The organism is Streptomyces sp. NPDC002499, assembly GCF_053595415.1.
The window spans coordinates 57,290-512,710 of the sequence record NZ_JBSFXO010000001.1 but is presented as its reverse complement, the minus strand read 5'-3'; the positions used below and the strand labels follow the sequence as shown (position 1 = coordinate 512,710).

Sequence of the window (455,421 nt, the reverse complement as noted above, 5' to 3'; positions counted from 1 at the left end):
GTGAGTCCGCCCGGGTGGATCAGGGCGTCGCGGATGTCGTCGCGCTTGAGGAACGCCGCGAACGTCGTCCCCGCGGGCAGCGGTCGGTCCGCGGGCACGTCCTTGACGCAGTGCACCGCGAGATCGGCCTCGCCGGCCAGCAGGGCGGCGTCGACCTCCTTGGTGAACGCCCCCTTGCCCTCCACCTGGGAGAGATCGCCCATCCACTTGTCACCGGTCGTCTTCACCGGCACGACCTCGGTGCGCACACCGGGGTGCAGAGCCGTCAACTCGGCGCGGACGCGCTCCACTTGGGCGAGCGCCATGGGCGAGTCGCGGGAGACGATACGGATCAGTTCGGGCACGGACATGCGGACACGATAGACCTTCCCGGAGGGGCGTCCGCACGGGACGGGACGATTCTCACTCTCCTGCCGACACGGTGGCCGGACACCCTCTACTGTGTTTGCGGCTCCGCGGCGATGGACGCCACTTGGGACCGCGGCCAGGTCAGGATCGCGAGCGCCCCCACCGTGAGCAGCCCTCCGACCAGGACGGTTCCGCGCACCTCGACCAGCGGGAGCAACGCGCCGCCGAGCAGCGCGCCCGCGGCCACACCCACGTTGAAAGCGGCCGAGTTGGCCGCCAGCGCGGTCTCCGTGCGGCCCGGCGCCGTCTGGAGCACCTGACTCTGCGTGGCCATGAACACCGGCCCGACCGAGGCCCCGAGCAGCATCAGCAGCAGCACGGTCGCCACCTGGCTGCCGCCGCCCGCGTACAGGCCGATCAGCGCGACCGCCTGCGTCGTCACCGGCACGACGAGCGTGGCCCGCGGGTAGCGGTCGAGCAGCGGCCCGGTCACGGTGACCCCGACGAGACAGGCCGCGCCGAACGCGAACAGCACGGCGCTCACCGCGTCCTCGCCGAACCCGCTGACGTCGTCCAGGAAGGCGGCGATGTACGTGAACCCCGCGTAGACGCCGGTGACCGACAGGGCGGTGGTGGCGAGGACGGTGAGGAACCGGCGCCGGTCCGGGGCGGCGCCGTACGCGGCGGGGTTGTCCTGTGGACGGGACGTGGGCAGGAGGACGGCGACGGCGATCAGCGAGACGAGCGCGAGCGCGCCGAGTACCGCGAACGGCATCTGCCAGTCGGTGCGTACGCCCAGCCAGGTGCCGGCCGGCACGCCGAGCACCGTGGCCAGCGAACCGCCGACCGACAGCAACCCGATGACACGGCCGCGCCGTTCGGGCGGGAACAGTCCCACGGCGACCGGGCCCATGACCGCCCAGAACGCGGCCTGGGCCAGTGCCGTCGCCACCCGCGCCGCCAGCAGCAGCTCGTACGAGACCGAGCCCAGCGCCGTGACCCAGCTGGCGATCACCAACAACCCGAGGAGTCCGGCCATGAGGTGTCTGCGCGGTACGGACCGGGTGGTGTGGACGATCGGCAACGACACCGCGGCCACGGTCAGCCCGTACCCGGTGACCAGCGTGCCCACGGCCGTGAGCGACACCTTGAGGTCGTCGGACATGAGCGACAGCAGGCCGACGGGAATGTTCTCGGTGGTGTTGAAGGTGAACGCCGCCAGCATCAGGGCCGCGACGAGGGCGCTCCTGCGCCACGCGGCCGGACGTACGGTGTGCATCCAGGTGCCCTCCAGGACATCGACAAGTCGGCAAAGGCGCCGGAACCACGTCGATGCGGGTGCCGGAACCCGGGGGCCAGCGTGCTGGGGCGCGGGGCGGGCTTCTACTGTTTCGATCCGGGCCGAATCGCTCACGGAGGCCGCCTTGCCGCTGACCCTGCACCTGGGCACCGACGACCTGACGCGCTGCCGGTTCGCGATCTCGCCGCTGTGCCAGACGCACGAGGCGCTGCGCGTGCTGCGCCGCCCGGCCCGGCACGGCTACCACCGCGCCTGGCTGCGCCGGGCGCGCCTTACGCTGGCCGGCCTGGACCTGACGCCCCTGTGGCTGTTCATGCCGCCCGCCGGTGGCTACACCCCGGACTGCCTGGGGCCGCCGCCCGAGGAGCCGTACCCCTCCATCGAGGATGAGTTGGCCCGGATGCGGGCCACCGACCCCGACCTGGCCCGGTCCGAGATGGCCCGTTCCCTCGCCTGCACGCCGGGTCTCGCCGAGTCGCCCCGGGGCCGCGCCGCCCTCGACGACCCGACCGGCACCCTGCGCCGTCTCGCCGACCTCACCGAACTGGCCTGGCACGTACTGCTCGCTCCCGACTGGCCGCGCCACCGCGCCGTCCTGGAGGCCGACATCGCCCACCGCTCACGTCAGGCCGCCGACGGCGGCCTCGACGCGGTGCTCGCCGGACTGCACCCCGGTATCGAGTGGGCCGGTCCCACCCTCACCCTGCGCATGACCGGCGACCACGACGAAGCCCAACGGGCCGACGGGCGGGGCGTGTTGCTCATGCCGAGTGTGTTCGTGTGGCCCGACGTGGTGAGCGGCTTCGCGCGCCCCTGGCAGCCGACGGTCCTCTACCCGGCCCTCGGCATGGGCCGCCTCCACCAACTCCCGCCGTCCCGGCCGCCGGAGGCCCTCGCCCGCCTCCTGGGCCACCAGCGCGCCGCCGTCCTCACCGGCCTCACCACGCCCGCCTCGACCACCGAACTGGCCGACCGACACGGCCTGGCGCCCTCCACGGTCTCGGCCCACCTCACGACCCTGCGCGAGGCGGGCCTGCTCGACTCCCGCCGCCAGGGCTACTACGTCCTGTACGGCCGAACCGCCCTCGGAGACGCTCTGGTCGAGGGGAAGTAGACCCGGCGGCCGAGACCGGACCCCCGCGTCAGCTGTTCTGCGCCCGGTCGTACACCTTCTTGGCCAACGACCCGAAGACCTCGCCCTGCATCTCGGTCGGAGTCAGGGAGTCCAGGCCGCTGTTGACCGATACGAGGGTGCCCTTGCCGGTGGTGGAGTTGAAGCCGGCCAGCCACGGGCCGCCGCTGGAGCCGCCGGTCAGGTCACAGGGGATGGCCTGGATGCCGAGCTTCTTCTTCGGCTTGCCGACGCAGTGCAGGAGTTCCTCGCCGAGCTGCGGGTGGGTGGCGGAGTAGCCGAAGGCGGAGATCGGGGCGCCGACGGGCCGGTTGAAGGCGATGGCCTGGCCGCCCACGACGTCGGTGAGCTTGCGGCCGCTCTTGTCGGTGTCGACGACCAGCGTGGCCAGATCGTCGGTGGAGTCCTTCTCCCAGGTGCGCGGGGTCGCGGCGCTGCGGACCGCGAACGTGCCGTACGGCTTCCTGCCCTTGCTGTAGCCGGGGACGAACACCATGGTGGTGTTGGTGTTCATGGGGGACGAGCCCAGGCGCACGCAGTGGGCGGCGGTCATGACGGCGGAGCGGTTGGCGCTCTTCACCGCCGTTGCCGTGCACCAGGTGTCGTAGCCCCGCGCGTTGACGAAGAAGAGCCGTCCCACGGTCTTGAGCGCGGTGCCCGTCCACGGCTTGGCCCTGGGCCCGGTCGGACCGAGGTCCACGGACTTCCCGACCGCCTTGATCCGGGCGGGCGTCCAGTAGGCGAGGGCGTCCTTGCGTTCCTTGGCGGTGAACTTCAGGACGGAGACCGGGTCGGTCGCGGCCGTCGCCGGCATCGGCGCCGCGAGGGCGAGGGCCGTACCGACCACGGCGAGTCCCGTGGCCCGGCCACGAAGACGCCGGACGACGGAAGCGGAGGGCTCGGACATGGTGGGTGTCTCCTCGGTGGGTGCGGTCGGTGCACCCTTCCAGAGAGGGGATCCGGTGGTCCGGTTGGCGCTGTCGATGTTCTGTGACACAGGTGCGCCGCGTGAGGAGGTCGCCCCGACGGGCGTACCGGCGGGCAGTTGTTTCGAGGTCCGTCCCCCGGCGGTCCGCGCCGCACCCGCCCCACCGTGCGGAAAAACCGACGCGCGCCCCGTGGGTCATGGTCACTACGATGTAGGACGAACACAAACCAGTCGACCGGCCGACGGGAGGAGTGCCCTGAGGGCCGGTCGGGGTCGCCGATGCCAGGGACCGCTCCCCGGGCTGCGGTGATCTTCCTTCCCAGGAGGACCCCCCGCATGTTCCGAAGTATTGGCACCGCTGTCGTCCGTCATCCCGTCTGGACGATCGTGGCATGGCTGATAGCCGCGGTGGCCATTGTCGCCACCGCCCCCAGCCTGCCCTCGAACAGCGACGAGAGCAGTTTCCTGCCCAAGAGTTACGAGTCCATCAAAGCGGCGGATCTCCAGGAGAAGGCGTTCCCCAGCGCCTTCACCCCGTCCGCGATCGCGCTGTTCCAGCGCACCGACGGTGCCAAGCTGACCGCCGAGGACAAGAAGGATGTCGCCCGGATCACCACGGAGTTGGGCGACAAGAAGATCGACCAGGTGCAGAAGGTGGTCCCCGGCCAGCCGTCCGACGACGGCAGGTACACCATGACCCTGGTCCAGATGGACAGCAAGAACGCCGGCCAGCCCAAACAGGCCGACGCGGCCAAGGTGCTGCGTGACGACGTCAAGCAACTGACCAAGGGCACGGACCTCGACGTCAAGCTCGGCGGTTCCGCCGCGCAGGCCCTGGACCAGCAGGACTCGTCCAAGCGCGGTGAAGCGCTGATCGGCATCGGCACCTTCGTCATCATCCTGGTGACCCTGCTGATCATCTTCCGGGCGCCGATCCTCGCCTTCCTGCCCCTGATCACGATCGGGTTGGTGGCCGCGATCGCCAACGGACTGATCGCGTACGCCACCAAGCTGTTCGACCTCCAGGCCAACAGCTCGATCTCGTCGATCCTGATCGTCGTGCTGTTCGGCGTGGGTACGGACTACTTCCTGTTCCTGATGTTCCGTTACCGAGAACGTCTGCGGGCGGGTGACGAACCCAAGGAGGCCATGGTCAACGCGGTCGCCCGGGTCGGCGAGGCCATCGCCTCGGCGGCTGGCGCGGTCATCATCGCCTTCCTCGCGCTGATCCTGTCGACGCTGGGCTTCCTCAAGCAGATGGGCCCGGCGCTGGCCATCGCGGTCACCGTCACCCTGATCGCCGGCCTGACCCTGATCCCGGCCGTGGTGTCGCTGATCGGGCCGAAGATCTTCTGGCCCTCCAAGACCTGGCAACGGGAGCCGCAGAACGCCCGGTTCGCCGCCCTCGGGCGCGGAGTGCAGCGCCGCCCGGCCCTGACCGCCGTGGCCTCCGGTCTCGTTCTCCTCGCGCTGTCGCTCGGCACGCTCGGCTACAAGGCCACCTTCGACCTGGCGTCGGGCTCCATGCCCAAGACCAAGGAGTCGATGGTCGTCCAGGACGAGATGCAGAAGGCGTACTCGGCGGGCGCCGCCGCCCCCACCGACGTGTATCTGTCCAGCGCGGACGGCAAGGCGCTCGACCGGAGCACCTTCGACGCGTACGCCCAGAAGCTCGGGGCCGTCGACGGTGTCGCGAGCGCCAAGATGAGCCAGGTCAACAAGGACGGCACGACCGCCGACTTCACCGTCACGCTCAAGTACGAGGCGTCGACGGACAAGGCGATCGACGCCGTCGGCAGGGTGCGGGACGTCGCGCACGCCGACGCCCCCGACGGTACGAAGGCCCTGGTCGGCGGTATGTCCTCGATCTACAAGGACATCGACACGGCGGTCAACCACGACTACCGTACGGTCTTCCCCGTCGCCGCCCTGCTGATCATGCTGATCCTGGGACTGCTGCTGCGCAGTGTGGTCGCGCCGTTCTACCTGATCGCCTCGGTGGGCCTCGGGTTCGGTGCCACGCTGGGTGCCACGGTCTGGATCTTCCAGGACGCACAGGGACACTCGGGGCTGATGTTCATGCTCCCGGTGATCATGTATCTCTTCGTGGTCGCCATCGGCACCGACTACAACATCCTGATGATCGCCCGGCTCCGCGAAGAGGCCCGGGAAGGCAGGGATCCGCGCGAGGCGGCCAGTATGGCGCTGCGCCATGCCGGACCGACCGTGGCCGCGGCGGGCTTCATCCTCGCGGCGACCTTCGCCACGATGATGCTGGCCGGCAACGCGCTGCTCACGGAGATGGGCTTCGCGGTGTCCTTCGGCATCGCGGTCGCCGCCTTCGTGATGGCGATGTTCTTCACGCCCAGTCTCACCGCGCTGATCGGCCACGCGGCGTGGTGGCCCGGCCATGCGGACCGTCCGGTCGACGCTTCGGGCGGCTTGTCCGGCGGTTCGTCCGGCACCGGGCCGTCCTCCGGCGCCGGCCGGGACACGGTCGTCCACGACCCGGCGGGCCGTCCCGGCTGACGCCTCGGTGACGCACGCACGACGGCCCGCCCGGGAAGCCTCGGGCGGGCCGTCGTCGTTGCGCGGGTCAGGCGTTGGGGTCGAACGCGATGCCGGAGGGCTTCGCGGACGAGAGGTGCGAGGCGAAACTGGCGTCCTTCAGGCCGAAGTTGGCGCTCCCGAAGTCGTACGAGGTGAGCTTGTCGCGCAGCCCGGCCGGGTAGCCGTTCCAGCCGACGAGCGGCGGGTACTGCCAGGTGCCCTTGTGGTTCTCCGGCGGCTCGTCGTTGGTGTTGGCCAGCCGGAAGCAGTGCGTGCTGATGCCGTCCTTGTGGTAGACGATCTTCGCGTGGCTGCCGTCGAAGCGGACCGTGGAGGCCGCGTGCACGGTGAACGAGCCGTGGTTGGACGTCGAGACGTACTGGATCGCGCCGTTCTGCACCCAGACCACGACGTGCTCCCAGTCGTGCCGGTGGCCGCCGATGCTGGTGCCCGCGAGGGCCTGGTCCTTCTCGAAGTACAGGCCGTACATGTACGCGCACCAGCCGTTGTTGCACTTGTAGCGCGAGTAGGTGTTGGTGTCGTCGAGGTCGGAGGCGTCCCGGCAGTTCCCGTTGAGCGCGCCGGTCGGGTTGAGACCCCCGTTGATCGAGCCGTCGGGGCCGATGGCGGCGGTGGAGTAGCAGCCGTCCGTGTCGTAGTCGAAGGCCGGCTGGTAGGTGAACTCGGCGGCCTCGGCGTTCGCCGGCAGGGGCGGCGGGGGAGCGGCGAAGGCGACGGCGGGGAAGGCGAGCACGAGCGCGGCGGCACCGACGAATCCGGTGAGCCATCTCCTGCGGTGCGTCTTGAAGGTCGATGACGACACTGCGTCCTCCTGGGGGTGTGCGGGCGCAGCCCAACGGCTGTGGGGGGAAAGGGAGTTCAGCATCCCCGGTTTTCCCTGCCGCGCCAAGAGGTCACAGGCGTCCCAGTGGTGAAGCGCAGCCCAATAGTTGGCGAGTGGCGGTGAATGGCGACGAATGACGGTTTGGTGACACGGCGTCAGGCGGGCTCGTCCGGAATGTCGGCCGCCGACTCCTCGGACGCCAGGTCGGGCCGCAGCCGCAGCCAGGACGGCTGACGCAGCAGCCCGGCCCGGGTACGGGTGCTGTAGCGGACCTCGCCGACCAGCCGGGGCACCACCCAGTGCGCGCCCGGCACCTGCGGCACCGGGTCGAAGGGGCACACGTCCGTCCCGGCGGCCCTCAACAGCCCGGCGAGCTGCGCACGTTCGGCCTCGCTCCAGCCGGTGCCGACCCCGCCGACGTACCGCAGCCGCCCCGACGCCCGCTGGCCGACCAGCACCGCACCGGGCAGTCCCGCGAGCCGCCCCTTGCCCGGCAGCCAGCCGCCCACGACGACGTCCTCGGTGCGCAGATTGCGGATCTTGACCCAGGACCGGGAGCGGACGCCCGGCTCGTACAGCGAGTCCAGCCGCTTGCACACGAGCCCTTCCAGACCGTGCTCGCGGGTGGCGTGCAGGGCCTGTTCGCCGTGTCCGACGAGGGCGGCGGGGGTGGACCAGTGCGGGCCTGCGAGGCCCAGCGCCGCCAACTGCTCGCGGCGCTCGGTGTAGGGGACCTTGAGGAGCGAGCGGCCCGCGAGGTGCATCAGGTCGAACAGCACGAGATGTACGGGCGCTTGTGCCGCCCGGCGCGCCGCCCGTCCCGGCGTGTGCGCGAGGCCCATCCGGGGCTGCAGCAACTGGAAGTCCGCGCGCCCCTGTTCGTCCAGCGCCAGCACCTCGCCGTCCAGTACGGCGGGCGTCGCGCCGAGCACCGTGCCCAGCGGCCGGAGTTCGGGATACGCGGCAGTGATGTCCTCCCCGGACCGGGCCCGCAGCAGGACACTGCCGTCGCCTTCGAGGTAGGCCACCACGCGCTGGCCGTCCTGCTTGGTCTCGTAGGCCCAATAGGCGTCCCGCACGGCGGCCGGGAGGGTGCCGGGCGTGGCGAGCATGGGCGGGATCAGGGGGAGGGTCACGGCTCAGTTGTCGACGCGGGGGCGGGCCGGCACGCCTGCGCCCCACAGGTTTCCCCTGAACGGCGCTGCCTCGGTCCGCACGGCGCCGCCTTCGTCCCGCACCTGAGCGAGATCCTCTCCGCGTCCTGCGCCGCGGGCCTCCGCGTCAGCGCTCTGCGGCCGGCGGTGCCTGCACCAGGCCCGACCGGTAGGCGATGACGACGAGTTGGGCGCGGTCGCGGGCGCCCAGTTTCGTCATGGCGCGGTGGACGTGGGTGCGGACCGTCAGCGGGCTGACGAAGAGCTTCCCGGCGATCTCCTCGTTGGAGTGGCCCTCGGCCACCCAGGTCATCACCTCCCTCTCGCGCGCCGTGAGCGGGGAGAGGTCGTCGGCGCCCGCGAGCTGCGCACCCCGTGCGGGTGTCATGAGGAAGCGGCCGATCAGCACGCGCGTGGCGGCCGGGGACAGCAGCGACTCGCCGGCGGCCACGGTCCGGATGCCGTCCAGGAGTTCGTCGGCCGTCACGTCCTTGCCGAGGAACCCGCTCGCACCGGCTCGCAGCGCCTGGGCGACGTACTCGTCGATCTCGAAGGTGGTGAGGATCAGTACGCGCGTGCCGCCCAGTTCGGGGTCGGCGCAGATGGTGGACGTGGCGGCGAGGCCGTCGGTGCCGGGCATGCGGATGTCCATCAGGACCAGGTCGGGGCGGTGGGCGCGGGCGAGCGCGACGGCCTCGACGCCGTCGGTGGCCTCGGCGACCACCTCCATGTCGTCGCAGGAGTCGATGAGGATCCGGAACGTGGCCCGGAGCAGGGCCTGGTCGTCGGCGAGCAGTACGCGGATGGTCATGGGGTTCGTTCCTGTCGTCTCATGGTCGCCGTGCCTCGCCCTACGAAGCGGTGGGATACAGGGGCAGCCGTGTGGTCACCTCGAAGCCGCCCTCCAGCCGGTGGCCCGCCTGGAGGGCGCCGCCGACCGAGTGGGCGCGCTCACGCATGCCGATCAGCCCGAAGCCGTGGCCGGGAGCGGGCGTCGCGGGCGCGGTGGAGGTGCCGTCGTCCGTGACGGTGATGGTCAGTTGGTCGCCTCCGTAGTGCAGGCGTACGTGCGCTGCCCGGGCCTCGGCGTGCTTGGCGACGTTGGTCAGCGCCTCCTGCACGATGCGGTACGCCGTCAGGTCCACGCCGGGTGTCAGCGGCCGGGGCGGACCCTCCGTGGTCACTCGGACTGTGAGACCCGTGGAGGCGACCGTGTCCGTCAGTTCGGCGAGCTGCCCGAGGCCGGGGCTCGGGGTGAGAGGCGCGTCCGGGGCGTCGGGCTGGCGCAGTACCCCCACGGTCGCCTTCATCTCGCGCAGCGCCGACGACGTCGTACCGGCGAGGTCGGTGAGGATCTTCCGGACCTGCTCGGGATGCGTGTGCGCCAGATGGGCCGCCGTGCCCGCCTGGGCGTTGGCCAGGGCGAGATGGTGGGCGACGACGTCATGGAGCTCGCGGGCGATGCGCATCCGCTCCTCGGCCACCCGGTGGCGGGCCTCCTCCTCCCGGCTGCGCTCGGCGTACTCGGCGCGGGCCTGGACGGCCTCCAGGTAGGCGCCGCGCATCCGGACCGTGGTCCCGGTGGCGACGGGCAGCAGGAGCCAGGCGGCGGGGCCGAGGGTCGTGAGCGGCCAGGGATGGTCGTTCGGGTCGACGGCGACGGCCGAGGCCACCACCACGGAGAGGGTGGCGAAGAAGAAGATCCGGGTGGTGCCGCGGTCGGTCGCGACGGCCAGCCGCAGCAGCGCGAGCATGACCGGCGCCAGCACCAGCGGCGTGAGCAGGTGGCCCAGCGCGCCCGCGCAGGCGGCGCCGAGGGCGGTGACCGTGACGACCGCGCGGGGGTGGGTGCGCTGCCAGAACAGGGCCCCGCAGGAGACGACGGCCAGGGCGATGGTCGCGAGCACCGAGTCGGGCCGGTGCGCGCCGGGCATCTGGATCTCGCTGCCGAAGAGGAAGGCGGCGAACAGGAGCGCCACCGTCATGGTGTCGACGGTGCGGACGTGTTCGTCCGCGTACCGCTGCCAAGGGATGCTCATCGCGTCTCTCCGGTCGGGTGCTGAAAGCCATCGTCGGCCATGTCCGTGAGGAACGGCGGGCGAGGGCCGCCCGTGGCCGGTGGCACGGGCGGCCCTCTCGGGGGGAAAGGTCAGACGTGGGCGGACTCCGGGACGGTCGGCTCGGCAGTGGGCAGTGCCGCAGGGCTGTTGCGGGTGAGGGTCTCGCCCTCCACGTCGACGGTGGGCAGCAGCTTGTCCAGCCACTGGGGCAGCCACCAGGCCGCCCGACCGAGCAGCGCGAGAACCGCCGGTACGAATGCCATCCGGACGACGAACGCGTCGAGCAGGACGGCCGCCGCGAGGCCGAAGCCGATCATCTTGATCATCGACTCACCGGCCCCGATGAAGCCCGAGAACACCGCGATCATGATCAGCGCCGCGGCCACGACGACGCGCGCGCTGTGCCGGAAGCCGGAGGTCACGGCCTGGTCGGGGCGGTCGCCGTGGACGTACGCCTCGCGGATCCGGGCGACGAGGAACACCTCGTAGTCCATGGCCAGACCGAACACGATCCCCACCAGGAAGATCGGCATCATGTTCATGATCGGGCCGGTCTCGTGCGCGCCCAACAGGTCCGCGCCGTAGCCCCATTGGAAGACCGCGACGACCGAACCCAGTGCCGCGAGGACCGACAGGAGGAAGCCGAGGGCCGCCTTGAGGGGGACCAGGACGGACCGGAAGACGATCAGCAGCAGGACGAAGGCCAGGCCCACCACGACCGCCAGGTAGGGGATCAGGGCCGACTGGACCTTCTCGGAGACGTCGATGTTGACCGCGGTGGTGCCGGTGACCTTGAAGGTCGCCCCGGTCGTGGAGTCGATGCCCGGTCGGTCGGCCCGGATGGCGTTGACCAGGTCCTGGGTCTTCCTGTCGCTCGGGCCCGTGGCCGGGACGGCGGAGAACACCGCGGTGTCGCCCGCCTGGTTGAAGCGGGCCGCCGAGACGGACACGACACCCCGCTCGCCGGCAATCTTCTCCGAGATCGTCCGTACGGCACCCTCGGGATCGTCGGCGCCCCTGGCGTCCACGACGATCGTGAACGGCCCGTTGAAGCCGGGGCCGAAGCCCTCGGCGAGGTCGTCGTAGGCGCGCCGCTCGGTGGTGGACGTCGACTTGACCTCGTCGCCGGGCATGCCCAGCTGAAGATCCAGCACGGGTACGGCGAGCGCGCCCAGGCCCACCACGCTGAGCAGCAGCACGGTGGCCGGTCGGCGCAGCACGAAGCGGGCCCAGCGGCTGCCGCCGTTCTCCGCGTCCGCCTTCTTGATACGGCCCCTCCTGCGGGCGGAGCGGGCGAGGACGGCGTTGGGCCACCAGCCGAGCAGCGCCGGGACGAGGGTCAGCGAGATCAGGACCGCGAGGACGACCGCGCCCGCCGCGGCCAGGCCCATCTTGGTGAGCATCGGGATGCCCACCACCGAGAGACCGGCCAGTGCGATGACCACCGTGAGTCCGGCGAACACGACCGCGGATCCGGCCGTGCCCGCGGCGATGCCGGCCGCCTCCTGCGGCGCGTGGCCGCCCGCCCGCTCCTCGCGGTAGCGGGAGACGACGAACATCGCGTAGTCGATGCCCACCGCGAGCCCCAGCATGGTGGCCAGCGTGCCCGTGGTCGAGGACAGCCCGAACGCGCTCGCGAGGGCGAGGATCGAGGCCATGCTGATCCCGACGCCGACCACCGCGGTCAGCAGCGGCAGCCCGGCGGCGGCCAGCGAGCCGAAGGTGATCAGCAGCACCACGGTGGCGATGCCGATGCCGATGGCTTCCGCGGCACCGCCCGCGGCCGGTTTGCTCGCCAGCGCGGTGCCGCCGACCTCGACGGTCAGGCCCGTGTCGCGGGCCCGGTCGATGGCGGTCTGCAGGTGCCGCTTGGCGGTGTCGGTGAGGTCGTCGGCCTTCTCGGTGAAGGAGACCGTCGAGTACGCGGTGGTGCCGTCCTCGCTCACCGCCTTCGCCCGGAAGGGGTCGACGGCGCCGGAGACCTGCGAACCGTCGGCCGCCTCGCTCACGAACGCCTCGATCGCCGACCGGTGACCGGCCGCGGTCACCTTCTGCCCGGCGGGGGCGACGAAGACGACCCGGGCGCTCGCGCCGTCGGCCTCGGTGCCGGGGAAGCGCTGCTCCAGCAGGTCGAACGCCTGCTGCGACTCGATGCCGGGCATGGTCTGGTTCTGGTCCTCGGCGGCGGGCGCGGTCACGGCGCCGGCGCCGACACCCACCAGCACCGCCACCCACAACAGGACGGTGAGCAGGCGCCGACGAAATGCCAGTCGGCCCAGTCGGCACAGGAAAGTGGCCATGAAACGGAGGTCTCCCCATCTGGTCTCGGATACCTGACCAGGCTCCCGGGGCGGGGGCGCCGCGTCGTCGTGCGGCTGCCGACAATCGGGCCTACTGAGAACGCAGTACGGACCGAGCCCACGTCATACCTGAGTGCGAGGGCAGGTCCGGGACGGTGGAGCCGGGATGGTGGAGCCGGCTCCACCATCGCTTGGGGCACGTACTCCCTCGAAGCGCGGCAGCCGCGACGGAAGGGTTGGTGGCGAACGTACGAACCGTCCACCAGCGGAGGAAAACACCGATGAAGCCCCTGCTCGCGTCGAGGCCCGTGCTCTGGTTCCTCTTCCTGTTCAACCTCGTCGTCGCCGCGGCCGCGCCGTTCGTCGTCGACGGCGCTCAGGGCGTGCTCACGAGCGTGGGCATGGGTGCCGTCTCGCTCGGGGCGGGGGTGAGCCTGCTGCGGACCCGCGGAGAATCGGCCTGAGGGCCGCGGACCCTGCCCGCGGCCCTCGGAGCGGGTCAGCCCACCGAGGACGCGCTGGCCGACGGTTCCGTGGCCGTGGGCGCCGCGGGAGCTGCGGCGACCGGGCGGCGGGGCGGGATGAACGAGGCCACGGCGAAGGCCAGCAGGGCCGCGCCCGCGCCGATGGCCATGACCGTCTTGAAGCCCGTCTCGGACGGCACGGCGATGCCGCCCAGGCTGATCGTCATGTGGGACAGGACGACGCCGGCGATGGCGCTCGCGGTCGACGTACCGATCGAGCGCATCAGGGTGTTGAGGCTGTTGGCGGCTGCTGTCTCCGACGGGTCCACGGCGCCCATGATCAGCGCGGGCATCGAGCCGTACGTGAAGCCGATGCCGGCGCCGATCACGCAGGACACCAGCACCAGGTGCCAGACCTCGGACATCAGCACGATGTTCAGGCCGTAGCCGGCGGCCACGATCAGCGCGCCGATCATCAGCGTCACCTTGGGGCCCTTGGCCTTGGAGACGGCCGCGGAGACCGGCGCGAAGGCCATCATGACCAGGCCGGACGGGGCCATGACCAGACCGGCGGTCAGCAGTGACCTGCCGAGGCCGTAACCGGTCTGCTCAGGCAACTGCAGGAGCTGCGGAAGCACCAGGGACATCGCGAACATCGAGAAGCCGATGGCTATCGAGGCGAGGTTGGTCACCAGCACCTGGCGCTTGGCGGTGGTGCGCAGGTCCACCAGCGGCGCGGTGGTGCGTAGTTCGTAGAAGCCCCACGCGAGCAGCACGACCACGGCGCCCGCCAGCAGGCCGAGCGTGGTGCCGCTGGTCCAGCCCCAGTCGGCGCCCTTGGAGATCGCCAGCAGCAGGGACACCAGGCCGGCCGCCATGCCGATACCGCCGACCACGTCGAAGCGGCCACCCGAGCGCACCGCGGACTCCGGTACGAACAGCACGACCAGGACCAGCGCCACCACGCCCATGCCGGCCGAGCTCCAGAAGAGCACGTGCCAGTCGAAGTGGTCCGCGATCAGCGCGGCCGTCGGCAGACCGAGCGCGCCGCCCACCCCGAGGGAGGCGCTCATCAGCGCCGTCGCCCCGGCCAGCCGCTCGATCGGCAGCTCGTCCCGCATGATGCTGATGCCCAGCGGGATCACGGCGGCCGACAGGCCCTGGACGGCGCGGCCGATGATCATCGGCACCAGCGACTCGCTGAGCGCGCAGATGAGCGAGCCGACGATCAGTACGACGACGCTGATCAGCAGCATGCGGCGCTTGCCGAACATGTCGCCGAGCCGGCCCACCACCGGCGTCGCCACGGCGGCGGCCAACAGTGTGGCCGTCACCGCCCAGGCGGTGTCCGACGCGGGCGCGTCCAGCAGCTTGGGCAGTTCCGGGACGATCGGGATGACCAGGGTCTGCATCAGCGCGACGACGATCCCGGCGAAGGCCAGCACCGCCACCACGGCGTTCGGCCGGGGCGCGGCAGAACCCTCCGGGTCCGCGGGTAGGGCTGGAGCGTCGGCCATGGGTGTGCCTCCGAAGGGGTCGTGACGGGGGTGGCGCAGAGGTGACGGGGATCGTGCGGCGCCGGGCGGCGAGGCCACAGTTTAAGTCAGGCGCTTGACTTACCCTAACCGCTCCGTTTGCCTGGGCGTGCAGCGACCGCCGGATCGAGGGAGGGCGTATGTACCGAGCCGAGGACCGACAGACCCTGAGGTATCCGATGCACGGCAGTACGGCGCTCGAGCCGCCCGCCGAGTGGGCCGCGCTGCGCGAGGGCTGCCCCGTCGCCCACGTGACCCTGCCCAGCGGGGACCCCGCGACCCTGCTGACCCGCTACGAGGACGTCCGCCGGATGCTCTCCGACGACAGCTTGCGCCGGGTGCTGGACGCGGACGACGCGGCCCGCATCGCCGACGACGAGACGGGCGGGGTGTTCAACAGCGACATGGCCAGGGCCATCCCCGACCACGGCGACGCGCACCTGCGATGGCGGCGGATGGTGGGCGCGTGGTTCACCGACGAGCGCATGGCGTCGCTGCGCCCCGGGATCGAGGCGATGGCCGAGAAGCTCGTCGACGACATGGTCGCGCACGGCCACCCCGCGGACCTGGGGGCCCACCTCGCCTTCCCGCTCCCGGTGTGGGTGATCTGCGACCTGCTCGGCATCCCCGACTCAGACCGCGACCGGTTCGCCCACTGGTCCGACGCGCTGCTCAACCTGACCCGGTACACGCAGGAGGAGGTCGACCGGGCGCAGGACGACTTCGTCGACTACATGGCCGCCCACGTCTGGGCCAAGCGAGCCGCACCCGGCCCCGATCTGCTCGGGGCGCTCGTCGTCGCCCGGGACTCCGACGGCCGCCGCCTGTCCGAGCGGGAACTGGTGTTCACAGGCCAGGCGCTGCTGCTCGCCGGCCACGAGACCACCGCGAGCATGATCGGCAAGATGGTCGCCCTGCTGCTCGCCGACCGGCGCCGCTGGGAACGGCTGCTCGCCGACCCGTCCCTGGTGCCGCTCGCGGTGGAGGAGGTGCTCCGCTTCGACGCCGATCCCGGCATCGGACTGCCCCGGTACCTGGACGCGGAGACCGAGGTCGCCGGCACTGTCCTGCCACCCGGCACGACCGTGCTGTGCAGCATGGCCGCCGCCAACCGCGACGAGACCGCCTTCGACACGCCCGGGGAGCTGACCCTCCACCGCAGCCCCAACCCGCATCTGGCCTTCGGCGCCGGATCCCGTTCCTGTCTCGGGCAGTCGCTGGCCCGCACGGAGCTGCGCACCGTCCTCGACGTGCTGTTGCGTAGGCTTCCGTCGCTGGAACTCGCCGCGCCGGCGGCGGACCTGCGACGGCTCGAGGGACTGGCCGTCGGCGGGCTGAGCGAAGTCCCGGTGCGGTGGTGAGCTGAGCATGGCCGGCAGGACGGTACGGGCGGAGCAGGTCAACGCGACCCGGGAGCTGATCCTGACCGCCGCCGAGCGGCTGTTCGCCGAGCGTGGTGTGAACGCGGTGTCCAACCGTCAGGTCAGCGAGGCCGCAGGGCAGGGCAACAACACCGCTGTCGGCTACCACTTCGGCACCAAGGAGGACCTGGTCCGCGCCATCGTCCGCAAGCACGCGGCGCGGACCGAGGAGATCCGGTCCCGGCTGCTGGCCGGGATCGGCGACGACCCGAGCGTCCGGGACTGGGTCGACTGCCTGGTCCGTCCCATCCCCGAACACCTCGCCGACCTCGGCGGCACGACCTGGTACGCGAGGTTCTGCGCCCAGATCATGACCGACCCGGCACTCCACCAGATCCTGGTCGAGGAGTCCCTCTCCTCCCCGTCCCTGCGCCAGATCATCGACGGCCTGAGCGCCTGTCTGCCCGAGCTGCCGCCCGAAGTGCGCGCCGAGCGCGGGGAGATGGCCCGCCACCTGATCATGCACATCCCCGCCGAACGCGAACGAGCGATCGCCGAACACACCCCCACCCCTCGTGCCAACTGGCACGACGCGGCCACGGGCCTGGTCGACGCCCTCGTCGGCATGTGGACGGCGCCGGTGGGGCCGACACGCTGAGGCCGGACGTCTGATGACCGGCGCCTCAGTCCGAGGCGCCGACCGCCTTCAGCACCGCCTCCGCCATGCCCCGCTCGCCACGCTCGTTGGGATGGACCGGAGCGGCGGATGCCTGCGGAACCAGCGGCTCGATCCAGCGGGCGTTGCGTGCCGCGCAGGCGTCACGCCCCACGGACGGGGTGTACGTGTCGACGTAGTGCGCGTCCGCCGCCTCGGCCCGCTTGCGGAGCATCGTGTTGAGCTCCTGCTGCTTCTCGTGCAGGTAGGTCACGTCGCCGGGGGCGAGGCCCATCGCGCGGGCGCAGCCGGAGGTCCTGGCCGGCAGGATCGCCGGGTAGCCGACGACGTAGACGCGGGCTTCGGGCGCCCTGCGCTCGATCTCGCCCAGCGTGCGCGACAGTCGGCGGCCGGCCGCGTCGATCTTCTCCCGCACCTTGTCGGTGTCGTCGGAGACGTACCGGCTGCGGCACGGGGCGTCCCCGCCCGCGAACTCGCCGCCGCCCATGGCGAAATAGAGGATGCCCCGCGTCACGCACTGCTCGACCGTCGAGGCGAACCCGATGTCGTTGCCGCCGATGCCGAGGGTGACCAGGCGGGTCCGGGCGGACAGGGCCGAGAGCTGGGCCCGGTTGGTGCCGTCGTCGGTGGTCTGCGCCGCCGTGAGGTCGGAGAGGGTCGCGCCGGTGCAGCTGACGTCCTTGAACTGGGCCGCGGGCAGGGCGAGTCGGCGGGCCACCAGCGTCGGGTAGTTGCGGTCGGAGCGGTCGCAGCCGGCGGGCACACCGTGCTGGTCCGGGATCTTCGGGCCCGCGGTGTAGGAGTCGCCCAGCGCGACGTACGGCCCCTTCGGCGGAGACGGATCGCCGTTGTCGCGGTGGGCGAGGCCGACCACTGCGGCCAGCGTCCCGAAGGCGAGCACCCCGGCCAGCCCGGCTCGTACGGAGTTCTTCATCGGCATGTCCCGTCGTGCGTCTCGGATGTCCCGTGAAGGTGCGGCGCGTCCGCATGCGGACGGCGCCGAACCGTCGCTCGGCCGGGGGAGGGCGGCTGGGACAGCCGAGCAGCGAGCGGGGAAGTACCGCGTCCATGGGCCCGGCGCAGGCCGGGGAGACCTGCGCCGGGCCCGAGACCGCGCCGTGCCCCGCATTCGGGGTGGGGCTGGGCGCGCGGGGCCGTCTCCGCTCGGACGGCCCCTGTCCGACAGGGACATGGTCCCGTATGACGGATCGGTTTGATTGCGTCAGGCAAGCACAGATAGATTACTTGAGTCAAGCAATGGATGGGATTTACTTGAGTTAGGCAAGCAGAAGGGTAGGGTGAGCCCCATGCCTCCCTCGTCACCCGACGGCGCAACCAGCGAGAAACCGGCCCTCGCTCGCGGATCCGGGCAGCATGTCCTGATCGTCGCCGGCGAACCGTCGCTCGCCGAACTCCTTTCGACCACGCTGGAGTTGGCGGGATACCGGACCAGTCTGGTCGCCACCGGGACCGAGGCCATGGCGCGGGCCACCGAGTACCGCTACGACCTCGTGGTCCTCGACGCCACCCTCCCGGACGTGCCGAGCCTCGCCCGGGTGCGCCGCCCGCCGGTCAGTCACCGCCCACCCGTGCTCATCCTGACCGCCTACGACTCCCTCGAACAGCTCCTGCCCGAGCTGGGCCTCGGCGCGAAGGACTACGTCACCAAGCCCTTCCGGGTGGCCGAAGTCCTGGCCCGGATCCAGATGTTGCTGCGCGGCACCGCCCCCGGCGCGCACCGGGGGAACCTGCTCACCTACGGCGACCTGGCCCTGGACGACGCCCGATGCCAGGCGCGGCGCGGCACGCGGGAGCTGGACCTCACGCCCGCCGAGTACCGGCTGCTGCGCCATCTCCTGGTCAACGCCCACCGGGTGCTGTCCAAGGAGCAGATCGGCCGGTACGTCTGGGGCGACTTCCGCGGCGACAACGCGATCGAGCAACTCGTCTCCCGGCTGCGCCGCAAGGTGGACCGGGACGGCCCGACACTGATCCGCACCCGCAGGGGCTTCGGCTACTGGCTCGGGGAGCCCGACGCGGAGGCCTGAGCCGCCGGACAGCAAACGGCGGTTGGTCGCCGGACGGAGTCGCGGCGGTGTTCGTGGCGGGTGGTGCCGTGGTTGTTCAGGGGCGTGTGCGGTGTCGCTTCGGTTTCGTGGGTTCTTTTTCAACTCCCTTACCGCGCAAGCGTGTTGATGTGTTCATGTGCACCTCGCCCGTCAACTCGGAATGTCCCAACCGGCCCTGTGATCCAGGTCACGTCAGCTTACTGTCAGGCAACTGACCGGAAGCCGTCAGTCCGCTCTGTTTGCATGTGCTCATCGAGGCCTCGACTACTTCACCCCGGCGCTCCGCCCCGACCGGAGCCCCCCACCACCGAGGAGAACCATGGCCGACACCTTGGCCGGACCCGTGCCCGAAGTGCCGCACGCCGTCCCCGAGTTCCCGATGCCCCGTTCGGGCCGCTGTCCCTTCGACCCGCCGCCCGGGCTCAAGGACCTCCAGGCTGAGACGCCGCTGACGAAGGTGCGGCTGTGGGACGGCAGCGAGCCGTGGCTCGTGACCCGGTACGCCGAACAGCGGGCGATCCTGGGCGACTCCCGGGTCAGCGCGGACACCGACAAACCCGGCTACCCCACCAAGGCCTCGCCCGAGGCGGGCGAAGGCAAGCTCAGCTTCATCATGATGGATGACCCCGAACACGCCCGGCTGCGCCGGATGGTGACGGCGCCGTTCGCCATCAAGCGCGTGGAGGCGTTGCGGCCCGCCGTGCAGCGGATCGTGGACGACCTCATCGACGACATGCTGGCCGGCCCCGGGCCGGTCGACCTCGTCGAGGCGTTCGCCCTGCCGATCCCCTCGCTGGTGATCTGCGAACTGCTCGGCGTGCCCTACGAGGACCACGCCTTCTTCCAGGACCACACCAAGACGATGGTCCACCGCGACGCCTCTCCCGAGGAGCGGGGACGTGCGAGCCGCGAGGTGGCCATGTACCTCGCCGGTGTCATCGGGCAGCGGCTCGCCGAGCCCAAGGACGATCTGCTGTCGAGCATCGCCGGGCGGATCGAGGCCGACGAGATCGACCACCAGCAGGCCACGGAAATGGCGCTGCTCCTGCTGATCGCGGGGCACGAGACCACCGCCAACATGATCGCCCTGGGCACCCTCGCCCTCCTGCAGAACCCCGACCAACTCGCCCTGCTGCGCGAGACGGACGACCCGAAACTCGTCGCCTCCGCCGTCGAGGAACTGCTGCGCTACCTGCACATCACGCACCTGGGCAGGCGCCGAGCGGTCACCGAGAACATCGAGATCGCGGGCCAGGTCATCAAGGCCGGCGAGGGCGTCATCATGGTCAACGAGATCGGCAACCGGGACCCCGACGTGTTCCCCGACCCCGACCGGCTCGACATCACCCGCGACGCGCGCCGGCATGTCGCCTTCGGCTTCGGCAACCACCAGTGCCTGGGCCAGCCGCTGGCCCGGATGGAACTCCAGGTCGTCTACGGCACCCTCTACCGGCGCATCCCCACGCTGAAGTTGGCGGGCGCCCTGGAGGACGTCCGTTTCAAGGAGGACGCGTTCATCTACGGCGTCCACGAACTGCCCGTCGCCTGGTGACCGTTGCCCTTCCCGTAGACCGCGGTGACGGTGTGCCCGTCCCGCAGACCCACAAGAACCACGTGTGATGAAGGGGAACTCCATGAAGGTGGAACTCGAAGCCGACAAGTGTGTCGCCTCGGGCCAGTGTGTGGTCGCCGCGATGGACGTGTTCGACCAGGACGACGACGGGATCGCGATCCTGCTGGAGGACACGCCCGGTCCCGAACTCCTCGACGACGTCCGGGAAGCCGTGGCGGTCTGCCCGGCCGCGGCGATCCGTCTGGTGGAGCGGTGACCCTGGACCGGATCGTCGTCGTCGGTGCCTCGGCCGCAGGACTGGCGGCGGCCGAGACGCTGCGCCGCGAGGGCTACGACGGCACGCTCACCCTCGTGGGCGACGAACCGCTCGCCCCGTACGACCGCCCGCCGCTCTCCAAGCAGGTGCTGTCCGCCGAGTGGGAGCCCGAGCGGCTCACGCTGCGGCCCGCCGCCGACCTGGCCGCGCTCGACCTCGACCTGCGCCTCGGCGTGGCGGCGACCGGTCTCCAACTCGCCGACCAGGTCGTGCGGTTGGCGGACGGCACCCAAGTGCCTTACGACGGACTGATCCTGGCCACCGGTGTACGGCCGCGTCGGCTTCCGGGCGAGGGCGCGCACGTGCTGCGCACCCTGGGCGACGCCCTGACGCTGCGGGAGCAACTCCGCCCCGGAGTACGGCTGGTGATCGTCGGCGCCGGCTTCCTCGGTGCGGAGGCCGCCGCCGTGGCCTGGCGGCTCGGCGCGCACGTGACTCTCCTCGAACCGGCCCCGGTGCCGCTGGCGCACGCCGTCGGGACGCGGGTCGGCGAGCTGCTCACCCGCGCCCACGTCGACCGGGGCGTGGACCTGCGCTGCGGGGTGCGCGTCAGCGAGGTGACCGAGGACGGCGTGCGGCTCGCGGACGGCGGGATCGTCGAGGCCGACGAGGTCCTCGTCGCCGTCGGCTCCCGGCCCAACACCGAGTGGCTGGAGAGCAGCGGCCTGCCGCTGGGCGACGGTGTCGTCTGCGACGAGTACTGCGAGGCGGCCTGGAACGTGTACGCGGCGGGCGACGTCGCCCGCTGGTACAACCCCCTGTTCGGCACCTCGATGCGGATCGAGCACCGCACCAACGCCGCCGAACAGGGCATGGCAGCCGCCCGCAACCTGCTCCGCCGGGACGCCCGTAAGCCCTTCGCCCCGGTGCCGTACTTCTGGTCCGACCAGTACGACATGAAGATCCAGGCGTACGGCCATCTGCGCGGGCACGACGAAGTCGCCGTGGTGGAGGGCGACTTGGCCGAGCGCCGGTTCGTCGCCGCGTACCGCACCGGCGAGCGGGTGGCCGGCGTGCTCTCGGTCGGGATGCCGCCCAAGGTCATCCGGCAGTGGCGGCAGGCGATCGCGACGGGGGCGGCCTGGGAAGAGGCGGTGCGCGTGGAGGCCGCGGTGGGCGAGGGCTGAGTCGAGGGGGAGCGGTGGCCCGCGCGGCAGATTACTTGAGTTACGCAACAAGATGGTAAAGTGGATCGCATGCCCACACCACCGCTCCCCGAAGTCCCCGACACACCCGCGTCGGAGGAAGTGGTCGAGATCGAGCGCGCGCTCACCCGCATCACTTACCTGAGCACCCGGTCCCGGCAGCACGAGCGCCTGATGGCACTGGCCGGCGTCCCGCTGGACCGCGCCGCCGTGGCGCTCCTGCGGCAGGTCGCCGACTCGGAGCCGCTGCGCCCCGGGGAGCTGGCCAACCGGCTCGGGGTGGAGGCGTCCCATGTCACCCGCACCGTGCAGCAGCTGCAGAAGTCCGGTTACGTCGACCGGGTCCCCGACCCGGTCGACCGCCGCGCCCAGCGCATCGAGCTCACCGAGAAGGGGCAGCAGGCCATAGACCGCGTCCGGGACGCAGGTTCGCGCGGCATGCAGCTGGCCCTGGCCGACTGGTCGCCGGAGGAGTTGCGCCAGCTGGCCACGCTCTTCCACCGTATGGTCGACGACTTCCTCGCCCACGCCGTCGACGAGGACACGGACCAGCCCGCCGTCGCCCAGGCCTGACCCTCACACCTGTGTGGCGGACCGGCGCGACGGAACCGGCGCCGGAGTCGGGGCGGCCGGCTCGCGCAGGCCCGCCAGCAGGAGCCCGCCCAGCGCGGGCAGCACGATCAGGGGAAGCAGCGCCGTCTGCAGGGACGTGGCGTCGGCGAGCGCCCCGATGCCCGGCGTCGCGAGGCCCCCGACGCTCACGGTGAGACCCAGCGTCACTCCGCTCGCGGTGCCCACGCGCCGCGGCAGATAGTCCTGGCCGAGCGTGACGTGCAGCGAGAAGGGGACGTACAGGCCCGCCGAGGCGAGCGCGACGAACAGGAAGACCGCCGGCCCCGGCACCAGGACCACCCCGGCGACGGCGAGGACGGTCGCCGCGTACGACCGCCGGACCACTGAGACCCGCCCGTACCGGTCGGCGAGCCGGCCCCCGGCCACCGTCCCCAGCGCACCGCCCCCGTAGAGGACGAACAGCGCCGCCGTGCCGGCCAGTTCGCCACCGCCGGTCCGCTGACGGACGTAGAGCGAGATGAACGCGCTCAGGCCGACGAAGACGATCGAGCGGCAGACGATCGCACCCGTCAGCCGCAGGAACGACGGCCAGTCGTCGGTGCCGGATGCCTTCGTCCTACGGGCGGTTCCCGCCTCGCTCCGCGACGAGCGCACCGCCGCCGCGCACAGGGCCGCCCCCACGACCGCCGGGACGACCAGCAGGGGAGAGGCGCGCAGGCCTCCGGTGGCCACGACGGCCGCCACGAGGAGAGGCGCCGCCGCGAAGCCGACATTGCCGCCCAGCGAGAACCAGCCCATCCCCGTGTTGCCGCTCCCGGACACCGCGCGGGCCGCCCGTGCCGCCTCCGGGTGATAGGCGGCGACGCCGATCCCGGACACGGCGACCGCCGCCAGGGTGAGCGCGTAGGAGTCGCCCACCCCGCACAGGGCGACGCCGGTGCCGCCGGTCAGGGCGCTGAGCGGGAGCAGCCACGGCATGGGCCGGCGGTCGGTGAGCGCGCCGAACAGCGGCTGGACCACCGACGACAGGAGGGAGGCGGCCAGGACGATCCCGGAGGCGGCGGCATAGGAGTAGGCGCGTTCCGACACGAAGAACGGCACGAGCGCGGCGACGGCCCCCTGGTAGACGTCGACGCAGGAGTGACCGAGGGTCAGCAGGGTGAGGGGGCGGTTCCGGTTTGTGGGCACCCTTCGATCGTCCCGACGTTGCGGTGTGGCTCGCTTCCGATAATCTGCCTGATTGTGTCGAACGCCCGCCAAGACTCCGATCAGGGTCCCCGTGCGGACCTCCCGCTACCCGTGCACCACCTGCCGAAGGCGCCCACGCACGCCCGCAGCCTGGCCGCCGGCGAGATCATCGACGCCCACCGGCACGACGAGCACCAGATCGTCTACGCGGGGTCGGGCGTCCTGGCCGTCACCACCGACGCCGGAACCTGGTTCGCCCCGGGGACCCGCGCCCTCTGGGTCCCGGCGGGCACCGTGCACGCGCACCGCGCCCACGGGCACCTCGACCTGCACCTGGTCGGACTGCCCGCCGACGACAACCCGCTCGGACTCGACGCCCCGAGCGTGCTCGCCGTCAGCCCGCTGCTGCGCGAACTGATCCTCGCCTACACCCGTGACCCCGACGCCCACACCCCGGAACGGCGCCGTCTGCTCGCCGTCCTGCGCGACCAGCTGCGGGCCTCACCGCAGCAGCCGATGCGGCTGCCCACGCCGAGCGATCCGCGGCTGGCCGCCGTGTGCGAGATCGTCCACGCGGACCCGGCCGACCCCCGCACCCTCGCCGCGCTCGGCGCCGCGACCGGAGCCGGCGAACGCACCCTCAGCCGGCTGTTCCGCCGCGAGTTCGGCATGACCTTCCCGCAGTGGCGCACCCAGTCCCGGCTCTACCACGCCCTGCGCATGCTGGCCGACGACACCCCTGTCACCACCGTCGCCCACCGCTGCGGCTGGTCCTCCACCAGCGCCTTCATCGACGTCTTCCACCGCTCCTTCGGCTACACCCCCGGCACCCACAACCGCCGCGGCTAGGCACCGCCCACACCGCTCCTCTTACCCTCCGGTAACATCGCCCGGCAGGACTCCAGAGGAGGAACCGTGCCCCGGTCCCCACGCTCGCCCCTGCTGCTCGCCGGCCTGATGGCCGCCGCAGGCGTCACCCACTTCGCCGCGCCACGCCCCTACGACATGATCGTCCCGAAGTCCCTTCCGGGCACGCCCAGAACATGGACGTACGCCAGCGGCGCGGTCGAACTCGCCCTCGCCGCAGGTCTGTTGGCACCGCGCACCCGCAGGACCGCGGCGCTCGCCACCGCCGCGCTCTTCGTCGGCGTGTTCCCGGCGAACGTGAAGATGGCCGTGGACTGGCGGCACCGCCCCGCTCCGCTCAAGGCGGCGGCGATCGGGCGGCTGCCGCTCCAAGTGCCCCTCGTACTATGGGCGCGCAGTGTGGCCAAGAACGCGGAGGGACAATCGTGAGCGACCGCCTGAACGTCGGTGACAAGATCGAGGACTTCGAGCTGCCGGACGAGACGGGCACGCCACGGACCCTGTCCGACCTGCTCGCCGACGGACCGATCGTGCTCTTCTTCTACCCGGCCGCCCTCTCCGCGGGCTGCACCGCGGAGGCCTGCCACTTCCGGGATCTGGCAGCCGAGTTCGCGGCCGTCGGCGCACGGCCCGTGGGGATCAGCGGTGACTCGGTCGAACGCCAGCAGGAGTTCGCGGGCAAGCACACCCTCGGCATGCCGTTGCTGTCCGACGTGGACGGGACGATCCGGGAGCTGTTCGGCGTGAAGCGCGGCTTCACCATGGTGCCGACCAAGCGGGCCACGTTCGTCATCGCCCAGGACCGTACGGTCCTTGAGATCGTGCGCAGCGAACTGCGGATGAACACCCACGCCGACCGGGCCCTCGCCGCCCTGCGCGCGCACAAGGCGTGACGTCGCCGAAACGGAGGGCCTCGCCGGTCCTCCGTTTCGGTTGTACCGGTGGGACAAAGCAACCATCCTGAGGGATATGGAGCACGCGTCCGCGGCTGCGGCGATCGTCGATGCCCGGGGCATCGTGACCGGGTGGAGCGAGGGTGCCCGGTTGCTGACGGGGTACCCCGCCGAGGAAGCCGTGGGGCGGCCGGCGCGGGAGCTGCTCGCCGAGGAACCCGCGCCCGAGGCCGTGGCCGCGTTGAACGGGACGGTCGTGCTCCGGCATCGGGACGGTTCGTCCGTGCGGATCGCGCTCAGCGCCTGCGCCGTGCTCGGCGCGGACGGCGCACCGGGCGGTCACGTGATCACGGCCCGGTCCCCGGCGCCCGCGACTCTGGCCGACCGGGCCTTCGAGCAGGCGTCCATGTCGATGTCCGTCTTCGACACCCACCAGCGCTATCTGCGGCTCAACGGCATCGCCTGCCAGGTCATGGGCGTACCGGAGGAGGCACTGCTCGGCCGGCACTTCCCCGAGACCGTCGAGGACGCCGAGCACAGCCAGGGATTCCTGAGCCATCTGCGCGAGGTGGCCGAGACCGGCAGACCGGTCCGCTACGAGAGCTACACCGGCGAGCCGTCCGGCAACCGCGAGCACTCCTGGAACATCGAGATGTGGCCCGTACGGGAGCCGTCGGGAGAGCTGACGGCGGTCGCCCTCGCGGCCTTCGACAGCAGCGAGCAGTACCGGGCCCGGCAGCGGCTGGCCCTGCTGAACGAGGCGGCCACCTCCATCGGCACCACCCTGGACGTGGTGCGCACGGCCGAGGAACTTGTGGAACTCCTCGTGCCCCGGTACGCCGACTTCGCCAGCGTCGATCTGCTCGACTGGGTCCTCGGGGCGGACGAACCCCCCGAGGTGCCCGACGGCGAGGTCGTGCTGCGGCGGGTCGCCCACGGCTCGGTCACCGAGGGCACGCCCGAGGCCGTCGTGCACCTGGGCGAGGCGGACGTCCATCCCGCCGCCTCGCCGCCCGTGCGGGCGCTGCGGGAGGGGCGGGCGGTGATCAGCCAGGCGGGCGAGCCGGAGTTCGTGGGCTGGGTCGCCCAGCGCAACGCGCAGGAACCCGCCGGACGGCGTTACCGCGAAGGCGTCCACTCCATGCTCGCGGTGCCCCTGCGCGCCCGCGGCACCACGCTGGGCGTCGCCGTCGGCGTCCGCATCGGCCATCCCGACGACTACGTGGCCGACGACGGCGTCCTGGCCGAGGAACTCGCCAGCCGGGCCGCCGTCTGCGTCGACAACGCCCGCCGCTTCGCCCGCGAACGCACCATCGCGCTGGCCCTCCAGCACAGCCTGCTGCCCAGGGGCCTGCCCGGACAGGCGGCCGTCGAGGTGGCCCACCGCTATCTGCCCTCCGGATCCCTGGCCGGCATCGGCGGCGACTGGTTCGACGTGATCCCGCTGTCCGGCAGCCGGGTCGCCCTGGTCGTCGGTGACGTGGTCGGCCACGGCATCGCCTCGTCCGCCACCATGGGCCGCCTGTGCACGGCCGTGCGCACCCTCGCCGACGTGGACCTCCCGCCCGACGAACTGCTGACCCACCTCGACGACCTGGTCACCCACCTGGGCTCGGACGAGGCGGGCGACGAGGTCGCCGAACTCGGGGCGACCTGTCTCTACGCCGTCTACGACCCGGTGTCGCGCCGTCTCACCCTCGCCGCCGCCGGCCATCCACCGCCCGCGGTCCTGTTGCCCGACGGCACCGCGCACCTCGTGGAGATGACCGCGGGACCGCCGCTCGGCGTCGGCGGTCTGCCCTTCGAGTCGGTCGAACTGGAGCTGCCCGAGGGCTCCGTCGTCGCCCTCTACACGGACGGTCTGATCGAGGACCGGGACCGGGACGTCGACCACGCCACCGCCGAACTGTGCCGCGCGCTCAGCGCCCGCACCGACACCCTCGACACTCTCTGCGACACCGTCCTGAAGGCCGTCCTGCCGGAGGAGCCCGGCGACGACGTGGCTCTCCTCGTCGCCCGCACTCGCGCCCTGGGCGCCGACCGGATCGCCACCTGGGACATCGAACCGGACCCCGCCCAGGTCGCCGCCGCCCGGCAGGCCGCCACCGAACAGCTGACGGCCTGGGGCCTGGACGAGGCTGCCTTCGTCACCGAACTCGTCGTCAGCGAACTGGTCACCAACGCGATCCGGTACGGCACAGCGCCCGTCCAACTCCGTCTGATCCGCGACCGCACCCTCATCTGCGAGGTCTCCGACGGCAGTTCCACCTCGCCGCACCTGCGCCGGGCGCACGCCTTCGACGAGGGGGGCCGCGGACTGCTGCTGGTCGCCCAGCTCACCCAGCGCTGGGGCAGCCGGCAGACCGGCAGCGGCAAGACGATCTGGGCCGAACAGCCGCTGCCGGACTGATCATTGACCGATTGGTCATCGGCCGACCAGGTCATCGGCCGACCTGATCACTCGAACGAGCAGCCCGGGTTCGGCACGTCCTCGGAGAACGGCGCGCCGTGCGGCAGGACGTAGAGCACGTCCAGCACCAGCGGCTTGGTGCCCTCGTTGCGGCCGATGTGCACATCGCTCGGGCCGCCCGGCTCACGGACGGTGGTGCCCTTGCGGTACACGCCGTCCTGGGCGCAGTCCGAGTGGTAGTGCGTGAGCGTGCCCTGCTGCACGAAGCCGTAGACCGGGCCGTCGTGGTAGTGCCAGCCGGTGGCCTGGCCCGGCGGAACGGTGATCTCCCGCAGGACGTAGTCGGTGTCCCCGACGGTGGTCTGGCTGATCAGCCGCGCGGTCACCCCCGGGCCCGGCGGGGTGGCGCCTGCGGAGCCGCAGGTCAGGACAGTGCCGGAGACGACCGCCCCGACGACGGCGGTACGGAGCGCGTTGCGCATGCGGAGACCTTCCAGGACGAGGGACGAAGATCGGGTACCGCCGTGAACATAGGGGCCCGGAACGGCGGTTGGGGCCCGAATGATCGAAGTCGGCGTGGAATCGGCGGTACCGCCCTCGCGGTTCAGAACTCCTCGTGCACCTCGGGATCCCCGCCCAGCCGCCGGTGGGCGCGGTCGGCAATGGCGTGCAGCTGGGCCTCGCCCAGGGTGAACCCGAAGATGTCGAGGTTCTCGCGCTGCCGCTGGGGGTCGGCCGACTTCGGGATCGGGACCGCGCCCAACTGCGTGTGCCAGCGCAGGACCACCTGGCCGGGCGTCACGCCGAAGGCCTCGGCGACAGTGATGACGACCGGGTCCTCGAGCAGGCTCGAACCGCGGCCGAGCGGGCTCCAGCTCTCGGTGACGATGCCCTTGGCCGTGCCGAACGCGCGCAGCTCCTCCTGCGGGAGGAACGGGTGCAGCTCGATCTGGTTCACGGACGGCAGGACCCCGGTCTCCTTCTCCAGCCGCTCGATGTGCTGCGGCGTGAAGTTGGAGACGCCGATCGAGCGGACCAGACCGTCCTCGCGGAGCTTGATCATGGCGCGCCAGGAGTCGACGTACTTGTCGACGCGGGGCAGCGGCCAGTGGATCAGATACAGGTCCACGTACTCCAGGCCGAGGCGCCGACGGGACTCCTCGAAGGACGTGAGCGTCTCCTCGTACCCGTGGTGGCGGCCCGGCAGTTTCGTCGTCACCACCACCTCCTCGCGGGGGATTCCGCTGCGGGAGACACCGAGGCCCACTCCGGACTCGTTGCGGTAGTTGGTGGCCGTGTCGACCAGGCGGTAGCCCAGGCCGAGGGCCTCGGAGACGGCGCGTTCCGCCTCGGCGTCGCTCATCGGCCAGGTACCGAGGCCGACGGCGGGGAGCGTGGTGCCGTCGTTGAGCGTGTGCGTCGGGATGCTGATCACCGTGGGGCCTTTCCTCGACTGTGTCGTACCTCCACCCTTACGGATGCCCCGCGCGGCGATCAACCGGACGGCACCGTCGCCACGCGCGGCAAAGGCTGACACGATCTTCCTGGGACTCCTCCTGGGGTTCTCCCCGGGAGCCGCCGGACGACCATCGGAGTGCGTATGACATCAGGGCGGGACATGGCGGGACAGGCCGCGAAGATAGGAGCCGCGAGGGCCGGGGCCCCGGGGATCGAAGCCGCCGAGGCCAGAGCTGCGGAGAGCAGGGCCTCAGGGACCGGAGCTTCCGGAGTCGCGGAGATCGGGGCCGCCGGGATCGAGGTGCGTCCGGTCGCCGGGCACATCGGTGCCGAGATCGGCGGCGTCGATCTGGGCGGTGATCTCGACGACGCCGTGGTCGCCGCGATCCGGGCGGCGGTGCTGCGCTGGAAGGTGGTGTTCTTCCGGGGGCAGCGGCTGGACCACGCGGGGCACGTCGCGTTCGCACGGCGCTTCGGGGAGCCCGTGGTGCTGGGCAGGCGCGGGAGCGCCTCGCCGCCGGACTTTCCCGAGGTGGAGACGACCGCCGACCGGCTGGAGCTGGGCGGGAAGTTCGGGATGGAGCACGACGAGTGGCTGCAACGCCGCCGGCACACACTGCTGCGCGGCTGGCACTGCGACCACGGCGCCCGCGTCGACCCGCCGGCGGCGACGATCCTGCGCGCCGAGACCGTACCGCCCTACGGGGGCGACACGACGTGGTCGAACCTGGCCGCCGCGTACGCCGGACTCTCCGGCCCCGTACGGGAGTTCGTGACCGGACTGCGGGCGGAGCACCGGCTGGGCGTCGGTTACCAGCCGAGGCCCGGTGACGACTCGTACGTACGTCATCTGCTGGACCACCAGGTCGCGTCCGTGCACCCGCTGGTGCGGGTCCACCCGGAGACGGGGGAGCGGGTGCTCTTCGTCAACGGCTACTACCTGGAGCAGATCGCCGACATCTCCCGGCCGGAGAGCGCCGCGATCCTCGACATGCTGCTCGAGCAGGCGACCCGGCCCGAGTACACCGTCCGGTTCCGCTGGGAGCCGGGCAGCGTGGCCTTCTGGGACAACCGGGCCACCATCCACCTCGCCCCCAGCGACAACGCGCACCTCGGCCACCCCCGGATCATGCACCGGGTGATGCTCACCGGTGACGTGCCCGTCGGCGTGGACGGCAGGCCGTCCCAGGCGGTGGTGGGCACGGAGCCCGGCCGCTGGTGACGTGATGGCGAGCGGGGTGGGTCGCCGGCCGATCGGTCACCCGGCGGGCCGCCAGCCCAGCGCCGGGCCCAGCTTCGTCGCCATGTCGGTCAGGATCTGTACGTAGTCCTCGTGCTCGAAGGTGAACGGCAGCGCGAACGCGACCTCGTCGACCTCGCGGAACGCGGCGTGCGCGTGGAGCTGTTCGGCGATCTCCTCGGACGTGCCGACGATGTCCGGCGCGAACAGCAGCCGCGCCGGCCCCTGCGGTGACGTGGTGCGCGGGGTGCGCTTGGCCACGAACTCCAAGTATTTCGCCCGCTGTTCGGGCGACGCGGAGTCGGTGGGGATGACGACGAGGCCGTGCGAGACGCGGGCCGCGTCGCCGTCCGGGTGGTGGGCGCGGAAGGCCCGGATGAGGGCTAGCTGGATCTCGGCGAAGTCCCAAGGCCCCTGCTCCGCTTCGGCCTTGACGACGCTGCTCGTCAGGAAGTTCATCCCGTTCTCGCCGGCCCACTGCGCCGAGCCCAGGCTCCCGCCGCCGTACCAGAGGCGCCGGCCGAGGCCGGGGGAGTGCGGCTGCACCCGGTCCGAGAACACCTCGAAGCCCTCGACGCCACCGGAGTCGGTGGCCGGCTTGCCGCGGACGAAGTCCACGAACCTGCGCACCCGCTCGTAGCTGAAGTCCTCGACGTCGGCCGTGTCCGGGTAGAGCGCCTCCTTGACCCGGTCGAAGTGCATCGGCGGGCCGACGCTCACGCCCGGGTTGACGCGCCCGCCGGACAGGATGTCGACCGTCGCCAGATCCTCCGCGAGCCGCAGCGGGTTCTCCCAGCCGAGCGGGGTGACCGCCGTGCCCAGCTCGATCCGACTGGTGCGCTGCGAGGCGGCCGCCATGATCGCGACGGGGGAGGAGATGCCGTACTGGAGATGGCGGTGGCGCAGCCACGCGCTGTCGAAACCGAGGCGTTCGCCCAGTTCGATGATCTCCAGCGTGGACTCGTGGCCCTTGCGCGGATCGGCCTCGTCGAACAGACCGATGGTCAGGAAGCCCAGCTTGCGCAAGGGGCGTGAGGTCGGCGGCACGGGCTCCTCCGTCGTTCTTCGATCATGTCCGGACGGCAGTGCCAACCGGATCGTCCTACGAAGTGTTCCCGCTGTTCCCGCCCGGCGCCCGGCGAACCGTGCCTGAAAGGATCACGTCGAGACCTCTCCGCGAAAGGGCACGCATGCCGGCCGACTTCATCGACCTCGTCACCGACGCCGAACTCCCGGACGACCGGCTGCTCCTGGGCATCCGCCACTTCGACGAGCCCTTCCTGCTGACCGTCTCCCTCTCCCAGGGGCTCGGCTCCAGCGAGCTGTGGCTGGACCGGGGCCGGGCGGGCAAGGCGAGACTCGCGGAGTTCCGGCGGACCGGCGACCGGGTCCTGTTCGTCGTACGCAACAAGCACTTCCTGACCTCGGGCGACGCGGCCGCCGTGCGTGCGGGCCAGGAGTCCTTCGCGCTGTCCGTGGTGTGGAGCGGCCCGGTGCTGCGTGAGGAGGACGGCGCGGCCGTCGTGGACGCGACCGGCCTCGTCCTCGCCGACCACGACCGGATCGCCGAGCACCTGCACGAGAAGGAGCAGGGGGAGTACGCCGTCGACGAGTCGCTGAGCCTCCCGCTCGTCGCCGACAGCCGCACCGGCCCCACTGGCATCCGACTGCCGGCGCTCCTCACCCTCCGCGGTCCCGGGCGCGGCGCCGCGATCCGTGCGGTCGCCGCCGACCCCCGTGCAGTGACGGTCGTGCAGCAGCTCAACCTGATCCGGCTGCCCGCCGACCCGATGCCGGTACGCCGCTTCCATCCCGCCTCCGGCGGCTACGGCGTCGGACACGCCGACCACGGCCGCGTCGGACTGGCCGACACGCAGGTCAAGGTCCAGCCCCGGTTCCGCGTCGGCCCGGGCACCGCCCCCATCGTGTTCCAGGTCGACCCGGCCGTCCCCGAGCCCTTCCGGTCGGCCGTGATCGAAGGCGGCAACTGGTGGCGGGACGCGTTCGCGGCGATCGGCCTGCCCGACGCCTACCGCGTCGAGGCGGGCGGAGACGACTTCGACCCGTACGAGCCGGGTGTCAACGGCGTGGTGTGGGTGCACCGGGCCGGTCGCGGCTGGTCCCTCGGTCAGGGGCTGACCGACCCGCGCACCGGCGAGATTCTGCACGCCCGGGTACGGCTCGGCTCCCAGCGCGTCGAGCAGGTCCGCGCCCTCGGCGAAGCCCTGCTGGCCCCTTACGGCCACTCCGACGAGGCCGAACGCCTCGCCGCCGTCGAGGAGTTGGTCCTCGCCCGACTGCGCCACCTCGCCGCGCACGAGATCGGCCACGCCCTCGGGTTCATGCACAACTTCGCCAGTACGACCCACCCGAAGCCGTCGGTCATGGACTACCCGCATGCCCGGATCCAGGTCGGCGTGGACGGCCGCGTCGACCTGTCCGCCGCCTACACGACGGGACTCGGGCCGTGGGACCACTTTCTCGTCGCCCACGCCTACGGGCAGTTTGCGGACGAGGATGCCGAACTCGCCCGGCTGCGCTGCGAGTCCGCCGCACTGGCCTATGTTTCCGACGACGACGGCCAGGGTCCGCACGTCGCCCATGCCGACGGCGTGCCCTGGGTGACGGCCGACCATCCACTCCAGGCCCTGGAGACGATGACGCGCGTTCGCCGCGTGGCGCTCGACGGGTTCTCACGCGGGGTGCTGCCGCCCGAGCGGCAGACTGGTGAACTGGAGGAGCGGTTCGCGCTGTTGTATCTCCTGCACCGGCACGAGGTGGCCGCGGTGGCGCGGCTGGTCGGGGGAGTGTGGTACGCGTACGGCCTCGCGGGGGACGGGACTGCCGCGAGCCGGGGTACGGAGGTGGTCGAGGCCGCCACCCAGCAGCGGGCGCTCGCCAAGCTGGCCTCGCTCCTGCGCGCCGAGCAACTCTCGCTACCTGACGCCGTGTTGGACACCCTCACCCCGCCTGCCATCTGCTACGGGCGTACCGACCAGTACCTCGACACGGGCGCGGGGCGGATCTTCGACCCCCTCGGAGCGGTCGGCGCCGCCGTCACCCTGGTCACCGAACAGCTCCTGGAACCGGCCCGGTTGAACCGCCTCGCTTGGCAGCACGCCACCTACCCCGGCGTGCCGGGCGTCACCGACGTGGTCGACGCGCTGCTAGCCACCACCTGGCTCCGCGGCGATCCGGTCCCGACGGCGCCGCGCGGAGGTGAGGCGGTGCAGCGCACGGCCGGCTGGACGCTCCTCAACCACCTGCTGACCGTGGTCCGGGACGGTGCCTTGCACGCCACTGCCCGGACGGAACTGCGCCCCGCCCTGCGCCGGTTCGCCGAGGAGGCGGGCCGACGGGACGACGACGGCGCGCGTGAGGCCGCCGACCTGATCGGCCGTTTCCTGTCCGACCCCGGCTCGGTCCGGCTCGATCCGCTGCCGCGGGTGCCGCCCGGTGCGCCGAACTGACGTTGCCGGGTGGGTGGGTGGCTGCCGACAGGCTGCTGGGTTCGGCGGCCTACCACTCCTGGGCGCGCGGCGGGGCCGGGCGGGGCGCCTGTTGCGGGGGACCGTAGGGTCCCTGCGCCGGGTTGGCGGGCGGTGGTGCCTGCCGACGTGCGGTTGTCGGCGCGGGTTTGGGCTCGGACGTGGTCCGGAGCGGTCGCGGGGGCCGTTCCGCGCGGGCGCCGGTGGAACGTCCGGAGCCGGACTCCGTGAGACGTCCGGGGCCTGCCCCGGGAGGTTCCGGGGGACGTCCGGTCGAGCCCCGGGACGGATCCCGGCGCCGTCCTCCGGCGGCGGTGGCCGCGGAGATGTCCCGAGACTGCCAGGACGGGGAAGCCGGCGCGTCCGGGCGAGGCCGTGCAGCAGCGGCGGACCGGTCGAGGAAGGTGCCGCGGGAGCGCGCACCGGGCCCGACGGCAGGGTCACCCGCTTCGGACGTCTTCGTGGCGGGGCGTCGGGACGAGGCGGACGGGCCCCGGTTCCACTCGCCGTCGCCGAGCACCAGCAGCGGGTCGAACATGACCACCACGCCGGCCAGCAGCAGGAAGACCGCTGGTCCCAGGAGCATCGGGAGCAGTAGCGAAGTTGGCGAGTCGCCCGAGTACGCCCCGTTGCCGTTGTTGTGCACATGGACGGCCACGGCGGCCATGCCCGTGTAGTGCATGCCGGACACCGCGATGCCCATGATCAGGCTGGCCCCGAGACTCGTCAGGAAGCCCCGGATGGAGACGGCGGCCCAGAGCGCGGCGGTTGCCGCGACGATCGCGATCAGCACCGACAGCCCGACCGTGACCACGTCGTACTGGATGTCCCCGTTGAGCTGCATGGCCGCCATGCCGAGGTAGTGCATCGCGGCGACCCCGAGACCGGTGATGACACCGGCGACCGCCAGTGTCGTCCGGCCGGCGCCCAGATAGCCGACGATGAACACGCCGATGGCGACCACGACGATCGCCACGCCCAGGCTCAGTACGGTCAGACCCACGTTGTAGCGGATCCCGGTCTCCTCGACCTGGAAGCCGAGCATCGCGATGAAGTGCATGGTCCAGATGCCGCAGCCGATGGACGCGGCGCCGAGCGCCAGCCAACCGGGCTTCCAGGACTCCTCGTTGAGCAGGGAGCGGACGATGCACCGCAGCCCCAGCGCCCCACCCAGGCAGGCCATCAAATAGGCCGCCACCGGGGTCACCGCACCATAGCGGAACCCGTCGATCGTGCCGTTCATGCGCCAACTCCCCCCAGAGCAAAGGCACCTTGTTGGTGAAGAGTTACGGCCACGGCCCGTTAAAGCAAGTCCTTCCTCGCAGTTCGCTGTGAACTCGCGGTCATCAGCAGCTCACTCGGGACGCACGGGGGTCTACAGCGCGACCAGCCGAGCGTTGTTGCCCCGCAGGCGTACCGAGGCCAGGGCGCCGCAGATCAACGCCGTGCCGAGGAGTGTGCCGCAGGCCGCCGCGACGGTGTGCGTGCCGCCGGCGAGGGCCGCGTGCAGGCCTCGGGTCGCCCAGTAGCCGGGGGAGGCCGGAGCCACGTCCGAGACCCAGGCCGGCAGGACGCTGAGCGGGACGAGCGCGCCACCGACACTGCTGAGCAGCATGCCGCCGACGTCGTAGGCGGCGGACAGTTCGCCCATGCTGCGCACCAGGACGCCGAGCAGCGCGCCGAGTCCGAGCAGGGCGCAGGTCCAGCACAGCAGGACGCTCAGCAGCAGGAACGGATGCGGAACGCGCAGTCCGAGGACACCCACGCCGAAGCCGACGATCAGCAACTGCTGGGCGAGCAGCGCCGCGAAGACGGGGACGGCCTTGCCGGCGAGCATCTCCGCTGGGTGGAGTGGTGTGCCGCGCAGCCGGTCCCAGGTGTGGGCGAGCCGTTCAGTGAGGATCGCGCTGCCGGAGATGCTCAGCGCGAGCAGCGAGAAGGTGACCAGTGTGCCGACGACGGCCTGTTCGGTGCCGGCCGTCCGGCCCTGTGCGGCGAGGTAGAGCGGGCGCAGCAGGGTGATGAACACCAGCGGCAGGATCATCCGGCTCAGCAGCGGGCCGGGTTCGCGCAGCATCAGCAGCGCGTTGTGGCGTATCAGGACACTTGCGCGGGCGGCGGACTCACGCGGCCGCATCGTGCGGCTCCGGGTCGGTTGGGGCATTTTGCTGCTCCGTGGATTCGAGGGACCGGTAGAGGTCGTCCAGGCTCGGGCGGCGGATGTCGACGGAGGAGGGTGTGCGGCCGGCGGCGAGCAGGGCGGCGAGATCGGCGCCGGGGTCCGTGGTCGACATCCGTAGCTCGGCTTCGGCCGGATCGGCGAACGACACCCTGAGCTCGCCGGGGAGGTGGCGGGTGAGCTCCTCCTGGGTGCCGCGCGCGATGACCCGCCCGGCCCGCGCGAGCGCCAACGTGGCGTCGAGGTCGACGAGTTCGGGCAGGTAGTGTGTCGTGTAGACCACGGCGGCACCGGCCTCGGCGCGGGACCTGACGGCGGCCAGCAGGGCTGCCCGCGTCTCCGGATCGGCCCCGGCGGTGGGCTCATCGAGCAGCAGCAACAACGGGGACCCGACCATGGCGGTGGCTGCCTGGACGCGGCGGCGCTGTCCGCCGGAGAGCACACCCACGCTCCGCTCCGTGAGAGCCGTCAGGTGCAACTCCTCCAGGACACGGGCGATCTCGGCGGCCCGGCGCCGTCCGCGCAGCCCCGCCAGTCCGGCGTACAGCCGCAGGTTCTCCCGCACGCTGACACTGCCGTACAGAGCCAACTCCTGCGGAGCCACGCCGAGTAGCCGTCGCGCGGCGCGGCCGGCCCGCAGCGCGTCGTGCGTCCCGACGAGGAGTCGGCCCGCGTCGGGACGCACGAGACCGGTGACGATCTCGACGAACGTGGTCTTGCCGGCGCCGTTGTGCCCGATCAGGCCGACGATCTCACCGGGCGCGACCGTCAGGTCGAAGCCGTCGAGCGCATGCCGTCGGCCGTAGCACTTCACCAGTCCGTCCGCGACGAGCATCTGCCCTCCAGGTGGCGTCCGACCCACAACGGATTCGACCTGCGACGGATCCGGGACACGACGCGTATACGCCGTATACGTCTACACTGTAGACCCATGAGTGGCAGACGGGAAGAGATCCTGGACGCGGCGCTGGCCATCGCCGACGAGCACGGCCTCGACGCGGTCTCCATGCGCGCACTGGCCGAGCGCGTCGGCGTGACGCCGATGGCGTTGTACCGGCACGTCAAGGACAAGGCCGAACTCCTCGACGGCATGCTCGGACGCCTGCTCGCCGCGCTGCTGCGGTCGGGCGCGATCGAGGACCTGGCCTGGGACGAGCGGCTCAACGCCCTCGCCTACGCCGTCCGGGAGGTGACCGGGCGTCACCCCTGGGCCGCGCAACTCCTCTTCGCCCGCCCCGCCGTCACGCCGGACGCCGTCCGGGCGGTGGACATCATCTACGTCGCCCTCATCGAGGCAGGCGTCCCGGAATCCGAAGTGCCCCGGCTGGAACGCCTGGTCAGCACCTTCGTGATCGGTTTCGCCGCCTCCGAGGCCTCGGGCCGTTTCTCGCCGGGAGCCGTGGACCCGCGTAGTAGACGCGGTCAGCTCCCGGACGGCGAACTCCCCGGCCACACCAGACTCGGGCCATGGCTGGACCTGCCCGTGGACCTCACCGCCGAGTTCGAGGCCGACCTTGCCGACATCCGGCGACTGGTCGTGGCGGCCGCTCGGCCGGGGGGAGCGAGCGGCGGGCTGTGACGGCCGGCTGAAGGGTGTTACGCCGGCGCCGTCGCGGATTACAGGAGCGTCGGTGCGTGGAATTCGCCGAGGCCGGAGGTCAGGTCGCGGTCCAGCCAGTAGCGGCGCGGTTCCGCGAGCATGACGTCGACGCTGACCGCGAGGAGGCCCGGGATGCCGGCCAGTTCGTGGTCGACGAAGAGCGCCAGGGCCGAGCGGTCGGTGACCAGGCCGGTGGCGAGCACGGACATGTCGCTGGCGACGTGGGCGGCCAGTCGGGTCTGGGGGAGCCGGTCGATGCGGCGCATCACGTCGGGGGTCTGACCCGGAGCCACGCGCAGCCGGAGGATGAAGGCCGTCCGGAAGCCGAGCCACTCCGACACGATCTCCAGGCGCGGTTTGACCCAGCCCTCGTCGAGGACCCGGCGGACGACGCGGTGCGCGGTGGAGGTGGCCAGGCCGGCGGTGCGGGCGATGCTCGCGGCGGACGCGCGGCTGTCCTGGAGCAGTTGGGCGACGACACTGCGTTCGCCCTCGCTGAGCGGTTTCGCGGGCGGGGTCGCGGTCGCCGTGCCCTCGGGGCGGGCGCCAGTGAGCTTCAGCAGGTCGGCGCGCTCGGTCTCCGTGAGGGACTGGGGGTCCCAGGTCCTGCCCCGGCGCAGGGTGCTGAGCGCGGGCAGGGCGTTGACGCGGCGGACCCCGGGGACGGAGAACATCCGGTCGATCGCCTCGCTGGTGGCCGCCTCGGACGGGGCGTGCACGACGGCGTAGAGCGGGTAGTCGCCCGAGATCTGCGCCAGGAGCTGGAGGTGGGGCAGGTCGCGCAGTCGGTGGAGGACGGCCAGCGGGGTCTCGCCGGTGACGTCGAGGAAGACGTGGACCGGCATGGCCGTGGAGTGCATGCCCCAGTCGGCCTGTCCGATCACACGGACCATCCGCGCCTCGTGCAACCGGTCGTAACGGCGTTTGAGCGTGCTGGCGTCGGCGGCGAGGATCTCGCCGATGTCGTCCCAGGTGGCCCGGGGTGCCAGGTGGAGCGCGCCGATGAGGCGCCGGTCGAGCTCGTCGAGGAGAGGACGGGTCATGGTGCTCCACTTTAGGGTGCCGATTAATCCCACCGTTACATCCAGGGTATAGAGAATCTCTCACTTGGATGCCATTGTTCGCAGGAACGTCCCCCCAATGCACGAAGAGGTACCGATGAGTGTCACCTCCGCTCAGCCTCAACCGCAGCCCCAGCCCCAGCCCCCGTCCCGGCCGACCGAGCCGGAGTCGAGAGCCCTGCGCATCGCGTTCCGGAGCTTCGCGGCGATCGAGAAGGTCGGCAACAAACTCCCCAACCCGTTCTGGCTGTTCTGGATCCTCGCGGGGGTCGTGATCGTCCTCAGCGCGGTACTGGCGGCGGCCGGTGTCGGCACCGTGCACCCCGGGACGCACGAGGCCATCAAGGTGCAGAGCCTGCTCAGCAAGGCCGGCCTGACGACGATGATCGAGGGGGCCGTCGACAACTTCGCGACCTTCCCGCCGCTGGCCACCATCCTCATCGTGGGCTTCGGCATCGCCGTCGCCGAGGCCAGCGGGCTGTTTACGACCATGCTGCGCCGCATGGTCGCGCGCGTGCCGGGCAGATACCTCACCTTCGCGCTGTCGATGACCGCGATGGTCGCCCACGTAGCGGGCGACGCCGCGTACGTCACCCTCATCCCGCTCGGGGCCCTCATCTACCGTGCCGCCGGCCGCAGTCCGGTGCTCGGCTGCATCGTCGCCTACGTCTCCATCTCCGCCGGTTACGACGCCTCCCCGGCGATCACCACGACCGACGTACTGCTGTCGTCGATCTCCACCGCCGCGGCGCACACCATCGACGCGGACTACGTCGTCACCCCGGTGGCCAACTACTTCTTCGCGCTCGCCTCGTCGGTCCTCGTGGCCCTGGTGATCACCCTCGTCGTCGACAAGGTCATCGCCAAACGCACGGACCTCGACCCCGACGAGCCGATCACCGCGCTCAGCGCCGAGGAACTGAAGACCATCGAGGTCACCGAGGAGCAGCGCCGCGCGCTGCGGACGACCGGCCTGGTCGCGCTCGGCTTCGTCGCGCTCCTGGCGGCGGCCCTCGTCTCCGCGTCCTCACCCCTGCGCGGCCCGGGCGGCTCCATCGTCGAATCCCCGCTGATCACCGGCATGTCGCTGGTCCTCTTCCTGTTCTTCACCCTCCTCGGCTGGGTCTACGGCCGGATCGCCGGCACCTTCCGGGCCCCGCGCGACATCGTCGACGGCCTGGTCGAGGGCACGCGCACCTACGCCCCGATCCTCGTCCTCTTCTTCGCGATCTCGCAGTTCCTCGCCTACTTCAAGTGGACGAACATCGGCAACGTCATCGCCATCGAGGGCGCGCAGACGCTGAAGGACATGCACCTGGGCGGCTGGACCGTGCTGGTCGGCATCGCCGTACTGATCACCTTCATGAACCTCGTCATCACCAGCGGCTCCGCCCTGTGGGCGCTGGCCGCGCCCATCCTCGTGCCCATGCTGATGCTCATCGGCATCGAGCCCGAGACCACCCAGGCCGTCTACCGCGTCGCCGACTCGGTCACCAACTGCGTCACCCCGATGAGCCCGTACTTCGCGATGGCCCTCGGCTTCATCCAGCAGCACAAGAAGTCCGCCGGCATCGGCACCCTGGCCTCCTTCACGATCCCGATCGCCGCCGTCGTGTGGGTCGTCTGGGTCGCGTTCTTCGTGGCCTGGTACCTGCTCGGCATCCCCTTCGGCGTCGGCTGATCCCGCACGCCCACGACAGAGCCGCCCCCACGTCTCCCTACGAGTCCCTACGAGTCCCTACGAGTCCCTACGAGTCCCTACGAGAAAGCAGACCATGACCGCTTCACCCGCAGCCGCCACCCTCACCGCCCGCGCCCAGGACGTCTCGTCGGGGATCGTCGACGACATCCTGACCCTCGTCCGCCACGAGACCGGCAGTTACGACCTCCCCGGCCTGGCGAGCGGCCTGGACCTCCTGCGCGAGCTGACCGTCGAGCGGCTTGGCCGACCCGACCACGAACAGCGCCACCCCGGCGGCGAATGCGGCGACACCCTCACCCTGACCTACGCCGGTACCGGCGCCGGGCACGTCGCGCTCGTGGGCCACTACGACACCGTATGGCCGACCGGGACCCTGGCCGGATGGGAGCAGCCGGGGCCGTCCGACGACGGGCGGGACAGGCTGAGCGGGCCGGGCATCTTCGACATGAAGACCGGTCTGGTGCAGGGGATCTGGGCCCTGAGGCTGGCGCGGGAGAGCGATGTGCCGCTGCCCACCGTCACCTTCCTCTTCAACGGCGACGAGGAGATCGGATCCCTGTCCTCGCGGCCGGTGATCGAGGAGGTCGCGCAGAAGGCCGACGTCACGCTGGTGCTGGAGCCGAGCGCCCACGGCGCGGTCAAGACCGCTCGCAAGGGCACCGGCATTTTCCAGGTCACCGCCACCGGCGTGGAGGCGCACGCAGGGCTCGCGCCGCAGGACGGGGCGAGTGCGATCACCGCGCTGTCCGAGTTCGTGGTCGCCGCCGCGAAGGTCGCCGCCCCCGAGAAGGGCACCACGATCAACACAGGCCTCTTCAAGGGCGGTTCGGCCATCAACGTCGTCGCCGGGCAGGCCACCGCCGGCGTCGACATCCGGGTCAGCAGCCAGGTCGAACAGGACCGTGTCGACGCGGAGTTGGACGCCATCGAGGTCAGCGACCCGCGCGTCCGCATCGAGATCGACCACGCCTGGAACCGGCCGCCGATGACCCTCAACGCCGCCTCCGTCCCTCTGCTCGACCTAGCCCGCGCGGTCGCCCGCGAACAAGGCCGCGACGCCCTGCGCGACACCGCGGTCGGCGGCGCCAGCGACGCCAACTTCGTCGCCGCGCTCGGCCTGCCCGTGCTGTGCGGCATGGGCGCCGTCGGCGACGGAGCCCATGCCCAGGGGGAGTTCATCTACCCGGACACCGTCCCCGGGCAGACCGCGCTGGTAGCGGGCCTGCTGGAACGGCTGGCGCAGCCGCTGCGGAGCTGAGCCCGGGGGAGACCTCCCGCAGATCAGCCGGCGGGTACGAGGTCCGGCAGGGTGAGTGCCGAGTGGGCCGGTCGACCCTCCGCGGGAGGCATGACGCTGAGCCCGCGCAGCATCTCGTTGCGCTGTTCCAGGGCCCGGGCAGTGGTGGGGAAGAGGGCGGCATCGCCCTCGCCGATCAACTCCTGATTCGCGGTCACGAACTCACGGGTGTCGTGTTCGTAGGCGGCGAACCCCTCCACCGCGTCCCGGTCGGCCAGGGAAGCGGCGAGCATGTACGCACCGACGAGCGCGAGGCTGGACCCCTGCCCGGTGAGGAACGAGGGCGCGTACGCGGCGTCGCCCACCAACGCGACCCGGCCACTGGACCAACGAGGCATACGGATCTGGCTGACCACGTCGACGAACAGGTCGTCGGCGTCACGCATGGCGGCGATCATGCCCGGGACTTCCCATCCCGCGTCGGCGAAGACCCCTGCCACCAGGTCCCGTTGGGCCTCCGGGTCACGGAATGCGCCGAACGGCGGTTCCGGGCGCGCGAAGTTGAGAAAGCCGTGCACTTCGTCGTCGTCGCCCACGGCGTAGAGAGCCGCGGCCCTGCCCGGGGTGTTCCACATCAGGACCTCGTGGGAGAGCCCGAGGGTGTTGCGCAGGGTGAACCCGGCGAAGCAGTACCCGAGATAGCGGTGGAATCGTTCCTCGGGGCCGAACAGGAACTCCCGGGTACGAGAGTGCAGACCGTCCGCGCCGAACACCATGTCGAACGTACGGCTGTCGCCCCCGCGGAAGGTGACGTCGACCCCCTGGCCGGACTGGTCGAGGGTGTCGATGCGGTCGTCGAACAAGAACTCCACGTCGTCTCGGACCGCCGTGTAGAGGGCGTCGGTCAGATCCCCGCGCCGCACCTCCAGATCCTGTCCCGCGACACCGCCGGCGACGGTATGGGGGTCGACCGAGACGACCATGCCGCCGTCCGAGTCTAGGAAGGTGATCCGGCGCGAGCCGACGTGCACATCTCGAAGCCGGGGCAGGATCCCCATCCGACGAACGACCTCAAGTGCGGTGCCGCGCACGTCGATGGGGTAACCGCCGTTGCGGAGCGAGCCCGCCTTCTCCACCACCGTGACCGCGTATCCGTAGCGGTTCAGCCAGTACGCGAGGGCGGGACCCGCGATGCTGGCCCCCGAGATCAGGACCTTGCGCCTCGGTGTGGTGCCTGTGTCCGTCAACTGATGGGTGTGGGTCATGCCTTGACTCCCTTGTTCAAGGTGCGGACGACGAGCAGGGACAGCGCCGTGACCGCGCCGGCGACGACGAAGCCGGTGACGAAGGCCGATTCGGCCGGGTCGTCCATCCCGGGGCGGGTCCCGGCGGTGAGGAACGCGCCACTGATCTGCGCGCCGGCGGCGAAGCCGATCACGCGCGTCACCAGGACCAGGCTGGTGGCGGTGCCGGTGTTGCCGTGATCGACGGAGGTGGCGGTCCTGACGACCATCGCCGTGACGCAGACACCGCTGGCCAGGGCGATCAGCGCCTTGCCGAGGACGAGATGCCAGACCGCGGAGTGCTGGAACGCCAGGGCGACCAACGTGGCCGTCATGACGCCGATTCCGGTCGCGACCACGGCACTTGAACCGAACCGCCGCGCCGCGACCCCGCCGAGCGGCCCGCTGATCGCCGCCATGACGGCGCCGGGCAGCAGATACCGCCCGATGTCGGTGGAGCTCGCCCCGAAGCCGTAGCCGTCGGCGGACACCGCGAACAGTTGCGGTACGAGATACATCGCCACGGCGGTGCCCACACAGACGGCGAAGGTGATGACGTACGAGCTCCAAATGGCGGGCTTGGCAAGGAGGTTGAGATCGACCATCGGCGAGGGTGACCGGCGTTCGACGACGGTCCACCCGGCCACGAACAGGACCAGGAGCACGACGAGGGCGCCGAGCGCGAGCGGTTGGCTGCCGGCGCTGGGCGCCAGCGCGAGCCCGAACATGAGCGTCAGCAGAATGCCACTCAGGAGCACCAGCCCCGGCCAGTCGATCCTGGCCCCCGACTGGGCAGGCGGGTCGTCCGGCATCAGCCTCTGCACCAGCAGGGTCGCCACGACGATCGCGATCGTCGGTATCGCGAACATCCAGTGCCGGGACAGGTTTTCCGCGATGGGCCCGGCGATCAGCGTGCCCAGCATCCCGCCGCCCACGAACAACCCGCTGACCACCCCGATGGCCACCTGTGACTCACCTGGAGTGAGGTGCTTGCGGACGAGGATGAACGAGAGGGGCATCGCGCCGACCATCGCGCCCTCGAGCACCTGACCGAGCAGCAGCACCGGCAGGTTCGGTGCCAGCGAGGACACCAGGCCACCGGCCGAGACCACCGCCATCAGCCGGAGCATGACCCGTTTCCCGCCGTGGCGGTCACCGAGGTTGCCCGCGACGGGCGTGATGAGCGCGCCGGTGATGAGCATCGTGATGCTGAGTAACGCCCCTTGGGCGGGGCTCATCGACAACTCCCGTTGCAGCAGCGGGAGCGTCGGTGTCACCACCGACTCCAGGGTCCCGGTGGCGGCCGCCAGCATGCCCAGCGCCCAGACGGCGGCCTTCCCGACGCGGACCGGGGGAGCGACCAGGGTTGTGGTCATGAACGTCCTTCCTTCGTAGGCGGGCGAGCAACCAAAATTACACTACACCGTGCAGTGTAGTTGAGTTAGAGTGAGGCCATGCCGACCACGAAGACGCCGAGGCCGAAGACACCGACCGCGAAGACACTGCGCGAGGGGTCCACGCCGAAGCGGGCCGCGATCCTCGCCGCGGCCCGGGAACTGTTCCTCGCCGACGGTTTCGACCGGACCAGCGTCGACGCGGTCGCCGCCCGGGCCGAGGTGTCCAAGCGGACGGTCTACGACTACTTCGGGGACAAGCAGACGCTGTTGCAGGCGGTCGTCGACGCCGTCGGCCAGTCGCTGATCACCACGATCCGGCGCATCCTCGACGACACTCTCGTCGGCCCCACCGAAGCAGCCGACCTGGAGGACGTCCTGGTCGCGTTCTCGACGCGCATCGCGACCGACATGCTCGGCTCGTCGGAGTACGCGACGCTGCAACGGCTGGTCCGGGCGCAGTCCCGCCATGTCCCGGACGGCGGCGAGAACTCCATGGCCGACGCCCCTGAGGAGGCACTCGCCGAGCGGTTCGCCGCCTTCGCCGAGGCCGGGTTGCTCGACGTCCCCGACGCCCTGCTCGCCGCCGACCAGTTCATCGCGCTGACCTTCAACGTCGCGCTCAACAGGTTCGGTTCGGCGAATGCCGCGGAGGACGCCCGGGTCCGGCCGCTCATCGTCGAGGGAGTGCGGACCTTTCTCCGGGCGTACCAGGCGAAGTAGGGCCGGAGGGCGTGGGCGGAACCGTCACGCGCGGGGCCTGACGCGCATGGTCAGCCGCTGCGGACTCAACGTGAGCGCCATGGAAGGGCGAACTCGGCTGCCCGGTAAGGGTTCCAGACGCCAGCGGGCGGCGATCGTGGCCAGGATGATGACGGCCTCGGTGAGGGCGAACTGGTCGCCGATGCACTTGCGGGCGCCACCGCCGAACGGGATGAAGGAGCCGTCCGACGGACTGAGGCGCTGCGGACCGCTCCAGCGGTCGGGGTCGAAACGCTCGGGGTCGTCGTACTGGTCGGCGCGGTGGTGGATCAGATACGGGCTGTAGATGATGGCCGTACCGGCACGCAGGAAGTGCCCGCCGAGGCGGGTGTCGGCGGTGGTGGTACGGCTGATGAGCCAGCCCGGCGGATACAGTCGCAGCGTCTCGTCGATGACCCGGCGTGTGTACTCCAGCCTCGGCACGTCGTCGAACGTGGCCGCGGCTCCGGCGAGGACGTCGTCGACCTCGGCGTGCAGTCGCTCCTCGATGCCGGGATGGTTCGTCAGCAGATGCAGCGTCCAGGCCAGGACGGCGGCGGTGGTCTCGATGCCGGCGAAGAAGAAGTCCATCAACTGGTCGATGATCTCGGCATCGGACAGACCCTGGTCCTTGTCGCCTTCGGTGGAACCGGGCGTGTTCAGGAAGACCGACAACAGGTCGTCGTCGTCGCCGGTGCCGTCCGAGCGGCGGTCCGCGATGACACGGGCCATCGTCCCGCGCAGCCGCGAACGCGCCCGGTGATAGCGGCGGTTGCCGGGAGTGGGGAGTCCGTTCAGCAGGGGTGGCGTGATCATGCGCCGGAAGATGCCCTCCGCGATGACCCCGAAATCCTCCAGCATCTCGGTGAGGGCCGTGGCGGTCAGGGTGTCGGCGAACACCGTCGCCACGAAACTCTGCGCGGCGATCCGCTGCATCTCGACGTAGACGTCGAAGGTCTGGCCGTCGGACCAGGAACCCGTGACGGCGGCCGTCTCCTGGGTCATCACGCGTGCGTACGTGGGGAGCCGGGCGGCGCGGAACGCCGGCTGGACCAACCGGCGTTGGCGCCGGTGCTCGGCATGCGGGCAGAGCGGCAGACCGTTGCCCAGCGCCTCCCTGGCCTGTTCGATCTGCGGGCCGCCCTTGTCGAAAGTCCGGTCGTCGACGAGGACTTGACGAGTCAGCCCGGGGTCGCACACCGCGAGGGCCTTGAGCGGGCCGATACGGATGTAGACCAGGTCACCGTGCGCGGGCAGCGAGGTGAGGAACCGCAGAGGGTCGCGCATCAGCGGCAGCAGGTGGCCTAGGAAGGGAAGCCCTCCCGGAGCCGTACCGACGGAAGAGGCCGTTGTCATGGATACCCCCCGATCGCAGGACCGATCCTCCAGCCTCAGGGACGCGGTCCGGGCGAGGAGGGGCGCTCGGGGGAGCGTATGGAAGCAGAAGGGCTCGGCGCGTCCGGCCGCGCTTCCGGCGTCCTCCGTGTCCGACGCGGCAACAGGCCCTATTCCGGCGGCAGTTGCACCAACGCATCGCGCAGCGCCGCTCGCGAGGCGACACCCAGTTTGGGGAAGAGCTGGCGCAGGTGGGCGGCGACGGTGCGGGGGGAGAGGAAGAGGCGTTCGGCGATCTGCTTGTTGGTGAGACCCGCCGCCGCGAGCATGGCGATCTCCCGTTGCTGTGGCGTCAGCGACGCGGGCCCGGTGACCCCGGCGGTCCCGAGGGACAGACCGGTCGCCCGCAGCTCGTTGCCCGCCCGGGTCGCCCAGGGGCGGGCGCCGAGTCGCTCGAAGGTGTCGATCGCGTTGGCGAGCTGGGTGCGTGCCTCCGTGGTGGCCTTCGCGCGCCGGAGGCGTTCGGCGTAGGCGAGTTGGACCCTGGCCAGCTCGAAGGGCCAGCGGTCGGTGCCGGGTACGGCGAGCGCCTCCTCGAAAAGCGCGGTCGCGTCGTGATCGACGGCGGCGATCGCCGCCGACGCCTTGACGAGCAGGGCGAGACGGGGCGAGATCGCGTCGATGCCGGCCTCGCGAGCCGCCGCGGCGTGCGCCGTCGCCTCCTCGGTCCGGCCCGTTCTGACCGCGGCCTCGACGAGGTCCATGACGACGAAGAGGGCAGGCGGGACGTGCGAGGCGAGTTCCCCCGGGCGGCTGATGGCCGACGCGTGCCGGTAGGCGTCCTCGAACCGGCCGCGGCCGAGCGCGGCCAACGCCCGCGCGTGCGAGGCGCAGGAGAGGTAGGAACCCACACCGCGAGGCGTTGCCCACAGGATCATCTCGTCCGTCAGCGCTCTGGTCGCGGCCTCGTCACCGCGCGCCGCCGCGACCAGCGCCCGCTGGTACAGGAACTCCGTCGACAGCAGCTCGTAGCTGTGGGCCTCGCCCAGATCCCGGCCCTGCGCGGCCTGTGCCTCCAGTTCGTCCCACTCACCCGCCGCGAAGTGGTCCCTGCCCAGGTAGACCAGCCCCTGGATCTCCACGGCGAGCGAGCTGTTGTCCCGCCCGTCGCGCAGCACGCGCCGCAGCGCCGTCCTGCACCCCGGCAGCCGGTCCACGTAGAGGGAGGTCATGGCGATCCGGATGACGCGGACCGGATCCACCTCCCGGTCGAGCGAGGTGATCGCCTCGTCGAGCTTCCCGAGCGCGGGCGGTGCCGTCCGCGCCGGATCCGCCATCGTGCTGAGCGCCAGGGCGAGTTGGTCCGGAACTCCCGGCTTCACCAGGGTCAGCGCCTGGTACAGCGGTTGCCACAACTCCGCGCGCTGACTGCTCTGGCACAGCCAGGCGAGGGTGTACAGCGCGTTGATCATGGTGGGGTCGGTCGCGTCGTACGGCTGGTGCTGCATCTGGATCGAGCCGACGAGCAGCCGGTGGGCGGTGTCCAGGTCGCCCTCGCCGCTGAGCAGGATGTGGTGGGCCGCCGCGACCGCGGCGACCAGCGGCCCGGCCCGTCCGCCGTCGGCCACGCGGGCCTCTTCGAGCAGCCTCGGCACATCACGCAGATCACCGGTCAGGTCCGCGCCGAGATAGGCCGCCTCGGCGATCCGCCGACTGCGCTCGTAGCCGCGCGGACTCAGCTCCGCGGCGCGCAGCAGCGCGGCGATGGCACCGCCCGCGTCACCCCGCCGCACGGTGTCGCGCGCCACCCGCTCCAGCAGCACCGCGACGTCCTCGTCGGGTTCGACCGTGGCGTGCGCGAGGTGCCAGGCGCGCCGGTCGGGCCGGTCGGTCCGGTACTCGGCGAGGGCACGATGCACCGCGCGCCGCTGATCGCTGGTCGAGAGCTCCACGACGGCGGAGCGCGTGAGCGGATGCCGGAAGGCCAGACGTCCGCTGCTCTCGTCCACGGACACGAGCCCCGCCCGCTCCGCCTGCGCCAGGTCTTCCATACGGGTCTGCCCGGAACCGGCCGACGCGAGAGCGCGCAGGTCGCCGGTGCCGTCCAGGACCGCGTACAGGAGGAGCAGTCGGGTCGAGGCGGGCAGTGCCTCCACGCGGGAGGCGAACACGGCCTGGAGCCGGCGGCTCAACGGCAGCAGTTCGGGCATCCCGGTGCCCGAGCGCTGCGGGCCGCTGAGGGCGGTGGGCAGTTCCAGGAGGGCCAGTGGGTTGCCCTGCGCCTCGGCCAGCAGGCGCTCCCGCACGCGGGGGGCGAGGGAAGGGGCGCGCGCCTCGATCAGCGCAGCCGCCGCGTCCGCGTCGAGCGGCTGTACGTGCTGCCGGGTGACTCCGCCGTGTTCGAAGAAGCTTCCCTCACCCGACCGGTACGCGCCGAGGAAGCCGACCCTGCTGCCGCCCAGGCGACGCGCGACGAATCCCAGCACCGTGGCGCTGGCCCGGTCCAGCCACGGGAGATCGTCGACGACGACCAGCAACGGGCGCTCCGCGGCTGCCTTTACGAGCAGGGTCAATGCCGCGTTCGAGACCAGCAGTTGGTCGGAGGGAGCTCCCTGGTCCAGTCCCAACGCGACGCCGAGGGCGTTGCGGTGCGGGTCGCTCAGCCCTTCGATCCCGGCGAACAACGGCTGCAGAACCTGATGGAGCCCCGAGAAACTGATGGTGCTCTCGAACTCCACTCCCGCGGCACGCGCCACCCGGGCACCCTGGCCGTGCGCCCGCTCGGCCGCCGCGTCCAGCAACACCGTCTTGCCGACCCCGGCATCCCCGGACAGCAGCAGCGCCCCACCGGAGAGCACGGCCGCGTCGACAAACTCCTGAATCAGTACGAGGTCGCGATCGCGCCCGACCAGACGCCCCGTCGGACCCGGCAGCGGAGACCCATCCCGGTGCATACGCATCTCCCTTCCGACCTCGGCACTTTACCTGTGGCCCCGACCGCCACCCGCCTACCGGCCACCTGCATCGCCGGCGTCAGCCGCTGATCCGACCCTTGGCGACGACTGATCTGGTCGTCGACTTCCTGCGCCGGGCGAGCTGAGAGATCATCCTCCGAATCGAACAGATGTTTCATTAAGGCGCGCGGTGGAAGGCTGCCGTACGTGTCAATCCCTCCGATTCCCTCGATCCCTCCTCTCCCCGAACAACTCGTCCGCACCGACCGTTTCACCCACGGCGTCCCCGCTCACCTCACCATCACGCCCGACGGCAGGACCGTCCTGTTCCTCCGCTCCCGCGACGGAAGCGACCCGCTCACCTGCCTCTGGGCCCTGGACCTCGACTCCGGCGCGGAACGCCTGGTGGCCGACCCCGTGACGCTGCGCCGCCGGAGGCCGACCGGCATCGGGGCGTACGCCACGAGCCGAAGCGGTGACCTGGTCGCCTTCGTCCTGGCGGGGGAGTTGTGGGCGGTACGCGTCACCGGCGGGCGACCATGGCGGCTGCCGACATCCGGCCCGGTGTCCGACCCGCGCCCCGACCCCACGGGGCACCGGATCGCGTACGTCACCGGCGGCGCCCTGCGTCTGATGGGCGCGGACGGTACCGCGGACCGAGCCGTCGCCGAACCCGACGCCCCCGACGTCGAGTTCGGGACCGCGGTGCACACCGCGGCCACCGCACCCGACGGCCCGCTCGGCCACTGGTGGTCCCCGGACGGAACCCAACTCCTCATCGCCCGAACGGACTCCGGCCGCGTCCACCCCTGGCCCGCACTCGACGCCGAGGCGCCAGGACGACGTTTCGCTGCCGTCGGTACCCCCAATGCCGACGTCACCCTCTGGATCGCCGGGCTCAACGACCGTCCGAAGCTGTCCAGTTGGGACCGCGAGGAGTTCGAGTACGTCGTCGGGGCCGGCTGGGACGGGCACGGGCCGTACGCCGTCGTGCAGTCCCGGGATCAGCGCACCGTCCGCTTCCTCGCTGTCGACCCCGGCGACGGGAGGACGACGGTCCTGCATGAGCAGCGCGACGACCACTGGGTGCAGCTCGTCCCGGGCCTTCCCACCCGCACCGACTCCGGCGCCCTCCTCGCCCACACCGACCCGCACGGCACCCGGCGGCTCACCGTCGACGGCGTCCCCGTCACGCCACCCGGGCTCCAACTCCGGTCCCTGCTCGGCGTCGACGCTGAAGAGGTGCTCTTCGCCGCGTCCGAGTCCGCCGAGCCCACCGAGACGCACCTCTACAGCTACGGGCACACGGCAGGTGTCCGGCGGTTTAGTTCGGGTCCTGCCGTCCATTCCGGCCTCTGCCGTGGCGGCACCCTCGTCCAGGTAGCCCGTGGCGCGGACCGTCCCGGTGGGTGGACTCAAGCGCGGCGGAAGGGGAAGCGGGCCGTCGCGATTCCCTCGTACGCCGAGCAGCCCGTGCTCGATGTGCGCCTCACCCGTCTCGTCCTTGGCCCGCGCGAGCTTCGCGCCCGGCTCCATCTGCCGTCGTGGTACCGGGCAGGGAGCGGTCGACTGCCCGTGCTGGCCGATCCGTACGGGGGTGCGGCCGCGCAGCGGGTCACCGCGGAGTCGGACTGGCGGGTGCTGGTGTCGCAGTGGTTCGCCGAGCACGGGTTCGCGGTGCTCGCCGCCGATGGTCGGGGTACTCCGGGGCGTGGGCCGGAGTGGGAACGCGAGGTCCACGGCGATCTGTTCGGGGCGGCGGTCGACGACCAGGTCACGGCGCTTCGGGAAGCCGCCCGGCTGCATCCCGAGCTCGATCTCGGGCGGGTCGGTATCAGGGGGTGGTCCTTCGGCGGTTCTCTCGCGACCGCCGCCGTGCTGCGCCGACCGGACGTCTTCCGTGCCGCCGTCGCAGGGGCGGGCGTCACCGACCAGCGGCTGTACAACGCCCACTGGCGGGAGCGGAGTCTCGGTCATCCCGACCGGTTTCCGGAACGGTACGAGGCCTGCTCGCTCGTGCGGGACGCGCCGCGCCTCGTACGGCCGTTGCTGCTGATGCACGGCCTCGACGATCGCAATGTGCCGCCCCTCAACACGGTGCGCCTGTCCGACGCGCTTCGGGACGCCGGGCGGCCGCACGAGGTGTTCCTGATGCCGGGCGTCGGTCATCAGCCGATCGGGCATCCGGTCACGGGTGAGCTGTTGGATCGTCAGGTGCGTTTTCTGCAAAGGCACTTGGGCGGGTCAGGGGTGGTCCCTCTGTCTCCGTCCGGCGCAGAGGGATAACCCTCGATTGTCCCCGACCGTGCTGACATGCCTCGGTCAAGCCTGCCATCCTCCCCCCAACTGCGGCACGTACCCCCCACGTTCTCTTCACGCAGTCACGGTCCCGCACAGCTCGGCTCGTCCCGGTCAGCACACCCGGCTGCCCGGTCTGTCCGGCCGCCCCACGCGGCCACCGCAGTAGGAGAACGAGTGAGACGCAACCCCCGCAAGCGGATGGCGGTAGGAGCCCTGGTCTCCACCGCAGCCTTCCTCGCCGTCGGCATCCAGTCGGTTCCGGCGAACGCGAAGCCCGCTGCCCCCCACCCCAGCCCCCTGCGCACCGGTGGTCTGGAGGCCACGCTCACCCCGGCCCAGCGCACCGCGCTGATCAAGAGCGCGGATCAGAAGACCACCGCGACGGCCCGCACGATCGGCCTCGGCGCCGGGGAGAAACTGGTCGTCAAGGACGTCGTCAAGGACAACGACGGCACCCTCCACACCCGCTACGAGCGGACCTATGCAGGGCTGCCCGTCCTCGGTGGCGACCTCGTCGTGCACACCCCGCCCGCCGCCGAGGCCACCGGCACGGTGAGCACGACGTTCAACAGCAAGCGCAGCGTGAAGGTCGCCTCCACCACCGCGACCTTCGCCAAGGCGTCCGCCGAGACCAAAGCCCTCAAGGCGGCCAAGTCCCTCGCGGCCGACAAGCCCACCACCGACAGCGCCCGCAAGGTCATCTGGGCCGGCAGCGGCACCCCGAAGCTCGCCTGGGAGACGGTGGTCGGCGGTCTGCAGGACGACGGCACGCCCAGCCAGCTGCACGTCATCACCGACGCCACCAGCGGCGCGGAGCTCTACCGCTACCAGGGCATCAAGACCGGTACCGGCAACAGCCAGTACAGCGGCACGGTCACCATCGGGACCACGCTGTCGGGTTCGACGTACCAGCTGAACGACACCACGCGCGGTACCCACAAGACGTACAGCCTGAACAACGGCACGTCGGGCACCGGCACCCTGATGACCGACGCCGACGACACCTGGGGCACCGGCTCGGGCTCCAACACCCAGACCGCGGGCGTGGACGCGCACTACGGCGCCCAGGTGACGTGGGACTTCTACAAGAACACCTTCGGTCGCAGCGGCATCAAGAACGACGGTGTCGCCGCGTACTCGCGCGTCCACTACAGCACGGCGTACGTCAACGCCTTCTGGGACGACGACTGCTTCTGCATGACGTACGGCGACGGCACGAGCAGCACCCACGCGCTCACCTCGCTGGACGTGGCCGGGCACGAGATGAGCCACGGTGTCACCTCCAACACCGCCAACCTCAACTACACCGGTGAATCCGGCGGGTTGAACGAGGCGACCTCCGACATCTTCGGCACCGGCGTCGAGTTCTACGCCAACAACTCCTCCGACGTCGGTGACTACCTCATCGGCGAGAAGATCAACATCAACGGCGACGGCACGCCGCTGCGTTACATGGACGAGCCCGACAAGGACGGCGGCTCCGCCGACAGTTGGTACTCGGGCGTCGGCAACCTCGACGTGCACTACTCGTCCGGTCCCGCGAACCACATGTTCTACCTGCTCTCCGAGGGCAGCGGCACCAAGACCATCAACGGCGTCACCTACAACAGCCCGACCTCCGACGGCGTCGCCGTCGCCGGCATCGGCCGGGCCGCCGCCCTGCAGATCTGGTACAAGGCGCTGACGACGTACATGACGTCCAGCACCACGTACGCCCAGGCCCGCACCGCCGCCCTGAACGCCGCCGGGGCCCTGTACGGCACCAGCTCCGCGCAGTACGCCGGCGTCGGCAACGCCTTCGCAGGCATCAACGTCGGCAGCCACATCACCGTGCCGACCACCGGCGTCACGGTCACCAACCCGGGCAGCCAGTCCTCCACCGTCGGTACCGCGGTGAGCCTGCAGATCTCGGCCAGCAGCACCAACAGCGGCACCCTGACGTACGCCGCGACCGGTCTGCCCACCGGTCTGTCGATCAGCTCGACGGGCGCCATCACCGGCACCCCGACGACGGCCGGCACCTACAGCACCACCGTCACGGTGACCGACAGCACCGGGGCCACCGGTACCGCCTCCTTCACCTGGACCGTCAGCTCCAGTGGCGGCGGCAGCTGCACCTCGACCCAGTTGCTGGGCAACGCGGGCTTCGAGTCGGGCAGTACCACCTGGACCGCCACCAGCGGCGTCATCACCAACTCCAGCAGCCAGGCGGCCCGCACCGGCTCCTACAAGGCCTGGCTGGACGGCTACGGATCCACCCACACCGACACGCTGTCCCAGTCGGTGACGATCCCCAGCGGCTGCACGGGGACCACGTTCACCTTCTACCTCCACATCGACACGGCCGAGACCACCACCAGCACCCAGTACGACAAGCTGACGGTCACCGCCGGGTCCACCACCCTGGCCACCTACTCCAACCTGAACGCGGCCTCCGGCTACGTCCAGAAGTCCTTCAGTCTGTCGGCCTTCGCGGGCACCACGGTCGCCCTGAAGTTCTCCGGCGTCGAGGACTCCTCGCTCCAGACCAGCTTCGTCGTCGACGACACGGCGGTGACCACCAGCTGACCGACACCGGCACGATGTGAGGCCTCACCCCGCGCAGTGCGGGGTGAGGCCTTGGCCGTCGGTGGTAACTCTCGTTGCGAACCGTCTAGTTGAAGGGGTCCAGCGTCAGGTTCGCCTGCTGCGGGTTCCCGTCGTGGACCAGGGACTCCTGGTTGCCGACGTCGTCGAAGGCGAACGCGTAGGCCTTGCCGTCCGCCATCTGCGCGTGGATCTTCTTCGCGTACTGGTTGGTGACCGAGTCCAGATAGAAGTTCGCCGTGCTGGTGTCCGGCTGGTTGGGGTTGACCAGGAGCGTGGAGCGGTTGAAGCCCGCGCACAGCGTGCGTGAGATCGGGCCGCGCACCAGGTCGTTGGGCGCGTCGAGGTACTTGTAGCAGCCGAAAATGCTGGCTGCGTCCGGCTTCTGGAAGCTGGTGACGACCGCGCCCGAACTGTTGGTGAAGTTCATGACGTTGCCCGACACCCGGCCGTAGTACTTGGTGTTCGGCTGGTCGGCGAACGGGGTGACCGTGAGGTTCGTCGTCGCGTACTTCGTCCATACGCGGTTGATGTAGTCGTTCATCACGGTGGCGGGCAGCGCGCCCGTCTCCAGCCCGTACGTGGGTGACAGGGCCCGCAGCACGGTGCCGTCGGACCGGGTCTGGATCAGGTTCGCCCAGCCGCCCGACTGCGCGCGCAGCGAGTTGAAGAACCCGTTGTAGCCACCCGACTTGAGGTGACCGGTGGTGAGCGTGCTGCCGTCGGCGCGCACCACGCCCACCGCGTGGGGCGCGGCGAACATGTCCACCTGGCTGCTGTTGATCCACAGGCCGGAGTCGTTGAGCGTGTACTCGGACCAGCTGAAGAGAATGTCGCGGTTCGGGTCGGTCGGGTTCTGGACCGCGGGCTGCACCAGACCGCCCGTGGTCAGCTTGAAGACGAGCTTCTGTCCGTAGGAGAAGTAGATCCGGCCGGAGAACTTCGGGATCCGGATGGTCTTCGACTGCCCGTTGGCGGGACCGGCGATGGACGCGTCGGGCGCCGGCGTCGGCGGATTGCCGCCGGCCGGCCAGGCGTGGAAGGTGCCGTTGGCGTCCGCCCAGCCCTGCTGCCCCGTACTCAGCAGGGTGCCCAGGGTGTAGACGTAGACCGCGTCACCGCGACCGGAGTTGTTGGTGAGCTTGAGGGGGATCGTGGCGGGCACCGCCGCCTCCGCGGCGGACGGTGTGATGACCGTGAGGACGGCGCCGAGCAGCGCGGCCACCACGGCCGGCGCCATGATCCGGCGAGTGAGCTTGCTGAGCACGCTCCACCTCCTGTGGGGGGTCACTCAGGGAGATTGGTCCGTACCTGTTCTGAGAGCGCTCTCAAAGTGACACTGGGATCGCGTGCATGTCAACGGCCCGAACATGTGAATACGAGTCGGCGCCCGCGGATCGAACACCGCGGGCGCCACTGCGGGGGTCTGAGCGTCGGTCAGAAGGTCCGGTCGAGGAGGTCGAGCAGCGCCGCCCAGTGCCGCTCGTCGCCCTCCTTGTTGTAGGAGGAGGTGTCCGCCTGCGTGTAGCCGTGGTGCGCGCCGGGATAGACCTCGATGGTGTGCCGTACGCCCGCCTCGGTGAGCGCGTCCTCCAGCCGCTGCTGCTGCTCGGGCGGGAGCGAATGGTCCTCGTCGGCGTGGCCGAAGTACAGTTCGGCGGTGACGTGTCGGGCCACCAGGTGCGGGCTGTCGGGCGTGTCGGTCGCCAGGCGTCCGCCGTGGAAGCCGGCCGCGGCCGCGACCCGGTCCGGGTAGGTGCCGGCGGTGAACAGGGCCAGCCGGGCGCCCATGCAGTAGCCGGTCAGCGCGACCGGGCCGTCGGTGACGAGCGGCGCGTCGGCCAGCCAGCGCAGATAGGCACCCGCGTCCCGCATGGCGAGCTCGGGCGTCAGGGCCTGCATCACCGGCATGATCTGCTCGAAGATCTCCGGCCGCGCCGACGGGTCGATGAACTCGGGCAGGTCGAAGACCGGCGTACGGCCGCTGCGGTAGAACACGTTCGGGACGAGCACCGTGTAACCGGCCGCGGCGATCCGGTCGGCCATCGACTTCAGGTGCGGGCGGATGCCGAAGGCGTCCTGGTAGAGCAGGACGCCCGGGTGGGGACTGCCGTCATCCGGATGGGCCAGATAGGCGTCGGCGACGCCGTCCTCGGTGGGGATGTCCACGTCTGATCCCTGTACGGAGGTCATGGGGGTGCCTCTCTGCGCAGTCGGCGGCGAGTGACCCGGCGGCCTGACGGGCCGGGTCACGGTCATCGTTGCACGCACCATTCACCTGCCTGAGGCGACCCCCGCCGTCGGCGCGAGCGGCCTCACTCGAACCGTGACGTGTCCCCGGCCCCCTTGCGGATGATCTCCGCCTCGCCGCCGGAGAAGTCGATGACCGTCGTCGGCTCGGTGCCGCAGTCCCCGGAGTCGACGACCGCGTCCAGCACGTGGTCGAGGCGGTCCTTGATCTCCCAGCCCTGCGTCATCGGCTCCTCCTCGTCGGGCATCAGGAGCGTGCTGGACAGCAGCGGTTCACCGAGTTCGGCGAGCAGGGCCTGGGTGACGACGTGGTCGGGGATGCGCACGCCGACCGTCTTCTTCTTGGGGTGCTGGAGCATGCGCGGCACCTCCTTCGTCGCCGGCAGAATGAAGGTGTAACTGCCCGGCGTGGACGCCTTGATGGCGCGGAACACGTCGTTGTCGATCCGTACGAACTGACCCAGCTGCGCGAAGTCCTGGCACACGAGCGTGAAGTGGTGCCGGTCGTCCAGGTGCCGGATGGTGCGGATCCGGTCGATGCCCTCCCGGCTGCCGAGCCGGCATCCGAGCGCGTAACAGGAGTCGGTCGGGTAGGCGACCAGCCCGTCGGCGCGGATGATGTCGGCGACCTGGGAAATGGTGCGCGGCTGCGGGTTGTCGGGGTGCACGTCGAAGTACTTGGCCATTCGTCGAGCTTAGGGCGTGCTCAGGCGGCCGGCCGCCGGGGACATCCCGTCGGTCGCAGACCGCGACCGGCACAGAACGGTGAGGTAACGTCCCCGACCGGGACGCCGGGGCCGACACGGCGGACGAGCAGGACGAGACGAACCGGGAGAAGGCCGAGATGGCAGGCCGAGAGGACGGGAGCCGCCCCGTGGACGGGACGGACGTCGACGGTGCGGCATGGACGCGGGAACTCCTCGACCAGCTGCGGCCGGGCGGCCGGGACCTGCGCAAGGTCGTCGCCTGGCTCGCGGACGCCGTGCGGGGGACGGCCTGCCTGGAGGACGGCGCGGGGAACCTCCTCGCGGGTACCCGGACCCCGCTGGACCGGCGCCTCGTCGCGGACCTCGTCACCGGGCGGATCGCCTCCGCGGCCTGGGAGGACGCCGGCCGCCACCAGCGCCTGGTCCGGGTCGCGTCCACGGACCCCGGCGCGGCGGCCGTGCTCGCGGTCTGCCGCACGGCGCCCTTCGACCGGCGGACCTCCGACATCGTCACCCACACCGCCCAGGTGGTCGAACTGCTGCTCAGGGCGCGCGAGACGACCGCGGCCGACCGCCGGCTGGCCCGTGCCACCTCCGACCTGCGTCTGGCGATCCTGCAACTGCTGATGGTGGAGGACACCGTCTCCGCGCGCCGGGTGGCCTCGGGCCTGTGGCCCGGACTGCTCGACACCGACTCCGCGTGCGTGTACGTCCTGGAGAGCCTGGCCGAGGACCGCGACCGGATCGCCGAGGAGTGCCTGGACGCGACGGCCGAGCACGCGCTCGTCGTGCGCTGCCCCGCGACGGACGAACACGTCATCGTCGTCACCCCGCGCGACGCGGCGGGGCGCGAGCTGCGGACCGTGATCGACCGGCGGGCGAGCACGTTCCTCGGCGGCAGCGCCCCGCACAGCCTCGCCCGCACCGCGACCGCGTACGGCCAGGCCGTCAGCGCCCTCGCCGTCGCCCGCTTCCGCCCGGACAAGCAGGCCGTGTACGCCGAACGCACCCACCCCGAGCGGCTGATGGACCCGGACACCCTGCACGAGTGGACGGCCCAGGTGCTGCGCCCGCTGGACACGCTGGCCCACCACACCCACGCCGAACTCCTCGCCACCACCCGCCTCGGCCTGGAGTTCACCGCCGTCAGCGCCGCGAAGATACTCGGCGTCAGCCGCAACACCGTCCGCGCCCGCATGGAACGCGTCGAGGCGCTTCTGCACGCCGACTTCACCGATCTCACCGTCCGCGCCGTCGTCCACCTCGCCCTCAACGCCCAGGCGGGCCTCGCCGACGAGCCGCGACCGTCCCCTTCCGTCACGGCGGATGGCGACCGCCTCGGCGACCTGCTCGCCGGACCGGCTCTACGCGCGTGGGCGCACGACCTGCTCGGCCGCCTGGCCCCGGACGCCCGCGACCTGCGCCGCACTCTGCGCGCCTGGATCGCCGCCGGCGGCAACGCCGAGCGGGCCGCCCACGCGCTGGGCATGCACCCGCAGACGGTCCGCGACCACGTACGCGGCGCCGAACCCGTCCTGGAACGCCAGTTGCTGGCGGGCGGCAGCGATCTCTACGAGGTCGTCCTCGCCCATCTGGCTCTCGGCGACCTCGACCCGCCCGCCCTGCACCGGACAGAACCGGACCATCCGGGCTCACCTGTGCACAGGTGAGCCCCGCGGCCGCCGCAGAGGGCATTGGCACGATTCACAACGTATGGGTCCCGCGCGTAAGTTCGAAGCATCGCGGGAGGCACGACCGGAACGGGGGACCGGTCGGGCCGCCCGTGTCCCCGTTCCCGGCCCCGGCTCAGGGCCGCAGCCGCACCGGCACCTCCTGCCAGCCGAACGCGATGAACGACGGCACCTGCCGCAACTCGTCGGCGTCCACGGCGAGGCGCACGTCCGGGAAGCGGTCGAAGAACGCGGGCAGGGCGGTCAGGGCCTCCACCCGGGCGAGCGGTGCGCCGATGCACCGGTGCACACCGATGCCGAACGCCAGGTGGTCGTCCGCCCCGCGTGCCGCGTCGAAGACGGCCGCGTCCGGACCGTAGTGCGCCGGGTCGAGACCGGCGGCCGCGTAGGTCGTGATGATGGCGTCACCGGCGGGGATCGTGACGCCGTCGACCGTGATGTCCTCGACGGCGTAGCGCAGCGGCAGCGAGGCGATGGACGGGTGCACGCGCAGTGTCTCGTCGACGACCGCGTCCCAGCCGACCTTCCCGGACCGCACCGCCGCCAACTGCTCCGGCTGCCGGAGCAGCGCGACCACCGCGTTGCAGATCAGGTTGACGGTGGTCTCGAAGCCGGCGCCGATGACGAGCAGCAGCGTGTACAGCAGCTCCTCGTCGTCGAGCCGGTCGCCGTCCTCGTCGCGCACCCGGATCAGCTCGGTGGTCAGGTCGTCGCCGGGATGCTCGGTGCGGTGCGCGATGAGAGCGGGCAGCACCGTGCCGATCTGCCGCTGCACGGACTCCGCGTGCGCCGGGGTCGGGTCGGAGGTGTCCATGATGGCCGCGATCATCCGCCCGGTGTCGTCCGTCAACTCCTCGGGCACACCGAACAGTTCGCAGATCATCCGCATCGGCAGCGGGTACCCCAGCAGCGCGCGTACGTCGACCGCCTCGCCGTCCGCGCCGGCCTCCGCCAGCGTGTCGAGCAGCTCGGCGGTGATCGCCTCGACCCGGGACCGCATCGCCTCGGTGCGCCGTTGCGTGAAGCTCGGCGCGACCAGTTTGCGCAGCCGCGCGTGGTCGACGCCGTACGTGTTGAGCATGTTGATCACGCCCACCCAGGCCAGGATCCAGCCCCAGGACGGGTGTTCACCGATCTCCGGCCACAACTTCCAGTGCTGCCGCGGGTCCTTGCTCACCCGCGGATCGAGGATCAGTTCCTTGAGGGTGTCGTAACCGGTCGGCGCCCAGGCCGGGATGCCGCCCGGCAGCTCGACGGGCACGACCGGGCCGAGCGAGCGCAGCCGCTCGATCTCGGCGGGGATGTCGGTGCCTAACGGGTCGAGGGCGATGCGGTCGGTCACGGTCATGACGGATCTCCAGGCTGGTCGGGGGAGCGGGGAGTGAACCGGACGGGCAGCGCGGTGAGCGAGCGGTGGAACGGGCCCGGCCGCCAGGTGAGTCGCTCGCGCGGCAGGACCGGCTCCAGGTCGGGCAGCCACTGGGTGAGCCGCTCGATCGACTCCGTGGCGATGAGCAGCGTGTGCTGCTTGACCGGACAGGCGTGCGGGCCCGCCGACCATGACAGATGGGAGGCGTCCTTGGGATGCCGGCCGATGGTGACCTTCTGCTCGGCGAAGTGCGCGAGCGCGCCGTACGAGATCACCACCGGGACGGCCGCGCGGATCCACGCTCCGTGGAAGGTCAGGGGCTGACGGGCGTAGTGGACGCCGTAGTTGGCGAGCGGTGTCTCGTGGTGCAGCACCTCGACGACCGCGTCCATCACGGGGCGGGCACCGCCGGTGAGTGTGGAGTAGTACAGCGAGTGGCCCAGGATGCGGGAGAGCGCGTTGGACACCAGGTTCGCGGTCGGCTCGTGCCCGGCGCCGAGGGTGAGGAACACCTGCCAGGCGACCTCCTCCGGGGTGAGCCCGGCCGGGTGGTCAAGGAGCCAGCTCGGCAGATCGTCGCCGCGCGACGCGGCCTTCGTCTCGATCAGTTCGAGCACATAGCCGCCGAACTCGGCCTCGCCCGCGGCCGCTTGGTCACCGCCCTCCATCATCTTGCCCAACGCGGCGTTGAGCCGGTCGCTCTGACTGTCCGGCAGCCCGAAGAGACTGTTGAACACCAGCGCCATCAGCGGCCGGGCGAACTCGCCCACCAGATCGGCCTCGCCGCGCGGCCCGATCCGGTTCACCAGCAGCCGCACCGCGCGGTGCACCAGCGCGCGCAGGTCGTGCGGCTCGATCCGGTCGAAGGTGTCGATCAGCGAGGAGCGGTAGCGGACGTGTGCCGCGCCGTCGGCGAACAGCGTGTTGGGCCGCCAGCGCATCATGCCGAGCACCGGCGAGTCGTCCGCGACCGTCGACTCCCAGGCCCGCGGGTCGTGCGAGAACGTCTCCTCGTCGTGCAGCAGATCCAGTGCGGCCCGCCGGTCCGTCACGACGTAGGCGGGCACGCCCGGCGCCAACTCGGCCCAGCCGACCGGACCTTGTGCGCGCAGGGTGTCGTAGTAGCGGTACGGGTCGAGGGCGAAGCCGTCCTCCCACAGGCGCACCGGCGCCGAGAGGTCGAAGTCCTGCTGGCCGGGGGGATAGGTGGTCACCGGTGCTCCGAGGGGTCGCGGTCGATGAGGTGATGGACCAGGGCGAGCAGCGCGTCGAGGGACGAGCCGGCGTCACGCGCGTCGCACGTCACCATCGGCGTCGCCGGATCCAGATCGAGCGCGGCCCGCAACTGCGCGTCCGTGTGGTGGCGGGGCGAGTCGGGAAAGGCGTTGAAGGCGACCGCGTACGGCAGTCCGGACTCCTCCATCAGGCCCAGCACGTCGAACGACGCGTCGATCCGCCGGCTGTCGACCAGCACGAGCGCCCCCAGCGCCCCGTACGCGATGTCGTCCCACAGCGCCCGGAACCGCTCCTGCCCGGGCGTGCCGAACAGGTACAGCACGACTCCGTCCGGCAGGCTGATCCGCCCGAAGTCGACGGCGACCGTGGTGCTCGTCTTCTCCCGCACCCCGTCCAGGTCGTCCACCTGCGCGGACGCCTCGGTCAGCTGCTCCTCGGTGTGCAGCGGCCGGATCTCGGACACCGAGTCGATCAGGGTCGTCTTGCCCACCCCGAAGGGACCTGTGATCAGGATCTTCACCAACTCGCGGGCGGTTGCGGGGAGATGGACGTCACTGGTGCTTGAGGGCGCGGAGGCCATCGGCCACTCTCTTCAGCAGGTCGGGGTCGAAGCGGTCGGCCGCCGGGATCGGTGCGCGGGACAACAGCAGGCCCCGGTCGATCAGATCCGCGGCCAGCACCCGCACCGCGGAGACCGGCAGCCGCAGCAGGGCCGCGACCTCCACCACGGTCAGCGAGCCGCCGGCCATGACGTCCAGCAGGGCGAGCCCGGCCGCGGGCAGTTCGGGTGGTGCGGGCGGGCCCGCGGCGGTGAGCATCGACAGCCGCTCCAGATGCGAGCGGCTGGGCCGGGCCACACCGCCGGTCGACAGATACGCGGGGACCAGGGGACGGCCGCCACGGCGGCCCGTCATGCCGGCGCGCCGCCGTCGGTCCCTCGGGGCGCCGCGGCCATCGCCTTCTCACCCAGCTTCGCCACCTGCGAGTGCACCCGGTGCGCCAGCAGATCCAGGCGCACCTCGCCGTCCCCGTACGCGGCCACGCAGGTGCCGTGGTCCGTGGGCACGATCAGCACGTACCCGAGGTCCGTCTCGATCACCACCTGCCGCACCTCGGCCCGGTCCTGGTCGGCGAAGGCCGCCGCCGCGGTACGGGCCGCCCCCTGCACGGTGCTGGTGATCGCCGCCACCCGCTCCGCCGAGGCCTGCGACAGCGCGTCCGTGTAGCCGGACACCAGCCCGTCCTGGGTCAGCAGCACGGCGGCCACCACATGCGGTACCTGCAGGATCGGATCGAGCACCCACGCGTGCTCGCCTGCTTGGCGGCTGGTCATCTGGCCGCTCCCCCTTCGAAATCGGTCTGATCGATGTCGTCCTCGGCCCGCGCCGCCGCGGTACCGGACTGCAGCGCCCCGAGCGCCGCGGCCGAGTCCGCCGGCCGCCGCGCCGGCTGCCTCTTCGGAGCGTCCGCCCCCTCGCCGGTCGCCCGCACCCGGCGCCGACGCTGCGGCAACTCGCCCGGATCGCGCGGGCCTTGATGCCCTGGTACGGCGGTGGAGGCGCCGTCGTCCCCCTCGGCGCCGAACCCGTGCGGGGCGTCGGACACCACCGGCCCGCCGCTAGCCTGTTTGCGCGTCGAGCGCGGCGCACTGGCCGCCGGCGGCCGTTCGGCCGGGTCGACATGGCTCAGCAGATGGCTCTCGACCCGCAGCACCGCGCGCACGCCCCCGTACGCGGAGGGCGAGGACACGTCGACGCCCAGGTCGAACTGCCGAGTCAGCTGGCCGATCGCGGCGAATCCCATGCGGGGCGGATCGCCGAGGTCGGTGAGCAGGACGGGCTCGGATCCGGCCACCAGCCGCTGGGAGCGGGCGCGTTCGTCCTGTGTCATGCCGACGCCCGCGTCGTCGACGGTGACGCAGACGCCGTGGTGCACGTGTTCCAGGTTGACCACGACGTCGGTGTCCGGCGCGGAGTGGCGGAGCGCGTTGTCCAGCAGCTCGGCGACGATGATCGCGACCGGTTCCACCGCGTGCGACACCAACGCGGTGCCCGCCTCCAGGTGGTTGTTGACGCGCACCCGGTGGTAGCCCGAGAGCCGGGCCTGACCGCCGGTCACCGCGTCCACCAGGTGCGACTCCTCGCGGGCCAGCCCCACCCACGCCCCGCACACCACCGCGGCCACCTGGGCGCGCCGCAGCGACTGCTCGTTCTCGTGGTCGAGCTGGAAGAGGGTCTGCGTCAACTCCGGGTCGTCGTAGTCCTGTTGCAGCTTCCGCAGCGCGTCCTGGAGCCGGTACAGGGCGGCTTGGATCTCCCGGGTGGCGCCTCGCATCCCGGCCTGCGCCGCCGCGTCGATCCGGGTGCGCTGGGCGGCCAGCTCGGCACGCAGCGACCGCAGGACGCTCTCCAGGCCGATACCGAGCGGCGAGGCGGTGGTCCGCGGTTGCAGGGGACCGGGCACCAGCACGTTCGGATGCGTCAGCTGCCGGGCCGCGGCCGGCACGCGCTGTGCCGCGAGGTGCTCGACCTCGGAGGTGAACGTCTGCAGTACGGCGTCGAGTTGGCCGCGCAACCGGGCGGTCTCCGCGCGTTGCGCGGCCAGTCGACGGCGTGAGCGCAGCAGTCCGCCGCCGAGGGCCAGCGCGGACAGCGTGCCGAGGGCGAGACCGCCTGCGGCCAGGTCCGGTAATTCGATCATCGAATCGGTTCCAGGGGGAAGTCGGGCAGGGGTGAGTCCGCGTCCCCTCGGGGAGGCATGCGCAGCACAGTACACACAGTCATCGATCGATCTCGCACGGTTGAGCGAGTCTTCGCTTCGAAGTTTCCCGACCCTGTTCAGTTCTGTGTGAACTGTCTGAATTGCCGTGTGGGCAGCGTCAGTTGTGGCCCCCGTGTCCCTCCATGACCTCCACGAGCCGCCCGAGCGCCCGCAGAACCTGCTCCCGGTCCTCGCCGAGTCCCTTCAGCAACGCGACCTCGGCGGCGAGTTGGCGCGGAAAGAACGCGTCGACGGCCTGCGCGCCGGCCGGCGTGATGGTGACCAGGGCGGCGCGCCGGTCGGCCGGGTTGGGGGTGCGGGCGATGAAACCGCGCTTCTCCAGCTTCGCGAGGGTCTTGCTGACACCGGCGCGCGAGAGACCGAGGCCGTCGGCCAGACCGCGGGCGATCATCGGATCCTTCGCGTGCCGGAGCGGGATGAGCATGTCGACCTCCGGCGCGGTGAGCGGGGCGCCGGCGTAGAGGGGTTCGACGGCATGGGCGAGCAGGCCCGTGGCGTGTTTGAGCAGGCCCACCAGTTCCATGGGGGAGGTGTCGAGCTCGGGGTGGTGTTCGGCCCACTGGGCGCGGATCTCGGCGGGGGTGGAGGGCATGCGGCTCGTGTTCTCGCTTCCGGGGTGTCGCGACTATTTGTTAACCAGTGAATCATCAGTTACCTTTCCTTCATGGTATCGCCGTCCCCCTCCTCTGGCGCCTCCTCACGCGTCCCCGTCGCAGTCCCTTCCCCGCCGGACTCCGATCCGTCCCGGCGATCCGCGATCACGCTGGTCGTGGTCCTGAGCGCGCTGACCGCGGTGGCCCCGCTCGCCATCGACATGTACGTCCCGGGTTTCCCCGCGATGGGGGACTCGCTCGGGGCGAGCAGCTCCGCCGTGCAACTGACCATGACCGCCTTCCTCGCCGGACTCGTCGTGGGCCAGCTCCTGATCGGCCCGATCAGCGACGGACTGGGCCGCCGCAGACTCCTGACCGGTGGCGCGATCGCCTTCATAGTCTTCTCCCTCGCCTGCGCCGTGGCACCGAACATCGCCGTCCTGACCGGCGCCCGCTTCCTCCAGGGCGTGGCCGGAGCGGCAGGCATGGTGCTCGCCCGAGCCGTCCTCACCGACCGCTTCCACGGGCCCGAACTGCCCCGCTACTTCGCCGTGTTGTCCCAGATCATGGGTGTCGCCCCGATCGCCGCACCCGTACTCGGCGGAGCGCTGCTGGCCGTGTCCACCTGGCGTGCGGTGTTCGTCGCCCTCGCCGTCCTGGGCGTCCTGCTGGTGTTCGGCGTGGTGCGCGGTGTCCCGGAGTCACTGCCGCCCGAGCGACGGCACCGGGGCGGCGTGCCGAGCACCTTCCGCGCGATGGGGACCCTGCTGGCCGACCGTACGTTCATGGGTTACGTCCTCGTCCTGGCGATGGTCTCGGCGGCGCTGTTCGCCTACGTCAGCGGCTCCAGCTTCGTCTTCGAGAACCTGCACGGCGTCTCCTCGACGACGTACTCCCTCATCTTCGCGAGCAATGCCGTCGGCATGCTGATCTCGGGTGCGGCCTTCTCCCAACTCGCCTCGCGCGTCGGCCTGAACGCGCTGCTCTGCGCGGGCGTGGCCGTCGCGGCCCTCGGTGCCGTGGCCCAGGTGCTGTTGGTGTCGACCGCGGGAGAGACCCTGGCGGGCACCTGGGCCACGCTGTTCGTCACCGTTCTCGGCATCGGCCTGGTCATTCCCTCGACGATGGCTCTCGGCCAGACCCTCGGCCGCGGCGCGCCCGGCGCCGCCTCCGCGCTCCTGGGCGGCTTCCAGTTCCTCTTCGGGGCACTGGCCGCGCCGGTCGTCGGTCTCTTCGGAGAGGACAGTTCCCTGCCCATGGCCGTCATCATGCTGATCGCCGCCGGTGCGGCGGGAGTCGCGCTGATACTGCTCGCCCGGCCGTGGCTGGGACACGGGGAGCCCACGGCGGTGAAGCCGGGGAGGGGTGGCCGTTCCGAGTCCACGTCCGGGCGGGCGACTTAGACGCCATTTCAGTTGGCGTGATCTTGCGGCAGTCTGGGTGATGACTGCTGCGCTTGTCGAGCGGATGACGCCGGAAGAGCTGTGGACGTTGTTTCAGCGGGTGGTGCCGCCGGCGCCGATCCGACTGCAAGGCGGAGGACATCGTCGGCGAGGGGACCGCGAGGTGCTGGCGGCGAGCGTCTTCGTGGCCACCTCGGGCTGCACCTGGAATCAACTCCCGCCAGGCTTCGGCCTGTCCGGGGTCACCGCCTTTCGGCGGTTCACCGACTGGATCGAGGCCAGAGTGTGGGCCAAACTCCACCGCCTGTCCTGGACGAACTCGGCGCCCGGGGCGAGCTGGACTGGTCGCGGTGCGCGATCGACTCCGTCAGCGACCCTCATATGTCACCGCAGGCTGACCAAGTGAAATGACGTCTTAGTCGACGATCTCACCACCTGCGAGTTGAACGGCATCGAGGACAGCAGGAGAGAGTCCGCTGTCGCGAGAGATCTTTACCCCGGTGAGAGCCTCGTTGAAGGACACCCGGTGCAGAGGTGTGCCGGAAGCACACGAACGTATGGCAAGCTCACCGGATTCCGATTGGCTGACGAAATGCGTGCCATCCGGGCTCAAGCCGACGCTGTTCACTCCCAGAGCGACATCATGGGACCAGACTAGGCGCCATTCGTCTTCCAGGCTTCGCGCTTCGACGCCCGTCGAGGTGGTACTGACGAGCAATTTCTCGGACTCTGTCCAAAAGAATCGAGCCTCCCAGTCGTTCCGCCTCCCGGCCGAGAATACAGAAACCGGTGGAGTACCTATAAGGCGTCCATTCAGATCGTAGAATCGACATTCGCCTCCATCGTTGTGCGCAATCGCCAGCGAGTTATCACTCAACCAGAAACTCTCGTCGCGCTTACTGAACGGAATGCGAGCTGCCTCCCGGTCGTACCTGAGTTCATCAGCATCGAAAATGTGAATGACGATGCTGTCTTCGAGGATGCTGACCAGTCTGAGGGAGGATTCCCAAAAGACCCTGGGGGAGTCGGTCGGAAAATTCACGCGGCCAACAGATTCCAAGGAGTCAGGGTCCACCAGATCCGCGATCACTTCATCCGAAGGGTGGAAAACCGTCAGGAGGCGGCGATCACAAGATGACAACTCTCCAGTCACCCGCAGGGGAACGGTGCGCACCTTGCGACCTTCTCGCACGTCAAACAAATGTGACTCAGAACCTCCCGACACCCAGATGTGGGATTCCTTCAGCGACTCGTAAACCCCTCGCCTCTTCGCTGGCATTTCCGCAAGAACCCCATTGAACTTCCGCAGCGACGAACCCGGCGTGCCTGCAGGCCAGTAGTACAGACTGCGATGGTCCAACATAAAGACGGAATTGTCTGATCCGACGTGGTCCCAGCCGATCACCACGCCACCACGAAGAATTGAGTGGCCGTCCAGATGCGCCCCAGTAAGGTCCGAGTGCCGGAGGTCGGTCCATTGCAGATCAACTCCCCTTAGATTCACCTCTCGGAGATCCCTGTGGGAGAGATCCTGAAATGCAAGGTCATGGTTCCCGTTAATTCCGCTGAGGTTCATTCCACGCAGATCGACATCAGCGCTACCGTCCTCCTCGATCGAGAATCCCCGCAGCAGGGTGAACGTGTTACCCCCGATAAAACCGACCTCATCGGACTTTCCCACGGTGGAGTGCAGGACCGAAAGCAAGGCATCTCTCGAATCCGGGAAATCACGAATTATGGCGGACAGGAAGGGGAATGTACTGAAGTCGGGCACCATGTTCCCAAACGTTTCCCTAAGTCGATCGGTGGGCTCGATGGCGAACCCCGACAGCAAGGGGAGCTGCCCGTCGATGCGGCGTAGCGAAAAGTACTGCGACCAGCGGTAGCGTGTACTCTGCTCGGTCGAGTTGTCAGGCAGTCCCTCTCCCGTGTCGGTCAACAGGCCGAGATACTCGCCGCCCAGCATGCCGAGCTCTGCAGCAAACTTGTATGCAACAAAGAACTCGATGAGCGACTTGTGGGCCGGAGTATAGTCGCCGTCGGAATTACGGATCAGCAGCCCCTGACCACGCATATCGTGCTGCCAGTAGTCCAGGTCGCGTGAACTTTCTACCTCCGCACCGAAGAACGATCTGATGCGATCTGGGAACTCCCTGTAGTTCATGCTGAGAGAACCGCTCTGCAGCATCTCCCAGGAGACCTCGCAGAGAAAGTAGACCTTGTCGGCCCTTGACGTGAACGTACGCTCCGCCTCGATGTCACGGTCCATTTTCCGACGGACCGCATAGAGGTAGATGCGGGCCAGATCGATGATGGCCCCGCCGGAGATCTCCGGAAGCGCATCCTGCACCAACTCTGACATGACCGGGCGGCGCATGAGGTCGAGAACTTCACTCCGCGCCATGATCATGGAGGCCTGGTCAGGCGTCGTGATGTGGCCCAGCATCATCTTGACCTGTTCGTCGTCAAAGGGAACGAGGTCTACTATCTCGAAGGTGGGGGCGTCAACTGCTACCAGACTCGTCGATGCTGAGATCCGAGCCCCTAGCAGGTCTCTGGCCTCCTTGCTCTCGGGAAAATACTCCGTGCGGCTACTCAGGAGAACCTTGGATCCCGGCACGACGACTTTGGCCAACTCCCAGAAATTACTCACCATCGCATTTCTGTCAACCCTGGCCGCCATCTCGTCGAAACCGTCAAAAATCAGGAGCAGCCGCCCCATGCGGTTCAACTCAAGAAAGACAGAATAGCCGCCCGGCAGGATCGAGTGCTTGCGGAAGAAGAATTCCGACAGCATGGATTCGACTGTGGCACGCTTTGCATAGTCACGCAACGGAATGACAAGAGGAAGCCTGGGCCTTGGCAATTTGAGACGTTTGGCCTCGCGCCAGATCTTGGCCGTTTCCCAGGCGAATTTCAGGGAGAACCAGGACTTTCCCATTCCGAACTCGCCCAAAAGGGAAAGATGTTTCTTGGTCGGATCCTCGATCCAGGATCGGACATAATTCTCCAGCCCACCCTCTCGCCAATCGTATGTACTCTTACTGGTAGTCGTCCCGCTGGCCGGGTCGATGTCGTCCTTGCTGCAGGACAGGGGCACATATCGTGTATCGATGTGGCGGCGCCGAATTTCTTCCTCAAGCCAATCGATGTAGGGTTCGAAGTCCGCCTCTTCATCGATAAGTTCGTCAAAGGTGTAGCAGAAGAGTGATTGTTCTGCTGCTTCTGCCGACTCTCTGGCTGCCTTGCTCACCCGGCGCGTCGAGACACACCATCCCTCTGCCGCCGCATGGTCGTCGACCAAACGGCCAAGGGTCTGCACATGATGCGCACCGACTTCACCGCCGATGCCGAGCACGACTACGCGGTCGTAGCGTCCTCGGCGTACTGGTACATCGACGTGCCACAGGAACTCCTCGGAGTTCTCGTAAACGACGTTTTGCAGGTTTGTCTTGACCGCTACGAACCAGGATCGCAAGTCCGTTGCGAGTCGCTCAGCCGACGTCGACGATGCCCTCGGTGGGTCGATCTCCTGCCGGTGCCTCTCTTCAGCTGTATGGGTTCGGTCGATCCGAGCTACGACTTCTTGGATGTTCTCGACCCTTGACTCAAGTCTGGCTTGGGCGGCAGTCCTACTACGGTCGATGAGCCGGTGGAACGCGTCCGTGAATCCGGCCACTTCTCTCCGGAGGTCGTAGTCGATTCTGCCGAATTCTCCAGTCTCCTGATTCCTTTCGAACACCAGGTCTGCCTCACGCCTCAGGAAGTCCCAGTTTCCGGAGCTCAGAGAATCCTTGACGGCCTGCTTCATGTACTGGTCCTTGAAGAACTGCAGAACCGGATCAGGTTTTCCGTAACCCCATTCGACAAGGGTGTAGGCATACAGGGTGTCAAAGTCTGCCGGGGGGACAGCCGGGTCAAGGTGCAATTTACGGAGGACCGCAATGACAGCCTGGTTCCTCCCGATAGCTGCCTTTGCGGGCTGAGCTGCACTTCTCAGAACCAGGCCGAGGGCCGCACTGACGACGTCTGCCACTGATTCCCCCAGAGAACAAGGCATGCCGGAACCGCTATGAGCGCTTGAGTCTAGCCACCTAGAAGCGTCCGTGTCAGGGTTTTGTCTGACCCGGCAAGAGTTGACGGCAGATGCTCACGCGAACTGGCTCGGCATCCGTGGTCGCCAACGGGCTGGTGTAATTTGCAGCAGCGAGAACACCTGAGCGTGCAGAAGCCGGATGACCCTTGGGCAGCTCGGCGTCAAAGGCGAGGGAGGACCTGCCACTATCAATTCCTCACCAGAACGGTGGCTACCGCAGGGCTGCCCTTGGTCCGGCTGCACGGCCACGCTGCTGACCGCAGCTTCACCCTGCGACGATCATGATGACTACCTCGCCGATCCTGAGCAGAAGTTCTTTCCGGGACAGCCTTGAAGACGCCGTTTCAGTAGGTGAGTCGGCGGTGGCATATAAGGGTGGTGGGATGGCAGTGAACGTGAGGAAGCGTTCCCGTTTGCGTTCATAGCGGCGATGGCGGCCATGGCGGCCGGACGGCGAGGGCGCAGTCCGTTGCACGGCCCGCTGATGCCGGCCCGGCGTCGGGGTGGCTCGATGCCCTTGCGGGCGAGGTGGTGCCGGATACCCCGGGAGGACGGCCACCGCCGCAGGTACCGGTAGGCGTAGCCCTTGTCCACGTGCCTCGCTCCACTCGACGAACCGGCGGAAGGCCGTCACGCATCACCCCGGACTGCCGCAAGATCACACCAACTGAAATCACGTCTTAGGGTTCGACCACCGGGGCGTGGACGTAGTCCTTCCACAGGCCCACAGCCGCGCTGACGTCGCCTGGCTGAAGACAGTTGCGGGTGAGCGCAGACTTGAGTCTCCTCCAGGGGGAGACAGGAGGGTGGGCTCATGGACGGCGACACCCTCTACTCGATCGGTGAACTGGCCCGGCGCACCGGGCTGACGGTCAAGACGATCCGGTTCTATTCCGATCGCGGCATCGTGACGCCCGCCGACCGCACTCACGCCGGCTACCGGCGCTACGCCCCGGAGGCCGTCGCCCGCCTTGCCCTCGTGCGGACACTTCGCGAACTGGGGCTCGGCCTCGACATGATCCGGCAAGTCGTGGACCAGGAACTCACACTCGGCGAAGTCGCCGCGGAGCACGCCGCCGCACTGGACGTACAGATCAGCATCCTGCGTCTGCGACGGGCGGTGCTGACGGCCGCCGCCGAACGCGAGCCCACCCCCAAGGAGATGGAACTCATGCACCAGCTGGCCACGCTGTCCGAAGCCGAACGCCGACGCCTGATCGACGACTTCCTCGACAGCGTCTTCGGCGGCCCGCGCAGAGACTCCCGCTTTGCCGCAGCTCGGCGCTCCATGACACCCGAACTGCCCGACAACCCTACGGACGAGCAGGTCAGGGCATGGGTGGAGCTGGCAGAACTCTCCCTGGACCCGGACTTCCGAGCCACTGTGCGGCGCCTGACCGAAGACCATGCGGCCGGCCTGCCCGACGGTTCCGCCGTACCGCCGCGCCCGGACGTGGTCGCCGTCACCCGTGATCTCGTCGGACCAGTTGCGGCGTCCGGCATCAGCCCGGATTCGCCCCAGGCCGATCCGGTCGTCGCGGCGCTCACCGCTCGATGCGCGCTCGCCCACGGCCGCTCCGAGGACCCCACACCGCACAGGTGGCTGCTGCACCGTCTGGAAGCCGCGAGCGATCCGCGCAGGGACCGCTACCTCCAACTGCTCGCCCTGATCAACGGCTGGCAGGCGCCGGACCCCCTCGCCCCGGTGATCGACTGGTCCGTCACGGCTCTGCGCACACGGGCGTCGCGATGACGCAACAGCCTCACGGTCCCGCACAGCCGAACGAAGCGCTCAGAGCCACTACGGCCACATACCCTCGTCCGATGGACAAGATCGGCGCACGACTGGAGGCAGACGCCACACCGTCAGCCTCGGCCCTCATCCTGCGTCCTTGGCGCCTGACGGATGCCGCCGAACTGGTTGAGCTGTATCGCGATGACGTCCTGCGCCGCTGGACGAACTCGGCTGTGCACGACGAGGCGAGCGCGGCGCGGTGGGTTCAGGAGCAGCAACGGGGATGGGAGACGGGGGACCGCTTCGGATTCGCCATCGTGGAATCCCAAGCCACCGGTGATGAGGGGCAGTTGGCGGGCCACGTGGTCCTCAAGAACGTCACTCCGGGTGGTTCGTCCGCCGAGGTCGGCTACTGGACCGCGGCGCATGCGCGCGGCCGGGGAGTGGCGCCCAGAGCACTGCAGGCGCTCACGGACTGGGCCTTCGCCGCCTTCCCCGGTGACGGACTGACGCGCCTGGAACTCCTGCACCAGTTGGACAACGCGGCGTCATGCCGCGTCGCCCAGAAGAGCCGGTACGAACTGACCACGCGCCTGCCCGCGGCACCGCCGGCGTACCCCCTTGCCGGTCACGTACACGTACGGACGCGCGAACTCTGACCGCTCCAGCGGGTGTTGGAGCTTCTGACACTGCTCCTCACGCGGCCGGCGCATCCAACGGCCGCAGTTCGTCCGCGTACGAGACGGAGATGCGGCGCATCAGGCCGTCCTCGGTGATGTCGTACTGGCCGAGACGCCACAGCGGCGGCGAGTACGCGTGGATGGAGACCGCGTCGTCGGTCGCCCCGGTGAGGCGGTGGATGTGCTCGGGGCCGAAGCAGAAGGACTGGCCCGCGGGGACGGTGACGGAGAGATGGGTGCCGCCGATGCGCGGGTTGGACTCGTTCAGCGCGCCCTGGACGACACCGACGGCGCCGGAGGAGATGTCGTGGTCGTGCCAGCCGGTGTCGTTCTGCCTGGTCCAGCACAGCAGCCAGACGTCGACGTACTCGTCGCGGTACAGGGAGGCGTAGTGGCGCTGTTCGTCGGAGAACGCGACCTGCTCGCGCCACAGGTCGGGCCGCGCGGCGAGTTCGTCCACGAGCGCCTGGAGTTCGCGCTTGTCGAGTGAGCGGTCGGGCAGGGCGTCGTACGTCATCGGGTGGCTCCCTTCAGGAGGCGGGCGGGGTTGATGGTGCGCACGGCGTGGGCGGCGGCGTCCGCACCGAGGTCGGCAGGGGTGGCGTAGGGGCGGTCGCTGCCGGCGACGAGCACGTCGATGCCGACGGCCCGCACGAGCGCGTCCACCGCGCGCGTGCCGTACGACGAGGTCTCGTAGAACGCGTCGAAGTCCACCTCGCCGCGCCCGCCCCCGCGGGCCGCGAACCGTTCGCCGTGCAGCGGCGCCAGACCGGCGAGCGCGGCGAAACAGACACGCAGACGCGGGTGACGCGCGCGGCCGAAGGCCCGGAAGGCGAACCAGGACGCGTGCATCTGCTGGAGATAGGGGACGAGCGCGGCCCACCACGGGGGAGCACCGGGCGTCGGCGGGGCGACTCCGGGGTGCACGAAGAGCGGCTTGTCGTGGCGGGTGAGGACGTCCAGGAGCGGCGCGCAGCTCTGCCAGCCGGCCTCGTCCAGCAGTGCGGTGGCGGGGAGTTGGAGTCCCACGCAGCCGCGCCGGAGCTCGCGCTCGACCGCTTCCGGTTCCGGCGCCGACAGGCAGGTCGAGGCCCAGGCGCCGAACGGCGGCGGGAGCGCGAGCACACCGTCGTGGAACGCCGTCAGCAGCGGTACGGCCTCGGCGGGCGGCAGGTACTCGATGCCGAGCGGACCGGAGAGCGACACCAGGGCCAGGTCGAGACCGTCGGCGGCGGCGAGGCGGGTGCGGGCCGCGAGGTCGTGGTCCGCCGGGTCGACCTCGTACGGCGGCTCGCCCGCCAGGCGCAGGGTCCAGCCGTGGAGGTACGGGTGTGTCGTGCGGGCACGGAGCAGTTCGGTGAACTCGGGTGGCCAGAAGTGCTGGTGGACGTCGGTGGGCACGGGGCGGTCCTTGTGAGCGCGGCGTGGGCGGGGCTCGGTCGTTGGGTAGTTAAGCGCTTCACTGATGCGGTTAAGTTAAGCGATTAACAAGAGTGTGTGTCAAGGGCACCGGTAGCCGCGCGGGCGCGGCGGCGGGACCGGGCGGAACGGCCCCGGTAGGCTTCCGTACATGGCCAGGCCCGCAAAGCGCACCACCCTCCGGGAGGTGGCCGAGGCCACCGGTCTCTCCACCGCCGCCGTCTCCTATGCCCTGCGCGGCAAACAGGTCTCCAAGGAGACGGAGGAACGGGTCCGCAGGGCCGCCGCCGAACTCGGCTACGAGGCCGACCCCATCGCCCGCGCCCTGGCGAGCGGCCGCACCAGCATGGTCGGCGTGCTCGCGGGCGACCTCAGCGACCTGTGGCAGCAGCAGCTGATGGCGGCCATCGGCCGGGAGCTGCTGGCCTGCGACCGCTACGCGCTGACCGTCGACGCGGGCGGCGACCCCCACCGCGAACTGGCGCTCGCCAAGCAACTGCGCGACCAGCGCGTCGACGCGCTGCTCGTGTCGCCGGTCGACCCCTCGGCGGAGGAATGGGCCGCGCTCGCCGAGGCCCTCCCCGTGGTGGCCGTCGGCGACTCCCTCCAGAAGGCCCGTACGGCCGGGCAGGTCATCTTCGACAACCGGGCCGGTATCGACGCCGTCCTGGAGTACCTGCACGGACTCGGCCACCGCCGGGTCACCGTCCTGACCCCGACCCGCCCCAGCACCCCCGACCGGCCCGCCGACGTCTACGTCTCCGAAGCGGCCGGGCGCCTCGGCCTGCACACCGAACTCGTCCCCTGCCCACAGGAGTTGGGCGAGGCGACGGCGGTGGCGCGCCGAGTCCTCGAGGGCCCGCGGCCCGCGACCGCCGTCTTCTGCTTCTCCGACTCCCTGGCCTACGGGGTCTACGCCGCCGCGGCCGAGGTCTCGCTGGAGGTCGGGCGGGACGTCTCCGTCGTCGGCTTCGACGACCACCCGGTGTCCCGGGTGCTCACCCCGCCGCTGACCACGGTTGGTTGGGGACAGGCCGGCATCGCCGCGGAGGCGGCCCGGTTGACGGTCGCGGCGATCGAGGGGAAACGGGTGCGGCGGAAGCGGATCCTGTGCGCGCCGGTGATGAGCGAGCGAGGGTCGGCGGTACGCGTCTAGGGCCAGGCCGGCTCGCCCACCGTGGATCCAGTGCACCCCGGTGGACTCGCCCACAGGCACGCACGGTTGGATGGCGCGCGTAACGGAATACCCGGCTCACCTTTTACGCGATCCACGGCTCACCTCTTGTCGAGCCGCGCGTGCCCCCATTGCTCCGCATCTCCGCCGACCTCACCGCATCCAGGAGACCCGCATGCCGCAGCTCGAAGTCGACGGCGCAGCCCTGACGTACGACGACGACGGTCCCCGTGAGGGCGACGGGGTGCCCTTGGTGTTCGTGCACGGCTGGACGGCCGACCGGCATCGCTGGGACCACCAGTTCGCGCATTTCGCCGGGCAGCGGCGGGTCGTACGGCTGGACCTGCGCGGTCATGGCGAGAGCACGGGCGCGGGAGTGCGGACCGTGCGGGAGCTGGCGCGGGACGTCCTGGCCCTCCTCGACCACCTGGAGATCGACCGGTGCGTCCTGATCGGCCACTCCATGGGCGGCATGATCGCCCAGACCATCGCCCTCGAGCACGCCGAGCGGGTCGAGCGCCTGGGGCTGGTCGACTCGATCAGCCGTATGACGTACAGCTGGGCCCGGGGTCTGCTGATGGGCGTGTCGACGCTCCTGCCGTTCAAGCTGTTCGTCGCCGCGAACATCCAGCGGGCCTTCGCCCCGGGCTACCCGCGTGAGGAGATCCGCAAGTACATCGCGGCCTCCGAGGCCACACCCAAGGAAGTGGTGATGACGCTGTACGGCGCCATGCGCGCCTTCGACGTCCTCGACCGGCTCGGTGAGATCCAGGCGCCCACTCTGATCGTGCACGGCTACCACGACATCCAACTGCCGTTGCCGCAGATGCTGCGGATGGCCAAGGGCATCCCGGACGCGCTGGTCCGCATCATCGACGCCGGCCACGAACTGCCGGTGGAGAAGCCCGCGGAGCTGACCGCCGCCCTCGACGCCTTCCTCGGCGACCGGGTCTGAGACGACGTCCGTCCGGCCACGCCCACCGCACCACGGACGGGTCATTACCGCCCGATCGGCCGTGCCGGTGTTGGGATGGTCATGATGGAAGGGGATGGTGTTGGACGGTGACCGGATGGCCGGGCCCGGAGCGGACGAGGCGGATCGTTTCGCCCTCGCGCAGCGGGCCGTCGGTGTGATCGGAACGACGCTCGACGAGCGCAGGACGGCGGCGGAGTGCGCCGGGTTCCTCGTCGAGGAACTGTGCGACGCCGCGGCCGTGGACCTCTTCCCCGACGAGTTCAGGGAGCCGTTCGCGGACAAGCCCACGCGGGACGAGTACCGGCGGGCCGACCGTGGCGCCCTGCGCGGCGCCGCGTCGGCGGGCCGTCGCGCCCTCCTGGACAACCTCCAGCACGTGCCGCGCGGCGACATCCTGGTCCGGGCGCTGGACGCGGGCCGCCCCATCACGGCCTCCTTCACCCCCGACGACCAGGAACCCGTGGCCGCCCTGTCCGTCCCGCTCCTGGCCGGGGAACGGGCCTACGGCGCACTCCTCGCGGTCCGCACCGGCCCGGCCTTCGACGACGACGAGGCCGCCGCGATCCACTACACGGCCCGCCTGACCGCCGCCCACCTCCATCACGCGGCGGAACACCGCCGGCTGCGGGACACGGCGTTCAACCTCCAGGAGGTCCTGCTCGCCGAACCCAGCCGCCCCCACCCCAACCTCGACATGGCCACCCGCTACCTGCCGACCGGCAGCAACGCCGTGGTCGGCGGGGACTGGTTCGAGACCGTACGCCTGCACTACGGCCGCACGCTCCTGGTGATCGGCGACGTCATAGGGCACGGCCTGGACGCGGCGGTCGACATGAACGCCTACCGCTCGATGCTGCGCTACGTCGCCTCCACCGACCTGCCTCCGCACCGGATCCTGCGCCAGATGGACGCGGCCATGTCCAAGGACGGCAACCGCCGCCCCGCGACCTGTCTGCTCGCCCTGGTGGACCCCGCGCGCGGTACGGTCGCCTTCGCCACCGCGGGCCACCTGCCGCCCGCCGTCTTCCACCGCGACGGCACCGGCGAACTGATCCCCCTGCCCGTCGGCCCACCCCTCGGCACGGGTTTCGCCGACTACGAGACCACGAGCCTCGCGCTCGCCCCCGACGACACCCTGGTGATGTTCACCGACGGACTCGTCGAACGCCGCGGCGAGGACATCGACGCCTCCCTGTCCCGCCTCGCCCACCTGCGCCTGCGCCCCGGCCAGGACGTGACCGCGGTCCTCGACGAGATCCTCACGCGCCTCGACGCGGACCGGGCGGACGACGACGTGGCCGTCATGACGGCCCGGCTGCACCCTCGGCCGAGCTGAGCCCACCGACTGTCAGACCCCGGCGCTACCGTCGGACCCATGAGAGCCACCGGAACCTTCACCGTCAAAGCGTTCACCCCGACCGAACTGAAGCCGGAACCGGACATCTCCACCGGGCTCCCGGTGGGCGTCGCCACCTTGGAGAAGGCCTACGAAGGTGACGTCACCGGCCGCTCGGCGACCTTGTTCACCGCCGCCTTCGACCAGGGCACCGGCGTCGGCACCTATGTGGCCATGGAGTCCTTCGAGGGCACGCTCCACGGCAGGGACGGCGCCTTCAACTTCGTCCACTCGGCGACGACTTCGGGCACCGACCGCACCGCGGAGTTCTTCCTGATCGTGCCGTCGAGCGGCACGGGAGAACTGACCGGGATCACCGGCGCGGGCGGCATGGCCGTCGACGCGGACGGCACGCATCGGATCTGGTTCGACTACGAGGTGGGCTGAGACACGGCGGTCGCGGACGGTCGGGCAAGTCACTCAGTGTCGGCCCCGTCCCCACCGCTTCCGCCACCCCACCGGGGACACGCGCTCGCGCTCGTATCCCGTATGGGTGAGGAACGCCTCGATCACCTCCGCCGCGGCCCGATGGGGCGCCGCCGCCCTCAGCTCCGCGTCGTACCCGTCGGGCAACGGCGGTGCCACCAGGGCGACTTCGTCCCCGGACCGGAGCCGCAGCAGCACGGCCCGCAGTCCCGCCGGATCACCCGGCACGGTACGCAGACGCGCGTGCAGCCGGTCCTGCGAGGGGGCGTACAGGCGCACCCGGGCCAGCAGCGCACCGGACCTGAACTCCGCCCAGCGATCGAGTCCGAGACCGCGGAACGGCGGCTCCTGCCAAGGGCGTTGTGCGTCCAGGTGCGCCAGCAGCCGCCGGAGGAAGTCCCGGACGGACGGTTCGTCATGCGGCTGCCAGGACAGATCGTCCGCCCAGGCCGCCGCCAGCGCCGCCTCGATGTCCGCGTACTGCTCTTCGGCGGTGAGGTCGTAGAAGGGCCGTTCCAGCATCATGCGCGCGATCCGCTCGACCTCGGCGTCGCTCAACTCCTGGCTGAACTGCACGCAGTAGAGGACCGCGACGACCACCCCGAGACGCATGCGCACAGTATGACCACGCCAGGGCCGCCGGTCATGAGGTGAGGGCGTCCAGGAGTTCCGCGCGCGAGGGACCCGGCGGCATGAGGCCCTTCGACTCTGACACCAGGCGGGTGACGGCGTCGGTGAGCGCGGGGGCGCGCAGTTCCTCGTGCGCACCGGGCAGCAGGTGCGCCGCGGCCCGTTCGGCGCGCAGCGCGTCCGGGTCGCGCTGGGCGAGCCGTCCAAGAGCCCGGGCGCGGAGCCAGTCGGGGTGTTCGTAGGGCAGGCCTGCCGCGTGAGCGTCCATCTCGGCCAGCCGGTGCCGGGTGTAGGCGACGGTCTGCCGGTACGCCCGTCCCAGCCCGTCGTCGGTCGCCCCGCCGAACGCCGCCGCGAACTCCGCCGGGTCGTCCGTGCCCGCCCGCTCGCGCAGCAGATCGCGCAGGATGACGCTGTGGTGCAGGCTCATCGCCAGCCCGCGCCCGACCGTCGGCACGGTGAGGGCCCAGGCGTCCCCGATCGCCACCAGCCCGGTCACGAGGGGCTGTTCGGCGTCGTACAGAGTCCGCCTGCGATGGGTGAGACGGGCCATCGTCCGCACTCCGCTGGTGATGGGCCGTCCCGCCAGCCACACGCCCGCGCCCGGGAACAGCCGTACCGCCGCCGTCCAGGCGGCCTCGTCGCGCAGCAGGTCGCGCAGTTCGTGGTCGTCGGTGCGGCTGATGAGGCCGAGCGAGTACGTGCCGTGGTCGGCCGGGATGCGCAGGAGACCGAGCGAGCCGTGCTCGACGAGCAGCGGGAACGTGTCGGCGGGCAGGGCGCCGTCGGGGGAGCGGAAGTAGCGGCTGTGGTACGTGAATCCGCGCTCGCCGGACTCCTCCAAGGTCCCCGGCACGCCGATCTCCCGCAGCCGGGCGGGGAGCCGGGACCTGCGCCCGGTGCAGTCGACGACCAGATCCGCCGGCATCCGGCCCGCGCTCGTCTCCACGCCGGTCACGTGCGGAACCGGCCCGCTTTCGGCAGCGCGCAGCCCGAGCCAGCTGACACCCCACCGGATCCGGATACCGGCCGCCTCGGCCGCGCGGAGAGCGGCGGACTCCAGGAGCGGACGCCGGGCGGCGAGGGTGTCGAACCGCGCGTCGTCCGCGCGCGGCCTGCCGCCCAGACCGGGCTCGGGCGCCACCACATTCATGCGCACCGCGCCGGCCGCCGTCATCCGCTCCACCAGGTCCGGCAGCTGCGTCTCGGCCCGCTGAAGCCAACTGGCCAGCGGGAGATGGACGAGGCGCAGCTGGGGGATGCCGGGGCGCTCCCACCGCGACCAGCCCGCCTCCGGGTCCGTCGGCGGTGGCTGCGGATCGCGATCCAAGACGGTCACGTCGTGGCCGTCCTGGGCCAGGAGCAGGGCTGTCTGGAGGCCGCCGAGGGCGGCGCCGAGTACGACGATCATCGACACGAGGACATCTCTTCCCGTGCGGGCAGGGCCTGGCGCATGGTCGGACGCCGTCACCCGCTCAGGGGTTGCTCGCGGACTCCGGACGGGCCCCTGGCCGGCGTTTCTCGAACCGGCCGGCGAGCGGTCGGATCCGTAGACCCGTCCTCCCCGCCCGCTACGCCCCGCCGCCTTCCCAGCCGACCGTCGCGCGCCACAACTCCAGGGTCTCCTCGGCCGCTCCCGGCGCGACCAACAGCAACGGCTCGTCGTAGGCCGGGAGTTGGGGCATCGCCACCGCGCCCGCCTCGGTGGCGATGAGGAGGGCGGGCAGGCCGTCCACCGGGTGGAACTCGCCGATCGCGGCGGCCGTCGCGCGGCCCGCCGCGACCTGGGCCAGGGACAGGGCCGTCGAGCCCATGACGCGGGCCGTGCAGTGACGGGCCGAGAGCCGCGCGAGCAGGGTGTCCAGGCCGGCCCAGTGCGCGTGTGCCGCCCACTCCGTCATGAAGACATGGCCGGTCAGCGTCGTGTGGTCCGCCGCGTGGATGGGGACGCCGTTGAGGTGCGCGCCGCCGCCCCGCACCGCCGTGAACACCTCGCGCCGCCAGGGGTCCGCCACCACGCCCAGCAGCGGTGAGCCGTCCGGCTCCGCCAGGCCCAGCGAGAAGGAGCACCAGCCGAGGCCGTGGGCGTAGTTGGTGGTGCCGTCCACGGGGTCGATCACCCAGTGCGGCGCGCCGGACGCGCCCTCCTGGGCGCCGTACTCCTCGCCGTCGATGCCCCAGTCCGGGTACTCCCGCCGCAGCACCGAGCGTACGTGCGTCTCCACGGCCTCGTCCGTGTCCGTCACGATGTCCGCCGGGCTCGCCTTCTGCCGGACCGGGCCACCGGCACCGCCGTTCCCGCCGCGGATCGTCTCGGACGCCCACTCGGCCAACTCCACGGCCACTCGTAGGGCGCCGTCCAGGTCATGCCCGGTCACAGCTGTCCACCACCTTGATCACGTCGTCGCGGCTGTCTCGGCCGGTGCGGCCAGGGACATGGGACACGGGTCGGGCCCCATGTCCGTCGTCCCCACGGCATACATGACCGGAACGATGGGTCAACAACCAGGGCCAAGCGCGCGCCGCACTGAGAAGATCTGTCCATGACGCGCTCCGTTCGATCCCAGACATCCTGCGGCCGCCCCGGTTCCGGTTCCCGGCTCTCCCTCTGTTCGAAGAACTCGGTGCTGTCCATCGGCTCGGTGGACTCGTTCATGTGCATCGGCTCCGCCTCCTCGGTGCTGTCGATCGGCTCGGCCGCCTCCGCGTTGTCGGTCGGTTCCGCCGCCTCGCTCCTGTCGCTCGGCTCCGCCACCAGCGTGCTGTCCGTCGGGTCGGCGCTGTCGGCCGGTTCGGTGCTGTCGTTCGCCTCCGTGGGCTCCCGGCTCAGCTTCGGGGAGTTCTTCGCCGAGCGCCCGTCCCGCGCCCTGGCGACGGGCGCGCTCGCCGTGGGCGTCGTCCTGGCACTCTCGACCGCGCAGGTCGCGCGCCGCCGCCGTCTCCGCCCGTAGGCTGGCCGAACCGCGAGAAATTGCCGCCCGGCCGTCGTGGGGTCCGTCCTACTGTGGCGCGATGACGACTCAGGTGATCGTGTTGAACGGCGGGTCCAGCTCCGGCAAGTCCGGGATCGTACGGTGCTTGCAGGCCGTGCTGCCCGATCCGTGGCTGGTGTTCGCGGTGGACGTGCTGGTCGACTCGATGCCCGCGTCCCTGACCACCTCGGCCGCGGGCATCGAGTTCGCGCCGGACGGCGGCGTGATCGTGGGCCCGGAGTTCCGGACCCTGCAAGCTGCCTGGCGGGAGGGCGTCGCCGCGACGGTCCGCGCGGGCGCCTGGATCGTCGTGGACGACGTCTTCCTCGGCGGGACGGCCTCCCAGCAGGAGTGGCGCAAGGCCTTCGAGGGGCTGGACGTGCTGTGGGTCGGCGTCAGGTGCGACGCCGAGATCGCCGCGGGCCGCGAGATCGCGCGCGGGGACCGGGTGCGGGGGATGGCGGCCTCCCAGGCGGAACTGGTCCACCAGGGCGTGGACTACGACCTGGAGGTGGACACCTCGCACACCGAGGCCTTGGAGTGCGCGCGAATCATCGCAGCCTGGATCGAGTGAACGGCGGGTCTTCGTCAACCTCACGCGTCCGGCCGCAAATCCGGTGAGCCGGGCGGCCGCCACTTGTTAGGTTCGCCGAAGGCCCACCCCACAGGCCGCCCAGAACTCCGCTCGCCCTCCGGAAAGAGCACCATGCCGACCACCGCAGACCCCGCCACCCTCGCCGCACACCTCGAACAGGCACGCCGCGACTACGCCGACCTCCGCGACCGCAAGCTGTCCCTGGACCTGAGCCGGGGCAAGCCCTCGCCCGAGCAGCTCGACCTCGCCACCGAGCTGCTCTCCCTCCCCGGTGACCGGTACACGGCCGCCGACGGCACCGACTGCCGCAACTACGGTGCCCCGCTGGGCCTGCGTGAACTGCGGGAGATCTTCAGCCCGTTGCTCGACGTGCCCACGGACCAACTGCTCGCCGTCGGCAACTCCAGCCTGGAACTCATGCACGACTGCGTCGTCCACGCCCTTCTGGGCACCACCCTGCCGGGCGCGCAAGGGCGTTGGGTCGACGAGGGCCGGATCGCGTTCCTGTGTCCCGTGCCCGGCTACGACCGCCACTTCGACCTGTGCGAGCGGTTCGGCATCGACATGATCCCCGTACCGCTCACGGAGACGGGCCCGGACATGGAGGTCGTGGAGGACCTCGTCCGCACCGACCCGCGGATCAAGGGCATCTGGTGCGTGCCCAAGTACAGCAACCCCTCCGGCATCACCTACAGCGACGACACCGCCCGACGCCTCGCCGAGATGCCCACGGCCGCCGCCGACTTCCGCATCTTCTGGGACAACGCGTACGCGGTGCACCACCTCACCGACGAGGAGACCGGGGTCGCCGACATCCTCACGGCGTGCGCGGAGGCCGGTCACCCGGATCGCGCGTTCGTCTTCGGCTCCACCTCGAAGATCACGTTCGGCGGTGCCGGGGTCGCCTTCTTCGGCTCCTCGCCGGCCAACGTCGACTGGCTGCGCCGGTACAGCGGAAAGCGGTCCATCGGCCCCGACAAGGTCAACCAGCTCCGCCACGTGCTGTTCCTGAAGGACACCGACGGAGTGCGCCGGCACATGCTCCGGCACCGGGAGATCCTGCGGCCGAAGTTCGACATCGTGGACCGCGTCTTCACCGAGCAGCTCGACGGCACCGGACTCGCCGACTGGGCGCGCCCCAAGGGTGGTTACTTCATCACGCTCGACGTCCTGGAAGGCTGCGCCCGGGAGGTCGTACGGCTGGCGAGCGAGGCCGGCATCGCGCTGACGCCCGCCGGAGCCACCCACCCCCATCGCGAGGACCCCCAGGACAGCGTGATCCGGATCGCGCCCACCTTCCCGACCGCCGACGAGGTCGGACAGGTCGCCCACGCGGTGACGGTGTGCGTGCGACTCGCGGGCTACGAGAAGCTGGTGGGCGAGGCCGAGGCGGGACGGACCGGCCCGCGCTGACGGGCCGCGGCCTCGACGTCAGGAGGAGACGTCCTTGTCGAGGTGCCGACGCAGTTCCGCCGTGACGGCCGGGATCTCGCGGCGGAAGGCCGCCTGGTCCAGGCCCTCGTCCGTCACGACCGCGAGCAGGGCCCGGTCACCGACGGCCGTCACGATGACATGGCCGGTGCTGCAGCGCGCGCTGATCTCGCGGAGCTGTCCGGTGTCGCCCTGGTCGGCGAGGCGGTGGCCGAGGGAGAGCGTCGCCGCTGCCACCGCGGCCATGGACTCGGGGTGGGTCTTGGTCACGTCACTGGCGACGACGAGCCCGTCGACGGTCGCCAGGGTGCTTTCGGTGACGCCCATGACGTTCTCCCGCAGGGCGGTGAGAAGGTCGATCACTGGGTCGCTCATGGCGTCTTCTTCCTGTTGCGGGCAGACGGTTCAGTCCTGAGGCCGATGCGTCGGTGAAGAGGCGCGGCCGGGGCGGCGACGCGGGAGCGATACGGGGTCGGGTGCGGTCGGCGTCGTCGCGGTGAGTGCGCCGCGCACCGCCGTACTCGGTCTGGTGTGGGCCGAGGGCGTGCGCGGTCGGACGAGTCCGCGGTCCAGCAGGTGCCGTAGGTCCATCATCACGGCGAACAGACCCCGGCCCAGCGCGAAGGCGATGTCCCTCGCCGTCTTGCGTCCGTCCGCGTGGGCCAGGACATCCCTGTGCCGAGCGGGGAGCGCGCCGACTGTTCCGGGGAGGTCGGCGGTGGACGCCGTCTCCATGCGTGTGCGGGCGAGAGCGGCCACCGAACCGGGTTCTCCGGCGAGGAGGTCGATACGGCGGGACACCTCGGCGAGGATCCGCTCGGGGGTGACACCGGCATTGCGGTACAGCGTCGGTACGGGATCGGTGACCTCCCAACTGTCGGGTGTGGCGAGGGAGAGCGCGAACGCGGCGTCGAACAGCGCGCTCAGGCTGACGACTTCGAGTTCACCGGCGCCGACGAACCCTCGGTGCACCAGCTCGGCGGCGAGATGTTCGTGTGTGGTGTCGGCGGCGCGGACCGACGACCATGTCTCCTCGCTGATCCGTCCGGACCTGAGGAGCAGGCCTTCGACGCTCGGCGCGCCGGGGGTCTCCATGGCGACCACGAGCCCGTCGCGCACGTGGATCGAGCCACCCGGGGCGCCGGCGACGACCACGGTGCAGGAACGCCCCTGGCCCCGTAGCGCCGACAGCAGTGCGGGGATGTTGCGGGAGTCGGGGAGCGGCTCCGGAGGTACTGCGGTCATGTGAGCAACTCGTCGGCGTACCGGGTCAGTTCGCGCAGCGCCCAGGTGAGGTTGGTGCGTTCACGGTCGACGGTCGCGCACAGCAGCAAGGGGTCGCCCTGCCGGGGGAGTTGGATCGTCACGATGTGCTGGGTGGAGGTCGTCACGATGACGTTCTCCAGATCGCCCGACGCGCCCGCCCGCGTGAGACGGGTACGGGCGAGTTCCGCTATCTCGCAGGAATCCCGGCCGGCGCCCACCTCGCCCAGCTCCGCGTAGGAGAGGCCGGTGACGGCGTCGAGCAGTGCGGCTCCGCTGATACCGGGCGTGTTCAGGGCACGGCTGAGCGCAGCATCGAGCGATGACAAAGGGCCCCCCTTCAGTCACTCTGGCGAGCAGACTACTTTATTTGCCAACTATCGCAACACTGACCAAAGAATGGTGTTGTCTGATCCCGCACGGCTCGCATTGAGACCGTTTTCGGGGCGAGATCCTCCGTCTTGCCCGGTCGTGAAGGAAACGAGGCACCACGTGAACATTGAGGCGACGCTCAAGGAAGCGATGACTATCGACGGGGCCCTGGGGGTGTCCCTGGTCGACTACGAGAGCGGCATGACGCTCGGCGTGCTGGGCGGTGGGCCGAATCTCGACCTGGAGGTCGCGGGGGCGGGCAACACCGAGGTCGTGCGCGCGAAGCAGCGCACGCTCAAGTCCATCAACCTGGACGACGAGATCGAGGACATCCTCATCACCCTCGGCCGGCAGTACCACCTGATCAGGCCGCTCACGCAGACGAGCGGCTCCCTCTTCCTGTACCTGGCGCTGGACCGTGGGCGCAGCAATCTGGCGCTGGCGAGACACCACCTCAAGCGGCTCGAGGCCGGCCTGGAGATATGAGCACCTCCGGCATATGACAGCGGGGTAGTCGAGAAAGCGGTCGGCCTCGGGGCGTAAATGCGCGCCGAGGTCGACCGGTTCTTCGGAATGCCTTATTCCGGGTACCGCGCGACGGTTGAAGCGGCCTTAATTGTCTAGGCCATACATGTCTAGTCCACTTTCCTCATCTCGCTCAATCAACGGGCCCGGCCGCAAAGGCCAGCGGGGGCGCAATTGCCTGGACGTCCGCTCCCTCGCCGACCCACAGGGCGATGAATAGGGCCGCGGTCGCGGCCCTATCGAGACCGCCGCACGCGACGGGCAAGCAGCCGACGTCTCGTACCAACTCGCTTACACGCGCGAGGACTTCCTCGTCGTCCCCGCACACCGGGACGGCCAGGGGCCGGCCGTCGAAGACGGGCGGGCGCATCCGCCACACGTCCTCGTGGCAGAGGTTGAACGCCTTGACCACGTGGGCTCCCGGTGCCGCCGCGGCCAACCGCTGTGCGGCCGAAGGTCCGCCCTCCGTCAGCAGCCGGAATCCCGGCCCGACCGGATTGACGCAGTCGACCAGCACCCTGCCCGCCAGGGCGTCCCGCAGCTCCCGAACCACATCCACCGCCGCGCCGAACGGCAGGGCGACCAGCACCACTTGACCGAACTCGGCCGCCGCCCGCAGGTCACCGGACCCGGCGCCGTACCCGATACGCCCCGCCAGCCGCTGCGCCCTGCCCGCGTCCCGTCCGCCGACCGTCACCTCGTGGCCCGCCCGCGCCCAATGAGTGGCGAGCGCGTCCGCCATGTTGCCCGTTCCCAGTACGCCGATTCTCATCACACGATCCCTCTCCGTACCCGCTACGACCGTTCGGGACTGTTCGGGACGACGCTAGGAGGGCCGTCAGGCACCATTCGGTACGTGACGACCGACGCCTTCCTCGCCGACTGCCGCGCCCGACTCGCCTTCGACCTGCTCTCCAACACCTGGAACGCCGTGGTGCTCTGGGCACTGCGCGACGGCCCTCGCAGGCCCGGCGAACTGCGGGAGCGGATCGGGGGCATCAGCTCCAAGGTCCTCACCGAGACACTGCGGCGGCTGCAGTTCAACGGACTGGTGACACGGCACGCGCAGCCAGCGGCACCGCCCCGGGTCGAGTACGAACTCACCGCTCTGGGGCGGACGTTGCTGGCGCCCATCGACGCCGTCGGAGCATGGGCGTTCGAACGCGGTGACGAGGTCATGGCCGCCCAGGAAGCCGCATGCGCCGCCGCCACCGAGCAACGGCCCCCTCGTACGGGTTGACCGGATCAAGGGGGTGGCTGCACCAACTGCCGTTTCTCTAGGATGGTGGGTCCGGCGATAGGTTCGTCGGTGCGCGGAACTGGGGGAGACGATGGAGTCCGAGAAGCGGTTGTCCACCAAGATCGATGCCACGGTACCGACGGCCGCGCGGATGTACGACCACTACCTCGGCGGCAAGGACAACTACGCCGTCGACCGGGCCGCCTGCGAGGAACTCGACAAGGTGGTGCCCAGCACCCGCGCGCTGGCGCTGAACAACCGGCGCTTCCTCCAACGGGTGGTCAGGACACTGGCGGGCGATTACGGCATCCGGCAGTTCCTCGACCACGGCTCAGGCCTGCCGACCCAGGACAACGTGCACCAAGTGGCGCAGGGCATCGATCCGGCCTCGCGCGTGGTGTACGTCGACAACGACCCGATGGTCCTGGTCCACGGGCGCGCCCTGCTGGAGCAGAACGAACGCACCGCCGTCATCCAGGCAGACCTGCGCGAGACCGACCAGATCTTCTCCCACCCCGACACCCGGCGGCTGATCGACTTCTCGCAGCCGGCCGCGGTGCTCTTCAACTCGGTCTTCCACTGCATCCCCGACAGCGACACGGAAGGACCGCTTTCGGTGATCGCCCGGGTCGTCGAACAGCTCGCGCCCGGCAGCTGCCTGGTGATGTGTCAGCTGGTCAGCGAGGACGCCGAGGTCCGCAAGTTCGTCACCGACTTCATGGACCAGGCGACCCAGGGGCACTGGGGCCGGGTGCGCGAGCAGAAGGACGTCGCGGAGTGGTTCGAGGGGATGGAGATCCTCGACCCGGGGCTGGTGGAGGTCTCCACCTGGCGCCCCGACAGTGAGGTGGCACCACGTCAACTCACCCAGGAGTGGATCGAGTTCGGCGGCGTGGGTCGGCTCCGCTAGAGGTCGGTTCCCAAGATCACGCCTCGCCCTCCGTCGGTCACGCTTCCGGGTACCGGCTTTCCACGGTCTCCCGGAGGCGGGCCAGGGACTCGCGAGGGTTGAGAGCCTCGTCCGCGAGCCGGTCCAGCACCACCCGGTACTCCTCGGTCTCGTCGCGATCCTCCAGGAACGTGGCGCTTCTGATCTGTTCCAGATAGACCACGTCGGGCAGGTCGAGGCCGCCGAAGCGCAGATAGGTGACGGGGATGTTCGGCGCGGAGGCGTTCGTGACGTCCAGCGGCACGATCTGCACGGTCACATGCGGCAGTTGGGCCATCGCCACCAGGTGCTCCAGCTGCTCGCGCATCACCGCACGGCTGCCCAGCACGCGCAACAGCACCGACTCGTCGACGACCGCCCAGAGCTGCGGCGCGTTCCCGCGCTCCAGCAACTCCCGGCGCCGCATGCGCAGTTCTACCCGGCGCTCGATCTCGCGCGCCGGGGCCGAGGGCAGCCCGCGCTCCACCACGGCACGGGTGTAGGCCGCGGTCTGCAGCAGTCCGGGAACGTACTGGATCTCGAACGTACGGATGGCGGCGGCCGCCTCCTGGAGTCCCACGAGGCGGTCGAACCACTCCGGCATCAGCCGCTTGTCGAAGCGCTGCCACCAACCGGGCTCACCGGCCCGTCGCAACAACTGCAGCAGGACGGCGGTCTCGTAGTCCTCCGTCTTGTACAGCTCCAGGAGCGCGCGGACATCGCCCTCGGTGGGCGGCCTGCGCCCCTTGCCGGCCTCGATGCGGGACAGCTTCGCCGGGCTGAACCCCACGATGCGGGCGGCCTGTTCCTGCGCGTATCCGGAGTCCTCGCGGATGCCCGCCAGTTGGACCCCGACCAGCATCTTCAGCAAGGTCGGGGCGGGCTCGGTGCGATTCAGATACGGTTCGAGGCGGGAGACGCGCGGTGACTCGGAGGGCATCCTGGCTCCCGGTGGACAGGGGACGACAGCTCGCATTATCGCATTTCGGCCGCCGTCGGCGCATCCGTCGGCCGGAGATCTCACAGCAGGTGGTCGAACTCGCCGTCCTTCGCGCCGGCCAGGAACGCGGCCAGCTCGGCCGGTGTGTAGATCAGCGCCGGGCCGTGCGGATCACGGGAGTTGCGCAGGGCGACGCCTCCCTCGGCCAGGGCGGCGACCTCCACGCAGTTGCCCTCGGCATTGCTGTGGCGGCTCTTGATCCAGTGGACGCCCAGTGAACTCGCTCGCACTCCGTTGGGAACTGCTGCCACAGCACTCTCCTTGCATGTGTTCCGCCCCAGCGACCACCCGCCGACCACAGGTCAGACAGGTCCCGTGTGACGCCGACTCCCTTGACTCGTGCGCAATTTCTCGTGAAATTGCACAGAGTCGCTCACATCGTGGATAATAACCAAGGCGTCAACCTCCGTGTCGGCGCCCGGTCCTGACATCACCTCAGGGAGGCGCCGTGCCGTTACCCGCACACGCAGCACCCGCGTTGGGCCCGTCCGCGTCAGCCGCAGAGCGGACCGCACCCGCCGGTGTCCCTCCGCGCAACGCACCGAGGACCGCCACACTCCGCCTCTCCGGTACCGACCAAGGGCGCGTCCAGGCAAGCGAGTTCGTCGAACGCACCCTCGGCGACTGGCAGTTGGACCGGTGCCGTGAGGACGCGCTGACCATCGTCACCGAACTCGCCGCCGGAGCCGTGCGGGACACCCTCGCCGACAACCCGGGCGACGAGACGGCCCCCGAGGTGTGGCTGAAGCTCACTCTCCGCCCCGCCCACCTGGTGTGCGCCGTGACCGACCGGAGCCGCAGCCTGCCCGGATATCCGTCGACGACCGGCCCGCTCAAGGAGCACGGCCGCGGCCTGCACCTCGTCGAGGCCCTGTCCGAGCACTGGGGCTGGACCCGAAGCGCCCCCACGGGCAAGACCGTCTGGGCCATGCTGCCCACCCGGCCCCGCACCTGAGATGACGGAACGGCGAACACCCGCAGCGATGACCGCACCTGTGAAGAGAGGCAAGCCGTCGGCGACGCTCGGGGACGTCGGGCATGTGCCCTGGCGTGACATCAAGGACGCCACCGGTTCCGCCGCGGCCATCCCCTTCCTGCTCGCCGCCATCGCCTCGGGCGACCCGGCCGCCGCCACCACCGGCCTCGACCGGCTGCAGAACCGCATCTGCCAGTACGGCTTCGTCGTCGGCCAGGCCACAGCCGTCACGGTCCCCTTCCTCTGGGACCTCGCACAGCGCCCCCAGGTCACCTGCCGGGTGCAGATCCTCCACCTGCTGCGGAACATCGCCGGTGCACGGCAATGGGGCACCACGGCCGCCGCGTACCCCAAACTCCGTCGCCACCAGGACAATTACGTCGAGTGGGAGTCCGCTGCCCGTCGGGCCGTGCGCGCCGACGGAGGTGCCATCCCGCGCCTGCTCAGTGAACGGGACACCGCACTCGTTCACGCCACCGAGGAACTCGCCGGCGCCCTGGCCGAGTGAGAACGCCCTTGTCCAGCGCCGAGTTATACGCGCTTGGGCAGAGCCGCGTCGATCAGGACCGACGCCGCCGCCCGGGCGGCCGCGCCCGCGGAGGGGTCACGGTCCATCCGGGCGGACAGTCCGGCACCGTCGTACAACAGGTGCAACTGGCGGGCCAGCGCCTCCGGTTCCGCGGCGCCGGCGTCCCGGGCGAGTTCGGTGAACAGGGTCCGGATGGCGGCGCGATAGACGTCGGTGGTCTCCTCGATGGCGCTGCCGTGCTTCGCCTCCGCACTGGCGGCCACGAACGCGCAGCCGCGGTAGGTGGGTTGGGCGAACAGCTCGCTCTGTGCCTCGAAGACCGCCAGGAGTTTCGCGCGCGGGTCGTCGACGCGGTCGATGGCGCGCAGCAGCCGGCCGGTCACCGAGGCGTGCCGTGACTCGAGATACGCGAGGATGAGCTGTTCCTTGCCGCCGAAGGTGTTGTAGAGCGAGGCCTTGGCCACTCCGGCGTGCTCGATGATCCGGTCGATCCCGACCGTCTGCACACCCTCGGCGTAGAACAGTTCGCCCGCGGCCGAGAGCAGGCGCTCCCGGGCCGTCGGAGTCTGTGCGGTCCGCGTCTTCGCCATGCCGCTCACCTTCTCGACAGAGACTTCAAGTCTAACTCGTGACCAGACAGGTCTACTCAATCGTCGCCAGCGCCGCCCGGGCCCTCGCCGCCCGTACGGCCGCGGACAGGGAGGCGACGTCGTACGCGCCGTAGTGCCGTCGGCCGTTGACGAAGAACGTCGGTGTGCCCGAGACGCTGCTGAGGTCCGCGGACTCGACGTCGTCAGCCACCCGTTCCGCGCCCGCGCGGGCCCGCAGATCCCGGCGGAAGGCGTCGGTGTCGAGGCCGATCTGCTCCGCGTAGGCCAGCAGATCCTTCAGCCGCAGGTCTCCCTGATGGGCCATGAGGATGTCGTGCATCTCCCAGTAGCGGCCTTGCAGGGCCGACGCCTCGGCCGCCTCGGCGGCGAGTTGGGCGTTGGGGTGGACGTCCGTGAGAGGCAGGTGCCGCCAGACGTAGCGCAGGTCGTCCCCGAACTCGGCGAGCAGTTCGCGGACCACCGTTTCCGCCAGGCCGCAGTACGGGCATTCGTAGTCCCCGTACTCGACCACGGTCACCGGGGCGTCCAGGGGGCCGCGCACATGGTCCCGTGCGGTGTCGACGGGTTCGCTGAGATCGACGATGGGCTGGCCCTGGCCGAGCAGGGCGCGGGTGCGGGCCGGTGCGGGAAGCAGCGCGATGATCCCGGTCACCGCCCAGGTGATCACGAAGGAGGCGAGCACGGCCGCCAGAATGCCGATCTTCGCCTGTTCGAGCCGCGGTCCGTCGAACGCGAGCGTGGCGATCAGGAGGGACACCGTGAAGCCGACCCCGGCGAGAGTGCCGCCCGCGGTGACCGCGCCCCAGCCGACCGCCGGGCGCAGCCGCCCGCGGCCGAGGCGGGCGGCGATCCAGGTGGCGCCGAGGATGCCCACCGGCTTGCCCACGACGTAGCCGAGCAGGATGCCCAGCGTGATGGGCGAGGTGAACGCGTCCTTGAGCGCGTCGGCGCTGATCGTGAGGCCGGAGTTGGCCAGGGCGAACAGCGGCACGATGACGTAGCTCGTCCAGGGGTGGAACATCCGCTGGAGCCGCTCGTTCGGCGACAGCGCGGTGGCCAGGCCGCGGCGCAGGGTGCGTTCCAGCTCGGGCGTCGGCTGTTCCCGGAAGCCCAGGAAGAGCCGGCTGACCCGCTCCAGCGCACTCCGCTCGGCGGGATGGGCGTACGTGAGCAGACCCATGGCCAGACCGCTGACCACGGGGTCCACCCCCGACCGCAGCAGCGCGCCCCACAGCGCGATGCCCAGCACCGCGTAGACCGCGCCGTGGCGTACACCGGCGCCGCGCACCACGAGCAGGGCGGCGAAGATACCGACGGCCGTGAACAGCGCGGGCAGGTAGATCGAGCCGCTGTAGGCGAAGGCGATGACGGCCAGGGCCAGGAAGTCGTCGGCGACCGCCACGGTGAGCAGGAAGACCCGCAGCCCGCTCGGCAGCCGCGAGCCGAAGACGGCCAGCATGCCGAGGGCGAAGGCCGTGTCGGTGGACATGGCCGCGCCCCAGCCGTGCACCGAGGAGTCGCCGGCGTTGATGGCGAGATAGATCGCGACGGGTACGAGCATGCCGCTGACGCCCGCGACCGCCGAGAGCATGACGCGTCGGCGTTCACGCAGCTCACCCAGGTCGAACTCGCGGCGGGCCTCCAGCCCGACGATGAGGAAGAACAGCGCCATCAACCCGCTGTTGACCCACTCGCGCAGATCCAGGGACACGCCTTGCGAACCGATATGGAACGACATCACGGTCCGCCATACGGATTCGTACGAGTCCGGGGCGGCGTTGGCCCAGACGAGCGCGGCGACCACCGCACCCAGCAGGACCGCGGCGCTGCCGGTCTCGGTCTCCAGGAAGGCACGCAGCGGACCGTGCGCTCCCTTGGGGCACTCGGTCTGCCCGGACATGGAGTCGGTGGTGGAGCCGTTCGCGGAGCCGTTCATGGACGACGCGGTCGTCCCTGGCGCTTCGTCTTGCACGCGCATCCCGATCACTCGTCGTGTCTGCGTCAGTGTAGTGAGCAACGGATCAGGACACGCGTTCCGCGGTCTCCGCCTCGACCGGCCGACGCCCGGCGACCGCCGGTCCGGAGGCCACGGTCAGCCCGCGGACGGGCTGCGGCCTGCCGCGCAGCAGCAGGGCCACGAGGGCCAGCAGCGCGAGGACGATCACCAGCGCACCGTACTCCTCCGACGTCTGGATCAGGCCTCCGCCGTGGACCACGAGAATGCCCGCGACGACGGACGGGATGCCCATGCCGAGGTAGGAGGTGACGAACAGCAGGGACAGGACGCCGGAGCTCTCGTGGGGCCGGGTCAGCGGGAGGACCGTGCGGATACCGCCCTGGAAGCCGCTGCCGAAGCCGAGGCCGGCGACGGCCGTGCCGAGGAAGAACAGGGCGGACGAGCTCAGGTGGATGGCCAGCAGCGTGAGCGCCACTCCGGCGACGAGCGCGCCGATGCCGGTGTACATCACTGTGGTGGTCTGCGCCTTGCGCAGGGCGAGGACGGACATGGCCGCGACGATCGCGAGGACGAAGAGGCCGAGTCCGCCGTAGACGGCGGAGTCGGAGCCGACCAGGGTGCGGATCAGGGCGGGGCCGAGCGAGCCGTAGAACCCGGCGAGTGCCCAGACGGCGAAGATGACGGGAGCGGCGGCCAGGACGGCGCCGCGGACCGTGCGCGGGAGCTTGATCTCGGGCACCAGGCTGGCCAGCGCTCCGCGTTCACGGGCGACGGTCTCTTCGATGAGCGAGACGGCGATCGCCTGGATCACGAACACGACGAGCAGGCCGAGGTAGATCGCGTGGGTCGGAGCGGGCAGGTACTGCACGACGAAACCGCTGACCAGGGCGCCTGTCGCGGTGCCCAGGCCGGGGACGAAGGCGTTCGCCAGTGTGCCGCGCGGCCGGTCGATGTCCATCATCGCGGCCCCGACCGCGCCGAGCGCGGCACCGGTCGACAGGCCCTGGACGATGCGGGCGAGGAGAAGCTCGTCGACGCCGCCGGCGGTGGAGAACACCACCATCGCCACGGCCTGTGCCGCGATCGCGGCGATCAGGACGGGACGGCGTCCGACGTGGTCGGAGAGCTTTCCGAAGACCAGCAGGCTCGACAGGACGGCGATCGCGTAGATGCCGAACACGACCGTGGTGGTGATGGGCGTGAAGCCCCATTCGGCCTGGTAGGCGGCGTAGAGCGGGGTGGGTGCGCTGGAGGCGGCGAGAAGGGAGATCACGACGGAGGCGAGGACGTAGAAGGCCGCCCGGGGCGGTATGGGGCGGCTCGACGTCTTGGTGCGGTCGGATGGTTCGAGCGGGTTCATCGGAGGCCCTTCGCGAGGACGAAGACGGGGATCATCGGAGTCCTGGGCTGTCTGCGCGGCGGTGAGTAGACAGGTCTGTCTGTGTTGGTGGGCAACAAGGTAGACAGCTCTGTCTATTCCCGTCAACGTCCGCGCGCGGGCGGCGATAGACCTTGGGCTTCGTCCCGCCGCTCCGGTTTCAGCACGCCGACATCCCTGAGAACGCGCTGAAACCGCGCTGAATCCGCGGTCGGCCAATCTCTGCCGCATGACAGCGACCCCGCGGGGGGTGGCGGCCGGGGAGGGGACCACCATGAACAGCCTGCGACTGATCCGTCGGCACGCGGCAGCCTTCGGGCGTTTCGCCGGGCTGGGCTGCGGGGTCACGCTGGCGGCCTCGGCGGCCCTGGTCCTGCTCGCGCAGTGGATCCCGTGGATGGCGGCGAACGCGCTGACCACCGTCGTCTCCACCGTGGTCGCCACCGAGTTGCACGCCCGCGTCTCGTTCGGCCACGGACGGCCCGGTCTGGCCGGGCACCTGAAGAGTGCCGCCACCATGATCGCCGGTTGGCTGGTCACGTCGGCCGCGGTCGGAGCGCTGGACGCGTTCCGCCCCGGCGGTGGGCTGGTGCTGCAACAGGCGGTGTACCTGTCGGCCACCGCGCTCGTCGGGATCGGCCGCTATCTCGTGCTGCGACTGGTCGTGTTCGCGGAGCGTGCCCCGAGGCCGCGGGCCGAGGCGAGTGTTCGGCTGCGGGTCGCGTACGACGCCGTGGCGTGAGAGGGGTCGGCGAGGGCAACTGGCGTGACTCGTCGCCTACTTGAGGCATGTCAGTGACCGTCGCAACTCGCCAGCCACCTCCTGCATGTTCATGACGCACGACTCTGGCGACTCCGAGAACTCCTGGGCTACCGTCGGTAACACCTGGCTGTCGCAGCAGGCTCCCGTGCATCTCCCACCCCCCGCACCTCCTCTGGAAGGCCGTCCATGGAGAACTCGTCAGCCCCTGCGGCGATCACCCGTCGGCATGCCCTGACCGTGACGGGCGGCGTCATCGCCGGCGCCGCCCTCGCGGCCAACGCCGTCCCCGCCTTCGGCGCCGAGTCGCAGGACGCCGACGCCATCGTCGTCGGTCACGGACTCGCCGGACTCGTCGCGACCTCCGAACTCGTCGCCGCGGGCCGCAAGGTGCTGTTGCTGGACCAGGAGCCCGAGGCGAGCATCGGCGGGCAGGCCTTCTGGTCCTTCGGTGGCCTGTTCTTCGTCAACTCCGACGAACAGCGCCTGATGGGCGTCACCGACACCTACGACCTGGCCTGGCAGGACTGGCAGGGCGCGGCCGGCTTCGACCGCGGTGTCGACGACCCGAACGGACAGGACTACTGGGCCGCCAAGTGGGCCAAGGCGTATGTGGAGTTCGCGTCCGGCGAGAAGCGGTCCTGGCTGTCCGGACTCGGCGTGCAGTGGTTCCCCATCGTCGGCTGGGCGGAGCGCGGCGGCGGCCTCGCGACCGGACACGGCAACTCCGTGCCCCGCTTCCACGTCACCTGGGGCACCGGCCCTGCCGTGGTCGAGCCGTTCGAGAAGAAGGTGCGGGCCGGCGTCGACGCGGGCAAGGTCACCTTCAAGTTCCGCCACCGCGTGGACGAGTTGGTCACCACCGGCGGGGTCGTCACGGGTGTCCGCGGCGCGCTCCTGGAGCCCTCCACCGCGGCCCGCGGCACCTCCAGCTCCCGCACGGTCGTCGGCGACTTCGAACTGCGCGCCCCGGTCGTCGTCGTCACCTCCGGCGGCATCGGCGCCAACCACGACCTGGTCCGGCAGAACTGGCCCGCCCGGATGGGCACTCCGCCGAAGTTCATGGTCACCGGCGTGCCCGCGCACGTGGACGGCCGCATGCTCGGCATCACCCAGAAGGCGGGCGGCCGGATCGTCAACCCGGACCGCATGTGGCACTACACCGAAGGCCTCAGGAACTACGACCCGATCTGGCCGAACCACGGCATCCGCATCCTCCCCGGCCCGTCCTCGATGTGGTTCGACGCCACCGGCAAGCGGTTCGACTCGCCCGACATCCCGGGCTACGACACCCTGCACACCCTGAGATCGATCACCGCCTCCGGCTACGACTACTCCTGGTTCGTGACCACGCAGAAGATCATCGCCAAGGAGTTCGCGCTCTCCGGCTCCGAACAGAACCCGGACCTCACCAACAAGAACATCTGGCAGCTGCTGTCCCGGATCTGGCAGACCCCGGAGCCGATCGAGAAGTTCAAGAACAAGGGCGCGGACTTCGTCGTCGCGACCACGCTCACCGATCTCGTCACCGGCATGAACAAGCTCACCGGCGACAACCTGATCGTCCTCGACGACCTCAAGCGCCAGATCGAGGCCCGCGACCGGGAGATCACCAACTCGTACTCCAAGGACACCCAGGTCATGGGCATCCGGAACGCCCTGAACTACACAGGAGACTCCCTCAGCCGTACGGCGGCCATCCACCGGATCCTCGACTCCAGCGCCGGGCCGCTGATCGCCGTGCGCCTCAACGTCCTCACCCGCAAGACCCTCGGCGGTCTCCAGACCGACCTCTCGGGCCGTGTCCTCAACGCCGCGGGCAGTCCGATTCCCGGTCTGTACGCGGCCGGTGAGGTCGCCGGCTTCGGCGGCGGCGGTGTCCACGGCTACCGCTCGCTGGAGGGTACCTTCCTCGGCGGCTGCCTCTTCTCCGGCCGAGCGGCCGGACGGGCCGCAGCGGCGGCGACCGCGACCTGACCGGCGGACTGCTCGTCACCGGCGGACGGCTCGTCTCCGGCGGACTGCTCGTCGGGCGTGCCCACTTGGCCCACGTGGTCTTCGTGGCTAGGCGCGCTCGACGAGCAACTCCGCCAGGTTGTCCGCGAATTCGGTGATCAGGTCCAGCAGCGGGCCGCCACGGGCCACTCGGAATCCGTGGCGGCGAGCCCAGAACGCGGCCTGGACGGCGTGGAACTGGGCCCATCGCCGGACGCGTTCGCGGTCGACCTCCGCGGCCTCGGCGAAGACGTCCAGAATGCGGTGGACGGCCTTGCCCTGGTCGTCCGCCTCCAGAATGCCGAGCCCGCGGGACTTGAGCAGGGCGCCACTGTCGTAGGCCGGATCCCCCACGTAGCCCTTGGGGTCCACGGCCAGCCAGGGTTCACGCTCGGCGCGCAGGATGTTCTTGCCGTGCAGGTCGCCATGGATGAGGAGGTCGGGCTGCTCGCGGCCCACCTCACGGACGGTCGCCACAGCCGCGTCGACCGTTCGGCGCGACAGGGCATCGCCGAACTCCTCGGCGTCCGTACGGAGTTGCTGTTCCCAGGCGTCGGTCTGCTCCCGCAGTCGGGGGAGGTCGGGCGGCGCGGGTACGGCCAGGCGTCGATTGATCCGCCCGGCGACCGACACCACCTCGTCGCCGTCCTCGACTTCCGCGAGCGTCGACGGGTGCACCCGTTCCAGCAGCATGGCGAACCGTTCGTCGTCACGCGCGTACAGGAGGACGGCTCCGCGCCCGTGCCAGGCCTCGAAGGCGTCCGGCTCATGGACGTTGCCGGGATGGGGGAACGACACCTTCATCACGGCCGGCGACCGGTCCGGGCGTCGCACCGGGACGATGACCCCGACACCGCCGTGCATGACCTCGCCGTCCTGCGTACAGCCCCAGACCCGCAGCAACTCGTCGACGATTCCGGGCAGTTCGGTGAGCCAGACGGCCCCCGTCTCGCCCTCCCGTTCGACCGTGCTCCGCGCGAATGTCTCCGGTACCTCGATCATTCGGGAACCCTACGCGCGACCGTCGGCGCGCGTCTCCCGGACCGGGCGGTGACGCCCGGCCAGGAGACGGAAGGGGCGATCAGGCCTGCGCCGCTTCCTCCGGCGCCAGCAGGATCGCGGCGTGGCTGGAGTGGGCGACGGCGTCGCTGACCCGCGGGTCGAAGAGCGCTTCGATGGATCCCCGGTGGTGCGGGGTGAGGACGATGAGGTCGGCGTCGAACTCATCGGCCGCCTCGGAGATGGCGGCGGCGACCTGGGTGGTCAGACCCCTGGCCAGAGCGGGCTCGGCCTTGATCCCCTTGTCCCGCAGGGTGGCCACGGCCTCGTCGAGGATGGCCTTCGCCTCGGAGTCGTCCTCGAGCGGAACCACCGCGGCGAGGTTGGCGGCGGAGGCGACGACGTGCAGAACCCGGACCTCGGCGTCCGCCGACTGGGCCAGCTCACCCGCCAGCCGGAGGGCGGACTGCCGGGCGGGGCTGGGATCGACGGCGACCAGAATGCGCTTGAACATGGCTGTTTGTTCCCCTTCTAAGAAGGCCGGAGCCTTCGCTGTGACCAGGGACGCCGAAAACCGGTGTCATACACACCAACATTCGGGGTGGCGCAGGCCTTCCCGAAATCCACCACGTGATCGTTCTGTCCGGCGATCACCGGATCGGAGTCGGGGTCCGTCGAGGTCTACGGTGCTGTCATGCACGATGAGGCCCCGCACCGCGAACTGATCCGACGTCTGCACAGCGACCTCCCCGAGGGACGTGTCGTCACCGACCCCGGCGTGATGGCGGGGTACGCGCACGACGAGGCCGAGTGGGCGCCGTACGGGAAACCGGCGGCGGTGGTGCGGCCGCGGACCGCCGAAGAGGTGCAGCGGGTCGTGCGTGCCTGTCTCGATCACGGGGCTCCGGTGGTGACCCGCGGTGCCGGGACCGGGCTGTCGGGCGGGGCGAACGCCGTGGACGGGGCGGTGGTGCTGTCCACCGAGGCCATGTCGGCCATCAAGCAGATCGACCCGCTGGAGCGGCTCGCGGTCGTGGAACCCGGCGTCGTCAACGACGACCTCCGCGCCGCCTGTGCCGAGCAGGACCTGTGGTACCCGCCGGACCCGGCCAGCGCCCCCTGGTCCACGATCGGCGGCAACGTCGCCACCAACGCGGGCGGGCTGTGCTGCGTGAAGTACGGGGTCACCCGCGACTACGTCCTGGGGCTCCAGTTCGTCACCGGGACCGGCGAACTGGTCCGGGTGGGACGTCGTACGGCCAAGGGCGTGGCCGGCTACGACCTGACCGGTCTGCTCGTCGGATCCGAGGGGACGCTCGGCGTCATCACCGAGGTGACGGTGCGCCTGCGTCCCAGTCGCGCCCCCGAACACACGGTGGCCGGCTACTTCTCCTCCGTCGTGGACGCGGGGCATGCCGTCGCGGCCGTGGCCGCCGCCGGAGTGGTGCCGTCGGCGCTCGAACTGATCGACCGGTACTGCCTCGAAGCCGTGGACGCCTGGAAGCACATGGGCCTGTCGACGGAGGCGGACGTGGTCGTGCTGGGGCGGACCGACGCGCCGGGGAAGGCGGGCGAGGAGGAGGCCGAGACCATCCGGCGGTGCTTCGAGAGCGCCGGTGCCACCTGGGCGGTCCGGTCCACCGACCCGCAGGAGGCGGACGCCCTGTTCGAGGCGCGGCGCCTGGCCTATCCGGCGCTGGAACGGCTGGGCCCGGTCCTCACCGAGGACATCTGCGTGCCGAAGTCCGCCGTGCCGGAGATGCTCGGCCGCATCCACGCCATCGCCGAGCGCCACGAGACGCTCATCGCGAACATCGCGCACGCGGGCGACGGCAACCTCCACCCGCTGCTGATCACCCCGCCCGACGACGAGCCCGCGCGGGCCCGGGCCCAGGCCGCGTTCCACGACATCATCGCCGAGGCCCTCGCCCTCGGCGGCACGGTCACCGGCGAACACGGCGTGGGCCTGCTCAAACGCGAGGGCCTGCGTGCCGAGGTGGGTCCCGAGGTGATGGCGCTGAACCGTGCGGTCAAGGACGCCCTCGACCCTCGGGGCCTGTTCAACCCGGGCAAGGTGCTGGGGTAGTTGAGGAACGGGGGACTCGACGCAGTGCCTCGTATCAGACGCAGGCACCGACTCCGCCGAGGGGGACGTCCGCGGTCTCTGCGCCGGGCCGCATTAATGTCGTAGGCATGACCGACAACTCTCTGCGCACTGTCACCGTCGAGCGGACCGCCCCCGGACGCTTCGTCGCGACCAACGCCCGCGGCGGCACGCTCGCCTTCGGCACCGGCTCCGACGCCGACGACACCGCGTTCACCCCCGTCGAACTGCTCCTCGCCGCGCTCGGCGGCTGCACCGCCGTGGACGTCGACGTCGCCACCAGCCGGCACGCGGAGCCCACGACGTTCACCGTCACGGTCAGCGGCAACAAGGTCAGCGACGAACTCGGCAACCGCCTGACCGATCTCGCGGTCGCGTTCTCCGTCGCCTTCCCGGACGGCGAGGGCGCCGACCGCGCCCGCGCGATCCTGCCCCGCGCGGTGAAGACCTCCCACGACCGGCTCTGCACGGTCAGCCGCACGGTCGAGATCGGTACGCCGGTCACGTCGACGGTCGAGGACGTGTGACGGTGCCTGGGGCGGCCTGACTCGGGTGGCCGTCCTTCTTCGAAGAAGTCGTGCTCGGGGATGTCGTCGTCGACGACCTCCTCCAGGGCGAAAGCCGCAAACGCTGCTCGCCGAGACTCGTCCGCGTCCGGGTCAGGCCGACCTCTCCTGCTCGTGGATCGGGGCGGGTGCGTCGACCGCGTCGCGTAGCGCGCTCAGTCCGGTGGCGAGAGCGTGCTGTTCGGCAGGGCTCATGTGGGCCATCGCCTGACGGAGGGCCTCTTCCCGACGGTGCCTGATGTCGTGCAGATGAGCGATGCCGGTCTCGGTGAGTTCCAGCCGCATCTCGCGTCGGTCCTCGGGGCGGGGGACACGGCGGAGGAATCCGGCGGCCTGGAGGCGGTCGCACAGGCGGGTGACGGATGGCGGGGCGGCACACAGCCGTCGGCCCAGCGTGCTCAGATTGATGCCGGGTTCGCGGTCGATGACGTACATCACGCGGGTCTGGATGGAGGAGAGGGGTGCGGTGCTCAGTGTGGCGCGGCTGCGTTCCCAGGCTATTTCGAGGTGCTCCAGGACCGGTCCGATTTCGGGCAGGGCGGGGGAGATGTGCTGGTCGTGGGAGGCGTCGGCCTCGCGCATGTGACACTCCCGAGTGGGTGGATCGTGCCCGTTCCGGCTGGTCGTTGTGAGCAGTCGCACAGACGAAGATATGTGAAGGAAAGAGGGACCGGTACCGGTGGAGAGACCCAGTGCGGTTGAGCGTGCTCTGCGGGAGGCCGCTCCCCATGAGATTTTTGACGTGCTCCGCTCGCTGATCGAGCGCCGATTCCGGGCCGGGGCCGTGGAGTTGCTGATGGCGGACTACGCGATGACCCGTCTTCAGCCCGTCGGGGTGCTGCCGCATACTCTGCGGCCGTTGTCAGTGTACGAGAGCGCACCTGGTCGTGCCTTTGGTGCCCAGGAGCCGCACTGCGTGCGCGATGTCTCCGGGTCGGAGGTGACCGTGCATGTTCCGGTCAGCGTCAGGGGGGACCGGCTCGGGGTGCTGAGCGTCTCTCTGCCGGGCACGGACGAACCTGCGGCGGAGGTGCTGGAGGAGCTCCGGCAGTATGCGGACGCCCTGGCGCACGAGGTGGTCGTCGCCGAGCGCGACACGGATGTGTTCCTCCAGGCGCGGCGTGCGGAGCGGCTGACGCTCGCCGCCGAGATGCAGTGGCAGTTGCTGCCGGGGCGCTCCTGCGCCCGGCCGGAGTACAGCCTCGGGGCCCAGCTGGAGCCGGCGTATGCCATCTTCGGCGACAGCTTCGACTGGTCGGCCTCCGCCGACGACCTGTTCCTGACCGTCAGCAACGGGATGGGCGAGGGGATCGAGGCCGCCCTGCTGACCAACCTCGCCGTCAACGCCCTGCGCAACGCACGTCGCGCCGGCCTCGACCTGAGCGACCAGGCGTACCTCGCCGACCAGGCTGTCTACGGGCAGCACCAGGGGAGCCGGTACCTGTCGACGCTGTTGCTCCGCTTCCATCTCCCGACGGGAGAGGTGGAGATCATCGACGCGGGCTCTCCGCAGATGTGGCGACTGCGGGCGGGCGTGGTCGAGACGATCGACCTGGAGGCGCAGATGCCGTTGGGGATGTTCGAGGACACCGCCTACGTCTCTCAGCGCATCGTCGTCGAGCCCGGAGACCGTCTTCTGTTCATCAGCGACGGGGTCTACGACGCGCTCTCCCCTGGTGGGGAGAAGTACAGCCTGCGCGCCCTGGCGAAGTCGATCACCAGCACGCGTCTGCTGCCCGCGTCCCAGGTGCCCAGGGTGATGCTGCAAGAACTGCTGGGGCACCGGGGTGCCGGTCCGGCGGCGGACGATTCCCTGGTGATGTGCCTGGACTGGTACGGGCGCTCGGCGGCGGCCGGTTAGAACCAGCGCTTTCCCCTAGGGCCCTCGTGTGAAGGTTTCGCCTCTTTGGTGTTGACGACGTGTGGAGCCCACCCTTCAGGGCAGTCGATGTCCGCGGCGGGTTGCTATTGAGCTGCCCGCTGGACAATGATTGCCGCACGGCAACTAATTTGCTTGCCGCACGGCAAGTGATTGTCGTCGATCCAGGAGGGTGGTGCGGTTCGCCCAGGGCGGGCCCATTTTATGGCCTCTACCAAGGGCAATCCCCTCACCCGGTCACGGCTGTGGGGCTCGGCTCCCTGCCCCGTCATCGTGGCTGATGGGACAGGTACCGTCATCGAGCTGAACGACGCGGCAGGTCACCTCCTGGGAGACGCGGTACCGGGCACGAGCATGCGGGACGTGGTTCCGGACTGGTTGGCCCGGGCCCACCAGGCAGCGGTCGCGGACGCTGTCCACGCGTCGTCGACGGACGGGGGCACGACTCGTTCGGAGCCGGTGTCGGGGCGGATCGCGGCGTACACCTTCGAGGCGCATCCCACTCTGAACGCGGACGGAAGCGTGGTGTGGTGGCTGGTCGACGACACAGAGCGCCGACTCGCCGAAGAGGCACTCGCCACCGAGCGTGAACGCACCAGATTTCTCGCGGAGGCGTCCAATGTCCTGCTGGCCTCGTTGAACACCGGCAGATGCATGGCCGCGACCGCGCAGCTCGCCGCCGAGTACCTCGCGGACGTCGCGATCGTCGTCGCCCCCGCGACCGGCGGCAAACTGCCCGTCGCCCGCGCCGTATCGGGCCAGGAGGCCGACCGCGCCCTCGTTGTCGCCGATCCGGCCGATCTCCCGGGACTGGGCGAGGCGTTGCAGGGCTTCCCGCCTGTTCCCTCCCGCTGGATCGACCCCACGGCACTGCCCGTCTGGGCGCTGCCGGACAGCTGCGAGGCATCGATCGGGTCGGTCGTCGTCACCCCGCTGCCCGGTCACGGCGTCCCGGCCGGAGCCCTCATCCTCCTGCGCGCGACAGACCGGCCGCAGTTCAACGAGAACGAGGAGATCTTCACCCGGCTCTTCGCCGCACGGGCCGGGGCCGCCCTGTCGGCCGCCCGCCTTTACAGCGAACAGAGCGCCATAACGCAGACCCTGATGCGGGATCTGCTGCCACCCACCCTCCAACGCCTGGACGGTGTGGAGATCGCCGGCGGCTACCGGCCCGCGGCCGCGGCGGAGCGCGTGGGCGGCGACTTCTATGACGTCCACCCCGGAAGCACCCCGGCGGACGCGTCGTTGGTGATCCTCGGGGACGTGTGCGGCAAGGGGCTGGAAGCCGCGGTCCTCACCGGCAAGATCCGTAACACCCTCCAGGCGCTGCTGCCGATGGCCGACGACCACGAACGGATGCTGCGGCTCCTCAACGGCGCGCTGCTGTCCTCCCACCACACACGTTTCGCGACCATGGTGCTGGCCTCGGTCCAGCGCGCCGACAACCATGTGCGACTGCGTCTCACCTCGGCCGGCCACCCCAGCCCGCTGGTGGTACGCCGGGACGGCACCGTCGAGGAGATCACCACCCATGGTTCCCTCATCGGCGTGCTTCCGGCGATCGAGGCCCACTCCGTCGAGACCGTTCTGCGGCCGGGCGACACCTGCCTGCTCTACACCGACGGATTCACCGAAGCCCGCGGCGGACCGCTGGGCGAGGAGCTGTTCGGCGACGAACGCCTGCGACAAGCCCTGTCGGACTGCGCCGACATGCCCGCCGAAGCCGTCGTCGACCGAATCCAGATGCTCGCTTCACAGTGGCTGCGCAACGGCCCCCACGACGACATGGCCCTGATCGCCATCAGCGCACCCCGAACCAATCACCTCAGCGCCGTCGACGGACACACCCGGGGCAGGTACACCGCATGAACACCGTCACCGAAGGCGAGGCCGAAGCCGGAGACAGGCAGGACCAGCTCTGGGCAGCCGTGACCAGCCGCGACGAATACCGGGCCGCCGACATCGTCTTCGCCGCCCTCGACAGCGGTATGGACGCCGAAACGGTCCTCCTGGACCTCCTCGCCCCGCTCCAGGTGAGGGTGGGAGCCGAGTGGGCGGCCAACCGGCTGAGCGTCGCCCAGGAGCACGCGGCCAGCGCCATCACCGAACGCGTGGTCGCCGCCCTCGCCCACCATCCGGCCCGTCGCACCCAGCCCACCCTCGGCCGGATCACCGTGGCCTGCGTGGAACAGGAATGGCACTCCCTGCCGGCCCGCCTCCTTGCCGAAGTCCTCACCCTTCGCGGCTGGCAGGTCGACTTCCTCGGTGCCCAGGTCCCGACCCCGCACCTCATCGCCCACCTTCACAACACCGGTGCGGACGCCGTCGCCCTGTCCTCCTCGATCCCGACCCGGTTGCCGGCGGCTCATGCGGCGATCACCGCTTGTCAGGCCATCGGGATACCCGTACTCGTCGGCGGCGCCGCCTTCGGACCCGATGGCCGCTACGCCCGTCTCCTCGGCGCCAACGCCTGGGCCCCGGACGCACGCGCCGCCGCCCGGCAGCTCGCCGAGGGCATTCCCGCCCCCAACCTGGCCACCGGGCGGCAGCAGATCGACGACCTGCCGCACCTCGCCGACCAGGAATACACGCTCGTCGCCCGCACCCAGCCGCAGCTGGTCAAAACGGTCGTCTCCCAGCTCGAAGACCGTTTCCCGGCCATGGCCGACTACACCCGGAACCAACGCGAGCGCACCGCCGAAGACATCGCCCACATCGTCGAGTTCCTCACCGTGGCCCTCTACACCGACGAAAGCGACCTCTTCACCTCGTTCATCACCTGGACCGCGGGCATTCTCACCGCACGCCGTGTGCCTGTCCGGTCCCTCAACCCGACCCTCGACATCCTGGCCACCGAACTCAAGGACTTCCCACGGTCCGTGTCACTCCTTGACCAGGCCCGTTCCGCCCTGTTCCGCGGACACATCACCACCGACACACCCCCCGGAGTCCCCGCATGACGCCGATGCCTTCCTCGCTCACCGTCACCCTTGAGGCCGGCCGCGGCACCGCCAGTCTCCACCTGGCCGGAGGCCTGGACTACGACACCGGTGACGGACTGGTCCAGCACGCCGACCAGTGCCTCGCCGACCACCCCGAACTGCACGACCTGCGCCTCGACTGCGCAGAGCTCGGCTTCTGCGACTCCATCGGCCTCTCCTCCCTCCTGATGATCCGCCGCAGAACCGACGCACGTGCCGTGCGGCTGCACCTGGACAACACGCCGCCGTTCCTTCAACGCCTGCTCCACGTGACCGGAATCCAGCAGCTCTTCACGCAGCCGCACACGTCTCAGCAGGCCGAGTAACCGGCCCCACGAGCGGAAAGCGTGGTGTGTTCAAGCTCCGCGCAGTCCCTGGAGAGTCGATCGCCCGAGCTGAAAGCCACCTGGCCCACGGCCTCGGAGGAGGCTGCCTGCACTTCCGGCACGTGCCGTTAGGACCCAGCGGCTGCCGCACGACCATCTCCAGTTCGGGGAGGTCGCGTACAAGCCTGCACGCGGTGCGCGTGGACGAGATTCCCTCGGCCGGAGACGGCAGGCAACAGACTCCGTTCAGAGAGAAGACATCGTGCTCCCAGACAGCGGCGGCTCGCCGCAACACCTCAGAGTCCATACGGCCGACCACGGCGGCGTCAGCGTCGTGACTCCGGTCGGAGAGATCGACAGCGACAGTTGCGGGGCGCTGCGCGCGGCCCTCCAGGACTGCGTGGATCGCACCGGACGTATCGCGCTCGACCTCTCCGGCGTCTCCTTCATGGACTCCACCGGCATCAACGTCCTGCTGACCGCAGCGCGGTCACTGCGGGACCGGCCCGGCACGTGGATCCGGATCGCGGCCCCGTCCCAGCCGGTCCTGCGGGTTCTGCAGCTTGTCGGAGTCGAGACCGTTCTCACGATTCGCGCCTCGCTCGCCGATGCCCTCTCCGAGTGAGGATGTCGGCTGGCACAGATGGATCGGAGTGGGGGACGGAGCGCGGCAGAAGCTGGAGCGTGGCAGTCTCGCCGGCGTCTCCCCGGCCGTACTCGAAGCGGTCGCCCGCGCGCTCCGGCTGGACGACGCCGTACGTGCCCACCTGCTGAATCCGGCGCAGACCGCCGACGGCTCCGAGGTCCTCATGCAGGCGGCCAAGGACGGGATCGCCGGGATGTTCGGAGCGTTCCCCGAGTTCCACTCCAACATCTTCCGAGTGATCGCCGAAGGCGACCTTGTCGTGATCCAGTCCCGCGGTACGTTCACACCGGACATGGCCTCCGGCGTCTTCGACATCTACCGGGTGCAGCACGGCAAGGTGGTGGAGCACTGGGACATCGTCCAGAACGTGCCCTCCAGTTCCGCCAACGACAACTCGATGTTCGGACGCGACGAACGAGAGCCGGGGCACTGCCTCACAGCAGTACCCCGGCTTCCACCAATCCGCGACCGGGCGCGCATCCCTGAACGCACGCCCCGTGATCTCACAGGGCTGCCTCGTACATAGCGGTGAATGCCCGCGGCGGCGAAGCTGGCGGTCTGAACGTCTTCCTCAACCTCTCCCATCGGCTGGCCGTCTTGCAGGGGGAGCTTCGCCTGCACCATCCTGTCCCGGTCGTGCGACGGCTGCTGGGCCTCACCGGTACGGACTACCTCCTGGCGGAGGGGTACTCGGGCATCGACAGAGTCGAGTTCGCACCTCCCAGTCGTCCAGCGGAGCCGCATGATCAGTGACCGGATGACGGAGATCCTGCGACTGCTGCAGACCAAGGAATGGCCGGACGTGGCGGCGGACACAGCCGATCTGCTTGCCATGGACGGGATCGCCGTCAGCGCGGGCAACGCACCGCTCGGAACGGAGATCCTGTGGTCCTCCGGCGGCCTCGCGCACGCCTTCGAGGACCTGCAGCTCACTCTCGGATACGGTCCGGGGCCGGACTGCCTGGCCGGCGGCACCACGGTGCGCGTGCCCGAACTGAGCCGCGTGCGAGAGGACCGCTGGCCCGCTCTCGTGATCGAGGCATCGGCCCTGAACGTGCGGGCGGTGTTCTGCTTCCCCCTGCAGATCGGTGCCATCACCTTGGGCGTGCTGACGCTGGTCAGAAGCAGTCCCGGGCATCTGACCCCGGCGCAGGGCGACGATGTGAACGTCCTTGCGGTCACGCTGGCCAACCGGGTGCTGGATCTCGGGAGCCCGCTGCTGTCCGCCGCGGAGAACCAGGACCTGTCCCCTCCGGTCCTGCACCAGGCCGTCCTGCACCAGGCGACCGGCATGGTCAGCGTCCAGTTGTCCGTATCCCTTGGGGAGGCACTGCTGCGGCTGCGTGCCCACGCCTACGGCAACAGCCGCACTCTCACCGACACGGCTCGGGACGTCGTGGAGCGGCGACTGCGGTTCGAACCCGATCCGCACCCGACGAACCCCGCAGATGACAAGGACGAGGACTGAGCGAGATGGCAACCCGTGAACAGCAACTCACCGAAGTCTTCGTCGAGGTCGCCGACTCCCTGATCGACGACTTCGACGTCATCGACTTCCTGCAGAACCTGTCCGTGCACTGTATGGAACTGCTGGACGTCGCCGCCGTCGGCATCCTGCTCGCGGACGACGACGGCAGGCTCCACCTCCTGGCCGCCTCCGACGAACACACCCGGCTGCTGGAACTCTTCGCCCTCCAGCACGACCAGGGTCCCTGCGTCGACTGCTATCGCGACGGCCTGCCACGGATCGACGTCAGCCTCACCGACCCCGCCGCGGCCACGATGTGGCCGGAGTTCGCCCGTGGCGCCGAGGCCGTCGGTTTCGTCGCCACCAACGCCCTGCCGCTGCGCCTGCGAGGTCGGATCATCGGCGCGCTCAGCCTCTTCCAGACCCGCCCCGAGCCACTGGCCGACCAAGACCTCACCCTGGCCCAGGCTCTCGGTGACGTGGCCACCATCGCCATCCTCCAGCAGCGCACGCTCGCCCACAGCGAGGCCGAGCGCGACCAGCTCCAGTACGCCCTCAACAGCCGTATCGTCATCGAACAGGTCAAGGGCATCCTCACCGAGCGCTGGCAGATGCCCATCGACGAAGCGTTCAGCGTCTTGCGCGCCTACGCCCGCTCCCACAACCTCAAACTCTCCGCCCTCGCCCGGGAGATCGCCGAGGGCACACAGGACACCGACACCATCCGCGCATCTGCCGAACCACCTGTTGAGCGGGACTCCTGACGGTCGCCACATCCGCGGCGGGCTCGCCCCGAAGGATTGGCGGGGAGGCGGCGCTTGACCTCCCCAGGCGTTGCGCCGCTCCCCACCAGCCAACTCCGGCTACCCGCTGTCTCTGCGTCTACGCTCCCTCAGTCCGGCGAGAACGCAGCAATGTCACCGCTGTGGTCAGGTGCTTCTGCAGGTGCGCCGGCATCGATTCCTGCCGTGTCGTCGCGACCACCGACTCCGCCACGTCGTGCAGTTTGACGTTGGCATGCTGGGACACCCACACCAGGATCTGCCACGCCTCCTCCGCCGTGCACGACCAGAGCGCCATCAACACGCCCCGAGCCAGGTCGACGACCGGCCGCCGCCGCAGCGCCTCCTTGAGCTGCTCCGTTTCCTCGAACAGCAACTCGGCCCGCTCCTCGCCTTGCGGCGAGGCACTGTCACGGCTTTCGCCATCGGCCACGCTGGGTGGTGTGCCGGATCCCGCTCGCCCGGCGCTGCCGTGGCGCGGGCCTAAGGACTGGGGAGGTTGCATGCCTGACGCCTTCCCACACACTTCGTCCACATACCTCACCCTGCGCCAAGAGGCCCAATTCACGAAGCCGCGAGGTCGCCGACCGGGTCCTGAGCGCAGCAGCCCTCCCAGCACCAGCGGGACGGCTTCCCCCGCTCGTGGCTGAACCGGGGAAGCCGTCAGACGTGTCCGACAGGCTCGGAGCAGGCGTTCGCGGACCGGGGCTGCTCGGTTCGGACCGAGCCCGGTTCGCGTACGGCCGGTGTCGGCACTCCGAGCGCCTTCGCGAGTTGGGGCACGAGACGGAAGCGGGCGACGCGTGACTGGATGGCCGCCTTGCTCTTGCCGGTCCGGCACGGCGAGCCCCCCGGAGCGGCCCAGGCGGACATCGGGCAGGCGGGCGATTTCACACGCTTGAAGCGGCGGTCATCCCAATCACCGAGACCACCGGCACCTCACGCACCCGGCCTGAGCTCGGTGCGGTCTTCCACCCGCTGCTTGAGGCCGGTGTTGAAGGCGGCGTACCCGTCTTTTTTGGGTGTTCTGAGGAAGGGCCGGATCAGGGTGACCAGGGCTCCGGAGAATTCCTCGTGGTTGGTCAGGCGGGTGGTGCCGTCGTGGTTGGGGGAAAGGACGAAGGAGTGCCGGCCGTGGAACAGCTGCTTGATGCCGAGCGTGCCGACCCACCGCAGTTCCTGGCCAGGTGTCGCGACGGTGACCGTGGGCCTGAAGGTCATGCCCGGCATGCGCATCGTGAGCCGGCTTCCCACTCGAGCGGTTCCTTCTGCTGCGGAGAAGGTGCTCCACTCGCCGTAGGCGGAGAAGTCGGTGAGGACGTCCCACACCGCTTGCGGGGTGGCGTCGATGTCTATGACGGCGGTGAGGACCGGCTTCATGGTGGTTTCCACTTCTGGCTGGTGCAGGCGACAGGGGCGGGGGTTCGGCGCGCGGGTGGTCCACCGGTGGTCGGTGGGGCCGGGGGCCGGCGTGGAGCGCAGTCCACGGCGGTCAGGGCGTCACGCCCGGCGCGGCCCTGCTGGAGGAGGGGGCGCTGTGGGTGCTGGTGGCCGTGGTCTCCCGCAGGCCGTGGTCGATGAAGTCGATCATCCAGGTGAAGCTGTCGTCGATGTCGGTGGCGAACCGGAACCCGCCGGCTGCTTCCAGCGACGCGTATCCGTGCAGGACGGTGCGCAGCATCCGTAGCGCGTGGATCTGCTGGTCGGGGTCGATCCGGTAGCCGTGCAGCATGGCCGCCCAGGAGTCGACCACCCGGTTGAGGGCGTCGATGAGGGGGTCGTCGGGTCCGGTCGGGACGGCGGCGTTGGCTGCGGCGTATCTGCCGTGGTGGTCCTTGACGAACGTCCGCATCGCCTGTGCGCCGCGGACCAGGGCTTCGGTGCCGGACCGGCCCTGGATGGCGTCGCGGATGGCGTCGGCGCACTGGTTCATGGCCAGGATGGCGATCCGGTGGGCGAGTTCGGTCTGGCCGCTGACGTGCTTGTAGAGCGAGGGGGTCTTGACCCCGAGCCTTTCGGCGACCAGGCCCATGCCGAGCTGGTCGAACCCGACCTCGTCGACCAGGGCGGCGGCGGCTTCGGTGACCGTCGCGGCGGTGAGTCCGGCCCTAGGCACGGCCGGCCGCCTTGGCCAGGAACGGCAGGGCCAGCGCGAGGACCTGGTCGGGGGTCTGGGCGTGCGGGTAGTGGCCCGCGCCGTCGATCACGGCGAGCTCGCCGAGGCCGGCGGGCAGGTCGGCGATGATCTTCGCCCCTTCGGCGCGGGGGTCGGCCCAGTCGGGGTCCAGGCTGCCTTCGACGATCAGGACCGGGCAGGTGACGTGGGCGAGCTGGGCGCCGGCGTCGGTGGGCTTGGACTTGCACATGTCCTGCAGGGCCTTCATCCGGCCGGGCTCACTCAACGTGGCCTCGATGCGGGCCAGTTCGCTGTTCCAGTCGGCGGGCTTGGCCGGGTAGGCCACGTCGAGGTACTTCTTCCAGTCCGCCAGGCGTCCCCGGACGATGACCTGTGCCATCCGCGTGTACCCGGTCCGGAAGCGCTTGACCCGGATCAGCCCGCCCAGGTCGACCGGCTGCGCACGGGTGAACGGAGCCAGCTCGATCACTCCGCTGATCACGTCGGGCGCGGTGGCGGCCGCGATGGTCGCGGCGCCGCCGCTGATCGACTGCCCGATGATCACGGCCGGGCCGCCGAGGTGACGCACGACGGCGACCAGATCTCCGGCGATGTCGGTGCGGCTGTAACCGTCCCAGCCGAGGCTGGACTCGCCGCACCCGCGGATGTCGACGTTCGCGACCCGGTATCCGGCGGCCACCAGGCCGGGGACGAGGAAGCGGTAGGAGTGCCGGCTGTCGCCGATACCGTGCGCCAGCACGACGAGGGGGCCCTCCCCGGTCACGTCGAAGGCGATGGTGTTCTTGCCGATTCTCAGGTGCTCGGTCATGTCGTCCTCCATAAAATGGCTAACGTGATTAGCCATAGACTAGTCACGTTAGCCGTGAGGGTCAACGCCGCACCCAGCCGCGCTCGTTCGGGGACCGGGCATCGGGAGCTGTACGGAGATCCGCGCGCGGTGTGGAGCCGGTGGGCCGACGATGTCCGGGGCCACGGCAGCGGCGGCGTGAAGGCCACGGCCCGGTCCGCCCGACCCTGGACCCTGCCCGGGTCTGGCTGTGAGTGCCCGTCATGTCTTGGCCGATACCTCTGCCCGGGCGGCTGACGCGGACCCGCTACCGCTTTGCGCCGGATCTGTCCGTCGCCGTACCGCACGTCCTCTGGACACAACGGTCGTCTTCCTTACGGAACGGTGTCAGTCCTGCACGAGCTGATCGGCCAGTCGACGTGCCTGGACCAGCAGTGCGCCGTGTGTCGCCAGTGCGTCGGGATCGTCGCGCACAGTGCCGGGCAGCTGTCGGTGGAGTTCGTCGAGGCTGCGGCGGAGCTCGTCGACGGCGTCGCGCAGGGCCTTGTGGGCCGGCTGCTCAGTGCCGGTTTCCGCGAAACGGGTCTGGCCGTAGAGCCCGATCGCCCGGGCGGCATGGCGCAGGAAGTCGGCGTAGGGGCCGGTGAGTTGGGGGCCGGTGCGGACCGCCTCGTTGTCGTGGGCGATCTCCAGCACGGTGCGGGTCACACCGGCGATGTGTACGGCGACCTGGTCCAGGACGGCCAGCGCGTCGTCGTAGCCCTTGCCGGGCCGGGGGATGCCGCCCGCGCCGAGCCCGCGGTGATTGCCCCGCATGCTTTCGCGGCTCCAGCCGATCGCGGAACGGGCCTGGTCGACCAGGCGACCCAGCCGCAGCGCGCGCTCGTGCCAGACCCGGGCCGCGTTGTCCTCCCACTCACCGTCGGCGAGCGCCTCGGCCACCGTGGAGAGAATCCGTTCGGCTTCGTCGGCGGCGTCCTTGAGGGCGGCACGGGTGTCACGCAGATACACCGGGGGCCGGACCAGCGCGTTGACCGCGATGCCGACCACCGCGCCGAAGACCGCCTCCGCGATGCGTGCGCCCGAAGCGGCCAGGGAGACCTGGCCGTCGGTCAGGACGAACAGCGCGCCGGTGGCGGCGTAGATGCCCTGGCTGCCCAGACGCCGCCACTGCGCCAGCAGCAGCACCGTCGGAAGCACCACGACCATCGGGACCATCGTGCCGCCCAGCATCAACGCGACGGCTGTCGCCACCACCGTGCCCACCGCGATCGCCGCCAGCTGCTGCAGGCCGTGCGCGAGCGACCTGTACACCGTCGACTCCACCAGCACGACCGCCATCCACGGGGCGACGAACGCCACCGGCGCCCGCAACCACCACCCGGCCACGGCCCACGCCAGACAGGCGGCCAGTGCCGCCTTGCCGGCCTGCACGGTCAGATCCCGTTCACGACCCGGTCCCCGCCACGCCCGCCGCACCGCCGACACCGCCGTCGCGCCGTGACGACGAACCGCCCCTCCCGCACACCCCGCCCACTCCATGGCTCACCAAGTGCCCCGCCGGACAGGGCGGATGCGCACCTGTGGCGATCGTCATCGGCGGACGCCGCCGCCAGACCCTGTCCGAGGCGCTACGCGACCTGGCCCTTCATCGAAGCCCCGGATACGCCGACGGCTCCCGTCCGGTGTGACAGAAGGGAGCCGTTGAGGTGGTGCGGGCGTGTGCTGTCGGTCGGTCAGGCGTGGCGGTGGGAGCGTCGGTTGCCGGTGACGAGGCGGTAGACGAGAAGCAGGATGAAGGAGCCGACGATCGCGGCGATCCAGGTGGAGAGGTCGAAGAACCCGTCGATGGAGTCGACGCCGAAGACCACCTTGCCGAGCCAGCCGCCGAGCAGGCCGCCGACGATGCCGATGAGCATGGTGACGATGATGCCGCCGGGGTCCTTGCCCGGCATCAGCATCTTGGCGATGGCGCCGGCGAGCAGACCGATGACGATCCACGCGATGATTCCCATGGTGTGTCTCCGCTTCCTCTTCCTCGGACTAAAGCTGTGTCAGCTCTTCGTGTGCGCCGAACGGGCCCGAACAAACGTCTCCCCGCTGGATCGAGACATCGCCGGTTCCAGAGGCGGTCGGTAGGGCGTGGGGGCCGTCAGCGCCGGCCTTTGCGGTCGCGGTGGGCCAGTCGGCTCTGGAGGTGGGCGAGGGCACCGGTGCGATGTCCGTGGAGGGCGGCGCGTGCGGCGTTGGCGCCAGGGGCGCCGTGGACGCCTCCGCCCGGGTGCGCGGAGGCGGATGCGAGGTAGAGCCCGGGTACGGGTGTCTCGGGGCGGCCGGTGCCGGGGGTGGGGCGGAAGACCAGCTGCTGGTGCAGGGCGGTGGTGCCGCCGTTGATGGCGCCGCCGTGGAGGTTGGCGTTCATGCTCTCCAGCGTCGGCGGGGCGAGGATGCGCCGGGCTCTGATGAGGCCGCTGAAGCCAGGGGCGTAGCGCTCGACCTGTGTCTCGACACGGTCCGCCATGATCTCCTGCTCCCGGGCGTCCCAGGAGCCGGCGAGCTTGTCGTCGCCCCCATCGCCCCGCACCTGGTGCGGCACGTGGGTGTAGGCCCAGGCCGACTCGGTGCCCCGGGGTGAGCGGCTGGGGTCGGCGGTGGTCATCTGGCCGAAGAGGACGAAGGGGTCGTCGGGGATGTGGCCCGTGGCGATCTGGGCGGCGAAGCGGGTGAGGGCGTCCACGCCCTCGGCGAGGTGGACGGTTCCCGCCTGCGCGGCCTCCGGGGACGTCCAGGGCACCGGGCCGTTCAGTGCCCAGTCGACTTTGAACGTGGCGAAGTCCCACTGGAAGCGTTTCAGGTCGGCGAGCAGCCGCCCGGGAAGGTGCTCCTCCGCGACGAGGGAGCCGTAGAGCGCGGGCGCGGACACGTCGGCGAGGACGGCCCTGCGGGCCGCCTCCGCTTCGCCGCCCGCGGCGCGGACGCCGACAGCCCGACCGTTGCGGACGACGACCTCGGTGACGCGTTCCCCGCAGCGGACGGTCCCACCGAGACGCGTCAGACGGCGGACAAGAGCCGAAGTGAGCGCTCCGGCGCCGCCGACGGGGACGGGGAAGCCGTAGGTCTGGCCGAGCATGGACATGAGCCAGCCGAAGCCGCCGCTGCCCGCCGCCTCCGGTGCGAGATCCGCGTGCAGGGCGTTGCCCGCGAGCAGGAGCCTGCCGCCCTCACCGCCGAACTCCTCCTCGCCCATGCGCCGGACCGGCAGCAGCATCGTCCGGGCCAGCCGCAAGCCGCCCGCCGCCCGCAGTCGTAGCGCCAGCCGGGCCCCGGCGCGGACCGGGGGGAACGGTGTGAACAGGGCGTCGAGGATGCCGGGCCGCAGCGTCTCCCAGACGTTCCGCAGCTCCTTCCACGCGGCTCCGTCCCCAGGGGCGAACGCCTCCAGGCTCGCGGCCGTCTCCTCCAGGTCCCGGCTGAGGACCGCTCAGCGGCCGTCCGACAACGGATGGGCCAGCACCTTCGGAGCATGGCTCCAGCTCAGGCCCTCCCGCTCCAAGTGGAGGCCGGCCAGGACCGGGGAGGCGGCGGCGAGAGGATAGAAGGCGCTGAAGAGATCGCTTGCGAAGTCGGGATCGACCCCACGGTCGTGCCGGACCGCTCCTCCCGGCTCGTCCTGGGCCTCCAGGACCGCCACGCTCCAGCCCGCGTCGGCCAGGAGGTTCGCGGCGACCAGTCCGTTGGGTCCGGCCCCGATCACTACTGCGTCCGCCATCACTCGCTCCCGGCTCGGTGGGTCGCACCGCACCCGGTGGCGCGGCTTCTTCAGCGCTCGGCGCTGGTTCAGGCCGTGTGCGGGCGCGGTTGTCCGGCAGAGGTGCGTGACGGGCTCTCGTCCTCCTCGCACACGCGGGCGAGACGGGCCAGCATCGCGCGGCTGCGCATCTGCTGCACCGCGTCCAGCAGGGGATTGTGCAGGAGGCCACCCGCACCGCGCAGCGGATGCTCGTCGAGGATGACCAGTGTCTGCTCACCCCAGGGCCGCAGTTCCATCGCGATCCTCGCGGTCCCGAGCGGCCCGCTGTTCGCCTCCAGTTCGAGGACGGCGGGCGGTTCGCTGCGGCGTACCACGGTCTGGTTGTGCAGGGTGAGCGGCCCGATCCTGATCTCGTAGCGGAGGGCCGCCCCCACCTCGGGCCACGACCCCTCGTCCAGCTCGGCCCGTGAGGTACCGACAACCCAGTCCCCGTACCGTCCGACGTCGGACAGCACCTTCCAGACGTCCTCGGGAGACTTCCTGATCAAACGGTGTCGTACGGCCATGAGATCCTCCGCCGTTCGAAATGTCTGGTTCCTTGCGCGTTCCCAGCCCGGGCCCGGGTACGCACTCCCGCGTGGGGACGGCATCCGACGCAGTGCAGTTGACTTCCTCGCCCCCGGGCCATGAGCTGGGCGCCCTCGGGGCCGCGGGTGCGGCGGAGATGGTCGTAGACGAGCGTGTGCAGGGCGGCGAGCCGTCCGGCCTCCAGTACGGCCACCTCGCGCCCTTGCCGGGTCAGTTCCCAGGCCGTGCTGAGTCCCGCGATGCCGCCGCCGATCACCGCGACGTCGACGGAGAGGTCATGCGACGGCGGGGGAGTGGGTGGTGCGGTTTCCAGCCAGTACGAGCCCTTGGTTTCTGTCTTGGTGTCCATGGCAGCCGAGTTCCCGGCGCCCTCGCCGCCATTCCGGCGGCCGTCGCCGTCGGCTTCCGTAGCCCGCCCCGGGTCAATGGCTGCTTTCGTCGCCGTGGCTGCGCAGCAGTTCCTTCATTTTGGCGACGGCGAAGCCCCAGCCCTGTTCGACGGTGGGTTTGGCGGGTACGGCGATTTCGTCCGGGTTGGTGAGGACGTCGAGGAGGACGGGCCCGGGGGTGGCGAACGCGCGGTGTACGGCGTCGTCGAGGTCGGCGGGGTCGGTGACGCGGATGCCGGTGAGACCGAGGGCGGTGGCCACGGCGGCGAAGTCGGGGTTGTCCAGGACGGTTCCGAACTCGGGGAGACCGGCCTGCTCCTGTTCCAGCTTGACCATGCCGAGGCGGCGGTTGTCGAAGACGACGAGTTTGACCGGCAGTTGGTGGGACTTGAGGGTCATGAGGTCGCCGAGGAGCATGCTCAGGCCGCCGTCGCCGCAGAAGGCGACGACCTGGCGGTCCCGGTCCAGGTACTGCGCGCCGAGTGCCTGCGGCATCGCGTTGGCCATGGAACCCAGGTTGTAGGAGCCCAGCAGCCGGCGTGTCCCGCGCATCTCGACGAAACGGGAGAGCCAGACGGTCGCCATTCCGGTGTCCGAGGTGAAGATGGCGTCGTCCGTGGCCCTGCGGTCGACGGCGGCGGCCAGTGCTTCCGGGCGGATGCCGTGGTCGCGGTTGTCCAGTGCGGAGCGGACCTTGCCGACCAGGCTCTTGTCGTGCGCGGGGTCGGCCAGCCGGGCCTGGCCCTCGCGCCAGTTCAGAAACTGCTTCCGGGCCTGCTCCAGGTGTCCGCGGTCGGGTGCGCCGCCCAACTCGTCGAGCAGGTCGCGCGCGGTGGCACCCACGTCGCCGACGAGTCCGATGTCCACCGGGACACGGCGCCCGATGTGGGCGGGTTCGGTGTCGACCTGGATGACCTTGCGACCGTCGGGATACCACTCGCGGTAGGGGAAGTCGGTCCCGAGCAGGAGCAGGGTGTCCGCGGACTGCATGGCTCCGGCCGCCGCTGGGTTGCCGATCAGTCCGGTCTGGCCGACCTGGAAGGGGTTGTCGCCCTCGAAACCTTCCTTGGCCTTCAGCGTCAGCACCATCGGGGCCGCGAGGCGGTCGGCGAGCGCGAGGACGTCCTCGCGGGCGGCGCGGGCGCCCTGCCCGACCAGCAGGGTGATCCGGTCCGCCTGGGAGAGGAGGTCGGCGGCCTGTCGTACGGCGGAAGCCTCGGGGCGGGTGGTGGGCGTGGTGAGGGAGAAACGGGCCGGGCGGTCGTGGTGCAGTTCGCGATCGCCGATGTCGCCCGGCACGGTGAGGACCGCGACGCCCTTGCGGCCCAGCGCGTTGCGCACCGCCGTCTCCAGGAGCTGCGGAAGCTGGTCGGGATCGGTGATGGTGGCGCGGAAGACGGCCACGTCACGGAAGAGGAGGTCGTTGTCGATCTCCTGGAAGGCGTCGCTGCCCAGTTCGGAGAGAGGGACCTGGCCGGCGATGGCCAGCACGGGCGTACGGCTCTTGGCCGCGTCGTAGAGACCGTTGAGGAGGTGGACGGAACCGGGGCCGACCGTGCCCATGCACACCCCCAGCCGGTCCGTGAGCTGGGACTGGGCGCTCGCGGCGAAGGCGGCGGCCTCCTCGTGGCGGCAGCCGACCCACTCGACGTCGTCGGTGGTGCGGATGGCGTCGGTGAGGGGGTTGAGCGCGTCTCCCACGACGCCGAACACCTGACGGACGCCGAGTTCGTTCAGGGCGTCCACAATGACGCGGGCGACGGTTCGTGCCACGGGTTCCTCCAGGTCAGAAGCGGGTCGACGGTCGGTCAGACGGTGAAGCGGTCGGGGTCGGCGGCCTTCCAGTCGGCCGCCCAGTCGGCGGGCGGTTCGAGCAGCAACTGGCCGGGGGAGAGCCACTCGTACAGGACGTCGTAGGAGCGCACGGTCTGCGGGTCGACGCGCCGGCGCAGCATGTGCGGGTGGAGCTGGGCGGGGTCGGTGACTCCCATGGAGGCCATGATCTGGAGGGCGCTGCCGACGGTGGCCTCCTGGAGGCGGCGAACCCGTTCGGCCTTGTCGCCGACGTCGAGGGCGCGGGCCCGGCGCGGGTCCTGGGTGGTGACGCCGACGGGGCAGGTGTTGGTGTGGCAGCGCTGGGCCTGGATGCAGCCGACCGCGAACATCATGGCGCGGGCCGCGTTGCCGTAGTCGGCGCCCTGGATCAGGCGTTTGACGAGGTCGGCGCCGGTGGCGATCTTGCCGCTCGCGCCGATTCGGATCTGCTCCCGTAGGCCTGTGCCGACCAGCGCGTTGTGCACGGTCATCAGGCCCTCGGTGAGCGGTGTGCCGATGTGGTCGGCGAATTCGAGCGGTGCGGCACCCGTACCGCCCTCCGCGCCGTCGACGATGATGAAGTCGGGCGCGGTGCCCTCCTCGATCATCGCCTTGCACACGGCGAGGAACTGCCGCCGGGACCCGACGCACAGCTTGAAACCGGCCGGCTTGCCGCCGGACAGCTCCCGCATCCGCGCGATGAATCGGACGAGTTCACGCGGTGTGGAGAACACCTTGTGGTACGGCGGTGAGATGACCGTCCGTCCCTCGGGTACGTCCCGCACCTTGGCGATCTCCGCGTTCACCTTGGCCCCGGGCAGCACCCCGCCGATCCCGGGTTTGGCGCCCTGCGACAGCTTCAGCGACACGCATTTGACGCTCTCGCCGGACGCCTTCTCGGCGAACTCCCCGGCGTCGAACTCCCCGTCGTCCGTCCGGCAGCCGAAGTAGCCGGTGCCGATCTCCCACACCAGGTCACCGCCTGGGCGCAGGTGGTACTCCGACAGCCCGCCCTCACCGGTGTCGTGCGCGAAACCCCCGGCCGCGGCTCCCTTGTTGAGCGCGAGGACGGCGTTGGCGGAGAGCGAGCCGAAGCTCATCGCGGAGACGTTCAGCAGGGCCATGTCGTACGGCCGCTTGCAGTCCGGGCCGCCGATCCGTACGCGCGGCGGGTGCTCGGGCACCGGGCGGGGAGCCATCGAGGGCACCAGATACTCGTAACCCGCCTGGTACACGTCGCGTTCGGTGCCGAACGGCTCCTCGGCGGCGGTGCCCTTGGCACGCTCGTAGACGATGTTCCGGATGTCCCGGTCAAAGGGGCGTCCGTCGAAGTTCCGCTCGACGAAGTACTGCTGCAACTCGGGGCGGATGCGCTCCAGCAGGAACCGGGCGTGCCCGATCACCGGGTAGTTGCGCAGCACCGAGTGCCGCCGCTGGGTCAGGTCCCACACCCCGGTCGCACCGAGCACGGTCAGCGGCACCGCCGCCGTCCACCACCAGGGCGACACCACGACGGCGACACAGGCCCCGGCGAGGGAGGCGGCCACGACCACCGCGACGATTCCGGTTCTCAGCATGATCCCCGAGTAGCCCGCACACGCCGAGTCATGCGGACCGGCCGCGTCGACCTGGCCGAGAACACCCCCATGTCATACGGCACAGGGGGCACGGCGGCCTTTCGGAAAGGGGAATCGGCATTGCTGTGTTGATTCTTGTACTTTTTCTCGCGTTGATTTTTGAGTGGCGCAGGATTCGCGCTCCATATTTTGTGGTGGGCGGCCGTGTGAGACGGGAAACGGTGGGCACTCGACCTGCCGAGGGTCGCCCACCGAAATAATGGACGGGCTTCCTCGCTATTCACGTATTGCAAGGGGAGGTTTTTGTATGACGGACAACATGTGGGGTTACCAGGCCGAGTCGGGCCATCAGACGGGGACGGATCTGACCGGGTTCAAGGTCGAGGCGAGCGACGGTTCGATCGGCAAGGTCGACAAGCACTCCGAGGACGTCGGGGCCGCGTACATCGTCGTCGACACCGGAGTGTGGATCTTCGGCAAACAGGTTCTGCTCCCTGCCGGCGTCATCTCGTCCATCGACGTCGCCGAGCGGACCGTGCACGTCGGCCGTACCAAGGAAGAGATCAAGAACTCCCCCGAGTTCGACAAGGACAAGCACATCGGTGACGCCGGCTACCACGAGCAGGTCGGCGGCTACTACGGAGACCGCCGAGCCTGACCACCTCGCCGCGGCACACAGCGGGTACCGGCGTTCTGCCGGTGCCCGCCTTTCGCCGTGCCCGGTCCACCCCGGGGCGCGATCGGGAGGTCCTGGACCCGAGGATCCCCGACGTGGACGAGGGCGGCGCCGTCCGTGAACGGTGCGTCCGATCATTCACGTCCCGCAGTGTTCAAGTTCGAGGAGAGTGAGTCCGATGGCCACCGTGTCTCTCACCGGAGCGCCCAAGGACGCAGCCGCCGTCTTCGGCGTCCTGCGGACGGCGTTCCCCACCGACCGTCCTGCCGACGACGTGCCCCAGGAGCAACCGGGCGACAACTCCGCCGTGTGGAGCGCGGAGTTCGAGCCGGCGCAGGAGCGGATCCCGGCGGACCCGATGCCCTTGGAGGGCTCGGTCTCCGCCACGCTCCAGGGCGATTACGTCGCCGTGGACCAGCTGTTCGAGGCCCTGAGCACGGCGTTCGCGGTGGACCACTGGGGCGCGGCGTCGGGAGACCAGGAGAAGGAGGTCGACCTGCGGCTCACGACGAAGCGTTGACGGGACGGGGAGCCGTCCTCCCGACACCTCGACCCACGAGACTCCGACTCACGAGATTCCGACTCATGAGGAGACGAGCGGCATGGTGCAGATCGGCTACACGATGATGACCGAACAGGCCGGCCCGCGAGAACTCGTCGGCCACGTGGTCGGCGCCGAGCGCGCCGGCTTCGACTTCTCGGTCACCTCCGACCACTACTTCCCCTGGCTGGAGTCCCAGGGCCACGCCTCCTACGCGTGGAGCGTGCTCGGGGCCGCCGCGCAGGCCACCGAACGCATCCCCCTGATGACCTACGTGACGTGCCCGACGACCCGCTACCACCCGGCGGTCGTCGCGCAGAAGGCCGCCACGCTCCAACTCCTCTCCCAGGGACGCTTCCGCCTCGGTCTCGGCTCCGGGGAGAACCTCAACGAGCATGTGGTGGGCGGCGGTTGGCCCGCCGCGCACATCCGCCTGGAGCGGCTGGAAGAGGCCGTCGAGATCATCCGCGCGCTCCTCGTGGGGGAGAACGTCAACCACCACGGCGCCCATTTCGACGTGGAGAACGCCAAGTTGTGGGATCTGCCCGACGCGCCCCCGCCGATCGGTGTCGCCGTCTCCGGCGACCGCTCCTGCCAACTCGCGGGCCGTCTGGCCGACTTGCTGATCGCGACGGAACCCCGGCCGGAACTGGTCTCCGCGTTCGAGGGCCACGGCGGCACGGGCAAACCCAAGGTCGGTCAACTGCCCATCTGCTACGACACGGACCGCGACGCGGCGATCGCCCGCGCCCACGACCAGTTCCGCTGGTTCGGCGGCGGCTGGCCGGTCAACTCTGAACTCCCCGGGCCCGCCGCGTTCGCGGGTGCCACCCAGTTCGTACGTCCCGAGGACGTTGCCGAGTCCATCCCCTGCGGAGACGACGTGGACGCGGTCGTCGAGGCCGTGCGTCCTTACGTCGACGCGGGGTTCACCGAGGTCGCGCTGGTCCAGATCGGCGGCGACCACCAGGAGCCGTATCTGGAGTGGGCCGAACAGAAGCTGCTGCCCGCGCTCCGGTACGAACTGTGAGAGGGCGAGGACATCCGCGATGAGCACGGAACGCGCCGCGATCTTCGACGTCGACGGAACGCTCGTCGACACCAACCACCTGCACGTCGTCACCTGGTGGGAGGCGTTCCGGCAGGCGGGCCGTCGGGTCCCCATGCGGGAGATCCACCGGGCCGTGGGCCTCGGCGGCGGCGACCTGCTTGACCACCTCCTCGGCGACGACGGCCGCGACCCCGACGAGGACGAACAGATCGTCGCGGCACATCACGCCCTCTACGCCACGTACTTCGAGCGGTTGCCGGCACTGGCCGCGGCGGGTGACCTGCTGCGCGCGCTGGCCCGTCGGGGCTGGACGATCGTCCTCGCGACCTCGGCGAGCGGCGCCGAACTGGAGGCGCTGCGGCGGGTCATCGACGCGGACGACGTCATCCTCGGGGCGGCGAGCGCGGACGACGTGGCCGACGGCAAACCTGCCCCCGACCCCGTCCGACAGGCCCGGGAACTCGCCGGTGTGCCCGTCGGACGGGCCGTGTTCGTCGGCGACACCGTCTGGGACATGAAGGCCGCCGTACGGGACGGAGTGGTTCCGGTGGCGGTCCTGTCCGGTGGGATTCCCCGCGCCGACCTGGAGGCCGCCGGTGCCCACGCGGTCTACCGCGACGCCGCCGACCTCCTCGCCCACCTGGACTCCGGCGTCTTCGCCGACAAGGAGTGAGGGGAGACGAGGGCGTAGACGCGCCCTGCCCCGGGTGGCGTGCCCGGAGTAGCCTTCAAGTGCACCCAGGCCCCCGGTGTCGCCAGTGCCGTGTGAGCCGGCCCGACGAGCCGAGGTGCGTGACGGTGGTTCCCTTCGAGGTCGCCGAGCGGCGTGGACGCTGGATCCGCCCGGCGGTCGCGTTGCGGGGCGAGGCCGATCTGGAGTCCGTTCCTCAGCTGCGTACGGCCATCGAGCGATGTCTGCGTGGATCCGGCCGGCGGATGGCCATCGACGTGTCCGCGCTCACGTTCTGCGACGTCAGCGGACTCAACGCCTTCCTGGACGGTGCCCAGCACGCCGCGGCCTCGGGCCGCCACCTGACACTGCGACGGCCGTCGGCCCAGGTCGTACGTCTGCTCGTGCTCGCCGGCTGCGCGGAGATCCTGTTGGGACGGCGGGCGGCCCGGCGGGGATCGGAGCGCCGTCTGCTCGTGCGCGTCCTCCGCCGCCGGGCCTCAGGGGGCCGGTGAAATCGGCGAGCTCAGTGGGCGTTGGCCCCGGTGCTCAGACCGTTTCCCGGCCCAGCGTGTGCGCCACCGCCGCGAGGAGCAGTTCCTCAAGGGTGGCGGTCTGGTGCTCGGCGCGTTCCAGGAGGGTGTCGAGGTGCTCGGCGTAGAGACGGTCGTCGTCCTCGGCCAGGACGCGCAGGGTGCGCCAGCAGGACGCCTTGCCCTGGACGCCGAGGAGCGTGGACTCCAGTTCCAGGACGTCGCTGAGCGGTGAGCGGGAGAAGAGATGGCCGTTCGGCTTGAGCCGGCCGGCCTTCTCGGCCAGCCAGCCGAGCGCGACCTTGGGGTGATCGGTGGACACGTCCAGGTCGGACATGATCTGCACGAGGGAGTCGCGGTCCTCCTCGATCTGTTTGGCCAGTGCGGAGAAGGCGTCGGCCCGCTTCCCGTCCCGCTGTCCCTGTGCGGCACGGCGGGCGAGTTCCAGGCCGCCGGTCGCGCCCGCCAGATGGTCGTTGAGGTAGATCGCCAGCAGGGCTCGGGCGTTCGACGATTCCCCCGACGGCTCGGTGCCGTCCCCGGAGGCATCGGCGTCGGCCCGCATCTCGCGGTCCACAGTGGCGCCCAGTTCGGCCCAGCTGTCCTCGAACTTGGCCAGGCCCTCGCGTTCCAGGGTGTCGGTCACGTCCGTGAAGTCGATGCCGGTGCGGGCCAGTTCCTCGAAGTGGGCGGCGGCCGCGGCGTAGGTGTCGGCCACGGGCCCTGCGTCCGGGACATGGCCGTGGTCGGCGAACGCGTCGAGCGTGCTCGCCGGCATGGTGTTCACGGTCCCCGGGACGACCAGTTCGCTCACGTACATGGTGTCGGGATAGTCGGGGTTCTTGACTCCGGTCGACGCCCACAGGGGCCGCTGCGGACGCGCTCCGGCCGCCGCCAGCTCCTGCCAGCGGGCCGAGCCCGCCGTCTCCTCGAACGCCTGGTGGGCCAGCCGCGCGTTGGCCACCGCGGTCCGGCCCCGGAGCGCGAGGGCTTCCGGGGTGCCGAGGGCGTTGAGACGGGCGTCCACCTCCGTGTCGACGCGCGAGACGAAGAAGGAGGCCACCGAGTGGATGTCCGCCAGGTCGTGTCCGGCCGCCCGTGCCTCTTCGAGGCCGGTCAGATAGGCGTCCTGAACGGCGCGATAGCGCTCCAGCGAGAAGACGAGGGTGACGTTGACGCTGATGCCCCGGGCGACGACGGTGGTGATCGCCGCAAGACCCTCGCGGGTGGCGGGGATCTTGACGAACAGGTTGGGTTCGCCGACGGTGTCCCACAGCTTCTGCGCCTGCGCGGCGGTGGCGTCCGCGTCCTTGGCCAGCCGCGGGTCCACCTCGATGGAGACCCGGCCGTCGCTCCCGCCGGTCCGCCGGTGGATCGGCGCGAAGGTGCGGCAGCCGGTGCGTACGTCGTCGGTGGTGAGCGCGAAGACGGCGTCGTCGACGCTCTTCCCCTCGGCGCCCAGCCGTCGTAGCTGATCGTTGTAGCGCTCGCCCTTGGACAGCGCGGACGCGAAGATCGTCGGGTTCGTGGTCACTCCTACGACGTGCTTGCGCGCGATCAGCTCAGCCAGGCCGCCGCCGGCCAGCAGCTCGCGGGAGAGGTCGTCCAGCCAGACCGACACTCCGGCGGCGGACAGGTCGGCGAGCGGATCGGACGCGATGACGTCGGGCATCGCGATGGCGTCGGACATACGAACCTCCATGAGGTGCTTGGCATCGGTCACGCGGGAGCCGCGCGGCCCGCCCGTCGCCTGCGGAGACGGGCGTTTCGGAGGATTCCTGCGGGCGGGGGCCGGGCGCGGAGGAAGCCGGACGGACCATTCGTGTACGGCGGTGCGGAACAGGCACCTGACCTCCGCCGCACGCGGGCTGTCAGGGACGGTCCCCGGTGCCGCCCTCGGTGGGGGCGGAGGTCTGGCGATGGCCGCCGGGGCGCGGGGCGCGGTCGGCGTCCCGGACGCTGTCACGGGCGGCCGCGGCGACGGCCTCGGGCGTGATGCCGAACTCGGAGTACAGGCGCTCGTAGTCGGCGGAGGCGCCGTAGTGCTCCAGGCTCACGATCCGCCCGGCGTCGCCGACCACGTCGCGCCAGCCCTGCCCCACCGCGGCCTCGACGCTGACCCGGGCCCGCACGGAGGGCGGGAGGACCTCGTCCTGGTAGGCCGGGGGCTGAGCGGCGAACCACTCACGGCACGGCATCGACACGACCCGCACCGCGAGGCCGTCGGCCGCCAGCAGCTCGCTCGCCTCCAGGGCGATGTGCACCTCGGAGCCGGTCGCGACGAGGATGACCTCGGGCGCGGTGCCGTGCGCGGTGTCGGCGAGGACGTATCCGCCGCGGGCCGCGTCCCGGGCAGGAGCGCAGGTATCGCTACCGCGGTTCAGCACGGGCACGTTCTGCCTGGTCAGGATCAGCGCGGCCGGGCGGTCCCGGTGTTCCAGGACGGTACGCCAGCAGGCGGTGGTCTCGTTGGCGTCGGCGGGACGGACCACGTCCAGGCCGGGGATGGCTCGCAGTGCGGCCAGGTGTTCCACGGGCTGGTGGGTGGGGCCGTCCTCGCCGAGGCCGATGGAGTCGTGGGTCCACACATAGGTGGTGGGCAGCTTCATCAGCGCGGCCAAACGGACGGCCGGGCGCATGTAGTCCGAGAAGGTCAGGAACGTACCGCCGTAGGGGCGGGTCAGACTCTGCAGGGCGATGCCGTTGAGGATCGCGCCCATCGCGTGTTCGCGGATGCCGAAGTGCAGGGTTCGGCCGTAGGGACCGCCCTTCCAGTCCTTGGTCTGGCGGTTGGCGGGCACGAACGACGGCTCGCCGTCCATGGTCGTGTTGTTGCTCCCGGCCAGGTCCGCCGAACCGCCCCACAGCTCCGGCAGCACCGGAGCGAGCGCGCTGAGCACCTCGCCCGACGCGGCACGGGTGGCCATCCCCTTCGGGTCGGCCGGGAACTCGGGCAGGGCGTCCGTCCAGCCGTCCGGCAGCCGCTGCGCCCGCAGCCGGTCCAGCAGTTCGGCCCGTTCGGGGTGGGCCACCCGCCAGGCCGCGTACGCCTCGTCCCACTCGTCATGCGCCCGCTGCCCGCGCTCGGCGGCCAGCCGAGTGCGGGCCAGCACCGCGTCCTCCACGACGAAGTCCCGCTCGGGATCGAAGCCCAGCAGCCGCTTGGTCGCGGCGACCTCGTCCGCGCCGAGTGCGGAGCCGTGGGCCTTGCCGGTGTTCTGCTTGGTGGGCGCGGGCCAGCCGATCAGCGTGCGCAGCATGATCAGCGAGGGCCGGCCGTCCTCCCCGCGGGCGGCGCGCACCGCGGCCAGCAGCGCGTCCACGTCCTCGACGTACTCGCCCGTGCGGGTCCAGTCGACGGTCTGCACGTGCCAGCCGTAGGCCGCGAAGCGGGCCGGGACGTCCTCGCTGAAGGCGACGTCCGTGTCGTCCTCGATCGAGATGTGGTTCGAGTCGTAGAAGACGACGAGGTTGCCCAGCTCCTGGTGGCCGGCGAGGGAGGCGGCCTCGGCGGTGACGCCTTCCATCATGTCGCCGTCGGAGGCGATGACGTAGACATGGTGGTCGAAGGGGCTGCCGCCCGGCTCGGCATCGGGGTCGAGCAGACCGCGCTCCCGCCGGGCCGCCATCGCCATGCCGACCGCACTGGCCAGCCCCTGGCCCAGCGGGCCGGTGGTGATCTCCACACCGCGGGTGTGCCGGTGCTCGGGGTGTCCGGGGGTGGCAGAGCCCCACGTGCGGTACGCCTCCAGGTCCGACAGTTCCAGGCCGTAGCCGGTCAGGTGGAGCTGGATGTAGAGGGTCAGGCTGGAGTGCCCGCAGGAGAGCACGAACCGGTCGCGGCCCAGCCACCGGTCGTCGGCCGGGTCGTGCCGCATGACGTTCTGGAACAGCAGGTGCGCCAGCGGGGCGAGGCTCATGGCCGTACCGGGATGGCCGTTGCCGACCTTCTGCACCGCGTCCGCGGCCAGTACGCGGGCGGTGTCCACCGCCCGTACGTCCACCTTGTCCCACCCGGCGCCGTCCGCCACGGGCATCGTCACGGACCGGCCCGGTGAGGTCGTGTTGCCGGACTGCTCACTCGTCATGCCGTCGCTCCTCGTAAAGGCCGCTGGTCGGTTCTGCCGTCGTGTCTGTCCTTCGCCTTCGTAGGTGCGTGTCCGTCATTCGTGCGCGCTGGGCACCAGCAGGGGGTCGTGAGGAGCGTCGGCCTTGGCGGCGGCGAGCTGCTCGCCCACTTCGCCCAGCCGGTTGCGGCCGAGAGCGGAACGGACCTGGGGGAACCACTCCTTCTCCTCCTCCTCGACGTGGTGCCGCACGTTCTCCATGAGGACCGTCATCTTGGCGTCGAATCGCTCGTCCTGGGGGTCCAGGCCCGCCAGCTCGGACAGCATCCACAGCACGACGTGGTGCTCCTCGACGCTCTCCAGGACGTGGTCGGTGGTGGTCGGCACGGCGGCGCGGGCGGCGGGGTAGAAGATCTTCTCCTCGATCCAGGTGTGGACCGTCAGCTCCTCGATCACCTTGTCGGCGATCTTCCGCTTGGTCTTGTAGGCACGGTCCCCGGCCTGCTCGAACTCCTTGAAGAGCTTCTCGACCGTCTGGTGGTCTTCCTTGAGCAGCACAATCGCGTCCATGGGCCCGCCTTCGCCTGGTCCTGCACTCCGGGAGCCGATCGGCTCCCACGGTCCGGCTACCCCCGGCATCGCGTCCGACCCGTCTGAAGCGCTCCTTTTGCCTGATTCGGCTGGGGTGTCACAGGCGATCTACGAGGCATCTGTTCTGTACCAGCGGCTCAGGGAGAGGACGCGATCTTCCAGCACTACGGCATGGACCACCGGCCCGGCGCCTCGTACTGGGAATCGTCGGGGTGACCGCGAACGGCCCGGGCTACCTGCTGGTGATCGGCATCGCGGTTCTCGTGGCGGCCTCGGCCCTCGTCGCCGTGCGCTGGTCCCGGCGCTCCGGCAGCCGCCCCGTTCGATAGCGGCGACAGCGTGGTGAGCGGTGGACTACGCGTCCAGGAGACCGGTGCGGAGCTTGGCCAGGATGCGGTTGAGCAGGCGGGAGATCTGCATCTGGGAGACGTTCAGTGCGCTGCCGATCTGTGCCTGGGTCAGCTCCAGGGCCGGGTCCTCGACACCCATGGCGTCCGTGTACGTGGGCGCACTCTCGCCGGTCTCGGTGTCGCCGCCCGGGGTGTCGATGGAGCCGCGGGAACGGACAACTCCGAGCGTACGAAGCTGGGTTCGACCTGGTTCCACCACACCGCACTCGGGCTGGCGTCCACGACGACGAACGGCGTCGACACCGGATTCATCCGCGAACCCGCGGGCACGTTGAACTCCATGACGACCGGGGGGAAGGCCTAGTACTACCTCACGGACACCACCGGCAACGTCCTCGGCCTCGTCGACGACACCGGTCTGTTCTCGATCGGCGACGCCCTGGGCTCCGCGGCAGATCTGGCACCGGCGTCCATCACCTCTACCAGGGCGATACGCAAGCGCTGTGGGGAGACGCGCTCGGGGTGGTAGCAGGCGGCATCGTAGGACTCGGCTGCGAAGGCTCTCACCGTTGGAGCGCCTGCCACGTTGGGCGCGTCCACGAGCGCAACTCCGGTGTGCTTCGCAGCCGGGTGGGCATTAGGAACGATCACCAGCAACGCAATTCCAGGATGATCGCAGCCGGGCGGGCCGCACGAGAGCCCGTGTCCCGCCTGATCACGGGTGAGGGAGCGTAGCGATCATTCTGTTGATCTGGTCCGCCTTCGCCCTGTGGTACAGGAATCAAAGTCGCTGATGAGTACGTCAGCCCGGCGTGAGGCGCCGGGCCGATCTCCAACGGCGATGCCGGAGACGGCGTAGATCTCCCTCCGCATCTTCAGCACTGGCCACCTGTTGCAGCGAGGCTCTCCGCAGTCGCCGGAGGCAATTCCGGACCATCGCAGAACTCGCCACCCCCGTGCGCCACCAGGTTTTCCTCCCCAACCCAAGGGTTTTCTACGAACGCCGAAGAAGCGATGGCGGAATGCGACGGAAGGATATGCCGATGGACGAGGCAATAAAGGGTGTGCGAATCTTTTCTGCGATTTTGATCGCAGGAGGGATATGCGCGTGCATCGCAGGAACAGTTACCGGCGATGCCGTGCCCATCGCACTCGGAGCGATCGCCGCGGTCTGCGGAGTGGTCCTGGCGGTCTTCGCCCTCCGAAGCCGTCGGAAGACCCGCTCCTGACACGATGACGAGGCCCGTCCTGCCAAGGGCCTCTCATCTGTCTTTGACTGGGAGGGGTGTCCTGCTCTCGTCTCTCGGGCGGCAGGGGATGTTCCTTGAGTTCAGCGTTGACCTCGGCAGTCTCGGCGCCTTCCATCGGTGGACGCATCGCCCACACCCCATCTGCTGGCGCAGACTCACCGAATGAGAAGACGTCTACGGATGCCGAGGGCGGCTGACCCTGGCGGTCGTGAGGCCGTCACCTCAGCCGATGGTCAAGCCGCCTGGTGCTCCTCGTGCCGCCAGAACCCGGAGAAGGTGATGCGCTCCTTCGGCAGGCCCGCCCTCCGCAGGTGCCGGCGGCCCTCGGTGGCCAGCGTGGACTCGCCGACGACGAAGGCGTATCCGGCGTCGTCGGCGGGGGAGTGCCGCAGGAGTTCGCCGAGGGCCGCGCTGCCGGGTACGGCGGTGGGGTCCTCGCGGACGACCCAGGTGACGGTGACTCCGGCCGGGGCATCGAGGTCACGGCAATCGTCCGCGGTGGGCACTTCCTGGATGATCCGGCCCACCGTCTCGCGCGGCAGGGACCGCACGATGCCGGTGGTGGCGGGCAGCCCGGTCTCGTCGGCGACGACCAGGACCTCGGAGGCGTCCGGCGGGCAGTCGAACAGAAGCCCCTGGTCGAGTACGGCGAGCGCGTCGCCGGGACGGGCGTTGCAAGCCCAGATCGCGGCCCGGCCCGCGAGTTGGCCGGTGGGGCCGTGGTGCACGACGAAGTCGATGTCCATCTCCGCCGCTTCGGGACGGAAGTCCGCCACGGTGTAGTTGGCGCAGTGCGGCCGCAGCTCATCGGGCATGGCCAGGTAGGGCGGCCACCAGCGCGAACCGGTGAACTCCGGCAGATGCAGCCGCTGTTGGTGGGGGAGTTGGAAGAAGAGACGGAACCAGTGGTCGTAGCCCTGCCAGGGGAACTCGGAGAGTTCCGCCCCCGTGACCGTCACGCGGTGGACGGAGGGGGTGACACGCTCGGCGCGCGCGACTTCGGCACGGAACATCCCGGGCTGCTGCGGGACCAGTCTACGGATCTTCGCCATGTCAGGAAGGTTAGCCTAACCTTCCTGTGTCGAGTCCACCCCTGCTGACCTGGCGTCCTCTTCAGTGCCCCGCGGGTGCTCGCGTTGATTAGGTTAGGCTAACCTTCGCTCGTGAGTTCTGGTGAAGAGACGAGCGAGCCCTCCCGGCTGCGCGGACACGAGCTGATCGCGCGGGACGTGACCGTGGCGTACGACGGAAGGGACGTCGTGCACGAGGCGGCGATCACGCTCCGCCCCGGGCACGTGACCGCACTCGTCGGCCCCAACGGCAGTGGCAAATCGACGCTGTTGCGCACGCTGGCCCGACTGCAACGCGCCCGCACCGGCACCCTCGGGCTGGGCACCGAGAGCGGCGACACCGCCGACGGACTCGCCCTGACCGCCCGTGAGTTCTCCCGACGGGTCGCACTGCTGACCCAGGGCCGTACTGCCCCCAGCGGTCTGACTGTGCGGGACATCGTGGAGTTCGGCCGCTATCCCTATCGGGGACGCTGGGGCAGGGCGGACCCGGACGGAGCGGCGGCCGTACGACGGGCGCTCGCCCTGACCGACGTGGAGGGCCTCGCCGACCGGGGCGCCGAACACCTCTCGGGCGGCCAGCTCCAGCGCGTCTGGCTCGCCAGCTGCCTCGCGCAGGACACCGGAGTCCTCCTCCTCGACGAACCCACGACCTACCTCGACCTCCGCTACCAGGTCGAACTACTTGATCTCATACGGGACTTGGCGGACGACCACGGCATCGCCGTCGGTGTCGTCCTGCACGACCTGGACCAGGCGGCGGCCGTCGCCGACCGGATCGCCCTGCTGCACGCGGGACGGATCGTCGCCGACGGCGCGCCCGAGGACGTACTGACCGCCGAGCGCCTCACCGAGACGTACGGCATCCGCATCGAGGTCGACGCAGACCCTCTGACGGGCCGACTGCGCACCCGCGCGATCGGCCGCCATCACGCACGTACCGAAAGGCTCAGCACCACCTCATGAGACGTTCTCTGACAGCTCTCGCCGCCGTGTCCGCCGCTCTCGTCTTGGCCGGGTGCGGGACGACCGAACCCGCCGCCACCAGCGCCGAGAAGAGTGCGAAGAGCATCACCCTCACCGACGCGAGCGGTGCGAAGGTCACGCTCGACGGGCCCGCCGAGAAGGTCGTCGGCACGGAGTGGAACGTCGTGGAGAGCCTCGTCACGCTCGGCGTCGACCCCGTCGGTGTCGCCGACGTCAAGGGCTACGCGACGTGGGACACCGCGGCGCCGCTGAAGAACACGCCCAAGGACATCGGCACCCGCGGCGAGCCCAGTATGGACACCATCGCCGCGCTCTCGCCGGACCTCATCGTCGCCACCACCGACCTGTCGGCCGCAGCCGTCAAGCAACTGCGCAAGATCGCACCGGTGTTGGAGGTGCGCTCCGCCAAGTCCGCCGACCAGATCGGGCAGATGGAGGAGAACCTCGACCTCATCGCCGAGGCGACCGGCACCACGGACAAGGCCGACGCGGCGAAGAAGGCCTTCGACACCAAGGTCGCCGAAGGGAAGAAGGCGCTCGCCGACGCCGGCCTCGGCGGTCGGAAGATCGCGTTCGCGGACGGTTGGGTCGCCTCCAACCAGGTGTCCGTCCGCCCCTACACCAGCGGTTCGCTCCTGGGTGCCGTGAACGAGGCGATAGGCCTCAAGAACGCCTGGACGCTGAAGGGGGACGCCGCCTACGGTCTCGCCGCCACCGATGTCGAGGGCCTGACGAGCCTCGGCGACGTCGAGTTCGCGTACATCGGCAGCAAGGCCGAGAAGGCCAGCGACCCCTTCTCCAACGACCTTGCGAAGAACGCCGTCTGGAAGTCCCTGCCGTTCGTGAAGAAGGGCAATGTGCACCGACTGCCCGACGGCATCTGGATGTTCGGCGGCCCGCAGTCGATGGAGGCGTACGTCGACGCCGTCGTCGCCGCCCTCACGAAGTAGCGCCATGACCGTCACCGCACCAGCTCCCACCACCGGCGCGCCCGCCGTCAGCTCCAGGACGGGCGCGACCGCGGTGACGGCCGCGCTCGTCCTCCTCGTGGCGGCCCTCGCGGTCGTCGACATCACCCAGGGCACCGCGGCCGTCGGCCCCACCGAGGTGTGGAAGGCGCTCACCGGCCACGCCGACTCCGGCGACGCATCCGTCGTGATCTCCTCACGGCTGCCCCGGATGGCCGCCGGGCTGCTGGTCGGTGCCGCACTCGGCATCGCGGGCGCTGCGCTCCAGTCCGTCACCCGCAATGTGCTCGCCGCGCCCGACACCCTTGCCGTGAACGCCGGTTCGTACCTGGCCCTCGGTCTGCTCAGCGTCACCGGCGCCTCGCTGCCGTTGCTCGCCTCCTCGGGCGTGGCGTTCCTCGGAGGGCTCGGCGCGGCGGCCGTCGTCCTGTCCCTGTCCGGCCTCGGCACCGGCACCGTCCGCCTCGTCCTGGCCGGCAGCGCCCTGACACTCGGCCTCTCGGCGGTCACCGAGGGACTGCTCCTCCTCTTCCCCGAGCGGACCCAGGGCCTCTACCAGTGGAACCAGGGCAGCATCGGCCAGAACGGCTTCGACGGAGTGGTCCAGATGACGCCCGTCGTCCTGGCCGGCCTCGTCGGACTGCTGCTCGTGGCCCGCCGCGTGGACGCCCTGGCCCTCGGCGACGAAGCCGCGCGCGGCCTCGGTGTCCCGGTCCGGGCCACCAGGATCACGGTCGTGGTGCTCGCCGCACTGCTCTCCGCGGCGGCCGTCACGCTCGCCGGACCCATCGGCTTCGTCGGCCTGTGCGCACCCGCCCTGATCCGACCGCTCGCCCGGTACGTCCGTCCCTTCGTCCGCACCAGGGCGAGCCTGCCGGTCGCCGCACTGGCCGGTGCGGCACTGGTGCTCGGCGCGGACGTCCTCCTGCGCGCCCTGGTCTCGGCCGAGTCCGCGGTCGCCGTACCCACCGGAGTCGTCACCAGCATTCTCGGCGCGGTGTTCCTGATCGCGATGGCCCTGCGGGTACCGGACACCACCACCGCGACCGGGCCGGAACGGCTGCGCATCCCCACCAGGGCCGTGTTCCTCACGACGGTGACGGCACTCGTCGCCGTCCTGATCGCGGTAGCCGTCGCCGGAGTCCTGCTGGGCGACACGAAGTTGCTGCTGGGAGATGTGGCCAACTGGGCCCAGGGCAGGGCCGCGCAGTCCGTCTCCTTCGTCCTCGACACCCGGGTCCCGCGCGTGCTGGCAGCGCTCCTCGCGGGCGCCGCCCTGGCCCTGTCCGGCACCCTCGTCCAGGCCGTCACCCGCAACCCGCTCGCCGAACCCGGCACGCTCGGCGTCCTGGGCGGTGCCGCCCTCGGCGCGGTCCTGCTCGTCACCACGGCGTCGGCGACCGGTTCCTGGGGCGTGGCCGGTGCGGCCTTCGCGGGCGCGGCGCTGACCGCCGTCCTCGTGTTCGGACTCACGGCGCGCGGCGGATTCGGGCACAACCGGCTGGTCCTGGTGGGCATCGGCGTGTCCGCCGCCACGACCGCCCTCATCAGCCTGCTCATCGTCCTGACGGACCCCTTCAACGCCACGAAGGCACTCACCTGGCTCTCCGGTTCCACCTACGGCCGCACCCTGCCCGACACCCTCCCCGTCGCCGGCGCCCTCGTGCTGGGCCTCGCGGTCGCCGTGGCGCGACGCACCGAGCTCGACCTCGTGTCCCTCGACGACGACACGCCGGCCCTGCTCGGCCTGAGCCTCGCCCCGGCACGGCTCGGATTCCTGGTCGTCAGTGTCCTGTTGAGCGCCACCGCGGTAGCCGCCGCCGGCATGATCGCCTTCGTCGGCCTGGTCGCCCCGCACGCGGCCCGGACCCTGGTCGGCCGCCGCCACGCCCGAGTCGTACCGGTGGCGGTGCTGCTGGGCGCGGCCCTCGTCGGCACGGCGGATCTCCTGGGCCGCACGGTGATCGCGCCGGCGCAGCTGGGAGCGGGCCTGATGACGGCGGTCATCGGTACGCCGTACTTCCTGTACCTGCTGGTCCGCACCCGGCACTAGGCACTAGGTCGCGAGCGGCAGCCCCCAACGGGGTGCGTCCTCGTTCGGTCGTACGGGGGTGAGGGTCAGGTCGGGTCGGTCGCCCCTGGCGGTGATCAGCGCCGACTCGCCCTTGTGCAGGGCGATGTGGATCGCGCCGTCGCCCGCGTCGGAGTGGTGGAGGGTACGGCCGTGCCCGTCCCGTACGTCGATCGGCCCCGTCAGCCCGTGCCGTACGACGCAGGGGGCGCCCGCCTCGCTGACCAGGCGGACCCAGCGGGTGGTACCGTTCTGGCGGCGGGCGCTGAGCAGAAAGGCGCCCTGGGTACGGAAGTCGTGCACGGTCAGGTCCGCCCAGGCGGCGGGCAGGGCGGGGAAGACCCGGATGACCCCGCCCCACGACTGGCACACCATGTCGTGCAGGGACTGCGCGGCCGACAGGGGCGTTTCGATGACCGGCCCCGACTCCTTGTACATGGTGTTGGGCTGGATGAAGCGGGTCATCAGTTCACCGAGGTAGTTCAGCGCGTCCTCGCCCTTGCCGAGGAGTGCCGACATCGAGGCGGCGCCCGTGAAGGTGTAGCCCTGGAGGGCACCCTCGAAGCCGACCCAGTGTGCCAACGACCGCTCGATCAGGGCGCGTTCGTCGGGGGTGCGGCCGGTCACCTCGTACAGCGGGTAGACCGCGAGGAGATGCGAGTAGTGGCGGTGCGACTTCGCGAAGGGGATGTCCGCGCCGATCATGAAGCCGTTCGCGTCCGTCGGATAGGGCGCGCGCTTCGCCAGTACTTCGCGCCATCGAGGGGCCAACGGGTCCTGAATGCCGAGGAGTTCCGCGGACTCGAGAAGGGTGTGGCAGCCCCAGGTCAGGAGCATCAGGTCGTAGTTGCAGTCGCGTGAGTTGCCCCCGTACTCCGGGGAGAACGTGGCGGGCAGGTGCAGCTTGCCGTCCGGGCTGGGTTCGAGGAAGTGGAGATAGTAGTTGATCGCCTTGCGCAGGAGCGGGAAGAGGACGTCCCGGAGGATCGACTGGTCCATCGTGTGCCGGTAGCTGAGCCAGACGTTGTGCAACGCCCAGGTCAGGTCGCCGACTTCGGGGGTGGGTGGGTCCTGGCCCGGGATGCCGACGCCGTAACCGGTGAGGGTGCCGGCGGCGCCGTTGACCAGGTGCGGGTCGGTGGTGCGGGGGATGCCGAGCGAGTCGCCTCGGTAGGGCTGGGCCACCTCCTTGGCGAGGTTGTCCCGGAACTCGCTCAACGCCCGTGTGATGGCGTCGAGTTCGAGGTGGTTGGCGCCGTGGATGAGCCAGTACTCCAGCTGGGCGTTGAGGTTCCACCAGGTGTTGGGCCACGGGGTGAGCTCGAGCCAGGGGCCGCTCGTCGCCATCACCGGGGCGTCGCGGCGGGCGGCGGAGGCGGTCTTGTAGAGCTGGATCCAGTAGAAGCGCTGGAGCCGGGCGTCGGGGAGGGACAGGAAGCTCTTGCGGTAGTAGGCGTGCCACCAGGCTCGGTGGTCCGACGCCAGGGCGGAGTAGGGGAGTCGGGCCGTGGTGCGGACGGTCTTGAGGGCCCTGTTCAGGGCGGTGCTGCGTGGGTACGAGTGCGCGACATGCGCGTACAGCGTCCGTGTCCGGCCCTTGGTCTGCTCCCGCCACGCGGTCACGTGCTGCCCGCCCGAGAGGAGCGGTTGCACGGCGGCGGTCACTCCGTCGTGCTCGGCGACCTCGGCGGGCGGGTTGCCCTGGTAACCGTCCGGCAGCGGCTTGAAGGCGGCACGCGGACTGATCGCGTCGGCCGGGTGGAACACCCAGCGGAAGTCGCGCTCGCCCGCGCTCGGCGTCACCTCCACGGCGAGAACCGAGCGGTCGTTGTGGACCAGGGCGCGCAGGGCCAGGCTGCCCTTCTCGGTCGTGAGTGTGCCGGTCAACTCGGCGTCGTGCAGCGACAGTCGCCAGTCGAGACCGGTGATCGCGCCGACCGGTTCGAGCGTGAAGTACCCGATGGGCAGCCGGGCCAGGCCGAACAGCGAGCCGAACTCGGGGCGGTGGTCCTGTACTTCGGAGTGCTGAACGTTGAAGCGCACGGCGGTCGAGGTGGCACCGGGCTCGGCGTAGATCCCGGAGCCGAGGAAGCCGTTGCCGAGGAAGGGGCCTTCGTACCAGGTCGTCGGCATGCGCTGCCAGACCGGATCGGCGTCGTCCAGAACGGTACGCCAGGGGTCGGCGTGGTGTCCGGTCAGGTGCTCGGCGGGGTGTCCGACAGCGGCCTCGGCGCGATCGGTCGCGCTCGCCTGCGTGGTCGTCAGGCCCGTGGTGAGCAGGGTGCCGCCGAGGGCGGATCCGGTAGCGAGGACGGTACGTCTGGACGGGGCGGGCTCGGAGGGGTTCGGCATGGTGCCTCCAGGCGGCTCGGGTGATTCATCGGAGCTATCCCGTCAGGCAACATAGAGATGGGGGTGAAGCGTGTCAATGCAGAGCGATAGATCCGATGTGTTGGTCGCTTTATAGTCAACCGGCAGCCCCGTCAGGAGAGTTGAGGGGCTCAGCCCGACTCGGTCTCTGCCCGGTCGTCGTCCAGCATCCAGGCCCGCGTCCCGAAGGAGGCGGACGCCCGCGAGGCCACCGCGGCCGCGTCTCGGAGTGCTTGCGTGAAACCCTCCGACGTCAGGCTCGGGCGCCCGTCCCCGGCCCGAGCCGCGAGGTAGTAGGCAAGCGCTCCGTGCAGCACATCCCCGGCCCCCAACGTGTCCGCCACCCGGACGGCAGGCACCTCCACCGTCCCGCCGCCCTCGGGCCCCGTCCACGCGATCGGTTGCCCACCTCGGCTGACCGCCGACCACGCGACCCCGTGCTCGCCCAGGAACCGCAGGGTGTCCGCCGGTGTGTCCGCGCCAGGTGGGTGGAAGTCTGCCGAGCAGACGGCCACGTCGATCCACGGCAGCAGATCCGGCGTGCCGTCCTTCCAACTGCCCCCGTCCAGCAGCGTCGTACACCCGGCGGCCCGCGCCGCACGGGCCACGGCCACCGCGAGTTCCATGTGATGACCGTCGAACTCGACGACATCGCGGCCCGCCACCAGCGCGTCGGGATCATCCGGCGGGGCCAGTCGGTGGCCCGTGGCGTTGGTCGACGCGACGGCGCGGTCCCCGGTGGACGCGGTCACCAGGATGGAGGAGACGGCGGGCGGCTGGACCGTGTCGGACGCCAGGTCCGAGACCGTGACGCCCATCCGGTTCAGGTCGGCCGTGATTCCGAGACCCAGAGGATGGGAGCCGATCGCGGTCAACAGCTCGGCCGTGCCGCCGAGATGGCTGAAGGACACGGCCGCGTTCGCCGCCGGTCCGCCCGCTGCGAAGGTCTGTTCACGGGCCGTCAGTTTCTCGTTGGAGGACGGCACATGGTCGACGAGCTGGATGACGTCCAGCGTGCACAGTCCCACGAACAGTCCGTCCGGGCGTCCTCGTTCCGTCGTGCCCACCTGCCGACACCCTCTCCTGTCTGACACCTTGACCTGCTGGAACCCGAGGCCCCGCAGCCGCCTCAGTATCAACCAGAAGTCTCCTTCTCCTCAGCTTTCACCGCTGCTTCACCTGTGTTCACCTGAGCCACTCACGATTTGCCATGGGCATGTCGTGCAGCGGGGTTCGTCGGCATGCCTTTCACCTTGCCACTCACCTCGCAGCGATCAGGAAGGGCGACCTGATGAGGCCAACGCAACGGCGCAGACGGCCACACGGCGGATACGGACCGCATGGCACCCACCGGCTCGTAGGAGTGGTCCTCACCGCCCTGCTCCTCGTGAGCGGCAATCTCACGACGGCGTACGCCGACACGGATCCGGAGGAGCGTGCCTCGGCTCGGGACAGGTCGGCGGGGGCCACGAGCCTGCCCACGCTCACCCCCGGCGAGGGGGCGTACTTGGAGGGCACCCAGAAGGTCGCGGCCGTACCGACCCTCGCCGGTGACTCGGTGACGAAGCTCGCGGTCGACGGCAAGGCGATCGACGCCGAGCGGACGGTCGGTGTGTCCCGGCTGAGTTTCGACGTCGGCTCGAACTCGACCGAGGCTCGCTACCACAACTACGTGCTGGTCAACGGTGATTACCGGGTCGACGTCGGCGATCTCGTCAACGAGCGCGGCACACTGGAGATCCCGAACGAGAAGCTGGTCAAGGGCGAGAATCGGATCGAGATCTTCGCCGGTACGGTCGACAGTTCCTGCGGCACCAACTACGACGACTTCGTACTCTCCGACATCAGCCTGGACCTGCTCGGCGAGGTCGCGGACGGTGAGGAGAACGAGTACACCTATTCCTTCGGTGACGGCAGCTGCGGCTCCAACACCTCTCTGCTGACGAAGGCGACGCTCAGTTTCTTCGTGCTGGGCGACCCGCAGGGCACGACCGGACTCACCGCCGACCTCGACTCCACGAAGCTCACCAACGGACAGCACACCCTGTCCGCGACCACCACCTCGGGCAAGTCCGTCAAGAACAAGGTGTCGGTCAACAACGCCCCCGCCGGAGCACCGCGGTTGCTGCCCAAGGACGGCACGCTCGTGGCGGGCCGTCAGTCGGCGTTCGCGAACTTCCCGGCCGGCACCGACGGCTCCGTCGAATCGCTGACCGTGGACGGTGGCGCGCCCGCCACCGACCCGCACCTCGGCAACGGCGCGGCCACCTTCTCCTTCGACGTCGGCGCGAACTCCATCGACGACCGCTACGACAACTACCTGCTCGTCAACGGCAAACGCATCGACCTGGGCGGCACGTGGGTCAGCCAGCGCGTCGACATCGCCATCCCGGCACGGTTCCTGGTGCCCGGCGACAACGTCATCAAGGTCGTCACCAGCCCCTACAAGGAGAGCTGCGGCAACAACCGCGACGACTTCGACCTCGCCCACCTCGCCCTCACCCTCGACGGCGCCGCTGTCACCGGCCACGACATCGCCGACACGTACGCCATGGGCGACGGCACCTGCGGCAACACGGACACCCGTCTGCGTGAGGCGGAGTTGCGCTACACGATCGACGCTCCGGCCGTGCCCGTCACCGAGACGCTCGGCTCCGGCAACGCGACGCTCGGCTTCACCGTCGGCAGCAACTCGATCGAGGCCCGCTACCAGAACTACCTCCTGATCAACGGTCAGAAGCACGTCCTGGACAGCGACTTCGTGAGCCAGCATGTCGATCTGGCGCTGCCGAACGAGTGGCTCGTTCCCGGCTGGAACACCGTCGACGTCGTCACCGGCACCTACGCGACCTCGTGCGGCAACAACCACGACGACTTCGCCCTCTCCGGCATCACGCTCACCCCGGCGAGCGGCACCGCCGAGGGCCGGATGCTGAAGGGGTCGTACAGCTTCGGCGACGGCAACTGCGGTGACAACGTCAATCCGTTGACGGAGGTCGACCTGGAGTTCTTCGTCGAGGGCCCGGCGCAGGGGCTGCGCGCCGACCTCGACACCAAGAAGATCGACGACGGTACGCACACCCTGGCCGCGACCTCGAAGAGCGGCAAGACCGCGACCCGCGTCCTGGCCACCGACAACTCGGCCCCCCGGGTGACCGCCAGCACCCCGGCCGCCGGACAGAAGATCACCGCCACGGTCGTCCTCGACGTCCGGATCGACGACCCGTCCGGCGTGGTGAGCGGGCCCGACGCCAAGCTCGACGGCCACCCGATCCAACTCGGCGCCTCCATCGGCCCGGGCCTCTCGGCCGGCGAGCACACCCTGTCGGTGTCCGGCACGGACAGCCTCGGCAACTCCGGTACCAGGGAAGTGAAGTTCAGGTCCGCCGGCATCCCTGACACCCCCGCCGATCTCACCCCGAAGTCCGGCACGACCGACGCCGGCAAGAACGTCACCCTCTCCGCCAGGGTCGCCGAACCGGACGGCGGCAAGGTCAGCGCGACCTTCTCCGAGGCCGAGATCCTGACCCCGGGCCGGGTGTACCAGGGGACCGCGCCGACCGTCCCCACGACCCTCAAGGTCAGGGGCGAGCGCAGGGTGAAGGCCGCCGGCCTCGAACCCGCCGACGGCAAGACACTCGACGCGCCGGCCGCCGAGGACGTCACCTTCCAGCGCTTCGACGTCGAGGTGAACGGCCACGTGGACGCGCCGGTCCTGCGCTGGGAAGGCGTCATCGACCCCGAGCGGCTCGCCGCCCTGCGCGTGTGGAACACCGCCGCCAAGCGCTGGGACGTCCTGACCAGTACCCGCGGCGCGGCCGACGGCGAGACCGTCCTGACGACCGTCGTCGACCGCACGTACATCGACCACAAGCAGATCCACGTCATGGTCACCGGCGAGGACCCGTTCGCCGACGACATCGACGCCGGCGACCCCAACTCCTTCGCCGACCCGGACTCGTACGACTTCTCGATCGTCCACTACACCGACACGCAGTACCTCTCGGAGGGCGCGGTCGAGCAGGAGACGCCCGAGGAGCGGGCCGTGTGGGAGAAGGCGTACGGCGATGTCTCGCGCTGGATCGTGGCCAACAAGGACCAGCGGAAGATCGCGTATGTCGCCCACACCGGCGACATCATCGAGAACAACATCCGCAAGCCCGCCGACGAGGCGACCCAGAAGCAGGTCGTGGGCGAGATGGAGGTGTCGTCCGAGCAGCAGAAGATCCTGGACGACGCGGGCGTGCCCAACGGTGTGATCGCGGGCAACCACGACAACCAGTCGGGCACCGAGAACGGCCCGGACGCCATCTACAACAAGTACTACGGCCCCCAGCGCTACGAGGCACTGTCCAAGGGCTGGGAGCACGCCGAGTACGGCGGCCCCTGGCGCACGGGCGACAACCAGAACCACTACGACCTGTTCTCGGCCGGCGGCCTGGACTTCGTCGTGGTCGGCCTGTCGTACGGCGTGACGCGCGAGGAGGCCGAATGGGCCGACTCGGTCTTCAAGCGCTACCCCGACCGCAACGGCATCCTGCTCTCGCACGACTACCTCGCCCCGAGCAACAACCCCGACGGACGCGGCGCCGCGTTCTCCCCGCCGGACGGCTCGATGCTCTACAAGACGGTCGTGCAGAACAACCCGAACGTGTTCCTGATACTCGCCGGTCACGAGCACGGCGTGGGGACGAACGTGAAGCCGCGGGTCGGCGAGGTCGCGCACGACGTCGTCGAACTGCTCGCGGACTACCAGTTCTACACGGTCTCCGCGGACCGGCTCGGGCTCACCGAGATCGGCGGCTACCAGCCCGACACCCAACTCCAGTTCGGCGCGAGCTTCTTCCGGATGCTCCAATTCAACGTGAAACGCGCCGAGTTGACCGTGGACACCTACTCGCCGCTGCTCGACGAGTTCGGCTCCACCGAGTACGACACCCTGCACCGGTACGACGGCACCGAGGACAACATGGTCCTCCCCGTCGACCTCAGCAGCCGCAGAACGACCTTCCAGACCGACTCGCTCGCGCTGTACAACCCCGTGAGCGTCATCGGCAGAGCCAAGGTCGACTCCGGCAAGGTCGCCTCGGTGACCTGGAAGGGGCTCCGGCCCGGCACGACTCATGCCTGGTTCGTCACGGCACGCTCCACCGGCGGCGGCGTGACCGCCTCCGAGCCGCGCGTCTTCGTCACCAAGGACGCCCACGGCCGCCCCGGCATGTGGGGGCCGGACGTACCCGGCTACGAGTGGTTCACGTCGTCCGGGGGCCAGCCGTGACGGCACCTCCGACGCCGGCGCGCCCGCCCGCCTCGCGGGCGCGCCACGCGCTCCTCACCGTCGTGGGCGCCCTGCTGGCCCTGCTAACCGCAGGCCTCGCCCACCCGGCCCCGGCCGCCGCGCACGACCTCACCTCGACCGCTTACGTCGAGGTGAGGGGTGCCGGATCCATGGTGCAGGCGGAGCTCGAACTCGAATACGACCTGCTGATGAAGTCGGCGTGGCTGTACGCGGAGGCGTATGAGGCGAAGGGCCGACCCGCACAGCGGCAGCAGCTCAAGAAGAACGCCGACGCGGTGATCGAGTACGTCACCGCACGCTTCGCCCTCACCCACGACGACAAGCCCTGCACGCCCCGCCTGGCTCGCGACGCCGATGTCCGCACCCGCGGTACCAAGCCGTTCGCCGTCCTCAGCCTGGTCTACAACTGCCCGGACGGCGACGGCAATTACGCGATCTCCAGTGCCCTGTTCCCCGATGCAGAGAGCTTCGTTCACAGCACTCACACGATCGTCCACTACGACCTCGACGGCCGACGCGGCTCGCAGGTGCTGACGGCAGGCGCGCCGACCGTGGAGACCGGCGGGCACCACGAGTCCCACCAGATCGCGGAGTTCTTCTTGCTCGGCACCGAACACCTGCTGTTCGGTCTGGATCACATCCTCTTCCTGCTGTCCCTGCTCATCGGCGCTCGGACCCTGCGCGAGGTCCTCCTGACGGCGACCGCCTTCACCGCCGCGCACAGCGTCACGTTCCTGCTGGCGGCGACCGGTGTGGTGCACGTGCCGGCGGCGGTCGTGGAACCCGTCATCGCCGCGTCCATCGCGGTCGTGGCCCTGGCCGGCATCCTCTTGCGCGACCGCGAGGGAAGCGGACGCTGGCGGCTGCCGACGGTCTTCCTCTTCGGCCTCGTGCACGGCCTCGGCTTCGCCGGGGCGCTCGGCATCGACGAAAGCTGGTCCTGGGAGCTGTTGTTGTCGCTGCTGAGCTTCAACGTCGGCATCGAAGCGGTGCAGTTGGGGATCATCGTCGTGGTCTTTCCGCTGCTGCTGCTCCTGCGCCGCACCACCGTTCACCGGTGGGTGCTGCCCGCGCTGACCGTACCGATCGTGGTGGTGAGCCTGTACTGGTTCTGGGACCGGGTGCCGTTCGGGGGCGTGCCTTTCGCCTCTTAAACTGTCCTCAATTTCCCCTCCTAGTGTTTTCCGTGTCGCAGCCGAACGGCTACGGCAAAAGGAACCAGGCAGCTCTCGAGCTGCTGCACACATGGAGGAATCGTGGCTTTCACGAAGGTCGTTCCGGTCAAGTCCACCAAGCCCGCGAAGCCGGCGAAGGGCAAGCCCGCCAAGCCGGCGAAGCCGCGCAAGACCCGCCCGGTCAAGTAACGCGAGATGTTGAAGCGGGCCCGCGATATTCAGTCGCGGGCCCGCTTTTCCGTACCCGCACATTTCTTAGACCCCCTCAAGAAAGTCCTCTACGGTGACCTCGTACGACGACCGGCAGACCATGCGGCTGCGGTTGCGCCCGGTACCCCAGGTCCAAGGCCGCCACCGCAGGACGACGACACCGGCGGTCGGCCTGACAGCACGTCAGGCGTTCGCCCGCTTCTGGCCTTTGACGAAGGGCGACCGTCACCGGCTGGCGGCGATCTGCCTCTGTGTCACCCTCGCGGCCCTGTGCGAGACCGCCGCCATCCTGCTCTTCGGTGAACTCACCGACCACGCCCTGCGGAAAGGCTCGTTGGGCGCTTTCTGGGAGCCCGCGGGAAAGTGGCTGGGCGTGGCGTTGGTCGGGGCCACGGTCGGTTACCTCGGCAACTCCCTCGCCGTATGGACCGCGGAGCGATTCGTCATGCGGCTGCGCGCCCATGTCTTCGGACATGTCCAGGATCTCCCGCCCGACTTCTTTCAACGGCATCGCCAGGGCGATCTGGTCGAGCGGCTCACGGGAGACGTGGAGGCCATTGAGGAGATGGTCGTCTCGGGGGTCGTCGGCACCATTTCGTCCGTCTGCAATGTCGTCCTGTTCTCGGCCGCCGCTCTCTGGCTGCGCTGGGACCTGGCGCTCGCCACCTTTGTCCTCGTGCCCGTGCTCTGGCTGACCGTGAGGAGGTTCTCCGGGCCGCTGAAGTCCGTCGCCCGCGAGGAGCGTGTCGCCGACGGGGCGATGACGTCCGTCGTCGAGGAGGCGCTGGGGAACGTCGTGCTGACCCAGGCGTACAACCGGAAGGCGGCCGAGGAGAATCGGCTCCGCCGGGAGGCTCGGGCGTGGCTGCGGGCGTCGGTGAGCGGAGCGCGCATGAGCGAGCTCTACGAGCAGTTGGTGGAGGTCATCGAGACGCTGTGCGTGCTCGGCGTCATCGGACTGGGCGCGTGGGAGATCTCCCAGGACCGTATGACGCTCGGTCAACTCCTGTCGTTCTCGGCGTTCTTGGGCTACCTCTATCCACCGCTCCGCGGTCTAGGCCAGCTCGGACTGACCGTCACCGCCGCCACCGCGGGCGCCGAACGGCTCCTGGAGATCCTCGACTCCGAACCCGCTGTCGCCGACCCGCCACCGCACCGGACCGTCCCGGCGTGGCCGGTCCACGGCACGCTGCGACTGGACCGGGTGGGTTTCCGCTATCCCGGACAGGACGCGGCGACCCTCAGCGAGGTGTCGCTGACCGCCTGGCCCGGCGAGTTCGTCGTGGTCACCGGTCCCAGCGGCGCCGGCAAGTCGACGATCGCCAAGCTGCTCCTACGCTTCTACGACCCGGCCGAGGGACGCGTCCTTCTCGACGGCGTCCGCCTGGACGAGGTGGCGCTGTCCTTCCTGCGCGAGCAGGTCACGCTGTTGCCGCAGCAGACCCTGATCCTGCACGACACGATCCGCGAGAACATCGCCTCCGGCCGCCCCGGATCCAGCGGCCAGGAGATCGAACAGGCGGCGCGGGCCGCGGCCGCCCATGACTTCATCACCGCCCTTCCGGAGAGCTACGAGACACGGATCGACCCGCACACCGCCCAGTTGTCGGGCGGCCAGCTCCAACGCATCGCGATCGCCCGTGCGATGCTGCGCGACGCCCCGGTACTGATCCTCGACGAGCCCACCACCGGGCTGGACGCTCTGGCCGCGCGCCGGATCATCGCTCCACTGCGCCGCCTGATGTCGGGCCGAACCACCTTGATGATCACCCACGATCTGCGACTCGCTCCCGAGGCGGACCGCATCGTCGTGCTCGACCGGGGGCGGATCTCGGAATCCGGCACCCATCACGAGCTCCTCGCCCTGCGTGGGGTCTACGCGGAACTGCTGGGCGCGCCGCGAGGTGTCCGGTTCGGCAAGACCGAGCCGGGGAACTGAGAGATCCCGGTTCCCCGGACGTGCTACTGGAGGCTCCAGCGGTGCGGGTGTGCGGGATCGGCCGGGCAGGCGAAGACGTTGAGTTCGCCGTCGCGACCCACGTGGATCTGCGTGGGTTTGGCGAACGGGTGTGGGCGCAGGCCGCGTTCTTCGAGCGGCTGCCAACTGCCGCTGCCACCGTCCCACTCGGAGGTGTCGATGGTCAGCAGCAGTTCCATGGGGGTTGCGCAGGTCAGGCAGTCCATCGGGTACGGATCGGTCGTGTGCCAGGACGCGAATCCTCCGACGTGCCAGCCGGGTGGGATGGAGAGGTCGTACTGGTATCCGACCGGCTCGGGGTGTTCTTCGTCCTTGGACTGTTCGGCGGCTGCCTCCAGGCCTTCCTCCCAGCCGTCGATCCGGGCGCACAGCTCTTGCGGGAGGAGCCCGGCGAAGGGGTAGGTGACCACCTGCTCGGGGTGCAGTTCGCAGGGCTCGGGAACGTAGCCGTCGTAGCCGACCACCTGCGGCTGTGGCGGAGAGGTGAGCACCTCACCGACCTCTGCGGATCTGCGCCAGCGCAGGTGCAGCACCATGTCGAAGCTGCCCGCGCCGTGTACGTCGAAGGGACACCAGAAGACCTGGAGCAGGTCGCAGCCGTTCGGGCCCGCCGGCAGGTCGGGGACATCCCGGCGGTACAACTGGGCGACCCCGATCATCGGCAGCGGATCCGACGCGTCTGCCTCCGGGATGCGGTGGTGGCGGTCCAACTCCTCCAGGAATCGCTGTTGTTCCTGGGTGAACCCGGTGAACTGCTCGTCGGCCCACGCGGCCGCCAGCATCTCGCGCTCCCGGCGGATGTCCGCGATCCGACGGCCATGTGCCCGGGCGTGGGACTCGTCGCACACCGGCCACGGCTCGTCCGCCGGCCACAGCATCGGCCCGCCCACGGAACTGGCGGACACGTCCGGTTTCCCCGGCCGCGGGTGCAGCCGGGTGGTCGTACCTCGGTAGGCGGCCAGTTCCGGGAAGAGCGCCTCGACATCGAGCGGGCGCGGTGGCGTGGTCCTCGTCATGGACGGGACCTTAAGCTCCCGGCGGTGTCGGTGTTCAGGCATCCCCTCGGTTGCGCGATCGCCTGCCGATGGTGTTCTCCGCACCAGACTCCGCTACGAGCTCTTCGCCACCCGTGCCCGATGAGCCGCGACCGTCGTCCGGCTAGCGCAGGCGTTGGAGCAGAAGCGACGTGTCCGGTTCCGGGACTGGTCCACGAAGTAGTTCTCGCACCCGGCTGCCGCGCAGCGTCCCAGTGTCACCGTCGGGTCCCCGGCCGCGACCAGGGCGAGCTGGGCGGCGATCAGCTGGCCGGCCCAGCGCTCGGCCGGGGTGCCGTTGCGGCTGAAGTGGATGTGCCAGCCGCCGAGGCCGTCGTGGTCGGACAGGTGCATCTCCGGCGGATAGTCGCGCAGCAGGCGGTGCACGGCGTCGGGGGCAGCGCCGTCGACCGACTGCGCCAGGGCCGTGCGCACGAGGTCCGGCAGCTCGCCGTAGTCGCCGCCCGGCGGCGGAGTGATCTCGTGCTCCGCGAAGAACGTGGCGGCCAGTTCCCCGTGTTGGTCGAGGGTTCCGGTATTGGCCAGCTCCACGGCCAACCGCACCACGTTGCCGACGTAGTCACCGTATTGCACTTGACCACCTACATCGTCGCTTCCTAATGTAGGCGCCATGGTAGCTGATGACACCTACGTGGCCCGCCGTCTGTACGTGCTCGGGGAGTGGGACGCCGCGCTCGCCGCCCTGGGCCCGGACACCGAGCCCGAGCTGCGCGCGGAGATCGCCGTCGATCGCTGGTTCTTCCGGATCGAGGGGCACGAGGAGGCCGAGAAGGCGGTCGAGGCGCTCGACCCCGCGTCGCCGACCCGACACCTGCTCACCGGGCGACTGGCCTACAGCCGCCTGCTGTTCCGGCGCGGCCCTCGCCCCGACGACCGAGCCGTGGCCGAGGCCGGTTATCGTGCGGCGGTCGAGAGCGGCGACGAGAAGACGCGCGCCTGGGCCGAGTTCCACTGGGCGGTCCTGCTGGACAACATCGACGAGGACCGGGCCGGCGCCCTCCCGCTCTACGAGACGTCTCTCGAGGTCGCGACGAAGACCGGTGACGGCTACCTCGAGTCCTACGTCATCCGGCACCTCGCGGTGCACAAGGAGCCCGCCGAGCGGACGGCCATGCTGCGCCGCTCACTTCACCTGCGCGGCGCGCTCGGTGCCCGGCCCCAGACACTCGCCGCGCAAGCCCTTCTCGCCGCCAACCTCCCCGAGGACGACCCCGAACGCGCCGAGCTCCTGCGGGTGTTCCGGCCGGGTGCGGAGGAACTGCGGATCGGCTGGCTCCTGCGCGAGGCCTGATCCGCCGCACTCCATTCCTCTTACGGCCCGGTCCGCCCGCTCTGCACCGAAAGCGTCGCCATCAGTCCGCCGCCGGGTGCGTCGCCCAACGTGAGTGCGCCGCCATGGAGTTCGGCCTGCTGCTGAACGAGGGCCAGGCCCAGGCCGGAGCCGTGACTGTGGGGATGGGGCCCGCGGGCGAACCGTGCCTTGACGGCCTCACGTCGGTCGGCGGGAATGCCGGGGCCGTTGTCGGAGACGGTGATGTGCGCGGAGTCGGCGTCCCAGGTGAGGGAGACATGGACCTGGCCGTGCGGCCGGCGTCCATGGAGGGCGGCGTTGTTGAGCAGGTTGTCCACGGCCAGCCGCAGCCCGGCGGGCCAGCCCTCCACATGGGGGACCGGTTCCGAGGCGGCGATGTGAAGGGCGTAGGCCGTGCCCGGGTGGCGGTTACGGGCGTGCCGTACCGCCTCGTCCAGCAGCGCGGGGAGATCCACCGCGGCCCGCGGTGGCAGCGCGTGGGCGTCACCGCGGGCGAGGATCTGAAGGCCCTCCAGCAGAGCGGTGATCCGGCGGTGCTCGACGGCCATGGCGTCGAGGGCCTCCTGGCGCTGGGCGGCGGGGAGTTGGGGGTTGCGTTGGAGTGTCTCCAAGTTCATGCCGAGCGTGGTCAGCGGGGTGCGCAGCTCGTGACCGGCGTCCGCGGTGAAGCGGCGGGTGGCCTGCATGCTGGTCTGGAGCTGACCCAGCATGCGGTTGAGGGAGGCGGACAGGTCGGCCACCTCCTGGGGCCGCCTGACCTGGGGCAGCAGCCGGGAGGTGTCCGTGGGGCGGATGTGCTGGGCACCGGTGCGCAGCCGCTGGAGCGGTTGCAGGATCACGCGGGTGATCAGCCAGACGCCACCGCCCGCTACCAGGGTGGCCAGGGCGGCCACGCCGGCGACGATGCGCGTGTTGTCGGCGAGCCGCTGCTCGATCGGGTCGAGGTCCTGGAGCACCTGGATGTGCGCATCGTCGGTGCCGTCGCCGGTCGTGTCGACCGGCTCCACCAGGGAACGCCAGGACTGGCCGCCGACTTGCACGGTGCTCAGGCCGTCGGCGACGGGGACGGGGATGTCCGCGCCGGGCTGATCGCCCCGCGAGTCGATGATCTTGCCGCCGGAGATCAGGCGGACCAGCGACTGACTGCCGGCCAGCAGCCCGCCGTAGTCGTCGCCTCCCGCGCCGTCGCCTTGGGAGAGCAGCTTGTACGCGTCTCCCTGGGCCTTCTCCGCGCGCACGGTCAGCTGCCGGTCGACGTCGGTGCGATCGCGGTGGTCGATCCGGTCGACGATGATCAGACCGGCCAGGGCGACCACCACCACGACCAGGAGCGCGACGCTCGCGGTGATCTGTGAGCGCAGGCTGCGCGGTAGGGGGAGCCTCATGGCCGCAGCGCGAATCCGACGCCGCGCACCGTGCGCAGGATCCGCTGCTCGCCGCCGGCCTCCAGCTTCTTGCGCAGATAGCCGACGAAGACATCGACCACGTTGGTGTCCACGTCCCAGGTGTAACCCCACACCTGCTCCAGCAGTTGGGTCCGGCTCAACACCTGTCCAGGTCGCTGGGCCAGTGCCATCAGGAGGTCGAACTCCCTCGTGGTCAGCCCCAGTTCGCGCCCGGCGCGAGTGGCCTCGCGGCGGACGGGCTCGATGGCGAGGTCACCCAAAACGAGAGGGCGTTCATGGCTGGTCTCGTGGAGGCGGACCAGCGCGTGCAGCCGCGCGGCGAGCTCCACCACCGAGAACGGCTTGACCACGTAGTCGTCGGCGCCGGCCGCCAGTCCCGCGACCCGGTCGTCGACCTCGTCGCGAGCGGAGAGCATGCACACCGGGATGGTCCGCCCCTGCTGCCGCAACCGGCGGACCGCCTCCACCCCGCCGAGGCCGGGCATGACCACGTCGAGCAGGACCACCGAGGGCAGCCGATCGGCGACCGCCTCCAGCGCGGACTCGCCCGTGCCGGCCTCCCGGACGTCGAAGCCCTCGACGGACAGCCCGAGCCGCAGGGCCTGGCGGACGCCCTGGTCGTCGTCCACCACGAGGACCTCAGGCTTGCGCCGTGCCATCGACATCACGCTCTCTCGCTTCTGTGCCGGGGGCGAAGATCGGGCCGCCACCTGAGTCCAGTGTGTCCGGACGATTCACAAGACAGATTAAGAGCGGAACTCGCAGGTCACCGGCTTTGCCTGCCTGGCGCGGCGGCCGTGTGGGGGAGGGGGCTCAGGCAGGAGCGGCGCAGGGGCACCGGAACGTGTGGCGCCCCGAGCCGATCTCGAACGGGGCACTGCCGTCGGGAAGGTGGACCTCGGCCCGGACGCCCGGGGGAACCAAGGTCTCCACGACGAGGGTGTCCGCCGCAGCGCCCTCGATGCGCCAACCCGCCTCGGCCCTGCCGTACGGAGTGTCGTGGGCCGCTCTCGCCCAGGTCAGATCGCCACCGGGGACCGGGGCGATGCGCAACCGTCGCCAGCCGGGTGCGGCGGCGGCGAGGCCCGCGACCGTGCGGTGCAGCCAGTCGGCGACGGCACCGAGCGCGTAGTGGTTGAAGGAGGTCATCTCGCCGGGGTTGACGGTGCCGTCGGGCAGCATCGAGTCCCAGCGCTCCCAGACGGTGGTGGCGCCCATGGTCACCGGGTACAGCCACGACGGGCAGTCCTTCTCCAGGAGCATGCGGTAGGCGAGTTGAGGTTCGCCCGCCGCGCACAGCGCGTCGCAGATCAGCGGCGTACCCGTGAAGCCGGTGGCGATACGGAAGGACGCGCGACGCACGATCTGCGCCAACCGCTCGGCCGCGCCCCGCCGTTGACGCTCCGTGGGCAGCAACGAGAACGCGATCGCCAGGGCGTACGCGGTCTGACTGTCCGAGGACAGCAGGCCGTCCGGCGTGACGAAGTGGTCGGCGAATCGCTCACGTACCGCCTGTGCGTGCGCACGGAAGCGGACGGCATCTCCCTTCCCGTCCAAGCGCCCGTCGGCGTCAAGAAGTTCGGCGACCTCGGCGAGTACCTCCGCGGAGCGGATCACATACGCGTTGGCGACGAGGTCGCCATCGGTCCGCGCCTCGCCCGGACGGTCCGGTGGGGCCTGCGGGTCCAGCCAGTCGCCGAGTTGGAAGTCCTGCCGCCACAGCCCGTCGCCCTCGGCGGTGAACCGGATCGTGGCCTCACCCCAGGCCCGCATGCTCGGGTACTGGGTGCGCAGCACCTCCAGATCCCCGAAGCGCTGGTACAGGGTCCACGGCAGGAGCACCGCGACATCGGCCCACACTGCCTGCGCCCCTACGCTCTGGAAGGTGTCCGGGGGCAGCACATCGGGGACGACAAGGGGCGGCACGCCGTCCGGTCGCTCCAACTGCTCCGCCGACAGGTCGCGCAGCCAGCCGGTCAGCATGCCGGAGCAGTCGTGGAGGAAGGACGCGGTGGGCGCGAAGACCTGGATGTCACCGGTCCAGCCCATGCGCTCGTCGCGCTGCGGACAGTCCGTGGGGACGTCGAGGAAATTGCCACGCATGCTCTGTACGACGTTCTCGTGCAGTTGGCCGACCAGCGGGTCGGAGCACTCGAACCAGCCGGTACGGGCCATGTCGGTGTGCAGCACGACCGCTTCGACGTCGGCGGGGTCGAGCGGGCCGGGCCAGTTCCCGATCTCGGCGTATCTGAAGCCGTGGAAGGTGAAGTGCGGTTCGTAGGTCTCGACGCCTGTGTCCGACCCCGGGCCATTCCCGGTCGCCGCGCCTTCCTCTGCCTCCGCACCTTCCCTTGCCTCCGCACCTTCGCCGCGCAGGATGTAGGTGTCCGTGGCAGCGGCGAACCGCAGCGGGCGGGTGCTCAGTTCGCCGTCCTCCAGCACCTCGGCGTGGCGCAGGGTCACTTCGTGGCCGACGGGACCCGAGACGCGGATGCGCAGTCGGCCGACGAGGTTCTGTCCGAAGTCCAGGACGGTCTTCCCGGAGGGAGTCGTGATGACGGAGACCGGAGCGACGGTCTGGGTGCGTCGCACGGGAGGACCCGTCGGTGCCACCAACTCGGCGTGCGGGAAAGGTAGTTCGCGAACGAGTGCCCAGCCCGACGTGTCTTGCCCCGGCGTCGACCATCCCGGTCGCTCCCGCCGCGCGTCGTAGACCTCGCCGTCGTAGATCTCCGAACGCAGCACGGGACTCGTGGTCGTACGCCATTGTTCGTCGGTGCGGATGGTCTCCGTCGTGCCGTCGGCGTACACGATCTCCAACTGGGCCAGCAGCGCGCGGTGTTCGCCGTAGATGTTGCGGCTGCCGCCGTGGAAGCCCAGACGTCCCGTGTACCAACCCTCGCCGAGCAGTGCTCCGATGGTGTTGTCGCCGGTGCGGAGCAGTGGGGTGACGTCGAAGGTCTGGTAGCGCAGGCGGTGTCGGTAGGAGGTCCAGCCGGGGGCCAGGACGTGGTCGCCGACGGGTTCACCGTTGATCTCGGCGGTGTAGACGCCGTACGCGGTGATGTAGAGCCGGGCCGAGGCGACGGAACCGGTGAGGGAGAAGTCGCGGCGGAGCAGGGCTACGGGCAGCGGTTTGTCGGTGGCGGTGTGGTCGGGGGTGACGGGGCGGGCCGTCCAGTCGGCCGGCACCAGGAGGCCGGTTTCGGCGTACGCGGTCACCGACCAGGGTGACGGTTCGGCCTCTCCCTCGCCCCAGACGCGTGCACGTACACCGACTCGTTCGCGGGAGCCGAGGCGCGGGCCCGGCCAGGGGACGAGGACGGACTCGGCGGACTCCACGCGGCCGGTGTCGGCGAGGACCGTGCCGTCGGCGGTGGTGACCTCCACCTGGTGGGCGGCTTGCCGCCAGTCCTCGGTGTCGGTGACCGTGCGCCAGCTCAGCCGGGGAGCGGGCTCGCCGATGCCCAAGGGTTCGCGGTGGTGCTCGAAGGTGGGTGGTGTCACGTGCACGGCGATCAACTCCCGTTCGGGTCATGGCAGATGTACACCCTCGGGGCTCCGCCGTCGTCGGGTACGGGCTCCTCGGCGGTGGCGCGTACACCCTCGCGGACGGTCTTGCCGGTCCGGGGGTCCACCACCCGGTAGGGGAGCGGGACGTTCGCCGGATCGGTGATGAACAATGGACCGCCCTCCTCCGCGTAGCCGAGGTACAGCATGCCGGGGACGGACAGGCCCCGGGGAGACAGGGCCGAGTACCAGTCGGGCCGCATGTCCGTCAGCGGCAGGCCCTCCAGGATCCGGGAGACGAGCCCGACATGGCCAGAGCCCTCGAAGTCGAGTGCCTCCCGCCAGCCGGCCCCCTCTGCCAGGAAGAACTCCTCGTGCCCGGGTTCGGCGGCGTGCAGGCGCCACTGCCACAGGCTCGCCGCGCCGTACACCACACCCATCGTGCCGCCGGCGCACAGGTTGCTCCAGGCCTCGTGCCCCTGCCACCAGCCCGCGGCGCGGCCGCGACGCCCAGTGTTCTCGTAGGTGGGCTCGCCGTTGGCGACCGCCTTGGCGGGGGTGTTGCGCCACATGTCCGCGACCCGCTCCTGGACGTGTCCGCCCATGTGGCCGGTCTGGCACCACTGGAAGTGCAGCCAACTCTCGCTCTGGTGGGCGCTGTTGTCGGCGTGCGGGCGGTAGTGGATGCCGCAGGGCTGGACGTAGCCGTCCCAGCGGCCGACCTCCGCGCCACCCGCCGCGATCTGCGGTTCGCGACCCTCGCCATCGGCACCGACCAGGTAGACGGCGGGGGCGGCGCCGTAACGGGCCACCAGGTAACGGCAGTAGCGCGCGTACTCCTGCGGTGGGACCACCGGCCCCGCCACCCGCAGGCCCTTCCAGCCGAACCCGTGGAAGAGCGGCTGGAGCACGGGGACGATCCCGTGCTCGCACAGGATGCCGATCAGCCGGTCCAGGTACTGGAAGTACGCCGGGTTGAGCACGTTGACGTGCCCGGTGGGCAAGTCCTCGAAGCCGACGTCGAAGCCCTCGTCGGCGGTGCGGTCGCGCGGGCCGTGTGCGTCCATGTCGGGCTGGACGCTCATCAGCAGGGCCGCGTTGAAGCCCTTGGCCCGCCGGTCGGCCGCGTAGTGTGCGACCTGCTCCTCGGTGGCCCGCCAGGGCAGGGCCCAGGCGGTGTCGCCGACGAGCAGCGCGGGCGTTCCGTCGGCGTGGACCAGGCTGCGTCCGCCGGGAGACATCCGCCAGAAGCCGTGCCGGTGGAAGGCGTTGCCGTCGTCCGGGGCGGGGCGGACGACGAGTGCTCCGCTCTGCCCCGAGAGTCCTTCGTCCGCGACTGAACTCCCGCTGTGCCAGGTCCAGTTGCCCTCCGTCTCCGGGGAGGCGAAACGGACCTTCCAGTCCCGGCCGCCGTCCCAGAAGGCCGGGCGGCGCAGGACCGTCCCGGACTCGTGCGTGAACTCGGCCCATACGTCCACGTCGGTGTACGGGTTGGCGTAGTCGCGTGCGCCGGTCAGGGTGAACTCGGTCTGCTGCCAGGGGGCGGCGACCGTTTCCTCTCGTGGAGTGGTCATGAGCGGTTGACGGCGATGTCGGCGGTGAGAGGAAGGTTTGTCGACGACGGACCCGCCTCCAGCTTGAAGGTCCCCAACTCGACCGCCCAATCGCCCGCCTCGGTGTCCCAGTGCTGGAGCGCCCGGGCGTCCACGGGGACCGTCGCGACGGTCACCTCGCCGGCCCCCGCCTCGACCACGGCGAACCCGGCGAGCCAGCGGACCGGGCGCTCGACGGCACCGCCCGGACGGCTCGCGTACACCTGCACGACCTCCTTGCCGTGCCGGGTGCCGGTGTTGCGTATCCGGATCTCCGCCGTGAAGCCGAACTCGGTCGGTGCCGCGTCAGGCACATCGATCGAGACGTACTCCCAGGCGGTGTACCCGAGTCCGTGTCCGAAGGCGTATCGGGGCCGTTGCCATCCGGCACGCCCGTCGCCCCGGTAGCCGATGAACAGCCCCTCGTCGTAGGCGAGGACGCCGTCGACCGGCTCGGTCGAGGGCAGCCCGCGCTCGGACACCGGCCAAGCCGTCGGTAGCCGTCCACCGGGCTCCCTCACACCCAGCAGCACATCGGCGAGCGCGTTGCCGAACTCCTGCCCGGGGAACCAGGCCAGCAGCACCGCCGCCACGTCGTCGGCCCACGGAAGCAGCACCGGAGCACCGGAGTTGACCACCACGACGGTACGGGGGTTGGCCTCGGCGACGCGGCGGACGAGTTCGTCCTGGCGGCCGGGCAGGGCCAGGCCGGTACGGTCGAAGCCCTCGCTCTCGACCTCCTCCGTGGTGCCCACCACGACCACGGCGACCTCGGCCGCGCGGGCGAGTGCCACGGCCCGCTCGATCTCCTCGTCGTCACTGCCGTGCGGCGGCTGGAGGTTGAGCTGGAACATGGTGACCGCGTCGCCGATGGAGTCCCCCGAGGAGACTGAGTCGACGTCGTGCGTGAGGACGACGTCGGTCTCCTCGTGCGCGGCCAGATCGAGGGTGTGCAGGTGCTGGGGCGGAGTCATCAGGCCTTCCACCAGGTCGGCGCCCGGCGGGAGGTGAAGGCGTACGTCAAACACATCGGCCCCCGCGACGGCCAACCGGAAACGCCCGATGCCGGAACCGCCGATCGCGTACCGGCCGGCGTTCGCCGCACGGACCACGGTGTGCACCTCCACGCGGGCGACCTGATCGGTGGGCACACCGGGCCCGTAGGACCCCATCCAGGTGTAGGCGCCCCCGGCGCGGCGCTCGGAGCCGAGCAGGGTGCCGTCCGCGGACAGGAACCGCACCTCCACGCCCTCGCCGGAACCGTCGGGGTGGCGAAGGTAGGACAGTGGCGCCACGGGTGTGCGGTTCTGCGGCGTGACGCCGATTCCGTGGGTGACCTCGACGTCCTCGCCCAGGGCGGCGCGGATGCCGTCGAGCGGGGAGACGGTGTAGGGCGGGAAGACGGTGGCGCTGCCGCCGCCGAGGGTCCGGGCCACGGCGGCGTTGGGGCCCAGGACGGCGACCCTCTTCAACACCGCGCGGTCCAGGGGCAGTACGGCGTTCTCGTTGCGCGCCAGCACGAACCCGGCGGCGGCGGTCTCGCGCAGTCGGGCCGCGACCGACACGGCGTCGTGGTGCGCCGGTCGGACCGCTTCAGGCAGGTCGTCCAACGCGCCGACCCGGGCGGCGAGCCGCAGCAGCCGCAGCACCTTGTCGTCCACGACCGCCTCGTCGACCTTGCCCTTCCGCACGGCGGCGACCAACGCGTCGCCCCACGGGCCGATCGGGCCGGGCATCACCAGATCGAGCGCGGCGCGCGCGGACGGCTCGGTGGTCCGCACGGCGAACCAGTCCGACATCACGAGGCCGTCGAACCCCCAGCCCTCGTGCAGCACTTCACGCAGCAGCGGACTCTCGGTCATCGGGTGCCCGTTGACCCCGTTGTAGGCGGCCATGACCGCCCAGACCCCGCCCTCGCCGACGATCCGCTCGAACGGCGCCAAGTACAGCTCGCGCAGGGCGCGTTCGCCGATTCGCGCGTCGAGGGTCATGCGCTGGGTCTCGGAGTCGTTGCCGACGAAGTGCTTCACGGTGGCCGCCACGCCACCGCCCTGAACACCTCGGACGTACGCGACGCCGATTCGGGCGGTGAGCAGTGGGTCCTCGCTGAAGCACTCGAAGTGCCGCCCGCCATAAGGGGTTCGGTGCAGGTTCACGGTGGGGGCCAGGAGGACGTCCACGCCCTTGCCGCGTGCTTCGTGGGCGAGCAGCCCGCCGAGCTGTTCTACCAGCGGTTCGTCCCAGGTGGCGGCCAGCGCCGTGGGCGAGGGCACGTTGGCAGAAGGGCTGCGCTCGTCCCACAGTTCGCCGCGGACCCCGGCCGGTCCGTCCGAGACGACCAGTCTGCGCAGGCCGACGGCGGGTTCGGGGTGCAGGGACCAGAAGTCCGCGCCGGTGAGCAGCCGCACCTTCTGCTCCAGGGTGAGCGCGCCGAGGCGCCGGGCGAGGTCTGCTTCGTCCGTCGCGGACGGGGCGTCGGTGGTGGGCTGCCGGGTCACGGGGTCCTCCTCGGTGAAGGGTGGTCAGTGAGGGCGTCGCCCGTGCTCTCGATGAGGACCCGGACGTCCCAGGGGCCGAGCGGGAGGGCGTCTCCGGCCGCGAGGCGTGCACCGGTGAACAGGTCCCGGACATCTCCCGGTAGCCGGTAATCGACCGGATCCCAGGCCCAGTTGTGGACGAAGCGCAGGACGGCGCCGTCGGCGGTGGTGGCCGACGTGCAGGTGACGGAGGCTGGCCGGTCCGCGCGCCAGGCGTCGGTCGGAAGAGAGACCGAGGCGACCCAGTCCGCGAGGCTGTGCGCGAGTTCGCGGTCCGGGACGGTGCCTATGTACGTCACGCGGCCAGCGCTGTACGTGTGAGTGGTGACGGCGGCGAACTGGCTCAGGTGCGGATGGTCGTATCCGGCGAGGACGGTCGCACCCTCCGGGATCAACCCGTCGGCCCATGCCGTGGCATGCCCGTGCAGGGTGGGGCCGTTCGCCGTCCCGGCCCCCTCGGTGATGGTGACCGGCGTCAGCACATTGGTGAACTCCTGGTAGGACGCGCCGGCTGCGGGGCGCAGTACTCCGGGCATGACCGTGTGCCGGGCGACGGCCTCCTCGTCGGCGTAGCCGGTGCGGGGCGTGAGGACGAGATGGCCGCCGGCTTCCGCGTAGCGGCGCAGCAGATCAAGTGTCGCGTCGTCCGCGATGTACAGCGCCGGGACCACCAGCACCGGCCACCTGTCCACCAACTCCACCGGACTGGAGGGAAGTTGCTCCGGGGAAACGATGTCGACGGACAGTCCGGCGTCGAACAGCCCCCGGTAGAAGGCAGCGACGATGCGGTCATAGGACTGCGGATCACCGAACCAGGCAGGGGAGTTCCCCCTGAGCGGACCCATGAACTCCATCGCCCAACGGCTCTCGGCGGACAGCAGCATCGCCACGTCACTGCGGGGCCGTAGCCCCTCGATCGCACTGCCGGCCTGCCGGAACTCCCCGGCGATCACCGAGAGTTCCTCGTACGTCCGGCCCGGCTCCAGGCTGTGCCCGAGGATGCCGCCCCAGTAGGTCTCGGCCCCATAGTGCAGGGAATGCCAGTGCCAGTACTCGATCATCCTGGCGCCGCGCGCGACCATGCTCCATACAGCCTGGCGGGCCTGGCCTCGGTAGAGGGGGAAGTTGTCCGCGGAGCCGCCGATGGAGGTGGCGTTGGTCTCCATGACGAGGAAGGGTTCCTGGCGGATGCCGCGTGCCATGTCGTTCTGGAGATAGAGCCAAGCGGGTCCCGACCAGGAGACGAAGAACGGATACAGCCCGCCGTCCGGCTCGTCGGAGCCCGGCAGCGCCAGCCCCTCCTGGGTGGCGTAGTAGATGTTCGCCCCGGCGACGTCCAGGGGCCGGCCGATGGCCGAGATGTCCAGGCCCTGCTGACCGAGGGCGACACAGGTGGTGACGAAGTGGTGCTCCGGCACCAGGCCGCGGACCAACTCGGCGTGCCAGGTGATGTATTCCTGCGTCAGCCGCGACTGGTAGCGGCGCCATGCGAGGTCGTACGAGGGGGTGGAGTTCCCGTCCGGGGTCCACAGGTCCGCCCAGTCCTGGAGGCGATGGGACCAATAGGTCAGCCCCCAGCGGCGGTTGAGCGTCTCGACGTCGCCGTAGCGTTCGCGGAGGTGGTCGAGGAAGCCCTGGAACACCGAGTCGTTGTGGAAGAGCCGGAGGCCGGGCTCGTTGTCGACCTGCCAGCCGATGACCGCCGGGTGGTCGGCGTAACGCCCGACGATCCTGCGGACCAGCCGCTCGGCGAGATGGCGGAAGGCGGGGTGCGAGTAGTCGGCGTCCTGCCGCATGCCGTACGGGATGGGCTCCGCGGTACGTGAACGGGCCGCCGTCTCCGGGTACTTGCGGCGCAGCCACGGCGGGACGGCGTAGGTCGGGGTGCCCACGATCGCCTTGATGCCCCGGTCGTGGGCGGCGTCGAGCACCGGTTGCAGCCAGTCGAGGTCGAAGTGGCCCTCGCGGGGTTCCCAGGTCGACCAGACCGACTCGCCTACCCGGATGACACTGAACCCGGCCTCGGCCATCAGATCGAGGTCCTGCGCGAGTCGCTCGTACGGCTGGTACTCGGTGTAGTAGGCGGCTCCGAAAAGCATGGCGTCAGTCCTCGCCCCGGTAGCTGAACCGGTCGAAGGCGACCGATCCTTCGGCGGCGTACATGCCGACGACCCGGCCCGTGAAGGACGCCGCGGTCTCCGCGGAGACATAGCGGCCGTCCAGCGCGGCGAGTTCGACCGGTCCGGTGCCGGAATCGACGGACAGCCGCACCACGTCCGGACCGAGGGCATCCAGGTCCATGCCGCTGACCTGCTCGGTCTCGATCCGCAGGGTCACCGTCCCTGCGGGGACCGGCTGTTCCCAGGTCTGGCAGACTCCGCCCACCCGGGCGCGGGCACGGGCGACACCGGCGCCCACCTCGATGTCGTAGTGATGACGCTCGTCGATCCGCAGGCTCAGCCCGCCGACTCCACCGGCGCTGTCCACCCGTACGGAGAAGGCGGCCGACCGATGCTGCTGGCGACGGCCGACGAACCGTGGCCGAGGGTCGTCCATGGTGGAGCCGTCGGCATGCACGACGAGGCGTCCCGGGCGCTCGGTGAGCGAGGACCAGTCGGCGGCCGGCGTTCGTATCGAGAGCCATTCCGGGCCGAGTTCGGCGCCGGTGAAGTTCTCGTGCCGCTCAACCGGTCCGGTGGGCGCGGTGAGTTGGACTGGCTGCACGACCGGCCAGCCGTCGACCCATTCCAGCGAGGTACTGAACGTCTCCCGGCCCATGGGGGAGAAGGCCCTGGTCAGGCCGCCGGGCCGCATACCCAGCAGGATCAGTGCCCAGCCGCCGTCGGGCGTGCTGACGAGATCGGCGTGCCCGGTGTTCTGGACCGGGCGGTCGGTGCTGCGGGCGCTGAGCACCGGGTTGGCCGGGCAGCCCTCGAAGGGACCGTCGGGACGGGCACCGCGGGCGATGCTCACGGAGTGCCCGCGCTCGGTGCCGCCCTCGGCTATCAGGAGGTACCAGGTGCCGTCGATCTCGTAGAGGTGCGGCGCCTCGGGGAACATCAGGCCCGTGCCCGACCACAACGACTTTGGTTCTTCCAGGGCTTGGCCGGTGTCGAGGTCCATGCGGACCTGCTGGACGCCCAGATGCTCGCCGGCGCGGTCGCCGTCGAGTTGCAGGCCCGAATAGGTGACGAAGCAGGTCCCGTCGGAGTCCCAGGCGAGGTCCGGGTCGATGCCGTTCACCCCCTGCATGACGATGCCGTCGGACCAGGGACCCTCGGCCCGTTCGGCGCTGAAGATCAGGCTGCCGCGCCCCATCGCGTCGGTCACCACCAGCCAGAAGCGGCCGTCGTGGAACCGGATGGTGGGCGCCCACGCCCCGCCGAGCGTGGGAACCTTCTCCACCGCCAACTGACCCGGTCGGGTCACGACGTTGCCGATTTGGTTCCACTGCACCAGGTCGCGGCTGTGGAACAGCGGTATGCCGGGGAGGTACTCGAAGCTGGAACACGCGAGGTAGTAGTCGTCGCCGACGCGGGTGACGCTGGGGTCCGGGTGGAAGCCGGGGACGGTGGGGTTGGGCAGGGTCATGCTCGTTCTCCCGACGTGGAGGCGGTGACGGAGGTGTTCGCGGAGGTGCCGGCCGCCAAGGCCGCCGCCAGCCTTTGCCGCTCGGTCCGGCGTTCCGCCTGCCGCCCCGGATCCGGTACGGGCGCGGCGAGCAACAGGCGCTGGGTGTAGGGGTGTTGGGGCGTCGCGGTGACCGTCGCGGCATCCCCGGTCTCGACGATCTCTCCGTCGGACATGACCGCCACCCGGTGGCTGATGTGCCGGACCACGGACAGGTCGTGCGTGACGAAGAGGTAGGCGACGCCGGTGCGTTCCTGGATCTCGACGAACAGGTCCAGCACCCGGGCCTGGGTCGACAGATCCAGTGCGCTGACCGGTTCGTCGCAGACGATGACCCGCGGGTCCCTGGACAACGCCCGGGCGATGGCGATGCGTTGGCGCTGCCCGCCGGAGAACTCCCGGGGCAGCCGCTCCCCGGCGTCGGCGGGCAACCGGACCTGGTCGAGGAGGTCCCGCACCCGCTTCTCGGCCTCCGCGCGGGAGGTGCCCGCGACCCGCAGCGGCTCGCTGAGGATGTCGGTCACCGTCATCGCCGGATTGAGCGAGGTGTACGGGTCCTGGAACACCACCTGGATGTCGTCGCTGAGCGCGCGACGCTCCTTCGCGTCCAGGCCCGAGATGACCTCGCCGCGGTAGCGGACGGTCCCTGAGGCGACCGGGACCAGGCCGAGGACGGCCCGTCCCAGCGTCGTCTTGCCCGAACCCGACTCACCGACGAGGCCGAGCGTCTCGCCCGCGCCGATGGTGATCGACACCCCGTTCAGCACCCGGAACGGCGGCTTGCGCCAGCCCTTCGCCGGGTACTCCACGACTACGTCCTCGGCGGCCAGCAGGGGGTGCGCCGACAGATCCTGCTTCGGTGTCCCGTTCATGGTCCCGGTCATGCCGGACCCTCCTGACGTCCGGTGTTCGTGATCCCCGCGACGATCGCCGGCACGGTGCGACCCGGACCCAGGGCGGACCGTGGCTCCGCGTCCTCCAACGTGGACGCCAGGAGCATGCGGGTGTACGGGTGTTGGGGATCGGCGAACAACTGCCGTACGGGAGCGGACTCCACCACCGTCCCGGTCTGCATCACCGTCACGCGGTCACAGATATCGGCCACTACACCGAAGTCGTGGGTCACCAGGATCACGCCCATGTTCCGCTCACTCTGAAGGGACCGGATCAGATCGAGCACCTCGGCCTGCACGGTCACGTCGAGGGCGGTGGTCGGCTCGTCGGCGATCAGGAGATCCGGTTCGCAGGACACCGCGCCCGCGATGAGCACGCGCTGCGCCATACCGCCGGAGATCTGGTGCGGATAGGAGGCGAAGACCCGTTCCGGGTCGGTGATTCCGACCCGCTCCAGCAGGCCGAGTGTCTTCGCCTTCGCCTCGGCCGCCGACACCCCCAGGTGTCGACGCACCGGTTCGACCAGTTGGGCGCTGATCCGGAACGAAGGGTCGAGGTTGGACATCGGTTCCTGCGGCACGTAGGCGATCCGGCGACCGCGGTAGCGGTTCATCTCCGCGCGGCCGTGGCCTCCCAACTCCTTGCCGTCGAAGACCAGTCGGTCGGTGGAGACCCGCGCCTCCCGGGGCAGCAGGCCGAGAACGGCGAAGGCGGTCTGGCTCTTTCCCGAGCCCGACTCCCCTACGAGTCCGAGGACTTCACCCCGATGCACCGTCAGGGAGACGCCGTCGACAACGGCCTTCTCTCCCTCGGCCGTCGGATAGGAGACAGTGAGGCCTTCGAGCACGAGCAAGGCGTCGTCCGTGTCCGTCGATTCGGAACCCGTGGCCGGCGACTTCGCCTTCACGACCTGCCGGCGGGCCACCGCGCGGCGCGCCTTCCGCCCGCCGACCGCGCTCCCGTCCAGCGCGTCCCGCACGGCGTTGCCCAGCAGACCGAACGCCGCGACGGTCACCGCGAGCGCCACTCCGGGCCAGACCAGCAGGACCGGTTTGGTGTAGATGTTGGCGAAGGCGTCGTTGAGCATGGAGCCCCAGCTCGCCTGGGTCGCCGAGCCCAGACCGAGGAACTCCAGGCCGGACTGGATGACGATGCCGAGACCGAGCATCTGGGCGGCCTGGATGATGGTCGGCGCCTGCACGACGGGCAGGATGTGCCGGCGGATGATCCGGGGGTCCGTCAGACCGGACACCCGCGCCGCGTCCACGTACAGCTCCTCGCGTACGGAGATCACGGAGGCGCGGATGAGCCGGAAGACACCCGGCGACATCAGCACGCCGAAGACCGCCATGGCGAGGTAGGTGTTCTGCCCCACCGCGGACATCACGACGAGCAGCACGATGATCGCCGGTACGGCCATCAGCAGGTTGGACACCCAACTGCTCACGGCGTCGAACCACTTGCGGTAGTACCCGGCCACCAGACCGGTGGGAACACCGATCGCCAGCGCGACGGCCACCGCGAGCAGGGCACCGAGGAGGCTGGTCCGCCCGCCGTAGAGCAGCCGGGCCAGGACGTCACGGCCCACGCCGTCACCGCCGAGCGGATGTTTCCCGCTCATCGGCGCCAGGCTGTCGGTCAGCGAGGTGTGCGCCGGGTCCTGGCTGGTCAGCAGCGGAGCGAACAGACTGGCCAGCGCGATGAGCGCGAGGAGCACCAGGCAGGTCACGGCCATCGGGCTGCGCAGGAGCCGGCGCAGGAGTCCGGCCCGCCCCGGTGTGGCGACCGCGATCGTGTGTGCCGCTTGTTCGGGCTGAGGGAGCGTCATCCGACACGCACCTTCGGGTTGAGCCATCCGTACGCGAGGTCCATCAGGATGTTCACCACCACCACGAGGGCGACCATCACCACGACGACGCCCATGACCACCGGGGTGTCGCCCTGGGATCCGGCAGTGGTCGCCTGGCTGCCGATGCCGTTGAGACCGAAGACCTTCTCGACGACCACCGCGCCACCGACCAGGCCGATGAACTGCAGGGCCAGCACGGTCAGCGCGGCCGGAGCCGCGTTGCGCAGGGCATGGCGGAACAGCAGACTGCGCTCGCTGATGCCACGGCTGCGGAGGGTGCGTATGTAGTCGGCGCGCAGTACGTCGACCATGGAGCCGCGCACCTGCTGGGCGGTGGCGGCGATCGCTCCGACGGCGAGCGACAGCGCCGGGAGGGTGATCGACCGGAGCCAGCCACCCGCCGAGTCCGCGAGCGGCACGTAGCCGGTCGCCGGCAGCCAGCCCAGGTTGACGCCCACCACGACGGCGAGCATCAGGGCGACCAGAAAGCTGGGTACGGCGAACCCGAGGACCGCGAGCAGCTGCACCACGTGGTCCAGGGCGCCCCGGCGCACGGCGGCGGCCACTCCCAGCACCGTGCTCAATACCGCCGACAGCAGCAGCGCCGCCAGCACGATCGACAGCGTCACCGGCAGCTTGTTCTCCAGCGAACTCGTCACGGACTCACCGCTGAACCACGAGCTGCCGAGGTTGCCGTGCAGCGCGTCCCCGAGCCAGTGGCCGTAGCGGACCACGAAGGGCTCGTCGAGGCCGAGTTCGGCGGACTTGGCCGCAACCTGCTGCTGGGTGGCGGTCTGTCCTACGATCTGGCGCACCGGATCGGAGCCCGTGAGGCCCATCAGCGCGAAGGTCATGGTCGCGATCACCAGGACCAGGACCAGCCCGGCGGCGACGCGCCGGACCAAGAACACAATCATCGGTCTCTCCACCTTGCCTTTCTCCGACTTGCCCTACTCGGACCGGTGTTGATCGGTGGCCGGGTCAGCCGACGGGCTTGAAGTTGTAGATCGGCGGAACGGCGGCGAACGTCTGCGGGGTGAAGGTGATCCCCTTGGTCGTCGCGTAGGTGTTCTCCACGGAGTCCCAGGGCGCGTTCCACGCCTGGTCGACGAGGTAGGTGTTGAGCTCCTTGAACAGCGCGTCCTGGGCGGCGCCGGTCGCCGAACGGGCCCTGGTGATCAGGTCGGTGACCTTGGCGTCCTCGGTGTGCAGCGGATTCCACAGCGCGCTCTTGGCCACCTCGATCTGGATGGTGTCCCAGGGGCGGAAGGAGGCCAGCGTCATGTACGACAGCGGGTACTTGCCTGCGAGTAGGGCGCTGATGAACTGCGAGACCGGGATCTTGTCGACCTTGACCTTGATCCCGATGTCCTCCAACTGCTGCACCATGGCCGCCTGTTGGTCCGGGAAGACCGACGACACATCCGGGACGGTGACCGAGAAGCCGTTCGCGTAACCCGCCTCGGCCAACAGCTGCTTGGCCTTCTTCGGGTCGTAGGAGTACTTGGAGTTCAGCGACTCGTCGAAGGCCGAGCCCGCCGGGTTGAAGATCTGGGTCGTCGCCTTGCCCAGCCCCTGCTTCGCCGTCTTGACGATCGTGGAACGGTCGAAGGCGTAGTTGATGGCCTGGCGCACCCGCACGTCGCCGAGCGCCTTGACGATCTTTCCGGCCCGGTCCCAGATGTAGACGCCCTCGACGTCACCGGAGGTGAACTTGGTGACGGTCAGCCCGCTGCTCCTGGCCGGCGCGATGTTCTTGGCGCTGGCCAGCAGCGCGCCGTTGACCTGCCCCGAACGCAGCGCGTTGAGCACGGCGGTCGGGTCGGTCAGCGGCTTGAGGACGATTTTGTCGAAGGGGAAGGCGGCCTTGTTCCAGTACCCCGGATTGCGGACGAAGGTGTACGTGCTGCCCGCCGTGGTCGCGGACTTGTCCAGTGTGTAGGGACCGGAGCCCACCGGGTCGTTCTTGATCGTCCCCGCGGTGATGGCCTTGGGGCTGGCGATCATGCCGGCCACATTGCCGAGGTTCGGCACCAGCGAGGGGTCGGGGGCCGAGAGCTTGATCGCGACCGTCGTGGCGTTGACGACGTCGACACCGCTGATGCTCGCGAGCTGGCCCGCCGCCTCGCTGGTCCCGCCCTTGGTGTGCAGCAGATTGGCCTTGACCGCCGCCGCGTCCAGGGCGGTGCCGTCGGTGAACTTGACGCCGCTGCGCAGGGTCAGCGTGAGGACCGTACGAGCCGCGTCGTACGACCACTTGGTCGCCAGGTTGGGCTCGACCTCGGCCGTCGGGGAGAGCCGGAACAGCGAGTCGTATACGGGCTGGTAGTACTGCGCGTTGTTGCCGAGCCCGGCGTCGGCCAGGTCCCAGGGCTGCGCCGCGACCAGCGGGGCCAGGGTGAGGGTGCCGCCGGTGGCCGTCTTGCCCGAACCGGAACTCGATCCCGAGCCGCACGCGGCCGCGGACAACATCAGGACAGTCGACACGGCCGTCAGCGCGATTCTTCTCATGGGTACTCCGCTGGTGAGTTGATGACCGGGCGGCATCGGACGTCGAGCCGCCCTTGAGGGCCTCGGAGGTATGGGAGAACCAGGTCCTGACGCGGCTTCGACCGCTCTTGGCAGTCAGCCGACCCTGGCCGAAAGGGGTGTGGTCGCCACCGTTTTCGGTGGTCGAGAACCAGCCACTGATACGTACAAGTGAAACGTATGCGTAACGTAAGCCCAGCCCCTGGCGGGCCACAAGACCCGTGCATCAGTGATTTCCGGAAAGCCGGAATTCGGGGGAGAGGGGCGTGCTGGCACGCCTGGCTCTGGCATGCCTGGTCTTGGCACGCCTGAAGGACGCGAAGGGCGCTTGAAGGACGCGAAGGACTTGACGGGCGCCGCGCGACCGGGGCCGGTCGGCGTCAGGCCGATTCGCGCACGACCAGGCTCAGCGGTGTCACCTGGGGCTGCGTCGGCAGCGAGCGGCCGGTCACGCCGTTGACGATCATCCGGGCCGCACGGCCCACGACGATGTCGAGGTTGTTGTCGATCGTCGTCAGCGGCGGCATCGCGAAGGGCGCCAGCTTGTCGTTGTCGACACCGATCACCGCGAGGTCGCCGGGGGCGGTCAGGCCCACCCTGCGCATGCCCGCGAGGAGGGCGAACGCCGTCTCGTCGTTGTAGGCGCACACTCCCGTGACCGCCGGGACGGCCGAGTGCCAGTGCTCGGCCGCGGCCGCCGCTGCCGAGATGTCGAGGGGCACTTCGAGCACGACGGGGGGTTCGAGACCGAGTTCCGCGCAGGCGGCACGGGCACCGTCGAGCCGGAGGGTCAGGAAGTCCCGCAGCCGGGAGTCCCCGGGAGCGGCGTAACCGATACGCGTGTGCCCCGTCGCCGCCAGCCGTTCGACCTGCATCGTGCCGATGAGGCGCTGGGGGACGGTCAGGACGCCCGGGTTGTCCGTCGGGCTCATGCCTGCGCTGACCACGTGGATGCCGGCCGCCCGCATGCTGGCCACGTCCTCGTCGGGGACGTCGAAGGCCGTCATGACGGCCGCCGGTGCGAGTTCCCGCCACAGCGATTCGAGGGGGGCGTGCCGTTCGCGCCGGGTGACGAGGTTGAGGCCGTGGCGCTCCAGCTCGTCGCCGAGCAACTCGACCAGGGCCGTCAGGGTGCCGCCGACGGGAACGTCCGGAAGGAACATCAGCACCAGGTCGCTGCGGCCCAGACGGAGCGCGCGGGCGGCGGCGGACGGTTTGTAGCCCAGTTTCGCGACCGCGTCGAGCACCTTGCGACGGGTCTGCTCGGAGATCTTCTGGTGCGGCACGTCGTTCAGCACATAGCTGACCGTCGTCTGCGAGACCCCTGCCTCCTTGGCGACATCGGTCGCCGTCACGCGGCCGGTCCTGCCCGCCATGGGAGCCTCCTGGGAACATCCCGGACATGCCGACAGGGCATGTCCGACCGAGTGGTGTGCGTCACTGAATCGTAACAGTGACCATAGAGCGTGTCCGAGGAGTCGGACACCCCGCCGGCGCGATCCGCTCGATCCGCCGTGTTGTGGGGCGGGTCGGGGAGTGGTGGGATGGATGCGCTCGCGCGTCGGAACGCGCGCGACAGGGAGGTGACCCGCAGGCGACACATGCCGGGTGTGATGTCACGCTCCGTGGGTTCCGAATGTGCCGGGCGTGCTCTCCGGCGAGGCCCGCCCCCTCACCCCTCCTGCTCGACTTCTGTTCGACGCGCACGATCGGCCCACGGCTGATCCACTGCTGCGGGGGCGGTCGTACGCGACTTCCGGGGAGACGCATGAGTACCTATCGAGTGGCACAGGTGGCCGCCGCCGGCGGGACCTTCGAGATCACCGAACGTGACGTACCGAGGCCGGGCCCCCGACATGTGCGGGTGGCCGTGGAGGCCTGCGGGATCTGCCACAGCGACACCCTGTTCGTGAACGGCGCCGTGCCGGGCCTGTCGTTCCCGGTGGTGGCCGGGCACGAGATCGCCGGCCGCGTCGACGAACTCGGCGAGGGCGCCGACGAGTTCGGCTGGCAGGTGGGCGACCGGGTGACGGTCGGCTGGTTCGGCGGCAGCTGCGGCCACTGCCCCCAGTGCCGGCAGGGCGACTTCATCGTCTGCCGGAACCTCAAGGTCCCGGGCTGGGCGTACGACGGCGGCTTCGGCGAGATGATGATCGCGCCCGTCGACGCCCTGGCCCGGATCCCCGAGGCGCTGTCGGCGGCCGACGCGGGCCCCATGGCCTGCGCGGGCGTGACCACGTACAACGGACTGCGGCGCAGCTCCGCGCGGGCCGGCGATCTGGTCGCCGTGCTGGGCATCGGCGGTCTCGGCCACCTCGGGGTGCGGTTCGCGACGGCCATGGGCTTCGAGACCGTGGCGATCGCCAGAGGAGCCGACAAGGCCGACTTCGCCAAGCAACTCGGCGCCCACCACTACGTCGACAGCACGGCGGACACGTCCGTCGCCGAGGCACTTCAGTCCCTCGGCGGAGCCAAGGCGGTACTGGCCACCGCGAGCAACTCCGCCGCCATCAGCTCGACCGTCGAGGGGCTGGCGCCGCGCGGTGAACTGATCGTCATCGGAGGGGCGCCCGACTCGCTGGACATCAATCCGACCCAGCTGCTCATGAGCGCCAAGATCGTGCGCGGCCATCCGTCCGGTACGGCACAGGACGTCCAGGACACCCTGGAGTTCAGCGCCCTGCACGGCATCCGCCCGATGACCGAGACCGTGCCGCTGGACCAGGTCGACCAGGCGTACCAGCGGATGCTCTCGGGCGCCGCCCGCTTCCGGATGGTGCTCACCACCGGGTGAGGCCACCCACCGGCTCGTTACGGCGGCGAAACAGCGCCGGAGTCACAGGTGAAACAAAGCGGAAGAAGTAATGGTCAAGACTTGTAAATGAACACTTGTGTGCTTTTGTGCGGAGCCCGATCATTGGCCGAATCCCACCCGTGGCACGAGCACGCAGGAGCTCCCGGTGACCGCTGGCCAGACAGTTTTCGACGCGGCCGGTACGCCGGCAGCAGCCCAGACGGAGCGGCAGAAGCTGCGCAAGCACTTCGGCCGCTTCGACATCCTCTTCTTCCTCCTCTGCACCATCGTCGGCGTCGACACCATCGGCACCGTGGCCTCGTCCGGCGCGGAGGCGTTCACCTGGCTCATCGTGCTGGCCGCGGTGTTCTTCGTGCCCTCCGCGCTGCTGATCGCCGAACTCGGGGCCGCCTTCCCGGAGGAGGGCGGCCCCTACATCTGGACCAGCCGCGCCTTCGGCCGCCTCGCGGGCGCCGTCAACAACTTCCTGTACTGGATCACCAACCCGGTCTGGCTAGGCGGCACCCTCGCCGTCTCCGCCGTCACCGCGTACACGACCTTCTTCAACGACGGCAACGACCTGAGCACCCCCGCCTTCTACGCCTTCACCCTCGTCTTCATCTGGGTGGGCGTCCTGGCCGCGATCCTCTCCTTCGACGTCGGCAAGTGGATCCCCACGATCGGTGCCTGGAGCCGCTTCGTCCTGCTCGGCCTGTTCACCCTCACGGTCGTCATCTACGGCATCAAGCACGGCCTGCACGGATTCGGGCTCGGCGACTTCTCCCCGACGTACGCGGGCTTCGTCGGCCTGGTCCCCGTCCTGATGTTCAACTACGTCGGCTTCGAACTGCCCAACACCGCCGGCGACGAGATGACCGACGCCCAGAAGGACGTGCCCTTCGCCATCTTCCGCAGCGCGGGCCTCTCGGTGCTGCTCTACGCACTGCCGATCCTCGGCATCCTGCTGGTCCTCCCGATCAAGGCCATCACCGGCCTCGGCGGTTTCATCGACGCGATCCGCCAGGTCTTCACCGTGTACGGAGGTCACGTCGGCGCCGACGGCACGGCCACCCTCAGCGGGGCGGGCAGCGTGCTCGGGGACCTCGCTGCGGTCATGTTCATCCTCACGGTGCTGTCCTCCGGCGTCACCTGGGTCATGGGTTCCGACCGCGCCCTCGCCGTCTCCGGCTACGACGGCGCCGCGCCCCGCTTCCTCGGCGTCATCTCCAGCCGGTTCGGCACGCCGGTACGGGTCAACATCCTCAGCGGCCTGGTCTCCACCCTCGTCCTGGTCCTGGCCCACCAACTCACGAACGGCAGTGCGGCCAAGCTCTTCGGCGCCGTCCTCGGCCTCGCCGTGTCCACCACGCTCGTCAGCTACCTGGGCATCTTCCCCGCCCTCGCGGTACTGCGCCGCAAGGCCCCGCACGTCCCTCGCCCGTACAAGGCGCCCTTCCCGCGCACCATCAGCGTGGTCCTCACCCTGCTCATCCTGTTCGCGAGCGTGCAGTTGATCGCTCCGGGGCTCGGCGACCACTGGTTCGGCTCCGACTACGCGCCGGACGGCTGGAGTTACGGCGAGCGCTGGAAGTACCTCCTGACGGAGGCCGTCCCGCTCGCCGGGTTCATGCTCCTCGGCGTCCTCTTCTGGGCACTGGGCAGTCCGACGCGCAGGGCGGCCGCCGTGAAGGAGTAGCCGCGACCCCGAAGTGTCTTTACCTCTCCAGCGGTTCACATGGATGAACTCCGCACACGGTGGTGTACACCACTGATGCCGCTGTGCAAAGCTCGGTCAACTGCGTACTCCCGTTGACCAGTTGGAGGTGCGGGCATGACTGTTTCCCGACGTACGGTCCTGGCCACGGCGGCGGGCGCCGCAGCCGTCTACGCGTCCGCGACACCGGCCGCGGCCGGTACCAGCGACCGGTTACCGGTATCGACCTTGAGCACGCTGAGCGCGGCGGCCGACTACGCGGTGGCGAAGGTCCGCGCGGTGGCGCCGAATGCGACCGGCTTCCCGGTCGGGACGAAGTTCGAGAAATGGACGTACTCCCAGAACGGCGACTGGGTCGGCGGCTTCTGGCCCGGCACGCTGTGGATGGCCTGGCTGCACAGCGGGGACACCGCCTTCCGCACCTGGGCACTCGCGTCAGCGGCCAAGCTCGCGCCCCGGCAGACCGACACGGGGACGCACGACCTCGGCTTCCTCTTCTACCCGTCATGGGTCACCGCCTGGCGGCTGACGGGTGACGCCAGTTGGCGCACCGGCGCCATCCGCGCGGCCGACTCCCTGATCCAGCGGTACAACTCGAAGGGCCACTTCATCCGGGCCTGGGGCGCACTGAGCGACACGTCCAACGCGGGCCGGGTCATCATCGACACGATGATGAACCTCGACCTGCTGGCCTTCGCGAGCAAGCAGACCGGCGACCCGAAATACCTCAACATCGCGATCGAGCACGCGAAGACGGCGCAGCGCGTGTTCCCTCGTGCCGACGGATCGATCCCGCACGTGTACGACTTCGACCCGACCACGGGCGCGGCCATCGGGCCCAACACCGTGCAGGGCTACAGCCCCACGTCCGCCTGGTCGCGCGGACAGGCGTGGGGCATCTACGGATTCACCACCATGTACCGGCGGACCGGCAACACGGAGTTCCTGACCACCGCACGCAAACTCGCCGACTACGCCGTAGCGGCACTGACCCCCGACAACGTCCCGGTGTGGGACTACCGCGCGCCCCAGGCGCCCAACGACATCAAGGACGCGTCGGCCGGCGCCATCATGGCGTGCGGACTGATCGACCTGGCCACCGCGTCCGGCCGCCCCGCCTACCGCGATGTCGCCCTGCGCCTGCTCACCGCGCTGTCGGAGACCTGCCTCACGAGGAACTCGACCCGGGCCGACGCGGCCGTCGCCCGCTGCACCCGCAACCGTCCCGCCGAGGACGGCATCGAGGTCTCCCTCCCGTACGCCGACTACTACCTCCTGGAAGGCATCCTGCGGGTGCTGCGCCCGAACGACGTCGACCGGGCGATCGACCTGTCCACCGTGGCCTGACCTCACCTGATCCCGACCTGACCTCGACCCGCCGTCTTCGCATGTAGACGCCATCCGTACCCTGGGACATGAACTGCCCGGGCCCGCTCCAGACGGCGGGCCGAGTCGCAACGGCGCGACGTGGGACCGCTCGACCCAGGGAGCAACCGCGTGGACGCCGGCTCCGTACTGCTGCTCGCGCTCGCAGGCGTGGCCTCCGGTCTCGCCGGATCGATCGCCGGTCTCGCCTCGCTGTTCAGCTATCCGGCGCTGCTGGCGGCAGGACTGCCGCCGGTGGCCGCCAACGTGACCAACACCGTCGCGCTGTTCACCAACACCCTTGGTACGGCGGCCGGTTCACGCGAGGAACTGCGCGGCCAAGGGCGCCGCCTGCTGCGCCTCTCGCTCCTCGCGGCCACCGGGGGAGCGGTGGGGGCGGCACTGCTCCTGGGCACTCCGTCCTCGGCGTTCGAGCGGGTCGTGCCGTGGCTGATCGCCCTGGGCTCGGTACTCATCCTCGTCCGCGAACCACTGCGCCGACTGGCCGCCCGGCGCGAGAAGGACACCGGCGGCGTGCGCTCCAAACTGCCGCTGGTCTGCGCGGTGTTGCTCGTCGGGCTGTACGGCGGGTACTTCGGTGCCGCGGCCGGCGTCCTGATGCTGGCCGTACTGTCCTTGTCGGCGAACGAACCCCTGCCCGTGACCAACGCCGTGAAGAACATCGTCACCGGCGCCGCCAACGTCACGGCGGCCGTCGCCTACGCCTTCCTCGCCCCTGTCGACTGGACGGCCGCTGTCGCCCTCGGCCTCGGGTGTCTGGTCGGCAGCCGGGTGGGTCCGGTGGTCGTACGGCGCCTTCCCGAGAAGCCGCTGCGCATCGCGATCGCGCTGGCGGGCCTGGGACTCGCCGTCTCGTTGTGGCTCCGGGCGTAAGGTGCCTGCATGGAACGGATCTTGGTGGTGGGTGTCACCGGCGCGGGGAAGTCGACCCTCGCCCTGGCGGTGGGCGAACGGCTGGGAATTCCGTACCACGAGATGGACGCGCTGTATTTCTCGGGCCCGAACTGGACCGTGAACGACAAGCTGACCGAGGAGATGGCCCGGATCGCCGCCGAACCGCGGTGGATCATCGACTCGATCGGCTATCCCGAGGTCCGTGACCTCCTCTGGGACCGGGCGGACACCGTGCTCTGGCTGGACTACCGCAAGCGTGTGATCATGCCCCGCATCCTGCGCCGCTCCCTTCGGCGCACGCTCACCCGTGAGCTGATCTTCAGCGGCAACAGGGAACCCTGGTCGGGCTGGCTGAGCAGAGAGCACCCGGTGCGGTGGGCCTGGTCCCAACACGCGCCCCGGCAACGGGAGATCACCGACCGCACCGGCGACCCGCGCTTCGCCCCCCTCGACACCCTCCGCTTCAACCGCCCGGCCGAGACGGCGACTTGGCTGGCCTCTCTCTGATCTCCGAGGTGGGTGCGGGCTCGGCACGGTGGCTGCCGCGCAGGGCGGAGGCCACGGCGGAGACCAGCGCCATGCCGGCGGCGACGCCGAACACGATCGCCAGACCGTGGTGGAACGGACCGGAGACCAGCCGCGGAAAGAAGGTGTGGCCGGTCAGCACGGCCCGCTGGGCCGCCGACACATGGTCGAGGGCGCCGTCGGCGGAGAGCAGATGCTGGATCGGGTTGTTGCCGAGGAACGTGGCGAAGAGCGTGCTCACCGGCGGCAGCGACGCGGCATGCTCGGCCGCTCCGGCCGGTACGCCGTTGGCCTGAAGTCCGCTGCTCAGCGTCGTCGGCAGCCTGGACGCGAGCCCCGAGACCATCAGCGAGAAGAACACACCGATGGACAGGGCCGTACCGGAGTTCTGGAAGGTGGAGCGCATCCCCGAGGCGACGCCCCGGAACTCGGCCGGCACGCTGCCCATGATGGAGGACGTGTTCGGCGCGGAGAACAGGCCCTGGCCAAGACCGTTGAGCAGCAGAAGCGCGGCGAACAGCCCGTAGTCGAAGTCCACGGGCAGGGCGAGCAGCCCGAGGAAGGAGAGTGCGACGACGATCAGCCCCGCCGTGGAGAACAGGCGGGCGCCGAACCGGTCGGACAGATAGCCGGCGACGGGGCCCGCGACGAGGAAGCCGATCGTGAGCGGCAGCATGAAGATGCCGGCCCACAGGGGAGTGTCCTCGAAGTCGTAGCCGTGCAGGGGCAGCCAGATGCCCTGCAACCAGATGATCAGCATGAACTGCAGCCCGCCTCGCGCGATCGAGGTCAGCAGCGCGGCCAGGTTGCCCGCGGTGAACGCCCGGATCTTGAACAGGGCCAGGTTGAACATGGGCTCGGCGACGTGGGTCTCGATGTAGCAGAAGAGCAGCAGCAGGGCGACGCCGCCGAACAGGCCGGTGAGGACCCAGGGGTTGCCCCAGCCGGTGGCGCTGCCGCCGTAGGGCTGGATGCCGTAGGTGATGCCGGCCAGCAGGATGCCGGCGCCCGACGCGAAGGTGAGGTTGCCCAGCCAGTCGACCCGGCCGGGACGGCCCGCCGAGGTCTCGCGGAGGCTGAGGTAGGACCAGATCGTGCCGGTGATGCTGATCGGGACGCTCACCCAGAACACGGCACGCCAGTCGACGACGGCGAGCAGTCCGCCCGCGAGCAGGCCGAGGAACTGACCCGCGAGGGCGGTGATCTGGTTGATGCCCAGGGCCATGCCGCGCTGCCGGGCGGGGAAGGCGTCGGTGAGGATGGCGGCCGAGTTGGCGGTGAGCATGGATCCGCCGAAGGCCTGCACGACGCGCCACAGGATCAGCCACATCGCGCCCGCTCCCGCGTGGAACGGGTCCAACGAGAGCGCGACGGAGGCGAACGCGAAGATCAGGAAGCCGAGGTTGTAGATCCGCACCCGGCCGAACATGTCGCCCAGCCGGCCCAGTACGACGACCAGCACCGCCGAGACCAGCAGATAGCCCAGGATCATCCACAGCAGATAGCCGATGTTGCCCGGCGCGAGCGGATCGAGGCCGATACCGCGGAAGATCGCGGGCAGCGAGATGATCACGATGGAGGCGTCCATCGTGGCTATCAGCACGCCGAGCGTGGTGTTGGACAGCGCGACCCACTTGTATCCCGGGCCGACCGGAGTGGTCTTGTGGCGGGCGGACCGCAGGGAGCCCAGCCTCGACGCGCCGCTCACAGTCGCTCCGCCAACAGGTCGAGCAGGGGCAGGGCCGCCGCGAGCGTGGCCCGCTCCTCGGCACTGAACTCGTCGAGGACGGTGCTGAGCCGGTTGATCGACTCGGAGCGCCGCTCGTCCAGCATCGAGCGACCCTCCTCGGTGACCGCCACGATGCTGCGTCGCCCGTCCGCGGGGTCGGGGGAGCGGTGGACCAGCCCGCGCTGTTCGAGGACGGCGAGCGTGCTCGCCATCGCCTGCGGGCGCACGCGCTCCGACTCGGCGAGGGACGTCGGCGAGTCCGGACCGTCGGACGCGAGCCGGGCGAGCACCGACACACCGGACAGGGACACGTCCCCCACGGCGTGGGCCTGCCGCAGCCGCCGTCTCACCCGGCCCACCGCGAGCCGTAGATCGGCCGCGAGCCGCGCGGTGTCGTTCGGGTCGAGGGTGTTGCCGCTGTCTGCTTCCGTTTCCGTCTGCACGTTTACTCACACTAGGCTTATCAGCCTGAACTGCTCAATCAATTGTTAGTAAATCCGTCGCCCTGGACGCGGACGTCATGGCCGCGGCTGTCGGAGCCCCGCGATGAGCAGCTCGACCAGTCGGCGCGCGTCGTAGTCGGGATCGCTCTCCGCGCCGATGCAGAGGTTCCCGACCCCGCGCATGAGCTCGTAGGCCTTGAGGTCGGAGCGGATCTCGCCGGCGTCGGACGCGGCTTCGAGGAGGGTGCCGCACACCGGCACGAGGCGGTCGAGGAAGTAGGCGTGCAGCGTGTCGAAGCCGGCGTTGTCGGACTTCAGTGCGGCGGCGAGCCCGTGCTTGGTGACCAGGAAGTCGACGAAGAGGTTGATCCACTGCCCGAGTGCGGCGTGCGGCGACGCGCTGCTCGCCAGCAGGGCCGGGCCCGCCTCGGCGCAGGCGTCGACCTGGTGCCGGTAGACCGCGACGATCAGGTCCGCGCGGGTGGGGAAGTGGCGGTAGATCGTGCCGAGCCCGACGCCGGCCTTCGCCGCGATGTCGCGTACCGGCGCCTCCACGCCCGAGGTGACGAAGACCGAGGCCGCCGCGTCGAGCAGGGTCTCCTTGTTGCGCCGGGCGTCCTTCCGCTTGGGCTGGGCCGCCTGTCCCGGGCCCTCGTCCTCGTTCCCCACCGGATCGCTCCTTTCGCCACCGCGCTTGCCAAAGCGGAACACGGTTCCGTATCGTCTTTTCCGGAACGGCGTTCCGTTTGCTCATGATGCCAGAGCAGGTGTTCCGGCAACCACTCCGCGCATTGTCACCGCGCTCAACCCGCACCGGAGGAACACGTCATGCAGTACCGCACCTTGGGCCGTACCGGCATCCAGGTCAGCACACTCGCGCTCGGCGCGATGAACTTCGGCCGGATCGGGCGTACCACCCAGGACGAGGCCACCGCCATCGTCGACGCCGCCCTGGAGGCGGGGATCAACCTCATCGACACCGCCGACATGTACGGCCGGGGCGAGTCCGAGGAGATGGTCGGCAAGGCCGTCGCCGGCCGCCGCGACGACATCGTGCTCGCGACGAAGGCGGGCATGCCGATGGGGGAGGAGCGCAACCAACAGGGCAGCTCCCGGCGGTGGTTGGTCACCGCACTGGACAACAGCCTGCGCCGCCTGGGCGTCGACCACGTCGACCTCTACCAGATCCACCGCTGGGACCCGAACACCGGCGACGAGGAGACCCTGTCCGCCCTGACCGACCTGCAACGCGCGGGAAAGATCCGCTACTTCGGGTCCTCGACCTTCCCCGCCTACCGCATCGTGCAGGCCCAATGGGCCGCCCGTGACGGCCACTTGAGCCGCTATGTCACCGAACAGCCCGGCTACTCGATCCTCCAGCGCGGTGTCGAGACCCACGTCCTGCCGGTGACCGAGGAGTACGGGCTCGGCGTACTGGTCTGGAGCCCGCTGGCCTCGGGCTGGCTGTCGGGCGCGATCCGCGCGGGCCGGGAGGTCACCACCAGCCGCTCGACCTTCATGCCGCAACGCTTCGACATCACCGTCCCCGCCAACCGCGCCAAGCTCGACGCCGTCGAGCGGCTCGCCAAGGTGGCCGACGAGGCGGGCCTCACGATGATCCAGCTCGCGCTCGGATTCGTCACCGCCCACCCGGCCGTCACCACCGCCCTCATCGGCCCCCGCACCCTCGACCACCTGCACTCACAGCTCGCCGCCGCCGACACCGTGCTCTCCGCGGACGTCCTCGACGCCATCGACTCGATCGTCGCCCCCGGTCTCGACCTGGCCCCGCACGAGAAGTCCGACACCCCGCCCGCACTGCTCGACCCGGCACTGCGGCGCCGCTGACCGCCCGAGAGGACCGACGACCCCATGCCACCCACACCTCGCCCCCGCTTCGGCATCATGACCGCCCCGCAACAGGTCGACTACCACGACGTCCTGCGGGTCTGGCGCGAGGCGGACACCATCCCGGAGATCGAGCACGCCTGGCTCTTCGACCACCTCATGCCGATCGGCGGCGACCCGGACGGACCGGCCTACGAGGGCTGGACGCTGCTTTCCGCCCTGGCCGCCCAGACCCGGCGCCTACGGCTCGGCGTGATGGTGACCAGCAACCGATTCCGGCCGCCCGCACTACTGGCGAAGATCGCCACCACCGTCGACATCGTCTCCGAAGGCCGCCTCGACTTCGGCATCGGTGTCGGCTCACGGCCCGACCACCCACTGGCGCGACGCGAGTACGAGGCGCACGGACTGCCGTTCCACGACTCCGCGCACGCCGTGGGGAGCCTCGCCGAAGCCTGCACGGTGATCCGGCGACTGTGGACCGAGGACAAGCCCTTCGACTTCCACGGCACGTACCACCACCTCACCGGTGCCTTCGGCAGCCCCAAACCCGTCCAGCGCCCCCACCCGCCGATCCTCATCGGCGGCCGCTCGTCCGCGACCCTGCGCGTGGTCGCCGAACACGCCGACCTGTGGAACATCCCGGGCGGCGACATAAAAGACGTGATCAGTCGCAGCGCACTGCTGGACCGCTACTGCGCCGAGATCGGCCGCGACCCCGCCACGATCACCCGCTCGATCCACCTGCCGGTCTCCTACGACCACCCCGGCGTCACCCGCGCGGCGATCGGCCTGGCGATCGACGCCGGCTTCCACCACATCGTCCTGGGACTGCCGACGCCGTACCCCGTCCAGGTCGTCCGGTGGGTGGCCGACGAGCTCGTTCACCAGGTGTTTCCGTCGAGTCTCCGCCGAACGCCTTAGCGGAGAATTTTCCTCCAGTTATAGTGACGGCAGGACGCAGCTGCTCCCAGCCCCGCAGCACGGAGGATCCGGATGCGCGACCTGCTCCCAGCCCTCGCCGACTGGTACGCCGCCAAGCGGCCGTTCGCCGTCGCCATGGTGACCGGCGTCGAAGGGAGTTCGCCGCAGCGTCTGGGTGCCGTATCGGTCCGGGGTTCGGCCGGTGAACTGCTCGGCGGCATCTCGCGGGACCCGCTGGACGCGGCGCTCCATGAGCTGTCGGGGCGGGTCCTGGCCGACGGCTGTCCTCAAGTGGCGTGGTTCGACACCGAGTTGGCGGACCCATTCGAACCTGACCTGCCGTCCGCAGGAAGCGTCGAGGTCCTTGTACGCCGGGTCGACCCCGGCACGGACGAGGCCTTCGCCCTGTTCCTGGCGTCGCTCGCACGCGGGGTCGCCGTCACGCTCGCCCTCACCGTCGACTGCGCCCACCCCGAACGGATCGGCTCGGCTCTGGCCGTCACCCACGACACCGTGCGAGGCACCCTCGGCGCGGAGAAGTGGGACCGCGAGTGCCTGTACCGCCAGCGCGTCGGCGGCTCGGGGATCATGCACCTGGGCAACGGACTGGGTGGGCCCGCCTCGTTCCTCCTGCACAGACAGCACTGACCGGTCGGAGAAGGCTGCGGTCTCGGGAGGCCGCCTGGGGCCGTGGCATCGGCCACGGCCCCAGGCGGTCGGTCATCCGGTGGGGCTCGGAAGGGGTGAGGGCGCGCACTCCAGGTCGGCGTGCCGGCCGGGCGTGCGGGTGGGCAGAACACCGGTGGTGAGGTAGGCGGCGATCGCCGTGTCCACACAGGAGTTGGTGCCGGGCGTCCCGCCGTTGGTGGTGCCGCCCGGCACGCTGACGAGCGCCGAGTGCGGGAAGCGTCGCGTACTTCGAGGCTGCCCTCGAACGGTGTGGCCGCGTCGAGGGTCTCCGCGACCAGCAGTGCGCTGCCGACCGCCTTACCGGTGACACGAACCGGCTTGCCCGCGGAAGCGCCCCAGGTGCGGCAGGGCGCGTTGAACCACGTGTTGCCCCATGTCGTCATCGGTGCGACGGCGGCGGACGCTTCCGTGTCGGTCCTCCAGCGCGCGTAGTCCGTCGGCCAGGGAGCGTCCGTGCACACTTCGGCGAGCAGCGCGGCGTAGGTGTTGTCGTTGCCGAACTGCATGAGCTGGTCGAACAGGGCCTTCAGTGTCGCGCCGTCGCCCTGGTGCACCCAGCCGGAGAACGCGCTGCCCAGCATCGGCCAACTCGCCTGGAAGTAGGGGGCGACCAGGAAGATGTCGGCCCATTCGTCGGGGCCTATCACCCCGGCGGCGGGCGTCCGGGAGACCGAGGCGAGTTGGGTGTCCCATTCCTGGGTCACCGCCTGGCGGGTCGCACCGAGGTGGTAGACGTCGTCGTGTGCGGCGAGCCAGTCGAACCAGAGCAGCGTGTTCTCCTCCAACTGGGCGTTCTGGTCGAAGTTCGCCGCGTCGTACCAGACGCGGCGGGGGTCGACGTTGCTGTCGAGGACCATCCGGCGGACGCGCTGCGGATGGAGGGTGGCGTAGACCTGAGCGACGTAAGTGCCGTACGAGTGGGCGTAGATGGTGAGCTGCTCGGCACCGAGCGCGGTGCGGATGGTCTCCATGTCCGCCGCCGTGTCGGTCGCCTTCATGTGGTCGAGCAGCGCCGACTGTTCCGGTGTGTCGCAGGCCCGGGCATAGCCTTCGGTCCGGTCGAGCCAGGCCTGTTCCTCGGCGGCCGTCGCGGGCTCGTAGGCCGGTCGGTCGTAGGAGAAGTACCCGCTCTCGCACGACAGCGCGGGCGCGCTCGGGGCGAGGCCCCGGCGGGCGAAACCGACCCAGTCGTATGCGCCCGCGGCGGCCGCGGGCAGGCGCGTGCTCTGGAGCGGATCGCTGTAGCCCGACCCGCCGAGCGGATTGGGGGCGGCCAGTACGACGCCCTGGTAGCGGTCCGCGGGCACGGTGTGCCGGATCCTGGACAGCGCCAAGGTGATCTTCGTTCCGGCCGGATGTGCGTAGTCCAGTGGCACCTGGAGCTCGGCGCATTCGGCGCCGGCTTGGACGAGGGCGAGGTCCGTGCAGTCCGTCCAGGTGACAGCGGCCACGGGGGGTGAGGAGGCTGCGGACGACGGGGCTGCCACCGGAAGGGGCAGCAGAAGGAAGGCGCCTGTGATGGCGCCCACCAGGGACCGTCTCATGTGACTGTCTCCATGCTGTGTGGGGGTTCAGAGCTACCAGAGGTCACAACTCTCCCCGCCGCCAAGGGAGTTCCCGCGCGGAACTACGCGCCGGCGTCGGGTGCGATGCCGTGCATGACCAGGTCGGTGAGGACGTCGACGGCCATGGCGCCGTTCTCCGGCGAGGTACGGAGCTGGGCGTAGCAGAAGGACTCGAGCATGCACACCACCGCCTGCGCGGTCATGGTGTTGTCGTCCCGCGGGCCGCGCATCTGCTCGATGTGGTCGGCCCACATCGCCACGTGGTGACTCCGCAGGTTCTCCCAGGTGCGGGCGAATCCTTCGTCGGCCTGGGCGGCCTGGAAGATGCCCGTCATCTCGGCGAGGTGCAGGCGGCTGTTCTCCCAGTACGCCTCCACATGTGCCCGGACGTCGTCACGCGTCGCGAACCGGTGGTCGGGGCCGAGGGTTCCGTGCGCGCGATCGCGGTGCGAGGCCAGGAAATCCTCCGCCAGCGACCGCATCAGGTCGTCCTTGTCGGTGAAGTACCGGTAGAAGGAGCCCGCCGCCTTGCCGGCCTCCTTGGTGATGTCGGTGATCTTCGTCTGCGCGTACCCCTGGCGGAGGATGAGCCGTCGCGCCGCAGCCTTCAACTCGGCCTCCGTGCGCTGCGACTTGGCGGTCTGCACCGTGTCCACTCCCTGAAGTCCTGCGGCTGGTCCCGCGACCAGTTTGACAGATCAACCGCCAGGAGTGAAACTGAATTCAGATTCACTTCTGTATCTGTCCGTTCTACGCCCGCTGTCACCTCGTACGGGAGATCCGAGACCATGCCCCTCACCGACTCGTCGGACGCACAGGTCGCTCCGGCCCGGGACGCCGGTCCTGCCACGCCCTCGCGTCCGTGGTGGGCCGTGGCCGTCATCGCGCTGGCGCAGCTCATGGTCGTACTCGACTCGACGATCATGAACATCGCGCTGCCGTCCGCTCAGCGGGCGCTCGACTTCTCGGACGGCCAGCGCCAATGGATCGTGACGGCCTACGCACTCGCCTTCGGCAGCCTGCTCCTCATGGGCGGCCAGCTGGCCGACCTCTTCGGTCGGCGCCGGATGTTCGTCACCGGGATCGTCGGGTTCGCCCTGGCCTCCGCGCTCGGCGGCGCGGCGCCCGGCTTCGCCTCGCTCGTCACCGCGCGTGCCCTGCAAGGCCTCTTCGCCGCGCTCCTCGCGCCGGCCGCGCTGTCCCTGCTCACCACGACCTTCACCCGGCCCAAGGAGCGCGCGAAGGCCTTCGGCATCTACGGAGCCGTGGCCGGATCGGGCGGCGGTATCGGGCTGCTGTTGGGGGGAGTGCTCACCGGATACCTGTCGTGGCGCTGGACCATGTACGTCAATGTGGTCATCGCGGGTGTGGCCCTCGTCGGCGCGCTCCTCATGCTGCCCCGCTCGTCCCGCACGAGTAGGCCGAGCTTCGACGTGCCGGGCACACTCCTGGCCTCGTCGGGCCTGTTCGCGGTCGTCTACGGACTGTCCGAGGCCGAGACATACGGGTGGACCTCACCCAGGTGCTGGGCCCTGCTGCTCGTCGGCCTCGCCCTGTTGGGCGTCTTCACGTGGTGGCAGAACAAGACCGCACAACCCCTCCTACCCCTGCGTGTTCTTCGCGATCGGCTCCGCGGAGGTGCGTTCGTGTCCATCCTGCTCGTGGGCGCGGGGATGTTCGCGATCTTCCTCTTCCTGACCTACTTCCTTCAGGACATCCAGGGTTATTCGCCGGTCCGAACCGGGTTCGCCTTGTTGCCCATGACCCTGGGCATCATGGCGGCCGGCCAGATCTCCACGATCAAGTTGGTGCCGAGGCTTGGTCCCCGAGCTGTCCTGACCGGCGGATTCGTCCTGGCGGCGCTCGCCATGGTGTGGCTCACCCACATCGGCCTGACCACTGACTACGCCACGGATGTGCTGCCACCGCTGGTCGTGGCCGGCCTGGGACTGGGCTGTGTCCTGCCGCCCGCCATGAGCCTGGGCACCTACGGTGTGGCGGCGCCGGACGCAGGAGTGGCTTCGGCGACGGTCAACACCATGCAGCAGATCGGCGGTTCGATCGGCACGGCGCTTCTCAACACGATCGCGGCGACCGCGACGGCGACTTTCCTCGCGACCCACAACACCTCGGATCGCACGGTGGATGCGCAGGCCTCCATCCACGGCTACGTCACCGCGTACTGGTGGGCCGCGGGCATCTTCGCGCTCGGCGCGGTGACGGCGGCGGTGCTGTTGCCGCGACGTCGGACCAGTGGCCGATCGTAAGTGACCGCTGTCATGCGGCTGTTGGGGGACGGTCAAACTCGGATGCCTGCCGGCCACCCGATGATCTACCGTCTGCCCGTCAGGGCGGTTGAACAGGGGGATCGATGATGAGCAAGTACTTCGACTTGGGTGACGAGACCCTGTGGAATCCGTCGAACGGGGCTGGACGCCTCTTCTTGAAACAGACCGAGGTCTTCGAGGCGGAGCTCAAGACACCTTCGGGAATCGGCCCGGGCAAGTACCCGGGTGACCCGGACACGCTTGCGGTCGACCAGGCCGCGTACGGCGAGTTCGTACGCGCCCTGGTCGCCTGGCACTGCCGAACGGGTCACTCCGTGATCCTCGCCCTCTCCGAGGGCTATGTGGCGACGGCGCTCGCACTGGCACGGCGAGCAGGCATCGAGGTGACGATGCCCGAGCCGGTGCCCGGCGATGCGACCGGTGTCGGCCGGTACGACGTACAGGTTCCCGGCAATCCGCAAAGCACGACGACCGCCGTCGCCGCCGCACTGGAGACACGGGCGCGGGAGATGGACCACTGGATGGCCCGCTGAGTCTCTGTGCCTGTCGTCGGCCCTCGGCCTGCTTGCGTGGGTAGCGGAAGATCCTGTCGGCGAAGACCACGAAGGCCTCCGTGGTGGTGTTGTAGTTGACGTACCAGCCGCCGGTCGGGGCCAGGCAGGCGGACAACTGCTCCGCCAGGCGGCCGGCGTCGGTCTCCTCGGCGGTGAAGTCCAGGAGGGTCCACTGCTGTGGTTGCTCGGCCGCCGCGCTGCCCACCTCCACTCTCGCAATCTTGGTGATGTGCAGCGCGACTCCGCTCAACTCGGCCCCGACCCGCAGGCTTTCGGCGATCAGTACGCCTCAAGCATTCGCTCCTCCTGGCTCTCGACGCCGAGAGGGTAGCGACAACTGACCTTGCGGGCGGCTCAGTTCAGGACGACGGTCCCCAGTTGTCCTCGCTCGGAGTCGCCGCATTCGGTGAAGTGAGGGGGAGGTTGATGAACGACGCTGCCTCCGGGGAGCGTTCGATCGTGTAGAGGCCGCCGGTCAGGTTGGTGAGTTGTTGTGGGGTGGGGGCGACCTGGAGGTGGTAGTCGGCCGGGGGCTGGCTGTTGATGGTGAGTTGGATGCGGTAGCCGGCGGGGATCTTCGTGAAGTGCGACAGGAGAGAGATGTCGTACCTGGTTGTCCGGCCGGGAGTCACGGGTTGCTGCGCGGACTGCGTGAACGGGTGACTGGATTTGAGGAGTCTGTTGTTGTTGCCGTACAAGCTCTCGTCGGTGTCCGTCGCGCGTTGACTGCCCAGGAGTATTCCGTCGGCCTGCTTGGTCACCGTGCCGTCCGGCGCGACGAGGTTGAGTGTGGCCGTCAACTCGGTCTCGACCGTGGTCGACTTGGCGTAGAGGGTGACATCGGTCGGCCCGTTGAGCAGGGCCGCCTTGGTGAGCGGAGCTGTCGTGTAGGTCAGGGTGTTTGACGCGGTCGGTGCGGCCCAGGGGAGGCTGTCACTGCCCTTGGTGCCTGGCTTGGCAGCCGTCAACGAACCATTGCCGAGGTAGTAGGTCCGGGCGTCCAGCGACAGCGGCCACGCGGCGCTGTCGACCCAGGTGTCCGCGCCGTTCTCGAACAGGTGCAGGGGAGTTGAGGTGAAAGCCATGCCGGTGGGCGCGTTCTTGAGCCAGGTGTCGAACCACTCGAGGCGAATGGCCTGGAGTGACTCCTCGTTGACGTGTTCGCCGTGGGTCCAGGGCCCGACGATCGCTTGATACCGGCCGGTTACGGGCTCGTCCGGCGTGAGGGGTGTGCTCAACGGCCGGTGGTAGTAGGCGTTCTGGCTCGCCACATAGGCGTCGAGGTTCCCGCCCGGGAAGATGTCGTTCCACCCGGCCTCGCTGAGCGCCGGGATGTTGTTCTTCACGATCTGCGGGACGAGTTGTTTCTGGACGCTCCGCGCCTGCCAGTACGCATCGTTGTACGAGCGCGAACCGCCCGTGGCCTGCTGGGCGATCGTCACGGACTGCGGGTCGGTCGCGGGATCGTCCTCGGGGCCACGGGGTTCGGCCCGGGCGATACCGGCGACGAACGTGGTGGGGATGCCGCCGGACGCCGTGAGGTCGTTGTAGAAGTCCGAGTCGGTGCAGAACGGCGCGATGGCTTTGAGAGCGGAGTTCTTGCCCACGGCCGCCGCGGTGAACCACTGGTTCACCCCGAGGTAGGAGCAACCCTCAAGACCCACCTTGCCGTTGGAGCCCGTAAGGCTGTGGGCCGCCCAGTCGACCAGGGTGGCCCCGTCACGGCCCTGCCGGTCACCGAACCAGTCGACCTGCCCGCCGGAGTCACCCGTGCCCCTGACCGCCGAGGCCACGAAGATGTACCCCCGCTGCACGAAGTACGTTCCGCTGTCGGTGGGATCGGAACGCACCGAGCCATAGGGATTCTGTGTCAGCAGCACCGGGAACGGGCCGGCCGCTCGCTCGCCGGTATTCGGGTCGGTCGGATAGACGACCTCCACAGAGATCTTCACGCCGTCGTCCATGGCGACGGTCGTGTGCACGGGCTGGCTCGCCGTGTAGGTGGCAGCCGGTGGCTGCCAGGTCGAGGCCGCGGCCGGCGTGCTGGTGGTTGCCGTCTGACCTGCAACTACGAGGATGAGCGCTGCTGAACTGCTGGCCAGTACCGCGATCGGGCGAGTCGCTCTGCTGCGGTGCCCGGTCCTGGATTTCGGCATGCGGGTTCCTTGAGGTCGGTGGTGCTCTCCGTTGTGCGCGGGGGAACAAGGCCCTGTTCGGTCGGCTCGGGTGAGGGGTGGTGGTGCGCCGACGACGGCCGCTCGCCAGGATCCTGGACGACCGAATGTTCGGTAGTGTCAGGAGGGTTGTGGGGCACTGTCAAGGGCTTGCGCAAGCCGGGAAGCAGGCGTGGGTTCAGGTGTTCCGGGGTGACAGTCGACCTCTGTCAGGAAGTTGTGTCCGAGGGCTTCCCGCGCCGCAGTAACCGGAGATAAGTTCTCCAATTGAGTCGTCTCGCGCCCAGTACGTTGCCCCCCGCGCACTGCTTCGTACCGAGAGGAGAACGTCGTGGCCGTACCCGGACCAGGACGTGATCTCAGCTGTTCTCGTGGATCACCTTGAGGGCATGTTCGCGCGCCGGTGCGCTCAGGAGGCCGTTCAGTTCGGCGAAGAGGACGCCCGCGGTCACCCCGTTCCATCCCGGTGGCAGCAGGGACAGCGGCAGGCCCGGGTCGCGGTAGGGCAGTCGCCGCCACTGGGTCAGCATCGGGATGTACGTCCGGAATGCCTCCGGCGGTGTGGTGCCACCTGCCGGGGCGCCGTCACGGACCGGGTCGTAGCGCCGTAGGAAGTCGGCGTAGAGCTCGGTGAGTTCGTCCAGATCCCACCAGGTGCGGACCTTCGATCGCAGGTCCCCGAACGCGAAGTGGTCGCCGGTGAAGATGTCGACGTACGCGGCGAGGTCCCGACGTTCCAGGGTTCGCCGGGTCTCCACCGCGAGGTTGCCCGGTGCGACCCATACCCCCGGTGCCGCGGTGCCGAGGCCCAGTCGGGTCAGGCTGCTGCGGAGGTCGTGTCGCTTCTCGCGCTCGGACTCGGGCACGGAGAAGACGACCACGAGCCAGCCGTCCTCGGCGGTCGCCCGGGCACGCTCGAAGATCCGTACGTCTCCCTCGGCGAGTGCCTCCAGGGTCGAGTCGGCGAGGGAGTAGCCCGCCGCGCCCTCGTGCGGCTGACTCCGCAGCACCTCACGGCGCTTCAGGCGGGAGACGGCCGAGCGTACGGCGGGGCCCTCGAATCCGAGGTCCGCCATGAGTTTCACGACCGATGCCACGGAGAGCCAGTTGTGCTCGCCTCGGGCGTAGAGGCCGAAGATCGTGGTGATGAGCGGGCCCAGGCGGGTGTCACGTCCGCCGGCGGACTGTGGTTCCGCCGTCATGGCGACACGCTCCTCTGTGCTCCCGGCGGTTAAGCAACGGCGGCCGGATCGTCGTTCGGCGGGCAGTTTATCGCCCGGTCGTCGATCGACGTTCCGCCCGTCTCTTTCAGCGCGGGCACTGACCTCGACGAACGCCGGCCCGGGTGAAGGGGCCGGTCATGTCAGGCGGGTTCGCGTCACCGTGTTGCGCAGCTCGCCGAGGCCGCTAACCCGGGTGACGACGACGTCGCTGGCGCCCAGGAAGATCTGCGGATCGCGCGCGCTGCCGATCCCGCTCGGGGTGCCGGTGAGGATCACGTCGCCCGCGCGCAGGGTCATGCCGCGGCTCAGCTCCGCGATGATCTGGGCGAAGGAGAACGCCATGTCGCTGCTGGAGGCATTCTGCAGCAGGCGCCCGTTCACCTCGCACTGCACCCGCAGTCCCGCAGGGTCGGTGATCTCGTCGGCGGTGGTGAGCCAGGGGCCGAGCGGCATCGTGGCGTCGATGCTCTTGCCCTTGAGCCACTGGCCGCCGTGCGCGCGCTGGAGGTCGCGCTGGGACACGTCGTTGGCGACGAGGTAGCCGAAGACGTGCTCCAGGGCCTTCTCCTCGGGGATCGACCGGCCGTCGCGGCCGATGACGAGCGCGATCTCGGCCTCGTAGTCCCACTTGGCGGACAGATCGGGATCGTAGGAGATGTCGTCGGTGGGGCCGATGACGGTGTCCGGACCCTTGGTGAAGAAAGTCGGGTGCTCGGGGCGGGTGACGGGGTCCTGGCCCTCGCGCTTGCCCTTCGACTCCTCGAAGTGGTCCCAGTAGTTCCAGCCGGTGCACAGGATGTCCCGGTTGAAGCGGTGCAGCGGCGACTCCAGGCGGGCACCGGAGAGCGGGATCGTGTCGGCGTCGGCGAGAGCGGCCCGGGCCGTGTCGAGGGCGGTCGGGCCGCCGCGGACGATGTCGTCGACGGTGCCCACCGACGGGGGCAGCAGGGCGATGACCTGCGTGGCCTCCTGCACGGCGCCGGTCCGGCGGACGCCGTCGACGGTGAGGGACGCGAGTTTCATGCCGGTCGGCCTTTCGGTTCTCGGGCGTACAGGGGGGTGCTGTGGTTGTTACATGACTCCGTGGCCGCCTGCGCGGCCGTACTCCGCTTCCGTGCCGGCTACGAGCCCTGCGTCACGAGCCGCTCGTCCGGGATGACCGCCACGCCGACGATCTCGATCATGGCCTCGGGCTGCCACAGGGCCGTGCAGCCGATCCCCGCCATGGCCGGGTAGACGGCGCCGGCGAGCTCGCGCCAGACCTTGCCGATCTCCTTGCCGTGGGCCTGGTAGTCCGGGATGTCCGTCAGATAGATGGTGATGCTGACCAGGTCTTTCGGCTCGCCGCCCGCCTCGCGGAGCGTGGTGAGCACATTGCCGAACGCCTGCCGGAACTGGGCGACGATCCCGCCCGGCACGATCTTCATCTCCGCGTCGAGCGCGGTCTGTCCGCCCAGGTGGAGCGTGTTTCCCGCGAGGGTCCCGTGCGAGTAGCCGCTGGGGGTGGGGAGGGAGTCCGGGTTCACGGCGACGGGCGTCATTGGGTCTCCAGGTCGAGTCGGGGTGGAAGCGGGTCCACTCGGCGTCTGGTATTGACTTTAATTGACGACAGTGAAAAATACGAGATACCGGCGTCGACGTCTCGACCCACTCGCACGACGCATTCGTACGACGCGCTCGCTCGTCCCGCGGCACAGGCGCCCTCCTCGCCATCGAACGGAGCCGACCACCATGGAGCCCGACCTCAGCAAGTACCGCCTCGAAGGCGACAACTCGATGTACCGACTGCCCAGCGGCCTCGTCGCACCCGTGGTCACGCGCGGCGGCCTGGAGGACGGGGGCACCGCCGACTCGGGCGGGGCCGTCCGCGTCTCGGGCGTCAGCATCCAGCACACCCCGGCCACCAAGCTGTGGTTCGGCAAGGTCAGCAACGAACCCGGCTACCGCTCGGTCTCCCACCACCACGGCGAGGCCGAGACCGGCGGCTACGTCCTCTCGGGCCGGGCGCGCATCTACTTCGGCGAGAAGTTCGAGGACTACGTCGACATGGAGGAGGGCGACTGGGTCTTCGTGCCCCCCTTCATGCCCCACGTCGAGTGCAACCTCTCGCGCAGCAAGCCACTGACGTGGATGACGACCCGGACGCCGGAGAACATCGTCGTCAACCTCCCCGACATCGCCGACTCCGAACTGCGCGACTGGCTGAACCGATGACGGCCGAGACCTCCCCGACCTCCAAGGTCTTCACCGACGCGGTCGCGCTGACCGCCACCGAGCCCGAGCACTTCGACCTCGCCTTCACCGCCGTCACCCAGCCCTGCCCCTGGCCCAAGGCCTACGGCGGCGACCTCGTCGCGCAGGCCGCGGCGGCCGCGATGCGGTCGGTGACCGACGGCAAGTCGCTGCACTCGATGCACAGTTACTTCCTGCGCCCCGCCGACATCGGGGCGAGCGTGCGCTACGAGGTGGAGCTGCTGCGCGACGGCCGCGGCTACAGCACCCGGCAGGTGCGCGGCTACCAGAACGGCAAACCCCTCTACGTCTGCCTGGCCAACTTCGCGGCGGGCGAGCCCGGCGGCACCTTCGAGGCCGAGTTCACGGACGACGTTCCCGCCCCCGAGGAACTTCCCACCTCCGCCGAGTACTTGGCGGACCTCGACGGCGGCACGATGACCGAGGAGTCCAAGGCCTACTGGTCCGCCGGTCGCGGTTTCGACATGCGGCACGTGCCCGGACCCGTCTACCTCACCGTCGAGGGCAAGCAGGTCCCGCACCAGGCGGTCTGGCTCCGGCCCTTCGACCCGCTCCGCCCGGTCGACGGACTCACCGACGCGCAGCGGGACTTGGCCGCGCTCGCCTACGTCTGCGACTACACGATTCTCGAACCCGTCCTGCGGGTCCTCGGCCTGGCCTGGGCCATGCCCGGGCTGATCACCGCCAGCCTCGACCACGCCATGTGGTTCCACCGCCCGGGACCGGTGGACGGCTGGCTCCTCTACGTCCAGGAAGCCGCCGCCGCCGACGCGGGCCGCGGTCTGGGCACGGGCCGCTTCTACACCCGCGATCACCGTCACCTGGCCACAGTCGCCCAGGAGGGCATGCTTCGTTCCGCCTGACCCCGTCGGCCCGCCGACGGATTCCCGGAAGGACCCTTCCGATGTCTCGCCCTTCCTCTCCCTCTTCCTTTCCCCCTTCTTCTCCCACCGCCCTCTCGCCCTCCGCGCACGTGGACGGTTTCACGCGCGACCACCTGCCGCCCGCACACCTGTGGCCGACCATCGAGTTCACGACGCCGGAGCTGAACTACCCGGACCGACTCAACGCCGCCACCGAACTGATCGACATCCCCGCCGCCAGGTTCGGCCCCGACCGCCCGGCCCTGTGCACGCCGGCGGGGGAGAAGTGGACGTACGGCGAACTGCTCACGCGCGCCAACCAGGTGGCGCAGGTGCTGACCGAGGACCTCGGGCTGGTGCCGGGCGGGCGCGTTTTGCTGCGCTCGCCGAACACGCCCTGGACGGTGGCCTCCTGGCTCGGCGTGCTGAAGGCCGGCGGGGTCGTGGTGACCACCATGGCGGCCCTGCGCGCCCGTGAGGTGGCGCCGGTCGTCGAGCGGACCCGGCCCTCCATCGCGCTGGTCGACCACCGGTTCGCCGAGGACATGCACACCGTCCGCGACACCGCGTGGCCGTCGCTGACCGTCGTCGAGTACGGCGGCGGCACCCCCGAGGACCTCGTGGCGCGCGCCGCGGCCAAGTCGGGTGAGTTCACCAACGTGGAGACCGCCGCCGACGACGTGGCGCTCCTCGGACCGACCTCGGGCAGCACCGGCGTACCGAAGATCACCATGCACTTCCACCGCGACATCCTGTCCATCGACAACACCTTCGGCCGCCACGCCCTGCGCCTGACCCCGGACGACACGGTCGCCTGTACGGCTCCGCTGGCGTTCACCTTCGGCCTCGGCATGCTCGTCGTCTTTCCGCTGCGGGCCGGCGCCTGCGCCTTGCTGACCGAGACGGCCACGCCGACTCAACTGGCGGATCTCGTCGAGCGGTTGGGCGTCACCGTGCTCGCGACGGCGCCCACGGCGTACCGGGCGATCGTGCGCGCGGGACAGGCGCGCCAACTCGTCGGACTGCGGGTGGCGGTGTCGGCGGGCGAACACATTCCGCGCACCACGTGGGAGCAACTGCAGGACGGCGCAGGACTGGAGGTCATCGACGGCATCGGCGCCACCGAGCTCCTGCACATCTTCATCACGGCCGTCGGCGACGAGATACGCCCCGGCGCCACGGGCAGGCCGCTGCCGGGATACCGGGCCACCGTGCTCGGGCCCGACGGCGAGGAACTCGGCCCGGGTGAGCCGGGACGGCTGGGTGTCATCGGGCCGGTCGGCTGCCGCTACCTCGACGACGAACGGCAGAAGGACTACGTCGTGGCGGGCTGGAACACCACCGGCGACATCTTCCACCGGGACGAGGACGGCTACTTCTTCTACCACGCCCGCGGCGACAACATGATCATCTCCTCGGGCTACAACATAGGCGGACCCGAGGTGGAGGCCGCCGTCGACACCCACCCCGACGTGCAGGAGTGCGCGGTCGTCGGCCGCCCCGACAAGGAGCGCGGCTCGGTGGTGTGCGCCTTCGTCGTGCTGCGGGACGGCGTGCGCGGCGACGCGGCCAAGGCCAAGGAGATCCAGGACCACGTCAAACAGGTCATCGCGCCCTACAAGTACCCACGCGACGTCCGCTTCTGCGACGCCCTGCCGCGCAACGTCAGCGGCAAGCTCCAGCACTTCGCGCTCCGCAGGATCATCGAGAATGAGCTGGCCGCCGCGCCCGCCGTCGAGCAGGGAGAGGTAGCTCCGTGAAAATCGCGATCGTCGGCGGAGGCCCCGGTGGGCTCTACTTCGCCGCTCTGATGAAGCAGTTGGACGCGACCCACGAGGTCACCGTGTGGGAGCGCAACGCCCCTGACGACACCTTCGGATTCGGTGTGGTGTTCTCCGACGAGACCCTCGGCGGCATCGAGAACGCCGACACGGAGTTCGCCGAGGCGATGGCCAGCCGGTTCGCCCGGTGGACGGACATCGACATCCACTACCGCGGCGAGAGCCACACGATCGGAGGCCAGGGCTTCGCGGCCATGAGCCGCAAGGAACTGCTCCATCTGCTCCAGGAGCGCTGCCGCACCCTCGGCGTCGACGTGCGCTTCTCGACCCTCGCCCCCGACATCGCGGAACTCCGCGCCTCGCACGACCTGGTGGTGGGAGCCGACGGGGTCAACTCCCGTATCCGACAGGAGCATTCGGACGTCTTCCGGCCCACCCTGGACCGGCGGCACAGCAAGTACATGTGGCTGGGCACGGACCGGGTCTTCGAGGCGTTCCAGTTCTTCATCAAGGAGACCGAGTGGGGGACCATGCAGGTCCACGGCTACCCCTACTCCGACTCCGGTTCCACCTTCATCGTCGAGATGCACGAGGACGTCTGGCGCCGCGCAGGCTTCGACGCCACCGAGAAAACCGAGTTCAAGCCGGGCACCTCCGACGAGCAGGCCGTCGACCGCATCCGGGGCCTGTTCGCCGAGGAACTCGCCGGCCACCAGGTGTTCGCCAACAACTCCAAGTGGCTGAACTTCACCACCGTACGCAACGAACGCTGGCACCACGGCAGCCTGGTCCTCATCGGCGACGCCGCGCACACCGCGCACTTCTCCATCGGTTCGGGCACCAAGCTGGCGATGGAAGACGCGCTCGCGCTCGCCGCCTGTCTGCACGAACACCCCGACGCGGAAACGGCGTTGACCGCCTACGAGACCGAGCGGCGGCCGGTCGTCGAGTCCACCCAGCGGGCCGCGCAGGCGTCACTCGAGTGGTTCGAGAACATCGGCATGTACGGCCGGCAGGAGCCGACCCAGTTCTGCTTCAACCTGCTGACCCGCTCCCGTCGCATCACCTACGACAACCTGCGCACCCGCGACCAGGAGTTCGCCGACCGCGTCGACGCCGCCTTCGCCAAGTCGCAAGGACTCGGCGGTAGTTCACCGGCGATGTTCCAGCCCTTCCGGCTGGGCCAGTTGGAGCTGAAGAACCGGGTCGTCGTATCACCCATGGACATGTACTCCGCCGTCGACGGCGTACCCGGCGACTTCCACCTCGTGCACCTCGGCTCCAAGGCGATGGGCGGTGCCGGACTGGTGATGACGGAGATGGTCTGCGTCTCGCCCGAGGGCCGTATCACGCCCGGCTGCACGGGGCTGTGGAACGACGAGCAGCGCGACTCCTGGGCGCGGATCGTGTCCTTCGCCCACGAGCGGAGCACCGCCCGCATCGGCCTCCAGATCGGCCACTCGGGTCGCAAGGGCTCCACGAGACTGATGTGGGAGGGCATGGACGACCCGTTGCCGGAGGGCAACTGGGAGACGGTCGGCCCCTCGTCGGTCGCGTACGGCCCCGGCTGCCACGTACCTCGCGAACTCACCCGCGAGGACATGGACGGCATCGTCGCCGACTTCGTCGCGGCCGCCCGCCGGGGCGCCGAGGCTGGCTTCGACCTCCTCGAACTCCACTGCGCGCACGGCTACTTGCTCTCCTCCTTCCTCTCCCCGATCGCCAACCACCGCACCGACGAATACGGCGGCTCGCTGGAGAACCGGCTGCGCTTCCCGTTGGAGGTCTTCGACGCCGTCCGCGAGGCATGGCCCGCCGAGCGGCCGATGATCGTGCGCATCTCCGCCACCGACTGGATGCCGGACGGCAACACCGAACACGACGCCGTCGAGATCGCCCGCGCCTTCATCGCGCACGGGGCGGACGGCATCGACGTGTCCTCCGGCCAGGTCACCAAGGACGAGACCCCGGCGTTCGGCCGCTCCTACCAGACGCCGTTCGCGGACCGGATCCGGCACGAGATCGCCGCCGCGACCGGCACCGCGATCATCGCCGTCGGCGCCATCGCCTCGTACGACGACGTCAACTCGATCCTGCTGGCGGGCCGGGCCGACCTGTGCGCCGTGGGCAGGACCCACCTCTACGACCCGCACTGGACCCTCCATGCGGCGGCCGAGCAGGACTACCAGGGCGAGGCGGCCCAGTGGCCGGTGCAGTTCGGGGCCGGCCGCCGCAAGCCACCGAGCGCCCGCACCGACGCCGTACGCCCGCGTCTCTCGCTGCTGCGGGCCGACGACTCCGCCCAGGACATCCATCTGCGCTGGACCCCCTCGCATGCACCGGCCTCCGTCTGACGAGGAGGTGGACGGCGCCGGTGTCCTCGCCCGTGCCGTCCACCGAGGCCGGGTGGAGTGGATGGACACCGACGCGGCAGGGCACCACCACAACACGGCCGTCGTGCGGTTCGTCGAGGCGGCCGAGGCGATGTTGATGCGTGAGCACGGCGTCGACGGCTACTTCGGAGCCGCGCCCCGTGTCCGATACGAGGTCGACTTCGCGTCGCCCCTGTGGTTCGGGCAGGAGGTCACGTCGACTGTCGTGGTCGAACGCGTCGGCAGGTCGTCGCTCACCTTCCGCTTCGAGGTCTGGGGCGAGGAGTTCGAGCAGCGACCACGACGGCTGGCGGCCTCGGGTCGGTATGTCACGGTGCATGTCCCGCGGGGTGCGCGCGAGAGCGCACCGTGGCCCACCGAGTGGGTCGCCAGGCTGGGAGGCGAGACGGTGGGCCATGGTGCGGATGGTGGATGACGGAGCGTCAGGCAAGCCTGTCCTGAAGGGAGTTGCGCAGCCTCAGCAACTCTCGACGGCGGGCGTGCGCTCGTAGCAGGAGCAGTCCGGCGGCCATGACGAGGACTGTGCCGGTGAGGGCGATGGTCAGTGCCTCGGTCGTGGTGCCGCGGACAGCGGCCAGCGTGGTGCCGGCGACGCCGGTCAAGCTGGTGACGGTGAGGGCGAGGCGTGCGCCCAGGATCCGGTCCCGGGCGTACAGGGGTCGGCGGCGGCTCAGGACCCATCCGGCGAAGGCGGCCCAGGCGAGACCGACGGCGATCAGCGCGGCGAAAGCGGCCTGGGTGCGCGCCGGAAGCGGGTGCGGCTCGGTCGCCCACAGCACCGCGATCAGGGCGGCGCCGCAGCCGCCCGCGAGGCCCACGCACGCGTGTCGCATGCGGGCGCGCAGCGAGACCTCTGCCGCCAGTGCGCGCTCCAACTCCCGCGGCACATGGCGGCGTTCCGCGTCGTCGTACTCGCTCATGCCTCGTATCCCCTCTCGACAAGGACGTTCCGCAACATGCGGCGAGCGCGGTGCAGCCTGCTCTTGACGGTGCCCGGCGGTACGCCGAGCACCTCCGCGCAGGCGGCCAGGGGCAGGTCCTGGAGGTGGAACAGGAGCAGCACTTCGCGTTCCAGCGGCGGGAGCCCGCCGAGGCCTGCCTGGATCTCCAGCGTGGTCAGCACGCCCGCGTCGGAGTCGTCGCCATGGGCTTCCGTCTCCACGTCGGTGGTGGTCGGGGGAGTGCGGTACGTCTGCCGGAGGTGGTCGGTGACCGTGCGGCGGGCGATGGTGAACAGCCATGGGGCGAACCGCTCCGGCTGCTGTAGCCGCGGCAGGCCGCGCACCACCGCGAGCCATGCCTCCTGGGCGAGGTCGTCCGCGGTGTCCGGGGAGCCCACCATGCCCTTCACGTAGCGCCACAGCGGGTCGTGCCAGAGGTGCACCAGCTCGTGGAACGCCTCGCGCTCCCCGAGCTGGCAGCGCACCACCAGCAGCCTTCCGTGCCCGTCGTCGCTCACCGCGTCTCCCTGTGTCGCCTCATGGTTCACCGGGACAGTCGGTGAGGGGGAGGGAAAGGTTCACGGGCTCACCCGGGCGTGAACCGCGAGGCGGACTCCAGCTCGGCGCCGGGCCCTGATACGGGTTTGCCGCCTTCGAGATGCCGCGGCCGAGAACCCGAAAGTCGTACGTGCGTGCGGCGAGCAGACCCTATGATCACTTCGCCCAATCGTCCGCCGCGTCCGTCGTGTCCGCCCAACCCTCCGAAGCAGGCTGAAGAAGATGACGAACACCGCCCGCAGAGCTCCATGGATTCTTGCCCGCTCCGCGCAGATGGCGATAGCGGTGGCCGCCGTGGCGGACGTGTTCCGCGCGGTGGCTGTGCGGGATCAGCATGTGCACCGCACGGATGGGTCCTCGCACGAGTCGGGCTTTGTCTCGATGGTGTTCGTCTACTTGATGACTCTTGCGATCGTTCTGTTCCTCGTGTGGCTCGCCCGGTCCCGGCGCAATGCCCTGGAGCTGTCCCCTCAGACCTCGCTCTCGAGTCGGGGCTGGACGATCGGCGCGTGGTTCGTACCCGGGGTCAACTTCGTCGTCCCTCGCCGGCTCGTCCTCGACATCGGACGCGCCGGCTCGGCGGAGTGGGAGCAGAAGCGGGACACGGCACTGGTGAATCTGTGGTGGGGTGCCTGGATCGCGCACGCGCTGGTGCTGATGGTGGCGGTCCGGGCCGCCCCCGGCTCGATGGCACTCCTCGTGGTGGCGGAGGCGCTCATGATCGCGGCGGCCGTACTGGTCGGGTTCGTCATCGAGCGCATCACGACGTTGCAGAGCCAGCCGTCGGAGGCCTCGGACACGCGTATCAGCGCCTGATTTCTTTGTGGGGAGTGCCGCGGAAATCAGAGGCCACGCCTATTCGGCCCAGCGCCCCACCGCGGTCAGCCACGCGATTCCCGGGTTCAACCACTTCGGGAAGCGTTGCACCATCTCGTTGAAGTACTCGACCCGGCTGGTGGCGCCGGCGAAGGCCTCCGTGGCGGCGTTGAGGTAATCGCGGGTGTCGGCGATGGTGGACGAGGGATCGTCTCGCTCGGGATTCTTGTGGCCGGCCACGACGGTGGTCGGGTTGACCGCTTCCACGGCGTCGATCGCCTTAAGCCAGGATTCGATGCCGTGTTCGCCGGCTTCGGAGAGGTACTGGTGCACCTGGTTGTAGATGACGTCGCCACTCACGACCAGGTCCAGCGAGGGTACGTGCAGGAACGTCGTGTGTTCGGTGTCGGTGTGACCGGCCGCGTGAGGTACGAGCGACTCCCCGTCGACCTGGAGTCCCCCTTCCGGGACCGCCTCGGCGATGACCGGGGTATCGCCGATCAGTGTCGGGAATGCCGCTCCCCAGAACGGGTTCGGCTTTCCACCCGGAGTGGTCCGGTGCATTTCCGCGATCGTTTCGGCCGTGGCCCACACCTTGAGGTCAGGGAATCGCTCACGTACAGGCGCGGTCGCGTACCAATGGTCGCCGTGCGCATGGGTTACGTAGATTCCGGTGATCGTGCGGTTGAAGCCGGCCGCCCATTCGGCGACGTCGACGCCCTGCTTGTTCGTCAATCCCGGGTCGACCAGAACGGCCTCGCGGGGACCGTAGACGATCGTCGTCGACAACGGAGACCACAGGAGTGGCCCACCGTCAGGCCGAGGGGGCAGAGCACTGGTCGACAACGGCTGCATGGGACTGACGTGTACGGCGTAGTCGAGAGATGTCATGGGTGTTCCTTTCATCTGGAAAAACTGGTTCGTGGCTCAGATGGCGCGCACCGATAGAATCGCGCCATGAATCGTGTGCACCGACACCGAGTCGCCGTTCTCGCGCTGGACGGCGTCTACCCCTTCGAGCTGGGCATCCCGGCGCGCATCCTGGGGGCGGCCGACGGCCGGTACGAGGTCGATGTCTGTTCGGTCGACGGTGGGCCGGTCGAGACCAACGCCGGGTTCTCGATCACGGTGCAGTACGGTCCTGAGCTGCTCGAATCGGCCGACACGGTGATCGTCACCCCGGTGGACCCGAGCAGACTGACCCGGGAACTGCCGGAGGAGGTCACGGGCGCACTCGCCAGGTCCCGTCCCGGAGCCCGGCTCGCCTCCATCTGCACCGGTGGGTTCGTCCTGGCCGCGGCCGGACTGCTCGACGGCCGGACCGCCACCACGCACTGGGAGTGCGCGCCGGTGTTCCGCCGCTGGTTCCCGCACATCCGGCTCGACGAGGGAGTGCTGTTCGTCGAGGACGGAGAGGTGCTCACCTCCGCCGGTGCCGCGGCGGGGGTGGACCTGTGCCTGCACCTGATCCGGATCGACCACGGCATCCAACTGGCCAACATCGCGGCCCGACGCTGCGTGGTACCCCCGTTCCGTGAAGGTGGTCAGGCGCAGTACATCCAGCGTCCGATCCCCGACGGCGACACCGCGTCCACCTCCGCCACCCGCCAGTGGGCGCTCGAGCGGCTCGGCGAACCGCTGACGCTGCCCCAGCTGGCACAGCACGCGCACATGAGCCCGCGCACCTTCAGCCGGCGGTTCCGGGACGAGACCGGGGTGACGCCGAGACAGTGGCTCATCAAGCAACGCCTGGACCGTGCCCGTCAGTTGTTGGAGTCCAGCACCATGTCCGTCGACCAGATCGCCACGGACATCGGGTTCGCCACCGCCGCGTCTCTGCGTCAGCTCATGCACACCGAGCTGGGTGTCTCCCCGGCCGCCTACCGGCGTACTTTCCAGGCCTCGGTCACTCCTGCCCGATGACTTGAGTCCGTCACCCCGTCACCCACCCAGGAAGGCGTTCACCTCGTCGGCGAACTCGACCGGGTACTGGAAGAGGAACCCGTGTCCGGCATCCGGGTAGATGCTCAGCTTCGCGTTGGGCAGGTAATGGGACAGCAGGTAGGTGTTCTTGGTGGGGATCATCTCGTCGTTGTCGCCGTTGGCCACCAGAACGGGCTGCTGGATGGACTCCAGGCGCTGCAGGCGCGAGTCGTCACGCACACCCCACGCGGAGATCGCGGTCAACTGGGCGTCACGGACGGCCAGATCCGTCGAGACGTCCCGCTCCGCGGAGCGCAGCCCCAGGCGCTTGAGGAACTCCACGCCCCTGGCCTGGCTGGACGCGCTCTTCTCGAAGAAGAGGGTGAGCAGATCGGTGGGCGCGGGAGCGTCGCCGAAGGCCGCGTCACGGATGGCACCCGCCGTGTACAGGTGGATGTCACGCCCGCCCCGAGGGCCCGTGCCGGCCAGGACCAGACGGCGCACCTGCCACGGGCGGAAAAGGACGATCTCCTGAGCGATGAAACCGCCGAGCGAGAAGCCCAACAGGTCATAACGGCGTAGGTCGATGGCGTCGAGAAAGGCGATCGCGTTGTACGCCATCTCCTCGACGCTGTTCGGCGTGGTGCCCGTGGAGCCGCCGACGCCGGCGAGATCGACCAGGATGACTTCGCGCTCGGCTGCGAGAGCGTCGACGAATTCGGGATCCCAGTTGTCGAGGTTGGCGCGGAAGTGCACCAGGCAGACCAGCGGCAGGTTGCTGGTGTCGGCCCGGCCGAAGCGGCGGTAGCGGTAGGTGACGCCGTCCGCGGCGTCCACGTGCAGGTTGGGCGTCTCGATCTGGCTCTGTACGGTCTCGGTGGTCACAGCGGATCCTTCTCGTACGGGTGTCATCGACAAGTGGGCAGGGGTTCTCGCGAACTATCGGCGTGGACCGAGACGTTCGCCCATGTTCAATTCCAGGTCGTAGATGACCTCGGGGCTCGCCTTCGCCGAAAGGCTCAGCCGGTCCTGCACGAAATCCCGTGCGAGCAGCCCGGCGAAGCGGGCGTGCGTGGCTGACAGCCGGTCGGCGTCGTGCAGCGGCGCCTCTTCGTTGATGATCTCCTTGACCGCATGCAGGGCATCGGCGTCGAAGTGGGCGAGCCGCCGCGCGAAACGGTCGACGACGGCGTCCAGCTCGGCGTCCGGCACGGCCCGGTTGACCCACCCGTACAGCTCGGCGGTATCGGCGTCGTAGTCCTCACCGGAGGTGACGATCTCCAATGCCCGTGAACGCCCTGTCAGTTGCACCAGACGCTGAATGCCGCCGCAGCCAGGAATGACACCCGTGCCGATCTCCAGTTGGCTCAGCACGGCCTTCTCGCGGCTTGCGAAACGCACGTCGAGGGTGGTGAGGAATTCGTTCCCGATGCCGCGAGCACGACCCCGGAGGGAGCCCACCGTGATGAAAGGGGCGTTCCCGAGGCGGCCGATGATGTCGAACCAGGTCGGCATGCCTTCACCGAACTCGGCGATCCTGCCCAGGTTCAGATGGGCGATGAAGAAGTCGGGAACGGCGCTGTCGAAGACGACGACCTTGACGTCGGGATCCGCCTCGAGCCTGCCGACGACTTCGTCGAGAGCGGTCTCCACCCCGGGCTCATAGAGGTTGAGGGGAGGATTGTCGAAGGTGACGCGCCAGTAGCCGGGACTCTGCCGTTCGGCACGTACGGGTGCGTGTGCAGGGGCCGTGGTGTTGCTCGACATGGGGGTGTTCCTGATCCGTAGAGTGCAAAGCGCAAGGAGTGCGGAGGCACGCCTGTCCGTCGGAGAACACCCGCTCTGTTGAGCACGAAGCAATCGCCGATCGGCGACCGTGGTTGGTGTCGGTTGCCGGAATTGCTCGAAGTGGTCTCTCGCAGGATGCCGACATGTCGCTCGCTGGCGAACGCCGCACGTCACACTGTCCCCGTCGCAGGAACACGCCGCCTATGGCAAGAACGTCAATAACCGCTGAAAAGCGGCCACGCGCGCTATGGCCTGTCGGCGGATCTTGGGTTGAGCGCTCGGTCGCCTCCGTCCGGTTGGAGTGGGGAAGATTTCCCTTAGGGTTTGGCCATGCTTCTGGTCCACGGCGGGGAAGCCGTAGCTGACGCTCCCGAACTACGCACGGGGGGAGTGCCACTCGTCCCGGCTGGATTTGTCTGGCCGAACTGCCGCGAGTGCGGCGGGCCCATGCAGTTCCTGGCTTATCTGCCCCTTGATGTGGGGGTGATCGCGGTCTTCTTCTGCCAGAACGACCCGGGCATGTGCGATGACTGGGACGCCACCTCCGGTGCCAACCGCGGCTTCGTCTTCAGAGGAGAACTGTCGGCGGCTGCCGTCCCCGCCCAGGGCGAGACACTGCTCGGTGCGGTGACCTCCCTGCGCCTCCACCCAGGCGACACCCCAACCACGGAGCCTGTTCTGGGACGGCTAGGGGGCGAACCCGACTGGATCCAAGGTGACGAGACCCCCGGCTGTCCCTCCTGCACCGCCCGTATGACGTTCACGGCCGAACTCGAAGAGGGATCCGACTTCGCGACCTCCGCCAACTTCGGTGGAGGCGGCCGCGGCTACGTCTTTCACTGCCACCCCTGCGGTGCGGCCGCCTTCCTCTGGCAACGATGAGGACTGCCTGCAAGCTCATGTTCCGAGCGCCTCGTCGGGGCAGTGGTGCCGGGGCTGTGATCTTTCTTCGGGACACGTGAAGCTTTCCTGCGGGCACCGGCGGTGTGTTGGTGGGCGCGGCAGGACGTCGAATGTGCGGTGACTGACCCAGCGTCTACCCTGCCCACCGGGTTTCGGTAGATGCGGCAGCAGCCGCGACCATTCGCTGTTCGTCAGATCGCCCCGCCCCATGACTATGCGAACGGAGCCGGAGATGCGCCAGTTCAAATCTCCGTCGGACAGGGCCTAGTCCTTGTCCACGGCCCCCGCGGCCTGTCCGTCGGAGCCGCGCCGGCGTGCGGCGAAGATCGCCGCGGGGACGCCCGGGACCAGGATCCAGCACAGGTACGCCCACTCGGTGGCGAGTGCGACCGGGATGGAGACCAGGAACCCCGCGGCAACCACGCTCATGCGGCGGATTGCCCCGGGCAGCAGGTCGGGCGGGGTGCCCGGGCGGTAGAGGGTGGCGCGGCGGATCTCCCGGACCATGAAGACGAACAGCACGCACGCGACGAACTGCACGATCGCGTAGAAGATGAATCGGGCCTGGAACGCGCCGTCGCCGCCGATCACATCCGTCGCGAACGGGGTGATCACCAACATGAGGAGCCAATACACGGTCAGGCTCGTCATCAGCCGGTTCGACGACGTGACATAGCGGAACACCCGGTGGTGGGCGCGCCAGTGCGCGGCGATCACCACGAAGCTGATCGCGAATGCCATGTAGGCCTCACGGTGATCGGTGGCCGAATCCCACAACTCGGAATTGGTCGAGCCCTCCGGCACCGGCAGTTCCAGTGCCAGCAGGGTGAGCGCGATAGCGACCACCGCGTCGCCGAAGAACGTGAGTCGCTCCGCGGCGACCGCCCGGATCTCCGTGTCCTCGGACGGTTGTCGATCAGTCGAGTGAGCCATGGCGCAGAGGATGCCACAGGTGGTTGTGGGTCCCGTGCGCCGGTTGCCCGCATGCACATAGCCGGTGGCACGGTGGCCCAGATGTCGGGTCGGGGAGTGGTACTGCTGTTCCCACCCACTCCGCTGGCGGTCGCCGTACGGGCCGAAGGAGGATCGGACCAGACCGTCGTTCCCCGCTGACGAACGTGCCGCGCCCGCCGACGGCGCAGATCGGACACCGTCATGACCATGGCCTATCTCGCACAGCCCGAGCAGCAGCAGAAGCTCGAATGGCTCGACGGCGGCGAGTTCGCCGTCCTCCTGGACAGCGCGGCCACCGCCGGGCAGTTGACCGTCGGACGGTTCTCCGTCAGCAAGGGCGAGGCACCGCCGTACCACCGACACACCCGCGAGGACGAGGTGTTCATGCTCATCAAGGGCAGCGCGCTGCTGTGGTGCGACGACCAGGAGATGGAACTGTCGGAGGGCGGCATCGTCTTCCTCCCCCGCAACGTCCCGCACGGCTACCGGATCACGTCCGACACCGCCGACCTGCTGATGATCTGCACCCCGGGCGGCATCGAGGGCATGTTCCGCCACGCCGGCCGCGACCTGGCCAGCCCGCGCCCCGAGGGTTACGAGATCTCCCGCGACCTCCTGGCCGAAGCCGCCGACATGTACGGCCAGATCATCGTCGGGCCGCCCCGCTGATCATCGCCGACGCGTTCCGCGAGGACGTGCCGGCGAGTAAAGAGTCCGTCGTGGGGCGGCAGAAGCAGCCTGTGGTCCAGGGCGTGTGGACCACGATGATCTGTATGGCGACGACGAATCACTTAGGCATCGCGCTGCGGGGCTGGCGTGAGCGTGTGTCACCCGGCGACTGCGGGTTGCCGGCGGACGGGGACCGGCGCATCCCCGGACTGCGTCGCGAGGAACTGGCCCGACTGGCCGGGCTGTCGGTCGACTACGTGGTGCGGCTGGAGCAGGGCCGTGCCCGCCGCCCCTCCGACCAGGTGGTCGCCGCCCTGGCCAGGGCGCTGCGCCTCGACCCGGCCGAGCGCGACCATCTGTTCCGCTGCGCCCTGCTCGCGCCGCCCGCCACCGGCAGCGTGTCCCGACAAGTGCCCGCGCGGGTAGGTCAGTTGGTGAGCCGGCTCGGAGACAATCCCACCGCGGTCTTCGCCGCCGACTGGACCCTCGTCGGCTGGAACGGGATGTGGTCCGCGGCGGTCGGCGATCCCCGTACGTACGGCTGGGACGAGGGCAATCTCGTCGCCGGGATGTTCCGGTCGAGCGGGGGACCGACGGGGGTGCCCATCGCGGGCTGGCCGGTGAAGTCGTGGGCCGGCGACGAGGCCGAGGAGGAGGACCTCGTCGCCGATCTGCGGGTGACGGCCGCCGCCCATCCGCACGACGGACGTCTCGCCTCCCTTGTCGACCGCTTGCGGCGCGGCAACCCCCGCTTCGCGCGCCTGTGGTCCAACGGCACCGCCCGCGCGCACGTCGGTGACCGCAAGACCATCGAGCACCCGCTGGTCGGGGACATCGATGTCGACCTCGACATCCTGACACCCGCCGGTACCGATCTCAGGGTCGTCACGTACACGGCCGAGGCCGGGACCACCGGCGCGGAGAGGATCGACGTCCTGCGCGCCGCCCGGGCTTCGGCGAGTACGAGCCCGGCCCGCCCCAAGTCGCGCATCTCCAGCGCCGGTTGATGGTCACGGTTCGGTGACGAAGGCCGGTGCGGTGTGCGCCGGCCGGACCCCTGTGGCGTGGGAGTGGTGCGACGGTGGCGGGGCTCGCCCCGGTGGTTCGAGCCGTCGTACTTCCTCCTGGGCGAACGAAGGGCCGACCATGCAGCACCGCACATCGACTACACAGCACCGCAGTTGGGGACTGATCGCTGTCGGCGTGGCCGCCGCCGGGCTGTGCGCCGTGTTGGCCACGACGGCACTGGCCTCGTCCGACCACGCAACCGAGCCGCAGGCCGGCTACCGGTCGTCGAGCACGGTCCAGAAGGCTCCGGCGACCGAGGGGACCAAGGCGTCCGTCGACGCCGGGACCGACTCCCAGCTGTCCAAGAAGAAGAAGGCGTCCACCGCCGACGGGACCAAGTCCCAGGTGTCCGAGGAGAACCAGCAACTCCTCCGGATACAGCGGGAGATCAAGGTCACGACGGGCAATCCCACCGCGGACCAGATCGCCAGGGCCGAGAAGTTGATCCGGCAGTTGAAGGCCGACGGCAAGGCCACCGCGGACCAACTCGCCTGGCTGAAGCTGACTCCCGCGGAGAAGACCACGCAGGCGGCCCCGGTCGGCAAGAACTGAGTGACGCGGGAAAGCGACGGTGTCCGAGAACGGCGGGCCGCGGTGACGGACTTCGAGGAGTTCTACCAGTCGGCGTACGCGCGGCTGGTCGGTCAGCTGTTCTCGGTCACCGGCAGTCTCGAACAGGCCGAGGACGTCGTACAGGAGGCGTTCGTCCGGGCGTTGGACCGCTGGGACACGATCCGGACGTACGACGTGCCGGAACTGTGGGTGCGCCGGGTGGCGATCAATCTCGCGGTCAGCGAGATCCGGCGACTGCGCCGACGCGCCGCGGCCCTGCTGCGCCTGGGTGCTCAGCGCCCGCAGCCGCATCTCACACCGGAGACGGCCGGTGTCGCCGAGATGCTGCACCGGGTGCCGGTGAACCAGCGGCCGGTGCTGTTGCTGCACGACGTACTGGACCTGCCGATCGATCAGGTCGCTGAGCAGTTGGGTCTGCCCGTGAGCACCGTGCGCGGCCGGCTCGCCCGAGCGCGCGCGAACCTGGCTCGCCGGCTCGCCGCAGATCCGGAAGGAGCGTTGTCCCGCCATGGCCGAACCTGAGCGCAGTCTTCGCCGGCTCGTCGAGGAGGGCACCCGTGCCGCGCGGCAGCCGCCGGTCGCGGACCTGCGCCGCCGGGCCCGCCGTCGCCGTACGGTCCGGGAAGTCGCGACCGCCACGGCCGCCGCCCTCGCCGTGGCCGCCACGGTCGTGGCCGTCCTCCCCCTGATCGGCTCCGAGCCGTCAGGAACGGGCGTCCCCGGTCCGACGGCCCCAGGCACTCCCCGCCCCTCGGTGACCCGGTCGCTGACCGCGTCGCCGACCGAGATCGTGCGCGGCGGCACGCTGACGCTCCGCGGCACCGGCTGCGCGCCGGGCACGGTGGTGTCCGTCGGAATCCGCTGGGACCGCGGCGCGAAGCTGAGCCTCTCGATGGAGGAGCGGAAGACGCAGGGCACCCCGCGGACGACCGCCACGGCCGCCGGGACACACACGCTGACCTCGGTCGACGCGCTTGCCGACGGATCGTTCCAAGCCGGGGTCACGATCCAGGCCAGCCCCCCGATCGCCAGGCCCACCCTGTGGGCGCGCTGCCAGACCTCCGCTCCGGCCCATCAGCTCACCCAGGACCTCTCGATCGTCGTCAGGAGCGACTGAAGGCGATATAACCACTGAGATTCTCTTGACAGGTTAGATGTCGGGTGGTTGGCTCCTGCCTGTAACCACTCATGGCCAAGTCGGGAGTTAGTCACCATGGCGACCATCTATCACCGTTACGCGACCGTTCGTGGGCAGCAGCTCTTCTACCGGGAAGCGGGGCCGCAGGACGCGCCGGTCGTGGTGCTGCTGCACGGCTTCCCCACCAGCTCGTTCATGTTCCGGGACCTGATCCCGCTGCTGGCCGACCGCTATCACGTCATCGCCCCGGACCACCTCGGCTTCGGTCTGTCCGACGCGCCGACCGTGGACGACTTCGACTACACCTTCGACGCCCTGGCCGACCTCACCTCGGGCCTGCTGGGCCAGCTCGGGATCAGCCGTTACGCGATCTACGTGCAGGACTATGGCGCCCCCGTGGGTTGGCGGCTCGCGCTGGCGGACCCGGCCGCGGTCACGGCGATCATCAGCCAGAACGGCAACGGTTACGAGGCCGGGTTCGCGGAGGAGTTCTGGAAGCCGGTGCGGGCGTACTGGCAGGAGCAGAGCCCGCAGACCGAGCCGGGAGTGCGCGGGGCGCTGACCCTGGAGGCCATCCGGTGGCAGTACCTGCACGGCGTGGCCGACGAGAGCCTGGTCGACCCCGACACCTGGCACCACGACCTCGCGTCGGTGTCCCGACCCGGGAACGACCTGGTGCAGCTCAAGCTGTTCGCCGACTACGCGAACAACCTCCCGCTCTACCCGAAGCTCCACGCCTATCTGCGTGAGAGCGAGGTCCCGGTGCTGGCCGTGTGGGGCCGCAACGACGAGATCTTCGCCCCCGCCGGCGCGCTCGCCTTCGCTGACGACGCGCCCCACGCCGAGATCCACCTCCTCGACGGCGGCCACTTCCTCCTCGAAAGCCACCTCGACCAGGCCGCCGACCTCATCCGCGGCTTCCTGAACAGGAACCTGTCATGACCGGCCCGCTGCACGGCCAGACCGTGCTCGTCATCGGGCGGGGCGGCGGCATCGCCCGCGCCGTGGTGGTCGCCGCCCGGGACGCCGGAGCCCACGTCATCGCCGCCGGCCGCGACCGGCAGGCACTCGACAAGGCCTACGCAGGCGAATCCGACGTCGACACCGAGACGGTCGATCTCACCGACGAGGCCTCCATCGCCGCCCTCGGCGAACGGCTCGGGACGATCGACCACGTGGTGTCCACCGCCTCGGCACGCGCCCGCGGCCGGCTCGCCGACCTGGACCGGGATGCGGTCAGGCGCTCCTTCGACACCAAGGTGATCGGCCCGCTGATGCTGGCCAAACACCTGGCTCCCCGCATCCCCGCGTCCGGATCGTTCACCCTCTTCTCCGGCGTCGCCGCCGCGAAGATCGCGGTCGGCACGCTGGCCGTGGCCATCACCAACGGAGCCGCCGATGTCCTGGCCCGCTCCCTCGCCCTCGAGCTCGCCCCGATCCGCGTCAACGCCATCTCCCCGGGAGTCATTGACACCGGCGCCTGGGACGCCTTCGGCGAAGCGGGCAAGGCGGACTACTTCTCCGACATCGCCGCCCGCAACCCGGCCCGTCGCATCGGCACCGTCGACGACATCGCGGGTGCCGTTCTCTACGCCATGACCAGCACCTTCCTGACCGGCACCACGCTGCGCGTCGACGGCGGCGAACCGCTCACCTGACCCGCCCCGACGGAGGAGAAGGGAACGAAACGATGGGCCTCTCCTGGCAGCAAGGACCACTCGCCCCCGGTGCGGTCGGCCGGTTCTTGGTCCCCGACCCGCTGCCCGAAAGAATGCTGTTCGCGGAACCGCTGCGCCGCCGCATGCGGGTCCGGTTCGGCGACGCGTGGATCGCCGACAGCGAGAACGTCGTCCTGCTCCACGAACCCGGCCGCTACCCGGTGGCGTACTTTCCGCTCGCCGACATCCACCCCGATGTCCTGCACCGGAGTGAGCACACCACCCGCCACCGTGACCTCGGGCGGACGTCCTGGTACACCGTCGGCTCCGGTACGCGGAGAACGCAGCGCGCGGCCTGGCAGCACACCGAACTACCAGCCCACGCCCGGGAGTTGGAAGGCCGTGTCGCCTTCGCCTGGCGCGCGATGGACGCCTTCTACGAGGAGGACGAACGGATCGTCGGCCACGCCGCCGACAGCTACCACCGCGTCGACATCCGCCGCACCAGCCGCCACCTCGTCGTCCGCAGCGGCGACAGGATCGTCGCCGACACCACCGTCCCGCTGGTCCTGTACGAGTCCGGCTTCGCGCCCCGCTGGTACGTGCCGCGCGCCGACGTGGACGAGTCCGCGCTGACCCCGGTCGACGGGCAGACGTTCTGCCCGTACAAGGGACTGGCGAGCTACTACGACATCGCCGGCGCCCGGCGAGCGGCCTGGTCGTACGAGGACGCCTGGACCGAGGTGCGGCGCGTCTCCGGGATGGTGTCGTTCGAACCGGACGAGGTCGAGGTGCGCCTCGACGGTGTCCGACTACGGTTGGAACCCGGCCAGAACGTCGTTTCGCACGGCGTCGACCGCAACCTCGACCTCGACGAGACGACCGCGGTCCGGAAGACCTGACAGGCAGTCCTGATGGGCAGCCCCGACAGGGAGCCCCCGAAAGGCACCGCCGGACCGGCCGTCACCGCAGGAAGGAGCGCGCGATGCCGTCGCTGTTGTCGGTGAACGTCGGTATGCCGAAAGACGTGGCCTGGCAGGGCCGGACCGTCCACACCGGCGTGTGGAAGTACCCGGTGCACGGCCCGGCCATGGTCCGCCGCCTCAACATCGACGGCGACGGTCAGGGAGACACCGCCGGTCACGGCGGCGAGCAACGGGCCGTGCTGGTCTACCAGATCGAGTCCTACGAACACTGGCAGCGCCACTTCGGACGCGACGACCTCGAATACGGCAACTTCGGCGAGAACCTCACCGTCGACGGCCTGCCCGACGACGAGGTCTGCATCGGTGACCGCTACCGCATCGGCGAGGCCGAATTCGAGGTCACCCAGCCACGGGTCACCTGCTACCGCGTCGGCCTGCGCCTCGGCGCGCCCGAACTGCCCGCACTGCTGGTCGGCCACCACCGTCCCGGCTTCTACATGCGGGTAGTGCGGGAGGGGACCATCGAGGCCGGCGACGAGATCGTCCGGACCAGGATCGGGCCGGGCGCACTGAGCGTGGCGGACACCGACGCGCTGCTCTACCTGCCGGGCCGGGACCCCGAGAAGCTGCGGCTCGCCCTCGACATCCCCGCGCTGAGCCCCGGCTGGCAGGGCTCGTTCCGCGAACTGCTGGCGAAGGCGTCGAGCACGGCAACGGAAACAGCAACAGGGGCAGGAACAGGAACAGGAACAGGAACAGGAACGGCGACGGCCACCCACCCCGCCTGGTCCGGATTCCGGCCGCTCCTCGTGGCCGACGTGATCCCCGAGAGCGCGACGGTCTCCTCGATCCTCCTGGCCGCCTCCGACGGCTCCGCGCTCCCCGCCGCCGACGCGGGCCAGTACCTCACCCTGCGCCTCCCCGAAGCGGCGGACCCGGCCCCGGTCCGCAACTACTCGCTGTCCTCCACCCCCGATTCCGGCCGCTACCGGATCAGCGTCAAACACGAACCTCACGGCACCGCGAGCGGCTACCTCACCACGCGGCTACGAGCGGGCGCGACACTCCAAGTCGCCGCGCCCCGGGGCGAGTTCGTACTCACCGACGAAACCGGCCCCGTGCTCCTCGTCTCCGCCGGCATCGGCCTCACACCGGTGCTGGCGATGCTGCACGAACTCGCCGCGAGGGACCGCGACCGGGAGGTCTGGTGGTTGCACGGCGCCCGCAGCCCGGGGGAGCACCCCCTGGCCGCGGAGGCGCATGAACTGCTCGCCGGGCTGCCGCACGCCCATGAGCACGTGTTCTACAGCGCGGGCGAGGGGCACATCGGCACCGGCCCGTACACGGCGCACGCGGGTCGCCTCACGAAGGACGAGTTGATCGCGCTGTCCGTCCCTGGCGACGCGACCGCCTACGTCTGCGGACCCGCCGCCTTCATGACGGACATGCGGCACGCTCTGACCGAGGCGGGCCTCGGCCCGGCCCGTATCCACACCGAGTTCTTCGGCGCCCTGCCGTCCATCGACCCCGGCGTCGTCGCGCATACCGCCAGGCCTCCCCATCAGCCCCCGGGGCCGCCCGGCACCGGCCCGCTGGTGACCTTCGCCCGCAGCGGCCTCGCCGTCCGGTTCCCCGAGGATGGGCGCAACGTGCTCGAGCTCGCCGACGCCTGCGACGTCCCGGCCCGCTGGAGCTGCCGTACCGGCGTCTGCCACACCTGCGTCACGCCCTTGCTGTCCGGCGAAGTCACCTACGCGCCGACTCCGCTGGAACTTCCGGACGATGGCCAGGTCCTCATCTGCTGCGCGCGGCCCGGCACGGACGTCGTCCTCGACATGTAGGGCTCCTCGGGCGGGCCTTCGTGTGCGGCCCTCCTCGGGTCAGGGCGGGACGCGAATATTGATTCCCTCTACACCTAGATGCATAATGCGGTTATGCATAAGCGGGTTATGGAAGTCGCCGCACCGGCCGAAGGCCTGATCATCGCCCTGGAGGAGATGGTCCGCTACGTCCGGCACAGTGCCACCGCCGGCGGCCTGAGCACCGCGGCCTCCGCGACACTCGGCCGACTCGGGCGCGAGGGCCCGCACCGGCTCACCGATCTGGCCCGCGCCGAACGCGCGACCCAGCCGAACATGACGCAACTCGTGACCCGACTGGAGCGGGCCGGCCTGGTCCGCCGCGTCGCCGACGCGAGCGACGGCCGAGGCGTGCTGGTGGAGATCACCGACGTCGGCGAGGAGATGTTCCTGCGGCGGCGCGCCGAACGCGCGAGCGCGCTCGAAGCACTCATCGACGAACTGACCGAGGAGGAACGGCAGGCGGTACAGATCGCCCTGCCCGCGCTGGCCCGCGCCATCCAGGAAGGCCATTCGCTTCGAGAGGCTGGAGAGAACCGCACATGACCGCACCGCATGGAAAGGCCGCCAGCCCCTTCCGGCAGCCGAAGGCCGTCTGGGCCGTCGCGTTCGCCTGCGTGATCTCGTTCATGGGGATCGGCCTGGTGGACCCGATCCTGCCCGCCCTGGCCGACAGCCTGCACGCCACGCCCAGCCAGGTCTCGCTGCTGTTCAGCAGCTACCTGATCGTGACGGCGGTCGCGATGCTGTTCGTGGGCTGGGTCTCCAGCCGGATCGGCGCCAAGCCCACCCTGGTCATAGGCCTGGCCGTCATCGTGGTCTTCGCCGCGCTCGCCGGGACCAGCGGCTCCATCGACGGCATCGTCGGCTTCCGGGCCGGCTGGGGTCTGGGCAACGCGCTCTTCATCGCGACCTCCCTCGCCGTCATCGTCGCCTCGGCGAGCGGCGGTTTCGGCGGGGCGATCATCCTTTACGAGACCGCGCTGGGCCTCGGTATCGCCGTAGGTCCGCTGCTGGGCGGCGAGTTGGGCGCCATCAGCTGGCGGGGCCCCTTCTTCGGCGTGGCGGTCCTCATGGCGATCGCCCTCGTCGCGACCCTCGCCTTCGTCCCCTCCCTGCCCAAGCCGAAGCAGCCCACCTCGGCCCTGGCCCCGCTGAAGGCCCTGCGGCACCGAGGCCTGCTGACCATGGGCATCATGGCCCTGCTCTACAACTGGGGCTTCTTCACCATGCTCGGATACGCCCCGTATCCCATGGAGTTGAGCGCCCACCAGCTCGGCCTGGTCTTCACCGGCTGGGGCCTGCTGGTCGCCGCCTTCAGCGTGTTCTTCGCCCCGCGCCTCCAGGCCCGCTTCGGCACGGCCCCGGTGCTGTACGCCAACCTCGTCGGCCTGAGCGTCGTGATGGCCGTCATCGCCGCGGGCGTCGCCACCCCGACGGTGGTCATCGTGGCCGTCATCGTCAGCGGTGCCTTCATCGGCGTCAACAACACCCTGACCACACAGGCCGTCATGCTCGTCTCGCCCGTCGAGCGCCCCGTCGCCTCCTCCGCGTACGGCTTCCTGCGCTTCATCGGCGGCGGCCTCGCGCCGTACGTGGCAGGCAAGTTGGCCGACGCCACCGACCTGAGCGTGCCCTTCTACGTCGGTGCCGGCACCTTCCTGCTCGCCATTCCCGTTCTCGCCAGCGGCCACAGGCTGTTGCGCGCGGCCGAGACCGACACGGGAGACGGGGAGCCCGTCGCGCCGTCGCTCACCCCTGTCGGACCCCGTGCCACGACCGATGTCCCGCTCGTCATCGTCGCCGTCGGCTCCGACGCCAAGGCCGCCGCGATCGTCGACGCCGCGGCCAGGCTCGCCCGCGACACGAGCAGCCCGCTGGAGGTCGCCCACGTCCAACAGACCGCGGTGGTCGAGGAACAGGCCGCCGACACCGAGACCCACGACCACGCGCGCGCCGCCGTCACCACCCACCTCGACCGCCTCGCCGCCCAGGGCGTCGCGGCCACCGGACAGATCCTGGTCAGCGTCGGCGACCACGCCGCGGCCGGTCGGGCACTGGCCCAGCACGCCACCGACGTCGGCGCCCGTGCCGTGGCCATCGGGCGCTCACCGCGCGGCCCGGCCGCCCAGTTCGGCGACGGCAGCTTCACCACCGCCCTTACGCACACCGCGAGTTGCACGGTCGTCCTCGTCGACCCGGACACCGCACCCCGCAACCTCACCACGGCCACGCTGGCGGAACTGCGCGGCGGCGACGCCTGAACCACCGACGCTTCGCGCGCCGCAAACGCCTTCCGCCCAGCGCGAACCGGCACTGCCCGAAAGTGTGAATACCCCTGATGCCACGGCGTGTCGCGGACGCCGGACCCGCACCCTTCGACGTCAGGAACGGTGTGTCGGACAGCAGGGGGCGGATGTGGCGAGGCGGCAGTGGCCGACGGAGTTAGGGGACCGGGCGCGCTACCTCTTCGACAGCACGCTGGCCCGCAGCACCGGCGCGCTGCTGGGCTGGCTGAGCGCGTGCTGTCTCGCGGTGGTCGTACCCGTCAGCGCGCTGCTGGTGTGGACGGACCCCAAGGCTCCGCGATCCCTGTCGGGGCGGCTCACGGACGTGTGGCGCACCAGCGCGGAGACCCTGCGCCTGGGCGGGATGACCGGCGCGCCCCTGCGCATGCTGCTGTCCGCACTCCTCGGCCTGATCGCCCTGCTGTGCGTCTCGACCCTTGTGGGCGTGATCACCACCGGACTCGGCGACCGGCTCACCGAGTTGCGCCGAGGCCGTTCGACGGTGCTCGAGCGGGAGCACGCGGTCGTACTCGGCTGGTCGGACCAAGTCTTCACGGTGGTCGGCGAGTTGATCACCGCCCGGGCCGGCCGGGGCAGGGGAGTGGTCGCCGTGCTCGCCGACCGCGACCCCGCGGAGATGGAGGCGCGGCTGCGGGCCTCGCTCAGCGTCCGGGGCAGGGCGCGTCTCGTCTGCCGTACCGGATCGCCCACCGACCCCCAGGCTCTCGCGCTCGTGGCCCCGTCGTCGGCCGGCTCGGTGCTGGTGCTGCCGACCGAGGACGCCGACGCGGACCTTCAGGTCGTACGCGTCCTGCTGGCCCTTCGCGCGCTGTTCGCCGGGCAGGAGCCGCCGCCCGTGGTGGCCGCGGTGCGTGACCCGCGCTACCTGTCGGCCGCGCGGCTGGCGGCCGGGCCGCGCGGCACGGTCCTGGAGTCCGACCTCACCACGGCCCGCCTGCTGGTCCAGGCCTCCCGACGCCCCGGGCTGCCGGCGGCCCTGCGGGACCTGCTCGACTTCGAGGGAGCCGAGTTCCACGTCCTCGACGCGTCCGACCTGGCGGGACTGCCCTTCAGGGAGGCCGCGCTGCGCTTTGAAGCGGCTTGTGTGGTGGGGTTGTTACGGGCCGACGGGCAGCCCCTGCTCGCGCCGCCGGCGGGGACCGTCCTCGCGCCCACGGACCGGCTCGTCGTCGTCGCGCACGACGACACCGACCTCCCGTCCACCGCCTGCCGCGAGCACGTCGATCCCACCGTCTTCGCGCCGCCCGCTCCACGCCCCGCCAGGCCCTCACGCACGCTGCTGCTCGGCTGGAACCGCCGTACGCCCCTGGTCGTCGACACCCTGCGCCGGACCGTCGAGCCGGGCTCCGTCCTCGACGTGGTCGTCGGCCCGGACGACGCGCCCCCGGAGGAGCAGCCCGTGCACCCCGCGCGACTCGACGTCGTCTTCCACATCGCCGACCCGGTGCACGCCGAGACACTGCGCGCCCTCGACCTGTTCGGCTACGACAGCATCGTCGTGTCGGGACCGGACGCGGACGCGGGCCCCGAACGACCCGACGACCGGACCCTGTTGACCCTCCTCATGCTGCGGTCACTGGAGGAGGAGGCGGGCCGGGCGCTGCCGGTGGTGGCGGAACTGCGCGACCACCGCAGCCGTCCGCTCGCCCCCTTGGGTCCGGCGGCCGACGTGGTGGTGCGGGGCGAGCTGACCGGTCTGCTGATGGCGCAGATCTCCCACAACCCGGCGCTGGCCCCGGTGTTCGAGGAGGTCTTCGCTCCCCGAGGCGGCGCGCTCGCCCTGCGCCCGGCCGCCGACTATGTGCGGCCCGGCTGCGAGGCGTCCTTCGCGACGGTCGTGGCCGCCGCACTGGAGCGCGGCGAATGCGCGGTTGGGCACCGCAGCCATGGCCGAGGCACCGCGCGCCGCGACGACGGGTTCCGGCTCGGCCCGCGCAAGACCGACCGGCGCGTGTGGAGCGCCGAGGACGAGATCCTCGTACTGATCCCGGCCTCGGGCGCGCACGACACCGTGGCCGGTGGACTCGACGGCGTGCCCGGGATGCGGCGGGCGCACGAAGGCGGCGACTCACCGACCGGCGTCGCGCCGGTCTGACACCGGCGCTCCGCTCGGCGGCCTCAGTAGCCGAGGCTCGTCGTGTAGGCGCACTCGGTGTAGATGTAGCCCGGCGTCAGCTTGGCGGTGTCCGAGGCCGGGGACTTGCCGAGTCCGGTCTTGGACTTGTGGACGAAGTAGGTGGTGCCGGCCGGCAGTCGGATGGTCTTCTGCGGGTAGTTCTTGCCGCTGTCGCTGCACGGTTCCGAGGCGGAGCCGAGCGACGTGAGCAGCGAGGAATAGGTCGAGCAGCTGCCGCAGGCCTTGAGACTGAAGCTCCCGGTCACCGGTCCGGTGTACATGACGGTGATGTCGTCCGGGCTGTCGTTCTTGACCGTGACGGTGATGCTGCCGCCCGAGCGGGTGGTCGGCAGGCGCTTGCCCGCCGCGGGCACCGTCTCGGCGACCTCCGCGGCGATGGCTATCTTCCGGGCACGAGCGCGGTTCGCGCTGCCGGGGTTGTCCTCGATGAACTTGTTCATGGAAGTGATGGCCTCGCTGAAACTGCCATCCTTGTACTGGTCCACACCGCAGTTGTACGTGCCCGACGCCGCACTCCGGTCGGCGCGGTCGGCGTTCCTGTCGAGAGCGTCGGAGAGTTCGGCCTGCGTCGCGGACACGCCACGGATCTGCGTGGAGAGGGAGTCCAGGCGCTGGACCGCCCCACACGGGTCCTTGCCGCTCACGGACTTGACGGCCTTGCCGACCTCGGCGGCGATCGCGGGCTCGACCTTCTTCGCCTGCTCGGAGTCCGGGAACGTCGACACCAACTCGCCGAACTGCGCGGGCCAGTTGGCGCTGCTGCTGCTCAGCGCCGCCGCCGCGCACTCGTAGAGCGAGGTGGCCAGCCGGTCGTCGGGCCAGGTGGACAGGGACCCGAGGGTCTTCTTGTCCATCGTCCGCGGGACGGTACGGAGGTACTTCAACGGCGGTACGGCCCCGCAGTAGTCCTGCTCCGCGTACGGGGCGGCGACGGTGGAGTAGTAGCTCTTGAGGCGGCTGGGCACCTGTGCGGCCGCTCGCGACGACGGGTGGTCGTCGGTCAGCCCGTGGTAGACCGTCAGCGCCTGGCGGTACTCCGTCTGCGCCAGCTCGAAGGGGCGTGTGCCGCCCGACCTGACCAGTTCGTCCGCCTGGTCCAGCCGGTCCAGGAGCATCTGCTCGGTGGCCTCGTCGCGCGCGTCGTCGTACAGCACGACGCCCCCGGCGGGGACGGCCAGCAGCACGATGCCGAGCCCGGCCGCGACCAGGGGGTTCGGCGGCCACGCGAGCCGGGTGCGCAGGCCGAGCAGCGCGCCGTGCGTGGCCGCCGCCAGCAGGAAGATCAGGTACAGCGCGACCAGCGCGCCGGGGACCCCGTTCGGGTCCGCGGGCAGTGCCACGAAGAGCAGGATCCCGGTCGCGGCCAGGCACGCGATCATCAGGCCCCAGCGGCGGACGAGGGCGTACCCGAGTCCGAGTCCGCTGAGGTTCAGGAACGCCACCGCGAAGGCCCGCCACGGGTCCGCCGGTGCGGGTGGCGGAGTGGGTGGCGGTGCGGTCGGCATGGGTGGGACGACGAAATCCGGACGTGCTTCATGATCCCAGGACATGACGGCTCCCCCAGTCAATCACGCCTGTATTTCCCTGAGTTGACAGTGTACGGCCAGTGCCGATACGAGGACAGAGGGTAAATCGAAAAGGGGTACGGGTCCGCCGCCGCTGGCGATTCATCCCGGAGCAGGAGTCGCCGACCCGCGCGCGTACTGCGGTTTCAGTAGAGAGTCCTCCGGATGCGGGAGACCGCAGTGCCAGTAGCCGCACGACGACGTGAGGCCCTCCGCCGCGAAAGCCTTCTGGGACAAGCGAGAGCAGAGGCGGAGTTCCCCGACGTGGCTACTTTTCTGTATCGACTGGGCCGACTGGCCTTCCGGCGGCGTGGTTACGTCGCCCTGATGTGGGTGGCGGTCCTGGCCGCCGTCGGACTGGGGGCTCTACAGGCACCGGGAGCCTCCGACGAGGACTTCTCGATGCCGGGCATCGAGTCCCAGAAGGCGTACGACCTGATGCAGGAGCGGTTCCCCGGCGCCGCCGCCGACGGAGCCACCGCACGCGTGGTGTTCGTCGCCCCCGACGGGTCGAAGGTCACCGCCACCGACCACAAGAAGGCGATCGAGGAGGCGGTGGACGTCCTCGGTGACGGCTCGCAGGTGGCCGGCGTGACCGACCCCTTCAAGGTGAAGGCGGTCAGCGAGGACGGCTCCACCGCGTACACGACCGTCACCTACAAGGTGAAGGCGTCCGAGATCACCGACGCCAGTCGTACGGCCTTGGAGACGGCCGCCGACCAGGCTCGGACCGCCGGTCTGACCGTGGAGGAGGGCGGCACCGCCATGGACAGCGGCGGCGGACCCGGCGGTGTCGCCGAGATCGTCGGCATCGCGGTGGCGGCCGTCGTGCTGCTGGTCACCTTCGGCTCGCTGGCCGCCGCCGGGCTGCCGCTGCTGACGGCGATCCTCGGCGTCGGCGCGAGCATGTTCACGATCACGATCCTGTCCGACGCCCTGGGGCTCTCGACCAGCACCGGCACGCTCGCCATGATGCTGGGGCTGGCGGTCGGCATCGACTACGCGCTGTTCGTGGTCTCCCGGTACCGCGAGGAGCGCGCGAACGGACACGCTCCGGAGGAGGCAGTCGGTCTCGCGGTCGGCACGGCCGGGTCGGCGGTCGTCTTCGCGGGCCTGACCGTGATCATCGCGTTGGCAGGCCTCGCGGTCGTCGGCATCCCGACGCTGACCAAGATGGGCCTGACGGCCGCAGGCGCGGTCGTCGTCGCCGTGGTCATTGCCCTGACCATGGTGCCCGCGTTGCTCGGCTTCTGGCCGAACGCCGTGCTGTCGGGCGCCGCACGCGGCGGGGGCCGGGCCGGACGCCTGCTCCGCGGGCGGAAGCCCGCCAAGTCCCAGGCGCGGGACGGGGCGTTGGCGAGCGACGACCGAGGTGGCCGCGGCAACCGAGATGACCACGACAGGCGCGGTGAGCGCGACAACCACGGCACCCGCTGGGCCCGCTTCGTGCTGCGCCGCCCGATCCCCGTGCTCCTGCTGGGCGTTGTGGGCCTCGGCGTTCTGGCGGTCCCGATGACCCAGCTGGAACTCGGCATGCCGGGCGACGAGGCCAAGGCGACCTCCACGACCGAACGCCGCGCCTACGACGCCCTCGCGGAAGGCTTCGGCCCCGGCTTCAACGGGCCGCTGACCATCGTCGTGGACGCCGAGGGAGGCGACGACGTGCAGGCCGCGGCGAGCACGATCAGCCGTCGGATCGCCGACACGCAGGGCGTCGTCTCGGTGGGGGCGCCCCGCTTCGACGACGCCGGGAACACGGCCGTGTTCACCGTGACACCGTCGACCGGCCCGACCGACGAGAAGACCAAGTCCCTCGTCAAGACCATCCGCGGGGAACGCTCCGCCATCGAGTCGGCGGCCGGGGCGTCCTTCGAGGTCACGGGCACCACCGCACTGAACATCGACATCGCCGCGAAGGTCCAGGCCGCGCTGGTGCCCTACCTCGTCACCGTGGTCGGCCTGGCCGTCGTCCTCCTCCTCGTGGTCTTCCGGTCCCTGCTCGTTCCCCTCAAGGCGGCCCTCGGATTCCTGCTCTCAGTGCTCGCGGCCCTGGGCGCGGTCGTCCTGGTCTTCCAGCAGGGCCATGGCGCGGGCGTGTTCGGAGTGGAGCAGACCGGGCCGATCATGAGCCTGATGCCGATCTTCCTGGTGGGCATCGTCTTCGGACTCGCCATGGACTACGAGGTGTTCCTCGTGTCCCGCATGCGGGAGGCGTACGTCCACGGCGAGCCGGCCAAGGAGGCGGTCGTCTCGGGGTTCCGGCACAGCGCCCGGGTCGTCGTGGCCGCCGCGCTGATCATGATCGCCGTCTTCGCGGGCTTCATCGGCGAGAGCGACTCCATGATCAAGATGATCGGGTTCGGCCTGGCCGCCGCCGTGTTCCTGGACGCCTTCGTCGTCCGCATGGCGATCGTGCCCGCCGTCCTCGCCCTGCTGGGCGACCGCGCATGGTGGCTGCCGTCGTGGCTGGACCGTCGGCTGCCCAGGGTCGACATCGAGGGCGAGGCCCTTGCCCGGCGCCCGGCCGATGCCGCGGACGGGCACTCCGACCCGGACCCGACCACGGAGGAGTCGGTGCGAGCACGTGTCTGACCGGGCCGACCCGGCCCGCGCGGGGCTGCCCGTGGCGAAGGCCGCGGGCAGCCCCGCACAGCGCCGTGCGCCCGACGTCGTCCACCATGGGGTCGGGACACTTCACCCGGAGAGACAGATGACCACCAGCCTGGAGCGCCTCGCGAGGCACCGGCACATCGCCACAGACGTCGTCCTGGCCCTGGGGCTGCTGGGCTGTGTGACGCTCGGTGCCTCGATCGTCATCCCCGGCCTGAGCCAACCGGACCAGTCGTGGCCCGCCGAGGCGCTGGCGATCGTCTCCTGCCTCGTCCAGCTCACAGCCCGTACCCACCCACGGACCGCCGTCGTGGTCGCCGCGGTCTGCACGGTGATCACCGTGGCCCTGGGGTACCTGCTGACGCCGCTGCTGCTCGCTCCGCTGATGATCGCCCTGTATCGGCTGGCCGCCGGCACCGACCCCAGGACCACCCGTCTGTACGGTGCCGCGAGCATGGCCGTGGTGGTCATCACCGCCGTGCTGGACATGACCACGAGCGACATGATCCTGCTGCGCACCGTCGGCCCCGTGCTGTGGCTGATGCTGCCCCTGGTCGGCGGCAGCCGGGACCGGCTGCGCCGGGACTACACGGACTCCGTGCAGGCACGCGCCACGTATGCCGAGCGCACCCGCGAGGAGGAGGCCCGGCTGCGGGTCGCCGAGGAGAGGCTGCGGATCGCCCGCGATCTCCACGACGTCGTGGCCCACCACATGGCCGTGGCCAACGCCCAGGCCGGCACGGCCCGCCACCTCTCGACCACCCACCCCGAGCAGGCGCAGAAGCTGCTCGGCGAGCTGACCGCCACCACGTCCGCGGCGCTGCTCGAACTCCGCGCCACGGTGGGGGTGCTGCGCCAGCCCGACGACCCCGACGCCGATTCCCTGGAACCCGCCCCCGGCCTCGACCGCCTTCCCGAGCTGATCGCGAAATGCGAGAGCGCCGGTGTCGAGGTCACCGTCACGACCGAGGGAGAACCCCGGCCCCTGTCACCGGGCGTGGACCTGACGGCGTACCGAATCATCCAGGAAGCCCTCACCAACGTCGCCAAGCACGGCGCGGGCAGGGGCGCGTGCGTCCGCCTCACGTACTCCGACGGCCGCCTGCTGATCTCGGTCACCAACGACGGCAGCGGCACCCCCGCGCCGGTACCGGGCGGGGGCTACGGCCTGATGGGCATGCGGGAGCGCGCCCACTCCGTCGGCGGCGACCTGCTCGCGGGCCCCCGGCCGGAGGGCGGCTTCGAGGTCTCCACCGCCCTGCCGCTGCACTCCCTCGCCCCGGAAGAAGACGAGGCCACCCTGTGACCATCCGTGTCCTGCTCGTGGACGACCAGGCCCTGCTGCGCGGCACGTTCCGGCTGCTGATCGACTCCTGCGCCGACCTGGAGGTGGTGGGCGAGGCCGCCGACGGCGAGCAGGCGGTGGAGCTGGCCCGTGCCCAGCGCCCCGACATCGTCCTGATGGACATCCGCATGCCGGGCACGGACGGCCTCGCCGCCACCGCCACCATCTGTTCGGACCCCGACCTGGCCGGCACCCGGGTCCTGGTGCTGACCACGTTCGAGACCGACGAGTACGTGGCCAGAGCACTGCAGGTCGGCGCCAGCGGCTTTCTCGGCAAGCACGTCACCACGGACGCCCTGCTGGCCGGCATCCCTACCGTCGCCGCGGGCGAGGCCCTGCTCTCGCCCGGCGCCACCCGCGCCCTCATCACCCGCTTCCTCACCGCCCAGGCCCCGGGTGTCCTCCTGGCATCTCCGGAACGGCTCACCGAACTCACCCCGCGCGAACGCGAGCTCACCGCACTCGCAGCCCGCGGCAAGTCCAACGACGAGATCGCCGAGGAGCTCTTCCTGAGCGTTCTCACCGTACGCAGCCACATCCAACGGGCCCTGACGAAGCTCGGCGCCCGGGACCGCGCCCAACTCGTCGTCATCGCCTACCAGACCGGACTCGTACGACCGGCGGCGCCGCGATCCTGACCGGACTCGTGGAACCCGCGGCGCCGCGATCCTGACCGGACTCGTAGGACCCGCGGGCGCCGCGATCCGGAACGGTGGGTGTCCCGACGGCGCCCGAACGGCCCTGCGACCGCGCCCCGCCGCCCTGGTCCTGTTCACGCCTTCGAAGGGCCCGTGCGTCGAATCGGCGCACGCCCGGTGCCCAGGCGCGGGACACTGTGTCCGTGTCGTACCACCTACCGCCCGTTCTTCCCGGATTCGTCGGCCGTCAGCGCGAGTTGACCGCCCTCACCGATGCCCTCCGTGAGCACCGCTTGATCTCCCTGACCGGGGCCGGAGGTGTCGGCAAGAGTCGGCTGGCGCTCCAGGCCGCCCACGAGTTCCGTGAGGTGACGGGCCGCGAGGTGGCCTGGGCCGATCTGTGGCAACTGCCCGACGACCGGCTGTTGGTGGCCACCGCCGCCGACGCGCTCGGTTTCGCCGACCACACCCCGGCCGTCCCCCTCGACGCCTTGAGCGGGTGGCTCGCGGAGGAGGATGCGCTGCTGGTCCTGGACTCCTGCGAGCACCTGCTGGACGGGTGCCGGTCACTGGTCGCCCAACTCCTGCGCGAATGCCCGCGATTGAGCGTGCTGGTGACCAGCAGGGAGCCGCTCGGCCTGCCGGGTGAACGGGGCGTCGCACTGGGCCCGTTGCCCTTCGGGTCCGATGCGCTGAGCCTGCTGGAACGGCTGGCCGAGGAGGCCGGCCGGCCGCTGGCGGACACGGCGGACATGGTGGCGGCGGCCCGGCTGTGCGCGCGTCTGGAAGGCATCCCGCTGGCGATCGAGCTGGCCGCGGGTCGGCTGGCCGAGCGCGACATCCACCAACTGGGCAGCGAACTCGGCCAGTTGCTCGACCTCAAGACCCCGCAACCGAGGGGCGGACCGCGCCGGCATCAGGCGCTGCGGACCACCATCGGCTGGAGCCACGAACTGTGCGCTCCCGCCGAACGCCTGCTGTGGGCGCGGCTGTCGGTGTTCCGAGGCCCCATGGACACCGACGCCGTACGCGCGGTATGCGCGGGCGGTCCCCTCACTCCCGAGGGGGTGGAGGAGGCACTGGCCGGGCTCGTACGCCGATCCGTCCTGACGCGCTCCCGGGACCGCTACCGCATGCTGGACACCGTCCGTGAGTACGGCCGGATGTGGCTCGACGCCCTGGGGGAGTCAGAGCGGACCGCCGACCGGCATGCCCGCCATCACGCGCGGACGGCGTGGCGGGCCGACCGGGCCTGGTTCGGCGTCGATCAGGTGCACTGGTACCGGTGGATCAGCGCTTCCCATGTCGACCTCTGCACCGCGCTGGACCACCTGCTGGCGGCGGACCCCGAAGCGGCCGTGGAGATGGCGGGGCACCTCGGCTTCTTCTGGAGCTGCTGCGGTCATCTGCCCGAGGCGGCCCGGTATCTCGAAGAGGCGCTGCAGTCGTCCTCCGTGCCCGGTCCGGCCCGTAACCGAGCCCTCTGGGCGCTGGGGGTTGTGAGAGTGCTGCGTGGTGAGCATGACGCGGGGCGCGAGCTGGCCCGCGCCTGCCGCCATCAGGCCGAGCGGACAGGGGACGCCGACGCCGTGCTGCGGGCCGCATATCTGCTCGCGCTGACGCACCTGCTCGGCGGCCGGCCGCTCGTCGCCGAGCACGTCGTGGACACGGGCCTCGCGCAGGTCGGGGGAGCACCCGGCCTCGCGGCCCCGCGGGCGATGTGCCGTTTGGCGCGCGTCTTCGCGTACACCGCCCGCGGACTCCTGGACCGTGCCCGTGAGGGCGCCGAGGAACTGCGGCGGGAGTCGATGGAACGAGGGGAGTGGTGGACCCGTTCCTACGCCGACTACCAGCTCGCCCTCATCGCGTTGTTCGAGGACCGCGCCGACGGCGCCACCGCCCACGCCACCTCCATGCTGGAGGGCAAACTGCGGATCGGTGACAGCTTCGGACTCGCCCTCGGCCTCGATCTCCTCGCGTCCTCCCTCGCCGCCCAGGGCGCGGCCGAGCGCGCCGTCGCCGCGCACACGGCCGCCGAGCGGTACTGGAACGCGGTCGGCCACCCCCAGCGCGGCACACCGGAGCTGGGCCCGGTCCGGGACCGGTACGAGGCGACCGCCCGTTCGCAACTGGGCGACGCCGGCTACGACGAGGCCACCGCGCGCGCGATGCTGCGCGGACCCGGCGCGATCACGCGGGAACTCCTGGGTCGTACACCTCCGGGGCGGTGACCCTCCGGGCCCGACCGGCCCAGAGGTGGGGAAATCTTTGCCCGTGGCCGATTTCCGATGAGGCCGACCCGGCGATACCGGGCTTCGCGGGTTTCGCGCATGCAAAGTGAGGCTGAAAACGCCGGGTGGATCGGGCTGCCCGTGTTACGTCCGTGTTGACCGCCCCTGAGGGTGCGGCGCACTCTCGCATATGGATGGCGAATACACCTTGTTTGCTCGTGGGGCGTGACCGCCTGCTGGTATGCGCAGGTGGGAGCACGTCCCGTGGCGAACCCGGAGCGGGAGGCAACGTATGTGCGGCATCACCGGCTGGATCTCCTTCGACCGCGACCTGCGCACTGAGGCCGCCACATTGGATGCGATGACCGAGACGATGGCCTGCCGCGGCCCCGACGACCGCGGTGCCTGGATGCGGGGGCCGGCGGCCCTCGGGCACCGCAGGCTCGCGATCATCGACCTGCCCGGTGGACGGCAGCCGATGAGCGCCGACACCCCGCACGGGAGCGTGGCGCTCGTCTACTCGGGAGAGACGTACAACTTCACCGAACTGCGCCACGAACTCACCGGCCGCGGCCACCGGTTCACCACCGACTCCGACACCGAGGTGGTGCTGCGCGGCTACCTCGAATGGGGCGACGGGATCGCGGAACGGCTCAACGGCATGTACGCGTTCGCTGTTTGGGACGGCCGGCAGGACAAGCTGGTGATGATCCGCGACCGTATGGGCATCAAGCCCTTCTACTACTACCCGACGTCCGACGGCGTCCTGTTCGGCTCCGAACCCAAGGCGATCCTCGCCAACCCGCTGGCCCCGGCCCGCGTCACACTCGACGGGCTGCGCGAGCTGTTCACCATGATCAAGACGCCTGGGCACGCCGTCTGGGACGGCATGGCGGAGGTCGAACCCGGCACCGTCGTCACCGTCGACCGCTCGGGCCTGCACCGGCGTGTCTACTGGGAGTTGGAGACCCGGCCGCACACCGACGACCGCGACACCACCGTCGCCACGGTCCGCTCCCTGCTCGACGACATCGTCCGCCGCCAACTGGTCGCCGACGTGCCCCGCTGCACCCTGCTCTCCGGCGGCCTCGACTCCTCCGCCATGACCGCGATCGCCGCCCGTCAACTGGGCGAGCGCGGCGAGAAGGTGCGCAGCTTCGCCGTCGACTTCGTCGGCCAGGCGGACCACTTCGTCGCCGACGAACTCCGTGGCACCCCCGACACCCCGTTCGTCCACGACGTGGCCCGCACCGCGCACACCGAACACCAGGACATCGTCCTGGACGCCCAGGCGCTCGCCGACCCCGACATCCGCGCGAAGGTGATCCGGGCCCGCGATCTGCCCGCCGGGATGGGCGACATGGACGCCTCGCTGTACCTGCTGTTCCGGGCCATCCGCGACCAGTCGACCGTCGCCCTGTCCGGCGAGTCCGCCGATGAAGTCTTCGGCGGCTACCTCCAGTTCTTCGACGAGGAGGCCCGGCGCGGCACCACCTTCCCCTGGCTCGTGCGCTTCGGCCGCCACTTCGGTGAGGACGCCGGGGTCCTGCGCCCCGACCTGCTCGCCGCACTCGACCTGAGCGGATACATCGCCGACGGCTACCGCACGGCCGTCGAGGGCATCCAAGGCCTCGACGGCGAGAGCGACTTCGAGTACCGGATGCGCCGGATGTCCCACCTCCACCTCACCCGTTTCGTCCGGATCCTGCTCGACCGCAAGGACCGCGCGAGCATGGCCGTCGGCCTCGAGGTGCGCGTCCCGTTCTGCGACCACCGGCTCGTCGAGTACGTCTACAACGCGCCCTGGGCGCTCAAGTCCTTCGACGGCAGGGAGAAGAGCCTGCTCAGGGAAGCGACCGCCGACGTGCTCCCGCAGTCCGTGTACGACAGGGTCAAGAGCCCCTACCCCTCCACCCAGGACCCCAAGTACGCGGCCGCGCTCCAGGACCAGGCCAAGGACCTTCTGGCGCGGCCCGCCCACCCGGTCTTCGACCTCGTCGACCGCGACCGCCTGCACCGCGTCGCCCACCGCGACGAGCCCGTGAACACCCAGGCGGAGCGCCGCGGTCTGGAACGCACGCTCGATCTGGCCCAGTGGCTGGACATCTACCGCCCGGACGTCAGGACGGCCTGAGCGGCATTCCGGTTCCCCGTCCCCACCCTGACAGTTCACAGGATGTGGTGCTTCCCCTTCGCTGCCAGGGTGAGTCACCGGCGAAGAACGAACGGAGGAGCCGATGTCCACCTCACGACTGCTCACCTCCCGGCTGGGGGCCGCGGCCGGTACGGCCGTGCTGCTGGCCGGTGCCGGGCTGCTGGCGGCCACCCCCGCCCAGGCCGCGCCCCGCGCCTGTCCGGGCAGCGGACCGGGAGATCCCGCGCGCTGCGCCCAGGTGATCGGCATCGATCCGGGCTCGTCCCTGGTGATGCGCACCGCCCCGCGCTACAGCGCCGGCGCGGTGGCCCGCTGGGGCAACGGCCAGTGGCTGGAACTGGATTGCTGGACCACCGGCGACCCGGACGCGGACGGCCACGGCTACCGCTACTGGATGCTCGTCTCCACCGGCAGCTCCAGCGGCTACGTCAACGACTGGTACCTGGACAGCGGCGGTCCCGCCACCTGGAAGTCCCAGATCCCGCAGTGCTGATGACATGAACGACCCGTGGGCCCCGGCGAGTCGACCGCCGGGGCCCAGCGGTCTGTCAGCAGGCGCCCTCGTCCTGCCAGGGACCCCACTCGGCGGCGCCGGGTGTCTCGTTCTGGGTCCACCACTTGGCCTTCCAGTTGTGGTGGTTGTAGGAGGCCTCGTCACCCTGCACGTAGACCGAGGCCGAACTCCACGCCGTCTTGCACCCGGTGGGGGTCGGCGTGGGCGTCGGGGTCGGAGTGGTGGCGGGCGGGGTGACGCCGGCGAACTTCACCGAGTACTTGGCGAAGTCCCAGACGCTCTGCGCCACGCTGGAGCAAGTGCCGGACGTGACACCGCCGTTGTCGGGCGTCGCGCACTGGCGGTCCCGGTTGAGGGACCAGAAGGTGAAGCGATCCATGTTGTGCGAGGTCGCGAAGTCCAGCACGGTCTGGAAGTCGTTCTGGGTGAAGTACTCCCCTGTGTCACTTCGCCCGTTCATGCCGGAGAAGCCCTCATGGGCGTACGCGGTCGCCGAGTCCCAGCCGAACGTGGACTGGAGGATCGCGTTGAAGTTGGTGAGCGCGCTCGTCTGCGAGGCCGCGCCGTTGAAGCCGCCGTCGAACGGCATGATGGAGAAGTTGTTCGGGGTGAACCCCTGCGACTTTGCTTCCAACAGCATCTGTTTTCCGAACCAGCCCGTCCCGTCCGCCGTGCCGGCCGTGGTGACGGAGACGTAGAGCCCGGGGTTGTTCTGCTGGAGGATCTTGGCGGCGCCGATCTCGTTGTGGATCGCCGCCGTGTTCTCGTACTCCGGCTCCTCCAGGTCGAAGTCGATGGCGTGCAGGCCGTACTTGGTGATGACCTGCTGGTAAGCCGCCGCCGTGGCCGCCGGGTCCGCGCAGGCCTGGCCGAGCTTCGTGCCGCCGTACCCGCCGATGGAGACCGACACGTCCCCGCCCTTGGCGCGGATCGTGTTGACGACCGACTGCACCGCGGTGTCGGAGGAGACCGATGCCGTGCCGCCCCAAGTCGGCGTGCAACCCCCGCCGTTGGGGGCGAGGACGAAGGCGAGCTGGAAGGCCTTGAGGCCGGTCGCGTCCATGATGGCGGACGCGTCCGGCGGGTTGTTGTCGAGCGGCATCAAGTACGGGGCGGCGGCGTACCAGCGGTTGCTCAGCGCGGTCGTCGCGCCCGAGGCGTTGGTCGCGACGAGAGCGGTCGTGGCGGCCGCGACCGTCGTGACCGCGGCGGCCGCGCCCAGACATGCCCGAAGACGTCTCACTCTGTGCCTCCAGTGGAGAAGTGGGGGAGTGGGGGGAGGTCCCAGGGTGATGAGGGGGAGATGACCACGTCAACGGAGTGGCCTAGACCAAACACTTCTTTGGACTAGACCATGCAACTCCTTTACTCGGAGCCGGTTTTGGCGCGCCCGACCCGGACCCGGCGTGCGGCCGTGAAAACTCCGTTGCTTGCGTCAAAGTGAGCAAAGGTCTCCGGATTTCTCAATGTCGCTGCACGGGGGTTGTCCGGACATTAGGTCGGGTCCTAGGGTCGCCGTCAGACGCAAGCGCTTTCTGCGCGTCGATCGCCCCTGTCCGCGGGCCGTCAGAGGAGTAACCGCATGACCGCACGCCCCGTCCGCCGCAGAGTCGCCGTGGTCGGCACCGGCTCCATCGTCAGCGGCAGCCACCTGCCGGCGCTGCGGGCCCACGCCGAGCGAGTGGAGCTGGTCGCCGCCGTCGACGTGGACCAGGGCAGACTCGACGCCTTCCGGGAGCTCGCGGGCGCGGAGGTCGCCTGCCACACCTCGATGGACGCGATGCTGGACGCCGTACACCCCGATCTGGTGCTCATCGGGACCCCGCCCTCCCTGCATCGGGAGCAGACGGTGGCCGCGCTCAAGGCGGGCGCCTGGGTGCTGTGCGAGAAGCCGCTGACCCTGTCCCTTGCCGAGTACGACGAGATCGCGGCGGCTGAGGAGGCGTCGGGGGCGTACGCCTCCGTGGTCTTCCAGCACCGTTACGGCTCCGGCGCCGTCCACGCCCGCGAGCTGATCGCGAGCGGCGAACTGGGCGCCCCGCGCGTCGCGCACTGCCAGACCACCTGGCACCGCGACGAGGCCTACTACGCCGTGCCGTGGCGCGGGACCTGGGCCAGTGAGGGCGGCGGCCCGACCATGGGGCACGGCATCCACCAGTACGACCTGCTGCTGCACCTGCTCGGTCCGTGGACGGAGATCCGCGCCATGGCGGCCCGCCTGGTCCACGACACCGAGAGCGAGGACGTCTCCACCGCCCTCGTGCGCTTCGAGAACGGCGCCCTCGCCACGGTCGTCAACAGCGTGCTGTCACCCGACGAGGTGAGCCGCATCCGGATCGACTGCGCCGACGCCACCGTCGAACTCACCCATCTGTACGGACACCGCAACGAGGACTGGGTCTACACCCCGGCCCCGTACGTGGCCGCCGAGCGCGCCGCCGCCTGGCGCACCCCCACCGCCGACGTGCCCAGCTCGCACACGGCCCAGCTCGGCGCCCTCCTCGACGCGTACGACAACGGTGTCAGGCCGCCCGGCAGCGGCCCCGACGCCCGTGCCACCCTCGAATTCGCCGCCGCCCTCTACAAGTCCGCGTTCACGGGACAGCCCGTGCACGCCGGCGAGATCGCGCCGGGTGACCCCTACTACCCGACGATGCACGGCGACCACCCCCACTGGGCCCCCAAGGAGCGCGCATGAGCATCCGCGTCAGCCACGTCCACGGCGACCACATCGCCGTCGCGGCCGCGAACGGCACGGAGATCCTCCGCTACGTCTACCGACCCGACCCCGAGGCCTTCGAGGCCCGCAAGCCGTACGCGCATCCGGTGCGCACCCTCGCCGGGCGCACGGTGACCGGGTACCGCCCCAAGGACCACCGCTGGCACAAGGGCTTCCAGATGACGGCCAGCCACCTCTCAGGCCAGAACTTCTGGGGCGGCAACTGCTATGTGCACGGCGAGGGTTACGTCCCGCAGCCCGAGCGCGTCGGCTCCATGCGGCACGACGGCTTCTCGGAGTTCGCAGTCGACGAGGACCGGCTCGCCTTCACCGAGGAGCTGACCTGGGTGGAGCACGGCGGCGCCGAATGGGCTCGGGAAGTACGGGAGTTGGTCGTCCACTCCGTCGACGAGGAGACGGGCTCCTGGGCCTTCGACTGGTCGATCCGGCTCGCCAACGTCCGCGCCGAGCCCCTCGTCTTCGGCTCCCCGACCACCGAGGGCCGTGAACTCGCGGGCTACACCGGCCTCCAGTGGCGCGGCCCGCGCGACTTCACCGGCGGCACGGTCTTCGGCCCCGACTCCGACGGCGGCGCCGAGAAGTTGATGGGCAGTCAGGGCCCCTGGCTCGCATACACCACCGATCACGACGACGTCGACGGCCACTCCACCATCGTCTTCGCGCACGCGCCCGAGAATCTGGACGGGTCCGCGATCCACGAGTCGCACTGGTTCGTGCGCTCCGAGCCGTTCCCGACGGCCGCGTTCTCCTGGGCGTTCTTCGAGGAGTTCGAGCTGCCGCCGGGCGAGTCCTTCGCGTACCGCTACCGCGTGGTCGTCGCGGACGGCGCCTGGGACCACGACGGCGTCGACGCCCACCTGAAGGGCCTGCCGTGGTGAACGAGCCCAAGCCCACGCTCCCGCATCCGCTGCCCGGCGCCGTCGGCCTCTCCCATCTCAGCGCCTACGACTGGGAGGCCGCCGACGGCGTGTGCGGCGGCAGCCCGCATCTCCACCTGGTCTGCACCGAGGCCTACGTCGTCACCGGCGGCCGGGGCGCGGTGCAGACGCTCAGCCCCGACGGCTACCGGGACATCCCGCTGGAGGCGGGCTCGGTCGCCTGGTTCACCCCCGGCACCGTGCACCGCATGGTGCAGGGCGGCGATCTGCGGATCACCGTGCTCATGCAGAACAGCGGGCTGCCGGAGGCCGGGGACGCCGTCTTCACCTTCCCGCCCGAGGTGCTCGCCGACCCCGAGCGGTACGCGGCCGCGGCCACGCTCCCGCCGGGCACGGGCGAGGACACGGCCGCGGCGGCCCGGCGGCGCCGGGACCTCGCCGTCGAGGGCTACCTCGTCCTGCGCGAGTCCCTCGAAGCCGGTGACAAACGCCCGTACGCCGAATTCCAGCGCGCCGCCGCCCGGCTGGTGCGTGCCAAGGTGCCTGCCTGGCGCGAGCTGTGGCGGGCCGGTGCGCTCGCCACCGCCGAACGCACCGGCGCCCAACTGGACGCCCTCGCCGACGGCGAGCCGGCGTATCTCGACCGGGCGACCGCGTACGAGACCGCGCCCACCCGGCTCGGCGGCTTCGGCATGTGCGGCCGACGCGACGAGTACAACCTGCCCGGCACGACGCTGCCGTACCGGGGCGCATGACATGACCGGGGGACACGGGGGCCGTGACATCAGGTCCGAGTAAGAGATGAGGTGACCTCGGTACATGCCCGGACACAGGACAAAGGGGTTCTGCGCAACGGCCGCCGCGCTCGCGCTCTGCGCGATGCTGGCCGGTTGCGGGGGATCCGGGGAATCGGCCGGCGGTGGCGGCAAGGTCGTGCTGCGCTACGCCTGGTGGGGCAACCCCGACCGCGCCGCGCTGACGGACAAGGCCGTCGCCCTGTTCGAGGAACGCCATCCCAACGTGCAGGTGCAGACGTCGTATTCGAGTTACGACGCCTACAAGCAGAAGCTCGCCGTGCAGGCCACGGGCGGCGACGCACCCGATGTGATGCAGCTCGACTACCGCCAGATCAACCAGTACGCGAACGGTGGCGTCCTGCTCGACCTGGGCAAGCAGAAAGCCGTCCTGCACACCACCGAGATCGACGAAGGCCTGCTCGCGACCGGCAGCGTGGACGGCACGCAGTACGCGATCCCGCAGGGCCGCGGCACCGAGACCATCGTCTACGACGCCAAGGCCTGGAAGGACTCCGGCGTACCGCTCCCGCAGAAGGGCTGGACCTGGGCCGACTGGGCCGACGACATGCGCGCGCTGGCCAAGAAGACCGGGAAGCCCGGAGCCACCGACCCCGGCTGGAGCGAGGACGGCTTCGAGGTGTGGCTGCGCGGCCAGGGCAAGTCCCTCTACACCAAGGACAACGGGCTCGGCTTCACCGCCGACGACCTCACCGAGTGGTGGACCTTCACCGACCGACTCCGGCGCGAGGGCGCGGTGTCGCCCGCCGAACAGACCACCCAGCTCGCCGGGTTCGTCGAGAACACCCCGCTGGCACGCGGCAAGGCGACCTCCGACAACAACTGGGACGCCCCGGCGGGCGGTTACGTCTCCTTCATCCCGACCGGGATCGCGCTGGCGCCGATGCCGTCCGGCGAGGACGGCACGCCCGGCCAGTACTTCAAGCCGTCGATGTTCATGGGCGTCTCGGCCAACACCGGCCATCCCGAGGAGGCGGCCGAACTCATCGACTTCATGATCAACGACAAGGACGCGGCCAAGATCCTCGGCGCCACCCGCGGCATCCCGGTCAACGAGACCATCCGCGCGGAGACCAGGTCCCAGCTCCAGGGCTTCGACAAGACGATCTCCGACTACCAGGCCTCCGTCGACGGCACCCTCAAGGATCCGCCGCAGGCCCCGCCGTCCGGCGACAACGCCCTTCAGTCCACCTTCCAGCGCGACTACGACCAGGTGTCGTACGAGCGCCTGTCGCCCCGCAAGGCGGCCGAGAACTACATCACCGAGGCGAAGGCGGAGCTGAGGTCATGACCACCACCGAGATCCCCGCGCCCACCGCCCGCCCCAAGCGCGCGGCGACCGCCCCCAACCGCCGTCCGAAGCGTGAACGCGAGGGCGCCGCCTGGGTGTTCCTGTCCCCGTGGGTCCTCGGCGCGTGCGTCCTCACGCTGCTGCCGATGGCCGTGTCGCTGTACCTGTCCTTCACCGACTACAACCTCTTCGACGCGCCCCGCTGGGTGGGCCTGCGCAACTACACGCAGATGTTCACCGAGGACCCGCGCTACTGGCGCTCGGTCGTGACGACCCTCGAGTACGTCGTCATCGCGGTGCCCCTGCAACTCGCGCTCGCCCTCGTCGTCGCCCTCGCCCTGAAGAACATGAAGACCGGCAAGGCCTTCTACCGGTCGGCGTTCTACGCCCCCTCGTTGCTCGGCGCCTCGATGTCCATCGCGCTCGTCTGGCGCCAGGTCTTCAACGACGGCGGCACGGTGGACAAGCTGTTCGGCAACGGCGGCTGGGTCAACAAGCCCGGCTGGTCGCTGCTGGCCGTGGCCCTGCTGACGGTGTGGCAGTTCGGCGCGCCGATGGTCATCTTCCTCGCCGGTCTCCAGCAGATCCCCGTCGAGCTGTACGAGGCGGCGGCCGTCGACGGGGCGGGGAAATGGCGTCAGTTCGTCTCCATCACCGTGCCGATGCTGTCCCCGGTGCTCTTCTTCAACCTGGTGCTCCAGACGATCCAGGCCTTCCAGGTGTTCACCCCCGCCTTCGCGGTCAGCGGAGGCAAGGGCGGACCGGCCGACTCGACCCTCGTCTACACCCTCTACCTCTACGACCGCGGCTTCGTCGCCTCCCACATGGGCTACGCCTCCGCCATGGCCTGGGTGCTGCTGATCGTCATCGGCGCCGTCACGGCGGTGCTGTTCCGCACCTCGCGTTCCTGGGTCTTCTACGCGTCCGAGGGGGACCGATGACCGCCGTCTCCACCGCCGACACCACCGACCGCAGGCCCGTGCCCTGGAGCCGGATAGCCCTCCATGTGGGCTGCCTGGCAGCCCTGTTGGTGGTGCTGTATCCGCTGGTCTGGCTGCTGGCCAGCTCGCTCAAGCCGGCGAACGAGGTCATCACCAGCCTCAACCTGCTGCCCAGCCACCTGGAGTGGTCCAACTACAAGACCGCCCTGGACGGCGTCAACGACGTCTCCATCTGGCGGCTGCTGTCCAACTCGCTGCTGATCGCGGGCGGCGCGGTGATCGGCAACGTGATCAGCTGCTCGCTCGCCGCCTACGCCTTCGCCCGGCTGCGCTTCCGCTTCCGCGGCCCGCTGTTCGCGTTCATGATCGCCACGATCATGCTGCCGCACCACGCGGTGCTGATCCCGCAGTACATCATCTTCAACCAACTCGGCCTGGTGAACACCTACTGGCCGCTGATCCTGCCCAAGTTCCTCGCCACGGAGGCCTTCTTCGTCTTCCTCATCGTCCAGTTCATGCGCGGCCTGCCCCGCGAACTGGAGGAAGCGGCCCGGATCGACGGCTGCGGACCCTTCCGCAGCTTCTTCCTGATCGTGCTGCCGCTCACCCGGCCCGCGCTGATCACCACGGCGATCTTCACCTTCATCTGGACCTGGAACGACTTCTTCACCCAGCTCATCTACCTCTTCGACCCGGACAAGTTCACGCTCACCCTCGCCCTGAGCTCGTTCGTGGACTCCTCCAGCCAGTCGGCGTTCGGCCCCATGTTCGCGATGTCGGTGATCGCGCTCCTGCCGATCGTGCTGTTCTTCCTCGCCTTCCAGCGCTTCCTGGTGGAGGGCATGGCCAGCTCGGGACTCAAGGGATGAGCGGCCTGCGCACCCGCGAGCCCGGCGAGGTCTTCGGCCCGCGGATGACCCTGTTCGCCGACATGCTCAGCGTCGGCCTGCTCACGGCGGTGCTGTGCCTGCCCCTGGTGACGGTCCCGGCCGCCCTGTCGACCGCGTGCGCGGTCCTGCGGGGCGGGGTGGCGGGCCGACCCGCCACCGCGGGGCGGTATTTGGAGGTGCTACGGCGTCGGCTGCGGGCCGGCGACCTGGCCGCCGGCGGCGTCTTCCTGACCGGCGCCCTGGTGGTGGTCGCGGACCTGGCCCTCGCCGGGGCCGGACTCCCCGGGGCGCCGGTGTTCGCGGTGGTGGCCTCGGCCATCGCCGCGGCCGCCCTGGTCGTGGGCCTGCGGGCCTGCGCCAGGCCCGAGTCGCTCACCGACTGGCGGGCCGCCCTGCGCGAGGCGGCGCGGGACGCCGTAGGCGACACGGGCGGCAGCGCCCTGGTGCTGCTCGCGGTGGCGGCGGCCGTCGCGTGCGCGTGGATGCTGGTGCCGCTGGCCTTCCTCACACCCGGTCCGCTGGCCCTGGCGCTCACGGCCGTCGACGTCCGTTTGGCCGTGATGTCCCAGAATTAATGCCCCATTAAGGGGACTTGAGGTGTGAAAGGAGGCTTGAGGTGCCGATCATCTTGACATGAACCTGCGGTCCGACGGGCGGGCCGCGGTCTCATGGAGGTGTGGAATGCACCGCAGACTCGCCACCGCACTGGGCGCCTCCGCCCTGGCCCTCGTCACCGTCGTCGCCACCGCCGCAGCCGCCGAAGCCGCTCCCGCCGACAAGCCCCAGGTCCTGTCGAGCTGGACCCAGACCAGCTCGTCGAGCTACACCCTCTGGACCACCGCCCGCGCCAACCAGACCGCCTGGGCCGCCTACGGGTTCGACTGGTCCACGGACTACTGCTCCTCCTCGCCCGACAACCCCTTCGGCTTCCCCTTCGCCACGTCCTGCGCCCGGCACGACTTCGGCTACCGCAACTACAAGGCCGCCGGCGCCTTCGACGCCAACAAGGACCGCCTCGACAGCGCCTTCTACGAAGACCTCAAGCGGGTCTGCCTGAGCTACAGCGGCGCGACCAAGACCGCCTGCAACAGCACCGCCTGGACCTACTACCAGGCGGTCAGGGCCTTCGGCTGAGACACCCTCAGGGGCGCCCGCCAGGGCGTCTCGCAGGTCCGCCAGGCAAATGCCCGTGCTTTCGGGGCAGTTGGGGGTACACGGAGTCCACGTGGGGCGACGACCTCAATCAACGGAAGGGGCGGACATCATGCTGGCCATCATTTCTGCGGTCCTGTTCTTCATAGCTTTCCTGATCAACGCAGCCGACATCTCGACCAACGACACCTTCACCTCGACCAACGTGATGCTGCTCGGGCTCACCGTGCTCGCACTTCACCTGGCCGGAATCGGAAGCGGGTGGTCGGTGCGGGGCCGCGGTCGGCGGTGACCTCGGCGTAGAGGCGCCGCGAGTGTGACGGACGGGGTGGGCTGTGCTGACACAGCCCACCCCGTCCGTATCGGCCCGGTGGCGGTCCTGCCGCCCTGCCACCAGGCTGGCGGCAGAGGCGCCGGCACGCAGGACGCACAGACGTACGGACGTACAGAGGGACTGGTTCCAGATGCAGATCGACCTGGCGGGACGCACCGCCCTGGTGACGGGCTCGACACAGGGCATCGGCGCGGCGATCGCCGCCGGACTCGCGCGCTCCGGCGCCCGGGTGGGGGTGAACGGCCGCGACGAGAAGCGCGTCGGGGAGGCCGTGGCCCGACTGGCGGCGGAGGTACCCGGAGGGTCCTTAGTGCCGGTGGCCGCCGACGTGGCGAGCGAGGAGGGCGCGCGGCAGGCCCTGGAGGCACTGCCGCAGGTGGACATCCTCGTCAACAACCTCGGCATCTTCGGCTCCGCCGACCCGCTGGAGATCAGCGACGACGAGTGGCGGCGCTACTTCGAGGTGAACGTACTGGCCGCCGTGCGGCTGATCCGGCAGTACCTGCCGGGCATGACGGAGCGCGGCTGGGGCCGGGTCCTGAACATCGCCAGCGACTCCGCGATCGTCATCCCCGCCGAGATGATCCACTACGGCATGTCCAAGACCGCGCTCCTCGCGGTCGGCCGCGGCTTCGCCAAGGAGGCGGCGGGCACCGGCGTGACGGTGAACTCGGTCATCGCGGGACCCACCCACACGGGCGGGGTGGAGGACTTCGTCTACGAACTCGTCGACCGGGACCTGCCCTGGGACGAGGCCCAGCGCGAGTTCATGCGCAAGCACCGCCCGCAGTCCCTTCTGCAACGGCTGATCGAGCCCGAGGAGATCGCCCACATGGTCGTCTACCTGAGCTCCGACCAGGCGTCGGCGACGACGGGCGGAGCGCTGCGGGTGGACGGGGGCTACGTCGACTCGATCCTGCCCTGATCTGGTCCGAGGCGGCAATATTCATCGGATGAGTAAGACATCGCCGACTGACTGTAGTGAGATGTCGTTGCTGCCATAACTGTTGACACGTGCATGGCGGCTGCTTAGGTTCCCCCGAGACACCCGATGTATCGACGATCCATCAGGTCTGGAGGACGACAATGACCTCGCAGTCGGGGAAGTGCTCGCCGTTACCGCTCAGAGTCGCGGTCGCCGCGCTCTGCGCAGGGCTGGCGACCGCACTCTGCATGACCGCGCCCGCTCGGGCCGACCAGCGAGCCGACCGGGACGTCGGCCACGCCGAGCACGTCTGGTCCCTGTCCGGCCCAGGGCGCGCCGCGGCGGTCCAGGAACCCCGCGCCCGTGTGTCCTTGGACGACACCACCGGCACGCTGACCCTCTCCGTGACCCGTGCCGGCCGAACGGTCATCGAGCCGTCGCCCGTCGGCATCGTGACCGAACAGGCCGACCTCTCCAAGGACTTGAGGTTCCTCCACCGCAAGGACCGGCTGGTGAAGGAGCACTACCGGGCCACGTCCGGCAAGCGGCTGGACCGCCGGGTCCTGATGAGCGAGACGCGCCTGTCGTTCGCCACCCCCGCGGGCGCGCGGCTCGACCTCGTGGTCCGCGCCTCCGCAGACGGCGTCGCCTACCGATACGTCCTGCCCGCCGGGCACGGAGACGTCCTCGGCGAGACCTCCGCCTTCAACCTGCCGTCGGACGCGAACGCGTGGCTCGGCACCTACCGGGTCGACAACGAGGGCCAGTTCAACCAGTACACCGCCGCGACCGCACCCACCGGCGAGTACTCGGACCAGGCACTCTTCGCCACCGACGGCGGCTACACCCTGCTCGCCGAGTCCGACCTCACCGGCGCGTACTCCGGCGCCCGGCTCGCCCACACACAGGGCACCGGCACCTACCGCATCAAGCTGGCCGACGACCGGGTCCACACCGACGGCACCCTCGCGACTCCCTGGCGGGCCATGGTCACCGGCGACCTCGCCACCGTCACCCGGTCCACCTTCACCGACGACCTCGCGCCCGCCTCCAAGGTCGCCGACACCTCCTGGATCCGCCCCGGCACCGTGCTGTGGACCTGGCTCGCCGGCGGCCGCGCGGCAGGCCAGAGCCTCGCCGCACAGCAGGCCTACGTCGACTACGCGGCCCAACGCCACTGGCCCTACGAGGCAGTCGACGCGGGCTGGTACTTCAAGACCGACGAATGGGACACCACCGACCCCAACTGGCAGACGAACAGCTGGCTGCCCCGACTCGTCGACTACGCACGCCCCAAGGGCGTCGGCATCGTCGTCTGGATCCACCAGCGCGACCTCGACACCCCCGAGGAACGGGCTCAGTGGCTGCCCACCCTGGAGCGCTGGGGCGTCAAGGGCGTGAAGATCGACTTCATGAACTCCGAGGCGCAGCCCATGCTCCAGTGGTACGACGCCATCCTCGCCGAGACCGCCGCCCACCACCTCATGGTCGACTTCCACGGCTCGACGATCCCCAAGGGCATCCAGCGCACCTGGCCGCAGGTCATGACCCTGGAAGGCGTCGGCGGCGAGGAGAAGCGGACCAACACCGCCGCCCACCTCACCACCCTGCCCTTCACCCGCAACGTCATCGGCTCCATGGACTTCACCCCCGGCGGCTTCCAACGCGTCGGCCAGCGCCCCAACTCCGACGCGGCCGAGGTCGGACTCACCGTCGCCTACGAGTCCGGCCTCCAGATGCTCGCCGGCACCCCGGAGTCGTACGACACCCGACCGCTCGCCCGCGACTTCCTCGACCAGATCCCCGCCGCCTGGGACGACACCAGACTGCTGGCCGGACAACCCGGTCAGGAGGCCGTCCTAGCCCGCCGCAGCGGCAGCCGCTGGTTCCTGGGCGGGGTGTACGCGGGGGCCGCTCGCACGGCACAGGTGCCGCTGACCATCGGTCCGGGACGGTGGCTGGTGGAGACGATCCGTGACGGTGCCGACGGGCTCGTCCGGCAGCGGCAGGTGTTGCGCGGCGGCGACACGTTCACCGTCGACGTCGTGGCGGGCGGTGGCTTCGCGGGCGTCGCCTGCCGTTGGCATCCGGGTCTCACCACCTGCTACCGCTAGGTCGTGTCCGATGGGTCGCGTGACGCTCCCGCTGGGCACTCGCTCCGTGGGACATGGGGCGGGGAGATCTTTCGGATGAAGAGTGGGCTCGACTCGAGCCGCACTTGCCGACGAATCGCGGACGGGGTGGACGCTGGCAATCCCACCGCCGTGTGATCAACGGGATTCTGTTCCGGCAGCGGACCGGCCTCCCCTGGCGGGACCTGCCTCCCTGCTTCGGTAGCTGGAAGACGGTTCACGATCGTCATCGCAGGTGGTCGGCGGACGGCACGTGGGAGAGGATCCTGCGGGCCGTCCAGGCCGACGCCGATGCCGAGGGCCGGATCGACTGGAGCATGGTCAGCGTCGATTCCACGACCTGCCGCGCCCATCAGCACGCGGCTGGTGCCTCCACCCGTGCCCCGGAAATCCCGGGTCGGCGCAGGAGCCCGGCGCGTCACCGTCTCGATGAGGCCCTGGGACGCTCGCGAGGCGGGCTCACGAGCAAGATCCACCTTGCTGGGGAAGGTGGGTGTCGCCCGCTCGGGTTTGTCATCACGCCCGGCCAGAGGGGGGACGCACCGCAGATGATTCCCGTCCTGGTTGAGATCCGTGTGCCCCGGCAGGCTGGTGGACGACCGCGCACTCGGCCCGACCATGTCGGGGGAGATAAGGCGTACTCATCACGCCGTAATCGGCGTCACCTGCGCAGACGCCAGATCAAGCACACGATCCCCGAGCCAAGAGACCAGCGGGCCAACCGCCGGCGCCGCGGCAGCCAAGGAGGCCGGCCCACAGGCTTCGACAAGACGATCTACCGCCGCCGCAACGAGGTCGAGCGGACCATCAACCGGCTCAAGAACTTCCGAGCCGTCGCCACGCGCTTCGACAAACGGGCGTACGTCTTCCATGGGACGGTCACCGTGGCCGCGATCCGCCTATGGCTCCGTCCGCAGTGAATCGCCTCGTTCGGTGGCGCAGTTCGCTGAGTAGGCGCGCGTCGACAGCCCTGACGTCCCAAGATGAGCTGTCGAACTCGGTCTACCAGGGTGAGCGGGGGTCGCGGCGTGCTTCTGGGGTCTGCTCGGGCAGAGCCGTGTTTTGGTCGGTGCGCAGCAGCATGCCCGGGTCGGGTTCGAAGTCCTCATTGGGCGGTGCCGGCTGGTGGAAACGCTCGGTGCGCGGAATGGTGACTTCCACCAGCCGGCCCTCCTGGAACATCCATAGCCCGAAGCAGTCGTCGTCCTGGTCGCGAAGCAGAACTTGCACCGTATGCGGATGCGGCCACGGCAGCGACTCCAGGTGCCTGAGCAGGCCCTTGCGGGCACGCACTTTCTCGAACTCCAGGGCCCACCCGAACTCGTAGCCCCAGTGCCCCGCTATCGGGACGAAGCGACCTCGCCACGTGCGTTCCGGGTCGTCCTGGGTCAGCGGTTCCATCACCTCATCCGACCAGCGGGCGAGCACGATGACCTCGGCGTCTCTACTCATGCCGGAGTATCACCGCAACCGCCTGGTTCACCGCAACCGCCTGGTTCACCGCAGCCAAATTCCTCAACCGGCCGACGCAGGCAAGCGTGGGCGGATTGGCGACGAGCTCTCGGTGCCAGCGAGCCCGACGACGGCGCCATCGGAGCAGCTCATCTGCGCCTAAGCCACGGCCCTGATCAGCTCACATGACCCATCGGACAGCCCCTAGGCGTACGGCACCGAAACTCGCTGGCGGGCCGGTGCCCCGACGGACCACCATGGCCCGCATGACTGACCAACCCGCACGATGGACCCAGGCGACCGTCTACCCCGACATGTGGGCCAACCCGGACGACGACCCTCGTAACAACGAAGGACCCGGTCCGGACGGCGAACTCGCCACCATCGAGGACGTGCTCACGAACTACCGCCTGACCCTGCGGTTGAAGTGCGAGGGCCTGGACGCCGAGCAGTTGGCACGTCGATCGGTTCCGCCGTCGACGATGTCACTGCTCGGCCTGGTCCGGCACCTCGCCGAGGTGGAACGGGACTGGCGCAACTGGATCACCGACGGCGACCCGTTGCCGAAGCTGTACGGCAGGCGGGACGCGGACTTCGACGAAGCCGTCGGCGAACAGGCCGTGGTCGAGGCCGCGTTCGCCGATCTGGAGCGCGAACAGGCCGCGACCGACGCCGTGTTGGCCGAGCACGAGGACGATCTGGGCAAGCGGCTGGGGAAGGACGGGATCGCGGTCCGGGAGCTGCTGGTGCACCGGATCGACGAGTACGCCCGGCACTGCGGGCACGCGGACCTGCTGCGTGAGTGCGTCGACGGACGGGTGGGTCAGTAGGTCACCGGGCGCTTCACCCCGTGGCCTCGAGCACGGTCGTACGGCCGCCCAGCGCGGTGGAGAAGAGGTCCGTCACCTGCTCCAGCGCCGTGGCCGTGGCGGGAGCGATCGTCGGGGTGCCGTCGTCGCCGACCGTGATGTCCCTGTCGAGGGTGAACCAGCCCGGCACGATGTGTGAGGCGCCCATCGAACTCAGCACCGGGCGCAGGGCGTAGTCGATGGCCAGGACATGGGCCGTGCTGCCACCGGTGGCCAGGGGCAGCACGGTCTTGCCGGTCAGCGCGTACTGCGGGAGCAGGTCGAGAAGCGACTTGAGCAGGCCCGAGTAGGCGGCCTTGTAGACGGGCGTGCCGATGACGACTCCGTCGGCCTGCTCGAACAGGGTCGTGGCCGCCTTGATCGCCGGATGCCCGAAGTCGGCGCCCAGCAGTGCCTGCGCGGGGAGGGTGCGTACCTCCAGCGGGGTCACCTCGTGGCCCTGGAGGCGGAGCCGGTCGTCCAGGTGGCGGAGCAGTCGTGTGGTGCGGGAGGTGGGGGAGGGGCTGCCGGAGACGGACAGGATCGAGGCCATGAGGGGACCTTCCGGGGTCGGGGTTCAGACGGCGTACCGAGCGGGCGGGCGGACGGTCACCAGGCGCTCGACCGCACCGTGATCAGCGGCCGCAGTTCGTTGCGCAGGTTCTCCAGGAAGGTGACGACCTCGGCGGCCACGGAGCGGTGCTGGAGGTCGTTGAGGACGTCGTGATGCGCGCCGTGGACGACCGAAAGGCGGGCGCTGGGAAGGGACTTGGCCGTACGGGCGAGCGCTTCCTGATCGGCCAGCGGGTCGGCGTCACCGACGAGGAGCAGCGCGGGGACGGCGGCTTCGCTGTCGTAGGCGGCGGCGAGCACGGCTTCCGGGATCGCGTCGTCCAGCGAGCCGCGCCGGACCTCGGGGTCCTGGGTCAGGGTGCCCCGGTGGGCGGGGCAGGAGGTGCGGACGTCGAGTTCCTCGTCCCAGGTGCCGGCGGCGGTGTCGCCGGGGGCCCGGCCGGGCAGCCCCGCGAGGACCACGGCATCGGGCCCGCTGTCGGGCGCCCGGTCGAGCAGCGCGGCGATCGCGGCGGCCCCCGCGTCGGCTCCGACGAGGACGAGGGGTCGTACGACTCCGCCGTCGGCCGCCGTGCCCTCGGCGGCGTCGGTGAGGCGGGCGGCGAGGCCGGTCAGGTCCTCGCCTTCGAGGTCGGGGGCGTCGATCACGCGGACGCGGTAGGCGTCGGCGGCGAGCCGCCTGCCGAAGCGGGCGTAGGTCGCCCGGGTCTCGCCACGGCCGGGAACGACGACGACCGTGCCGCGGACGCGGAGGCCTTCGGGGCCGAAGTAGTCGCTGTACTGGGTCATTTCACACTCCTGCGGAGACGGGTTCGGCCGGCCGTGCGGGCCGCCAGCCCAACGCCGGTGCCACCTCGGTCGCGATGAGTTCGAGGGCGCGGACGGCGGCGTCGTGGTCGGGGACGGCGGGGTTGAACTGGGTGATCAGATCGGTCGCGACGGGCAGTACCTTCTCCTGCCCGAGCGCCTCGACGACGTCGTCGGGATGGCCGTAGAAGGAGTGGAAGCGCCGCAACGCCTCGTCCCGGTCGAGGCCCTTGGGGAACGCGCCGTGTTCCGCCATGCGCAGCGCGGCCCGGTGGACGTCGTCGCCGATCGCCGCCAGCGCGGTGCGCCGGTCCTTGGCCGGGAACACGAACCGGGACAGGCCGATGCGCGGGCGGTGCGGTCGGTCCCAGGCGGCCAAGTAGGCGTCCGCCCAGGGCCGTTGGACCTCGTCCGTGGGCTCGTCGAAGCCGTAGGCCGCCCGGTTGAGCAGCAGGTTCGAGCCGTTCCGCGCCGCGTACTCCGCTCCTTGGGCGCTGAACACCCCCTGCCAGACACGGTCGGTAAAGTCGCCGGGCCGGGGCTGGATGCGGAAGCCGGGTGTGCCCACCTCGTGTCGGCCCAGGGCCTGGCGCACGATGTCGAGGTTCTCGCTGGTCAGTTCACGCTTGCGGGCCACGTCCTTGCCGAACGCCGCGTACTCCACCTCGCTCGATCCGCTGCCGGCGCCGAACTCCACGCGGCCCCCGCTGAGCGTGTCGACGGTGGCGATGTCCTCGGCGAGCCGGACCGGGTCCTCCAGCGGGAGGACGGTGATGGCGGTGCCGAGCCGGATGCGGGTGGTACGGGCCGCCGCGTGGGCGAGGAAGGTCCACGGTGACGACAGTCCGCCGCCCCCGAGGGGGACGTGGTGCTGGGCCACCCAGCCGACGTCGAAGCCCAACTCGTCGGCTACGACGAAGAGTTCCTGGGCGTTGCGGTAGGTGCGGGCGATGTCGTCGTCGCGGCCCTGGACGTGGGTGAGGAAACCGAGCCGGAAGCGTGGTCTCTCGCTCGTCATGGGGTGATGGCCTTTCGGTGGTCTCAGGCTGCGGTCGTGGCGGGGGTCGGGATGGGTGCCACCAACGCTTCGACCTGGCCCAGCACCCGGTCGAGTACGGCACCGGCGCCCGCGTCGGGCAGCCGGATTCCGCGCCAGGCGACGTGCTGGTCCGGGCGGATCAGGACGTTGGTGGTGCCGTAGACGGCGCGTGCCGCCGGGTCGGTGAGGTGGACGACGGTGAACGGCAGGGCCCGTGCGGCGGCCTCGGTGGCGAAGGCCCGCTCGACCGTCCGGTCCTCGGCGAGGACGAGCAGGCCGAAGGACGTGCCGAGACGGTCGTAGAGCGTGCCGCCGCTCGGGTCGACCGGGCCGTCCGGCGCGCGGTGGCCCGGGCGCGGATCGTCCTCGTAGACGTCGGCGCGCCAGGGCGGCTCGGTGTCGAGCTGGCCGGGCTCGTACCAGACGGCCGCTGACGCGTCGTAGCGCTCGTCGAAGGCGACTCCGTCGCTGCCGAACCGGTCCCGCCGCAGGCGCGCGCCGATCTCCGTCCGTCGCCGCACGGCCGCGTCACTGAGGTCCGCGTCGTCCGGAATGCCTCCGGCACGGATCTCCGCCAGCGTGGCCTGCGTGCGGTGCGCCCGGTCCAACGAGTGGTCGGCGACACGCCAGTTGTGCGGGCGGCGCTCCTGGTCGTAGGAGTCGAGCAGGCTCCGGGGCGCGTGACCGTCGAGCACGGCGGCGAGCTTCCACCCCAGGTTGACCACGTCACCGATGCCCTCGCCCAGGTTGCCGCCGGGCGTGCGCACATGGGCCGCGTCGCCGGCCAGCAGGACCCGGCCGCGACGGAACGTCTCCGCGATCCGGGTGGCGTGGTAGAAGGTCGTCGCGGACACCAGCTCCAGCTCCACGTCGAAGCCGAACGCCGCCCGGCCGACCTCCAACAACTCGTCCTCACCCGGCTCGTGGTCGAGCGGGTACGGTCCCGCGTACACCCGCCACTCACGCGCGCTGACGGCGGCGAGGAAACCGGACGCGTGGGCGTTGACGACGATGTTGGTCGCGCTGGGCGCGGGTCCCACCCGGTCGGAGATGTCGCCGGTGCGGACGATGAGCCGCAGCCGCTTCTCGGTGGCGTGCTCGCCCTCGCGGGCGATGCCGGCCAGTCGGCGCGTGGTGCTGCTGCCTCCGTCGGTGCCGAGGACGTAGGCGGCCCGAACGGTGTGCGAGCGCCCGGAGTCGACGTCCACGACCTCCGCGTCGACGCCGTCCGCGTCCTCGCGCAACCCGGTCAGCTCCCGACCACCGGACACGCACACGCCCTGTTCCGTGAGGTGGTCGAGGAACACCCGTTGGAACACGGTCTGCGGCCGGCGCAGCGCCTCGTCGGAGGAGTGCCCGGTTGCACCGCCCCTGTCGGCGAAGGAGGGAGCCGGCACCGGCACCAGCTCATGCCCGGTCAGCGAGGTCACCAGGCGCGTTCCCCGGTGCCACTCCGGCGGATACGTCCACGCGTCCCGCACCCGCTGCAGCAGCCCCCAGCGCCGCAGATGCTCGACGACACGCGGGGTGTGCCCCATCGCGCCGGCCCGCACGAGTGTCGCGGCGCGGGCGCGCTCGACCACGGCGACCCGGACACCGCGCGAGGTCAGCTCGACGGCCGCCGCAAGGCCCACCGGGCCCGCGCCGACGACGAGTACGTCGACCGTCGCCGGAGGAGTGGCGGCCGGGAAGCGGACGATGTGGACGTCGCGGCCCCCCGTCGCCGACAGTTCGGTCATCGCGCGGCCTCAGTCGTTCACGAGCTGGCGCTCGCGGGAGTGACGGTTGGCCGGGATCGGCAGGCCGAGGTTCCCGCGCAGGGTGTCGGACGTGTACTCGGTGCGGAACAGGCCGCGCTTCTGAAGGATCGGGACGACACTGTCGACGAAGTAGTTCAGCTCCTCCTCGGTACGGAAGGCGAGGTTGAAGCCGTCCAGGGCACGGGCATCGAACCACTGCTGGATCGTGTCGGCCACCGTCCGCGGGTCCCCGACGAACGGTGACCGACGGAACTGGTTGATGGATTCCGCCACTTGACGCAGGGTGAGCTTCTCGGTCCTGGCCCGCTCGATGAGCTGCGCGGCACCCGTGCGCCCGCCCTTCTCGGCGAGGTGGGCGACATCCGGGAAGGGCGCGTCCAGGTCGTGCACGCTGAAGTCGTACGCCCCGAAGGAACGGCCAAGGAGCGCCAGGTTACGGCTGAAGTCGTCGTCCTCCTCGAAGATCTCCCGCTCCCGGCGACGGGCCGCCTCGTCGGTGGCGGCGACGACCGGGCCGCCGTGAATGAGGATCTTGACGTGCTCGGGGTCGCGGCCGTAGGCGGCCGTGCGCTTCTTGACGTCGGCGTAGTAGTCCCGCGACGACTCCAGCGTGCCCCCGGGCGCGAAGATCCCCTCGGCGACCTGCGCAGCGAGGTCGCGGCCCTCCTCGGACACACCGGCCTGGAAGATCACCGGCTGGCCCTGCGGGGAACGCGAGAGGTTCAGCGGCCCCGCGATCTTGAAGTGCTCGCCCGCGTGGTCGAGTTCGTGCAGCTTGGCCGGGTCGAGGAACACGCCCCGCTCGACGTCGGCGGGGAACGCGTCGTCCTCGTACGAGTCCCACAGCCCACGCGCTACCTGCACGAACTCCAGGGCGCGGCCGTAGCGGGTGGCGTAGTCGAGGTGCTCGTCGAGCCCGAAGTTCTTGGACGTACCGGTGTCGAAGCTGGTGACCACGTTCCAGCCGGCCCGGCCGTTGCTGATGTGGTCCAGCGAGGCGAAGCGACGGGCGAGGTTGAAGGGGGAGTTGTAGGTCGAACTCGCGGTGCCCACCAGGCCGAGGTGCTTGGTGTGGGTGGCCACGGCCGACAACAGGGTCAGCGGTTCCAGGCGGTTGAGGTAGTGCGCCGGGTAGGTCGAGTTGATGAACTGACTGTCGACGATGAACAGGGCGTCGAACAGGGCGTGTTCGGCCGCCTGGGCCAGCCGGATGTAGTAGTTGATGTCGATGCTGGCGTTCTTCGCGACGCGCGGGTCCTTCCACAGGCCGTGCTGGCCGGGGCCGCCCACGCCGTAGGGATGCAGTGCGAGGTGGAGCGTGCGGGACATGGCTGTTCCTGTTCTGTCAGCGGGAGTTCAGCGAAGTCGAGGGGGCATTGCTGGTGCGTCAGGCGTGCAGGAGAGCGCGCAGGGCCTCGCGTTCGGCCCGGTCCGCCGCCGCGCTGTGCAGCGTGGGCGCGGAGCGGACGAGCAGGCGCGTGTAGGGGTGCCGGGGTTGGTTGATGACATCGGCGGTGGCGCCGACCTCGACCAACTCGCCCTGGTACAGCACGGCGATGCGGTCGGCGACCCCGGCGACGGAACCCAGGTCGTGGGAGATGAAGACGAGGGCCACCCCGTCGGAGCGGAGTTCCTTGAGGATCTGCAGGATCTGGACGCGGTTGGCGGAGTCCAGGGCGCTGACCGGCTCGTCGAGGATGACGAGCCGCGGTTCCGTCACCAACGCCCTTGCCACCGCGACCCGTTGACGCTGGCCGCCCGACAGCTCGCCGGGCAGGCGGTCGAGCAGCTCGGCGTCGAGCCGGACCCGGTCGAGGAACGCCCGCACCCGCGTCGCCCCCTCCTGCCGGGACACGCCCTGGATCAGCAGCGGTTCGGCGAGGGACGCCTCCACCGTCAGGTCCGGGTCGAGACTGCGCAGCGGGTCCTGGAAGACGTACTGGATCACACCCCGACGGCGCAGCGCGCGCCACTGGCGATGGCCGTACGCGCCGACCTCCTCGCCGTCGATCACGATCGACCCCGCCGACGCGCGCACCAGACCGAGCGCGGCCCGCGCGAGCGTCGACTTGCCCGAACCGGTCTCGCCGATGATCCCGACGGTCTCACCCGGCGCGACGCTCAGGGAGACGCCGTGCAGGGCGCGACGACGGCGCCGGCGCAGCCCGTAGTGCACTTCGAGGTCGGTGACCTCAAGGACGGGACCGGCGGATTCCCCGCTCATGAGTCCTCCTCGATCGTGTCCGTGGCGGCGGTTCCCGCGACGAGGAACTTGTCCAGGCCGTACTGCTCGTGCTCGGCGATCAGCAGCCGGGTGTACTCGTGCCGGGGGTTGTGCAACACCTCGTGTGTCGGCCCCTGTTCGACCACCTCGCCCTGCCGCATGACGAGGACCTCGTCGCAGAGCTGTGCGACGACGGCGAGGTCGTGGGAGACCAGGACGAGGGCGAGTCCTGTCCGTTCGCGCAGGTCGGCCAGCAGGTCGAGGATCTCGGCCTGGACGGTGACGTCGAGCGCGGTCGTGGCCTCGTCGGCGATGAGGATGCGCGGGTCGGCGGCGATCGCGGCCGCGATGAGGACCCGTTGGAGCATGCCGCCGGAGAGTTCGTAGGTGTACTGGCTGTAGACCAGTTCCGGGTCCCGCAGGTGCACCGCGCGCAGCAGGTCGATCGCCTCCCCGCGCGCGGCGCGTCGCTTGAGGCCCTTCTTGACGCGGAGTACCTCGGCGATCTGCGCGCCCACCCGGATGGAGGGGTTGAGATAGGACGCCGGGTCCTGGAAGACCGCGCTGATCGTGGCGCCCCGCAGGGCCGTCCACTGTGCCGACGAGAGGCCGGAGATGTCCTGGCCGTCGATCTCGATCGAGCCGCCGGTGACCTCGAAGTGGGCGGGCAGGATGCCCAGCGTGGCTCGGCAGGTGAGGGTCTTTCCGCTGCCCGACTCGCCGACGATGCCGACGGCCCTGCCGGGCGTGAGCGTGAAACTGACGCCGTGGACGATCTCGTCGCCGGCGGCCTGGTCGCTGATGCGCACGTCGCGTACGGACAGGACCGGGGTCGAGGGAGAGGCCTGGCCGACGGGCTCGGCCGGGCCCGTGCCGGTCTCCGCGACCGCAGCCCTGCTGTGCTGGTCGGCCTCGGTGAGGACCTTCTCGGAGAGAGTTGCCATCACGCACCTCCGGCGTGAACGTGAGCGAGATCGGAGTCGGTCCCGGCCAGCCGATTGGCGCGCGCCTTGCGGTTGTTGACCAGGGCGCGGCCCGCCTCGCCGGAGACGTCGCGGATCGTGTCGGCGAGGAGATTGCAGGCCCAGACGGTGACCATGATCAGCAGTGCGGGTACGAGTGGTGCCCACGGCTGCTGGGTCAGGTAGCCGAGGTCCGAGGCGAGCAGGCCGCCCCAGGTCGGCGCGGGCGGCTGGACACCGATGCCCAGGAAGGTCAGCGTCGAGACGATGACGAAGCCGACGCCGATGGTCTGGGCGAGCGCCACCGCGATCGGCGGCAGCACCTTGACCCATACGTGCCGGCGTACGACCCACCCGATGGACGCGCCGGAGATGAGCGCCGCCTCCACGTACGGCGAACGGGCCACGGCCAGTGTGGCGGCGCGAGACACCCGGTAGAACAGCGGCGACACCAGCACCCCCGTGACCAGCATCGCCTGGGTGATGCCGTTGCCGAGCAGTGCGACCACGGCGACCGCGAACAGCAGGAAGGGCAGGGCGACCAGGGTGTCGGTCAGCCGGAGGGTGATCCACTCGAAGGCCCGGCCGAAGTAGACCGACAGGATCCCGGGGATCGCCCCGACCCCCAGGGCCGTGAGCGCGACTTCGAGTGAACCGAGGACGCTGACCCGGGAGCCGTCGAGCAGCCGGCTCAGCACATCGCGGCCGAGGTAGTCCGTGCCCAGCCAGTGGGCGCCCGAGGCGTCCGCGAGGGTGTCGGAGCTGGTTGCCAGCGGATTCTGGGGCGCGATGAACGGTCCGAGGACGGCGAGCAGGCCGATCACGGTCAGGATCACCAGCGCGATCCGGCCGGACGTCAGGGAGAGCACGCGGCGCACCATGGTCACACCCCCCGCTGGGACGCCGGCGTCACACGCGCCAGCACCAGGTTGACGATCAGATTGAAGGCGACGACCAGGACGATCGACACCACGAGCACGCCCTGTACGGCGGGTACGTCACCGGCCTGGGCGGAGTCGTTGGCGAAGCGGCCGAAGCCCTGGAGCCCGAAGATCCACTCCGTGACGACGGAGGCGCCGACCAGCGTGGGGAACTTCAGGCCGAGCGTGGCGAGCGCGGGGCCGAGGCCGTTGCGCAGCACATGGCCGAAGAAGATCCGCCGTGGACTGAGCCCCCGTACGACCGCGCCCGTCACGTAGTTCTCGCGGTAGGCGGCGATCAGGCTCGTGCGCAGTTGGCGGGCGACGTCGGCGATGACGTCGAAGCTCAACGCGATGGCCGGCAGGGTGATGTGGGCGAGCCAGGGACCGAAGCCCTGCGCCGCCGGGATGTAGCCGGCGGACGGGAACACGTGCAGTCCCACCGCGAAGACCGCGACCAGCACGATGCCGACGACGAAGGCCGGCATCACCGAGATCACCGTGACGAAGCCGGTGATCGCCCGGTCGACCCAGGTGGTGCGGCGCAGCGCGGCGATCGTGCCGAGGGCGAAGCCCGCGACCACGCCGATGACGAGCGCGAAGGTGGCCACCGACAGGCTCACGCCCAGGCCGAGGCCGATGAGGGTGGAGATGTCGGCGCCGTTGGTCCAGCTGGTGCCGAGCTGCCCATGCAGGACGCCGCCCAACCAGTCGACGTACTGGACCAGGAAGGGCCGGTTGAGCCCCCACTGGGCCTCGACTCTGGCTACCGCTTCTGGAGTTGCTTCCTCGCCCAGCTGGATCCGCGCCGGGCTGAGCCCGCTCAGTGACCGCAGCGCGAACGTCACGAACGTCGCGACCAGGAACACGGGCACGAAGATCGCGATCGACCGGGCGAGGGTGACCAGGACGCGGCCCAGCGTGCGCCGCGTCCGGGTCGTGGCGGCCGGGTGACGCACGTCGGCCGGTGTGGCCGGTGCCTCCGTCGTCGCCATGGCTTGCCCCCTCTCTGTAGTGGCTGTACGGGATGTGACGGTGTGTCAGTTGGCGCCGATGGTCACGCCGGTCCAGTCGATGTGGGCCGGGTTCTTGGGCAGGGCCGAGATGGACTTGCTCTTGGCGATGAGGTTGGGCGAGGAGTAGGTGAAGACCAGCGCCTTGCTCTCCAGGCCGGCCCGGGTCGCGGCCTGGAGGACCTGCGCGTAGTCGGGCGAGTCCAGCGGGGTCTGGCGGACCTTGGCGATGGCCGCCTCGAAGCCGGCCGGCTCGTAGGGCGTGCTGAGGTTGAGCGGGCCGTTCGGGCCGAAGTGCGCGGTCAGGGTCTGCGCCGCGGAGTCACGGCCCGTGGTGCCGTAGAGCGAGAAGGTGAGGTCCTTGGCGAAGAACGGGGTGGCCCAGTTCTTGTCGATCTTGATGTTGACGGTGATGCCGACCTTCGCCAACTGCGCCTGGACGATCTCCGCTTGAGGGTCCTCGGCCGGGATGACGAGGTCGAGCTTGATCTGGCCCGCCTTGTAACCGGCCTCGGAGAGCAGCTGCTTCGACTTCGCCGGGTCGTAGGCGTAGTCGTTCGCGGACTGCGGGTCGTAGGCCACATAGCCCTTGGGGAACGGCTGGTTGGTCGCCGAGCCGTAGCCGAAGGTCAGCTTGTCCACGAACTCCTGGCGGTCGATCGCGTAGCGGACCGCGTCGACGACCTTGTCGTTGTCGAACGGTGCCTTGTTGACGTTCAGGCTGATGTTGTTGGCGTTGAATCCGGGCTGCACGAAGACGTCGAGGCCGGCCTTCTTGGCGGCTTCGGCCTGACTGGGCTTGATGTCGGCGAAGTTGTAGACGCCGGTCTGGAGCCCGGAGACGACGGTCGAGGCATCGGGGGCCGAGGTCAGTTCGACGTTGTCGATGTGGATGTCCTTGGCGTCCCAGTAGTCCGGGTTCTTCTTCAGCAGGACCTTCGTGCCCGGGACGAGCTGGGTGACGGTGAACGGGCCCGCGCCGACCGGGCTCTGGTCCAGCTTCGTCGGGGACTTGGCCGCCTTCGGGCTGGCGATCTGCAGCACGCGCTCGCCGAGCAGCTGGGGAATCTGGTAGTCGACCTGGCTGAGGTGCAGCACCGCGTCCAGTCCGTTGGCGTCGACCGACTTGATCGAGGTGAGGTCGCCGAAGAGGGCGGAGTTCTTCTGCTTCTGGGCCCGCTCGATGGCGGCCTTCACGGCGGCGGCGTCGACCGGCTCGCCGTCGCTGAACTTCAGGTTGGGCCGCAGATGGAACGTGATCTGGTCGCCCTTGGCGTTGTACTCCCAGCTCTTGGCCAGGTCGGGCACGGCCTTGCCGGTCGCGTCCGTGCGGGTCAACGAGGCGTAGACCAGGGCCAGTTCACGGAACTGGGCGCCGCTGCCGCTGACCACCGGGTCCCAGTGGGTGGGGAAGTAGGAGGAGGTCCACTTCAGCGTCGAGCTGCCACTGGCCGACGCGGCGTCGCCGCCGCAGGCGCTGAGGGCGGGGACGAGCACGGTGGCGAGGGCGGTCCCCAGGGCGGCGGCGCGCAGTCTGCCGGGGCGGAGGGCCGCCTGGTGACTACGGGGCGTGAGTCGTCCGGACATCGTTTTTCTTTCTTCGAGGGCTCCGGACCGCGCCGGGGCAGCGGAAAGGGAGCGAGGGCGGCATGCCCGGGGTCCGGACGACGTTCGGGCCGGGAAGGACATGCCGGTGCGGCTTCGGTGCACACCTGGGCATGCCTCGCTCGGGACACGAGGCGTCGGCGGATCGCGGGGGAGAGCCGGGAAGCAGAAGGAGAGGGGAGCGAGCGACTGGGCGCGAAACGCGGGGCGCGAGAAGACGGGCACCGGTCGGCGACGCGGCAAGGGGCCGGTGGCTACGGGAGCGGAGTCAGGCGCCTGTGGGCCGGGGGCGGCGGGTCAGCGACAGAGAGCGCTGCAGGTGCGCCGCAGGTCCACGTAGCGGCACACCACACCGGGGTGCGTCGTAAGCATGCTGCTCATCCTGGGGGCAGCCGTCGGCGGCTGTCAATGGACACCAATTGGTGTCTCATTCGGCGGGACGGCTTTCGATCGCTGATCAGAGGGCTGATGAAGTTCCGTCAGGGCGCGGAAGGCGCGCCGCGCCCGACCGCGGGGTGCGCCGCGGCCTCCTCCGGGTGCAGCCACAGAGGCCCGTTGCCGGTCTCGACGCGGACGGCGTCCGCCGGGGGCCACGAGCCGTGGGTCAGCAGCCGGCGCTCCGGATCCGTCAGGCTCCGATACCGCGCGAGCGCCTCCGCCGGAGCCGACGCCACGGGGTCCGACTGCAGCCCGGGACACACCGCGTCGATCGCGGAGGCGTACTCCTCGTACGCCCGCCAGCCGGGCACGACGCGATACCCGGCGGGGCCGCGGACCAGCAACGTCGGTAGCGCGTACCGGAGTTGGCCGTCGGCCGTCTCCTTGGCGGCACCGGGATGCGGCGACCCGTCGCGCACGGACAGCACCTCGTCGACCGGACGACGTGCCTCGGCGCGATCGGCGCGCACCCGCTCCAGCACCTCGGCCGACGCCGCGTCGGCGGCCAGCCGCTCAACATCCAAGCCGGGCACGCCCGTTACCGCCGACAGCGCCAGTACGGGGGTGTCGGCCGGTTCCCCGAGGACGAAGACGGTCTCCCGCAGCCGGCGCAGCACCCGGTCGGCCACGTCGTCGCCCTGCGCCTCGGCGGCCTTGGCGACCAGCGAGGACGGCCACGAACTCGCCGCCACCCGGTTCAGCTTCAGTGCCCGCGGCGCCTGGGTATGGCCGCCGATGTCCTCGACGTACCGCGCGTACCAGGCGGTCTCGGCCGCGGGATCGGGCGCCGGGTCGTCGTCGTGGTCGAAGAGGATGCAGTACGCGCGACGCCACCGCACCCGGCCGGCCAGCGCCGCACGCAGGCGGCGGAAGACGGGCTCCGACCCCCAGGCCCAGGGACAGAGCGGGTCGGTGTACTCCACGACCTCCACATCCGCCTCTGCCGCGGGTCTCTCCGGTACGACCGTCACGCGGCTCCCTTCCCGCTCAGCCCCGCACTCGCCCCCGCTTCGACAGGGGTGGGCAGCAGCGCGGCCAGGGTCGTGCCGCCCAGGATCGCGGCGGCGTCCGCCTCCACCTGGCGCCACACCCCCGGCAGCCCGGAGGCGGGACCGGGGTAGTCGAGTCCGGCGAGCGACTCACCCCGCAGGGTGATCAACTCGCCGTCCACGGCGCGCGCGACGTCGAGGAGCGTGATCTCGTCGGCCGGCCGGCCGAGCCAGTAGCCGCCTTCGCAACCGCGCTGACTGCGCACCAGACCGGCCTTCCGCAACTCGCCCACGACCGACTTGAGGAAGCGGAAGGGGATCTGCTGGGAAGAGGCCACGGCCTCGCACGTGAGGGGGCGGGCGGGTTCTCGGGCGAGCTCCAACAGGGCCCGCATGGCGTAGTCCGCCTTCGCGGAGATATGCATGCGCACATCATGCCCGACGGGATGCCCGCCACGAAGGCTCCGGCCGGTTCCGTTCCTACATTGCGGGAACATTGCCGCAGGTGAAGGGCAATGGACACCTCTTGACATCCTTTTCGGGGTGGCTCTAGCGTCCCGACCCATGAGCGAGCCGCTGACGACCCCCGGCGAAGGTTTCCACCCCCACCTCCACGACGACCCCGGGCAGCCGGCGGCACCTCTGCACACCCGCCTCCACCACATCCGCGCCGACGCCCTGGACGGGGACACGGCACAGACCGGGGGGATGCGCAGGTTCGCCGCCGTCAGCGGCAGAACGGTCGGCTCCGAGAAGCTGTGGATGGGCCAGACCCATGTCGCCCCCGCCACGTCCTCCTCCGACCACCACCACGGCGAGTCGGAGACCGCGATCTACGTGGTGAGCGGGCACCCCGAGTTCGTCTTCCTCGACGACTCGGGCTCGCGGCCGGAGGAGGTACGCCTGCGCACCGCCCCCGGCGACTACATCTTCGTCCCGCCGTTCGTACCGCACCGCGAGGAGAACCCCGACCCCGCCGAGGAAGCCGTGGTCGTCATCGCCCGCAGCACCCAGGAGGCGATCGTGGTCAACCTGCCCCAGCTGTACGCGCTGCCGTCCGACAGGGCCTGAATCTCCCGGACTTGGGCTCGCCGGCGTCAGGCGCGGGGGCGCTCAAGGGTGAGGAGCAGACCTTCGACGGCGCCGGGGCCTATGCGGCCCTTCACGTCGGCGGCGGTGATCGCCTTGAGCGCCCAGCCCTCCGCGGCATGCTTGTTGAGGGTCTTCTCCAGCTTGTCGCTGTCGAGCGCGTCACCGATGAGTGACTCCCTGAAGGTGACGACCTTGTACTCGTAGGCGTATGCGTTGCTCATGGCTGCGGTGTCCTTTCGGGCGTCGGCCGGAGTGGCCGGAGTCAGCCAATCACGGGGCGCGGTCCGGCTGTGGCGGCGGGGGTGGAGTTGCCCATCGGGGCAGTTGGCCGGCCCAGCTACCACGAGGTGATCCGGTCGTCGACGTCAACAGGCCCGGTGCTCAGCCCGCCGGGGTGCGCCGTACCACCTTGCCCTGCCCGTCCGCCTCCAGTGAGGCCGTGCCCTCGGTGCCGGTCACGCCGACCCTGAGCGTGAGGGACCCGGTCAGGTTGTCGGCGGTGAGCTGCCAGGTCTGCGGGGAGCGGACACCGAGGGTGGTCGTGGCCTCCTTGACCAAGGCGGGGAAGCGCTCGAACGGCAGTGAATCCGGGTCGAACTGCGGGGCCTGCGTATCGGACGGAGCGAACACGACCGACAACAGACGTTCCTGTACGACGACAGTCAGCGCGGGGCGCTTGCCCTTGCCCTTGGTGAGCGAGTCCATGGCCCGGCGCAGTTCGCCCTTGTCGAGGAACGACTGGTCCGGCCCGAGGGAGACCGTGGCGGACCCCGACGTCACGACCGTGGTCGACGACGTGGAAGAGACGGACGGCGCCGACGAGTTGGGCGGCTGCGTGGTGGCGTCCTGGTCGAACAGATCGGCGCGGAACACCAGGACAACGAGCGCCGCGCCGAGCAGCAGACCGAGAAACGCGGCCAAGCCGAAGGCACACCCTTCCGGGGACTCGCCCGGCACGGCCGGCCCGGGCGCCGAGTCGATGCGCGCCCCGGCCGCCCGGTCCGCCCACTCCGGAGTCGGCCGTTTCACGATCTTCACCCGCCACGGCCGGTCCGGCGGATACTGCACTACCACGATGCCGCGCGGCCGGTAGTCCGGCAGATCGACGAGGTTGATGTTCTGCGACATCCGCAACCGGTACGCCGGCCCGTCGTCCGGTGCGACGGTGAGCTCGAACCGCACCGGTACGTCGCTCGACTCGCTCCCGATGGCCTCCAGACTCTCGATCATCGCAAGCGCCGTACGCGGCACGACGGCCCTCTCGCGGGCCCGCCGCGGCCTGCCGGCGAGGTAGAAGAGCAGACCGTACACCGCGGGCACGACCCATCCGGCGACGAACAACGGCCAGTTCTCGATCACACCTCCGACGATCAGAGCGGCGAACGACGCCCCGACCACACCACCCGTCAGACACCCTCGGCCGAGAGCGCCGGGAACGTTGTACGTGGGCGTGGGTGACGCACCCGTGATGATCGTCATGGCCGCGATTGTGCCGGTCCGGGGTGACGGCCGGTAGACCTGCGGATGACCTTGGCCCGCATGACGACGATCGGGCCGCCCACTTCGGTCTTCGATCCCGCCACCTCGGTAAACTGTTCATCGCGGTGACGCCCACAGCTCGGAGGAGACCCGGATGCCGGCAGACGAACCCTCCGTCTCCGACGAGGCGGCCGGAGCGAGCGGGCTGTCCGCGGCGCCGGTTCGTCAGGTGCTGTCCGACAGTGTCTACGAGGGCATCAAGACCATGGTCATGGACCACGAGATCGCCCCCGGCGCCCGTGTCGGTATCGAGTCCGTCGCACGCACGCTCAATGTGTCACCGACCCCCGTGCGCGAGGCCCTGGCCCGGCTGGAGGCGGACGGGCTCGTCGTCAAGCGGTCCCTGTCGGGATACCGGGCGACCGAGCTGCTGACCCGGCAGGGAGTGGAGGAGCTGTTCGAGATGCGGCTGCTCCTGGAACCGCGAGCCGCCGCACTGGCCGCCCTGAACGCCGACGACTCCCAACTCGACGCCATCGAGGGGATCCTGGAGGACATGCAGGCCCACCCGGGCCCCGCCGGGACGTACGCGGCGTACCGTGATTTCGCCGCCCTGGACCAGCGCTTCCACGACGCGATCGCCGAAGCCGCCCACCGCCCGCTCCTCGCGGACGCGGTCCAACGACTCCACGCCCACCTGCACGTCTTCCGGCTCAGCAGCCTCCAGAGCGAGGGCGACCCGACCACGGCGGAGCACGGGCGAGTGGTACGCGCGATACTCCGCCGCAGGGCCGAACGCGCGGCCGAGGCGATGGCGGAGCACCTCACGCGCAGCCTGGAGCGCCAACTCGACCGGTTCGAAGCCTGACTTCATTCCATGAGGAACACCTGCTCCGTCGACGCCCACCACTCACCCGGCGCCGCCTCCTCGACCGGCTCCTGGCAAGGCGCCGTCAGCTCCCACCATTCCTGGGTCGCCGGATCCCCGGCCATCAGTGCCAGGTCGGCCGCCAAGTCCTCCCCGTGGTACTCGAAGTAGCTGAACAGCCGGTCTCCGAGCAGGTGGATCGAGTAGTTGGCGATCTGGCAGCGACGCAGTTGGGCGAGGACCGGCTCGGGTACGGACCGGTGCAACTCGCGGTACTCGTCCGCCTTTTCGGGCCGCAGGCGGATGACCTGCGCGACGCGCCGCACGCGTCAGTCCCCCTTCGCCGACACGACCGAGACGGCCCGGTCGTGGATGATGCGGATGATCTGCCCGCTCATCCGGTCGTAGTCGTGGTCGTTGGGCACCTCGCCGCGGATGCGGTGGTCGGCCATGACGACGACCCGGTCGGCCAGCGTGATCATCTCCGCCAGGTCGCTGCTGATGAGGAGGATGGGCAGACCGCCCCGGGCCAACTCCCAGATCAGTTCGTGGAAGGCGTGCTTCGTGCGGACGTCCACGCCGACCGTCGGCTCGTCGACGACGAGCAGCTTGGTGTCCGCCGCTAGCCATTTCGCCAGGCTGACCTTCTGCTGGTTGCCGCCGGAGAGTTCACCGGCGTTCTGCTGGAGGCCGGAGACACGGATGCTCAGGCGGTCGACGAGATCCTGCGAGACCTCCTGTTCCGCCCGCGAGGAGACGTACCCCAGGGCCCGCGCCAGCCTCTTCCACACCGTCACCGTGATGTTCCGGACGATGGGCTGCTCCAGGAAGACGCCCTCCTCCTTGCGGTTCTCGGTCAGGTACCCGATGCCGTACTCGTGCAGGGCCTCGCGTGGCGAGCCGATCCGCGCCGTCCTGCCGTAGATCTGGATCTCGCCGCCGGTGACGCGGTCCAGGCCGAGGACGGCCTTGACCAGTTCGCTGCGGCCCGCGCCGACCAGTCCGTACAGGCCGACGATCTCCCCGGGGCGGACGCTGAGCGAGATGTCCTCATGGCCCGCCGCGGTGGAGACCCCCGTGAGGGACAGCGCCGGGGCCGCGGAGGTGTCCACCGTGCGCGGGGCCATGTCCGTCACCGCGTGGGTGCGGCCGACCATGAGGGTGACCACGTCGTCCTGGGTGTGCTCGGCCAGCGGGGCTGACTCCAGGACGGAGCGGCCGTCGCGCAGCACGGTGACGGTGTCGCAGACGGCGAAGACCTCCTCCAGCTTGTGACTGACGAAGACGACACACGTGCCGCGTTCCGTGAGCCGCCGGACGACGTCGAAGAGGCGGTCGGCCTCCTGCGGGGAGAGGGACGCGGTCGGCTCGTCGAGCAGGAGGACCCGGCTCTCGGTGTACAGGGCCTTCGCGATCTCCACCAACTGCTGCTGGGCGACCGACAGTTCGCGCACCGGACGGTGCGGATCGATGTCCAGGCCGAGTTCCGCGAGGCAGCGTTCGGCCGGGGCCGTCATCGCCTCCCGGTCGACCAGGCCCCGCCGTGAGGGCGGGTTCTGGAGCGTGATGTTCTCCGCCACGGAGAAGCCGGGGATCAGGTTGCGCTCCTGGTGGACGACGCCGATCCCGGCCCGGGCCGCCTCCAGTGGGGAGCGGAGATGGACCTCCTCACCGTCCCGTACGAGCCTGCCGCCGTCGGGGGTGTGCACCCCGGTGATCACCTTGATCAGCGTCGACTTGCCCGCGCCGTTCTCACCGAGCAACGCGTGCACCGAGCCGGCGGTCAGCCGCAGACCCACGCCGTCGAGAGCGCGTACACCGGGGAAGACCTTGACGATGTCCTCGCACTCCAGCAGGACGTCTCCCCGCAGGCCGTCACGGCCCGAGCCGTCCTCCGGCAGACCGTCCTCCGACAGGATCTCGCTCATCGGGTGCCTCCCGTCGTGGGCAGCGCCCCGGCCGGCTGCGGGCCGCTGTCCGGTGGCACGGGTGGGGTGCGTCCGGGCGCCCGGCCCTTCTTGTCGAGGTGGGTCTCGCGCATCCGGCCGCCGACGACCGTGCCGAGCACGACCACGCCGATGAGGAAGTTCACCCAGCTCGGGTCGAGCGAGTACTGGGCCCGCGCGGTGTCGATCAGGCGCATCACGAACGCGGCGAGCACCGTCCCGAACACGGCCACGGAGCCACCGGTCAGCGCGACCCCGCCGATGATCGGTGCCGCGAAGCTGGGCAGCAGCCAGTCGCCGCCGACACTGCGGTTGACGCCGGGCAGGGAGGCGGTGGCGGTCATCGCGGCGATGCCGACGAGCAGCCCCGACAGGGTGTGCGCGAGCACGATCTGGCGGTCGGTGGAGATGCCCGACAGCCTCGCGGCGAGCGGGTTTCCGCCGGCGGCCAGCAGCCGTCGGCCGGCGACCGTGCGGTACATGAACGCGGCCAGCAGTGCCGCCGCGACGAGCGCGGTGACGAAGACGAGGGGGATGTTCAGCGGCGCCGAGCGGCCGAGGTCGCGCAGCGTGGGGGAGTACCCGTCGATGGTGCGCGTCCCCGACAGCCGGTACTGCGCCCCGAGCAGGATCGTCATAGTGCCGAGCGTGACGATGAAGCCGTTGATCTGGGTGGCGACGATGAACACGCCCGTCACCAGCCCGATCAGGGTGGCGCTCAGCACGCCGATCAGCACGGCGAGGGCGGCGGGCACGCCGTGGTCGGCCATCAGCACGCCCATCAGGCAGGCGCTGAAGCCGCCCAGGGCGCCGACGGCGAGGTTGAGCTGCCCGACGCACAGGGCCACCATCTGGGCCAGTCCGATGAGGATCGGCGTGGCGAGGTACTGGAGGAAGGTGCGGAGCGAGGGCCCCTCGAAGAAGTCGCCGGACGAGGAGATCCCCAGCGCCAGATAGCCCGCCAGGACGACACACAGCAGGGTCATCGTCGTCGAGCGGGAGAAGCGCCGCAGCGCGGGGAGGGCGGCGGCTCCCCGGTCGTGGAGCGTGGTCATGTGGAGCGCACCACCTTGCGATAGGACAGGACGGTGCGTACCCGGTCCGCCGACAGAGCCAGCAGCAGGATGCAGCCGAGGTAGATGTTGAGGCTTTCGAGGCCGACCCCGAGCAGGTCGAGGCCCTTGCGGATGACGCCGACCAGCGAGGTGCCGAGCAGGGCGCCGATGACGGAGACGACCCCGCCGGTGAGCAGGGTCCCGCCGAGGACCGCCCCGAGGAACGAGGGCAGCATGAAGTCGTCGCCGATGGAGGCGCTGAACGTGCCGGTGCCGACGGCGGCCATGAACCCGGCGAGTGCGGCGAGCAGCCCGGACAGCCCGTGCGCCAGGACGATACGGCGGCCCGTCGGGATGCCGGACAGCTCGGCCGCGGCGGGATTGGCACCGGTGAGCAGCAGCTCGCGCCCCATGCGGGTACGGGCGTAGAGGAAGCCGAGCACGATGAGGGCCAGCAGCGTGAACTGGGTCATCTGCGGGATGGCGGGGGAGCCGCAGACGGGCCCGACACAGATGTCGGCGAGCGAGTAGGAGCGCAGCTCCGCGAGCCCGGCCGGCCTCGTGGTGAAGGCGGCGTTGTCGGTGAGGGACGAGTACAGGAGGGAGACCAGACCCAGCAGCGCGAAATCCATCGCCAGCGTCACCACGAAGGAACTCACGCCGGTGCGGGCGATGATCCAGCCGGTCAGCGCGCCGATGACACAGCCGGCGACCAGGCACAGCAACAGGCCCAGGACGAGGGGCAGATGGAGCCGGTCGTAGCCGAACCCGGCGAAGAGGGCGCCGAAGGCGGCCATGCGTCCGACGGCGAGGTTCATGTGCCCGATGGAGAGCACCACCATCTGCGCCAGGGCCACCACGGTCAGCGTCGAGATGTCCCTCAACAGCGGGAAGAGCACCAGCCGCGCGTCGAAGAACGCCGGCCGCAGGGAGCCGAAGAGGATGCTGAGCGCGACGATCAGCACCAGCAGCCCCAGCCGCTGGTTGACCCAGAACGGCAGCCGGTGGGCGGGGCGCGCTCCCTCGGTGGGGCGGTCCGTCCCGCTGTCGGGCTCGGTGACGGCGGCCGTCTTCACGACACCCTCCGGTCCTCGAGGGCGTCCATGTCCCAGTCGATACCGATGCCCGGCTCGTCGGGAGCCACGGCGAGGCCGTCCTGGACGGTCAGCTCGGTGCGGGTCACCGCGCGCAGCTGCGGGATGTACTCCACGTACGCGCCGTTGGCGATCGCGGCGACCAGGCTGACGTGCAGTTCCATGAGGAAGTGCGGGCACACCATGACGTTGAAGGTCTCCGCCAGGTGCGCCACCTTGAGCCACGGCGTGATGCCGCCGACACGGGCGACGTCGACCTGCACCACCGAAGCTCCGCCTGTCTCCAGGTAGTTGCGGAACTGCATCGGCGAGTACATCGACTCACCGACCGCGATCGGGATCCGCGTCGAGCGGGCGAGCGTCGCGTGGCCGCTGATGTCGTCGGCGGGCATGGGCTCTTCGAGCCAGTACGGGTCGAACGGCTCCAGCGCGGCGGCCAGTTGGACGGCACGGGACAGCGACTGCGACTGGTTGGCGTCGGTCATGATGTGCAGGGCGGGCCCGACGGCCTCGCGTACCGCGCGAAGCCGCTCCGCGTCCTCGGAGATGTGCGGCTTGCCCACCTTGATCTTGACGCCGGCCCACTGCGCGTCCTTCGCCGCGAGGGCTCCCTTGACCAGGTCCTCGGTGCTGAGGTGCAGCCAGCCGCCCTCGGTGTCGTACACCGGGACGTGCTGCCGGTGGCCGCCGGCCAGCCGCCACACGGGCTCACCGGCCCGCTTGCAGCGCAGGTCCCACAGGGCGGTGTCGACGGCGGCGAGCGCGAGCGAGGTGATGGCGCCGGTGGTCGTCGCGCGGGTCAGGCCGAACAGCTCCTGCCAGAGCGCCTCGACGTTGCGCGCGTCCTTGCCGGCCAGGAGTGGCAGGAGGTGGTCGCGCAGCAGCGCCAGTACGGAGGTTCCGCCGGTGCCGATCGTGTAGGCGTAGCCGGTTCCTTCGAGGCCGTCGGCAGTGGTCAGTCGTACGAGGATCGTCTCCTGCTTGACGAACGACTGCACGGCGTCGGTGCGGTCCGTCTCGACCGCGATGTCGGCCAGCAGGGCCGTGGCGTCGGTGATGATGCTCATGTGGTGTGGCGGCTTTCTTTCGTCCGTGGCCCGGGCGTTCAGCGGCAGTTGAGGTACGTGTCGGCGAACTGCTTCTTCAGCTCGGCGGTCTTGGCCTGCCGTGCGCTGTCGTAGTCGGCGACGTTCGCCTTCGTCACGACGAAGGAGCCGGAGTCGATGATCTGTCCGGGCTTCGCCATCGTGCACTGCTTGGTCTGGAGCAGCGCGAGGGCCCAGGTGCCGATCTCCGCCTGACCGACGGGGTTCTGCACGACCGTCGCGGTCACGGAGCCGTTCTTGATCGAGCTGAGGATCTTGGCGTCGTCGTCGATGGCCACGACCTTGGCCTTCGAACCGGCCTCCTGTACGGCCTCGGCGGCGGCGACCGCCGGGTTGTACGCGGTCGAGACGATGCCCTGGATCTTCGAGCCCTTGGCGGCGAGCAGGTCGGAGACCGCCTTCTGCGCGGTCTGCAGGTCCTTGTCGATGTCGGTGATGGTCTGCAGCAGCGTGACCTTGCCGCCGGTCTCCTGCACCGCCTTCTGTACGCCCTTCATCCTCAACTGGGTGTTGGCGTCGACGTTGTTGCCGGTGAGGTGGACCAGCGCGCCCTTGCCGCCCATCGCCTTGATGGCGGCCTGCGCGGCCTTGTAGGCGGCGAGTTCGACGTCCGTCGACAGACAGAAGTCGGCGTCGTTGGTGCCGCCGGCGGGGCAGGAGGCGAGCGAAGCGACCGCGAAGCCCTGGGACTTGAGGTCGGCGAAGGTGGAGTTGATGTCGGTCGGGGAGACCCCGAAGATGCCGAACGCGTTGTAGCCGCGGGCGGCCAGCGTCGACAGCAGGTCGTTCTGCTTCTGCTGGTCCCACTCGGCGGTCTCGTCGAACGTCACGTCCGCAAGCCCGAGGGTCTTCTTGGCCTCCGCGCCGGCCGTCTTCCAGGGCTGGAAGTAGGGGTGGGCTCCACCGGGCACCAGCGCGACCTTGGTCTTGGAGCCGTCGGCGAGTTCGGCAGACCCGCCACCGGTCCGCGCGGAGGCGGTGTCGGCCGCACCCGGGTCGTCCGAGTTCTTGATGGTGCAGGCGGCTGTCGAGGCGGCGAGCAGGAAGAGGGTGACGGTGGCTGACAGCACGGATCTACGGCGACGGCTCATGGTGCTTGCCCCACTTGAATCAAATAGGATTTCGGTTGTGCGTGATGCTGGGGGAGGGGTGATTGCCACGTCAAGACCCGTGCAACGATTGCCGCTCCGTCGTGATGGAGTGAGATCACATAGGATTTTGAGAGACGTCGTGACGCGTCGAGAGGAGTCGAGGGGCAGGCGGAAGGCCTGCCCCTCGACTGCCGGCCTCAGCCCGGGTCAGTCCGAGACGACGGACGTGTTGAGACCCTTGGCGTAGTGATTGCGCGCGATCCGGATGTCCGAACTGCCGTGGAAGACGAACAGCGGTGAGCTGTACGGCGGTTGATCCGCCTTGGCCAGCCGTCGGACCGTGTTGCCGGTGAAGGTGAACCCGCCGACGCTCTTGGCGTTGACCACGGTCACGTCACCGATGTCGAACGAGTTGTGCTCGACCGAGATGTTGCGGTGCACCGGGTTCGCCGGGTCGACGACCTGGTTGGTCGGCTCCACGAAGATGACCGGACCGCTGGGCCGCGTGAAGGAGTTGTCGCGGATCGTCAGGTTGGAGACCGGCCCGGACTCGTACCACTGGTAGGCGTCGGCGGAGACGTAGATGCTGGCCATGGACATCGCGTCGAACCGGTTGCCGGTGATCAGGACGGGCTTGCGGGTGGTGACGAGGATGCCCCGGGTCGGCACGTTGCGGAACACGTTGCCGGAGATGACGACCGACGGGGTGGCCGTGATGTTCTCGACCACCGTGCCGCCGATCTCGGTCCCGGCGGGGACCGGACGGTCGAAGGTGACGGTCATCGTGGTGAGCGGCTTGTCGTGGTCCATCCCGCTCGGCCCGTCGACCGCGGTGACCTTCGCGTGCGCCGGAGTCAGCTGGGTCATTGTGCGCTTGGTGGTGAACTCGACCTCGTCACCCGGGGCGAACTGCGGGAACCCGGCGGTCTGCGGGTGCTTGTAGGCGAGCGTGAGGGTGTTCGGTCCGGGCTGCCCGACGACTTCCAGGTAGGTGCCGTGGATGTTGATCGGGTCGTCGTGCGGGCCGTCGAAGACGCTCCGGGTGATCGAGACCTTGCCCTTGACTCCGGACATCTGCACGAAGTCCGCGAAGGAGGACGTCGAGCGGCCGGACTTCGGGTCGGGCGCGAAGTTCACCTTGTCGATGGAGATGTTCTCGCTGAACTGCCCCACCACGCCGAAGGACTGGAGGTAGTAGGCGTTCATCGAACGCATCGTGACGTTCTTGGACTCCCAGATGAAGGCGCCCGGCTCGGTCCGCTCGATGAGACGCATCTGGTAGACGAGCCCGGCGTCCGTCGGCTGCGTCGCGCCGTTGTAGTCGATGCGGATCTTGCGTCCGCCGAGGTCGGTGACGGAGGCGACGTCGTTGAACAGCGGGTTGTCCGCACGCCAGGTCTTCTGCGCCTTGGGGTCGTGGATCTGCGTGTACTGGAGCCCGTCCGTGCCCGACCAGTACGGCTGCCCGGTGACCGGGCTCTTCTCGCCGAGCCAGGTGATGTGCGTGCCGTTCACCTCGTACGGGCTGCCGGCCGGGATCTTCAGGACGCGGTAGGCGTGGCCGCCGGTGACGCCGGCGGTGGCGACGGTCGCGTCGATGACCTCGGGGGCCGCGTAGTCGAACGAGAAGTTCTGGAACGTCACATCGGTCGAGCGGATCGCCGCGAACGCCGTCTGCAGACCGTGGTAGACGAGCTTGGCCCCGCCGCCGTCGACGGTGACGTCGTGCATGTCCTCGACGAGCAGCCCGATCTTCTTGTCCCGGTAACGCTGGTCGGCGCCCACGGTGTTGGAGACGTACAGCTCACGCGTCTCCGCCCGCTCCGGGTAGATCTGGTAGGTGCCCTTGGAGAAGACGACCTTGACCGGCCGGTCGCCGTCGACCTTCTTGGCGTGCCGCAGCGCGGCGGCGAAGGCGGGCGCGGAGTCCTTCCTGCCGGTGGGATCGGCGCCGTAGTCGTCCACGTCGACCACCACCGGTCTCGCCTTGTGCGCTGCGGCCGGTGCCGCGACGACAGGACTGGCGGCACCTCCGAGCAACGCGAGCGACAACCCGAGAAACACGAACCGAGACTTTGGCATAGCCCCTCCGGAGCATCCATGAGTCATGAAACACCCAATGAATAGGTGAAGTTTCCGCCGAATGATCAGCCGAATCTCCGTGCAGAGTGTCTATAGATCCGATGTCTAGGTCAATGGTCCGGACGAGCAACCGCACCCGACACCGACGGTCGGGATCTCACTCCGTCTTCGGCGCCGCCGTGCTCGCGCGGATCACCAGCTCCGGGTCGAAGAGCAGCTCGCCGACGGGCACGTCACGGTTGCCGACCAGGGCGATGACGCTGCGGGCCACCTCCGAGGCCAGGCGGTCGGCCGGCTGGCGCACCGTGGTCAGCGCAGGGTCGACGAAGTCCATGATCATGGCGCCGTCGTAGCCGACGACCGACACGTCGCCCGGAACGTCGTATCCCTGCCGGCGCGCACCGCGGATCGCGCCCAGAGCCATGTAGTCGCTGGCCGCGACGATCGCCGTGGCGCCCCGGCCGAGCAGCGAGATCGCGGCGGACTGCCCGCCCTCGACGGTGTACGACTGCCGGACCACCCACTGCTCCGGATCCTCCACCCCGCGCTTGGCGAGCGAGGAGATGAAGCCGTTGACCCGGCGGTCGGCCGGCCGATTGCCGACCGGACCCGACGCCATGCCGATACGGCGGTGACCGAGCCGGTGGAGATGGTCGACGGCGAGTTCGGCGGCCAGCAGGTCGTCCGTGGAGAAGACCGGCGCCTCGCTCACGCCCTCGAACTGCCCGTTGATCCCGACGAACGGGATCCTGCGGGAGCGCAGGAGTTCGTACGCCTGCGGGTCCGAGCCCTCGATCGTGTTGCTGGCGGACAGGAACACGACGGCGGCCACGCCCCGGTCGGCGAGCGAGGTCAGGAAGTCCAACTCCTGTACCCCGCCCGGGAAGCACGGGCACACGACCGTCTTCAGTCCGTGCGGGGCGAGCGTGGACTCGATCCGTTCGCAGATGTCCGCGAAGAACGGGTTGGAGACGAGTTCGGTGATGACCGCGACGAGCTGTCCCCGTGTCTGCCGCTCGTACCCCAGGTCGGTCATCGCCTGCTCGACCGCCTCGCGCGTCCTGCGCGACACGCCCTGGCGCCGGTTGATGACGCGGCTGACCGTGGCCTCACTCACCTGCGCCCGGACCGCGACCTCGGTGATGCCGACCTTCATGCGGTTCCCTCCGCCGTCACTTGCAATGAATAGATGAAAACTTTCAGCCAGGTAGTCCACGGAAGATAGCAGTCAGTCTGCATGTCTTCCATGTTTCTTGCGCATGACCATTGAATCGCCTCTCCCGCCCCTGTTAGCTTTCCGCCACCACGCGGCCGTCCGCACCCTCGCCGTGACTGAAGACCCGGGAGACCCGATGAAGCCCTCCAGGCTCATGCTGCTCACCGCTGTTGCCGTGATCGTTCCGTTGGCGCCCGCGCTGTCGGCCACGGCTGCGGCGGACGGCACCTCCGCCGCCCGCCCCCAGCTGACCATCCCGGACCCCGGCTTCGAGAACGGCGGCACGGGCTGGACCTTCACCTCGGGCGCCGGCGTCGGCACCGGCAACCGGCACGGCGGCGAACGCTTCCTCTACCTCGACGCCGGCGCCGGCAAGAGCGGGCAAGTGACCGTCGTCGCGCCCAGGAACGGCAGTTACGACTTCTCCGCGTGGATCGGCAGCGCCGGCACCGGCGGCACCTACACGGTCAGACGCAACGGCCAGACCGTCCAGACGATCACGCTGCCGCAGCACCCCGGCTACGCCCGGTACACCATCAGCGGTGTCACGTTGAAGACCGGCGACCGGCTCCAGATCGAGTTCGGCTCCGGCACCGCCTGGGTCAACGCCGACGACCTCATGATCTCCCCGGCCGCGTCCGCCGATCCCAAGGTCACCTCGTCCGACCCCGAGGTCGCCGCGATGTTCGACTGGGCCAAGAAGAAGGCCAACAGCTGGGCACAACTGCCCGGCACGGTCGGCCCGGTCAACGTCGACGAGTACCAGGTCGGCGGCACCGGTGCCGCGACGTACGGGCCCACCTACTGGGCCGGATACGCCAACCGGAGCGCCTACTACTCCCGCGACATGACCCACCAGCTGGCCGGCGCGCACATCATCGGTCTCGACGACGAGAACGAGAACATGCTCCGCTCCTACGCGGCATCGGCCACCGCCGAGCACAAGTACTTCCCGGTCTGGTCACTCAACTTCGACGCCAAGACCTACCTCAGCATCGACTACAAGACCCCCGACAACTTCGTGCGCGAGGTGCCGGCCACCTTCGAACTCGTCGAGAAGGCGGCCCAGGCCTACCTCTGGACCGGCGACCGCAGGTACGTGGACGACCCGGCGCTGTGGGAGTTCTACCGGCATGCCACCGACCAGTTCATCGACCTGCACAACTCCGCCGTGGACAACGGCAAGGTCAAGGTCGCCGAGGGCACGGGCAACGGCATCTTCCAGGGCGCCGCGAGCTACAACGAGCAGGACGGCGACGGTCTCGCCGAGGCCGGGGACGGCATCGCCTCGGAGTACCAGGCGTACCTGGCGATGGCCGTCCTGGCGCGCGGCAAGGGCGACGCCAAACTCGCCAAGACGTACGACAAGAAGGCCGCCGACCTCAAGAAGTACTTCAACGACAAGTGGAGCGGCACCGGAACCGGCGCCGCCATGGTCCGCGCGTACACCCTCGCCGGCACCCCGGTCACCGGCTGGGGCAAGGAGAACAGCGTCTTCATGCCGATGAAGCAGATCATCGACCCCGGACCGCGCAACGACGCCTACCTCGACTACATCCAGCAGCAGGAGCTGGGCCCGGACGGCTCGCCCAACATCGAGTCGACGACGTACCTGCCGGACATGTTCTTCAAGAACAACCGCAACGACACCGCCTGGCAGTGGATGAAGAAGATCTACGGCGAGCGGGAGACCCAGCACATCAACTCCAGCCAGGGTCCCAACGGCGACTATCCCGAGGTGTCGTTCACCCTGGTCAGCCAGACCGTCCAGGGTCTGATGGGCATCACCCCGGACGCGCCGAACCACAAGGTGACCACCCAGTCCCGGCTGCCCTCCGGCATGAAGTGGCTCCAGGCGGCGGACGTCCCCATCGGCACGGGCTCGGTCACCGTCCGGCACGACGGCGCGACGAAGACCACGCTGACCAACAACGCGCGCAAGGGCTCCTACGAGTGGGAGGCCCGCTTCACCGGGGTCCACAAGAAGATCACCGTCAACGGTGTCGCGCAGCGCGTGCACATCAAGAAGGTCGACGGTGTGACGTACACCTACGCGACGCCGACGGTCCGGGCCGGGGCGACGACGGTGGTACGGGTCTCCGACTGACGCGGACGCCCGTCCCACCTGCCCCGGCACCGAGCCACCGGCGCCCGGCGGAGTCCGGCAGCCCGTCCTCTCGTCCCTGAGCCAGGGAGGACGGGCTGCCGGCCGTCCGGGCCACCGCGGTCAGCGGCGCTCCGGGTCCCTCTCGATCACGTTGTAGGGATAGGGCAGGCGCTGGTCACTGGCGCGGGTGAGCTGTTCGACGTCGGACGGGTCCAGGTCGAGGCCGGCCGCGCCCAGGTTGGTCTCCAACTGCTCCATCGTGCGCGCACCCACGATGGGCGCGGTCACTCCCGGCTGCTCCAGCAACCAGGCGAGGGCCACTTGCGCGGGCGCGAGACCGCTCCGCTCGGCCACCTCGTGCAGCGCGTCCAACACCCGCCAGGTGCGCTCCTCCTGGTTGTAGACGTCCCACCGCTCACCCCACCCGAGCTGCCCGGCGGTCTCCACCCGGGTACCGGACACCGGCCCCGACATACCGCGCCGGATCGCCCCGCTGAGCCAGCCGCCGCGCAGCGGGCTCCACGGGATCACACCGAGCCCCTCGTTGCGGCTGACCTCCATCAGCTCCCACTCGGCCTCGCGGTCGAGGAGGTTGTAGAGCGGCTGGAGACAGGTGAAGGGCTCCCAGCCGTTCGCGTGGCTGAGGTCGACGGCCTTCTGGAGCTGCCAGCCGGAGAAATTGCTCGCGCCCAGGTAGCGGACCTTCCCCGAGGTGACCAACGTGTCGAGCGTGGCCAGCGTCTCCCGCAGCGGGGTGCCCGGGTCCCAGGCGTGCACCTGGTAGACGTCGAGGTAGTCGGTGCCGAGCCGACGGAGGGTCGCCTCCACCCCGGCGATCACGTGGGCGCGGCCCAGACCACGGTCGTTGGGGCCGTCGCCCATGGCGTACCGGACCTTCGAGGCGACCACGACGTCCTCGCGCCGCCGCCGCTTCAGCCAGCGCCCGGTGATCTCCTCCGAGACGCCCGCGGAGTAGATGTCCGCGGTGTCGACGAAGTTTCCGCCGACGTCGACGAAACGGTCGAGCATGGCGTGGCTGGTGGCCTCGTCGGTCTCGCGGCCGAAGGTCATGGCTCCGAGGCAGAGCTCACTGACCCTCAGGCCGGTGCTTCCCAGATAGCGGTAGCGCATCGTGCGGTGCCTCTCGGTCGTGTCGGGTGGGGGAGGGCGCGGGGGCATCCGGGTCGGCGAGCGAGACGGACACCTCCTGGACGCAGTGGTCGGACAGCCCGCGCGGATCGCGGAAGCGGTAGCTGTGCACCCGTGCTCCGGCTGTGCTGAGCACCCAGTCCAGGCGCCACCAGCGCATGCCCGCACGGGCCTGCCACGAGACGGGGTAGAACCTTCCCGTCAACGGGACGGCGTCGACTCCCAGCGCGGCGATGTGTCGTACGTCGCCCACGGCGGGCGTGGTGTTGAAGTCCCCTGCGATCACAGCGGGGTTGGGGCAGTCGGCGACATCGCGCTGCAGCCCCGCGTACTCGCGCTCCCGGTCTCCCGCCCGCTCCCGGACGTTGCGGTAGAACTCCGCACGGAGCGGGTTGATGAGACGCAGTTGCACGGGGATGTGGACGTTGAAGGTGGACAGCACGCGATCCGGGCCGCCGGGCAGCCGCAGGTCCACACGCAGCACCCGCCGTGCCGCCGTCTCCACGGTCGCCGCCACCGGCAGCCGGGACAGGGTGACCAGACCCCGGGCGATGACCACCTCGTGCCCGGGGAACTCGGCGCGCAGTCGCGCCTCGTCGTCGATGAGGCGATACGTGCCGTCGAACACGTCGTTGTGGTACTCCTGCAACAGGTAGACGTCCGCGTCCAGTTCGCGCAGGAAGGCGTAGAACGGGTCCGCCTCCTTGGTCTGACACCAGTGCTGGGTGTTCCACGAGACGAGCTTCACCGCGGTGTCTCCGGGCGTCCCGTGCGGCTTTCGCAACGGCGCGCTCGGATGCAGCCCGCTCTGACGCGCGCCCGGCACAAGGGCGGCGCCAGACAGCACGGCCGCGACCGGATCGCCGGTCGCCCAGGCCGCGCCGACCAGAACGCACGGCACCGCGACGAAGAGCGGCGGCGGCAGCAGTGACGGCAACAGCCAGGCCCACCAACGCCCGTTGAGCAGCAGGTGCGCGCCCAGGAACACCGCCCAGGCCACCGCCGCCCACCGCACGAACTCTTCGATCACACCGGGACCTCTCGTGCGCCGCGCAACTCCTGGAACAGCCCGTCGTACGCGTCGACGCAACCCGCTGTGCCGTAACGGGCCCGCGCCGCGCGCATCCCCTCGGCACGGCGCTCCGCCGAGTACGCGACGACCTCCCTCAACGCGTCCGCCAGGGCGACGGCGTCACCGGTCGGGAAGAGCCGGCCGAACCCGGTGTCGGAGACGGGCACCCGCATGCCGGGCGCGTCGCTGGCGACGGACGGTACGCCCATCATCATGGCCTCCGCCTGGGAGATGCCGAAGGACTCCTCCGCCACGGACGGCAGTGCGAAGGCGTCCAACGACGAGTAGAACTCCGCCACTTGGGCGTCGTCCAGGAACCCGGTGAACCGGATCCTCGAGTCGTCCCCGGCCCGTTCGCGCAGTGCGCCGACCACGCTGCCCCCCGCCACCTTGGAGTAGTCCCCCGCGATCATCAGCCGTGCCTCGGGATCGGTCAACCGCCGGAATGCGTCGACCAGATGATGCAGACCCTTCTCCGGCGCGATCCGGCCAAGGAAACCGATGTGCGGGCCGTCGCTCTCCCGGAAGGTGGCAGAAGTGCGTTCGCGCTCCCGGCAGGGCGGTGCGATGGCCAGCAGGCGGCGTTCCCGCATGAGACGGAAATGGCGTGAATGCTCCGCGTGATCAAGGTTGTTGACGACGACGGCCGACGACCGGCGCAGGGCGGCGGCGACCGACGCGTCCACCACCGGCACTTGAAGGGCGGCCAGTCCACCCTTCGGCAACCACACGTCGTCGTGATGCGTGCACACCACGGGCGTCGAGCCGGCCAGCCGCGCGACGAGGCCGGCCTCCAGCATCGGCAGATGGATCTGGACCGCCCCCGAGTCGCGGGCGATGCGTCCGGCCAGCGGCGCGAAGCCCGGACTGATAGTGCCGCGTCCGATCCGGGCCACCACCGGTGTCCGGAACACCTCGACGCCGTTGAGCGTCTCCCGCGCCGGGTGGTCGCGGTCGTGCCGGGTGGCGACCACCGCGACCCGTCGGCCGCGCGCGGCCAGCCCTTCCGCGACCGTGCGGGCCACCTCGGTCAGGCCGCTCGTGTAGGGCAGGTAGTAGGTGAGGACGATCGTCACGTCGAAGCGCGGCGACCGTGCGGTGCGCCTGGTCATGAACCATCCTTGTCGGTGGTCGGGGCAGGGTCCCCGGAGGCGGGCAGGGAGAGCCGCAGATCGATCAACCGATGCGTGGACAGATCCGCGGGCGGGTCGAGCAGCGACTGGCGGTGCAGGCGCAGGGCGGGTGAGACGAACGCCCAGTCCAGCCGCCACAGGGCGGGGCCGCGCACCGGAAAGGTCGCCGGGTACACCGAGTCACCCTTCTCGGCCGCGTCGCGCAGGCCGTCGAACCAGCGCAGGTCACCGGTGCCGGGCAGCACGTTGAGGTCGCCGGCGAGCACCACCGGGTTCCGGTTGGCGCTCAAGTCCGCGCGCAGCGCCCGGAAATGGGCGTCGCGACGGTCGGACAACTGGTGCACGGACCGGTAGTAGGAGGGCGTGAGCGGGTTGCGGTCGACGTTCAGCAGGTCGGGCAGGTGCGTGTTGTAGAGGGAGAGGACGCGTCCGTCGACCCTGACGTCCGTGCGCAGGACGCGGATGTTCCAGTAGTCCGCCCAGTCCGTGTCGGGCGCGGCGAGATCGGTGGGGCGCAGGGCCTTCGTCCCGACGATGGGATAGCGCGAGAGGGTGAGGAACTCGCCCCGCGTCGCCACGTGGTATCCCGGGAACTCGGCCTTGATGCGGGCGAGTTCGTCGATGGGGGTGGGCCGTCCGGCACGGGCGTTCTCGTACTCCTGAAGCAGATAGACGTCCGCGTCACGGGACTTGAGATACGCGTAGAAGGCGTCCGTGTCGTTGTCCTGGTCCCAGAAGAAGGTGTTCCAACTGACCACCTTCACCGCGCCGGGCGGCACCGACCCCTCGCCGCGGAACAGGGCGCCGGGATGCAGGCCCGCCTGCCAGGAGCCCAGCAGCAGCGAGGTGAGGACCACGCCCACGGTGAGCAGACGCCGCCGGGCCAGGGCGGCCGGGACGAGCAGGACGACGGGGACCAACAGGCAGGCGAGCGGCGGGGCGAGCCCGACACCGTTCCACAGCCACCACCGCCCGCTGAACACGGCACGGCCGGCGACGAACAGGGTCCAGAGCACGGCGATGACCAGCAGGGCCGTGCCCGGCCAACTCCGTTTTCGGACCGGGCTGTTGGGCGCCGAGTTTGGTGGACTCTCGGCGGGGCCGCCCGACAGGGTCTCCGGCGGAGGTGCTTGAGTCATGCCGTGGCCTGTACCGCGTCGCCGCGCCCCGCCGGCTCGTACAGGCGGCGGAAGCGCTGCGATGCCAGGCACTGCACTACACCCACCCCCGCCCCGGCCGCGATGACCGCGTTGACGACGAAGTGCGCGAACACGAAGTACCCCGTGAACAACGGTCCTCTGCGGCGCAGAACGAAGCGGTACAGGGCCGTGTCGGCGAGGACCGAGAAGCCCAGCAGGGCCGCGGACAGCAGCAGCCACAGGGAGGAGAGGGCCGCCAGCGGCAGGGTGAGAATCGCCGACAGCGCGGCCACGCTGGCGCTCGCGCGCGGCCCGGTGGCGATGCCGCCCGGCAGGTCGCCGCGGCGCAGATAGAGCGGGATGTGCAGCCGGGTGCGGTGGAACACCTTGCGCAGCACCACCCGCCAGGTGTCGTCGTGGTCGTGCCGGCCGCGCACGGTGGTGGAGCTGTGGACCTCGTAGTGCGGGCAGAGCCGGGCGGCGTAGTCACCGTCCTCGGTGTGCCGCAGCCGGGGGTTGAACGGGCCGACTTCGGCGAAGACCTGGGCGGGCATGGCGAGGATCGCGGTGTGCACGGTACCGATGCGGCCCTCCGTCTCGGCCAGCCAGTAGTACTGATGGAGGCAGCGGTACTCCTCGATCAGACTGTCCCGGATGAGGGGTTCGGCGTCGTAGGTGCCGCACACGGCGCCGATGCGCGGATTCGAGTCGAGCAGGGCGACGGCGTTGGCGACGGCGTCCGGTTCCATGGCGACGTCGGAGTCGCAGAACACGATGATCTCGCCCCGGGCGTGGGCGGCGCCGGTGTTGCGGGTGGTGGCCACCCCGCTGTTGACGCCGGTGCTGATCACCCGCACCCCGCACGCCTCGGCGACGGCCACGGAGTCGTCGGTGCTGCAGTCGTCGACGAGCAGGATCTCCAGGGGCTCGTACGTCTGGGCCAGGGCCGCGCGCAGGCAGAGTTCGAGTGCCCGGCCGTAGTTGTAGTTGGGGATGACGACGGAGACAAGGGGCTTCTTCTGTGTCATGGGCAGAGCCGCACCTTCGAGCGGTCGGAGGAATCAGAACGGGCGGTGGGACAGCAGCAGGGCGACGGAGACGAGCACGCCCCACACGAGCGCGTTGACGAGCGTCGCCCGGTCGCGCAGCAGAACGCGGACCGGTTCGGCCCCGCCGTCCTCGACGAGCAGCACCTGTAGATAGCGGGCCAGTCCGAACACGGCGCAGGGGGCCGACAGCAGGACCACCAGAGGCGCCTTGGACGCGAAGACGGCGTCGTCCCGCAGGTAGCAGACGTACGACATCGCTGTCAGGACGGCCACCAGCACGACCAGGTGGTCGAGGAACGCGCGCGTGTATCCGCGCAGGGCGGGCCGGTGGGCCGGGCCCGCCGCACCCAACTCGTGCCGGCGTTTGCCGAGCGACAGCATCAGACAGAGGCAGAAGACGCACAGCGCGAGCCAGGCGGAGACCCCGCTGCCCAGGGCCAGCGCACCCTGTGCGAGCCGCAGCACGAAACCGGAGGCGACGATGAACGCGTCCACCAGCGGCACATGCTTGAGCCCGCGGGCATAGGCGAAGCTGATCAACAGATACACGGCGACGGGCCACCACCGCCACGCGGGCCCGACGAGCGCCCAGCCGCCCAGCGACAGCGCCAGCCCCCCGGCCAGTGCGGCGGCGGCCGCGACGGAGACCCGGCCGGAGGCGATCGGACGGCGGCGCTTGACGGGGTGCAGCCGGTCCCGCTCCCGGTCGGCCAGGTCGTTGACGACGTAGACGAGCGCCGAGGCCAGCGTGAAGCCGACCACGGCCCAGCCGGTGCGCAGCAGTGCGGCACCCGACCAGGGCCGCGCGTCGAGCAGGGCCAGCGGCACCACGGCGAAGTTCTTCACCCACTGGTGCGGGCGCAGCAGTGCCAACAGGTCGAGCAGGTAGGGGCGGTGCCGGACGGGCGCCTCGGTGAGAACAGGAGCATCCGGCGGATCGGGCGGTTGGGGTGGGACCGCCACCACGCGCGCGGGCGCGGGTGAGGACTTCGTGGTGTCCACGGCATGGGCTCCAGAGGGTCTCAGAAGAACACCTTGGCGAGGCTCAGTGCTCCTTGGCGCCACGGCTCCCGGCTCGTCCGGCCCTTGCCCGCGGAGTGCCCGCCGGCCCGCCGCTGGGTGCGCCACCAGTCGTACGTGCGCAGGATGGCGTCCTGGTTGGACTGCTCCGGCTTGAACCCGAGGCGTTCCCGGGCGCGGCTGATGTCCACGTAGGAGTCGTCCAGAAGCTTGAAGAGCAGCCGCCCGTAGACCGGTGACAGACGGCCGCGTTCCAGCAGCCGCAGCACGCTCAGGGCGGGGGCGGCGGGCAGGGAGACGAGCCGTTTGCCGTGTCCCGCCGCGTCGAGCACGGCCTGGAAGTCCTCGCGCAGCGTGCCGAATTCGGCCGCGCCCAGGTTGTACACGTCGTTGGCGGTCTCCGGATCGGCGTGCAGCGCCAGCACCACGGCGTCGACGAGATCGTCCATGCCGAACATCTGGATGCGTACGTCGCCCCGCCCCAGGACGGGGAAGTTGCGGCCCTCCTCGGCCCACTCGAAGAGCATCGAGAACAGCCCCATCCGTCCGGGGCCCAGGAACGTCTTGGGGCGCAGCACCGACAGGCACATGCCCCGGGCCCGGAACTCCTCGCAGACCTCCTCCGCCTCGGCCTTGGCCCTGCTGTACGGGTCCACCGGTTCCCGCGGATGCTCCTCGGGTGTCGGTACCTGCTTGGGGAGGCCGTAGACGGCCGTCGAGGAGATGTGCACGACCCGGCCGACACGGGCCCGGTGCGCGGCGGACAGGACACTGCGGGTGCCGTCGACCGTCACCGAACGGATCTGGTCGGCGGGGTAGCTGGGCAGCGCCGCCGCACAGTGCACGAGTGCGTCGACGTCGTCGAAGGCCCGGTCGAGCGCGGCGGCGTCGCGGATGTCGGCGACGACGTGCCGCACCCCCTGCGGGGACCGCGCCTCGTCGATCACGTCGATGCCCACGACGTCGTGGCCGTCGGCGGCGAGCCGGGCCACGAGATGCGAGCCGAGCATGCCGGCCGCGCCGGTCACCGCGATGGTCAGGCCGCCCATCGGGACACCGCCTTGTCCTTGAAGAAGGCGCCGAGCAGCCGGTTCATGCCCTTGGCCAGCGTCTTGTCCAGGGCGTCGAGGAAGATCTCGACCTCCTCGGCACCCGCGACGAGCGAGGGTGCGGCGACCAGCGGGCTGCGCCCGTTGAGCGTGTAGTACATGTACACGTCGTGGTCGTGGTACATCGCGTTGACGACCGCGCAGGTGATGACCTTGGTGCGCAGCAGCGGGTCGCGCGCCAAGCCCCCGGGCGCGAGCTTCGCGGCGAGATCCAGGAGCCTGGGGCCGCCGTCGAGGAAGATCCCGTACAGCGCGCCGGCCCCGCGGATGTCGGCGATCACGTCGGGGTACTGCTTGCGCAGCCGCGCGAGTCCCGGCGCGAGGACACGCTCGATGGCACGGGCCCGGCCCGGATAGTCGTCATCGACGGCGATGTTGACGGCCTCGATGGCGGTCGCGGTCTCCTCGCCGAATCCGTAGTACGTGGTGCTGGTCGACTGGAGCATGGCATCGCCGAGGCTGTCGTACGCGGCCCGGAAGATCGGCTCGCGCGCCACGAACGCGGAGATCGACGACTTGCCGCCCCCGAAGGACTTGGACGTGGTCACCACGTCCGGCACCAGACCCGGGTAGCGCATGAAGTGGAAGAGCGTGCCGGTCTTGCCCCAGCCGGTGTAGATCTCGTCGAAGATCAGCACGATGTCCTCGGCTGTGCACAACTCCCGCAGCCCGCGCAGGAATTCCTCGGAGCACTCCGTCATGGTCGAGGCGGAGAAGGGCTCGATGAGGATGGCGTACGTGTCGCAGCGGCCCTTGGCGTCACGCGTCGCGTCGACGGCCGCGCGTACGGAGTCCAGATCGCCGTAGCGGAACGAGGCGACGCCAGGGATGCCGGGGAAGGCGAAGCTGTTCTGCGCGCTGCCGGTCAGGCTGCCGGAGCCGAGCAGCTTGCCGTGGAAGCTGATGTCGGCGTGCAGGATCCGCTGCCGGCGGCCCCGGTGGTACTTGTACGCCAGCTTCACGGCGCCCTCGACCGCCTCGGCACCCGAGTTCGGCAGGAACGACATGTTCAGGTCGCCGGGCAGGAGTTGGGCGAGATTGTGGCCGAGCGCGGCCACGTACGGCGAGAAGTACGTCTTGTGGACCTCCATCCTGCGCTGCTCCTGGAAGCGCCGGCGCGCGGCGAGGATACGGGGATGGTTGTGGCCGTGGCTGAGCACGCCCACTCCGCCGGTGAAGTCCAGGATGCGGCGCCCGTCGCGGGTGTGGATCCACGAGCCCTCGGCACGGTCGACCAGTTCCCGGCCGAAGCCGAAGGAGGTCATCAACGCCACCTGGCTCTTGTTGATGTGGGCGCGATACAGGTCGTGGACCTGGCGCACCGGCATCTGTTCGCAGTCGTCGACGGTGAGCAGGCGTCCGTCGGAAGTCATGCGGTTCCTTCCTGAAGCGTGGTTCGGGGGGATCGCAGGGGGCCGACGGCGCGTGCCCAGAGCAGCGCGCCGCCTGTGGCGGCCACCTCGCTCAGCACGCAGACCACTCGGCTGGTGATCGCCGCCGCGGTGGCGGCCGACAGCGGCAGGACCGGGCTGAGCAGCGCGAGCAGGACCAGCTCGCGTGCCCCCCAGCCGTCGGGCAGGACGAAGGCCAGACTCCCGGCGACGGTGGCGAGGGCGAACCCGCCGACGCACACGGGCAGGGAGGACAGCAGCGGCGCCCCGAACAGCACGGCGATGGCCCACAGATGGAGCCCGGACACCACCCAGGACACACAGGCCCAGCCGATCGAGGCGCGCACGGTCCGGGGCGAGCCCTGTACGGCCGACGCGGGGCGCCGGGCCAGCCGCATGGTCAGGGCCACCAGTCCGTTGACCCAGCCGGGCCACGCGACGGCGGCCGCCGCGAGCAGGATCAACGGAGCCAGCACCCAGGCCTGGGCACCCAGCACGGCCGGCGCGACCAGCAGACCGAAGGCGGCGCCCGTACTCGTACCGATGACGAGACCGAGCCCGAAGGCGGCGATCATCTGCTCGGGGGCGATCCCGACGGCCTTGCCGAGCTGGACATGCGCGAGGACACCCCAGACCCGGCCCGGTACGAACTTGCTGATGACCCCGATGAAGAAGATCCGGGCCGCGTCGGCCGCCCGGATCCGTCGGCCCCCGTCCGAGAGCAGTACCCGCCACGACAGCATCGACAGACCCAGACCGACGGCGTTCGCCACCAGCGCGGCACCCAACAGCAGCACACCGCCCGGCCGTTCCGCCGCCTGCGACACCTCGGTACTGGCGCCGCGCACGGAGCCCCCGACGGCGAAGACGGTGGCCGCCAGCAACGCCACGGCGACGACGACACGCAGCACGCGGGAGCGCAGGGACGGCCGCTCACCGACGTCCGGCACCGCGGCGGCGGGCTCGTCCCGCTCGGTGCCGGTCACGACGGGATCACCGCTGAGGCACGGTCCCGGCCCCGTACGGACGGGCCGAAACCGGGGTCCAGGACCCAGCGCACACCGCCGTGCAACGCGCCGAGCACCAGGGCAAGATGCACGGCGAAGTGGACGCCGGTGAACCACACCAGGAACGCGACTCCCTTGCGGCGGGCCACGAAGCGAGACAGTCCCGGATCCGCCATGGCGAAGGCCAGCGCGCAGGCCAGCGGCACCGCCAACAACCAGAGGCTGACGAACGCCAGCGGCAGGGTGGCGGGGACGAGCGCCGCCGCCAGCACACCGCGGGTGGGGTTCGCGCGCAGTCCGCCGCCGCGCCGGCGTTCCACCGCGGCCACGGGGATGAGGAGTTGGGAACGCCGGTACTGCTCGGCGAGCATCGGCAGGAACCGGTCCACGTCGTCATGCCGGCCCGCCACCGTCTGCGTGAGGCGGATGCGGTGGGTGACGGCCAGCCGGTCGCTGTACTCGACGTCCTCCGAGTCCCGGAGGTTCTCGTCGAAGGGGCCGACCTCCTCGAAGACCCGACGTTCGATCGCGGCCATGGCGAAGAAGGCGGTCCCGACGAGCCCCGCGCTGCGGCGGCGCCAGAAGTGCGCGTGCAGGCAGTGGTACACCTCCACGGGACCGTCGTCGAAGAGGGGCTCGGGAGCCACGATCCCGTGCACGCACCCCGTCTCCGGTTCGCTCAGGAGCAGATCGACGGCGTTCTCGATGGCGTCGGGCTCCAGGGCGATGTCGGAGTCGAGGAAGAAGAGGATCTCGCCCCGCGCGGTCGAGGCGCCCTGGTTCCGCGCCGCCGACACCCCGCCGTTGTCCGGGCGGGCCACCAGGACACAGGGGAACGCGCGGACCACCTCGCGGGAGCCGTCGGTGCTGGCGTCGTCGACGACCACGACGTCCAGAGGCGCGAGGGTCTGCGCGTACACGGACTCCAGACAGGCCCGGAGCGTCTTCTCGTAGTTGTAGTTGGGGATGATCACCGACACGGTGGGGCGTACCCGTGACATGGCGGGTCAGGTCCTTTCCGTCGGGGCAGTGAGCGCAGATCCGGCAGCCCGAGGGCCGAGAGACACCAGCCCCGCGGTCCGGGCCCGGTGGTGAGAGAGGCGAGGAGGAAGTCGAGAGCCGCCAGTTCGGCATGCAGGGGATCGAGGCTCTCGATGAAGAGCGCGGCGTGCACCGCGCGCCGCCGGCACACCACGGCGTGCAGATGCGCGGGGCGCGGAGCCGGCAGACGACTGTCGTGGCACGCCGACCCCAGCCACAGGACGACTTCCTCGGGAGGCCAGGCATCCGGCTGCGGTGGGACGAGCGGAACGAGCAGCGCGGTCACGAGGCGCACGGATTCGGTTTCCCTGTATCCGGGTCACGCCCGTGAGAGCCCGTCCGGGCGGCCGCCCGGCGCGGCCGACGCAGTCACGGCCGACGCGCCCGTCCGGCAAGGGCGGAAGGCCGGGCGACAGAACCTGCGCATGGGGATCTCCTCGTACGAGAGGCGGGGGAACGGACGGCAAGCGCAAGGGACGTGCGGGCCCCCGGCTGTCCACGAGCCTGCGGGTACGGACTGCCGCGCCGCTACGGTTCCCGGTGGCCGCAAGGTGCGAGGCAGCGGACTGCCACGCGCGATCACCGCCGACAGGCCGTTCCCACCGAGGTCGGCGGCGCGGTGGCAGGGGGCGGACAGTCCCCTTGTGGCCAGCGTCGCCGTAAGCGTGGTTCGATACGTCGAACACCGCGACGACCTGCTGATCTCTGCTCCGGCAGGCCGAAAAGGCCCTCAGGGCACGGAGCATTCTGGTCTAGACCTGTAACTGGGTGTCGCCATACACTCACGCCTGGCATCGCCCGGGGCCCTGCCCCGGCACGCAACGGTGGACGATGGCGGGGGAGCCGGAAATGTTACAGGTGCTGGGACTTGATGCGCGGACGGAACTTGTCTTCCGGCTGGTTCTGGAGGAGCCGGGGCTGAGACTGAACGAGATCATCACCCGCCTCGGCCAGGACGAACAGCAAGTACGGGCCGCGCTGGACCGATTGGCCGAGCTCTGCCTGCTCGACAGCCACGACGACACGGACTCCGAACAGGCGGATCCGGCCTTCCACGCCGTCGATCCGGCGGTCGGCCTGCCGTACTTCCTCTCGCACCGGGAGGCCGAACTGGTCAAGGAACAAAGGCAGTTGGAGGTGGCACGCGAGATCGTCTCCACGCTCGCCGTGGGCAACACCCAGGAGAAGGGCCACAAGAAGGGCCGCCGGTTCGACGTCATCAGACGCCTGGAGGGCCCTGAGGCGGTTCGTGAACGCCTTGTCGAACTCACCGAGTTGGCGCGCGTCGAGTGCCTGTCCGTGCTGCCGGCCGCCTCGCGGGCGCCGGACATCCTTGCCACCGGCCGGCGCCTCGGCCGCCAGGCCCTGGAGCGAGGGGTCCGCGTCCGCAGCATCTACCAGGACAGTTTCCGCAACGAGCCCACCGCCCTGCGCCACGTCGACATGCTGGGTGAACTGGGCGCCCAGAGCCGTACGTTGCCCGTCCTGCCGATCGCCATGGCCGTCGTCGACAGCGAGGTCGCCGTCGTCCCCCTCGACCCCGACGACGGCCGGGCCGGCGCCCTGGAACTGCGCAGCGAGGGCGCGGTCGCGGTGGCCCGGTCCCTCTTCGAGAGCCTGTGGGCATCGGCCACACCGGTCGGCCCCGAACCCCCTCGCGACACCAACGGCCTGACCCCGCAGGAGGACGAACTCCTCGCCCTGCAGGCCAAGGGGCACACCGATGCGACGGCCGCCCGCCTGCTGGGCATCTCGCTGCGCACGGTCCGCCGGATGAACGCCGCCCTGGCCGCGAGGATGAACGCCCGCAGCCGCTTCCAGGCCGGTGCGGAGGCGGCCCGCCGGGGCTGGATCTGACCTCCGTCACCCTCGCCGATCGCCGGCCCGGCGCCCGATGGACGCCGGACCGGCGGATCCGTAACCACGAACACGGTGAGGCCCGTTCACTTCCGTGCTGGGTTCTTAAGCGCGCGTTAAACGGGCCTTATGCGTTCGTGGACTTCCGCCCGCTCCTCAAGTAGCCGCAGGTCAGCGGAGTTTGGTGCCTTCGCGATCCGGTTGGCGGGAGCAACGATCGTGCGTATCGTCGGGCCCCGTCGACGGCGCACGGCGTGCGGTTGAGAGCGCTCTTAGGTCGCGGTGCGAACACACGCGGGCGGTGCGCCGTCACGGCTCGGCCTGAACGCCCCCCACAGACAAGGTGAGTTCCCGCCATGACACCCCGTCACCAGCGCAACCTGACCCGACGCAAGATGATGTTCGCCCTCGGAGGCGCGGCCGTGGCCGCTCCTGCCATCGCCGCCATCGCTCCGCACGCGTTCGCCGACCAGGCGGCGGGCGAGGCCGCAGCGGCAGCGGGACCGCTGCCCGTGACCGTCGTCAACAACAGCGGCTCGTTCGACAACGCCTCCGTGCACCTGTACGTCGTGGGCAACCTGGGCGGCCGGCAGGTCAGGCTCACTCCCGAGGGTGAGGCCGTCCCCATCGCGGTCTCCGACAACGGCGCCGACGGATTCACCGACTACGCGATCCCGCTCGCGGGCAGCGGCAGCACCACGCTGTCCCTGCCGTACATGTCGGGCCGCATCTATGTGGCACTGGGCCAGAAGCTCAAGTTCAAGGCCGTGACCGACGGCAACGGCGCCGCGGCCCTCCAGTACCCGGCAGGGTGGGTCGAGTCGGACCCCAACTACCAAGTGCTGCACGACTGTGCGGAGTTCACGCACAACGCCGACGGCATGTTCTGCAACACCACCATGGTCGACATGTTCAGTGTGCCGATGAGCATCCGGCTCACCGGCGACAAGGACCAGACGACAGGCACCCTGCGCGCGGGCGGCCGGGCCGCCGCCTTCGCCGCGGTCAAGCAGATCGAGGAGTTCGCTCCGCTGATCGTCGACGACACCCGCATCATCGCTCCCGGGCACGGCCTGGACGCCGGCATCTTCGCCAAGGACTACTTCGCGCCCTACATCGACGAGGTGTGGAGCACGTACACGGGCAAGGATCTCAAGGTCACCACCAACGCGGGTACGTTCACCGGCCGGGTGCGCGGCGACCGCCTCACCTTCGACGGCCCGGCCTCGGTGTCCTTCGCCAGGCCCACCACCCGTGACGTCCTCTTCTGCGACGGCAATCTCGCCGCACCCAACGACGGCACCACCGGACCGGTCGCCGCGGTCCTGGGGGCGGGCTTCAACCGGTCGACGCTGCTCAGCAGCAGCGACCAACCCACCACCGACCCCGCCGCCTTCTACCAGGGCGACCTGACCAACCACTACGCGAAGGCGATCCACGCGGCCACCGAGGACGGCAAGGCCTACGGGTTCGCCTTCGACGACGTGGCGGACTTCGCCTCCTACATCCAGGACACCGCCCCGACGGGTTTCACCCTGACGCTGTCCGCGTTCTGACACCTGCCGCTGCTGCGGGCCGAAAGGGGAGGCTGACGGCCCGCAGCAGATCGGATCCGGCTCGGCGGATCACACGTCCCGGATCACACTCCCCGGATCACGGGAACTGCGTGATCTTCGAGGGGACGGTGTCCGTGCCCGAGGTCGGCGCCCCGGTGTCGTTCACGACGTGCGCGTACTGGCCCTTCCCGCCAAGGGAGATGACCAGGATGTCGTGCAGCTTGATCCCGGTCTTGACGGGCACCTGGAAGCCGTGGTGCTGCACGATCGACGGGTCGGACGTGTAGTTGCAGTAGCTGCCCAGACCCCAGGCCTCGTGCACGTTCACCGTGTCGGCGACCTTGTAGGCCGCGTAGCCGACGATGCCGTCGTGGGTGATGGCGGCGGAGTTCGGCGCGTCGTAGGCCTTCTCGTTCTGGAAGAAGATCGTGCGGCCGCGCTCGCCGCTCCAGAGCACGTCGTACTTGTTGAAGTGCTCCACGAACAGGCCGGTTGCCAATACGTCGTCGCCGTTGACCTTGAGGCCGTAGTCGGCCCGGTTGGTGTCCCAGCCGACGCCGTCGCCGTGGTCGGCGCGCCAGATCCAGGTGTGGTCGATGACGACGTCGTCGCTGTTGACGACCACGGAGTTGGTGGCCAGTCCGGGACCGGCACCGCCGATCCGGACGAACACGTCCTGCATGGTGGTCGGGTTCGCCGAGTGGTCCGCACCGGCGCCGGCGGGGCCGATCTGCAGCAGCGTGTCGGAGTTGGCGGCACCGGCGTCGATGAGGAATCCGGCGAGCCGGACACCGTCGACGTCCGCCACGTGCATGGCGTCGACGCCCCCGTCGGGCACGATCGTGGCCAGGCCGAGCCCGAGCACCACGGTGTTGGCCCGCGTGACGTTGATCGTCTGGTCCAGGTGGTAGACGCCGGGCGTGAACAGCAGGTTCAGGCCCTGGGCGAGCGCGGTGTTGATGGTGGCGGCCGTCGCGCCGGGCTTGACGACGTAGAACTGGCTGAGTGGCAGCGAGGTCCCGCCGGCGTTGGCGGGCCAGGACACCCCGCGCGCGTTGGTGCGCTTGCCGGGCACGAAGACCTTGTAGTCGTTGCCGTCGAGGTAGAGGAACGGCTTCTCGCGGGAGGTCGGCGTGGTGTCCAGCGTGGTGTACGGGCCGGTGTCGAAGTTGGTGGCAGGGGCGCCCTCGACACCCGTGAACGTCATGTTCCACACGCCGTTGGTCCAGCCGCCGACCGAACTGTCGCGCGTGTACCACTGCTGCTGCGAGTACGGACCGACCGTACCGTCGATCTTCGAGTCGGCGATGTATCCGCCGGAGGCCCAACCGTAGCCGTTGGGCGCGAGGTTGAGCCCGCCCTTGACGTGGATACGGCGGAACGGCGCGGCCTGCGCGACGGCCCAGCGGTCGGTGCCGTTGGACGGCGTGATTGCGAGGTTCTCCGCCGAACGCCAGAAGTTCTGCGTCGCGTTGCCGTTGAACCAGCCCGCGTCCACGGTGATGTCGCCGTTGATCTGGGTGTCGTCGGGGTTGAGCCCGAGCCCGGAGATCGAGGTGTAGAAGCCGAGTTGGGCGTTGATGCCGTTGTAGGTGCCCGGCTTGAGGAGGAACTGGTAGCGCCCGGAACCGAACTGCGCCGACTCCTGCTGCGCGAAGACCTGGTCGAACTTGGCCTGGAGGTTGGGGGTGGAGGGGTCCACGACGATCACGTTCGGGCCCAGGTCACCGCCGCCCTCGACCGGGGGAGTGCCACCGGATCCGGTGTGGACGGCGAACTCCCAGAGCGAGTAGCCGTAGCCGGTCGCCCGCGCGGTGCCCAGGACCCGGACGTACTGTCCCGAACCGCTGACGTCGTAGGAGGCCCGTCCGCCGGTCGCGCCGGTCACGGTCTTGAGCGTGTTCCAGTTCTGCCCGTCGGTGGAGGCCTGGATCTGGAAGTCCCTGGCGTAGGCGGCTTCCCAGTTCAGGTCGACCTTGCAGAGGTCCTGGACGGAGCCCAGGTCCACGCGCAGCCACTGCGGGTCGGAGGCCTGGCTGGACCAGCGGGTGCCGTCGTTGCCGTCGAACGCGGCGGACGCCGGGGTGCCGGCGTTCTCCGTCGAGGAGGCGGAAGCGGCTTTGCCCTGGGCCGAGTTGGCGGTCGAGCAGGTGCCGGGCTGGGTGGTGCCGGTGGTGCCGAAGACCTGGAACTCCCAGACGGAGTAGCCCCATTGGGTCGCCCGGTGCACACCCTGCAACCGCACGTACCGGCCCTGACCGGAGACGGCGAGCGTGTCGAGGCCGCCGTCCCCACCGGTGACGGACTGCAGGTCGGTCCAGGTGCTGCCGTCGGACGAGGCCTGGACCTTGTAGTCCTTGCCGTAGGCCGTCTCCCAGTTGACGACGACCTGGCTGATCGTCGCGGAGGTGCCGAGATCGACCTGGAGCCACTGGTCGTCGGTCGCCGCGGACGACCACCGCGTCCCGGTGTCGCCGTCGACCGCGGAGGCGGCGGGCGTACCGGCGTTCTCGGTCGAGGAGGACGTTGCCGTCCTGCCCTGGGAGAGGTTGGTGTCGGCGGCCGAGGCCGTCGGCGACTGGATCGTGGGCAGGGTGATCAACGCTGCCGTGGCGGCGAGCGCGACACCCAAGGATCTGAGTCTCATGCCATGTTCCTCTACGGGTGAGGTGCCTCTGGAAATGAGGTGAAGGACCGCCCACCGGCCGACGCGGTGCCATGTCGGTCGAAGGCTGGATAAAAGCGGTCCATGGCTTAGTTCAAGACTTGATTTAACTGATGACTTCGCCTGTACGACAACCCCTCGGAACCAGAAATCCTTCAAGTAGTGGACTCTGGGGGTGTGTTGATGGGTCGACCGGGGCTTATCGCACGATGTCGACGAGGTGGGGCACCACACGCGTCAGCCGCACCACACCCCAGAGGATCAGGCCCGCGCCGATCGCCTCGGGCAGGAGCCACCAGCCGGTCCGGATCGTCTCGTCGAACAGGACCACGCCCAGCAGCAGGCTCACCGCCGCGTCGCCGATCGTGAGCGCGGGCTGCGAGGCGGCGAGCGGACCGGCCTGGAGGGAGTTCTCCAGGAGCAGGAGTGCGGCGATGCCGGTGAGTGCGAAACCGTAGGTCTGCCAGGTGGTGAGGAAAGCCGGCAGGCCCGAGTCGGCGAGACGGCTCGTGGCCGACTTCATGAGCGCGGCGGTCAGCGCGTTGCCGATCGCGGCACCGGTCGCCAGGGTGGCGGCACGGAAGAGCGGCGAGGTCGAGGACTGTGCGAGCAGCACCGCGGTGACGATCGCGCCCAGGGTGAGGATCAGGACCGGGATCCAGCGCAGCATGGACGCCTGCTCCCTGTTCCCCGCCGGAGCCGCCGAAGCGAGCAGAAGGGCCAGCCCGGCGACCACGCCGCCGACCGCCCACCAGCCCTGCGAACTCAGCCGCCGGTGCAGCAGCGGCGCCGCGATGAGCAGGGCGAAGGGCAGTTCCAGCATGAAGAGGGGCTGGACGAGGGCCATCGGTCCGTTGACCAGGGCGAGAGCCTGGAACAGGGCGGCACCGGTCACTCCGGCGATCCCGACGGCCCAGGCGGGACGCCGTACGAGAGCGAGCAGCAGGTGCACGCCGCCGCCCCGCGACACCGTGGAGGCGGCCTTGCGCTGGAATGCCGTCCCCACCGCATTGCTGACGGCGCCCAGGACGGCGAAGAGCACGGCGAGCACCATCAACGACTCCATGGTGGGGTGAGTGCTCTGTAGAGCAGCGACACGGCCGTGTTTCACGGTAGACGTCGATCGGGCGGGAGGCACTCTCGTCGTCGTGGCCGCGCGGGAGGCACCCTGGTCGTCATGGCCGTGCGGCACCTCCGCGCGCGGGAACACCCGTACATCCGGTCTGGTTATAACGTCGACGAAGGTTCGACCACGAAGGAGTGTCTGATGACAGCGGGAACCGAACGAGCCGTGCTGGCCGGCGGTTGTTTCTGGGGCATGCAGGATCTGATCCGCAAGCTGCCGGGCGTGGTCTCCACTCGGGTCGGATACACCGGTGGCGACACGCCGAACGCCACCTACCGCAACCACGGTGATCACGCCGAGGCGATCGAGATCGTCTTCGATCCCACCGCCACGAGCTACCGGGACATTCTGGAGTTCTTCTTCCAGATCCACGACCCGAGCACGAAGAACCGCCAGGGCAACGACATCGGCCGCAGCTACCGTTCCGCGATCTACTACACCGACGCCGAGCAGCACCGCGTCGCGCTGGACACGATCGCCGACGTGGAGGCGAGCGGCCTGTGGCCCGGCAAGGTGGTCACCGAGGTCGAGCCGGTGGGCGACTTCTGGGAGGCGGAGCCGGAGCACCAGGACTACCTGGAGCGCTACCCGAACGGCTACACCTGCCACTTCCCGCGCCCGAACTGGAAGCTTCCGCGCCGCTCCGAGGCGACGACCGGCTGACGACAACCGGCTGACGTCCCGCGCCGATGTCAGAGGCGGGCCCTAGCGTTGTCCTCCAAGGAACGGAAACCAGTCCCCGGAGGACAGCGCGATGACCTCGACGCCACAGAAGATCACCACTTTCCTGATGTTCGAGGGCAGGGCCGAGGAGGCGCTGACCTTCTACATGTCGCTGTTCGAGGACGCCGAGATCGTCGACATCTCCCGCTACGGTGCCGACGGCCCCGGCAAGGAGGGCACGGTCGAGCGCGCCACGTTCGCGCTCGCCGGACAGCGGTTCATGTGCATCGACAGCTACGTCAATCACGCCTTCGGGTTCACCCCGGCCGTGTCACTGTTCGTGGACTGCGATTCCGAGGCCGAACTGGACCGCCTCTATGCCGCCCTCGCCGCGGAGGGCACGGAGCTCATGCCCCTGGGCTCGTACGGCTTCAGCGCCAAGTTCGGGTGGGTCAACGACCGCTTCGGGGTGTCCTGGCAGCTGAACCTGCAGGAGTGACAGGGGCGCTTCAGCCGGCCGCCGCCGTTGTTTTCGTCGTCGCGCCCGCCAACTGCTCGCGGTGCGCCCGGGCCCTGGCCATCAGCCTGTCGAGCGTGTCCCTTGTCTGCACGAGGTCCGCGATGTGCGTGGAGAGCCGCTCGCGCTCCAGTGCCATCCGTTCCAACGCGGAGTCGGAGTTCTCCTCGCTGGGTGCGTCGACGCAGGGCAGCAACTCGGCGATCGTCCGGCTGGACAGGCCCGCGGCGTACAGCGCCTGGATGAAGGCGACCCGCTCGACCTCGTTGTCCGAGTAGTGCCGCTGCCCGCTGGCGCTGCGGGTGCTGGTGAGCAGCCCCTGTTCCTCGTAGTAGCGCACGGACCGGACGCTGACCCCGGAGCGTGACGCGAGTTCGCCGATCCGCACGAAGCCCTCCCTGCTTGGTTCTGTTCGACGGGTTCTGCCTGCCTGGTTCCGCACTGAGTCCTGCGTCACAGGTGCTTGCCTCTGACATCGGTGTGAGGTTTTAGCGTAGCCGTCGTACCCGGGAGACGGGTACGGCGGCCATGCGAAGGAGCCCTGACATGACGACCCTCTTCACCAACTACCGGCTCGGCGGACTCACCCTGCCCAACCGGACGGTCATGGCCCCGATGACCCGGGTCCGGGCCGCTGCCGGTGGTCTGGCGACGCCGTCGATGGCGACCTACTACGCCCAGCGGGCCACGGCCGGGCTGATAGTGAGCGAGGGGGTGCAGCCGAGCGTGATCGGACAGTCCAACCCGGGCACACCGGGACTGCACACCGACGAGCAGGTTCAGTCGTGGCGCCCGGTGACGGCCGCGGTCCACGCCAACGGCGGCCGCATCTTCGCCCAACTCATGCACGGCGGCCGGGTCTCCCACCCCGACACCACCGGTCTCCAGCCGGTCGGGCCCTCGGCGGTACCGGCGATCGGCGACGTGTTCACCCCGACCGGGCCGCAGCCCTCTCCGATGCCACGCGCACTGGCCACCGCCGAAGTGCCCGAGCACGCGCGGTCGTACGCCGAAGCCGCCCGCCGGGCCATGGACGCGGGCTTCGACGGCGTGGAACTCCACGGCGCCAACGGCTACTTGATCTCGCAGTTCCTCTCGTCCAACGCCAACCTGCGCACGGACAGCTACGGAGGCCCGATCGCCAACCGGATCAGGTTCGCCGTCGAGGCCGTCGCCGCCACGGTCGAGGCCGTCGGCGGCGACAGGACCGGCATCCGGCTCTCACCGGGCGGTACCTTCTGGGGAGTCGAGGAGACGGAGGTCCGCGACCTCTACACGGCGCTGCTGACGGAACTGGCCCCTCTCGAACCGGCCTACGTCCACCTCGAAGCCACCGCCGACGAAGAACTGCTCGTTGCCCTGCGGCGGTCGTGGCCGGGCACCCTCGTCATGAACCCCACGCTGCCGATGGGCCCCAAGCAGACGGGCCGGGACGACGCCGACCACTGGCTCGGCCTTGGCGCCGATCTCATCAGCTTCGGCCGCGCCTTCCTCGCCAACCCCGACCTGGTCGAGCGGCTGCGGGGCGGTCTCCCGATCGCCCCCGTCGACGAGGCCACCTACTACCAGGGCGGCGACGCGGGCTATCTGACGTACGGGGCGCACCAGTTCGCGGCCTGATGCCGAGGCGCGCGATCTCCTCCGGCGTCGGTTCGGCTCACATCCATGGGCTACACTGGATCTTGAGCTGACCGCATCAACTCCGGTCGGCCGGTGCTGCGTCGGTGGTCCAAGGAAAGACGTCCCACTTCCCGTGGGGAAATGCAGGTGCAAGGCCTGCCCGGCGCTCGATCACAGGGTCTGTCCCGCACGGTGTGCGGGACAGACCCTGTTCTGTGTGGGCTCAGCGGGACGTGGGGAACAGCTGGAGCTTGGCCTTGCGGCCGGAGACCGACTTCACCCAGACCTTCAGGTTGTTGAGCTGGACGGTGCCGCCCGGGCTGGTGCTGCCGCTCAGGTGCACTCGGCCCGAGGTGGCCGACATCTTCACGGAGCGGGAGCTGACGCTCGTGATCTTCAGGCTCGCGAACCCGAACTTGCGGCTGTTGACCTTGATGGTCTTGGGCGCGGTCACGGTGATCTTGCACCGGCCGTCGTAGCAGGGCCCGTGGGCGGCCGCGGATGCCACCGGTGTCATCAGGCCGAAGCCCAGTGCGCCTGTCATGGTCAGAGTTACGGCAGTCGTCGTGGCTCGCCGGCGCATGGTCGTGCTCATCATGGACCTCCAGTTCCAAGGCGGAATTCCGCTTGGCATTTCTAGACGGCCCGGCTCGGGACCCCTCCCGAGACGGTTCTCGGGACCGGTCTGGAAGCGGCGCCTCGAAGCGGCGCTTCGAAGAGCGATGAGTCTCGACATGATCGCCGGTCTGTATCCACGACAGGCTTTGGACGGTACTTCGGACATCGGGCTTCGGTCTTTGGGAGATCATCATGACCGCCACGTACACCTTCGACGTCTTCTCCAGCCTCGACGGCTTCGGCGCCGCCGAGGGCGACTGGACCGGCTACTGGGGCAAGCAGGGCCCCGAGTTCCTCGACCACCGCCTCGGCCAGTACCGCGAGGAGCAGCGGATGGTCTTCGGGGCCACCACGCACCGGGAGTTCGTGCAGATGCTGGCCGCGAGCACCGAGGAGTCCGAGGTGCACGACCCGTGGGTGACACGGATGTTGGGCCTGCCGGCCACGGTGGTGTCGACCACGCTCAAGGAGCCCCTCGACTGGGCGGACGCGGTCGTCGCGAACGGTGACGCCGTCGACGTCGTCGCCGCGCTCAAGAAGGAGTCCGAGGTGCCGCTGCGCTCGCACGGCAGCCTCTCCATGAACCGGGCGCTGATGGCCGCCGGCCTGGTCGACCGCCTCCAGGTGACGATCTTCCCCGTCATCACCGGCCGGACCGGGCTGGCTCCGATCTTCCACGGCGCGGCCGACTTCGACCTGGAACTGATCGAGCACAGGACGTTCGAAGGCGGCATTCAGGAACTCATCTACCGTCCGACCCTGCACGGCTGAACCGCCACCCGCGCCGGCTACCCGGAGGGGCCAACTCCGTTGCAGGTCACGGGGGTTCTCACTCTCCCGAGGCCACGCTGTGCGCGAGGAGGCTCTCCGCGGTGTCGGAGATGGTGTCGTCGATGGGGCGGGGCGTCCAGCGGTCGGCCGCCTCCTCGACGCCTGCGAACCCGGCCTCGACCCCATGGACGTCATCATGCTGCTGAGCTGCCTGTGGCGAACCCCGGACAACCCCGAAGGTGCCGCCCAGGCCGAGCGCCTCATGGAGTTGGCGATCGACGGGTTCCGGCCGTAAGAGGTCTCGTTCGGCGCGCGGGAAATGACAAAAGCGAGGAGATGGATCTCCTCACCTGTCTCAAGTTATAGCGGAGTGGGGGGCTTGCGGCAAGGCCCCGGTCGCAGCGCACAATCGTCCGCCAAGGCCACAACCTGCGGAAATGAGGGCACGACGTGCGAGTGTTGGCGACGTCCGAGGGACGCGGTGACGTCGGATCAGGGGCGGGATCGGCAGTGCGGCGGAACACGGCCGCTTCGGAGGCGTCGCGATGACCGAACGGTACGTGCGGGATCTTCAGGAGGTCGACGAGACGCAGCTCGCGATCGTCGGCGGCAAGGGCGCCCACCTGGGCGATCTGACGCGGATCGACGGCATCCGCGTACCGGCCGGATTCTGTGTGACGACGGACGCCTATCAGCGGATCGTCGCGGAAGCGCCGTCGGTCGACGATCTGCTCGACGAGCTGTCGCGCCTGAACGCGGACGACCGGGAGGCGATCGGCGCGCTCAGCGCACAGATCCGTCGGAGCATCGAGGAGATCGCCGTTCCGGGCGATCTGACGGCGGCGATCACCGGCGCGCTCGGCCGGTTCGGGGAGCAGGACGCCTATGCCGTCCGATCCAGCGCCACGGCGGAGGACCTGCCGACGGCCTCCTTCGCCGGTCAGCAGGACACGTATTTGAATGTGGTGGGGCCGGCGGCGATTCTCCAGCATGTCAGCCGGTGCTGGGCGTCGCTGTTCACCGAGCGGGCCGTGGCCTACCGTCTGCGCAACGGTGTCGATCAGCGCGCGGTCCGCATGGCCGTGGTCGTGCAGCGGATGGTGTTCCCGGATGCGTCCGGTGTGCTGTTCACGGCCGATCCCGTCACGGGTGACCGGAAGGTCGCCACCGTGGACGCGGGGTTCGGCCTGGGTGAGGCCCTGGTCTCCGGCCTGGTGAACCCGGACGTCTTCAAGGTGCGGGACGGCGAGGTCGTCGCCAGGGCGATCGCCGCGAAAGAGCGTGCCGTGCAGGCTCTGCCGGCCGGCGGTACGCGGGAAGTGGCGATCGACGCGGAGCGCCAGGAGCAGCCGGCGCTGACGGATGAGCAGGTCGTGCGACTCGTAGCCCTCGGGCGGCGCATCGAAGCGGACTTCGGACGCCCGCAGGACATCGAATGGTGCCTGGTCGACGGGGACTTCCAGATCGTGCAGAGCCGGCCGATCACGACGTTGTTCCCCGTGCCCGAATCCGGCGACGACGGCAATCACGTCTACGTCTCCGTCGGGCATCAGCAGATGATGACCGACGCCATGAAGCCCCTGGGGCTGTCCATGTGGCGGCTGACGGCCATGGTGCCGATGCACGAGGCCGGCGGGAGGCTCTTCGTCGACGTCACCGGGCGCCTGGCCTCGCCCGCGAGCCGCAGCGTCCTCCTGGACCTCATGGAGAGAGGCGATCCGCTGGTCAGGGACGCGCTGGAGACCGTCCTGGAGGGCGACGACTTCGTGCCGTTGCTCCCGGACGCGGTTCCCGGCGGGCCGCCGGCCGGCGGTGGACCAGCCCCGATCGAGACCGACCCGGCCGTCGTCACCGGACTGATCGAGCGCAGCCGGACCTCCATCGCCGCCCTGGAGCGGGACATCAGCACCAAGAGCGGACCGGCGCTGTTCGACTTCCTGCTGGAGGCCTTCGAGGAGCACAAGAGGGTCCTCGGTGATCCGCTGAACATCCAGGCGATCATGGCGGGGATGGAGTCCACCTGGTGGCTCAACGACAACCTGGGGGAGTGGCTCGGCGAGAAGAACGCGGCGGACACGCTCACGCTCTCCGCCCCCGACAACATCACCTCTGAGATGGGACTCGCGCTGCTCGACGTCGCGGACGCGATCCGCCCGCATCCGGAAGTCGTGGCGTTCCTCCGGGGCGTCGAGAGCGAGGACTTCCTGGACGAACTGCCGAAGCTCGCGGGCGGGACCGAGGCGCGCGACGCCATCGAGGGCTACCTCGACCGGTACGGCATGCGCTGCGTCGGCGAGATCGACATCACGAGGCCGCGCTGGCGCGAACGCCCCAGCACGCTCGTACCGGTGATCCTCGACAACGTCAGGAACTTCCGACCGGGTGCCGCCGAACAGCGTTTCGAGGAGGGGCTGCGCAAGGCGCGGGAGGGGGAGCGGGACGTTCTGACCCGCCTGCGGGCCCTCCCGGACGGGGACCGGAAGGCCGACGAGACCAAGCGGATGATCGACCGGGTCCGCACCTTCATCGGATACCGGGAGTTCCCGAAGTACGCCATCGTCTGCCGTTACTTCGTCTACAAGCGGGCCCTGTTGGGAGAGGCCGAACGTCTCGTGCAGGCAGGCGTGCTGACCGAGCGGGAGGACATCTTCTACCTCACGTTCCAGGAACTGCGCGATGTCGTGCGCTCGCACCAGGTGGACGACGGGCTCGTGCGGCAGCGCAAGGACGCGTTCCGGTCCTACCTCGCGCTCACCCCGCCACGGGTGCTCACCTCGGACGGCGTGGCAGTCAGCGGCACGCACCGGCGCGACGACGTGCCGGCCGACGCCCTGGTCGGACTCGCGGTGTCCGCCGGGACCATCGAGGGGAGGGCTCGCGTCGTCCTCGACATGGCGGACGCCGATCTCGAAGCGGGCGACATCCTCGTCACGACCTTCACCGACCCCAGCTGGTCGCCGCTGTTCGTCGCCGTCGCGGGCCTGGTGACGGAGGTGGGCGGGCTGATGACCCATGGCGCGGTGATCGCCAGGGAGTACGGACTGCCGGCCGTCGTGGGCGTGGAGGGGGCTACGCGACGGATCCGGGACGGGCAGCGGATCCGCGTGCACGGCAGCGACGGGTACGTCGAGATCCTGTCCTGACGGAAGAGGTCCTGCCTTGACCGACGAGAACCTGTCCTGACGGAAGAGGTCCTGCGTCGGCCGACGAGGTCCTGCCTTGACCGACGAGACCCTGTCTTGACGGACCGCACAGAGAAGCCGCCCAGGCCGTGTTCGCGACGAAACGGCGCACCCCTGCGGGAGATCGCCCCGGTGCATCGGTAGTGTCCGCTCCGACGCACCGGGCCTGCGACATCGCGGTCCGCGAGGAGGAGGTTCACCATGGCGGATCGTGGGGACGAAGGCGCGGTCGACGAGGCATCACCGACGGGGCCGCCGGAGGGGCGTCGGGCGACCGCTCGGGACACGGTGCGGCTCGCCGTGGTGATCGGTGCTCTCGGTGTGGTCTTCGGTGACATCGGGACCAGCCCGATCTACACCCTCCAGACCGTCTTCAACCCGGACGACCCGCACCCCGTACCGGTCAGCACGCAGAACGTGTACGGCGTGGTGTCACTGATCTTCTGGTCGGTGACGGTCATCGTCACGGTCACCTACGTCCTGCTGGCGATGCGCGCCGACAACGAGGGCGAGGGCGGCATCATGGCGCTCATCACCCTGCTGCGGCGCTGGAGTTCACAGCACGGCGGGCGAACCGCCGTCGTCCTGGCCGGACTTGGCATCTTCGGCGCGTCGCTGTTCTTCGGCGACAGCATGATCACCCCGGCCATCTCGGTGCTGTCCGCGGTCGAGGGGCTCAAGGTCGTCGAGCCGTCGCTGGGCAGTGCGGTCGTACCCATCACCGCGGTGATCATCGTGCTGCTGTTCCTGGTGCAGCGCCGCGGAACCGCGGCGGTGGGCCGGGTGTTCGGGCCGATCATGATCCTCTGGTTCACGGTCATCGGCGCGTGCGGGGTGGTCGGCATCGCCGACCACCCCGGCATCCTCCGGGCGCTGTGGCCGAGTTACGCCCTGGGCTTCTTCTTCGGCCACTTCGGCACCGCCTTCTTCGCGCTCGCGGCGGTGGTGCTCGCGGTCACCGGCGCGGAGGCGCTCTATGCGGACATGGGGCACTTCGGCCGCCGCGCCATCACCCGAGGCTGGCTGTTCCTGGTCTTCCCCGCCTGCGTCCTGAGCTACTTCGGCCAGGGCGCGCTGATCCTCGACGACCCGGACAACATCAGCAGCCCGTTCTTCCTGCTCGTACCCGACTGGGGTCGGTGGCCGATGGTCCTGCTCGCCACGGCGGCCACGGTGATCGCCTCCCAGGCCGTGATCACCGGCGCGTACTCGGTCGCCTCGCAGGCGGCCCAGCTCGGCTATCTGCCGAGGCTGCGGATCGCGCACACCTCCGAATCCACCATCGGCCAGATCTACGTCCCCTGGATCAACTGGCTGCTGATGGTCTCGGTCCTCACCCTGGTCTTCGCCTTCCGCAGCTCCACGGCGCTGGCCTTCGCCTTCGGCATGGCGGTCACCGGCACCATCACCATCACCACCCTGCTGTTCTTCTACGTCGCCCGCGCGAAGTGGGCCACTCCTATCTGGCTCATCGCGACCGGCGCGGCCCTCCTGCTCACCGTCGACCTGCTGTTCGTGGCGGCCAATCTGACCAAGCTCGTGCACGGCGCGTGGCTGCCGTTGCTGATCGGCCTCACCGCGTTCACCGTCATGACGACCTGGCAGCGCGGCCGCGCGATCGTCACCGCGGAACGAGCGCGCCACGAAGGCTCCTTGCGCGAGTTCGTCGACGAACTCCGCAGCGGGGAGCGGCCGGTGCTCGAGGTCCCCGGCACGGCCGTCTTCCTCAACCGCGGCAAGGAGACGGCGCCCCTGGCCATGCGCGCCAACGTGGAACACAACCACGTACGCCACGAACAGGTCGTGATTCTGTCCATCGAGACCGAGCCGGTGCCCCGCGTCCCGGACGACCAGCGGACCGTCGTCGACGGCCTCGGCTACGGCGACGACGGGATCATCCACGTCACCGCCCGGTTCGGATACATGGAGACGCCCGACGTCCCCGGCACGCTGGCGTTGGTGGATCCGGCCCAGACCGAAGGGCCGTTGCGTCTCGACCAGGCGTCCTACTTCCTGTCGAAGATCGAGCTCCAGCGCGGCAAGGCATCGACGATGGCCCCCTGGCGCAAACGGTTGTTCATCGCCACCTCCTACATCACGGCCGACGCCGCCGAGCACTTCGGCCTTCCGCAGGACCGCACGGTCATCATGGGCTCGCACATCGAGGTGTAGGCGCGGCCGACGACTTGCCCGCGGCCGGTTCGGACGGGTGCGTTCCGTACGACAGTTGGGGGCATGCCCCCAACTGCCGAACCGCAGACCTCAGGTTGGGCCGATGCGGCCCTCGGCGGCTGCCTGCTGCTGCTCGTGCTGATGGCGGACGCGATGGCCGCGTGTCTGGCGGTCATCGTGATGGCGATGCACGGGCTGAGCCAGGGGGACGGCGGCGCCGGACGGAGGACGGTAGAGCCGGCGCCGACGGACTGGACGCCGGTGTGGTGCTGGAGCACTCTCGCGCTGGCCACCGGTGTCACGGGTGTGCTCCTGCTGAGGATCGGTCACCGGGTCACCGGAACCGTCCAGTTGACCCTGTGCGTGATCCTGACGGGCACCGCCGTGTCGGCCTGGCCCTGAGCTCGGCCGGTCCGCCCCGTCAGGAGGACGGCTCGGCTGCCGCGGGCCTCGGTTCCCGTACGGCGACGCAGTCCTCCGCGTGCACGTCGTGACCGGCGGAGCAGCGCGTCACCGTGTGGACCTCCGCGCCGCAGTCCCGGTGCATGAACCGCCAAGGAGCCCGGTGTCCCTCGGACACCCACGTCTCTCCCCAGTCGCGCAGGGACATGATCGCGGCGAAGAAGTCCCGGCCCCGGTCCGTGAGCCGGTACTCGAAGCGCTGGCGCTGACCGGGCTCCTGGTACGGCACCTTCTCGAGGAATCCGGAGGCGGTCAGGTCCTTGAGACGCGCTGCCGTGGCGGCCTCGCCGATGCCCACCCGCTCGGTGAAGTCCTGGAACCGGCGGGTTCCGAAGAAGGCCTCGCGGATGATCAGCAGCGACGAGCGGGTGCCGACCACGTCGAGCGTGCGGGAGACCGGGCAGTTGGCCAGGGACAGCGCGTCTGGGCGCTTCGACAGGTCATCCATGAGAGCAGCCTACCCGCTGACTATTGTTGGCCGAAGTCACGGCTTCTTGGAGTCAGGGCCGTTGGCAGAAGCAGCGGCCGGGCTCGGTGCGCTCGGCAGCCGGTGGCGTACGAAGAGCGCGGACGGGACGGCGACGACCAGCAGCGTGATCCCGCCGACGAGCAGTCCTCGGTGGACGGCGTCCGTGAAGGCCTGCGGCACGGCTTCGGCGACGGTCCGGGCGAGGGACGCCGGCAGTCCGGCCCCGCCGCCCCCGTGCGCCGCGCCGGCCACGACGCGGTCGGCGTCCGGGCCGGGAATCCCGGCGTCGACGAGCCGCTCGTGCAGGTTGTCGGGGAAGCGGGTGGTGACGATGGTGCCCAGCACGCTGGGGCCGAGGACGTTCCCGAGCTGACGGGCCATGTTGATGGCCGACGCGGCCATCCCGGCCTGGAGCGCGGGCACGCTGCTGACGGCCGCCGCGGACGACGGGGCGACCAGCAGTCCGCCGCCGATGCCCGCCACGAGGAGACCCGGCCACATCGCGCCGTACCCGTCGAAGGGGCCCACCGAGAGGAGGGCGAGCGCGCCGGCGCCCATGGCCACGAGGCCCACGGTGAGCACCGGGGTGAACCCGAACCGGCGCACCAGACGCGGTGCGACCGCGCTGACGGCGATGAAGGTGACGAACAGGACCAGCAGCCGTACGCCGACACCGAGGGTCGTGTACTGACGGACGCGTTGCATGTACAGCACGCTCAGCAGCGCCACCCCGACGAAACCGAACATGGCCGCGGCGGCCACGCCCATCACCGCGCTGAACGAGGCGCTGCGGAAGAGGCGCAGGTCGAGCATCGGGTCCGGGTGTCGCAGTTCCACCCGCACGAAGAGGGCCGCCGACACGGCGAAGATCACGTACATGGTGATGATCGACGGCTCGGCGTAGCCGGACGCCCCGCCCTGGATGATCGCGTAGGTCGCGGAGGCCAGCGTCACCGTGCCCAGCACCACACCCGTCAGGTCCAGCCGGCGCGAGGGGTGCTTGCTCTCGTGCACGAACACCGGCGCCAGCGCGGCGGCGAGGGCGCCGACGAGCAGGTTGGTGAGGTAGACCGAGTGCCAGGAGAAGTGCTCCAGCAGGACGCCGGCGATCAGGGGTCCGACGGCCAGACCCAGACCCGAACAGGCCGCCCACGCGCTGATCGCGGTGGTGCGCTCGTGCGGATCCGTGAACGTGGTGCTCACGATCGTGAGGCTGGACGGCAGGACGGCCGCGCCTCCCACGCCCATGACCGCCTGTGCGGCTATGAGGGTTCCAGGGCTGTCGGCGACGAAGGCCAGCGCGCTGCCGGCGGTGAAGACGAGCGCGCCGAGGATGAAGGTCAGCCGCCGTCCGATCAGGTCGCCCAGGGTCCCCGCGGACATCACCAGGCTGACCACGGCCAGGCTGTAGGCGCTGGTCAGCCAGACCAGGGTGGCCGACGAGATGTGCAGGTCGGCCTGGATGCGGCCGAGGGCCGAGATGGTGCCGGTGATGTTGACGAACGCCATCATCACGCCGAGGCACACCACCATCAGGCCGAGCCACCGGCGAGGGACGGTGCCTCCCTCCTGGGGCCCGGGGAGAGGTGGGGCGGTCCGAGTGCCCGGGCCTGCCGACTTCTGACTTTGTATAGGCATAGCCAGGACCATAGCAGGCTGACTTTGATGGATAGAAGTTAGCTGGGGAGGTCTTTACGGTTTCCCTGTACCTATGGACCTCGGGGACTTGTTCACTTACTGTCTAGACATGCCTGGACAGGTTCACAAGCATCATCACGTCGCCCGCGTTCTCGCCGACGAGATCCGCTCGGGTGTGCACGCGGACGGCAGCAAACTCCCCGGTGAGCACTCGCTCAGAGAGCGGTTCGGGGTCAGCCGCACCACCTTGCGGCAGGCTCTTCAGGTGCTCGGTGAGGAGGGCCTCATCGCCACCCACGCGGGCATCGGCTCCTTCGTCACCTTCGACGGAACACCGCTCGACCACCGGCTCGGCTGGACCAAGGCGCTCGCGCAGCAGGGCACCGAGCTGACGACCGAGACCCTGCGCTTCGAGGAGGTCACCGACCCGGAGCTGGCCGCCGAACTGGGGCTCACGTCCGACGCGTTCATAGCGCTGGACCGCGTCAGACGACTTCCCGACGGCCACGGCGTGTCGCTGGAGCGCAGCCGGGTCCCGGCCACCGGAAGCCTGGCGGGCCTGCCCGAGCGCGGCCTGGAGGAAGGCTCGCTCAGCCGGGTCCTGGTCGGTGCCGGCCGTATCACCGACTCCGGCGAGGGAGTGGTGTCGGTGCGCGGACTCGACGCGGCCGAGGCCCAGACACTGCACCGCTCGCCCGGCGAGTCCTTCCTGCGCCTGAACCAGGTCTACCGGGCGGCCGACGGTTCGGTCGTCGAACAGGTCACCAGCCTGCTCGACCCCGCCCGATTCGAACTGCACGTACGTTCCGGTCGAGGAGGCCGACAGTGACCGACCGACTCGACCGCGCCCTCGGCGCCTTCTACGGACTCGCCCTCGGCGACGCCCTCGGCATGCCCACCCAGGTGATGTCCCGGCAGGACGTCGTCCGCGTCTACGGCACCCTTACCGGCTTCGAACCCGCCCGCCCCGACAACCCCGTCAGCGCGGGCATGCCCGCCGGATCCGTCACCGACGACACCGACCAGGCCGTCATCGTCGGACGCCTCATCGACGAGGGTCGCGGCCGGATCGACCCGCTGCGCCTGGCCCACGAACTGCTCGCCTGGGAGAAGGAGATGAAGGCCAAGGGCTCCTTCGATCTGCTGGGCCCGTCCACCAAGGCCGCACTCGACGCGGTGGCCGCCGGCGCCTCCGTCAGTGAGGCCGGCCGCACCGGCACGACGAACGGCGCCGCGATGCGGGTCACCCCGGTCGGGATCGCCTTCCCCGTCGAGCCGTTGGAGCCCTTCCTCGACCACGTCGTGGAGTCCTGCCAGGTCACCCACGACACGAACGTGGGTATCGCGGGCGCCGCAGCGGTCGCCGCCGCGGTCAGCACCGGTGTGGGCGGGGGTTCGCTGGACGAGGCCGTCGCCGCCGCCGTGACCGCCGCCAAGGCCGGTGCCCGGCGCGGGCACTGGGTGGCGGGGGCGGACATCGCTGCCCGTATCGAGTGGGTACGCGGCCTGGTGCGCGATCTGCCGGAGGCCGAGGCGCTGGACCTGATCGTCGACCTCGTCGGTACCAGCGTCGCCAGCCAGGAGTCGGTACCCGCCGCGTTCGCGGTGCTCACCGTCGCCGACGGCGAACCCTGGCGGGCCGCACTGCTCGCCGCCAACCTCGGCGGCGACAGCGACACCATCGCGGCCATCGCGGGTGCCGTCGCCGGCTCGGTCACCGGCCTCTCGGGCCTGCCCGCGGACGCCGTACGCACCCTGCGCACCGTCAACTCCCTGGAACTGGAACCCCTGACCGCCCGCCTGCTCACCCTGCGCTGAGCCGACGCCGCCTTCTCCATCACCTACCCCCTCTCCCAACTCCCTTCTGCCATCCGCGCTTTCCGCACCCGCAAGGAGGTTCCGTCATGACCGCTTCGAAGACGAACGATCGCGTCGGCACCATTGAGACCCGGGGGATCGAACCGGTCCCCGACAGCGAGCGGCACGGCCACGCCGGACAGATGTTCTGGACGTGGTTCGCCGCCAACATCAGCATCCTCGGGCTGCCGCTGGGCGCCACCCTGGTGGCGTTCCGCGGCCTGAACATCTGGCAGGCGGCGCTGGTCGCCGTAGTCGGCTCCTTCGGTTCCTTCGCTCTGGTGGGGGCCCTGAGCCTCGCGGGCAAGAAGGGCGGCGCGCCCGCACTCACGCTCTCGCGTGCGGTCTTCGGCCAGCGGGGCAACGCGGGTCCCACGCTGATCACCTGGCTCAGCCGGGTCGGCTGGGAGACCATCACCACCACGACGGCGGCATACGCACTGCTGGCCCTGTTGAACACCGCGTTCGGCGTCGGCCGGGGCACGGTCCTCACGCTCGTATGCCTGCTGTTCTTCATCACCTGCACGCTGCTGATCAGCGGCCTCGGTCACGCGACCATCATGTGGATCAACAAGTGGGCCACCGTCGTCTTCGGGGTCCTCAACCTGATCGTGATGGGCTTCCTCGTCGCCACCGTCGACTGGACCCGGGTGCTCGACACCCCGGCCGGCGCGACGAGCGGAGTCGTCGCGGGCATCGGGTTCATCGCCGCGGGCACGGGCATCGGCTGGGCCAACGCCGGTGCCGACTACGCCCGTTACCTGCCCCGCAGCATCCCGGGCCGACGGCTGGTGGTGGCCTCGGCGTTCGGCGCCGGCATCCCCCTCGTCCTGCTGATCTCCCTTGGCTCACTGCTCGCCGCGGGGGACGGGACGCTGGCGACCTCCTCCGACCCGGTCGCGGCGATCAACGCCATGCTGCCCTCCTGGATGGCGATCCCCTATCTCATCGCGGCCTTCGGCGGCCTGCTCATGTCGAACCACCTCTCCACCTACTCCGCCGGACTGACGATGATCACCCTGGGCCTGCGCGTCCCGCGCGCCCTCGCCGTCACCTTCGACGTGGTGCTGATGTTCGTGGGCGGCATCTACTTCATGCTGATCGCCGACGACTTCTACGGTCCCTTCTCCACCTTCCTCACCCTGCTGGCCGTGCCCATCTCCGCGTGGATCGGCGTGGTCGCGGTGGACTCTCTGCGTGGCCGCACCTACGACCCCGAAGCGATCATGGACACCCGCAGCACCAGCCGTTACTGGTACACGGGCGGCTTCCACCTGCCCGCCGTGCTGGGCTGGGCCGGCGCCATCGTGGCCGGGCTGTTGTTCACCAAGGCGTCGACCAGCGCCGACGACGTCTGGTTCGCGGGCCCCCTGTCCGACACCTGGCTCGGTGTGAACGGGCTGGGCTGGGCCATCGCCATGGTCGTCGCCGGCGCTGTCTACGCGGTGTGCGGCCCCCGCGGCGGTTCGCTGGCAGCTGACTCCTCCTCCCCGTCCGCCTCTCTTCAGGAGGCCGCACGATGAGCGGCCGTCTCGTCCTCGCCGGAAACGTCCTCGCGGACCTGGTCATCGAGGTACCGGCGCTGCCCGAGCGCGGTGGTGACGTCCTCGGCACCCGCACCGAGACCACCGCGGGCGGCGGATTCAACACCCTGGCCGCCGCCGCGCGCCTCGGCACCCAAGCCGTCTTCGCCGGTCTCCACGGCACCGGCCCCTACGGCGACCTCGTCCGTACGGCCCTCGCCGCCGAAGGCATCGCGACCCTGCTGCCTGTGCGCACCGACCGCGACACCGGCTTCACCGTCGCCCTGGTCGACGACGGGGGCGAACGGACCTTCGTCACCAGCTTCGGCGTCGAAACCGACCTCACCCCGGCCGACACCCGGACGATCGCCGGCGGGCTGAGCGATGGTGATCTGCTCCAACTCTCCGGCTACGCGCTGGTGTTGCCCGGCACCGGGCCCCTGCTGGCCGGACTCACGGCCGGTCTTCCGGCAGATGTCACCCTCTGCCTCGACCCCGGTCCTCTGGTGGCCGACATCCCCGACGAGGTCCTCGCTCCGGTGCTCGCGCGCACCGACTGGCTGAGCGTCAACGCGCGGGAGGCTCGGCTGATGAGCGGTCTCCCGGAGCCGGGCGCCGCGGCGGACGCGTTGCGCGGGAGGCTGTCACCGGGTGCGGGTGTGCTCGTGCGGGCCGACAAGGACGGGTGCTGGCTTGCCGCTTCCGACGGACCGCCGGTCCACGTACCCGGATTCCCGGTGGACGCCGTGGACAGCAACGGCGCGGGTGACGCGCATGTCGGTGCGTTCCTCGCCCTGCTCGGTCAGGGCCACGACCCGCTGACGGCCGCCCGTGGGGCCAACGCCGTCGCGGCTTTCGCGGTGACCCGCCGCGGTCCTGCCACAGCCCCGAACCGGGCCGAGCTGTCGGAGTTCCTCGGGGAGGACTCCCTCGCGGGACTGCTCTTCGGCTCCGCGCAACCCTGAACAGAGTGAGTTGTCGGCGACCGGTCGTTCCTGAGTGACGTCGCGTCCGCGTACGTCAGCCGTTCCTCGGCCTCAGCTGTTCACCGGGTGGACGGTGAGCAGGTCGGCGAGGTCGACGCGGGTGAGGAACTCACGCCGGATGCGGTCGGCGAGGTCCGAGACCTCCTCGGATCCGTCGTTCGCGGGGTCGATGGTGACCCGGTAGGGGCGCTGCCCGGCGGGGAGGCCGACTATGCGCGTGATCTCGTCGGAGACGAGCGAAGCCTCGGCGCCCTCGGGGGCCAACGCGGCCAGCTTCTCCGCGACTTGCCCGACGAGACCGGCGTACTTGGTCTCGTACTCGGCCTCGACGTCCTTGTCCGTGGGACGGCCGGAGTGGGCGAAGTGGTTGGTGCCGCTGGTGAACGAGCCGGGTACGACGATGCTCGTCTCGACGCCCCAACGGGCCAGTTCGGCCGCGTAGCTGACGGCGAGGGAGTCCATGGCCGCCTTGGCCGCGAAGTACGGCGCGAGGTAGGGCGGGGTGCCGCCCTTCACGCTGCTGCTGGAGACCCAGAGCACCAGGCCCCGGCCGGACTCGCGCATCGCGGGGAGGGCGGCGCGGTTGACGCGCTGGGTCGACAGGACGTTCACGTCGTACAGGTCGGCGAGCTGTTCGGGAGTGAAGGCCTCGGCGGGGCCGGTGACCATGTGGCCGGCGTTGTGGATGAGGACGTCGATACGGCCGTGCTCGTCGAGGATCTGCCTGATCGCCGCGTCGACGGACTCCTGTGAGGTGACGTCGAGTTCGACGGACCGCAGGTCGACTCCGTGTTCCTTGCTGTACTCGGCGGCGGCCGCGACCTGCGGGGCGTTGCGGGAGGTGGTCTGCCGTATTCCGGCGTAGACGATGTGGCCGGCGTCCGCCAGGGCGCGGGCGGTGAGGGCGCCGAATCCGCTGGAGGCGCCGGTGATGACGACGATGTTGCTCATGGTTTCTGTCTCCTTCGGAGCGTGGAGGGGCGTGGGGTGATGTGTGGGTGGGCTGGTGTGGGGTGGTGTGGAGGAGCGGTCAGGCGATGCCGCCGTTGGTGTAGAGGATCTGGCCGTTGACCCAGCGGGCCGGGCCGGCGAGGAAGGCCACCGTCTCCGCGATGTCCTGCGGGGTGCCCAGGCGCTCCAGGGGTGCCGCCTTGGACAGGTTCGCGATCGTGGCCTCGTCCTTGCCGTCGAGGAACAGCGGGGTGGCCGTCGGGCCCGGTGCCACGGCGTTGACGGTGACGTCCTTGCCGCGCATCTCCCGGGCGAGGACGAGCGTCATGGCCTCGACCGCGCCCTTGCTCGCCACGTAGGCGCCGTAGGTCGGGAACTGGAGGCGGGTGACGGAGGTGGAGAAGTTGATGATCGCGCCGCCGCCGCGCACGCGCCGGGCCGCCTGCTGGGAGACGACGAAGGTGCCGCGGATGTTGGTGCGGTGCATGCGGTCGAGGTCGTCGAGGTCCAGGTCCGCGATGGGGGAGAGGAGCATGATGCCGGCCGTGTTGACGACCACGTCGATGCCGCCGAACTCCCGCTCCACGGTGTCGAAGGCGGCGGACATGGCGTGCTCGTCGGCGACGTCACCGCTCACCGCGACGGCCCGGCCGCCGGCCGAGGTGATGGCGGCGACGGTCTCGTCGGCCTTGGTCTTGTTGCCGGCGTAGTGCACGCCGACGGCGATGCCGTCCGCCGCGAGGCGTTCGGCGACCGCGCGGCCGATACCGCCGGAGGCACCGGTGACGAGGGCTACACGGTTGGTGCTGTCGTTGCTCATGACGTTTCCTTCGGTGTTGTTGTCGATCGATGGAAGTGAAAGGCGGCCCGGGCGGTGCGGTCCGGGCAGGTCAACTGCTCCGGCCGGGTCCCGCCAGGTGCGCCAGCCACTGCTTGAGCAGGGCGGACTCGGCGGGGGTGAAGGGCTGGGGTGTGAACTCGTCCGCCGAGGCCAGCAGCGTGGTGGCGGCCGCCTGTCGCGCGTCGTGCGTGGCGGTGTCCGCTGCCAGGTCGAGCAGGATGTCCCGGTGGATCGCGTCGCGGACCATGACGGAGAGGCTCAGGTCCGGGTACAGGGCGGGACGCGTGATCAGGGCGAGGGCGACGCCGGTATTGGCCGACATGACCATGCGAGCGGCCACGTCCGACGCCACGCGCAGGCGGCCCTGCTGAGCGAGCCGGTCGAGGACCCCGCGCAGGATGCGCATGGCCTCCGTCGCGGCCTCGGGCTGCTCGCCCAGGGCCGACGAGAACATCAGCTTGTAGGCGTTGGGGTGGGCCAGCGCGAACGCGGTGTGGCTGTCCCATCCCGCCCGCAGGTCCTGGAGCGGGTCCGGGGACTTCTCGGCGGCCCGCTTGCTGCCCAGGTACTGGTCCCACACGTAGTCGACCGTGGCCGTGAGCAGTCCGTTCTTGTCGCCGAACAGCCGGTACAGCACCGGCTGCTGGACGCCCGCGGCCTCGCTGATCGCGCGGGTCGACACATCGCCGCCGGGGGACTGTGCGAGCAGCTCCGCCGCCGCTTCGATTAGCGCTGATCTCGTATCCATGCAATCGACGATAACAGGTGTTGTTATCGATGGCAACAGATATCTGTTATCGCCGATTCAGGCGAGCGTAGCGCTGATGCGGGCGGACGTGACGGCGCCCGTATCCCGATGTGGTCAGGGATACGGGCGCCGTGTCCTGCGGGCCGGGCGTCGAGGCCCGTACCGGTTAGGGGAGCCAGTGGTTCCCGGTGATGGCGATCATCACCTGGAGCTGGATGCTGGATCCGTAGTAGCTGGAGGAGTCGAGGGGCACGAAGTTCAGCTTGTTCCACAGGGCGTCCAGCCACGCCTGGCTGCCCGTGTCGGTAGCCGCCGCGACCGCGAACGGAGCGATGAAGGCGACCGACTCGCCGGACTCCGCGACCGAACCGGTGAGCTTGTAGCCCGACGCGATCTTGTTGGGATCGCCGCCGGTGGTCTGCTTGATCCAGGTGTTCATCTTCCGCACCGAGGCGAGGGACTTGGAGTCCCCGGTGGTCAGCGCGTCCACGCCGAGCCGCCACGGGTCACGGCAGGCGTTCCAGGAGTACGCGCCGTCGAGGGACGACTCCAGGACCTTCCCAGGGGCGGGCTTCGGGGTGGAGGTGTTCGTGTTGACGGCGAAGTCCGGGAGCAGGCCGGTCGAGGACGCGTACTTGGTCTGCAAGGTGTCGATGAGCTTCTGGTGGGCCGCGAGGATCTGGTCCCAGGTCGCGTCACCGGTCGCCTTGCGGAAGGCCTTGAAGTGGCCGGGCAGCCAGTCCGAACTGCGGCTGATGGTGTCGTAGTTGCCGTCGGACCAGTCCCCGAGGTTCATCAGTTTGGTGCCGGAGACCACCTCGCTCGCCTTGATGGCGTTGATCCTGCGCACGGCGAGCTGCTTGTAGTTGTACGTCCCCGTGCTGCCCCACTGCTTGTCGGCGAGCAGCAGCGAGTACGCGATCTCCAGGTCTCCGTCGGTGGCCGAGTCCGAGCCGTTGACGCTCTTGCAGCTGGAGTTCTGTTCGGCGGCGTGGAGGTCGGGGTTGTTGACCGACGGATGGTCGAGGACGTACTTCAGGACCCGGTCGTAGGAGTCCTTGGCCGCTGTGTCGGCGCCGGCCATCGTGGCGAGGATCGTCAGGCCGTAGCCCTGACCCTCGGCGACGTAGGGGTGGTCGGCGTCGGTGGAGGCGATGGCCGACCAGCCGTTTCCGCACTTCGAGGTGACGAACGCGGCCTTCCACTTCTTGTAGTAGTCGACCACCTTCGCGTCGTTGGCGGCCTGGTTCCCCGACACCTTGATGGTGTTCGGGGCGTACGGGAAGGTGTGGCTGCCGAACGGGATGTTGGCGTTGACGGCAGCGCTGTCGGCGGAGGCCGGGAAGGCTCCGCCGAACCCGGCGATGAGACCACTGGCAAGGGTGGCCGCGCACAGGGCGGCCCAAGTCCTGCTTCGTGTGGGGGACATGACACGAGATCGTGCGGTGTCGCGGAGGTGACCGTCAATAGATTTGTTAGGAAACTTTACTTCCGATTCTGTGGATCACCCTGAAGGCCCGTCATGACAGTTGTCATAGACAGTCGTGACGTCAGTGCCTCGTACTGCCCGCGCCGACGGGCCGGCACGCGATCGGCACCCACACCCTGCGGCTGGTGGACCGGTCCCGGCGCGATCCATGGGTACCGTCCAAGCTCGTACCGACTACGAGCCGCTGCTCCCGCAGGCAGCGGCACGGATCGGGGCGACACCCGAGCTGGTCGCCGCCTTCATCGGCTCGCTGGACTGGCGCCGCTCGCTCGCCGTGCAGCGCGAGGTCCTGCTCGCCTTCTTCGACCTGCACCTGCGCGACCGCCCCGCGCCCCTCCTGGACGGGCCCACTCCGGGGTATCCGGAGCTGGTCTTCCGGAAGGAGAGGGGCGCGGGGAGCCGGTAGGCGGCGGATCGTCAGACGGCGGCGTCGAGAACCGAGCGGATCACGAGTTCGCCGACGTCGACCTGCTCGGGCTGGTTCACGGCGTAGACGATGGCATCGGAGATGGCGACCGTGGGCAGCGCGAGCTTGTCCGCCATTCCCTGGACCCACGCCATGGTGCCGGGGTCGCCACCCTGGATCAGCTCCGACTGCACGAAGGAGGGGCTGACGACGGTCACGCGGACATCGCTGTTCTCCTTGCGGATGCCCTCCGAAATGGCCCGCACCGCGTACTTGGTCGCGCTGTAGACGGCCGTGGTGGGCGACACCTCGTGCCCCAGCGTGGACGAGATGTTGACGAAGTGACCGGAGCCCTGGGCCTTCATCAGAGGCAGCGCCGCCGCGATGCCGTGCAGCACGCCGCGTACGTTGACATCGATCATCCGGTCCCAGTCGTCCGTGCGCCCCATGGTCAGGGGCGACAACGGCATGACACCGGCGTTGTTGACCAGGACGTCGATCCGCCCATGGCGCTCGTGGGCCGTGCGAACAAAGGCCTGCACGCTGTCGAGGCTCGTGACGTCGAGCTCGGAGTAGTCGGCGGAGCCGCCGGCGGCCTTGATGCTGTCGGTGATCTCGGCAAGGCGGTCGACCCGGCGGGCACCGAGCACGACGTGGTGCCCGCCGGAGGCGAGGGCCCTTGCGGTGGCCTCGCCGATGCCACTGCTGGCTCCGGTCACCAGGACGATCTTCGACGTTGAGGTGGTGGTCATGTGATGCTCCGGTTTCTCTTGATGGCTGACGAGTCATGGCTGACGAGCAGCAATATCGAGATTGGCACCGTGAGAGCGGCGAAAAGGCGTCGGCGGAGGCCCAGCCGAACATAGGTCCAGCTGGGCCACGATCGACTCCGAGACCACACCGTGGTGGGCACACAATGGGTGTATGGACCAGAACACCGAGCTGGGGGACTTCCTCCGTTCTCGCCGGGCACGCCTGACTCCCGAGGCGGTCGGAGTGGGGACGAGCGGCCGGGGCCGCCGGGTGCCGGGTCTGCGCCGCGAAGAGGTGGCCCGTCTGGCCGACGTGAGCACCGACTACTACACCCGGCTGGAACAGGGGCGGCATCCCCGTGTCTCCGAGAGCGTGCTGGACGGCGTGGCCCGCGCCCTGCGCCTGGGCCCGGTCGAGCGCGACTACCTCTTCCACATCGCGCGTCCGCGGGTCATCCACCCTTCGCGTGAACGCACACGCCCGGAGCGGGTGCGGCCGGAGGTCCATCAGATGCTGGAGGTGCTGGGCGGCGTCTCACCGGCCTTCGTCGTCAACCACCGCCTGGACGTGCTGGCCTCGAACCACCTGGTCCGGGCCCTCATCACGGACTTCGACGCGCTGCCGACCCGGGAGCGCAACTTCGCGCGCTTCGTGCTCTTCTCTCCCGCGGCGAAGGAGTTGTACGACGACTGGGATGCGATCGCGCGGATCATCGTGGCCAACCTCCGGCTGTCCTCGGGGCACCATCCCGACGACACCCGGCTCAACGAACTGATCGGCGAGGCATGCGTCAAAGTGCCGGAGTTCAACGGCTGGTGGGCGGGTCACCACCTGGACGACTGCAGCCACGGAACCCAGCTGCTCCACCATGCCGTGGTCGGGGACCTGACCGTGCACCACGAAGCGCTGAACTTCTCGTCCGACCCGGACCACACCATGTGTCTGTACACCGCGGAACCCGGCTCCTCCTCCGCCCAGACCCTGGCGCTGCTCGCCAGTTGGAGTGTGCCCGCGACCCGGTGAGCTCGGAGCCGTCCGGTCGATCAACGGTGCCTATTCATCCGACAAGTGGCCCGAAATCTTCGGGTATGCCCTCTTAGGGGACCATGAGCCTGCTTCAAAGGTCGGATCTTTTGCGTGCATGCCCATTGCCTAGCTCCTCGGCGTCTCACTAATTTACGAATTAATCTCGAACGACTCGCCCGAGGAGACCCGCAGTGCGCCCTTCCTCCCGCCGTGACTTCCTTCGTCTGACCGGTGTCGCCGGGGGTGGTCTCGCCGCCTTCGGCGGCCTGCCCCCGTTCGTGGCGCACGCCGACCCCGATCGCCCTGCTCACGCGAACATCGTTCCGGAGAGCGAGGCCACCACCCTCTGGTACCGGAAGCCGGCCGACGAGTCGCGCATCATCCAGGAGGCGCTTCCCGTGGGCAACGGCAGGATGGGCGCCCTGGTCGGCTGTGACCCCGCGGACGACTTCGTCTACATCACGGATGGTTCCTTCTGGACGGGCGGGCGCAACGACACCCCCACCAGCGACGGACAACTTCCCTACGGCGCCGATGACTTCGGCAGTTTCGGGCTGCTGGCCAAACTCCGGGTCACGCTGCCGGGCCACACCGCGCAGGAGACCAGCGGATACAGACGCAGTCTCGACCTGAGCAACGGCGTGGTGTCGGCGACCTATCAGCACCGCGGAGCCCGTTTCCGCCGGGAGATCTACGCCAGTCACCCGGACGACGTGATCGTGGTGCGACTCACCGGAAGTGGCACCCACACCGGTGTGATCTCGCTGGAAGGCACGCACGGTGAGGACACCTCGGCGGACGGGAGACAGCTCTCGTTCGCCGCGACTCTCAAGAACGGCCTGCGGTACGCGGCTTCGGTCACCGCAGTGAGCAGCACGGGAACCATCAAGGCGGAGAACGGAAAGCTGTCCTTCTCCGGGTGCCGCGAACTCCTGATAGCCGTCTGCGCGGGTACCGACTACTCACCCGACGCGGGCAAGGACTTCCGGGACGCGTCCATGGTCCCGCTCACCGTGGCCCGTACGAAGACCGCCGCCGCGGCGAAGGTCTCCGGCGCCGCGCTGCTCGCCACTCACGTGGCCGACTATCGGCGCCTCTACGACCGCTTCACGATCGATCTCGGCAGATCCTCGGCGGTGCAGCGGTCGTTGGACTCGTGGTCGCGCATCGCCGTCAGATACACCGACGCGTCCACCCCTGACCCGGAGTTGGAGGCCGCCTACGTCCAATACGGCCGCTACCTGACCATCACCGGGTCCAGGGACTGGTTGCCCATGAATCTCCAGGGGCTGTGGATCCACAACAACAACCCTGACTGGTACGCGGATTACCACACCGACATCAACGTGCAGATGAACTACTGGCTGGCCGACCCCGGGGGACTGGGAGACAGCGCACACGCTCTCGCTCGTTACTGCCGGTCCCAGTTGCCGGTCTGGACCGATGTGACCGGGCGGCTCTACAACAACCCCGACAACCGCTTCCGCAACAGCACGGGCAAAGTGGCCGGTTGGGCCATCGCCTTCTCCACCAACATCTACGGCGGCAGCGGCTGGGCCTGGCACCCCTCGGGCAATGCCTGGCTCTGCGCCACACTGTGGCGCCACTACGAGTACTCCCAGGACCGCGAGTACCTGGAGACGATCTACCCGGTGCTGAAGGGAGCGGCCGAGTTCTGGAAAGCGCGGCTGATCACCACCAAGGTGACCGATGCGGACGGTTCGTCGCGCGACGTCCTGATCGACGACACCTCCTGGTCGCCGGAGCACGGACCGGACGGCAAGGGAAACACCTACGCACAGGAACTCGCGTGGGAACTCTTCCGGGAATTCGCCGTCGCGGCCCGCGTTCTGAAGCGCGACGCGGACCTGGCCGCCGAGTTGGAAGCGATGCAGGCCAAGCTCTACCTTCCCCGGGTCAGTCCGAAAACCGGCTGGCTCGAGGAGTGGATGAGTCCCGACAACCTCGGTGAGACCACACACCGCCACCTGTCGCCCCTCATCGGATTCTTCCCCGGCGACCGGATATCCGTCGACACCAGTCCGCGCGAACTGGTGGACGGCGTACGCGCCTTGCTCACGGCCAGAGGAATGGACAGCTTCGGCTGGGCCTGCGCCTGGCGGTCACTGTGCTGGTCGCGGCTCAAGGACGCCGACAAGGCCTATCAGCTCTATCTCACCGTGCTGCGCCCTTCGATGAACAACGGCAACGGGACGTCGGCGAACTGGTTCGACATGTACAGCCAGGGCAGCTACACGATCTTCCAGATCGACGCCAACCTCGGTGGCTCTGCCGCCGCACTGGAGATGATTCTCTACTCGAAGCCGGGAGTCATCGAACTGCTTCCGGCGCTCCCGAAAGCCTGGGCTGCGAAGGGGTCCGTCACAGGGATCGGCGCCCGCGGCGGATTCACGGTCGACTTCTCCTGGAAAGACGGCAAGGCAACCGCAGTGACCGTCCGAAGCGTCGGAGGAACGGAGACGGAGCTCCGCGCCGGGAAGGTCCGCAAGAAGATCTCCCTCAAGCCGGGGGCATCCGTGAAGGTCAACCTCCAGTGAGGTGTGCAGCGCCTGTTCTCTGAAACACGCGGCGATGCGAGTCCGCGGGGACTCGCATCGCCTGGTCGTGCTCGGGCGCGACCGTTCGGGCGGCGTTACTTGGTGGCGAGGAAGAGGTAGTCGGCGGTGTACGGGACACGGGCGGTGGGGTGGGTGGCCGGGTTGCAGGTGCCGGCCGGCGCGACACCGCCGACGGTGTTGAGGCGCAGGACCGACGTGGTCTTGGACAGGAGTCCCTCACTCTTGCCGGTCTGCTGTGCGCGGAGCAGGAGTTGGGGGATGTTGCCCGTGCCGTTGTCGAACTTGTTGACAACGCTGCCGGTCACCGACGAGCCGTCGGGCGCGATCCACTGCGGGGGACCGGCCGGACCGTGCTTGGCGAAGCTGTGCTGGATGTCGCCCTGGAGGGTGGCGTCGACGTTGTCCTGGGTGAAGGCGTAGGAGCCGTCCTCCTGCTTGGTGCAGGCGTAGATCTGGGCCCCCTTGACCACGCCGGCCAGCGCCGAGTGCCGGATGGCGTTCGGCAGGGAGACGGCACCCGGCAGCGCGACGGCCTGTCCGCGGACCGCGCCGCCGGGGAACTCGGCGGTGTGCAGGTTGAAGTAGAACTGCTCCGGGTGGGCCTTGATCGTGCGCAGCAGGTCGGCGTCCTCGACCTTCACGCTGCCGAACACGAACGGCGTGCCGCCCTTGAGCTTCTCCATGAAGAACGGGATCTTCACGTCACCGTTGGTGCCCCGCACACCCTGGTGGAGGTGGGCCATCGTGGGGGTCCCGGTGCCGGTCCACGCGAACGCGAAGGACACCTCGTCGCCCTGGACACGCATGAGGGCCACCGCGCTGCCGTCCTTGTCACCCACCGCAGGCTTGCCCTTGACGGGCACCTCGTTGTCACCGGTGAGGATCGAGGTGAAGTACGTCGCCCCCGGCTTGTTCTCGGAGTAGCGGCCGAGGGCACCCGCCGCCTGCGTGGCACCCCCGTGCTGCGTCGCTCCGGCCGCCGGATGCGAGACGTTGGCGTTGGCCGCGCCGTCCTCGCCGTTGCAGGCGGTCAGGAGCAGGGTGCCGGTGATGGCGGTCGCGGCGATGGTCCCGAATCGCTTGAACATCATGGTTCTCGTTCTCCCCGTGATTGCCGATCCGCGGCTGTCCCGCGGTCGTTCCTCCTCCATCACGGGCCCCCTGAGGCGATCCCTCAGCACATGACACTCCTGAGACATCCCTGAGAAGAGACGGGATCACTGCGGACACGATCTTGACATTACGACGCACACCGACCGGCGCGTGCGGTGCGCACCGTCCGCCGGTCCGAGCGGCGGGCGTCCCGAGTGGCCGCTGGTAAAATGGCAGCACGCTTCGACGCCGCCGGGGCCCGTACCGAGGGGTACGGGCCCCGGCGCGTTGAGGGCATCAGACCGAGGAAGGTTCTCCATGAACGCGCAGCCGCCCGTCGCTTCCTTCGCCACGCTCGGGCTGCCGCCCGAGCTGGTCGAGAAGATGACCGGCCTCGGAGTGACGGAGCCCTTCCCGATCCAGTCGGCGACCCTGCCCGACGCGCTGGCCGGCCGGGACGTGCTCGGCCGGGCGCGGACCGGTTCCGGCAAGACGCTGGCTTTCGGGCTTGCGCTGCTCGTACGGACCGCGGGCCGCCGAGCGGAGTCGAAGCGGCCGCTCGCACTGGTCCTGGTGCCCACTCGGGAGCTCGCCCAGCAGGTCAGCGACGCGCTGGCGCCGTACGCGCAGACGTTGGGCGTACGGCTGGCCACGGTCGTCGGCGGCCTGTCGATCAACCGGCAGACGGCGCAGCTGAAGGCCGGCGTCGAGGTGGTCATCGCGACGCCGGGGCGGCTGACCGACCTCGTGTCGCGCCGGGACTGCCTCCTCAACCACGTGCGGATCACGGTGCTGGACGAGGCGGACCAGATGTGCGACCTGGGCTTCCTGCCGCAGGTCTCGGACCTCCTGGACCAGATCCCCGCCGACGGGCAGCGGCTCCTGTTCTCGGCCACGCTCGACCGCGACGTCGACCGGCTGGTGCAGGACCATCTCCACGACCCCGTCGTCGCGTCGGTCGACCGGGCGGCGGGCTCGGTCACGACGATGGAACACCACGTGCTGAACATCCACGCCGCCGACAAGTACGCGACCGCGACCGAGATCGCCGCTCGGGACGGCCGGGTCCTGATGTTCCTGGACACCAAGGCCGGAGTGGACCAGTTCACCCGCCACCTGCGGGCCAGCGGCGTACGGGCGTCCGCCCTGCACAGCGGTAAGTCGCAGCCGCAACGCACGCACACGCTCGGCCAGTTCAAGGACGGCGAGATCACCGTGCTGGTGGCCACCAACGTCGCCGCGCGGGGCATCCACATCGACGCGCTCGACCTCGTCGTCAACGTCGACCCGCCGGCCGACGGCAAGGACTACCTGCACCGGGCCGGGCGCACGGCGCGCGCCGGGGAGTCCGGGCGGGTGGTCACCCTGGTCACCCCCAACCAGCGCCGCGATGTGAACCGGATGATGTCCGAGGCCGGCATCCGCCCGACCACCACCCAGGTGCGCTCCGGCGAGGCGAAGCTGACCGCCCTCACCGGCGCCAAACGCCCGCCGACCGAGACGAAGACCAGCGGCGGCAACGCCCCCTTCCGCGGCATGGGCACCCGCCCCGGCCGTCCCGCCAAGGAGACCCGCAAAGCCGCCGAGGCCCGCAAGACCGCGGAAGCCCGCGCGGCGGCGCGGGTCCGCAAGGGCCGCTGATCCCACGGGGGCGCCGAAGCCACGACGTGGCGGTCGCCCCCGCCTCGTCAGCCGCAGGTCAGCGTCGGCTTCGCCCAGTCACCGTGATCGTTGCCGTTCCCGTCGCCCGCGTCACCGACCTTGAGGTCGATCACCTGGGCGCCGCTGACGTCCACGTCGATCGGTACGGCCGCCTGCTTGCCCCGGACCGTCGGTGTCGTGACCAAGGTCCTGCCGTCGGCGATCACGGAGAACGTCACCGTTCCCGCACCACCCGTCTCGTCGTCGACGCCGACGTCCGCCGTCAACCTCGAGCATTTCCCGGCGAGATAGAGCTCGACGTCGCTGACCGAGTTGGTACCCAGGCCCTTGGCGTAGCCGACGCCGGCGATGGTGATCGGGCGACCGTCCCCGGCCGCTTGTTCGCCGACGCTGCTGTCGCGCTCCACCGGGCCCCAACCGTTGGTGGACGACAGGAACGGCAGGTCGCTCACTGAGCTGTCGCCGGTCGGTGGGGCCGGTGGGATTCCGCGGACGATGCGTTCGTCGCCGCCGGTGGCTTGGTGTCCGTTCTGGCGATAGCGCGCCGTGGCGGTGAGGGGCGTGGCGGATGGCAGCGTCCCGGACGGTGGCTGGACCTTCCAGGTGAAGGTGGCCGATGCGCCGGGTCGCACGCGCTTGACCGACGTGGGGCTCGTGGCAGTCACGGTCCAGCCGTCGGGCGCGGAGAGTTCGGCCGAGAGCCGGGTGACGGACGGTCGGTCCTTCGGCACCTCCACCGTCGTGCGCGCCGTGAACGTCTGCTCCGGCTGGGCGGTGTCCGGCGCGTCCAGGGTGACGTCCGCTCCCGGACGCTTCGGCATCGCGTACGTCCGAGGGTCGTAGCGGGGGCTGTCGTTCTGGGCGACGCGCAGGGAGGAGGCGTAACTGCCGTAGTCGGTGAGCGAGACCTTGCCCAGTCCGCCGGTGCTGCCGTCCAGGTTCCAGACGGCGATGGCGATGCTGTTGTGCCCGTTCGGATCGAGGATGCCGTTGGGGACCGGGAACGTGTGCTGTGGGCCGAGGTAGTTGACGTAGTTGCCGACCTGCCAGCCGTTCACGAAGATCGTGGCGCGGTACTTGCGGGACGGGTCGTCGGTGAAGGTCAGCCCGAGCGAGGTGTCCTGGCCGTGCGGCAGATCCAGCTTGGCGTCGGTGCGGTACCAGGAAACCCCGGGACGGGTGTCGGTCGTCGGCAGGGAGACCCGGTTCCAGTTGCCGTCCGGGTAGCCGGGCAGGGACCAGCCGGCCCGTTCGCCGTACAGACCGCCCGTCGAGAGCGGGCCGCGCACCGTGTCCTGCAAGTCCTCGCCGCCCCGCACGCCCTGCACCCGCCAGGTGACCGAGGTCAGCGGCGCCCCGACGAGGGAGGCACTGGTCAGTCCGCGCGCGGTCTTGTTGCCGTTGGTGGAGTTGTAGTCCTCCTCGTGGCCCATGTTCACGGTGAGCACGGAGACGATGTTGTCGCCCTTGGACTTCACGGCACCGGCAGCGAAGGTGAAGTCGCCCCCGCCTGTGGTGGAGCTGCCCAGGAACGTGCCGTTGAGCCAGACGGAGAACGCCTGCGCGTTGCCGCCCGAGTCCGAGACCAGGTGGACGCCGGTCTCTTTGCCACTGGCGCGGAAGCGGCCGCGGTACCAGGTGTTGCCGGTGTGGAAGCCGTAGTCGTCGGCGTAGAGCACGGGGAGGGAGTTGACGTCGGAGACGCTGTTGGTGGTCGTCCTGTCGGCCACCTGCCAGGTGGAGTCGTCGAAACCGGGGGCCGCTTCGGGGGATTCCTCGGCGTGCTTCCAGTTCGTCAGCGTCGGCAGGTGGATCGGGGCGGCCACCGCGATGGTGCCGGTCAGGCTCCCCGTGCCGGTCGCCTTGGTGCCCAACGTCCGGCCGTTCCAGGTGACATGGGCCGCCGAGGTGAACACCTCGATGTTCTTGTCGTCGGCGTTGTCCCCGGTGAGCGCCACGGTGTGGCCGCCGTCCTTGCTGTCCGCCGTCCGCAGCAGATGGGTGCCGCGCACGAGCACCGGGCCGGACGCGGTGTCCTGACGCCAGAAGGTCTTCGCCGTGGTCTTGTCGCCGACGAGCAGGAGCAGCGGGCGCTTCCCGCCGCCGCTGATGCTGATGCGTACGAGGCCCTTGTGCGCGTAGTTGAGCCGCAGGTCGCCGGTGGCGGCGTCCCAAGTGGTCGTGACCGTGCCGCCGGTGGCCGTCACGGTGGGCTTGGCGGCGTAGCGCAACACGGTCTCGCCGTCGCTGCCCTCGTCGCCGTAGAGCACGGCGATGTCGCGGTCGCCGATCGTCGCGTCGGTCATGAGCTCGGAGGTCGAGTACTGCAACTGCGCGTCCCCGAGCCGGTAGTTCGCCAGGATCACGTGCGAGTCGCGTCCGTCGAGCGTGATCGCGGTGCCGGGCTGCTGCGGCACGACCGGATAGGTCGGCTCCGTGGCGGAGTCGCCCGTCGGTACGTCGATGGCGTCGATGGCCACGTAGTTGTCCGTGGACCCCGAGCTGTGGCTTCCGCTGACGACGATCTTCAGCGTGTGCGCGCCGGGCGTCAGGCCGGTCTTCTGGAAGAGCACCGCCTGGTTCTCGCTGCCGGAGTCGTCGACCGTCGCCACCTTGTCGCCGTCGAGGTAGACGTCGGCATAGCCGTGGTTGTTCGTCTTCGAGCCGATCCAACGGATCGCGGTGCCGTCGAAGGGGACGGTGACCGAGTCGCCGGCCTTGTTGGAGAACGACTCCGTGTGCTTGTAATCGCCGCCCGTGTAGCTCGTATCGGCCACATGTGACCACGAACCGGCGTACTGCAACGCCGAGTCGGGGTCGTCCCAGGTGTAGGTGGTGTCCGAGGCCGGCTGGGCGTTGAAGTCCAGCGAGATGTGGGTCTGGTCGACTGCCGTGGACGTGGAGTTCCCATGGCGCAGGACATGGAACTGCGTCTTGGTGTCGGGGTTCATCCGTGCGGTGTCGACCACCGCCGAGTTGTCCGGCGGGGTGGCCCTGATCGCCTCGGTCTTGGTCAGCGGGGCGACCGACTGCGTGAAGTAGCCGATCAGCTTGTCCTCGTCGTACTTCGGATCGAACTGGCGGGTCTCGCGGATCGCGGCCCCGTAGTCGTACGACGTGTAGTTCTGGGGCATGCCCAGCCAGCCCCAGTTGGTGCCGCCGTAGGTCATGTAGAAACTCTGCGCGGTCGCGCCGACGGCGATGTTCTGCTTGTAGAAGACGTTGGCGAACTTGTCGTTGATCAGCTCGGCGCACTTGTCGTAGCCAGGTCCGCCCCAGGGGTCGAAAGCGCCGCCCTGGAACTCCGGTGAGTACAGCGGCTTTCCGGCGGGGTGGTCGTAGCTGATGTCGGGGACGCCGTTCCACTTCGCGGGGTTGGAGCAGTCGAACCCCTGCGGGTAGGAGTCCGGGCCGTCGACGTCCAGGGCGCCGGTGCCGGAGTTGAAGGTGCCGTTGTTGTTGCCGGTCAGCGGGACCGTGATGCCGTCGGCGCGGGCCTTGTCCTCCAGGTGCTGCATGTACGAGCGGCCGGCGGCCGAGCCGTTGTAGTACTCGTTCTCGACCTGATAGGCGATCACCGACCCGGTGCCGTTGGTGAGTTGGTGGCGGGCGATGATCCGGTCGATCTGCGTCAGCCACTCGTCCGCGTACTTCAGGAACCGCGGGTCGTCACTGCGGTTGTTCTCCGCCTTGGTCGTCAGCCAGCCGGGCAGGCCCCCGCTGTCGACCTCCGCGTTGATGTACGGCGCCGGGCGCGCGACGACGTAGAGGCCGGCCTCCTCGGCCATGTCGAGCAGCTTTTCGACGTCCCGCACCCCGGTGAAGTCGTACACCCCCGGCTTGGGCGAGTGGTAACCCCAATCGAAGTACAGCGAGGTCGAGTTGAAGCCGGCGGCCTTCATCTTCTGGAAGATGTCGCGCCACAGGTCCTGGCTCGGGAGCCGGAAGTAGTGGAACTCGCCGGACCACAGATAGGTGCGCCTGCCGTCGACGAGGAACGAGTAACCGTCGAGGGTCACCTTGTGCGCCGGCGCGCTCGCGGCAGGCGGTGGTGCGGGTTGCCGTGTGCCTGTGTCGCCGGCCGCGGCGGGCGCGGTCATGCCCGCCGCCAAGGCGATGGTCGCGGCAGCGGCCAGGGCTGCCCTCCACCACCGGCGGCCGGGTCTCGCAGCTTCCGATCCGTTCCCATGACTCCGCACTGCGGCCTCCATAGCCCCTGAGCGATCAACATCGAACAGACTCAGGCAAAGCCGAACAGTAAAGGGGCACACGGCTCAACACAATGGGGCGGGAGGAGAAGGCCGGGGCAGCAGGGGAGGCGGGGTTCGGCCGACCGAACGGCGCCTCGAGACCAGCCCCCGCGCTCTCCCTGGTACCAGCTGTTACCATCGGCGCATGGCGAAGACGCAGAAGGGCTGGCGGGTCGACGACGAGATCGCGGAACTGGCCACGGCCAGGGCCCGGGACCGCGGGATGAGCGTCGGTGACTACATCGCCGCGCTCGTACGGGAAGACGTCGGCGGACTGCGGCAGCGCGGCCTGGACGCGGCGCAGCGATTCCTGGATGAGCACCAGTCGGTGTTCGACGAGGCGGAAGACGCCGACCGCCGCTCCTCGGGGGCGCACGCCGCGTAATGGAACTGCACATCGACGTCCCCTGGGTCCTGCAGGTCGCGGAGATCGCGGGCGCGGCGGACCCGGCTCCCGACGACTACGGCGTGCCGGTGGCCGCGGTCGCCTGCCACCGCGCCGAACTGCTGGACACACCTGTGTACGACGGGCCCTACGCCCGTGCCGCGGCGCTGGTGCACATCCTCGGGCGCTGTCGCTGGCTGGAGCGGTCCAACATGGCCGTGGCCGCCGCGACCGGCGTCATGTACCTGGAGGCCTCGGGCATCCAGGTCAAGCCCACCCGCGAGGACGCCGTCGCTCTTCGCGACCTGCTGCGGGACCCTGCCTGCACCGCCGCCGGGATCACGGCCCTGCTGCGGGCCTGGCCGCACGCCACCTGAACCGCGCGGCACGCGACTTCACGCGCCTTCGCCCGGTCGCCTTCACCGACCAGCGGTGGGTTCGCGGTCTGCGAAGGCGATCGGGCGTACGGCTCGTCCGCGTCTGTCAGGCAGCGTCCGACTGCTGCCATGTGGCCTGCACCAGAGCCCGTTCCGTGCCCGCCAGATAGACGGCCGCGGCGAGCCAGGCGCGTGCGTACCCGTCCGGGTCGGCCTCCTCGGTGCGGCCGAAGACATCGCGGCTGCGTCGGCCCGCCTCCGCGGCGAGGGCGTGGGCCAGGTCCGCGGCCGTCCGGAAACCGCTCCGCCGCAGCGCCACGACGGCACCGGCCCGATCGCCGTCGCGCGCGGGTTCGGCAGCGGCCCTGCGACCGCCCGACACGGCGACCTCGACCAACCGCCGCAGCCGCCACAACGGCGCCTCGGCCACCGGGTCCGACGGGCTCCGGAGGAGCCCGGACGGCTCCGGCAGCGCGGGGGCCGGCGGCAGGTGGGTGCCTTCGAGGCGGTCGTAGCCCAGATCGGCGTGCCCCGACCACTCCGCCGGCAGCCGCAGGGTCGCCGCACTCTCGTCCGGCACCGGGCCGACGGCGAGCGGCCGGAGCGTGGCCGCGCGATCGGGGTCCAGGCGTCCGACGACGCGCAGCCGCAGCCCGGGGCGGGACGCCAGTCGGCGAAGGTTCACGGTGTGCGCGAGGTCGGGGTGGCTGCCGGCCGGCAGCAACCGGATCAGGAGGCCGTCCGTCTCCGTCCCGCCGGGGAGCAACTCCTGTGCGAGCACGTGCTGGTCGACGACTCCGACGATGACCAGATCACAGCCGATCAGCTCGCCGGCCGCCTGCTCGGCCCCCTCCGGGTCGCTCACCGGAGCGTTCCCGAGCCGGGCCGCGACGGCCTCGGCGAGGGGCCGGGCGAACAGGGCGGCCATCGGCCCCGACGTCCAGGAACGGCCCGCGACCGGTGTGGCCCGGACTCCCTTGCCGGCACCGAGACGGCCGTCCGAGGAGAGCGTCGCGCCCGAGATCAGCAGTCCGCCACGGGAGAGTTGGGCGTGGTCGAGGCTGCCCGAGCCGAGCGCGACGGTGGCCGTCGCGGCACCGCGCGCACGGGCGGGACCGCCCGGTCTCACGTCCGCGACGCTGAACCAGCGCCCGTCGTCGGAGAGGAGATGCGTGACCACCCCGCCGTACCCGGTCGCCGAGATCACCGGTTCCCGGCACACCCCGTGCACGCGCAGCGCACCTTCCGGCCGGTAGTTGCGACGGGCTGTGCCGACCAGTGCCGGCGCCGGATCGCCTGCGGCCAACAGGCCTGTGGTCAGCAGGAGTTCACGCAGGTTGGCGACCAGGTCGGCCAGCCGGTGGCCGTCATGGCGGGACCGGGCGCCCCGCAGTCCACGGACCACCCGCAGTGCCGCCGCCTCGGCGCGGTGCAACCCGGCGAGTCGGGCGGTGTGCGAGGCCCGCAACACCTCGGCCTGCGCCACGGCACCCGCCGCGGGCACCCCGGCGGCGAGCACCGCGGCCGCGGCGGTCCAGAGTGCGCGGGCGGCGGCCAGTTGCGCGTCTGTGGGGCCTGTCTGTTGCGATGCTTCGGCCGCGGCTGACCCGGGCACGGGAGTGACGGCCCGGACGGCGTCCGTGGTGCCCTGCTCGGACTGCATGCCCTCCGTGGAGCTGCCGACCGCCGCTGCCACTGCGCGGTCGCCGGCCACCGTGTCCGCGTACGCCCCTGCCTCTGCACCGTCCACTGTCCCCGCGTCCGCCATCGTCTCCGCGTCCGCCACCGGACACGCGCCGAGTACGGCCGCCAGGTGCAGGCACCTCGGTGCCAACAGGCAGCTGCACACGGCCTGTTCGGCGTCCGTGACCGCTCCGGAAGGGCCGGGAGTGAGGACGACCTCCGCGTCCTCACCGCACCGCACACGTCGTACGGCGCCCTCGACGGTGACGGCCGCGGTCACGTACGTCTCGATCGTGGCGTCGAGTTTCTTGCGCAGTCGGGAGGTCAGGCCCTCCACGGCGGCGGCGGCCACCTCGGGCGCCACCGGAGGCAGTTCGGGGTTCATCGGGTCTCTCCGCGGAGGCGTTCGCCCACCCAGCGGGCGAGGGCGAGAGGACTGAGGGCGGCGACGGGCATACCGGCCGCGACGAGCTGTTGGGCCACCGGCACGGAGTAGCGCGGGTTGCCGGTGTCGTCCAGAGCCGCGCAGCCCATCAGATGCACCCCGGAGCTCGCCAACGCCCGTACCTCGCCGAGGAGTCCGCCCAGTGGGTAACCCTCCTCGAAGTCGCTCACCACCACCACGAGGGTCCGGCTGGGCACCGTCACCAGGGAGCGGGCGTGGGCCAGACCGGCGGCGATGTGCGTGCCGCCTCCCACCTTCACCTCCAGCAGCAGGGACAGCGGGTCGTCGACCCGGTCCGTCAGGTCGATCACGTCCGTCGAGAACGCCAGGAAGTGCGTGCTGAGCGTGGGCACTCCGCCCAGCACGGCCGCGGTCAACGCCGACCAGATGACGGAGGCCTCCATCGATCCGGACACGTCGACCACCAGGATCAGCCGCCAGTCCGCCTCCTTGCGCGAACGGGTGCTGAACACCGGCCGTTCCGGCACGACCAGAGTGCTGCCGTCGGGCCTCTTGCGGGCGTGGACCAGGTTCGCGCGCAAGGTGCGCGGCAGGTCGATCCGCCCTCCCGGACGCCGAGTCGGTCGAGGGGTGGCCAGACCGGTCAGTGCGGGCCGCATCCGGGTGGCCAACTCCTTGGCCAGCTCGTCGACCAGGCGGCGCACCAGCGGACGCAGCCGGGCCAGTTGCTGCTCGGGCATCCCGCCCGCGAGCGACAGCACGGACGTCAGCAGATCGACCGAGGGACGTACGGACTTGGGGTCGAGCTCGGCCAGGACGTCGCTGCGCCCCTGGTCGGCGGCGCGGGCCAGGACCTCCTCGCGCACCTCCGTGCCGAACAGCGCCTGGAGTTCCTCGGCCCACTCGCGCGCGGTCGGGAAGGAGGTGTCCTGCCCGCCACCGCGACCGTTCTCCTGGCCGAGGTCCGAGGACCCCTCACCGCGACCCTTGCCGTACAACTCGTCGAGTGCGTGCGCGTAACGGCGGGCGTCCGCCGGCAACTGGTCGCTCTCGCGGCCCAGGAGCAGACGCCACCGGTCCGTCGGCGAGAGACGGAGTACGCCGTCGGTCGGCTCGCCCTCGCCGGACGGGTCCGGTGAGGGCACGGGACGTGCGTCGGCGGGCTCGGAGGCCGGAGCATCGGCGGTCTCCGGGACCGGAGCATCGGCGTGCCCCGGCAGCGGGATCGCCGGCCGCAGGGACTCCACCGCCGTACGCCCTGCCTCGTCCGCCGCCGTCCACAGGGCCAGCAGTCGCGGGGAGGCGGACAGCGTCAGGTCGAGGCGGTCGCCCAGTCGTTCCGTGATCGTGTGCAGCAGACGGTCGCGGCCGGCCGGGCTGAGTGTGTCGAACCCGCCGCGCAGGGCGGGCAGCCGGACCAGGAACGCCTGGTCCCCGAGCGAGTCGATCCGGTCGAGCAGCGGGTCGAGCGCGGTCGGCGCCGACTGGAGCAGCGGCGCGGCCCCGGTCAGCAGTCCGGCGAGTCTGCGGGCCAGCGCGAGCCGTCCGTCGGGGCCGGCGGCGGTATCGATCCAGCCCGCGGCCCGCGCGCCGAGCGTGTCCGCGTCGTCCAGATCCAGCAGGACCCGGCAGGCGAGCGCGGCACCTTGGACGAGGGGAGAGGCGGTGTGCGCGAGACCGCCCAGGGCCTCGTCCATGCGCAGTCCCAGGCGGTGTTCACCGGCCCGGGCGGCCAGGGCGACGAGCGCGGCGGCCTCCTCCGGGTCGTCGCTCCCCGCCAGACCCGGCAGCGACCGCACCGCCGACTCCAGCAGGTCGGCGGCGAGGACGCCCGCCGCCTCGCGGCCCTCGGACGTGGTGCCGGGCAGATGGCCCCGGCGCAGCGCCTCCAGCAGATCCAGTCCGGTGAGGATCTCGGGGAGTGTCGCGGAGGCGGGCAGCACCTCGGCCGCCTCGGCCAGCCGCTGGGCGACCAGGGCGGGCAGGTCGCAGCGGGCGGCGTCCCGCAGCCCCGCCAGGACCAGCGCACAGGTGGGACCACCCTCCGCCGACTCCCTGCGGTAGGTCTCCCGCAGTGTTCCCTCGGCCGCCAGCGCGGCGGTCACGCCCCGCACCCCGGCCAGGTCGAGCCGCACGGGCACCGACGGCACCCACGCCAGCCGCCACCGGGTGGTGAGCGCGGCGGCGTCGCCCGTACCGGACACCTCCACGGCCTCGCCGTATCCCACCCCGCACACGTCGAGTCGCCGGAGGAGGATCTCGCGCCGGTTGTCCAGGGCCGAGCGGAGCGGGTCGAGGCGCAGTTCGCGCCGATCGGGCTCGTCGGGACCGGGCAGGCGCAGGGCGGCGAGTTCGGCCTCGACGGAGGGACCGAGCCCGGAGCGCGGTGTGCCCGGCGCGACCCGGCCACGATCGGTACCCACCAGGACCACTTCCAGGGCCCGCGCGAGAGCCCGGCCCCGGCCGAGCGGCTCGCCCTGGCCCATCACGGACGTCAGGGCTTCGAGGACCTCGCCCCGGCCCGGTGCGGGGAGCCCGCGCAACCGGGCGAGGTCGCAGGCCACGCGCAAGGTCTCACGAGCCTCGCCCGTCCCCGCGGTGTGCCCGGCCGCGCGCAACTCCCGGCACACCCCCGTGATCGCCCGGGCAGCGGCGTCGTACAGCAGCTCGGGGTCGCCCGCGGCGCCGAACACCGCCTGCTGCCAGCGGGGGTCGCGGATCCCGGCCGGGTAGCCGGAGCGGGAGTCCAGCAGATCGAAGGCGTACGGGACCATGGATGTGACGACGGTCGACGGTTCCGCAGGAGGCACCGATCGGGCCGATGCCGACCCGCCGGCTCTCTCCTCCGACGCCCGCTCCTGAATGCCCCCGCCCGCCGCACCGGCCAGCGCCGGTGCGTGGAAGGCGCCGATCACCGCCGCGACCCGGCGTCCATCCGCCGCCGCGAGGGCGATCGTCTCCCGCATATGAGCTTCCCGAGCCAGGTCCACGGCGGGCACGCCGCCCGAGGACGCGGCGTCCTGACGCAGCGCCCAGCCGACGCCCAGGGCGGCCCGGCGCAACGACTCGGGGGTGCAGCCGGGGGCGAGGACCTCCACGCTGCGGTCCCACAGGTCGTCCCCGGCACGGCCGGTCCCGGCCGCGGTGAGCGCCTGCGCGAAGGAGACGGGCGCCGGCCGGGCGGCTGCTTCGGCGCCCGTGTCCTCGGTTGCGGGCGTGGACTCCGCGGCCCATCGCGCGTCGGCCATCGGCAGATCGCAGCAGACGACCTCCACGCCCCGCTCCCGCGCCCAGCGGACCGCGGCGAGTTCGGGGGAGAAGTCGGCGAACGGGTAGAAGCCGAGCCGTCCGTCCGCACCGGCGCCTGCGAGCGCGACCGGCGCGAGCGTGCCGGGCGCGCCGAGGTGGGTCAGCCACGGCTGGAAGTCCGTCGGCAGCTCCAGGCACACCACCTCGGCGCCGGCCGCGTCCAACAGGGCGGGCACGGCGGCGGCGAGCGCCGGGCTGTGGTGGCGTACGCCCAGCAGGTACGGCACCTCGGAGTCGGCGAGGGCGTCGAGCGCCGCCCTCGGTTCCTGAGCGAGGGCGTCGAGCGGGGCCCTCGGGTCCTGAGCGAGCGTCACCGAAGGTTCTCCCGCAGGTCCCACAGGCGGCGCCAGGTCGCCGAACCGTCCTCGGCGCGCCGGCGCACCGGGCCGTCCCAGTAGCCCAGCAGGCGCGCGTGGTCGGAGGGGTCGTCCTTGCGGACCACGCCCAGGAGATGGCCGGGCACCAGGTCGAGGGAGTCCCCGGCGGGCAGGTAGGCGGCGGCCACCCCGAGGGAGACGGCGACCTGGACCGCTTCCGCGGTGGACATCACCGTGCCGGGACGCTCCACGTCCCAGCCCTCGGCCGAGCGGCCGGCGCGCAGGTCGCGGAAGACGGTCACCAGGACATCGAGCACCGCGTCGTCGACGTCGAAGGCCGCGCCCGCCCGCTCGACGGCCGCGACGGCCTGCCGCTTCACGAGCGCGGTCTCGGCGTCGACGTCCGAAATGGGGTGCACGGTCTCGAAGTTGAAGCGGCGCTTGAGCGCGGCGGACATCTCCGACACACCCCGGTCGCGCAGGTTGGCGGTGGCGATGACGGTGAAGCCGGGGGCGGCGGCGACCTGCGCGGCGTCCGTGCCGGACAGCTCGGGCACGCTCATCCGGCGGTCGGAGAGGATCGACACCAGCGCGTCCTGCACCTCGGGCAGACAGCGGGTGATCTCCTCGACGCGCGCCACCATTCCCGAGCGCATCGCGCTGAGCACGGGCGAGTCCACCAGCGCCTGGGGAGTGGGTCCTTGGGCGAGGAGGAGGGCGTAGTTCCAGCCGTAGCGCAGCGCGTCCTCGGTGGTGCCCGCGGTGCCCTGCACGGTCAGCGCGCTGGTGCCGGAGACGGCCGCCGACAGCAGCTCCGAGAGCATCGACTTGGCCGTGCCGGGCTCACCGACCAGCAGCAGTCCGCGTTCACCGGCGAGCGTGACCACGCACCGCTCCACCAGGGCGCGTTCACCGACGAACTTGGGGGCTATGACCAGTTCGCGGGGCAGCGTCTCGTGGGGCTTGGTCAGCTTGAGGGCTTCGCCGGCGCTGCCGCACACGAAGGTGATGACGGATCGGGGCGTCAGCCGCCAGCCGGGCGGGCGGGGCCCCTCGTCGTGGGCGGCGAGGAAGGCGAGCTCGGTGGCGTGGCGCTCTTCGGCGGGCAGTGTCTGCCGGGCGGGCAGGGCCGTCGCCGTGTCGGTCGCGGTCATGAAAGTCCTTGCTGGGTAGGTCTGTTGGTCGTTGATGAGGGGGCGCCGGTGAGGTCCGGCGCCCCCGGTACGGCGTACGTCAGCGGCGGCGGCCCCGCCGCACCTTCAGCTCCTCGAACCGGGGAGCGTCGCCCTCGCGGACCCGCTGCCAGGCCTTGCGGTACAGGTCCGCGACCGGTTCGGTCGGCACGATCGCGCCGAAGGACGCGTGCTCGCCGTGGACGCCGGCGAACAGGGGCAGCTTCCAGCGCTCCAGGGGAACGCGCGGGGCCGGCTGTTCGGCCCAGCCGCCGGGCAGGAACAGCGAGCGGCCCGCCCTGGTCCGGGTGGCCTCGACCACGAGGTCGCCGGCGGCCAGTTCGGCGCGCGCCTTCTTGAGGCGGGCCGGCTTCCACCCCGTCCACCGGGCCGTCGTGCGGTCGGTCGGGTCGGGCATGGCGAGCAGCATCAGGTACAGCGTGGCCGCGTCCTCGCCGAGTCCGTACTCCTTGGCCACCTCGGTGACCAGGTCGGGCACGGAGTGGCCGGGGTGCTGGGGCCACCAGGTGCCGTCCTTGTCCCGCTCGCCCGCGATCGGCTCGCCGGGGTCGGCGAGGAGGGCGGCGAAACGGGGGTCGCGGACCAGTCGCAGGGCGATCTCGGCCGGGTAGGGCTGGTCGTCGACGCGGGCCGCGGGCAGGTAGGGGTCCTGGCCCGCCTCGTCGAGGAGGTCGACACGGATGCCCGGGGCCGGCTGGTCGTCGTGGGTGGCGAGGACGACGGCGCCGTAGCGCTCGAATCCCGGGCCGGTCTCGGTGGGTGTGCCCGCCGTCTTCCGGAACGTGGGGAGGCTGATGTAGCGGCCCATGTCGAGCATGAGGCCGGGGGCCGCGAGTCGCCCGCGCACGGCGGTGAGCGCGGGTGGCAGCGCGGCGCGGATCGGGTCGCCGGCGGGCAGCCGGTGGGCGAGCCAGGCGGCGAGACCGACCGTGCCGACCAGGGTCTGCGTGGTGAAGCCGGCACCGTCGTCGCCGACGGGCCGTACCCGGTCGCCGTTGACCTCCCAGCGCAGGTCCCGGCTGAGCTGCGGGGTGTGGGCCGGGTCCAGCAGGGCGGGCAGGGCTTCCCGTACCGGCCACGCCGCGTGCTTGAGGGTGCGGATGGCGTCGCTGAGCAGGTCCTCGGGGATGGCGGAGCGCTTGCCGAGCCTGCTGTTCCACACGGCGGCGGCCGCGGCCACGTCCGGGCCCTTGGTCCACAGGCGGACCGGGTCGGCGGGCAGCAGCGCGGCCACGACCGCCCCGCGGACGGCTGCGTCGATGCCCCGCAGTTCGTCCTTGGCGAGCGCCGCCGGGGCGACCTTCACCCCGATGACGGTGCGCGCCTCGGTGCTGAGGAACGTCCGCTCGTACGCGTCGACTCCCGGAAGTCCGGCGACGACGAGCCGGGCCATGGTCTCGGTGACGCCGGTGAGGCGGGCGAACTCCTCGGCGGCGTCCGGGAACCACGGTGCCGGACCGCGCTCGGCGAGTTCGGCCAGGAAGGCGCCGAGCCGGCCCAGGGGTTCGTCGTGGCCGATCGGGTCGCAGGCGAGGACCTTGTAGGGCTCCGGCATGGCGAACCGCCCTGCCGGATCGTGGAAGAGGCCGGTGAAGTCGCAGCCGTCGTCGTCAAGCGACCCGTGTCCGGTCACCGCGACGAAGGCGCCGTCCGCCAGCGGCAGCAGTCCGCTCCAGGAGCCCTCCCGCCAGTCGCCCGAGGAGATGCGCAGCCGGTGCGCGTCCAGATGCACGGAAACCTTGCGCCAGGTGCCGGTCGTGCCCGTCTGTCCCAGCCCCAACCGGTCGAATGCGGCGAGCAGTTCGCGCAGGGTCTCGCGGTGCTCGTCGGTGGTGGTGCCGGCGGCGGCCCGGAAGGCGAGAGCCGAGGTCCGGTCGAGCAGGGTGTGCAACTCCGGCTGGCCGGTGGGCAGTTCGGGTCCGTCGAGGTGGAGCCGGCCGTCGAGTGGCTCCGGTACGGCGGCGGTGGCCTCGGCGGCACGGGTCAGCACCCGCAGAGCGCGGAAGACGGTGTCGGCTCCGTCGTCCCGGCTCCACCAGTAGCCGTTCGACGCGCCGAGACCGCTCATCGCGTCGCGGATCAGGCTGTCGGACGGCCCGGCCGGGCCCTCGTCCTCCAGGCCGCCCTCCAGCGCCCGGGTCAGCCGGGTCGCCGCCGCGTCCAGGACGGCCTGCTGGGCCGCCGCGTAGCGCACGACCCCGGCGATGCCCGTGACCAGGGCGGGGTGGGTGACGGGCAGCAGGGTGCGGATCGCGTCGGGCAGTGTCTCGGGGTTCTTGTCGGCGGCGGCCGACAGCAGGGCGGCCGTGGTGTCCCGGTCGATGGCGCGCAGTCCCGCGGAGCCCGCCTCGTCGCGCGGGGTCAGGCATTCCCAGTACTGCACCGGCGGCAGCAGCAGGGTGCCCTCGCCGAAGACGCCCGCCGTACGGTCGGTCTTCCCCCAGGCGGTGACGACACCGTCCGCGTCGACCAGGTCGAGCTGCCAGCCGTTGTGCACGACGGCGGTGGGCCGCTCGGCGCCCGGGAACATCACCAGCGTGAACGGCCGGCCCGCGTCGGCGGGCAGCGTGAGGGTGTGTCCGGCGAGATCCTCGACCCGCGTGGATCCGTCGGGGAGTTCCAGCCTGCGCAGGCCGACGAGACCGTCGACGGGAGCGGAGGCGGGGGCGGCGCCGGACGTGGGGGAGGGGCGCAGCCGTCCGCCCGCGAAGGTGCTCCCCGCGGGGGCGTCACGCAGTGCGTCGGCGAGGAACGCGGGGCGGCTCATGCGTCCGAGCTCGTCGGTGGCGGGGTCGTACTCGTACCAGCCGTGCTCGTCACGGTCCTCGGAATCCGCCTGCCAGACCCAGTGGTTGGAGCCGTCGAAGAGCAGCGGACGCTCCTCGGGCACTGTGGTGTCCCCGGCGTGGAGCACACCGCGGCCGGTGGTCCGGCCGCCGCCGGGCAGCGGCAGGGTGATGGGGAAGTTGCCCTTGTACCAGTCCATTTCGGTGCCGCGGGTACCGTTCGGGCCCGCCAGGTTCTCGACCCGGTCGGCGCGGGTGTGCCAGTAGCCGCGCAGGCCGTCGTTGCGGCTGTTCCAGTAGACGAGGAGTTCGCCGTCGACGTGGTGGAAGCCGGCGTCGCCGTACCGGTCGTCCTTGGGGATGCGCAGGTCGTGGGTGAGCAGGGTGCCCTCGGCGCCGATCACGCGGGCCTGGGCCTCACCGGCCACCACGAGGTGGGGCCAGGCGTCGGCGACGATCAGGTCCTCGACCTGGTTCTTCGGGACGAGGTCGGCCGCCGCGCTCTCCCAGGCGGGCCAGCCGAGTTCGTCGAAGAGGCCGGCCTTCAGGGTGCGTGCCAGCACGGGCGCGAGGTCGGTGGCGATGGCCTCGCGGACCTCCGCCTCGGAGAGTGCCAACGCCTCGGAGGGCAGCCACTTCAGCCGGGCCAGCGCGTCGGGCAGCTGGGGCAGACCGACCGCGGTGAACCGCCGCACGACCGTACGCACCCACTGCGCCAGCAACGGGCGGCAGCCGGGCGAGACGGCCAGCAGCCGGATGGCCCGCAGCCCTTGCTCGTCGCCGCCGAACCGGTCCGCGCCCTTCTGGAAGGCGTCGTGGAACCGGGCGTCGGCGCCCAGGAACAGCAGGTCCCGGTGTCCGTCGCCCGCTGCCCACTGCTCCAGCGGCAGGCCGTCGCCCCGCGCCGGGGCGGCCACCGGTATGTCCAGGGACAGCAGGAGGTCGATCAGATCGATGTCGTGGGTGACGGTCAACGCGCCGCCGGATGCTTCGAGTTCGGCCCGGAGCCGGTCCGCTGTCCGCTCCACGAGCGGGTACAGCTGGGGCATCCGGGTCGAGCCGCGCCAGGACCGGGCCCGCTCGCGGAACGTCAGGAAGCGGTCCAGCCAGCCGGCCGTGCCGTCCCGCGGACGCTCCTCCTCGGGCAGCGAGGCGTCCCACAGCGCCGCCGTGGCGCCGGAGTCCTCCAGCACCTGGAGCCACAGCGCGGGCATCTCGTCGTCGTAGCCCGCCGGGATCATGTCCAGCAGGGTGCCCCGCACCCGCCGCTCCCGCGCGGCCAGCGCCACCAGCGCGGCACGGTGGCCCTTCCACCAGCCGGCCGCCGCCCGCAGGGTGGCCGGCAGACCGAGCAGCTCGGACAGGTACTCCTGCTCGGCGAGGTCGGCGTCCTGCCCCGCGGCCCGGGCCAGCTTGCGCAGGTCGCCCGCCATCTGCGCGGACGGCGGCAGACCGCCCGCCGTGCGGCGCAGGCACAGCCGGGTGAAGCGCCGCAGCGCCTCCTCGGCCGGCACCCGGGCGGCCAGCTCCCTGCCGTAGGAGGACAGCACCTTCACCGGCAGCGCGCCCGCCAGGGCGAACTCCAGGAACACCGCGTCGAGGCGGTCCTCCTCGATGACCAGACCGTGCTCGGCCTCGGCCTTGCGGGCCCGGGTGAACAACTGGGCGGCGTAGGTGGCGTTCTCCTCGGCGAGGAACACCCGGCCCGCCTGCTCGTAGAAGGTCGGCAGGAAGTGCGGGACGGAGGCCGCCAGCCGCGTGCCCAGCTCCACATAGGCGTCCAGGGCGGTCTTGGGCCGGGACTTCGCCTGCCGGGCCGCCCGCTCCAGGTCCGGTACGACGCCGAGCGCGTGGTGTCCGTCCTCGGGGTGGTGCACCAGCACCCACTCCGGAAAGCCCAGCGACTGGCGAAGACCCAGACCCACCACGGCCGGCTCCGCGTCCTGCTCCAGGCCGAGGAAACCGGCGGCCAGGTCCTCCGCCGCGCCCAGTTCACCGGCGACCAGCCGCACCACCACCCGGTCGTCCAGGCCCGGGTGCCGGTAGCTGCGTGCCGTCAGCGGCACCGCCCGCTCACCGGCGCCCTCCGTGTCCGGCGGCAGCACCGCCCCCGCCGCGAGCATGTCCTCGTACGACACCTGCGTCCCCCCGCTCATGCGCTCTTGCCTTCCTCGATGTCACGGCCGGCGTACAGAGCCGCGGCCATCCGCATCCCCTCCGACCAGGCCACCGGGCCCACCTCCCCGAACGGCAGGGCACGGCCGTCCTGGTCCTGCCAGGAGAGGCCACCGGTCTCCACCGTGTCCTCCCAGTACGGCTCCCCGATCCATACGGAGGCCTCGACGACCCGCCCGCCGTCGCGGACCCGGGCCGTGGAGTAGCCGCCGGAGACGCGGTAGCCCAGCGAACTGGCGCGCGCGGCGAGGGCGAAGCGGGAGCGGAACGAGCCGCCGGCGAACTCCCGCACCTCGGTGGCCTTGGGGGCGAGGTCGTCGGGGCGCTGCCAGGTCGCCCGGTGGATCTGCTCGACGCGCTGGACGATGCCCAACTCGGCCGCGAACTCCCGGATGTCGTCGAGGTCCGGCAGCAGCACCGGGTGCGGCAGGGTCACCGTGCGCGGGGACAGCCGTACCGTCTCGCCGTCGAGGTTCACCACTCGCAGCTCGCCGTCCTCGGTGGTGCCCCGCAGGAAGCCGACCTCGTCGGGGTCGTCGCCGACCACGGCCAGGTCGCGCAGGGCGGACTGCCAGGCCTCGTCCGGCCACACGCGGGCCAGCAGGCCGGTGGGGACGGGCAGCGACGACACCATCCAGGAGTCGACCTGTGCCACGCACCCCGCGGCGTGCCGATCCAGCCATTCGGCGAACCGTCGCAGCCGGTCCACCTCCGGGTGGTCCTTGAGCGCGCGCGGCAGTGACTTCAACTGCCGCCCCGCCGACCGGCCCCCGGTGGCACGCGCCGCCACCCGCCCCTCCACCAGGGCGACTTCATACCCGTCACCCGCCGACAGCCAACCCACGATGCCCCCGCCTCCCACATCAAGACAGCCTGAAGAAAGCACAGTTCGGCCGGGTCGTCCCGGCGTCTGTGCGACGACAAGCGGAACGTTAGCGGCGATCACTGACAATCGGTCGCGCGGTCTGTGGACGGGCTGTGGTGGGCGACAGGCGTCGTGAATACCACACCAAGTCATGACCAAGCTGTGGGTATCACTTCCGAAGCGTTAAATCTCAGGGAATTCTTCTACAACCATTGGTCACGCGCGTCTGTCTGGCTAGCAAGAGTGTGCCGAGGTTCGTGAAGAGGAGTTCAGAACGTGACCGTGCGTTCCTTTGCCAGGCGGATGCGACCGCGAGTGGAGCGGAAGACCGCCGAGGGGCTGTGGCAGCTGCGTACGATGCGACGGCGCCGCAGATCGGCGGTCACGGACCCGACCCTGCGCCCGGTGACGGTGCGCGGTCAGCATCTGTACGGCCGCGTCGTGACGAGCTTCAGCGCCGCCGAGGCCGCCGCCGCCAACCTCGGTCTGGTCGTCTCCGCGCTGGAGCAGGAAGGCATCGCGTACTTCCTGGTACCGGCCTCCCGCACCCGCCACACGGTCGGGCTGAACGCTGTCGACCGGGAGCGTTTCCTCGCCGCCTTCGAGGCACGGAACGCGGACCAGCCGGTGTTCATCGGCCGACCGCTGCCCGGCGGCAAGCTCAAGCACCCCGCCCTGCTCATGGACGGAGTCCTGCCGGCCGCCCTGCGCACCGCGCCCACGCTGCGGATCGGGGAGAACCACCTCGGCCCCGCCGGCCAGCTCCTCGGCGGTCCCGAGCTCGCCTGCGACGTCGAGTTCTGGGAGGACGGCGCGCAGCTCCTGGCCCGCGAGGACGGGGAGCGGCGCCTGGCGAAGGTCCAGCCGCAGGCCTCGCAGGACGTCTTCGCCGAGTCCCTGATCGCACCCCGCAGCAACGACGTCGCCGATGTGCTGCCGGCGTCCGAGCAGACACCGGCCACCCTGCGGATCGCCGACCGCGAGCTGCCCACCTTCGCCCCGCTCACCCTGCCGACCGTCAACGACGTGACCTTCCCCGTGGACATCGTCTACACCTGGGTGGACGGCGAGGAGCCCGAGATGCGGGCCAAGCGCGCCCGCCACCAGGGCCTCGGCACCGCCGAGATTCTCGACAAGGAGACCAACGCCTCCCGCTACACCAGCCACGACGAGCTGAAGTACTCGCTGCGGTCACTCGCCATGTACGCCGACTTCGTCCGGCACATCTACATCGTGACCGACGGGCAGAAGCCCCACTGGCTCGACGACACGGCACCGGGCATCACGGTCGTGGACCACCGCGACATCTTCCCCCCGGACGTGCTGCCGGTGTTCAACTCGCACGCCATCGAGACCCGCCTGCACCACATCCCGGGCCTGTCGGAGCACTACCTGTACTTCAACGACGACGTGTTCGTCGGCCGCCGGGCGAGCGCCGAGGCCTTCTTTCACGGCAGCGGCCTGATGAAGATCCCGGTCTCGCCCCTGAAGATCGGCATCGGCAAGCCGCACGCCGAGGAGACGGCCACCAACTCCGCGAGCAAGAACGTCCGCCGGCTGCTGCTGGAGAAGTTCGGCCGCATGACGACCCACAACTTCATGCACACCCCGCTGCCCCAGCAGCGCGAGACGCTGCGGACCCTGGAAGAGCTCTTCGCCGACGACATCCGCCGCACCACGGCGTCCCGCTTCCGCTCGCCGCAGGACATCGCCATGACGGCCCCGCTGCTCTACCAGTACGCCCTGATGACCGGACGCGGCGTGCCGGGCAGGTTCAGCTTCCGGTACGTCAACATCAGCCGCCCGGACGCCGAAGCGCGCCTGGCCGAGCTGGGCCGTACCCGCCGGTTCGACTTCTTCTGCCTCAACGACGTCGACGTCCCGCCGGAGGAGCGGGAGCAGGTCGGCATCCGCATGCACGAGTTCCTGGAGGACTACTTCCCCTTCCCGAGCCCCTTCGAGAAGCAGTCCGTCGAGAAGCAGAGCTGAAGGGGGCACGCCGATGGATCTCCGCCACCGGATCGTGGCGCCCCCGGGCCTGCGCGCCGCACGGGACCTGCTCCGGCGCCTGGGCCTGTGGGTGTCGGCCTGGCTGTGGGCGCTGCGCGCGGCCCGGGCCCGCCGGCGCCTGCGGGCCGCCGTCCCCGGCCTGCGCCGGATCGTCCGCGGGCACATGCGGCTGTACGGCCAGACGGTCGCCGGCTACACCGCCGCCGAGGCCGCCGAGACAGACCTGGAGCGGGTGTGCGGCCTCCTGGAGGCGGCCGACGTCCCGTACTTCCACATCCCCGCGGGCCAGGGGACCGGCACCCGGCCGGTGATCGGCGTCGAGGCCGGCCGGCGTGCCACGGTCCTCGCGCAGGCCACGCGCCGGTTCGCCGGCAGCGTCGCCTACGTCGGCGCCGTCGACCCGCAGGGCACCGTGACCCGCGCGGTGCTGTGGGCCGACGGCAGGCTGCCCCGGGAGCTGCGGCGAGCCCCGGTACTGCGCGTCGGAGTGATCCGCCTGGGCCCCGAGGGACAGGTGTTCACCGCGCTCGACACCGGCTGCGACATCGAGTTCTGGCAGTACGGCCGGGACCTGCCCGCGGCCCGGAAGCCGGACCCCGGGTGGCTGACCGTCCCCGGCACCCGGCTCGGCGAGACCTTCGGCACGGCGCTCGTCGCTCCGCGCCGCAACCCCGTCTCCGAGGTCGTCCCGACGACGGCCCAACAGCCTGCCGCGGTGGCTAGCCGCCGCCACAACGTGCCGACCTTCGCCGCGTTCGCCGAACCGGGCATCGACGAGGTGCGCTTCCCGGTCGACGCCGTGTACACCTGGGTCGACGGCGACGACCCCGTGATGGCCGCCAAGCGGCGCGCCCATCAGGACCTCGACGGCGGCGGCATCGCCCCGCGCGAGACGGGCGCCTCCCGGTACACCAGCCATGACGAACTCAAGTACGCGCTCCGGTCGTTGGAGATGTACGCCGATTTCGTCCGGCACGTCTACCTCGTGACCGACTCGCAGATCCCCGCCTGGCTGAACCCGGAGGCGGCGGGCCTGACCGTGATCGACCACCGGGACATCCTCCCGCCCGACGCGCTCCCGGTCTTCAACTCCCATGCGATCGAGAGCCGGTTGCACCACATCCCGGGCCTGTCGGAGCACTACCTGTACCTCAACGACGACGTCTTCTTCAATCGCTCGGTACGGGCCGAGACCTTCTTCCACGGGAACGGCATCGCCCGCATCCCCCTGTCCCCGCTGAAGCTCGGCGTCGGCGCCCCGCACCCGCTGGAGCCCGCCCCCAACTCCGCGGGCAAGAACGCCCGCGAGGTCATCAGGCGCTTCCACGGCAGGCAGGTCACCCACAAGTCGCTGCACACCCCGCACCCCCAACTGCTGTCCGTCATGCGGGAGATGGAGAACTGCGGGATCGAGGAGCTGGAGCGGACCGCCTACTCGCGCTTCCGCTCCACCGCCGACGTGGCGCCCGCGTCCACGCTGCACCACCACTGGGCCATCGCGACCGGCCGGGCGGTTCCGGCCGACTACCGCTTCCGCTATGTGGAGTTGGGGACACCGGACATGCAACGCCGCCTGGCACGCCTCCAGGAGGGCGAGGACGTCGACTTCTTCTGCCTCAACGACGTCGACACCGCCCCGGCCGCCAGGGCGCGGGCCCAGACCGCCATCCACGCCCTCCTGGAGTGGAAGTACCCCTTCCCGAGCCGCTTCGAGGGAGCGCTCCCCCCGGCTCCGGTCGCCCTGATCCCGCAGCCGACGCGGGTCCCACGGCAGGTGGCGTGCCAGGACGTACAGCACCAGGACTGATCCTCAGGGTTCAACACGTCGACGGGTGGGGGAGTCGGGCGGGCCCGTCACAGCCGCAGGACCACCAGGGCCGTGTCGTCGGTGTTGCCCTCGGTGGGGAGCAGGTCGGCGAGGAGGGCGTCGGCCAGGGCTTCCGGGTCCGCGTGCCGGTGGCGGGTGAGGGAGTCGGCGAGGCGGGACAGACCGCGGTCGATGTCCTCCGTACGGCGTTCGATCAGTCCGTCGGTGTACAGCACGAGGGTGGCGCCCTCGGCGAAGGGGATGCTCGTCTCCGGGCGGCCGACGTGCTCGGGGCGGGCGCCCAGGGGCGGGTCGGTGGCCCGGTCGAGGAAGGTGACCGAGCCGTCGGGGTCGAGCAGGGCCGGAGGAGGGTGGCCCGCGCAGCTGTAGGTGATGGTGTGGTCGTCCCAGTCGACGAACGTCGTCACCGCGGTGGCCGACTCGGCGCCCTCCACGAAACGGGCGTACAGGCCCAGAGCCTCAAGGGCTGAGCCCGGCCCGTCGGCGACCCGGCAGGCCGCGCTCAGGGCGCTGCGCAGCTGGCCCATGGCGCAGGCGGCCGCCAGACCGTGTCCGACGACGTCACCGACGGCGACGGCCATGCCGCCGTCGGGCAGGTCCACCAGGTCGTACCAGTCGCCGCAGACGTTCAGCGCGCCCACCGCGGGCCGGTAGCGGACGGCCGCCCTGTGGTGGCCGCCCGGGCGCGGCGGCGGCAGCATGGCCGCCTGGAGGGTCAGGGCCACCTCGCGCTCGTGGGCGTGCGCCTGGCGCAGCCGCTCGTTGACCTCCTGCAGCTCACGCGCCCGGGTGTACAGCTCGGCCTCCAGGACCCGGGCCCGTCTGTCCTCGGCCCGGCCGCCGAAGGCCCGGATGAACTCGGTGACCTCCTCCACCCGGTGGGCGATCAGCATCACCTCCCCGTCCGGGCCGAGAACGGGTGCGTTGACCGGGCTCCAGACGTGCTCCACCCACTGGCCGGGCCGCTGCGGGTCCTCGATGTCGTAGCGGACCAGCGCCATGGTGTCGCGCTCGCCGGTGGCCACCGCGCGCAGCATCGACTCCCGGGTCTCACGCATCCCGGCCGCCGCCGGGTCCTCGGGGTTCTCGGGGAAGACGTCGAAGATGTAGCGGCCGACCAGTTCCTCACGGGTACGCCCCGACAGGCGCTCGAAGTCCTCGTTGGCGTCGACGTAGACCAGCTCGGGGGTGAGCAGCGCCACCATGCCGGGCAGCGCGCGGAAGACCGCCGCGTAGTCGATCTCCGGATCCTGCATGGTCTGCCCGCTTCGTCGCCGATGGTCGATGTGTCGTTCCACGATAGGAGGGAACCGGCCACCAGGCCCGGAAACTGCTCTTATCGGGTCCGGTGAGCGTTCACACCGTTGACGTTCAGGTTCCGGCCCTTACGGCCTGCTTCGGCCGCGTCGACCGCTGCTCGTAGAGCATCGGCCACACGGTGATCAGGACGAGCAGCCAGACCACGGCCACGGTGCGGACATGGGCGCCGAAGGCCGCCAGCAGCAGGGGCAGCACGCAGCAGGGCAGGGCGACGGACAGCAGCCAGCGCCGTTCCCGGGCGGCCTGGCCCAGCCAGGCCAGTCCGCTGAGCAGGAAATACCCGGCCAGAGCCGAGCACAGCAGCCAGCGGGTGGCGTCCGGCAGCGTCTCCAGGTGCTCGGCCGCGGCTCCCAGCGCCGCGGCCAGGGCGGCGAGGCAGCCGGAGACGAAGCAGTGCAGGGGCAGCGCCGCGCGGGCGGGCAGCACCCCCGCCGCCAGGTGCGGCACCCCGGCGTAGCCGTGCCGGAAGGACAGCGCCCACAACGCGGCCAGCAGGAAGAACGCCGCGACGGCGAGCGTGTACAGCTTCCGGTCCCATTCCGTGTCGGACGTGGCCTGGACCACCTGGGCGACGCCCTCACCGAGCACGATGATGACGAAGAGACCGAGGCGCTCGCTCAGGTGCTCCGTCTGCGACCGCGCCAGCGACGGGCTCTCCGTGGAGCCGCGCCGGTCGGACCGGCTCTCGCGCCGCTCCCGGGCCTCCTGGTGCTCGACGATGTCGCGCGCGGAGACCGCGAACGTGACGTACAGATCGAGGGCGATACCGAGGGCCCACAGCCAGTAGCGGGTCGGGTCGTGCGCCCACAGGGAGACGATCCACGGGATCACGCCGAGTGACATCTGGGCGGCCGGCCAGTCGACGAGGATCTGCCGGCGGTGCTGCCAGGCCCGTGTCGCCAGGGCCCGGATCAGGATGTAGGCCAGGGCGAACACCCGCGCGTGCTGATCGTCGCCCTCGTGCACGCCCGGTACGGCGGCGGCCATGACGGCCATGCCGAACATCGCGGCCAGCACCGTACGGACATGGGTGTTCTCGTAGGCCACGTTCGCGTACAGGGTGAAGCTGATCCACGCCGTCCAGAAGGCGAGGAACAGCAGCGCGTACAGGCCGAGGTCGGACACCTCGGGGACCCCGTGCAGCAGATGCGCGATCTGTGCCACGCCCGCCACGGCGACCAGGTCGAAGAACAGTTCCAGCCAACTGGCGTGCCGGTTCTCCTCGTTGGTCGGTCGCGGATCAGCTGCGGTGGTGTCGTCGTCGTTCACGCCACCACCATGCCCTGTCGCCGATCATGGCGTCCCGCGCTTCGCCCATCGTCGTATGTCCGGATCCGAGGGGTTGATGGCCGGACGCGAGAGGCGCCGAAGGCCGTGCGGTGGGCATGCTGGTGTACGGACGCACGGTTCCCGCCGTGCCAGGAACGCGCGGTCCCCGCCGTGCGCATCACCCGGAAAGCGCGAGCATCATGACCGACACCATCGCCGGAGTGGAGATTCCCCGGACCGCAGCCGTAGCGGAGGCGACCGAAACTCTCCGTGGAATGACCGGCCCGCTTCTCTTCGACCATTCCCGGCGGGTATTCCTCTTCGGCAGCCTGCACGCGCGACGACTCGGGCTCGCGCCCGATCCGGAGCTGTTGTACGTCGCGGCAATGTTCCACGACGCCGGCCTGGTGACCCCGTTCTCCGGGGCGGAGCAGCGCTTCGAGGTCGACGGGGCCGATCACGCACGTGCGTTCCTGCTCGGCCGCGGTTTCTCGAAGGGCGCCGCCGACGTGGTGTGGGAGGCGGTGGCGCTGCACACGACGCCCGGGATCCCGGGCCGGCTGGGCCCGGAGACCGCCGCCACGAACCAGGGCGTGCTGACCGACGCCGTCGGCTGGGGTCTGGACGGACTCGACGGTGACGCGGTGGACGAGATCCTCGCCGCGCACCCGCGCGGAGAATTCAAGAAGGAATTCCTCCAGCAATTCGTCGAGGGACTGAAAGATCGTCCGAACACCACCTACGGGACCATCAACGCGGATGTGCTGGAACGCTTCGTGCCCGGTTTCCGGCGCGCGAGCATGGTCGACCGCATCACCGACGCGCCCTGGCCGAGCTGACCCGTAAAAAACCTGGAAGGAGACACCGTCCATGCAAGCCATCACCGCCCAGGACCGCGACGCCGGCGCCACCGGGCTGACCCTCACCGACCTGCCGTATCCCCATGCCGCCGAGAACGACGTCGTCGTACGCGTGCACGCCGCCGGATTCACCCGTGGCGAGCTCGACTGGCCCGGCAGCTGGACGGACCGCGCGGGCCGGGACCGTACGCCGAGCGTGCCCGGACACGAGGTCTCCGGTGTCGTGGCGGAACTCGGCTACGGCACCACGGGCCTCACCGTCGGCCAGCGCGTCTTCGGACCGACCGACTGGACCCGCAACGGCTCGCTGGCCGAGTACGTCGCCGTGGAGGCCCGCAACCTGGCCCCGCTCCCGGCCGACGTCGACCACACGGTGGCGGCCGCGCTGCCCATCTCCGGACTCACCGCCTGGCAGGGCCTGTTCGACCACGCCCGCCTCACCACCGGCCAGAGCGTCCTCGTCCACGGCGCCGCGGGCGCCGTCGGCTCGATCGCGGTGCAGCTCGCACGGGAGGCCGGCGCCCACGTCATCGGCACCGGCCGGGCGGCCGACCGCGACACCGTGCTGGCCCTGGGCGCGCACGCGTTCCTCGACCTCGACACCGAACGGTGGCAGCAGGCGGGGGAGGTCGACGTGGTCTTCGACGTGATCGGCGGCGACGTCCTCGACCGCTCCGCGGCGCTCGTCCGCGCCGGCGGGACCCTCGTCACCATCGCCGCGCCGCCCAAGGTCCGCCCCAAGGACGGTCAGGCCCTGTTCTTCGTCGTCGAACCCGACCGCGCCCGTCTCGCCGACCTCGCCCAGCGGGTCAGGGACGGACGGCTCAGTGTCCGGGTCGGCGAGGTGCGGCCGTTGTCGGAGGCCGTGGCCGCCTTCGCCCCGGCCCGGCGGGTCGCCGGCCGGACGATCATCCGGGTCGTCGAGGAGTGAACGGCCCTCCCGACGGCCTGGTGATCGACCTCCGTCCGCGCGGAAGGGAGATCCTCGTCGGCCGTACATGACGTGCGGCGCGGCACGACTCGGGTTCGGATGGGGGACGTGCAGAGATCCACATCATCGCGGTACGACCGCGCACGCCTGCGTCTCATCGTCCTGCTGACCGGCCTCGGTCTCACCGTGGCGGCGGCACCCTCGGAATCCGAACCCGCGCCCGCGCGGGGCAACGCCTACATGGGCATCGGAGTCACCGCCCACGAACGGACCACCGGCACACCGGAGGCGATACCCCCGGACACCCGAGCCGTGTGGACGGAGGGCGTCGACGTCTCCAGCCACCAGCGCGACGTCGCCTGGTCCACCTTGTGGAGCAGCGGCACCAGATGGGCCTACACGAAGGCCACCGAAGGGACCTCCTACCAGAACCCGTACTTCACCCAGCAGTACGGCGGTTCCTACGGCGTCGGCATGGTCCGCGGCGCCTACCACTTCGCCGTACCGGACTCCAGCAGCGGCACCGCCCAGGCCGACTACTTCGTCGACCACGGCGGCGGCTGGTCCGGCGACGGCCGCACGCTGCCCGGCGTCCTCGACATCGAGTGGAACCCGTACGGCGCCTCCTGCTACGGAAAGTCCACCAGCGGCATGGTCAGCTGGATCCGCGACTTCGTGAACCGCTACAAGACCCGCACCGGCCGAGCCGCCGTCATCTACACCTCCACGTCCTGGTGGACCAGTTGCACCGGCGGCTACACCGGCTTCGGCGCCACCAACCCCCTGTGGGTCGCCCGGTACGCCTCGTCGGTGGGGGCGCTGCCGGCGGGCTGGTCCCAGTACACGATGTGGCAGTACACGTCGTCCGGGGCGACGGTCGGCGACCACGACAGATTCAACGGATCCCCGGACGCGGTGCGGGAGTTCGCCGTGGGGTGAGCCGTCGGGTGACAAGAGGACGTGCCGGCCAAGGGGTCGTTCTCTCCGAGAACGGCCCCGGTCCCATCGGCGCGCCCCCCGTCCGGGACTCAGTGGTGGATGGACACCTGCGTGTCGCTGAGCCTGCTGCCGCTCCCGCCCCACCGCAGGGAGATGATCTCCGCCGCGATGGCGACCGCGGTCTCCTCCGGAGTGCGGGCGCCGAGGTCCAGGCCGATCGGTGAGGCCAGCCGGGACAGCGCCTCCTCGGTGACGCCCGCCGCCCGCAGCCGAGCGAGCCGGTCCTCGTGGGTGCGACGGCTGCCCATGGCGCCGATGTAGCGGGCCGGCGTCAGCAACGCCCGCTCCAGCAGCGGCACATCGAACTTCGGGTCGTGGGTGAGCACGCAGATCACGGTGTTCTCGTCGACGGGGTGCTCGTCGAGATAGTCGTGCGGCCACTGCACGATCAACTCGTCCGCGTCGGGGAACCGCTTGCGGGTCGCGAAGACGGGCCGGGCGTCGCAGACCGTCACGCGATAGCCGAGGAACTTGCCCATCCGCGCCACCGCGCTCGCGAAGTCGATGGCACCGAACACCAGCATCCGCGGGGGCGGGGCGAAGGACTCCACCAGCACCGCGACCTCGCTCCGACGCTGCTCACCGGCTCGGCCGACGCGGATGACGCCGGTGGTGCCGAGCGCCAGCATGCCGTGCGCCCGCTCGGTCACGCCCTCGTCCAGTCGGCTGTCGCCGAGGGATCCGAGGCCGGCGCGCTCGTCGGGAAGGACCACCAACTGGCCGCCCGACGGCGTGGGTTCGAGGACCGAGGCCACCGCGACGGGCGTACCGACGGCGATGCGGCGCAGCACCTCCGGCAGCTCGGGGAAGTGCGTCGCGCCCATCGGCCGCACCAGCACTTCGACGGTGCCGCCACAGGTCAGGCCCACGGTGAAGGCGTCCGCGTCACTCACTCCGTACCGCTCGGCCGCCGGTCTGCCCGACGCGATGACCTCACGGGCGACCTCGTACACGGCCCCCTCGACGCATCCGCCCGAGACGCTGCCCACCACCTCGCCGTCCTCGGCGACGGCCATGGCGGCCCCGGGCTGACGCGGTGCCGAGTTCCAGGTGCGGGTGACCGTGGCCATCGCGAACGCCTTGCCCGTCGCGTGCCACGTCCCGATCGTGTCGGCGATGTCCCGCATCAGGGCTCCCTTCGCCCGGCCGAGCCGTGAGCGCAGCCTGTGCCGGTCGTTCGCCCGCGTCAACGACGACTTCAGCGTTCGCTTAGGTCGAGCGGGACGGATTAAGCGACTCCTTAAGTCGCTGTTGACGGATCCGGTGGCGAGGGGCCGAATGACCGGACACGACGACGTCCCCAGGTTCACAGCCGAGGTTCGCAGAGAGGGAGCGCGATGCAGGTTCCCGCGCCATTCGAGTACGAGCGCGCCACCAGTGTCGATCACGCGATAGGACTGCTCGACCGGCTCGGCGACACCGCGCGGCTGATCGCGGGCGGGCACAGCCTGCTGCCGATGATGAAGCTGCGCCTCGCCAACTTCGAGTACCTGGTCGACATCAACGACCTGTCCGACGAACTCGGTTACATCACCGCGGAGCCCGGTCTGATCAGGATCGGCGCGCTCACCCGCCACCGCGAACTGCTGGAGTCCGCCCAACTCGCCGGGCCGCTCCCGATCTTCGCCGACGCGGAGCGCGTCATCGCCGATCCCGTGGTCCGCAACCGCGGCACACTCGGCGGCTCGCTCTGCCAGGCGGACCCCTCCGAAGACCTGTCCGCCGTGTGCACCGCGCTCGACGCGAGGTGCGTCATCCAGAACAAGGACGGCCGCCGCGAGGTCAGCATGGAGGACTTCTACCGCGGCCCCTACGAAACGGCGGTCGGCGACGCCGAGATGCTGATCGAGGTCCGCTTTCCCGTCCGCCCCGGCGGATCGAGCGCGTACGAGAAGGTCGAACGGCGGGCGGGGGACTGGGCGGTCGTCTCCGTCGGCGTGGCCGTGTGGCTGGACGGGGACGTGATCTCTGACGCGCGGGTGGGTCTGGCGGCCGTAGGGCCCAACACCACCGGACTGCCGGAGATCTCCGAAGCCCTGCGGGGCCACCGGCCGTCGGAGGAACTGTACGAGCGGGCCGGCACCATCGCCGCCTCCTCCTGCGATCCGGTGACCGACCGCCGCGGCAGCGCCGAGTACAAGCGGCACCTCGCCAAGGAACTGACCATCCGCGCACTGCGCCGAGCGGTGGACCGGGCACGCACGTCGACAACGGCCGCACGCGGCCCGCTGGGAGGCTGACATGCAGGTCACGATGGTGGTCAACGGTGAGGAGGTCACCCGCGAGGTGGAGGGGCGGCTCCTGCTCGTCCACTTCCTCCGCGATCACCTGGCGCTCACCGGCACCCACTGGGGCTGCGACACCAGCAACTGCGGCACCTGCGTGGTCTGGTTGGACGGCGAACCCGTCAAGTCCTGCACGGTGCTTGCCGCGATGGCCGGCGGACACGAGGTCCGCACGGTCGAGGGGCTGGAGACGAACGGCGAACTCGACCCCGTCCAGCGGGGTTTCATCGAGTGCCACGGACTCCAGTGCGGCTTCTGCACGCCCGGCATGATGATGACCGCCCGGGCCCTGCTGGACCGCAACAAGAACCCGTCGGACCAGGAGATCAGGGAAGCGATCTCGGGCCAGATCTGCCGCTGCACCGGGTACGCCACCATCGTCAGGTCCGTCCAGTGGGCGGCAGCCGAGGAGGCGGGCACCAGGACGACCGCGCAGGCCGACGACAGCACACCCCCGGACGTGACCGTCGCCGGCGCGGCGGCGAGGAGGTCGTCATGAGCACCGTCGCCGACCACCCCGCGGACGGACCCGCCACCTCGTTCACCGACAACGACCAGCACCCCGTCGGACACGGCCGCATGCTCCGCAAGGAGGACCCGAGGTTCGTCCGCGGCCGGGGCCGGTACGTCGACGACGTACAACTGCCCGGGATGCTCCACCTCGCGATCCTGCGCGCGCCCATGGCACACGCCCGCATCCTCAGTGTGGACACCACGCTCGCGGAGGCCCATCCGAAGGTGAAGCTCGTCGTCACCGGAGCCATGCTCGCCGAGAAGGGTCTGGCGTGGATGCCGACCCTCTCCAACGACGTCCAGGCCGTACTCGCCACGGACAAGGTCCGGTTCCAGGGCCAGGAGGTGGCGTTCGTCGTCGCCGAGGACCGCTACGCGGCCCGCGACGCGCTCGAACTCATCGACGTCGACTACGACATCCTGGACCCGGTCGTCGACGTACGCACCGCACTCGCGCCCGAGGCCCCGGTCATCCGAGACGACCTCGAGGGCAAGGCCGACAACCACTGCTTCGACTGGGAGACCGGCGACGAGGCGGAGACCGCCGCCGTGTTCGAGCGCGCGGACGTCGTCGTCAGCCAGGACCTCGTCTATCCCCGCGTGCACCCCGCGCCGATGGAGACCTGCGGCGCGGTCGCCGACTACGACTCGGTCGAGGGCCGGCTCACGCTCTGGTCCACCAGCCAGGCCCCGCACGCCCACCGGACGCTCTACGCGATCGTCGCAGGACTGCCCGAGCACAAGATCCGGGTCATCTCGCCCGACATCGGGGGCGGCTTCGGCAACAAGGTGCCCATCTACCCCGGTTACGTGTGCGCGATCGTCGGATCCCTCCTGACCGGCACACCGGTCAAGTGGATGGAGGACCGCTCCGAGAACCTCACCAGCACCGGATTCGCCCGCGACTACGTGATGCGCGGCGAGATCGCCGCCACCCGCGACGGGCGCATCCTCGGGATCCGCACCAACGTCCTCGCGGACCACGGCGCGTTCAACGGCACGGCCGCGCCGGTCAAGTACCCGGCGGGATTCTTCGGGGTCTTCACCGGCAGCTACGACATCGAGGCCGCCTACTGCAAGATGACCGCCGTCTACACCAACAAGGCCCCCGGCGGCGTCGCGTACGCCTGCTCGTTCCGCATCACGGAGGCCGTCTACCTGGTCGAGCGCATCGTCGACTGCCTCGCCTTCGAACTCGACATGGACCCGGCCGAGTTGCGGCTGAAGAACTTCATCAAGCCCGAACAGTTCCCCTACCGCAGCAAGACGGGATGGGTCTACGACTCCGGGAACTACGAACCCACCATGCGCCTGTCCATGCAACTGGCCGGGTACGAGGAGCTGCGCCGCGAGCAGGCCGAGAAGCGGGCGCGCGGTGAACTCATGGGCATCGGGATCTCGTTCTTCACCGAGGCGGTCGGCGCCGGGCCGCGCAAGGACATGGACATCCTCGGCCTCGGCATGGCCGACGGCTGCGAACTGCGCGTCCATCCCACCGGCAAGGCCGTGGTCCGGCTCTCCGTGCAGTCCCAGGGACAGGGCCACGAGACCACGTTCGCGCAGATCGTCGCCGAGGAGATCGGCATCCCGCCGGCCGACATCGACGTCGTCCACGGCGACACCGACCAGACACCCTTCGGCCTGGGCACCTACGGCAGTCGCTCCACCCCGGTCTCCGGCGCGGCAGCGGCACTGGTCGCCCGCAAGGTCCGGGACAAGGCGCGGATCATCGCCTCGGGCATGCTGGAGGTGTCCGTCGCCGACCTGGAGTGGCGCAAGGGCGCCTTCCACGTCGCCGGCGACCCGGCCAAGTCCGTCACCATCCAGGACATCGCCATGCGCGCGCACGGCGCGGGCGACCTGCCCGAAGGGATCGAGGGCGGTCTGGAGGCGCAGATCTGCTACAACCCCGAGAACCTGACCTACCCGCACGGCGCGTACATCTGCGTGGTCGACATCGACCCCGGAACCGCGCAGGTCAAGGTCCGGCGCTTCGTCGCCGTGGACGACTGCGGCACCAGGATCAACCCGATGATCATCGAGGGCCAGGTGCACGGAGGTCTCACCGACGGTGTCGGCATGGCGCTGATGGAGATGATCGCCTTCGACGAGGACGGCAACTGTCTCGGCGGCTCGCTGATGGACTATCTGATCCCGACCGCACTCGAAGTCCCCGACTGGGAGACCGGGTTCACCGTCACGCCCTCGCCGCACCACCCGATCGGCGCCAAGGGTGTGGGGGAGTCCGCGACGGTCGGCTCGCCGCCCGCGATCGTCAACGCCGTCGTCGACGCGCTGCGCCCCTTCGGCGTCCGGCACGCCGACATGCCGCTGACGCCGTCACGGGTGTGGGACGCGATGCGCGGCCGGCCCGAGCCGCCCATCTGACGCCAAGTCCTCGACGCCCGTTGACCCAAGGAGGTGGACACGCCCCATGCCGACAGCGAATCCGGCGCCGACAGCGCCGGAACGGCCGCCCTCACTGAGTACGCGGATGCAGCAACTGACCGCCGCCCGCGTGCCGTTCGTCCATGCCACCGTGGTGCGCGCCCAGGTGCCGAGTTCGGCGCACGCCGGTGACGAGGCGATCGTGCTCGCCGACGGGACCATCGACGGCTTCGTGGGCGGCGTATGCGCGGAGACCAGTGTGCGAACGGCGGCGCTCGGCGCGCTCGACGGCGGTGGGCCGCTGCTGCTGCGCGTCCTGCCCGAGGACGAGACCGGGTTTCCCGAGGCGCCGGGCGCGCGCGTGGTGGTCAACCCCTGCCTGTCGGGCGGGGCGTTGGAGATCTTCCTCGAACCGAGGCTCCCGTCACCGCTCGTCGAGATCGTCGGCCGGACACCGGTCGCGGACGCGGTCGCCGCCATGTGCGAACTCCTCGGCTACACTGCGGCCCGGTCGCTGCCGTCGGGGCACCTGTCCCGAGGAACCGACGCCGTCGTGGTGGCGAGCCACGGCCGGGACGAGGAGGAGTCGTTGCGGAGCGCGCTGGCGGCCGAGGTGCCGTACATCGCGCTGGTCGCCAGCCGTGGACGCGGCGCGTCGGTGCTGGCCGGCCTCGACCTCCCGGACGCGGACCGCGCCCGGATCAGCAGTCCGGCCGGCCTCGACATCGGAGCACGTACCGCGCCCGAGGTCGCTCTGTCGATCCTCGCGGAGATCATCACCTCGGTCCGCACACGGCGGGCCCTGCCGACGCGTGAAGGCGCCCCCGCCGCCGCTCGGAGCGCCACGGATCCGGTCTGCGGCATGACGGTCACCGTCCTGCCCGACACACCCCATCTCACCGTCGGGGGAGCGGACCTGTGGTTCTGCGGCACGCACTGCCGGGACCGGTACGCGTCCGCGCAGCACGATGAGTGACGCCTTCGCGGACGCCGACGACGTCAGGCGACGGCTCGACGAGGTCGACTACCTCGTCGACGAGGGCACGGCCACCGCGCTCTACCTCGCCGTCGCACTGGAACGCCCCCTGCTAGTCGAGGGCGAACCGGGTGTCGGCAAGACCTCCGCGGCCAAGGCCCTCGCCGCCGCGCTGGACGCCCCTTTCATCCGGCTCCAGTGCTACGAGGGACTGACCGCGTCCGAAGCCCTCTACGAGTGGAACTACCAGCGGCAGCTCCTCGCCATCAGACTGGCGGAGTCACGCGTGGAACGCCTCACCGACGCCGACCTGTTCACCGAGGAATTCCTCCAGGACCGGCCGATCCTGCGGGCGATCAGACATGCCGGCCCGGTGGCACCCGTGCTGCTGATCGACGAGATCGACCGGGCCGACGACGAATTCGAGGCGCTGCTCCTGGAGTTCCTGGGCGAGGCCGCCGTCACCGTCCCCGAACTCGGTACCTTCCATGCCGAGCGGAAGCCCCTGGTCGTCCTCACCTCCAACCGGAGCCGGGAACTGCACGACGCGCTGCGCCGCCGCTGCCTCTACCACTGGATCGACTTCCCCGCCCCGGAGCGGGCGGCCGACATCCTCCGCAGATCCGTGCCGGCGGCGAGCCGCCCGCTGATCGCTTCCGCGACGGACTTCGTCGGCAGGGTAAGGCAGTTGGACCTCGACAAGGCCCCCGGGATGGCCGAGGCCATCGACTGGGTCTCCGCCCTCACCGCACTGCGCGCCACGGACCTGGTGCGCGCCGACATCCTCCGCACCCTCAGCGCACTGGCCAAGAGTCCCGACGACCACACCACCATCACGGACGCGCTGGACGAACTGGGCTATCCGCAGCCCGCGTCCGCGTAGCGCGGGAACGGACGCCAACCGATGAGGATCGACAACAAGTTCACCGTCGACGCACCGATCGACCGCGCCTGGGAGGCGCTGACGGATCTGGAAGGCATCGCGCCCTGCATGCCCGGCGCCCAGCTCACCGGCGTCGACGGAGGTGTGTACAGCGGCAAGGTGAAGATCAAGGTCGGCCCGGTGATCAGCCAGTACGCGGGGACCGCCGAATTCGTGGAGAAGGACGAGGCCGAACACCGCGCCGTGATCCGGGCGAAGGGCAAGGACTCCCGGGGTGCGGGCAACGCTTCGGCGGTGATCGACGCGAGGCTGAGCGCGGAGGGAGACGTCACGACGGTCACCGTCGAGACCGACCTCAACATCACCGGAAAGATCGCCCAGTTCGGCAGCGGGATGATCAAGGAGGTCTCGGAGAAACTGCTGGGCCAGTTCGTCAAGAACCTGGAGAACCAGCTCCATACGACTGCGGAGGAGCCGACATCCATTACGGTCGCCGAGCCGATCGCATCTCCTGAGCCGATCGCATCTGCTGCGCTGAGCGAGCCGACTGAGCCGACCGTATCGAGCGCGTCGACCGCGTCGACCGCGTCGACCGCGTCGACCGCGTCGAGCGCGTCGACCGCCGAGGCCGCCCCCAACGTCGCTCCCGTCGACCTCCTCGACATCGCCGGATCATCCGTCTACCGCAGGCTGATACCTGTCCTCGTCGTCCTGGTCGTGGTCATCGGAATCGTCGTCTACCTCATAGCCCGGTGAACCGGACGCCATGAACGCCCCTGCCCCTTCTTCGGCCCCGGCCCTGCTGCTGCGCGGTGTCGACCTCGCCGCCTTCGCCACCGCGTTCGCGGTGCGGCTGCGGGAGCACGGCGTCGGGGTCGGACTCACCAACGGCACGACCTTCGTCCAGGCCCTGACCGTGGCGCCGCCCCACACCCGGACCGAGCTCTACTGGACCGCCCGGATCTGCCTGGTGCGGTACGACGACCAACTGCCGTACTTCGACGCGGTCTTCGCCGCCGTTTTCGAGGACGCGGTCCTCGCACTCGACCCCAACGCCCGCAGGGATCGCGGCCGTCAACGCACCCAGGCACCCGAGGGGAACAGGGACCAGGGAGCCGATGGCAGCGTCGACCGAGGAGGGCTTCCCTGGGTGACGCTGCCGCGCATGGTCGAGGACGGCGACCGGCAGGACACGGAAACGCCGGAGGCCACGCTCCTCGTGCCCCGGCCACGGGCCAGCGGCGAACCAGGGAATCTCGACGTGCCGTTCGAGCAGTTGGGCTCCGAGGAGACGGCGCTCCTGGGCCGTTGGCTGGAGAACGCCGTACCCACCTGGCCCCGACGTCGATCGCGTCGGCTCGCGCCGGTCGGCGGTACCCGCGGACGGATCGCGCTCCGGCTCACGCTCGCCCGTGCTCGACGTACTGGCTGGGAGCCGCTGTGTCCCGTACGGGTGCGGCCCGTGCACACACCGCGTCCCGCCGTCATGCTCTGCGACGTCAGCCGGTCCATGCAGGCGCAGGCTGTCGCCTACCTCCATCTGATGCGGGCGGTCGTCCTGCGGGCGGGTGTCCGTGCCGAGGTCTTCGCCTTCGCCACGTCCCTCACCCGGTTGACGCCCGTCCTCGCGCACCGGTCCGCACGGACCGCGATCGAGAACGCGACGGCCCAGGTCACCGATCGGTTCGGCGGCACGAGGATCGCGAGCAGCGTCCGCGCCCTGCTCGACTCGCGGCACGGTGAGTGTGTGCGGGGCGCGGTCGTGATCATCGGCTCCGACGGCTGGGACGCGGACAGCCCGCAGGAACTGGCCGAGGCGATGTATCGGCTGCGGCGACGCGCCCACCAGGTGATCTGGATGAACCCGCGCGCGTCCGTGCCCGGCTTCGAGCCACGCGTCGGAGCGATGGCGGCCGCGCTCCCGTTCTGCCACCGGTTCCTGCCTGGCGACACCTTTCACGACCTGGAACGGGTGTTGGGCGAGATCGCCACCGAGCGCCGGGACGGCTCCGGCGTCAACTCCAGAGGGTCACATGGATCGCGGGCCTGAATCGTCCCGCGTTGACACCCCCGCCGCGCAGCATCGCCTGGGTGGCGCGAGGCGTCGTCACGAACCTCACCAGTTCCTCGGCCGCGGCGGGTGCCGTACGCCCGGAGAGCGTCGCCGCATGCCAGGCGCTGCGCGCGGTGAACGCGGGGACGGACAACTGCCGTAGGTCACCCGCCGCGACGTCCTGGGTCACGGCGGACGCCAGCACCAGTGCCACGCCCTTGCTGTGCTTGGCCTCCTCGACCGCGGCGGTGTGGCTCTGGAAGATGCGTTGCTGCTCTTCGGGCACGTTGATCTGCCGGAGCACCGTCGTGGCCAGGTCGGCCCGGTCGACGGCGGAAGGTCCCAGCAGCCAGGTCTGCTGCCGCAGTTCACTGACCGATGCCTGGGTGCCCAAGGGGCGGCCGGCCAGGGCGTGTTGGGGACCGACGACCAAGGCCATCGCGTAGTTGAGGAACGGTACGCACGCGATCTTTCCGTCCGCCGGCGCGGGCCGTGGGCCGAGGGCCACGTCGATCGTGCGGTTCACCAGCAGCCCCGGGAACTGGTGGCTGCTGTGCACGCTCAGCTCGACGTCCAGGTCGTCCGCGCGGTTGGCGAACAGATCGATGAGACCGGGAGCCGCGTACTCGGCGAAGAGACTGGACGCCCCCACCCGCAGGAGCCGTCGCCCGAACCCCGCCTGGCTGACCTCCAGAATGGTGCGGTCCTGAAGCCCCAGCAGCTCGCTCGCGCGGCTGGCGAGGCGCAGTCCGCCCGGGGTGAAGGCGAGCCCCGCTCCCGTACGCGCGAACAACTTGTCGCCCAGTTGCTTGCGCAGATGGGCGACGTGCATCGAGACCGCCGCCTCCGACACCGACAGGTCGCGGGCGGCGGCCTTGACCGAGCCGAGCCGTACGACGGCCGCGAACGCCCTCAGTTGAGTAGGCGTCACGTGATCCTCCCCTGTGTCGTTGTCGGTTCAAATTATCTCGCGTGATCTCGGGAGGCTACAGATCGCGAGAGGGATTGTGCCGCGCGGACGAGACGGGGAGGACGGCGTCCGCGGGGCCATGTGGGGTGGGTCAGGGTGTCCTTCGTTCGGCCGGTCAACTCCCTTGGAAGCAAGGGGGGTTGGGCGATGAGGCGGTGGCGGCGGACTTCAGCGCAAGCGTCGCGCGCGCAGCACGATGTCGTCCTGGTGATGGGCCCCGGCGCCGCCCTCGGGTGCCACGCGCGGCCGCTCCTCGTCCACCTCGATCTCCCAGTCGTCGTCGAGCAGTGCGGTGACCATGGAGGGCCAGACGTAGTCGGCCGGGTCGAAGCCGCTGTCGTCCGGCTGGTGGGTGTCCATCCCCGCGTGGTGCACGAGCAGCAGGACACCGCCCGGTGCGACGGCGGCCAGGAGCGCGCGCTCGGCCGCGGAGTCGGGGGTGCGCAGCAGAGCCGGGTACTGGGCGGAGACCAGATCGAAGGACGCCGGCGGGAGCGCCGCGTCCGTCAGCGAGGCGTGGATCCAGCGCACGGGCACGTCCGCGTCCCGTGCGTGGCCGACGGCCCGCTCCAACGCCACGCCCGAGACCTCGAGCGCGGTCACGTCCCATCCGCCGCGCGCGAGCCAGACGGCGTCCGCGCCCTCGCCGCAGCCGACGTCGAGCACGCGGCCGGGCGTGAGCGAGGCGACCTCGGCGACGAGCGCGCCGTTGGGCCGGCCGCTCCACAGTTGCTGCCGGTCGGCGTACCGGGTGTCCCATTCCGCGCGCACCGTAGGGTCTCCGGCGTAGGTGCCGGCGGGCGAGGGGGCGTCGAAGGCAGCCGGTTGCGCTGCGATGTCGTCGGTCATGTGCCCACCGTCGGCCATGACGCCTTCGCGGGACCACTTTTGTTGCCGTTCCCGCAAATCGGCGTCGGCCGAGCGGCACCGGCACGAGTCACCACCCTCGCACGCTCACCAGTACCTTGCCGTCGGCGCCGTACACGCGGAAGAGGGGGCGGTCCGCCGGCTTCGTCGGGCTCGTGGCGAGTTCGCCGACATCCCTGGGGGCGCTGACGGCGTACGTGCTCACGTAGACGGGCCGTCCGGCCAGCCGCACGATGGGGAGCGTGGTGGTCCGGCCGTCCTCCGTCATGGTGATCCGGGCCGCGGGAGCCTTGCCGGTGTAGGCGAGGATGTGCACCACGCCCTTGGGGAGGGGAAACGCGTTCTCGGTCACGGGCAAAGCGCGCGGGTCCTCGATATCGAGATCGCTGACGCAGATGGGCTTCTTGTCACCGGTCTGCCCGTCGCACAATTTGGTCGGCTGGAGCAGGTACCAGACGCCGAGGCCGACCTGGATCCGTTCCCCGGGGCGGACGATCCGCACCTCCGAGTCACGGTTCGCCGTGTCGTGCGGGGAGGGGGAGCGCGAGGGGGTCGGACGGGAGCTGGTGACGGAGTGCGAGGCGTCGGGCTCGGACAGGGCGACGACTTCGATGCCGACGGGCACGAGAAGCGCCGCGCTGAGAGTGGCGGCCGCCAGCCTGCGTCGTCGTTTGATGACCTTGCTGCGGTGGATGATCCGGTCGTGCGGAAACGACGGGGGCACGAAGTCGCGTGCGGCCTCGTCGAGTGCCTGCCACAGTTCGGGTACCGGTGGCTGCGGTGACATGTCGGTCGTCATCACGGGTCCCCTTTCACCCTTGGGCCGCTGCGGCGGCGTAGTCGGACAGGGCCGCGCAGTCGCGCAGCTTCTTGAGGGCACGGCTGGCCTGGCTCTTCACGTTGCCCACCGAGCAGTTGAGGATCTGTGCCGTCTCCTGCTCGCTGAGACACTCCCAGTAGCGCAGTACGACGACCGCGCGTTGGCGGGGCGGGAGGGTCGCGAGCGCGTCGAAGAGCTCGGAGCGGTCGGCATAGGTGTCGTGCATGCTGATCTCACCGGCCGGTATGTGCGGCTCGGTCAGGTGCGGCGTGAGGAGCTGTACGACCCGTCGTCTGCGCTGCCGCGTGGTGTTGTTGTTGATGAGCGCCCGCCGGACGTACTGGTCGGGGGCGTCGAGGGTGCGTACGTGGTTCCAGCGCAGGTACACCTTGGCGAGGGTGGTCTGGACGAGGTCCTCCGCCTCGTGGTGGTCACCGTTGGTCAACAGGTAGGCGATGCGCAGCATCCGCCGCCAGCGGACGGCCGCGTACGTCTCGAAGTCCGTGAGATCCGGGAGGTCGTGCTCGGTCGGGTCCGGCTCCGGTTCCGGTCCGCCGCCGGCGTCCGCCTTCTGGTCCGATCTCCAGACCGCCTCTCCTCCAGAGGCGGCAGGCGTACGAGGGCTGATCATGCGCACACCCCGTCTTTCCCCGTTTCATCAACTGTTCGGCGCTCTGGTCAGGGAGCGCGTATTCCTGTCAGTAACACCCCTGAACTGGCGCGGTGGTTGCATGCCGGGTCGCATCTTGTGATCGAGGGACGCAAGAGGGCGAGGCGGGGTGCGGGCACTCTCGCGGCCGCCTCGCCCATTGACTGTTTGCTATAGCAGGAGGCATTCTTGCTGGCATGAGCACCGACGCCCTGGGCACCGTGGAGACGATGTCGCTGGCCGACCAGGCCTACCGGCGGCTGCGGGACGCGATCCGTGAGGGCGTCCTGCGGCCGGGGGAGAAGATCACCGAACGTGCTCTCGCTACCCGGCTCGGTGTCAGCCCCACCCCGGTGCGGGAGGCGCTGCGCCAGCTGGTGCACGAGAAGGTCGTCGAACGGGTCGGCCCGCGCGCCCTGCGCATCGCCGACCACTCCTCGGCGGCCCGCTCGGAGATCGTCGAGGCGGAGGTGCGCCTGTCCGCCCTCATGGCCCGGCTCGCGGCCCGCAACGCCACCGCCGAACAACTCACCGCTCTGGTCTCCCTGTTGGCGGAGACCGACCTGATCGTCGCCGATGTCGAGAAGACCGTCGCCGAGCAGGGCTCGGAGGCTGATGTCGCCGACCACGGCATGGAGGTCGATGTCGCCGAGCGGCTCACGACCGTCTTCCACAAGCTGCGTCTCTTCCATCGCCAGGTGGAGGAGTGCGTGGGCAATCCGGTTCTGACCGGGCTGCTCGAACAGGCGCGGGCGTTCAGCTACGAGGAACGGCTCGATCTCACGATGAGGCTCGCACCCGAGCGCGCCGACGCGTTCCGCGCCCGCTACCACGAACACCGGCTGCTCCTGGACGCCCTCCTCGAACGGGACGAGGACCGCGCCGAGGAACTCGCCGCGCACCACCACCGCGCCGCGCTCGTCCAGCTCTCCGGCGTCTGACAGCCGCCACCCCGGATCCTCTGCCTGCCCTGGGACGGACAGGCCTCTCTTTTCACCCTCCCCTTTTGCTATAGCATGTAGCACTGGAGCCGCCATGATCCCCGATTCCCCGCCCGCCCCCGGTGCGACGACGACCAGGCCGCCCTCACGCGCGGGCGAGCAGCTGAACCACGCCGCCGTGCTGTGGGTGACGCTCGCGGTGTTCGCACAGGAGGCGGTGTGGAACTTCTACGACGCCCAGGTCCCCGAACAACTGCGGCAGCACTTCACCTCGGCCGGCGTGATCGGCCTGATCATGGGCCTGGACCACTCCTGGGGCATCTTCACCCAGCCGTCCGTCGGATTCCTCTCCGACAAGTTGGCCCGCCGCCGCACCGGCCGCTGGCCGATCGTCCTGGTCGGCGCCGCCGTCGCCACGGTGCCGTTCGTCCTCATACCGTGGGCCGGCAACCTCCCCCTGCTGCTGGTGTGCGTGGTCGGTTTCGCCGCCGTCGCCAACGCCTTCAAGGGCGTCACCGAGACCCTCGTCTCCGACTACGTCGCCCCGTCCCGACGCGGCCGGGCCCAGGGGTTCGTCAAGGCCGGCGTCAGCCTGACCATCGTCGTCTCCTCCCTGATCAGCCTGCTCGTCGTCGACCGCTCCCTGCGGCTCGCGTTCGCGATCCCGCCGCTGCTGATGCTGATCATGCTGGGCCTGTCCTGGGCGTTCCTCGGCCGCCGTCACGCCGAGCGGGTGCTCCCCGAGGAGAAGACAGACCAGGCGGGGGAGTTCGGCTCGCCTTGGGCGGTGGTGAGGGACGCGGTGCGCTCGCCGTCCAGTCCGACGCTCCTGCTGATGATCGGCATCTTCTGCTTCGCCGGGATGTGGTCGGCGCTGCGCTCCCTCATGACTCCGTACGGCACGCAGGTGCTGGACCTGACCCGGGGAGAGGCCGGCGGCCTTGCGCTGCCCGGCGCCGTCGCGTTCCTCGTCTGCGTCCTGCCGATCGCCTACCTCTCCGACCGGCTCGGACAGATGCGTGCCATGCGCTACGGCGTGGGGCTGTTCATCGTCGGCCTCCTCGTCGGCTTCGCCGTCCCCACCGTCCCCGGCACGATCGCGTCGATGGTGCTGTCCTCCCTCGGGTACGCGTCGTTCGCCGTCAACGCGCTTGTCGCGCTGTGGAATCTCGCCCCCACGCAGAGGGTCCTGGGCACGTACACGGCCTTGTACACGATCGCGTCCGCGTCCGGGATGGCGCTCGGTCCCGCGGTCCTCGGCACGACGATCGACCTCACGAGCTGGCGCTGCATGCTCCTGAACGCCGCGTTCTTCGCCGGCGTCACCTTCCTCGTCTTCACCCGCCTGGCCCGCCGCACCCCGGACCGGCCCATGGCGTGACGCCCCGACCGTTCCGCCTCCTTCACACGCAGCACCGAAAGGCACCGTCCTCATGGAACTCCGCATCCTGGCCCCCACCGGCGCGCTCGGCGCCGGGTTCGACGCCGACGCCCTCGCGCGCGGTGTCGCCGCCCGCCCGGACGTGATCGCCTGCGACGCCGGGTCCACTGACTCCGGCCCCGCCGCCCTGGGCTCGGGCACCCCCAAACTGTCCGCCCAGGCCGTCACACGCGACCTGCGCCTGCTCCTCCAGGCCCGCGACCGACTCGGCGTACCACTGATCATCGGGTCGTGCGGAACGTCCGGCCGAGACGTCGGCGTCGACTGGATGGCAGGCCTCGCTCGCAAGTTGGCCGCCGAGGGAGACCTGCACTTCAAACTGGGCCTGATCTACTCGGACCAGCCCGCGGAACGTCTCCAGAACCTCCACGACGTCGGCCGCATCCGACCCCTCGCGAACGCGCCCGTCATCGACCGGGAGGTGTTCGCCCGCAGCCACACCGTCGCGATGATGGGCGTCGAGCCCCTCCAGGAAGCCCTTCAGGCCGGCTGCGACGTGATCCTCGCGGGCCGGGCCAGTGACACCGCGCTGTTCGCGGCCCTCCCGCACCTCAAGGGCGCCGACCCGGGCCTGACCTGGCACATGGCCAAGACCATCGAGTGCGGCGCGGCCTGCGCCGTCCCCCCGTCCGCCAACGGACTGCTCGTCACCCTGCGCGCGGACCACTTCGACGTCACCACCCTCGCCGACGGCAGCCGGCTGACCCCTCGCTCGGTCGCCGCGCACACCCTGTACGAGAACGCCGACCCGTTCCGTGTCGCCGAGCCCTCGGGCGTGCTGGACACCACCGACGCCACCTACGAAGCGGTCGACGACCGAACCGTCCGCGTGCGAGGCGCCCGCTACCTGCCGGCCGACGGGTACACCAACAAACTCGAAGGCGCCGAACTCGTCGGCCACCAGACCGTCGTCTTCGGAGGTGTGCGCGACCGTGTCGTCATCGACGCCCTGCCCAAGCTGCTGCCGATGGCCAAGCAGTACTTCGACGCCAAGATCCTCGACGTCTTCGACGGAGCCGTCGACCCCGCCGACATCGACATCGACTACCGCCTCTACGGCACGGGCGCCGTGCTGGCCGGCCGTGAGCCCGACCCGCTGACTCCCCGCGAACTCGGCGTCCTCATCACCGTCACCGCCCCCGACCAGGAGACCGCCCACGCCATCGCCACGTTCGTCGCGCACGCCAGCAGCCACCTGCCCATCCCGGAGTACGACGGCCTGGTCTCCACCCTGGCCTACCCGTACTCCCCGCCCGAGACGGACCGCGGCCCCCTGTACCGCTTCACCCTCAACCACGTCGTCACCGGCGTGACCCCCACCGAACTGTTCCGCACCACCACCGAGGAGCTGTGACCCCATGACCACCCTGCTCGACTACTGCTCCCTGGTCCGCTCCAAGAACGCCGGCCCCTTCACGCTGACCTTCGACTTCATGTGCCACGACAAGGACGCGTACGACGCCCTCGTCGCCACCGGCTTCCTCGACAAGAACCTCTTCGCCACCCTCTACGAAGCCGACCCCGACGACATCCACGTCGTCAACCACCCCCGCGCCCTCGCCGTCAAGGTCTCCCTCCCACGCCCGACCGTCCAGGGCGACCTGCACGACACCGACTGCTACGCGGGCCAGCAGTACGCCCCGCTCATGGACATGGAGGTCTCGGCCGACTCCGCACACTGAACGCCGATTCCTCGTGCACGGCTATGGGAAGTTTTGGGGTGCATCGTTACCCTCCGGCCATGATTCCCACGGTGGTTTGGGGCACAGGCAATGTCGGGCGTGCGGCCATCAGAGCCGTCGCGGCGCATCCGATGCTCAGCCTTGTGGCCGTGCTGGTGTCGAATCCCGCCAAGGTCGGCAGGGACGCGGGCGAGCTCAGCGGGCTGGACCGGCGACTCGGGGTGGCGGCGACGGACGACGTGGAGGCGGTCCTCGCCGCGGGTCCCCGCGCGGTCGTGTACGCGGCGTCCGGTGACGTCCGCCTGGACGGCGCGATCGAGGACATCGGTCGCGCGCTCCGCGTCGGCGCGGTGGTCGTCACACCGTCCCTGTACGGCATGTACGACTGCACGAACGCGCCGGACGAGATCCGTGACGTACTGGTGGAGGCCGCGACGGCAGGCGGCGGCTCGCTGTTCGTGTCGGGTGTCGACCCCGGGTGGGCCAACGACGTACTCCCGCTGCTGGTCAGCGGGTTGGGCTCCGAGATCGACGCCGTCCGCTGCCAGGAGATCTTCGACTACTCGACGTACGACCAGGAGGAATCGGTCCGCGACCTGATCGGTATGGGACATCCGCTGGACTACCAGCCGTTGATGCTCGTCGAGAGCATCCCGACGATGATCTGGGGCGGACAGCTGCGGATGATGGCCCGCGCGCTGGGTGTCGAACTGGACGGCATCGAGGAGACGTTGGAACGCCGGCCCCTCGAATCGACCGTCGTCACCGACACGATGGGGGAGTTCGCGGCCGGCACCCAGGGGGCGATACGTGTCGAGGTGCTGGGCATGGTCGGGGGCGAGCCCCGCATCGTCGTCGAGCACGTCACCCGTATCCACGCCTCCTGTGCCCCGGACTGGCCGGTGGCGCCGGACGGCGGGGCGGGCGCGCACCGCGTCATCGTCGAAGGGCGGCCCCGCATAGAGGTCACCGTCGAGGCCATGGACGAGGGAGACAACAGAGCCGCGGGCGGCAACGCGACGGCGGCCGGCCGGCTGGTGAACGCCATCGACTGGCTCGTCGAGGCCGAACCGGGTCTCTTCGACGCACTCGACGTCCCGCTGCGCCCCGCGGTGGGCAGACTGGGAAAGAAGTGATCATGCGGATCGACATCCCTGAGGGCGCCGAGCCCATCCCGTACGTCTGGGGCGACATGGTGCCCAAGATCGGTCACGCGGCCAGCGTCTACTCGATGTCCGTCTACGAGTACTCGACCCTCGGACTGCGCGAGTTCGAGGCCGCCCGGCTGCGCATCGCGCAGATCAACGGCTGCCTGTTCTGCCTGGACTGGCGTACCGAACGCGAGGGCGAGGAGAAGGTCGACGCGGGGTTCCTGGACGCGGTGGCGCAGTGGCGCACGACGGACGCCTTCGACGAACGGACCCGGCTCGCCGCCGAGTACGCGGAGCGCTACGCGGTCGACCACCTCAACCTCGACGACGAGTTCTGGGACCGGATGAAGGCGCACTACACCCAGGCGGAGATCGTGGAGTTGAGCATGAGCATCGGCTCATGGCTGGCGTTCGGCCGTCTCAATCATGTGCTGGGGCTCGACAGCGTGTGTGTCCTGAAGCCGTCGTAGAGTTCCCGACTCGGCAACTCGGGCTGTGGGCCGGGGCGTTGGCCACGGCCCACAGGTGTCCGGTCGGAGATTCACCGTTCGGTCAGAGGTCCTCGGCGATGACCTTCTCGATGTTGCGTTCCGCGAGCGCGGTGATGGTGACGAACGGGTTGACGCTGACGTTGCCGGGAATCAGCGCACCGTCCACCACGTACAGGCCCGAATAGCCGCGCAGACGGCCGTAGTTGTCGGTGGCCTTGTTGAGGACGGCGCCACCGAGCGGGTGGTACGTGAGGTGGTCGCCCCAGATCTTGTACACGCCGAAGAGGTCGGTGCGGTAGATGGTCCCCTCGGTGGCGTTGATCTTGTCGAAGATCGATTTCGCCATGGTGATCGCCGGCTGCTTCCACGCGGTCTGCCAGTCCAGATCCACCTTCCCGGTCGCCGCGTTCCAGGTGAACTTGGCGCGGTTCGGATTGTTCGTGATCGACAGGTAGAACGACGCCCAGGTCTCGATGCCGGTCGGCAGCGGCGCTATCTCGGCGAACGCGCCGCCCGCAACCCAGTTGTCGATGCCCGCGGTCGGGATCGACGACTGGAGCGCCCCGGTCGGGTCCCACAGGTGGTTGGCCCGGCCGCACATGACGTTGCCGTTGTCGCCCCAGCCGGTGCCGATCTCGCTGTTGAGGGCGGGGAGCGCGCCGGTCGCCTTCAGGCGGACCAGCAGCTTGCTCGTGCCGACGCTGCCCGCGGCGAAGAACACCCGTTGCGCCGTCACTGTCTTGGTGGTGGTGACACCTCCGACCGTGTCGAGCTGTTCGATGGTCACGGTGTAGCCGCCGGTGGTGGGCGTCACCGTGGTGACCCGGTGCAGCGGTGAGATGGTGACCCGGCCGGTCGCGCGGGCCTGCGCGAGGTAGGTCTTCTGCAGGGACTTCTTGCCGTAGTTGTTGCCGTACAGGATCTCGGCGGCCAGCGCCGACTTGGGCACCGTCCCCGCCGCCTCCTGCTTCATGTAGTCCCAGTCGTAGACGTTCGGGACGAACGTGAAGCGGAAACCGGACCGCTGGGCCTGCTTGCGGCCCACGCGTGAGAACTGGTACGCGTCCGCCGTCTCGAACCAGGCCGGGTCGATCAGGTTGACGCCGAGGTTGCTGTTGGCCCGCGGGTAGTACACGTCGTACATCTCGTCGGCGTCGACCGACGGAAGGACCGCCGGGAAGCGGCTCCTCTCGGGCGTCACCGCCATGCCACCGTTGACGAGGGAGCCGCCGCCGACACCGCGGCCCTGGTACACGGTGATGCCGCCCATCTCCTCGGCGTCCAGGACGCCCGTGTACTTCGGTACGTCCTTGTCGAGCGGGAAGCCGAGGAAGTTGCTCAGGGGCTGCTTGGTCCGGGTGCGGAGCCAGTACGACCGGTAGTCGGGGGACGTGGTGTTGGCGAAGACCTTGCCGTCGGTTCCCGGGGTGTCCCAGGCCATGCCCATCTCGACCATGTGCACGTCCACGCCGGCCTGGGCGAGCCGGAGCGCGGTGACGGACCCGCCGTATCCCGTGCCGATCACGAGGGCGGCCACCCGTGCGCCGGGCTCGATCACAGCCGACGTCTGAGGGGCTGCGGCGGCGCCGGGAAGGTCAAATGCACCCAGCGCCGCAGCGCCAAAAATAGAACCTGTTCCACCAATGAGCCGACGCCGGGAAATACCTCTTCCTTGCAGGTTGTCGCGTGATCTGGAGTCCATGTAGATCCCTTTCCTCTCACACAAAGGAAACTGGTTCTACTAATATTTGGTAAACAAGTCACGAGAAACCTATCGGTAACTTACGTGTCATTTCCGAGTTACTCGCATCAGGAATTGACCGACAACACACCGCTCTCAGGAGACGTGGTGGTGGATCTCCGTCTCCACCCTCACTTCCACCCATGGGTCCAGGTGCGAGAGGGCCGGCGACAGCACGCTTGAGGGCATGACAACGACCGACTGGATCACCGACATCGCCCTCCTCCTCGTCGTCTTCCGCCAGCTGCGGGAAGGCCGCCTGGACCACAAGACGTATCTGATCCCCCTGGGGATCGTGGCTTTCGTGGCCTCCCACTACCTGCACTCCGTGCCCACCGCGGGCAACGACCTCGAACTGATCGGCACGCTGGTCGCCGTCGGCGCGGTGCTCGGCATCGCCGGCGGTGTATACACCCGGATCCGCACCACGGGCGGACACCTGTTCATCAAGGCGGGCACGGTCTCGGCGGTTCTGTGGGTGCTGGGCATGGGCGCCCGCATGGGATTCCAGCTGTGGACCGATCACGGAGGCGCCGACGACGTGGCCCGGTTCAGCATCACGCACCACATCACCACCGACCAGGCATGGGTCGCCGCGTTCGTGCTGATGGCGCTCACCGAGGTGGTCACACGCCTGGCCACGATCTTCGTCCGGAGCCGCCTGGTCGAGCGCGAGGTTCCCTCCGGCACACGCCCCGCGTCGGTCCTCGACCGCACCGCCTGACCGTGGGTTATGGTCGCGCCGTGTCCGCACCCGAGAGTGCCCCCGCCCCCGGGCCGACTTCCGACAGGGAGCCCGGCCCGCGGGTCGTGCCCCGCCAGGACTTCGGCCTGCACGGGGCCATCACCCTGGCCGTCGTCGCCGTCTCGATCGCGACCGTGAGGCCGGTCGGCTTCAGCGGCCGCGGCCTTGCGGTCGCCCTTCTTCTCGCGGTCAACTGCGTCGCCATGACGGTCCGGCACCTGTCCGACGCCAGGCTCCCGCCGCGCGTCGCCCTCGTCTGGCTGACCGTCGGCGTCGTTGCGGCCGCCGCCCTGGTCGGGGTGAGCCGCACCGGCTCCGGCTACCTGTTCGCGTACTTCCTCGTCGGTCACATCGGCTACCGCCTGCCGCTCCGGCAGGCTCTCTCGCTGGCGGCCCTGTCCAGTGCGCTGTGCGGCGCGGTCCTGTACTTCCGCCTCGGTCCGGGGCACGAGTCGCTCGCCTGGACGCTCGGTGTCGCCACCGGTCTGCCGGTGGTGATCGGGATTCTCAGCCGCAGCAGGCAACGAGCCGTGGAGGCCATGATCGAGTCCGCCGAGTCCGCCGAGCGAGCCGCCCGCGCCGAGGCCCGAACCGCCGTGCTCACCGAGCGCAGCCGCATCGCCCGGGACGTCCACGACGTGCTGGCGCACTCACTGGCCGGCATCAACATGCAACTGGAGCTGGCGGACGCCCTGATCGACACCGGCGACCTGGAGAAGGTCCGCGAGGCCAACGGCAAGGCGCACAGCATGGTCCGGGAGAGCCTGAAGCAGGCCCAGTGGACCGTGCACGCGCTGCGCGAGGACTCGCTGCCCCTGCTGGAGAGCCTGACGGCGATGATCGAGTCCTCCGGCCACCGCGACGTCCTCACCGTCACCGGAACCGTCCGCGAGCTGCCCGCACCGGTCACCCAGAACCTGCTGCGGATCGCCCAGGAGGCACTGACCAACGCGGCCCGGCACGCCCCGGGCGCGACCGTGGGGGTGGAGCTGACCTTCGCCGCCGCGTCGAGCACACTGGTGATCCACAACGGACCCGCGACCCGCGACGTGACCGCGGGCGTCGGCAGCGGAATGGGACTGATCGGCATGCGTGAACGCGTCGCCCTGCTGGGCGGCACCATCACCGCGGGCCCGGTCGTCGAAGGACCGGAACAGGGCGGCTGGCAAGTGGAGGCAGTGATCCCGGGATGAGCGAACCGACCGAGAACCCGAAGCGGTTGAAGGTGATCGTCGCCGACGACCAGGCCGCCGTCCGCGAGCCCTTGGCCGCGGTGCTGGGCATGTCCGAGGACATCGAGGTCGTCGCGGCAGCGGCGGACGGTACCGAGGTGCTCACCGCCGTGGCCGGCACGCCGGTGGACGTCGTGCTGATGGACCTGCGGATGCCCGTGCTGGACGGCATCGAGACGACCCGCCGCCTGAGCGAGGAGCATCCGCAGATCGCGGTCGTGGTCCTGACGACGTTCGCCGACGACGACTCGATCCTGGCCGCCCTCGGCGCCGGAGCCCGCGGCTATCTGACGAAGAACGCCGGCCGCCAGGACATCATCCGCGCGATCAGGGCCGCCGCCGCGGGCCAGTCCGTACTCGACCGCGAGGTCCAGGACCGCCTCCTGGCCACCGTCCGCACCCGCCCACCGGCCCCCGAGCAGTCCTTGCCCGGTGACCTCACGCCCCGCGAGCGCGAGGTCCTCGGCCTCATCGGCCAGGGCCTGCCGAACCGGGCCATTGCCGAGAAGCTCTTCATCAGCGAGGCCACGGTCAAGACCCACATCAACAACCTGTTCGCCAAGGCCGACATCCGGGACCGGGCCGACGCGGTCCGCCGGGCCATCGCGGCGGGTCTGACCTGATCGGCCAGGTGTGCCGGGCGCTCCTGCGGTCCGCCCGGACGGAAAGCGTTGTGGTCCCAGGTCCGCTGCCCGGCCAGAATGACGGAATGCCACGTCTCGTTGTCATCGACGCCCCGTCCAATCTCGGCCTGCGCCCACCCACCGAGGGCAGCGTGCCGGGCTGCTACAAGCTGGCGGGCGCCCTGCGCGAGCAGCGCCTGGTGCAGCGGCTGGGGGCGTACGAGGGCGGAGTCGTCGTTCCGCCCCGCTACGACCGCGGTGACTGGAGCGAGGGCGACGGCGTGTTCAACGCCGAGGCGATCGCCACGTACACCCGCAAGCTCGCCGACCGCATCGAACAGCACGTCAGGGCAGGGGACTTCCCGATCGTCCTGGGCGGGGACTGCTCGATCCAGCTCGGCGCCTCGCTCGCCCTGCGCCGCATCGGCCGCTACGGACTCGCGGTCATCGACGGATCCGCGGACTTCCGCCACCCCGGGAACTCCGACCGCGTCGGTGCCGCGGGCGGCGAGGAGTTGGCCCTGGCGACCGGCCGCGGCCAGCGCGACCTCACGGACCTCGAAGGGCTCCAGCCGTATCTGAAGGATGAGGACGTACGGGTCTTCGGGATCCGGGACTACGACGACGAGCGCGCCGAACTCACCGAGCTGAAGATCATGAACGCGACCGTCGGGGAGCTCCGCGAATGGGGTGCCGAGGAGTTGGCGCGCGCGGTCGTCCAGACCCTTGAAGTGCCCGTGACCGAGGGGTTCTGGGTGCATCTCGACGCGGACGTCCTGGACCCGTCGGTCATGCCCGCCGTCGACAGCCCCGACCCCGGCGGACTCCTGCCCGACGAACTCGCCCCGCTGCTGCGGACCTTGGTGCGTTCGGAGCGGTGCGTCGGCTTCAACCTCACCATCTACGATCCCGATCTCGACCCCGACGGCTCCTGTGCGGCCCTCCTCGCCGACCTCCTGGAGACGGCGTTCACCGGCCCCTGACGACGATCCAGAGGCGCCAACTCGCGCAACCCTCAAGCCCGTTCGGGGGTCCAACGGTCGACGGCGGGGAACGGGCCCTCGGCGCCGGTTCCACCTTCCTTCATGCCCGGGCAGGACACGACCCGGGAGTCTCCGCATGCGCAGTCACCGATCCCGCACCAGACATCGGACGAGCCGGGTGCCGGGCACCGTCGCCGCGACGGTACTGCTGGCCGCCGCAGGCGCGATCACGGCACCGGTGTCGCCCGCCGCCGCGGCCGCCCCCGCGCCGATCACCCACGACGACTTCAACAACGACGGCTACCGCGACCTCGTGGCCTCGGCACCCGGAGGCACGGTCAGCGGCAAGAAGAACGCCGGCTACGTCGCCGTCCTCTACGGCTCGGCGAGCGGGCTGTCGACCCACCGCAAGGCGACGTTCAGCATGAGCACCCCCGGTGTCGAGGGCCTCGCGGAGAGCGGTGACCGTTTCGGACAGGCCACCGCCACCGCCGACGTCGACCGCGACGGCTTCGACGATCTGATCGTGGGCACACCTGGCAAGGACATCGGCTCGGCCGTCGACGCGGGCTCGGCCACCGTGCTGTTCGGCTCCGCCACGGGGCTGCGGGCCGCCGGCAGCAAGTGGCTGAAGGAGATCACCCCGGTCGCCGGCAGCCGCTTCGGGTCGGGCCTGGCGGCCGGCTGGTTCAAGGTCGACGACTCGTCGGTGGCGATCCTCTCGAAGGACATCCTGTGGTCCTTCGGCTTCGAAGTCACCCCGCGCGGCCGGGTGATGGACACCGACCGGAGCCCGCTGTCGATGTTCGTACCCGCGGGCTTCCGCCCCACCGCCCTGACCATGGGCGACTACAACAAGGACCGGGCCGACGACCTGGTGATCCTCGGCAGCGGAACCTACGACACGGCGGGCGTGTACGGCCGGGCCGTGTACGTGTCCGGTAGCCGTGGCGGATGGGCCGCCCATTACGAACTGGGCGGCGGTGGCGAGGTCGGTGCCTCGGGTGACGTCAACAAGGACGGCTATGCCGACGTCGTCATCGGCGCGCCCGACGAGCGCGACTCCCTGGGCCGTCTGAACACCGCCGGCGTGGTCTACGTCCACTTCGGCGGCCCGAACGGTCCGGGCAGCGCGACGGGCGGCTACAACCGCCAGGTCTGGACGCAGAACTCCCGGGGCGTTCCGGGCGTGAACAGGCCGGGCGACCGTTTCGGCGGCGCCCTCGCCGTGCGGGACGTCGACGGCGACGGCTACGACGAGGTGGCCATCGGGGCGCCCGGCAACGACATGGGCAGCGCCGTCGACGCGGGCACCGTCTGGCTGATGCGTGGTTCCGCGACCGGGCTGACCACGAAGGGCGTCCGGCTGCTGAGCCAGAGCCCGCGTTCGGTCGCGAGCGTCCCCGAGAAGGGCGACCAGTTCGGCGGCGCGTTGCGGCTCATCGACGACAACCGCGACAAGAGGGCCGGCCTGGTGGTCGGCGTCCCCGGGGAGGACGGGAACAACGGCGGCGCCTGGGTCTTCCCGGCCACCACCCAGGGTCTCTCCCTCGACCGCTCATGGTCCTTCAACGGCGCCACCCTGCACGCCCCCAACCCCGACGCCCGCTTCGGCGAGACGCTCGCACCGCACGGCCGTTGACCGGATCCACGCTGTGCTGAAAGGCCCCGGCGCCGGGGAATGTATGACCGGGCCGTGCGGTTGGAAGGAACGTGGGAATGAAGGGGACAGTGTCCCCGGGCCTCACATATAGCCTGCGGGGACGATCGTCCGGCTGAAGCCCCGCAGAGCACATCGCCGCGTAGGCGACCGCCCTTCATTCCCGCAACGCGCAGACGTGGCCCCGGGTGCTTCGATCGCCCCGGGGCCGCGGTATGCCGGCCGCCGGAAATCACGTGCTTCGCATGATCCGGAGGCGTGAGAATGGCGTGATGGACCATCAATTCGTCGGCATCCCGGAGTTGACCGGCGTTCCCCGTGTCGCGGTCGTCATCGACGTCATGCGCGCCTTCACCGTGGCCGCCTGGGCCTTCTCCCGCGGCGCCGAGAGGATCGTTCTGGCGTCGACGGAAAGCGAGGCGGTCGCCTTGAAGGAGAGCAACCCGGGCTGGCTGGCTCTGAAGGACGGACCCCCGGCACCGGGCTTCGACGCGGTGAACTCACCCGGCCTGCTCAGGTCACGCGATTTCGCCGGTCGCACGCTGGTGCAGAAGACGACTGCGGGAACCGTGGGCGCGCTGGCCGTCGCGAACGCCCCGCTGGTCCTGTGCGCGAGTTTCGTGGTCGCCGGCCCGACCGCGCGGTTCCTGCGGGCGGAGGATGCCGGACCGGTGACGTTCGTGGTCACCGGCGAGGGAGGCCGGGCCGACGAGGACCTCGCCTGCGCCGAATACATCAGCTGCCGCATGACCGAGGACGAGGTCGAGGCGGCCCCCTACCTGCGTCGCGCGAGGACGTCCCGTGCCGCGGCGGATCTCACCGCCGGTCTGCGGAGCGGAAGCCACCCGGACGATGTCGATCTCTGTCTGGAGGTCGACAGATTCACCTTCGCGATGGTGGCTCGCCAGGAGGAGTCCCTGACGGTCCTCCGCCCCGTCGAAGTACCTGCCACCTCGGCCGCCTGAGACGCTGTGCTGCGGGAACGCGCGTGGTAGCGTCGGTATACACATTGTATGCGATGTCTGGGGGTTGCCGTGGCGTCCGGTCGGGAGAAGGCCTACGCGTATCTCAAGGACACGGTGTTGACGGACCCCGAGATGCAGGGGGCCTTCCTGTCGGAGCAGGATCTGGCCGATCGTATCGGTGTCTCCCGCACCCCCATCCGTGAGGCGCTGCTGCTGCTCGCCGCGGAGGACCTGGTCGAGCTCGTGCCCAAGCGCGGAGCCCGGGTCGCACCCCTGACGGGGCGTGAGGTGCGGGAGCTGATGGAGCTGCGGGGTGTCGTCGAGCGGTACGCCGCCGAGCGGCTCGTCGCGGCCGAGCGGGTACCCCTGGAGGAACTCCGCGCCCTGCTGGAACGGCAGCGCGAACTCACCGGCGCCGAGGAGACCCGGGAGTTCATCGCCGTCGACCACCGCTTCCACGCGTCCCTGGTGTCGGCCGTCGGCAACACCCTTCTGGACCGGCACTACGACGGTCTGCGCAGCCGTCAGGTCCGCGCAGGAGTGGTCGCCGTCTTCAACCAGCAGGGACGGCAGAAAGCGGTCCTCGACGAGCACGAGGCCATCGTCGACGCCCTCGCCGCCGGCGACGCGCGCGCCGCGTGCGCCGCCATCGACCACCACCTGGAGTCGACGCTCAAGGTGCTCCTCGACGGCTGAGACCCCACCGCCGAGGGACGCTCCCGTGTCCGTCGCGGTCAGGGATAGGTGATCACGAGCATCGTCACGCCCTCCGACGTGTTCCACGGCCCGTGCGGCATGCCCGGCGGGCGGCAGGCGTACATCCCTCCCCTGAAGGTGCGATCCAGCCTCTGGTCGTACAGATCTCCCTCCACCAGATACACCTCCTCCCATACGTCGTGCCGGGCCACGCCGGCAGCCGAGGTGTCCGTGCCCGGTGCCCAGCGGACGAGCGCGGTACGCCGGCCGCTGTCGGGATCCTCGGCCAGTACGCACTCCTCGATGCCCGGCCCGGCACCCGCCGGGGCGCGCCAAGGTCCCCTCGGCCTGAAGAACTCCAGCTCGGGCCCGCTCATCGCCACACCTCCGGCCGCCGGTTCGCCAGTACGGACGTCTTCTCGCGGACCGCGCCGACCTCGTCGACGTCCAGGTCCGTCACCAGCAGTTCGGGCTCGGGGCCGAGGGAAGCCCGTACGGTCCCGTCGGGGCCGACCACCAGGCTGTGCCCGATGCCGGTCGGCGCGGGGCTCGGAGGGGCGCCGGGATCGGCCTGGCCGACGGCGGCGACCCAGACGGTGGCGTCCAGCGCGCGGGCCCGCACCAGCAGCTCCCACTGGTCGACCTTGCCGGGGCCGGCGCCCCAGGAGGCCGCAAGCAGGGTGCCCACCGCCCCGGCGTCGGCGTGTGCCCGGAACAGCTCGGGGAACCGGACGTCGTAGCAGGTGGCCAGGCCCAGCCGGACTCCGTCCACATCGATCACGGCAGGGCGGGAGCCCGGGGCGACGGTCTCGGACTCGCGGAAACCGAAGGCGTCGTAGAGATGGATCTTGTCGTACGACTCCTCGATGCCGTCTCCGGTGGCCAGCAGGGTGTTGGTCACCCGGCCCTCGTCGGCCGGGGTGAACATGCCGGCCACGACGACCGTGCCGGTCGTCCGGGCGATCTCGCGGATCCCGTCGGCCCACGGGCCGTCGAGGGGCTCGGCGAGCGGGGTCAGCGGTGTGCCGAAGCAGGCCATCGACGCTTCCGGGAAGACGACGACGCGGGCTCCGGCGTCCGCGGCGCGACGCGTCCACTCCTCGACGAGCCGCAGGTTCTTCTCGGGATCGGGACCGGTGGTGAGCTGGCTGAGGGCGATCCGCATGGAGTGGTCTCTCCTTGTCTGAGGCGTGTCAGCGGGACAGGGGGAGGTCCGCCGCGGCCGGGGTCTTCGGCGCGGCGAGCCGGGCGTCCTCGTCGACGGCGGCCTCGGGGTTGCGGCCCAGGAGGACGCCGACCAACGAGATCGCGGAGGCGAGGGCGATGTAGAGGGCCAGCGGTACCCAACTGTCGTACGCGCTCAGGAGCGTGGTGAACAGCAGTGGGGCGATGGCGCCGCCGACGATCCCGGCCAGGGTGTACGCCAGCGAGGAGCCGGTGTAGCGCAGCCGGGGCGAGAACTGCTCGGCGATGAAGGCGGCCTGGGGTCCGTAGAGACAGCAGTGGATCACGAGGGCCACGAGGACGCCGGCGGCGAGCGGCAGCCAGGAGCCGCCCGAGGCCATCGGGAAGAACACGAACGGCCACACCGCGGCGGCCACCGCGGAGACGCCGTACAACAGGCGGCGGTTGATCCGGTCGGAGAGCGCACCGGCCAGTGGCATCAGGAAGACCTGGACCGAGGATCCGATGAGGACGGCCGCGAGGGCGGAGCCGCGCGACATGTCGAGTTCCTGGGTGGCGTACGTGAGCACGAAGACAGTGAACATCGCGTACAGCACGTCGGGGCCGACCCGGCACAGGATCGCGGCGGTCAGGGCGCGGGGCTGGGTGGTGAAGACCTCACGGATGGGCGTCTGCGGCCGGGACTGCTCGGCCTCCATCGCCTTGAAGACCGGGGTCTCCTCCAGCTTGGCCCGGATCCACAGGCCGAAGCCGACCAGTACGCCGGACAGCAGGAACGCCACACGCCAGCCCCACGACTCGAACTGCGCCTCGGTCAGCAGCGCGCCCAGGGCGGCGAGCACACCGTTGGCGAGCAGGTTGCCCGCGGGCGGCCCGACCTGTGCGGCGGAGGCGTAGAAGCCCCGGCGGCGGGAGTCGCCGAACTCGCTGGACAGCAGTACGGCGCCGCCCCACTCGCCGCCGACGCCGACGCCCTGGGCGAAGCGCAGGACGACCAGGGCGATCGGGGCCGCGACGCCGATCGTGCCGTAGGCGGGCAGCAGGCCGATCAGGAAGGTGGCCACGCCGATCAGGACGAGGGTGGCGATCAGCACCTTCTTGCGGCCGATCACATCGCCGAGGCGGCCGAAGACGAATCCGCCGAGGGGGCGGGAGAGGTAGCCGACCGCGTAGGTGGAGAACGCCAGGAGCGTGCCGGTGAGCGGGTCCTCCGACGGGAAGAACAGATCACCGAAGACCAGCGCGGCCGCGGCGGAGTAGACGGCGAAGTCGTACCACTCCAGGGCCGTGCCGGTGAGGCTCGCGACGAAGGCGCGGCGGACGCCGGAGCGCTTCTCCGCGGCCCCGGCGTCGCTCTTCGGGGTGTCGTGCATGGGGCCCATCCTTGCTCGGGGACATCGACCTTCCGGCATACTTCTTGTATACAGGTCGTATGCGCAAGCCCTGCGCCGGAAGTTAACCGCGGAGAAATCACGATCCGCGGACCCGTATGTCCCTGGGAGGACCCTCATGGCCGTGCTGACCTTCGAACTGCCCGACGGATCGACGCGCGAGGTCGATGTCGTCCAGGTCCTCAACGCCGGGTACGCCGGACGCAGCCAGGACGACGTCGCCGCGCACGTCAAGGAGCTCGCCGAGCTGGGCGTGCCGGGCCCGTCCGTGACCCCGGCGCTCTACCCCGTCTCCCCGTACCTCGCCCAGCAGACCGAGCGCGTCGCCGTCCAGCACGGCCGCACCTCCGGCGAGGCGGAGTGGGCGCTGGTCGTCGCGGAGGGCGGCGAACTCCTCCTGACCGCCGCCTGCGACCACACCGACCGCGACCTGGAGGTGCACGGGGTGGCGTGGAGCAAGAACGCCGGACCCGACGTCCTCGCCCGCCGCGCCTGGCGTCTGGCCGACGTGGAGTCCCGTATCGACGAACTCACCCTGCGCGCTTGGGTCAGTCACGCAGGCGCCGAGACCGAGATCCAGACCGGCACGCTCGCCGAACTGCTCGCCCCCGCCTACTGGGTCGACGTCCTGCGCTCCCGCGGTGACCTGACTCCCGGCACGGTCCTGATCTCCGGCACCATCCCCATGGCTCCCGGCGTCGACCAGTTCGCCGACGGCTGGCGCGTCGAACTGGCCGACCCGTCGGGCGGAAACACCATCAGCCTCGCCTACGACGTCCGGCCGATGCCGGAGCCGATCGGCTGACGCGCTCGGAGGCGCTCAGCGCGGTTGTGGTCCTGAGCCGCGACGAGCCCCGATCGGTGGTTGCCTTGTGGGGTGTGTGCCGCATCTGATCGGATGCTTGCCCGGACCGGAGTGACAAGCCGGAGGTTGACCCGTATGACCGTCGTCGTCTGGATCGTCGAGGGCACCTGGCCCGCGAGCGTGGACGCCGCCCGCGCCCACGCGCCCGAGGGATCCGAGATCGTCCTCCTGCATGTCACCGGGCACGAGGTCCCGGGCGTCGCACACGGAGCGTTCGCCGGCCTGCTGGGCCGCGGCCACCCCGAACGCGACCCGGGCACCCGGGTGGAGGAACTCGCCGGCGTCTACGCCACCCGGCTGCTCGAAGAGGCCGCGGAGCGCCTCGGCCGCCCCAGCACGCGCGTCGAGCGCTCCGGTCATATCGAGCGCGAGGTCGTCGCGGCGGCCGAGGGCGCCGAGTTGCTGGTCCTCGCCCGCGACGGCGACCGCAGCCGGCTCGGCCCCAAGAGCCTGGGCCCGCACAGCCGGTTCGTCGTCGACCACGCACCCTGCCCGGTGCTCCTGGTCTGGCCGGAGACCGCACCCGAAGTGTCCAGCATCCCGGCGCCGCCCCCGCATCACGGGTAGCCCGCGTCAACGGGCCTTTGGCTTGGGCTCGCGGGGTTGGGGCGCGCCGCCGGCCCCGGACGCGGGTCGTCGAGGCTCCCTGGGCGCCATTGTCGCCGCTGGGCCCTTCGAGGGTGAAAGGGTGAAGTCGTCGGCGTAGTAGGTGCCTTGTGCGTACCAGCCGTGGACGTAGATCGTCACGTTGGTCTGGGAAGCGCCCGTGGTGAAGGCGACGGTCAGTCGGCTGTATCGGGAGGGCGAAGTCGTCCAGGTGGAGGGGCCGTTGCCCACGCCGATGTAGACGTTGGAGCCGCGGACCCAGCCGCTGAGCGCGTACGTGGCGCTCGGCTGGACCGCGACCGTCTGTTCGCACTGCGCGGTGTCACGTGAACTGACCCTCCCCTGAAGGGACTTGGAGCCCGTGTGGACGGGCGAGGAGACGATCGAGCCCGGGTTGCCGGTGCAGTTCCACGGAGACAGGCTGCCCGACTCGAAGCCGGCGTTGGTCAGGGCCTCGACGGCTCCGACCGCGCCCGGGGCGGCCGACGTCGGGGCGGCGGACGGGCTCGCCGGGGGTGCGGTCGAGGTGGCGGAGGTAGGGCCGGGGATGAGGAGGGAGCAGCCGAAGCCGCCGACCGCCGCCGCGACGACCGCGATCACCATGGCCGCCCGGCGCTGTCCGGGCCCCAGGCGCGGGCGGCCCACGGGACGCGGCGATCGGAAGTCGCCGTCGGATACGGGCAGTTGCTCCGTCCTGTTGCCGGGGACGGGCGGGAGTTCCTGCGTCTCGTCGCCGGTCCCGGCGTGGGGGAGGGGCGCGGTCGTGGTCGCGTGGCCGCGGTAGTCCTTGTCCTGGCGTATGTCTTCGAGGAGTTGGGCCAGCGCGTCGGTGCGGCGCGGGCGCAGCACGCGGATGGGCTCCAGCGCGGGGCGGTCGTTCGGTGAGGGGGACGCGGGCGGTGTGGGCACGGTGCTCTCCTTCCGTCCCGTGGCAGAGATCGGGATGTCCCTGTGGAGTTGAGTACGCAACGCCCGCTGTGGAGGTTCAGTCGGGCGACCCCGGGCGAGCCGCGCGGGAGGCCCCTGGAGCAAGGGACACCCGGAGGTCGGTCGTTGGGAGTAGGTCCTGCGCCTCAGGCGGGCTCGCGGCCGCGTGGTCAGGGTCGGTCCCCATGGAGACCACAGGAATGGTTCGCCGGCAGACGGCCGAGCGCGTGCGCGATGTTCTGGAGCGGCTCGTTGCCGAGCGGGACGAGTGGGTGTCGACGGCTCACCCCGAGCACGGGCCGCACCAGGTACCGCTGTGGTTCCTGTGGGACGGGCGGGCGGTGTGGATGTGCACCGGCGCCACGTCCGTGACGGTCCGGAACGTGCGCGCGGAGCCGCGCGTACGCCTGGCGCTGCCGGACTCCTTCGACGTGGTGCTCCTCCAGGGCGAGGCGGAGTGCCTCCCGGACCAGGAGGTGCCCGAAGGTGCGGCGGAGGCGTTCGCCGACAAGTTCGAATGGGATCCGCGCGGGGAAGAGGGTTCCTTCGTGTACGTACGAGTCGTCCCGGGGACCGTGCGCGCTTGGCGCGGTGAGCCGAAACTGCGCGGACGAGTCGTCATGCGGGACGGGACCTGGTTGGAGTAGGGGCCGCCGCTCGCCGACACGTCTGCCCCGGGTCGCTCTCCGCCCGGAGGATCAGATGTCGTCATCCACCGGGGAAGGCGGGCATCCGCAGGATTCCCGGTGCACGAAGGCGGGGTCGATGGTGACCTTGCGGGGTGGGAGCGTGGGGGAGGTGATGCGGGTCAGGGCCATGGAGACGGCCTGTTCCCCGATGGACAGGGCGGGTTGGGCCATGGCGGTCAGCCGGGGGTGGAAGAGGTCGGCCCATTCGAAGTCGTCGAACGACACGAGAGCCATGTCCTTCGGCACGGTCAGACCGGCGTCGCGCAGCGCGCGCATGGCACCGATCGTCATGCGGTTGTTTCCCACGACCAGTGCCGTGGGCGGCTGCGAGAGCGAGAGGAGTTTTTCGATGGCCGCCTCCGCCCCTTCTTCGCTGGAGTCGCCGCCGGCCTCGTAGCGCGGGTCGGCCTCGATGCCGTTGCGGCGCAGGCCGAGCCGATAGCCGTCGCGACGCTCCAGGGTGGTGGTGAGACCCTCGCGTCCGGTGAGCATGGCGATACGGGTGTGTCCGACGGACGCCAGATGGTCCACGAGGAGCGCGGTGGGTTCGGCGTTGTCGACGGCCACTTGGTCGACGGCGGCGGGCACGAACCGGTCGATGGCGATCACCGGGACGTCGACCTTGGCGGCGTACCGAATGGCCTGGGCGCCGTCGCCCGAGGCGGCCAGGATGATCGCGCTGACCCGGCGGCGCAGTAGCTCGCTGACCGCCTTGATCTCCGTATCGGCCTCGTCGTGGGTGTCGGCGAGGAGCACCGAGTAGCCGGCGGCCGACGCGTGCCGGTCGATGCCGTGGACGACGTTGCTGAAGTAGGGGTTGGACAGGGCGGACATGGCCAGGCCTATGGTCCCGTAGCCCGTGCTGTCCAGGGCGCGGGCCACGGGGTCGGGGACGTAGCCGGTCTCGGCGACGGCGTCCAGAACGGTGCGGACCGTCGCCGGGGCCACCGGCCTGGTCTTGTTGAGCACGTGCGACACCGTCGACACGGATACGCCGGCCCGACGGGCCACATCGGACATGGTGGGTGTCTGTCGGGGTGCTCTGCCTGCCATGTCCGGATCTTATCCAAGCTCGCCGAGCACGAGATCGGCCCGCGGAAGGGTGCCGCGGATGAGGGAACTGGTCTCCTCGTCGACGCCAAGAGCCTTTGCACGTGCGGTCTCCGGGGTGAAGCCGTAGCTGACGTAGCGGCGGATGAGGCGCTCTCGCCGGGGCTCCTGGCGGGCGTCCAGGAACCAGGTCTCGTCCAGCAGACTCTTGGCCCGCTGCCACGGGTTGTCCGTGGCGAGCAGGAAGTTCCCGTCGACGACGACCAGCCGGTGGTGTGCCGCGACCTCGGTCGCCCCCGAGACCGCGTCCTCCAGTTCGCGGTCGAATTCCGGCCACCACACGGAGTTCGCGGTCTCCTCGCGCGTACGGCGGAGGAAGGCGAGGAAACCGTCGGCGTCGAAGGTGTCGATGGTGCCCTTCCTGGCCGTCTGCCCCCGGGCCCGGATGACCTTGTGGGCGAGATGGAATCCGTCCATGGACACCGCCACCGCCAGCCCCGGCCGTGCCGTCTCCAGCCGGGCCAGCAGTTGTTCGGCGAACGTGGACTTGCCTGCGCCGGGTTCTCCGACGATGCCGAGCAGTGCGCGGCCGTTCCGGGCCAGGTGCACGGCCCGCTCCGTGAGGACGTCCAGGGAGGGATTCCCGTAGAGCGGGGTGCCGCTCGGGTCGGTCCCGCCGTCGGTGCGACCGCTGCCGGTGATCGTCATTCGGGGGACTCCGACGGATGGTGGGAGGGGGGCTTCTCGTCGGGCATGTGCTGCGTGGTGCTCTCCAGGAGTGTGCCGTCGGCTCCCATCTGGAGGGCGCCGGTCATCAGGCCCACCACTTCGGTCATGGTGCACGTCCTGGGTGAGACCACGGCGACGCGCCTGCCCAGGCGGTGCACATGGATGCGGTCGGCGATCTCGAAGACCTGCGGCATGTCGTGGCTGATGAGGACGACGGGGACGCCCCGGTCGCGGATCCGCGCGATGAGGTCCAGGACCTGACGGGACTCCCGCACGCCGAGGGCCGCGGTCGGTTCGTCCATGATGATGAGCCGGGTGCCGAACATCGCCGCCCGGGCCACCGCGACCGCCTGGCGCTGCCCTCCGGAGAGGGTGCCCACCAACTGGGTGATGTCCTGGATGGTGGCGATGCCGAGCCGGTCGAGCTGCTCGGCGGCCTGGTTGCGCATCTTCTTGTGGTCGAGCATGCGCAGCCCCGAGCCGAGAAAGCCCTCCCGACGCAGGGGACGACCGAGGAACAGGTTCGTGGCGATGTCCATCTGCGGGGCGACGGCGAGCGTCTGGTAGACGGTCTCGATACCTGCCGCGCGTGCGTCGCGCGGCCCGTGGAAGTGGACCGGCCGGCCGTCCAGCTCGATGCTTCCGGCATCCGGGACGAGGGCCCCGGTGAGGGCCTTGATCAGACTCGACTTACCCGCTCCGTTGTCCCCGACGACGGCGAGGACCTCACCGGCGCGGATCTCGAAGTCGGACTCGCCGATGGCCACGACGTTGCCGTAGCGCTTGACCAGTCCGCTCGCGCTCATCACCACCTCGGAGGTGTGCGGCGCGGGCGCCTGGGCGGAGGCACGGGGCTGGTTCATGCTGCCCTCCTGCGGACGACACGGTCGACCGCGACGGCGACGATGACGAGGATGCCGGTGGCGACCTGCTGGTACAGGCTGTCAATGCCGGCCTGGGTCAGCCCGTTGGTCAGGACGGTGACGACCAGGGCGCCCAGTACGGTGCCGGGGATGCCGCCGCGCCCGCCGAAGAGACTCGTGCCGCCGATCACCACGGCGGTGATGCTGTCCAGGTTGCCGGTCTGGAAGGCGTTCGGGTCGGCGTTGGGGATGCGGCCCAGTGCCTGCCAGGCGGCGACGGCATAGACGAACCCGGCCAGCACGTACACGCTCAGCAGGGTGCGCCGGGTGTTGATGCCGGTCAGCCTGGCCGCTTCCTCGTCGTCGCCGACGGCGTAGACGTTGCGGCCCCAGGAGGTCTGGGTGAGCAGGAACCACAGGCCGACGATCAGGACGATGGCCACGCCCATGCCGTAGGTGACCTCTATCCGGCCGAACAGATACGAACGCTTGCCGAGGAAGGTCAGCACACCCGAGGTGACGCCGAAGCTCTCGCCGTTGGCGAACAACTGGCCGGTCGCGGTCAGCACGCTGAGGACGCCGAGGGTGACGATGAAGGGAGGCAGCCGCAGCCGGGTCACCAGCGTGCCGGACACGGCACCGATGGCCGTGCACAACAGGACGCCGACAAGAAGGGCCAGGCCTCCGGGGAGGGCGTGCTGGCCGAGCTTGGCGATGACGAGGGTGCCGAGGACCATGATGGCCGCGTTGGCCAGGTCGATGCCGGCCGTCAGGATGATGAGGGTCTGACCGAGGGCGAGCGTGCCGACGACCAGGAACTGCTCGACGATCAGCGACCCGTTGTCGAGATTGAAGAACGTGTCGGTGGTCAGCGCGAACACGATCACGGCGATGACCAGGGCGGCCAGCGGGCCCGCCGCCGCGTTGCCGATGAGCCGCGCGAGAAGGGACTTGGCCGTGGGCCGGGCGGTGCCCGTCCCGGGCGTCGTGGGGGAGGGGTGCGTGGTGGTCACGGATCAGCCCCAGCAGTTCTTCAGACCCCAGGCGGTGTCCTTGGAGTCCAGTCCGGCCACGGGCTTGTCGGTGATCAGCTGGGACCCGGTGTCGATGAACCCCGAGGGCTTCTTGTCGTTCTTGGCGTAGTCCACGACGGCGTCGACGCCGTCCTGCGCCATCTTCTTGGGGAACTGCATGACGGTGGCCGCGAACTTGCCGCTCTTGACGTTGGCCACACCCGTGCACGAGCCGTCGATCGACCCGATGACGACCCCCGTCCTGCCACTCAGCGCCTGAGCCGCGCCGGCGGCCGCGGGCTCGTTGATCGTGTAGACGGCGTTGATCCCGTGGTCGCGCTGGTACAGGTTCTCCATCGCGGTCTGCGCCTTGGTCTGGTCGCCGTTGGTGACAGCGGTTCCCTTGATCTCCGAGGACCCGCCAGTGATCCCGAAGCCCTCCAGGAAGCCCTTGTGCCGCAGGTCGTCCACGGTGGAGCCGGGCGTGCCGTCGAGCAGGACGACGGCGGGCTTCTTGCTCCCCAGAGCGGCCTTGACGTACTTGCCCTGCTTGACGCCCGCGGCCTGGTTGTCCGTGGCGAAGGTGGCGTCCACGGCGCTCGCCGGGTCGGTCGCGGTGTCCAGCGCGATGACGAGGATGCCCTTGTCCCGGGCGGCCTTGATGGCGCCGAGTACGCCGGTGGAGTTGCTCGGCGTGATGAGGATGCCCTTGACGCCCTGGGTGACCAGGTTGTTGATGGCGTCGACCTGGCCCTGGTTGTCACCGTCGAACTTGCCCGCGAGGGCGATGAGCTTGGCACCCTTCGCGTTCGCCTCGGCCTGTGCCGACTCGCGCAGTTTGACGAAGTAGGGGTTGCTGTTGGTCTTGGTCACCAGCCCGATGGAGACCTTGCCACCGGAGTCCGCGCTGCTGTCGGACCCCCCGCTCTTGGTCGACGTGCAGCCGGCGACCAGCAGGGCCGCTCCTGTCATGGCGATGACCGGCACCTTGGAGGGGAAACGCAGATGTCCCATGATCTGCTCCTTTCAGCCGTGCAGGTCTCCATCGACCTGTGGGCTGTCGCACAACCTAGCTGGCCGAAACACGTCTGCATAGGCATTGCGCAAAGCTTTGCGGCTGGCTTTATGCGACTTTTCGTGGATGTTGTCCGGATTCTTTGATCACAAGCTAGCCCCGACAGGGGCCGGCCGCACGGCAGCCGGAACCGGCGCAGGACAGGCCGACATGCGAGCTGGGCCGGCCGATATGAAACGCGAGCAGGCGGGCGGGGCGCCCGCTCAGTGATCGATGCAGCGGTCGTCCCGTGGCGGCGCCGAGCTGCCGACGGCTCGTACGAGCAGGTCGTGCAGCATCGCGCGCTCCTCGCCGCTGAGGCTCTTGAGCATCTCGTCCTCGATCCGGTCGAGGAGCGTGTAGGCGGAGTCGAGTTCGCCCTCGCCGGCCTCGGAGAGCTCGACGATGTGGCGGCGGCGGTCTGCCGGGTCCCGGCGGCGGATCGTCAGCCCGCGGTCCTCGAGTTCGTTGAGAAGTCCGACGACGTTGCTGGGATCCAGGCTGAGCAGCTCTCCCAGGGCCTGCTGGCTCACGGGTCCCTGTTCGCTGAGCAGTTTGAGGGCGACGAGGTGCCGAGTCCGCAGGCCCCCCGGCTCCGTCACGGCCGCGGCGGCACGGCGTCCCGCGCGCGCCAGGTACTCCATCAGCGGCAGGGAGTGGCGGTCGGTTCTCGCGCTGTTGCTGGCCATGCACAGAGCATACGTGCAGGTAGATAGTTTGTGACCACAAACGATTTGTGTTGTACTGCAATCGGGTTCACTGAGCACTGGAGGTCCGCATGTCCAAGCTGCACGTCATCCTGGGGAGCACCCGTCCGACCAGGGCGGTGGATCGGGTGAGTTCGTGGGTCGCGCAGGCGGCCGCCGCCCACGGCGGCTTCGATGTCGAGGTGCTGGACCTGCGCGAGTGGCCGCTGCCGTTCTTCTCCGAGCACCCGGGCACCATCGGGGACATGAACGACCCGACGTACTCGGCCCCGATCGTGAAGGCGTGGAACCAGAAGATCAGGGAGGCCGATGCCTACGTCGTCATCACTCCCGAGTACAACCACAGCATCCCCGCCGTGCTGAAGAACGCGATCGACTCGGTGTGGATCTCGCACGGGTTCCGCAACAAGCCGATCGCCGCCGTGGGGTACAGCGCGGGGATCGGCGCCGGCATCCGGGCGGTGGAGCACCTGGCGCACATAGCGATCGAGGCCGAGGCGGTGCCGCTGCGCAACACCGTCCTCATCCCGTACGTCAATGACGCGTTCGACGCCGAGGGTCGCCCGTCGGATCCGGCCGCGCACGCGAGCCTCGACGTCATGCTCGACGATCTGGCGTGGTGGTCTTCGGCGCTGGAACAGGCGCGTTCCGACGGCGAGTTGACGCCCGGCAGGTTCCGCCTGCGTGCGGCGCTCGCCGCCACTGCCCCCGCCCAGGCGTAGGCCGCGCCACCGCCCTCCCGAACCTGTGACCCGTCAGCGCGCTGTGGCCACCGCGAGCAGGAACCAGCCCGTGTGCGGGATCCACTGCTCCGCCCACCGCCAGGACTCGCCTTCAGGGGCGTCGGCCGGCAGGAACGCGATGTCGTCCTCGTCCGTCCAGCCGGAGGTGATGCCGTTGACGATGCCGCCCGGCAGGTTCGGGAAGTCGGACTCGTAGTCGACGTTGCCGCGCCCGCGGCCCTGAAGCATGCACACCTGGAAGGGATTGCGGCCGGTGATCCACGCCAACTGGTCGTCGGCGAAGTCCCGCAGCCGCTCCCGGTCGGCATCGGACACGCCGTCCGCGTCCGCGCAGAAACCGGCCGCCGCCGCGAGCGAGGCGATGGTGGCGTTCTCGCCCTGCCACCAGTAACCCGTCTCGTTGGCGTGCGGGAAGAAGAACGCGTCCCGGTCGGTACCGCCGGCCGGCCGGACCCGTTGGCGCGGGTACCCGAACGGGTTCGGTACGGCGGAGGTCCGTGCCAGCGTGTCCAGCATCGCTTTCACCGCCACCTCACGTGCCCGGGCCGCCTCTGGTGTGTCCGGGAGGACCGTGGTGAACCGGAGCAGGGCGAGGACCGGCAGACCGGCCTCCACCGCGTGGAAGAAGGGCCGTCCTTCCGCGTCGGCACGGAACCAGCCGGGGCCGCCGTCGTCCGGGCGTACATACCGGTCGCAGAGCAACCTCGCGCGGTGCCGAGCCGCCTCACACACCTGCGCACCCGGCCCGCCTGCCCGCACTCCCGCCCCGACCAGTTCGCTCGCGGCCAGCAGCGCCGCGTAGTCGTCGATCACCGATTCCGTGCCGTCGTCGAGGTACTCCACGTTGTGGGCTTCGAGGTGGGCGAAGCCGGACAGCGCCGCCTCCAGATACTGCGGTCCGGTGAAGTCGCCGTGGTCGTCGAAGGCGGACGCGCGGGCCAGGGCCGCGATGGCGAGGCCCCCGCCCTGCCGGTAGGCGGCCTGGTAGCGGTCGGTGCGGACGCACTCCGCGAGCGGCGCCGTGACGAACCGTTCGTCGAGCCGCTTGGTGAGGGCGTCGAAGATCCCGGTGTAGAAGTAGCCCTCGGGCGCGCGGAAACGCATCAGGAAGTCGGCGCCCCACAGGGCCTCGTCGCGCAGTCGGGTGCCGAGCGAGCGGACCAGGGCGGGGTGCCGCTCGGTGATCGCGTCACGGGCCACGGCCATCGCCCACGCGCACAGCGGGATCTGCTGCGGGCTCATGGTCCGGGTGTACGTGAGGTGGCTCAGGAATTTGCTCGGATCGCCGCTCGCGTCCAGCCAGCCGCCGCGCGCGTCGACCTCACGCCCGCTCTCGTCGCCCCACAGCCGCGCATGCCGGTCCTTGCGGTCGATCTCGCCGCTGGACCGCATCGCCCTGAAGTACGCGAGCACGTCGGACATCGTCTGACGCTGGATGCGGTCCTCGGCGATCTCGAACGGCTCCGACACCGACTCGCGTCCGCTGCCGTCGACCACTCGCACCGTGTACGTCCCCGGCGGCAGGCGGCGTGGGAGCGGAACCCGGGCGAAGGGGCCCTGCCGCCAGCCCGGGACGGCCGCGACCGGTTCGGCAGTGAGCGACACCGGGCTGTCGGGACCGAGGAGTTCGCATACGCCCGGCGCGAGCCCGTCCGGCAGTACGGCGATCACCGCCTTGGACGCCGAGTGGCTGTGGCCCAAGTGGGCGGTGAGGATCGTAGGAAAGTCATTGATCGAGCGCACCCTCGGGCACCGCCCCTTCCATCGTGTCTGTCGTCCGTCAGTCCGGTCACGCCAGCATCGCCGCCATCGCGACGACCATGGCCACGCTGCCCCCCTCCTGCAGCGCGGCCACGCGCCGGGCCGCCACCCCGTCGGTGGGCGGCGGCCCGGACGATCCGACGAGCGCGGTGAGTCGGACACCCGCGCGGGCCAGCGCCCAGCAGACGACGAGGAGCAGGAAGAGCCGGCTGTCGTACGTCCCCGGGGCGCCGGTCATGTGCATCTCGGACCGGTGTCCTGGTGTCCCGTCACGCCCGACCCGGCTCGCGCACGCCGTCAGGACCGCCATCGTGGCGAGGTCCACAACAGCCCTGCCCCGACCGCCCGTTGGCCCGGCGAGCGCGGTCCACAGGGCGACCGCGGCCACCGCGCCGGCGCCCGCCGCCAGGGTCGTACCGCTCACTCCGCACACCATCAGCGCCATGACGGCCAGGACGACCGCGGGCGGTGCCCAGTCGCGGACCGGCCCGGTGAGCCGGTCCATCACACATGCGCAGGCGCCCAAGAGGCCCAGCAGGGCAGTGAGTTGATGTACCGACGCCATCAGTACGGATAGTGCACCGGGTCGGAGTTGACCGTCCGCCACCGGCGTTCGGTGAACTCCTCCAGGTTCGCGTCGCCGCCGGCCCGGCCGCCGAGACCGGACTGGCCGATCCCGCCGAACGGGGCGAGGGGCTCGTCCTGCGGAGTCGCGTCGTTGACGTGGACCATGGCGCAGTGCAGCCGGCGCGCGACCTCCGTCGCACGGTGCACGTCGGTGCCGACGACCGAGGAGACCAGCCCGTAGCGCGTGTCGTTGGCGAGCGCGACGGCCTCGTCCACGCCGTCGACGACCGCGACCGGCGCGATGGGCGCGAAGATCTCCTCCGTCCAGAGGGCGGAGTCCGGATCGACGTCCACCACGACAGTGGGCCGGAAGAACCTGTCCTCGCTCGTGCCTCCGGTCAAGATTCGGGCACCGCCCGCGACCGCCTCGTCCAACAGGCCCGTGGCACGCTTCAGTTGGGCGTCGTTGATGATCGGGCCCAGGCCGGTGCCGTCCCGCAGCGGATCGCCCACGGTCACGGCCGCCGCCCGCTCGGTCAGGTTGCGCAGGTAGGCGTCGGCGACCGCGCGGTCGACTATGTGGCGTCCGGCGCTGATGCAGGTCTGCCCCTGGTAGTGGAAGCTCGACCACGCGCCGATCATGGCCGCCTGGTCGATGTCCGCATCGTCCAGGACGAGCAGGGCGTTGTTGCCGCCCAGTTCCAACGACGTCTTCTTGAGCAGCGACCCGGCGGTGCGCGCGATCTCGCGTCCGACCGTCGTCGAACCGGTGAAGTGGACCATCGCCACGTCCGGGTGCTCGACCAACCGGCGGCCGACCTCCTCGCCCCCGGGCAGCACCTGGAAGATGCCGGCCGGCGCTCCCGCCCGCTCGAAGAGTTCGGCGATCGCCAGCCCGCCGGACACCGGTGTCTCCGGCGACGGTTTCAGCAGGACCACGTTGCCGAGGGCGAGAGCGGGTGCGATCACTCGCATCCCCAGCACCAGCGGGAAGTTCCACGGCGTGATCGCCCCGACCGGACCGACCGGGATCCGCTCCGACACCGAGAAGCGCCCCGCGTGCCCGGTCTGCAACACCTCGCCGACCGGCCGGGAGGCCAGAGCCGCGGCCTCGGTCAGTTCGCCGACCGCCGAGGCGATCTCGTAGTCGGCCTTGCCGGCGATGCTGCCGGTCTCCCGCATGATCAACTCGCGGAATCCGTCGGCCTGTTCGAGGGCCGCCGCGACCCTGCGCAGGACCGCGGCACGCTCGGAGTAGGGGAGTGCCGCCCACGCGCGCTGCGCGGTGACCGACGAGGCGACGGCCGCGTCGACATCCGCCGTCCCGGCGGCACCCGCGACGCCGAACACCTCGTCGGAGGACTTGTCGCGGACCGGGAGGGTTCCTCCCGCGGCGGGCGGCTGGAAGCGTCCGTCGACGAAGAGGGCGTTCGACCAGGGATGGTTGTGCTCTGCCATGTTCAACTCCATTCGGGATTGCGTCCGGGGAGGGGGAGGGGAGGCTGCCGACTCGGGTGGCGTTCACCCCGTACGAACTAGGCCAGCCCCACTGCCTCGTACCGAACCCGCGCCAGAGCCACCGCCCCGGCGACCGGTGCCACGTCGAGCAGACGCAGCGTCAGATCCGGGTGTGCGGCGACGAGTCGGGTCCGCAGTCGGTCGGCGAGCAACGGCTGTCCGAGGACGACGCTTCCGGCGGCCACCACGTTCTCGCCGACGGCGCCGCGTGCCCGTAGCCGGCTGACGAGGGCGGTCAGATGGGTCGCGGCGTCGTCCACAACCGCGAGCGCGGACACCGAGCCCGCCTCGGCGGCTCGGAACACAGCGGGTGCCGCAGGGCCCCAAGTGGCCGGGGTGGGCGAGTCGTTGACCGCTCTCGCCAGTGCCGGGGCGTCGGGGACGCCGTAGTGCGCGAGCAGCTCGGCCAGCAGGCCGTCGTCCGGACGCCTCTTGTCGTGCGCGGCCAACGCCGCCTTGGTGGCCTCTCGTACGATCGCCGGCGCGCTGCCCTCGTCGCCGAGCACCCAGCCCCAGCCGCCCGCGAAGAGAACCGTGCCGTCGGCGGAGGTGCCCACCGCGATGGAGCCCGTGCCGGCGATGACACCGATTCCGTCGGTGAGCCCGGCGGCCGGGACCAGCAGGGACGCGTCGTTGACCACGGTCGCGCGCACCCCGAGTGCCTCGAAGGCCGAGGTGAGGTGGGCGCAGTGCTCCTGCGTGTCGCAGCCCTGTGCGCCGACCCCGAGGGCGGCGATCTCGGCACCCTCGGGCAGGACCGGCCGCAACCGGTCCAGCAGCCAGCGCGCCGCCTGTTCGACCGGCGCGGCCTCCCAGTCCGTGGACGGGACCTCGACGTCCACGCGTACCGTGCCGTCCGGCGCGGTCATCCGGATCGCGAGTTTGGTGCCGCCTATGTCGGCGCCGACGAGCACCTTCATGCGGTCGGACCCCCGGTCACCTTGATGTCGGAGTTGTGGAAGACGAACTCCTCGATGTCCAGGCCGCGGACCTCGGCGACCGCTTCCACCAGGATCTGCGCGACCAGGATCTCCATGACGGCGCGTTGCGCGGCGGGCAGCCGCGGTACTCGCACCGGATGCAACAGGGGCCGCTCGGCGAGGCGTTCGGCGGTGACGAGCACCACCGGGTGACCGGCGGCGACCAGGGTGTCGGCGACCTCGTGCTCGCGTTCGTCGCCGAACAGGACATGCACCCCGCCGCCGGCCGACTCCATGGCGCCGTGCAGGTATTGGCGGGTGCTCATCCCGGTCGACGGAATGCGTACGACCTCACGGAAGAGCAGGGCGGACGCCTCGGCCGAGCCCACCGCGGGACCCGCGCCGACGAAGTCCGCCGAGGTGGCCGTCGCGAACAGCGGTGCCAGCGCCCGCACTTGCTCGGTCAGCTCCTTCTGCGTCGCGGCGAACAGCGCGCCGAGCCTGGCCCAGCCCTCGTCGACCGTGCCGCCGTCCCAGGCGTCGGCGAGCATGCCCAGCGCGGCGATGGTCGCCGTGAAGCCGATCGTGGACGCGTAGCTGTCCGGCACGCTGCCGATGTCCAGCACGCCGGTCGCGGCGTCGGCGATCGGCGACGGTGTCATGTTGACCACCGCGTACCGCAGCGACGGGTCGACGGACTCCAGCAGGGCCAGCGTCTCCGCGCTGCGGCCACTCTGCGAGACGCCGAAGACCGGATGCCGGCTCCGGGGGAACGGCAACGGATGGTCGCCGGCGCCCAGTCGCCAGGAGTGCACGCCCCGACTGCGCAGCGACCACACGGGGGCGCACGCGGCGGCCAGGCTGGCGCCGATGCCGACGAACACCGGTCCGGGACCGGAGAGCAGGCCGGCCGCGCCCATCGATGCCACCTGCGGGCCCAGCCGGGCGATCGCGGCCTCCAGCTCCTCCGCCTGGGTCGCGCGGGCCGTTCGATAGGCGAGGTATCCGTCGCTCATGTCTGCTCCGTTCCGTCGTGGGTGCGCGTGGTCGGGTCCCACCGGGGTGGGATCGGGGGCACCTCAGGTGCGCTGCTCGCCACCCGGACGGGTGAGCCGAGATCGACGGACTCCTCGACGGCGAGCATCACGTCGAGTACGTGGTAGGCCAACTCGCCGTCCGCGCGCGGCCGTTGACCGGAGCGCACGGCCCGGGCCAGTTCGAGGACGCCGACCCCTCGGTCACTGGGGACACCGTCGGCGGGCACCGTGGTCCAGGGCGCGTCGCGCTCGGTGGAGGTCAGCAGCCGGGTGTCGCCGGCGAACCCGCTGACCGGCACCTCCATGACGCCCTCGGAGCCGGTGATCTCGAACAGTTGACGACGTACCGGAGAGTCGAAGCTGTAGACGGACGTGCCGACCGTCCCCGAGGCGAACGTCGTCACCACGCTCACGTGGGTGGGTACTTCGACGGGGAAGGTCGTCCCGGCGTGCGGCCCGGACCTGATCACCCGCTCGGCGCGCGGGCGCTGCCCGGTCGCGGACACCGACACGATCGGGCCGAGCAACTGGACCAGGGCGGTCAGGTAGTAGGGGCCGATGTCGAAGAGCGGGCCCGCCCCCTTGGCGAAGAGGAACTGCGGCCGCGGGTGCCACAAGTCCGGCCCGGGCCCCTGCATCAGGGTCAGTACCGTCCTGGGTTCGCCGATCGCGCCCTCGGCCAGCAGGCGGTGCGCGGTCTGCACTCCCGGGCCGAGCACGGTGTCGGGAGCGTTGCCGACGACGACCCCGGCGGCGTCCGCCGCGTCGAGCACGGCCCGCGCGCTCGCCCGGTCCAGCGCGAGCGGCTTCTCGCCCCAGACGTGCTTGCCCGCCGCGATCGCGGCCAGCGCGACCTCGGCGTGCGCGGCGGGCACGGTCAGGTTCACCACCAGGTCCACGTCCTCGCGGCGCAGCACCTCGTCCGTGCCGCCCCACACCGGGACGCCGTACTTCTCGGCCTGCGCGCGGGCGCGATCGGGCACCAGATCGGCCACGGCGGTGACGGCGAGGTCCGGGTACCCGATGAGGGTCTTCAGATACTGGTCGGAGATGTCACCGGCGCCGACGACCGCGACCCGCACGGGCCCGTTCACGCGGCGGCCCCAGCGAGGAAGTGGGCCGCGTTGCGCTCGACCAGCGGCCATACGTCGCTGTGGTGGGCGACGACCTCGACGACGGGCAGCTCCACGCCCGGCGCGGTCAGCGCCAGCACCTCGTCCATCCGCCCGGCCGTGTCGACGCCCAGCACCGGACGGTCGTTGCCGGGTTCCCGCTCGTGCACCACGTGCAGATAGCGGACCCGGTCGCCCAGGCGCGGCAGCAGCTCGAACACGTCGGCGCCACCGACCCCGGCCCAGTACACGTCGACCTCCAGCACCACCGCCGGTTCGAGGCGCGCGACGAGCAGCTCGTAGGCCGGAATCCCGTCCACGCGCTGGGCGAACTCGAAGTCGTGGTTGTGATAGCCGATGCGGATGCCGCGCGTGGCGGCGGTCTCGGCGGCCGCGTTGAGCGTGTCGGCGAGCCGTTCCACCCCTGCCCGGTCGGCGATGGTGCCCGGGTCGACGTACGGCGTGATGACACAGCCGATGCCGAGGGCTTCCGCCGCGTCCAGGATGTCCGTCACGTCGTGCCGCAGCACCGAAGCATGGGCGCTCACCGCACTCAACCCGGCGTCGCGCAGCGCGGCTCCGAGCCGGTCGGGGTCGGAGAGGATGTCGTACGGCTCCGCGTGTGTGAAGCCGAAGCCCGCCAGCCGGGCGAGGGTGCGGTCGAGGTCGGCGGGTCCGATGTCCTCACGCACGCTGTAGAGCTGGATCCCCAGCGGGTGTGCGGTCGTCATGCGCCGGCCTTTCCCTGGTCGTGGTGGTGGGCGTGGTCGTGGTGGTCGGGTCCGCCGGGGTGGCAGTGGGCGGTGGAGGCGGGGATGTCGAGGGTCGGGTTGCGGTCGAAGAAGCCGTACGGCTTGAGCACGAACCCGGTGGAGTCGACCGGCATCACCGGCCAGTCCTCGGGCCGCGGGAAGTGGGTGAGCCCGAAGGTGTGCCAGAGCACGATGTCGGTGTCGTCGACGGACCGGTCCGCGGCGGTCCACTCGGGCAGCCCGGCGCCGCCGCGGTGCATGTTGACCAGGTCGCCCGCGGGGTAGTTCTCGTCGGGTGCGTAGGGCGTCACCCAGAGGTGCCGGGTGGCGTACGTGGCTCGCCGGTGGATGTCGGAGTCCGCGTCCGCGAGCAGCAACGGGCGTCCCTCCGGGTGGAGTTGGTACGCCACCGGGTTGCCCAGCCGATTGGTGACGGACGGGTTGGTCACCAGCCAGGAGCGGTTGCGGGTGTTGTCGGCGAGGCGCTGGGCGCCCGACTCGGTGCGCAGGCGGGTGACTGACTGGGTGAAGCCCGTGCCGGTCGGGTTGTCGGGCCCGCGCGGCACGGCCACGGACTCCACCTCGTCGACGGCGTTGTCGGTGCCGTCGACGGTCATGTCCAGGCGGGCGCTGAAGAGGTGCTGGTGGTAGGGGGCGCCGAGGCCCGGGGCGAGTTCGGAGGCGTACGCGTAACCGGGGCCGGGGTAGCCGGAGGTGAAGACGACCCCGGTCGCCTTGACCTCCAGCTCGATGGCGCCGTCGAGGGAGAAGTACCAGTAGAAGCCGTAGTCGTAGTTGCCGACCGTGGCGAAGAAGGAGACCACCAGCCGCCGGTTGCGGCGGGAGTCGGTGGAGCCGTTCCAATTGTCGGTGTGCTTCCAGAGGATGCCGGTGTCCTCCTCGTGGACGCAGATCGCCTGCGGGACGGTCCGTACGCCGCCGGAGGCATCGGCGAGCACCGCGTCGAGGTAGGTGATGTCGCCGACGCAGTCGCAGCCCAGCTCAAGGGAGTTGGCGAAGCCACCGAGCAGGTACTCGCCGCAGTCGAAGAAGTTCTGGAACCAGCGTTGCGGGCTCGGGTCGCCGTACGGGACGACCATCTCGGCGAGCGAGGCGCGGTAGACCACCGGGCGTCGGCGGCCCGCGTCGTCGATGGCGATGTTGTGCAGTACCAGACCCTCGCGCTGGTCGAAGCCGACCTGAAGGGACCAACCCGCCCACTCCAGGACGCCGTTCTCGTCGACGGTGAAACTCGGGCCCTGCGGCTGAGTGATCTCGATGGGCTGGAGACCGGCGCGCGGCGGCTGGTCGACCCAGGCGGGGTCGTGGAAGTTGCCGTCCTCGTCGGGCACCGGCAGGTCCGCGTGGTCCTCGACGGCCAGGACTTCGCGCGTGACCACGTCCACGACGACGGTGACGCCGTCCACCGGGTGCGCCCAGCCGAGGTCGTCCGGCGTCTTCTGCACGAAGGTGAAGCAGCGCTGGATACGGCGGCCTTCCTCGCCGGGGCCGGCCACGCCGGCCGACAGCGGGTTGACCCGCAGCCGGGAGACGTCCGTCAGACCACGACTGCGCATCGCCGCGAGCCACCGCTCGTCACGGTGCACGATCTCCTCGACGAGCGCGAACTCGGCCAGGACCACCGGGACATGGCCGTCCACAGCGACGTCCAGGGCACGGGCCGAGACGATCCGGTCCTCGCCCGGACAGACGGTCACGTCGTGCGAGAGCCCGGTGTGCAGGTCGATCAGCATGACGCGGAAGCGGCGCGGGGCGATGTCACCGGCGAGCAGCTCGCGCTTGTCCTGTTCGGCCAGGCCGAAGTAGGAGACATGGGTGTCCGGGCCGAGCAGTCCCTCCCGCTTGAGGAGGGCCGTGCACGCCGTGATCTCGTCGGGGCGTGGTGAGGCGAGCGCCCTGGCCAGGGCCGAGGTGTCGTGGGCGGACGGTTGTGTTGCTGTGGTCACGGTGGCTCCGCTTCTGCGAAGGGGGTCGGGAGGGCGCCGGCTCAAAGCCCTGGATTCCGCATGAAGGAGGTGCGCAGGCGGTAGCGGTCGCCCGCGTAGCGGATCGAGGAGGAGAGCAGCGGGCGCTGGGCGCGGTCGCGGACGATCTGCCGCATGTCGAGGACGGGGGTACCCGCCGCGATGGCGAGGTGACCGGCGAGCGCCGCGTCGGCGGGGCGCGCCTCGATGGTGGTGTCGGCCTGCGCGAGCTCGAAGCCGGCGCCGGTGATCGTGTCGTAGAGGGAACTGACGGTGAAGTCGACCTCGTCGAAGCCGACGGCGATGTCGGCGGGCAGGAGCGCGAGGTCGACCGCGATCGGCACGCCGTCGAGCATGCGCACCCGCTCCAGGCGGAACAGCGGGGCGCCGGGGGCGATCTGGAACGCCTCGGCCTCGTCGAAGCTGGCCGGGCCGCTCTCGCGCCGCAGCACCCGGGAGGTGGCCAGCAGCCCCATCCGGTGCGCGGTCTCGGAGAACGACTCCAGGGTGTTGGGCCACTCCTTGCGCTCAGCGGCCGCGACGTACCAGCCCCGGCCCTGGGCGGAGCGCAGCACGCCCTGCTCGACCAAGGCGTTCAGCGCCTTGCGCAGGGTGACCCGGGAGATGCCGAGCATCCCGCACAACTCGCGCTCGGGAGGCAGCCGCGAGCCGGGCTTGACCTCGCCGACGGCGATCCGCTGCACCAGCGAGTCCCTGGCCTGCATCCACAACGGCTCGGGGTACGTGCCGTTCAGGGCCGCCGACGATGAAGGGGACGCCTGTGAAAGGGCCATCGGTGCCGAAGCCACCGGCTCCGGCCGCTGCGCGCTCATGGGTTCCGTGCTCATACCGGGGCCTGGACCTTCTCCCACGTACCGGAGCGCATCGAGGTGTAGCAGGCGTCCAGTACGCGGTTGACGACGACGCCGTCCTCGAAGGTCTCGCGGGGGGTGTCGCCCCGGGCGAAACAGTCGACGAAGTGCCGCATCTGCTGGCTGAATCCGTAGGCGCGGGCTTCTTCCGGCACCGGGTACACCCAGCCGGTGTCGGCGTCGGCCTTCTCCACGAGGTAGCCGGCCGGCCGTTCGATGAAGCCCCAGACCGGGGTCGACGACGTGTCGGTGACCAACCGGCCCGCGCTGCCGACGAGTTCGTGCCGCAACTGCATGCCACCCTTCTCGATCCACGAGGACTCGACGGTGGCCAACTGGCCGCCGGCGAACTTCAGCAGCGCGATCGCCGTGTCCTCGCCGGTGGTCCGGTCCGCGTGGGCGAGCGTCGCGCCCCACGCGAAGACCTCGGTGATCGGGTTGTCCTTGCCGAAGAAGTGCCGGGCGGACTCCACGGTGTGGCACCCCATGTCGAGCAGCGCGCCACCGCCCGCGGTCTCGGCGTCCCAGAAGTGCGGGGCGTGCGGACCTGAGTGGGCCTCGCGTGCCCGCATGGTCAGCAGGTCGCCGATCGCGCCCGCGGTGACCATGTCGTGGGCCTTGGCGATGTTGGGGGAGAAGACCGAACTCTCCGCGTAGCCGTGCCAGATGCCGGCCTCGCGGACGACGTCCAGGATCTGCGCGGCCTCGGCGCCGCTGCGGGCCAGCGGCTTGGTGCACACCACGCCCTTGCCGGCCGCGGCGACCGTCCGCACCGCTTCCAGATGCGCCTCGTTGGGCACCGCCACGACCACCAGGTCGACGTCCGGATCGGCGCACAGGTCCGCCATGTCGTCGTAACCGCGTGCGTCCGGGGCCCACTTGGCGGCCAGTGCAGTGGCCCGCGCGAGGTCGCGCGAGCAGGTGGCGACCAGCGCCGCGTTCCGTACGTCCTGGAGCGCGTCCGCGTATGTGTCGCCGATGAATCCCGAACCTATGAGACCGACGCCGATCACGCGTTCCTCTTCCCTCGTTCTGGTCTGCTAGTGGCATGCTGTGGTCTTCTCAATATAGACCACCTAATACCACTCGAACGCGGTGCTCTTCATCACGCCTCCAGCAGTACGTCGAAGGCGTGGTCCAACTTCTCGTCGACCGACCGCAGTTCGGGGTGGGCGTCGTAGTGCGCCAGCACCTCCCGGGCGCCCTGCGAGAAGGACACCTCGGGTGCGAACCCTGGTACCAGGGACCGCAGTTTGGAGGTGTCGAAGAGCATCGAGTGCCGGAAGTCGTGCTCCAGCACCTCGTCCCAGCCGGGCACCGCCACGGCGATCGACTCGCTGGCTCGGTGCCGCAGTACGGGCTCGCGCACGCCGGCGGCCGACGCCAGCGTCAGATGGATCTGGTCCCAGGTGAGGATGTCGCCGCTGACCACGTTGACGCTCTCTCCGACCGCGTGGTCCAGGCCCAGCAGCGGCACGAAGGCCCGCGCGAAGTCCCGCGCGTGCATGAGGGACCACAACGACGTGCCGTCGCCGTGCACCACCACCGGCCGGCCCGCCCGCATCCGCTCGATCGCCGTCCACCCGGCCAGCACCGGGATCACGGTCCGGTCGTAGGTGTGGAAGGGGCGCACGATCGTCAGCGGGAAGTCGGACGAGCGGTGGGCGTCCTCCAGCAGCAGCTCGCAGGTGATCTTGTCCCGCGCGTAGCCGAACACCGGCTGGCGGCGCGGACTCGACTCCGTGATCGGCAGGTTCGGCACCGGTCGGCCGAAGACCGAGCAGGTGCTGATGAAGACGTACTGCCCGGTCCGGCCGGTGAACAGCTCCGGGTGCGCGCGTACGTCGTCGGGCGTGAAGCCGACCCAGTTGACGACCGAGTCGAACTCCTCCTCGCCCAGCACCGCCCGCAGCGCCGCCGGATCCCGGACGTCCGCCCGCAGCTGCCGTACCCCGTCCGCGACCGCACGGGCCGGTTCGGACCGCGTCACGATCGTCACGTCGTAGCCGCTGTCAGCGGCCCTGGCGGCAGCGGCGGACCCGATCATCCCGGCGCCACCGAGGAACAACACCCTCATGCCCGCTCCTCCTTCGCCGCCGGGACGGACCCGCCACGGGAGAGCCCGCGGCCGACCAGGTGGTCATAGGAGCGCTGCAGCGCCTCGAACGTGTCGATGTGCAGCCGCTCAAGCTCGACGATGTGCCAGCGCAGACCGGACGGCGCGCTCAGTGTGCGGGCCCAGTCGATGCCGCCCTCGCCGATCGGCACCATCACGTCGTCCTCGTAGCTGACCGCAGGACCGTCTTTCACGTGCACGAAGCGCGCCCGCTCGCCGAGCCCGGCCAGGACCGCAGCCGGGTCCGCACCGCCCATCACCGCCCAGTAGGCGTCGAGTTCGACCAGCACCCGGTCGTCGAGCAGCTCCAGCAACAGGTCGTAGGCCTGCCGCCCGTCGAACTCCTGCGAGAACTCGGCGAAGTGGTTGTGGTAGGCGATACGCATACCGCGCGCCGCCGCACGCTCCGCGGCCTCGTTCACCCGCTCCACGCCACGGCGAATCGTCTCGGGCGAGTCGAACTCCTCGCGCTCCATGCTCCACACGAGGACCTCGGCGCCCAACTCCTCGTTGGTGTCGAGCAGTTGCTCGGCGTCCGGGCCCGCGGGGAAGGGCGTGTGCGCGCTGGTCAGGGTGAGTCCGGCGGAGGCGATCGCGTCCCTGACCCGGCGGGGCCCGAAGTGCTCGACCAGGCCGTAGGTCTCGACCCCGAGGTAGCCCAGGTCCGCCAACCGGGCCAGGGTTCCCTCCAGGTCCACCCGAGCCTGGTCGAGCACGGTGTACGTCATGACGCCGATGGCGGCTGTCATGTCTCCTCCTCCGGCCGGCCCCGTGAGGCCGGCGCTCGTCGTCTCAGTCACGGCCGGACGCCCACAGCAGGGCCTGACGGACCAGGGCGCGGACCGGCGGCTCGCCCCAGGAGCGCATGTCGTGGCCGAGTGCGAGGTAGACCACCCGGCCGGCCCCGAACTCCCGGGCGTACAGCACCGGAATGACCTCGCCGTCCGCCCGGTGCCGCTGCGCGAGCACCTTCACGTCGTCGTCCGCCAGCTCGAACTCGTAGTACTCGTCGAAGAGTTCGAAGTCGGTGACCCCCGCCGTGACGGGGTGGTCGGCGACGATCTCGATGCGGTGCCGGCCTTCGTGATGCCCTGGCCCGTGCGAGAGGTAGCGATTGCCCAGCAGCTCGAACAGTGGGCGGTCGGCGGGGTCGAGGCCGTCGCCCTGCCAGCCCATGATGTTGGCGCCGTGCACCCCGACCAGCCCCTTGCCGGACCGCACCGCGTCGGCCAGCGCCTGCTGCTGGTCCGTCGCGAAGTGGCCGCCCGCCGTGTAGAAGAGGTAGACGTCCGACTCGGCCGTCTCCGGCCGCGGATCGACGAAGCGTCCGGTGCCCATGGCCCTGCGGGTGGCGAACCCGGCCTCGACACCGAGCTGCTGGAAGACTCCGGCGGCTGCGATCAGGTCGTGGTGGATGTCGTCGCCGTTCACGACGACCATGGCTCTCGGCGTCGAGAGATGGGACATGGCTCTCCTCGCGGAAGTGTGGTGACTGGTTCGGGGGCGCTCGACGCGCGGCGGCTCAGACCGGCTTCAGCCGCAGGGCGACCACCGGATTGGGCACCGGGCTGAAGTAGGGGTTGTCCGGGCTGGGGAAGCCGGTCGCCTTCGCGGTGCTCCAGTTGCCGTAGCTGCCCCAATAGAACATCGGGATCCAGGGCAGGTTGTCGACGAAGATCCGCTCGATCCCGTTCAGGATCTGCTGCCGCTGGGCGTCCGTGGTGGCCTGCGGGTACTGCTTGAACAGGGTCGCGGCCTCGGCGTTGCGGAACCGCTCGATGTTCTGGAAGGTCGGAGTCGCCTTGCCGATCGGGTAGTAGAGGTTCGGGTTGATCGTGTCGTTGTAGTACGAGAAGGCGCGCGGCGCGGAGTTGACCGGGTAGCCCATTGTCGAGTCGAAGTCACCTTTGCCGGTGCGGGTGTTGATGTCCGTCACCGTGGTGGTGTCGATGGAGAGCTTGATGCCGATGTCCTTCAGCTGGGACACCAGCACCTGCACCCGGGAGGCGATGTCGGTGTACGCCGACGGGAAGGTGATCGAGAACTCGACCCGCTTGCCGCCCTTGCTGTAGTAGCCGTCGCCGCCCTTGGTGTACCCGGCGTCGGTCAGGGTCTTGTGCGCCTTGTCGACGTCCTGGACGAAGTCGACGCCCTTGTACTGCGGGGCGATCGACGAGGTGTACGCCGGCATCGGCAGCCCGGTGACACTGGTGGCCGGCGGCGAGGCGGTGGCCGCGCCGACCTGCTTGCGGTTGACGCCGTAGCTGATGGCCTTGCGCACCGCGATGTCACTCAGCGGCCACCGCTCCAGGTTGGGGATCAGCCCGTCGGTGCCGGCCAGCGGCGCCCAGTAGTTGTTGTGTTTGCTGCGGCTCAGATAGGTCTTGTCGGCGTTGGCGATGTACGTGCCGCCCCAGTCCGCCTGGCCCTGCACGAGCGCGTTGGTCATCGCCTCGTTGTCCTTGTACGCGACGAACCGCAACGTCTTGATCTGAGCCTTGGGCTGCCAGTAGTCCTCGTTGCGCACGAGCGTGAAGCTCTGCGGCGAGAACTGGTCCAGCTTGAACGGCCCGGTCCCCACCGGATTCTCGTCCGTGTACTTGGCGGGGTCCGCGACCTTCGACCAGATGTGCTGCGACACGATCGGCGCCGACACCACGTTGGTGAAGAACTGCTCGGAGGGCTGCGGGAAGGTGAAGACGACCTGGGTCGGCGAAGGAGAGGTGACCGACGCGATGTCCACACCCAGCAGGTTCAGCCCGGCGTTCTTCTTCAGCATGGTGTACGTGAACACCACGTCGTCGGCGGAGAACGGCTGCCCGTCCGTCCACTTGACGCCCGACTGGAGGTCCATCGTGAGCGTCTTGTTGCCGTTGGACCAGCGCCAGCTCTTGGCCAGCCACGGGATGTCGTGCCCGATGTCGACTGTGTTGATCTGCACCAGCGGCTCGTAGATGAAGCCGCCCGAGCCCTGCCCGGTGTACGTCAGGCTCTGCGCGGTGTTGGCCAGGTACGGGTTGAACACCTTGGTGAGGTTGTCGGACTGACCGGCCACGGTGAGCGTGGCGCTGCCGCCCGAACTGCTGCCCCCGGACGGCTGACAGGCCGACAGGGCGACGGCGCCCGCGCCCGCGAGGGCTCCGGCGAGAAGACCGCGTCTCGTCATGCCTGACGCGAGCGGAGACTGTGAAGTGGTCACGTGCGTCTGCTCCTTGAACGTAGGGACAGCGAATAGAGCTCCGTACGGGCCGGCGGGGAGGCCCCTCGGTTCACGACGTGGGGGAGGCGGGAGAGTCAGGGGTCGCGGGGGAGCCGGGCTCCGACTGCGCGACCGGGTCGACCGGAGCGGTCAGGCTCGCGACGGCCTCGGCGTTCTCGGCGCGTCGGACCCGGGCCTCGGCGTCGTCGGCGTACAGCCAGCAACGGGCGCTGTGGCCGGGGGAGATGTCGAAGGACGGGGGAGCGTCGGCCGCGCACCGCTCCATCGCGTACGGACAGCGCGGGTGGAACCGGCAGCCGGACGGCGGGTCGATGAGACTGGGCGGCTGCCCGATGTCCTTGACCCGGTCGGCGCCGACCCGCGAGGGATCGGGCGCGGAAGCGATCAGCAGCTGCGTGTACGGGTGCGCGGCATGCTGCGTGACCTCCTCCGACGGCCCGCTCTCGACCATCTGGCCGGCGTACATCACCGCGGTGTCGGTGGCGAAGTAGCGGGCGGAGGCGATGTCGTGGGTGACGTAGAGCATCGCCGCGTTGCGTTCCTCGGTGAGGCGGCGCAGCAGGTTGAGGACGCCAAGGCGGATGGAGACGTCGAGGCTGGAGACCGGCTCGTCGGCGAGGAACACCTCCGGGTCGGCCGCGAGCGCGCGGGCGATGGAGATGCGCTGGAGCTGCCCGCCGGACAGTTCGTGCGGGTACTTGGAGGTGAACTGCCGCGGCGGCACGAGGTTGATCTGGGTGAGCAGGTCGTCGATGACGGCGGCCCGCTCCTTGCCGCGCTTGCCCGGGTGGTGCAGGGCGACGGCCCGCTTGAGGGTGCCCGCGATCGTCGCGACCGGGTTGAAGGAGCCGAAGGGGTCCTGGAGGATCAGCTGGACCTGGCGGACGTGGTCGCGGAAGGCGCGTCCGCGCATCGCCTTGACGGGCTCGCCGTGCAGCCGCACCTCTCCGCCGGTGAGCGGGTGGAGCTGGGCCAGCAGCCGGGCCAGCGTCGACTTGCCGGAGCCCGATTCTCCGACCAGGGCCGTGATCCGTCCCGCGTACAGGCTCAGGCTCACGTCCTCGACGGCATGCACGACCTTGCGCGGGGTGCCGCGCCGGGGGAGTCCACCGCGTACCGGGAAGTGCTTGGTCACGTGGACGGCTTCGAGGACGGGCGCGTCGGCCGTTCCACCGGTCCGGGTTCCGGTGCCGCTGTCGGTCAGGGCCGTCGTCTCACCGCTCATCGTGTGTCACCTGTCGCGAGTTCGTTCATGGAGGTCCGGGCACCGTTCGAGCCGTGCGCCGGCACATCCGTCTCCGGCGCCGTGTGCTGCTCGTCGTCCCGGTGGAGTAGGCAGGCCGCCAGTGAAGTGCCGCCTCCAGGGCCGGCGATCTCGTAGAGCGGTGGGACCTGTAGGGCGCAGGCGTCGAAGGCGTGCGGGCAGCGGGGCTGGAAGGCGCAGCCGGTGGGGAGCCGGCGCAGGTCGGGCGGGGAGCCGGGGATGCCGGTCAGCTCCCGCTTCGGGCCGCCGAGGGTGGGGAAGGACGCCAGCAGGCCGCGGCTGTAGGGGTGTTGGGGGCGGCGGTAGAAGTCGTCGGCCGCCGCCATCTCGACGACCTTGCCGCCGTACATCACGGCGATGGTGTCGGAGAGTTCGATCAGCAGCGACAGGTCGTGGGTGATGAACACGACCGAGAAGCCGAGCCGGTCCTTCAACTCCATGATCTTCTCGATGATCTGGCGCTGGATGACCACGTCGAGCGCGGTGGTCGGTTCGTCCATCACGATGATCTCGGGGTCGAGCGCGAGCCCGACGGCGATCATCGCCCGCTGCCGCATACCGCCGGACAGTTCGTGCGGGTAGGAGTTCGCACGGTCCGCCGGGATGCCGACGGTGCCGAGCAACTCGATGACCCGGGCGGCCCGTTCGGGCGCGGTCATCCCCGGCCGGTGGGCGACGATGACGTCCTCGATCTGGGCCCCGATCCGCAGCACCGGGTTGAGCGCGTGCATCGCCGACTGGAAGACGATGGACAGTTCCTCCCAGCGGAACCCCCGCAGTTCGGCGTCGTCCATGGCCAGCACGTCGACGGTCTCGCCGTCCGGCTTGGTGTAGTGGATCTCGCCCTGGGAGATCTCGGCCGGCGGCTTGTGCAACCGGGTGATGGCGTACGCCAGGGTGGACTTGCCGGAGCCGGACTCGCCCGCGATGCCGAGGACTTCGCCGCGCCGCAGGGTGAACGACACGTCGCTGACCGCCGGGGTGCGGCCGCCCTCGCCGACGTACTCCACCCGCAGGTTGCGCACATCGAGGACGACGTCGGTGCTGTCCTGGGTGAAGGGCTGCGGGGCCGTCCGGGCCGGCGCCGGGCCCCGGTGCCTGACGCGGCGGGTCCGCTTCGCCGTCACCTGGCCGCGCTGGGCCTTCTTGGTGCCGATGCCGGCCTGCCGCAGCCGCGGGTTGATGAACTCGTCGATGCCGAAGTTGACCAGGGACAGCGCGGTGCCGAGGATCGCGATCGCCAGCCCGGCCGGTACGAACCACCACCAGGCGCCGGTCAGCAGCGCGCTGCCGGTCTGCGCCCAGTACAGGATCGTCCCCCAGGACCACTGGGTGACGTCTGCGAGACCGAGGAACGCCAGGCTGGCCTGGGTGAGGATGGCGGCGGTCACCGTGCCGAGGAAGGCGGCGGCGATCACGGCCACTTGGTTGGGCAGGATGTCCTTGAGGATGATCCGCCAGGTGGGCTCGCCGGTGGCCCTCGCCGCCTCCACGAAGTCCCGCTTGCGCAGCGACAGGGTCTGCGCGCGCAGCACCCGTGCGCCCCACGCCCAGCCGGTCACCGTGATCACCAGGATGATGCCGAGGGAGCCGCTGTGCGGCAGATACGCGGCCAGGATGATGGTCAGCGGCAGGCTCGGAAGTACGAGGAACACGTTGGCCAGCAGCGACAGCACCTCGTCGCCGATCCCGCCGACGTATCCGGCGGTGACACCGACCAGCACCGACAGGATGGTGGTGAGGACGGCGGAGCCGATGCCGACGAGCATCGAGGCGCGGGCGCCGTAGAGCATCTGCGACAGGACGTCCTGGCCGTTCTGCGTGGTGCCCAGCCAGTGCGAGCCGGAAGGCCCGGCGAGGGTGGTGTCGCTGACCGCCGAGGGGTCGTAGGGCGAGATCCAGGGGGCGATCACCGCCAGCACCAGGAAGATCAGCACGATCACCAGGCCGCTGAGGGTGAGCGGTGAGCGCAGCAGCCGCAGCCAGAGGCGGCTGGGTCCGCCGGAAGACTCCACGGAGGTGTCCGCCTCGGCCAGGGCGGCGGGTTGCAGGGCCATGGTCAGCTCTCCCTTGTCCGCGGGTCGAGGAAGACGTACGCGATGTCGGCGATGAGGTTGGCGACGAGCACCAGCACCGTGATGAGCAGGAAGATCGCGGACATCAGCGGGTAGTCGGCGGCCTGCGCGGCCTTGAAGAGCACCGATCCGATGCCGGGGTAGTTGAAGACGACCTCGGTGACGATCGAGCCGCCGATGACGAACCCCAGCGACATCGCGAAGCCGGACAGCGAGGGCAGCATCGCGTTGCGTGCCGCGTAGGTGTACATCACCCGGCGCCGGGACAGGCCCTTGGCCTCGGCGAGCCGTACGTAGTCCTCGCTGAGCGTGGTGACCATCATGTTGCGCATGCCGATCAGCCAGCCGCCGATCGACGCGACCGTGATGGTCACGGCGGGCAGTACGGCGTAGTTGATCGCGCTGCCGATGAAGCCGGCGTTCAGACCGATGTGCTGGTCCAGCGCGTAACCGCCGGACAACGGGAACCACTTGAAGGTGATCGCGAAGAGATACACCATGATGATCGCGAACCAGAAGTACGGGATGGACGACAGAAACGTCGTGACCGGCACCAGCGAGTCGAGCCAACTCCCGCGCTTCCAGCCCGCCAGCATCCCCAGCGTGGTGCCGATGACGAAACCGAGCACCGTGCAGATGGTGATCAGGATCAGCGTCCAGTACATGCTCTGCCCGAGGACCGTGCTGACCTTCGACGGGTAGTACGCGTACGAGGTCCCGAAGTCGCCGGTGAAGATGCTGTGCCAGTAACTGACGTACTGCTGCCACAGGTTCTGGTTGGACTGCCCGAACAGCACCCGCAGGGCGTGCACCGCGGACGGGCTCAACTTGCCGTGGAACTGGTTGATCAGGTTGTCCGCCGGGTTGCCCGGCATGATCCGCGGGATGAGGAAGTTGAGGCTGATCGCGGCCCACGCGGTGAGCAGATAGAAGGCGGTCTTCCGCAGCAGGGTGCGCACCGGTCACTCCCCGTTCTGTACGGGCTGATCGGGACGACAGGCCCAGCGGGCGGCGCGCCGCACCAGCCGGCGCATTCCGGGCTCGCCCCAGATCCGCATGTCGTGGCCGAGTTGGACGTAGACGACCCGGCCGGCCCCGAACCGGCGGATGTGGACCAGCGGTTCGGTCCCGTCGCCTGTCTCCCGCCAGGCGACGACCCGCACATCGGGGCGCGTCGCGAGCCGGTAGTGCTCGTGGGTCACCTCGAACGGGTCGATGCCGGCGGTGAGTTCGTGGTCCGGGTCGAGGCGCACCTCGAACCGGCTCTCGTGCGGACGCGGTCCGTGCGAGACGTAGCGGCTGCCGAACAGCTCGGCCAACAGCCGGTCCCCTTCGTCCAGTTGGTCCGGCGGGGAGGCGAGGACCGTAGTGGAGTGCAGGGCGACCAGGCCGCAACCGCCGCGCACCGCCTGTGCCAGGGCCGCGCGCTGCCCGGTGGTGAAGCGGCCCAACGCGGTGAACAGGACGACCACGTCCGCGTCGGCCGCGCCGTCCAGCGCCGCGGTGCCCAGGCCGGTCCGGATCGCGAACCCCTCGTCGGTCAGGGCGCTTTCGAGCGCGGAGGCCGCGGTGAAGAGGTCCTCGTACACGTCGTCGCCGCTGATCACGGCGAGGGCGGCGGGCCGGCCGGCGCGCGCGGCGGACCGCTCGGCGGCCAGGGCGGTGGACCCTGCGGTGCGCGCGGCAGGCGTGCCCGCGCGAGGCACCGGGGCATGGCGGGGCCTGGGTATCTGCATGCGGAGGCTCGATTCAGTAGGTGGAGCGCAATTCACCGGAAGGGCTCCAGAAGCCCTCCGCCCGCCCGCTGGTCAGGGCGTTGTCCATCCGGTCCAGCGGCAACGGCACCCGCCGTCTGGACCTGCTGCTCTCGTAGGTGGCGAAGATCAGTTCGGCGCCGCGCAGCGCGTGGTCCGCGTGCAGTACCGGTCGTCGGCCGGTGCGCAGCGACTCGACCAGGTCGCGGATCGCGTCGGCGGTGCCGGCGACGATCGCCGGATCGACCCCGCGGTCCCAGTTGCGCGGGTCGGTGTCGAACGCCGTCTCCCGGACCAGGTCGTCCTTGCCGAAGCGCCGGAGCAGGGTGCGGGCACCGCGGATGTCGGCCCGCCCCCGGGTTCCCTGGACGATCAGTCCGAGGTCGTTCTCCAGATTGAGGACGGACGTATGGGGTTCACGTCCGGTGGAGACCACCGCCCGTACCCCGTCCGCCCAGCCCACCTGCGTCAGTGAGGCGGTCTCGGTGAAGACGCCGTAGACGTAGCGGTCGACGGAGACGTCGATCTGGCCGAACACCCAGTCCGGGGCGGTGTCCTGCCGGTGGAAGAGGACCAGGTCGAGGATGTGGGTGCCCCAGTCGAAGAGGTTGGGGCAGTAGCCCTCGACGGTCACCACGTCGCCGATCTCGCCCTGTGCGATCCACTCCCGCGCCTGGACCTGTACGGGATCGAAGCGCCGCTGGAGGTTGAAGGTCAGGACGACTCCGGCGTCGGCCGCCTCGGTCGTCATGGCCACGGCATCGCCGTAGCTGAGGGCGATCGGCTTCTCGCAGTGCACCGCCCGCGCTCCCGCCGCGATCGCCGCACGTACGACGTCGAGGTGGTGGGCCGGTGGCGTACAGACACTGACGATGTCCGGCCGTACCTCCGCGAACAGTTCGCGGAAGTCGCGACGGACATGAAGTACGTCGACTTCCGCGGCCAGTGCCTTGGCCGAGGCCAGGTCGATGTCCGCGAGGCCGGCCAGTGTCACTCCCGGCGCGGCGAGATGGCCGAGAGCGTGCACCCTGCCCTGCGAACCCGCACCCACGACCACCGCGGAGAGGTTCCGATCCGGCACGGCCCGCGTGGAGTCGTCCATGACCGCCTCCCCTCCGATGACATCTGATGGTGTGCGGACACCTGATGGTGTGCCACTTGCATACCTCTTGCCGACATCCTAATACGTCGGCCGATCCTGTCTAGGGGTCGAACGGAAGGTAACGCGGCGAAAACTCGCCCTCTATAGTGCGCATACAGGGTTAATACGGTTCGAATAGGGCAGAGAATTCAGCCATGAACACCCTGTGCCAGTGCTTACCACTTAGAACCACTTGGCTACACTGACCGGCACCACTCGGACAGGAGACCCGCATGAAGTTCAGCCAACTCGTCGGCCCCCGCACCTCCGAGGTCGTCACCGCCGACGACCCGGTCCCCGCCGACGGCCAGGTCCTGGTGGAAGTCCTGGCGTGCGGGGTCTGCACCTCCGACATCGGTCCGTGGCTCACCCACGATCCGGCCGAAGCGCCGGTACGGCTGGGTCACGAGATGGTCGGCAGGGTCGTCGCCGTCGGGCGGGACGCGACCCGATGGCAGCCGGGAGACGTGGTGACCGGCTTGGGCGGCGACGGGTTCGCCACCCTCGCGGTCATGGACGCCAACGCCGTACTGCCCGTGCCGCCGGGCATCGAACCGGCGCACGCGATCGGCGAACCCGTCGCCGACCTGGAGGAGGCGCTGTCCCGCACGGGCATACGCCCCGGTACCCGGGTCGCCGTCGTGGGCCTCGGATTCATGGGCCTCGGCCTCGTGCAACTCGCCAAGCGGCACGCACCCGGCCTGCTCGTCGGCGTCGATCCCGACCCGGCGCGCCGCCGTCGCGCGCTCGCCCTCGGCGCCGACCTCGTCTTCGCCCCCGACGAACTGCCCGAGGAATACCGCATGCAGACCAGTTGGGCCACCGACGCCCGGCCGGACATCGTCCTGGAGGCGACCGGCGCCACCGGCGGGCTGAAGACCGCCGGCAGCATGGTCCGGCCGTTCGGCACGCTCTGCGTGGTCGGGTACCACCACACCGGCGACGCCATGATGGATATGGACCTCTGGTACAAGGCCGTCACCGTCGTCAACGGCTTCTGCCCCGACCGCACCCGCCTGGTCGCCGCGATGCGCGACGCCCTCGGCCTCATCGGCGAACGGCGCTTCAGCTACGCGCCGTTGATCACCCACCGGTTCGGCCTCGACGACATCGACGAGGCGTTCGGCGCGATGGAGGAGGCCGGGCCCGACTTCGTGAAGGGGGTCGTGCTGTTCTGACGGTGTCGGCCGCATCGACGGGTCCGGGCGGGAGACCCACCGGACCGGGTGCACCGACGGGTCCGGGCTGGAGACCCGCTGGACCCGCAGCGGGCTAGGACCGGGCGAACGACGTACGCAGCCGGTAGCGGTCGCCCGCGTACTGGATCGTCGAGACGAACAACGGCTCCTGCTGTGCGTTCAGGGCGAGTTGGCGCATCACGAGTACGGGGTCGCCGGGCGCCAGGTCCAGTTGCTCGGCCGTTCGCTCGTCGGCCTTGGTCGCCTCGATCGTGCTGTCCGCGCGCACCGGCTCGATGCCGGCCGCCGAGAGCGTCGAGTACAGCGACCGTTCCTGGAAGTCGACCTGCTCGATGTCCGGGACCAGCGCGTGCCGCAGCCGGGTGAGGTCGAGAGCTATCGGCACGTTCTCCAGCAGACGTACCCGCTCCAGCCGGAACAGCGCGGTGCCCGGTGCGATCCCCAACTGCTCCGCCTCGTCGATGCTCGCCGGACTGGTCTCCGCGCGCAGCACCCTCGAGTGCGGCCTCAGCCCCATCCGGGTCGCCGTCTCGCTGAACGACTCCAGACTGTTGGGCCACTCCTTCTTCTGCGCGCTCTGCGCGACGTACCAGCCCCGCCCGTGCGACGGATTGAGCACACCGGCCTCGACCAGACTGCCCAGTGCCTTGCGCAGCGTCACCCGGCTGATCCCCAACTGCTGGCACAGCTCACGCTCGGGCGGCAACCGGCCACCGGGTTGCAGCACCCCGCGATCGATCTCGCCACGGATCACGTTGACGGCCTGGATCCACAACGGCTCCGGATAGCCGGGCAGTACCGGGCCGGAGACCTCAGGTGAGTCGTTCATACGGTGAAGCCCCCATGGTGATCCACTCCGCTGGACAAGCGCGGATCACCTTAGCTTTACCGGCGACGCCGTGGCCAGGAGCCACCACGGGGGCCGGTGAACCGGTGCCGACACCCCACGTCCGACGCCGTCACAGGCTTCTTAAAGCTGCCACAAAAACGCCCTCCACTCTGGTCATCGAGGCGCCCCACGAGGCGCCCGATCCCACTCCACGCCCGAGGGAAGGCAGCGATGAGCACATCCAAAACGGCGGCCACCGAGCACAGAAGGCCGCCCAGGGGGCCACGCCGCGGCAGCCTGCGGTTCGGCCTGGCCGATCTTCTCGGACCGGCCGCCATCGCCTCGGTGGTCGCCGTCGTGTTCATCTGGATCCTGAACCAGGGACTGCTCAGCCTCACCACCGTGGACACGGCGATCGGCTCCCTCGGCCTGCTCACCGGACTCGTCTCCGCGGACCTCATGGTGCTCCAGGTGGTGCTGCTGGCCCGCATCCCCTGGGTGGAGCGCTCCTGGGGCCACGACCTGCTCACCCGACGCCACCGCTGGATCGGCTTCGCCTCCTTCTGGCTGATGACGGCGCACGTCGTGCTGTTCGCGGCGCAACGGGTCATGCGCGACCCGGCGGCGGCCGCGGACGAACTGTGGAGCCTGTTCATCACCGACTCCTGGATGCTGTTCGCGACGATCGGCACCACCGCCGTGATCATGGTGGTGGTCACCTCGGTACGGGCGGCCCGACGGCGCCTGCGCTACGAGTCCTGGCACCTGCTGCACCTGTACGCCTATCTCGGCACCGCGTTCACCTTCCCGCACATGATCGGCGACGGCGCTGACTTCCACGAGGCCTGGGCACGCGCCTACTGGTGGACCCTCTACCTCTTCGGCGGGGGAGTCACCCTCGTCTACCGTCTCGCCTGGCCGCTGTGGCGCTCGCTCTACCACCGACTGCGCGTGGAAGAGGTTCGCCCCGAGGGAGACGGCGTCTTCTCGGTCGTCATGCGCGGGCACCGACTGGACAGGCTGCGCACGGAGTCCGGCCAGTTCTTCATCTGGCGCTTCCTCGACGGCCCCGGCTGGTCCCGCGGCAACCCCTACACCCTGTCCGCCGCTCCCACGGCACGCCATCTCCGTATCACCGTCAAGATCGCCGGAGACGGCAGCGAGCGCCAGGCCCGCCTCAAGCCCGGCACACGCGTCCTCATCGAAGGTCCCTACGGCACGCTCACCGCACGCCGGCGACGCCACCCCCGCATGCTGCTGATCGCTGCCGGAATCGGTGTCACGCCCATGCGCGCACTGATGGAGGACACTCCCTACCGGCCGGGTGAGGCCGCGCTCCTGTACCGCTACACCGAGGCCGAGCACGCCGTGTTCGCCGACGAACTGCGGCAGATCGCCGCCGCACGCGGGGTCGAGCTGCACTTCATGCCCGGCGCGCGCCGCGCGGACGACTCCTGGCTGCCGGCCGGCATCGGCACCCACATCGACGACGCCCAGGTGCTCAGGGAACTCGTCCCCGACGTGGCCGACCGCGATGTCTACGTCTGCGGACCCCCGGCCTGGCTGTCAGCCGTACGCAAGGCCACCAGGCGTGCCGGCGTCCACCGCGACAGCCTGCACACCGAAGAGTTCGCCTGGTGACCGACGCACTCGATCAACCCACCACCACACTTCCTTGGAGCACGTCATGCGACGCATCACCCTCTGGCTCACCGCCACCCTCGCCGTAACCGCCCTCCTCTTCGCCTACCAGCTCAATCTGTCCGGAGTCGGCGGGAAGGGAGGCGAAGAGAAGAACGACGCCCCCGCGGCAACGGCCCCCGCCAGCCCGGGTTCCGATTCGTCGGCCGCGCCGGTCGACCGGGCGAAGCCGGGCGACGACACCCCAGGCGACGGTGACCACGTCGGCAAGCCGGGCGAGAACAAGTAACGGCTGCTCGCCGACACGAGACATGCACCCGGGGCCGCCCCCAGACACGAGGGGGCGGCCCCCCACCATGTGCGCCGCACAAGCTGCGCACCCGAACTGCCGACCTCCCCGCCCCACCAGCAAGGCGAAGGTGCTCACGTGACGACCCCGACCACCACATCCACCCTCTCGGAAACCCTGGCATTCCTCCGGCAGTTCACCCGGACCGCGAAGATGACAGGCGCCGTCGTACCCAGCGGCTCGACCCTGGCCCAGGCCCTCACCCGCCATGTGCAACCCGGCACCCGACAACACCCCCGAGCCGTGCTGGAGGTCGGGCCGGGCACGGGCGCCGTCACACGTCACCTCGCGCGCCGCCTCGGCCCGCACGACACACTCGAACTCGTCGAAGCCAACGCCCAGTTCGCCGCACGACTCGAGTGGCTTCTGCAGTACGACCCGCAGTTGGCTCGGGCGAGCTCACGGATCCGCCTGCATCACGGCCTCATCCAGGACCAACAGATCGGGCAGTACGACACCATCGTGTGCGGCCTCCCCTTCGCGAACTTCCCACCCCGACAGGTCGATGCGATCGCCCGCCAGCTGCTGACCTCCTTGAGGCCGGGTGGCCGTCTCTCCTTCTTCAGCTACCTCGGCGGCGGGGCCCTACGGCGCGTCAATGCCAGGCAGGCCCTGTCCCATCGAGCGCTGCACGAGGTCATCGGTCCCTACGTGGTGGGAAGCGAGATAGTCCTTCCCAATCTGCCACCGGCCCACGTCCATCACATCCTGGCCCCGGTCCCGATCACCTGTCGTTGCGGTGCGCCTCAGGTCAGAAGCGAGTCTCTCCGTCAAAGTCCGACAGGTCCGGAGCTCACGGTATGGCCGGCAGCGATCGCCGCCTCATGAGCGGCACTGATGTCGGTGGCTGCGGAACATGGTTGGTTCAGCCGTTGTAGGGCGCGCTGACGTCCAGGACCCAGGTGACACCGAAGCGGTCGGTGAGCATGCCGTACAGCGGCGCCCACTGCGCGGGCTCCAGTGGACTCACGACGGTCGAGCCCTCGGCGAGCTTGCCCCACAGGGCGCTGATCTCCTCGGCCTCGTCTCCACGCACGGAGACGAAGAACGGGTTCTCGCCCTGGTTCCAAGGCAGTTGCGAGGGCACGTCGTACGCCATGACGTGGAAGCCGTTGTCGCCGACCACCTCGCCCCACATCACCCAGTCCGCCTCGCTCTCGTCCCGTACGGCGCCCGCGTCCTTGTAGGTGACCGCGACGGTGCGTCCGCCGAAGACGGACTGGTAGAAGTCCAGCGCCTCGCGCGCGGTGCCGCGGAAGTTCAGATGGGTGGTGGTCGTGACGGACATGACCTGCTCCTTGCCTCATGTGACGAAGATGCGCCGTCGGCAGTCGATGCCGAGCGGTGGCGGCCGCCGTGACCGGGGGACATGCCTTCCGAGCGGCGCGTGTGCCACGTTGGCAGAGGTAGCGGACAGGATGTGTCCGGTACTCCAGGAAGGATGGGTGCCATGCACAAAACGTCCGCCCGGCTGCTCGCGCTGCTCTCGCTCCTCCAAACACCCCGTGACTGGTCCGGCGACGATCTCGCCGAGCGCCTCGGCATCACCTCGCGCACGGTGCGCCGTGACATCGAGCGCCTGCGCGAACTCGACTACCCGATCACGACCGTCAAAGGACCGGCCGGCGGCTACCGCCTGGCGGCCGGCACCCACCTGCCGCCCATGCTGTTCGACGACGCGCAGGCCGTCGCCCTGGCCGTCGCGCTCCAGACCGCGGCCGCCGGCACCACCGTCGCCGAAGACGCTTCCCGCGCGCTGGCCGCTCTCAGCCAGGTCATGCCGGCCCGACTGCGCCACCGCATCGAGCTGTTGCAGATCACCGCGATCCAACCGCCCGCGACGGCCGACGGCACCGCCCAGGTCGACGCCCAGGTGCTGCTGGACCTGAGCCGCGTCATCCAAGCCCGCGAGGAACTGCGCTTCGACTACGCCCCGGGGCCGAACACCTCGACCGATGACGTCCGCCGCGTACACCCCCACCACCTGGTCACCTGGCGTCAGCACTGGTACCTGGTGGCCTGGGACCTCCACCGCGAGGACTGGCGCATCTTCCGCGTCGACCGCGTCCGGCCCCGCACACCCACCGGCCCCCGCTTCGCCCCGCGCGACCTCCCCGGCGGCACCGTCTCCACCTTCGTCACCAGCCGGTTCCGCGGCAACGACGGCACCACCACCGACTGGCCCTGCCGAGGCGAAGTCATCCTCCACGTCCCCGCCACCGAGGTCGCGCCCTTCGCCCAGGACGGAATCGTCGAGGAACTCGGCCCCCACCACTGCCGACTCACCCTCGGCTCCTGGTCATGGACCGGACTCGCCGCCGCCATCGGCCGCTTCGACACGGACATCGAGGTCATCGGCCCGCCCGAACTGGCCAGCGCATTCGGGGACTTGGCCGTCCGCTACGCCCAAGCTGCCCGCACCAGAGAACGAGAGACCGTGAACCCGCCACATGAACAACACCCCGGACGCGCCTAGTTGGCCTACGTTAGAGGGCCGCTTAGGTGCCGAGTCCTTCGTGCGGTCGGGCCGCCCAGGGGCGCCGCGGAGTCGGCCACCGCGTCAGCCCCCATCTTCCGGCAGGTGGAAGTAGACGGTCCCCGAGCGCCAGGGGCCGTCCCCGGTCATCTCCGCCTCGATCACCACATCCTGCGGGCTCTCGATACTGATGGCGTTCTCACGGATCCGTGATGTCGAGGTTGACCTTCGACAGCGGGCAGCCCACACAGGTCAGCACGTAGCCGTCGGCCTTCTGCTGCTCTGTAAGGCAGTTCGGCTCGTTCTGCGTGACTTCGCCACCGCGGAGGCGCACCATGCAGTCGCCGCAGTTTCCGACCGTGCAGGAGTACGGCATCGGCAGCCCCGCCGCGAGTCCCGCGTCGAGCAGCGTCTGGCCGGGCTCGACCACCACCGTGCCGACGGGGTGGCCGTTCTGCTCGACGGTCATCTCCTGTGGCACCGTCACCGCGGTCCCGTTGTCCGCGCCGCTGGCGTAGCGCTCGTGGTGCACCAGCTCGTCCGGGACCCCGAGCCCGGACAGGACGCCCTGCACGGTGCCCATCAGTGGTTCGGGGCCGCAGACGTAGTAGTGGGCCGCGGGGGCGGGGGACAGGCCGGTGACCCAACGACGTACACCGTCCTCGTCGAGGCGCCCGTCCCGGCAGGTCAGGACATGCGTGACCGACAGCCGGTCGGGGTGCTCCTTCGCCAGCCGGGCCAACTCGTCGGCGAAGATGACTTCTTCCGCGCTACGACTGCTGTACAGCAGCGCGATCCGGTCGCGCCCCGCCCGTTCGGCGAGCCGGGCGCGGATCATGCTCATCATCGGTGTCACCCCACTGCCCGCCGCTACGAGCACGATCTCGTCCGGTAGTTGAGGTGGGGTGTGGAAGGACCCCGACGGACCGCGCACCGCGAGGTGATCCCCGGCGCGCAGGCCGCGGTGCACGTGCGTGGAGAACCGGCCGCCCTCCACGTGCTTGACGGTGACCTCCAGTCGGCACGAACCCGGTGCCGACGAGGCCGAGTAGGCCCGCCGCACCGGGCGGCCGTCGATGTCGGCGACGAGCGTGAAGAACTGGCCGGGCCGGAAGTCGAACGATCCCGCATGCCCGTCGACATCTTCCAGTACGAGGGTGAGCGCGCTCGGTGTCTCCCTGCGCACCTCGGTGACGCGCACCTGGCGCAGCGTGTCTGCCGTGCCGCTGTTGTTGTCGCTCCCAGCGTCGCCGTCCCGCTCGGAACGGCGACGGCGCAGGACACCACGGCGCCGCGTGTCGGCGCCGGTCTCGATGTCCTCGTACCCCTCCTTCCGCAGCCCGGACGCATAGGCACGGTTCGCCGCCAGCCGAAGGAGTCCGGTGATGCCCGGGATCTTCCCGAGGGCCCTCAGCAGGAACGCGGGCGGTCCGCCCTCCGTCTCGGCCGAACCAGCGGCCAGGTGCTCGCCCGCCATGGCCATCATGTCCGGCATCGGCCCGCGGTCGAGGTGCACGCCGGGGATCCACAGTCGCGAGCGCACCAAGGGGTCACTGCCGGTCACCTCGGCGTGCTCGACCTCGATGAGCAGCGCCAGGTGTGGGGGCATCCCGCGCAGCGCCATCGTCTCCAGCAGTGCCGGATCGTCGGTGATCGCGCCGCGGCCGCGGACCCGCAGCACACCGCTGCGCCCGGGAACGAGCGCGGCGAGCGAGAGCCGGTCGTCGCGCAGCAGGTTGTGGAGCGTGTCGGCGCGCTTGTTGCCCTTGCGGTCCGGGATGACCAGCGTGCGGCCGTCCAGGATCCGGGCCACCGCCTGCCGGTCCCCGCGCGGACTCGTGTCGCTTCCTCCGGACGAGTCCCACGTGGACAGTGCGAGGAACGGTGAAGCGGCCAGGAACTCGGCGACTCCGGGACGGGACAGGGGTCCGGCACCCGTGATGTCGGCGGTCGGTGGCTCGGCCGGGGTGGGTGGCTGCCACAGGCGGGACCGGAGGACGGCCTGCGCGCAGTGCACGTATGCCTCCTCGATGTCGACGATCGTCTCCGCACGCTTCCGTGCGGCCACCGAACCGTTGACGCGCAGGAGTTCTCCGACGCCCGGCAGGAGGAAGAAGAACGAGACCGGACCCTGCGGGTCGCCGGTGTCGGGCAGCGGGAACGAGATCCGGGTCGGTGAGTGGACACGCGCGAACCCCGGCGTGCCGCCGATGAAGGTCGTCCTGCTGGAGCCGTGGCTGTCCCGGTACCCGAAAGCTGCGATCGGGGACCGGGCGAGGATGGTCCGGCAGCCTTCGTCGAGGGCGCTGATCTGCTTGAGCATGACCACCGACGCCGGGCGGCCGACGGTCGCCTCGACCTCCTCCGCCGTTGTGAGTCGGTGCAGGTCGCGGAAGTTGATGGCAGGTGGCACGGGGTTTCCTCTCAGCCGGGGGCGGACCGGCCCAGATGCCAGTAGCCGAAGAACGAGATGTCGCGCTTGGGTACGCCACGGTCGTCGACCAGGTGTCGCCGTACGCTCGTGGCCAGGCGGGACTCGCCCGCGATCCACGTGTAGAAGCGCCCGGGCGGCAGCGACGCCTCGCGCACCGCGTCCAGCGTCAAAGTGCCGGGCCGCAGTTCTTCGTCGTCGCGGCTGAACCAGTGGACGCGGACGCCTGCGGGCACCTTGACGGACCGTATGTCCGCCGCGGTCGCCACCTCCAGGTAGACGTCCGTGGGCAGGGAGGGCGGCGTTCCGTCGAGGATCGAGAGGATGGCGGGCAGCGCGGTCTCGTCCCCGACCAGCACCTGCCCCCCCGCGTGCTCCGGCAGTCGGTACATCGTGCCGACGTCGAAGATCCCGGCGGGTGCGCCCGGCTCGACCCGGCGCACCCAGGACGCCATGGGTGAGTCACCGTGCAGCGCGAACTCGATGTCGATCTCGTCGTCCGCGGGCCGCGCTCGCCGGATCGTCAGGTTGCGCACCCACGGGCGGGCCGACTTCGGCACCAGCAACAACTGCGCGATCCACGCCTCGTTCGAGAGGGTCGGCATCCGCAACGCGGTCTGGCCCTCCCGCGGGAAGAACAGTCGAACCGCCTGGTCGCCGCCCGCCACGACCAGATCCCGCAGGGCCGGCCCGCCGAGGGTGACGCTCGCGAAGCCCGGTGTGAGGAACTCGCGGCGACGCACCTCCAACGTGATCATCCGGCGTGACTCGGGCAGGTACACCTTCGGGATCACTGCCTGCCACCCACACTGCTTGCGCCCTTGTTTCCGCAGCTCATGGCACTATTGTGAGCAATAGCTCAGCTCTTTGGCTACTCGCTTTTCGCGCCCCGAGGAGGCCTCCGAATGCCGTCGGCCGAACGCCGTCTTCAGCCACGTCGCAAGCCCCGACAGGTGCGTGCCGAGCTCACCCGCGACCGCATCCTCACCGCCGCTGCTCATGTTTTCGCCGAGCACGGTTACGCCGCCGGCACCACCAACCGCATCGCCGAACACGCCCGCATCTCCATCGGCTCGCTCTACCAGTACTTCCCGAACAAGGACGCGATCCTCGCCGAGCTGGCAATACGGCACATCGACCGCGGCACGTGGACACAGGCCGACCTACTGGATCTGTCCGCCGGGAGCCTGGAGGCGACGGCGCGGGCGCTGGTCCGGGACGCGATCGACAACCACCGCGACGATCCACAGTTGCTGCGGATCATGATCGAGGAGGCCTCGCTCTCACAGGAACTGCTCGACACGATCGAACGGCACGGAAAGGTACGCGTCGGTCAGGTACGCGATCTCCTCGCCCGGCACCCGGACGTCCACGTACGAGACCTCGACACCGCGGCCGAACTGATCGTGTTCACCGTGGAGTTGAACACGCACAAACTCATGGCCGCCCCACAGACCATCCCGGTCGAGACCTTCGAGAACGAACTGGTGGACATGGTCACCCGCTATCTGCGGGGTGATCAGTAGCTCCTACCGGCTGGCAGTGCCTCCGGTTTCCGAGGCCTGCGGTGCTGATGAGCCCAGTTCACTCACGGCTTGGCTCCCAGGGCACGGGTACACCGGAGCCCTGGGAGCCGTCACGCGGCTCGCCAGGGCACAGCGCACAGGTCTTCCGCCCTGCGGCCCGTGTGGCACGTCACCTTCCGACCGGACGGATGGGTCAGGGCCGGTCGTACTTCACGCACTTGAGCGGATTCGCGTTCGCATCGTCAACACAGACGATGACGAATGCGGCCCCGCCGGGCACATCCGCAGGGATTGTGGTCTTGATCGGATACGTGACGTTGCACTGCGTGCTGGTGCTCCTGGAGTCGAGCGGGTCCGCAGAGGCGGTGTACGTGCCGAGCCACGCCCGTCGGCAGCCGACGGCACGGAGTGTTCCATCGGCCCCGACCGACCGGTTGTACCAAGTCAGCGTGCCGCGGGCGTAACTGGCCCCGTATGTGACGTCGAACGTGCTGGTCGGGTAGGCGGCTGTCTGCGCGCCGGCGGCGGGAGCACCCAACAAGGTGCCCGCGGTCAGCACGACGGAGCCGACGGCGGCAGCGAGATGAGTCTTCATACGACCTCCAGAATGGGATGAGCCGGTTGCGGCTTCACATCCTGGGCAGGTCGGCCACCTGCGGCCCATCTCTTAAGCCACGGCTTAAAGGGGGACGGGGCGGCAGGCGCATCGCCTCACGGTTCCACCAGGACACCGGTCTGCAGCAGGGCAAGGCCGAGGGGGGTGATGAGGTGCAGTACGGACCCGCCTCGGCGGCTGGTGGTGATGAGGTCCGTGTTCCGTAGCACGGTCGCGTGCTGACTGGCCGCCGCGGCCGTGACGTTGAGGCGGCGGGCCAACTCGCTCGTCGTGCAGCCTTCTGCTGTCACATGCAGGGCGGCGGCTCGCGTGCGGCCGAGCAGGGACTCCAGGTTCCGCACGACGGAGCCGTCCGCTTCTGTGGGGTCGGTGCCGGTCAGCGGCCTACGGAGAGCCGGCACGGTCAGTCGGGGTGGCTGGGCGGTGTCGAGCGGGTCCCACAGGAAGCTCACCGGGTGCTTCGAGAAGACCGTGGGCGTGATGAGCAGTCCTCTTCCCCGCAGACGTACGTCAACTCGGCGCGGGTAGGGAGCTTCGAGCACCGGCGGACGCCAGCGGATCAGTGGTGCGCAGATCGAACGCAGCAGCAGATCGATGCCGCCCTCCAGCATCAGGTTCGCGAAACGGGTGGACAGGGCTACCAGTTCGGACCGCCCCCGATGCCAATACGGCTCCACGGTCAGCCGATGGCAGGCGCGCACGGCCTCGGCGAGCTCCCGTCGCGCGTCACGGTCGCCCTCGGCCACGCGTTTGGCCCATGGCAGGTGTACGGGGTGGAAGTGGAGATCCTCGAATTCGCGTCGCAGCCGGGACGCCGGGGCGTGCAGCAGGTTGTCCACGGCGTGGTCCACAGAGGGCACATCGCCCATCAGGGCCAGCAGATCAAGCCCGGGACCTCGCATCGGAACCAGGGACGTCAGGGGGCGCGTGTCGGCCCCCATCCGGCCCGCGACAGCCGACCGCCATGTGCGGAAGTGCGGAAGGTGCCGGTTCTCTCGCAGGAGTTCCAGGCTGTAGTAGACCTCCGCCGCCACGCCGATCGTCGCGGCCACTCGTGTCCGGGCGAGGTCTTCCGTCGTGAAGTGAATGCGTAACACCGACCAGCCTCCTGCCACCGAAGTAGAGCGGACGAGCACACCCCAGCATGCCCCAACCCGGCGCGCCTGATCGAGAGTTGCCGCCTTGGCCGGCCCGCCTCATTCGGCCTGCACCTGAAGTGAGGCCGGCCGGCGACAGACGGCCACCGGTAAACCAGTGGCGCCTCCCCGTACGAGCCCCATAGCTTGTGCGCCCGTGACCGAAGAGCCGCAGATGCCCCCGAATCCACGCGCCCTCGGCCGTGTGTTCAACGAAGTGCCGGAGCTCTACGACCGCGTCCGGCCGGGCTATCCCGAGGACTTGTTCGCGGATCTTGTCGCCGTCACCGGCATGGACGAGAAGTCGTCGGTGCTGGAGGTGGGCTGCGGTACCGGTCAGGCGACGCGCTCGCTGGCAGTGCTCGGGCGCTCGGTGACGGCAGTTGAGCCCGGCGCGGGCATGGCCGCACTCGCCCGCCAACGGCTCGCCGACTTCCGTAATGTCGAAGTCGAGACGTCGACGTTCGAGGAGTGGGACGACCGCGGTCGACGCTTCGATGTTCTGGTGGCCGCGTCGTCGTGGCACTGGGTCGACCCGTCGATCGGCTGGCAGCGCGCGCACGACGTGCTCGCTCCGGGAGGCTGGATGGCGCTGCTCGGCAACGTCGTCGTCCGCCGACCGTGGGAGCCGGAGCTGTATGCCGAGACCGCTGACCTCCACGAGCGGTTCTGCCCCGGGGACCCCGACTGGGGCCATCCTCCGCTGGAGGACGACGTGCGCTCCACCGACGAAGGGTGGGGCCTGGTCGAAGATCCCGGAGGACTGTTCGGCCCGACGGTCGTGCGCTGGTACCCGACCGTCCAGTGGTTCGACGGGGACGGCTTCGCCGATCACCTTCGCTCGTTGTCGCTGTATCGGAAGCTCGACCACGAGGTCCGCGAGCCACTGCTCGACGCCATCGCCGAACGCATCCGTACGCGGATGGGCGACCGCGCGGCCCGCCGTTATCTGAGCGTCCTGCGCGTCGGACAGCGCGTCGGCTGAGGCCAGGAACCTTCTCTGAACTACCCATGAAGAGGGGTACGTTGGCCGTTCCGGCCTGGCAAATGCGCCGAGCCTCGGTCGGATCGCGACAGGAGGTTGGTGTGATGACCGATGGTTCTCTTCCGCCCGGTGGCGCTGTCTTCGACGCGGACGAACTGCATGCCCGCTGGGTGAACGCGTGGCGGCCCGAGCAGGTCGCGGAGCGGTTGGACGGCGTCAGTACGCCGTGGTGCATCGCGGCAGGGTGGGCGCTGGACTTGTTCCGCGACGGTCAGTCCCGCCCTCACGGTGATCTGGAGATCGCGGTACCCGCGGCGGGGTTCGCGGAGATCCGGGACCGCTTCCCCGAGTACGTGTTTGACGCGGTGGGCTCGGGACGCGTCTGGGCGAGTGCGGGAGTAGAGGAACTCGCGGCCACCCATCAGACCTGGCTGCGGGATCCGGCGAGCGGCCAGTTCCTGTTCGACGTCTTCCGCGAGCCGCACGACGGCGGGACGTGGATCTGTCGGCGGGACGAGAGCCTGCGGCTTCCGTACGACACGATCATCGAGCGGACTGCCAGCGGCATCCCCTATCTGGTCCCGGAGTTGGTGCTGCTGTTCAAGGCGAAGGCGCCCCGGCCCAAGGATGAGACGGACTTCGACGGAGTTCTGCCGCTGCTGAGCCGGACGCGGCGGGAAACACTCAGCGAGTGGCTGAAACGCATGCATCCCGGACATCCGTGGCCGGCGGAACTGGACAAGCAGTGACTCGCCGCGATGCGTCGACCGAGACGCGTCAGGATGCGCGGATCCGCGGGCTGGCACACTTTGTCATGTGAAACCCGTGGTGAAGAGAACGACGAGCGACTTGCGGCGGCACAACCGGTCCGTGATCCTCTCCGCGCTGTATGTGCAGGGACCCACCAGCCGCAACCGGCTGACCCGCGCCTCCGGCCTCAGCTCGGCGACGGTGAGCAACGTCGTCTCCCAACTCCTCGCCGAGGGGCTGGTCGCGGAGGGCGGTTCGGAGGACTCCGACGGGGGCAGGCCGCGTTCGGTGCTCGAGATCCGTCCGGACTACGGCACCGTGATCGGCGTGGACATCGGTGAGACGCACGTCAGGATCGGCCTCTTCGACTGGACCCTGTCCGTGCTCCACTCCGAGGTCTACCCGATCGCCGACACCAGGCTCGACGCCGAGTCCGTGGCCGCGCTGGTGCTCCAGGGGATCTCCGAGGTGACCCGCGCCGCGGGCATCGACCCCTCGGAGCTGCTCGGCATCGGCGTCGGGGTGCCCGGCGCGGTCCAGCCCGACCCGCGGATCCCCGGCCGCAGCCTGGTGCACGCGCCGACGCTCGGCTGGTCCGGCGTCCCGCTCGGCGAGATGCTCGCCCCCGGGGTCGCCGCCCCGCTCATGCTCGACAACTGCGCCCGCACCCTGGGCCAGGCGGAGATGTGGCGTGGAGTGGGCCGGGGCGCCGACCGCGTGGTCACCGCCCTCATCGGGGTCGGCGTGGGCGCGTCCCTCGGATCGGGCGTGGAGGGCGGGATCGCGGGCCTGGCACCTGCCACCATCGAGTGGGGCCATACGGTGATCTACGCGGGAGGGCTGCCCTGCCGCTGCGGATCACGGGGCTGTCTGGAGGCGTACGTCGGAGCCGAGGCCATCCTGCACCGCTACCAGTCCATGCTGGGCAGTCAGCCGTTCCGTTCCACCGGGACCGAGAGCCGGTTCGCTGAGCTGACGGCACGGGCGGCGACCGACCCGGTGGCCATGGAGACCCTGGAGAAGGTGGGGGAGTACATCGGCATCGGGATCGGCAATCTGATCAACCTGCTCCACCCCGACCTCGTGGTGCTCTCCGGATGGGCGGGGTCGGTGATGGGTGGGGTGGTCCTGCCCACCGTGCGAGAGACGGCCGAGCGGCACGCACTGTCGTATCTGCGCGGACGTACCCGCATCGAGGTCGGGCGGCTGGGCCAGGAGGCGGTGGCGATGGGCGCCGCGACCCTGCCGGTGGCGGACCTGCTGGCGACGAGCGGCCGACGGCCGACGGTCGTCTCCGGACTGGAGGCCGGCGCGGAGGCCTGGGCGTAGTCCCAGAGGTTGTCCCGTAGCCGGTGGGGCGGCTGGTGCGTTGACTGGGCATGGGTGGGGTGATCTCAGCGGATGATCCGAAGTGGATCGAGCCGTTCTCCGGGCTGACCGAGGGGCAGTTCGCCAGGTTGGTGGCACTGGTGCGGCGCCGTGGCGGCGACGTCCAGCGCGGCCGGCCCTGGCGGCTGCCGCTGGAGGACCGGGTATTGCTGGTGGCGACCTACTGGCGCACGAACCTGACCTTGCGGCAGGTGGCACCGCTGTTCGGGGTCTCGAAGTCCGCAGCCGACCGCATCCTCGATCACCTGGCACCACTGCTGGCCATCTCGCCGGCCCGCCGGCCGCGCAAGGACACCGTCTACATCGTCGACGGCACCCTCGTGCCCACGCGGGACCGCAGCATCGCCGCCTCCAGCAAGAACTACCGCTACTCGACCAACCTGCAGGTCGTCATCGACGCCAACAGCCGCTTGGTCGTGGCGATCGTCCTGCCGCTGCCAGGCAGCCGCAACGACTGCCGGGCCCTCACCGAGTCCGGCGTGGACCGGGCCTGCCGCGGTGCCCCGGTCATCGCCGACGGCGGCTACCAGGGCACCGGCCTGCGGCCCGAGAACGGGTCGGACACGCCCTGTCCCGGCTGAAGAACTGGAAAATCCTGCGCGACTGCCGCCTCAAGGGCCACGGCGTGCACCAGGCCATGCTCGGCATCGCCCGGCTCCACAACATGGCCCTCAGCCGATAACTCCCACCCCATACGGGACAACCTCTAGCGGCAGTCCCGCAAGGGCACGGTGCTGACCCGAGGGCGACTTGATCAGACAGACGCTGGCAGACTGACGACACATCGAAGCTCCGGTTCGGCAGACCGACTTGGTAGGTCACCCGCTCCAACCGGAGCTTCGTTGCGTACGAGACGGGACGGCCAGCAGACGTCACGCCACCGTGACCTGCAATTTTCCGCTACCACTGGGACTTTGAGACAGCCCTGCGTCCCCACCCCGGAGCGGCATCGCCGACAAAGCTCACTGACACTCAAGACACCGATGAGACAGTGCCCTGGCCCTCATCCTGCCCGACAAGCTGCCAGGGCCCGCCGGACAAACCGGCGAGCCCTCGCAGACGATTTGGATCTAGACCTAGGCCACGCCCGAGCCGTACCCCGGGTGGGCCGTGTTACTGCCCCAGTACTCGTACACAGTCACGCTGACGGCCGTCTCCTCCAGGAAGAAGTTGCCGATCGCCGACGCGCATTCCCCGTTGTTGTTCGGATCGGACACGACGTAAGCGACAGCGCCGTCACCGTCATAGCCCTGCACCACGGCCTCGGTACCGCGGCCGTCGGTCGTGTTGTCGCAGACCGTGATCTTCTCGTAGCCCGGGTAGCCGTTCAGATCGGCGTCGAAGTACACGGCACCGCTCGAATTGCTCGTGTACACCCAGCCGCTGTTGGACGACGCCTGTGCCTGGGTGACGAGGCCGATCGTCGACATCACCACGATCCCGGCCACCATCGAGGCTCTTCGCAAAGTTCGCATGATTCCCTCCCGTTTCCACTTCGCCTCCATCGGAGGCACCGCCGATTCAGCTACTGAAGATCCTTCGTCCGTGCGATAGCCCCTAGCAAGGTGGTGGCAGGGGTTGTGGACTCTGCGGCAACCAACTGTGAACTCTCCGCCAACACTGAGGAGTTGAAGCCCATGGTTGAGCGGAGGCTGACGAGTATGGCGATGTCCTATTTCCGTGGGCACCGCCCACGCCTACACCGCCGCCGTCATCGACCTGCTCGCCGACCTGCCGCGTGCCCTGTGCGAGCTGCCCCCGACTGCGTCCCGCTGGACGGCGCCCCGGCGGAGTGCGACCCGGTCGGCTACAACCGGGCCGACTTCTCCCACAAGCACCGCCGGCACGGAGTGGACGTGCGGGTGGTGACTGACCCGTCCGGACGGCCGCTGTGGATCTCGCCGACACCGCCCGGCCGTGCGCATGATCGCACCGCGGCCCGTACCCACCGGATCTGAGAACGCCAGACGTGCCGATTCCCGCCGACCGCGCCTGCAGGCGGAGAAAGCCGTGCACCGCCGGGCCCGAGCCCGGGTCGAACACGCCCTGTCCCGGCTGAAGAACTGGAAAATCCTGCGCGACTGCCGCTTCAAGGGCCACGGCGTGCACCAGGCCATGCTCGGCATCGCCCGGCTCCACAACATGGCCCTCAGCCGATAACTCCCACCCCATACGGGACAACCTCTAGGCGTAGTCCTCGGCGTACACCTTGCGCGGTGCTCGCATCCGCACTGGTTGACGCCAATGACTGTCGCCTCTTAGTTTAAGTCGTAGCCAAAGTCTCCTGACCTCCGTGGAGTCTTCATGACGTCTCAGTTCCCCGCAGCCCGGCTCTACATCGACGGAACGTTCCGCCCGGCCTCCTCAGGGCGTACCGCCGACGTCGTGGAGAAGGCCACGGGTGCCGTGATCGGTACGTACGCCCTCGGTGGGGCGGCGGATGTCGGGCGGGCGGTGGCCGCGGCCCGTGCCGCGCAGCCGGGTTGGGCGGCGCTGAGTGCTCCCGAGCGCGCGGCTCACCTCGGCCGTATGGCCGACTTTCTCCAGGCGCACTACGCGGAGCTGGTCGAGCAGAGCATGCGCGAGACCGGCGGAGTGCGGGACAAGGCCGAGGACGAGGTGTCCACCGGCATCCGTCAGCTGCGGATCTCCATGATCCAGGCGAGTGAGAACGCCGGCGACCTCCTGCCCCCGTACAAGGCGGGCAAGCTCTCGATGTCCCGCGCGGTACCGCTCGGGGTGATCGGCGTGATCACGCCCTGGAACTACCCGGTCAACCTGGCCATGCGGGCGGTCGCACCGGCGCTGGCCTTCGGCAACACCATCGTGCTCAAGCCCGCCGAGCTCACCCCGATCATCGGCGGCCAGGTGCTCGCCGAGGCGGCCGAGGCGGCCGGACTGCCGCCGGGCGTTCTCAACGTCGTGCCCGGCGACGGCCTCGACGCGGGCCACGCGCTCGCCGAACACGCGGGCCTGGACCTGATGGACTTCACCGGATCCCGCGAGGTCGGCCTCTCCATCGCGGCCTCCGCGGCCGCCACCCTGCGGCCGATCCGCCTCGAGCTCGGCGGCAGCAACGCCTTCGTGGTCCTCGATGACGCAGACATCGACCTCGCGGCCTCGTGCGCGATGGTCGCCTCGCTCGAGTACCAGGGGCAGACCTGCATCAGCGCCAGCCGCCACATCGTCACCCGGGCGGTCGCGGACCAGTACCTCGACGCCCTCACCCGCCGCGCCGCCGCCCTGCGCGTCGGCGACCCGATGAGCGGTACGGCGCATCTCGGCCCCCTGATCAGCACCCGCCAGCGCGACCGGGTGCACGCCCTCGTGACGGCGTCGGTGGAGATGGGCGCGGAGGTGCTCACCGGCGGCACGTTCGACGGTTCCGAGGGGCTGTTCTACCGGCCCACCGTGCTGGCCAAGGTCACGCCCGAGATGCCCGCCTTCACCGAGGAGATCTTCGGCCCGGTCCTCCCGGTCACCGTCGTGGACGACCAGGAGGAGGCGGTGGCCGTGGCCAACGGGCTGCCCATGCTGATGAACTCGGTGTTCTCCGCCGACCTCATACGGGGCCTGTCGGTGGCCGAGCGGTTGGACGCCGGCGAGGTGCACGTCAACGACGCCCACGCCCGGCACGGTGCCGACGACCAGATGGCGGGCTTCACCAAACGCCAGTGGATCGGCGTCCAACGCACCCCGCTCACCCTGCCCGCCTGGACCGCCGACCCCGCGACCCGTTGATGGCGGCAGCACGTACGGCGCTGGTGGTGCGCGGCGGCTGGGAGGGGCACGCCCCACGGGAGTGCACCGACCTGTTCCTGCCCGCACTGGCCGACGCCGGGTTCGCGGTCACCGTACGGGAGGACCTGGACGCCTACGCCGACGCCGACCTGATGGCACGTACCGATCTCGTGGTGCAGTGCTGGAGCGAGGGCCGGCTGACCGAGGAACAGTGCGCGGGGCTCGTGTCGGCCGTCGAGGCGGGCACCGGCTTCGCGGGCTGGCACGGCGGTGTCGTAGCGACGTTCCAGGACTCTCCCGCGTACCTGCGCATGGTCGGCGGCCTGTTCCTGCACCACCCGGCGGAGTTCCTGGAGTACCAGGTCCGGATCGAGCCGGAACACCGAGAACACCCGATCGTCGCCGGGCTGCCCGACACGACGGTGATGACCGAGCAGTACTGGATGTTGACCGACGCGTTCAGCACGGTACTGGCGTCCACCACCGTCGAGCCGGGCGTCGCGGGGCAGGGCGAACGACCCGTCGACATGCCCGTCGCCTGGACCAGACAGTGGGGGAGGGGACGCGTCTTCGTCTCCGCCGTGGGGCACCGACCGGACGACCTGCGCGAGCCGACGATACGAGAGCTCACCCGCCGTGGACTGATCTGGGCCGCGCGGTGAGCACCCCGGTGGCGAGAGCCTGAACCCGGCCGACTCGGCGCCGCTGCCGTGGGCGAGGTACCGCGGGTGGTGGCGGGGCAGCCCCTCGCCCACCCGCTGGACTACGGCGCGCTGTCCGTATCAGCCTGATCTGTAACCCTTCGGTGATCCCCGCCGCGCGTCCCGGCGCGTACGGTGCAGGGGCCGGACGCCTTGCTTCACGAGCCGACCCCTGTGTCCACCACCAGGAGCGGACGCCGATGGTGGAGAAATCGACTCATAAAGAAATCGACACATCGTGAATCGGTACGTCACTCGTATTGACCCCGCCTCCACTGCGACTTAGCTTAAGTCGCAGTCAAAGTCGGAACCGGTCGACTCGGGTCGGCCCTGGGTTCGGGTCACAGGCCCTCTTCTGGCACGAAAGTGAGACTGGCCAATGAAGACCAGATTCGTCGCAGTCGCAGGCGCCACACTGGCCGCCACCCTGGTTCTCGCCGCCTGCGGTGGCGGGGACGGGGGCTCGGACAGCGGTTCGGCACCCAAGGGCGGCAAGGTCCGCCTCACCATGTGGGCCTGGGACCCGGGCATGGACAAGGTCGTCGCCCTGTGGAACTCGACCCACCCCGACATCCAGATCGCCCTCAGCAACCCGGCCGGCGGCGACCAGCTCGTCAGCAAGATGATCACCGCGCACCAGGCCAAGACCGCGCCCGACATCGCCAAGGTCGAGTACCAGTCGCTGCCCGGCCTGGTGGCGAACGGCGTGATCCGTGACATCACCGCCGAGACGAAGAAGGCGGTCACGGACTTCGACGACGCGACGCTGGCCCAGACCCGCTTCCAGGGCAAGGTCTACGGCATCCCGCAGGACTTCGCGCCGCTGATGATGTTCTACCGGGCCGACCTGTTCAAGAAGTACGGCCTGAAGGTGCCCACCACCTGGCAGGAGTACGAGGAGACGGCCGCCCAACTGCACACCAAGGCCCCCAGCGCCTCGATGACCAACTTCGACGCCGCCGACCCTGGTTGGTTCACCGGCCTCACCCAGCAGGCGGGCGCCGACTGGTGGACCACCAAGGGCGACTCCTGGCACGTGGACATCAACGGCACGGCCAGCGACAAGGTCGCGGACTACTGGCAGGGCCTGGTCGACAAGGGACTGGTGAAGAAGAACCCCTCCTTCTCCCCGCAGTGGAACAAGGAGATGAACAACGGCACCCTCCTCACCTGGATCTCCGGCGCCTGGGCCCCCGCCCAGATCGGCGGCATCGCCCCGTCGACTAAGGGCAAGTGGACCGCCGCGCCGCTGCCGGCCTGGACGGCGGGCGACAACACCACCGGCATCTGGGGCGGCTCGGCCATCACGGTCACCACCGACTCCAAGCACCCCGCCGAGGCCGCGGAGTTCGCGAGCTGGCTGAACACCGACGCGAAGGCGGTGACGGCCCAGGTCAAGAACATCAACATCTACCCGGCCTCGACCTCCGGGCGCGCCCTGCCGATCCTCGACCAGCCACCGGCCTTCTTCCCGAACCAGCCGGACTACTACGCCCAGGTGAGCAAGGTGGCACCCGGCGCGCGCAGCTTCTCGATGTGGGGCCCGAACGTCACGGTGACCTTCTCCGCGTACCGCGACAGCTTCGGCGCGGCACTGCAGTCGGGCAAGTCGTTCACCGGGGCGCTCGACACCATGCAAACCAACACCACGGCCGGTATGAAGAAGCTCGGGTTCACCCTCCACTGACCCCCGGCGACCAGGTCGCCCGGCGCGCCTCCCTGACTCCCGCGCCGGGCGACCGTACCGGTACGACGTACCGAGACCGGCACAGGACCGACGCCGGTGACGGGCATCAACAACCGAACCAGCCACTCATCCGATGGGGACGACACGTCGATGGCGACAAGCACTTCGCGGAGGTACCGCAGGGCGGGCCAGAGCCGGCTGCCCTATCTGCTGGTCCTGCCCGCGACCCTGCTCCTCCTGCTGTTCGTGATCGCCCCCGGGGCCTACGCACTGTTCCTCAGCTTCCAGCAGCGCAAGGTCAGCGGCGGCCTGCTGGGCACCGGCAGCAGAACCGTCTTCGCGGGTCTGGACAACTACTCCGCCGTGATCCACGACGCCGAGCTGTGGCACAGCGTGCTGCGCATGCTGCTCGTCGGCGCGATCACCGTACCCGCGACCGTGCTCCTCGCCCTGCTGTTCGCGCTCCTCCTGGACACCGCGCGGGCCCGCTTCACCCGGTTCACCAGGCTGGCCATCTTCCTGCCGTACGCGGTGCCCGGCGTCATCGCCACCCTGCTGTGGGGCTTCCTCTACCTACCCGCGACCAGCCCCATCGGCGGCCGGGACGTCGACTTCTTCGGCACCTCGATGGTCTACGTCTCGGTCGCGAACATCGCGGTGTGGGGCGCGGTGGGCTTCAACATGGTGGTGATGTACACGTCCCTGCGCGGACTGCCGCCGGAGATCTACGAAGCGGCCAGGATCGACGGGGCCTCGGAGCTCCAGATCGCGCTGCGAGTCAAAGTCCCGCTGATCCGTCCCGCCATCGCGATGTGCACCCTGTTCACGGTTCTCGCCGCCCTGCAACTGTTCAACGAACCCAACACACTCCAGCCGCTGTCGAACGCCATCTCCCTGACCTGGGTTCCCCTGATGAAGATCTACACCGACGCCTTCGTCGACTCCGACATCCATCTCGCGGCGGCCACCTCGATCGTCTTCGCGGTCGGCATCCTCGCCGTCTCCCTGCTCGTCGGGCGCCTCGCCCAGACCCGCTGGGGCGCCGCCGGAGCCGTAGGCAAGGAGCAGCGATGACGATCGACTCGCCCGCCCGTCCCGTGGCGCCCCCGGTGACAGCCACCCGGACCGAACGGCCCCGGCGCCGAGGCATCGCCCTGCTGCCCACCGCGGTACTGCTCCTCGGCGCGGTCTACTGCCTGGTTCCGACGCTCTGGATCCTGATCGCTTCCACCAAGTCACGCAGCGAGCTGTTCTCGACCGCGACCTATCTGCCGTCGTTCGGCTCGGGTCTGGTGGACAACATCTCAGACCTCTCCTCGTACGACTCGGGCGTGTTCTGGCACTGGATGTTCAACAGCTTCCTGTACGCGGGGGTCGGCGGGCTCGTAGCCACCGCGGTCTCGGCGGCGACGGGCTACGCCATAGCCAAGTACCAATTCCGCGGCCGCAACCTGCTGTTCAAGACGATCCTGGCGGGTGTCCTGCTGCCACAGGTCGTGCTGGCGGTGCCGCAGTACCTGCTGCTGGCCCGGGTCGGCATCACCGACAGCTACCCGGCGGTGATCCTGCCCCAACTCTTCAACCCGTACGGCATCTACCTGTGCCGCATCTACGCCGCCGCCTCCGTTCCCGACTCGCTGCTCGACGCCGGGCGGATGGACGGGGCGAGCGAGTGGCGGATGTTCTCGGCGATCGGGCTGCGGCTGATGGCACCCGGGTTGATCACCGTCTTCCTGCTCCAGTTCATCGTCATCTGGAACAACTTCCTGCTGCCCTTCGTCATGGTGACGAGCGACGACAAGTTCCCCCTGACGGTCGGCCTGTACAGCCTCCTGCGCCACGGCGCCAACCAGGCGTCCCTGTACTCCCTGGTGATCACGGGCACGCTGCTGTCCGTCATCCCCGTCATCGCGCTGTTCCTGTCCTTGCAGCGGTATTGGCGCATCGACCTGGTTACTGGGGGACTGAAGTGACTGACAGCGGTCGTCGAGATTGAGCTCGGTTCGGTCGCGTCAGCTGCTCATGTCGACGAGGACCCAGTCGAGAACGGCTCCAAGGACGACATGGAGTTCTTGCTCGGTTTGGAGGTCTCGGTGCTCAGGGCGATGGTCACCGCTGTTGAGGTCCGCGAAATCGAGTTCCGTTTCACCGGTGCTCCAGACGGTGATCTGGACGATCCGGTTGTCGGCCTCGATGGTCAGCCATGCGCTGTTCTTGTCTCGGCCGTCTCGTGGGGAGTGCCGCAGTTCGGTAGTGATGCCACGCGCGCAGAGAACAGCTTCGTTCGTGGCGGACCATGTCGTGAGCGCGTCCGGGAGGTTCGGCGGTCGAGGGCCGCTCTCGACCGTCGGGTACTGCATCTGGTAGGCGAGGCGTGCATCGGCCTCGTCGCCGATGCGGGCGAGCAGGCTGTCGAGGTCGAGGAACTCCTCCCAGACCGGTCTTCCGCTCGCCGCTGAGAGTCGGGCGACGACGAGGTCTTCGAGTTCCGGGACCCGCTTATTCTTCCAGATCTTGTCGGCCAGGCTGACCAGGAGATCCTCCATCCCGACCTCAGCGGTGGTCCAGGCTGCGTGCGTCGCGGCGAAGCGCGCCATGGCCGAGTCGACGCCGTGAGTCATGAGCAACTCACGTCCGGCTGCTTCGTGTTGCGAGCCTGGAGCGGACAACTCGGCGGGATGCAGAGTCTTACCGATGTCGTGGGTAGCGGCTCCGAAGAGAACGGCCTCCGGGTTGATGCCCAGGTCGAGGTCGCGCGCAGCGATCCATTCGAGGAGTTGCCCTGCAACGTCGTGGACTGCCCTCAGATGGGCGACGAGGCGCGGCGGTGCATCAACCTCGTGAAGCACATGGGCCGCTTCGAACGGCAGCGGACGCAGAGGGAGTTGATCGGTGTCCTGGAGGGCGATCGACAGCACTCGCGAGGTCATCACCGCGACAGGGTAGCTGTTGCGGTCGGTGTAGGGATGCGGCCTTGAGGGTCGGTTTCCTACGGGCAGGCCCGGCGGTTGGTGTGACCGACTGTTAGCGTGCGCCGATGGAAGATCTGGAATCAGTGACCTGGCCGCCTGAGCCGATCAGGACCAAGAGGCTCGTGCTCCGTGCGTCCGAGACCCGGGACCGTGAGACGTTCATCGAGCTGCTCGCCTCGCCGGAGGTGCACACGTACCTCGGTGGCCCCCGGCCGCGTGCCGAACTTGAGCGCGAGATACCGGGGGTGCCCGAGCCGCGGCCCGGCAACTTCGTCGTTGAACTCGACGGGTCGATGATCGGCCTGATCCTGCTCAGGAGAGCGACCGGGCACCGTTGCGCGGCTGCCGAGGGCAAGGCCGATCTCGGGTACCTGTTCCTGCCGCGGGCGTGGGGATTCGGGTACGCCACCGAGGCGTGCACGGCGGCACTCGACTGGCTCACGGGCGAGCTGCCCGGCGAGTCGGTGGGACTCACCACCCAGAGTGCCAACGTCGGCTCGATGCGTCTCGCGGCGAGGCTGGGGTTCACCGAGGTGGAGCGGTTCGAGGCCTGGGACGCCGAGCAGTGGTTCGGGATGTGGTCGCCGGTCACGGCGTCCGGTTGAGGGTGCGACGGCCTCCGGTTCTGGACCAGTTGGTCGGTGCCTGACCTAGCCGTAAGACCAGTCGGCCTTGGCTATCCCGCGGTGAGCGTCTTGCTGTAGACGGTCGAACTGCGCTGGACCGTCATGCCGATCCGCTCGTACAGCGACAGCGCTCCCGTGTCCGAGTGCGTCCACAGCGTGCAGGTCCGCTTTCCTTGGAGGTAGAAGGCGCGGAAAGTCTCCCGCAGCAGCATCCGGGCGATCCCCCGGTTGCGGTGGTCACCTCGTACCGCCACCCGCTCGACGTATCCCTCATCGTTGCCCGGGACGTCCAGCGACAGCACCGCGCCGACCATCTGGTCGCCTGCGAAGGCGAGCGGCGATGCCGCCGGTTCGAACGTTGCCCGTTCGACGGTGTGCCGGGCCCACTCCTCGTAGGACTTTCGTCGCTGCTGCCACTCGTCGAACGCGTCCTCGGTGAGCTGATGGGCCGCCCGCCCGTCGCCGGACCGGAACGGTCGGACCGTGACACCTTCTGGCGGCGCGGACACCACTGGTTCGATGGGCATCTCGATCCCCAACAGCCACTCGGTGACGAGCGGGGTGTACCCGCTCGACCGTAGGAGTGCGACGGCCGCCTGATCGCTGTCCGAGACCGTCTGGGCAAGCCGCTCGCTGCCCACATGCAGGGCCCGTGCCTCGGCCCAGGCGAGAAGCGACCTGCCAAGACCCCGCCCCCGGTGATCGGGGTGGACATCGACCGTGGACCGCCGCCCCCGTACCCAGCCCCAGCCGGCCAACTCCCCGCTGGAGTCGCGAATGAGTACGGTGTCGGACTCCAGATCCAGGCCGGGCAGGCTGAGATCCGCGGCGATGCTGTCGACGCCCGTTGTGGCACGGCCATGCAGCTCTTGCTCGCACGCGGTGACCAAGCGATGAATTTCCTGGAGGTCGGCACTGGTTGCCGATCGACTGCGGTAAGCCATCGGCAACCGCTGCGGGGAAAGACCAGACATGAGGTGAACCTTGGGCCATCCGCTACTTCATGTCGACCCAAATACCTGACCCACCAACAGAGCGTCAGACGACGGTCGTTGAGAGTTGTGCAGCAGACCGAGTCGCTCGCGGCCGCGTCGGGCGAACTTCGGGACGAGCCTCGTCCGCATCGCTCCGACTCCACATCTGTCAGCTTGCGGTTTGCTCTGTGGGGAAGTCGGCGCTGAGAGTCACCTCACGCCAGCCGTCGAACGCCGACTTCAGCGAGTCGAGCCTGGCGGTGGCGATGTCGTATGCCGCCTTGCCCAACAGCAGGCGCAACGGGGGCTGTTCGGCCGTGACCGCGTCGATGACGGCTCGGGCCGCGCGTGCCGGGTCTCCGGGCTGGCGGCCGTAGGTGGCCAAGGTGCTCGCGCGTCGCGTGCCCGCGGTGTCGGCGTAGTCGGCGAGGGTGGTGGCGGACTGGCGCATGGAGGGCCCGGACCAGTCGGTGCGGAAGGCGGCGGGTTCGACGATCGTGACCTTGATGCCGAGTGGGGCGACCTCGGCGGCGAGGGACTCCGAGAGACCCTCCACGGCGAACTTGCTGGCGTGGTAGTACCCGGTGGCTCCGAAGGCGACCAGGCCGCCGAGGGAGGACATGTTCACGATGTGGCCGGCACGACGGGCTCGCATTCCGGGCAGTACCGCCCTGGTGGTGTCGACCAGGCCGAAGACGTTGGTGTCGAACAGGGCGCGGACCTCGGTGTCCTCGCCCTCCTCGACGGCGGCGAGGTAGCCGTAGCCGGCGTTGTTGACCGGTACGTCGATCTGCCCGAAGGCGGCTTCCGCCCGGGCGACCGCGTGGGCGGTCTGCTCGGGGTCGGTGACGTCAAGCGCCAGGACGAGGGCGCGTTCCTCGTGTCCGGCGACGATGTCGGCGGCCTTGGCGGGGTTGCGGGCCGTGACCACCGCCCGCCATCCACGTTCCAGCACGGCACGGGCCAGCGCGCGGCCCAGGCCGGAGGAGCAGCCGGTGATGAACCAGACCGGGGAGACGGGGGAGATGGGGGAGGTGGCGGAGACGGGGGAGTCAGGGGAGGTCATGCGGGATGTGTCCTTCGTAGTGTGCGTCCGGGAATTCGGTGAGGGTGTAGCTGCCAAGGAGGGCCAGTGACTGTTCGGCGGGGCTGCCGGGTTCGGCTCGGTAGACCACCAGGTGCTGGCCGGGCGCGCTGTGGACGGAGAAGGTCTCGAAGTTCAGGGTCAGTTCACCGACCAGCGGGTGGTGAAAACGCTTGGCCGAGGCCGTCTTGGCCCGCACCTCGTGGCGTGCCCACATGCGGGCGAAGTCGTGGCTGCGTACGGAGAGTTCGCCCACCAGATGTCGCAGCCTCTGGTCGTCGGGGGAGGGGTTGGCTGCCCGCAGTGCGGCGACGCACCCCTGCGCCACAACGTCCCAGTCGCGGTGGAAGTCATGGGCGGCGGGGTTGAGGAATATCGCTGTGATCAGGCTCGTCTCGTCGTCGAGCCAGGAGAACAGTGCCTCGCCCAGGGAGTTGACGGCCAGCAGGTCGAGATAGCGGCCATAGACGAGAGCCGGTGTGTCGGGCCAGGCGTCCAGCAGGGACACCAGTTGCGGGCCGGCGTACTCCCGGACGGCCCGCGGCTGCCCAGGCTGTGGCGGATCGACCAGTGCGCGCAGGTAGGCGGCCTCCTCGTCGGCCAGCAGGAGTGCGGCCGCCAGTGCCCCGAGGACCTGGGGCGAGGGATTGCGTTCGCGTCCCTGTTCCAACCGCACGTAGTAGTCGGTGCTCACCCCGGCGAGGACGGCGACCTCCTCGCGCCGCAGACCAGGCGTGCGGCGCGTGCCCGAGGGCATCCCGTGGTCCTCGGGGCGCGTCAGTGCGCGTCGGGCCCGCAGGAACTCGCTCAGCCGGTTGTTCTTGTCCATGCCTGTCAACGTACGGGCCGGTATCGGCGACAGGGTGGCCGTGTCACACCCACCCACAGAGCGGGGTCGGGGCCTCGTCGGCCGACGTGATCGCCGGGAGTCGGCTTCAGCTGCGGCGCGCGAGCCCGTCGAGGATCAGGTCGATGGTGAAGTCGAAGCGTTCGTGGTCGGTTCCCGCGGTGAGTTCGGCGGCATGGCGTTTGGTGTGCGGGAAGGTGTCGGGGAGGTCGGCGAGGCGCTGCCGCATCTCGTCGCGGCCGACCACCCACTCGCCGTCGCCGCGGCCGACCAGGGAGATCTCCAGGGTGTACGAGTTGATGTAGAGCGACAGGGCGTCGATGCCCCAGGCGGCGCTCTGCGCGGCGACGCCGCCGGCGAGCAGGAGGCCGAGCATGCACTCGGCGAGGCGCAGGGTGTCGTTGTTGGTGGGCGCGGCGGCGAGCGCGGCGCGGGAGATGCCGGGGTAGCGCAGGTACTGGTCGCGCAGCTGGGTGCAGACGTCGGTGATCTGCTCCCGCCAGGTCGCGGGGTCCGGCTCGGGAAGGTCGATCTCGGCGCACAGGCGACCGATGAGCAGCTCGTCCAGGTCGTCCTTGTTGACGACGTGGGCGTACAGCGACGCGGATCCGGTGTCCAGAGCGGTTGCCACGCGGCGCATGGTCAGCGCCGGGTATCCCTCACGGGCGACGATGTCGAGGGCCACCTTGATGATCGCGTCGACCGTGATCGGCTTCGTACGCCGGCCCCGCTTCGGGCTCGTGTCGGATGCGGGCAGGTTGTGCCGCGCTGCGCGCCGCTCCTGAGGGGTCGATGCCATGCCGTGAGCCTACCTCGAAACGACCCATGCTCCATTCTAACGAGCGGTGCTCGTGTTAACGCGAGCAGTGCTCTAGTATCGAATGATGTTCGTGCGCAAGGACCGCACGTCATTCATCTGAAAGGTGTGCACCATGGCCACCAAGACCGCCTTGATCACCGGTACGAGCCGCGCGGCCGGACTCGGCTTCGCCGTCGCCCGCGGGCTGGCCGAACTCGGCTATCACGTGATCCTCACCGCCCGCGACCAGTCCGCCGCGGAACCGCTGGCCGCGCAGCTGCGTCAGGACGGTCACGCGGCCACGGCCCTGTGCCTGGACCTGTCCGACCGTGCCGGCATGGACGACGCGGCCCATCATCTCGCCGAGACCTTCGGCCACTTGGACGTCCTGGTCAACAACGCCAGCGGGATGCCCGACTTCCAGGTCCTCGACGCGCTGGATGCCGACATGGACGTCGTACGCACCGCGATGGACGTCTCCGTGATCGGCCCGTGGGCTCTGACGCAGGCGATGCTTCCGCTGCTGACTGCCGCGCCGGCCGCCCGGATCGTGAACGTCTCCAGTCTGTCCGCCCAGCAGATCGCCACCGGCCTCGACCTCGGCGCGCCCCTGCGGGCGCCGGCTTATTCCATGGCCAAGTACATGCTCAACGCCTTGACCACGGTCCTCGCCCGAGCCCTGTCCGACACCCCGATCCTCGTGAACGCCGTCGACCCCGGCAACACCGCGACGCACCCCGAGCGGGGTGACGACGCAGGCGACCGTTCGGCCGCCGAAAGCGCCGCGGACATCGTCAAGGCCGCCACCCTCGGTGCCGACGGACCCACCGGACAGCTCTTCGCCAACGGCCGGTCCGCTGCCGTTGCTTGACGCCGCGTGAACTGCCGGTGCCCAAGACTGTTCCGCTGATCCCGCACTGTTGAGAGGCGGACCCCTCCCGCATGGCCGAAAGCACGCCTCTCAATGCCTCATGTGACGCCTTGACCACACAGCGCCACCACGGTTGCATGCTTGTGTGCCTCCAGTGGGGAACTGGAGGGGAGACCGTGGCTTATACGGGGGGAACGATGAGGGGAATCGAGAACTGGAGCACCGTTGGCCGTGTGCGGGTCGCACTGGCCGCGGCGGTCGCGGTTTGTGTGGTCACGGCGCTGCCGTACGGAGCGGCCTCGGCCGAGTCCATGAGCGTCGCGGGCGACGGCGGTGCCAGTGTCGAGAGGATCAGTGTCGCGGACGACGGCACCCAGGCCGATGGCAACTCCGTCGGCGCCTCGATCACGACCGACGGCCGGCGTATCGTCTTCGCGTCGTCGGCAACGAACCTGATACCCGGCGAACCGACGGCAGGCAACAGGGTGTTCCTCCGCGACCAGCAGGCGGGGCAGACGAAGCGGATGGGGGCCCAGAGCCCACTCCAGCCCCCTGTGATCAGCGGGGACGGGGAATATCTGGCCTATCCGCACATATGGTTCAACAACAATCGGATCCGCCAGGTTCAGGTGAGGACGACATCCGAGATCTCCGCCAACTGCTGGTACAGCTGCAACCAGCCGTCGCTGAGCGCGGACGGGCGCTACATCGCTCTCGTCGAACGTCGCTACAAGCCACAGTCGTCCAGCCAGAGCATCGAAGTACTGGACTACAACGACCCCAACACCAAGCTGGCCATCGCCACCTTCGAGCACACCCTCCCGTCCTTGCCGTCCATCAGCGGCGATGCCCGCTATGTCGCCTACCAGGACGGCCAAGCCGGGGACGTCTTCGTGTGGGACCGGACCGACGGCGCCACCTCAGGCCCGGTCGAGGGCCCGTCCAAGGCGGCGACTCTCGTCCAGCTCAGCGAGGACGGCAGCAAGGTCGTCTACCTCTCGGGCTCCGACACCTACGTCCACGACGTGAGCTCGGGCACCGACCAACTGGTGCCGAACGTACGAGGCGTGGCCATTGATCCCACCGGCCGCTATCTCCTGTACGCCCCGCAGGACACGACAGGACCGTCGCTCGTGCTGCGCGATCTGGAGACCGGCACGGACGAGATCGTCTCGAACCAGCCCGCCTCGGCCGGGACCGACGCGGTCAGCGCCGGTGGGCGCGACGTGGTTTTTCAGTCCACGGCCGATGACATCGTGCCCGGCGACACCAACGGCAAGTCGGACGTCTTCGTCCGCCGTTTCTCCTGATCGCCCCTGCTGTCGCGCTCTCCGCGTGCCGCACCCCAACGCGCGAGCGGCGGCAGACCTGTTAGGGAGCAAGCTCCCAAGGACAGTCCCGACTCCCGCGACCGTGCGGGAGTCGGAGCTCGCCCGGGTACTTTCGTACCGGCAGGGGGTGTCAGTAGGGCCACCCTTCATCCGGTGTTCAGGCCCAGCGACGAGGACCGCCGAGAACGGCAAAGTTGCCTTCGTCGGCAAGCAGCCGACGAGGAATCCCGTACTCGGACGACTCAGGGGGACACCCATGAACGACACCATCGCCAGGCGCCTGACGGGCGTCACGGCCATCGCCACCGCGAGCGCCTTCATCGTCGAAGTTCCCCTGTACTTCGTGTACTCCGGCCCGCCGCCGGACTCGAACGTCCTGGCCAGGCTGCTGATCGGGATCATCGCGTTGGCCTTTCTGATCGTGTTCGTGACGGCCTTCCGCGAACTGGTCAAGCGCGTGAGCCCCGACTACGAATGGGTCGGCACGTTGGCCTTCGCGACCGGCCTGGTCTACGCGACGGTCACCCTGATCTCCAGCGGGCTGGAGGCGGGCGCGGTCATCGCCGCCGACCAGCCGATCGACCCGACGATCACGGTCAGCGGCACGTACATCCTCTACGGGTCGATCGGTCGCCTCATGCTCGCGCTCTTCCTGATCACGGTGGGCTACGGCATCCGGCGTACGAACCTGCTGCCGCGCTGGACCGGCCGCTCGGCGTACGTCCTGGCCGGCGTCAACCTGGTCTTCGTACCGTCCCTGTTCTTCGGCAACAACCCCGAGAACTTCTACGCGGCGAACGGCTGGGGCACCACCGCCATGATGGGCGCGATCCTCAGCTACTGGCTGCTCGCCCTGGGCATCTCCACCTACCGCAGCGCCGCCCGGCGTGCACCCGTCGCCTCACCGGCCCTGCAGCACTGACTCCGTTCGCACAGCAGATGGTCGTGGTGCCAGGCATGATGCCCGGCACCACGACTCGTTCTGGGCCCGAGCGTTCCCCACGCAGGCCACGCGGACATCCTCCGCGAACTCATCGACGGCACGACCGGCCGCTGACGCCTCCTTCAGACATCAGCGGTCCAACATCCCCTCCGGCGCCGCCTCGATGCGTTCGGTCAGGTGGCGAGAATGCCACCGTCCACCGCGACAAAGCTTCCGGTGGCGAAGGACGCTCGACTGCTGAGCAGCCAGAGGGCCGCCTGCGCGATCTCGTCGGGCTCAGCCATACGCTTCTGCACCTGCCGAGCGACGAACGCCTCTTCCAACTCCGGAACCGCCTCGATCGCACCGCTGATCATCTCGGTCCGAGTGGTCCCGACGACCAGCGCGTTGACGCGGATCCCGTGGGCTCCGTACTCGGCCGCCGCCGCTTTCGTCAGGCCGAGCACCGCATGCTTGGCCGCGACGTAAGGGGCGGGCGCTCCGGTGGCGATGACGGCGGCGCTGCTGGCGGTGTTCACGATGGCCCCGCCTCCGCCGGCGAGCATGACGGGGATCTGTTGGCGCAGGCAGTTCCAGGTGCCCCGCACATTGGTGTCCATCACCAAGTCGTAGTCCTCCTCGGCGAGTTCGTGCAGAGGGCGGATCTCCGATCCCGCGAAGCCGGCGTTGTTGAACGCCGCGTCCAGTGCCCCGAAGCGGTCCACGGCCACGGCGACCGCTCGCTTCACATCCTCGACGACCGCCACATCACCCACGTGGTAGGCGGCTTTGCCGCCGGCCGCCTCGATCTCCTCGACCAACCCCTTGAGCCGGTTCTCGCGTCGAGCCATCACCACCACCGCTGCCCCCTCCGCGGCAAAGAGCCGCGCGGCGGCCGCGCCGATACCGCTGGAGGCGCCGGTGACCAGAGCTGTCCTGCCTGCAAGCAGCCCACCCGACACATACTCATCAACAGTCATGAACCCAATTCCCCCTGAACACTTCGCCCGTACGGGCCTTCGACATCGACGAGCCACCACCGGAGCCGAGCACGTCCACCGGGGTCTCACCGGCCACGAGCTGTCGTTCGATGGCTATGGCTCCAGTGTGATGGAGTTGATCGGAATGAGGTTCGCGTTTCGAACACCGTCGAAACGTCCACGCGGCGGGCGCGCCGACCGGTAGGCGTCACATCAGGGGCACAGGCCGTTGTCGGAGTTGTAGTAGATGTCGACCGAGCCGCTCCAGGTCATGCAGACGCCGGGCTCGGGGAGGTGCTTGTACACCGGGCCGGCATAGGTGGTGTACGACCCGGAGTCCTTGGCCGGGGCGTTGCCGCTCGGCCAGGTGTCCAGGGTGACCTCCATGAACACGCGGGTACCGGCACTGCTGCGCACCGTGACGGCGCACATCTGCTCCGCCGCGGAGTTGTAGGTCACGTACGTGGTGCCGACGACCTTGGTCGGCGAGGACTGGACCGGCGTGGAGGCGACGACCTCATAACCCTGACCGCAGGCGCCGTTGTAGGCCCCGGAGGCGGCCGCAGCGGCGGGCGTGGTCGCTGCGAGCGTGCCGCCCAGAGCGAGGACGGCGAGGGTGGTGGCGGTGGCGGCCTTGTGGCGGATCAGCTTCATGTTCTTCTTCCCCCTGTGGTGGTGATCGGTGTGTGCGGCTCCCGTCCGGTGGTCAACCGGCCTTCGTTGCGCACGTGTTGTGAGACACGGGTCCCCCCACGTGGGTTGTGGGTCGTTGTGTCGCTGTTCTGCCACCGGTGTCACAAGGGTTGTTACGTCGACTCTGGGGTGTGTGCCCGTCCTGCAGGCGTCCCGTCGACACTCAGGGGGCGCGCCTTGCGCGCCGGCTTCCGGGCCACGGCCGGGCTTGAGTGAGTGTCAGGTCCATCATGCCTGTTCAGAGGCGTTTTCGGTAGGACGTAGCGCACGCCCGTTCGGTCTTGTTGCGGGTAGTGCCGTGCCCGCACAATCGTCGTCATCCACCCTCCGACCAACGTGTCGGCATCCGTCATCGGCTGCCGATGCGTTCGCCGTGCCGTCTCGCCGTGGGACGAGCACCGGTCGGGGGTGGCGGGACGAAGGGGATCGATGGATCAGGACATGGTTGTGCTGGCGAGGGTCAGGCTGCTCAGCGCCAACCGGCGGGTGGTGCGGGGTGCCGAGGGACTGTGGATCTACCGTCTTCTGACACAGGTCGACTCGGAGGCATACGGATCGAAGCTGGCGTACGTCCTGGTGGAGGAGAGCGGGTCACCCCTGGTGCGGGAGTTGCCTGAACGACGGCTGGCGCTGTTGGACGAGGCCGTGGAGGTGGCGAAGGCCTTGAGCGTGGAGAACCCCTTCCGGGCGAAGGTGCTGGAGAGGGCAATGGCCGCGCGGCAGCGGGAACTTGAGGCCGGCCCGGCGAGGCCGCACGTGTCTTGACCTCAGTGTGGGGCTCGGGCTTCGGCCAGGGCCCCACGCATTCGATGGCCGGCGCCGGGTGCATATGGCGCTCAGTGCTTAAGAACACCGCCTGGCTGAACCGTCCACCTCCTCCCGAAGGTCGGCCTGCCGGGCTTCCTTATGCTGGTGACGGGCCAGGTGATCACTGCGGACGTACCGGCCTTCCTATGGGTGCTCGACGCCCAGGACCAGAAACAGTGGGAGATGACCGTGCGCGTGCTGAGAGCGGCCGAGCGGCCGGCGGTGCCCTGGAAGAACGGGGGCGGGCTGACCCGTGAAGTCGCCTCGGCTCCCAGCCAGTCAGGGATGTCGGATTTTGTGTGGCGGGTCAGTCTCGCCGACGTGGCCGAGCCGGGTCCGTTCTCCCGCTTTGAAGGTGTCGACCGGATCATCACCCTGGTCGACGGTCCCGGCATGGTGCTGACGGTCGACGGCACCGAGCACACCGTGGCCGAGCCGTACGTCCCGTTCGCCTTCCCCGGAGAGGCCACGACCGACTGCCGGCTCCTCGGCGGTCAGCTCGTCGATTTCAACGTGATGGTCCGGCGTGGATGGGCCACCGCGCGCGTCGAGTTGGTACGTGATCAGGTGGCGATCTCAACTCCCGCGCCAGAGACGACCCTGCTCGTGATCGTCCTGGAGGGCGCTGCCGTTTTTGAGGCGTCCGGTCTGGACCTCGACCGCTTCGACGGAGCGCTGATCACCGACGAGGTCCAGGACGAGGTCCTCAAGGTGACCGGCGTCGCCGCGCTTGTCACCCTCATTGGCACGCCCGCGGGCAGATAGCTGAGGAACGGGGAAACCGTGGACGGACGGCGAGGGGCGGGCCCGCGGCCGCCGGAACGGCATGCCGCGGGCCGGAGAACGCGGATGTGTCAGCCCTTGGGTGAGGCGCCGGCGCTGATGATCGGCGTGAGGTCGAAGACGCTGACCACTTCGGTGATCCGACCGTCCTTGACGGTCAGATACTCCATGCCCCGGAAGTCCTTGATGAAGGGCAGATCGACGGTGTAGACGGTCGCCGCGTGAGCGTCGTCGCCGGCCAGTACGTCGGTCAACTGCCCACCGACGAGGCGGCCCACGAACGGGGCGAGAAACTCGCGATAGGCGGCCAAGCCCTCAATACGGCCGCCGGGCGCCTCGCATACGACATCCTCGGCGACGAAGCTCAACGCCTTCTCGGCGTCGCCGCCGAGCCAGGCGCGGACGTACTCGTCGGCGATGTCCCGGGCGGTTGCGGAGGTGGCAGTCATGGCGCTTGTTCCCTTCCTCGGCCCACCGTCGTCGCGGCCGTGCGAACGGACCGCACGACGGAGGGGCTCTCTCTTTCGGTGAGCGGATCGTGCGCGGTGCGCGACCCATGACTGCATCGTTGCGCCCGTATATGACATCTTCTGTCATATACGGAAGAGAGTTTTGGTGCCATGAAATCCGACCGTCTGCTGTCGATCCTGCTTCTGTTGCAGGCCCACGGGCAGCTGCCGTCCGCGGACCTCGCCGACCGCCTCGAGGTCTCGGTCCGCACGATCATGCGGGATGTGGAAGCCCTGTCCGCGGCGGGCGTGCCCGTCTACACCGTTCGCGGCCCGCAAGGTGGCATCGCTCTCGTACCGGGCTACCGCACCGATGTCACCGGTCTGACGGCGGACGAGTCCCGGGCCCTGTTCGTGCTGATGTCGGGCTCCGCGCACACCGACCTCGGCCTCGGACAGGCACTCGGCTCCGCCCTGCGCAAGGTCATGACCGCGCTGCCGGCCGCGCACCGGCCCGACGCCGACCTGATGAGCCGACGCATCATCATCGACCCCGTCCGCTGGCGCGGTGCACCTGGCCCGCGCAGTCCGGACGTCGGCCTCACCCCTTTCCAGCAGGCCGTCTTCACAGACCGCCGACTGCGGCTGCGCTACCGCCGCGGTCGGGACAACCGCGTCAGTGTCTACACCCTGGATCCCTACGGGCTCGTGAACAAGGCCGGAGTCTGGTACCTGGTCGCCGACCACAGAGGCGAACCCCGCCTCTTCCGCACCGACCGGGCACAGACAGCGACCGTGCTCAGCGCACCCGTCCAACGGCGTACGGACACCGAACTGGCCGATCTGTGGGAGGAGTTGCGCCAGAACATCGACGGCGTCCCCGCCCCCCTGGCCGTCACCGCCCGGGTCCGTGACGACACACTGGCGATGTTCCTGCGCGTGCACGACACCGACCTCGCGCCCTCCTGGGACATGCCGTCCAGCGCGGCCGACCCGGGCGAGGGATGGACCGAGGTCGAGCTGCGCTTCCGGTCGCTCCTCGCCGCCACCGCCCTCCTCGCGTTCGGGCCCGCCGTCGAGGTCATCGCGCCGGACGACCTACGGGAGCTCATGGCGCGAAGGGCCCGGGAGACAGCCGCGCTCTATCGCGCCGACGGATGACGACGCCCAACTGCCCTCTCCGCGCGGACGCCCCTTCGGTCGTTCGGCCGTTCGGTAGTTCGACGTCAGGGGACGAGCACGATACGCCCGGGCAGACCCCCCTCGGCCAGTCGTGCGTGCGCCTCGGCCGCGGAGATCAACGAATAGGTCACCGCGACACGGGCCCGCAGCACTCCCTGATCCGCTAGTTCGGACAGTTCGGCGAGCAGGCCACCGTCGGCCCGCACGCTCAGCGCACCGACGCGGATGCCACGCTCCGGCAGCGGTTCCTGGCCCGGCCACAGGCCGACGTAGACACCGCCGTCCTTGATCGTGGCGAGCGCATCCGGGCCCAGCCTCGCGGCATCGAGCACGCCGTCGAAGCCGGCCGCCGGCAGGGTCTGTCCACGGGCCAGGAAGTGGTCGGCGCCGCGGGAGACGAGAAAGTCCTCGAAAGCGGCCGAGTCGAGGGCAGTGACCTTCAGCCCCTGCCGGTGGGCGAGTTCGACCGTGTGGGCTCCGACTCCTCCTGCCGCTCCGGTGACCAGCAGGGTCTGTCCGGCGGTCAGGGAAAGCAGCTCCAGCGCCTGCGCGGCAGTGGTCGCGTTGAGCGGGAGTGTCGCCGCGTGCACATCGTCGAGGGACGTGGGGGAGGGCGCGAGGATGTCGCCGTCCAGCACGACGTAGTCGGCGTGCGTGCCGAGCGGCTTGCGGTGGCCTGTGGCCAGGGCGATGACGCGGTCACCGGACGACCAGGACGCGCCGGGCCCGACGGCGTCGACGATTCCCGCCACATCGAAGCCGAGGCCGATGCGCTCCTCGCTGCCGAAGACACCCGCTCGCATGGCCGCGTCCACGGGGTTCAGCGCGGCCGCCTTCACCCTGATCCGCACTTGTCCCGGTCCCGGCTCAGGTGTCGGGTGCTCGGTGACCTCCACGGCATCGGGCCCGCCGAAACGGGTGACGGTGACGGCACGCATACGCATGGTCTTCCTCCAGAAGGGAGTTGGGGGGTTGTAAGGCGTCGGGCCTCGGCTGTCGGCAGGGCCCGCCCGACGCAGGACGCCACGGACCCTCGTATGGGATCTGGCCCTCCTGCCGAAGGACCAGGAACCGCCGGTCGGGGAGACGCCCGTGGATACTGCGCTCGCACCTTGTGACGTGGCTTCTTACGTTTGGTGCGCAACCCCACTATGGGTCAGCATTGGAGGGCCTACAAAAGGCACACAAGTGTGCGCAACAGGAAGGGCGGGTGCGTCATGCAGGACGGCGCGACGGAGGATCGGGCAGCCGTACTGGCCGGGCCCTGTGGCCGCTGGCCCATGGAGAAGGGCGAGGGCATCCGCCACATCCTGGACCGTGCCGGCGACAAATGGACCGTGCTGGTGATCGGCACACTGGAGCACGGGCCCGTGCGCTACACCGACCTCCAGCGCTCGATTCCCGGCATTTCCCAGCGCATGCTCACGCACACCCTGCGCCAGTTGCAACGCGATGGTCTCGTCACGCGAAACGCCTACCCGGAGGTGCCGCCGCGCGTGGAGTACACGCTCACCGACCTGGGCGCGACCCTGCTCGACGCGGTCACCGTCCTGATCGACTGGGCCGGCACCCACCACGACGAGATCCGTGCGAACCGCTCCACCTTCGACGAGGCCGCGTCCGCCCCCTGACGGCCGCGGCGCAGTCCTGTACCCGTACGACTGCACGCCCCCGGCCTCGCGATCGCGGGGGCTACCATCACTCAAATGCCCGGTCTCCTGGCGAGTGATCCGACGGGCATCGGGGAGTGTCTGATGCTTGTTCGCACGTCGACGATCGAAACCGTGCCGCAGGACGAGGTGACGGTATCGACGTATCGCTTCGCCGAACTCGGTCCCATCCATATCGGTGAGGTCGACTTCGGCGACGAGCTGAGACTGGAGACCGAGGACGTCGGCACGGGCTTCTACGTGCACGTGCCCATCACGGGGCGGTTCGAGTCACGTCACCGGGGTGTGGACCTGACCGTGAGCCGCCTGGGCTCGGCGCTGTACCGACCGGGCGGTGGCGCGGTCTCCGCCCGTTGGCCCGCCGGGTACCGCGGGCTGTGCGTCCGCATCGACATGCCCGCGGTGGAGACCATGCTGGCCCGGCTGGTCGGCGACCGTACCTCCCGCCGTGTCAGCTTCGACCCGGTGATGAACTACGCCGAGGGGTTCGGACGCAACTGGGCCGAACTGCTGGTGTCCGTCAACCGGCAGATCACCGCTCCGGGCAGTCTGCTGGCGCAGCCGTTGGTGGCCGGGCCCCTTGCGGACAGCATCGTGAACGGATTCCTCCTGGCGGCGACACACTCCCACCCCGAAGCGCTCGGCGGGCCCGTCACCCGTACCCGGCCCGCGTCGGTCCGCACGGCCATCGACATCATCGAGTCGGACCCGCAGGCACCGCTGACGCTGTCGCTCCTCGCGGACCGTTGCGGGGTCGGTCCGCGAACCCTGCAGAAGGCGTTCCAGGCGCATCTGGAGATGTCACCGATGGAGTACGTGCGTGACGTCCGGCTGCGTCGGGCGCACGAGGAGCTCCGTGGGGCCGACCCGGCCACGGATTCGGTCGCCGCCGTCGCGCGCCGCTGGGGCTTCGCTCATCTGGGGAGATTCGCCGCGGCGCACGAAGCGAAATTCGGTCAGAAGCCGCTGCATACGCTCCGTGGATAACCCGGTTCGCGTGCCGGACATTTTCTTTGTCGACGCAAGTGCCGTTGCTAGATTCCGAGTTGCCAAGTCCTTCCGGCAACCTCTGGGAATGCAAACATGAGCAACGAACCGCTTGCCGACGTGCGTGACATGTACATGGCCCACACGATGTTCCGTCGCGAGTTCGGACTCGCCCCGGCACTCATCCGTGATGTGGCCGACAACGATGTCACACGTGCCGCCGTCGTCGCCGATCACCTGCAGATCGTCGACAACGGCCTCCATCACCACCACAGCGCCGAGGACAAACACCTGTGGCCGCGACTGCTGGAGCGGGATGCGGCGAACGCCGAGTCCGTCGCGCAGCTGATGGAGGAACAGCACGCACACATCGACAAGGTCCTGGACGAGGTCCGCGCCGGGCTGGCGAACTGGCGCGGCACCGCGGACCCCGCGCAGCGCGAGACCCTCGCCGCGTCGATGACCCGCCTTTCCGGCCTCCTTGAGGAACACCTCGCGGCGGAGGAGGACCAGGCCGTACCGCTGCTCGCCCAACACATCACCGCTGCCGAGTGGGGGCAGATGCTGGCCGACGGCGCGGGGGACATCGAGCCGGAACAGGCCCCGCTGATCTTCGGGATGATGGCCTACGAGGCGGACCCGGACACCGTCCGCGACATCATCGCCCAGATGCCGCCCGAGGTCAGCGGCATCATCGGCGGTCTGGCCACGGAGGCCTACGCGGCCCACGCGCGGCGGGTCTACGGCACTGCCACGCCGGCCCGCATCGGTGCGCGCGGCGAGGTGAGCCGATGAGCACCCGCGCAGTGCGGTTCGGCGCCCTGCTCGAGCCGAGCCCGGACCGTCCGCAGGACGTCGTGGAACTGGCCGAACTGATGGAACGGCTCGACTACGACGTCGTCACGCTGTCCGACCACCCGTACTGGCCCGAACGGCTCGACACCCTCGCCCTGCTGACCGCCATGGCCGTCAGGACCGAGCGCATCACGGTCATGTCCAACCTCCTGAACCTTCCGCTGCGTCCGCCTCCGGTGCTCGCCCGCACCGCCGCGACCATCGACATCCTCAGCGGCGGCCGATTCGAACTCGGCCTGGGCACCGGCGCCCAGCAGATGTGGGGATCCATTGCCGCCGAGGGCGGGCCGACGCGCACCGCGGGGGAGTCCATCGAGGCGCTGGAGGAGGCGACCCAGCTCATCCGCGCGCTGTGGACGTCCAAGACGGACGTCGCCTTCGCCGGCAAGCACTACCGGCTGGACAACGCGAAGCCGGGGCCCGAGCCGTTGCACGAGATCGACATCTGGTTCGGTGCCTACCAGCCGCGGATGCTGCGGGTGGTGGGGACGATCGGCGACGGCTGGATCCCGAGTTCCCCGTTCCTCCCGCAGGCCGCGCTGCCGGACGCCAACCGGATCATCGACGAGGTGGCGGTCGCCGCGGGCCGCTCACCGCAGGACATAGGTCGCGGCTACAACATCGAGGGCACCTTCGGCACCGGCTCCGGCTTCCTCGAAGGCCCCGCCGCGGTGTGGGCCGAGCAACTGGCCGAGCTGGTCCTGAACAAGCAGGCGGACACTTTCTTCCTCTACCGTGCGGCCTCGGCCGACTTCCTCCGCCGGTTCGCGGCGGAGGTCGCGCCTGCGGTCCGCGAACTCGTAGCCGCCGCCTGACAGTTGCGCGTGTGGGGCGCAGATCGGGCACGAAGGAGGCGACACGTCGACGCCGGGTCTCCGCCCTGGTTCACTGGGCGGAGACCTTGTGGACGGTGGTGTCGTCGGGGTCCAGCCGGCGCCCGTCCGCGGCCAGCACCTCCAGTGTGCGCAGCCGCTGTCCCTGCCGGCGGTCGACCAACTGTGAGTGCGGCTCGTCGAGGGCGAAGAAGTTCTGCTCGCCCCACTGTCGTAGCGCCACGATCACGGGGAAGAGCGCCTTGCCCTTCGGCGTCAGTACGTACTCGTGGTACGCGCTGCCGTCCGAGGCGGGGACGGATTCCAGGACACCGCCGGCGACCAGGCTGCGCAGACGCGCGGTGAGGATGTTCTTCGCCACGCCGAGGCTGCGCTGGAACTCCCCGAAGCGCCGGCTTCCGTCAAAGGCGTCCCGCACGATCAGCAGGGACCACCAGTCGCCGATCGCGTCCACCGACCGCGCGACGGGACATTCGCTGTCGTCGAAGCGCGTCCTGCTCACCACGGCGTACCTCGCATTCCAAGTTGGTTGCAAGATGCTACCAGGAAGGTCTACGGTCCTCACTGGTAGCAAGTTGAAACCAGACGTGGGGGACTGTCGATGCCCGAGAACGCTGAGGCTGCGACGCGGCGGACTCAGGCCACAACCAGGGAGGACGCCACCTCCGTACTGTCCCGTCGCATGGTCGCTCTGTTCGCCGTCGCATGCGGGGCCGCCGTCGCCAACGTCTACTTCTCCCAGCCCCTCCTGGTGACCATCGGCCACGACCTCGACCTCAGCCCGGCACTCGTCGGCAGCGTGGTGACTCTCACTCACGTCGGATACGGACTCGGACTCTTCTTCCTCGTACCACTGGGCGACGTGGCCGACCGCAGGCGCCTCGTCGTGGCCCAGTTGCTGCTCCTGGTGGTGGCGTTGGCCGTGGTGGCCATCGCTCATACGGCGACGATCCTGCTCGTGGGCATGGCTGCGATGGGACTCCTCGCGACGGTGACCCAGACACTGGTGGCCTTCGCGGCATCACTGGCAACTCCCGCCCAGCGCGGACGAGTTGTCGGTCTGGTCACCGGCGGAGTGGTCATCGGAATCCTGCTCGCCCGCACCGCATCCGGCCTCTTGGCAGACCTGGCGGGCTGGCGCTCCGTCTACGTCGCCTCGGCAGCGCTCACCGCTCTGCTCGCCCTGCTCCTGTACCGAGTACTGCCGCGCCAGGGCGACACTCCGCCGACAACCACAGCGCTGCGCTACGGGCAACTCCTGCGCTCCACCGTCACCCTGTTCGTACGAGAACCGCTCCTTCGCCTCCGGGCCCTGTTCGGTCTGCTGATCTTCGCCGCCTTCAGCACCCTGTGGAGCAGCGTCGCGCTGCCGCTCAGCGAAGCGCCGTACTTCCTTTCCCACAGCGCGATCGGGGCGCTGGGGCTGGTCGGTGTCGCGGGCGCCCTGGCCGCGACCGTGGCGGGCCGCCTCAACGACCGCGGACTCTCCCGCCGGACCACCGGAATCGCCCTGTCACTGCTCGCCGCCTCATGGATCCCCCTGGCCCTCACCCGCAACTCGCCCTGGGCCCTGGTCATCGGGGTGATCCTTCTCGACCTCGCCGTGCAGGCGGTCCACGTCACCAACCAGACCCTGCTCTACGCGCTGCACCCGGACGCGGGCAGCCGACTGATCGGCGGGTACATGGTCTTCTACTCCGTCGGCAGCGCTACCGGTGCCATCGCCGCGACCTCGCTCTACACGGTGGCAGGCTGGGGCGCTGTATGCGCACTGGGTGCCGGGTTCAGCTGCCTCGGGCTCGCCCTGTGGGCGTTCACGCGACACATCCCGGACCCGACCGGGAAAACCACTCCGCGCGGCGAAGAACGACACTCCACGGTGTGAGCGATGCTCCAAGCGCCCTTGACGGGCGGGCGCGACCATGGCGACTCGGCTGGAACTTGCCGTGCTTGCCTTGAGAGGCCTCGCCATCCGTGGACCCATCACACACACGCGGTTGCACGCGAAGTGCGCCAACGCGGCACTGCGGGAGGGGAGTTGGACCGGACGCGGTGGCACGTAGGGAGGGTGCATGGCTCCGGGTGAGAGCGGAATCGACTGTGCGTTGTGCGCGCTGATGATCTAGGGTCGCGCTGTTCTCTGGGGAGGGGATGTGCGCATGGTGCGTGGGGGTCGGTGGGCTGTGCTTGGGGCGGCCGTGGTGCTGATGGTGGCGGGGTGCGGGCATCGTGCGGCCGAGGCCAAGCCCAGGTTCGAGAGCGCGGACGAACTGCCTGAGTCGCTCCACAAGGACGGGAGCACCATCCTGGTGGGCGATCCGGACGCGCAGGTGACGGTGCGCCTGTATGAGGATCCGCGCTGTCCGTACTGCGAGGAGTTCGAGACCACCGGGGGCTCGCCGGGGCTGCGGGAGGCGATGCTGGACCGCCGGGCGAGAACCGAGTACACCCTGGCGTCTTTCCTGGACGATCGAGTCGGGGGCAGCGGGTCGAAGAAGGCGGTCAACGCCCTGCGTGCGGCCCTAGACGAGGGCAAGTTCGTGGAGTACCACGAGGTGCTCTACGCGAACCAGCCGGAGGAGAGCGTCGACGGTTACACCGACGCCTATCTGCTGGAGTTGGCCGGGGAGGTGGACGGCCTGCGCGGTCCGGAGTTCGACGCGGCTGTGAAGGGCATGAAGTACCGCTCCTTCGTGACGGCCTCCGAGCGAGCGTACGAACGAGCCGGGGGATCCGAGGAGCCAGAAGGACCGGGAACGCCCACCGCTGAGATCAACGGCAAGCGGATCCCGCTGGAGTACAACGGCCTCCTTGGCGGCGGTGTCTTTGCCAGACTGCTGCAGCAGATCCATGACGACCCCGGTGAGTGGGAACAGACCACCTTCTGACCCACTGCCTCGACTGGCCGGAATGCCGTCAGCGCGTGCCGCCGGGCTCTCTGGGCCCAGGGTGTGGCCCCCACAGTTGGGGCGGCGTCGATGTCCTAGCCGGCCGCCCGCCCCGTACGCCCGGTGCCGGCGTGCCTGCTTGGCTGGCCGCGTACGAACCCGGTCCACTCGGCAGCCCCTGGGATCGGCCGTCTAGGCTGGCGCGATGACTGATGAGCAGGAGCGGGTGCAGCCGTCGGGAGTGTGGGCCACGGCGGTGGGGGTGGCCAGAGTGCGGGCGCTGGAGACCGAGCGGGAGGACGCGCTGTTCCGCGACCCGCTGGCCCATGCCTTCGCCACCGCCGGTGGCTTGGGGCCCTCCTCCTCGCCGCAACTGCCGGGTGACGAGGCCGCACGACGCCGTCGGCTGGCCGTGGCGTTCTCCATCGTCATCAGGACGAAGTTCCTCGACGACCTGTTGCAGCAGGCCTGCGCTTCCGGGGTCCGCCAGGTGGTGCTGCTCGGCGCCGGCATGGACAGCCGGGCCTTCCGGATGGACTGGCCCGAAGGCACCCGGCTGTTCGAGGTCGACACCGCCGTGCCGCTGGACTTCAAGGCCTCGGTGCTGCGCCAGGAGCGGGCCGTCGCACGCTGCGAGCGGATCACCGTCGCGGTGGATCTGCGTGAGGACTGGCCGGGCGCGCTGGCCACCGCAGGGCACGACCCGACCGTACCGACCGTGTGGATCGCCGAAGGACTCCTGATCTATCTGCCCGAGGACGCGGTGGAGTTGTTGCTGGCGCGGATCAGCGCACAGTCGGCGGTGGGCAGTTGGATGGGGCTGACGTTGGGCTCGCGCGGTGTGATCGAGCGCTTCGGTGCGGACGCCGAGGCGGGATCGGCGGCGTCGATGTGGGTCTCGGAGATGCCCGACGACCCGGTGGGTTGGCTGGCCGGGCACGGCTGGAAGGCCGACAGCCACACCCTGCGCGAGCGTGCTGCCGCCTACGGCCGCCCGATCAACACCCCTCCGCAGCACGAGGAGGGGCCCGGCGGACTGATCTCGGCGGTCCGCCGGTAGAGCACCTCCCGGGTCCCTGGACGATCGTGGAGTGAGCCTGTCGTCAGGGCCTGCAGTGCCAACACCCCAGCCTTGTACGGGAGTTTCGCTTCCCCGCCGGGCTCCTCCGGGAGCGGGTCGGCTAGGGGATCGGACACATGGGGCTGGTCGTGGGGGTAGTCAGTGCGGGTGGCGTTGGGCAGTGACGATCCAAGCTCGTGAGTCGAAGTACACCCCGCTGTCGGTCTGGTGGGCGTCGACCATGGTGCGTAGTCGTGTGAGGGCGTGATCGGCCGCCGCAGGGTCGAGGCCGCTGAGGAGGTCCTTGACTTCCCAGAGGCGGAGCACTGCATCAAGGGCGGTGGCGCTGTCCGGGCCGTAATAGACGGGCTCGTGGACGTCGGTGAAGGTGAAGTCCGTGAAGCCGGCCGCAGCCAGGATGTCTTCGGTGACGGCCGGGTCGGCGAGTGAGAACGCGTCGGGGCCGTGGGATGCGGCCGGTACTGCGGTGAGGGATTGGCGGATCGCGGTCGCCCACTCATTACGGTCACGTTCCCGCCAGACCAGCATCACCAGGCGTGCCGCGGGGCGCAGGGCGCGCCCGATGTTGGTGAACGCGGCGACCGGGTCGGTGAAGAACATGGTCCCGAACCTGCTGATACAGAGGTCGAAAGGCGGTGGCGGGAAGCGGTGAACCTGGGCGTCCGCGTGCTGGTAGGAGACGTTGGCCAACCCCTGGTCGGCACTGAGCCGGCGGGCCCGTTCGAGCATGGGCACAGACACGTCGACGCCAACCGCGCTTCCGTCGACGGCTGCGTGGGCGGCCTCGCGAGTGGACTGGCCTGTGCCGCAGCCGATGTCGAGTACACGGTCGTGGGAGCCGACGCGGGCAGCGGCGCGGAAGAGCTCGTTGTGCAGGCGCAGTTCCGCGTCGTAGTCGAACAGGTTTGACATGACCGTCACTGGATCCTCTCGACATCGACTGCGGCCGGGCCATCGCGCCGGACGCCTCGGACATGATTCAGGAACCCAGTGTTGGGCGCGAGCTCGGCCGACCACCAGGGGGATCGCCGGTTGGGTCGCGGCGGGGCGGCGAGCGCGTTGTTGACGGTTCAGTGACGGACGGGGGCTCCAGCGAAGGTGTCGTCCGTGCGTGTTTCGGTCAGGGGTGCCTGTGGCGTTCCTCCGCGGTGCGCTCTGCAGTCTCGATGAGTTGCGCTGCTCGACGGCGGACCGCTTGGCAGACCTCGTCGGATGCGTCCAGGTGGAGCGGTGTCGGCAGACGGAACAGCGCCTCCGCGAGGCTGTCGGGGGTGGTCCCGCCGATGGTGACGTACGTGGCGTCCGGACCGTCGGCCCGGCAACTGCCCATGTTCGGCGGAACCAGCCGGCGGGCCTGCGCCAAGGGCAGGGCGATGCGCGCGGTCGCGTAGTACGGGTACTCGCTCACCAGCATCTTCGCCACCATGGCCGCGGCGTCCGGCCGGTCGTCCAGCTCGACGGTCACGCCCGTCGTATGAGCGGCGACGACTCGGTCCGCGCGGAACGTCCGCCATTGCTGTTTGGCGATGTCGAAAGCGACCAGGTACCAGCGGTTCGGGCTGCGTACCAGCCGATGGGGATCGACGTGCCGCCGGGTCTCGGTGCCTCGGGTGTCGCGGTAGGTGAGCGTGAGCCGTTCCCCGCGGTGGCAGGCGGCCGCGAGGTCGAACAGAAGGGGGACGGCGACTGGGCTGCGCTCGGCCTGGATGATGTCGACGGAGCTGCTGTCCATGGCGTCGAGTCGTTCGATGACCCGCGCCGGCAGCAGATGCCTGAGCTTGAGCAGCGCGGAGACGGCGGCGGGGTCGTCGCCCGGGGCCTCGCGCAGCGCGGCGAAGACCGCGAGAGCTTCCTCGTCGTCGAGTGTCAGGGGCACCGTCTGTTTACCGGGGCCCAGCCGGTAGCCGCCGTACGGGCCGCCTTCCGAGTCGATGCCGTATCCCGCTTCGCGCAGGCGGGCGATGTCGCGGCGCACGGTCCGGTCGGTGACGTCCAGCCGTTGGGCCAGTTCGGCGTTGGTCCACGAGGGCCGGCTGGACAGCACCGCGAGCATGCGCAGCAGGCGGGCTGAGGTCGCAGTCACATTTCCGATCCTAGGCACGGGACCAGGACCAATCCTGTCCTGGTCCCTCGCTACCTTCTAGATGTCTCGGGCACTTTAGAGAGGAAATGAGACATGATCGACCATATTTTCCTGAACGTGAGCGACATGGACCGCTCCGTCGAGTTCTACAACCAGGCGCTGAAGCCGTTCGGCATGACCAAGCTGATCGACTTCGACGGCTCGCCCGCCCCGGAGTGGGTCGGCGACCTCAAGGGGTTCGGCACCGGCATGGCGTTTCCGCTCTGGCTGCGCGAAGGCGCCACCACGGCAGGTACCCACGTCGGCTTCACCGCACCTTCGAAGGAGGTGGTCGACGCGGCGTACGAGGCGGCCATCGAGGCCGGCGCCACAGACAACGGCGCACCGGGGGACCGCCCCTACTTCGCCCCCGGGTACTACGCGGCCAACGTCCTCGACCCCGACGGGTACAGCCTGGAGTTCACGTACCACGGGCAGCCCTGACCTGGAGCTTCTCGCGGGCCCTAGGATGGCGATGGACTGGTTCGCCCTGCATCACAGCGACGGCAGGCGACTCGCCTGCCGTCGCTCGGCCGTCCTCCGCGGCGTCAGGGTCCAGCGGTGGCCAGTGACGGATCCAGGCTTGCGAAGGCCTAGCAGCTCGGTCTGACGTCTATCGATCGCCGCTTGCGGCCGACTCTGCTACCTGCTTGAGAAGGCTGACTGCCTCGGCAGGCGAGAGTTTTTCGCGAACTCCAGTACCGCTGCTTGTTGATGGGAAGGGGCTGAAGATCATCGGTCCAGGACTGTCGGGCGGATCATCTTGAGTGAAGAGGAGTGTCACCAGGGGGAGAGCTGTCACCTCGGTGCGGTGAATCTTCCTGGAGGGGATGCGATACACCTGCCCTGCTTTTACGTGGCGACGGCTACGCTCGCGAAGATCGTAACGTCGCGCGGGAGTAAACGTATTTACTGGCCCGTAGTTGACCCTCGTGCCTTGATGGCTCCCCGCGTCATCTGGGACGGCTTCCAGTGATACGTCCGTCAACTCGCCCAGAAGTACTGCGCTTGTGAGGTTCCAGGCATGATCGTGAACAAACCCCAGGTTGTCTACGTCAGGAACGAAATCATTCCAAATATGGAGCCTTACGCGTTGCCCCTCGCGAAGATAAACAAGAGAGGACAACTCCGCATGGATGAAACCGAGCGGATGGCGCGAGACGTCGATTTCTTCGATCTTGGCGCTGATGTAATTCAGCAATTCTGGTGCATCGATGGAAGTGATGTCGTCATCGGCGGTGGACTGTACGGAGATTACCGCTTCGTTGAGCGGGTTCAAGATCATTCGGTTCGCCCCTGAAAAGCAAGTTCAGCAATCCTTGCAAAATTCAATCCAGCATTGCTCGTTTGGTTGTCGAGCAGGTTTCTGGTTGGCCTGCCAGTGACGGCGACCTTGACCTGATTGAGTGCGTCCTCGACATGCCCTGCCTCCACGCTGCGCCAATCCCGCGGAAATGAGCTGTCTGTTCGGGGCAGGATTACTCGAGGGGCCCCTTCGCGGGTCTGTTTAATCTCGTCAAGAATGGATAGATAGTACCATCCGCCGCTTGGGGCTCGCAGTCCAGGACTTTCAGGATCCGCCACAGTGGTAATCAACGCGTGGTCACTGGCGTCGTATCGAAGTGGACTGTAGAAAGACAGCAGTGAAATGCGCGGGTTCAGGCGCGTATGCTTCTTGTACCAAGCTGCGGCGTAGATGTTCGCCAAGAGCTCATTGCGTACCTCGGAAGAGTCCTCCCTCGGTGTGCGTTGTCGTGAACGCATTCGATATTCCGAGTATCGTGCACAAAGGTTCATGTCTCGCGGGTCGATGATCTGCATGAAGTAGTCTACTTCGTAAACTGTTATTGCTGAAAGTTTGGGTAGCACTGTGCTTCGCTGCCAGTTCCCGAGACCTCCCCTGAAGTGCCAGTAGGATGCGGTCTGTAGTGCTTCATCCAGGAACTTTCGAATTTCATGAGAGGGGAGCTCGGCTGCCTGCGATCCCGGGCCGAGTAATTTCACACGTTCAGTTAGCGTAAACAATCTATCCTTGATCTCCCGGCGGTCGTCCTCCTGCTTTTTCCTCACTGCGGGGAGAGTGATGATGAGGGCGCTTAGGAGTAGAATAGCTGTACGCGAAAGAAAATCCTCGCTGACGGAGAGCAGGCCGAAAAGATCTACGACCGTAACTCCCGCGACTACTGCGGCGGCGCCGACCGTGGCGATTTCGCCAGGGTTCTTCTTCGCGTATTCGTACGCGTTTCCGATTCGACCCATGGAGTTATTCTTTCAGCTGCGCCCCGCACGGGGCAAGGCCCGCCGCTCCTATCTGTTTCGATGTCCTGGCGGGCGTCACCATCACTACGGTCGTAGCGCACCCGTCGCACGCTCGTTCAGCGGCGAGACGGAGTCGCTTTGCTGAGGTCGAAACCGACCGCGTTCCAATTTGTTCTCCCTCCCCGACGGTTGTTGACTGGAGGGCAGTGTGGCCTAAAGGCCGTCCCGTAGCCGCTGGTCACGAGTGGGACGATCTTGGTGTGGCTGGTGTGGTCACGGCGTCTGATCCGTCTTGGATAGCCGCGTTCACGGGACTGTCCCCTCGGTCCTTCGGCGCGTTGGTCAGGGCGCTGCGTCGAGAGGAAGCGGGTGTGTCTCGCCGGGGGCGGCCCTGGTCACTGTCGCTGGGTACCGCGTGCTGCTCGTAGTCGCGTACTGGCGCACCAACCTGACGCTGCGGCAGTCAGCCCCGCTGTTCGGAGTGTCGAAGTCGGCGGCCGCTCGGATCGTCCGCTGTACCGGCCCGCGGCTCGCGCTCAACCAGCGCCAGCGCTTCCGCGGGGGCGCCGTTTCGTGGACGGCACCTTGGTGCCCACCCGTGACCGCGCCATTGCCCAGCAGTCCAAGAATTACCGCTACTCCACCAATCACCAGGTCGTGCTCGACGCGGACAGCAGCTTGGTTGTCGCCGTCGGCCGGCCGGTGCCCGGCAACCGCAACGACTGCAATGCAAGGAAGAATCAGGCGCGAAGGCCATGTTCGGCCGGGTCACCACCATCGCTGACGGCGGTTGCCGCGGCTTGGGGCTGAGCATCCCGCATTGGCGTGCTCCAGGTGAGGAACTTGCGGCGTGGAAGCAGCAGCACAACGTCTCGCTCGGCCGTGTCCGTGCTCGCGTCGAGCACGCCGTCGCGCGGATGAAGACCTGGAAGATCCTCCGCGATTGCCGACTGAAAGGCGAAGGTGTCACCACGCGATGCTCGGCATTGCCCATCTGTACAACCTTGCGCGCCACGCGTGACCGCACTCACCGAAGCAATTGCCCGTTCACGATTCGGTGCACAGGAGCTGGACCAGGCCGACAGCTGGTGGCCGGCTCGTCCGCCAGCACCAGTGCCTGCGCACCATTCTCGCCAACGGTGATCACACCGGCCAGATCGTCCACCGCGCAGGCCCGGTCATAGTCGTCTGCAGCACTGGCATCTCCCGCCATGACTCCGGTCTCTGTGCATCCACGCCATGCAGCCAGAGCGGAGACGGGGATGACGATCAAAGGCCCGCCCATCGACTCCACCCAGACGGGAGAGGTGCGGGACGCATCGGCTGCGGTGGACGAAGAGGCGCTCATGCCGTCAGTGTGCCTTCGCCCACTGACAACGCCCGCGCAGCTCAATGGCGCCCAGCACAGGGAACAGCTCGGCGCTTGCCGCAATCAGCGGTTACAGGACAGCCTTTAAGCTTGTCGTTTATCCAGTTCGACGCGGTTTTGTGCTGACCTTGTGGTGGCCGGGACGGCTGAACGCTTCACCAGTGGCGAGCACTCTGCCCGCGTCATGACGGGTGGTCAGGCGGCGGTTCTTCGAACCCAGTGGCCGACCTGGCTCGGGCTTGGACGGCTTCGGCGCACCGGCTGGGGAACCGGTCCTCGCGCGAAGGTTTCTGAACCCCCTGCGGACGCGGGCTGGTGTCAGTTTGTTCGGCTCGGCAGGCATCTCCCAGGGCCGCCGCAGATCGGTGGCCAGCGGGCCAGCCGGAGCTGGGCATGGGCGACGATCACCAGCCATGTCCATCGATCGGCCGCTTCCGAGCTGCGAAGCCGGGGCTTCGTCCCCCCCCGAGCGTCTGCTTGAACAGGCGGAACGTGTGCTCAATGTCGAAGCGACGCAGGAACGACTGCCAGCTGCGGTCGACATTTACCCCGCTGGCGTCGGCGCCGGTGCCCGACCACCACAACCAGACCGGCTTGTTCACCGCACCGTTGGGCAGCCGCTCCACGACCAGGCGGATGACGGTGCCCTCGATGATGGGCAGCGGGCGGTCGTAGTCGATCCAAGCCGCCCGGCGGGTGAGTCGCGGGTGCAGCCGATCCCATGCTTACGCGGTCGCGTCCCCATAGAGCCGGGTGCCCGTGGTCGTCACGGCCTGGTCGGCTTCCCATGCGCTGGGGATCGCCGAAGACGAACTCGCCTCCGTGCTTGGGCGGCCGACCGCCCTTGGGGTCGTAGACCCGCAGCGGTGTCGGCCGTCGCATCACGCGGTCGGATCGGAGCCGGCCGAGGATTTCGACGGGCAGTCCGTCCAGCAGGTGGGCGATGCGCGGGGCGGTGTATCCGGCGTCCAGTACGACCAGGACCTGCGGATCGCCCGGTTTCCACTCGCCCGCGGCGACGAGTCGCTCGACGACTTCGTGCATCTGCACCGTGGTCATGATGGAGTACGGCCAGCCGGGCACCATCTGGTGTTTGCCCCCACCCCGGCCGAATGTGTGGCAAAAGGACCTGTCAGCCCAGGTGTTGGCGCCCGGCCGCAGCCGCGGCGAGACATCCGCAGCCAACACCAGCCAGCCATCCGCCACCGTCGGCAATGGCAGCCCGGCCAACGCCCGACGCAGCTGGCACACATCATCCGCCCCTGGTTGAGCCCGTCGTATAGAGCTCCGTGTCCGCGGTGGTGTTCAGGCGCGAGCGCGAGGTCGACCAGCGTCCGCACCGGCCCGTCCGTGCACAGCAATGCGTCGCACAACTCGGACAACGCGTCGCCCCGCGCGGTCATGCACGCGTATAACTCCGACCGGAAGTGTGTCACTTCCGCAAACGCGTCCCGCAAGGCACCAAGCCTACGAGCATGGCCTTCGCGCTGTTCCTCTGCCTCTGTGACGGAGCGCAGGATCAGACGAAGGCCGCGAACGCGTCCACTGGACTGCGAAGCATCGATCAAGTTCTCGTCGGCCTGAACGCAGTGCCGAACCGCCCCAAACACCATTGTTCTTAACTTTCAACGTTATCATGATCGTGAAATGAGCAGCGACAGAGCGAACGACATCCACCAATGGGGACGATCTCTGTTCGAGCGGCAGCAGCACCCAGTGACATGGGCTGGCCACGTCCTTGAGGCAGCATCACTGAGTCTGGGGAGGACTCCTGAGGTCGAAGCAGCTCTGGAGATGGCCGCTGACCAAACGCAGTGGAGTCGTGGCCGCGAATTGTTCGATCGCGTTCGCCTGAGCAGTCTGGGCGGCGAAGACCGACTGGCGGAACATCTGGTCTTCCGACTCGCTGAACTGGTAGGCAAGCTCGCACACAACGTTGCCGGGCCCTATCCGCACTTCGACCATCACGCCGGCTGGCAAATCGGGCCCATTGCATATCGCCTGGCCAGCGAAGTGCAAGATCCGGCACTCCAGGACCGGCTCGCTTCCGCACTGGGAGGCTGGCCAGCGACAGGCCCCGGGACCGCACCGTGACCGGCCTGCGAGGTTAAACGACAAGTTTAGCGAGAAGACTGTCCCACAAAGTGGTGGATACCAGTGGTCTACCGCCGTTCGTCATGGTCACCCCGTCTACATGACCGATGGCGGCTTCCGCGCTTCGCAGGCCTGCCAGCCTCAGCGGCCGCTCACAGGTGGTCGTCCAGGAGCTTCCGTACCTCGGCGATGGTCATGGTCCCTGTGCCGTGCGCCACCGCCTCGCCCTCCTTGAGCAGGACGTAGGACGGAGCTCCGGTGATCCCGTATCGCTCGGTCGCGGCCGGACAGCGCGTGATGTCGGTGCGCACGGCCGTCACGCGGCCCGTGTACTCGTCGGCGACGTCACCCACGACGAGGTCCATCACCCGGCAGGGCTCGACTGCCTTGGGCCATGTCCCGGTGAAGTATGCGAGGACCGGAACTCTGCTCATCCCGAGGATGAAATTGAACTCCGCGTCCTCACGGGGTCGGTGAACCCGCTTCGTCATGGAAGCTCCTGACCTCACGTTCCGTCATTCCGTCCCCATCATCCCCTGCGCGGTGTGCCGGGCCGGCCCGGTCGGTCGTCCTGGACCGCTCGCGGACCCGGGCGTGGACGGTCGAAGTTCGCGTCAACTGACGCGTAGACCGACCGCCAGCGTCAGTTCAAGGACCCGCTGTGGCGATGCGAGATCCGGGAACAGCTCCCGCAGTTGCGACATCCGGTACCGGACGGTCTGGGGATGGACGAACAACGCCGCCGCCACCTCGTCCCGTCTGCCCTGGTGCAGCAGCCACGCCCGCAACGTCTCCTCCAGCCGCTGCGCGGTCGCGGCGGGCAAGGTCCGCAACGGTGCGAGGGCTCGGGCCCGCAGGTCCGCGAACGCGTCCGCGTCGGCGCTCAGCACCAGCTCGGGCAGGTGCTCCTCGGTGTCGCGGATGTCGGAGGAGAGGGAGCGCGCGCGTACGGCTCGTGCGTACGAGGCGGACGCTCGCGTCCATGGCCGGGCCGGGCCGGCCACGGCGGTGCGGTCGGTCAACTGC

General features: G+C 70.1%; 400 protein-coding genes and 13 pseudogenes (2 of these 413 only partly in view). 198 read left to right on the top strand and 215 right to left on the bottom strand.

The window, feature by feature from the left end; all coding sequences use genetic code 11:
• Both hemC and ACWD5F_RS02315 read right to left on the bottom strand, forming a co-directional pair.
• Positions 1–350: the 5' end (the start) of a hydroxymethylbilane synthase gene (gene hemC, locus ACWD5F_RS02320; protein ID WP_451250258.1), read on the bottom strand. The gene continues 586 nt to the left of window position 1, outside the view; the window shows 350 of its 936 coding nt (coding positions 1–350); it begins with the start codon at positions 348–350; its stop codon lies beyond the left edge, outside the window.
• 86 nt (positions 351–436) lie between these two features.
• Positions 437–1,627, bottom strand: a complete 1,191-nt coding sequence (locus ACWD5F_RS02315; protein WP_451250256.1) for an MFS transporter — start codon at positions 1,625–1,627, stop codon at positions 437–439.
• A 145-nt stretch (positions 1,628–1,772) separates the two neighbouring features.
• On the opposite strand from ACWD5F_RS02315, the gene ACWD5F_RS02310 reads away from it, so the two are divergent.
• The gene (locus tag ACWD5F_RS02310; RefSeq protein WP_451250254.1) at positions 1,773–2,762 is read left to right on the top strand and encodes a DUF5937 family protein; all 990 of its coding nucleotides are present in this window, start codon (positions 1,773–1,775) and stop codon (positions 2,760–2,762) included.
• A 28-nt stretch (positions 2,763–2,790) separates the two neighbouring features.
• Here the strand turns inward: ACWD5F_RS02310 and ACWD5F_RS02305 are convergent, their stop codons facing one another.
• Positions 2,791–3,687 carry a trypsin-like serine peptidase gene (locus ACWD5F_RS02305; protein ID WP_451250252.1) on the bottom strand — a complete coding sequence of 299 codons (897 nt, stop codon included), beginning with the start codon at positions 3,685–3,687 and terminating at the stop codon, positions 2,791–2,793.
• 357 nt (positions 3,688–4,044) lie between these two features.
• On the opposite strand from ACWD5F_RS02305, the gene ACWD5F_RS02300 reads away from it, so the two are divergent.
• Positions 4,045–6,237, top strand: a complete 2,193-nt coding sequence (locus ACWD5F_RS02300; RefSeq protein WP_451250251.1) for an MMPL family transporter — start codon at positions 4,045–4,047, stop codon at positions 6,235–6,237.
• A 67-nt stretch (positions 6,238–6,304) separates the two neighbouring features.
• Here the strand turns inward: ACWD5F_RS02300 and ACWD5F_RS02295 are convergent, their stop codons facing one another.
• The 5 genes from ACWD5F_RS02295 to ACWD5F_RS02275 form a co-directional block, all read right to left on the bottom strand.
• Entirely contained in the window at positions 6,305–7,081 is a 777-nt protein-coding gene (locus ACWD5F_RS02295) for an NPP1 family protein (RefSeq protein ID WP_401724769.1), read from the bottom strand.
• A gap of 176 nt (positions 7,082–7,257) precedes the next feature.
• Entirely contained in the window at positions 7,258–8,238 is a 981-nt protein-coding gene (gene ligD / locus ACWD5F_RS02290) for a non-homologous end-joining DNA ligase (protein WP_451250249.1), read from the bottom strand.
• A 145-nt stretch (positions 8,239–8,383) separates the two neighbouring features.
• Positions 8,384–9,067 carry a response regulator gene (locus ACWD5F_RS02285; RefSeq protein WP_451250248.1) on the bottom strand — a complete coding sequence of 228 codons (684 nt, stop codon included), beginning with the start codon at positions 9,065–9,067 and terminating at the stop codon, positions 8,384–8,386.
• A 40-nt stretch (positions 9,068–9,107) separates the two neighbouring features.
• Positions 9,108–10,295, bottom strand: a complete 1,188-nt coding sequence (locus tag ACWD5F_RS02280) for a sensor histidine kinase (protein WP_451250246.1) — start codon at positions 10,293–10,295, stop codon at positions 9,108–9,110.
• 110 nt (positions 10,296–10,405) lie between these two features.
• Entirely contained in the window at positions 10,406–12,616 is a 2,211-nt protein-coding gene (locus ACWD5F_RS02275) for an MMPL family transporter (RefSeq protein WP_451250244.1), read from the bottom strand.
• 281 nt (positions 12,617–12,897) lie between these two features.
• Between ACWD5F_RS02275 and ACWD5F_RS02270 the strand changes: the two genes are divergently transcribed.
• Positions 12,898–13,080, top strand: coding sequence for a hypothetical protein (locus ACWD5F_RS02270; RefSeq protein WP_401724756.1), 183 nt, complete (start codon positions 12,898–12,900; stop codon positions 13,078–13,080).
• Positions 13,081–13,115: 35 nt separating this feature from the next.
• Here ACWD5F_RS02270 and ACWD5F_RS02265 read toward each other — a convergent pair whose 3' ends face one another.
• A complete protein-coding gene (locus tag ACWD5F_RS02265; protein ID WP_451250242.1) occupies positions 13,116–14,597 on the bottom strand; it encodes an MFS transporter in 1,482 nt (493 codons plus the stop codon).
• A gap of 158 nt (positions 14,598–14,755) precedes the next feature.
• Here ACWD5F_RS02265 and ACWD5F_RS02260 point away from each other — a divergent pair, with 158 nt between their 5' ends.
• Together ACWD5F_RS02260 and ACWD5F_RS02255 are read left to right on the top strand one after the other, a co-directional pair.
• On the top strand, positions 14,756–15,976 hold the full coding sequence (locus ACWD5F_RS02260) for a cytochrome P450 (protein WP_451250240.1): 1,221 nt from the start codon (positions 14,756–14,758) through the stop codon (positions 15,974–15,976).
• A 7-nt stretch (positions 15,977–15,983) separates the two neighbouring features.
• Positions 15,984–16,634 carry a TetR/AcrR family transcriptional regulator gene (locus ACWD5F_RS02255; RefSeq protein WP_401724748.1) on the top strand — a complete coding sequence of 217 codons (651 nt, stop codon included), beginning with the start codon at positions 15,984–15,986 and terminating at the stop codon, positions 16,632–16,634.
• Between the two features lie 25 nt (positions 16,635–16,659).
• On the opposite strand, the gene ACWD5F_RS02250 is transcribed toward ACWD5F_RS02255, so the two are convergent.
• Positions 16,660–17,586 (bottom strand): SGNH/GDSL hydrolase family protein, encoded by a 927-nt coding sequence (locus tag ACWD5F_RS02250; protein WP_451250238.1) that lies wholly within the window; start codon positions 17,584–17,586, stop codon positions 16,660–16,662.
• A 373-nt stretch (positions 17,587–17,959) separates the two neighbouring features.
• Here ACWD5F_RS02250 and ACWD5F_RS02245 point away from each other — a divergent pair, with 373 nt between their 5' ends.
• The 5 genes from ACWD5F_RS02245 to ACWD5F_RS02225 all read left to right on the top strand — a co-directional run bounded on the left by ACWD5F_RS02245 (position 17,960) and on the right by ACWD5F_RS02225 (position 22,328).
• Complete coding sequence (locus ACWD5F_RS02245) at positions 17,960–18,700, top strand: response regulator transcription factor (RefSeq protein ID WP_451250236.1); 741 nt, start codon at positions 17,960–17,962, stop codon at positions 18,698–18,700.
• Between the two features lie 340 nt (positions 18,701–19,040).
• On the top strand, positions 19,041–20,273 hold the full coding sequence (locus ACWD5F_RS02240) for a cytochrome P450 (RefSeq protein WP_451250234.1): 1,233 nt from the start codon (positions 19,041–19,043) through the stop codon (positions 20,271–20,273).
• A gap of 82 nt (positions 20,274–20,355) precedes the next feature.
• Positions 20,356–20,550, top strand: coding sequence for a ferredoxin (locus ACWD5F_RS02235; RefSeq protein ID WP_451250232.1), 195 nt, complete (start codon positions 20,356–20,358; stop codon positions 20,548–20,550).
• Positions 20,551–20,552: 2 nt separating this feature from the next.
• Entirely contained in the window at positions 20,553–21,737 is a 1,185-nt protein-coding gene (locus ACWD5F_RS02230; protein ID WP_451251011.1) for an NAD(P)/FAD-dependent oxidoreductase, read from the top strand.
• Positions 21,738–21,806: 69 nt separating this feature from the next.
• Positions 21,807–22,328: a MarR family winged helix-turn-helix transcriptional regulator gene (locus ACWD5F_RS02225; protein ID WP_451250230.1), complete on the top strand. Its 522-nt coding sequence runs from the start codon at positions 21,807–21,809 to the stop codon at positions 22,326–22,328.
• 3 nt (positions 22,329–22,331) lie between these two features.
• Here the strand turns inward: ACWD5F_RS02225 and ACWD5F_RS02220 are convergent, their stop codons facing one another.
• Positions 22,332–23,516 carry an MFS transporter gene (locus ACWD5F_RS02220; RefSeq protein ID WP_451250228.1) on the bottom strand — a complete coding sequence of 395 codons (1,185 nt, stop codon included), beginning with the start codon at positions 23,514–23,516 and terminating at the stop codon, positions 22,332–22,334.
• Positions 23,517–23,627: 111 nt separating this feature from the next.
• Here ACWD5F_RS02220 and ACWD5F_RS02215 point away from each other — a divergent pair, with 111 nt between their 5' ends.
• The 4 genes from ACWD5F_RS02215 to ACWD5F_RS02200 all read left to right on the top strand — a co-directional run bounded on the left by ACWD5F_RS02215 (position 23,628) and on the right by ACWD5F_RS02200 (position 27,686).
• The gene (locus tag ACWD5F_RS02215) at positions 23,628–24,365 is read left to right on the top strand and encodes an AraC family transcriptional regulator (RefSeq protein ID WP_451250226.1); all 738 of its coding nucleotides are present in this window, start codon (positions 23,628–23,630) and stop codon (positions 24,363–24,365) included.
• Positions 24,366–24,431: 66 nt separating this feature from the next.
• Positions 24,432–24,812, top strand: coding sequence for a DoxX family protein (locus tag ACWD5F_RS02210; RefSeq protein WP_451250224.1), 381 nt, complete (start codon positions 24,432–24,434; stop codon positions 24,810–24,812).
• On the top strand, positions 24,809–25,276 hold the full coding sequence (locus tag ACWD5F_RS02205; RefSeq protein ID WP_401724724.1) for a peroxiredoxin: 468 nt from the start codon (positions 24,809–24,811) through the stop codon (positions 25,274–25,276). Before ACWD5F_RS02210 ends, ACWD5F_RS02205 begins: the two co-directional genes overlap by 4 nt.
• 76 nt (positions 25,277–25,352) lie before the next feature.
• Positions 25,353–27,686 (top strand): SpoIIE family protein phosphatase, encoded by a 2,334-nt coding sequence (locus ACWD5F_RS02200; RefSeq protein WP_451250222.1) that lies wholly within the window; start codon positions 25,353–25,355, stop codon positions 27,684–27,686.
• A 47-nt stretch (positions 27,687–27,733) separates the two neighbouring features.
• Here the strand turns inward: ACWD5F_RS02200 and ACWD5F_RS02195 are convergent, their stop codons facing one another.
• Entirely contained in the window at positions 27,734–28,168 is a 435-nt protein-coding gene (locus ACWD5F_RS02195; RefSeq protein ID WP_401724718.1) for a cupin domain-containing protein, read from the bottom strand.
• A 122-nt stretch (positions 28,169–28,290) separates the two neighbouring features.
• Positions 28,291–29,121 (bottom strand): aldo/keto reductase, encoded by an 831-nt coding sequence (locus ACWD5F_RS02190; protein WP_451250220.1) that lies wholly within the window; start codon positions 29,119–29,121, stop codon positions 28,291–28,293.
• A 165-nt stretch (positions 29,122–29,286) separates the two neighbouring features.
• On the opposite strand from ACWD5F_RS02190, the gene ACWD5F_RS02185 reads away from it, so the two are divergent.
• Positions 29,287–30,366, top strand: a complete 1,080-nt coding sequence (locus tag ACWD5F_RS02185; protein ID WP_451250218.1) for a TauD/TfdA dioxygenase family protein — start codon at positions 29,287–29,289, stop codon at positions 30,364–30,366.
• A 36-nt stretch (positions 30,367–30,402) separates the two neighbouring features.
• Here the strand turns inward: ACWD5F_RS02185 and ACWD5F_RS02180 are convergent, their stop codons facing one another.
• On the bottom strand, positions 30,403–31,431 hold the full coding sequence (locus ACWD5F_RS02180; protein WP_451250216.1) for an LLM class flavin-dependent oxidoreductase: 1,029 nt from the start codon (positions 31,429–31,431) through the stop codon (positions 30,403–30,405).
• A 143-nt stretch (positions 31,432–31,574) separates the two neighbouring features.
• Between ACWD5F_RS02180 and ACWD5F_RS02175 the strand changes: the two genes are divergently transcribed.
• Complete coding sequence (locus tag ACWD5F_RS02175) at positions 31,575–33,854, top strand: zinc-dependent metalloprotease (RefSeq protein ID WP_451250214.1); 2,280 nt, start codon at positions 31,575–31,577, stop codon at positions 33,852–33,854.
• Positions 33,855–34,350: 496 nt separating this feature from the next.
• On the opposite strand, the pseudogene ACWD5F_RS02170 reads toward ACWD5F_RS02175, so the two are convergent.
• The 3 genes and pseudogenes from ACWD5F_RS02170 to ACWD5F_RS02160 all read right to left on the bottom strand — a co-directional run.
• Positions 34,351–35,115: pseudogene (locus ACWD5F_RS02170) on the bottom strand (MHYT domain-containing protein); the annotation flags it as partial.
• A gap of 132 nt (positions 35,116–35,247) precedes the next feature.
• Positions 35,248–36,036, bottom strand: a complete 789-nt coding sequence (locus tag ACWD5F_RS02165; RefSeq protein WP_451250212.1) for an ABC transporter permease — start codon at positions 36,034–36,036, stop codon at positions 35,248–35,250.
• Positions 35,996–36,886 carry an ABC transporter ATP-binding protein gene (locus ACWD5F_RS02160; RefSeq protein WP_451250211.1) on the bottom strand — a complete coding sequence of 297 codons (891 nt, stop codon included), beginning with the start codon at positions 36,884–36,886 and terminating at the stop codon, positions 35,996–35,998. Before ACWD5F_RS02160 ends, ACWD5F_RS02165 begins: the two co-directional genes overlap by 41 nt.
• A gap of 96 nt (positions 36,887–36,982) precedes the next feature.
• Between ACWD5F_RS02160 and ACWD5F_RS02155 the strand changes: the two genes are divergently transcribed.
• Positions 36,983–37,630, top strand: a complete 648-nt coding sequence (locus tag ACWD5F_RS02155; RefSeq protein ID WP_451250209.1) for a TetR/AcrR family transcriptional regulator — start codon at positions 36,983–36,985, stop codon at positions 37,628–37,630.
• A gap of 38 nt (positions 37,631–37,668) precedes the next feature.
• Here the strand turns inward: ACWD5F_RS02155 and ACWD5F_RS02150 are convergent, their stop codons facing one another.
• Positions 37,669–38,694, bottom strand: coding sequence for an Lrp/AsnC family transcriptional regulator (locus tag ACWD5F_RS02150; RefSeq protein ID WP_401724696.1), 1,026 nt, complete (start codon positions 38,692–38,694; stop codon positions 37,669–37,671).
• Between the two features lie 115 nt (positions 38,695–38,809).
• Between ACWD5F_RS02150 and ACWD5F_RS02145 the strand changes: the two genes are divergently transcribed.
• Positions 38,810–40,393: an AbgT family transporter gene (locus ACWD5F_RS02145; protein WP_451250207.1), complete on the top strand. Its 1,584-nt coding sequence runs from the start codon at positions 38,810–38,812 to the stop codon at positions 40,391–40,393.
• Positions 40,394–40,487: 94 nt separating this feature from the next.
• Complete coding sequence (locus tag ACWD5F_RS02140; RefSeq protein ID WP_451250205.1) at positions 40,488–41,672, top strand: M20 family metallopeptidase; 1,185 nt, start codon at positions 40,488–40,490, stop codon at positions 41,670–41,672.
• Between the two features lie 23 nt (positions 41,673–41,695).
• Here the strand turns inward: ACWD5F_RS02140 and ACWD5F_RS02135 are convergent, their stop codons facing one another.
• Both ACWD5F_RS02135 and ACWD5F_RS02130 read right to left on the bottom strand, forming a co-directional pair.
• Entirely contained in the window at positions 41,696–42,916 is a 1,221-nt protein-coding gene (locus ACWD5F_RS02135; protein WP_451250203.1) for an FAD-dependent monooxygenase, read from the bottom strand.
• Entirely contained in the window at positions 42,913–44,310 is a 1,398-nt protein-coding gene (locus ACWD5F_RS02130) for an MFS transporter (RefSeq protein ID WP_451250201.1), read from the bottom strand. Before ACWD5F_RS02130 ends, ACWD5F_RS02135 begins: the two co-directional genes overlap by 4 nt.
• Before the next feature lie 78 nt (positions 44,311–44,388).
• Here ACWD5F_RS02130 and ACWD5F_RS02125 point away from each other — a divergent pair, with 78 nt between their 5' ends.
• Positions 44,389–45,051: a TetR/AcrR family transcriptional regulator gene (locus tag ACWD5F_RS02125; RefSeq protein WP_451250199.1), complete on the top strand. Its 663-nt coding sequence runs from the start codon at positions 44,389–44,391 to the stop codon at positions 45,049–45,051.
• Positions 45,052–45,075: 24 nt separating this feature from the next.
• On the opposite strand, the gene ACWD5F_RS02120 is transcribed toward ACWD5F_RS02125, so the two are convergent.
• Both ACWD5F_RS02120 and ACWD5F_RS02115 read right to left on the bottom strand, forming a co-directional pair.
• Positions 45,076–46,425: a cytochrome P450 gene (locus ACWD5F_RS02120; RefSeq protein WP_451250198.1), complete on the bottom strand. Its 1,350-nt coding sequence runs from the start codon at positions 46,423–46,425 to the stop codon at positions 45,076–45,078.
• A 149-nt stretch (positions 46,426–46,574) separates the two neighbouring features.
• On the bottom strand, positions 46,575–49,358 hold the full coding sequence (locus tag ACWD5F_RS02115; RefSeq protein ID WP_451250196.1) for an ATP-binding protein: 2,784 nt from the start codon (positions 49,356–49,358) through the stop codon (positions 46,575–46,577).
• Between the two features lie 207 nt (positions 49,359–49,565).
• On the opposite strand from ACWD5F_RS02115, the gene ACWD5F_RS02110 reads away from it, so the two are divergent.
• Together ACWD5F_RS02110 and ACWD5F_RS02105 are read left to right on the top strand one after the other, a co-directional pair.
• Positions 49,566–51,644: a prolyl oligopeptidase family serine peptidase gene (locus tag ACWD5F_RS02110; RefSeq protein ID WP_451250194.1), complete on the top strand. Its 2,079-nt coding sequence runs from the start codon at positions 49,566–49,568 to the stop codon at positions 51,642–51,644.
• Positions 51,645–51,833: 189 nt separating this feature from the next.
• On the top strand, positions 51,834–54,227 hold the full coding sequence (locus tag ACWD5F_RS02105) for a M4 family metallopeptidase (protein ID WP_451250192.1): 2,394 nt from the start codon (positions 51,834–51,836) through the stop codon (positions 54,225–54,227).
• A gap of 85 nt (positions 54,228–54,312) precedes the next feature.
• Here the strand turns inward: ACWD5F_RS02105 and ACWD5F_RS02100 are convergent, their stop codons facing one another.
• The 3 genes from ACWD5F_RS02100 to ACWD5F_RS02090 all read right to left on the bottom strand — a co-directional run bounded on the left by ACWD5F_RS02100 (position 54,313) and on the right by ACWD5F_RS02090 (position 57,181).
• On the bottom strand, positions 54,313–55,485 hold the full coding sequence (locus ACWD5F_RS02100; RefSeq protein WP_451251009.1) for a glycoside hydrolase family 64 protein: 1,173 nt from the start codon (positions 55,483–55,485) through the stop codon (positions 54,313–54,315).
• Positions 55,486–55,682: 197 nt separating this feature from the next.
• A complete protein-coding gene (locus ACWD5F_RS02095) occupies positions 55,683–56,438 on the bottom strand; it encodes a dienelactone hydrolase family protein (protein WP_451250190.1) in 756 nt (251 codons plus the stop codon).
• A 122-nt stretch (positions 56,439–56,560) separates the two neighbouring features.
• Entirely contained in the window at positions 56,561–57,181 is a 621-nt protein-coding gene (locus tag ACWD5F_RS02090) for an L-threonylcarbamoyladenylate synthase (RefSeq protein ID WP_451250188.1), read from the bottom strand.
• 158 nt (positions 57,182–57,339) lie between these two features.
• On the opposite strand from ACWD5F_RS02090, the gene ACWD5F_RS02085 reads away from it, so the two are divergent.
• Positions 57,340–58,872: a helix-turn-helix domain-containing protein gene (locus tag ACWD5F_RS02085; protein ID WP_451250186.1), complete on the top strand. Its 1,533-nt coding sequence runs from the start codon at positions 57,340–57,342 to the stop codon at positions 58,870–58,872.
• A gap of 136 nt (positions 58,873–59,008) precedes the next feature.
• Here ACWD5F_RS02085 and ACWD5F_RS02080 read toward each other — a convergent pair whose 3' ends face one another.
• The 7 genes from ACWD5F_RS02080 to ACWD5F_RS02050 form a co-directional block, all read right to left on the bottom strand.
• A complete protein-coding gene (locus tag ACWD5F_RS02080; protein ID WP_451250184.1) occupies positions 59,009–60,241 on the bottom strand; it encodes a cytochrome P450 family protein in 1,233 nt (410 codons plus the stop codon).
• Complete coding sequence (locus ACWD5F_RS02075) at positions 60,238–61,476, bottom strand: cytochrome P450 (RefSeq protein ID WP_451250182.1); 1,239 nt, start codon at positions 61,474–61,476, stop codon at positions 60,238–60,240. Before ACWD5F_RS02075 ends, ACWD5F_RS02080 begins: the two co-directional genes overlap by 4 nt.
• Positions 61,473–62,078, bottom strand: coding sequence for a GTP-binding protein (locus tag ACWD5F_RS02070; RefSeq protein WP_451250180.1), 606 nt, complete (start codon positions 62,076–62,078; stop codon positions 61,473–61,475). Before ACWD5F_RS02070 ends, ACWD5F_RS02075 begins: the two co-directional genes overlap by 4 nt.
• Entirely contained in the window at positions 62,050–62,412 is a 363-nt protein-coding gene (locus ACWD5F_RS02065) for a DUF742 domain-containing protein (protein ID WP_451250178.1), read from the bottom strand. The genes ACWD5F_RS02070 and ACWD5F_RS02065 overlap by 29 nt, the downstream gene beginning before the upstream one ends.
• Positions 62,409–62,831 (bottom strand): roadblock/LC7 domain-containing protein, encoded by a 423-nt coding sequence (locus tag ACWD5F_RS02060; RefSeq protein ID WP_451250176.1) that lies wholly within the window; start codon positions 62,829–62,831, stop codon positions 62,409–62,411. The genes ACWD5F_RS02065 and ACWD5F_RS02060 overlap by 4 nt, the downstream gene beginning before the upstream one ends.
• Positions 62,828–64,198, bottom strand: coding sequence for an ATP-binding protein (locus ACWD5F_RS02055; RefSeq protein ID WP_451250174.1), 1,371 nt, complete (start codon positions 64,196–64,198; stop codon positions 62,828–62,830). The genes ACWD5F_RS02060 and ACWD5F_RS02055 overlap by 4 nt, the downstream gene beginning before the upstream one ends.
• A gap of 178 nt (positions 64,199–64,376) precedes the next feature.
• A complete protein-coding gene (locus ACWD5F_RS02050; RefSeq protein ID WP_451250172.1) occupies positions 64,377–64,871 on the bottom strand; it encodes a MarR family winged helix-turn-helix transcriptional regulator in 495 nt (164 codons plus the stop codon).
• 72 nt (positions 64,872–64,943) lie between these two features.
• Here ACWD5F_RS02050 and ACWD5F_RS02045 point away from each other — a divergent pair, with 72 nt between their 5' ends.
• Both ACWD5F_RS02045 and ACWD5F_RS02040 read left to right on the top strand, forming a co-directional pair.
• Complete coding sequence (locus tag ACWD5F_RS02045) at positions 64,944–66,275, top strand: multidrug effflux MFS transporter (RefSeq protein WP_451250171.1); 1,332 nt, start codon at positions 64,944–64,946, stop codon at positions 66,273–66,275.
• 40 nt (positions 66,276–66,315) lie between these two features.
• Positions 66,316–66,647 (top strand): annotated as a pseudogene (locus ACWD5F_RS02040) (transposase); the annotation flags it as partial.
• 43 nt (positions 66,648–66,690) lie between these two features.
• On the opposite strand, the gene ACWD5F_RS02035 reads toward ACWD5F_RS02040, so the two are convergent.
• Together ACWD5F_RS02035 and ACWD5F_RS02030 are read right to left on the bottom strand one after the other, a co-directional pair.
• Positions 66,691–70,311 carry an NACHT domain-containing protein gene (locus ACWD5F_RS02035; protein ID WP_451250169.1) on the bottom strand — a complete coding sequence of 1,207 codons (3,621 nt, stop codon included), beginning with the start codon at positions 70,309–70,311 and terminating at the stop codon, positions 66,691–66,693.
• A 404-nt stretch (positions 70,312–70,715) separates the two neighbouring features.
• Positions 70,716–70,977: pseudogene (locus ACWD5F_RS02030) on the bottom strand (IS5/IS1182 family transposase); the annotation flags it as partial.
• 208 nt (positions 70,978–71,185) lie between these two features.
• Here ACWD5F_RS02030 and ACWD5F_RS02025 point away from each other — a divergent pair.
• Both ACWD5F_RS02025 and ACWD5F_RS02020 read left to right on the top strand, forming a co-directional pair.
• Entirely contained in the window at positions 71,186–72,124 is a 939-nt protein-coding gene (locus ACWD5F_RS02025; protein ID WP_451250167.1) for a MerR family transcriptional regulator, read from the top strand.
• 71 nt (positions 72,125–72,195) lie between these two features.
• Positions 72,196–72,765: a GNAT family N-acetyltransferase gene (locus ACWD5F_RS02020; protein ID WP_451250165.1), complete on the top strand. Its 570-nt coding sequence runs from the start codon at positions 72,196–72,198 to the stop codon at positions 72,763–72,765.
• 37 nt (positions 72,766–72,802) lie between these two features.
• Here ACWD5F_RS02020 and ACWD5F_RS02015 read toward each other — a convergent pair whose 3' ends face one another.
• Positions 72,803–73,303 (bottom strand): cysteine dioxygenase, encoded by a 501-nt coding sequence (locus tag ACWD5F_RS02015; RefSeq protein WP_401724631.1) that lies wholly within the window; start codon positions 73,301–73,303, stop codon positions 72,803–72,805.
• Positions 73,300–74,187: an amidohydrolase family protein gene (locus ACWD5F_RS02010; protein WP_451250163.1), complete on the bottom strand. Its 888-nt coding sequence runs from the start codon at positions 74,185–74,187 to the stop codon at positions 73,300–73,302. The genes ACWD5F_RS02015 and ACWD5F_RS02010 overlap by 4 nt, the downstream gene beginning before the upstream one ends.
• Before the next feature lie 169 nt (positions 74,188–74,356).
• On the opposite strand from ACWD5F_RS02010, the gene ACWD5F_RS02005 reads away from it, so the two are divergent.
• The 4 genes from ACWD5F_RS02005 to ACWD5F_RS01990 all read left to right on the top strand — a co-directional run bounded on the left by ACWD5F_RS02005 (position 74,357) and on the right by ACWD5F_RS01990 (position 78,138).
• A complete protein-coding gene (locus ACWD5F_RS02005) occupies positions 74,357–75,361 on the top strand; it encodes a LacI family DNA-binding transcriptional regulator (protein ID WP_451250162.1) in 1,005 nt (334 codons plus the stop codon).
• Positions 75,362–75,554: 193 nt separating this feature from the next.
• Entirely contained in the window at positions 75,555–76,334 is a 780-nt protein-coding gene (locus ACWD5F_RS02000; protein WP_451250160.1) for an alpha/beta fold hydrolase, read from the top strand.
• A gap of 115 nt (positions 76,335–76,449) precedes the next feature.
• On the top strand, positions 76,450–77,691 hold the full coding sequence (locus tag ACWD5F_RS01995; RefSeq protein WP_451250158.1) for a PP2C family protein-serine/threonine phosphatase: 1,242 nt from the start codon (positions 76,450–76,452) through the stop codon (positions 77,689–77,691).
• Positions 77,692–77,730: 39 nt separating this feature from the next.
• A complete protein-coding gene (locus tag ACWD5F_RS01990) occupies positions 77,731–78,138 on the top strand; it encodes a DUF3224 domain-containing protein (RefSeq protein WP_451250157.1) in 408 nt (135 codons plus the stop codon).
• A gap of 33 nt (positions 78,139–78,171) precedes the next feature.
• Here ACWD5F_RS01990 and ACWD5F_RS01985 read toward each other — a convergent pair whose 3' ends face one another.
• The 3 genes from ACWD5F_RS01985 to ACWD5F_RS01975 form a co-directional block, all read right to left on the bottom strand.
• Positions 78,172–78,789, bottom strand: coding sequence for a hypothetical protein (locus tag ACWD5F_RS01985; RefSeq protein ID WP_451250156.1), 618 nt, complete (start codon positions 78,787–78,789; stop codon positions 78,172–78,174).
• Positions 78,790–78,820: 31 nt separating this feature from the next.
• Positions 78,821–80,218, bottom strand: coding sequence for an FAD-dependent oxidoreductase (locus ACWD5F_RS01980; RefSeq protein ID WP_451250154.1), 1,398 nt, complete (start codon positions 80,216–80,218; stop codon positions 78,821–78,823).
• A 160-nt stretch (positions 80,219–80,378) separates the two neighbouring features.
• Positions 80,379–81,185, bottom strand: a complete 807-nt coding sequence (locus ACWD5F_RS01975; protein ID WP_451250152.1) for an inositol monophosphatase family protein — start codon at positions 81,183–81,185, stop codon at positions 80,379–80,381.
• 165 nt (positions 81,186–81,350) lie between these two features.
• Between ACWD5F_RS01975 and ACWD5F_RS01970 the strand changes: the two genes are divergently transcribed.
• From ACWD5F_RS01970 to ACWD5F_RS01960, 3 genes are all read left to right on the top strand, one after another.
• A complete protein-coding gene (locus ACWD5F_RS01970) occupies positions 81,351–81,758 on the top strand; it encodes a hypothetical protein (protein ID WP_451250150.1) in 408 nt (135 codons plus the stop codon).
• 61 nt (positions 81,759–81,819) lie between these two features.
• Positions 81,820–82,353: a chloramphenicol phosphotransferase CPT gene (cpt, locus tag ACWD5F_RS01965; protein ID WP_451250149.1), complete on the top strand. Its 534-nt coding sequence runs from the start codon at positions 81,820–81,822 to the stop codon at positions 82,351–82,353.
• Between the two features lie 132 nt (positions 82,354–82,485).
• Positions 82,486–83,787, top strand: a complete 1,302-nt coding sequence (locus ACWD5F_RS01960) for an aminotransferase (RefSeq protein ID WP_451250147.1) — start codon at positions 82,486–82,488, stop codon at positions 83,785–83,787.
• 18 nt (positions 83,788–83,805) lie between these two features.
• Here ACWD5F_RS01960 and ACWD5F_RS01955 read toward each other — a convergent pair whose 3' ends face one another.
• Genes ACWD5F_RS01955 through ACWD5F_RS01945 form a run of 3 tightly spaced genes read right to left on the bottom strand, consistent with a single transcriptional unit; the run spans position 83,806 to position 85,397 of the window.
• The gene (locus ACWD5F_RS01955) at positions 83,806–84,180 is read right to left on the bottom strand and encodes a roadblock/LC7 domain-containing protein (RefSeq protein ID WP_451250145.1); all 375 of its coding nucleotides are present in this window, start codon (positions 84,178–84,180) and stop codon (positions 83,806–83,808) included.
• 30 nt (positions 84,181–84,210) lie between these two features.
• Positions 84,211–85,050 (bottom strand): hypothetical protein, encoded by an 840-nt coding sequence (locus ACWD5F_RS01950; protein ID WP_451250143.1) that lies wholly within the window; start codon positions 85,048–85,050, stop codon positions 84,211–84,213.
• Complete coding sequence (locus ACWD5F_RS01945) at positions 85,047–85,397, bottom strand: hypothetical protein (RefSeq protein WP_401724597.1); 351 nt, start codon at positions 85,395–85,397, stop codon at positions 85,047–85,049. The genes ACWD5F_RS01950 and ACWD5F_RS01945 overlap by 4 nt, the downstream gene beginning before the upstream one ends.
• A gap of 163 nt (positions 85,398–85,560) precedes the next feature.
• On the opposite strand from ACWD5F_RS01945, the gene ACWD5F_RS01940 reads away from it, so the two are divergent.
• On the top strand, positions 85,561–85,926 hold the full coding sequence (locus ACWD5F_RS01940; protein ID WP_402355115.1) for a hypothetical protein: 366 nt from the start codon (positions 85,561–85,563) through the stop codon (positions 85,924–85,926).
• A 172-nt stretch (positions 85,927–86,098) separates the two neighbouring features.
• Here ACWD5F_RS01940 and ACWD5F_RS01935 read toward each other — a convergent pair whose 3' ends face one another.
• Positions 86,099–86,737, bottom strand: coding sequence for an NADPH-dependent F420 reductase (locus ACWD5F_RS01935; RefSeq protein ID WP_451250141.1), 639 nt, complete (start codon positions 86,735–86,737; stop codon positions 86,099–86,101).
• 84 nt (positions 86,738–86,821) lie between these two features.
• On the opposite strand from ACWD5F_RS01935, the gene ACWD5F_RS01930 reads away from it, so the two are divergent.
• Both ACWD5F_RS01930 and ACWD5F_RS01925 read left to right on the top strand, forming a co-directional pair.
• The gene (locus tag ACWD5F_RS01930) at positions 86,822–87,205 is read left to right on the top strand and encodes a winged helix-turn-helix transcriptional regulator (protein WP_451250139.1); all 384 of its coding nucleotides are present in this window, start codon (positions 86,822–86,824) and stop codon (positions 87,203–87,205) included.
• Between the two features lie 91 nt (positions 87,206–87,296).
• Positions 87,297–88,115 (top strand): SAM-dependent methyltransferase, encoded by an 819-nt coding sequence (locus tag ACWD5F_RS01925; protein WP_401724588.1) that lies wholly within the window; start codon positions 87,297–87,299, stop codon positions 88,113–88,115.
• Positions 88,116–88,152: 37 nt separating this feature from the next.
• Here ACWD5F_RS01925 and ACWD5F_RS01920 read toward each other — a convergent pair whose 3' ends face one another.
• Positions 88,153–89,073, bottom strand: coding sequence for a helix-turn-helix domain-containing protein (locus tag ACWD5F_RS01920; RefSeq protein WP_451250137.1), 921 nt, complete (start codon positions 89,071–89,073; stop codon positions 88,153–88,155).
• Positions 89,074–89,153: 80 nt separating this feature from the next.
• Positions 89,154–89,384: a DUF397 domain-containing protein gene (locus tag ACWD5F_RS01915; protein ID WP_450353801.1), complete on the bottom strand. Its 231-nt coding sequence runs from the start codon at positions 89,382–89,384 to the stop codon at positions 89,154–89,156.
• Positions 89,385–89,581: 197 nt separating this feature from the next.
• On the opposite strand from ACWD5F_RS01915, the gene ACWD5F_RS01910 reads away from it, so the two are divergent.
• On the top strand, positions 89,582–90,088 hold the full coding sequence (locus ACWD5F_RS01910) for an ATP-binding protein (protein WP_451250134.1): 507 nt from the start codon (positions 89,582–89,584) through the stop codon (positions 90,086–90,088).
• 28 nt (positions 90,089–90,116) lie between these two features.
• Positions 90,117–90,617, top strand: coding sequence for a hypothetical protein (locus tag ACWD5F_RS01905; RefSeq protein ID WP_451250132.1), 501 nt, complete (start codon positions 90,117–90,119; stop codon positions 90,615–90,617).
• A gap of 23 nt (positions 90,618–90,640) precedes the next feature.
• On the opposite strand, the gene ACWD5F_RS01900 is transcribed toward ACWD5F_RS01905, so the two are convergent.
• From ACWD5F_RS01900 to ACWD5F_RS01890, 3 genes are all read right to left on the bottom strand, one after another.
• Positions 90,641–91,228 carry a TetR/AcrR family transcriptional regulator gene (locus ACWD5F_RS01900; RefSeq protein WP_451250130.1) on the bottom strand — a complete coding sequence of 196 codons (588 nt, stop codon included), beginning with the start codon at positions 91,226–91,228 and terminating at the stop codon, positions 90,641–90,643.
• Between the two features lie 52 nt (positions 91,229–91,280).
• Positions 91,281–93,185, bottom strand: coding sequence for a Na+/H+ antiporter NhaA (nhaA, locus tag ACWD5F_RS01895; protein ID WP_451250128.1), 1,905 nt, complete (start codon positions 93,183–93,185; stop codon positions 91,281–91,283).
• An 85-nt stretch (positions 93,186–93,270) separates the two neighbouring features.
• Complete coding sequence (locus ACWD5F_RS01890) at positions 93,271–94,566, bottom strand: MFS transporter (RefSeq protein WP_451250127.1); 1,296 nt, start codon at positions 94,564–94,566, stop codon at positions 93,271–93,273.
• Between the two features lie 292 nt (positions 94,567–94,858).
• On the opposite strand from ACWD5F_RS01890, the gene ACWD5F_RS01885 reads away from it, so the two are divergent.
• Both ACWD5F_RS01885 and ACWD5F_RS01880 read left to right on the top strand, forming a co-directional pair.
• The gene (locus ACWD5F_RS01885; protein WP_451250125.1) at positions 94,859–95,326 is read left to right on the top strand and encodes a hypothetical protein; all 468 of its coding nucleotides are present in this window, start codon (positions 94,859–94,861) and stop codon (positions 95,324–95,326) included.
• A 207-nt stretch (positions 95,327–95,533) separates the two neighbouring features.
• The gene (locus tag ACWD5F_RS01880; protein WP_451250123.1) at positions 95,534–97,321 is read left to right on the top strand and encodes an FAD-binding dehydrogenase; all 1,788 of its coding nucleotides are present in this window, start codon (positions 95,534–95,536) and stop codon (positions 97,319–97,321) included.
• Positions 97,322–97,408: 87 nt separating this feature from the next.
• Here the strand turns inward: ACWD5F_RS01880 and ACWD5F_RS01875 are convergent, their stop codons facing one another.
• Positions 97,409–98,341 (bottom strand): aminoglycoside phosphotransferase family protein, encoded by a 933-nt coding sequence (locus ACWD5F_RS01875; RefSeq protein WP_451250121.1) that lies wholly within the window; start codon positions 98,339–98,341, stop codon positions 97,409–97,411.
• 79 nt (positions 98,342–98,420) lie between these two features.
• Positions 98,421–98,852 (bottom strand): universal stress protein, encoded by a 432-nt coding sequence (locus ACWD5F_RS01870; RefSeq protein ID WP_451250119.1) that lies wholly within the window; start codon positions 98,850–98,852, stop codon positions 98,421–98,423.
• Between the two features lie 267 nt (positions 98,853–99,119).
• Here ACWD5F_RS01870 and ACWD5F_RS01865 point away from each other — a divergent pair, with 267 nt between their 5' ends.
• Entirely contained in the window at positions 99,120–100,424 is a 1,305-nt protein-coding gene (locus tag ACWD5F_RS01865; RefSeq protein WP_451251008.1) for an FAD-binding oxidoreductase, read from the top strand.
• A gap of 107 nt (positions 100,425–100,531) precedes the next feature.
• Positions 100,532–100,969 (top strand): OsmC family protein, encoded by a 438-nt coding sequence (locus ACWD5F_RS01860; RefSeq protein ID WP_451250117.1) that lies wholly within the window; start codon positions 100,532–100,534, stop codon positions 100,967–100,969.
• A gap of 132 nt (positions 100,970–101,101) precedes the next feature.
• Here the strand turns inward: ACWD5F_RS01860 and ACWD5F_RS01855 are convergent, their stop codons facing one another.
• Positions 101,102–101,590, bottom strand: coding sequence for a MarR family winged helix-turn-helix transcriptional regulator (locus ACWD5F_RS01855; RefSeq protein WP_451250115.1), 489 nt, complete (start codon positions 101,588–101,590; stop codon positions 101,102–101,104).
• A 97-nt stretch (positions 101,591–101,687) separates the two neighbouring features.
• Here ACWD5F_RS01855 and ACWD5F_RS01850 point away from each other — a divergent pair, with 97 nt between their 5' ends.
• From ACWD5F_RS01850 to ACWD5F_RS01815, 8 genes are all read left to right on the top strand, one after another.
• Positions 101,688–102,869 carry a PP2C family protein-serine/threonine phosphatase gene (locus ACWD5F_RS01850; protein ID WP_451250113.1) on the top strand — a complete coding sequence of 394 codons (1,182 nt, stop codon included), beginning with the start codon at positions 101,688–101,690 and terminating at the stop codon, positions 102,867–102,869.
• 222 nt (positions 102,870–103,091) lie between these two features.
• The gene (locus tag ACWD5F_RS01845; RefSeq protein WP_451250112.1) at positions 103,092–104,756 is read left to right on the top strand and encodes a SpoIIE family protein phosphatase; all 1,665 of its coding nucleotides are present in this window, start codon (positions 103,092–103,094) and stop codon (positions 104,754–104,756) included.
• On the top strand, positions 104,753–105,847 hold the full coding sequence (locus tag ACWD5F_RS01840; RefSeq protein ID WP_451250110.1) for a cobalamin B12-binding domain-containing protein: 1,095 nt from the start codon (positions 104,753–104,755) through the stop codon (positions 105,845–105,847). The genes ACWD5F_RS01845 and ACWD5F_RS01840 overlap by 4 nt, the downstream gene beginning before the upstream one ends.
• Positions 105,844–106,194, top strand: a complete 351-nt coding sequence (locus tag ACWD5F_RS01835) for an STAS domain-containing protein (protein WP_451250108.1) — start codon at positions 105,844–105,846, stop codon at positions 106,192–106,194. Before ACWD5F_RS01840 ends, ACWD5F_RS01835 begins: the two co-directional genes overlap by 4 nt.
• A gap of 262 nt (positions 106,195–106,456) precedes the next feature.
• Positions 106,457–106,819: an STAS domain-containing protein gene (locus ACWD5F_RS01830; protein WP_451250106.1), complete on the top strand. Its 363-nt coding sequence runs from the start codon at positions 106,457–106,459 to the stop codon at positions 106,817–106,819.
• Positions 106,820–106,847: 28 nt separating this feature from the next.
• A complete protein-coding gene (locus tag ACWD5F_RS01825) occupies positions 106,848–107,366 on the top strand; it encodes a nuclear transport factor 2 family protein (RefSeq protein ID WP_451250104.1) in 519 nt (172 codons plus the stop codon).
• Positions 107,367–107,582: 216 nt separating this feature from the next.
• Positions 107,583–108,308 (top strand): ANTAR domain-containing protein, encoded by a 726-nt coding sequence (locus ACWD5F_RS01820; protein WP_451250102.1) that lies wholly within the window; start codon positions 107,583–107,585, stop codon positions 108,306–108,308.
• 5 nt (positions 108,309–108,313) lie between these two features.
• Positions 108,314–109,072, top strand: coding sequence for a GAF and ANTAR domain-containing protein (locus ACWD5F_RS01815; RefSeq protein WP_451250100.1), 759 nt, complete (start codon positions 108,314–108,316; stop codon positions 109,070–109,072).
• A 118-nt stretch (positions 109,073–109,190) separates the two neighbouring features.
• Here the strand turns inward: ACWD5F_RS01815 and ACWD5F_RS01810 are convergent, their stop codons facing one another.
• The 11 genes and pseudogenes from ACWD5F_RS01810 to ACWD5F_RS01760 all read right to left on the bottom strand — a co-directional run bounded on the left by ACWD5F_RS01810 (position 109,191) and on the right by ACWD5F_RS01760 (position 120,134).
• Positions 109,191–109,523, bottom strand: a complete 333-nt coding sequence (locus ACWD5F_RS01810) for an ANTAR domain-containing protein (protein ID WP_451250098.1) — start codon at positions 109,521–109,523, stop codon at positions 109,191–109,193.
• A 506-nt stretch (positions 109,524–110,029) separates the two neighbouring features.
• Positions 110,030–110,470, bottom strand: a complete 441-nt coding sequence (locus ACWD5F_RS01805; RefSeq protein WP_451250096.1) for an SRPBCC family protein — start codon at positions 110,468–110,470, stop codon at positions 110,030–110,032.
• A 112-nt stretch (positions 110,471–110,582) separates the two neighbouring features.
• Positions 110,583–111,206 carry a WHG domain-containing protein gene (locus ACWD5F_RS01800; protein WP_451250094.1) on the bottom strand — a complete coding sequence of 208 codons (624 nt, stop codon included), beginning with the start codon at positions 111,204–111,206 and terminating at the stop codon, positions 110,583–110,585.
• Complete coding sequence (locus tag ACWD5F_RS01795; RefSeq protein ID WP_451250092.1) at positions 111,199–112,035, bottom strand: alpha/beta fold hydrolase; 837 nt, start codon at positions 112,033–112,035, stop codon at positions 111,199–111,201. The genes ACWD5F_RS01800 and ACWD5F_RS01795 overlap by 8 nt, the downstream gene beginning before the upstream one ends.
• A gap of 366 nt (positions 112,036–112,401) precedes the next feature.
• Positions 112,402–113,556: an FUSC family protein gene (locus ACWD5F_RS01790; protein ID WP_451250090.1), complete on the bottom strand. Its 1,155-nt coding sequence runs from the start codon at positions 113,554–113,556 to the stop codon at positions 112,402–112,404.
• 194 nt (positions 113,557–113,750) lie between these two features.
• Complete coding sequence (locus ACWD5F_RS01785) at positions 113,751–114,029, bottom strand: GlsB/YeaQ/YmgE family stress response membrane protein (protein ID WP_451250089.1); 279 nt, start codon at positions 114,027–114,029, stop codon at positions 113,751–113,753.
• 137 nt (positions 114,030–114,166) lie between these two features.
• A pseudogene (locus ACWD5F_RS01780) lies at positions 114,167–115,783 on the bottom strand (phytoene desaturase family protein).
• A gap of 68 nt (positions 115,784–115,851) precedes the next feature.
• Entirely contained in the window at positions 115,852–116,331 is a 480-nt protein-coding gene (locus tag ACWD5F_RS01775; protein ID WP_451250087.1) for an SRPBCC family protein, read from the bottom strand.
• 95 nt (positions 116,332–116,426) lie between these two features.
• Positions 116,427–116,702, bottom strand: a pseudogene (locus ACWD5F_RS01770) (FAD-dependent oxidoreductase); the annotation flags it as partial.
• A 73-nt stretch (positions 116,703–116,775) separates the two neighbouring features.
• Complete coding sequence (locus ACWD5F_RS01765; protein ID WP_451250085.1) at positions 116,776–118,515, bottom strand: thiamine pyrophosphate-dependent enzyme; 1,740 nt, start codon at positions 118,513–118,515, stop codon at positions 116,776–116,778.
• Positions 118,516–118,550: 35 nt separating this feature from the next.
• Positions 118,551–120,134: an FMN-binding glutamate synthase family protein gene (locus tag ACWD5F_RS01760; protein WP_451250083.1), complete on the bottom strand. Its 1,584-nt coding sequence runs from the start codon at positions 120,132–120,134 to the stop codon at positions 118,551–118,553.
• Between the two features lie 307 nt (positions 120,135–120,441).
• Here ACWD5F_RS01760 and ACWD5F_RS01755 point away from each other — a divergent pair, with 307 nt between their 5' ends.
• The 5 genes from ACWD5F_RS01755 (at position 120,442) to ACWD5F_RS01735 (ending at position 123,587) form a co-directional block, all read left to right on the top strand.
• A complete protein-coding gene (locus ACWD5F_RS01755) occupies positions 120,442–120,792 on the top strand; it encodes a PRC-barrel domain containing protein (protein ID WP_451250081.1) in 351 nt (116 codons plus the stop codon).
• A 196-nt stretch (positions 120,793–120,988) separates the two neighbouring features.
• On the top strand, positions 120,989–121,330 hold the full coding sequence (locus tag ACWD5F_RS01750) for a hypothetical protein (RefSeq protein WP_451250079.1): 342 nt from the start codon (positions 120,989–120,991) through the stop codon (positions 121,328–121,330).
• 82 nt (positions 121,331–121,412) lie between these two features.
• Complete coding sequence (locus ACWD5F_RS01745; RefSeq protein ID WP_451250077.1) at positions 121,413–122,381, top strand: LLM class F420-dependent oxidoreductase; 969 nt, start codon at positions 121,413–121,415, stop codon at positions 122,379–122,381.
• Between the two features lie 19 nt (positions 122,382–122,400).
• Positions 122,401–123,075, top strand: a complete 675-nt coding sequence (locus tag ACWD5F_RS01740; protein WP_451250075.1) for an HAD family hydrolase — start codon at positions 122,401–122,403, stop codon at positions 123,073–123,075.
• Positions 123,076–123,194: 119 nt separating this feature from the next.
• Positions 123,195–123,587, top strand: coding sequence for an STAS domain-containing protein (locus tag ACWD5F_RS01735; RefSeq protein WP_451250073.1), 393 nt, complete (start codon positions 123,195–123,197; stop codon positions 123,585–123,587).
• 34 nt (positions 123,588–123,621) lie between these two features.
• On the opposite strand, the gene tal is transcribed toward ACWD5F_RS01735, so the two are convergent.
• From tal to ACWD5F_RS01710, 5 genes are all read right to left on the bottom strand, one after another.
• Positions 123,622–125,295, bottom strand: a complete 1,674-nt coding sequence (gene tal, locus ACWD5F_RS01730; RefSeq protein ID WP_451250071.1) for a transaldolase — start codon at positions 125,293–125,295, stop codon at positions 123,622–123,624.
• A gap of 181 nt (positions 125,296–125,476) precedes the next feature.
• Positions 125,477–127,693, bottom strand: a complete 2,217-nt coding sequence (gene tkt / locus ACWD5F_RS01725; RefSeq protein ID WP_451250069.1) for a transketolase — start codon at positions 127,691–127,693, stop codon at positions 125,477–125,479.
• A 75-nt stretch (positions 127,694–127,768) separates the two neighbouring features.
• A complete protein-coding gene (locus ACWD5F_RS01720; protein ID WP_451250067.1) occupies positions 127,769–128,242 on the bottom strand; it encodes a hemerythrin domain-containing protein in 474 nt (157 codons plus the stop codon).
• A 375-nt stretch (positions 128,243–128,617) separates the two neighbouring features.
• Positions 128,618–128,869 (bottom strand): sigma factor-like helix-turn-helix DNA-binding protein, encoded by a 252-nt coding sequence (locus ACWD5F_RS01715; protein ID WP_451250065.1) that lies wholly within the window; start codon positions 128,867–128,869, stop codon positions 128,618–128,620.
• 1,227 nt (positions 128,870–130,096) lie between these two features.
• Positions 130,097–130,915 carry a siderophore-interacting protein gene (locus tag ACWD5F_RS01710; protein WP_451250064.1) on the bottom strand — a complete coding sequence of 273 codons (819 nt, stop codon included), beginning with the start codon at positions 130,913–130,915 and terminating at the stop codon, positions 130,097–130,099.
• A gap of 111 nt (positions 130,916–131,026) precedes the next feature.
• On the opposite strand from ACWD5F_RS01710, the gene ACWD5F_RS01705 reads away from it, so the two are divergent.
• From ACWD5F_RS01705 to ACWD5F_RS01695, 3 genes are read left to right on the top strand one after another with little or no spacing between them, the layout of a single operon-like run.
• Positions 131,027–131,899 (top strand): ABC transporter ATP-binding protein, encoded by an 873-nt coding sequence (locus ACWD5F_RS01705; RefSeq protein WP_451250062.1) that lies wholly within the window; start codon positions 131,027–131,029, stop codon positions 131,897–131,899.
• Positions 131,896–132,870 carry an ABC transporter substrate-binding protein gene (locus tag ACWD5F_RS01700; RefSeq protein ID WP_451250061.1) on the top strand — a complete coding sequence of 325 codons (975 nt, stop codon included), beginning with the start codon at positions 131,896–131,898 and terminating at the stop codon, positions 132,868–132,870. Before ACWD5F_RS01705 ends, ACWD5F_RS01700 begins: the two co-directional genes overlap by 4 nt.
• Before the next feature lie 4 nt (positions 132,871–132,874).
• Positions 132,875–134,941, top strand: a complete 2,067-nt coding sequence (locus ACWD5F_RS01695; RefSeq protein WP_451250059.1) for an iron ABC transporter permease — start codon at positions 132,875–132,877, stop codon at positions 134,939–134,941.
• Between the two features lie 3 nt (positions 134,942–134,944).
• Here the strand turns inward: ACWD5F_RS01695 and ACWD5F_RS01690 are convergent, their stop codons facing one another.
• Together ACWD5F_RS01690 and ACWD5F_RS01685 are read right to left on the bottom strand one after the other, a co-directional pair.
• Positions 134,945–137,311 carry a glycosyl hydrolase family 95 catalytic domain-containing protein gene (locus ACWD5F_RS01690; protein ID WP_451250057.1) on the bottom strand — a complete coding sequence of 789 codons (2,367 nt, stop codon included), beginning with the start codon at positions 137,309–137,311 and terminating at the stop codon, positions 134,945–134,947.
• A gap of 149 nt (positions 137,312–137,460) precedes the next feature.
• Positions 137,461–138,396 carry a PfkB family carbohydrate kinase gene (locus ACWD5F_RS01685; RefSeq protein ID WP_451250055.1) on the bottom strand — a complete coding sequence of 312 codons (936 nt, stop codon included), beginning with the start codon at positions 138,394–138,396 and terminating at the stop codon, positions 137,461–137,463.
• 224 nt (positions 138,397–138,620) lie between these two features.
• Between ACWD5F_RS01685 and ACWD5F_RS01680 the strand changes: the two genes are divergently transcribed.
• The 3 genes from ACWD5F_RS01680 to ACWD5F_RS01670 all read left to right on the top strand — a co-directional run bounded on the left by ACWD5F_RS01680 (position 138,621) and on the right by ACWD5F_RS01670 (position 145,952).
• Complete coding sequence (locus ACWD5F_RS01680; protein WP_451250053.1) at positions 138,621–142,607, top strand: metallophosphoesterase; 3,987 nt, start codon at positions 138,621–138,623, stop codon at positions 142,605–142,607.
• Positions 142,604–143,782, top strand: a complete 1,179-nt coding sequence (locus ACWD5F_RS01675) for a HupE/UreJ family protein (protein WP_451250051.1) — start codon at positions 142,604–142,606, stop codon at positions 143,780–143,782. Before ACWD5F_RS01680 ends, ACWD5F_RS01675 begins: the two co-directional genes overlap by 4 nt.
• Positions 143,783–144,113: 331 nt before the next feature.
• Entirely contained in the window at positions 144,114–145,952 is a 1,839-nt protein-coding gene (locus ACWD5F_RS01670; protein WP_451251006.1) for an ABC transporter ATP-binding protein, read from the top strand.
• Between the two features lie 23 nt (positions 145,953–145,975).
• Here the strand turns inward: ACWD5F_RS01670 and ACWD5F_RS01665 are convergent, their stop codons facing one another.
• Both ACWD5F_RS01665 and ACWD5F_RS01660 read right to left on the bottom strand, forming a co-directional pair.
• Positions 145,976–147,007 (bottom strand): hypothetical protein, encoded by a 1,032-nt coding sequence (locus tag ACWD5F_RS01665; RefSeq protein ID WP_451250049.1) that lies wholly within the window; start codon positions 147,005–147,007, stop codon positions 145,976–145,978.
• A gap of 93 nt (positions 147,008–147,100) precedes the next feature.
• A complete protein-coding gene (locus ACWD5F_RS01660; RefSeq protein WP_451250047.1) occupies positions 147,101–147,619 on the bottom strand; it encodes a CGNR zinc finger domain-containing protein in 519 nt (172 codons plus the stop codon).
• A gap of 37 nt (positions 147,620–147,656) precedes the next feature.
• On the opposite strand from ACWD5F_RS01660, the gene ACWD5F_RS01655 reads away from it, so the two are divergent.
• Positions 147,657–148,337, top strand: a complete 681-nt coding sequence (locus tag ACWD5F_RS01655) for a hypothetical protein (protein WP_451250046.1) — start codon at positions 147,657–147,659, stop codon at positions 148,335–148,337.
• A 20-nt stretch (positions 148,338–148,357) separates the two neighbouring features.
• Here the strand turns inward: ACWD5F_RS01655 and ACWD5F_RS01650 are convergent, their stop codons facing one another.
• From ACWD5F_RS01650 to ACWD5F_RS01595, 12 genes are all read right to left on the bottom strand, one after another.
• Entirely contained in the window at positions 148,358–149,743 is a 1,386-nt protein-coding gene (locus ACWD5F_RS01650) for a HAMP domain-containing sensor histidine kinase (protein WP_451250044.1), read from the bottom strand.
• Entirely contained in the window at positions 149,740–150,429 is a 690-nt protein-coding gene (locus ACWD5F_RS01645; protein WP_451250042.1) for a response regulator transcription factor, read from the bottom strand. The genes ACWD5F_RS01650 and ACWD5F_RS01645 overlap by 4 nt, the downstream gene beginning before the upstream one ends.
• Positions 150,430–150,577: 148 nt before the next feature.
• Positions 150,578–153,277 (bottom strand): family 78 glycoside hydrolase catalytic domain, encoded by a 2,700-nt coding sequence (locus ACWD5F_RS01640; RefSeq protein ID WP_451250040.1) that lies wholly within the window; start codon positions 153,275–153,277, stop codon positions 150,578–150,580.
• Between the two features lie 5 nt (positions 153,278–153,282).
• A complete protein-coding gene (locus ACWD5F_RS01635) occupies positions 153,283–154,848 on the bottom strand; it encodes an apiosidase-like domain-containing protein (RefSeq protein WP_451250038.1) in 1,566 nt (521 codons plus the stop codon).
• Positions 154,845–157,364: a beta-glucosidase gene (locus tag ACWD5F_RS01630; RefSeq protein ID WP_451250036.1), complete on the bottom strand. Its 2,520-nt coding sequence runs from the start codon at positions 157,362–157,364 to the stop codon at positions 154,845–154,847. The genes ACWD5F_RS01635 and ACWD5F_RS01630 overlap by 4 nt, the downstream gene beginning before the upstream one ends.
• The gene (locus ACWD5F_RS01625; RefSeq protein ID WP_451250035.1) at positions 157,361–159,502 is read right to left on the bottom strand and encodes a beta-galactosidase; all 2,142 of its coding nucleotides are present in this window, start codon (positions 159,500–159,502) and stop codon (positions 157,361–157,363) included. The genes ACWD5F_RS01630 and ACWD5F_RS01625 overlap by 4 nt, the downstream gene beginning before the upstream one ends.
• A gap of 4 nt (positions 159,503–159,506) precedes the next feature.
• Positions 159,507–160,994: a glycoside hydrolase family 43 protein gene (locus ACWD5F_RS01620; protein WP_451250033.1), complete on the bottom strand. Its 1,488-nt coding sequence runs from the start codon at positions 160,992–160,994 to the stop codon at positions 159,507–159,509.
• Positions 160,991–161,917 (bottom strand): ATP-binding cassette domain-containing protein, encoded by a 927-nt coding sequence (locus ACWD5F_RS01615; RefSeq protein ID WP_451250031.1) that lies wholly within the window; start codon positions 161,915–161,917, stop codon positions 160,991–160,993. Before ACWD5F_RS01615 ends, ACWD5F_RS01620 begins: the two co-directional genes overlap by 4 nt.
• Positions 161,914–163,755, bottom strand: coding sequence for a dipeptide/oligopeptide/nickel ABC transporter permease/ATP-binding protein (locus ACWD5F_RS01610; RefSeq protein WP_451250029.1), 1,842 nt, complete (start codon positions 163,753–163,755; stop codon positions 161,914–161,916). The genes ACWD5F_RS01615 and ACWD5F_RS01610 overlap by 4 nt, the downstream gene beginning before the upstream one ends.
• A complete protein-coding gene (locus ACWD5F_RS01605) occupies positions 163,752–164,693 on the bottom strand; it encodes an ABC transporter permease (RefSeq protein ID WP_451250027.1) in 942 nt (313 codons plus the stop codon). The genes ACWD5F_RS01610 and ACWD5F_RS01605 overlap by 4 nt, the downstream gene beginning before the upstream one ends.
• A 64-nt stretch (positions 164,694–164,757) precedes the next feature.
• The gene (locus tag ACWD5F_RS01600; protein WP_451250025.1) at positions 164,758–166,287 is read right to left on the bottom strand and encodes an ABC transporter substrate-binding protein; all 1,530 of its coding nucleotides are present in this window, start codon (positions 166,285–166,287) and stop codon (positions 164,758–164,760) included.
• A 398-nt stretch (positions 166,288–166,685) separates the two neighbouring features.
• Entirely contained in the window at positions 166,686–167,681 is a 996-nt protein-coding gene (locus ACWD5F_RS01595; protein WP_401724490.1) for a LacI family DNA-binding transcriptional regulator, read from the bottom strand.
• A 392-nt stretch (positions 167,682–168,073) separates the two neighbouring features.
• On the opposite strand from ACWD5F_RS01595, the gene ACWD5F_RS01590 reads away from it, so the two are divergent.
• From ACWD5F_RS01590 to ACWD5F_RS01570, 5 genes are all read left to right on the top strand, one after another.
• Complete coding sequence (locus ACWD5F_RS01590) at positions 168,074–169,099, top strand: alcohol dehydrogenase (RefSeq protein WP_451250023.1); 1,026 nt, start codon at positions 168,074–168,076, stop codon at positions 169,097–169,099.
• 166 nt (positions 169,100–169,265) lie between these two features.
• Entirely contained in the window at positions 169,266–170,795 is a 1,530-nt protein-coding gene (locus ACWD5F_RS01585) for an APC family permease (RefSeq protein ID WP_451250021.1), read from the top strand.
• A gap of 135 nt (positions 170,796–170,930) precedes the next feature.
• Positions 170,931–172,160, top strand: a complete 1,230-nt coding sequence (locus tag ACWD5F_RS01580) for a glycoside hydrolase family 88 protein (protein ID WP_451250019.1) — start codon at positions 170,931–170,933, stop codon at positions 172,158–172,160.
• Between the two features lie 150 nt (positions 172,161–172,310).
• The gene (locus ACWD5F_RS01575) at positions 172,311–173,072 is read left to right on the top strand and encodes a sulfite exporter TauE/SafE family protein (RefSeq protein WP_451250017.1); all 762 of its coding nucleotides are present in this window, start codon (positions 172,311–172,313) and stop codon (positions 173,070–173,072) included.
• 9 nt (positions 173,073–173,081) lie between these two features.
• Complete coding sequence (locus tag ACWD5F_RS01570; protein WP_451250015.1) at positions 173,082–173,600, top strand: adenylate kinase; 519 nt, start codon at positions 173,082–173,084, stop codon at positions 173,598–173,600.
• Here ACWD5F_RS01570 and ACWD5F_RS01565 read toward each other — a convergent pair.
• From ACWD5F_RS01565 to ACWD5F_RS01555, 3 genes are all read right to left on the bottom strand, one after another.
• Entirely contained in the window at positions 173,557–175,326 is a 1,770-nt protein-coding gene (locus ACWD5F_RS01565; protein WP_451250013.1) for an MFS transporter, read from the bottom strand. The two genes, ACWD5F_RS01570 and ACWD5F_RS01565, sit on opposite strands and share 44 nt — an antisense overlap.
• Positions 175,323–175,790, bottom strand: a complete 468-nt coding sequence (locus tag ACWD5F_RS01560) for a MarR family winged helix-turn-helix transcriptional regulator (protein WP_451250011.1) — start codon at positions 175,788–175,790, stop codon at positions 175,323–175,325. Before ACWD5F_RS01560 ends, ACWD5F_RS01565 begins: the two co-directional genes overlap by 4 nt.
• Before the next feature lie 75 nt (positions 175,791–175,865).
• Positions 175,866–176,459 carry a TetR/AcrR family transcriptional regulator gene (locus ACWD5F_RS01555; protein ID WP_451250009.1) on the bottom strand — a complete coding sequence of 198 codons (594 nt, stop codon included), beginning with the start codon at positions 176,457–176,459 and terminating at the stop codon, positions 175,866–175,868.
• 159 nt (positions 176,460–176,618) lie between these two features.
• Between ACWD5F_RS01555 and ACWD5F_RS01550 the strand changes: the two genes are divergently transcribed.
• The 3 genes and pseudogenes from ACWD5F_RS01550 to ACWD5F_RS01540 all read left to right on the top strand — a co-directional run.
• The gene (locus ACWD5F_RS01550) at positions 176,619–177,638 is read left to right on the top strand and encodes an aldo/keto reductase (protein ID WP_451250007.1); all 1,020 of its coding nucleotides are present in this window, start codon (positions 176,619–176,621) and stop codon (positions 177,636–177,638) included.
• A gap of 24 nt (positions 177,639–177,662) precedes the next feature.
• A complete protein-coding gene (locus tag ACWD5F_RS01545) occupies positions 177,663–178,562 on the top strand; it encodes an LLM class flavin-dependent oxidoreductase (RefSeq protein WP_451250005.1) in 900 nt (299 codons plus the stop codon).
• Positions 178,563–178,634: 72 nt separating this feature from the next.
• Positions 178,635–178,796 (top strand): annotated as a pseudogene (locus tag ACWD5F_RS01540) (XdhC family protein); the annotation flags it as partial.
• Between the two features lie 53 nt (positions 178,797–178,849).
• Here the strand turns inward: ACWD5F_RS01540 and ACWD5F_RS01535 are convergent.
• Positions 178,850–180,796, bottom strand: coding sequence for an alpha/beta fold hydrolase (locus tag ACWD5F_RS01535; protein ID WP_451250003.1), 1,947 nt, complete (start codon positions 180,794–180,796; stop codon positions 178,850–178,852).
• 83 nt (positions 180,797–180,879) lie between these two features.
• A complete protein-coding gene (locus tag ACWD5F_RS01530) occupies positions 180,880–181,464 on the bottom strand; it encodes a TetR/AcrR family transcriptional regulator (RefSeq protein WP_451250001.1) in 585 nt (194 codons plus the stop codon).
• Between the two features lie 141 nt (positions 181,465–181,605).
• Between ACWD5F_RS01530 and ACWD5F_RS01525 the strand changes: the two genes are divergently transcribed.
• Both ACWD5F_RS01525 and ACWD5F_RS01520 read left to right on the top strand, forming a co-directional pair.
• Positions 181,606–183,084: an MFS transporter gene (locus ACWD5F_RS01525; protein ID WP_451249999.1), complete on the top strand. Its 1,479-nt coding sequence runs from the start codon at positions 181,606–181,608 to the stop codon at positions 183,082–183,084.
• A gap of 107 nt (positions 183,085–183,191) precedes the next feature.
• Complete coding sequence (locus ACWD5F_RS01520; protein WP_451249997.1) at positions 183,192–183,638, top strand: DUF6086 family protein; 447 nt, start codon at positions 183,192–183,194, stop codon at positions 183,636–183,638.
• A 380-nt stretch (positions 183,639–184,018) separates the two neighbouring features.
• Here the strand turns inward: ACWD5F_RS01520 and ACWD5F_RS01515 are convergent, their stop codons facing one another.
• The 4 genes from ACWD5F_RS01515 to ACWD5F_RS01500 all read right to left on the bottom strand — a co-directional run bounded on the left by ACWD5F_RS01515 (position 184,019) and on the right by ACWD5F_RS01500 (position 188,597).
• A complete protein-coding gene (locus ACWD5F_RS01515) occupies positions 184,019–185,815 on the bottom strand; it encodes a CocE/NonD family hydrolase (protein ID WP_451249995.1) in 1,797 nt (598 codons plus the stop codon).
• A 377-nt stretch (positions 185,816–186,192) separates the two neighbouring features.
• Positions 186,193–187,035 carry a PaaX family transcriptional regulator gene (locus tag ACWD5F_RS01510; protein ID WP_451249993.1) on the bottom strand — a complete coding sequence of 281 codons (843 nt, stop codon included), beginning with the start codon at positions 187,033–187,035 and terminating at the stop codon, positions 186,193–186,195.
• A 156-nt stretch (positions 187,036–187,191) separates the two neighbouring features.
• The gene (locus tag ACWD5F_RS01505; RefSeq protein ID WP_451249991.1) at positions 187,192–188,079 is read right to left on the bottom strand and encodes a fumarylacetoacetate hydrolase family protein; all 888 of its coding nucleotides are present in this window, start codon (positions 188,077–188,079) and stop codon (positions 187,192–187,194) included.
• Positions 188,080–188,177: 98 nt separating this feature from the next.
• Positions 188,178–188,597: a RidA family protein gene (locus tag ACWD5F_RS01500; protein ID WP_451249989.1), complete on the bottom strand. Its 420-nt coding sequence runs from the start codon at positions 188,595–188,597 to the stop codon at positions 188,178–188,180.
• Positions 188,598–188,787: 190 nt separating this feature from the next.
• Here ACWD5F_RS01500 and ACWD5F_RS01495 point away from each other — a divergent pair, with 190 nt between their 5' ends.
• From ACWD5F_RS01495 to ACWD5F_RS01475, 5 genes are read left to right on the top strand one after another with little or no spacing between them, the layout of a single operon-like run.
• Complete coding sequence (locus tag ACWD5F_RS01495; RefSeq protein WP_401724439.1) at positions 188,788–189,270, top strand: cupin domain-containing protein; 483 nt, start codon at positions 188,788–188,790, stop codon at positions 189,268–189,270.
• Positions 189,267–190,172 carry an acyl-CoA thioesterase gene (locus ACWD5F_RS01490; RefSeq protein ID WP_451249987.1) on the top strand — a complete coding sequence of 302 codons (906 nt, stop codon included), beginning with the start codon at positions 189,267–189,269 and terminating at the stop codon, positions 190,170–190,172. The genes ACWD5F_RS01495 and ACWD5F_RS01490 overlap by 4 nt, the downstream gene beginning before the upstream one ends.
• Positions 190,173–190,213: 41 nt before the next feature.
• Complete coding sequence (locus ACWD5F_RS01485; RefSeq protein ID WP_451249985.1) at positions 190,214–191,932, top strand: AMP-binding protein; 1,719 nt, start codon at positions 190,214–190,216, stop codon at positions 191,930–191,932.
• On the top strand, positions 191,929–194,307 hold the full coding sequence (locus ACWD5F_RS01480; RefSeq protein WP_451249983.1) for a bifunctional salicylyl-CoA 5-hydroxylase/oxidoreductase: 2,379 nt from the start codon (positions 191,929–191,931) through the stop codon (positions 194,305–194,307). The genes ACWD5F_RS01485 and ACWD5F_RS01480 overlap by 4 nt, the downstream gene beginning before the upstream one ends.
• Positions 194,288–194,761: an acyl-CoA thioesterase gene (locus ACWD5F_RS01475; RefSeq protein ID WP_451249981.1), complete on the top strand. Its 474-nt coding sequence runs from the start codon at positions 194,288–194,290 to the stop codon at positions 194,759–194,761. Before ACWD5F_RS01480 ends, ACWD5F_RS01475 begins: the two co-directional genes overlap by 20 nt.
• Before the next feature lie 7 nt (positions 194,762–194,768).
• On the opposite strand, the gene ACWD5F_RS01470 is transcribed toward ACWD5F_RS01475, so the two are convergent.
• Both ACWD5F_RS01470 and ACWD5F_RS01465 read right to left on the bottom strand, forming a co-directional pair.
• Complete coding sequence (locus tag ACWD5F_RS01470) at positions 194,769–195,266, bottom strand: transmembrane transport protein (RefSeq protein ID WP_451249979.1); 498 nt, start codon at positions 195,264–195,266, stop codon at positions 194,769–194,771.
• Positions 195,263–195,805: an RNA polymerase sigma factor gene (locus ACWD5F_RS01465; protein WP_451249977.1), complete on the bottom strand. Its 543-nt coding sequence runs from the start codon at positions 195,803–195,805 to the stop codon at positions 195,263–195,265. Before ACWD5F_RS01465 ends, ACWD5F_RS01470 begins: the two co-directional genes overlap by 4 nt.
• A 262-nt stretch (positions 195,806–196,067) precedes the next feature.
• On the opposite strand from ACWD5F_RS01465, the gene ACWD5F_RS01460 reads away from it, so the two are divergent.
• Positions 196,068–196,661, top strand: a complete 594-nt coding sequence (locus tag ACWD5F_RS01460) for a DUF4328 domain-containing protein (RefSeq protein WP_451249975.1) — start codon at positions 196,068–196,070, stop codon at positions 196,659–196,661.
• A 39-nt stretch (positions 196,662–196,700) separates the two neighbouring features.
• On the opposite strand, the gene ACWD5F_RS01455 is transcribed toward ACWD5F_RS01460, so the two are convergent.
• Entirely contained in the window at positions 196,701–197,450 is a 750-nt protein-coding gene (locus ACWD5F_RS01455) for an MBL fold metallo-hydrolase (RefSeq protein WP_451249973.1), read from the bottom strand.
• Positions 197,451–197,618: 168 nt separating this feature from the next.
• On the opposite strand from ACWD5F_RS01455, the gene ACWD5F_RS01450 reads away from it, so the two are divergent.
• On the top strand, positions 197,619–198,584 hold the full coding sequence (locus tag ACWD5F_RS01450; protein WP_451249971.1) for a GlxA family transcriptional regulator: 966 nt from the start codon (positions 197,619–197,621) through the stop codon (positions 198,582–198,584).
• Between the two features lie 18 nt (positions 198,585–198,602).
• Here ACWD5F_RS01450 and ACWD5F_RS01445 read toward each other — a convergent pair whose 3' ends face one another.
• Positions 198,603–199,469 (bottom strand): alpha/beta fold hydrolase, encoded by an 867-nt coding sequence (locus ACWD5F_RS01445; RefSeq protein ID WP_451249969.1) that lies wholly within the window; start codon positions 199,467–199,469, stop codon positions 198,603–198,605.
• A gap of 54 nt (positions 199,470–199,523) precedes the next feature.
• Complete coding sequence (locus tag ACWD5F_RS01440) at positions 199,524–200,351, bottom strand: enoyl-CoA hydratase/isomerase family protein (protein WP_451249967.1); 828 nt, start codon at positions 200,349–200,351, stop codon at positions 199,524–199,526.
• A gap of 468 nt (positions 200,352–200,819) precedes the next feature.
• Here ACWD5F_RS01440 and ACWD5F_RS01435 point away from each other — a divergent pair, with 468 nt between their 5' ends.
• Positions 200,820–201,254 (top strand): hypothetical protein, encoded by a 435-nt coding sequence (locus ACWD5F_RS01435; protein ID WP_451249965.1) that lies wholly within the window; start codon positions 200,820–200,822, stop codon positions 201,252–201,254.
• A gap of 21 nt (positions 201,255–201,275) precedes the next feature.
• Here the strand turns inward: ACWD5F_RS01435 and ACWD5F_RS01430 are convergent.
• Both ACWD5F_RS01430 and ACWD5F_RS01425 read right to left on the bottom strand, forming a co-directional pair.
• A pseudogene (locus tag ACWD5F_RS01430) lies at positions 201,276–201,485 on the bottom strand (hypothetical protein); the annotation flags it as partial.
• Between the two features lie 54 nt (positions 201,486–201,539).
• A complete protein-coding gene (locus tag ACWD5F_RS01425) occupies positions 201,540–202,208 on the bottom strand; it encodes a TMEM175 family protein (RefSeq protein ID WP_451249963.1) in 669 nt (222 codons plus the stop codon).
• A gap of 228 nt (positions 202,209–202,436) precedes the next feature.
• Here ACWD5F_RS01425 and ACWD5F_RS01420 point away from each other — a divergent pair, with 228 nt between their 5' ends.
• The 12 genes from ACWD5F_RS01420 (at position 202,437) to ACWD5F_RS01365 (ending at position 214,524) form a co-directional block, all read left to right on the top strand.
• Entirely contained in the window at positions 202,437–202,898 is a 462-nt protein-coding gene (locus tag ACWD5F_RS01420; RefSeq protein ID WP_451249961.1) for a cupin domain-containing protein, read from the top strand.
• Positions 202,899–203,002: 104 nt separating this feature from the next.
• The gene (locus ACWD5F_RS01415; protein ID WP_451249959.1) at positions 203,003–203,905 is read left to right on the top strand and encodes a helix-turn-helix transcriptional regulator; all 903 of its coding nucleotides are present in this window, start codon (positions 203,003–203,005) and stop codon (positions 203,903–203,905) included.
• Positions 203,906–204,044: 139 nt separating this feature from the next.
• A complete protein-coding gene (locus ACWD5F_RS01410; protein WP_451249957.1) occupies positions 204,045–204,518 on the top strand; it encodes a hypothetical protein in 474 nt (157 codons plus the stop codon).
• Between the two features lie 42 nt (positions 204,519–204,560).
• Positions 204,561–205,061, top strand: a complete 501-nt coding sequence (locus ACWD5F_RS01405; protein WP_401724391.1) for a sigma-70 family RNA polymerase sigma factor — start codon at positions 204,561–204,563, stop codon at positions 205,059–205,061.
• Complete coding sequence (locus ACWD5F_RS01400; protein ID WP_451249955.1) at positions 205,048–205,656, top strand: hypothetical protein; 609 nt, start codon at positions 205,048–205,050, stop codon at positions 205,654–205,656. Before ACWD5F_RS01405 ends, ACWD5F_RS01400 begins: the two co-directional genes overlap by 14 nt.
• A gap of 96 nt (positions 205,657–205,752) precedes the next feature.
• The gene (locus tag ACWD5F_RS01395; RefSeq protein WP_451249953.1) at positions 205,753–206,619 is read left to right on the top strand and encodes an alpha/beta fold hydrolase; all 867 of its coding nucleotides are present in this window, start codon (positions 205,753–205,755) and stop codon (positions 206,617–206,619) included.
• On the top strand, positions 206,616–207,335 hold the full coding sequence (locus tag ACWD5F_RS01390; protein WP_451249951.1) for an SDR family oxidoreductase: 720 nt from the start codon (positions 206,616–206,618) through the stop codon (positions 207,333–207,335). Before ACWD5F_RS01395 ends, ACWD5F_RS01390 begins: the two co-directional genes overlap by 4 nt.
• A 32-nt stretch (positions 207,336–207,367) precedes the next feature.
• Positions 207,368–208,237 carry a DUF427 domain-containing protein gene (locus tag ACWD5F_RS01385; protein WP_451249949.1) on the top strand — a complete coding sequence of 290 codons (870 nt, stop codon included), beginning with the start codon at positions 207,368–207,370 and terminating at the stop codon, positions 208,235–208,237.
• A gap of 83 nt (positions 208,238–208,320) precedes the next feature.
• Positions 208,321–210,102, top strand: coding sequence for an MOSC domain-containing protein (locus ACWD5F_RS01380; protein ID WP_451249947.1), 1,782 nt, complete (start codon positions 208,321–208,323; stop codon positions 210,100–210,102).
• 93 nt (positions 210,103–210,195) lie between these two features.
• Positions 210,196–210,666 carry a MarR family winged helix-turn-helix transcriptional regulator gene (locus ACWD5F_RS01375; RefSeq protein ID WP_451249945.1) on the top strand — a complete coding sequence of 157 codons (471 nt, stop codon included), beginning with the start codon at positions 210,196–210,198 and terminating at the stop codon, positions 210,664–210,666.
• The gene (locus ACWD5F_RS01370; protein WP_451249943.1) at positions 210,663–212,384 is read left to right on the top strand and encodes an MFS transporter; all 1,722 of its coding nucleotides are present in this window, start codon (positions 210,663–210,665) and stop codon (positions 212,382–212,384) included. The genes ACWD5F_RS01375 and ACWD5F_RS01370 overlap by 4 nt, the downstream gene beginning before the upstream one ends.
• A gap of 154 nt (positions 212,385–212,538) precedes the next feature.
• The gene (locus ACWD5F_RS01365; protein WP_451249941.1) at positions 212,539–214,524 is read left to right on the top strand and encodes a CASTOR/POLLUX-related putative ion channel; all 1,986 of its coding nucleotides are present in this window, start codon (positions 212,539–212,541) and stop codon (positions 214,522–214,524) included.
• Positions 214,525–214,547: 23 nt separating this feature from the next.
• Here ACWD5F_RS01365 and ACWD5F_RS01360 read toward each other — a convergent pair whose 3' ends face one another.
• Positions 214,548–216,071, bottom strand: a complete 1,524-nt coding sequence (locus ACWD5F_RS01360; RefSeq protein WP_451249939.1) for a hypothetical protein — start codon at positions 216,069–216,071, stop codon at positions 214,548–214,550.
• A gap of 324 nt (positions 216,072–216,395) precedes the next feature.
• Here ACWD5F_RS01360 and ACWD5F_RS01355 point away from each other — a divergent pair, with 324 nt between their 5' ends.
• From ACWD5F_RS01355 to ACWD5F_RS01330, 6 genes are all read left to right on the top strand, one after another.
• Positions 216,396–218,723, top strand: coding sequence for an MMPL family transporter (locus ACWD5F_RS01355; protein WP_451249937.1), 2,328 nt, complete (start codon positions 216,396–216,398; stop codon positions 218,721–218,723).
• Between the two features lie 118 nt (positions 218,724–218,841).
• Complete coding sequence (locus ACWD5F_RS01350) at positions 218,842–220,047, top strand: sensor histidine kinase (RefSeq protein ID WP_451249935.1); 1,206 nt, start codon at positions 218,842–218,844, stop codon at positions 220,045–220,047.
• A complete protein-coding gene (locus tag ACWD5F_RS01345) occupies positions 220,044–220,724 on the top strand; it encodes a response regulator transcription factor (RefSeq protein ID WP_451249933.1) in 681 nt (226 codons plus the stop codon). Before ACWD5F_RS01350 ends, ACWD5F_RS01345 begins: the two co-directional genes overlap by 4 nt.
• Positions 220,725–220,927: 203 nt before the next feature.
• Complete coding sequence (locus tag ACWD5F_RS01340) at positions 220,928–222,955, top strand: ATP-binding protein (RefSeq protein WP_451249931.1); 2,028 nt, start codon at positions 220,928–220,930, stop codon at positions 222,953–222,955.
• Between the two features lie 292 nt (positions 222,956–223,247).
• On the top strand, positions 223,248–225,089 hold the full coding sequence (gene asnB, locus ACWD5F_RS01335) for an asparagine synthase (glutamine-hydrolyzing) (RefSeq protein ID WP_451249929.1): 1,842 nt from the start codon (positions 223,248–223,250) through the stop codon (positions 225,087–225,089).
• Positions 225,090–225,192: 103 nt separating this feature from the next.
• Entirely contained in the window at positions 225,193–225,603 is a 411-nt protein-coding gene (locus tag ACWD5F_RS01330; protein WP_451249927.1) for a hypothetical protein, read from the top strand.
• A gap of 55 nt (positions 225,604–225,658) precedes the next feature.
• Here the strand turns inward: ACWD5F_RS01330 and ACWD5F_RS01325 are convergent, their stop codons facing one another.
• Positions 225,659–226,867: a carbohydrate-binding protein gene (locus tag ACWD5F_RS01325; protein WP_451249925.1), complete on the bottom strand. Its 1,209-nt coding sequence runs from the start codon at positions 226,865–226,867 to the stop codon at positions 225,659–225,661.
• A gap of 339 nt (positions 226,868–227,206) precedes the next feature.
• Here ACWD5F_RS01325 and ACWD5F_RS01320 point away from each other — a divergent pair, with 339 nt between their 5' ends.
• The 12 genes from ACWD5F_RS01320 to ACWD5F_RS01265 all read left to right on the top strand — a co-directional run bounded on the left by ACWD5F_RS01320 (position 227,207) and on the right by ACWD5F_RS01265 (position 238,642).
• Positions 227,207–228,322 carry a Gfo/Idh/MocA family protein gene (locus tag ACWD5F_RS01320; RefSeq protein ID WP_451249923.1) on the top strand — a complete coding sequence of 372 codons (1,116 nt, stop codon included), beginning with the start codon at positions 227,207–227,209 and terminating at the stop codon, positions 228,320–228,322.
• Entirely contained in the window at positions 228,319–229,242 is a 924-nt protein-coding gene (locus tag ACWD5F_RS01315) for a DUF6807 domain-containing protein (protein WP_451249921.1), read from the top strand. The genes ACWD5F_RS01320 and ACWD5F_RS01315 overlap by 4 nt, the downstream gene beginning before the upstream one ends.
• Complete coding sequence (locus ACWD5F_RS01310; RefSeq protein ID WP_451249919.1) at positions 229,236–229,997, top strand: cupin; 762 nt, start codon at positions 229,236–229,238, stop codon at positions 229,995–229,997. Before ACWD5F_RS01315 ends, ACWD5F_RS01310 begins: the two co-directional genes overlap by 7 nt.
• A gap of 64 nt (positions 229,998–230,061) precedes the next feature.
• A complete protein-coding gene (locus ACWD5F_RS01305; RefSeq protein WP_451249917.1) occupies positions 230,062–231,348 on the top strand; it encodes an ABC transporter substrate-binding protein in 1,287 nt (428 codons plus the stop codon).
• A complete protein-coding gene (locus ACWD5F_RS01300) occupies positions 231,345–232,289 on the top strand; it encodes a carbohydrate ABC transporter permease (RefSeq protein ID WP_451249915.1) in 945 nt (314 codons plus the stop codon). The genes ACWD5F_RS01305 and ACWD5F_RS01300 overlap by 4 nt, the downstream gene beginning before the upstream one ends.
• Positions 232,286–233,158 (top strand): carbohydrate ABC transporter permease, encoded by an 873-nt coding sequence (locus ACWD5F_RS01295; RefSeq protein ID WP_451249913.1) that lies wholly within the window; start codon positions 232,286–232,288, stop codon positions 233,156–233,158. The genes ACWD5F_RS01300 and ACWD5F_RS01295 overlap by 4 nt, the downstream gene beginning before the upstream one ends.
• Positions 233,155–233,754 (top strand): hypothetical protein, encoded by a 600-nt coding sequence (locus ACWD5F_RS01290; protein WP_451249911.1) that lies wholly within the window; start codon positions 233,155–233,157, stop codon positions 233,752–233,754. The genes ACWD5F_RS01295 and ACWD5F_RS01290 overlap by 4 nt, the downstream gene beginning before the upstream one ends.
• 106 nt (positions 233,755–233,860) lie before the next feature.
• Entirely contained in the window at positions 233,861–234,313 is a 453-nt protein-coding gene (locus tag ACWD5F_RS01285; protein WP_451249909.1) for a phospholipase, read from the top strand.
• A gap of 130 nt (positions 234,314–234,443) precedes the next feature.
• The gene (locus ACWD5F_RS01280; protein WP_401724337.1) at positions 234,444–234,623 is read left to right on the top strand and encodes a hypothetical protein; all 180 of its coding nucleotides are present in this window, start codon (positions 234,444–234,446) and stop codon (positions 234,621–234,623) included.
• 172 nt (positions 234,624–234,795) lie between these two features.
• A complete protein-coding gene (locus ACWD5F_RS01275) occupies positions 234,796–235,590 on the top strand; it encodes an SDR family NAD(P)-dependent oxidoreductase (RefSeq protein WP_451249907.1) in 795 nt (264 codons plus the stop codon).
• A 248-nt stretch (positions 235,591–235,838) separates the two neighbouring features.
• A complete protein-coding gene (locus ACWD5F_RS01270; protein ID WP_451249905.1) occupies positions 235,839–237,704 on the top strand; it encodes a glycoside hydrolase family 97 catalytic domain-containing protein in 1,866 nt (621 codons plus the stop codon).
• A gap of 53 nt (positions 237,705–237,757) precedes the next feature.
• Entirely contained in the window at positions 237,758–238,642 is an 885-nt protein-coding gene (locus ACWD5F_RS01265) for an IS5 family transposase (protein ID WP_451249903.1), read from the top strand.
• A gap of 82 nt (positions 238,643–238,724) precedes the next feature.
• On the opposite strand, the gene ACWD5F_RS01260 is transcribed toward ACWD5F_RS01265, so the two are convergent.
• Positions 238,725–239,174, bottom strand: coding sequence for a hypothetical protein (locus ACWD5F_RS01260; RefSeq protein WP_451249901.1), 450 nt, complete (start codon positions 239,172–239,174; stop codon positions 238,725–238,727).
• Between the two features lie 257 nt (positions 239,175–239,431).
• On the opposite strand from ACWD5F_RS01260, the gene ACWD5F_RS01255 reads away from it, so the two are divergent.
• Positions 239,432–240,004, top strand: a complete 573-nt coding sequence (locus ACWD5F_RS01255; RefSeq protein ID WP_401724327.1) for a DinB family protein — start codon at positions 239,432–239,434, stop codon at positions 240,002–240,004.
• 13 nt (positions 240,005–240,017) lie between these two features.
• Here ACWD5F_RS01255 and ssuE read toward each other — a convergent pair whose 3' ends face one another.
• The 12 genes from ssuE to ACWD5F_RS01195 form a co-directional block, all read right to left on the bottom strand.
• Positions 240,018–240,575: an NADPH-dependent FMN reductase gene (gene ssuE / locus ACWD5F_RS01250; RefSeq protein WP_451249899.1), complete on the bottom strand. Its 558-nt coding sequence runs from the start codon at positions 240,573–240,575 to the stop codon at positions 240,018–240,020.
• A gap of 56 nt (positions 240,576–240,631) precedes the next feature.
• Positions 240,632–241,384 carry an alpha/beta hydrolase gene (locus ACWD5F_RS01245; protein ID WP_451249897.1) on the bottom strand — a complete coding sequence of 251 codons (753 nt, stop codon included), beginning with the start codon at positions 241,382–241,384 and terminating at the stop codon, positions 240,632–240,634.
• 1 nt (position 241,385) lies between these two features.
• Positions 241,386–242,420: an LLM class flavin-dependent oxidoreductase gene (locus ACWD5F_RS01240; RefSeq protein WP_451249895.1), complete on the bottom strand. Its 1,035-nt coding sequence runs from the start codon at positions 242,418–242,420 to the stop codon at positions 241,386–241,388.
• A 23-nt stretch (positions 242,421–242,443) separates the two neighbouring features.
• The gene (locus ACWD5F_RS01235) at positions 242,444–244,180 is read right to left on the bottom strand and encodes an FAD-dependent oxidoreductase (RefSeq protein WP_451249893.1); all 1,737 of its coding nucleotides are present in this window, start codon (positions 244,178–244,180) and stop codon (positions 242,444–242,446) included.
• Between the two features lie 9 nt (positions 244,181–244,189).
• Positions 244,190–245,530, bottom strand: coding sequence for an LLM class flavin-dependent oxidoreductase (locus ACWD5F_RS01230; protein WP_451249891.1), 1,341 nt, complete (start codon positions 245,528–245,530; stop codon positions 244,190–244,192).
• 58 nt (positions 245,531–245,588) lie between these two features.
• Positions 245,589–246,425: an ABC transporter ATP-binding protein gene (locus ACWD5F_RS01225; RefSeq protein ID WP_451249889.1), complete on the bottom strand. Its 837-nt coding sequence runs from the start codon at positions 246,423–246,425 to the stop codon at positions 245,589–245,591.
• Positions 246,422–247,369 carry an ABC transporter ATP-binding protein gene (locus ACWD5F_RS01220; RefSeq protein ID WP_451249888.1) on the bottom strand — a complete coding sequence of 316 codons (948 nt, stop codon included), beginning with the start codon at positions 247,367–247,369 and terminating at the stop codon, positions 246,422–246,424. The genes ACWD5F_RS01225 and ACWD5F_RS01220 overlap by 4 nt, the downstream gene beginning before the upstream one ends.
• On the bottom strand, positions 247,369–248,268 hold the full coding sequence (locus ACWD5F_RS01215) for an ABC transporter permease (RefSeq protein WP_451249886.1): 900 nt from the start codon (positions 248,266–248,268) through the stop codon (positions 247,369–247,371). Before ACWD5F_RS01215 ends, ACWD5F_RS01220 begins: the two co-directional genes overlap by 1 nt.
• Positions 248,269–248,270: 2 nt before the next feature.
• Positions 248,271–249,302 (bottom strand): ABC transporter permease, encoded by a 1,032-nt coding sequence (locus tag ACWD5F_RS01210; RefSeq protein WP_451249884.1) that lies wholly within the window; start codon positions 249,300–249,302, stop codon positions 248,271–248,273.
• Between the two features lie 45 nt (positions 249,303–249,347).
• Positions 249,348–250,907 carry an ABC transporter substrate-binding protein gene (locus tag ACWD5F_RS01205; protein ID WP_401724301.1) on the bottom strand — a complete coding sequence of 520 codons (1,560 nt, stop codon included), beginning with the start codon at positions 250,905–250,907 and terminating at the stop codon, positions 249,348–249,350.
• A 497-nt stretch (positions 250,908–251,404) separates the two neighbouring features.
• On the bottom strand, positions 251,405–252,334 hold the full coding sequence (locus ACWD5F_RS01200) for a DsbA family oxidoreductase (RefSeq protein WP_451249882.1): 930 nt from the start codon (positions 252,332–252,334) through the stop codon (positions 251,405–251,407).
• A complete protein-coding gene (locus ACWD5F_RS01195) occupies positions 252,331–252,777 on the bottom strand; it encodes an RrF2 family transcriptional regulator (protein ID WP_401724296.1) in 447 nt (148 codons plus the stop codon). The genes ACWD5F_RS01200 and ACWD5F_RS01195 overlap by 4 nt, the downstream gene beginning before the upstream one ends.
• A 139-nt stretch (positions 252,778–252,916) precedes the next feature.
• Between ACWD5F_RS01195 and ACWD5F_RS01190 the strand changes: the two genes are divergently transcribed.
• Positions 252,917–253,423: a cupin domain-containing protein gene (locus tag ACWD5F_RS01190; RefSeq protein ID WP_451249880.1), complete on the top strand. Its 507-nt coding sequence runs from the start codon at positions 252,917–252,919 to the stop codon at positions 253,421–253,423.
• Between the two features lie 26 nt (positions 253,424–253,449).
• Here the strand turns inward: ACWD5F_RS01190 and ACWD5F_RS01185 are convergent, their stop codons facing one another.
• Positions 253,450–253,665: a DUF4177 domain-containing protein gene (locus ACWD5F_RS01185; RefSeq protein WP_124004655.1), complete on the bottom strand. Its 216-nt coding sequence runs from the start codon at positions 253,663–253,665 to the stop codon at positions 253,450–253,452.
• A gap of 160 nt (positions 253,666–253,825) precedes the next feature.
• On the bottom strand, positions 253,826–254,923 hold the full coding sequence (locus tag ACWD5F_RS01180; RefSeq protein WP_451249877.1) for a hypothetical protein: 1,098 nt from the start codon (positions 254,921–254,923) through the stop codon (positions 253,826–253,828).
• A gap of 154 nt (positions 254,924–255,077) precedes the next feature.
• Between ACWD5F_RS01180 and ACWD5F_RS01175 the strand changes: the two genes are divergently transcribed.
• The gene (locus tag ACWD5F_RS01175) at positions 255,078–255,791 is read left to right on the top strand and encodes a GntR family transcriptional regulator (protein ID WP_451249875.1); all 714 of its coding nucleotides are present in this window, start codon (positions 255,078–255,080) and stop codon (positions 255,789–255,791) included.
• Positions 255,792–255,793: 2 nt separating this feature from the next.
• Here the strand turns inward: ACWD5F_RS01175 and ACWD5F_RS01170 are convergent, their stop codons facing one another.
• The 8 genes from ACWD5F_RS01170 to ACWD5F_RS01135 all read right to left on the bottom strand — a co-directional run bounded on the left by ACWD5F_RS01170 (position 255,794) and on the right by ACWD5F_RS01135 (position 265,321).
• Positions 255,794–256,117, bottom strand: coding sequence for an L-rhamnose mutarotase (locus tag ACWD5F_RS01170; RefSeq protein WP_451249873.1), 324 nt, complete (start codon positions 256,115–256,117; stop codon positions 255,794–255,796).
• A gap of 3 nt (positions 256,118–256,120) precedes the next feature.
• Complete coding sequence (locus tag ACWD5F_RS01165; RefSeq protein ID WP_451249871.1) at positions 256,121–257,719, bottom strand: sugar ABC transporter ATP-binding protein; 1,599 nt, start codon at positions 257,717–257,719, stop codon at positions 256,121–256,123.
• Positions 257,716–258,792 carry an ABC transporter permease gene (locus ACWD5F_RS01160; RefSeq protein ID WP_451249869.1) on the bottom strand — a complete coding sequence of 359 codons (1,077 nt, stop codon included), beginning with the start codon at positions 258,790–258,792 and terminating at the stop codon, positions 257,716–257,718. Before ACWD5F_RS01160 ends, ACWD5F_RS01165 begins: the two co-directional genes overlap by 4 nt.
• Positions 258,789–259,868, bottom strand: coding sequence for an ABC transporter permease (locus ACWD5F_RS01155; RefSeq protein WP_401724278.1), 1,080 nt, complete (start codon positions 259,866–259,868; stop codon positions 258,789–258,791). The genes ACWD5F_RS01160 and ACWD5F_RS01155 overlap by 4 nt, the downstream gene beginning before the upstream one ends.
• Positions 259,865–260,953 (bottom strand): mandelate racemase/muconate lactonizing enzyme family protein, encoded by a 1,089-nt coding sequence (locus ACWD5F_RS01150; RefSeq protein ID WP_451249867.1) that lies wholly within the window; start codon positions 260,951–260,953, stop codon positions 259,865–259,867. The genes ACWD5F_RS01155 and ACWD5F_RS01150 overlap by 4 nt, the downstream gene beginning before the upstream one ends.
• 38 nt (positions 260,954–260,991) lie before the next feature.
• Positions 260,992–262,083 carry a substrate-binding domain-containing protein gene (locus tag ACWD5F_RS01145; protein ID WP_451249865.1) on the bottom strand — a complete coding sequence of 364 codons (1,092 nt, stop codon included), beginning with the start codon at positions 262,081–262,083 and terminating at the stop codon, positions 260,992–260,994.
• Between the two features lie 207 nt (positions 262,084–262,290).
• Positions 262,291–264,165, bottom strand: coding sequence for a right-handed parallel beta-helix repeat-containing protein (locus ACWD5F_RS01140; RefSeq protein ID WP_451249863.1), 1,875 nt, complete (start codon positions 264,163–264,165; stop codon positions 262,291–262,293).
• Positions 264,166–264,322: 157 nt separating this feature from the next.
• Positions 264,323–265,321 carry a LacI family DNA-binding transcriptional regulator gene (locus tag ACWD5F_RS01135; protein ID WP_451249861.1) on the bottom strand — a complete coding sequence of 333 codons (999 nt, stop codon included), beginning with the start codon at positions 265,319–265,321 and terminating at the stop codon, positions 264,323–264,325.
• Between the two features lie 196 nt (positions 265,322–265,517).
• On the opposite strand from ACWD5F_RS01135, the gene ACWD5F_RS01130 reads away from it, so the two are divergent.
• Positions 265,518–267,488, top strand: a complete 1,971-nt coding sequence (locus tag ACWD5F_RS01130) for a hypothetical protein (RefSeq protein WP_451249859.1) — start codon at positions 265,518–265,520, stop codon at positions 267,486–267,488.
• 120 nt (positions 267,489–267,608) lie between these two features.
• Here the strand turns inward: ACWD5F_RS01130 and ACWD5F_RS01125 are convergent, their stop codons facing one another.
• Genes ACWD5F_RS01125 through ACWD5F_RS01080 form a run of 10 tightly spaced genes read right to left on the bottom strand, consistent with a single transcriptional unit; the run spans position 267,609 to position 278,558 of the window.
• Positions 267,609–268,619 carry an aldo/keto reductase gene (locus tag ACWD5F_RS01125; RefSeq protein WP_451249857.1) on the bottom strand — a complete coding sequence of 337 codons (1,011 nt, stop codon included), beginning with the start codon at positions 268,617–268,619 and terminating at the stop codon, positions 267,609–267,611.
• Positions 268,576–269,667 (bottom strand): endonuclease/exonuclease/phosphatase family protein, encoded by a 1,092-nt coding sequence (locus ACWD5F_RS01120; RefSeq protein ID WP_451249855.1) that lies wholly within the window; start codon positions 269,665–269,667, stop codon positions 268,576–268,578. The genes ACWD5F_RS01125 and ACWD5F_RS01120 overlap by 44 nt, the downstream gene beginning before the upstream one ends.
• A complete protein-coding gene (locus ACWD5F_RS01115; RefSeq protein ID WP_451249853.1) occupies positions 269,664–270,821 on the bottom strand; it encodes a glycosyltransferase family 4 protein in 1,158 nt (385 codons plus the stop codon). Before ACWD5F_RS01115 ends, ACWD5F_RS01120 begins: the two co-directional genes overlap by 4 nt.
• Positions 270,818–271,981, bottom strand: a complete 1,164-nt coding sequence (locus tag ACWD5F_RS01110) for an endonuclease/exonuclease/phosphatase family protein (RefSeq protein WP_451249851.1) — start codon at positions 271,979–271,981, stop codon at positions 270,818–270,820. Before ACWD5F_RS01110 ends, ACWD5F_RS01115 begins: the two co-directional genes overlap by 4 nt.
• Positions 271,978–273,009: a glycosyltransferase family 2 protein gene (locus tag ACWD5F_RS01105; protein WP_451249849.1), complete on the bottom strand. Its 1,032-nt coding sequence runs from the start codon at positions 273,007–273,009 to the stop codon at positions 271,978–271,980. Before ACWD5F_RS01105 ends, ACWD5F_RS01110 begins: the two co-directional genes overlap by 4 nt.
• A 33-nt stretch (positions 273,010–273,042) precedes the next feature.
• Positions 273,043–274,032, bottom strand: coding sequence for a UbiA prenyltransferase family protein (locus tag ACWD5F_RS01100; RefSeq protein ID WP_451249847.1), 990 nt, complete (start codon positions 274,030–274,032; stop codon positions 273,043–273,045).
• Positions 274,033–274,052: 20 nt separating this feature from the next.
• Positions 274,053–275,099 (bottom strand): NAD-dependent epimerase/dehydratase family protein, encoded by a 1,047-nt coding sequence (locus ACWD5F_RS01095; protein WP_451249845.1) that lies wholly within the window; start codon positions 275,097–275,099, stop codon positions 274,053–274,055.
• The gene (locus tag ACWD5F_RS01090; protein WP_451249843.1) at positions 275,087–276,532 is read right to left on the bottom strand and encodes an aspartate aminotransferase family protein; all 1,446 of its coding nucleotides are present in this window, start codon (positions 276,530–276,532) and stop codon (positions 275,087–275,089) included. Before ACWD5F_RS01090 ends, ACWD5F_RS01095 begins: the two co-directional genes overlap by 13 nt.
• Positions 276,529–277,536: a lysylphosphatidylglycerol synthase domain-containing protein gene (locus tag ACWD5F_RS01085; protein WP_451249841.1), complete on the bottom strand. Its 1,008-nt coding sequence runs from the start codon at positions 277,534–277,536 to the stop codon at positions 276,529–276,531. Before ACWD5F_RS01085 ends, ACWD5F_RS01090 begins: the two co-directional genes overlap by 4 nt.
• The gene (locus ACWD5F_RS01080) at positions 277,533–278,558 is read right to left on the bottom strand and encodes a glycosyltransferase family 2 protein (protein ID WP_451249839.1); all 1,026 of its coding nucleotides are present in this window, start codon (positions 278,556–278,558) and stop codon (positions 277,533–277,535) included. Before ACWD5F_RS01080 ends, ACWD5F_RS01085 begins: the two co-directional genes overlap by 4 nt.
• An 889-nt stretch (positions 278,559–279,447) precedes the next feature.
• On the opposite strand from ACWD5F_RS01080, the gene ACWD5F_RS01075 reads away from it, so the two are divergent.
• Entirely contained in the window at positions 279,448–280,455 is a 1,008-nt protein-coding gene (locus ACWD5F_RS01075) for a helix-turn-helix transcriptional regulator (protein WP_451249837.1), read from the top strand.
• A 356-nt stretch (positions 280,456–280,811) separates the two neighbouring features.
• Positions 280,812–282,011 (top strand): beta-1,3-glucanase family protein, encoded by a 1,200-nt coding sequence (locus ACWD5F_RS01070; protein ID WP_451249835.1) that lies wholly within the window; start codon positions 280,812–280,814, stop codon positions 282,009–282,011.
• A gap of 97 nt (positions 282,012–282,108) precedes the next feature.
• Here ACWD5F_RS01070 and ACWD5F_RS01065 read toward each other — a convergent pair whose 3' ends face one another.
• Positions 282,109–284,658: a discoidin domain-containing protein gene (locus ACWD5F_RS01065; RefSeq protein ID WP_451249833.1), complete on the bottom strand. Its 2,550-nt coding sequence runs from the start codon at positions 284,656–284,658 to the stop codon at positions 282,109–282,111.
• Between the two features lie 217 nt (positions 284,659–284,875).
• Complete coding sequence (locus ACWD5F_RS01060) at positions 284,876–285,733, bottom strand: DMT family transporter (protein WP_451251004.1); 858 nt, start codon at positions 285,731–285,733, stop codon at positions 284,876–284,878.
• A 210-nt stretch (positions 285,734–285,943) separates the two neighbouring features.
• On the opposite strand from ACWD5F_RS01060, the gene msrA reads away from it, so the two are divergent.
• The gene (gene msrA / locus ACWD5F_RS01055) at positions 285,944–286,465 is read left to right on the top strand and encodes a peptide-methionine (S)-S-oxide reductase MsrA (RefSeq protein ID WP_451249831.1); all 522 of its coding nucleotides are present in this window, start codon (positions 285,944–285,946) and stop codon (positions 286,463–286,465) included.
• A gap of 91 nt (positions 286,466–286,556) precedes the next feature.
• Positions 286,557–286,964, top strand: a complete 408-nt coding sequence (locus ACWD5F_RS01050) for a VOC family protein (RefSeq protein ID WP_451249829.1) — start codon at positions 286,557–286,559, stop codon at positions 286,962–286,964.
• 10 nt (positions 286,965–286,974) lie between these two features.
• On the opposite strand, the gene ACWD5F_RS01045 is transcribed toward ACWD5F_RS01050, so the two are convergent.
• A complete protein-coding gene (locus ACWD5F_RS01045) occupies positions 286,975–287,370 on the bottom strand; it encodes a MerR family transcriptional regulator (protein ID WP_401723971.1) in 396 nt (131 codons plus the stop codon).
• A gap of 158 nt (positions 287,371–287,528) precedes the next feature.
• Here ACWD5F_RS01045 and ACWD5F_RS01040 point away from each other — a divergent pair, with 158 nt between their 5' ends.
• Positions 287,529–288,602 carry an alkene reductase gene (locus tag ACWD5F_RS01040; RefSeq protein WP_451249826.1) on the top strand — a complete coding sequence of 358 codons (1,074 nt, stop codon included), beginning with the start codon at positions 287,529–287,531 and terminating at the stop codon, positions 288,600–288,602.
• Between the two features lie 223 nt (positions 288,603–288,825).
• On the opposite strand, the gene ACWD5F_RS01035 is transcribed toward ACWD5F_RS01040, so the two are convergent.
• On the bottom strand, positions 288,826–289,146 hold the full coding sequence (locus tag ACWD5F_RS01035; RefSeq protein WP_401723966.1) for a hypothetical protein: 321 nt from the start codon (positions 289,144–289,146) through the stop codon (positions 288,826–288,828).
• A 266-nt stretch (positions 289,147–289,412) separates the two neighbouring features.
• Between ACWD5F_RS01035 and ACWD5F_RS01030 the strand changes: the two genes are divergently transcribed.
• From ACWD5F_RS01030 to ACWD5F_RS01010, 5 genes are all read left to right on the top strand, one after another.
• The gene (locus ACWD5F_RS01030; RefSeq protein WP_451249824.1) at positions 289,413–289,991 is read left to right on the top strand and encodes a dihydrofolate reductase family protein; all 579 of its coding nucleotides are present in this window, start codon (positions 289,413–289,415) and stop codon (positions 289,989–289,991) included.
• Between the two features lie 79 nt (positions 289,992–290,070).
• Positions 290,071–290,286, top strand: coding sequence for a hypothetical protein (locus ACWD5F_RS01025; protein WP_451249822.1), 216 nt, complete (start codon positions 290,071–290,073; stop codon positions 290,284–290,286).
• Positions 290,287–290,536: 250 nt separating this feature from the next.
• A complete protein-coding gene (gene rph / locus ACWD5F_RS01020) occupies positions 290,537–293,134 on the top strand; it encodes a rifamycin-inactivating phosphotransferase (RefSeq protein ID WP_451249820.1) in 2,598 nt (865 codons plus the stop codon).
• A 240-nt stretch (positions 293,135–293,374) separates the two neighbouring features.
• Positions 293,375–295,345 carry a potassium transporter Kup gene (locus tag ACWD5F_RS01015; RefSeq protein WP_451249818.1) on the top strand — a complete coding sequence of 657 codons (1,971 nt, stop codon included), beginning with the start codon at positions 293,375–293,377 and terminating at the stop codon, positions 295,343–295,345.
• Positions 295,346–295,408: 63 nt separating this feature from the next.
• Positions 295,409–295,747 (top strand): inner-membrane translocator, encoded by a 339-nt coding sequence (locus tag ACWD5F_RS01010; RefSeq protein WP_451249816.1) that lies wholly within the window; start codon positions 295,409–295,411, stop codon positions 295,745–295,747.
• Between the two features lie 19 nt (positions 295,748–295,766).
• Here the strand turns inward: ACWD5F_RS01010 and ACWD5F_RS01005 are convergent, their stop codons facing one another.
• The gene (locus ACWD5F_RS01005; protein ID WP_451249814.1) at positions 295,767–296,255 is read right to left on the bottom strand and encodes a winged helix-turn-helix transcriptional regulator; all 489 of its coding nucleotides are present in this window, start codon (positions 296,253–296,255) and stop codon (positions 295,767–295,769) included.
• A gap of 36 nt (positions 296,256–296,291) precedes the next feature.
• Positions 296,292–297,914, bottom strand: coding sequence for an MFS transporter (locus ACWD5F_RS01000; RefSeq protein WP_451249812.1), 1,623 nt, complete (start codon positions 297,912–297,914; stop codon positions 296,292–296,294).
• Positions 297,915–298,023: 109 nt separating this feature from the next.
• On the opposite strand from ACWD5F_RS01000, the gene ACWD5F_RS00995 reads away from it, so the two are divergent.
• From ACWD5F_RS00995 to ACWD5F_RS00980, 4 genes are all read left to right on the top strand, one after another.
• Positions 298,024–298,743, top strand: a complete 720-nt coding sequence (locus ACWD5F_RS00995; protein WP_451249810.1) for a GntR family transcriptional regulator — start codon at positions 298,024–298,026, stop codon at positions 298,741–298,743.
• Positions 298,740–299,732 carry an ADP-ribosylglycohydrolase family protein gene (locus ACWD5F_RS00990; RefSeq protein WP_451249808.1) on the top strand — a complete coding sequence of 331 codons (993 nt, stop codon included), beginning with the start codon at positions 298,740–298,742 and terminating at the stop codon, positions 299,730–299,732. The genes ACWD5F_RS00995 and ACWD5F_RS00990 overlap by 4 nt, the downstream gene beginning before the upstream one ends.
• Before the next feature lie 86 nt (positions 299,733–299,818).
• Complete coding sequence (locus tag ACWD5F_RS00985) at positions 299,819–301,294, top strand: purine-cytosine permease family protein (protein ID WP_451249806.1); 1,476 nt, start codon at positions 299,819–299,821, stop codon at positions 301,292–301,294.
• The gene (locus tag ACWD5F_RS00980) at positions 301,291–302,259 is read left to right on the top strand and encodes a PfkB family carbohydrate kinase (RefSeq protein ID WP_451249804.1); all 969 of its coding nucleotides are present in this window, start codon (positions 301,291–301,293) and stop codon (positions 302,257–302,259) included. Before ACWD5F_RS00985 ends, ACWD5F_RS00980 begins: the two co-directional genes overlap by 4 nt.
• A gap of 72 nt (positions 302,260–302,331) precedes the next feature.
• Here the strand turns inward: ACWD5F_RS00980 and ACWD5F_RS00975 are convergent, their stop codons facing one another.
• The 4 genes from ACWD5F_RS00975 to ACWD5F_RS00960 form a co-directional block, all read right to left on the bottom strand.
• Complete coding sequence (locus ACWD5F_RS00975; protein ID WP_401723940.1) at positions 302,332–303,231, bottom strand: SDR family oxidoreductase; 900 nt, start codon at positions 303,229–303,231, stop codon at positions 302,332–302,334.
• Positions 303,232–303,310: 79 nt separating this feature from the next.
• The gene (locus ACWD5F_RS00970) at positions 303,311–304,051 is read right to left on the bottom strand and encodes an SDR family oxidoreductase (RefSeq protein WP_451249802.1); all 741 of its coding nucleotides are present in this window, start codon (positions 304,049–304,051) and stop codon (positions 303,311–303,313) included.
• A 70-nt stretch (positions 304,052–304,121) separates the two neighbouring features.
• Positions 304,122–304,820 (bottom strand): TetR/AcrR family transcriptional regulator, encoded by a 699-nt coding sequence (locus tag ACWD5F_RS00965; RefSeq protein ID WP_451249800.1) that lies wholly within the window; start codon positions 304,818–304,820, stop codon positions 304,122–304,124.
• Between the two features lie 166 nt (positions 304,821–304,986).
• Entirely contained in the window at positions 304,987–306,249 is a 1,263-nt protein-coding gene (locus ACWD5F_RS00960) for a glycosyl hydrolase family 8 (protein ID WP_451249798.1), read from the bottom strand.
• Positions 306,250–306,457: 208 nt separating this feature from the next.
• Between ACWD5F_RS00960 and ACWD5F_RS00955 the strand changes: the two genes are divergently transcribed.
• Positions 306,458–306,715 (top strand): hypothetical protein, encoded by a 258-nt coding sequence (locus tag ACWD5F_RS00955; RefSeq protein WP_451249796.1) that lies wholly within the window; start codon positions 306,458–306,460, stop codon positions 306,713–306,715.
• Positions 306,716–306,726: 11 nt separating this feature from the next.
• Here ACWD5F_RS00955 and ACWD5F_RS00950 read toward each other — a convergent pair whose 3' ends face one another.
• Positions 306,727–307,467 (bottom strand): SDR family oxidoreductase, encoded by a 741-nt coding sequence (locus ACWD5F_RS00950; protein WP_451249794.1) that lies wholly within the window; start codon positions 307,465–307,467, stop codon positions 306,727–306,729.
• Positions 307,468–307,639: 172 nt separating this feature from the next.
• On the opposite strand from ACWD5F_RS00950, the gene ACWD5F_RS00945 reads away from it, so the two are divergent.
• Together ACWD5F_RS00945 and ACWD5F_RS00940 are read left to right on the top strand one after the other, a co-directional pair.
• The gene (locus ACWD5F_RS00945) at positions 307,640–308,491 is read left to right on the top strand and encodes a helix-turn-helix transcriptional regulator (RefSeq protein WP_451249792.1); all 852 of its coding nucleotides are present in this window, start codon (positions 307,640–307,642) and stop codon (positions 308,489–308,491) included.
• A gap of 194 nt (positions 308,492–308,685) precedes the next feature.
• Complete coding sequence (locus ACWD5F_RS00940; RefSeq protein ID WP_451249790.1) at positions 308,686–311,052, top strand: glycosyl hydrolase family 95 catalytic domain-containing protein; 2,367 nt, start codon at positions 308,686–308,688, stop codon at positions 311,050–311,052.
• Positions 311,053–311,147: 95 nt separating this feature from the next.
• Here ACWD5F_RS00940 and ACWD5F_RS00935 read toward each other — a convergent pair whose 3' ends face one another.
• On the bottom strand, positions 311,148–312,164 hold the full coding sequence (locus tag ACWD5F_RS00935) for a CHRD domain-containing protein (protein WP_451249788.1): 1,017 nt from the start codon (positions 312,162–312,164) through the stop codon (positions 311,148–311,150).
• Positions 312,165–312,483: 319 nt separating this feature from the next.
• Here ACWD5F_RS00935 and ACWD5F_RS00930 point away from each other — a divergent pair, with 319 nt between their 5' ends.
• The gene (locus tag ACWD5F_RS00930) at positions 312,484–313,806 is read left to right on the top strand and encodes a DEAD/DEAH box helicase (protein WP_451249787.1); all 1,323 of its coding nucleotides are present in this window, start codon (positions 312,484–312,486) and stop codon (positions 313,804–313,806) included.
• Positions 313,807–313,853: 47 nt separating this feature from the next.
• Here the strand turns inward: ACWD5F_RS00930 and ACWD5F_RS00925 are convergent, their stop codons facing one another.
• Positions 313,854–317,927 carry a beta-galactosidase gene (locus ACWD5F_RS00925; RefSeq protein WP_451249785.1) on the bottom strand — a complete coding sequence of 1,358 codons (4,074 nt, stop codon included), beginning with the start codon at positions 317,925–317,927 and terminating at the stop codon, positions 313,854–313,856.
• Between the two features lie 295 nt (positions 317,928–318,222).
• Here ACWD5F_RS00925 and ACWD5F_RS00920 point away from each other — a divergent pair, with 295 nt between their 5' ends.
• Both ACWD5F_RS00920 and ACWD5F_RS00915 read left to right on the top strand, forming a co-directional pair.
• Positions 318,223–318,462, top strand: a complete 240-nt coding sequence (locus tag ACWD5F_RS00920; protein ID WP_451249783.1) for a hypothetical protein — start codon at positions 318,223–318,225, stop codon at positions 318,460–318,462.
• Entirely contained in the window at positions 318,462–318,839 is a 378-nt protein-coding gene (locus tag ACWD5F_RS00915) for a fic family toxin-antitoxin system, toxin component (protein ID WP_451249781.1), read from the top strand. The genes ACWD5F_RS00920 and ACWD5F_RS00915 overlap by 1 nt, the downstream gene beginning before the upstream one ends.
• Positions 318,840–318,945: 106 nt before the next feature.
• Here the strand turns inward: ACWD5F_RS00915 and ACWD5F_RS00910 are convergent, their stop codons facing one another.
• From ACWD5F_RS00910 to ACWD5F_RS00890, 5 genes are all read right to left on the bottom strand, one after another.
• Positions 318,946–320,907, bottom strand: a complete 1,962-nt coding sequence (locus ACWD5F_RS00910) for a hypothetical protein (protein WP_451249779.1) — start codon at positions 320,905–320,907, stop codon at positions 318,946–318,948.
• Positions 320,904–324,551 carry a vWA domain-containing protein gene (locus ACWD5F_RS00905; RefSeq protein ID WP_451249777.1) on the bottom strand — a complete coding sequence of 1,216 codons (3,648 nt, stop codon included), beginning with the start codon at positions 324,549–324,551 and terminating at the stop codon, positions 320,904–320,906. Before ACWD5F_RS00905 ends, ACWD5F_RS00910 begins: the two co-directional genes overlap by 4 nt.
• On the bottom strand, positions 324,548–325,708 hold the full coding sequence (locus tag ACWD5F_RS00900; RefSeq protein ID WP_451249775.1) for an ATP-binding protein: 1,161 nt from the start codon (positions 325,706–325,708) through the stop codon (positions 324,548–324,550). Before ACWD5F_RS00900 ends, ACWD5F_RS00905 begins: the two co-directional genes overlap by 4 nt.
• Positions 325,709–325,787: 79 nt before the next feature.
• Positions 325,788–330,689, bottom strand: a complete 4,902-nt coding sequence (locus ACWD5F_RS00895) for a DNA-binding protein (protein ID WP_451249774.1) — start codon at positions 330,687–330,689, stop codon at positions 325,788–325,790.
• A complete protein-coding gene (locus tag ACWD5F_RS00890) occupies positions 330,686–331,552 on the bottom strand; it encodes a DUF4132 domain-containing protein (RefSeq protein ID WP_451249772.1) in 867 nt (288 codons plus the stop codon). Before ACWD5F_RS00890 ends, ACWD5F_RS00895 begins: the two co-directional genes overlap by 4 nt.
• A gap of 297 nt (positions 331,553–331,849) precedes the next feature.
• Between ACWD5F_RS00890 and ACWD5F_RS00885 the strand changes: the two genes are divergently transcribed.
• Both ACWD5F_RS00885 and ACWD5F_RS00880 read left to right on the top strand, forming a co-directional pair.
• Positions 331,850–333,562: a stealth family protein gene (locus tag ACWD5F_RS00885; protein ID WP_451249770.1), complete on the top strand. Its 1,713-nt coding sequence runs from the start codon at positions 331,850–331,852 to the stop codon at positions 333,560–333,562.
• A gap of 13 nt (positions 333,563–333,575) precedes the next feature.
• The gene (locus tag ACWD5F_RS00880) at positions 333,576–335,390 is read left to right on the top strand and encodes a stealth family protein (protein WP_451249768.1); all 1,815 of its coding nucleotides are present in this window, start codon (positions 333,576–333,578) and stop codon (positions 335,388–335,390) included.
• A 47-nt stretch (positions 335,391–335,437) separates the two neighbouring features.
• On the opposite strand, the gene ACWD5F_RS00875 is transcribed toward ACWD5F_RS00880, so the two are convergent.
• Together ACWD5F_RS00875 and ACWD5F_RS00870 are read right to left on the bottom strand one after the other, a co-directional pair.
• Complete coding sequence (locus ACWD5F_RS00875; protein ID WP_451251002.1) at positions 335,438–336,667, bottom strand: PP2C family protein-serine/threonine phosphatase; 1,230 nt, start codon at positions 336,665–336,667, stop codon at positions 335,438–335,440.
• A gap of 115 nt (positions 336,668–336,782) precedes the next feature.
• Positions 336,783–338,000: a low temperature requirement protein A gene (locus ACWD5F_RS00870; protein WP_451249766.1), complete on the bottom strand. Its 1,218-nt coding sequence runs from the start codon at positions 337,998–338,000 to the stop codon at positions 336,783–336,785.
• Positions 338,001–338,200: 200 nt separating this feature from the next.
• Here ACWD5F_RS00870 and ACWD5F_RS00865 point away from each other — a divergent pair, with 200 nt between their 5' ends.
• The 3 genes from ACWD5F_RS00865 (at position 338,201) to ACWD5F_RS00855 (ending at position 340,730) form a co-directional block, all read left to right on the top strand.
• Positions 338,201–338,839, top strand: coding sequence for an HD domain-containing protein (locus tag ACWD5F_RS00865; protein WP_451249764.1), 639 nt, complete (start codon positions 338,201–338,203; stop codon positions 338,837–338,839).
• Between the two features lie 31 nt (positions 338,840–338,870).
• A complete protein-coding gene (locus tag ACWD5F_RS00860) occupies positions 338,871–339,791 on the top strand; it encodes an NADP-dependent oxidoreductase (RefSeq protein ID WP_451249762.1) in 921 nt (306 codons plus the stop codon).
• 99 nt (positions 339,792–339,890) lie between these two features.
• Positions 339,891–340,730, top strand: coding sequence for a lysozyme (locus ACWD5F_RS00855; protein ID WP_451249760.1), 840 nt, complete (start codon positions 339,891–339,893; stop codon positions 340,728–340,730).
• A gap of 89 nt (positions 340,731–340,819) precedes the next feature.
• On the opposite strand, the gene ACWD5F_RS00850 is transcribed toward ACWD5F_RS00855, so the two are convergent.
• Positions 340,820–341,917, bottom strand: a complete 1,098-nt coding sequence (locus tag ACWD5F_RS00850; RefSeq protein WP_451249758.1) for an XdhC family protein — start codon at positions 341,915–341,917, stop codon at positions 340,820–340,822.
• Between the two features lie 210 nt (positions 341,918–342,127).
• Here ACWD5F_RS00850 and ACWD5F_RS00845 point away from each other — a divergent pair, with 210 nt between their 5' ends.
• The 7 genes from ACWD5F_RS00845 to ACWD5F_RS00815 all read left to right on the top strand — a co-directional run bounded on the left by ACWD5F_RS00845 (position 342,128) and on the right by ACWD5F_RS00815 (position 349,885).
• Positions 342,128–343,030 carry an FAD binding domain-containing protein gene (locus ACWD5F_RS00845; RefSeq protein WP_451249757.1) on the top strand — a complete coding sequence of 301 codons (903 nt, stop codon included), beginning with the start codon at positions 342,128–342,130 and terminating at the stop codon, positions 343,028–343,030.
• A gap of 1 nt (position 343,031) precedes the next feature.
• Positions 343,032–343,574, top strand: a complete 543-nt coding sequence (locus tag ACWD5F_RS00840) for a (2Fe-2S)-binding protein (protein ID WP_451249755.1) — start codon at positions 343,032–343,034, stop codon at positions 343,572–343,574.
• Complete coding sequence (locus tag ACWD5F_RS00835; RefSeq protein ID WP_451249753.1) at positions 343,571–345,976, top strand: aerobic carbon-monoxide dehydrogenase large subunit; 2,406 nt, start codon at positions 343,571–343,573, stop codon at positions 345,974–345,976. Before ACWD5F_RS00840 ends, ACWD5F_RS00835 begins: the two co-directional genes overlap by 4 nt.
• Before the next feature lie 106 nt (positions 345,977–346,082).
• On the top strand, positions 346,083–346,952 hold the full coding sequence (locus ACWD5F_RS00830) for an XdhC family protein (protein WP_451249751.1): 870 nt from the start codon (positions 346,083–346,085) through the stop codon (positions 346,950–346,952).
• On the top strand, positions 346,945–347,835 hold the full coding sequence (locus ACWD5F_RS00825; RefSeq protein ID WP_451249749.1) for an AAA family ATPase: 891 nt from the start codon (positions 346,945–346,947) through the stop codon (positions 347,833–347,835). Before ACWD5F_RS00830 ends, ACWD5F_RS00825 begins: the two co-directional genes overlap by 8 nt.
• 21 nt (positions 347,836–347,856) lie before the next feature.
• Positions 347,857–348,591, top strand: coding sequence for an SRPBCC family protein (locus ACWD5F_RS00820; protein WP_451249747.1), 735 nt, complete (start codon positions 347,857–347,859; stop codon positions 348,589–348,591).
• A 10-nt stretch (positions 348,592–348,601) separates the two neighbouring features.
• Complete coding sequence (locus ACWD5F_RS00815) at positions 348,602–349,885, top strand: vWA domain-containing protein (protein WP_451249745.1); 1,284 nt, start codon at positions 348,602–348,604, stop codon at positions 349,883–349,885.
• Here the strand turns inward: ACWD5F_RS00815 and ACWD5F_RS00810 are convergent.
• The 4 genes from ACWD5F_RS00810 to ACWD5F_RS00795 all read right to left on the bottom strand — a co-directional run bounded on the left by ACWD5F_RS00810 (position 349,851) and on the right by ACWD5F_RS00795 (position 353,176).
• The gene (locus ACWD5F_RS00810; RefSeq protein ID WP_451249743.1) at positions 349,851–350,819 is read right to left on the bottom strand and encodes a LysR family transcriptional regulator; all 969 of its coding nucleotides are present in this window, start codon (positions 350,817–350,819) and stop codon (positions 349,851–349,853) included. The two genes, ACWD5F_RS00815 and ACWD5F_RS00810, sit on opposite strands and share 35 nt — an antisense overlap.
• 207 nt (positions 350,820–351,026) lie before the next feature.
• Positions 351,027–351,707 carry a class I SAM-dependent methyltransferase gene (locus ACWD5F_RS00805; RefSeq protein WP_451249741.1) on the bottom strand — a complete coding sequence of 227 codons (681 nt, stop codon included), beginning with the start codon at positions 351,705–351,707 and terminating at the stop codon, positions 351,027–351,029.
• Positions 351,708–351,795: 88 nt separating this feature from the next.
• Positions 351,796–352,524: a hypothetical protein gene (locus tag ACWD5F_RS00800; RefSeq protein ID WP_451249739.1), complete on the bottom strand. Its 729-nt coding sequence runs from the start codon at positions 352,522–352,524 to the stop codon at positions 351,796–351,798.
• 13 nt (positions 352,525–352,537) lie between these two features.
• A complete protein-coding gene (locus tag ACWD5F_RS00795) occupies positions 352,538–353,176 on the bottom strand; it encodes a SigE family RNA polymerase sigma factor (RefSeq protein WP_451249737.1) in 639 nt (212 codons plus the stop codon).
• A 215-nt stretch (positions 353,177–353,391) separates the two neighbouring features.
• On the opposite strand from ACWD5F_RS00795, the gene ACWD5F_RS00790 reads away from it, so the two are divergent.
• The 6 genes from ACWD5F_RS00790 (at position 353,392) to ACWD5F_RS00765 (ending at position 358,879) form a co-directional block, all read left to right on the top strand.
• Entirely contained in the window at positions 353,392–354,135 is a 744-nt protein-coding gene (locus ACWD5F_RS00790; RefSeq protein WP_451249735.1) for a GntR family transcriptional regulator, read from the top strand.
• A gap of 94 nt (positions 354,136–354,229) precedes the next feature.
• Positions 354,230–355,516, top strand: coding sequence for an MFS transporter (locus ACWD5F_RS00785; RefSeq protein ID WP_451249733.1), 1,287 nt, complete (start codon positions 354,230–354,232; stop codon positions 355,514–355,516).
• Between the two features lie 52 nt (positions 355,517–355,568).
• A complete protein-coding gene (locus ACWD5F_RS00780) occupies positions 355,569–356,930 on the top strand; it encodes an acyclic terpene utilization AtuA family protein (protein WP_451249731.1) in 1,362 nt (453 codons plus the stop codon).
• A 4-nt stretch (positions 356,931–356,934) separates the two neighbouring features.
• Entirely contained in the window at positions 356,935–357,258 is a 324-nt protein-coding gene (locus ACWD5F_RS00775; protein WP_451249729.1) for a DUF4387 domain-containing protein, read from the top strand.
• 59 nt (positions 357,259–357,317) lie between these two features.
• On the top strand, positions 357,318–358,394 hold the full coding sequence (locus tag ACWD5F_RS00770; RefSeq protein WP_451249727.1) for an NAD(P)H-dependent amine dehydrogenase family protein: 1,077 nt from the start codon (positions 357,318–357,320) through the stop codon (positions 358,392–358,394).
• A gap of 2 nt (positions 358,395–358,396) precedes the next feature.
• A complete protein-coding gene (locus ACWD5F_RS00765) occupies positions 358,397–358,879 on the top strand; it encodes a carboxymuconolactone decarboxylase family protein (protein WP_451249725.1) in 483 nt (160 codons plus the stop codon).
• Between the two features lie 82 nt (positions 358,880–358,961).
• Here ACWD5F_RS00765 and ACWD5F_RS00760 read toward each other — a convergent pair whose 3' ends face one another.
• Positions 358,962–360,602: a GMC oxidoreductase gene (locus tag ACWD5F_RS00760; RefSeq protein WP_451249723.1), complete on the bottom strand. Its 1,641-nt coding sequence runs from the start codon at positions 360,600–360,602 to the stop codon at positions 358,962–358,964.
• Positions 360,603–360,828: 226 nt separating this feature from the next.
• On the opposite strand from ACWD5F_RS00760, the gene ACWD5F_RS00755 reads away from it, so the two are divergent.
• From ACWD5F_RS00755 to ACWD5F_RS00725, 7 genes are all read left to right on the top strand, one after another.
• Positions 360,829–361,365: a hypothetical protein gene (locus ACWD5F_RS00755; protein WP_451249721.1), complete on the top strand. Its 537-nt coding sequence runs from the start codon at positions 360,829–360,831 to the stop codon at positions 361,363–361,365.
• Positions 361,366–361,367: 2 nt separating this feature from the next.
• A complete protein-coding gene (locus ACWD5F_RS00750; RefSeq protein ID WP_451249719.1) occupies positions 361,368–362,579 on the top strand; it encodes a sensor histidine kinase in 1,212 nt (403 codons plus the stop codon).
• Entirely contained in the window at positions 362,576–363,241 is a 666-nt protein-coding gene (locus ACWD5F_RS00745) for a response regulator transcription factor (RefSeq protein WP_451249717.1), read from the top strand. The genes ACWD5F_RS00750 and ACWD5F_RS00745 overlap by 4 nt, the downstream gene beginning before the upstream one ends.
• An 86-nt stretch (positions 363,242–363,327) precedes the next feature.
• Complete coding sequence (locus ACWD5F_RS00740) at positions 363,328–364,224, top strand: arginase family protein (protein WP_451249715.1); 897 nt, start codon at positions 363,328–363,330, stop codon at positions 364,222–364,224.
• Between the two features lie 136 nt (positions 364,225–364,360).
• The gene (locus ACWD5F_RS00735; protein WP_451249713.1) at positions 364,361–365,866 is read left to right on the top strand and encodes a hypothetical protein; all 1,506 of its coding nucleotides are present in this window, start codon (positions 364,361–364,363) and stop codon (positions 365,864–365,866) included.
• 290 nt (positions 365,867–366,156) lie between these two features.
• Positions 366,157–366,849 carry a 2-phosphosulfolactate phosphatase gene (locus ACWD5F_RS00730; protein WP_451249712.1) on the top strand — a complete coding sequence of 231 codons (693 nt, stop codon included), beginning with the start codon at positions 366,157–366,159 and terminating at the stop codon, positions 366,847–366,849.
• A gap of 69 nt (positions 366,850–366,918) precedes the next feature.
• Entirely contained in the window at positions 366,919–367,545 is a 627-nt protein-coding gene (locus tag ACWD5F_RS00725; protein ID WP_451249710.1) for a GntR family transcriptional regulator, read from the top strand.
• Positions 367,546–367,583: 38 nt separating this feature from the next.
• Here ACWD5F_RS00725 and ACWD5F_RS00720 read toward each other — a convergent pair whose 3' ends face one another.
• Genes ACWD5F_RS00720 through ACWD5F_RS00710 form a run of 3 tightly spaced genes read right to left on the bottom strand, consistent with a single transcriptional unit; the run spans position 367,584 to position 370,103 of the window.
• Positions 367,584–367,922: a cupin domain-containing protein gene (locus ACWD5F_RS00720; protein ID WP_451249708.1), complete on the bottom strand. Its 339-nt coding sequence runs from the start codon at positions 367,920–367,922 to the stop codon at positions 367,584–367,586.
• Positions 367,919–368,710, bottom strand: coding sequence for a carbon-nitrogen hydrolase family protein (locus tag ACWD5F_RS00715; protein ID WP_451249706.1), 792 nt, complete (start codon positions 368,708–368,710; stop codon positions 367,919–367,921). The genes ACWD5F_RS00720 and ACWD5F_RS00715 overlap by 4 nt, the downstream gene beginning before the upstream one ends.
• A 28-nt stretch (positions 368,711–368,738) precedes the next feature.
• Positions 368,739–370,103: an MFS transporter gene (locus ACWD5F_RS00710; RefSeq protein ID WP_451249704.1), complete on the bottom strand. Its 1,365-nt coding sequence runs from the start codon at positions 370,101–370,103 to the stop codon at positions 368,739–368,741.
• A 136-nt stretch (positions 370,104–370,239) separates the two neighbouring features.
• Between ACWD5F_RS00710 and ACWD5F_RS00705 the strand changes: the two genes are divergently transcribed.
• Both ACWD5F_RS00705 and ACWD5F_RS00700 read left to right on the top strand, forming a co-directional pair.
• A complete protein-coding gene (locus ACWD5F_RS00705) occupies positions 370,240–370,926 on the top strand; it encodes a DUF2848 domain-containing protein (protein WP_451249702.1) in 687 nt (228 codons plus the stop codon).
• A gap of 135 nt (positions 370,927–371,061) precedes the next feature.
• Complete coding sequence (locus ACWD5F_RS00700) at positions 371,062–371,553, top strand: universal stress protein (protein ID WP_451249700.1); 492 nt, start codon at positions 371,062–371,064, stop codon at positions 371,551–371,553.
• Positions 371,554–371,625: 72 nt separating this feature from the next.
• Here ACWD5F_RS00700 and ACWD5F_RS00695 read toward each other — a convergent pair.
• Positions 371,626–372,195: pseudogene (locus ACWD5F_RS00695) on the bottom strand (carbohydrate binding domain-containing protein); the annotation flags it as partial.
• Positions 372,196–372,704: 509 nt separating this feature from the next.
• Between ACWD5F_RS00695 and ACWD5F_RS00690 the strand changes: the two are divergent.
• Positions 372,705–373,166, top strand: a complete 462-nt coding sequence (locus ACWD5F_RS00690) for a pyridoxamine 5'-phosphate oxidase family protein (protein ID WP_451249698.1) — start codon at positions 372,705–372,707, stop codon at positions 373,164–373,166.
• 51 nt (positions 373,167–373,217) lie between these two features.
• Here the strand turns inward: ACWD5F_RS00690 and ACWD5F_RS00685 are convergent, their stop codons facing one another.
• The 6 genes from ACWD5F_RS00685 to ACWD5F_RS00660 all read right to left on the bottom strand — a co-directional run bounded on the left by ACWD5F_RS00685 (position 373,218) and on the right by ACWD5F_RS00660 (position 378,606).
• Positions 373,218–374,261, bottom strand: a complete 1,044-nt coding sequence (locus tag ACWD5F_RS00685; protein WP_451249696.1) for a LacI family DNA-binding transcriptional regulator — start codon at positions 374,259–374,261, stop codon at positions 373,218–373,220.
• Between the two features lie 9 nt (positions 374,262–374,270).
• Positions 374,271–374,966: a nucleoside/nucleotide kinase family protein gene (locus ACWD5F_RS00680; RefSeq protein WP_451249694.1), complete on the bottom strand. Its 696-nt coding sequence runs from the start codon at positions 374,964–374,966 to the stop codon at positions 374,271–374,273.
• Positions 374,963–375,850 carry an ATP-binding cassette domain-containing protein gene (locus ACWD5F_RS00675; RefSeq protein WP_451249692.1) on the bottom strand — a complete coding sequence of 296 codons (888 nt, stop codon included), beginning with the start codon at positions 375,848–375,850 and terminating at the stop codon, positions 374,963–374,965. Before ACWD5F_RS00675 ends, ACWD5F_RS00680 begins: the two co-directional genes overlap by 4 nt.
• Positions 375,847–376,863 (bottom strand): ABC transporter permease, encoded by a 1,017-nt coding sequence (locus tag ACWD5F_RS00670; protein WP_451249690.1) that lies wholly within the window; start codon positions 376,861–376,863, stop codon positions 375,847–375,849. The genes ACWD5F_RS00675 and ACWD5F_RS00670 overlap by 4 nt, the downstream gene beginning before the upstream one ends.
• 3 nt (positions 376,864–376,866) lie before the next feature.
• Positions 376,867–377,877, bottom strand: coding sequence for a substrate-binding domain-containing protein (locus ACWD5F_RS00665; protein WP_451249688.1), 1,011 nt, complete (start codon positions 377,875–377,877; stop codon positions 376,867–376,869).
• Positions 377,878–378,141: 264 nt separating this feature from the next.
• Positions 378,142–378,606 (bottom strand): MarR family winged helix-turn-helix transcriptional regulator, encoded by a 465-nt coding sequence (locus ACWD5F_RS00660; RefSeq protein WP_451249686.1) that lies wholly within the window; start codon positions 378,604–378,606, stop codon positions 378,142–378,144.
• A gap of 89 nt (positions 378,607–378,695) precedes the next feature.
• Here ACWD5F_RS00660 and ACWD5F_RS00655 point away from each other — a divergent pair, with 89 nt between their 5' ends.
• A complete protein-coding gene (locus tag ACWD5F_RS00655; protein ID WP_451249684.1) occupies positions 378,696–379,346 on the top strand; it encodes an NADPH-dependent FMN reductase in 651 nt (216 codons plus the stop codon).
• Positions 379,347–379,379: 33 nt separating this feature from the next.
• On the opposite strand, the gene ACWD5F_RS00650 is transcribed toward ACWD5F_RS00655, so the two are convergent.
• From ACWD5F_RS00650 to ACWD5F_RS00555, 20 genes and pseudogenes are all read right to left on the bottom strand, one after another.
• Positions 379,380–381,110 (bottom strand): glycoside hydrolase family 9 protein, encoded by a 1,731-nt coding sequence (locus ACWD5F_RS00650; protein WP_451249682.1) that lies wholly within the window; start codon positions 381,108–381,110, stop codon positions 379,380–379,382.
• Positions 381,111–381,156: 46 nt separating this feature from the next.
• A complete protein-coding gene (locus ACWD5F_RS00645; protein ID WP_451249680.1) occupies positions 381,157–381,693 on the bottom strand; it encodes a hypothetical protein in 537 nt (178 codons plus the stop codon).
• Complete coding sequence (locus ACWD5F_RS00640) at positions 381,693–383,153, bottom strand: aldehyde dehydrogenase family protein (RefSeq protein WP_451249678.1); 1,461 nt, start codon at positions 383,151–383,153, stop codon at positions 381,693–381,695. Before ACWD5F_RS00640 ends, ACWD5F_RS00645 begins: the two co-directional genes overlap by 1 nt.
• 77 nt (positions 383,154–383,230) lie before the next feature.
• A complete protein-coding gene (locus ACWD5F_RS00635) occupies positions 383,231–384,133 on the bottom strand; it encodes an N-acetylglucosamine kinase (protein ID WP_451249676.1) in 903 nt (300 codons plus the stop codon).
• Positions 384,130–385,149, bottom strand: a complete 1,020-nt coding sequence (locus tag ACWD5F_RS00630) for an SIS domain-containing protein (protein ID WP_451249674.1) — start codon at positions 385,147–385,149, stop codon at positions 384,130–384,132. The genes ACWD5F_RS00635 and ACWD5F_RS00630 overlap by 4 nt, the downstream gene beginning before the upstream one ends.
• Positions 385,146–386,264 carry a Gfo/Idh/MocA family protein gene (locus ACWD5F_RS00625; protein ID WP_451249673.1) on the bottom strand — a complete coding sequence of 373 codons (1,119 nt, stop codon included), beginning with the start codon at positions 386,262–386,264 and terminating at the stop codon, positions 385,146–385,148. The genes ACWD5F_RS00630 and ACWD5F_RS00625 overlap by 4 nt, the downstream gene beginning before the upstream one ends.
• Positions 386,261–387,013: a sugar phosphate isomerase/epimerase family protein gene (locus tag ACWD5F_RS00620; protein WP_451249671.1), complete on the bottom strand. Its 753-nt coding sequence runs from the start codon at positions 387,011–387,013 to the stop codon at positions 386,261–386,263. The genes ACWD5F_RS00625 and ACWD5F_RS00620 overlap by 4 nt, the downstream gene beginning before the upstream one ends.
• Positions 387,010–389,001 (bottom strand): primary-amine oxidase, encoded by a 1,992-nt coding sequence (locus ACWD5F_RS00615; protein ID WP_451249669.1) that lies wholly within the window; start codon positions 388,999–389,001, stop codon positions 387,010–387,012. Before ACWD5F_RS00615 ends, ACWD5F_RS00620 begins: the two co-directional genes overlap by 4 nt.
• Before the next feature lie 41 nt (positions 389,002–389,042).
• Positions 389,043–389,867: a GntR family transcriptional regulator gene (locus ACWD5F_RS00610; protein ID WP_451249667.1), complete on the bottom strand. Its 825-nt coding sequence runs from the start codon at positions 389,865–389,867 to the stop codon at positions 389,043–389,045.
• On the bottom strand, positions 389,864–390,904 hold the full coding sequence (locus ACWD5F_RS00605) for a Gfo/Idh/MocA family protein (RefSeq protein WP_451249665.1): 1,041 nt from the start codon (positions 390,902–390,904) through the stop codon (positions 389,864–389,866). The genes ACWD5F_RS00610 and ACWD5F_RS00605 overlap by 4 nt, the downstream gene beginning before the upstream one ends.
• Positions 390,905–390,996: 92 nt before the next feature.
• Positions 390,997–391,968, bottom strand: a complete 972-nt coding sequence (locus ACWD5F_RS00600) for an NAD-dependent epimerase/dehydratase family protein (RefSeq protein ID WP_451249663.1) — start codon at positions 391,966–391,968, stop codon at positions 390,997–390,999.
• Positions 391,965–392,756 (bottom strand): sugar phosphate isomerase/epimerase family protein, encoded by a 792-nt coding sequence (locus tag ACWD5F_RS00595; RefSeq protein ID WP_451249661.1) that lies wholly within the window; start codon positions 392,754–392,756, stop codon positions 391,965–391,967. Before ACWD5F_RS00595 ends, ACWD5F_RS00600 begins: the two co-directional genes overlap by 4 nt.
• 43 nt (positions 392,757–392,799) lie before the next feature.
• Positions 392,800–393,474, bottom strand: coding sequence for a ThuA domain-containing protein (locus tag ACWD5F_RS00590; RefSeq protein WP_402355839.1), 675 nt, complete (start codon positions 393,472–393,474; stop codon positions 392,800–392,802).
• Positions 393,475–393,529: 55 nt separating this feature from the next.
• Positions 393,530–395,206, bottom strand: a complete 1,677-nt coding sequence (locus tag ACWD5F_RS00585) for an ABC transporter substrate-binding protein (RefSeq protein ID WP_451249659.1) — start codon at positions 395,204–395,206, stop codon at positions 393,530–393,532.
• 70 nt (positions 395,207–395,276) lie between these two features.
• A complete protein-coding gene (locus ACWD5F_RS00580; protein WP_451249657.1) occupies positions 395,277–396,452 on the bottom strand; it encodes an ABC transporter ATP-binding protein in 1,176 nt (391 codons plus the stop codon).
• On the bottom strand, positions 396,449–397,516 hold the full coding sequence (locus ACWD5F_RS00575) for an ABC transporter ATP-binding protein (protein WP_451251000.1): 1,068 nt from the start codon (positions 397,514–397,516) through the stop codon (positions 396,449–396,451). Before ACWD5F_RS00575 ends, ACWD5F_RS00580 begins: the two co-directional genes overlap by 4 nt.
• Before the next feature lie 198 nt (positions 397,517–397,714).
• Positions 397,715–398,548 (bottom strand): annotated as a pseudogene (locus tag ACWD5F_RS00570) (ABC transporter permease); the annotation flags it as partial.
• A gap of 2 nt (positions 398,549–398,550) precedes the next feature.
• The gene (locus tag ACWD5F_RS00565; RefSeq protein WP_451249656.1) at positions 398,551–399,525 is read right to left on the bottom strand and encodes an ABC transporter permease; all 975 of its coding nucleotides are present in this window, start codon (positions 399,523–399,525) and stop codon (positions 398,551–398,553) included.
• 3 nt (positions 399,526–399,528) lie between these two features.
• Complete coding sequence (locus ACWD5F_RS00560; protein WP_451249654.1) at positions 399,529–400,302, bottom strand: ThuA domain-containing protein; 774 nt, start codon at positions 400,300–400,302, stop codon at positions 399,529–399,531.
• Positions 400,303–400,315: 13 nt separating this feature from the next.
• Complete coding sequence (locus tag ACWD5F_RS00555; protein WP_451249652.1) at positions 400,316–401,422, bottom strand: Gfo/Idh/MocA family protein; 1,107 nt, start codon at positions 401,420–401,422, stop codon at positions 400,316–400,318.
• Between the two features lie 272 nt (positions 401,423–401,694).
• Here ACWD5F_RS00555 and ACWD5F_RS00550 point away from each other — a divergent pair, with 272 nt between their 5' ends.
• Entirely contained in the window at positions 401,695–402,639 is a 945-nt protein-coding gene (locus ACWD5F_RS00550) for a zinc-dependent alcohol dehydrogenase (protein WP_451249650.1), read from the top strand.
• Between the two features lie 94 nt (positions 402,640–402,733).
• Here ACWD5F_RS00550 and ACWD5F_RS00545 read toward each other — a convergent pair whose 3' ends face one another.
• Positions 402,734–403,489, bottom strand: coding sequence for a GntR family transcriptional regulator (locus tag ACWD5F_RS00545; RefSeq protein ID WP_451249648.1), 756 nt, complete (start codon positions 403,487–403,489; stop codon positions 402,734–402,736).
• Between the two features lie 231 nt (positions 403,490–403,720).
• On the opposite strand from ACWD5F_RS00545, the gene ACWD5F_RS00540 reads away from it, so the two are divergent.
• From ACWD5F_RS00540 to ACWD5F_RS00530, 3 genes are all read left to right on the top strand, one after another.
• Positions 403,721–405,130 carry a ferredoxin reductase family protein gene (locus tag ACWD5F_RS00540; protein ID WP_451249646.1) on the top strand — a complete coding sequence of 470 codons (1,410 nt, stop codon included), beginning with the start codon at positions 403,721–403,723 and terminating at the stop codon, positions 405,128–405,130.
• Between the two features lie 46 nt (positions 405,131–405,176).
• Entirely contained in the window at positions 405,177–405,419 is a 243-nt protein-coding gene (locus ACWD5F_RS00535; RefSeq protein ID WP_451249644.1) for a hypothetical protein, read from the top strand.
• A 138-nt stretch (positions 405,420–405,557) separates the two neighbouring features.
• The gene (locus ACWD5F_RS00530; protein WP_451249642.1) at positions 405,558–406,307 is read left to right on the top strand and encodes a class I SAM-dependent methyltransferase; all 750 of its coding nucleotides are present in this window, start codon (positions 405,558–405,560) and stop codon (positions 406,305–406,307) included.
• A 37-nt stretch (positions 406,308–406,344) separates the two neighbouring features.
• Here ACWD5F_RS00530 and ACWD5F_RS00525 read toward each other — a convergent pair whose 3' ends face one another.
• Positions 406,345–406,767 carry a VOC family protein gene (locus ACWD5F_RS00525; RefSeq protein ID WP_451249639.1) on the bottom strand — a complete coding sequence of 141 codons (423 nt, stop codon included), beginning with the start codon at positions 406,765–406,767 and terminating at the stop codon, positions 406,345–406,347.
• A 162-nt stretch (positions 406,768–406,929) separates the two neighbouring features.
• Between ACWD5F_RS00525 and ACWD5F_RS00520 the strand changes: the two genes are divergently transcribed.
• Positions 406,930–407,955 carry a helix-turn-helix transcriptional regulator gene (locus ACWD5F_RS00520; protein ID WP_451249637.1) on the top strand — a complete coding sequence of 342 codons (1,026 nt, stop codon included), beginning with the start codon at positions 406,930–406,932 and terminating at the stop codon, positions 407,953–407,955.
• Positions 407,956–408,154: 199 nt separating this feature from the next.
• Here the strand turns inward: ACWD5F_RS00520 and ACWD5F_RS00515 are convergent, their stop codons facing one another.
• Both ACWD5F_RS00515 and ACWD5F_RS00510 read right to left on the bottom strand, forming a co-directional pair.
• Positions 408,155–410,368: a 2Fe-2S iron-sulfur cluster-binding protein gene (locus tag ACWD5F_RS00515; RefSeq protein ID WP_451249635.1), complete on the bottom strand. Its 2,214-nt coding sequence runs from the start codon at positions 410,366–410,368 to the stop codon at positions 408,155–408,157.
• Positions 410,369–410,379: 11 nt separating this feature from the next.
• Positions 410,380–411,180 carry a siderophore-interacting protein gene (locus tag ACWD5F_RS00510; protein WP_451249633.1) on the bottom strand — a complete coding sequence of 267 codons (801 nt, stop codon included), beginning with the start codon at positions 411,178–411,180 and terminating at the stop codon, positions 410,380–410,382.
• Positions 411,181–411,291: 111 nt separating this feature from the next.
• Here ACWD5F_RS00510 and ACWD5F_RS00505 point away from each other — a divergent pair, with 111 nt between their 5' ends.
• The gene (locus ACWD5F_RS00505; protein ID WP_451249631.1) at positions 411,292–411,912 is read left to right on the top strand and encodes a TetR/AcrR family transcriptional regulator; all 621 of its coding nucleotides are present in this window, start codon (positions 411,292–411,294) and stop codon (positions 411,910–411,912) included.
• 193 nt (positions 411,913–412,105) lie between these two features.
• Here ACWD5F_RS00505 and ACWD5F_RS00500 read toward each other — a convergent pair whose 3' ends face one another.
• Complete coding sequence (locus tag ACWD5F_RS00500) at positions 412,106–412,507, bottom strand: hypothetical protein (protein ID WP_451249629.1); 402 nt, start codon at positions 412,505–412,507, stop codon at positions 412,106–412,108.
• A gap of 116 nt (positions 412,508–412,623) precedes the next feature.
• Positions 412,624–413,625, bottom strand: coding sequence for an ArsR/SmtB family transcription factor (locus ACWD5F_RS00495; RefSeq protein ID WP_451249627.1), 1,002 nt, complete (start codon positions 413,623–413,625; stop codon positions 412,624–412,626).
• Positions 413,626–413,821: 196 nt separating this feature from the next.
• On the opposite strand from ACWD5F_RS00495, the gene ACWD5F_RS00490 reads away from it, so the two are divergent.
• The 4 genes and pseudogenes from ACWD5F_RS00490 (at position 413,822) to ACWD5F_RS00475 (ending at position 417,470) form a co-directional block, all read left to right on the top strand.
• A complete protein-coding gene (locus ACWD5F_RS00490; protein ID WP_451249625.1) occupies positions 413,822–414,649 on the top strand; it encodes a class I SAM-dependent methyltransferase in 828 nt (275 codons plus the stop codon).
• Between the two features lie 104 nt (positions 414,650–414,753).
• Positions 414,754–415,398: a nucleotidyltransferase domain-containing protein gene (locus ACWD5F_RS00485; protein ID WP_451249623.1), complete on the top strand. Its 645-nt coding sequence runs from the start codon at positions 414,754–414,756 to the stop codon at positions 415,396–415,398.
• Positions 415,399–415,474: 76 nt separating this feature from the next.
• A complete protein-coding gene (locus ACWD5F_RS00480) occupies positions 415,475–416,728 on the top strand; it encodes an ROK family protein (protein WP_451249621.1) in 1,254 nt (417 codons plus the stop codon).
• Between the two features lie 50 nt (positions 416,729–416,778).
• Positions 416,779–417,470, top strand: a pseudogene (locus ACWD5F_RS00475) (transposase family protein).
• A 394-nt stretch (positions 417,471–417,864) separates the two neighbouring features.
• Here the strand turns inward: ACWD5F_RS00475 and ACWD5F_RS00470 are convergent.
• A complete protein-coding gene (locus ACWD5F_RS00470; RefSeq protein ID WP_124004760.1) occupies positions 417,865–418,263 on the bottom strand; it encodes a hypothetical protein in 399 nt (132 codons plus the stop codon).
• 270 nt (positions 418,264–418,533) lie between these two features.
• Here ACWD5F_RS00470 and ACWD5F_RS00465 point away from each other — a divergent pair, with 270 nt between their 5' ends.
• The 7 genes and pseudogenes from ACWD5F_RS00465 (at position 418,534) to ACWD5F_RS00435 (ending at position 424,890) form a co-directional block, all read left to right on the top strand.
• Positions 418,534–418,746 (top strand): transposase family protein, encoded by a 213-nt coding sequence (locus ACWD5F_RS00465; RefSeq protein ID WP_451249619.1) that lies wholly within the window; start codon positions 418,534–418,536, stop codon positions 418,744–418,746.
• Between the two features lie 46 nt (positions 418,747–418,792).
• Positions 418,793–418,948 (top strand): annotated as a pseudogene (locus ACWD5F_RS00460) (transposase); the annotation flags it as partial.
• A 144-nt stretch (positions 418,949–419,092) separates the two neighbouring features.
• On the top strand, positions 419,093–420,529 hold the full coding sequence (locus tag ACWD5F_RS00455; RefSeq protein WP_451249618.1) for an aldehyde dehydrogenase family protein: 1,437 nt from the start codon (positions 419,093–419,095) through the stop codon (positions 420,527–420,529).
• Positions 420,529–421,191, top strand: a complete 663-nt coding sequence (locus ACWD5F_RS00450) for a ThuA domain-containing protein (protein ID WP_451249616.1) — start codon at positions 420,529–420,531, stop codon at positions 421,189–421,191. The genes ACWD5F_RS00455 and ACWD5F_RS00450 overlap by 1 nt, the downstream gene beginning before the upstream one ends.
• 418 nt (positions 421,192–421,609) lie before the next feature.
• Positions 421,610–422,917: an ABC transporter substrate-binding protein gene (locus ACWD5F_RS00445; RefSeq protein WP_451249614.1), complete on the top strand. Its 1,308-nt coding sequence runs from the start codon at positions 421,610–421,612 to the stop codon at positions 422,915–422,917.
• Positions 422,918–423,067: 150 nt separating this feature from the next.
• Positions 423,068–423,991 (top strand): carbohydrate ABC transporter permease, encoded by a 924-nt coding sequence (locus tag ACWD5F_RS00440; RefSeq protein ID WP_451249612.1) that lies wholly within the window; start codon positions 423,068–423,070, stop codon positions 423,989–423,991.
• Positions 423,988–424,890: a carbohydrate ABC transporter permease gene (locus ACWD5F_RS00435; protein WP_451249610.1), complete on the top strand. Its 903-nt coding sequence runs from the start codon at positions 423,988–423,990 to the stop codon at positions 424,888–424,890. Before ACWD5F_RS00440 ends, ACWD5F_RS00435 begins: the two co-directional genes overlap by 4 nt.
• Before the next feature lie 39 nt (positions 424,891–424,929).
• Here ACWD5F_RS00435 and ACWD5F_RS00430 read toward each other — a convergent pair whose 3' ends face one another.
• Positions 424,930–425,847, bottom strand: a complete 918-nt coding sequence (locus ACWD5F_RS00430; protein ID WP_451250998.1) for an immunity protein TriTu family protein — start codon at positions 425,845–425,847, stop codon at positions 424,930–424,932.
• Between the two features lie 107 nt (positions 425,848–425,954).
• Between ACWD5F_RS00430 and ACWD5F_RS00425 the strand changes: the two genes are divergently transcribed.
• Positions 425,955–426,494 carry a GNAT family N-acetyltransferase gene (locus ACWD5F_RS00425; protein WP_451249608.1) on the top strand — a complete coding sequence of 180 codons (540 nt, stop codon included), beginning with the start codon at positions 425,955–425,957 and terminating at the stop codon, positions 426,492–426,494.
• Between the two features lie 71 nt (positions 426,495–426,565).
• On the opposite strand, the gene ACWD5F_RS00420 is transcribed toward ACWD5F_RS00425, so the two are convergent.
• The 4 genes from ACWD5F_RS00420 to ACWD5F_RS00405 all read right to left on the bottom strand — a co-directional run bounded on the left by ACWD5F_RS00420 (position 426,566) and on the right by ACWD5F_RS00405 (position 430,219).
• Positions 426,566–427,405 carry a GNAT family N-acetyltransferase gene (locus tag ACWD5F_RS00420; RefSeq protein ID WP_451249606.1) on the bottom strand — a complete coding sequence of 280 codons (840 nt, stop codon included), beginning with the start codon at positions 427,403–427,405 and terminating at the stop codon, positions 426,566–426,568.
• Positions 427,406–427,658: 253 nt separating this feature from the next.
• Entirely contained in the window at positions 427,659–428,555 is an 897-nt protein-coding gene (locus ACWD5F_RS00415) for an oxidoreductase (protein ID WP_451249604.1), read from the bottom strand.
• Positions 428,542–429,402: a helix-turn-helix domain-containing protein gene (locus ACWD5F_RS00410; RefSeq protein ID WP_451249602.1), complete on the bottom strand. Its 861-nt coding sequence runs from the start codon at positions 429,400–429,402 to the stop codon at positions 428,542–428,544. Before ACWD5F_RS00410 ends, ACWD5F_RS00415 begins: the two co-directional genes overlap by 14 nt.
• Positions 429,403–429,508: 106 nt before the next feature.
• Positions 429,509–430,219: a TetR/AcrR family transcriptional regulator gene (locus ACWD5F_RS00405; protein WP_451249600.1), complete on the bottom strand. Its 711-nt coding sequence runs from the start codon at positions 430,217–430,219 to the stop codon at positions 429,509–429,511.
• A gap of 133 nt (positions 430,220–430,352) precedes the next feature.
• On the opposite strand from ACWD5F_RS00405, the gene ACWD5F_RS00400 reads away from it, so the two are divergent.
• The 3 genes from ACWD5F_RS00400 (at position 430,353) to ACWD5F_RS00390 (ending at position 433,343) form a co-directional block, all read left to right on the top strand.
• The gene (locus ACWD5F_RS00400; protein ID WP_451249598.1) at positions 430,353–431,090 is read left to right on the top strand and encodes an SDR family NAD(P)-dependent oxidoreductase; all 738 of its coding nucleotides are present in this window, start codon (positions 430,353–430,355) and stop codon (positions 431,088–431,090) included.
• 233 nt (positions 431,091–431,323) lie between these two features.
• On the top strand, positions 431,324–432,400 hold the full coding sequence (locus ACWD5F_RS00395; RefSeq protein ID WP_451249597.1) for a hypothetical protein: 1,077 nt from the start codon (positions 431,324–431,326) through the stop codon (positions 432,398–432,400).
• Positions 432,401–432,677: 277 nt separating this feature from the next.
• Positions 432,678–433,343: a hypothetical protein gene (locus tag ACWD5F_RS00390; protein WP_451249595.1), complete on the top strand. Its 666-nt coding sequence runs from the start codon at positions 432,678–432,680 to the stop codon at positions 433,341–433,343.
• A gap of 194 nt (positions 433,344–433,537) precedes the next feature.
• Here the strand turns inward: ACWD5F_RS00390 and ACWD5F_RS00385 are convergent, their stop codons facing one another.
• Complete coding sequence (locus ACWD5F_RS00385; RefSeq protein WP_451249593.1) at positions 433,538–434,323, bottom strand: SDR family NAD(P)-dependent oxidoreductase; 786 nt, start codon at positions 434,321–434,323, stop codon at positions 433,538–433,540.
• 213 nt (positions 434,324–434,536) lie between these two features.
• Positions 434,537–434,977, bottom strand: coding sequence for a hypothetical protein (locus ACWD5F_RS00380; RefSeq protein ID WP_451249591.1), 441 nt, complete (start codon positions 434,975–434,977; stop codon positions 434,537–434,539).
• Positions 434,978–435,457: 480 nt separating this feature from the next.
• Between ACWD5F_RS00380 and ACWD5F_RS00375 the strand changes: the two genes are divergently transcribed.
• Both ACWD5F_RS00375 and ACWD5F_RS00370 read left to right on the top strand, forming a co-directional pair.
• The gene (locus tag ACWD5F_RS00375) at positions 435,458–435,781 is read left to right on the top strand and encodes a hypothetical protein (protein ID WP_451249589.1); all 324 of its coding nucleotides are present in this window, start codon (positions 435,458–435,460) and stop codon (positions 435,779–435,781) included.
• A 147-nt stretch (positions 435,782–435,928) separates the two neighbouring features.
• Positions 435,929–436,588, top strand: coding sequence for a HutD/Ves family protein (locus ACWD5F_RS00370; RefSeq protein WP_451249587.1), 660 nt, complete (start codon positions 435,929–435,931; stop codon positions 436,586–436,588).
• 89 nt (positions 436,589–436,677) lie between these two features.
• Here ACWD5F_RS00370 and ACWD5F_RS00365 read toward each other — a convergent pair whose 3' ends face one another.
• A complete protein-coding gene (locus ACWD5F_RS00365; RefSeq protein ID WP_451249585.1) occupies positions 436,678–437,055 on the bottom strand; it encodes a nuclear transport factor 2 family protein in 378 nt (125 codons plus the stop codon).
• Positions 437,056–437,226: 171 nt separating this feature from the next.
• Here ACWD5F_RS00365 and ACWD5F_RS00360 point away from each other — a divergent pair, with 171 nt between their 5' ends.
• Positions 437,227–438,216, top strand: a complete 990-nt coding sequence (locus tag ACWD5F_RS00360) for a helix-turn-helix transcriptional regulator (RefSeq protein WP_451249583.1) — start codon at positions 437,227–437,229, stop codon at positions 438,214–438,216.
• 65 nt (positions 438,217–438,281) lie between these two features.
• Here the strand turns inward: ACWD5F_RS00360 and ACWD5F_RS00355 are convergent, their stop codons facing one another.
• On the bottom strand, positions 438,282–439,175 hold the full coding sequence (locus ACWD5F_RS00355; protein ID WP_451250996.1) for an NADP-dependent oxidoreductase: 894 nt from the start codon (positions 439,173–439,175) through the stop codon (positions 438,282–438,284).
• A gap of 279 nt (positions 439,176–439,454) precedes the next feature.
• Here ACWD5F_RS00355 and ACWD5F_RS00350 point away from each other — a divergent pair, with 279 nt between their 5' ends.
• The 4 genes from ACWD5F_RS00350 to ACWD5F_RS00335 all read left to right on the top strand — a co-directional run bounded on the left by ACWD5F_RS00350 (position 439,455) and on the right by ACWD5F_RS00335 (position 442,564).
• Positions 439,455–439,868, top strand: a complete 414-nt coding sequence (locus ACWD5F_RS00350; protein ID WP_451249581.1) for a winged helix-turn-helix transcriptional regulator — start codon at positions 439,455–439,457, stop codon at positions 439,866–439,868.
• A 123-nt stretch (positions 439,869–439,991) separates the two neighbouring features.
• Complete coding sequence (locus ACWD5F_RS00345) at positions 439,992–440,894, top strand: AraC family transcriptional regulator (RefSeq protein ID WP_451249579.1); 903 nt, start codon at positions 439,992–439,994, stop codon at positions 440,892–440,894.
• A gap of 96 nt (positions 440,895–440,990) precedes the next feature.
• On the top strand, positions 440,991–441,689 hold the full coding sequence (locus tag ACWD5F_RS00340) for a hemerythrin domain-containing protein (RefSeq protein ID WP_451249577.1): 699 nt from the start codon (positions 440,991–440,993) through the stop codon (positions 441,687–441,689).
• A complete protein-coding gene (locus ACWD5F_RS00335) occupies positions 441,686–442,564 on the top strand; it encodes an LLM class flavin-dependent oxidoreductase (protein ID WP_451249575.1) in 879 nt (292 codons plus the stop codon). Before ACWD5F_RS00340 ends, ACWD5F_RS00335 begins: the two co-directional genes overlap by 4 nt.
• 70 nt (positions 442,565–442,634) lie before the next feature.
• On the opposite strand, the gene ACWD5F_RS00330 is transcribed toward ACWD5F_RS00335, so the two are convergent.
• Positions 442,635–443,087 (bottom strand): winged helix-turn-helix transcriptional regulator, encoded by a 453-nt coding sequence (locus ACWD5F_RS00330; protein WP_451249573.1) that lies wholly within the window; start codon positions 443,085–443,087, stop codon positions 442,635–442,637.
• Positions 443,088–443,183: 96 nt separating this feature from the next.
• On the opposite strand from ACWD5F_RS00330, the gene ACWD5F_RS00325 reads away from it, so the two are divergent.
• From ACWD5F_RS00325 to ACWD5F_RS00315, 3 genes are all read left to right on the top strand, one after another.
• On the top strand, positions 443,184–444,467 hold the full coding sequence (locus ACWD5F_RS00325) for an MFS transporter (RefSeq protein ID WP_451249571.1): 1,284 nt from the start codon (positions 443,184–443,186) through the stop codon (positions 444,465–444,467).
• A gap of 274 nt (positions 444,468–444,741) precedes the next feature.
• Positions 444,742–445,470, top strand: coding sequence for a DsbA family protein (locus ACWD5F_RS00320; RefSeq protein ID WP_451249569.1), 729 nt, complete (start codon positions 444,742–444,744; stop codon positions 445,468–445,470).
• Positions 445,471–445,675: 205 nt separating this feature from the next.
• Entirely contained in the window at positions 445,676–446,530 is an 855-nt protein-coding gene (locus ACWD5F_RS00315; protein WP_451249567.1) for a class I SAM-dependent methyltransferase, read from the top strand.
• Between the two features lie 159 nt (positions 446,531–446,689).
• Here ACWD5F_RS00315 and ACWD5F_RS00310 read toward each other — a convergent pair whose 3' ends face one another.
• Positions 446,690–447,463: a class I SAM-dependent methyltransferase gene (locus ACWD5F_RS00310; protein ID WP_451249566.1), complete on the bottom strand. Its 774-nt coding sequence runs from the start codon at positions 447,461–447,463 to the stop codon at positions 446,690–446,692.
• 208 nt (positions 447,464–447,671) lie between these two features.
• Entirely contained in the window at positions 447,672–448,634 is a 963-nt protein-coding gene (locus ACWD5F_RS00305; RefSeq protein ID WP_451249564.1) for a helix-turn-helix transcriptional regulator, read from the bottom strand.
• A gap of 93 nt (positions 448,635–448,727) precedes the next feature.
• Here ACWD5F_RS00305 and ACWD5F_RS00300 point away from each other — a divergent pair, with 93 nt between their 5' ends.
• Positions 448,728–449,117 (top strand): VOC family protein, encoded by a 390-nt coding sequence (locus ACWD5F_RS00300; protein WP_451249562.1) that lies wholly within the window; start codon positions 448,728–448,730, stop codon positions 449,115–449,117.
• A 169-nt stretch (positions 449,118–449,286) separates the two neighbouring features.
• Here the strand turns inward: ACWD5F_RS00300 and ACWD5F_RS00295 are convergent, their stop codons facing one another.
• On the bottom strand, positions 449,287–449,958 hold the full coding sequence (locus ACWD5F_RS00295) for a hypothetical protein (protein ID WP_451249560.1): 672 nt from the start codon (positions 449,956–449,958) through the stop codon (positions 449,287–449,289).
• On the bottom strand, positions 449,955–450,932 hold the full coding sequence (locus ACWD5F_RS00290) for a hypothetical protein (protein WP_451249558.1): 978 nt from the start codon (positions 450,930–450,932) through the stop codon (positions 449,955–449,957). Before ACWD5F_RS00290 ends, ACWD5F_RS00295 begins: the two co-directional genes overlap by 4 nt.
• A gap of 260 nt (positions 450,933–451,192) precedes the next feature.
• Here ACWD5F_RS00290 and ACWD5F_RS00285 point away from each other — a divergent pair.
• Positions 451,193–451,953: pseudogene (locus tag ACWD5F_RS00285) on the top strand (transposase).
• 6 nt (positions 451,954–451,959) lie between these two features.
• Here ACWD5F_RS00285 and ACWD5F_RS00280 read toward each other — a convergent pair.
• Positions 451,960–452,280 (bottom strand): Imm21 family immunity protein, encoded by a 321-nt coding sequence (locus ACWD5F_RS00280; protein WP_451249556.1) that lies wholly within the window; start codon positions 452,278–452,280, stop codon positions 451,960–451,962.
• Between the two features lie 118 nt (positions 452,281–452,398).
• Positions 452,399–453,704: pseudogene (locus ACWD5F_RS00275) on the bottom strand (transposase).
• 244 nt (positions 453,705–453,948) lie between these two features.
• Between ACWD5F_RS00275 and ACWD5F_RS00270 the strand changes: the two are divergent.
• A complete protein-coding gene (locus ACWD5F_RS00270; RefSeq protein ID WP_451249554.1) occupies positions 453,949–454,395 on the top strand; it encodes a hypothetical protein in 447 nt (148 codons plus the stop codon).
• 152 nt (positions 454,396–454,547) lie between these two features.
• Here ACWD5F_RS00270 and ACWD5F_RS00265 read toward each other — a convergent pair whose 3' ends face one another.
• Both ACWD5F_RS00265 and ACWD5F_RS00260 read right to left on the bottom strand, forming a co-directional pair.
• Positions 454,548–454,886 (bottom strand): thioredoxin family protein, encoded by a 339-nt coding sequence (locus ACWD5F_RS00265; protein ID WP_451249552.1) that lies wholly within the window; start codon positions 454,884–454,886, stop codon positions 454,548–454,550.
• 123 nt (positions 454,887–455,009) lie between these two features.
• Positions 455,010–455,421: the 3' end of a PucR family transcriptional regulator gene (locus tag ACWD5F_RS00260; protein ID WP_451249550.1), read on the bottom strand. 728 nt of this gene lie beyond the right edge of the window; the window shows 412 of its 1,140 coding nt (coding positions 729–1,140); its start codon lies off the right edge, out of view; it ends in the stop codon at positions 455,010–455,012.

Bases quoted from the DNA above. Each gene is read 5' to 3' on its own strand.
- ACWD5F_RS01875 (WP_451250121.1), bottom strand. From the start codon at position 98,341: ATGATCGAGGTACCGGAGACATTCGCGCGGAGCACGGTCGAACGGGAG.
- ACWD5F_RS02150 (WP_401724696.1), bottom strand. From the start codon at position 38,694: ATGACCCGTCCTCTCCTCGACGAGCTCGACCGGCGCCTCATCGGCGCG.
- ACWD5F_RS00290 (WP_451249558.1), bottom strand. From the start codon at position 450,932: ATGGGTCGAATCGGAAACGCGTACGAATACGCGAAGAAGAACCCTGGC.
- ACWD5F_RS01635 (WP_451250038.1), bottom strand. From the start codon at position 154,848: ATGACCACTCCACGAGAGGAAACGGTCGCCGCCCCCTGGCAGCAGACC.
- ACWD5F_RS01380 (WP_451249947.1), top strand. From the start codon at position 208,321: ATGCCGTCGCTGTTGTCGGTGAACGTCGGTATGCCGAAAGACGTGGCC.
- ACWD5F_RS01665 (WP_451250049.1), bottom strand. From the start codon at position 147,007: ATGACGAGGACCACGCCACCGCGCCCGCTCGATGTCGAGGCGCTCTTC.
- ACWD5F_RS00665 (WP_451249688.1), bottom strand. From the start codon at position 377,877: ATGGGACATCTGCGTTTCCCCTCCAAGGTGCCGGTCATCGCCATGACA.
- ACWD5F_RS00730 (WP_451249712.1), top strand. From the start codon at position 366,157: ATGGACCATCAATTCGTCGGCATCCCGGAGTTGACCGGCGTTCCCCGT.
- ACWD5F_RS01515 (WP_451249995.1), bottom strand. From the start codon at position 185,815: ATGCCGAAATCCAGGACCGGGCACCGCAGCAGAGCGACTCGCCCGATC.
- ACWD5F_RS00925 (WP_451249785.1), bottom strand. From the start codon at position 317,927: ATGACCGCGCCCGCCGCGGCCGGCGACACAGGCACACGGCAACCCGCA.
- ACWD5F_RS02175 (WP_451250214.1), top strand. From the start codon at position 31,575: ATGCCGGCCGACTTCATCGACCTCGTCACCGACGCCGAACTCCCGGAC.
- ACWD5F_RS00690 (WP_451249698.1), top strand. From the start codon at position 372,705: ATGGAGACCACAGGAATGGTTCGCCGGCAGACGGCCGAGCGCGTGCGC.
- ACWD5F_RS02080 (WP_451250184.1), bottom strand. From the start codon at position 60,241: ATGACCGTGACCGACCGCATCGCCCTCGACCCGTTAGGCACCGACATC.
- ACWD5F_RS01260 (WP_451249901.1), bottom strand. From the start codon at position 239,174: ATGAGTAGAGACGCCGAGGTCATCGTGCTCGCCCGCTGGTCGGATGAG.
- ACWD5F_RS02095 (WP_451250190.1), bottom strand. From the start codon at position 56,438: ATGACCTCCGTACAGGGATCAGACGTGGACATCCCCACCGAGGACGGC.
- ACWD5F_RS01225 (WP_451249889.1), bottom strand. From the start codon at position 246,425: ATGAGCGGGGAATCCGCCGGTCCCGTCCTTGAGGTCACCGACCTCGAA.
- ACWD5F_RS00770 (WP_451249727.1), top strand. From the start codon at position 357,318: ATGATTCCCACGGTGGTTTGGGGCACAGGCAATGTCGGGCGTGCGGCC.
- ACWD5F_RS02285 (WP_451250248.1), bottom strand. From the start codon at position 9,067: ATGACCATCCGCGTACTGCTCGCCGACGACCAGGCCCTGCTCCGGGCC.
- ACWD5F_RS01470 (WP_451249979.1), bottom strand. From the start codon at position 195,266: ATGAGCGAGTACGACGACGCGGAACGCCGCCATGTGCCGCGGGAGTTG.
- ACWD5F_RS00830 (WP_451249751.1), top strand. From the start codon at position 346,083: ATGCAGCAACTGACCGCCGCCCGCGTGCCGTTCGTCCATGCCACCGTG.
- ACWD5F_RS00965 (WP_451249800.1), bottom strand. From the start codon at position 304,820: ATGGATACGAGATCAGCGCTAATCGAAGCGGCGGCGGAGCTGCTCGCA.
- ACWD5F_RS00505 (WP_451249631.1), top strand. From the start codon at position 411,292: ATGCCGTCGGCCGAACGCCGTCTTCAGCCACGTCGCAAGCCCCGACAG.
- ACWD5F_RS00820 (WP_451249747.1), top strand. From the start codon at position 347,857: ATGAGGATCGACAACAAGTTCACCGTCGACGCACCGATCGACCGCGCC.
- asnB (WP_451249929.1), top strand. From the start codon at position 223,248: ATGTGCGGCATCACCGGCTGGATCTCCTTCGACCGCGACCTGCGCACT.
- ACWD5F_RS01190 (WP_451249880.1), top strand. From the start codon at position 252,917: ATGAGCGAGCCGCTGACGACCCCCGGCGAAGGTTTCCACCCCCACCTC.
- ACWD5F_RS01925 (WP_401724588.1), top strand. From the start codon at position 87,297: ATGGAGTCCGAGAAGCGGTTGTCCACCAAGATCGATGCCACGGTACCG.
- ACWD5F_RS00540 (WP_451249646.1), top strand. From the start codon at position 403,721: ATGAGCACATCCAAAACGGCGGCCACCGAGCACAGAAGGCCGCCCAGG.
- ACWD5F_RS01115 (WP_451249853.1), bottom strand. From the start codon at position 270,821: ATGACCAGGCGCACCGCACGGTCGCCGCGCTTCGACGTGACGATCGTC.
- ACWD5F_RS01855 (WP_451250115.1), bottom strand. From the start codon at position 101,590: ATGCGCGAGGCCGACGCCTCCCACGACCAGCACATCTCCCCCGCCCTG.
- ACWD5F_RS01385 (WP_451249949.1), top strand. From the start codon at position 207,368: ATGGGCCTCTCCTGGCAGCAAGGACCACTCGCCCCCGGTGCGGTCGGC.
- ACWD5F_RS00630 (WP_451249674.1), bottom strand. From the start codon at position 385,149: ATGAGCGACGGATACCTCGCCTATCGAACGGCCCGCGCGACCCAGGCG.
- ACWD5F_RS01390 (WP_451249951.1), top strand. From the start codon at position 206,616: ATGACCGGCCCGCTGCACGGCCAGACCGTGCTCGTCATCGGGCGGGGC.
- ACWD5F_RS02275 (WP_451250244.1), bottom strand. From the start codon at position 12,616: ATGGCCACTTTCCTGTGCCGACTGGGCCGACTGGCATTTCGTCGGCGC.
- msrA (WP_451249831.1), top strand. From the start codon at position 285,944: ATGACAGCGGGAACCGAACGAGCCGTGCTGGCCGGCGGTTGTTTCTGG.
- nhaA (WP_451250128.1), bottom strand. From the start codon at position 93,185: ATGAACGGCTCCGCGAACGGCTCCACCACCGACTCCATGTCCGGGCAG.
- ACWD5F_RS00350 (WP_451249581.1), top strand. From the start codon at position 439,455: ATGCAGGACGGCGCGACGGAGGATCGGGCAGCCGTACTGGCCGGGCCC.
- ACWD5F_RS00375 (WP_451249589.1), top strand. From the start codon at position 435,458: ATGGTTGTGCTGGCGAGGGTCAGGCTGCTCAGCGCCAACCGGCGGGTG.
- ACWD5F_RS01220 (WP_451249888.1), bottom strand. From the start codon at position 247,369: ATGGCAACTCTCTCCGAGAAGGTCCTCACCGAGGCCGACCAGCACAGC.
- ACWD5F_RS01745 (WP_451250077.1), top strand. From the start codon at position 121,413: ATGGTGCAGATCGGCTACACGATGATGACCGAACAGGCCGGCCCGCGA.
- ACWD5F_RS01305 (WP_451249917.1), top strand. From the start codon at position 230,062: ATGCCCGGACACAGGACAAAGGGGTTCTGCGCAACGGCCGCCGCGCTC.
- ACWD5F_RS00985 (WP_451249806.1), top strand. From the start codon at position 299,819: ATGACCGCTTCGAAGACGAACGATCGCGTCGGCACCATTGAGACCCGG.
- ACWD5F_RS00980 (WP_451249804.1), top strand. From the start codon at position 301,291: ATGAGCGGCCGTCTCGTCCTCGCCGGAAACGTCCTCGCGGACCTGGTC.
- ACWD5F_RS01195 (WP_401724296.1), bottom strand. From the start codon at position 252,777: ATGCATATCTCCGCGAAGGCGGACTACGCCATGCGGGCCCTGTTGGAG.
- ACWD5F_RS01270 (WP_451249905.1), top strand. From the start codon at position 235,839: ATGACCGCGCCCGCTCGGGCCGACCAGCGAGCCGACCGGGACGTCGGC.
- ACWD5F_RS00340 (WP_451249577.1), top strand. From the start codon at position 440,991: ATGAGCAACGAACCGCTTGCCGACGTGCGTGACATGTACATGGCCCAC.
- ACWD5F_RS00655 (WP_451249684.1), top strand. From the start codon at position 378,696: ATGTCCAAGCTGCACGTCATCCTGGGGAGCACCCGTCCGACCAGGGCG.
- ACWD5F_RS00930 (WP_451249787.1), top strand. From the start codon at position 312,484: ATGAACGCGCAGCCGCCCGTCGCTTCCTTCGCCACGCTCGGGCTGCCG.
- ACWD5F_RS01280 (WP_401724337.1), top strand. From the start codon at position 234,444: ATGCTGGCCATCATTTCTGCGGTCCTGTTCTTCATAGCTTTCCTGATC.
- ACWD5F_RS00325 (WP_451249571.1), top strand. From the start codon at position 443,184: ATGCCCGAGAACGCTGAGGCTGCGACGCGGCGGACTCAGGCCACAACC.
- ACWD5F_RS01160 (WP_451249869.1), bottom strand. From the start codon at position 258,792: ATGACCACGCTCCACGACCGGGGAGCCGCCGCCCTCCCCGCGCTGCGG.
- ACWD5F_RS01860 (WP_451250117.1), top strand. From the start codon at position 100,532: ATGACCGACAACTCTCTGCGCACTGTCACCGTCGAGCGGACCGCCCCC.
- ACWD5F_RS01000 (WP_451249812.1), bottom strand. From the start codon at position 297,914: ATGCCTATACAAAGTCAGAAGTCGGCAGGCCCGGGCACTCGGACCGCC.
- ACWD5F_RS01275 (WP_451249907.1), top strand. From the start codon at position 234,796: ATGCAGATCGACCTGGCGGGACGCACCGCCCTGGTGACGGGCTCGACA.
- ACWD5F_RS01880 (WP_451250123.1), top strand. From the start codon at position 95,534: ATGGAGAACTCGTCAGCCCCTGCGGCGATCACCCGTCGGCATGCCCTG.
- ACWD5F_RS01985 (WP_451250156.1), bottom strand. From the start codon at position 78,789: ATGCGTCTCGGGGTGGTCGTCGCGGTCCTCTACTGCGTGCAGTTCAGC.
- ACWD5F_RS00755 (WP_451249721.1), top strand. From the start codon at position 360,829: ATGACAACGACCGACTGGATCACCGACATCGCCCTCCTCCTCGTCGTC.
- ACWD5F_RS02005 (WP_451250162.1), top strand. From the start codon at position 74,357: ATGGCCAGGCCCGCAAAGCGCACCACCCTCCGGGAGGTGGCCGAGGCC.
- ACWD5F_RS00895 (WP_451249774.1), bottom strand. From the start codon at position 330,689: ATGAGCGGGGGGACGCAGGTGTCGTACGAGGACATGCTCGCGGCGGGG.
- ACWD5F_RS01070 (WP_451249835.1), top strand. From the start codon at position 280,812: ATGACACCCCGTCACCAGCGCAACCTGACCCGACGCAAGATGATGTTC.
- ACWD5F_RS02235 (WP_451250232.1), top strand. From the start codon at position 20,356: ATGAAGGTGGAACTCGAAGCCGACAAGTGTGTCGCCTCGGGCCAGTGT.
- ACWD5F_RS00950 (WP_451249794.1), bottom strand. From the start codon at position 307,467: ATGACCACCACCTCAACGTCGAAGATCGTCCTGGTGACCGGAGCCAGC.
- ACWD5F_RS00600 (WP_451249663.1), bottom strand. From the start codon at position 391,968: ATGAGGGTGTTGTTCCTCGGTGGCGCCGGGATGATCGGGTCCGCCGCT.
- ACWD5F_RS00595 (WP_451249661.1), bottom strand. From the start codon at position 392,756: ATGACAGCCGCCATCGGCGTCATGACGTACACCGTGCTCGACCAGGCT.
- ACWD5F_RS01165 (WP_451249871.1), bottom strand. From the start codon at position 257,719: ATGAGCGAGATCCTGTCGGAGGACGGTCTGCCGGAGGACGGCTCGGGC.
- ACWD5F_RS00955 (WP_451249796.1), top strand. From the start codon at position 306,458: ATGGGTACCGTCCAAGCTCGTACCGACTACGAGCCGCTGCTCCCGCAG.
- ACWD5F_RS01015 (WP_451249818.1), top strand. From the start codon at position 293,375: ATGGCGGATCGTGGGGACGAAGGCGCGGTCGACGAGGCATCACCGACG.
- ACWD5F_RS02025 (WP_451250167.1), top strand. From the start codon at position 71,186: ATGGACGGCGACACCCTCTACTCGATCGGTGAACTGGCCCGGCGCACC.
- ACWD5F_RS00960 (WP_451249798.1), bottom strand. From the start codon at position 306,249: ATGTCCCCCACACGAAGCAGGACTTGGGCCGCCCTGTGCGCGGCCACC.
- ACWD5F_RS01320 (WP_451249923.1), top strand. From the start codon at position 227,207: ATGACCGCACGCCCCGTCCGCCGCAGAGTCGCCGTGGTCGGCACCGGC.
- ACWD5F_RS00450 (WP_451249616.1), top strand. From the start codon at position 420,529: ATGGCGGCAGCACGTACGGCGCTGGTGGTGCGCGGCGGCTGGGAGGGG.
- ACWD5F_RS00425 (WP_451249608.1), top strand. From the start codon at position 425,955: ATGGAAGATCTGGAATCAGTGACCTGGCCGCCTGAGCCGATCAGGACC.
- ACWD5F_RS01300 (WP_451249915.1), top strand. From the start codon at position 231,345: ATGACCACCACCGAGATCCCCGCGCCCACCGCCCGCCCCAAGCGCGCG.
- ACWD5F_RS01605 (WP_451250027.1), bottom strand. From the start codon at position 164,693: ATGATTGTGTTCTTGGTCCGGCGCGTCGCCGCCGGGCTGGTCCTGGTC.
- ACWD5F_RS01680 (WP_451250053.1), top strand. From the start codon at position 138,621: ATGAGGCCAACGCAACGGCGCAGACGGCCACACGGCGGATACGGACCG.
- ACWD5F_RS01920 (WP_451250137.1), bottom strand. From the start codon at position 89,073: ATGCCCTCCGAGTCACCGCGCGTCTCCCGCCTCGAACCGTATCTGAAT.
- ACWD5F_RS01700 (WP_451250061.1), top strand. From the start codon at position 131,896: ATGAGACGTTCTCTGACAGCTCTCGCCGCCGTGTCCGCCGCTCTCGTC.
- ACWD5F_RS01750 (WP_451250079.1), top strand. From the start codon at position 120,989: ATGGCCACCGTGTCTCTCACCGGAGCGCCCAAGGACGCAGCCGCCGTC.
- ACWD5F_RS00620 (WP_451249671.1), bottom strand. From the start codon at position 387,013: ATGACGACCGCACACCCGCTGGGGATCCAGCTCTACAGCGTGCGTGAG.
- ACWD5F_RS01140 (WP_451249863.1), bottom strand. From the start codon at position 264,165: ATGCCAAAGTCTCGGTTCGTGTTTCTCGGGTTGTCGCTCGCGTTGCTC.
- tkt (WP_451250069.1), bottom strand. From the start codon at position 127,693: ATGACGAGTGAGCAGTCCGGCAACACGACCTCACCGGGCCGGTCCGTG.
- ACWD5F_RS00410 (WP_451249602.1), bottom strand. From the start codon at position 429,402: ATGGACAAGAACAACCGGCTGAGCGAGTTCCTGCGGGCCCGACGCGCA.
- ACWD5F_RS01980 (WP_451250154.1), bottom strand. From the start codon at position 80,218: ATGATCGTCGTACTCGGCGCCGCCCTCGGCGGCCTCCAGACAGCCCTG.
- ACWD5F_RS00640 (WP_451249678.1), bottom strand. From the start codon at position 383,153: ATGGCAGAGCACAACCATCCCTGGTCGAACGCCCTCTTCGTCGACGGA.
- ACWD5F_RS01740 (WP_451250075.1), top strand. From the start codon at position 122,401: ATGAGCACGGAACGCGCCGCGATCTTCGACGTCGACGGAACGCTCGTC.
- ACWD5F_RS01580 (WP_451250019.1), top strand. From the start codon at position 170,931: ATGACTGTTTCCCGACGTACGGTCCTGGCCACGGCGGCGGGCGCCGCA.
- ACWD5F_RS01105 (WP_451249849.1), bottom strand. From the start codon at position 273,009: ATGACACAGAAGAAGCCCCTTGTCTCCGTCGTCATCCCCAACTACAAC.
- ACWD5F_RS00920 (WP_451249783.1), top strand. From the start codon at position 318,223: ATGGCGAAGACGCAGAAGGGCTGGCGGGTCGACGACGAGATCGCGGAA.
- ACWD5F_RS00500 (WP_451249629.1), bottom strand. From the start codon at position 412,507: ATGAAGACTCATCTCGCTGCCGCCGTCGGCTCCGTCGTGCTGACCGCG.
- ACWD5F_RS00850 (WP_451249758.1), bottom strand. From the start codon at position 341,917: ATGCGGGACATCGCCGACACGATCGGGACGTGGCACGCGACGGGCAAG.
- ACWD5F_RS00545 (WP_451249648.1), bottom strand. From the start codon at position 403,489: ATGAACGACTCACCTGAGGTCTCCGGCCCGGTACTGCCCGGCTATCCG.
- ACWD5F_RS01185 (WP_124004655.1), bottom strand. From the start codon at position 253,665: ATGAGCAACGCATACGCCTACGAGTACAAGGTCGTCACCTTCAGGGAG.
- ACWD5F_RS01135 (WP_451249861.1), bottom strand. From the start codon at position 265,321: ATGAAGGTCGGCATCACCGAGGTCGCGGTCCGGGCGCAGGTGAGTGAG.
- ACWD5F_RS02200 (WP_451250222.1), top strand. From the start codon at position 25,353: ATGGAGCACGCGTCCGCGGCTGCGGCGATCGTCGATGCCCGGGGCATC.
- ACWD5F_RS01890 (WP_451250127.1), bottom strand. From the start codon at position 94,566: ATGAACCCGCTCGAACCATCCGACCGCACCAAGACGTCGAGCCGCCCC.
- ACWD5F_RS01550 (WP_451250007.1), top strand. From the start codon at position 176,619: ATGCAGTACCGCACCTTGGGCCGTACCGGCATCCAGGTCAGCACACTC.
- ACWD5F_RS00710 (WP_451249704.1), bottom strand. From the start codon at position 370,103: ATGCACGACACCCCGAAGAGCGACGCCGGGGCCGCGGAGAAGCGCTCC.
- ACWD5F_RS00865 (WP_451249764.1), top strand. From the start codon at position 338,201: ATGACCGACACCATCGCCGGAGTGGAGATTCCCCGGACCGCAGCCGTA.
- ACWD5F_RS02085 (WP_451250186.1), top strand. From the start codon at position 57,340: ATGGCAGGCCGAGAGGACGGGAGCCGCCCCGTGGACGGGACGGACGTC.
- ACWD5F_RS01535 (WP_451250003.1), bottom strand. From the start codon at position 180,796: ATGAGACGGTCCCTGGTGGGCGCCATCACAGGCGCCTTCCTTCTGCTG.
- ACWD5F_RS00875 (WP_451251002.1), bottom strand. From the start codon at position 336,667: ATGCAGGATCCGGAGATCGACTACGCGGCGGTCTTCCGCGCGCTGCCC.
- ACWD5F_RS00555 (WP_451249652.1), bottom strand. From the start codon at position 401,422: ATGGACGACTCCACGCGGGCCGTGCCGGATCGGAACCTCTCCGCGGTG.
- ACWD5F_RS02050 (WP_451250172.1), bottom strand. From the start codon at position 64,871: ATGCCCTCCACCCCCGCCGAGATCCGCGCCCAGTGGGCCGAACACCAC.
- ACWD5F_RS00525 (WP_451249639.1), bottom strand. From the start codon at position 406,767: ATGTCCGTCACGACCACCACCCATCTGAACTTCCGCGGCACCGCGCGC.
- ACWD5F_RS01510 (WP_451249993.1), bottom strand. From the start codon at position 187,035: ATGACGGCGGAACCACAGTCCGCCGGCGGACGTGACACCCGCCTGGGC.
- ACWD5F_RS01695 (WP_451250059.1), top strand. From the start codon at position 132,875: ATGACCGTCACCGCACCAGCTCCCACCACCGGCGCGCCCGCCGTCAGC.
- ACWD5F_RS00785 (WP_451249733.1), top strand. From the start codon at position 354,230: ATGATCCCCGATTCCCCGCCCGCCCCCGGTGCGACGACGACCAGGCCG.
- ACWD5F_RS02055 (WP_451250174.1), bottom strand. From the start codon at position 64,198: ATGATCGAATTACCGGACCTGGCCGCAGGCGGTCTCGCCCTCGGCACG.
- ACWD5F_RS01425 (WP_451249963.1), bottom strand. From the start codon at position 202,208: ATGGCTCACTCGACTGATCGACAACCGTCCGAGGACACGGAGATCCGG.
- ACWD5F_RS01815 (WP_451250100.1), top strand. From the start codon at position 108,314: ATGGCAACCCGTGAACAGCAACTCACCGAAGTCTTCGTCGAGGTCGCC.
- ACWD5F_RS01415 (WP_451249959.1), top strand. From the start codon at position 203,003: ATGGCGACGACGAATCACTTAGGCATCGCGCTGCGGGGCTGGCGTGAG.
- ACWD5F_RS00335 (WP_451249575.1), top strand. From the start codon at position 441,686: ATGAGCACCCGCGCAGTGCGGTTCGGCGCCCTGCTCGAGCCGAGCCCG.
- ACWD5F_RS00550 (WP_451249650.1), top strand. From the start codon at position 401,695: ATGAAGTTCAGCCAACTCGTCGGCCCCCGCACCTCCGAGGTCGTCACC.
- ACWD5F_RS01645 (WP_451250042.1), bottom strand. From the start codon at position 150,429: ATGTCGATGGCACGGCGCAAGCCTGAGGTCCTCGTGGTGGACGACGAC.
- ACWD5F_RS01590 (WP_451250023.1), top strand. From the start codon at position 168,074: ATGAGTACCTATCGAGTGGCACAGGTGGCCGCCGCCGGCGGGACCTTC.
- ACWD5F_RS01710 (WP_451250064.1), bottom strand. From the start codon at position 130,915: ATGGCGAAGATCCGTAGACTGGTCCCGCAGCAGCCCGGGATGTTCCGT.
- ACWD5F_RS02125 (WP_451250199.1), top strand. From the start codon at position 44,389: ATGCCGACCACGAAGACGCCGAGGCCGAAGACACCGACCGCGAAGACA.
- ACWD5F_RS01990 (WP_451250157.1), top strand. From the start codon at position 77,731: ATGAGAGCCACCGGAACCTTCACCGTCAAAGCGTTCACCCCGACCGAA.
- ACWD5F_RS01400 (WP_451249955.1), top strand. From the start codon at position 205,048: ATGGCCGAACCTGAGCGCAGTCTTCGCCGGCTCGTCGAGGAGGGCACC.
- ACWD5F_RS00445 (WP_451249614.1), top strand. From the start codon at position 421,610: ATGAAGACCAGATTCGTCGCAGTCGCAGGCGCCACACTGGCCGCCACC.
- ACWD5F_RS01820 (WP_451250102.1), top strand. From the start codon at position 107,583: ATGATCAGTGACCGGATGACGGAGATCCTGCGACTGCTGCAGACCAAG.
- ACWD5F_RS02300 (WP_451250251.1), top strand. From the start codon at position 4,045: ATGTTCCGAAGTATTGGCACCGCTGTCGTCCGTCATCCCGTCTGGACG.
- ACWD5F_RS00365 (WP_451249585.1), bottom strand. From the start codon at position 437,055: ATGACTGCCACCTCCGCAACCGCCCGGGACATCGCCGACGAGTACGTC.
- ACWD5F_RS00455 (WP_451249618.1), top strand. From the start codon at position 419,093: ATGACGTCTCAGTTCCCCGCAGCCCGGCTCTACATCGACGGAACGTTC.
- ACWD5F_RS01610 (WP_451250029.1), bottom strand. From the start codon at position 163,755: ATGACGCTCCCTCAGCCCGAACAAGCGGCACACACGATCGCGGTCGCC.
- ACWD5F_RS02015 (WP_401724631.1), bottom strand. From the start codon at position 73,303: ATGACGTACGACGCCCTGCCCGACCGCTCACTCGACAAGCGCGAACTC.
- ACWD5F_RS01885 (WP_451250125.1), top strand. From the start codon at position 94,859: ATGAACAGCCTGCGACTGATCCGTCGGCACGCGGCAGCCTTCGGGCGT.
- ACWD5F_RS01520 (WP_451249997.1), top strand. From the start codon at position 183,192: ATGAGCAAGTACTTCGACTTGGGTGACGAGACCCTGTGGAATCCGTCG.
- ACWD5F_RS00560 (WP_451249654.1), bottom strand. From the start codon at position 400,302: ATGCAGATACCCAGGCCCCGCCATGCCCCGGTGCCTCGCGCGGGCACG.
- ACWD5F_RS01010 (WP_451249816.1), top strand. From the start codon at position 295,409: ATGCCCCCAACTGCCGAACCGCAGACCTCAGGTTGGGCCGATGCGGCC.
- ACWD5F_RS02145 (WP_451250207.1), top strand. From the start codon at position 38,810: ATGAGTGTCACCTCCGCTCAGCCTCAACCGCAGCCCCAGCCCCAGCCC.
- ACWD5F_RS00915 (WP_451249781.1), top strand. From the start codon at position 318,462: ATGGAACTGCACATCGACGTCCCCTGGGTCCTGCAGGTCGCGGAGATC.
- ACWD5F_RS01670 (WP_451251006.1), top strand. From the start codon at position 144,114: ATGCGGCTGCGGTTGCGCCCGGTACCCCAGGTCCAAGGCCGCCACCGC.
- ACWD5F_RS01485 (WP_451249985.1), top strand. From the start codon at position 190,214: ATGTCTCGCCCTTCCTCTCCCTCTTCCTTTCCCCCTTCTTCTCCCACC.
- ACWD5F_RS01075 (WP_451249837.1), top strand. From the start codon at position 279,448: ATGTTACAGGTGCTGGGACTTGATGCGCGGACGGAACTTGTCTTCCGG.
- ACWD5F_RS01460 (WP_451249975.1), top strand. From the start codon at position 196,068: ATGACGAACACCGCCCGCAGAGCTCCATGGATTCTTGCCCGCTCCGCG.
- ACWD5F_RS00470 (WP_124004760.1), bottom strand. From the start codon at position 418,263: ATGCGAACTTTGCGAAGAGCCTCGATGGTGGCCGGGATCGTGGTGATG.
- ACWD5F_RS00845 (WP_451249757.1), top strand. From the start codon at position 342,128: ATGCAGGTTCCCGCGCCATTCGAGTACGAGCGCGCCACCAGTGTCGAT.
- ACWD5F_RS00405 (WP_451249600.1), bottom strand. From the start codon at position 430,219: ATGGCATCGACCCCTCAGGAGCGGCGCGCAGCGCGGCACAACCTGCCC.
- ACWD5F_RS02260 (WP_451250240.1), top strand. From the start codon at position 14,756: ATGTACCGAGCCGAGGACCGACAGACCCTGAGGTATCCGATGCACGGC.
- ACWD5F_RS00775 (WP_451249729.1), top strand. From the start codon at position 356,935: ATGACCACCCTGCTCGACTACTGCTCCCTGGTCCGCTCCAAGAACGCC.
- ACWD5F_RS00720 (WP_451249708.1), bottom strand. From the start codon at position 367,922: ATGAGCGGGCCCGAGCTGGAGTTCTTCAGGCCGAGGGGACCTTGGCGC.
- ACWD5F_RS01090 (WP_451249843.1), bottom strand. From the start codon at position 276,532: ATGACTTCCGACGGACGCCTGCTCACCGTCGACGACTGCGAACAGATG.
- ACWD5F_RS02045 (WP_451250171.1), top strand. From the start codon at position 64,944: ATGGTATCGCCGTCCCCCTCCTCTGGCGCCTCCTCACGCGTCCCCGTC.
- ACWD5F_RS01210 (WP_451249884.1), bottom strand. From the start codon at position 249,302: ATGGCGACGACGGAGGCACCGGCCACACCGGCCGACGTGCGTCACCCG.
- ACWD5F_RS01795 (WP_451250092.1), bottom strand. From the start codon at position 112,035: ATGACCGAGCACCTGAGAATCGGCAAGAACACCATCGCCTTCGACGTG.
- ACWD5F_RS01840 (WP_451250110.1), top strand. From the start codon at position 104,753: ATGAACACCGTCACCGAAGGCGAGGCCGAAGCCGGAGACAGGCAGGAC.
- ACWD5F_RS00765 (WP_451249725.1), top strand. From the start codon at position 358,397: ATGCGGATCGACATCCCTGAGGGCGCCGAGCCCATCCCGTACGTCTGG.
- ACWD5F_RS02100 (WP_451251009.1), bottom strand. From the start codon at position 55,485: ATGGCGCCGGCCGTGGTGGCCGCGCTGCTCGGCGCCGTCCTCACGGTC.
- ACWD5F_RS02020 (WP_451250165.1), top strand. From the start codon at position 72,196: ATGGACAAGATCGGCGCACGACTGGAGGCAGACGCCACACCGTCAGCC.
- ACWD5F_RS01995 (WP_451250158.1), top strand. From the start codon at position 76,450: ATGGCCGGGCCCGGAGCGGACGAGGCGGATCGTTTCGCCCTCGCGCAG.
- ACWD5F_RS01790 (WP_451250090.1), bottom strand. From the start codon at position 113,556: ATGGAGTGGGCGGGGTGTGCGGGAGGGGCGGTTCGTCGTCACGGCGCG.
- ACWD5F_RS00310 (WP_451249566.1), bottom strand. From the start codon at position 447,463: ATGTCAAACCTGTTCGACTACGACGCGGAACTGCGCCTGCACAACGAG.
- ACWD5F_RS00580 (WP_451249657.1), bottom strand. From the start codon at position 396,452: ATGAGCGGTGAGACGACGGCCCTGACCGACAGCGGCACCGGAACCCGG.
- ACWD5F_RS01240 (WP_451249895.1), bottom strand. From the start codon at position 242,420: ATGACGAGCGAGAGACCACGCTTCCGGCTCGGTTTCCTCACCCACGTC.
- ACWD5F_RS01285 (WP_451249909.1), top strand. From the start codon at position 233,861: ATGCACCGCAGACTCGCCACCGCACTGGGCGCCTCCGCCCTGGCCCTC.
- ACWD5F_RS01095 (WP_451249845.1), bottom strand. From the start codon at position 275,099: ATGGGCGGCCTGACCATCGCGGTGACCGGCGCGGCCGGCATGCTCGGC.
- ACWD5F_RS00660 (WP_451249686.1), bottom strand. From the start codon at position 378,606: ATGGCCAGCAACAGCGCGAGAACCGACCGCCACTCCCTGCCGCTGATG.
- ACWD5F_RS00380 (WP_451249591.1), bottom strand. From the start codon at position 434,977: ATGAAGCTGATCCGCCACAAGGCCGCCACCGCCACCACCCTCGCCGTC.
- ACWD5F_RS01500 (WP_451249989.1), bottom strand. From the start codon at position 188,597: ATGACGCCCGTCGCCGTGAACCCGGACTCCCTCCCCACCCCCAGCGGC.
- ACWD5F_RS01525 (WP_451249999.1), top strand. From the start codon at position 181,606: ATGCCCCTCACCGACTCGTCGGACGCACAGGTCGCTCCGGCCCGGGAC.
- ACWD5F_RS01080 (WP_451249839.1), bottom strand. From the start codon at position 278,558: ATGTCACGGGTACGCCCCACCGTGTCGGTGATCATCCCCAACTACAAC.
- ACWD5F_RS01410 (WP_451249957.1), top strand. From the start codon at position 204,045: ATGCAGCACCGCACATCGACTACACAGCACCGCAGTTGGGGACTGATC.
- ACWD5F_RS01870 (WP_451250119.1), bottom strand. From the start codon at position 98,852: ATGTTCAAGCGCATTCTGGTCGCCGTCGATCCCAGCCCCGCCCGGCAG.
- ACWD5F_RS00645 (WP_451249680.1), bottom strand. From the start codon at position 381,693: ATGGCGTCGGTACATCAACTCACTGCCCTGCTGGGCCTCTTGGGCGCC.
- ACWD5F_RS00355 (WP_451250996.1), bottom strand. From the start codon at position 439,175: ATGCGTGCCGTCACCGTCACCCGTTTCGGCGGGCCCGATGCCGTGGAG.
- ACWD5F_RS01845 (WP_451250112.1), top strand. From the start codon at position 103,092: ATGGCCTCTACCAAGGGCAATCCCCTCACCCGGTCACGGCTGTGGGGC.
- ACWD5F_RS02090 (WP_451250188.1), bottom strand. From the start codon at position 57,181: ATGGCCAAGTACTTCGACGTGCACCCCGACAACCCGCAGCCGCGCACC.
- ACWD5F_RS01775 (WP_451250087.1), bottom strand. From the start codon at position 116,331: ATGGCCGTACGACACCGTTTGATCAGGAAGTCTCCCGAGGACGTCTGG.
- ACWD5F_RS00880 (WP_451249768.1), top strand. From the start codon at position 333,576: ATGGATCTCCGCCACCGGATCGTGGCGCCCCCGGGCCTGCGCGCCGCA.
- ACWD5F_RS01495 (WP_401724439.1), top strand. From the start codon at position 188,788: ATGGAGCCCGACCTCAGCAAGTACCGCCTCGAAGGCGACAACTCGATG.
- ACWD5F_RS00385 (WP_451249593.1), bottom strand. From the start codon at position 434,323: ATGACTGTTGATGAGTATGTGTCGGGTGGGCTGCTTGCAGGCAGGACA.
- ACWD5F_RS01545 (WP_451250005.1), top strand. From the start codon at position 177,663: ATGCCACCCACACCTCGCCCCCGCTTCGGCATCATGACCGCCCCGCAA.
- ACWD5F_RS00415 (WP_451249604.1), bottom strand. From the start codon at position 428,555: ATGACCTCCCCTGACTCCCCCGTCTCCGCCACCTCCCCCATCTCCCCC.
- ACWD5F_RS02240 (WP_451250234.1), top strand. From the start codon at position 19,041: ATGGCCGACACCTTGGCCGGACCCGTGCCCGAAGTGCCGCACGCCGTC.
- ACWD5F_RS01375 (WP_451249945.1), top strand. From the start codon at position 210,196: ATGCATAAGCGGGTTATGGAAGTCGCCGCACCGGCCGAAGGCCTGATC.
- ACWD5F_RS00320 (WP_451249569.1), top strand. From the start codon at position 444,742: ATGGTGCGTGGGGGTCGGTGGGCTGTGCTTGGGGCGGCCGTGGTGCTG.
- ACWD5F_RS00760 (WP_451249723.1), bottom strand. From the start codon at position 360,602: ATGGACTCCAGATCACGCGACAACCTGCAAGGAAGAGGTATTTCCCGG.
- ACWD5F_RS02270 (WP_401724756.1), top strand. From the start codon at position 12,898: ATGAAGCCCCTGCTCGCGTCGAGGCCCGTGCTCTGGTTCCTCTTCCTG.
- ACWD5F_RS01050 (WP_451249829.1), top strand. From the start codon at position 286,557: ATGACCTCGACGCCACAGAAGATCACCACTTTCCTGATGTTCGAGGGC.
- ACWD5F_RS02265 (WP_451250242.1), bottom strand. From the start codon at position 14,597: ATGGCCGACGCTCCAGCCCTACCCGCGGACCCGGAGGGTTCTGCCGCG.
- ACWD5F_RS00795 (WP_451249737.1), bottom strand. From the start codon at position 353,176: ATGATCAGCCCTCGTACGCCTGCCGCCTCTGGAGGAGAGGCGGTCTGG.
- ACWD5F_RS01370 (WP_451249943.1), top strand. From the start codon at position 210,663: ATGACCGCACCGCATGGAAAGGCCGCCAGCCCCTTCCGGCAGCCGAAG.
- ACWD5F_RS00780 (WP_451249731.1), top strand. From the start codon at position 355,569: ATGGAACTCCGCATCCTGGCCCCCACCGGCGCGCTCGGCGCCGGGTTC.
- ACWD5F_RS00735 (WP_451249713.1), top strand. From the start codon at position 364,361: ATGCGCAGTCACCGATCCCGCACCAGACATCGGACGAGCCGGGTGCCG.
- cpt (WP_451250149.1), top strand. From the start codon at position 81,820: ATGACGACTCAGGTGATCGTGTTGAACGGCGGGTCCAGCTCCGGCAAG.
- ACWD5F_RS01475 (WP_451249981.1), top strand. From the start codon at position 194,288: ATGCACCGGCCTCCGTCTGACGAGGAGGTGGACGGCGCCGGTGTCCTC.
- ACWD5F_RS01435 (WP_451249965.1), top strand. From the start codon at position 200,820: ATGCAGTTCCTGGCTTATCTGCCCCTTGATGTGGGGGTGATCGCGGTC.
- ACWD5F_RS01030 (WP_451249824.1), top strand. From the start codon at position 289,413: ATGACCGCCACGTACACCTTCGACGTCTTCTCCAGCCTCGACGGCTTC.
- ACWD5F_RS01785 (WP_451250089.1), bottom strand. From the start codon at position 114,029: ATGGGAATCATCGCGTGGATCGTCATCGGTCTGCTCGCCGGCGCCATC.
- ACWD5F_RS01205 (WP_401724301.1), bottom strand. From the start codon at position 250,907: ATGTCCGGACGACTCACGCCCCGTAGTCACCAGGCGGCCCTCCGCCCC.
- ACWD5F_RS01595 (WP_401724490.1), bottom strand. From the start codon at position 167,681: ATGGCGGGCAGGACCGGCCGCGTGACGGCGACCGATGTCGCCAAGGAG.
- ACWD5F_RS02185 (WP_451250218.1), top strand. From the start codon at position 29,287: ATGACATCAGGGCGGGACATGGCGGGACAGGCCGCGAAGATAGGAGCC.
- ACWD5F_RS00740 (WP_451249715.1), top strand. From the start codon at position 363,328: ATGCCACGTCTCGTTGTCATCGACGCCCCGTCCAATCTCGGCCTGCGC.
- ACWD5F_RS02130 (WP_451250201.1), bottom strand. From the start codon at position 44,310: ATGACCACAACCCTGGTCGCTCCCCCGGTCCGCGTCGGGAAGGCCGCC.
- ACWD5F_RS00995 (WP_451249810.1), top strand. From the start codon at position 298,024: ATGCCTGGACAGGTTCACAAGCATCATCACGTCGCCCGCGTTCTCGCC.
- ACWD5F_RS01235 (WP_451249893.1), bottom strand. From the start codon at position 244,180: ATGACCGAACTGTCGGCGACGGGGGGCCGCGACGTCCACATCGTCCGC.
- ACWD5F_RS01265 (WP_451249903.1), top strand. From the start codon at position 237,758: ATGGGGCGGGGAGATCTTTCGGATGAAGAGTGGGCTCGACTCGAGCCG.
- ACWD5F_RS01230 (WP_451249891.1), bottom strand. From the start codon at position 245,530: ATGTCCCGCACGCTCCACCTCGCACTGCATCCCTACGGCGTGGGCGGC.
- ACWD5F_RS02070 (WP_451250180.1), bottom strand. From the start codon at position 62,078: ATGGCCTCCGCGCCCTCAAGCACCAGTGACGTCCATCTCCCCGCAACC.
- ACWD5F_RS00815 (WP_451249745.1), top strand. From the start codon at position 348,602: ATGAACGCCCCTGCCCCTTCTTCGGCCCCGGCCCTGCTGCTGCGCGGT.
- ACWD5F_RS00435 (WP_451249610.1), top strand. From the start codon at position 423,988: ATGACGATCGACTCGCCCGCCCGTCCCGTGGCGCCCCCGGTGACAGCC.
- ACWD5F_RS01865 (WP_451251008.1), top strand. From the start codon at position 99,120: ATGGCGGGGTACGCGCACGACGAGGCCGAGTGGGCGCCGTACGGGAAA.
- ACWD5F_RS00300 (WP_451249562.1), top strand. From the start codon at position 448,728: ATGATCGACCATATTTTCCTGAACGTGAGCGACATGGACCGCTCCGTC.
- ACWD5F_RS01125 (WP_451249857.1), bottom strand. From the start codon at position 268,619: ATGCGCTACCGCTATCTGGGAAGCACCGGCCTGAGGGTCAGTGAGCTC.
- ACWD5F_RS00945 (WP_451249792.1), top strand. From the start codon at position 307,640: ATGGACCAGAACACCGAGCTGGGGGACTTCCTCCGTTCTCGCCGGGCA.
- ACWD5F_RS00910 (WP_451249779.1), bottom strand. From the start codon at position 320,907: ATGAACCCCGAACTGCCTCCGGTGGCGCCCGAGGTGGCCGCCGCCGCC.
- ssuE (WP_451249899.1), bottom strand. From the start codon at position 240,575: ATGGCCTCGATCCTGTCCGTCTCCGGCAGCCCCTCCCCCACCTCCCGC.
- ACWD5F_RS01835 (WP_451250108.1), top strand. From the start codon at position 105,844: ATGACGCCGATGCCTTCCTCGCTCACCGTCACCCTTGAGGCCGGCCGC.
- ACWD5F_RS01655 (WP_451250046.1), top strand. From the start codon at position 147,657: ATGGTAGCTGATGACACCTACGTGGCCCGCCGTCTGTACGTGCTCGGG.
- ACWD5F_RS00835 (WP_451249753.1), top strand. From the start codon at position 343,571: ATGAGCACCGTCGCCGACCACCCCGCGGACGGACCCGCCACCTCGTTC.
- ACWD5F_RS01360 (WP_451249939.1), bottom strand. From the start codon at position 216,071: ATGCCGACCGCACCGCCACCCACTCCGCCACCCGCACCGGCGGACCCG.
- ACWD5F_RS00360 (WP_451249583.1), top strand. From the start codon at position 437,227: ATGAAATCCGACCGTCTGCTGTCGATCCTGCTTCTGTTGCAGGCCCAC.
- ACWD5F_RS02280 (WP_451250246.1), bottom strand. From the start codon at position 10,295: ATGAGCATCCCTTGGCAGCGGTACGCGGACGAACACGTCCGCACCGTC.
- ACWD5F_RS00280 (WP_451249556.1), bottom strand. From the start codon at position 452,280: ATGAGCGCCTCTTCGTCCACCGCAGCCGATGCGTCCCGCACCTCTCCC.
- ACWD5F_RS02155 (WP_451250209.1), top strand. From the start codon at position 36,983: ATGAGTGGCAGACGGGAAGAGATCCTGGACGCGGCGCTGGCCATCGCC.
- ACWD5F_RS00805 (WP_451249741.1), bottom strand. From the start codon at position 351,707: ATGACCGACGACATCGCAGCGCAACCGGCTGCCTTCGACGCCCCCTCG.
- ACWD5F_RS00790 (WP_451249735.1), top strand. From the start codon at position 353,392: ATGAGCACCGACGCCCTGGGCACCGTGGAGACGATGTCGCTGGCCGAC.
- ACWD5F_RS01065 (WP_451249833.1), bottom strand. From the start codon at position 284,658: ATGAGACTCAGATCCTTGGGTGTCGCGCTCGCCGCCACGGCAGCGTTG.
- ACWD5F_RS00535 (WP_451249644.1), top strand. From the start codon at position 405,177: ATGCGACGCATCACCCTCTGGCTCACCGCCACCCTCGCCGTAACCGCC.
- ACWD5F_RS01970 (WP_451250150.1), top strand. From the start codon at position 81,351: ATGACGCGCTCCGTTCGATCCCAGACATCCTGCGGCCGCCCCGGTTCC.
- ACWD5F_RS01935 (WP_451250141.1), bottom strand. From the start codon at position 86,737: ATGAGAATCGGCGTACTGGGAACGGGCAACATGGCGGACGCGCTCGCC.
- ACWD5F_RS00345 (WP_451249579.1), top strand. From the start codon at position 439,992: ATGCTTGTTCGCACGTCGACGATCGAAACCGTGCCGCAGGACGAGGTG.
- rph (WP_451249820.1), top strand. From the start codon at position 290,537: ATGACCGAACGGTACGTGCGGGATCTTCAGGAGGTCGACGAGACGCAG.
- ACWD5F_RS00265 (WP_451249552.1), bottom strand. From the start codon at position 454,886: ATGACGAAGCGGGTTCACCGACCCCGTGAGGACGCGGAGTTCAATTTC.
- ACWD5F_RS00440 (WP_451249612.1), top strand. From the start codon at position 423,068: ATGGCGACAAGCACTTCGCGGAGGTACCGCAGGGCGGGCCAGAGCCGG.
- ACWD5F_RS02060 (WP_451250176.1), bottom strand. From the start codon at position 62,831: ATGACCAGCCGCCAAGCAGGCGAGCACGCGTGGGTGCTCGATCCGATC.
- ACWD5F_RS00680 (WP_451249694.1), bottom strand. From the start codon at position 374,966: ATGACGATCACCGGCAGCGGTCGCACCGACGGCGGGACCGACCCGAGC.
- ACWD5F_RS02120 (WP_451250198.1), bottom strand. From the start codon at position 46,425: ATGACAACGGCCTCTTCCGTCGGTACGGCTCCGGGAGGGCTTCCCTTC.
- ACWD5F_RS00745 (WP_451249717.1), top strand. From the start codon at position 362,576: ATGAGCGAACCGACCGAGAACCCGAAGCGGTTGAAGGTGATCGTCGCC.
- ACWD5F_RS00270 (WP_451249554.1), top strand. From the start codon at position 453,949: ATGAGCAGCGACAGAGCGAACGACATCCACCAATGGGGACGATCTCTG.
- ACWD5F_RS01005 (WP_451249814.1), bottom strand. From the start codon at position 296,255: ATGGATGACCTGTCGAAGCGCCCAGACGCGCTGTCCCTGGCCAACTGC.
- ACWD5F_RS00970 (WP_451249802.1), bottom strand. From the start codon at position 304,051: ATGAGCAACGACAGCACCAACCGTGTAGCCCTCGTCACCGGTGCCTCC.
- ACWD5F_RS01570 (WP_451250015.1), top strand. From the start codon at position 173,082: ATGGAACGGATCTTGGTGGTGGGTGTCACCGGCGCGGGGAAGTCGACC.
- ACWD5F_RS01950 (WP_451250143.1), bottom strand. From the start codon at position 85,050: ATGACCGCAGTACCTCCGGAGCCGCTCCCCGACTCCCGCAACATCCCC.
- ACWD5F_RS02160 (WP_451250211.1), bottom strand. From the start codon at position 36,886: ATGCTCGTCGCGGACGGACTGGTGAAGTGCTACGGCCGACGGCATGCG.
- ACWD5F_RS01130 (WP_451249859.1), top strand. From the start codon at position 265,518: ATGAAGCCCTCCAGGCTCATGCTGCTCACCGCTGTTGCCGTGATCGTT.
- tal (WP_451250071.1), bottom strand. From the start codon at position 125,295: ATGTCCGACGCCATCGCGATGCCCGACGTCATCGCGTCCGATCCGCTC.
- ACWD5F_RS01960 (WP_451250147.1), top strand. From the start codon at position 82,486: ATGCCGACCACCGCAGACCCCGCCACCCTCGCCGCACACCTCGAACAG.
- ACWD5F_RS00675 (WP_451249692.1), bottom strand. From the start codon at position 375,850: ATGAACCAGCCCCGTGCCTCCGCCCAGGCGCCCGCGCCGCACACCTCC.
- ACWD5F_RS01110 (WP_451249851.1), bottom strand. From the start codon at position 271,981: ATGACTCAAGCACCTCCGCCGGAGACCCTGTCGGGCGGCCCCGCCGAG.
- ACWD5F_RS01505 (WP_451249991.1), bottom strand. From the start codon at position 188,079: ATGAAACTCGCGTCCCTCACCGTCGACGGCGTCCGCCGGACCGGCGCC.
- ACWD5F_RS02250 (WP_451250238.1), bottom strand. From the start codon at position 17,586: ATGAAGAACTCCGTACGAGCCGGGCTGGCCGGGGTGCTCGCCTTCGGG.
- ACWD5F_RS02000 (WP_451250160.1), top strand. From the start codon at position 75,555: ATGCCGCAGCTCGAAGTCGACGGCGCAGCCCTGACGTACGACGACGAC.
- ACWD5F_RS02165 (WP_451250212.1), bottom strand. From the start codon at position 36,036: ATGCCCCAACCGACCCGGAGCCGCACGATGCGGCCGCGTGAGTCCGCC.
- ACWD5F_RS01600 (WP_451250025.1), bottom strand. From the start codon at position 166,287: ATGAGAAGAATCGCGCTGACGGCCGTGTCGACTGTCCTGATGTTGTCC.
- ACWD5F_RS00840 (WP_451249755.1), top strand. From the start codon at position 343,032: ATGCAGGTCACGATGGTGGTCAACGGTGAGGAGGTCACCCGCGAGGTG.
- ACWD5F_RS00315 (WP_451249567.1), top strand. From the start codon at position 445,676: ATGACTGATGAGCAGGAGCGGGTGCAGCCGTCGGGAGTGTGGGCCACG.
- ACWD5F_RS02065 (WP_451250178.1), bottom strand. From the start codon at position 62,412: ATGACGGGCCGCCGTGGCGGCCGTCCCCTGGTCCCCGCGTATCTGTCG.
- ACWD5F_RS00520 (WP_451249637.1), top strand. From the start codon at position 406,930: ATGCACAAAACGTCCGCCCGGCTGCTCGCGCTGCTCTCGCTCCTCCAA.
- ACWD5F_RS00705 (WP_451249702.1), top strand. From the start codon at position 370,240: ATGGCCGTGCTGACCTTCGAACTGCCCGACGGATCGACGCGCGAGGTC.
- ACWD5F_RS00975 (WP_401723940.1), bottom strand. From the start codon at position 303,231: ATGAGCAACATCGTCGTCATCACCGGCGCCTCCAGCGGATTCGGCGCC.
- ACWD5F_RS01420 (WP_451249961.1), top strand. From the start codon at position 202,437: ATGGCCTATCTCGCACAGCCCGAGCAGCAGCAGAAGCTCGAATGGCTC.
- ACWD5F_RS01330 (WP_451249927.1), top strand. From the start codon at position 225,193: ATGTCCACCTCACGACTGCTCACCTCCCGGCTGGGGGCCGCGGCCGGT.
- ACWD5F_RS01690 (WP_451250057.1), bottom strand. From the start codon at position 137,311: ATGCCGAACCCCTCCGAGCCCGCCCCGTCCAGACGTACCGTCCTCGCT.
- ACWD5F_RS01440 (WP_451249967.1), bottom strand. From the start codon at position 200,351: ATGTCGAGCAACACCACGGCCCCTGCACACGCACCCGTACGTGCCGAA.
- ACWD5F_RS00390 (WP_451249595.1), top strand. From the start codon at position 432,678: ATGAACGACACCATCGCCAGGCGCCTGACGGGCGTCACGGCCATCGCC.
- ACWD5F_RS01650 (WP_451250044.1), bottom strand. From the start codon at position 149,743: ATGAGGCTCCCCCTACCGCGCAGCCTGCGCTCACAGATCACCGCGAGC.
- ACWD5F_RS00400 (WP_451249598.1), top strand. From the start codon at position 430,353: ATGGCCACCAAGACCGCCTTGATCACCGGTACGAGCCGCGCGGCCGGA.
- ACWD5F_RS01175 (WP_451249875.1), top strand. From the start codon at position 255,078: ATGCCGGCAGACGAACCCTCCGTCTCCGACGAGGCGGCCGGAGCGAGC.
- ACWD5F_RS01295 (WP_451249913.1), top strand. From the start codon at position 232,286: ATGACCGCCGTCTCCACCGCCGACACCACCGACCGCAGGCCCGTGCCC.
- ACWD5F_RS00855 (WP_451249760.1), top strand. From the start codon at position 339,891: ATGGGGGACGTGCAGAGATCCACATCATCGCGGTACGACCGCGCACGC.
- ACWD5F_RS01395 (WP_451249953.1), top strand. From the start codon at position 205,753: ATGGCGACCATCTATCACCGTTACGCGACCGTTCGTGGGCAGCAGCTC.
- ACWD5F_RS00700 (WP_451249700.1), top strand. From the start codon at position 371,062: ATGACCGTCGTCGTCTGGATCGTCGAGGGCACCTGGCCCGCGAGCGTG.
- ACWD5F_RS01755 (WP_451250081.1), top strand. From the start codon at position 120,442: ATGACGGACAACATGTGGGGTTACCAGGCCGAGTCGGGCCATCAGACG.
- ACWD5F_RS01180 (WP_451249877.1), bottom strand. From the start codon at position 254,923: ATGACGATCATCACGGGTGCGTCACCCACGCCCACGTACAACGTTCCC.
- ACWD5F_RS02255 (WP_401724748.1), top strand. From the start codon at position 15,984: ATGGCCGGCAGGACGGTACGGGCGGAGCAGGTCAACGCGACCCGGGAG.
- ACWD5F_RS02315 (WP_451250256.1), bottom strand. From the start codon at position 1,627: ATGCACACCGTACGTCCGGCCGCGTGGCGCAGGAGCGCCCTCGTCGCG.
- ACWD5F_RS01490 (WP_451249987.1), top strand. From the start codon at position 189,267: ATGACGGCCGAGACCTCCCCGACCTCCAAGGTCTTCACCGACGCGGTC.
- ACWD5F_RS00685 (WP_451249696.1), bottom strand. From the start codon at position 374,261: ATGGCAGGCAGAGCACCCCGACAGACACCCACCATGTCCGATGTGGCC.
- ACWD5F_RS02225 (WP_451250230.1), top strand. From the start codon at position 21,807: ATGCCCACACCACCGCTCCCCGAAGTCCCCGACACACCCGCGTCGGAG.
- ACWD5F_RS01255 (WP_401724327.1), top strand. From the start codon at position 239,432: ATGGCCCGCATGACTGACCAACCCGCACGATGGACCCAGGCGACCGTC.
- ACWD5F_RS01900 (WP_451250130.1), bottom strand. From the start codon at position 91,228: ATGGCGAAGACGCGGACCGCACAGACTCCGACGGCCCGGGAGCGCCTG.
- ACWD5F_RS01245 (WP_451249897.1), bottom strand. From the start codon at position 241,384: ATGACCCAGTACAGCGACTACTTCGGCCCCGAAGGCCTCCGCGTCCGC.
- ACWD5F_RS01720 (WP_451250067.1), bottom strand. From the start codon at position 128,242: ATGGACGCGATTGTGCTGCTCAAGGAAGACCACCAGACGGTCGAGAAG.
- ACWD5F_RS00860 (WP_451249762.1), top strand. From the start codon at position 338,871: ATGCAAGCCATCACCGCCCAGGACCGCGACGCCGGCGCCACCGGGCTG.
- ACWD5F_RS01290 (WP_451249911.1), top strand. From the start codon at position 233,155: ATGAGCGGCCTGCGCACCCGCGAGCCCGGCGAGGTCTTCGGCCCGCGG.
- ACWD5F_RS00715 (WP_451249706.1), bottom strand. From the start codon at position 368,710: ATGCGGATCGCCCTCAGCCAGCTCACCACCGGTCCCGATCCCGAGAAG.
- ACWD5F_RS01625 (WP_451250035.1), bottom strand. From the start codon at position 159,502: ATGCTTTTCGGAGCCGCCTACTACACCGAGTACCAGCCGTACGAGCGA.
- ACWD5F_RS01805 (WP_451250096.1), bottom strand. From the start codon at position 110,470: ATGAAGCCGGTCCTCACCGCCGTCATAGACATCGACGCCACCCCGCAA.
- ACWD5F_RS00900 (WP_451249775.1), bottom strand. From the start codon at position 325,708: ATGACCGCGACCGACACGGCGACGGCCCTGCCCGCCCGGCAGACACTG.
- ACWD5F_RS01955 (WP_451250145.1), bottom strand. From the start codon at position 84,180: ATGAGCGACCCAGTGATCGACCTTCTCACCGCCCTGCGGGAGAACGTC.
- ACWD5F_RS01215 (WP_451249886.1), bottom strand. From the start codon at position 248,268: ATGGTGCGCCGCGTGCTCTCCCTGACGTCCGGCCGGATCGCGCTGGTG.
- ACWD5F_RS00485 (WP_451249623.1), top strand. From the start codon at position 414,754: ATGACCGATGGTTCTCTTCCGCCCGGTGGCGCTGTCTTCGACGCGGAC.
- ACWD5F_RS00610 (WP_451249667.1), bottom strand. From the start codon at position 389,867: ATGAGCACGGAACCCATGAGCGCGCAGCGGCCGGAGCCGGTGGCTTCG.
- ACWD5F_RS00295 (WP_451249560.1), bottom strand. From the start codon at position 449,958: ATGATCTTGAACCCGCTCAACGAAGCGGTAATCTCCGTACAGTCCACC.
- ACWD5F_RS01905 (WP_451250132.1), top strand. From the start codon at position 90,117: ATGACCGCACCTGTGAAGAGAGGCAAGCCGTCGGCGACGCTCGGGGAC.
- ACWD5F_RS02135 (WP_451250203.1), bottom strand. From the start codon at position 42,916: ATGACCCACACCCATCAGTTGACGGACACAGGCACCACACCGAGGCGC.
- ACWD5F_RS02115 (WP_451250196.1), bottom strand. From the start codon at position 49,358: ATGCACCGGGATGGGTCTCCGCTGCCGGGTCCGACGGGGCGTCTGGTC.
- ACWD5F_RS01620 (WP_451250033.1), bottom strand. From the start codon at position 160,994: ATGACCCTGCCCAACCCCACCGTCCCCGGCTTCCACCCGGACCCCAGC.
- ACWD5F_RS02245 (WP_451250236.1), top strand. From the start codon at position 17,960: ATGCCTCCCTCGTCACCCGACGGCGCAACCAGCGAGAAACCGGCCCTC.
- ACWD5F_RS01350 (WP_451249935.1), top strand. From the start codon at position 218,842: ATGACCACCAGCCTGGAGCGCCTCGCGAGGCACCGGCACATCGCCACA.
- ACWD5F_RS01615 (WP_451250031.1), bottom strand. From the start codon at position 161,917: ATGACCGGGACCATGAACGGGACACCGAAGCAGGATCTGTCGGCGCAC.
- ACWD5F_RS00590 (WP_402355839.1), bottom strand. From the start codon at position 393,474: ATGTCCCATCTCTCGACGCCGAGAGCCATGGTCGTCGTGAACGGCGAC.
- ACWD5F_RS02140 (WP_451250205.1), top strand. From the start codon at position 40,488: ATGACCGCTTCACCCGCAGCCGCCACCCTCACCGCCCGCGCCCAGGAC.
- ACWD5F_RS01760 (WP_451250083.1), bottom strand. From the start codon at position 120,134: ATGCTGAGAACCGGAATCGTCGCGGTGGTCGTGGCCGCCTCCCTCGCC.
- ACWD5F_RS02195 (WP_401724718.1), bottom strand. From the start codon at position 28,168: ATGCGCAACGCGCTCCGTACCGCCGTCGTCGGGGCGGTCGTCTCCGGC.
- ACWD5F_RS00935 (WP_451249788.1), bottom strand. From the start codon at position 312,164: ATGATGTTCAAGCGATTCGGGACCATCGCCGCGACCGCCATCACCGGC.
- ACWD5F_RS01450 (WP_451249971.1), top strand. From the start codon at position 197,619: ATGAATCGTGTGCACCGACACCGAGTCGCCGTTCTCGCGCTGGACGGC.
- ACWD5F_RS00825 (WP_451249749.1), top strand. From the start codon at position 346,945: ATGAGTGACGCCTTCGCGGACGCCGACGACGTCAGGCGACGGCTCGAC.
- ACWD5F_RS00800 (WP_451249739.1), bottom strand. From the start codon at position 352,524: ATGACGACCGACATGTCACCGCAGCCACCGGTACCCGAACTGTGGCAG.
- ACWD5F_RS01145 (WP_451249865.1), bottom strand. From the start codon at position 262,083: ATGAGCCGTCGCCGTAGATCCGTGCTGTCAGCCACCGTCACCCTCTTC.
- ACWD5F_RS01150 (WP_451249867.1), bottom strand. From the start codon at position 260,953: ATGAGCATCATCACCGACGCCACGGCCCTGCTGGCCGACATCGCGGTC.
- ACWD5F_RS00635 (WP_451249676.1), bottom strand. From the start codon at position 384,133: ATGAAGGTGCTCGTCGGCGCCGACATAGGCGGCACCAAACTCGCGATC.
- ACWD5F_RS02305 (WP_451250252.1), bottom strand. From the start codon at position 3,687: ATGTCCGAGCCCTCCGCTTCCGTCGTCCGGCGTCTTCGTGGCCGGGCC.
- ACWD5F_RS00430 (WP_451250998.1), bottom strand. From the start codon at position 425,847: ATGACCTCGCGAGTGCTGTCGATCGCCCTCCAGGACACCGATCAACTC.
- ACWD5F_RS01040 (WP_451249826.1), top strand. From the start codon at position 287,529: ATGACGACCCTCTTCACCAACTACCGGCTCGGCGGACTCACCCTGCCC.
- ACWD5F_RS01315 (WP_451249921.1), top strand. From the start codon at position 228,319: ATGAGCATCCGCGTCAGCCACGTCCACGGCGACCACATCGCCGTCGCG.
- ACWD5F_RS01035 (WP_401723966.1), bottom strand. From the start codon at position 289,146: ATGACAGGCGCACTGGGCTTCGGCCTGATGACACCGGTGGCATCCGCG.